General features: G+C 65.5%; 422 protein-coding genes, 7 tRNA genes, 1 other RNA gene, 4 pseudogenes and 2 riboswitches (2 of these 436 only partly in view). Of the genes and pseudogenes, 170 read left to right on the forward strand and 264 right to left on the reverse strand.

Going from position 1 to position 457441, the window contains the following annotated elements; all coding sequences use genetic code 11:
- Positions 1 to 700, reverse strand: the 5' portion of a protein-coding gene (locus AC5RU7_RS01370) for a sulfurtransferase (protein WP_494050774.1). The gene continues 188 nt to the left of window position 1, outside the view; only the first 700 of its 888 coding nucleotides appear in the window; its start codon is at positions 698 to 700; its stop codon lies off the left edge, out of view.
- 76 nt (positions 701 to 776) lie between these two features.
- Between AC5RU7_RS01370 and AC5RU7_RS01375 the strand changes: the two genes are divergently transcribed.
- On the forward strand, positions 777 to 1907 hold the full coding sequence (locus tag AC5RU7_RS01375; RefSeq protein ID WP_494050775.1) for a PLP-dependent cysteine synthase family protein: 1131 nt from the start codon (positions 777 to 779) through the stop codon (positions 1905 to 1907).
- Here AC5RU7_RS01375 and AC5RU7_RS01380 read toward each other — a convergent pair.
- Positions 1904 to 2560, reverse strand: coding sequence for an MBL fold metallo-hydrolase (locus AC5RU7_RS01380; RefSeq protein WP_494050776.1), 657 nt, complete (start codon positions 2558 to 2560; stop codon positions 1904 to 1906). The two genes, AC5RU7_RS01375 and AC5RU7_RS01380, sit on opposite strands and share 4 nt — an antisense overlap.
- A 95-nt stretch (positions 2561 to 2655) precedes the next feature.
- Here AC5RU7_RS01380 and AC5RU7_RS01385 point away from each other — a divergent pair, with 95 nt between their 5' ends.
- On the forward strand, positions 2656 to 3117 hold the full coding sequence (locus tag AC5RU7_RS01385) for a Fur family transcriptional regulator (protein ID WP_494008990.1): 462 nt from the start codon (positions 2656 to 2658) through the stop codon (positions 3115 to 3117).
- Between the two features lie 20 nt (positions 3118 to 3137).
- Here AC5RU7_RS01385 and AC5RU7_RS01390 read toward each other — a convergent pair whose 3' ends face one another.
- From AC5RU7_RS01390 to AC5RU7_RS01410, 5 genes are all read right to left on the reverse strand, one after another.
- Positions 3138 to 4013: a metal ABC transporter permease gene (locus AC5RU7_RS01390; RefSeq protein ID WP_494050777.1), complete on the reverse strand. Its 876-nt coding sequence runs from the start codon at positions 4011 to 4013 to the stop codon at positions 3138 to 3140.
- Positions 4013 to 4828 carry a metal ABC transporter ATP-binding protein gene (locus AC5RU7_RS01395; protein ID WP_494050778.1) on the reverse strand — a complete coding sequence of 272 codons (816 nt, stop codon included), beginning with the start codon at positions 4826 to 4828 and terminating at the stop codon, positions 4013 to 4015. Before AC5RU7_RS01395 ends, AC5RU7_RS01390 begins: the two co-directional genes overlap by 1 nt.
- Positions 4829 to 5809, reverse strand: a complete 981-nt coding sequence (locus AC5RU7_RS01400) for a metal ABC transporter solute-binding protein, Zn/Mn family (protein WP_494050779.1) — start codon at positions 5807 to 5809, stop codon at positions 4829 to 4831.
- A gap of 125 nt (positions 5810 to 5934) precedes the next feature.
- Positions 5935 to 7005: a hemolysin family protein gene (locus AC5RU7_RS01405; RefSeq protein ID WP_494008666.1), complete on the reverse strand. Its 1071-nt coding sequence runs from the start codon at positions 7003 to 7005 to the stop codon at positions 5935 to 5937.
- Positions 7002 to 8339 (reverse strand): hemolysin family protein, encoded by a 1338-nt coding sequence (locus AC5RU7_RS01410; protein ID WP_494050780.1) that lies wholly within the window; start codon positions 8337 to 8339, stop codon positions 7002 to 7004. The genes AC5RU7_RS01405 and AC5RU7_RS01410 overlap by 4 nt, the downstream gene beginning before the upstream one ends.
- Positions 8340 to 8863: 524 nt before the next feature.
- On the opposite strand from AC5RU7_RS01410, the gene AC5RU7_RS01415 reads away from it, so the two are divergent.
- The 5 genes from AC5RU7_RS01415 to AC5RU7_RS01435 all read left to right on the forward strand — a co-directional run bounded on the left by AC5RU7_RS01415 (position 8864) and on the right by AC5RU7_RS01435 (position 15112).
- Entirely contained in the window at positions 8864 to 12667 is a 3804-nt protein-coding gene (locus AC5RU7_RS01415) for a multifunctional oxoglutarate decarboxylase/oxoglutarate dehydrogenase thiamine pyrophosphate-binding subunit/dihydrolipoyllysine-residue succinyltransferase subunit (protein WP_494050781.1), read from the forward strand.
- A 129-nt stretch (positions 12668 to 12796) separates the two neighbouring features.
- Positions 12797 to 13396 (forward strand): GDSL-type esterase/lipase family protein, encoded by a 600-nt coding sequence (locus AC5RU7_RS01420; protein WP_494050782.1) that lies wholly within the window; start codon positions 12797 to 12799, stop codon positions 13394 to 13396.
- Between the two features lie 80 nt (positions 13397 to 13476).
- Complete coding sequence (locus AC5RU7_RS01425; protein WP_494050783.1) at positions 13477 to 14304, forward strand: DUF4097 family beta strand repeat-containing protein; 828 nt, start codon at positions 13477 to 13479, stop codon at positions 14302 to 14304.
- Positions 14304 to 14918 carry a PadR family transcriptional regulator gene (locus AC5RU7_RS01430; RefSeq protein WP_494008671.1) on the forward strand — a complete coding sequence of 205 codons (615 nt, stop codon included), beginning with the start codon at positions 14304 to 14306 and terminating at the stop codon, positions 14916 to 14918. The genes AC5RU7_RS01425 and AC5RU7_RS01430 overlap by 1 nt, the downstream gene beginning before the upstream one ends.
- A 119-nt stretch (positions 14919 to 15037) precedes the next feature.
- A complete protein-coding gene (locus AC5RU7_RS01435) occupies positions 15038 to 15112 on the forward strand; it encodes a 50S ribosomal protein bL37 (protein WP_369299106.1) in 75 nt (24 codons plus the stop codon).
- 102 nt (positions 15113 to 15214) lie between these two features.
- Here the strand turns inward: AC5RU7_RS01435 and rsrA are convergent, their stop codons facing one another.
- Positions 15215 to 15475, reverse strand: coding sequence for a mycothiol system anti-sigma-R factor (gene rsrA / locus AC5RU7_RS01440; protein WP_009356877.1), 261 nt, complete (start codon positions 15473 to 15475; stop codon positions 15215 to 15217).
- Positions 15472 to 16236, reverse strand: a complete 765-nt coding sequence (locus AC5RU7_RS01445) for a sigma-70 family RNA polymerase sigma factor (protein ID WP_494050784.1) — start codon at positions 16234 to 16236, stop codon at positions 15472 to 15474. The genes rsrA and AC5RU7_RS01445 overlap by 4 nt, the downstream gene beginning before the upstream one ends.
- A gap of 294 nt (positions 16237 to 16530) precedes the next feature.
- On the opposite strand from AC5RU7_RS01445, the gene AC5RU7_RS01450 reads away from it, so the two are divergent.
- The 10 genes and pseudogenes from AC5RU7_RS01450 to AC5RU7_RS01495 all read left to right on the forward strand — a co-directional run bounded on the left by AC5RU7_RS01450 (position 16531) and on the right by AC5RU7_RS01495 (position 25052).
- Positions 16531 to 17079: a DoxX family protein gene (locus AC5RU7_RS01450; RefSeq protein ID WP_494050785.1), complete on the forward strand. Its 549-nt coding sequence runs from the start codon at positions 16531 to 16533 to the stop codon at positions 17077 to 17079.
- 6 nt (positions 17080 to 17085) lie between these two features.
- Complete coding sequence (gene aroA, locus AC5RU7_RS01455; protein WP_494050786.1) at positions 17086 to 18465, forward strand: 3-phosphoshikimate 1-carboxyvinyltransferase; 1380 nt, start codon at positions 17086 to 17088, stop codon at positions 18463 to 18465.
- Positions 18466 to 18467: 2 nt separating this feature from the next.
- Complete coding sequence (gene rsgA / locus AC5RU7_RS01460) at positions 18468 to 19583, forward strand: ribosome small subunit-dependent GTPase A (protein ID WP_494050787.1); 1116 nt, start codon at positions 18468 to 18470, stop codon at positions 19581 to 19583.
- Between the two features lie 48 nt (positions 19584 to 19631).
- A complete protein-coding gene (gene hisN, locus AC5RU7_RS01465) occupies positions 19632 to 20444 on the forward strand; it encodes a histidinol-phosphatase (RefSeq protein ID WP_494050788.1) in 813 nt (270 codons plus the stop codon).
- Between the two features lie 161 nt (positions 20445 to 20605).
- A riboswitch (SAM riboswitch) is annotated at positions 20606 to 20719 on the forward strand.
- Between the two features lie 38 nt (positions 20720 to 20757).
- Entirely contained in the window at positions 20758 to 22176 is a 1419-nt protein-coding gene (locus AC5RU7_RS01470; protein ID WP_494050789.1) for an aminotransferase class V-fold PLP-dependent enzyme, read from the forward strand.
- Positions 22177 to 22239: 63 nt separating this feature from the next.
- A complete protein-coding gene (locus AC5RU7_RS01475) occupies positions 22240 to 22998 on the forward strand; it encodes a class I SAM-dependent methyltransferase (protein WP_494050790.1) in 759 nt (252 codons plus the stop codon).
- Between the two features lie 43 nt (positions 22999 to 23041).
- Positions 23042 to 23755 carry a metal-dependent transcriptional regulator gene (locus AC5RU7_RS01480; RefSeq protein WP_494008678.1) on the forward strand — a complete coding sequence of 238 codons (714 nt, stop codon included), beginning with the start codon at positions 23042 to 23044 and terminating at the stop codon, positions 23753 to 23755.
- A gap of 1 nt (position 23756) precedes the next feature.
- Positions 23757 to 24038: pseudogene (locus AC5RU7_RS01485) on the forward strand (fluoride efflux transporter FluC); the annotation flags it as partial.
- Between the two features lie 144 nt (positions 24039 to 24182).
- Entirely contained in the window at positions 24183 to 24584 is a 402-nt protein-coding gene (locus tag AC5RU7_RS01490; protein ID WP_494051338.1) for a fluoride efflux transporter FluC, read from the forward strand.
- A 90-nt stretch (positions 24585 to 24674) separates the two neighbouring features.
- Positions 24675 to 25052 (forward strand): hypothetical protein, encoded by a 378-nt coding sequence (locus AC5RU7_RS01495; protein ID WP_494050791.1) that lies wholly within the window; start codon positions 24675 to 24677, stop codon positions 25050 to 25052.
- A 23-nt stretch (positions 25053 to 25075) separates the two neighbouring features.
- On the opposite strand, the gene AC5RU7_RS01500 is transcribed toward AC5RU7_RS01495, so the two are convergent.
- The 11 genes from AC5RU7_RS01500 to AC5RU7_RS01550 form a co-directional block, all read right to left on the reverse strand.
- The gene (locus AC5RU7_RS01500) at positions 25076 to 26056 is read right to left on the reverse strand and encodes a S1C family serine protease (protein ID WP_494008682.1); all 981 of its coding nucleotides are present in this window, start codon (positions 26054 to 26056) and stop codon (positions 25076 to 25078) included.
- A gap of 234 nt (positions 26057 to 26290) precedes the next feature.
- Positions 26291 to 26659, reverse strand: a transfer-messenger RNA (tmRNA) gene (gene ssrA, locus AC5RU7_RS01505).
- A gap of 73 nt (positions 26660 to 26732) precedes the next feature.
- Entirely contained in the window at positions 26733 to 27206 is a 474-nt protein-coding gene (gene smpB, locus AC5RU7_RS01510; RefSeq protein ID WP_494008683.1) for an SsrA-binding protein SmpB, read from the reverse strand.
- An 87-nt stretch (positions 27207 to 27293) separates the two neighbouring features.
- Entirely contained in the window at positions 27294 to 28739 is a 1446-nt protein-coding gene (locus AC5RU7_RS01515) for a peptidoglycan DD-metalloendopeptidase family protein (protein WP_494050792.1), read from the reverse strand.
- A 26-nt stretch (positions 28740 to 28765) separates the two neighbouring features.
- Positions 28766 to 29680, reverse strand: coding sequence for a permease-like cell division protein FtsX (ftsX, locus tag AC5RU7_RS01520; protein WP_494008685.1), 915 nt, complete (start codon positions 29678 to 29680; stop codon positions 28766 to 28768).
- Positions 29677 to 30465 (reverse strand): cell division ATP-binding protein FtsE, encoded by a 789-nt coding sequence (gene ftsE / locus AC5RU7_RS01525; RefSeq protein WP_494050793.1) that lies wholly within the window; start codon positions 30463 to 30465, stop codon positions 29677 to 29679. Before ftsE ends, ftsX begins: the two co-directional genes overlap by 4 nt.
- Positions 30466 to 30651: 186 nt before the next feature.
- On the reverse strand, positions 30652 to 31767 hold the full coding sequence (gene prfB / locus AC5RU7_RS01530) for a peptide chain release factor 2 (protein WP_494050794.1): 1116 nt from the start codon (positions 31765 to 31767) through the stop codon (positions 30652 to 30654).
- A gap of 88 nt (positions 31768 to 31855) precedes the next feature.
- Positions 31856 to 32269, reverse strand: coding sequence for a pilus assembly protein TadG-related protein (locus AC5RU7_RS01535; protein WP_494051339.1), 414 nt, complete (start codon positions 32267 to 32269; stop codon positions 31856 to 31858).
- Between the two features lie 29 nt (positions 32270 to 32298).
- Positions 32299 to 32793 (reverse strand): hypothetical protein, encoded by a 495-nt coding sequence (locus AC5RU7_RS01540; protein WP_494050795.1) that lies wholly within the window; start codon positions 32791 to 32793, stop codon positions 32299 to 32301.
- The gene (locus AC5RU7_RS01545) at positions 32774 to 33190 is read right to left on the reverse strand and encodes a TadE/TadG family type IV pilus assembly protein (RefSeq protein ID WP_494008689.1); all 417 of its coding nucleotides are present in this window, start codon (positions 33188 to 33190) and stop codon (positions 32774 to 32776) included. The genes AC5RU7_RS01540 and AC5RU7_RS01545 overlap by 20 nt, the downstream gene beginning before the upstream one ends.
- A 5-nt stretch (positions 33191 to 33195) precedes the next feature.
- Complete coding sequence (locus AC5RU7_RS01550; protein ID WP_494050796.1) at positions 33196 to 33405, reverse strand: hypothetical protein; 210 nt, start codon at positions 33403 to 33405, stop codon at positions 33196 to 33198.
- Positions 33406 to 33676: 271 nt separating this feature from the next.
- Between AC5RU7_RS01550 and AC5RU7_RS01555 the strand changes: the two genes are divergently transcribed.
- Positions 33677 to 34408, forward strand: coding sequence for a TIGR02391 family protein (locus tag AC5RU7_RS01555; protein WP_494050797.1), 732 nt, complete (start codon positions 33677 to 33679; stop codon positions 34406 to 34408).
- Between the two features lie 121 nt (positions 34409 to 34529).
- Here AC5RU7_RS01555 and AC5RU7_RS01560 read toward each other — a convergent pair whose 3' ends face one another.
- The 13 genes from AC5RU7_RS01560 to AC5RU7_RS01620 form a co-directional block, all read right to left on the reverse strand.
- Positions 34530 to 35378: a hypothetical protein gene (locus AC5RU7_RS01560; RefSeq protein WP_494050798.1), complete on the reverse strand. Its 849-nt coding sequence runs from the start codon at positions 35376 to 35378 to the stop codon at positions 34530 to 34532.
- Position 35379: 1 nt separating this feature from the next.
- Entirely contained in the window at positions 35380 to 36369 is a 990-nt protein-coding gene (locus AC5RU7_RS01565) for a DNA adenine methylase (RefSeq protein ID WP_494050799.1), read from the reverse strand.
- Positions 36370 to 36723: 354 nt separating this feature from the next.
- The gene (locus AC5RU7_RS01570) at positions 36724 to 37059 is read right to left on the reverse strand and encodes a hypothetical protein (protein ID WP_494050800.1); all 336 of its coding nucleotides are present in this window, start codon (positions 37057 to 37059) and stop codon (positions 36724 to 36726) included.
- Positions 37059 to 38351, reverse strand: a complete 1293-nt coding sequence (locus AC5RU7_RS01575) for a phage major capsid protein (RefSeq protein WP_494050801.1) — start codon at positions 38349 to 38351, stop codon at positions 37059 to 37061. The genes AC5RU7_RS01570 and AC5RU7_RS01575 overlap by 1 nt, the downstream gene beginning before the upstream one ends.
- Before the next feature lie 1210 nt (positions 38352 to 39561).
- Positions 39562 to 39810, reverse strand: a complete 249-nt coding sequence (locus AC5RU7_RS01580; RefSeq protein WP_494050802.1) for a hypothetical protein — start codon at positions 39808 to 39810, stop codon at positions 39562 to 39564.
- A gap of 26 nt (positions 39811 to 39836) precedes the next feature.
- A complete protein-coding gene (locus AC5RU7_RS01585) occupies positions 39837 to 40037 on the reverse strand; it encodes a hypothetical protein (RefSeq protein ID WP_494050803.1) in 201 nt (66 codons plus the stop codon).
- Positions 40034 to 40822, reverse strand: coding sequence for a hypothetical protein (locus AC5RU7_RS01590; RefSeq protein WP_494050804.1), 789 nt, complete (start codon positions 40820 to 40822; stop codon positions 40034 to 40036). The genes AC5RU7_RS01585 and AC5RU7_RS01590 overlap by 4 nt, the downstream gene beginning before the upstream one ends.
- A 3-nt stretch (positions 40823 to 40825) precedes the next feature.
- Positions 40826 to 41056 (reverse strand): hypothetical protein, encoded by a 231-nt coding sequence (locus AC5RU7_RS01595; protein ID WP_494050805.1) that lies wholly within the window; start codon positions 41054 to 41056, stop codon positions 40826 to 40828.
- A gap of 107 nt (positions 41057 to 41163) precedes the next feature.
- A complete protein-coding gene (locus AC5RU7_RS01600; RefSeq protein WP_494050806.1) occupies positions 41164 to 41367 on the reverse strand; it encodes a hypothetical protein in 204 nt (67 codons plus the stop codon).
- A gap of 116 nt (positions 41368 to 41483) precedes the next feature.
- Positions 41484 to 42875: a recombinase family protein gene (locus AC5RU7_RS01605; RefSeq protein ID WP_494050807.1), complete on the reverse strand. Its 1392-nt coding sequence runs from the start codon at positions 42873 to 42875 to the stop codon at positions 41484 to 41486.
- 15 nt (positions 42876 to 42890) lie between these two features.
- Positions 42891 to 43769 carry a type II secretion system F family protein gene (locus tag AC5RU7_RS01610; protein ID WP_494050808.1) on the reverse strand — a complete coding sequence of 293 codons (879 nt, stop codon included), beginning with the start codon at positions 43767 to 43769 and terminating at the stop codon, positions 42891 to 42893.
- Positions 43766 to 44623, reverse strand: coding sequence for a type II secretion system F family protein (locus AC5RU7_RS01615; protein ID WP_494050809.1), 858 nt, complete (start codon positions 44621 to 44623; stop codon positions 43766 to 43768). The genes AC5RU7_RS01610 and AC5RU7_RS01615 overlap by 4 nt, the downstream gene beginning before the upstream one ends.
- A complete protein-coding gene (locus AC5RU7_RS01620) occupies positions 44620 to 45843 on the reverse strand; it encodes a TadA family conjugal transfer-associated ATPase (protein ID WP_494050810.1) in 1224 nt (407 codons plus the stop codon). The genes AC5RU7_RS01615 and AC5RU7_RS01620 overlap by 4 nt, the downstream gene beginning before the upstream one ends.
- 286 nt (positions 45844 to 46129) lie before the next feature.
- Here AC5RU7_RS01620 and AC5RU7_RS01625 point away from each other — a divergent pair, with 286 nt between their 5' ends.
- On the forward strand, positions 46130 to 49030 hold the full coding sequence (locus AC5RU7_RS01625; RefSeq protein WP_494051340.1) for a GH25 family lysozyme: 2901 nt from the start codon (positions 46130 to 46132) through the stop codon (positions 49028 to 49030).
- Between the two features lie 66 nt (positions 49031 to 49096).
- Here the strand turns inward: AC5RU7_RS01625 and rfbA are convergent, their stop codons facing one another.
- The gene (rfbA, locus tag AC5RU7_RS01630) at positions 49097 to 49966 is read right to left on the reverse strand and encodes a glucose-1-phosphate thymidylyltransferase RfbA (protein WP_494008713.1); all 870 of its coding nucleotides are present in this window, start codon (positions 49964 to 49966) and stop codon (positions 49097 to 49099) included.
- A 56-nt stretch (positions 49967 to 50022) separates the two neighbouring features.
- Here rfbA and rfbB point away from each other — a divergent pair, with 56 nt between their 5' ends.
- Genes rfbB through AC5RU7_RS01650 form a run of 4 tightly spaced genes read left to right on the forward strand, consistent with a single transcriptional unit; the run spans position 50023 to position 53576 of the window.
- Complete coding sequence (rfbB, locus tag AC5RU7_RS01635; protein WP_494050811.1) at positions 50023 to 51021, forward strand: dTDP-glucose 4,6-dehydratase; 999 nt, start codon at positions 50023 to 50025, stop codon at positions 51019 to 51021.
- A gap of 3 nt (positions 51022 to 51024) precedes the next feature.
- Positions 51025 to 52449, forward strand: coding sequence for a sugar nucleotide-binding protein (locus tag AC5RU7_RS01640; RefSeq protein WP_494050812.1), 1425 nt, complete (start codon positions 51025 to 51027; stop codon positions 52447 to 52449).
- Between the two features lie 2 nt (positions 52450 to 52451).
- Entirely contained in the window at positions 52452 to 53177 is a 726-nt protein-coding gene (locus AC5RU7_RS01645) for a glycosyltransferase family 2 protein (protein ID WP_494050813.1), read from the forward strand.
- A gap of 9 nt (positions 53178 to 53186) precedes the next feature.
- A complete protein-coding gene (locus tag AC5RU7_RS01650; protein ID WP_494050814.1) occupies positions 53187 to 53576 on the forward strand; it encodes a DUF2304 domain-containing protein in 390 nt (129 codons plus the stop codon).
- 99 nt (positions 53577 to 53675) lie between these two features.
- Here the strand turns inward: AC5RU7_RS01650 and AC5RU7_RS01655 are convergent, their stop codons facing one another.
- Positions 53676 to 54557: a glycosyltransferase family 2 protein gene (locus tag AC5RU7_RS01655; RefSeq protein ID WP_494050815.1), complete on the reverse strand. Its 882-nt coding sequence runs from the start codon at positions 54555 to 54557 to the stop codon at positions 53676 to 53678.
- 164 nt (positions 54558 to 54721) lie between these two features.
- Between AC5RU7_RS01655 and AC5RU7_RS01660 the strand changes: the two genes are divergently transcribed.
- The 7 genes from AC5RU7_RS01660 to AC5RU7_RS01690 all read left to right on the forward strand — a co-directional run bounded on the left by AC5RU7_RS01660 (position 54722) and on the right by AC5RU7_RS01690 (position 63563).
- Positions 54722 to 55477: a glycosyltransferase gene (locus AC5RU7_RS01660; RefSeq protein WP_494050816.1), complete on the forward strand. Its 756-nt coding sequence runs from the start codon at positions 54722 to 54724 to the stop codon at positions 55475 to 55477.
- An 11-nt stretch (positions 55478 to 55488) separates the two neighbouring features.
- Positions 55489 to 56412 (forward strand): glycosyltransferase, encoded by a 924-nt coding sequence (locus AC5RU7_RS01665; protein WP_494050817.1) that lies wholly within the window; start codon positions 55489 to 55491, stop codon positions 56410 to 56412.
- 54 nt (positions 56413 to 56466) lie between these two features.
- The gene (locus AC5RU7_RS01670; RefSeq protein ID WP_494050818.1) at positions 56467 to 57510 is read left to right on the forward strand and encodes a hypothetical protein; all 1044 of its coding nucleotides are present in this window, start codon (positions 56467 to 56469) and stop codon (positions 57508 to 57510) included.
- Positions 57511 to 57537: 27 nt separating this feature from the next.
- Entirely contained in the window at positions 57538 to 58770 is a 1233-nt protein-coding gene (locus AC5RU7_RS01675) for a lipopolysaccharide biosynthesis protein (protein WP_494050819.1), read from the forward strand.
- Positions 58767 to 60740 carry a DUF6541 family protein gene (locus tag AC5RU7_RS01680; RefSeq protein ID WP_494050820.1) on the forward strand — a complete coding sequence of 658 codons (1974 nt, stop codon included), beginning with the start codon at positions 58767 to 58769 and terminating at the stop codon, positions 60738 to 60740. The genes AC5RU7_RS01675 and AC5RU7_RS01680 overlap by 4 nt, the downstream gene beginning before the upstream one ends.
- A gap of 109 nt (positions 60741 to 60849) precedes the next feature.
- Positions 60850 to 61872, forward strand: a complete 1023-nt coding sequence (locus tag AC5RU7_RS01685) for a substrate-binding domain-containing protein (protein WP_494050821.1) — start codon at positions 60850 to 60852, stop codon at positions 61870 to 61872.
- Entirely contained in the window at positions 61869 to 63563 is a 1695-nt protein-coding gene (locus AC5RU7_RS01690; RefSeq protein ID WP_494050822.1) for a DUF2142 domain-containing protein, read from the forward strand. The genes AC5RU7_RS01685 and AC5RU7_RS01690 overlap by 4 nt, the downstream gene beginning before the upstream one ends.
- A 258-nt stretch (positions 63564 to 63821) precedes the next feature.
- On the opposite strand, the gene AC5RU7_RS01695 is transcribed toward AC5RU7_RS01690, so the two are convergent.
- Positions 63822 to 64289: a GtrA family protein gene (locus tag AC5RU7_RS01695; RefSeq protein WP_494050823.1), complete on the reverse strand. Its 468-nt coding sequence runs from the start codon at positions 64287 to 64289 to the stop codon at positions 63822 to 63824.
- A gap of 73 nt (positions 64290 to 64362) precedes the next feature.
- On the opposite strand from AC5RU7_RS01695, the gene AC5RU7_RS01700 reads away from it, so the two are divergent.
- The gene (locus AC5RU7_RS01700; protein ID WP_494050824.1) at positions 64363 to 65961 is read left to right on the forward strand and encodes a DUF2142 domain-containing protein; all 1599 of its coding nucleotides are present in this window, start codon (positions 64363 to 64365) and stop codon (positions 65959 to 65961) included.
- On the opposite strand, the gene AC5RU7_RS01705 is transcribed toward AC5RU7_RS01700, so the two are convergent.
- Together AC5RU7_RS01705 and glf are read right to left on the reverse strand one after the other, a co-directional pair.
- A complete protein-coding gene (locus AC5RU7_RS01705; RefSeq protein ID WP_494050825.1) occupies positions 65962 to 67986 on the reverse strand; it encodes a glycosyltransferase in 2025 nt (674 codons plus the stop codon).
- Positions 67983 to 69170, reverse strand: coding sequence for a UDP-galactopyranose mutase (gene glf / locus AC5RU7_RS01710; protein WP_494050826.1), 1188 nt, complete (start codon positions 69168 to 69170; stop codon positions 67983 to 67985). The genes AC5RU7_RS01705 and glf overlap by 4 nt, the downstream gene beginning before the upstream one ends.
- 210 nt (positions 69171 to 69380) lie before the next feature.
- Between glf and AC5RU7_RS01715 the strand changes: the two genes are divergently transcribed.
- Positions 69381 to 73454 carry an FtsK/SpoIIIE domain-containing protein gene (locus AC5RU7_RS01715; protein WP_494050827.1) on the forward strand — a complete coding sequence of 1358 codons (4074 nt, stop codon included), beginning with the start codon at positions 69381 to 69383 and terminating at the stop codon, positions 73452 to 73454.
- Here the strand turns inward: AC5RU7_RS01715 and AC5RU7_RS01720 are convergent.
- Positions 73415 to 73786, reverse strand: a complete 372-nt coding sequence (locus AC5RU7_RS01720; protein WP_494050828.1) for a hypothetical protein — start codon at positions 73784 to 73786, stop codon at positions 73415 to 73417. The genes AC5RU7_RS01715 and AC5RU7_RS01720 overlap by 40 nt on opposite strands.
- A 345-nt stretch (positions 73787 to 74131) precedes the next feature.
- On the opposite strand from AC5RU7_RS01720, the gene AC5RU7_RS01725 reads away from it, so the two are divergent.
- Complete coding sequence (locus AC5RU7_RS01725) at positions 74132 to 74380, forward strand: WhiB family transcriptional regulator (RefSeq protein WP_009356837.1); 249 nt, start codon at positions 74132 to 74134, stop codon at positions 74378 to 74380.
- Positions 74381 to 74469: 89 nt separating this feature from the next.
- On the opposite strand, the gene AC5RU7_RS01730 is transcribed toward AC5RU7_RS01725, so the two are convergent.
- Genes AC5RU7_RS01730 through AC5RU7_RS01745 form a run of 4 tightly spaced genes read right to left on the reverse strand, consistent with a single transcriptional unit; the run spans position 74470 to position 82829 of the window.
- The gene (locus tag AC5RU7_RS01730) at positions 74470 to 75936 is read right to left on the reverse strand and encodes a sensor histidine kinase (RefSeq protein ID WP_494008730.1); all 1467 of its coding nucleotides are present in this window, start codon (positions 75934 to 75936) and stop codon (positions 74470 to 74472) included.
- A gap of 28 nt (positions 75937 to 75964) precedes the next feature.
- Positions 75965 to 80818, reverse strand: coding sequence for an NAD-glutamate dehydrogenase (locus tag AC5RU7_RS01735; RefSeq protein WP_494050829.1), 4854 nt, complete (start codon positions 80816 to 80818; stop codon positions 75965 to 75967).
- A gap of 56 nt (positions 80819 to 80874) precedes the next feature.
- Positions 80875 to 82188 (reverse strand): CpaE/TadZ family protein, encoded by a 1314-nt coding sequence (locus AC5RU7_RS01740; RefSeq protein ID WP_494050830.1) that lies wholly within the window; start codon positions 82186 to 82188, stop codon positions 80875 to 80877.
- Complete coding sequence (locus AC5RU7_RS01745; protein WP_494050831.1) at positions 82185 to 82829, reverse strand: hypothetical protein; 645 nt, start codon at positions 82827 to 82829, stop codon at positions 82185 to 82187. The genes AC5RU7_RS01740 and AC5RU7_RS01745 overlap by 4 nt, the downstream gene beginning before the upstream one ends.
- 152 nt (positions 82830 to 82981) lie before the next feature.
- Between AC5RU7_RS01745 and AC5RU7_RS01750 the strand changes: the two genes are divergently transcribed.
- Positions 82982 to 83197: a helix-turn-helix domain-containing protein gene (locus tag AC5RU7_RS01750; RefSeq protein WP_009356834.1), complete on the forward strand. Its 216-nt coding sequence runs from the start codon at positions 82982 to 82984 to the stop codon at positions 83195 to 83197.
- A gap of 36 nt (positions 83198 to 83233) precedes the next feature.
- Here AC5RU7_RS01750 and AC5RU7_RS01755 read toward each other — a convergent pair whose 3' ends face one another.
- A complete protein-coding gene (locus AC5RU7_RS01755) occupies positions 83234 to 83803 on the reverse strand; it encodes a hypothetical protein (protein WP_494050832.1) in 570 nt (189 codons plus the stop codon).
- A 136-nt stretch (positions 83804 to 83939) separates the two neighbouring features.
- On the opposite strand from AC5RU7_RS01755, the gene AC5RU7_RS01760 reads away from it, so the two are divergent.
- Both AC5RU7_RS01760 and AC5RU7_RS01765 read left to right on the forward strand, forming a co-directional pair.
- Positions 83940 to 84746 (forward strand): LysM peptidoglycan-binding domain-containing protein, encoded by an 807-nt coding sequence (locus tag AC5RU7_RS01760; protein WP_494050833.1) that lies wholly within the window; start codon positions 83940 to 83942, stop codon positions 84744 to 84746.
- A 230-nt stretch (positions 84747 to 84976) separates the two neighbouring features.
- Positions 84977 to 85333, forward strand: coding sequence for an Rv3235 family protein (locus tag AC5RU7_RS01765; protein ID WP_494050834.1), 357 nt, complete (start codon positions 84977 to 84979; stop codon positions 85331 to 85333).
- Positions 85334 to 85419: 86 nt separating this feature from the next.
- Here the strand turns inward: AC5RU7_RS01765 and secA are convergent, their stop codons facing one another.
- From secA to mtrA, 7 genes are all read right to left on the reverse strand, one after another.
- Positions 85420 to 88161: a preprotein translocase subunit SecA gene (gene secA, locus AC5RU7_RS01770; RefSeq protein ID WP_494008737.1), complete on the reverse strand. Its 2742-nt coding sequence runs from the start codon at positions 88159 to 88161 to the stop codon at positions 85420 to 85422.
- Positions 88162 to 88260: 99 nt separating this feature from the next.
- On the reverse strand, positions 88261 to 89466 hold the full coding sequence (locus AC5RU7_RS01775) for a winged helix-turn-helix domain-containing protein (RefSeq protein WP_494050835.1): 1206 nt from the start codon (positions 89464 to 89466) through the stop codon (positions 88261 to 88263).
- A 27-nt stretch (positions 89467 to 89493) separates the two neighbouring features.
- Complete coding sequence (gene hpf, locus AC5RU7_RS01780) at positions 89494 to 90219, reverse strand: ribosome hibernation-promoting factor, HPF/YfiA family (RefSeq protein WP_494050836.1); 726 nt, start codon at positions 90217 to 90219, stop codon at positions 89494 to 89496.
- A gap of 173 nt (positions 90220 to 90392) precedes the next feature.
- The gene (locus AC5RU7_RS01785; RefSeq protein WP_494050837.1) at positions 90393 to 91283 is read right to left on the reverse strand and encodes a ComF family protein; all 891 of its coding nucleotides are present in this window, start codon (positions 91281 to 91283) and stop codon (positions 90393 to 90395) included.
- A 101-nt stretch (positions 91284 to 91384) separates the two neighbouring features.
- On the reverse strand, positions 91385 to 93097 hold the full coding sequence (locus tag AC5RU7_RS01790; RefSeq protein WP_494051341.1) for an LpqB family beta-propeller domain-containing protein: 1713 nt from the start codon (positions 93095 to 93097) through the stop codon (positions 91385 to 91387).
- Positions 93097 to 94890, reverse strand: coding sequence for an MtrAB system histidine kinase MtrB (gene mtrB, locus AC5RU7_RS01795; protein WP_494051342.1), 1794 nt, complete (start codon positions 94888 to 94890; stop codon positions 93097 to 93099). Before mtrB ends, AC5RU7_RS01790 begins: the two co-directional genes overlap by 1 nt.
- A 124-nt stretch (positions 94891 to 95014) precedes the next feature.
- Complete coding sequence (gene mtrA / locus AC5RU7_RS01800) at positions 95015 to 95689, reverse strand: MtrAB system response regulator MtrA (protein ID WP_009356825.1); 675 nt, start codon at positions 95687 to 95689, stop codon at positions 95015 to 95017.
- 443 nt (positions 95690 to 96132) lie between these two features.
- Between mtrA and AC5RU7_RS01805 the strand changes: the two genes are divergently transcribed.
- From AC5RU7_RS01805 to AC5RU7_RS01830, 6 genes are all read left to right on the forward strand, one after another.
- Positions 96133 to 97173 (forward strand): DUF7847 domain-containing protein, encoded by a 1041-nt coding sequence (locus tag AC5RU7_RS01805; RefSeq protein WP_494050838.1) that lies wholly within the window; start codon positions 96133 to 96135, stop codon positions 97171 to 97173.
- Positions 97163 to 97804, forward strand: a complete 642-nt coding sequence (locus tag AC5RU7_RS01810; protein WP_494050839.1) for a DUF4129 domain-containing protein — start codon at positions 97163 to 97165, stop codon at positions 97802 to 97804. Before AC5RU7_RS01805 ends, AC5RU7_RS01810 begins: the two co-directional genes overlap by 11 nt.
- A 71-nt stretch (positions 97805 to 97875) precedes the next feature.
- Positions 97876 to 98991 (forward strand): DUF4350 domain-containing protein, encoded by a 1116-nt coding sequence (locus tag AC5RU7_RS01815; RefSeq protein WP_494050840.1) that lies wholly within the window; start codon positions 97876 to 97878, stop codon positions 98989 to 98991.
- Positions 98988 to 99983, forward strand: coding sequence for an AAA family ATPase (locus AC5RU7_RS01820; RefSeq protein WP_494008745.1), 996 nt, complete (start codon positions 98988 to 98990; stop codon positions 99981 to 99983). The genes AC5RU7_RS01815 and AC5RU7_RS01820 overlap by 4 nt, the downstream gene beginning before the upstream one ends.
- Entirely contained in the window at positions 99983 to 101275 is a 1293-nt protein-coding gene (locus AC5RU7_RS01825) for a DUF58 domain-containing protein (RefSeq protein ID WP_494050841.1), read from the forward strand. The genes AC5RU7_RS01820 and AC5RU7_RS01825 overlap by 1 nt, the downstream gene beginning before the upstream one ends.
- Before the next feature lie 33 nt (positions 101276 to 101308).
- Complete coding sequence (locus AC5RU7_RS01830; RefSeq protein ID WP_494050842.1) at positions 101309 to 102022, forward strand: DUF4166 domain-containing protein; 714 nt, start codon at positions 101309 to 101311, stop codon at positions 102020 to 102022.
- A gap of 33 nt (positions 102023 to 102055) precedes the next feature.
- On the opposite strand, the gene AC5RU7_RS01835 is transcribed toward AC5RU7_RS01830, so the two are convergent.
- The 5 genes from AC5RU7_RS01835 to AC5RU7_RS01855 all read right to left on the reverse strand — a co-directional run bounded on the left by AC5RU7_RS01835 (position 102056) and on the right by AC5RU7_RS01855 (position 106913).
- Positions 102056 to 103120, reverse strand: a complete 1065-nt coding sequence (locus tag AC5RU7_RS01835; RefSeq protein WP_494050843.1) for a uroporphyrinogen decarboxylase/cobalamine-independent methonine synthase family protein — start codon at positions 103118 to 103120, stop codon at positions 102056 to 102058.
- Positions 103117 to 103524 (reverse strand): chorismate mutase, encoded by a 408-nt coding sequence (locus tag AC5RU7_RS01840; protein WP_494008749.1) that lies wholly within the window; start codon positions 103522 to 103524, stop codon positions 103117 to 103119. The genes AC5RU7_RS01835 and AC5RU7_RS01840 overlap by 4 nt, the downstream gene beginning before the upstream one ends.
- A 101-nt stretch (positions 103525 to 103625) precedes the next feature.
- Entirely contained in the window at positions 103626 to 104753 is a 1128-nt protein-coding gene (gene mnmA / locus AC5RU7_RS01845; RefSeq protein ID WP_494050844.1) for a tRNA 2-thiouridine(34) synthase MnmA, read from the reverse strand.
- 143 nt (positions 104754 to 104896) lie between these two features.
- Positions 104897 to 106126 carry a cysteine desulfurase family protein gene (locus AC5RU7_RS01850; protein WP_494050845.1) on the reverse strand — a complete coding sequence of 410 codons (1230 nt, stop codon included), beginning with the start codon at positions 106124 to 106126 and terminating at the stop codon, positions 104897 to 104899.
- Positions 106127 to 106223: 97 nt separating this feature from the next.
- Positions 106224 to 106913 (reverse strand): hypothetical protein, encoded by a 690-nt coding sequence (locus AC5RU7_RS01855; protein WP_494051343.1) that lies wholly within the window; start codon positions 106911 to 106913, stop codon positions 106224 to 106226.
- A 183-nt stretch (positions 106914 to 107096) separates the two neighbouring features.
- Between AC5RU7_RS01855 and AC5RU7_RS01860 the strand changes: the two genes are divergently transcribed.
- From AC5RU7_RS01860 to AC5RU7_RS01875, 4 genes are all read left to right on the forward strand, one after another.
- Complete coding sequence (locus AC5RU7_RS01860) at positions 107097 to 108044, forward strand: J domain-containing protein (protein WP_494050846.1); 948 nt, start codon at positions 107097 to 107099, stop codon at positions 108042 to 108044.
- A 36-nt stretch (positions 108045 to 108080) separates the two neighbouring features.
- On the forward strand, positions 108081 to 108548 hold the full coding sequence (locus AC5RU7_RS01865; protein ID WP_494050847.1) for a tRNA (cytidine(34)-2'-O)-methyltransferase: 468 nt from the start codon (positions 108081 to 108083) through the stop codon (positions 108546 to 108548).
- Positions 108549 to 108753: 205 nt separating this feature from the next.
- Positions 108754 to 109362 (forward strand): sigma-70 family RNA polymerase sigma factor, encoded by a 609-nt coding sequence (locus tag AC5RU7_RS01870; RefSeq protein ID WP_494050848.1) that lies wholly within the window; start codon positions 108754 to 108756, stop codon positions 109360 to 109362.
- Between the two features lies 1 nt (position 109363).
- A complete protein-coding gene (locus tag AC5RU7_RS01875; protein ID WP_494050849.1) occupies positions 109364 to 110230 on the forward strand; it encodes an anti-sigma factor in 867 nt (288 codons plus the stop codon).
- Between the two features lie 70 nt (positions 110231 to 110300).
- On the opposite strand, the gene AC5RU7_RS01880 is transcribed toward AC5RU7_RS01875, so the two are convergent.
- The 4 genes from AC5RU7_RS01880 to AC5RU7_RS01895 form a co-directional block, all read right to left on the reverse strand.
- Positions 110301 to 111080 carry a PIG-L deacetylase family protein gene (locus AC5RU7_RS01880; RefSeq protein ID WP_494050850.1) on the reverse strand — a complete coding sequence of 260 codons (780 nt, stop codon included), beginning with the start codon at positions 111078 to 111080 and terminating at the stop codon, positions 110301 to 110303.
- Between the two features lie 4 nt (positions 111081 to 111084).
- The gene (locus AC5RU7_RS01885; protein WP_494050851.1) at positions 111085 to 112032 is read right to left on the reverse strand and encodes an electron transfer flavoprotein subunit alpha/FixB family protein; all 948 of its coding nucleotides are present in this window, start codon (positions 112030 to 112032) and stop codon (positions 111085 to 111087) included.
- 14 nt (positions 112033 to 112046) lie between these two features.
- The gene (locus AC5RU7_RS01890) at positions 112047 to 112838 is read right to left on the reverse strand and encodes an electron transfer flavoprotein subunit beta/FixA family protein (RefSeq protein ID WP_494051344.1); all 792 of its coding nucleotides are present in this window, start codon (positions 112836 to 112838) and stop codon (positions 112047 to 112049) included.
- A gap of 230 nt (positions 112839 to 113068) precedes the next feature.
- Complete coding sequence (locus tag AC5RU7_RS01895; RefSeq protein WP_494050852.1) at positions 113069 to 114706, reverse strand: S1C family serine protease; 1638 nt, start codon at positions 114704 to 114706, stop codon at positions 113069 to 113071.
- A gap of 287 nt (positions 114707 to 114993) precedes the next feature.
- Here AC5RU7_RS01895 and AC5RU7_RS01900 point away from each other — a divergent pair, with 287 nt between their 5' ends.
- The 3 genes and pseudogenes from AC5RU7_RS01900 to AC5RU7_RS01910 all read left to right on the forward strand — a co-directional run bounded on the left by AC5RU7_RS01900 (position 114994) and on the right by AC5RU7_RS01910 (position 119457).
- Positions 114994 to 117039 carry a TPM domain-containing protein gene (locus AC5RU7_RS01900; RefSeq protein ID WP_494050853.1) on the forward strand — a complete coding sequence of 682 codons (2046 nt, stop codon included), beginning with the start codon at positions 114994 to 114996 and terminating at the stop codon, positions 117037 to 117039.
- Between the two features lie 107 nt (positions 117040 to 117146).
- Positions 117147 to 117935: a PspA/IM30 family protein gene (locus AC5RU7_RS01905; protein WP_494050854.1), complete on the forward strand. Its 789-nt coding sequence runs from the start codon at positions 117147 to 117149 to the stop codon at positions 117933 to 117935.
- Positions 117936 to 118030: 95 nt separating this feature from the next.
- Positions 118031 to 119457 (forward strand): annotated as a pseudogene (locus tag AC5RU7_RS01910) (cryptochrome/photolyase family protein).
- Positions 119458 to 119463: 6 nt separating this feature from the next.
- Here the strand turns inward: AC5RU7_RS01910 and AC5RU7_RS01915 are convergent.
- The 5 genes from AC5RU7_RS01915 to AC5RU7_RS01935 form a co-directional block, all read right to left on the reverse strand.
- Positions 119464 to 120399 carry a cytochrome b/b6 domain-containing protein gene (locus tag AC5RU7_RS01915; RefSeq protein ID WP_494050855.1) on the reverse strand — a complete coding sequence of 312 codons (936 nt, stop codon included), beginning with the start codon at positions 120397 to 120399 and terminating at the stop codon, positions 119464 to 119466.
- 136 nt (positions 120400 to 120535) lie between these two features.
- A tRNA-Met gene (locus AC5RU7_RS01920) sits at positions 120536 to 120612 on the reverse strand.
- Between the two features lie 119 nt (positions 120613 to 120731).
- A tRNA-Met gene (locus AC5RU7_RS01925) sits at positions 120732 to 120805 on the reverse strand.
- 120 nt (positions 120806 to 120925) lie between these two features.
- The gene (locus AC5RU7_RS01930; RefSeq protein ID WP_494050856.1) at positions 120926 to 123907 is read right to left on the reverse strand and encodes a UPF0182 family membrane protein; all 2982 of its coding nucleotides are present in this window, start codon (positions 123905 to 123907) and stop codon (positions 120926 to 120928) included.
- 167 nt (positions 123908 to 124074) lie between these two features.
- Positions 124075 to 125259, reverse strand: a complete 1185-nt coding sequence (locus tag AC5RU7_RS01935) for a YlbL family protein (protein ID WP_494050857.1) — start codon at positions 125257 to 125259, stop codon at positions 124075 to 124077.
- A gap of 135 nt (positions 125260 to 125394) precedes the next feature.
- Between AC5RU7_RS01935 and AC5RU7_RS01940 the strand changes: the two genes are divergently transcribed.
- Positions 125395 to 126828, forward strand: coding sequence for a zinc-dependent metalloprotease (locus tag AC5RU7_RS01940; RefSeq protein WP_494050858.1), 1434 nt, complete (start codon positions 125395 to 125397; stop codon positions 126826 to 126828).
- A gap of 27 nt (positions 126829 to 126855) precedes the next feature.
- Here the strand turns inward: AC5RU7_RS01940 and AC5RU7_RS01945 are convergent, their stop codons facing one another.
- The 3 genes from AC5RU7_RS01945 to nudC are packed head-to-tail and all read right to left on the reverse strand — an operon-like array spanning position 126856 to position 130757.
- Entirely contained in the window at positions 126856 to 127548 is a 693-nt protein-coding gene (locus AC5RU7_RS01945) for a M48 family metallopeptidase (RefSeq protein ID WP_494050859.1), read from the reverse strand.
- Positions 127545 to 129680 (reverse strand): ATP-dependent DNA helicase UvrD2, encoded by a 2136-nt coding sequence (locus AC5RU7_RS01950; protein WP_494050860.1) that lies wholly within the window; start codon positions 129678 to 129680, stop codon positions 127545 to 127547. Before AC5RU7_RS01950 ends, AC5RU7_RS01945 begins: the two co-directional genes overlap by 4 nt.
- 54 nt (positions 129681 to 129734) lie before the next feature.
- Complete coding sequence (nudC, locus tag AC5RU7_RS01955) at positions 129735 to 130757, reverse strand: NAD(+) diphosphatase (RefSeq protein ID WP_494050861.1); 1023 nt, start codon at positions 130755 to 130757, stop codon at positions 129735 to 129737.
- A 144-nt stretch (positions 130758 to 130901) separates the two neighbouring features.
- Here nudC and AC5RU7_RS01960 point away from each other — a divergent pair, with 144 nt between their 5' ends.
- On the forward strand, positions 130902 to 132164 hold the full coding sequence (locus AC5RU7_RS01960; protein WP_494050862.1) for a macrolide 2'-phosphotransferase: 1263 nt from the start codon (positions 130902 to 130904) through the stop codon (positions 132162 to 132164).
- 37 nt (positions 132165 to 132201) lie between these two features.
- Here the strand turns inward: AC5RU7_RS01960 and AC5RU7_RS01965 are convergent, their stop codons facing one another.
- The 3 genes from AC5RU7_RS01965 to AC5RU7_RS01975 all read right to left on the reverse strand — a co-directional run bounded on the left by AC5RU7_RS01965 (position 132202) and on the right by AC5RU7_RS01975 (position 139510).
- Positions 132202 to 135738, reverse strand: coding sequence for an ATP-dependent helicase (locus AC5RU7_RS01965; protein WP_494050863.1), 3537 nt, complete (start codon positions 135736 to 135738; stop codon positions 132202 to 132204).
- Positions 135735 to 138959, reverse strand: a complete 3225-nt coding sequence (locus AC5RU7_RS01970) for an ATP-dependent helicase (RefSeq protein WP_494050864.1) — start codon at positions 138957 to 138959, stop codon at positions 135735 to 135737. Before AC5RU7_RS01970 ends, AC5RU7_RS01965 begins: the two co-directional genes overlap by 4 nt.
- A 134-nt stretch (positions 138960 to 139093) precedes the next feature.
- A complete protein-coding gene (locus AC5RU7_RS01975) occupies positions 139094 to 139510 on the reverse strand; it encodes an MGMT family protein (protein WP_494050865.1) in 417 nt (138 codons plus the stop codon).
- Positions 139511 to 139573: 63 nt separating this feature from the next.
- On the opposite strand from AC5RU7_RS01975, the gene AC5RU7_RS01980 reads away from it, so the two are divergent.
- From AC5RU7_RS01980 to AC5RU7_RS01995, 4 genes are all read left to right on the forward strand, one after another.
- Positions 139574 to 140284: a 3'-5' exonuclease gene (locus tag AC5RU7_RS01980; protein WP_494008774.1), complete on the forward strand. Its 711-nt coding sequence runs from the start codon at positions 139574 to 139576 to the stop codon at positions 140282 to 140284.
- A gap of 335 nt (positions 140285 to 140619) precedes the next feature.
- Complete coding sequence (locus AC5RU7_RS01985; RefSeq protein ID WP_494050866.1) at positions 140620 to 141555, forward strand: substrate-binding periplasmic protein; 936 nt, start codon at positions 140620 to 140622, stop codon at positions 141553 to 141555.
- Between the two features lie 16 nt (positions 141556 to 141571).
- On the forward strand, positions 141572 to 142336 hold the full coding sequence (locus tag AC5RU7_RS01990; protein ID WP_494050867.1) for an amino acid ABC transporter permease: 765 nt from the start codon (positions 141572 to 141574) through the stop codon (positions 142334 to 142336).
- Positions 142333 to 143070 carry an amino acid ABC transporter ATP-binding protein gene (locus AC5RU7_RS01995; RefSeq protein WP_494008777.1) on the forward strand — a complete coding sequence of 246 codons (738 nt, stop codon included), beginning with the start codon at positions 142333 to 142335 and terminating at the stop codon, positions 143068 to 143070. Before AC5RU7_RS01990 ends, AC5RU7_RS01995 begins: the two co-directional genes overlap by 4 nt.
- Before the next feature lie 121 nt (positions 143071 to 143191).
- Here the strand turns inward: AC5RU7_RS01995 and hemL are convergent, their stop codons facing one another.
- The 10 genes from hemL to hemE form a co-directional block, all read right to left on the reverse strand.
- A complete protein-coding gene (hemL, locus tag AC5RU7_RS02000; RefSeq protein WP_494050868.1) occupies positions 143192 to 144523 on the reverse strand; it encodes a glutamate-1-semialdehyde 2,1-aminomutase in 1332 nt (443 codons plus the stop codon).
- Between the two features lie 29 nt (positions 144524 to 144552).
- Positions 144553 to 145626 (reverse strand): LLM class flavin-dependent oxidoreductase, encoded by a 1074-nt coding sequence (locus tag AC5RU7_RS02005; RefSeq protein WP_494050869.1) that lies wholly within the window; start codon positions 145624 to 145626, stop codon positions 144553 to 144555.
- Entirely contained in the window at positions 145626 to 146606 is a 981-nt protein-coding gene (gene hemB / locus AC5RU7_RS02010) for a porphobilinogen synthase (RefSeq protein WP_494050870.1), read from the reverse strand. Before hemB ends, AC5RU7_RS02005 begins: the two co-directional genes overlap by 1 nt.
- An 11-nt stretch (positions 146607 to 146617) precedes the next feature.
- The gene (locus tag AC5RU7_RS02015; protein WP_494050871.1) at positions 146618 to 147520 is read right to left on the reverse strand and encodes a uroporphyrinogen-III synthase; all 903 of its coding nucleotides are present in this window, start codon (positions 147518 to 147520) and stop codon (positions 146618 to 146620) included.
- A 14-nt stretch (positions 147521 to 147534) separates the two neighbouring features.
- The gene (gene hemC / locus AC5RU7_RS02020) at positions 147535 to 148533 is read right to left on the reverse strand and encodes a hydroxymethylbilane synthase (protein ID WP_494008782.1); all 999 of its coding nucleotides are present in this window, start codon (positions 148531 to 148533) and stop codon (positions 147535 to 147537) included.
- Positions 148530 to 149792: a ferrochelatase gene (locus AC5RU7_RS02025; protein WP_494050872.1), complete on the reverse strand. Its 1263-nt coding sequence runs from the start codon at positions 149790 to 149792 to the stop codon at positions 148530 to 148532. The genes hemC and AC5RU7_RS02025 overlap by 4 nt, the downstream gene beginning before the upstream one ends.
- Positions 149789 to 150490, reverse strand: a complete 702-nt coding sequence (hemQ, locus tag AC5RU7_RS02030) for a hydrogen peroxide-dependent heme synthase (protein WP_494050873.1) — start codon at positions 150488 to 150490, stop codon at positions 149789 to 149791. The genes AC5RU7_RS02025 and hemQ overlap by 4 nt, the downstream gene beginning before the upstream one ends.
- A gap of 117 nt (positions 150491 to 150607) precedes the next feature.
- Positions 150608 to 151585, reverse strand: a complete 978-nt coding sequence (locus tag AC5RU7_RS02035) for a hypothetical protein (protein ID WP_494050874.1) — start codon at positions 151583 to 151585, stop codon at positions 150608 to 150610.
- 112 nt (positions 151586 to 151697) lie between these two features.
- A complete protein-coding gene (gene hemG / locus AC5RU7_RS02040) occupies positions 151698 to 153143 on the reverse strand; it encodes a protoporphyrinogen oxidase (RefSeq protein WP_494050875.1) in 1446 nt (481 codons plus the stop codon).
- Between the two features lie 3 nt (positions 153144 to 153146).
- The gene (gene hemE / locus AC5RU7_RS02045) at positions 153147 to 154241 is read right to left on the reverse strand and encodes a uroporphyrinogen decarboxylase (protein WP_494050876.1); all 1095 of its coding nucleotides are present in this window, start codon (positions 154239 to 154241) and stop codon (positions 153147 to 153149) included.
- A 158-nt stretch (positions 154242 to 154399) separates the two neighbouring features.
- Here hemE and AC5RU7_RS02050 point away from each other — a divergent pair, with 158 nt between their 5' ends.
- Complete coding sequence (locus AC5RU7_RS02050) at positions 154400 to 155719, forward strand: glutamyl-tRNA reductase (protein ID WP_494050877.1); 1320 nt, start codon at positions 154400 to 154402, stop codon at positions 155717 to 155719.
- Between the two features lie 70 nt (positions 155720 to 155789).
- Here AC5RU7_RS02050 and moeB read toward each other — a convergent pair whose 3' ends face one another.
- On the reverse strand, positions 155790 to 156989 hold the full coding sequence (gene moeB / locus AC5RU7_RS02055) for a molybdopterin-synthase adenylyltransferase MoeB (protein ID WP_494050878.1): 1200 nt from the start codon (positions 156987 to 156989) through the stop codon (positions 155790 to 155792).
- Positions 156990 to 157073: 84 nt separating this feature from the next.
- Between moeB and AC5RU7_RS02060 the strand changes: the two genes are divergently transcribed.
- The 3 genes from AC5RU7_RS02060 to AC5RU7_RS02070 are packed head-to-tail and all read left to right on the forward strand — an operon-like array spanning position 157074 to position 158345.
- Entirely contained in the window at positions 157074 to 157739 is a 666-nt protein-coding gene (locus AC5RU7_RS02060; protein ID WP_494008789.1) for a TetR/AcrR family transcriptional regulator, read from the forward strand.
- A gap of 49 nt (positions 157740 to 157788) precedes the next feature.
- Positions 157789 to 158013, forward strand: a complete 225-nt coding sequence (locus tag AC5RU7_RS02065) for a DUF3107 domain-containing protein (RefSeq protein WP_009357701.1) — start codon at positions 157789 to 157791, stop codon at positions 158011 to 158013.
- A 29-nt stretch (positions 158014 to 158042) separates the two neighbouring features.
- Positions 158043 to 158345 carry a hypothetical protein gene (locus AC5RU7_RS02070; protein WP_494008790.1) on the forward strand — a complete coding sequence of 101 codons (303 nt, stop codon included), beginning with the start codon at positions 158043 to 158045 and terminating at the stop codon, positions 158343 to 158345.
- A gap of 78 nt (positions 158346 to 158423) precedes the next feature.
- Here the strand turns inward: AC5RU7_RS02070 and AC5RU7_RS02075 are convergent, their stop codons facing one another.
- From AC5RU7_RS02075 to thiO, 4 genes are all read right to left on the reverse strand, one after another.
- Complete coding sequence (locus AC5RU7_RS02075) at positions 158424 to 158759, reverse strand: 4a-hydroxytetrahydrobiopterin dehydratase (protein WP_494008791.1); 336 nt, start codon at positions 158757 to 158759, stop codon at positions 158424 to 158426.
- 43 nt (positions 158760 to 158802) lie between these two features.
- The gene (locus AC5RU7_RS02080) at positions 158803 to 159618 is read right to left on the reverse strand and encodes a thiazole synthase (RefSeq protein WP_494008792.1); all 816 of its coding nucleotides are present in this window, start codon (positions 159616 to 159618) and stop codon (positions 158803 to 158805) included.
- 4 nt (positions 159619 to 159622) lie between these two features.
- Positions 159623 to 159859 carry a sulfur carrier protein ThiS gene (gene thiS / locus AC5RU7_RS02085; protein ID WP_494008793.1) on the reverse strand — a complete coding sequence of 79 codons (237 nt, stop codon included), beginning with the start codon at positions 159857 to 159859 and terminating at the stop codon, positions 159623 to 159625.
- Complete coding sequence (gene thiO / locus AC5RU7_RS02090) at positions 159856 to 161178, reverse strand: glycine oxidase ThiO (protein WP_494050879.1); 1323 nt, start codon at positions 161176 to 161178, stop codon at positions 159856 to 159858. Before thiO ends, thiS begins: the two co-directional genes overlap by 4 nt.
- Positions 161171 to 161289: riboswitch (TPP riboswitch) on the reverse strand. Its footprint overlaps the gene before it by 8 nt.
- Before the next feature lie 27 nt (positions 161290 to 161316).
- Between thiO and thiE the strand changes: the two genes are divergently transcribed.
- The 4 genes from thiE (at position 161317) to AC5RU7_RS02110 (ending at position 166509) form a co-directional block, all read left to right on the forward strand.
- On the forward strand, positions 161317 to 162048 hold the full coding sequence (gene thiE / locus AC5RU7_RS02095) for a thiamine phosphate synthase (protein ID WP_494050880.1): 732 nt from the start codon (positions 161317 to 161319) through the stop codon (positions 162046 to 162048).
- Between the two features lie 82 nt (positions 162049 to 162130).
- Complete coding sequence (locus tag AC5RU7_RS02100; RefSeq protein WP_494050881.1) at positions 162131 to 163642, forward strand: RNB domain-containing ribonuclease; 1512 nt, start codon at positions 162131 to 162133, stop codon at positions 163640 to 163642.
- 300 nt (positions 163643 to 163942) lie between these two features.
- Complete coding sequence (locus tag AC5RU7_RS02105) at positions 163943 to 165628, forward strand: DEAD/DEAH box helicase (protein WP_494050882.1); 1686 nt, start codon at positions 163943 to 163945, stop codon at positions 165626 to 165628.
- A gap of 8 nt (positions 165629 to 165636) precedes the next feature.
- Complete coding sequence (locus tag AC5RU7_RS02110; RefSeq protein WP_494050883.1) at positions 165637 to 166509, forward strand: DNA-methyltransferase; 873 nt, start codon at positions 165637 to 165639, stop codon at positions 166507 to 166509.
- Positions 166510 to 166512: 3 nt separating this feature from the next.
- Here the strand turns inward: AC5RU7_RS02110 and AC5RU7_RS02115 are convergent, their stop codons facing one another.
- Positions 166513 to 167361: a PHP domain-containing protein gene (locus tag AC5RU7_RS02115; protein WP_494008799.1), complete on the reverse strand. Its 849-nt coding sequence runs from the start codon at positions 167359 to 167361 to the stop codon at positions 166513 to 166515.
- A gap of 80 nt (positions 167362 to 167441) precedes the next feature.
- Between AC5RU7_RS02115 and AC5RU7_RS02120 the strand changes: the two genes are divergently transcribed.
- Complete coding sequence (locus tag AC5RU7_RS02120) at positions 167442 to 169022, forward strand: aminopeptidase P family protein (RefSeq protein ID WP_494050884.1); 1581 nt, start codon at positions 167442 to 167444, stop codon at positions 169020 to 169022.
- Positions 169023 to 169107: 85 nt separating this feature from the next.
- Here the strand turns inward: AC5RU7_RS02120 and AC5RU7_RS02125 are convergent, their stop codons facing one another.
- A complete protein-coding gene (locus AC5RU7_RS02125) occupies positions 169108 to 170058 on the reverse strand; it encodes a YflT domain-containing protein (RefSeq protein WP_494050885.1) in 951 nt (316 codons plus the stop codon).
- 77 nt (positions 170059 to 170135) lie between these two features.
- Between AC5RU7_RS02125 and AC5RU7_RS02130 the strand changes: the two genes are divergently transcribed.
- The 3 genes from AC5RU7_RS02130 to AC5RU7_RS02140 are packed head-to-tail and all read left to right on the forward strand — an operon-like array spanning position 170136 to position 173234.
- A complete protein-coding gene (locus tag AC5RU7_RS02130; protein WP_494008802.1) occupies positions 170136 to 171419 on the forward strand; it encodes a magnesium transporter MgtE N-terminal domain-containing protein in 1284 nt (427 codons plus the stop codon).
- The gene (locus tag AC5RU7_RS02135; RefSeq protein WP_494008803.1) at positions 171403 to 172092 is read left to right on the forward strand and encodes a DUF1003 domain-containing protein; all 690 of its coding nucleotides are present in this window, start codon (positions 171403 to 171405) and stop codon (positions 172090 to 172092) included. The genes AC5RU7_RS02130 and AC5RU7_RS02135 overlap by 17 nt, the downstream gene beginning before the upstream one ends.
- Positions 172092 to 173234, forward strand: coding sequence for an Mrp/NBP35 family ATP-binding protein (locus AC5RU7_RS02140; RefSeq protein ID WP_494050886.1), 1143 nt, complete (start codon positions 172092 to 172094; stop codon positions 173232 to 173234). The genes AC5RU7_RS02135 and AC5RU7_RS02140 overlap by 1 nt, the downstream gene beginning before the upstream one ends.
- A 49-nt stretch (positions 173235 to 173283) precedes the next feature.
- On the opposite strand, the gene AC5RU7_RS02145 is transcribed toward AC5RU7_RS02140, so the two are convergent.
- The 3 genes from AC5RU7_RS02145 to sigE all read right to left on the reverse strand — a co-directional run bounded on the left by AC5RU7_RS02145 (position 173284) and on the right by sigE (position 175249).
- On the reverse strand, positions 173284 to 173694 hold the full coding sequence (locus AC5RU7_RS02145; RefSeq protein WP_494050887.1) for a twin-arginine translocase TatA/TatE family subunit: 411 nt from the start codon (positions 173692 to 173694) through the stop codon (positions 173284 to 173286).
- A gap of 69 nt (positions 173695 to 173763) precedes the next feature.
- Entirely contained in the window at positions 173764 to 174546 is a 783-nt protein-coding gene (locus AC5RU7_RS02150; RefSeq protein WP_494050888.1) for an anti-sigma factor, read from the reverse strand.
- 88 nt (positions 174547 to 174634) lie between these two features.
- On the reverse strand, positions 174635 to 175249 hold the full coding sequence (gene sigE, locus AC5RU7_RS02155; protein ID WP_494008807.1) for an RNA polymerase sigma factor SigE: 615 nt from the start codon (positions 175247 to 175249) through the stop codon (positions 174635 to 174637).
- A gap of 229 nt (positions 175250 to 175478) precedes the next feature.
- On the opposite strand from sigE, the gene AC5RU7_RS02160 reads away from it, so the two are divergent.
- Positions 175479 to 176111 (forward strand): O-methyltransferase, encoded by a 633-nt coding sequence (locus AC5RU7_RS02160; protein ID WP_494008808.1) that lies wholly within the window; start codon positions 175479 to 175481, stop codon positions 176109 to 176111.
- A 68-nt stretch (positions 176112 to 176179) separates the two neighbouring features.
- On the opposite strand, the gene AC5RU7_RS02165 is transcribed toward AC5RU7_RS02160, so the two are convergent.
- The 4 genes from AC5RU7_RS02165 to AC5RU7_RS02180 all read right to left on the reverse strand — a co-directional run bounded on the left by AC5RU7_RS02165 (position 176180) and on the right by AC5RU7_RS02180 (position 179105).
- A complete protein-coding gene (locus AC5RU7_RS02165) occupies positions 176180 to 176347 on the reverse strand; it encodes a DUF3117 domain-containing protein (RefSeq protein ID WP_009357720.1) in 168 nt (55 codons plus the stop codon).
- Positions 176348 to 176577: 230 nt separating this feature from the next.
- Positions 176578 to 177858, reverse strand: coding sequence for a hypothetical protein (locus AC5RU7_RS02170; RefSeq protein WP_494050889.1), 1281 nt, complete (start codon positions 177856 to 177858; stop codon positions 176578 to 176580).
- Entirely contained in the window at positions 177855 to 178274 is a 420-nt protein-coding gene (locus AC5RU7_RS02175) for a DivIVA domain-containing protein (protein ID WP_494050890.1), read from the reverse strand. Before AC5RU7_RS02175 ends, AC5RU7_RS02170 begins: the two co-directional genes overlap by 4 nt.
- Positions 178275 to 178322: 48 nt before the next feature.
- Positions 178323 to 179105: an LOG family protein gene (locus tag AC5RU7_RS02180; RefSeq protein WP_494008811.1), complete on the reverse strand. Its 783-nt coding sequence runs from the start codon at positions 179103 to 179105 to the stop codon at positions 178323 to 178325.
- Between the two features lie 103 nt (positions 179106 to 179208).
- Here AC5RU7_RS02180 and AC5RU7_RS02185 point away from each other — a divergent pair, with 103 nt between their 5' ends.
- The 4 genes from AC5RU7_RS02185 (at position 179209) to AC5RU7_RS02200 (ending at position 182518) form a co-directional block, all read left to right on the forward strand.
- Positions 179209 to 179964, forward strand: coding sequence for an amino acid ABC transporter ATP-binding protein (locus AC5RU7_RS02185; RefSeq protein WP_494050891.1), 756 nt, complete (start codon positions 179209 to 179211; stop codon positions 179962 to 179964).
- A gap of 84 nt (positions 179965 to 180048) precedes the next feature.
- On the forward strand, positions 180049 to 180936 hold the full coding sequence (locus AC5RU7_RS02190) for a glutamate ABC transporter substrate-binding protein (protein WP_494008813.1): 888 nt from the start codon (positions 180049 to 180051) through the stop codon (positions 180934 to 180936).
- A 95-nt stretch (positions 180937 to 181031) separates the two neighbouring features.
- Positions 181032 to 181682: an amino acid ABC transporter permease gene (locus tag AC5RU7_RS02195; RefSeq protein ID WP_494008814.1), complete on the forward strand. Its 651-nt coding sequence runs from the start codon at positions 181032 to 181034 to the stop codon at positions 181680 to 181682.
- On the forward strand, positions 181679 to 182518 hold the full coding sequence (locus AC5RU7_RS02200; protein ID WP_494050892.1) for an amino acid ABC transporter permease: 840 nt from the start codon (positions 181679 to 181681) through the stop codon (positions 182516 to 182518). The genes AC5RU7_RS02195 and AC5RU7_RS02200 overlap by 4 nt, the downstream gene beginning before the upstream one ends.
- Before the next feature lie 64 nt (positions 182519 to 182582).
- On the opposite strand, the gene dapE is transcribed toward AC5RU7_RS02200, so the two are convergent.
- Positions 182583 to 183770 (reverse strand): succinyl-diaminopimelate desuccinylase, encoded by a 1188-nt coding sequence (gene dapE, locus AC5RU7_RS02205; protein WP_494050893.1) that lies wholly within the window; start codon positions 183768 to 183770, stop codon positions 182583 to 182585.
- Positions 183771 to 183821: 51 nt separating this feature from the next.
- On the opposite strand from dapE, the gene dapD reads away from it, so the two are divergent.
- Positions 183822 to 184850 (forward strand): 2,3,4,5-tetrahydropyridine-2,6-dicarboxylate N-succinyltransferase, encoded by a 1029-nt coding sequence (dapD, locus tag AC5RU7_RS02210; protein ID WP_494050894.1) that lies wholly within the window; start codon positions 183822 to 183824, stop codon positions 184848 to 184850.
- Between the two features lie 6 nt (positions 184851 to 184856).
- Positions 184857 to 185708: a transglycosylase SLT domain-containing protein gene (locus tag AC5RU7_RS02215; RefSeq protein WP_494050895.1), complete on the forward strand. Its 852-nt coding sequence runs from the start codon at positions 184857 to 184859 to the stop codon at positions 185706 to 185708.
- Positions 185709 to 185745: 37 nt separating this feature from the next.
- Here AC5RU7_RS02215 and AC5RU7_RS02220 read toward each other — a convergent pair whose 3' ends face one another.
- Together AC5RU7_RS02220 and AC5RU7_RS02225 are read right to left on the reverse strand one after the other, a co-directional pair.
- Positions 185746 to 186357 carry a hypothetical protein gene (locus tag AC5RU7_RS02220; protein WP_494008819.1) on the reverse strand — a complete coding sequence of 204 codons (612 nt, stop codon included), beginning with the start codon at positions 186355 to 186357 and terminating at the stop codon, positions 185746 to 185748.
- A gap of 94 nt (positions 186358 to 186451) precedes the next feature.
- Entirely contained in the window at positions 186452 to 187069 is a 618-nt protein-coding gene (locus AC5RU7_RS02225) for a TetR/AcrR family transcriptional regulator (RefSeq protein ID WP_494050896.1), read from the reverse strand.
- Between the two features lie 108 nt (positions 187070 to 187177).
- Between AC5RU7_RS02225 and galE the strand changes: the two genes are divergently transcribed.
- The gene (gene galE / locus AC5RU7_RS02230) at positions 187178 to 188191 is read left to right on the forward strand and encodes a UDP-glucose 4-epimerase GalE (RefSeq protein WP_494050897.1); all 1014 of its coding nucleotides are present in this window, start codon (positions 187178 to 187180) and stop codon (positions 188189 to 188191) included.
- Positions 188192 to 188379: 188 nt separating this feature from the next.
- On the opposite strand, the gene AC5RU7_RS02235 is transcribed toward galE, so the two are convergent.
- The 3 genes from AC5RU7_RS02235 to fdxA form a co-directional block, all read right to left on the reverse strand.
- Positions 188380 to 189666 (reverse strand): citrate synthase, encoded by a 1287-nt coding sequence (locus tag AC5RU7_RS02235; protein WP_494008822.1) that lies wholly within the window; start codon positions 189664 to 189666, stop codon positions 188380 to 188382.
- Between the two features lie 249 nt (positions 189667 to 189915).
- Complete coding sequence (gene dapC / locus AC5RU7_RS02240) at positions 189916 to 191055, reverse strand: succinyldiaminopimelate transaminase (protein ID WP_494050898.1); 1140 nt, start codon at positions 191053 to 191055, stop codon at positions 189916 to 189918.
- 13 nt (positions 191056 to 191068) lie between these two features.
- Complete coding sequence (gene fdxA / locus AC5RU7_RS02245; protein WP_009356972.1) at positions 191069 to 191395, reverse strand: ferredoxin; 327 nt, start codon at positions 191393 to 191395, stop codon at positions 191069 to 191071.
- Between the two features lie 137 nt (positions 191396 to 191532).
- Here fdxA and AC5RU7_RS02250 point away from each other — a divergent pair, with 137 nt between their 5' ends.
- The gene (locus AC5RU7_RS02250) at positions 191533 to 191769 is read left to right on the forward strand and encodes a putative acetyltransferase (protein WP_494050899.1); all 237 of its coding nucleotides are present in this window, start codon (positions 191533 to 191535) and stop codon (positions 191767 to 191769) included.
- Positions 191770 to 191948: 179 nt separating this feature from the next.
- Here the strand turns inward: AC5RU7_RS02250 and typA are convergent, their stop codons facing one another.
- Entirely contained in the window at positions 191949 to 193877 is a 1929-nt protein-coding gene (gene typA, locus AC5RU7_RS02255; RefSeq protein WP_494050900.1) for a translational GTPase TypA, read from the reverse strand.
- Between the two features lie 242 nt (positions 193878 to 194119).
- Between typA and AC5RU7_RS02260 the strand changes: the two genes are divergently transcribed.
- Positions 194120 to 195091, forward strand: coding sequence for an SGNH/GDSL hydrolase family protein (locus AC5RU7_RS02260; RefSeq protein WP_494050901.1), 972 nt, complete (start codon positions 194120 to 194122; stop codon positions 195089 to 195091).
- Positions 195092 to 195133: 42 nt separating this feature from the next.
- Here the strand turns inward: AC5RU7_RS02260 and AC5RU7_RS02265 are convergent.
- The 3 genes and pseudogenes from AC5RU7_RS02265 to ychF all read right to left on the reverse strand — a co-directional run.
- A pseudogene (locus tag AC5RU7_RS02265) lies at positions 195134 to 195716 on the reverse strand (ABC transporter ATP-binding protein); the annotation flags it as partial.
- Positions 195717 to 195751: 35 nt separating this feature from the next.
- On the reverse strand, positions 195752 to 197518 hold the full coding sequence (locus tag AC5RU7_RS02270) for an ABC transporter family substrate-binding protein (RefSeq protein ID WP_494050902.1): 1767 nt from the start codon (positions 197516 to 197518) through the stop codon (positions 195752 to 195754).
- Between the two features lie 106 nt (positions 197519 to 197624).
- A complete protein-coding gene (gene ychF / locus AC5RU7_RS02275; protein ID WP_494008831.1) occupies positions 197625 to 198710 on the reverse strand; it encodes a redox-regulated ATPase YchF in 1086 nt (361 codons plus the stop codon).
- Positions 198711 to 198800: 90 nt separating this feature from the next.
- Between ychF and AC5RU7_RS02280 the strand changes: the two genes are divergently transcribed.
- Entirely contained in the window at positions 198801 to 200027 is a 1227-nt protein-coding gene (locus AC5RU7_RS02280; protein ID WP_494050903.1) for a DNA recombination protein RmuC, read from the forward strand.
- Positions 200028 to 200124: 97 nt separating this feature from the next.
- Here AC5RU7_RS02280 and AC5RU7_RS02285 read toward each other — a convergent pair whose 3' ends face one another.
- Both AC5RU7_RS02285 and AC5RU7_RS02290 read right to left on the reverse strand, forming a co-directional pair.
- Positions 200125 to 201204, reverse strand: a complete 1080-nt coding sequence (locus AC5RU7_RS02285) for a 4-hydroxy-3-methylbut-2-enyl diphosphate reductase (RefSeq protein WP_494008833.1) — start codon at positions 201202 to 201204, stop codon at positions 200125 to 200127.
- A 9-nt stretch (positions 201205 to 201213) separates the two neighbouring features.
- The gene (locus AC5RU7_RS02290) at positions 201214 to 202065 is read right to left on the reverse strand and encodes a hypothetical protein (RefSeq protein ID WP_494050904.1); all 852 of its coding nucleotides are present in this window, start codon (positions 202063 to 202065) and stop codon (positions 201214 to 201216) included.
- A 163-nt stretch (positions 202066 to 202228) separates the two neighbouring features.
- On the opposite strand from AC5RU7_RS02290, the gene xseA reads away from it, so the two are divergent.
- Both xseA and AC5RU7_RS02300 read left to right on the forward strand, forming a co-directional pair.
- Positions 202229 to 203566 carry an exodeoxyribonuclease VII large subunit gene (gene xseA / locus AC5RU7_RS02295; protein WP_494050905.1) on the forward strand — a complete coding sequence of 446 codons (1338 nt, stop codon included), beginning with the start codon at positions 202229 to 202231 and terminating at the stop codon, positions 203564 to 203566.
- On the forward strand, positions 203559 to 203777 hold the full coding sequence (locus AC5RU7_RS02300; protein ID WP_494008836.1) for an exodeoxyribonuclease VII small subunit: 219 nt from the start codon (positions 203559 to 203561) through the stop codon (positions 203775 to 203777). Before xseA ends, AC5RU7_RS02300 begins: the two co-directional genes overlap by 8 nt.
- Positions 203778 to 203786: 9 nt before the next feature.
- On the opposite strand, the gene AC5RU7_RS02305 is transcribed toward AC5RU7_RS02300, so the two are convergent.
- From AC5RU7_RS02305 to AC5RU7_RS02330, 6 genes are all read right to left on the reverse strand, one after another.
- Positions 203787 to 204641 (reverse strand): polyphosphate kinase 2 family protein, encoded by an 855-nt coding sequence (locus AC5RU7_RS02305; RefSeq protein ID WP_494050906.1) that lies wholly within the window; start codon positions 204639 to 204641, stop codon positions 203787 to 203789.
- A gap of 51 nt (positions 204642 to 204692) precedes the next feature.
- A complete protein-coding gene (locus AC5RU7_RS02310; protein ID WP_494050907.1) occupies positions 204693 to 205913 on the reverse strand; it encodes a pyridoxal phosphate-dependent aminotransferase in 1221 nt (406 codons plus the stop codon).
- A gap of 140 nt (positions 205914 to 206053) precedes the next feature.
- Positions 206054 to 207016, reverse strand: coding sequence for an ABC transporter substrate-binding protein (locus AC5RU7_RS02315; RefSeq protein ID WP_494050908.1), 963 nt, complete (start codon positions 207014 to 207016; stop codon positions 206054 to 206056).
- The gene (locus AC5RU7_RS02320) at positions 207013 to 207756 is read right to left on the reverse strand and encodes an ABC transporter permease (protein WP_494050909.1); all 744 of its coding nucleotides are present in this window, start codon (positions 207754 to 207756) and stop codon (positions 207013 to 207015) included. The genes AC5RU7_RS02315 and AC5RU7_RS02320 overlap by 4 nt, the downstream gene beginning before the upstream one ends.
- The gene (locus tag AC5RU7_RS02325) at positions 207753 to 208484 is read right to left on the reverse strand and encodes an ABC transporter permease (protein ID WP_494050910.1); all 732 of its coding nucleotides are present in this window, start codon (positions 208482 to 208484) and stop codon (positions 207753 to 207755) included. Before AC5RU7_RS02325 ends, AC5RU7_RS02320 begins: the two co-directional genes overlap by 4 nt.
- A complete protein-coding gene (locus AC5RU7_RS02330; protein WP_494050911.1) occupies positions 208484 to 209584 on the reverse strand; it encodes an ABC transporter ATP-binding protein in 1101 nt (366 codons plus the stop codon). Before AC5RU7_RS02330 ends, AC5RU7_RS02325 begins: the two co-directional genes overlap by 1 nt.
- Before the next feature lie 242 nt (positions 209585 to 209826).
- Between AC5RU7_RS02330 and AC5RU7_RS02335 the strand changes: the two genes are divergently transcribed.
- Positions 209827 to 210843, forward strand: coding sequence for a pirin family protein (locus tag AC5RU7_RS02335; RefSeq protein WP_494050912.1), 1017 nt, complete (start codon positions 209827 to 209829; stop codon positions 210841 to 210843).
- 16 nt (positions 210844 to 210859) lie between these two features.
- Here the strand turns inward: AC5RU7_RS02335 and AC5RU7_RS02340 are convergent, their stop codons facing one another.
- Together AC5RU7_RS02340 and AC5RU7_RS02345 are read right to left on the reverse strand one after the other, a co-directional pair.
- A complete protein-coding gene (locus AC5RU7_RS02340) occupies positions 210860 to 211810 on the reverse strand; it encodes an N-acetylglucosamine kinase (RefSeq protein WP_494050913.1) in 951 nt (316 codons plus the stop codon).
- 81 nt (positions 211811 to 211891) lie between these two features.
- Positions 211892 to 212866 (reverse strand): LysR family transcriptional regulator, encoded by a 975-nt coding sequence (locus tag AC5RU7_RS02345; protein WP_494050914.1) that lies wholly within the window; start codon positions 212864 to 212866, stop codon positions 211892 to 211894.
- Positions 212867 to 212968: 102 nt separating this feature from the next.
- Here AC5RU7_RS02345 and AC5RU7_RS02350 point away from each other — a divergent pair, with 102 nt between their 5' ends.
- Both AC5RU7_RS02350 and AC5RU7_RS02355 read left to right on the forward strand, forming a co-directional pair.
- Positions 212969 to 214210 carry an MFS transporter gene (locus AC5RU7_RS02350; protein ID WP_494050915.1) on the forward strand — a complete coding sequence of 414 codons (1242 nt, stop codon included), beginning with the start codon at positions 212969 to 212971 and terminating at the stop codon, positions 214208 to 214210.
- A gap of 158 nt (positions 214211 to 214368) precedes the next feature.
- Positions 214369 to 214872 carry an Lrp/AsnC family transcriptional regulator gene (locus AC5RU7_RS02355; RefSeq protein WP_009356995.1) on the forward strand — a complete coding sequence of 168 codons (504 nt, stop codon included), beginning with the start codon at positions 214369 to 214371 and terminating at the stop codon, positions 214870 to 214872.
- 12 nt (positions 214873 to 214884) lie between these two features.
- Here the strand turns inward: AC5RU7_RS02355 and AC5RU7_RS02360 are convergent, their stop codons facing one another.
- Positions 214885 to 216135 (reverse strand): MFS transporter, encoded by a 1251-nt coding sequence (locus tag AC5RU7_RS02360; protein ID WP_494050916.1) that lies wholly within the window; start codon positions 216133 to 216135, stop codon positions 214885 to 214887.
- A gap of 169 nt (positions 216136 to 216304) precedes the next feature.
- Here AC5RU7_RS02360 and AC5RU7_RS02365 point away from each other — a divergent pair, with 169 nt between their 5' ends.
- The 3 genes from AC5RU7_RS02365 to corA all read left to right on the forward strand — a co-directional run bounded on the left by AC5RU7_RS02365 (position 216305) and on the right by corA (position 218312).
- Entirely contained in the window at positions 216305 to 216784 is a 480-nt protein-coding gene (locus AC5RU7_RS02365) for an Lrp/AsnC family transcriptional regulator (protein WP_494050917.1), read from the forward strand.
- Positions 216785 to 216856: 72 nt separating this feature from the next.
- A complete protein-coding gene (locus AC5RU7_RS02370) occupies positions 216857 to 217282 on the forward strand; it encodes a DUF1761 domain-containing protein (RefSeq protein WP_494050918.1) in 426 nt (141 codons plus the stop codon).
- A 34-nt stretch (positions 217283 to 217316) separates the two neighbouring features.
- Positions 217317 to 218312 (forward strand): magnesium/cobalt transporter CorA, encoded by a 996-nt coding sequence (corA, locus tag AC5RU7_RS02375; RefSeq protein WP_494008850.1) that lies wholly within the window; start codon positions 217317 to 217319, stop codon positions 218310 to 218312.
- A 172-nt stretch (positions 218313 to 218484) separates the two neighbouring features.
- On the opposite strand, the gene AC5RU7_RS02380 is transcribed toward corA, so the two are convergent.
- From AC5RU7_RS02380 to galU, 4 genes are all read right to left on the reverse strand, one after another.
- Positions 218485 to 218557 (reverse strand) — tRNA-Ala (locus AC5RU7_RS02380).
- Between the two features lie 130 nt (positions 218558 to 218687).
- On the reverse strand, positions 218688 to 219599 hold the full coding sequence (locus AC5RU7_RS02385; RefSeq protein ID WP_494051345.1) for a hypothetical protein: 912 nt from the start codon (positions 219597 to 219599) through the stop codon (positions 218688 to 218690).
- Between the two features lie 105 nt (positions 219600 to 219704).
- The gene (locus tag AC5RU7_RS02390) at positions 219705 to 220325 is read right to left on the reverse strand and encodes a GNAT family N-acetyltransferase (RefSeq protein ID WP_494050919.1); all 621 of its coding nucleotides are present in this window, start codon (positions 220323 to 220325) and stop codon (positions 219705 to 219707) included.
- A gap of 5 nt (positions 220326 to 220330) precedes the next feature.
- Positions 220331 to 221236 carry a UTP--glucose-1-phosphate uridylyltransferase GalU gene (galU, locus tag AC5RU7_RS02395; RefSeq protein WP_494050920.1) on the reverse strand — a complete coding sequence of 302 codons (906 nt, stop codon included), beginning with the start codon at positions 221234 to 221236 and terminating at the stop codon, positions 220331 to 220333.
- Between the two features lie 107 nt (positions 221237 to 221343).
- On the opposite strand from galU, the gene AC5RU7_RS02400 reads away from it, so the two are divergent.
- The 3 genes from AC5RU7_RS02400 (at position 221344) to AC5RU7_RS02410 (ending at position 223197) form a co-directional block, all read left to right on the forward strand.
- Positions 221344 to 221964, forward strand: a complete 621-nt coding sequence (locus AC5RU7_RS02400; RefSeq protein ID WP_494050921.1) for a 5-formyltetrahydrofolate cyclo-ligase — start codon at positions 221344 to 221346, stop codon at positions 221962 to 221964.
- Between the two features lie 114 nt (positions 221965 to 222078).
- Complete coding sequence (locus tag AC5RU7_RS02405; RefSeq protein WP_494008854.1) at positions 222079 to 222357, forward strand: FmdB family zinc ribbon protein; 279 nt, start codon at positions 222079 to 222081, stop codon at positions 222355 to 222357.
- Between the two features lie 105 nt (positions 222358 to 222462).
- On the forward strand, positions 222463 to 223197 hold the full coding sequence (locus tag AC5RU7_RS02410; protein WP_494050922.1) for an RcpC/CpaB family pilus assembly protein: 735 nt from the start codon (positions 222463 to 222465) through the stop codon (positions 223195 to 223197).
- 41 nt (positions 223198 to 223238) lie between these two features.
- Here the strand turns inward: AC5RU7_RS02410 and AC5RU7_RS02415 are convergent, their stop codons facing one another.
- The 8 genes from AC5RU7_RS02415 to AC5RU7_RS02450 all read right to left on the reverse strand — a co-directional run bounded on the left by AC5RU7_RS02415 (position 223239) and on the right by AC5RU7_RS02450 (position 236200).
- Positions 223239 to 227426, reverse strand: a complete 4188-nt coding sequence (locus AC5RU7_RS02415) for an AAA family ATPase (RefSeq protein ID WP_494050923.1) — start codon at positions 227424 to 227426, stop codon at positions 223239 to 223241.
- A 128-nt stretch (positions 227427 to 227554) separates the two neighbouring features.
- Positions 227555 to 229144, reverse strand: a complete 1590-nt coding sequence (guaA, locus tag AC5RU7_RS02420; protein WP_494050924.1) for a glutamine-hydrolyzing GMP synthase — start codon at positions 229142 to 229144, stop codon at positions 227555 to 227557.
- Positions 229145 to 229244: 100 nt separating this feature from the next.
- The gene (locus AC5RU7_RS02425; protein WP_494050925.1) at positions 229245 to 229757 is read right to left on the reverse strand and encodes a DUF3817 domain-containing protein; all 513 of its coding nucleotides are present in this window, start codon (positions 229755 to 229757) and stop codon (positions 229245 to 229247) included.
- Entirely contained in the window at positions 229754 to 230623 is an 870-nt protein-coding gene (locus AC5RU7_RS02430) for an SURF1 family protein (RefSeq protein WP_494050926.1), read from the reverse strand. The genes AC5RU7_RS02425 and AC5RU7_RS02430 overlap by 4 nt, the downstream gene beginning before the upstream one ends.
- A gap of 73 nt (positions 230624 to 230696) precedes the next feature.
- Entirely contained in the window at positions 230697 to 231185 is a 489-nt protein-coding gene (locus AC5RU7_RS02435; protein WP_494008860.1) for a PTS sugar transporter subunit IIA, read from the reverse strand.
- Between the two features lie 40 nt (positions 231186 to 231225).
- Positions 231226 to 232965 (reverse strand): glycerol-3-phosphate dehydrogenase/oxidase, encoded by a 1740-nt coding sequence (locus AC5RU7_RS02440; RefSeq protein WP_494050927.1) that lies wholly within the window; start codon positions 232963 to 232965, stop codon positions 231226 to 231228.
- Between the two features lie 109 nt (positions 232966 to 233074).
- Positions 233075 to 234211 carry a GuaB3 family IMP dehydrogenase-related protein gene (locus AC5RU7_RS02445; protein ID WP_494008862.1) on the reverse strand — a complete coding sequence of 379 codons (1137 nt, stop codon included), beginning with the start codon at positions 234209 to 234211 and terminating at the stop codon, positions 233075 to 233077.
- A gap of 78 nt (positions 234212 to 234289) precedes the next feature.
- The gene (locus AC5RU7_RS02450; protein WP_494050928.1) at positions 234290 to 236200 is read right to left on the reverse strand and encodes an ABC transporter ATP-binding protein; all 1911 of its coding nucleotides are present in this window, start codon (positions 236198 to 236200) and stop codon (positions 234290 to 234292) included.
- 412 nt (positions 236201 to 236612) lie between these two features.
- On the opposite strand from AC5RU7_RS02450, the gene AC5RU7_RS02455 reads away from it, so the two are divergent.
- The gene (locus AC5RU7_RS02455; RefSeq protein WP_494050929.1) at positions 236613 to 239102 is read left to right on the forward strand and encodes a GH32 C-terminal domain-containing protein; all 2490 of its coding nucleotides are present in this window, start codon (positions 236613 to 236615) and stop codon (positions 239100 to 239102) included.
- 68 nt (positions 239103 to 239170) lie between these two features.
- Here AC5RU7_RS02455 and AC5RU7_RS02460 read toward each other — a convergent pair whose 3' ends face one another.
- Both AC5RU7_RS02460 and AC5RU7_RS02465 read right to left on the reverse strand, forming a co-directional pair.
- Entirely contained in the window at positions 239171 to 239464 is a 294-nt protein-coding gene (locus tag AC5RU7_RS02460) for a putative quinol monooxygenase (protein WP_494050930.1), read from the reverse strand.
- Positions 239465 to 239488: 24 nt separating this feature from the next.
- Positions 239489 to 240487 carry a LacI family DNA-binding transcriptional regulator gene (locus AC5RU7_RS02465; protein WP_494051346.1) on the reverse strand — a complete coding sequence of 333 codons (999 nt, stop codon included), beginning with the start codon at positions 240485 to 240487 and terminating at the stop codon, positions 239489 to 239491.
- Between the two features lie 164 nt (positions 240488 to 240651).
- On the opposite strand from AC5RU7_RS02465, the gene AC5RU7_RS02470 reads away from it, so the two are divergent.
- From AC5RU7_RS02470 to AC5RU7_RS02485, 4 genes are all read left to right on the forward strand, one after another.
- A complete protein-coding gene (locus AC5RU7_RS02470; protein WP_494050931.1) occupies positions 240652 to 241770 on the forward strand; it encodes a substrate-binding domain-containing protein in 1119 nt (372 codons plus the stop codon).
- A 24-nt stretch (positions 241771 to 241794) separates the two neighbouring features.
- Entirely contained in the window at positions 241795 to 242844 is a 1050-nt protein-coding gene (locus AC5RU7_RS02475) for an ABC transporter permease (protein WP_494050932.1), read from the forward strand.
- The gene (locus AC5RU7_RS02480) at positions 242841 to 243635 is read left to right on the forward strand and encodes an ATP-binding cassette domain-containing protein (RefSeq protein ID WP_494050933.1); all 795 of its coding nucleotides are present in this window, start codon (positions 242841 to 242843) and stop codon (positions 243633 to 243635) included. The genes AC5RU7_RS02475 and AC5RU7_RS02480 overlap by 4 nt, the downstream gene beginning before the upstream one ends.
- Before the next feature lie 116 nt (positions 243636 to 243751).
- Positions 243752 to 244687, forward strand: coding sequence for a carbohydrate kinase family protein (locus tag AC5RU7_RS02485; protein ID WP_494050934.1), 936 nt, complete (start codon positions 243752 to 243754; stop codon positions 244685 to 244687).
- 65 nt (positions 244688 to 244752) lie between these two features.
- Here AC5RU7_RS02485 and guaB read toward each other — a convergent pair whose 3' ends face one another.
- From guaB to AC5RU7_RS02525, 8 genes are all read right to left on the reverse strand, one after another.
- Positions 244753 to 246264: an IMP dehydrogenase gene (guaB, locus tag AC5RU7_RS02490; RefSeq protein WP_494008864.1), complete on the reverse strand. Its 1512-nt coding sequence runs from the start codon at positions 246262 to 246264 to the stop codon at positions 244753 to 244755.
- 211 nt (positions 246265 to 246475) lie between these two features.
- Positions 246476 to 248548: an acyltransferase family protein gene (locus tag AC5RU7_RS02495; protein ID WP_494050935.1), complete on the reverse strand. Its 2073-nt coding sequence runs from the start codon at positions 248546 to 248548 to the stop codon at positions 246476 to 246478.
- Positions 248545 to 250605 (reverse strand): acyltransferase family protein, encoded by a 2061-nt coding sequence (locus AC5RU7_RS02500; RefSeq protein ID WP_494050936.1) that lies wholly within the window; start codon positions 250603 to 250605, stop codon positions 248545 to 248547. Before AC5RU7_RS02500 ends, AC5RU7_RS02495 begins: the two co-directional genes overlap by 4 nt.
- Before the next feature lie 36 nt (positions 250606 to 250641).
- Positions 250642 to 251769, reverse strand: coding sequence for a flavin-containing monooxygenase (locus tag AC5RU7_RS02505; RefSeq protein ID WP_494050937.1), 1128 nt, complete (start codon positions 251767 to 251769; stop codon positions 250642 to 250644).
- Between the two features lie 10 nt (positions 251770 to 251779).
- Positions 251780 to 252109 carry a hypothetical protein gene (locus AC5RU7_RS02510; RefSeq protein ID WP_494050938.1) on the reverse strand — a complete coding sequence of 110 codons (330 nt, stop codon included), beginning with the start codon at positions 252107 to 252109 and terminating at the stop codon, positions 251780 to 251782.
- A 101-nt stretch (positions 252110 to 252210) separates the two neighbouring features.
- On the reverse strand, positions 252211 to 253845 hold the full coding sequence (locus tag AC5RU7_RS02515; protein WP_494050939.1) for a LuxR C-terminal-related transcriptional regulator: 1635 nt from the start codon (positions 253843 to 253845) through the stop codon (positions 252211 to 252213).
- 112 nt (positions 253846 to 253957) lie between these two features.
- Positions 253958 to 255481: an ATP-dependent DNA ligase gene (locus AC5RU7_RS02520; protein ID WP_494050940.1), complete on the reverse strand. Its 1524-nt coding sequence runs from the start codon at positions 255479 to 255481 to the stop codon at positions 253958 to 253960.
- A gap of 4 nt (positions 255482 to 255485) precedes the next feature.
- Complete coding sequence (locus AC5RU7_RS02525; RefSeq protein ID WP_494050941.1) at positions 255486 to 256433, reverse strand: alpha/beta hydrolase; 948 nt, start codon at positions 256431 to 256433, stop codon at positions 255486 to 255488.
- A gap of 96 nt (positions 256434 to 256529) precedes the next feature.
- On the opposite strand from AC5RU7_RS02525, the gene AC5RU7_RS02530 reads away from it, so the two are divergent.
- A complete protein-coding gene (locus AC5RU7_RS02530; protein WP_494050942.1) occupies positions 256530 to 257132 on the forward strand; it encodes a dihydrofolate reductase family protein in 603 nt (200 codons plus the stop codon).
- Positions 257133 to 257217: 85 nt separating this feature from the next.
- Here the strand turns inward: AC5RU7_RS02530 and groL are convergent, their stop codons facing one another.
- Complete coding sequence (gene groL / locus AC5RU7_RS02535; protein WP_494050943.1) at positions 257218 to 258828, reverse strand: chaperonin GroEL; 1611 nt, start codon at positions 258826 to 258828, stop codon at positions 257218 to 257220.
- A gap of 77 nt (positions 258829 to 258905) precedes the next feature.
- Complete coding sequence (gene groES / locus AC5RU7_RS02540) at positions 258906 to 259199, reverse strand: co-chaperone GroES (protein ID WP_377992281.1); 294 nt, start codon at positions 259197 to 259199, stop codon at positions 258906 to 258908.
- Between the two features lie 210 nt (positions 259200 to 259409).
- Here groES and AC5RU7_RS02545 point away from each other — a divergent pair, with 210 nt between their 5' ends.
- Positions 259410 to 260342 (forward strand): DMT family transporter, encoded by a 933-nt coding sequence (locus AC5RU7_RS02545; protein WP_494050944.1) that lies wholly within the window; start codon positions 259410 to 259412, stop codon positions 260340 to 260342.
- Here the strand turns inward: AC5RU7_RS02545 and AC5RU7_RS02550 are convergent.
- Positions 260282 to 260662, reverse strand: a complete 381-nt coding sequence (locus AC5RU7_RS02550) for a hypothetical protein (RefSeq protein WP_494050945.1) — start codon at positions 260660 to 260662, stop codon at positions 260282 to 260284. The genes AC5RU7_RS02545 and AC5RU7_RS02550 overlap by 61 nt on opposite strands.
- Before the next feature lie 53 nt (positions 260663 to 260715).
- Between AC5RU7_RS02550 and AC5RU7_RS02555 the strand changes: the two genes are divergently transcribed.
- Positions 260716 to 261957 carry a THUMP-like domain-containing protein gene (locus tag AC5RU7_RS02555; protein ID WP_494050946.1) on the forward strand — a complete coding sequence of 414 codons (1242 nt, stop codon included), beginning with the start codon at positions 260716 to 260718 and terminating at the stop codon, positions 261955 to 261957.
- Between the two features lie 10 nt (positions 261958 to 261967).
- On the opposite strand, the gene AC5RU7_RS02560 is transcribed toward AC5RU7_RS02555, so the two are convergent.
- Together AC5RU7_RS02560 and AC5RU7_RS02565 are read right to left on the reverse strand one after the other, a co-directional pair.
- Positions 261968 to 262786: a shikimate 5-dehydrogenase gene (locus tag AC5RU7_RS02560; RefSeq protein WP_494050947.1), complete on the reverse strand. Its 819-nt coding sequence runs from the start codon at positions 262784 to 262786 to the stop codon at positions 261968 to 261970.
- A 17-nt stretch (positions 262787 to 262803) separates the two neighbouring features.
- On the reverse strand, positions 262804 to 264240 hold the full coding sequence (locus AC5RU7_RS02565; protein ID WP_494051347.1) for a glycoside hydrolase family 3 N-terminal domain-containing protein: 1437 nt from the start codon (positions 264238 to 264240) through the stop codon (positions 262804 to 262806).
- Between the two features lie 387 nt (positions 264241 to 264627).
- Here AC5RU7_RS02565 and AC5RU7_RS02570 point away from each other — a divergent pair, with 387 nt between their 5' ends.
- Positions 264628 to 265779: a glutamate--cysteine ligase gene (locus AC5RU7_RS02570; protein ID WP_494050948.1), complete on the forward strand. Its 1152-nt coding sequence runs from the start codon at positions 264628 to 264630 to the stop codon at positions 265777 to 265779.
- 181 nt (positions 265780 to 265960) lie between these two features.
- Here AC5RU7_RS02570 and tsaD read toward each other — a convergent pair whose 3' ends face one another.
- From tsaD to AC5RU7_RS02600, 6 genes are all read right to left on the reverse strand, one after another.
- Entirely contained in the window at positions 265961 to 267049 is a 1089-nt protein-coding gene (gene tsaD / locus AC5RU7_RS02575) for a tRNA (adenosine(37)-N6)-threonylcarbamoyltransferase complex transferase subunit TsaD (protein ID WP_494050949.1), read from the reverse strand.
- Positions 267046 to 267504 carry a ribosomal protein S18-alanine N-acetyltransferase gene (gene rimI / locus AC5RU7_RS02580; protein ID WP_494051348.1) on the reverse strand — a complete coding sequence of 153 codons (459 nt, stop codon included), beginning with the start codon at positions 267502 to 267504 and terminating at the stop codon, positions 267046 to 267048. Before rimI ends, tsaD begins: the two co-directional genes overlap by 4 nt.
- A gap of 29 nt (positions 267505 to 267533) precedes the next feature.
- Positions 267534 to 268205: a tRNA (adenosine(37)-N6)-threonylcarbamoyltransferase complex dimerization subunit type 1 TsaB gene (gene tsaB / locus AC5RU7_RS02585; RefSeq protein ID WP_494050950.1), complete on the reverse strand. Its 672-nt coding sequence runs from the start codon at positions 268203 to 268205 to the stop codon at positions 267534 to 267536.
- Positions 268205 to 268789: a tRNA (adenosine(37)-N6)-threonylcarbamoyltransferase complex ATPase subunit type 1 TsaE gene (tsaE, locus tag AC5RU7_RS02590; protein WP_494050951.1), complete on the reverse strand. Its 585-nt coding sequence runs from the start codon at positions 268787 to 268789 to the stop codon at positions 268205 to 268207. Before tsaE ends, tsaB begins: the two co-directional genes overlap by 1 nt.
- The gene (gene alr, locus AC5RU7_RS02595; protein WP_494050952.1) at positions 268786 to 270021 is read right to left on the reverse strand and encodes an alanine racemase; all 1236 of its coding nucleotides are present in this window, start codon (positions 270019 to 270021) and stop codon (positions 268786 to 268788) included. Before alr ends, tsaE begins: the two co-directional genes overlap by 4 nt.
- Before the next feature lie 111 nt (positions 270022 to 270132).
- Positions 270133 to 271224: a carbohydrate kinase family protein gene (locus AC5RU7_RS02600; protein ID WP_494008882.1), complete on the reverse strand. Its 1092-nt coding sequence runs from the start codon at positions 271222 to 271224 to the stop codon at positions 270133 to 270135.
- 93 nt (positions 271225 to 271317) lie between these two features.
- Between AC5RU7_RS02600 and AC5RU7_RS02605 the strand changes: the two genes are divergently transcribed.
- The 4 genes from AC5RU7_RS02605 (at position 271318) to AC5RU7_RS02620 (ending at position 277028) form a co-directional block, all read left to right on the forward strand.
- Positions 271318 to 272724 carry a family 4 glycosyl hydrolase gene (locus AC5RU7_RS02605; protein WP_494050953.1) on the forward strand — a complete coding sequence of 469 codons (1407 nt, stop codon included), beginning with the start codon at positions 271318 to 271320 and terminating at the stop codon, positions 272722 to 272724.
- Positions 272725 to 272821: 97 nt separating this feature from the next.
- Positions 272822 to 274087, forward strand: coding sequence for a D-inositol-3-phosphate glycosyltransferase (gene mshA / locus AC5RU7_RS02610; RefSeq protein WP_494050954.1), 1266 nt, complete (start codon positions 272822 to 272824; stop codon positions 274085 to 274087).
- Positions 274088 to 274162: 75 nt separating this feature from the next.
- A complete protein-coding gene (locus tag AC5RU7_RS02615) occupies positions 274163 to 275839 on the forward strand; it encodes a formate--tetrahydrofolate ligase (protein WP_494050955.1) in 1677 nt (558 codons plus the stop codon).
- A 304-nt stretch (positions 275840 to 276143) separates the two neighbouring features.
- Positions 276144 to 277028, forward strand: coding sequence for an endonuclease domain-containing protein (locus tag AC5RU7_RS02620; RefSeq protein ID WP_494050956.1), 885 nt, complete (start codon positions 276144 to 276146; stop codon positions 277026 to 277028).
- 423 nt (positions 277029 to 277451) lie between these two features.
- Here the strand turns inward: AC5RU7_RS02620 and AC5RU7_RS02625 are convergent, their stop codons facing one another.
- The 8 genes from AC5RU7_RS02625 to glmS all read right to left on the reverse strand — a co-directional run bounded on the left by AC5RU7_RS02625 (position 277452) and on the right by glmS (position 290113).
- Positions 277452 to 278537: an inositol-3-phosphate synthase gene (locus tag AC5RU7_RS02625; RefSeq protein ID WP_494008887.1), complete on the reverse strand. Its 1086-nt coding sequence runs from the start codon at positions 278535 to 278537 to the stop codon at positions 277452 to 277454.
- A 149-nt stretch (positions 278538 to 278686) separates the two neighbouring features.
- Positions 278687 to 279730 (reverse strand): L-glyceraldehyde 3-phosphate reductase, encoded by a 1044-nt coding sequence (gene mgrA, locus AC5RU7_RS02630; protein ID WP_494050957.1) that lies wholly within the window; start codon positions 279728 to 279730, stop codon positions 278687 to 278689.
- Positions 279731 to 279832: 102 nt separating this feature from the next.
- Positions 279833 to 281602: a malto-oligosyltrehalose trehalohydrolase gene (gene treZ, locus AC5RU7_RS02635; RefSeq protein ID WP_494050958.1), complete on the reverse strand. Its 1770-nt coding sequence runs from the start codon at positions 281600 to 281602 to the stop codon at positions 279833 to 279835.
- A complete protein-coding gene (gene treY, locus AC5RU7_RS02640; protein WP_494050959.1) occupies positions 281599 to 283929 on the reverse strand; it encodes a malto-oligosyltrehalose synthase in 2331 nt (776 codons plus the stop codon). Before treY ends, treZ begins: the two co-directional genes overlap by 4 nt.
- Complete coding sequence (gene glgX / locus AC5RU7_RS02645; protein WP_494050960.1) at positions 283926 to 286181, reverse strand: glycogen debranching protein GlgX; 2256 nt, start codon at positions 286179 to 286181, stop codon at positions 283926 to 283928. Before glgX ends, treY begins: the two co-directional genes overlap by 4 nt.
- A gap of 64 nt (positions 286182 to 286245) precedes the next feature.
- A complete protein-coding gene (locus AC5RU7_RS02650) occupies positions 286246 to 287838 on the reverse strand; it encodes an NAD(P)H-hydrate dehydratase (RefSeq protein ID WP_494050961.1) in 1593 nt (530 codons plus the stop codon).
- Positions 287839 to 287868: 30 nt separating this feature from the next.
- A complete protein-coding gene (locus AC5RU7_RS02655; RefSeq protein WP_479771618.1) occupies positions 287869 to 288216 on the reverse strand; it encodes a holo-ACP synthase in 348 nt (115 codons plus the stop codon).
- Between the two features lie 4 nt (positions 288217 to 288220).
- The gene (gene glmS / locus AC5RU7_RS02660; protein ID WP_494050962.1) at positions 288221 to 290113 is read right to left on the reverse strand and encodes a glutamine--fructose-6-phosphate transaminase (isomerizing); all 1893 of its coding nucleotides are present in this window, start codon (positions 290111 to 290113) and stop codon (positions 288221 to 288223) included.
- 109 nt (positions 290114 to 290222) lie between these two features.
- Between glmS and coaA the strand changes: the two genes are divergently transcribed.
- Genes coaA through mscL form a run of 3 tightly spaced genes read left to right on the forward strand, consistent with a single transcriptional unit; the run spans position 290223 to position 292518 of the window.
- Positions 290223 to 291218 (forward strand): type I pantothenate kinase, encoded by a 996-nt coding sequence (gene coaA, locus AC5RU7_RS02665; protein WP_494050963.1) that lies wholly within the window; start codon positions 290223 to 290225, stop codon positions 291216 to 291218.
- Positions 291219 to 291223: 5 nt separating this feature from the next.
- Positions 291224 to 292090 (forward strand): M15 family metallopeptidase, encoded by an 867-nt coding sequence (locus AC5RU7_RS02670; RefSeq protein WP_494050964.1) that lies wholly within the window; start codon positions 291224 to 291226, stop codon positions 292088 to 292090.
- Positions 292091 to 292113: 23 nt separating this feature from the next.
- Positions 292114 to 292518: a large conductance mechanosensitive channel protein MscL gene (gene mscL / locus AC5RU7_RS02675; RefSeq protein ID WP_494050965.1), complete on the forward strand. Its 405-nt coding sequence runs from the start codon at positions 292114 to 292116 to the stop codon at positions 292516 to 292518.
- Positions 292519 to 292580: 62 nt separating this feature from the next.
- Here the strand turns inward: mscL and glmM are convergent, their stop codons facing one another.
- Positions 292581 to 293942, reverse strand: a complete 1362-nt coding sequence (glmM, locus tag AC5RU7_RS02680) for a phosphoglucosamine mutase (RefSeq protein ID WP_494050966.1) — start codon at positions 293940 to 293942, stop codon at positions 292581 to 292583.
- A 123-nt stretch (positions 293943 to 294065) separates the two neighbouring features.
- Entirely contained in the window at positions 294066 to 295214 is a 1149-nt protein-coding gene (locus AC5RU7_RS02685) for an acyltransferase family protein (protein WP_494050967.1), read from the reverse strand.
- A 158-nt stretch (positions 295215 to 295372) separates the two neighbouring features.
- On the opposite strand from AC5RU7_RS02685, the gene AC5RU7_RS02690 reads away from it, so the two are divergent.
- From AC5RU7_RS02690 to AC5RU7_RS02700, 3 genes are all read left to right on the forward strand, one after another.
- The gene (locus AC5RU7_RS02690) at positions 295373 to 296611 is read left to right on the forward strand and encodes a bifunctional glycosyltransferase family 2/GtrA family protein (protein ID WP_494050968.1); all 1239 of its coding nucleotides are present in this window, start codon (positions 295373 to 295375) and stop codon (positions 296609 to 296611) included.
- Positions 296612 to 296706: 95 nt separating this feature from the next.
- Entirely contained in the window at positions 296707 to 298491 is a 1785-nt protein-coding gene (locus AC5RU7_RS02695) for an ArnT family glycosyltransferase (protein ID WP_494050969.1), read from the forward strand.
- Positions 298463 to 300358, forward strand: a complete 1896-nt coding sequence (locus AC5RU7_RS02700; protein WP_494050970.1) for an ArnT family glycosyltransferase — start codon at positions 298463 to 298465, stop codon at positions 300356 to 300358. The genes AC5RU7_RS02695 and AC5RU7_RS02700 overlap by 29 nt, the downstream gene beginning before the upstream one ends.
- Before the next feature lie 117 nt (positions 300359 to 300475).
- Here the strand turns inward: AC5RU7_RS02700 and rpsI are convergent, their stop codons facing one another.
- Positions 300476 to 300982 carry a 30S ribosomal protein S9 gene (gene rpsI, locus AC5RU7_RS02705; RefSeq protein WP_058266545.1) on the reverse strand — a complete coding sequence of 169 codons (507 nt, stop codon included), beginning with the start codon at positions 300980 to 300982 and terminating at the stop codon, positions 300476 to 300478.
- A 39-nt stretch (positions 300983 to 301021) separates the two neighbouring features.
- On the reverse strand, positions 301022 to 301465 hold the full coding sequence (rplM, locus tag AC5RU7_RS02710; RefSeq protein WP_494051349.1) for a 50S ribosomal protein L13: 444 nt from the start codon (positions 301463 to 301465) through the stop codon (positions 301022 to 301024).
- A gap of 294 nt (positions 301466 to 301759) precedes the next feature.
- Here rplM and AC5RU7_RS02715 point away from each other — a divergent pair, with 294 nt between their 5' ends.
- The 18 genes from AC5RU7_RS02715 (at position 301760) to AC5RU7_RS02800 (ending at position 317862) form a co-directional block, all read left to right on the forward strand.
- Positions 301760 to 302425 (forward strand): prepilin peptidase, encoded by a 666-nt coding sequence (locus AC5RU7_RS02715; RefSeq protein WP_494050971.1) that lies wholly within the window; start codon positions 301760 to 301762, stop codon positions 302423 to 302425.
- A gap of 281 nt (positions 302426 to 302706) precedes the next feature.
- On the forward strand, positions 302707 to 302913 hold the full coding sequence (locus AC5RU7_RS02720) for a Flp family type IVb pilin (RefSeq protein WP_494050972.1): 207 nt from the start codon (positions 302707 to 302709) through the stop codon (positions 302911 to 302913).
- Positions 302914 to 303004: 91 nt separating this feature from the next.
- Positions 303005 to 303394 (forward strand): TadE/TadG family type IV pilus assembly protein, encoded by a 390-nt coding sequence (locus tag AC5RU7_RS02725; RefSeq protein WP_494050973.1) that lies wholly within the window; start codon positions 303005 to 303007, stop codon positions 303392 to 303394.
- Positions 303382 to 304404, forward strand: coding sequence for a pilus assembly protein TadG-related protein (locus AC5RU7_RS02730; RefSeq protein ID WP_494050974.1), 1023 nt, complete (start codon positions 303382 to 303384; stop codon positions 304402 to 304404). The genes AC5RU7_RS02725 and AC5RU7_RS02730 overlap by 13 nt, the downstream gene beginning before the upstream one ends.
- Positions 304405 to 304439: 35 nt before the next feature.
- Positions 304440 to 305234 carry a Flp pilus assembly protein CpaB gene (gene cpaB / locus AC5RU7_RS02735; RefSeq protein ID WP_494050975.1) on the forward strand — a complete coding sequence of 265 codons (795 nt, stop codon included), beginning with the start codon at positions 304440 to 304442 and terminating at the stop codon, positions 305232 to 305234.
- Positions 305231 to 306436 (forward strand): CpaE/TadZ family protein, encoded by a 1206-nt coding sequence (locus AC5RU7_RS02740; RefSeq protein ID WP_494050976.1) that lies wholly within the window; start codon positions 305231 to 305233, stop codon positions 306434 to 306436. The genes cpaB (AC5RU7_RS02735) and AC5RU7_RS02740 overlap by 4 nt, the downstream gene beginning before the upstream one ends.
- The gene (locus tag AC5RU7_RS02745) at positions 306433 to 307932 is read left to right on the forward strand and encodes a TadA family conjugal transfer-associated ATPase (RefSeq protein WP_494050977.1); all 1500 of its coding nucleotides are present in this window, start codon (positions 306433 to 306435) and stop codon (positions 307930 to 307932) included. The genes AC5RU7_RS02740 and AC5RU7_RS02745 overlap by 4 nt, the downstream gene beginning before the upstream one ends.
- A gap of 47 nt (positions 307933 to 307979) precedes the next feature.
- Entirely contained in the window at positions 307980 to 308885 is a 906-nt protein-coding gene (locus AC5RU7_RS02750; protein ID WP_494050978.1) for a type II secretion system F family protein, read from the forward strand.
- Positions 308886 to 308902: 17 nt separating this feature from the next.
- A complete protein-coding gene (locus AC5RU7_RS02755; protein ID WP_494050979.1) occupies positions 308903 to 309790 on the forward strand; it encodes a type II secretion system F family protein in 888 nt (295 codons plus the stop codon).
- 493 nt (positions 309791 to 310283) lie between these two features.
- A complete protein-coding gene (locus AC5RU7_RS02760; RefSeq protein WP_494050980.1) occupies positions 310284 to 310490 on the forward strand; it encodes a Flp family type IVb pilin in 207 nt (68 codons plus the stop codon).
- A gap of 94 nt (positions 310491 to 310584) precedes the next feature.
- Positions 310585 to 310959: a TadE/TadG family type IV pilus assembly protein gene (locus tag AC5RU7_RS02765; RefSeq protein WP_494050981.1), complete on the forward strand. Its 375-nt coding sequence runs from the start codon at positions 310585 to 310587 to the stop codon at positions 310957 to 310959.
- The gene (locus AC5RU7_RS02770; RefSeq protein ID WP_494050982.1) at positions 310947 to 311981 is read left to right on the forward strand and encodes a pilus assembly protein TadG-related protein; all 1035 of its coding nucleotides are present in this window, start codon (positions 310947 to 310949) and stop codon (positions 311979 to 311981) included. Before AC5RU7_RS02765 ends, AC5RU7_RS02770 begins: the two co-directional genes overlap by 13 nt.
- A 40-nt stretch (positions 311982 to 312021) precedes the next feature.
- Positions 312022 to 312777 (forward strand): Flp pilus assembly protein CpaB, encoded by a 756-nt coding sequence (gene cpaB / locus AC5RU7_RS02775; RefSeq protein WP_494050983.1) that lies wholly within the window; start codon positions 312022 to 312024, stop codon positions 312775 to 312777.
- Positions 312774 to 313970 (forward strand): CpaE/TadZ family protein, encoded by a 1197-nt coding sequence (locus AC5RU7_RS02780; RefSeq protein WP_494050984.1) that lies wholly within the window; start codon positions 312774 to 312776, stop codon positions 313968 to 313970. The genes cpaB (AC5RU7_RS02775) and AC5RU7_RS02780 overlap by 4 nt, the downstream gene beginning before the upstream one ends.
- Complete coding sequence (locus AC5RU7_RS02785; protein WP_494050985.1) at positions 313970 to 315472, forward strand: TadA family conjugal transfer-associated ATPase; 1503 nt, start codon at positions 313970 to 313972, stop codon at positions 315470 to 315472. Before AC5RU7_RS02780 ends, AC5RU7_RS02785 begins: the two co-directional genes overlap by 1 nt.
- 9 nt (positions 315473 to 315481) lie before the next feature.
- On the forward strand, positions 315482 to 316414 hold the full coding sequence (locus tag AC5RU7_RS02790) for a type II secretion system F family protein (protein WP_494050986.1): 933 nt from the start codon (positions 315482 to 315484) through the stop codon (positions 316412 to 316414).
- 6 nt (positions 316415 to 316420) lie between these two features.
- Positions 316421 to 317305, forward strand: a complete 885-nt coding sequence (locus tag AC5RU7_RS02795) for a type II secretion system F family protein (protein WP_494050987.1) — start codon at positions 316421 to 316423, stop codon at positions 317303 to 317305.
- A 92-nt stretch (positions 317306 to 317397) separates the two neighbouring features.
- Positions 317398 to 317862 carry an Hpt domain-containing protein gene (locus AC5RU7_RS02800; RefSeq protein WP_494050988.1) on the forward strand — a complete coding sequence of 155 codons (465 nt, stop codon included), beginning with the start codon at positions 317398 to 317400 and terminating at the stop codon, positions 317860 to 317862.
- Here the strand turns inward: AC5RU7_RS02800 and AC5RU7_RS02805 are convergent.
- Positions 317859 to 318653: a response regulator transcription factor gene (locus AC5RU7_RS02805; protein ID WP_494050989.1), complete on the reverse strand. Its 795-nt coding sequence runs from the start codon at positions 318651 to 318653 to the stop codon at positions 317859 to 317861. The genes AC5RU7_RS02800 and AC5RU7_RS02805 overlap by 4 nt on opposite strands.
- Before the next feature lie 256 nt (positions 318654 to 318909).
- Here AC5RU7_RS02805 and AC5RU7_RS02810 point away from each other — a divergent pair, with 256 nt between their 5' ends.
- Complete coding sequence (locus AC5RU7_RS02810; protein ID WP_494050990.1) at positions 318910 to 320577, forward strand: sensor histidine kinase; 1668 nt, start codon at positions 318910 to 318912, stop codon at positions 320575 to 320577.
- Between the two features lie 7 nt (positions 320578 to 320584).
- Here AC5RU7_RS02810 and AC5RU7_RS02815 read toward each other — a convergent pair whose 3' ends face one another.
- From AC5RU7_RS02815 to AC5RU7_RS02850, 8 genes are all read right to left on the reverse strand, one after another.
- Complete coding sequence (locus AC5RU7_RS02815; RefSeq protein WP_494050991.1) at positions 320585 to 321475, reverse strand: tRNA pseudouridine synthase A; 891 nt, start codon at positions 321473 to 321475, stop codon at positions 320585 to 320587.
- Between the two features lie 32 nt (positions 321476 to 321507).
- On the reverse strand, positions 321508 to 322083 hold the full coding sequence (gene rplQ / locus AC5RU7_RS02820; protein ID WP_494050992.1) for a 50S ribosomal protein L17: 576 nt from the start codon (positions 322081 to 322083) through the stop codon (positions 321508 to 321510).
- A gap of 68 nt (positions 322084 to 322151) precedes the next feature.
- On the reverse strand, positions 322152 to 323162 hold the full coding sequence (locus tag AC5RU7_RS02825; RefSeq protein ID WP_009358719.1) for a DNA-directed RNA polymerase subunit alpha: 1011 nt from the start codon (positions 323160 to 323162) through the stop codon (positions 322152 to 322154).
- 129 nt (positions 323163 to 323291) lie between these two features.
- Positions 323292 to 323693, reverse strand: coding sequence for a 30S ribosomal protein S11 (gene rpsK / locus AC5RU7_RS02830; RefSeq protein ID WP_018760435.1), 402 nt, complete (start codon positions 323691 to 323693; stop codon positions 323292 to 323294).
- Between the two features lie 105 nt (positions 323694 to 323798).
- A complete protein-coding gene (gene rpsM / locus AC5RU7_RS02835; protein WP_003803743.1) occupies positions 323799 to 324173 on the reverse strand; it encodes a 30S ribosomal protein S13 in 375 nt (124 codons plus the stop codon).
- A 183-nt stretch (positions 324174 to 324356) separates the two neighbouring features.
- A complete protein-coding gene (rpmJ, locus tag AC5RU7_RS02840) occupies positions 324357 to 324470 on the reverse strand; it encodes a 50S ribosomal protein L36 (RefSeq protein WP_009358722.1) in 114 nt (37 codons plus the stop codon).
- Positions 324471 to 324539: 69 nt separating this feature from the next.
- On the reverse strand, positions 324540 to 324761 hold the full coding sequence (infA, locus tag AC5RU7_RS02845; protein WP_009358723.1) for a translation initiation factor IF-1: 222 nt from the start codon (positions 324759 to 324761) through the stop codon (positions 324540 to 324542).
- Positions 324762 to 324938: 177 nt separating this feature from the next.
- Positions 324939 to 325865 carry a P1 family peptidase gene (locus AC5RU7_RS02850; RefSeq protein WP_494050993.1) on the reverse strand — a complete coding sequence of 309 codons (927 nt, stop codon included), beginning with the start codon at positions 325863 to 325865 and terminating at the stop codon, positions 324939 to 324941.
- A 107-nt stretch (positions 325866 to 325972) separates the two neighbouring features.
- Here AC5RU7_RS02850 and AC5RU7_RS02855 point away from each other — a divergent pair, with 107 nt between their 5' ends.
- On the forward strand, positions 325973 to 326464 hold the full coding sequence (locus tag AC5RU7_RS02855) for a DUF2975 domain-containing protein (protein ID WP_494050994.1): 492 nt from the start codon (positions 325973 to 325975) through the stop codon (positions 326462 to 326464).
- The gene (locus AC5RU7_RS02860; protein ID WP_494050995.1) at positions 326464 to 326700 is read left to right on the forward strand and encodes a helix-turn-helix domain-containing protein; all 237 of its coding nucleotides are present in this window, start codon (positions 326464 to 326466) and stop codon (positions 326698 to 326700) included. Before AC5RU7_RS02855 ends, AC5RU7_RS02860 begins: the two co-directional genes overlap by 1 nt.
- Here the strand turns inward: AC5RU7_RS02860 and map are convergent.
- The 23 genes from map to rpsJ form a co-directional block, all read right to left on the reverse strand.
- Positions 326697 to 327524 carry a type I methionyl aminopeptidase gene (gene map / locus AC5RU7_RS02865; RefSeq protein WP_494008925.1) on the reverse strand — a complete coding sequence of 276 codons (828 nt, stop codon included), beginning with the start codon at positions 327522 to 327524 and terminating at the stop codon, positions 326697 to 326699. The genes AC5RU7_RS02860 and map overlap by 4 nt on opposite strands.
- A gap of 70 nt (positions 327525 to 327594) precedes the next feature.
- Complete coding sequence (locus AC5RU7_RS02870) at positions 327595 to 328167, reverse strand: adenylate kinase (RefSeq protein WP_494051350.1); 573 nt, start codon at positions 328165 to 328167, stop codon at positions 327595 to 327597.
- A gap of 5 nt (positions 328168 to 328172) precedes the next feature.
- Positions 328173 to 329483: a preprotein translocase subunit SecY gene (gene secY, locus AC5RU7_RS02875; RefSeq protein ID WP_494050996.1), complete on the reverse strand. Its 1311-nt coding sequence runs from the start codon at positions 329481 to 329483 to the stop codon at positions 328173 to 328175.
- A 216-nt stretch (positions 329484 to 329699) separates the two neighbouring features.
- Positions 329700 to 330176, reverse strand: a complete 477-nt coding sequence (gene rplO, locus AC5RU7_RS02880; protein ID WP_009358730.1) for a 50S ribosomal protein L15 — start codon at positions 330174 to 330176, stop codon at positions 329700 to 329702.
- Positions 330177 to 330383, reverse strand: a complete 207-nt coding sequence (gene rpmD, locus AC5RU7_RS02885; RefSeq protein WP_009358731.1) for a 50S ribosomal protein L30 — start codon at positions 330381 to 330383, stop codon at positions 330177 to 330179.
- Between the two features lie 2 nt (positions 330384 to 330385).
- Positions 330386 to 331102, reverse strand: coding sequence for a 30S ribosomal protein S5 (rpsE, locus tag AC5RU7_RS02890; protein WP_133345796.1), 717 nt, complete (start codon positions 331100 to 331102; stop codon positions 330386 to 330388).
- Entirely contained in the window at positions 331099 to 331482 is a 384-nt protein-coding gene (rplR, locus tag AC5RU7_RS02895) for a 50S ribosomal protein L18 (protein WP_133345794.1), read from the reverse strand. The genes rpsE and rplR overlap by 4 nt, the downstream gene beginning before the upstream one ends.
- Before the next feature lie 2 nt (positions 331483 to 331484).
- Positions 331485 to 332021, reverse strand: coding sequence for a 50S ribosomal protein L6 (rplF, locus tag AC5RU7_RS02900; RefSeq protein WP_009358294.1), 537 nt, complete (start codon positions 332019 to 332021; stop codon positions 331485 to 331487).
- An 18-nt stretch (positions 332022 to 332039) separates the two neighbouring features.
- On the reverse strand, positions 332040 to 332438 hold the full coding sequence (gene rpsH / locus AC5RU7_RS02905; RefSeq protein WP_043454616.1) for a 30S ribosomal protein S8: 399 nt from the start codon (positions 332436 to 332438) through the stop codon (positions 332040 to 332042).
- Positions 332439 to 332518: 80 nt separating this feature from the next.
- Complete coding sequence (rplE, locus tag AC5RU7_RS02910) at positions 332519 to 333100, reverse strand: 50S ribosomal protein L5 (protein ID WP_009358297.1); 582 nt, start codon at positions 333098 to 333100, stop codon at positions 332519 to 332521.
- Positions 333100 to 333462 carry a 50S ribosomal protein L24 gene (rplX, locus tag AC5RU7_RS02915; RefSeq protein WP_494050997.1) on the reverse strand — a complete coding sequence of 121 codons (363 nt, stop codon included), beginning with the start codon at positions 333460 to 333462 and terminating at the stop codon, positions 333100 to 333102. The genes rplE and rplX overlap by 1 nt, the downstream gene beginning before the upstream one ends.
- A gap of 3 nt (positions 333463 to 333465) precedes the next feature.
- On the reverse strand, positions 333466 to 333834 hold the full coding sequence (gene rplN, locus AC5RU7_RS02920) for a 50S ribosomal protein L14 (RefSeq protein WP_009358299.1): 369 nt from the start codon (positions 333832 to 333834) through the stop codon (positions 333466 to 333468).
- A gap of 647 nt (positions 333835 to 334481) precedes the next feature.
- Positions 334482 to 334787 carry a 30S ribosomal protein S17 gene (rpsQ, locus tag AC5RU7_RS02925; protein ID WP_009358300.1) on the reverse strand — a complete coding sequence of 102 codons (306 nt, stop codon included), beginning with the start codon at positions 334785 to 334787 and terminating at the stop codon, positions 334482 to 334484.
- On the reverse strand, positions 334784 to 335113 hold the full coding sequence (rpmC, locus tag AC5RU7_RS02930) for a 50S ribosomal protein L29 (protein WP_009358301.1): 330 nt from the start codon (positions 335111 to 335113) through the stop codon (positions 334784 to 334786). Before rpmC ends, rpsQ begins: the two co-directional genes overlap by 4 nt.
- A 2-nt stretch (positions 335114 to 335115) precedes the next feature.
- Entirely contained in the window at positions 335116 to 335532 is a 417-nt protein-coding gene (gene rplP, locus AC5RU7_RS02935; protein WP_009358302.1) for a 50S ribosomal protein L16, read from the reverse strand.
- Complete coding sequence (gene rpsC, locus AC5RU7_RS02940; RefSeq protein WP_009358303.1) at positions 335533 to 336366, reverse strand: 30S ribosomal protein S3; 834 nt, start codon at positions 336364 to 336366, stop codon at positions 335533 to 335535. It abuts the gene before it with no gap.
- Entirely contained in the window at positions 336367 to 336732 is a 366-nt protein-coding gene (gene rplV / locus AC5RU7_RS02945; protein ID WP_009358304.1) for a 50S ribosomal protein L22, read from the reverse strand.
- 38 nt (positions 336733 to 336770) lie between these two features.
- On the reverse strand, positions 336771 to 337052 hold the full coding sequence (rpsS, locus tag AC5RU7_RS02950; RefSeq protein WP_018773666.1) for a 30S ribosomal protein S19: 282 nt from the start codon (positions 337050 to 337052) through the stop codon (positions 336771 to 336773).
- A gap of 12 nt (positions 337053 to 337064) precedes the next feature.
- Complete coding sequence (gene rplB / locus AC5RU7_RS02955) at positions 337065 to 337904, reverse strand: 50S ribosomal protein L2 (protein WP_009358305.1); 840 nt, start codon at positions 337902 to 337904, stop codon at positions 337065 to 337067.
- A gap of 29 nt (positions 337905 to 337933) precedes the next feature.
- The gene (gene rplW, locus AC5RU7_RS02960) at positions 337934 to 338239 is read right to left on the reverse strand and encodes a 50S ribosomal protein L23 (protein WP_009358306.1); all 306 of its coding nucleotides are present in this window, start codon (positions 338237 to 338239) and stop codon (positions 337934 to 337936) included.
- Positions 338236 to 338856 carry a 50S ribosomal protein L4 gene (rplD, locus tag AC5RU7_RS02965; protein WP_133345792.1) on the reverse strand — a complete coding sequence of 207 codons (621 nt, stop codon included), beginning with the start codon at positions 338854 to 338856 and terminating at the stop codon, positions 338236 to 338238. The genes rplW and rplD overlap by 4 nt, the downstream gene beginning before the upstream one ends.
- A 4-nt stretch (positions 338857 to 338860) precedes the next feature.
- Positions 338861 to 339511 carry a 50S ribosomal protein L3 gene (rplC, locus tag AC5RU7_RS02970; protein ID WP_133345790.1) on the reverse strand — a complete coding sequence of 217 codons (651 nt, stop codon included), beginning with the start codon at positions 339509 to 339511 and terminating at the stop codon, positions 338861 to 338863.
- Positions 339512 to 339528: 17 nt separating this feature from the next.
- Positions 339529 to 339837 carry a 30S ribosomal protein S10 gene (gene rpsJ, locus AC5RU7_RS02975; protein ID WP_003803825.1) on the reverse strand — a complete coding sequence of 103 codons (309 nt, stop codon included), beginning with the start codon at positions 339835 to 339837 and terminating at the stop codon, positions 339529 to 339531.
- A 402-nt stretch (positions 339838 to 340239) separates the two neighbouring features.
- On the opposite strand from rpsJ, the gene AC5RU7_RS02980 reads away from it, so the two are divergent.
- On the forward strand, positions 340240 to 341679 hold the full coding sequence (locus AC5RU7_RS02980; RefSeq protein ID WP_494050998.1) for a GH1 family beta-glucosidase: 1440 nt from the start codon (positions 340240 to 340242) through the stop codon (positions 341677 to 341679).
- Between the two features lie 51 nt (positions 341680 to 341730).
- Here the strand turns inward: AC5RU7_RS02980 and AC5RU7_RS02985 are convergent, their stop codons facing one another.
- The 9 genes from AC5RU7_RS02985 to AC5RU7_RS03025 form a co-directional block, all read right to left on the reverse strand.
- Positions 341731 to 341856: a hypothetical protein gene (locus AC5RU7_RS02985; RefSeq protein WP_494050999.1), complete on the reverse strand. Its 126-nt coding sequence runs from the start codon at positions 341854 to 341856 to the stop codon at positions 341731 to 341733.
- Positions 341857 to 341885: 29 nt separating this feature from the next.
- Complete coding sequence (locus tag AC5RU7_RS02990) at positions 341886 to 345188, reverse strand: hypothetical protein (RefSeq protein WP_494051000.1); 3303 nt, start codon at positions 345186 to 345188, stop codon at positions 341886 to 341888.
- 884 nt (positions 345189 to 346072) lie between these two features.
- Positions 346073 to 347263 carry an elongation factor Tu gene (tuf, locus tag AC5RU7_RS02995; protein WP_009358310.1) on the reverse strand — a complete coding sequence of 397 codons (1191 nt, stop codon included), beginning with the start codon at positions 347261 to 347263 and terminating at the stop codon, positions 346073 to 346075.
- Positions 347264 to 347510: 247 nt separating this feature from the next.
- Complete coding sequence (fusA, locus tag AC5RU7_RS03000; protein WP_494008932.1) at positions 347511 to 349625, reverse strand: elongation factor G; 2115 nt, start codon at positions 349623 to 349625, stop codon at positions 347511 to 347513.
- Between the two features lie 69 nt (positions 349626 to 349694).
- Positions 349695 to 350165: a 30S ribosomal protein S7 gene (gene rpsG, locus AC5RU7_RS03005; protein WP_003803829.1), complete on the reverse strand. Its 471-nt coding sequence runs from the start codon at positions 350163 to 350165 to the stop codon at positions 349695 to 349697.
- Between the two features lies 1 nt (position 350166).
- The gene (gene rpsL, locus AC5RU7_RS03010; RefSeq protein WP_009358312.1) at positions 350167 to 350541 is read right to left on the reverse strand and encodes a 30S ribosomal protein S12; all 375 of its coding nucleotides are present in this window, start codon (positions 350539 to 350541) and stop codon (positions 350167 to 350169) included.
- Positions 350542 to 350977: 436 nt separating this feature from the next.
- The gene (locus AC5RU7_RS03015) at positions 350978 to 354877 is read right to left on the reverse strand and encodes a DNA-directed RNA polymerase subunit beta' (protein WP_494051001.1); all 3900 of its coding nucleotides are present in this window, start codon (positions 354875 to 354877) and stop codon (positions 350978 to 350980) included.
- A gap of 98 nt (positions 354878 to 354975) precedes the next feature.
- On the reverse strand, positions 354976 to 358485 hold the full coding sequence (rpoB, locus tag AC5RU7_RS03020; RefSeq protein WP_494051002.1) for a DNA-directed RNA polymerase subunit beta: 3510 nt from the start codon (positions 358483 to 358485) through the stop codon (positions 354976 to 354978).
- A gap of 307 nt (positions 358486 to 358792) precedes the next feature.
- Positions 358793 to 359248, reverse strand: coding sequence for a hypothetical protein (locus AC5RU7_RS03025; protein ID WP_494051003.1), 456 nt, complete (start codon positions 359246 to 359248; stop codon positions 358793 to 358795).
- A gap of 233 nt (positions 359249 to 359481) precedes the next feature.
- Here AC5RU7_RS03025 and AC5RU7_RS03030 point away from each other — a divergent pair, with 233 nt between their 5' ends.
- Complete coding sequence (locus AC5RU7_RS03030; protein WP_494051351.1) at positions 359482 to 360681, forward strand: acetyl-CoA C-acetyltransferase; 1200 nt, start codon at positions 359482 to 359484, stop codon at positions 360679 to 360681.
- Positions 360681 to 361178 (forward strand): aminoacyl-tRNA deacylase, encoded by a 498-nt coding sequence (locus tag AC5RU7_RS03035; RefSeq protein WP_494051004.1) that lies wholly within the window; start codon positions 360681 to 360683, stop codon positions 361176 to 361178. The genes AC5RU7_RS03030 and AC5RU7_RS03035 overlap by 1 nt, the downstream gene beginning before the upstream one ends.
- 54 nt (positions 361179 to 361232) lie before the next feature.
- Here the strand turns inward: AC5RU7_RS03035 and rplL are convergent, their stop codons facing one another.
- From rplL to AC5RU7_RS03080, 9 genes are all read right to left on the reverse strand, one after another.
- Positions 361233 to 361610 (reverse strand): 50S ribosomal protein L7/L12, encoded by a 378-nt coding sequence (gene rplL / locus AC5RU7_RS03040; protein WP_009358316.1) that lies wholly within the window; start codon positions 361608 to 361610, stop codon positions 361233 to 361235.
- 78 nt (positions 361611 to 361688) lie between these two features.
- Complete coding sequence (gene rplJ / locus AC5RU7_RS03045; RefSeq protein WP_494008937.1) at positions 361689 to 362270, reverse strand: 50S ribosomal protein L10; 582 nt, start codon at positions 362268 to 362270, stop codon at positions 361689 to 361691.
- A gap of 329 nt (positions 362271 to 362599) precedes the next feature.
- Positions 362600 to 363718: a GNAT family N-acetyltransferase gene (locus AC5RU7_RS03050; protein ID WP_494051005.1), complete on the reverse strand. Its 1119-nt coding sequence runs from the start codon at positions 363716 to 363718 to the stop codon at positions 362600 to 362602.
- Positions 363719 to 363726: 8 nt separating this feature from the next.
- Positions 363727 to 364824 (reverse strand): GNAT family N-acetyltransferase, encoded by a 1098-nt coding sequence (locus AC5RU7_RS03055; protein ID WP_494051006.1) that lies wholly within the window; start codon positions 364822 to 364824, stop codon positions 363727 to 363729.
- A gap of 138 nt (positions 364825 to 364962) precedes the next feature.
- Positions 364963 to 365670 (reverse strand): 50S ribosomal protein L1, encoded by a 708-nt coding sequence (gene rplA, locus AC5RU7_RS03060; RefSeq protein WP_009358320.1) that lies wholly within the window; start codon positions 365668 to 365670, stop codon positions 364963 to 364965.
- Between the two features lie 181 nt (positions 365671 to 365851).
- Entirely contained in the window at positions 365852 to 366283 is a 432-nt protein-coding gene (rplK, locus tag AC5RU7_RS03065; RefSeq protein ID WP_003803853.1) for a 50S ribosomal protein L11, read from the reverse strand.
- Positions 366284 to 366411: 128 nt separating this feature from the next.
- On the reverse strand, positions 366412 to 367215 hold the full coding sequence (gene nusG / locus AC5RU7_RS03070; RefSeq protein WP_009358321.1) for a transcription termination/antitermination protein NusG: 804 nt from the start codon (positions 367213 to 367215) through the stop codon (positions 366412 to 366414).
- A 115-nt stretch (positions 367216 to 367330) separates the two neighbouring features.
- On the reverse strand, positions 367331 to 367615 hold the full coding sequence (secE, locus tag AC5RU7_RS03075; RefSeq protein ID WP_494008940.1) for a preprotein translocase subunit SecE: 285 nt from the start codon (positions 367613 to 367615) through the stop codon (positions 367331 to 367333).
- A gap of 82 nt (positions 367616 to 367697) precedes the next feature.
- Positions 367698 to 367770: transfer RNA gene (locus tag AC5RU7_RS03080), tRNA-Trp, on the reverse strand.
- A 276-nt stretch (positions 367771 to 368046) separates the two neighbouring features.
- Between AC5RU7_RS03080 and AC5RU7_RS03085 the strand changes: the two genes are divergently transcribed.
- Complete coding sequence (locus AC5RU7_RS03085) at positions 368047 to 369264, forward strand: pyridoxal phosphate-dependent aminotransferase (RefSeq protein WP_494051007.1); 1218 nt, start codon at positions 368047 to 368049, stop codon at positions 369262 to 369264.
- A gap of 179 nt (positions 369265 to 369443) precedes the next feature.
- Here AC5RU7_RS03085 and AC5RU7_RS03090 read toward each other — a convergent pair whose 3' ends face one another.
- Positions 369444 to 370124: a LuxR C-terminal-related transcriptional regulator gene (locus AC5RU7_RS03090; RefSeq protein WP_494008942.1), complete on the reverse strand. Its 681-nt coding sequence runs from the start codon at positions 370122 to 370124 to the stop codon at positions 369444 to 369446.
- Positions 370121 to 371539 (reverse strand): ATP-binding protein, encoded by a 1419-nt coding sequence (locus tag AC5RU7_RS03095; RefSeq protein WP_494051008.1) that lies wholly within the window; start codon positions 371537 to 371539, stop codon positions 370121 to 370123. The genes AC5RU7_RS03090 and AC5RU7_RS03095 overlap by 4 nt, the downstream gene beginning before the upstream one ends.
- A 125-nt stretch (positions 371540 to 371664) precedes the next feature.
- Here AC5RU7_RS03095 and AC5RU7_RS03100 point away from each other — a divergent pair, with 125 nt between their 5' ends.
- From AC5RU7_RS03100 to AC5RU7_RS03120, 5 genes are all read left to right on the forward strand, one after another.
- A complete protein-coding gene (locus tag AC5RU7_RS03100; RefSeq protein WP_494051009.1) occupies positions 371665 to 373245 on the forward strand; it encodes a PspC domain-containing protein in 1581 nt (526 codons plus the stop codon).
- A gap of 1 nt (position 373246) precedes the next feature.
- Positions 373247 to 373543, forward strand: a complete 297-nt coding sequence (locus tag AC5RU7_RS03105) for a hypothetical protein (RefSeq protein ID WP_494051010.1) — start codon at positions 373247 to 373249, stop codon at positions 373541 to 373543.
- A gap of 3 nt (positions 373544 to 373546) precedes the next feature.
- On the forward strand, positions 373547 to 373804 hold the full coding sequence (locus tag AC5RU7_RS03110; RefSeq protein WP_009358328.1) for a PspC domain-containing protein: 258 nt from the start codon (positions 373547 to 373549) through the stop codon (positions 373802 to 373804).
- A gap of 162 nt (positions 373805 to 373966) precedes the next feature.
- On the forward strand, positions 373967 to 374992 hold the full coding sequence (locus AC5RU7_RS03115) for an ATP-dependent 6-phosphofructokinase (RefSeq protein ID WP_494051011.1): 1026 nt from the start codon (positions 373967 to 373969) through the stop codon (positions 374990 to 374992).
- Between the two features lie 45 nt (positions 374993 to 375037).
- Positions 375038 to 375754, forward strand: coding sequence for a GNAT family N-acetyltransferase (locus AC5RU7_RS03120; RefSeq protein WP_494051012.1), 717 nt, complete (start codon positions 375038 to 375040; stop codon positions 375752 to 375754).
- On the opposite strand, the gene AC5RU7_RS03125 is transcribed toward AC5RU7_RS03120, so the two are convergent.
- The 6 genes from AC5RU7_RS03125 to AC5RU7_RS03150 all read right to left on the reverse strand — a co-directional run bounded on the left by AC5RU7_RS03125 (position 375716) and on the right by AC5RU7_RS03150 (position 380731).
- Positions 375716 to 377233 carry a DHA2 family efflux MFS transporter permease subunit gene (locus AC5RU7_RS03125; RefSeq protein ID WP_494051013.1) on the reverse strand — a complete coding sequence of 506 codons (1518 nt, stop codon included), beginning with the start codon at positions 377231 to 377233 and terminating at the stop codon, positions 375716 to 375718. The genes AC5RU7_RS03120 and AC5RU7_RS03125 overlap by 39 nt on opposite strands.
- Positions 377234 to 377276: 43 nt before the next feature.
- On the reverse strand, positions 377277 to 377681 hold the full coding sequence (locus AC5RU7_RS03130; protein ID WP_494051014.1) for an ankyrin repeat domain-containing protein: 405 nt from the start codon (positions 377679 to 377681) through the stop codon (positions 377277 to 377279).
- The gene (gene ygfZ / locus AC5RU7_RS03135; RefSeq protein ID WP_494051015.1) at positions 377681 to 378763 is read right to left on the reverse strand and encodes a CAF17-like 4Fe-4S cluster assembly/insertion protein YgfZ; all 1083 of its coding nucleotides are present in this window, start codon (positions 378761 to 378763) and stop codon (positions 377681 to 377683) included. Before ygfZ ends, AC5RU7_RS03130 begins: the two co-directional genes overlap by 1 nt.
- A gap of 22 nt (positions 378764 to 378785) precedes the next feature.
- Complete coding sequence (locus AC5RU7_RS03140; RefSeq protein ID WP_494051016.1) at positions 378786 to 379166, reverse strand: flavodoxin family protein; 381 nt, start codon at positions 379164 to 379166, stop codon at positions 378786 to 378788.
- 16 nt (positions 379167 to 379182) lie between these two features.
- Positions 379183 to 379791 (reverse strand): nitrobindin family protein, encoded by a 609-nt coding sequence (locus AC5RU7_RS03145; RefSeq protein WP_494051017.1) that lies wholly within the window; start codon positions 379789 to 379791, stop codon positions 379183 to 379185.
- Between the two features lie 172 nt (positions 379792 to 379963).
- Positions 379964 to 380731, reverse strand: coding sequence for a permease (locus tag AC5RU7_RS03150; protein WP_494051018.1), 768 nt, complete (start codon positions 380729 to 380731; stop codon positions 379964 to 379966).
- Positions 380732 to 381065: 334 nt separating this feature from the next.
- Here AC5RU7_RS03150 and AC5RU7_RS03155 point away from each other — a divergent pair, with 334 nt between their 5' ends.
- The 11 genes from AC5RU7_RS03155 (at position 381066) to asd (ending at position 391256) form a co-directional block, all read left to right on the forward strand.
- Positions 381066 to 381764 carry a winged helix-turn-helix transcriptional regulator gene (locus AC5RU7_RS03155; protein ID WP_494008955.1) on the forward strand — a complete coding sequence of 233 codons (699 nt, stop codon included), beginning with the start codon at positions 381066 to 381068 and terminating at the stop codon, positions 381762 to 381764.
- Between the two features lie 33 nt (positions 381765 to 381797).
- On the forward strand, positions 381798 to 382769 hold the full coding sequence (gene mshD, locus AC5RU7_RS03160) for a mycothiol synthase (RefSeq protein WP_494051019.1): 972 nt from the start codon (positions 381798 to 381800) through the stop codon (positions 382767 to 382769).
- A gap of 130 nt (positions 382770 to 382899) precedes the next feature.
- Entirely contained in the window at positions 382900 to 385149 is a 2250-nt protein-coding gene (locus AC5RU7_RS03165) for an RNA degradosome polyphosphate kinase (RefSeq protein WP_494051020.1), read from the forward strand.
- A gap of 11 nt (positions 385150 to 385160) precedes the next feature.
- Positions 385161 to 386129, forward strand: a complete 969-nt coding sequence (locus AC5RU7_RS03170) for an NUDIX hydrolase (protein ID WP_494051021.1) — start codon at positions 385161 to 385163, stop codon at positions 386127 to 386129.
- 49 nt (positions 386130 to 386178) lie between these two features.
- On the forward strand, positions 386179 to 386982 hold the full coding sequence (locus AC5RU7_RS03175; protein WP_494051022.1) for a thymidylate synthase: 804 nt from the start codon (positions 386179 to 386181) through the stop codon (positions 386980 to 386982).
- Positions 386979 to 387563 (forward strand): dihydrofolate reductase, encoded by a 585-nt coding sequence (locus AC5RU7_RS03180; RefSeq protein WP_494051023.1) that lies wholly within the window; start codon positions 386979 to 386981, stop codon positions 387561 to 387563. The genes AC5RU7_RS03175 and AC5RU7_RS03180 overlap by 4 nt, the downstream gene beginning before the upstream one ends.
- Positions 387564 to 387567: 4 nt before the next feature.
- On the forward strand, positions 387568 to 387786 hold the full coding sequence (locus tag AC5RU7_RS03185; protein ID WP_138133130.1) for an NF038396 family protein: 219 nt from the start codon (positions 387568 to 387570) through the stop codon (positions 387784 to 387786).
- Between the two features lie 123 nt (positions 387787 to 387909).
- Complete coding sequence (locus AC5RU7_RS03190; RefSeq protein WP_494051024.1) at positions 387910 to 388872, forward strand: hypothetical protein; 963 nt, start codon at positions 387910 to 387912, stop codon at positions 388870 to 388872.
- Positions 388873 to 388891: 19 nt separating this feature from the next.
- Positions 388892 to 389554 (forward strand): hypothetical protein, encoded by a 663-nt coding sequence (locus tag AC5RU7_RS03195; protein WP_494051025.1) that lies wholly within the window; start codon positions 388892 to 388894, stop codon positions 389552 to 389554.
- A 1-nt stretch (position 389555) separates the two neighbouring features.
- Positions 389556 to 389990 (forward strand): hypothetical protein, encoded by a 435-nt coding sequence (locus AC5RU7_RS03200; RefSeq protein ID WP_494051026.1) that lies wholly within the window; start codon positions 389556 to 389558, stop codon positions 389988 to 389990.
- A 135-nt stretch (positions 389991 to 390125) separates the two neighbouring features.
- Positions 390126 to 391256 (forward strand): aspartate-semialdehyde dehydrogenase, encoded by a 1131-nt coding sequence (gene asd / locus AC5RU7_RS03205; protein ID WP_494051027.1) that lies wholly within the window; start codon positions 390126 to 390128, stop codon positions 391254 to 391256.
- Positions 391257 to 391426: 170 nt separating this feature from the next.
- Here the strand turns inward: asd and AC5RU7_RS03210 are convergent, their stop codons facing one another.
- The gene (locus AC5RU7_RS03210) at positions 391427 to 392554 is read right to left on the reverse strand and encodes a winged helix DNA-binding domain-containing protein (RefSeq protein ID WP_494051028.1); all 1128 of its coding nucleotides are present in this window, start codon (positions 392552 to 392554) and stop codon (positions 391427 to 391429) included.
- 105 nt (positions 392555 to 392659) lie between these two features.
- Here AC5RU7_RS03210 and AC5RU7_RS03215 point away from each other — a divergent pair, with 105 nt between their 5' ends.
- Positions 392660 to 393094: a hypothetical protein gene (locus tag AC5RU7_RS03215; RefSeq protein ID WP_494051029.1), complete on the forward strand. Its 435-nt coding sequence runs from the start codon at positions 392660 to 392662 to the stop codon at positions 393092 to 393094.
- Here the strand turns inward: AC5RU7_RS03215 and AC5RU7_RS03220 are convergent.
- The 9 genes from AC5RU7_RS03220 to AC5RU7_RS03260 all read right to left on the reverse strand — a co-directional run bounded on the left by AC5RU7_RS03220 (position 393075) and on the right by AC5RU7_RS03260 (position 401415).
- Positions 393075 to 394142, reverse strand: a complete 1068-nt coding sequence (locus tag AC5RU7_RS03220) for a UDP-N-acetylmuramate dehydrogenase (RefSeq protein WP_494051030.1) — start codon at positions 394140 to 394142, stop codon at positions 393075 to 393077. The two genes, AC5RU7_RS03215 and AC5RU7_RS03220, sit on opposite strands and share 20 nt — an antisense overlap.
- A gap of 52 nt (positions 394143 to 394194) precedes the next feature.
- Positions 394195 to 395481 carry an MFS transporter gene (locus AC5RU7_RS03225; protein ID WP_494051031.1) on the reverse strand — a complete coding sequence of 429 codons (1287 nt, stop codon included), beginning with the start codon at positions 395479 to 395481 and terminating at the stop codon, positions 394195 to 394197.
- 9 nt (positions 395482 to 395490) lie between these two features.
- Positions 395491 to 395928, reverse strand: a complete 438-nt coding sequence (locus tag AC5RU7_RS03230; RefSeq protein ID WP_494051032.1) for a MaoC family dehydratase — start codon at positions 395926 to 395928, stop codon at positions 395491 to 395493.
- A gap of 2 nt (positions 395929 to 395930) precedes the next feature.
- Positions 395931 to 396392, reverse strand: a complete 462-nt coding sequence (locus tag AC5RU7_RS03235; protein WP_494008970.1) for an FAS1-like dehydratase domain-containing protein — start codon at positions 396390 to 396392, stop codon at positions 395931 to 395933.
- Between the two features lie 67 nt (positions 396393 to 396459).
- Positions 396460 to 396684 (reverse strand): DUF3188 domain-containing protein, encoded by a 225-nt coding sequence (locus AC5RU7_RS03240; RefSeq protein ID WP_133345727.1) that lies wholly within the window; start codon positions 396682 to 396684, stop codon positions 396460 to 396462.
- A gap of 32 nt (positions 396685 to 396716) precedes the next feature.
- Positions 396717 to 397688, reverse strand: a complete 972-nt coding sequence (locus AC5RU7_RS03245) for a DUF2797 domain-containing protein (RefSeq protein ID WP_494051033.1) — start codon at positions 397686 to 397688, stop codon at positions 396717 to 396719.
- Positions 397688 to 398551 (reverse strand): HpcH/HpaI aldolase/citrate lyase family protein, encoded by an 864-nt coding sequence (locus AC5RU7_RS03250; protein WP_494008972.1) that lies wholly within the window; start codon positions 398549 to 398551, stop codon positions 397688 to 397690. Before AC5RU7_RS03250 ends, AC5RU7_RS03245 begins: the two co-directional genes overlap by 1 nt.
- A 163-nt stretch (positions 398552 to 398714) precedes the next feature.
- Complete coding sequence (locus tag AC5RU7_RS03255) at positions 398715 to 399656, reverse strand: aldo/keto reductase (protein ID WP_494051034.1); 942 nt, start codon at positions 399654 to 399656, stop codon at positions 398715 to 398717.
- A 46-nt stretch (positions 399657 to 399702) separates the two neighbouring features.
- Positions 399703 to 401415, reverse strand: coding sequence for a glycoside hydrolase family 13 protein (locus AC5RU7_RS03260; RefSeq protein WP_494051035.1), 1713 nt, complete (start codon positions 401413 to 401415; stop codon positions 399703 to 399705).
- 226 nt (positions 401416 to 401641) lie between these two features.
- Here AC5RU7_RS03260 and AC5RU7_RS03265 point away from each other — a divergent pair, with 226 nt between their 5' ends.
- Positions 401642 to 402844: an ROK family transcriptional regulator gene (locus tag AC5RU7_RS03265; RefSeq protein ID WP_494008975.1), complete on the forward strand. Its 1203-nt coding sequence runs from the start codon at positions 401642 to 401644 to the stop codon at positions 402842 to 402844.
- On the opposite strand, the gene AC5RU7_RS03270 is transcribed toward AC5RU7_RS03265, so the two are convergent.
- From AC5RU7_RS03270 to AC5RU7_RS03285, 4 genes are all read right to left on the reverse strand, one after another.
- Positions 402841 to 403494 (reverse strand): SDR family oxidoreductase, encoded by a 654-nt coding sequence (locus AC5RU7_RS03270; protein ID WP_494051036.1) that lies wholly within the window; start codon positions 403492 to 403494, stop codon positions 402841 to 402843. The genes AC5RU7_RS03265 and AC5RU7_RS03270 overlap by 4 nt on opposite strands.
- 16 nt (positions 403495 to 403510) lie before the next feature.
- A complete protein-coding gene (locus AC5RU7_RS03275; protein WP_494051037.1) occupies positions 403511 to 404068 on the reverse strand; it encodes a dihydrofolate reductase family protein in 558 nt (185 codons plus the stop codon).
- Positions 404069 to 404128: 60 nt separating this feature from the next.
- On the reverse strand, positions 404129 to 404977 hold the full coding sequence (gene yidC, locus AC5RU7_RS03280) for a membrane protein insertase YidC (protein WP_494051038.1): 849 nt from the start codon (positions 404975 to 404977) through the stop codon (positions 404129 to 404131).
- Between the two features lie 69 nt (positions 404978 to 405046).
- Complete coding sequence (locus AC5RU7_RS03285; protein ID WP_494051039.1) at positions 405047 to 406369, reverse strand: YjiH family protein; 1323 nt, start codon at positions 406367 to 406369, stop codon at positions 405047 to 405049.
- Positions 406370 to 406517: 148 nt separating this feature from the next.
- On the opposite strand from AC5RU7_RS03285, the gene AC5RU7_RS03290 reads away from it, so the two are divergent.
- On the forward strand, positions 406518 to 407315 hold the full coding sequence (locus AC5RU7_RS03290; RefSeq protein WP_494051040.1) for an IclR family transcriptional regulator: 798 nt from the start codon (positions 406518 to 406520) through the stop codon (positions 407313 to 407315).
- A gap of 62 nt (positions 407316 to 407377) precedes the next feature.
- On the opposite strand, the gene AC5RU7_RS03295 is transcribed toward AC5RU7_RS03290, so the two are convergent.
- The 4 genes from AC5RU7_RS03295 to AC5RU7_RS03310 form a co-directional block, all read right to left on the reverse strand.
- Positions 407378 to 407451 (reverse strand) — tRNA-Met (locus tag AC5RU7_RS03295).
- A gap of 60 nt (positions 407452 to 407511) precedes the next feature.
- Positions 407512 to 407583, reverse strand: a tRNA-Thr gene (locus AC5RU7_RS03300).
- Positions 407584 to 407948: 365 nt separating this feature from the next.
- Positions 407949 to 410033 (reverse strand): DEAD/DEAH box helicase, encoded by a 2085-nt coding sequence (locus AC5RU7_RS03305; RefSeq protein WP_494051041.1) that lies wholly within the window; start codon positions 410031 to 410033, stop codon positions 407949 to 407951.
- A 407-nt stretch (positions 410034 to 410440) separates the two neighbouring features.
- On the reverse strand, positions 410441 to 411097 hold the full coding sequence (locus AC5RU7_RS03310; RefSeq protein ID WP_494051042.1) for an MOSC domain-containing protein: 657 nt from the start codon (positions 411095 to 411097) through the stop codon (positions 410441 to 410443).
- A 159-nt stretch (positions 411098 to 411256) separates the two neighbouring features.
- Here AC5RU7_RS03310 and AC5RU7_RS03315 point away from each other — a divergent pair, with 159 nt between their 5' ends.
- Genes AC5RU7_RS03315 through AC5RU7_RS03330 form a run of 4 tightly spaced genes read left to right on the forward strand, consistent with a single transcriptional unit; the run spans position 411257 to position 415821 of the window.
- The gene (locus tag AC5RU7_RS03315; protein WP_494051043.1) at positions 411257 to 411865 is read left to right on the forward strand and encodes a Tat pathway signal protein; all 609 of its coding nucleotides are present in this window, start codon (positions 411257 to 411259) and stop codon (positions 411863 to 411865) included.
- A 2-nt stretch (positions 411866 to 411867) separates the two neighbouring features.
- Positions 411868 to 413079 (forward strand): glutathionylspermidine synthase family protein, encoded by a 1212-nt coding sequence (locus tag AC5RU7_RS03320; RefSeq protein WP_494051044.1) that lies wholly within the window; start codon positions 411868 to 411870, stop codon positions 413077 to 413079.
- A 13-nt stretch (positions 413080 to 413092) separates the two neighbouring features.
- The gene (locus tag AC5RU7_RS03325; RefSeq protein WP_494051045.1) at positions 413093 to 414616 is read left to right on the forward strand and encodes an APC family permease; all 1524 of its coding nucleotides are present in this window, start codon (positions 413093 to 413095) and stop codon (positions 414614 to 414616) included.
- A gap of 8 nt (positions 414617 to 414624) precedes the next feature.
- Positions 414625 to 415821 carry an acyl-CoA dehydrogenase family protein gene (locus AC5RU7_RS03330; RefSeq protein WP_494051046.1) on the forward strand — a complete coding sequence of 399 codons (1197 nt, stop codon included), beginning with the start codon at positions 414625 to 414627 and terminating at the stop codon, positions 415819 to 415821.
- 42 nt (positions 415822 to 415863) lie between these two features.
- Here AC5RU7_RS03330 and AC5RU7_RS03335 read toward each other — a convergent pair whose 3' ends face one another.
- From AC5RU7_RS03335 to AC5RU7_RS03365, 7 genes are read right to left on the reverse strand one after another with little or no spacing between them, the layout of a single operon-like run.
- The gene (locus tag AC5RU7_RS03335; protein WP_494051047.1) at positions 415864 to 416634 is read right to left on the reverse strand and encodes an SDR family oxidoreductase; all 771 of its coding nucleotides are present in this window, start codon (positions 416632 to 416634) and stop codon (positions 415864 to 415866) included.
- A 25-nt stretch (positions 416635 to 416659) separates the two neighbouring features.
- Positions 416660 to 418006, reverse strand: a complete 1347-nt coding sequence (locus tag AC5RU7_RS03340) for an MFS transporter (protein WP_494051048.1) — start codon at positions 418004 to 418006, stop codon at positions 416660 to 416662.
- On the reverse strand, positions 418003 to 418512 hold the full coding sequence (locus AC5RU7_RS03345) for a winged helix-turn-helix transcriptional regulator (RefSeq protein WP_494051049.1): 510 nt from the start codon (positions 418510 to 418512) through the stop codon (positions 418003 to 418005). The genes AC5RU7_RS03340 and AC5RU7_RS03345 overlap by 4 nt, the downstream gene beginning before the upstream one ends.
- Before the next feature lie 46 nt (positions 418513 to 418558).
- Positions 418559 to 419722 carry a cystathionine gamma-synthase gene (locus AC5RU7_RS03350; RefSeq protein WP_494051050.1) on the reverse strand — a complete coding sequence of 388 codons (1164 nt, stop codon included), beginning with the start codon at positions 419720 to 419722 and terminating at the stop codon, positions 418559 to 418561.
- A 9-nt stretch (positions 419723 to 419731) separates the two neighbouring features.
- The gene (locus tag AC5RU7_RS03355; RefSeq protein ID WP_494051051.1) at positions 419732 to 421117 is read right to left on the reverse strand and encodes a cystathionine beta-synthase; all 1386 of its coding nucleotides are present in this window, start codon (positions 421115 to 421117) and stop codon (positions 419732 to 419734) included.
- 34 nt (positions 421118 to 421151) lie between these two features.
- Positions 421152 to 421529 carry a DUF1304 family protein gene (locus AC5RU7_RS03360; protein ID WP_494010338.1) on the reverse strand — a complete coding sequence of 126 codons (378 nt, stop codon included), beginning with the start codon at positions 421527 to 421529 and terminating at the stop codon, positions 421152 to 421154.
- Between the two features lie 29 nt (positions 421530 to 421558).
- Entirely contained in the window at positions 421559 to 421996 is a 438-nt protein-coding gene (locus AC5RU7_RS03365; RefSeq protein ID WP_494051052.1) for a VOC family protein, read from the reverse strand.
- A gap of 170 nt (positions 421997 to 422166) precedes the next feature.
- Here AC5RU7_RS03365 and AC5RU7_RS03370 point away from each other — a divergent pair, with 170 nt between their 5' ends.
- Together AC5RU7_RS03370 and AC5RU7_RS03375 are read left to right on the forward strand one after the other, a co-directional pair.
- A complete protein-coding gene (locus tag AC5RU7_RS03370; RefSeq protein WP_494051053.1) occupies positions 422167 to 423174 on the forward strand; it encodes a DNA-3-methyladenine glycosylase family protein in 1008 nt (335 codons plus the stop codon).
- 117 nt (positions 423175 to 423291) lie between these two features.
- Positions 423292 to 423855, forward strand: a complete 564-nt coding sequence (locus AC5RU7_RS03375) for an ABC transporter permease (protein WP_494051054.1) — start codon at positions 423292 to 423294, stop codon at positions 423853 to 423855.
- Positions 423856 to 423876: 21 nt separating this feature from the next.
- Here the strand turns inward: AC5RU7_RS03375 and AC5RU7_RS03380 are convergent, their stop codons facing one another.
- On the reverse strand, positions 423877 to 425556 hold the full coding sequence (locus AC5RU7_RS03380; RefSeq protein ID WP_494051055.1) for a LuxR C-terminal-related transcriptional regulator: 1680 nt from the start codon (positions 425554 to 425556) through the stop codon (positions 423877 to 423879).
- Between the two features lie 181 nt (positions 425557 to 425737).
- Between AC5RU7_RS03380 and AC5RU7_RS03385 the strand changes: the two genes are divergently transcribed.
- Positions 425738 to 426160, forward strand: coding sequence for an ester cyclase (locus tag AC5RU7_RS03385; protein ID WP_494051056.1), 423 nt, complete (start codon positions 425738 to 425740; stop codon positions 426158 to 426160).
- 14 nt (positions 426161 to 426174) lie between these two features.
- Here AC5RU7_RS03385 and AC5RU7_RS03390 read toward each other — a convergent pair whose 3' ends face one another.
- Positions 426175 to 427854, reverse strand: coding sequence for an AMP-binding protein (locus tag AC5RU7_RS03390; protein ID WP_494051057.1), 1680 nt, complete (start codon positions 427852 to 427854; stop codon positions 426175 to 426177).
- A gap of 93 nt (positions 427855 to 427947) precedes the next feature.
- Here AC5RU7_RS03390 and AC5RU7_RS03395 point away from each other — a divergent pair, with 93 nt between their 5' ends.
- Positions 427948 to 428226: a putative quinol monooxygenase gene (locus AC5RU7_RS03395; protein WP_009357160.1), complete on the forward strand. Its 279-nt coding sequence runs from the start codon at positions 427948 to 427950 to the stop codon at positions 428224 to 428226.
- 63 nt (positions 428227 to 428289) lie between these two features.
- On the opposite strand, the gene AC5RU7_RS03400 is transcribed toward AC5RU7_RS03395, so the two are convergent.
- Positions 428290 to 428715 carry a thioredoxin family protein gene (locus tag AC5RU7_RS03400; RefSeq protein ID WP_494010333.1) on the reverse strand — a complete coding sequence of 142 codons (426 nt, stop codon included), beginning with the start codon at positions 428713 to 428715 and terminating at the stop codon, positions 428290 to 428292.
- A 126-nt stretch (positions 428716 to 428841) separates the two neighbouring features.
- Positions 428842 to 429393, reverse strand: a complete 552-nt coding sequence (locus AC5RU7_RS03405; RefSeq protein ID WP_494051058.1) for an acyl-CoA thioesterase — start codon at positions 429391 to 429393, stop codon at positions 428842 to 428844.
- Between the two features lie 69 nt (positions 429394 to 429462).
- Here AC5RU7_RS03405 and AC5RU7_RS03410 point away from each other — a divergent pair, with 69 nt between their 5' ends.
- Positions 429463 to 430197, forward strand: coding sequence for an ion channel (locus AC5RU7_RS03410; protein ID WP_494051059.1), 735 nt, complete (start codon positions 429463 to 429465; stop codon positions 430195 to 430197).
- Between the two features lie 351 nt (positions 430198 to 430548).
- Positions 430549 to 431562, forward strand: a complete 1014-nt coding sequence (locus AC5RU7_RS03415; protein WP_494051060.1) for a LysM peptidoglycan-binding domain-containing protein — start codon at positions 430549 to 430551, stop codon at positions 431560 to 431562.
- Between the two features lie 82 nt (positions 431563 to 431644).
- On the opposite strand, the gene AC5RU7_RS03420 is transcribed toward AC5RU7_RS03415, so the two are convergent.
- Both AC5RU7_RS03420 and AC5RU7_RS03425 read right to left on the reverse strand, forming a co-directional pair.
- Positions 431645 to 432070, reverse strand: a complete 426-nt coding sequence (locus AC5RU7_RS03420; RefSeq protein WP_494010329.1) for a CBS domain-containing protein — start codon at positions 432068 to 432070, stop codon at positions 431645 to 431647.
- Positions 432071 to 432321: 251 nt separating this feature from the next.
- On the reverse strand, positions 432322 to 434955 hold the full coding sequence (locus tag AC5RU7_RS03425; RefSeq protein ID WP_494051061.1) for an Ig-like domain-containing protein: 2634 nt from the start codon (positions 434953 to 434955) through the stop codon (positions 432322 to 432324).
- A gap of 415 nt (positions 434956 to 435370) precedes the next feature.
- Between AC5RU7_RS03425 and AC5RU7_RS03430 the strand changes: the two genes are divergently transcribed.
- Positions 435371 to 435739 carry a hypothetical protein gene (locus AC5RU7_RS03430; protein WP_494051062.1) on the forward strand — a complete coding sequence of 123 codons (369 nt, stop codon included), beginning with the start codon at positions 435371 to 435373 and terminating at the stop codon, positions 435737 to 435739.
- A 65-nt stretch (positions 435740 to 435804) separates the two neighbouring features.
- Here the strand turns inward: AC5RU7_RS03430 and AC5RU7_RS03435 are convergent.
- A tRNA-Tyr gene (locus AC5RU7_RS03435) sits at positions 435805 to 435886 on the reverse strand.
- 170 nt (positions 435887 to 436056) lie between these two features.
- On the reverse strand, positions 436057 to 436311 hold the full coding sequence (locus AC5RU7_RS03440; RefSeq protein WP_494051063.1) for a hypothetical protein: 255 nt from the start codon (positions 436309 to 436311) through the stop codon (positions 436057 to 436059).
- 190 nt (positions 436312 to 436501) lie between these two features.
- Here AC5RU7_RS03440 and AC5RU7_RS03445 point away from each other — a divergent pair, with 190 nt between their 5' ends.
- Entirely contained in the window at positions 436502 to 436993 is a 492-nt protein-coding gene (locus AC5RU7_RS03445) for a YajQ family cyclic di-GMP-binding protein (RefSeq protein ID WP_009357171.1), read from the forward strand.
- 156 nt (positions 436994 to 437149) lie between these two features.
- Here AC5RU7_RS03445 and AC5RU7_RS03450 read toward each other — a convergent pair.
- Positions 437150 to 437333, reverse strand: a pseudogene (locus AC5RU7_RS03450) (protease HtpX); the annotation flags it as partial.
- Between the two features lie 162 nt (positions 437334 to 437495).
- Between AC5RU7_RS03450 and AC5RU7_RS03455 the strand changes: the two are divergent.
- The 3 genes from AC5RU7_RS03455 to AC5RU7_RS03465 all read left to right on the forward strand — a co-directional run bounded on the left by AC5RU7_RS03455 (position 437496) and on the right by AC5RU7_RS03465 (position 440231).
- Entirely contained in the window at positions 437496 to 437981 is a 486-nt protein-coding gene (locus AC5RU7_RS03455; RefSeq protein ID WP_494010325.1) for a Fur family transcriptional regulator, read from the forward strand.
- A 7-nt stretch (positions 437982 to 437988) separates the two neighbouring features.
- Positions 437989 to 439470 carry a catalase gene (locus AC5RU7_RS03460; RefSeq protein ID WP_494051064.1) on the forward strand — a complete coding sequence of 494 codons (1482 nt, stop codon included), beginning with the start codon at positions 437989 to 437991 and terminating at the stop codon, positions 439468 to 439470.
- A 125-nt stretch (positions 439471 to 439595) separates the two neighbouring features.
- Positions 439596 to 440231 carry a DUF2461 domain-containing protein gene (locus AC5RU7_RS03465; RefSeq protein ID WP_494051065.1) on the forward strand — a complete coding sequence of 212 codons (636 nt, stop codon included), beginning with the start codon at positions 439596 to 439598 and terminating at the stop codon, positions 440229 to 440231.
- 50 nt (positions 440232 to 440281) lie between these two features.
- Here the strand turns inward: AC5RU7_RS03465 and AC5RU7_RS03470 are convergent, their stop codons facing one another.
- The 8 genes from AC5RU7_RS03470 to AC5RU7_RS03505 form a co-directional block, all read right to left on the reverse strand.
- Positions 440282 to 440884 (reverse strand): TetR/AcrR family transcriptional regulator, encoded by a 603-nt coding sequence (locus AC5RU7_RS03470; RefSeq protein ID WP_494051066.1) that lies wholly within the window; start codon positions 440882 to 440884, stop codon positions 440282 to 440284.
- A gap of 87 nt (positions 440885 to 440971) precedes the next feature.
- On the reverse strand, positions 440972 to 442537 hold the full coding sequence (locus AC5RU7_RS03475) for an amino acid permease (RefSeq protein ID WP_494051067.1): 1566 nt from the start codon (positions 442535 to 442537) through the stop codon (positions 440972 to 440974).
- A 173-nt stretch (positions 442538 to 442710) separates the two neighbouring features.
- Complete coding sequence (locus tag AC5RU7_RS03480; RefSeq protein ID WP_494051068.1) at positions 442711 to 443118, reverse strand: DUF779 domain-containing protein; 408 nt, start codon at positions 443116 to 443118, stop codon at positions 442711 to 442713.
- The gene (gene adhP / locus AC5RU7_RS03485) at positions 443118 to 444140 is read right to left on the reverse strand and encodes an alcohol dehydrogenase AdhP (RefSeq protein ID WP_494051069.1); all 1023 of its coding nucleotides are present in this window, start codon (positions 444138 to 444140) and stop codon (positions 443118 to 443120) included. Before adhP ends, AC5RU7_RS03480 begins: the two co-directional genes overlap by 1 nt.
- Positions 444141 to 444179: 39 nt before the next feature.
- On the reverse strand, positions 444180 to 445703 hold the full coding sequence (exaC, locus tag AC5RU7_RS03490) for an acetaldehyde dehydrogenase ExaC (RefSeq protein WP_494051070.1): 1524 nt from the start codon (positions 445701 to 445703) through the stop codon (positions 444180 to 444182).
- Between the two features lie 246 nt (positions 445704 to 445949).
- On the reverse strand, positions 445950 to 447287 hold the full coding sequence (locus AC5RU7_RS03495) for a helix-turn-helix domain-containing protein (protein ID WP_494051071.1): 1338 nt from the start codon (positions 447285 to 447287) through the stop codon (positions 445950 to 445952).
- A gap of 159 nt (positions 447288 to 447446) precedes the next feature.
- The gene (locus AC5RU7_RS03500) at positions 447447 to 448877 is read right to left on the reverse strand and encodes an FAD-dependent oxidoreductase (protein WP_494051072.1); all 1431 of its coding nucleotides are present in this window, start codon (positions 448875 to 448877) and stop codon (positions 447447 to 447449) included.
- A gap of 81 nt (positions 448878 to 448958) precedes the next feature.
- Complete coding sequence (locus tag AC5RU7_RS03505) at positions 448959 to 449957, reverse strand: DNA topoisomerase IB (protein ID WP_494051073.1); 999 nt, start codon at positions 449955 to 449957, stop codon at positions 448959 to 448961.
- Positions 449958 to 450061: 104 nt separating this feature from the next.
- Here AC5RU7_RS03505 and rarD point away from each other — a divergent pair, with 104 nt between their 5' ends.
- Positions 450062 to 451111, forward strand: a complete 1050-nt coding sequence (gene rarD / locus AC5RU7_RS03510) for an EamA family transporter RarD (RefSeq protein ID WP_494051074.1) — start codon at positions 450062 to 450064, stop codon at positions 451109 to 451111.
- Between the two features lie 83 nt (positions 451112 to 451194).
- On the opposite strand, the gene gabT is transcribed toward rarD, so the two are convergent.
- Complete coding sequence (gene gabT, locus AC5RU7_RS03515; RefSeq protein ID WP_494051075.1) at positions 451195 to 452565, reverse strand: 4-aminobutyrate--2-oxoglutarate transaminase; 1371 nt, start codon at positions 452563 to 452565, stop codon at positions 451195 to 451197.
- Between the two features lie 82 nt (positions 452566 to 452647).
- Positions 452648 to 454078 carry an aminobutyraldehyde dehydrogenase gene (locus AC5RU7_RS03520; RefSeq protein WP_494010312.1) on the reverse strand — a complete coding sequence of 477 codons (1431 nt, stop codon included), beginning with the start codon at positions 454076 to 454078 and terminating at the stop codon, positions 452648 to 452650.
- A 157-nt stretch (positions 454079 to 454235) separates the two neighbouring features.
- Between AC5RU7_RS03520 and AC5RU7_RS03525 the strand changes: the two genes are divergently transcribed.
- A complete protein-coding gene (locus tag AC5RU7_RS03525) occupies positions 454236 to 455672 on the forward strand; it encodes a PucR family transcriptional regulator (RefSeq protein ID WP_494051076.1) in 1437 nt (478 codons plus the stop codon).
- Between the two features lie 15 nt (positions 455673 to 455687).
- Here AC5RU7_RS03525 and AC5RU7_RS03530 read toward each other — a convergent pair whose 3' ends face one another.
- Entirely contained in the window at positions 455688 to 457271 is a 1584-nt protein-coding gene (locus AC5RU7_RS03530; protein WP_494051077.1) for a CYTH and CHAD domain-containing protein, read from the reverse strand.
- A 142-nt stretch (positions 457272 to 457413) separates the two neighbouring features.
- On the opposite strand from AC5RU7_RS03530, the gene AC5RU7_RS03535 reads away from it, so the two are divergent.
- Positions 457414 to 457441: the 5' portion of an MFS transporter gene (locus tag AC5RU7_RS03535; RefSeq protein ID WP_494051078.1), read on the forward strand. 1301 nt of this gene lie beyond the right edge of the window; only the first 28 of its 1329 coding nucleotides appear in the window; the start codon lies at positions 457414 to 457416; the stop codon falls past the right edge of the window.

A 457441-nucleotide genomic window follows, 5' to 3' on the forward strand; every position in this document is an offset into this window, starting at 1 on the left:
AATAGACAGCAACCGGCATCCCGTCCCGGACGCCCAGCGCCTCGAACCTGCTTCGCAGCTCGTTAGCGGGAAGGAAGCGTCCGTTTCCGTCCACGTTGTCCGACGTCGGGGCGCTCACCGCCCCGGGGATGTGGCCTGGCCGTGGGTCGACGGGCTCCACCTCGCCGCGGTACCGCTCCCCCGCGCGTGCATCGAGCAACACTCCGCTGTCCGGCCAGGCGGCGGCAGCACCGGTGTCGAGCCGGGGCATTCCGCCGTCCGCCAGCACCACATTTCCGGGCTCAGCCACCACCGGGCCCTGCTCCACCGCAAGGCCTTCGGCACGCCAGGCGGCCAGGCCGCCGTCGAGCAGGTAAACCTCCCGAAGCCCGGCGTTCCTTAACATCCACCAAGCCCTCGCGGCAGCCATATTGGCAGTGTCGTCGTAGGCGACCACGACGTCGCCATTGTTGATCCCCCAGCCGCGCGCCGCAGCCTGGAAGTCCTCCGGCGCCGGCAGTGGGTGCCGTCCCCGCGCCGGAACGGGCGGCGCAGCAAGCTCGGTGGCAAGGTCCACGAAGACGGCCCCCGGCAGGTGTCCGCCGAGGTAGTGCTCATGCCCCAGCGGATCTCCCAGCGCCCAGCGGACATCCAACAGCACTGTGCGCCGCCCGGCCGCAATACGGTTGCTCAGCGTGGTCAGGTCCATCAGGGGGTTCATCGGGCTCCTTCGGGGTGGTCAAACCATCGGTTCCACTCTAAGCCGCCACCGGTCCGCCCGCGGGTAGGCTGGATTGGTGAAGATTGAGGACGGCAGCAACGGCAGGGACACGGACTGGGCAGGCCGCGGGTGGTCAGACCGGGACTGGGCAGACCATGCCATCCGCACCATCCGGGCGGAAAACAACCGTTCGGCGGACACCCATCTCTACTCCGTGCCGCTGCCTGAACACTGGGGCGTCCAGCTGTACCTGAAGGACGAATCGACGCACCGGTCCGGCAGCCTGAAGCACCGGCTGGCGCGCTCGCTGTTCCTCTTCGGCCTGGTCAACGGCTGGATCAGGGCGGACACCACCATCGTGGAGGCGTCCAGCGGCAGCACCGCCGTCTCCGAGGCGTACTTTGCCCAGCTGCTGGGACTGCCGTTCATCGCAGTCATGGCTCGGACCACGAGCCAGGAGAAAATTCACCTGATCGAGCAGTTCGGCGGGTCGTGCCTGCTGGTTGAGCACGCCTCGGATGTGTATGCCGCAGCCGAAGAGGTTGCCGCCACCTGCAACGGGCATTACATGGACCAGTTCACCTATGCCGAGCGGGCCACGGACTGGCGCGGCAACAACAACATCGCGGAGTCGATTTTCGGGCAGCTCCAGCTGGAGGAGCATCCGGTTCCGGACTGGATTGTGGTGGGTGCCGGGACCGGCGGAACGAGTGCCACGATTGGCCGCTACCTGCGCTACCACAGCCACCCCACGCGACTGCTGGTGGTTGATCCCGAAAACTCTGCGTTCTATCCGGGGTGGCGCGGCGGGAATGACGCCGTGCCGGCGGGCCTGCCATCCCGGATCGAGGGGATTGGACGGCCGCGGCTGGAGCCCAGTTTTGTGCCGTCCGTCATCGACCGCATGGTCCAGGTCCCCGACGCCGCATCCGTGGCAGCCATGCGCCACCTTTCCGTCCTTGCAGGACTCCACTCCGGCCCCTCAACCGGTACCAATCTCTGGGGTGTCTGGCAGACCATCGCCGGCATGGTCGCCGAAGGCCGGAAGGGCAGCATTGTCACGCTGATGTGCGACGGCGGGGAACGCTATGCGGGCAACTACTACAACCAGGACTGGCTGGCATCCCAGGGCCTGGACCCCGCGCCCTATGAAGCAGCGATCCGGACCTTCTTCGATACAGGACGGTGGGACCCGGACGTCGCCTAGACCTCCACGGACTCCCCGGCGCGCAGGTGGCTGTACTCGGTCCCGTACTTGGCGCCGATCCTTTTGACGTGGCCCTCCACAATCTTCAGGCCGTTGTCATTGAGGAGCCCGTCGTGGATCTGGAATGCCCGGGGCGCCCGTATGCTGACGACGAAGTCCACTACTTCCGCCGACTTGCTCCAGGGCGCATGCAGCGGAACCAGCAGGGTCTTGACGCTGATGCCGTCCGGAACGATGAACGAATCTCCCGGATGGTAGACGTTGTCATCAATGAGGTAGCCGATATTCGGCACCACCGGGATCTGCGGATGGATCAGGGCGTGCTGGCCACCGAAGCTGCGCACCGCGAAGCCCGCCACATCCAGCGACATTCCGGGTTCCACCGCGTTAATCCGGGCCGTTGCTTCCGGAACTTCGGTCCGCAGATGGTCAGCTACCCCGGCCGGGGCGTAAACCGCCAGGTCCGTGGTGCTTCGGAGTGCGTCCACAACAGCGGGAACGTCGACATGGTCGGCGTGCTCGTGCGTGACCAGCACGGCTTCGGCCCCTGCCAGCGCCTGCCCGGTTTCGGAGAAGTTGCCGGGATCCAGGACCAGAACCCGGCTGTCCTTTTCGAGGCGGACGCAGGCGTGGGTGTATTTCGTCAGCTTCATAGCGCCAGCCTAGGGTCCTGTCCGGAACGGTGTCCACGAGGGCTTGGCTGGTAATCTTGGTCTTTGCCATGATCCCCAAGGAAGCGAGTCCATCCATGCCGCTCGGCGCCAAGGTTGATTCCACTACGCCCTCCCCGGCAACGGGCGGCAAGGAACAGCGCGTCACCAAGCAGCGCCGGGCCGTCAGTGCCGCCCTGGATGAGCTGGACGACTTCGTCAGCACCCAGGAGCTGTACCGGATCCTGCAGAACCAGGGCGTGTCCGTTTCACTCGCCACGGCCTACCGGATACTCCAGTCGCTTGCCGATGAAGGCCTGGTGGACGTCCTGCGCAACGGTGAGGGCGAAGCGGTCTACCGTCGCTGCGCCGTTACCGGCCACCATCACCACCTGCTGTGCCGGAACTGCGGCAAAGCCGTGGAGGTGGAGGCACCCGCCGTCGAAACCTGGGCAGCGCACACCGCCGCGGAGCATGGCTTCAGCGAGGTGGCCCACACGGTGGAAATCTTTGGCCTCTGCCCGGAATGCACGGCCCTGAAGGCTGCAGGCAAGCTGTAGCAGGCAGTAACCGCCGACGGTTACTGCGCCTGCAGGACCCTGCCGTTGATTCCCTTGCCGGCCCTGACGGAGCCGATGGCGCGGCATACCACGTAGATAATGAAGGACAACGTGGTGACGTAAGGGCTGATCGGGATGCGGCCGCCCAGTGCCAGCAGGATGCCGCCCACTGTGGCAGTAACGGCAAAAACTACGCTCAACACCACCACGGCCACCGGCGATGACGTCACCCGCAAGGCGGCTGCCGCGGGGGTGATGAGCAGGGCAAGCACCAGGAGGGCCCCCACCACCTGGATGGACAGGGCAACGCTGATACCCAGCAGGACCATGAAGACGATGCCCAGCCGGCGGACGGGAACACCGCGGGCCTCGGCGAGTTCGGGGTCGAGGCTGGCGAAGTTCAGCGGCCGCCAGATGGCCACCAGCGCCACCATCACAACCAGCGCCGTTCCGGCGAGGGCCGTGAGCTGGACCGTATCCACCGAGACGATCTGCCCGGTGAGCAGGCCGAACTTGTTGGCTGCGCGGCCCTCGTACAGGGACAGGAACAGGATGCCCAGGCCCAGGCCGAACGGCATGAGGACGCCGATGGTGGAGTTCTTGTCCCGGGCCTTGACCCCCATCAGGCCGAGGAGGAGTGCCGCCGCAACGGACCCGACGAGTGACCCGAACACAATGTCGGCGCCGATCAGCAGGGCGAAGGCCGCCCCGGCAAAGGACAGTTCAGAAATGCCGTGGACGGCGAAGGCCAGGTCCCGCTTCATGACGAAGGTGCCCACCAGGCCGCCAAGGAGGCCCAGGACGGCGCCCGCCCAGATCGAGTTTTGAACCAGGACCAACAGCTCGCCGTAGTTCTCGAAGTTGAAGATTGCCGCCAGGATACTGTCTGCGTCCATCAGGCGGCCTCCCCCGCCAGGGCATGGGGCTCGGCATGGTGATGGGTGGTGGCATCCGGAAGCCCCACCACCACGATCCGGCCGTTGGCGTGGATCACCTCGACGTGGCTGCCGTAGAGATCGGAGAGGACTTCGGTGGTCATGACTTCCTCCGGCGTCCCCACCTTGAACCGCCCGCCGGCCAGGTACAACACCCGGTCCACGTAGTCGATAATGGGGTTGATCTCATGGGTTACGAACACAACGGCGCTGTTCCGGTCGCGGCACTGCCTGTTGATCAAGGCACTCACGGCCTGCTGGTGGTGCAGGTCCAGGGACAGCAGCGGTTCGTCGCAGAGAAGGACCTGGGGATCGGTGGCCAGCGCCTGGGCAACCCGGAGCCGCTGCTGCTCGCCGCCGGACAGCTGCCCCACGGGCACCTTTGCATAATCGCTGGCGCCCACGAGGTCGAGGAGCTCGTCAATCCTGCGGTTTGCCTTGGCTGGGGACAGCCGCAGTCCCCAGCGGTGGCCGTCCACCCCGAGCCCCACCAGATCCCTGGCCCGCATGGGAGTGTCCGGGGCAAACGACTTCTGCTGGGGGATGTAGCCAATCAGGCGGCTGCCGCGCTCAACGGTGCGGCCGCCCAGTGCAGCCCGTCCCTGGTGCAGGTCCTGCAGGCCGAGCAGGACCTTGAGGAAGCTGGTCTTGCCGCTTCCGTTGGGACCAAGCACGGCAAAGAATTCGCCGGGTTTGATGTCCAGGTCCAAATCCTCCCAGAGCACCCGCTTGCCAAATTTCAGGGACGCTCCGGTGAGGCTGACGACGGGCTTCAACTATTTGCTCTCCAGAACTTTGCTGATGGTGTCCACATTCTCCGTCATCCACTGCAAGTACGTCTTGCCCTCAGGGAGGGTTTCGTTGAAATCCACCACAGGGACTCCTGCTGTCTCGGCTGCCTTTTTCACAGCTTCCGTCTGCGGCCCCTCGGTCTGCTGGTTGTAGGCGAGGAAGCGGACCGACTTGGAGGCTACGAGGTCGGTTGTGGCCTTGAGTACGGCCGGCGGCACGTCTGAGCCTTCCTCGATCGCAGCAGTGTAGTCCTCAGGCGTTGCGTTAACCAGCCCGGCGTCCTCCAGCAGGTAGAGAGGAACCGGCTCGGTCACTGCCACCGGCGCCCCGGCAGCAGCACCCTTCACGGAATCCAGCTTTCCGTGCAGGCCTTCGAGGGTGGAGGTGAAGTTTTCGGCATTGGTCTGGAATGTCTGCGCCGAAGCAGGGTCCAGTTCCGAGAGCTTTGCGGCGATGTCGCCCGCCAGCTTCTCCATGGCGTGCAGGCTGTACCAGACGTGCTCGTTGAATTCGCCATGGTCGTGCTCATCGGCCGGTTCTGATTCCGGCGCGGACGCTTCGGCGGAGGCTTCCTCCTCCTCGGGATGGGCCAGTCCGGAGAGTTCGACGGCGTTGAGCACCTTGCCGCCGTCGAGGTTGCTGTCCTCGGCGAGGGTGTGGAGGAAATCGTCGTAACCCCCGCCGTTCTCGATGACGAGGTCCGCTTTGGACACCGCCAGCCGGTCCTGCGCGGTCGCCTCGTAGGAGTGCGGGTCCTGGCTGGTCTTGCTGATGATGGCGGTGACGCTGACCTTGTCTCCGCCGATGGTCTTTGCGATATCGCCGTACACGTTCGTCGATGCCACGATGTTGATGCCGTCGGCGGAGTCCGACGAGGGCTGCGCCTCCGGGCTGCAGGCGGTCAACAGGAGTCCCAACCCGGCGAGGGCGGCGACTGACGAACGGGCGGCTGCGGAACGGCGCACGGAAAGACCTCGGTTCACTGGGGAGGGAAGAACAACCCCTCAAGTCTATACGTAAATAGGAATCATTCCTATCTAGCCCCGGCCGGGACCACCCTTCCCGCCAGTGGCGGGAAGGGTCAGGCCGGTCAGCCTCCGTTCGGGTGGCCCAGACGGCGGATGCCGGTGGCCTGGGTGGCGTCCCGGATCTCGCCCACCAGCTGCTCGATGACATCTTCGAGGAACAGCACGCCCTGCGTCTTGCCGTCCGGTCCAATGACGCGGGCCAGGTGCGAGCCCGTACGCTGCATGACGGACATCGCCTTTTCAATCTCGTCATCCAATGCCAGGTTGGCCAGCGACCGGATCCGGCTCTCGGCGATCGGAAACCCATAGGCCGGTTCCGGGATGGACAGGACGTCCTTCACATGGAGGTAGCCATAGAGCATGTCCTCGTCATCCAGCATCGGGAAGCGGGAAAATCCGGTACGGCTGACTGCCTTTTCAAACTCCACCGGAGTGGTGGGAGCCTTCAGCATCACCAGGTTCTCCAGCGGGACCATGATGTCCCCGGCGGTATGTTCCGAGAACTCAAGCGCGCCGGTGATCAGGCCGGCGTCGTCGTCCACCAGGCCATGACGGGTGGATTCCTGGACGATCGACTGGACCTCCTCCAGGGTGAACGAGGAGTTGACTTCATCCTTTGGCTCGATCCGCAGCAGCTTGAGGATGTGGTTTGCCGACCAGTTAAGGACCGAAATCACCGGGTTGACGAGCCGGGAGATGAACACCAGCGGCGGCGCGAGAAGCAGTGCGGCCTTGTCCGCAACGGACACCGAAATGTTCTTCGGGACCATCTCGCCGAAAGTCACGTGCAGGAACGTGACAAGCATCAGCGCCACGGCGAACGCGGCCACATCGGCCACCTCGATGGGCAGGCCCAGGGATTCCAGCGGGACAGCCAGCAGGTGGTGGATGGCGGGTTCCGCCACCAGGAGGATAAGCAGCGAACATACAGTGATGCCCAGTTGGGCGCATGCCAGCATCAGCGAAACATTCTCCATCGCCTTCAGCGTTGTCTGCGCGCGCTTGGAACCGGCCTCCGCCAAGGGCTCAATCTGGCTCCGGCGGGCCGACATCACGGCGAATTCGGCGCCCACGAAGAAGGCGTTGCCAAGCAGCAGGACTCCAAGCCACACAATTCCTGCCCAGTCGCTCATCGGCCGTTCCCGTCGTTGGTGTCCCCGGCCACGTCATCCGGTGCAACCGGCCGAAAGCAGATGCGGTCGATCCGGCGGCCGTCCATTCGCGTGACGCTCAGTGTTCCGCCGCCCACCGGCACGGTGTCTCCCACCACGCCGATCCGGCCCAGCATGCTCATGACGTAGCCGCCCACAGTCTCGTAGGCAGCCTCGTCAGGCACTGTCAGTCCCGGGATCTGTTCGGACAGCTCGTCCGGCCGCAGCAGGCCCGGGAAATACCAGTCACCCGAAGCGCTTTGCAGCAGGCCGGGGCGGACCTTGTCATGCTCGTCCGCCACTTCACCGACAATTTCTTCCACAAGGTCCTCGAGCGTGGCGATACCGGCGGTTCCTCCGTATTCATCCAGGACGACGGCGAGTTGCAGGTTTCCTTCGCGAAGTTCGGCCAGCAGGGCATCCAGGTGGATGGTCTCCGGAACCCGCAGCACCTCCGTCATAATGGCTCCGGCCTCAAGGTTCTGCCGGCGCTCCCACGGAACGGCCACGGCTTTCTTGACATGGACCAGGCCGCGGATATCGTCCGCGGAGTCGCCAATAACCGGGAACCGGGAGTAACCGGTCCGGCGGGCGGCAGCAACGATGTCGGCGACGGGCTGGTCGGCATCGATCGTCTCCACCCGGATGCGGGGCGTCATCACGTCCGCGGCCGTCCTGGTGGAGAAGTTAAGGGTACGGGCGATGAAGTTGGCCGTCCCGGCGTCGAGCGTTCCCATGGCCGCCGACCGGCGGACCAGCGAGGCAAGCTCTGCCGGGGTGCGTGCCCCCGAGATTTCTTCCTTCGCTTCCAGGCCGAACACATGGAGCACCCGGTTGGAGAAGCCGTTCAGCAGCACGATGGCAGGCTTGAAAACCGCGGTGAAGACCAGCTGGGGCCGGGCAAGGGCCTTACCCACCCGGAAGGACAGGGCAATAGCCATGTTCTTGGGAACCAATTCCCCCAGCAGCATTGAGAGCAGGGTGGCGATCACCATGGCCAGGACCAGCGAGATGGAGGCGACGGCGACGTCGGGAAGTCCGACGGCGGCCAGCGGGGCTTCCAGGAGTTGCCCCACCGATGGCTCCATCACGTATCCAGTGAGGAGCGTTGTGAGTGTAATGCCCAGCTGGCAGCTGGAGAGCTGCGTTGACAGGGACTTAAGGCAGGCGAGCAGCGGGACCGCGCCCGCGTCGCCGTCGTCCACGGCGCGCTGGACCGTCGGCTGGTCAAGTGCAATGAGGGAAAACTCAACGGCTACGAAGAAGCCGGTACCCGCAATCAGCAGCAGGCCTGCGGCAAGGAAGAGCCATTCCATTCAGCATCCCGCCTGTACTGCGCACGGGCGTGGATCGGGGTAACCGGGATATCTGCCCGGCGGAGGATGGTCGGCGGAGGCCGAGCCTCTTTCCTGGCGGGCGGCGGCCGGAGGGACCGCCTGCGGGTGATGGGCGCGTGTTCGGGGTTTGCCGGCTCTGCGGGTGGACTGTGCGGCGCAGTGCTTCGCGCTCCGCTGACAGCCCCCAGGCCGGCACCTAGATTTACTGTCCATAAGGACTTCAGTCTACAGGTACGCCTCCAGCCTCCCGGCGCTCCGGGTACGGCCCGGAAGCGCCGTAACGGCCTACCCCTAAAACCCCTTGTTCACACGCTTCCGGCCGCCATATTTGGCCGTTCCCGCGTCACTTCATGATTTGGGTCACCCTTATTGGCAGTTAGCACAACATGGTTACTAGACTTGCAAAGGTCTGGGTTCAGAGGACGCAGAGACTGGTTCGAACGTAGTGTTGACGCACCGTGGGGCCGGAGAGAAATCAAACTCATGGAAGAGGCGTATTTCAAGTGCCAGAGCAGCCAAGCCACCGTCTACCAGAGGAATTTGGCGGAAACGAGTGGCTCGTTGACGAACTGTACGAGCAGTACCAGCAGGACAAGAACGCTGTGGATGCCAAGTGGTGGCCGCTGTTTGAATCGTTCGACTCGGGCAGCAGTTCTTCTTCCAACGGAAATTCGGGGCAGGCCACTGCCCATCCTCCAACCCGGGAAATGCCAGTTGTGAACGCGGCTCCTGCGGCTCCGGCACCGTCGCCGGCAGCAGCACCGGCCACTCCCCCGGCCGCGCCGGCTGCCGCACCGGCACCCGCGCCCGTTAAAAAGGCTCCCGCCACCGTGGCCCGCGACGGCGGCAAGAAGACTGAGTCCACCTCCGGATCACAGCCGATTCCGGCCCAGCTGCCCAAGAACGTCAAGGCTCCCACCGCCCCTGAAGAAGACGTTGTTTCCGTCCTCCGCGGACCGGCCAAGGCAATAGCCACCAACATGGTCACCAGTCTTGAGGTGCCCACCGCCACCAGCGTCCGGGCCATTCCCGCCAAGCTGCTGATCGACAACCGCGTGGTCATCAACTCCAACCTCGCCCGCGCCCGTGGCGGCAAGGTCTCCTTCACGCACCTCATCGGTTATGCCGTCATCCGGGCGCTGTCCCAGTTCCCCTCGATGAACGTGTACTACGACGAGGTGGACGGCAAGCCTTCAGCAGTCCAGCCGGCCCACGTCAACTTCGGCATCGCCATCGATATGCCCAAGCCGGATGGCACCCGCCTGCTGATGGTTCCGAACATCAAAAAGGCTGAGACCCTCAACTTTGCCGAGTTCTGGCACACCTACGAGGATCTGATCAAGCGCGCCCGCAACGGCAAGCTCACCGCCGAGGACCACCAGGGCACCACGGTTTCGCTGACCAACCCCGGCGGCATCGGCACCGTCCACTCGGTGCCCCGCCTCTCCAAGGGCCAGGCCGCCATCATCGGCGTCGGCGCCCTTGACTACCCTGCCGAGTTTCAGGGCGCCAGCGAGAAGATCATTGCCCACAACGCCATCAGCAAGGTCCTTACCCTTACCTCGACGTACGACCACCGCGTCATCCAGGGTGCCGGCAGCGGTGAGTTCCTCAAGCTTGTCCACCAGCTCCTGCTGGGTGCCCAGAACTTCTACGACGAGATTTTCGAAGCCCTGCGCATCCCCTACGAGCCCGTCCGCTGGAGCGCCGACAAGCAGGTGGACCCGGCCGACGAGATCAACAAGGTTGCCCGTATCCAGCAGCTGATCCACTCCTACCGCGTCCGCGGACACCTGATGGCGGACACCGATCCGCTTGAGTACGTGCAGCGCAAGCACCCCGACCTGGACGTGCTGACCTACGGTCTAACCCTGTGGGACCTGGACCGCGAATGGCCCACCGGCGGCTTCGGCGGCAAGCCGACGCTCAAGTTCCGCGACATCCTGGGCGTCCTGCGCGACGCGTACTGCCGCACAACCGGCATCGAATACATGCACATCCAGGAGCCTGCCGAGCGCAAGTGGTTCCAGGACCAGCTGGAGCACCCCTACTCGAAGCCGAGCCGTGAAGAGCAGCTGCGCATCGTTTCCAAGCTGAACGCTGCCGAGGCTTTCGAAACGTTCCTGCAGACCAAGTTCGTGGGCCAGAAGCGCTTCTCCCTCGAAGGCGGCGAGTCGCTGATTCCGCTCCTCGACGCCATCATGTCGGACGCCGCCGACGACGGCCTGGATGAAGTTGCCATCGGAATGGCCCACCGCGGCCGCCTGAACGTCCTCACCAACATTGCCGGCAAGACCTACGCACAGGTGTTCCGCGAGTTTGAGGGCACCCAGGATCCCCGCTCGGTCCAGGGTTCCGGTGACGTGAAGTACCACCTGGGCACCGAAGGCACGTTCACCTCGGATACCGGCAAGGAGACCAAGGTCTACCTGGCTGCAAATCCGTCCCACCTCGAGGCCGTGGACCCCGTACTTGAGGGCATCGTCCGCGCCAAGCAGGACCGGCTGGACCAGGGCGAGTCCTTCCCCGTGCTGCCCATCGTGGTACACGGCGACGCCGCCTTCGCCGGCCAGGGCGTTGTTGCCGAAACCCTCAACCTGTCCCAGCTGCGCGGCTACCGCACCGGCGGAACCATCCACATCGTGGTCAATAACCAGGTGGGCTTCACTACCGCCCCGTCTTCCTCGCGCTCGTCCACGTACTCCACTGACGTCGCGAAGATGATCCAGGCGCCAGTGTTCCACGTGAACGGTGACGATCCCGAGGCTGTGGTCCGCATCGGCCAGCTCGCCTATGAGTTCCGGCAGCGCTTCCACAAGGACGTTGTCATCGACATGGTGTGCTACCGCCGCCGCGGGCACAACGAGGGCGACGACCCCTCGATGACCCAGCCGCTGATGTACAACCTGATTGAGGCCAAGCGCTCCGTCCGCAAGCTGTACACCGAGTCGCTGATCGGCCGTGGCGACATCACCGAGGAAGAAGCAGAGCAGCTGCTCCGCGACTACCAGGAGCGGCTGGAGCGCGTCTTCGCGGAGACGCACGCAGCCCAGACCTCCCCGATCCCGATCGTGACGGCGGATTCCGCTGCTGTGTCCGATATCGAGAGGCCCATTGCCCAGCAGTCCGACGCCGATGCCAACACGCCGGTAGCCACGGCAATTTCGGCGGATACCCTGGCCCGCATCGGCAAGGCCCACATCGAGATCCCAGAGGGCTTCACGGTCCATGCCAAGCTCAAGCAGCTGCTCGAAAAGCGTGAGCAGATGTCCCGCGAAGGCGGCATCGACTGGGGCTTCGGCGAGATCGCGGCCTTTGGCTCCCTGATCATGGAAGGCGTGCCCGTGCGCCTCGCCGGCCAGGACTCCCGCCGCGGCACCTTCGTCCAGCGGCACGCCGTGTTCCACGACCGCGCCAATGGCCAGGAATGGCTCCCCCTGGGCAACCTCTCGGACAACCAGGCCAAGCTGTGGATCTACGATTCCCTGCTGTCCGAATACGCGGCCATGGGCTTCGAGTACGGCTACTCGGTGGAGCGGCCGGACGCGTTGGTCCTCTGGGAGGCCCAGTTCGGCGACTTCGTGAACGGCGCCCAGACCATCATCGACGAGTTCATCTCCTCTGCCGAGCAGAAGTGGGGCCAGCGGTCCTCGTTGGTACTGATGCTTCCGCACGGCTACGAAGGCCAGGGCCCCGACCACTCCTCCGCCAGGATTGAGCGGTTCCTGCAGCTGTGTGCCGAAGAGAACATGGTCGTGGCCAACCCCACCACGGCCGCTTCGCACTTCCACCTGCTGCGCCGGCAGGCGTACAGCCGGCCGCGGAAGCCGCTGATCATCTTCACGCCCAAGCAGCTCCTGCGCCTGAAGGCTGCCGCGTCGTCCGTCGAGGACTTCACCAGCGGCACCTTCCGCCCGGTCATTGGTGAGCATGAGCAGCTGGCCGCGGACGCCGTCGAGCGCGTCCTGCTAGTCTCCGGCCGCCTGTACTACGATCTGCTCTCCACCCGGCAGAAGACCGGCGACAAGACCACGGCCATCGTGCGCGTCGAGCAGCTCTACCCGCTGCCGCACGCCGAGATCGCGGCTGAGCTTGCCAAGTACCCGAACGCCGAGGTTGTCTGGGCCCAGGACGAGCCCGCCAACCAGGGTCCGTGGCCGTTCATCGGCCTGAACCTGCCGGACGCCTTGGACCGCCGGATCCGCCTGGTCTCGCGTCCTGCGTCTGCCTCCACGGCCGCCGGCTCCATGAAGCGGCACGCCGCGGAGCAGGACGTGCTCCTGAAGCAGGCATTTGCACGGAAGTAAGCACTGAGGCTGCCCGGCCGGACGTCGAAATCCCAGACTCCGGCCGGGCAGTTCTGTTTAATGGATGGACAGCGCCGCCCCCTTGCACCAACGGTGGCAGCGGCCAGGGAACGACGTAAAGAGGATCGTGTGGAAGACAGGAAGCTGCGCATTGCGGCTGTAGGAGATGAACTGCTGGCCGGACTCGGAGATCCCCGGGCGCTCGGTTGGCTGGGCCGTGTCCTGGCCCGCACTCCCCAGGACGGCTTGCTCCTGGAAAGCTACGCCCTCCCCTGCCCGCAGGAAGGCACCGAGGGCCTGGCCGCCCGGTGGCTGGAGGAGGCCGGACGGAGGTTCAGCAGCCACGCCGAGAACCGCCTGGTGATCGGCCTCTCCGGCCGCGACATCGAATTCGGCCTCTCCACCGCGCGCAGCAGGCTGAACCTGGCAAACATCCTGGACTCGGCCTCGCAAAACCGGATCGAAGTGTTCGTCGTGGGTCCGCCGCCCACCCTCGATCCTGCCCAGAACCGCCGGCTGGACGAGCTGAACACGGCATTCGCGGACGTCACCACGCGGCGCAAGCACCTCTACGTTGATACCTTCTCCCCGCTCCTGAACCACGAGCAGTGGCGGCAGGACCTGGCTGCCAACGCCGGAACGCCCGGCCAGGCAGGGTATGGCCTCATGGCGTGGCTGGTGTTGCACCGCGGCTGGTTCCAGTGGCTGGGAATGGACACCCCCGCCTAGCAGTTCGCGATATATCTTGACGTGCTCCACAACCAGAGGTAGCGTGATCTGTACACGATATATCGCCTTCGGAGGTTCCCATGTCTGAGCAGAACTGGTCCGTCAGCAGCCCGCAGACCATCGATGTGGACGGCGTGACGTCCCTGAAGCTGGGCATGGTCCAGGGCAGGTTCGATGTTGTGGTCCACCAGGAGCCCGTCACCCGGATCGAAATATCCGACGTCCACGGTGATCCAGTGGAGGTGTCCGTTAACCACGGCCGCCTTGAAGTGCGCCACCAGCTGCATGGCCCCCAGGGCTGGTTCAAGAATCTAATGGGAGCAGTCAACCACAACAGCGAAAATTCCGCGGTGATCAGCATCGCCGTTCCCGGGAACGTGGAGGTCGAGGCCGGCATCGTCAGCGGCGACGGCCTGGTGTCCGGAGTAACCGGGCACACCCGGCTCAACACGGTATCCGGATCGGTCATGGCGGACGGCACAGGCGGGGAACTCCACGTCAACACCGTCAGCGGCGAAGTGACTGCCCGCCACCATACCGGCGTCCTCACCGCAAAGAGTGTTTCCGGCGAAGTGACGGCGTCCGGCCACTTCACGAACATTCGCGCCAACACCGTCAGCGGTGACCTGACCTTCGACCTGCACGGCTTCGCCAACGACTTCGTGGCCAACTCAGTCTCCGGCGACGTCACCATCCGGTTGCCCCACGACGTCGGTGTGGACATTGTTGCCAAGTCTGCCAGCGGCGCCGTGGTCATCGGCAACCGGCAGTACACGTCCGTGGGCGGGAAAGTTGAGACCATTGCAGGACCGGACGAGCAGTTGATGCTGGTCCGGACAAACTCGGTTTCCGGGAAGACCTCCATCTTCCACAGCTCGAATGCCGGAAATGCGGAAACGGGGCACTGATGCCCCCGGTATTCGCGCACGGTGCACTGCGCCTCTACCTGCTTGCGCTCCTCGAATCCGGCCCTAAACACGGCTACGAACTCATCAAAGCCCTGAAGGACCGGTTTGGCGGGACGTATTCCCCCAGTGCCGGCACCATCTATCCCCGTTTGGGAAAGCTGGAGGAAGAGGGCCTGGTGGCCACGGAATCGGCCGGCCGCCGCACCAACTACCACATCACCGCTGCAGGACTCGCGGAGCTGAACCGGCGGAGGGACGAGCTGGCCGGGGTGGAGAACGACATCTCGGCGTCAGTGCGAAGGCTGGCCGACGGCCTGCGGGAGGACATCCGCAGCAATATGCGCGGCCTCCGGGCGGACCTGGCTGCCACGGCCGAGGCGGCCCGCACCGCCGCCCACGCAACGGACTTCCGGGTTCCCGGCGGCAGGGTGCCGCCGGAAGGATCACGGTCACTGAAGGAGGCCGAGCTGATGCTCCAGGAGTTCCGGGACGATCTCCGCACCGAACTCCGGCTACACGCCCGGAGCCAGCCCCTGGGCCCTGTCACCCTGGAGACCATGCGCACAGTGCTGGAGCAGGCCCGCATCGCCGTCCGGAACTCGCTGAAGCCGTAAGGCGCCGGCAGGCAGCGCCTTATCGCAGGTCATGCGGGTGCTCCCGGTTCGCGGGCGCACTGATGTTGTGGGAGACTTGAGGGCAGCTCTTTTGAGTACCGACAGTAAGGAGGCCAGCTATGAGCAAGCGTGCACGCAAGCGTCGTGACCGTAAGCGTGGCGGCGCGAACCACGGGAAGCGCCCCAACACCTAGGCAAATGCCAGGGACTACGGTTCAAGCAAAGGACCCCGGAAGCCAATCGGCTTCCGGGGTCCTTTGCTTTTTACTGCAGCTGTCCGGGCGTGCGTATGGGCCCTATGCCTCCACCGTGCGGATGGAGTGGATCCGGTCCAGGATGGCGTTCTTCAGGTTGTCCGGTGCAGCTTCGGTGCAGGAGCGTTTAACCATGTTCCGGATGACGCACTCGAGGTCGTACTGCTCCGTGCACTCCGGGCAGTCATCCAGGTGGTTCTTGATCTCCGTGATGTCTTCCCGGGTCAACGCACCATCGAGGTATTCGTAGATGCGTTGCATCCGGGTGTCGTCGCAATCGCCCAATCCCTGGCAGTCGCTCATTTCCTGCTCTCCTGTTGTGTGCTTGCAGCCGGGTCCTGTGCATCCGCGGCCGATTTGAATCCGCGCTCGGCGGCGTATTCCGCCAGCATGTCCCGCAACATTCGCCGGCCGCGGTGGAGCCGGGACATCACCGTGCCGATGGGCGTGTTCATGATGTCTGAGATTTCCTTGTACGCGAAGCCTTCGACGTCCGCGAAGTACACCGCAAGGCGGAATTCTTCCGGAATGTCCTGGAGCGCGCGCTTGACGTCGGAATCCGGGAGGTGGTCCAGCGCCTCTACCTCAGCGGAACGGAGCCCGCTGGAGGTGTGTGATTCGGCCCGCGCCAACTGCCAGTCCTCGATCGTGTCCGAATTGGACTGGAGCGGTTCGCGCTGCCGCTTGCGGTACAGGTTGATGTACGTATTGGTCAGGATGCGGTACAACCACGCCTTGAGGTTGGTTCCCGGCTTGTACTGATGGAATGCCGAAAAGGCCTTCGTATAGGCCTCCTGGACGAGGTCTTCGGCATCCGAGGGATTCCGGGCCATCCGCATCGCCGCCGAATACAGCTGGTCCACGTACTGCATGGCATCACGCTCGAAGCGGACCCGCCGCTGTTCAGGGGTTTCCGTCGAGACGTCCACCAGCGTTTCCGTGGCGCCGGCCGCTGGTTCGGGGGCGCCAGCCGATGCGGACACGGGCGCCGCAGCGGGCGTGCCCTTCACGTCGCTGTTCGAAGCCTCATACATGGCCGAGACGGCCGGATCCAGGGTGCTCATTGCCTTCAAGTCTACTGTCAGGCTCCGCGCGCGCGGCGAGCCATACCCGGAGGCATCCTCATCCACCAGGCCAACAGCCAACGGGCCCACTGCTTCCACTCCGTCCAACACCTGCCTCAAGGCCCAGCTCCGCTCTGTATGTCGTGGAACATCTATTTCATGATTCGAATAGCGGCCGCCCTTGCCGACCCGCCTTTGCCATAACCCCCGGTCGCAGGCAAATATTCCCCAAAAGTGCAAGACTAGAACGGACTCCCCGCCGAAGACGCGGTTCGTCCATCCAGGAGGAAATCCATGCCCTTTATACGCACGCTCGCCCGCCCCATGCTGGCCTCCAGCTTTGTCCTTGCCGGAGTGGATAAGCTCAAGAACACCGACGATACGGCGCAGCAGCTCTCCCCCCTGCTCCGCAAGGCTGCGGCGTCCCTGCCGTTCCAGGCGGACGAGAAAATGCTGGCCCGTGTGATCGGCGGGACCCAGGTGGGCGCCGGCGTTCTCTTCGGGTTGGGCAAGTTCTCCAGGCTCTCGGCCACCCTGCTCACCGTCATCTCCCTGCTGAATACCTTCGTGGAGTGGCGCAGCGCGGACATCAGCAGCAAGGAGGGCCGCGAAACGCGCCGCAACCAGCTGCTGAAGAACCTGTCCCTGAGCGGCGGGGCACTGCTCGCCTCCGTGGACACGGCCGGCAAGCCGGGCCTGGCCTGGCGCGCCGAGCACCTGGCGGCCGATGCCCGCAAGGGTGCCTCGCACCTTGCCTCGGACGCCCGGAGGACCACCAACAAGAAGCTGGCCAAGGCGGACAAGGCCGTCCGGCGCGCCGTTGAACAGGCCACGGGGGCATAAGCACGAATGACCGCTGCAGCCGCCACCCGGGACGATTCCGGAGCTCCTGTCCCCCACTGGCCCGCACCGTTCGCTTCGCGGCCCGTTAACGCCACTCTCACGGTTCCCGGCTCGAAGTCCCTGACCAACAGGTACCTCGTCCTTGCCGCGCTGGCCGACGGACCGTCACGCCTGCGTGCACCCCTGCACTCCCGCGACTCCGCCCTGATGGTCGAGGCGCTCCGCCAGCTGGGTGCCACCATCACGGAAGTGCCGGGCGATGGCGCGTTCGGGCCGGACCTCGAAGTGGTCCCGCTGGGGCAGGATGCGGCGCAGCCGCTCACCAGGATTGACTGCGGCCTCGCCGGCACGGTCATGCGTTTCGTTCCGCCGCTCGCGGCGCTGCGCAACGGTGCCAGCGTGTTCGACGGCGACCCGCACGCGCGCAAGCGTCCGATGGGGACCATTATCGAGGCGCTGAGGGCGCTGGGCGTTACGGTATCCGCTGAGGATGGGGGCACGCCGTCGTCGCTTCCGTTCGTGGTGGAAGGCAGCGGGGAGGTCCGCGGCGGGCACCTGGTGATCGATGCCAGCGCGTCCTCCCAGTTCGTCTCCGCGTTGCTGCTGGTGGGGGCGCGGTTCACCGAGGGCCTGCATCTTGAGCACGTGGGCAAACCAGTGCCCAGCCTGGACCACATCAACATGACAGTTGCGGTCCTCCGCGGCGCCGGGGTCCAGGTGGATGACTCGGTGCCCAACCACTGGGTTGTCTCACCTGGCCCCATCCGCGCTTTCGACCAGCGGATCGAGCAGGACCTGTCCAACGCCGGCCCGTTCCTCGCAGCGGCGCTGGCTTCAGGCGGGACCGTCCGGATTCCCGGCTGGCCCGAGCAGACGCAGCAGGTGGGTGACCTGTGGCGCAGCATCCTCCCCGAGATGGGCGCGACAGTGACACTTGAGGACGGCGTCCTCACGGTCACGGGCGGTCCCGAAATCAAGGGCGCCCACTTCGCCGACACCAGCGAACTGGCACCTACGGTAGCGGCCCTGTGCGCCCTTGCATCGGGGCCGTCCCGGCTCACCGGGATAGCCCACCTGCGCGGGCATGAAACGGACCGGCTAGCCGCGCTGGTTACGGAAATAAACCGCCTGGGCGGCGACGTCGAGGAAACCAGCGACGGCCTGGTGATCCGCCCTGCCCCGCTGCACGCCGGCGTCGTGCACAGCTACGCCGACCACCGCATGGCCACTGCAGGGGCAATCCTGGGCCTGGCGGTGGAAGGAGTACAGGTGGAGGACATCGCCACCACGGCAAAGACCATGCCCGACTTTCCCCGGCTCTGGGCGGACATGCTCGCCCAGGGCGGTGCCCCGCAGCAGGAGGCCCGCACCGGGGCGGAAGGTTAGCGGTGGCAAGGCGCACTGATTCCTGGGACGAATCGGATGTCCGGATCCGGCCCAACAAGAAGGGGTCCAGGCCCCGCACCAAGGACCGCCCCAGCCACGACGACGCCGTGACCGGGCGGATCATCACCGTTGACCGGGGGCGGTACACCGCCGTGGTGCGCGAGGACTCCGCTGACGAGCGTACAGTTATCGCCGCCCGGGCCCGTGAACTCCGCCGCTCCCCCGTTGTGGCGGGCGACTTCGTTTCCCTCGTGGGGGATGTTTCCGGCGACCCCCATACCCTGGCCCGGCTGGTCAGGATCCAGGACCGGAAGACGCTGCTGCGGCGCAGCGCTGACGATACTGACCCGGTGGAGCGGGCCGTGGTGGCCAACGCCGACCAACTGGTGATCGTGGTGGCCGCCGCCAACCCGGAACCCCGCACAGGCTTCATCGACCGCGCGCTCGTAGCGGCCTACGACGCCGGCATCGACCCGATCCTGCTGGTCACCAAGGCGGACGTCAAGGATCCGGCGGAGCTCCTGTCCAACTACACTCACCTCGACCTTCCCGTGATCATCAGCCGGACCGCCGACCTTGCGGCGTCCGGCATCGATGCCCGCTCGGACGACGGACTGTCCGCCCGGCTGGACAGCGCTGCTGTTGCCGCGCTGCGGTCCTACCTGGACGGCAAGGTCACCGTCATGCTGGGACACTCCGGCGTCGGCAAGTCAACAATGGTCAACGCGCTCACGGGAGCCGAACGTGCCACCGGCGGCGTCAACGCGGTCACCGGCAGGGGCCGGCACACGTCATCGTCAGCACTGGCCCTGCGGCTGGTTGACGCACCGCCGGGCAGCTGGATCATCGACACCCCCGGCATCCGCTCCTTTGGCCTGGCGCATGTGGACCCGGACCGGATCCTGCGGTCCTTCCCGGACCTCTCCCCCGGCACCGATGCCTGCGAACGCGGCTGCAAGCACACGGCAACAGCCGTTAACTGCGGCCTGGATGCCTGGGTGGTGGAAGGCCACGCGGGCCCGACCGGAGAGGCTCGGCTGGCGTCCTTGCGCCGGTTGCTCGGAGCGGATCCGCGGGAGGATGCTCAGGAGGCAAAGGAGCTCGGCAGCGTCAACTGACAAAGCCGATCTCCCAGCAGAACAGCCTGCAGACGGTAGTTTGGAACCATGATCCAACCCGCTTCGAGCTACAACGATGACCTGCGCCTGGCCCATGTCCTGGCCGACTCCGTGGATGACCAGACCATGAGCCGCTTCAAGGCACTGGACCTCCATGTGGAGACCAAGCCCGACCTGACGCCGGTCACCGACGCGGACAAGGCCGCCGAGGAAGCCATCCGCGGCCAGCTCTCCCGCTCCCGCCCCCGCGACGCAGTGCTCGGTGAGGAGTTCGGCAGTACCGGCCACGGCTCGCGCCGCTGGATCATCGACCCCATCGACGGAACCAAGAACTTTGTCCGTGGCGTCCCCGTGTGGGCCACCCTTATTGCCCTCGTTGACGAGGGCGAGCCGGTGGTCGGCGTCGTGAGCGCTCCAGCCTTGGGCAAGCGCTGGTGGGCGGCCAAGGGCATGGGTGCCTACATGGGCCGTTCCCTTGCCGCGGCTACCCGGCTGCGGGTGTCCGACGTCTCCAGCCTGTCCGACGCCTCACTGTCCTATTCAAGCCTCTCCGGCTGGAAGGAACGGGGAAACCTGGACGAGTTCCTCGGCCTTACCGAGGATGTGTGGCGGACCCGTGCCTTCGGTGACTTCTGGTCCTACTGCATGGTGGCAGAGGGCTCGGTGGACATCGCCTGCGAACCCGAGCTCAATCTGTACGACATGGCTGCATTGGTGCCGATTGTGGTGGAGGCGGGTGGGCGGTTCACATCGCTTGAGGGCGAGGATGGCCCGTTCGGCGGGAACGCATTGGCCACCAACTCCATCCTGCACTCGGAGGTGCTGCAGCGGTTGAACCCGTACCTTGACGACCTGCTCTAAAGCCCCCTGCAACCGAACAAACGACGGCGGTTACCTCCAGAAGGAGGTGTCCGCCGTCGTCTTCTTCGCCGAAAAGCCTGTTTTCCATTCCCGCGTAACAAAGGCCTTAACAATTGCGCCGGCTTCAATCCTGGCCGCCCCATGTTCTACGCTCTTAACCAGGTCACGAGTGCCAGCGCAAAACCCCGGTTTGCTGGCCGGCAACCCTCCATTCGCGGTGGGGTGCCCCGGGTGACGACCAGGCCGGTCCGGAGCGGATGCGGCAAGCGCGGATTCCCTTGATAGCGGAGTCCTGTTTTGAAGTGAGGTCTCTGTGACAACTGCCACCGTCTCCCCCAACGCCGCCATCACCGCTGATTCCGTGTTTGACGGACGGCAGGCACTGGCCGGCCGGCCTCTCGCCGCCGTCACCGGCGCAGAAATCCAGGCACCGCTGATTTCCGGCGGCCATATCCGCTACGCCAACCTTGACTATGGCGCCTCCGCCCCCGCCCTCTCGGTGGTGTCCGCCTACCTCAACGAGATCCTGCCTTTCTATGCCAGTGTCCACCGCGGTGCCGGCTACGCGTCCCAGATCAGCACCTCGGTCTACGAAAACGCCCGCAGCATCGTCCGCGACTTTGTGGGCGGCCGCCCGAACGACTCCGTCATCTTCACGCGGAACACCACGGACTCGCTCAACCTGCTGGCCGGCTGCCTGCCCCTCAACGGCGGCCAGCCCGCCGGCGACGTCCTGTACCTGGACATTGAGCACCACGCCAACCTGCTGCCGTGGCAGGGCGTTCCCCACCGCAGCATTGTTGCCGCCGACACCATCGCGGGAACCATCGACGCCGTACGTGCAGAGCTGGAACAGGGCGGCGTCAGCCTGCTGGCCATCACCGGCGCCTCCAACGTCACGGGCGAAATCCTCCCGGTCCGCGCCCTTGCGGCCCTGGCCCACCAGCACGGGGCCCGCATCGTGGTGGACGCGGCCCAGCTGGCGCCGCACCGCCGCATCAACATCAGCGCGGACGACGTCGATTACGTCGCCTTCTCCGGCCACAAGCTGTACGCGCCCTTCGGCGCAGGCGTCCTGGTGGGACGGCCGGACTGGCTCGACGCCGGAACCCCGCACCTCGCCGGCGGCGGCGCGGTCAAGGAGGCCAGGCTCGACGGCGTCAGCTGGGCCACCGGCCCGGCCCGCCACGAGGGCGGCTCCCCCAACGTCCTGGGTGCCGCCACCCTGGCCAAGGCCACCCAGGTCATCGCGGGCCTGGACCAGGAACGCTGGCACGCCCACGAATCCGCCATCCGTTGCTTCCTGGTGGAGGGCCTCCAGGAGATCGACGGCGTCACAGTGCACCAGATCTTCAAGGACACCAACCCGGACACCGACACCATCGGCGTGGTCAACTTCTCGGTTGAGGGCTACGACGCAGGCCTCGTGGCTGCGTACCTGTCGGCCGAGCACGGCGTGGGCCTGCGTGACGGACGCTTCTGCGCACACCCCCTGCTGAAGCGGCTGGGCCTGCCTTCGGGTTCGCTCCGCGCCAGCTTCGGCGTCGGTTCCCGGCTGGAGGATGCCCAGCGGCTCCTGGCCGGCATCGCCAAGCTGCGCCGTGACGGGCTCGGCTGGGACTACGTGGTGGACTCAGGGCGGTGGGTTCCCGCCAATGACACCCGCACCTACCCGCACTGGGCCCCAAACACGCCTGGGACCGCCGGCGCTGCTCCCTGCACCGACGACTGACCCATCCGGCAGATGCGGTAAATTCGGAAGGTACCGCAGGGCATTGACTGAAGGAGGCCGCACGTGGTTCGGGGTGGCCCAAAGCTGGATCTCGGGCGGCGCCGGGAGCTGGGCAAGAGTTTCCAGCAGGGCGGTAGGCACTATCAGCGGGTCCGGCCCGGTTATCCCGCCGACTCTGCCAATTGGCTCATCCCCGCGGGCGCGAGGGATGCGCTCGACGCCGGGGCAGGAACCGGCAAGTTCACCGAACTGCTGCTGGAACGCGGGCTGGCCGTCACCGCCGTCGACCCCTCCGCCGACATGCTGGACCAGCTGAAGGCACACTATCCCGGCGCCACCGCGGTCCTGGGAACCGCCGAAGCCACAGGCCTGCCGTCGTCCGCCTTCGACGTCGTCACCGTTGCCCAGGCCTGGCACTGGTGCGATCCCCTGACCGCGAGCACCGAACTGGCACGCGTCCTGCGTCCGCACGGCACACTCGGGCTTGTCTGGAACCAACTGGACACCACCGTCCCCTGGGTGCACCGGCTCTCGCGGATCATGCACGCCGGGGACGTCTACAAGCCCGGCCACCGGCCGGTGGTGGGCCCGGAATTCGGTGAGCTGGAAAGCCACGTGACGCACTGGCAGGACACCGTCAGCACCGAGGACCTGATCGAACTGACCAAATCGCGCAGCTATTACCTCCGGGCAGGTGATGCCACCCGTGCCAAGGTCCTCGCCAACCTTGACTGGTACCTGCATGAGCACCTGGGACATGCCGCGGACGAGGACATCGGGCTGCCGTACCTGACGTTGTCGTGGCGGGCAGTCAAAGTATGAGCGGTTCCGCCGCGCTCCCTGGGCACCCGGTAGGCTTGGTCCTGTGAAGACCAGCGCGCCCTCCTCCTCCATTGAGGACTACGTCAAGGTCATCTACTCTTTCACTGAATGGCAGGACAAGCCCATCACGTCCTCGCAGCTGGCCCAAAGGCTGGGCGTTGCCAATTCGTCCGTGTCGGAAATGGTCCGCAAGCTCAAGGACCAGGGCCTTGTTGACCACAAGCCGTACAGCGCCATTACCCTTACGGACGCGGGACTGCGGCTTGCCTTGTCCATGGTGCGGCGCCACCGGCTGATCGAAACCTACCTGGTCCAGCAGCTTGGATACAGCTGGGATGAGGTCCACGACGAGGCCGAACTGCTCGAGCACGCAGTATCAGACACTTTCATTGAGCGCGTCGCCGCCAAGCTCGGCGATCCCAGCCGGGACCCGCACGGGGATCCTATTCCCACGGCGGACGGCAAGGTGCTGATGCCCAGGGCGCACCTGATGGGCGAGCTGGATAAGGGCCACACCGGCAGGATTACGCGGATCAGTGACGATAACCCGGACCTGCTCCGCTATCTGTCCGCCGAGGAGATCGACCTTGACGCCGAGGTAGAGGTGGTGGGACGCCGGCCGTTCGGCGGTGCCCTGATGGTGCGGATCCGGAACTCCGGGCGGACCAGGGATTACGATCTGGCGGACGAGATCACCTCAGCCCTCTGGGTCCACAGCGACCATCCCCATCCAGGCTGCCTGCTGGGAGACAGCTGACGTGGGACCGGCGCCCGTCTGGCGGGCATGGCTGGCTGTTGCCGTCGGCGGCCTGGTTGGCAGCGAACTCCGGTACGGCCTGACGCTGGCGTTCCCCGAGCAGCCCGCGTCGGTGCCGTGGGCAACACTGTGCATCAACGTTGCCGGCAGCTTTGTCCTGGCCGCGCTGACCACTGCCTGGATGGCCCGGCCGCGGACTGCGTTCTGGCTTCGCGCGGGACTGGGACCCGGACTGCTTGGCTCCTTCACCACGTTCTCCGCCGTGGTGTTCGCCGTAGACCAGCTAGCCCGGGCGGGCCAGCACCCGGTGTGGATCGCCTATCTGGCAGTATCGCTGCTTCTAAGGCCTGGCTGCCGCAGGAGCGGGGTGGCGGCTGGGCAAGCGGCTCACCCTACAACCAGTGGACGCTGTTCCGGGCCGCCGGCAATGATCGGCGCGGTCATGGTGGGCGTCTTCGGCGTGATGGGGGCACTCCTCCGCTTTGGCGTCGACAGCTGGTTCGCACACCACAGCTCCACCCGCAGCGTCCGAACCGGCAGCGGGAACCAAAAGCTGCACTGGCCGTGGGCCACGTTGCTGGTGAATGTGGCGGGGTGCTTCATCATCGGGTTGTCCCACGGAGCGGCAGCGGGGCTCGGCCTGAGCCCTGACTGGCAGGCCGGGCTGTCCGCCGGCCTGGCGGGCGGGCTGACCACCTTCAGTTCCTGGACCACGGCCACCGTTCGGCTCTTCGCGGAGTCGCGCGTCGGCGCGGCAGCCCTCAATATCGCCGGCAACCTGGTGCTCGGATTTGCCGCGGCTGCTGCCGGCATTGCGCTGACTGCCTAGTCGTGCGGTCCGGTTGGTTCAGCCCGCTTGGGCGCCCGGCCCCACCGGGGCCCGGTCCTGATTTGTATGCCTCCCGTATGGTGGACTGTGATGATTAGCAGACGTGACGCGGCAATTGCCCTGGATGTGCCGCTGGAAATGGCCCAGCGCCATGGCCTTCCCAAATGGATGACCGAGGCCGAACTGGGTGCGATCCTGGACAACCCGCCGCCTTGGCTGGTCCAGTCCCGCGCCAACCGGACGGGCAAGCGGCCGGTGTGGGTCCACCTTGAGTGTGCGGTCTGCGGCTACGAGGAGGCGGCCCGTCCCAAGAAATGGTGGCCGGACTTCACGTACGTTGTCTGCCACCATCATTCACCCGCGGACGTGCCGGCTGCCGCGCCGGGGTTCGTCCGGAGCGAGTTCGACGGCGTCGGGACGCGTTTCGTGGGCATCGCCGACGTGGCGGCGCCGGATACGGGGCGCTGACGCGGGACTTCACTGTTCCCGGCTCAGTTGCCGTTGCTGGTCATTTCGTCCGGCACGGCCACCAGATGGCTCTCGGCACCGTCCCGCAGTACCGCGAGATCCAGCGGCTGGCCGATCGCGTCGGCAAAGAGCAGCCGCTGCAGGCTTTCGGCATTGCTGACGGGCCGGCCGCCCGCCGTAAGGAGGATGTCTCCCGCTGCCAGGCCCGCCCTGTCAGCGGGTGAGCCGGGCAGCACCTCCACGATCCGCAGCCCTTCCCGCTGGCCCGTCCTGATCACTGTGCTGGGGTTCAGCCGGATGGGAGTGCTGACCAGGCCCAGGTAGGCGCGGCGGACCCGTCCATCGGAAAGCAGGGCGGAGATGATCCGCCGCGTGGTCGCGTTGATCGGAACCGCCAGCCCCAGCCCTGCGCCCGCGACTGCCGTATTGATGCCCACAATCCTGCTGTGGGTATCGGCGAGGGCACCGCCTGAGTTACCGGGGTTCAGTGCCGCGTCCGTCTGGATGACATCTTCGATGACCCTGCGGTTGTTGCCCGACCACACCGGAATGGCACGGCCGAGGCCGCTCACGACGCCCGCCGTGACAGAGCCTGCAAGGCCCAGCGGATTTCCCACCGCCACAACAAGTTGTCCCACGCGAAGGGTTTCCGCGGCCCCGAATTCAGCGGGCGGAACTTTCGGACGCCGGCCATGGACCACGGCGAGGTCCGACAAGGGATCGCTGCCCACCAGTTCAAGCTCCATCCGGCTGCCGTCGGCGAAGACCGCATGGCCCCTCTCCGTCCCGGCCACCACATGGGAGTTGGTCAGGAGATAGCCGTCCTGGGTGAAGAGGACTGCGGATCCGGCCCCCATGCGCATCCTGCCGTTGCGGCGCCGTGCCGTCATCTCAATCGCCGCCACGTGTGGGGTGACGGCTGCCGCCACGCGCATGACTGTCTGTGAATATGAATCCAGCACCTCGCCGTCGTCGGCGAAGACCGGTTCCCGCGCCTGGTCCACGGCGCACCTCCTGGTTGTGCCCGCCCGGACCTCCGTTGCGTTACCGGGCCTTACCGATCACAACGAGCGGCGGCGGCCTCCTAGTCCCGTGCAGGCTACGCCGTGGGTGAACGGGCAGCGCCATAGCCCAGGCAACGATAAACACCCCGGTCCGAGGACTGGGGTGTCAGGGCGCCCCCACTGGCGTCCTATGCCGAAGGGCAACAAAAAAGCCCCGGAAGTCCGGGGCTTTTTTGGTGGAGATGGGGGGAATTGAACCCCCGTCCGATGTCGTGTTGTCAGGGCTTCTCCGGGCGCAGTTTGCGTCGGATTTTCTCGGCCCCAGCCATGCTGCAAACAGCTGGCTGATCCGGGCCCAGTCATCTAAGAGTCCCGTTTACTCCGATGACGGGAGCAAACAGCAGTGGCTATCTAAATGACGCCAGGAACCGGGGCGATAGCAACCCCGGGCTGACGGACTGTCTTACTGCTTAGGCAGCAAGAGCGAAGTCAGTGCGCGTTTGTTTGGCACTTATTGTTTTGCAGAAAGCGTTAACGAGATAATTCTGCATCCTCGGCCCGCTTCACCTGTCGCGACAAACACCGTCGAAACCGATCATCCCCATATTTTGTTACCAAACCGGCGGGCATACCCACCGGACTATCTATAGTAACGCACGTTCTCCGGGATCCATTCCTACTTGCGCCGGTTGCGTTCCCGCATTTCCCGCTGCGCCTCCCGGTTGTCCTGCTGTTCCCGCAGCGTCTGGCGCTTGTCGTACTCGCGCTTGCCCCGCGCCACACCGATCTCCACCTTGGCGCGGCCGTCCACGAAATACAGCTGCAGCGGCACGATGGTGTAGCCCGATTCGCGCACCTTGTGGGAGATCTTGATGAGCTCCTCGCGGTGCAGCAGCAGCTTCCGGCGCCGCCGGGCGGCATGGTTGGTCCAGCTGCCCTGGTTGTATTCGGGGATGTGGATGGCTTCCATCCACAGCTCGTCGTTGTAGAACGTGCAGAAACCATCCACCATCGAAGCGTGTCCTTCGCGCAGGGACTTCACTTCAGTTCCCATGAGCGCGATGCCAGCCTCGTAGGTGTCCAGCACGTGGTAGTCATGCCGGGCCTTCCGGTTGGTGGCCACCACTTTACGGCCACTTTCTTTAGGCACGGGAAAGCTCCTCAGTTTTCAGGTCCGATGTCCTCCGGGCCGGTCCGGCGCGAAGTCATACCAGTTTACGGCAGGGCCGCGATGCCGCTACAGCAGTCCCATTGGGTCGACGGCGGAGCCGTTGAGCCAGGTTTCAAAGTGGGAGTGGCAGCCGGTTGAGTTGCCGGTGTTGCCGGAGTAGGCAATCAGTTGTCCCTGGGAAACCCGCTGGCCGTTCGACACCACAATGCTGGCGTTGTGGTAGTAGATGGTGTTCAGGGTGTTGCCCTCCACCAATCCATGGGAGATCTTCACCCGCCATCCACCGCCGTCCGCGGAGCTCCAGCCCGAGCCGAAGACTTCGCCTGCCGCTGCGGCATAAACCGGCGTACCGCAGGCCGCACCGAAGTCGATACCGGTATGCAGGTAGCCGCCCTGGCCATAGAAGTCGATGGTTCCGGGAGGCGTCGCCCGCCAGCCGAAGCCGGAGGTGATGGGAACACCACCGTTAAAGGGGTGGCGGAGTCCGAATGCCGACGGCGATCCCACCGGCGGCATGAATGACTGCACCGGCGGGGGCGGCGGGGGCGCCTGCCCCTTGGCTGCAGCCGCAGCCGCAGCAGCAGCTGCAGCTGCTGCGGCAGCGGCTTCGGCTTTCCTCCGCTGCTCGGCTTCCCAGGCTTCGCGGAGCCTCCGGTCACGTTCCTGGATTTCGGCGGCAACGGCGTTCTGGCTCGCCTGCACGTTTGCCAGCTGCGACTGGATGCCCGGCTTGGCGGCCTGAAGTTCGGCGTCAAGGCGGACAGTGTCAGCAATGAGCTGGTCCACCTGCGCCTTTTTGGCCTCGGCTTCGTCGCGCGCTGCCTTCTCCCGCTCGAGGGCGGCGTCAGCTTTGGCCTTGAGGTCCTTGATCTCCGCCTCCACGGCCTGCAGGCGGGCTTCGGAGTTGACGTTCGATGCGCTCTGCTGCGAGAGCTTGTCCATTGCGGCGTTCTGGCTGCGCATGGCCTGGTCCGCCAAATCCATGGTCTCGGTCAGGCTGCCGCCGTTATTGGAACCGAAGAACAGGGACAGGTTGGACGGCACGCCTCCGGACTTGTAGGCCTGTGTGGCAATCTGCCCGATGAGCTTCTTGGTATCGGCGATCTTCTGCTTGTCTGTCTCCAGCTGCTGGGTGATCTTCGCCTTGTTCTGCTGCGCCATATCTACCCGCGCCGAGAGGGCTTCCACCTCTTTGACTGCACTGGCCACACGGCCCTGCGCTTCAAGGAGGGCCTGCTGGGCGCCGGGCAGCTGGCCCTGGTAAATGACCAGGTCACTCGCCGCCTTCGCAATGCGCGAATCCACGAACTCCAGGGACTGCTGGACCCGTGCCGCTTCGGCCTCAAGGGCTTTTTGGCGATCTTCAAGCTCGCCGGCGAAAGCCGCAGGCGTGGACGATGCCAGTCCTGCGGCGAGAACCACGGCAAGCACGCCGCTGAGGACACCTGTCCGGCGCGCCCTGCCGCGCGCCCTCTTAAGGGAGCGGTGGGACGTCTGATCAGTTGGATTCATGGGCATTCCTTGTTTGGTTTGCATACCTAGACGCGAAGGTATCGGCGCAAGGTCAAGAGAGACGAAATTCCAGCCAAGGATCCGCCAAGGATTAGCAGGGCAGGAGCGAGAATCAGGGTTTGCCCGGACGAGATGAACGCAGTATCCGGGTATTGCTCGGACATGTATTCGCCCAGGAAGAAGTGGGCAACGGCCCACAACGTTCCGGAGGCCAGGGCCGCACCGATTACGGCGGCGATGACACCCTCCAGGATGAAGGGCAACTGGATGACCGTCTTCGAGGCGCCCACCAGCCGCATGATGCCCGTCTCCCGGCGCCGGCTGAACGCGGAAAGCCGGATGGTGGTGGCGATGAGGAGAATGGCGCAGACGATCATGACACCGGCGATGCTGACAGCCACCAGGGAGGCGCCGTTCATGACCGAGAACAGGCGCTCCAGGAGCTGGCGCTGGTCGATGACTGTTTCCACGCCCGGCTGGGACGAGAAGGTTTCGCTGATGATCTGGTACTTCTCCGGGTCCTTCATGTTGATCCGGAACGACGCCGGCAGCTGGTCCGGGGTCACGGAGTCCACAATGGGCGAGTTGGAGAACTGGTCCTTGAAGTGCTTGTAGGCCTCTTCCTTGGACTCGTACTGGAAGTCGTTGATGTACTGCGCAACCGCCGGTGACTCCAGGAGGCTGTTCAGGCTCTCCTGCTGTTCCGGGGTGACGGGCCCGCCCGCGCAACCGGCCGCCGTCGAACCTTCACTGCACAGGAAGATGGCCACCTGGACTTTGTCGTACCAGTAGCCCTTCATCTGGTTGATCTGCATCTGCAGCATGCCGGCGGCGCCCACGAACGTCAGCGACACGAAGGTGACCAGGATGACGGAGACCACCATGGACAGGTTGCGCCGCAGGCCGCTGCCGATCTCGGAGAGGATGAATGCTAGCCTCATCGCTGCGCCCCGCCTTCGCGTCCGTCGCCCGGCAGGCCGGCGCCGGGTTCTTCCCTGCCGCTGGCGTCCTTGAGCCTGCGTGACTGTCCCACGACGGGGATCATTGAGGTGTACAGGGCCTTGGCCTCGTCACGGATGACCACGCCGTTCTGGAGTTCCACCACGCGTTTGCGCATCTCGTTGACGATGTCGTCGTCGTGCGTGGCCATCACAACGGTGGTGCCGTTCTGGTTGATCTTGTCCAGGACGCCCATGATGCCCATGGACGTGGTGGGGTCGAGGTTGCCGGTGGGTTCGTCGGCGAGGAGGATTCCGGGCCGGTTGACGACGGCGCGGGCAATGGCCACGCGCTGCTGCTCACCGCCGGAGAGCTCGTGGGGCATGCGGTGTTCCTTGCCCTCCAGCCCCACGGTCTTGAGCACCTCGGGAACGGTGTCCCTGATAACGCTGCGGCTCTTGCCGATGACCTGCATGGCAAACGCCACGTTGGCGAACACATTCTTTTGGGGCAGGAGCCGGAAGTCCTGGAAGACGACGCCGATGCCGCGCCGGAGCCGAGGTACCCGCCAACTGGAAATCTTGGCCACGTTCTGCCCGGCGACGTAGACGGCGCCGGAGGTGGCACGGTCTTCCTTCAGCACCAGGCGGAGGAACGTGGACTTGCCGGAGCCTGATGCGCCGACGAGGAAGGCGAATTCGCCGCGGTCAATCTCAAGGTTGACCGAGTCCAGCGCAGGCCGGGCTTTCTGGTCGTAGACCTTGGTGACATTTTCGAATCGGATCATGGCCCTAAGTACCCTGCAGGGCATGGCCGATCCTTGCGAATGCAGCCCAGTTCTGCAGCCGGTGCACGGGTTTCTGTTGGGGAAATAGGGCCCCGGCCCCTCGACTATACGCAGGAAGGCCCGCGCATTACATCGTTTTCAGGGGGCGTGTCGCTGGATCCTTGGCTGGCGGGGCCCGAGGCACCCCTACTTTTCGGCGTTGCGGTTGTCCGTGCGCCAGCGGATTCCGGCGTCGATGAAGTCATCGATCTCGCCGTCGAACACAGCCGACGTGTTGCCGACTTCGTGTTCGGTCCGGAGGTCCTTGACCATCTGGTACGGGTTGAGGACGTAGGAGCGCATCTGGTCGCCCCAGGAGGCCTTGACGTCGCCGGCCAGTGCCCTCTTTTCGGCGTCTTCCTGTTCCTTCTTGAGGAGGAGCAGCCTGGACTGCAGGACGCGCATGGCCGCCGCACGGTTCTGCAGCTGCGACTTTTCGTTCTGCATGGACACCACGGTGCCCGTGGGGATGTGCGTGAGGCGCACGGCCGAGTCAGTGGTGTTCACGGACTGGCCGCCCGGGCCGGATGACCGGAAGACGTCAACGCGGATTTCGTTGTCCGGGATTTCAATGGAGTCAGTCTGTTCGATCAGCGGAATAACCTCCACCGCTGCGAACGAGGTCTGCCGCCGGCCCTGGTTGTCGAACGGGCTGATCCGGACCAGGCGGTGGGTTCCGGCTTCGACGCTGAGCGTGCCAAAGGCATACGGCGCCTTCACTTCGAAGGTTGCCGACTTCAGTCCGGCCTCCTCCGCGTAGGACGTGTCCATGACGGTGGTGGGGTATCCGTGGCGTTCGGCCCAACGGAGGTACATCCGGAGCAGCATTTCGGCAAAGTCGGCGGCATCCACGCCGCCGGCACCTGCGCGGATTGAAACGACGGCCTCGCGCTCGTCGTATTCGCCGGACAGCAGTGTCACGACTTCGAGTTCCTTGAGGGCCTTGCGGATTGACTCCAGTTCCGTGGCCGCTTCTCCCATGGAGTCGGCGTCATCCTCGTCCTGGCCCAGTTCCACCAGGACCTCGAGGTCGTCGATACGGGACTCCAGGCTGGTGAGGCGTTCCAGCTCGGACTGGCGGTGGGACAACCTGGAGGTGATTTTCTGCGCCGCGGCGGGGTCGTCCCACAGGTCCGGCTCCCCTGCCCGCTCGCTCAGTTCGGCGATGTCTTCCTTGAGTGCCTCAAGGTCAGTGACGCGTTCGATGGAAGCGTAAGTGGTGCGGAGCGCGCGGATTTCAGCGGAAAAATCAATATTGGCCATGGTCGTTTAAGCCTACGCTATCCGTCCCGTGGGCCTTGCCCGGGTGTTGTCCCGTCCCTGAACGCCGGGTGGGGATGCCGGGCGGAGGTCATCGAGTCAGCCGGGAGCGCGCCGTCGACGTCGCTTCGATTGGAATGCCGCCGGGGACCAGGAAGTTCACCACTGGCGGGTGCACGGCAGCGGTGAGGACCACGACGGCGGTGGAACCGTCGGGCGATCCCGTTGCCCCGGCTACAGCAAGGTCATCAAAACGTTCCGCTGACGGGGTCCTGGCGACAAAGTCAGCAGCGACATTCCGGACGCGGGCCGGGTTGAGGATGGCAGACGGGCTTTCCCCGTGTGACTCGACTTCGCCGAGTGTGTAGCTGTCTGCTGCCGCGAGGGAGGCACCATCCGCGAGTGACAGGAGCCGTTTGTGCTCCAGGTAGACCGCGGTGATGCCGATCATGACCGTTGCGACCAGCAGGGCCACGGCAACGAACCCGAGGATCATCACCATCATCTGGCCGTCTTCACTGGGCTTGCTAATTTTCACCGGAACCTGCCCACCAGTTGGGTTGCCGATGCCTCTACCTCGGTTGCTGAGAGCCGGAGGCCGTCACCGAAGGGGATGAATGGCAAGGGGATGGTAAGGCTGACGGTTGTGGTGACCGCGGTTCCCGGGGCCTGGCAGTCGGCAGGGCTGCAGCTGATGGAAACCTGTGCCTGTTCAGGACCGTGCCCAAAGTCGGCAAGTGCCAGGGCCGCGGCCTGTTCCGCGGCGGTCCGGGCCGTGGGTGCATCGGGCTGGGCTACGTAGACTTTGGCGGCTTGGTCTGCCGCGCCCACAACGGCAAAAGAACCGCCTTGGATCTGTCCCACGGTGATGATGAAGTAGACCAGCGGGACCATCAGGAGGAGGCCAAGGAAGGTGAACTCAACTACGGCACTCCCCTGCTCTGTGTTGTCCGTCCCCGGTCCCGGGAACAGCACATCGCGCAGGCGGTTTTCGAGCCGGCGCATTCCGTCAGGGCTGCAGGGCCGCATGGCCTTTCACCTCCAGCATGTCCCGCGGACCAATCAAGCCAATGACGGGCATGGGCGCCCGCACTGTCACTTCCAGTGTCCGGATGCCCCGGACGGTCACTTCGCTGGTGCTGACCTGTTCGGCAAAGCCCGGGTTCAGCGCGGTGGCGATGAGGGCGCGGCTCCGCTCTTCAGCGTCGGCGGCACTTCGGTCAGCAAGCGTCCCGTAGCGGGCACCTGAGGCGGCGGCATCAATGAGGGTGTTGCGGACGTGCAGAACCAATGTCAGCTGAATGACGGCGAGGAAAAACATTGTGAGCAGTCCACCCACCAGGACAAAGTCCACCACGGCCGAGCCCTGTTCCCTGGGCGCGGGTACCTGGCGGGCCGTTAGGGCCCCGCGGCCCGACTTTGTCATGTGCTTTAGCTGCCCACCTTGTCCATTGCCTGGTTGAACATTGTCTCCAGGGCTGGTCCCGCGAGCGCGAGCAGGGCAGCAACAAGGACGGCGGACATCAGCGTGATCATCACCCAGCCAGGTACGTCGCCCCGCTCGGGGTGGTCGGTGGCAGGGCGGCGCGCGGCTGCGAGCGCCAGAAGCAACATCCCGCAGCACATTCCCAGGTTTTTCATCCTTCGTCCTCTTCCTTTTTCGGTAGTCCGGTTTTCAGTGTCACGGGGCTAGGCCAGGCGCCCGGTGTTGATTTCAAGAACTAGAAGCCCAGGCTGATGGCCGCGATGCCGGGGAAAACGGCGAACACGACTGTCAGCGGAAGCACGCCGAAGACTAGTGGCACCCCCGTCGCGCGGTGCTAGTAGTCTTGACTCTCCTTGTCGGCCGGTGTCGGACACGCATGGGAGACTCGATCAGAGGCACTGAAGACGAGAGATGGGGGGCCACAGCATGGAGGGACTGGATCAAGACTGGGCAAAGAAAGTCTTGGAGTGGTGGAGAGACAACGCCACGGCTGCGCTTGCTAACGGCCAGACGTTCGCAATGCGGACTAAGGCTGCCCCGCTACGAGCGAAGGAGCACCAGACGCAAGTTGTGCTTCAAAAAGTCCTAGGCCTGAAAAACCTCCCCACAATCATGTCAACAGATAGTTCGGGAAAATTCGCTTACCTGACGGCTGGCATCGAGCAGACGAAATACGCCCTCGGCATTCTCGCCACGTTGGAGGAAACGCGGGCGCACATCGGCACTTCCGCCCCGAAAATGGCAGCGGATGCGCTCCATCACATCATCTGGGAGGCAGCAGCTCCGTTGTGGGCCGATGGGCACTACGGGCCTGCCGTCCAGAAAGCAGCGACTTTCCTGAACGCGCATGTCCAACATCTTCTGAACAGGCATGACGTATCAGATGCCGCACTTATGCAACAGGCCTTTTCACTAGCACCGCCTGAGGCCGGCAAACCGCGTTTGCGGTACCCCGGGAAGGATGACGACCTTACGGTCAAGGCCATGCGGAGTGGAATGCTTGGGTTCGCCCCGGGGTGTTTTATGGGCATTCGTAATCCCGCCACGCACGGGTCTGACGAACGGCCTAGGCAAATTTGGCTGGAGCAATTGGCGACACTGAGCACGCTCGCACGGTGGATCGACGAGTGCGAGGTATTGCGAGCCGAGGACGAATAACCTCGTTCCCACAGGAAATCAAAAAGCCGCCCCAGTTTGGCTAGACCTCTCAGGGGCGGCTCTTGCATTTGCCTTTACCTGGAGGGCGGCCCAATCCCCATGGGCAGAATGACCGCTTTACCTACAACAGCCGTCGAAGCCGGGCGGCGTCCAGTAGATCACTCTGGAAATTACCCAAGGTAGCCCTTGTGTACATGCCGTCGATGTCGTTCGACACCCACTTGTCGTGAATTTTTGCCAAGTCTGCTTTCCGCCGATTCCAGCCAATGCCGTCAATGACGGCCATAACGTATTGGTTGGGCCGTCGAACTGCAGCCATCTGTTCAACCTCACGAACCGCATCCGTCAGCTTGCTTCCCGTCGAATCAAAGCCCTTAGCTGCTACGACGATCTGCGCGTCGGAGCCCTTGCCCGGTATCGCTAGATCGAAGGGTGCTTCCTGGCCGTCGCGACCAATGAATGTCCCCCTCAACTCGTAGGGAAGACCTAAAGTCTTGGCGATTTCTTCGATCTCGTCCTCAAGCTTCCTGCCAGCAGCCGATGCCCTTTTCGCCACCGCTCGCGTGCCAGCGCGAGCGACCAAGACATCCCCGAAATCGTAGTCACGGTGCAATTGACCGTGAAGCAGCGCGACAAGACCAAAAGAATCGTCGAGGTACTCAATCAGTTCGCCTGGTTTGTCACGTGCGAGAGTTAGGTAGCCCGATGTTCCGAGGGCGTACTTTAGGTTGTTAAGCAGCTTCTCCCGCGACAGGCCCACTGCCAACCCGAGGGCTTCAACGTACTTATGGCGGGTACTAATCCACTTAGCTAAGCTGGCCTGCGAAATTTCATCGAGTTCAACCATCTCAGCTGCCGCGCGCTTGATTAGCACGCCATCTTCAGACTCTAAAGTAGGGTCCGGATGAGCGGACTGTGCTCCGAGTGTAGCGATGTACTCGTCGAGGCTTGGAATAGAGGGCGTCGTCAAGCTAGTCCGTTCCGATAAAGAGGTACTCCACAGCGCTACGTCGGTTTGCGGTTGTATGAGTCCCGAAGTGATAGGTATGGGGAATCACCCTTACCTCAACATGGGACTTTACCTCTCCTAGCAATTCCTTCAAGCGAGCCTCGCCGGGAAGCGCATTAGACGAATAGGAGAGTATGAGCGCGCCGGAGTTTTTGAATCTATCTAAAGTGGCTTCTAAAGCTCCTTCGATGGTTCGTTTGTTCGCAAACAACGAATGACGCTTAGGCAGTTTTTTGGTTTTCGTCCACTCCATAATTTCTCGGCCCTCCCAGTAATCCGAGAGCCCCTCAAGGAAGTGGTAGCGCTTCGTGTAGTCAGCGTCATCGTTTGGTGGAGCATAAGGCGGGTCCAAGTAGACGACATCGAACACGTCCTTCGGGACATCACATATGTCGCCCGTGTAGGCAACTTTCTCCCCGGCGCTGGCAAACACGGCCGCGTTGTATTCAGCAGCACGTTCACGAAAGTGCTCCCTCAACGACAACCGAAGGTCGCGCCTTCCGTCGTTGTAGTGGTCGAGATCTCCGGAGATAGTGAACACGCCCCGGGGCTGCTTTCGTGCGGCCGACAAAATGAGCGCGGCTATCGCGAGGTCACGCTCCGGCCCGACCATACTGTCGATGTGTGACCAGGCAGAGTCCAGGAACCGTCGGTCATCGGCAGTAAAGAACACGTTCTCGAACGTCGTTTGAACAAAGTCTCGACCATCTGCGGCAGGCCCGATAATACGATCAATCGTCTCGGCGGAAAGGAGGACGCCGTCATTGACGATAGCCGCTCGGGCTATGACGCTGGGGAAGCTCAGGTGATCATTGGATGCCACCGAGTAGCCCATCAACTTAGCTAGGTACCCCACGAAGCCAGATCCGCTAAACCCATCAAGGAAGGAAGACCCACCTACGTCACGAAAGGCCTGGGCGAGGTGAGGCGCTAGCTTGTACTTCGAGCCCATATAACGCAGTCGCGGAAACTTCGACGCGAGGCCCTCCATGGCTTCCATAGACGTTGATGGGGCGGCAGCCGGGGGCATTCAAACTCCTGATTTAGTAACGATTTCTGAGCGCTTCAGCAGTGCCACGGGGCCCACTCCGTTTCGCTCTTAGCCTATCTGGTGTGGGCGACAGAAGAGCTGACCCGCTAAGCCGCGTCGGAGCCCAAGGACATAGGAAAGCCCACCCGCTGCTGTGCGGGTGGGCTTTCGTGCGGCGCTGGCAGGGTCAAGGGCGAAAGGAATAACCACCTCTCCCACCATCGTTCCGGGACCGTCCAGGTCGAAGAGAGAAAAGGCACAGACGGCACGGTGACGTTAACGCCGGTCTTTAGGCTCCTGCTCGGACGCCGACGAACGGACGGCACGTTTCCCGCTGGCGGAAACGTCCGCCTCAGAGCCTGCAGTGGAGTTCAAGCGTTTGGCCTGGGCCTCGTTCTGGACTTTCACAGCCCAGTCCGGCAGTGCTTCACCGGGTACGAAGACCACCTCGTTTCCGGTGTCCGGGTGGACGGTGTGCAGGTACCCCTGCGAGATCCGCTCAGCGCCTCCCCCGGTGGTTAGACCGGAGACGCCGATCTCCGGCACTGCCACAGCAGCGGCCTCATCCCGACTCAAACCGTGGTCCTCCAGTTCCTCGCTGCTCTTGCTCATCACAGCGCCCCTTGGATCGCACGGTACACAGCGAACGCTGCCGGACGGGCAGGCTGAACATCGCCCCTCCAGTGCGCCACGATGCCGATCTGGCCGGTGTCTGCGTACTTCTCCGTCAGGACCTGGATAGTGACTGCCAGGCGCTGGCCGATCAGGAGCTGGTTCCAGTCGCCCACGAACAGATCCGTCGCGCGGTTGGTCATAGTTCCCTGCGTGTAGGAAGGAACCTGGTTCGTCATGAGCCGAGGAAGGTCCTCGACATCCGCGGGGAGCCTCAGTGGCTGGCCGGTCGTGTCGTTGGCTCCGGCGTATTGCCGGGCCAGCTTCGCGTTCCAGATCAGCGCGGTCGGTTCCTCGTTCGCGTACCGGACCTTGTAGATCGTGTCCAGCACTTCGTTGTAGAACGTGGCCGCAGTCTGCGCCGTACCGTTCGCCCCGGCACCCAGAACGTTCCCCGGCAGAACCGCGTTCAGTGCAGCAAGCACACCGCGAGGGTTCGGCGGTGTCGGCAGGTTGATCGTGCCAGCACCGGCAGTGATGCCGCCGTAAAGGGCAGCAAGGTCCAGGCGCTGAGCCATCGCCTTGCTGATCGCGTCCTTCACGATCTGATCCGCGTTGTCCGCGTCTTGGAACCACTCCAGAGAGCCGATCACCAACGAACTCATCGTGGTCGCCGTCAGGGTCACGTTGTCGAACGTCGGATCACTTGGCGTGATCGCAGAAGCTTCCGCACGGAACGCAGCCGTAGGATCACCCGTCAGCCGGCCAATCTTCACAACACCGGCGTCCATCGGAATGATCGGCGCACCGGCCTGCATCACAGCGGACTTGTTCCGGGCCAGATCGATGAGCTGCGCGGCCCAGATGGTGGGAACAACCGCGGAGCCGCCCGTCGTGGACAGAGCACGGATCATGTTGCCGAGATTGCCGTACTGGCTGACGGCGTGGTCCTCGTTCGGCTCGTTGTGGGCGGCGACCACCGGGTGGGACCGGAAGCTCTCGTCCCGGCCTACCGCTGCCCTCTCCCCTGTCGCCTCATAGACGAACGTCCCGGCGCGGCTCTCAGCCCGTGCTCCCCCGCCCAGCATGCCGGACTCAGCACTCCGCACCTGCTCCTCGAACCCATCCAGGCGGCGGAGCTGCGACTCGCCGGAAGCGATCTTCTCCATCACCTCGTCAAAGGTCTTGGTCTCATCAGCGGTGAGTTCACGGTTCTCGCTCTGCGCCAGATCCAGAATCTTGCGGGCTTCAGCTCTCTGCTTGTCGAGCTGCTCCCAAATCATTTGCTTCATTCTCGTTGCCACGTCAATGGCCTTTCATGGGATACCGCGCACGAGGGCACGGAAAGATGAATGATGGTTTTTCCCGGGGTTGCACTCGACGCCGCGCCCTGTTGTGGCGCTTGTAGCTGGTGCGTTACGCGCTGCCAGCGGCGGAGGTTTCTCCGTATGGTCCAACATGCGGTGGGTGTCGCCCTGCCGCGATACTGCTACGCGCTTCCACTTGCTTCGCTCGGGTGGTTTTCGACCTGCCCGGTTGCGGTCCACGGAAACTCGCTTACAGCAACTTTATCGTGCCGTGTTCAGCGCCCGTTTGACCCTATTGTGGTCAAATCATGCGAGCCGCCTGGGCAAGCTCGGCCACACACTCAGCACACCCGCACTGCTCCCGGCTCATGCCGTACCTGTGTCCCGGCTCGTCCGGATGCTTCTGCCCATACAAGGCCCGCGCTCCCGGGGCGGCATCACAAGCGCCACACGCCCCCGGCGTCACCACCGGGAAACTCTCCTGGCACTGATCCGACGGCCGGTGAATAGCCGCCACCCACAAGTCCAGATCCTCCGGGTCATCGTCGTCGACAGGCTCCGACGGAGGCGGAGGGATCGACGCCTCCAACGCCTTGACCGCTGCCGAGTGCATCTTATGCGCCGCAGACAACGGGCGGCCCGCCGCGAGCGCCTCATCCAGCGCCCTCGCGCCAGACACCGCCTGCGCGATCAAAAGCTTCTGAGCCGGCGTCCCCTCCAAATCCATCGACCGGATCAGCTTCCGCGTGCCCCGCTCCATCTCCCCCTGCCTGCGACGACCAGCAGAAGGCACGGCAGACACCTCAACCGGCGGCGGGGCCTCCCCATTCCGCCGCGCCCGCTCACCATCCATACAAGCCCGGCAGCGACACCCCTGCCGGTAACCCGGCGCACCGTGACGCTTCACAGCAACCAGTTGAACGCCACCGGCCGAGCCTTTCCTCGCAGTCATCCCTGCCTCCCTTCTGTACGCAGTTTTCGCACTTTTCCACCCGGATAAAACTTTTGGTCCAGAGCGGGGTGATCCGGCTTTGTCTCTGCCCAAAAACTCGCGTCCTTTTCCGGGGATCCGGCTTTGGCTTCGCTCCTGCAGATCGGTTGGGAGCCTTCTGCGCCTCTGTGGGCGTGTGGAGGGTCTCCTGTGGGTGTTTGCCCATCTGTGAGGCTTTGGCGAGGTCTGGGGTGCCGGTGCCTTTCACTGGAGGTCGCTCTCCGCCTCGAGCTGGAGTATCGCGGTGGTGAGGATGTCCAGCTCTTTCTCCGCTCCGAGCAGCCGCGGATCACGAGCCAGTGTGGCTAACAGGTTCACTGCTGCGCCGGCCAGTCCTTCGATTGCTTCAGGGTCTTTGGGCCAGAGCCGGAAGTAGTCGGCTCCTTGGCCTGTGACCAGTGCTCGCGCCAGTGCCAGCGCTGTGCGCTCGTCATCAGGTGTGTGAGTGCTCATTGTTCTTTCCTTTCGCTTACTGCTTGTCAGTCCTGCTGGTGGTTCGCCGGCTCATACTCCGCGCGGAGCACGGCCAGTTGTGATTCAGCCAGGCACGCCCGGTTCCTCCAGACGCGGGCCTCGTCGTGGGCTTCCTGGGCTTTGTCCCGGTACGTGTCGCACAGTTCGATGTACTGGGCTTTCGAGAGGCCCATGACTGCGACTGAGGGCTGGGTGTTGGCTTTCACCAATAGTCCACAGCCCTCGCTGCCGCTTCCTTCTTTGCCCGCTTGAGCATCTCTTCCCTCTCCCACCGCACCACCTTCTGTTCGTTGTCGAACCGGTCTCTGTAAGTGACCATCTCGAAATCTCGCCAACATTCCTTGGAGAGCCAGTTGGCTGGCAGCTTCACGAACTTGGGATCGGTCATCTCGCGGTTGACCTTCTCGCTGTACTTCTGCGCTGCTAGAAGGAGAGTCACCGCGTCAGTCTTGGACCGCGCTTGTGTATAGGCAGCTTTTGCTTTTTCCTCTTGCTCCTGCTTTGGATAAGCCTTGAACCAGACCTTGAACTCGTCCGCTGCGTCAGCAGCATCTGATGCTTTTTCTGGTGCTCTTTCTGGTAAATACTCTGGTTGGGTGGTCATGGCCACCACCCCTTTCTGCGACGTTTCACCACCCATAGACGCACGTTTCACCACCCCTATCTGCGACGTTTCGCCACCCGTAAGGGGGGTCATAGCGACCACCCCATTTGCCGCTGGCAACGTCACTTCATAGGTATTCGTGTTGCCTGGGGCATTGCCTCCCGCGGCGGCAACTTTCAGGTAGCCCTTTTGTTGGAGCGACTTCATGACGCGCTTTGCCCACCTAGCGTCAATTCGGCAATCAGATGCAATAGTGGCGACGCTCATCGTCGCGCCCTTCAGGTCTGGGCCGGTGTAGGTGCTGATGTTCACTAGCACGCAGTACTCGGCCTTGGTCAGGTCGGCTCTCCGCAGCCGCTTTTGCCACGTGAACTTGTCTAGCTTCATCGGTCAACCTCCGTACCTAGCGCGGTCCCGCTCATCCCGCATGCGCTGCTTCTCAATCCAGTCCGGATCGTCAAAGAGGCTGGGCACGTCATGGTCCTTCCGCACGTCCAGGTCAAAGGAGCGCAGGAGAAACGTGAACATGACTTCAGGACCCGGACCGAGGCAGATCCTCCGGGCGGGCTCGGTAACCTTGTCAGCGTTCCGGTGCTCGTGCAGCGTGAAGTTGTTTCGCATAGGAACGCTGGGCTTGCCACACTTGGGGCAGGTTCCACGAGCGATAGTGACGTTGGTGTTCACCGCGCCAGATGCGCCCAAATCAGTCTTGCTCTTCGGCTGCTGCTTCATTCGGCACCGCCCTTGGGGCGAAGCAAGCAGGAGATCCTATCGAGCTGTTCAGCACTCAAAGCAGGCGCTTCAGAAATCACCTTGGTGATGTACTGCTCCAGCTTGGCGGCAGCGAGCCTACGCCGAGCATCCTCGACAGGTTTACCGTCGCGGACTCGTACGGCCAGCTCCGCTCGGGCCTTGTTGATGTCTTTCGACAATCCCGACACAGCCTTTCACCTAGCAACCTAAGGCGTGTCGGGCACCTTTCTTATGTCTTCAAATCTAAATGGCGAAGATCAGACTTTCCAAGCACTGGCGCTGAAAAGGTAAAGAATCATACGCGCCACTCAAGCTGAACTTGCTCAGGGTCGAAACCGCGGCCCTTCCCAGCCGGAAGCAACGTGACTGTCAGAAGCGACCGGATGATCTGGCGCTGAACTCCGAGAGGCAGGCCGTACCAAGCTGCGGCCACGTCATCCGCTCCGATAAGCGCACTCGCAGGATTCAGGCTCTCGGCAGAGCTGATCGAGTCTTCTACTTGGGATAAGGCCCGAGTGAGCTTTCCCGATTCCTCCCGTACGGCTGCTGCTGACAGAAGCCCGTCGGCCAGGAGTGATGCCAGAGCGTCACGCCGTTCCCGCAGGTCGGTTGCTTTCCGTCGGAGGTCTGTCGTGTTGTCTCCGGCAGTGAAAAGTTGAGCCGCGTCCGGAAGCGAGAGCCGGGCGATAATGACGCGCTGCACAAGGTCATCCACCGGCTCCAGACCGCGCTGCAGACAGTAACCCCCGAAGCAGCGGTAAACCATGCGCTTGATGCCTTTGTCTTTCGACGGGACGGGAGCCGCGAACATCTTGCTGCCGCACTTTGCGCAAAGGGCGATTCCCGAAAGCAGATACTTTGAGTTCAGATCATCTGGGGCGGTGCGACGGCGAGGGTCAGTAAGCATCTCCTCCAGCCGCCGGGACGTGTCCTCGTCCAAAATGGCCTCCCACTTGCCCGAAGCTTCCTGGGCCTCGCCGTTGTAGAGCCGCTTCCCGGCATAGCGAGGGTTCATCAGGACCCGGCGGATCTGCGTGACTCCCCACTTGCCCTGTTCCTTCGTGGTGGTGGTGAATCCGTCCGCGTTCCACTGCCTTGTGACACTGCTCAGCGTTGCCCCGTCCAGGATAGCTTTTGCAGCCTGCCGGATGGCTTCCGCTTCCGGCTCCACGGTGAAGACTCGGCCCTCCGGTGTCCGGTCATAGCCGAACGGACGGCGGCTCCAGAAGGCCTCGCCCTTGGCTGCGCGTTGCTTGTTCGCGGCCTTCTGACGGTCACCCTTGTGAGCCGTCTCCATAGCGGCAATGGCCGTCAGAATCTGAGCAACAGCCACGCCGGTCGGATCCCCGAGATCGAGGGAGACACCATGGACGCAAGCGATGTTGACCCGGTGCTTCTGTCCTGCCTCGATGATTCTGGAGAGATCCCTCATGGACCTCGTCAGGCGGTCCAGGTGCCAGACTACGACGCCGCGGATGTGCCCTCGTTCAACGTCTTGGAGGAGCTTTTCGAAGGCTGGTCTGGTCTTGCCGGTTGTGGCGCTGATGGAGTTGTCAGCGTAAAGCTCCGGGCTGTCCCAGCCTTTGGCTTCAGCGATTAGGCGGCAGTCAGCCTCTTGGCGTTGCACGGCGGCTTCGTGGCCTGTCTTGTCCTCGGACTGCCGAACGTAGACGGCGGTGGTGCTCATGCTTTGAGAGTACTACTAAGGTTGAACGACGGGTACCATCATGGCGATTTCCTTCTTGCCGGCGGACTCCATCAGGTCGCGCTTGGCGGTATCGCGCACATCCTGTGCCTGGGCGCGAAGCACGTCGGCCAAAGGCGTGCCCCGTTCGACTGCCACAATGATGCCGTCTACGAATCTGACCAGCGGGGCCAGATCGGTTCGTGCTGAGAACTCCTGCAGTGCCAGCATGAGTGGCTTGCCGGCCCTCGTCTCTGCGAGGATCCTGGAAAACTCTTTCGCCAGTTCGCCCTTGGCGCTCCGGGAGACCCGGTCCAGGGCGCCGGTCGCGCTCTCCCCTGCACCCACAGCCAGCGCCATGAGTTCTGCCAGGCTTGGGAATTCAGCCATCATCTTCGCCTCCCGGCGCCGGACCTGGACCCCCAGCCAGTAGTCTCGCAGCATGAAACCGCCGATGGCACTGCCGAGGACGGCCAAGGCCGCGAACAGCGCGTTGAACCGTCCCGCGGCTGCACCGACCAACGTCAAACCCAGGGCCGCCGCAAACCCCGCTGCCGCCCAGAGGAGTTGTTCTGCCCTGAAATCAATGGTCGGCTTGCCGATTCCGGCCTGCGCAAGCCGGCGGACGGTGGCCCCCGGTGAGGGATTCAACTTTCCGAGCGCGGTCAGCAGGTCGCGTATGACGGGACGCAGAATCCTTTCGAGCGGGCCGAACGGGGTAACTGTCTGCTCTCCGGTACGCAGCAGCCGCGACTCCAGGTTCTGGGACTTGAGCTGGGGCTCAATCCGCTCCGCAAACGTCGTTGCCCGCATATACGGCGACCTAAAGATGACGAGCCACAGGCCAATGCCCAGAAGTGTTCCACAGACGATGGCGGCTGGCGAGGCAACAGTCACCGGAGCACCCGCTCTTCCTCTGGCAGGGCCCCTATTTTCAGCATGATGGAGTAGCAGATCAGGGAAACAACGAGGCCGCCGAGCAGTACCGCGGCGCCCGCCGGCGTGTTGTAGGCCTGCACTGCCTCCGGCCGGGTGGCCAGCAGGATCATGACGACCCACGGTGCCGCTACAGCCAGCCGTGCGGCGTTTATGGTCCAGGACTGCCGTGCTTCCAGTTCACTGCGGGTGCGGGCGCTCTCGCGCAAAAACTCGCTTAGTGTGCCCAGCAGTCTGCCGAGGTCGGAGCCGCCCACTTCCCGCGTCAGGCGTAAGGCTTCGACGATGCGGTCCGCCACGGGATCGGCCAGCTTGTGCTTGAGTTTGTTGAGCGAACCGTCGAACTGTCCGCCGGCCCGGTAATCAGCGCCGAATTCGCGGAATACCGGCCGTAGTTCTTCGGGGCCCTTGTCGCCAAGCTGGATCAGTGCCTCGGGCAGCGGCAGTCCTGCCCGAATGGCGGAACGCAGGTGGTCCACGACGTCCGGCCACAGCTGACGAAGCATGGCCGTCCTCTTTTTGGCACGCCATCGCAGGATTGTGACGGGGAGCCAGCCCGCAAACAGCCCAAAGCAGGCCGCGATGGGCCAGGAGCGGCTGACCGCGAAGAAGACCAGGGCCACGAACAGAGCAAGGCCCAGGCAGGTGCCCAGCAGCCCGCTGACCGATACTTTGTCCACCCCTGCCGCAACCAGGAGATCGGCTACCCGGCTGGGTTTGCGGTTTCGGCGTCCCGGCTGCGGGGATTCCCACAGCGACCACCAGATGAGGAACAGCCCTGTTCCTGTCGTTACCCCCAGCAAGGCAGAAATCATCGCGGATCCAGCAGTGCAGCGACGTCGAAGCCTGCGCGCGCGAATTTCTCCGCCGCCGGCATGCTGTTGGCGCGGGGCTGCAGGACCCCGTCCGTCATGGCGAAAACAAGTGATGACTCGATGATGCCGTTTTCCACGCGGCGGCCGAGGGACAAGATTTCGGTAACCTCCCTGCGTCCGTCCGGCCGCCGGCTGCAGTGCACCACAAGGTCGATGCATGAGGCGACTGTGGGCACAACAAAGGCTGATGAGATGTTTTCCCCCGCCAGGAGGGGAAGGGTGCAGATCTTTGTCACGGCGTCGTGGGCGGAGTTGGCGTGGACGGTGCACATACCCGGAAGGCCGGAGTTGAGCGCAATGAGCATGTCCAGGCTCTCCGCCTCGCGGACTTCTCCGACAACAAGGCGGTCCGGCCGCATGCGCAGGGCTTCCTTCACCAGACGGCGGAGTGGGATCTCTCCTTCTCCTTCGAGGTTCGGCTGCCGGCACTGGAGTCCCACAACGTCGCGCAGCGGGAGCTGCAGCTCGAAGATCTCCTCGACCGTGATGACCCGCTCCCTGCTTCCAATGCCAGCGGCAAGGCAATTCAGCATGCTGGTTTTGCCCGCCTGCGTGGCCCCTGACACCAGGATGTTCAGCCCGCTTGAAACAGCCGCACCGAGGAACCGCCCTGATTGTGGAGTCAGGGTGCCCAGTTCGACGAGATGTTCGAGCCGGCTGGCTTTGACAACGAACTTTCTGATATTCACGGCCCAGTGCCGGCGCGTGACGTCGGGAATCACTACATGCAGCCGGGAGCCGTCGGGCAAAGCCGCATCAACGAACGGGGAGGACATGTCCAGGCGGCGGCCGGAGCTCTTGAGCATCCTCTCCACCAGGTCCCGCACCTGCTGTTCCGAAAGGCTCAGGGACGTCAGTTCGGACTCACCGTTCCTGGCCACAAAGATTTCATTGGGGGCATTAAGCCAAATCTCTTCTATGGAAGGATCGTCGAGCAGTGGCTGCAGGATTCCAAAGCCAGCCACTGCATCAAAAAGGAACCGGCGTGCCGTGTCCAAAGGGCCAAGCGGCGGTAGCGGACCCGTAAGCGCCCGCTCGTCGTAGTCGACAACGACAGCCTCAACCAGCCTTCGGACCTCGCCTGCCTGCCTCAACGGATCAAGTCCCCTGCGCCGGATGAGCTCGCGGACTTCATCCTCGACAATTGCCAGAGCATCCATATTGTTCCCCCAAACGACTGCCTTCCCCAGCGGACCGCAGTGCGATTTGGTAAAAGCCTAAAGAGCCCCCAGCTCTGCAACAAGTGCTCAGTATCAACTGTGGATAAGCGCAGGATAGTCACAAGATTCTCAAGTGCCTCAGCAGTATCACTGTTTACACCAGCAACACGGTGCTATGGTGAGCGCGTTAATGATCAACAATCTGTCCGGTTCGTTCCTGGGGGATCTGCCGGAACAGCAACCCAGATGAGGGCTCATGGAGCGCCTCATTGTCTCCGGAGCCATTATGAAACGGAACCCGTCTCAGTCCCGTCGCCCCTCATGGAAATCCTTGGGAATAGCGCTCTTAGCCACCTCCTTGCTGGCTGGTCCCGGCTTGGCGGGCGTTGCGTCCGCCGTCGAACCTGCTCCGGCACCTGCCACGTCTTCGCCTGCGCCGGGCACAGCCGAGCCTTCGGCACCTGCCCCGGTTCCGACGGCGACCACGGAGCCCAGGGCCACATCCCCAGCTGCAGCCAGTCCGGAAGCCAGCGAACCGCAGGCCCCGGCCCCATCCCCCGGGACGACGCAGTCAATGGCGGAGGCGGTCGGTGTGGGCGGGGCCGAGATGGGGCAGCGTTCAGCACGGGTAACCTCCGCCCGCTCAGACTCGCTGAAGAAACTCAGTACGGAACCGCTGGCAAGCGAAGGCACCTGGATGCCAACGTTCGGTGTGCAGGGACTGGACGTCAGCGGGCACCAGCCAAGCGTGGACTGGCAGCACCAGTGGAACATGGGGGCGCGTTTCGCCTACGTCAAAGCCACCGAGGGCAACTACTACACGAACCCCTACTACGGCTCCCAGTTCCAGGGCTCGCGGAATATCGGCATGATCCGCGGCGCCTACCACTTCGCGATTCCCAACTGGTCCTCCGGTGCGGACCAGGCCCGTTACTTCGTGCAGAACGGTGGCGGCTGGTCCGGCGACGGATACACCATGCCGCCGGTTTTGGACTTTGAGTTCAATCCCTATGAAGGCCGGACCATCAACGGCTTCTACTTCGGCAACACCTGCTACAACATGTCTCCCGCACAGCTCCAAACCTGGGTGCGGGACTTCGGCAACACAGTGCAGTCCCTGACTGGCAGGCTGCCGGTCATCTATACCAACACAAACTGGTGGAACCAGTGCCTAGGCAACCCGGCCGGCTTCGGTGACTACCCGCTCTGGGTCGCCGCCTACCCCAGTTCCCCCACCAACAACGCCGGACCTGTGCCAACCGCCAGTTGGGGCACGTACAGCATCTGGCAGTACAGCAGCACGGGGCCTTTTGCCGGCGACTCCAACGTCTGGAACGGTGACTACGCGGGACTGAAGGCGTTTGCCTCAAGCGGAGTCCCGCCCGCCGCCACCAGGGCCATCGACGCGCTTCGCGCATCCATGCCGTCCCTTGGCGCGCCCATTTCGTCCATAGTGTGCGGGCTTCGCGACGGAGGATGCTTCCGTGGATACGAGACCGGAGTTGTCATGTGGTCTCCCACGGCGGGGGCACAACCCAGCCTTGCAGGACCGATCCGCGATGCCTGGGCACGCAAGGGATACGAAAACGGCCAGATGGGTTATCCGGTATCAGGCGTCATCTGCGGACTGAAGAATGGCGGTTGCTTCCAGAATTACCAGGGCGGTTCCATCATGTGGTCGCCAGCCACAGGAGCGGCGCTGGTGCCATTCGGACCTATCCGTGAGTACTGGGCGGCGCAGGGCTACGAAAACGGTGGCCTCGGGTATCCGCTGAGCGACCAGGTCTGCGGTCTTAAGAACGGCGGATGCTTCCAGCTCTTCCAGGCCGGTTCCGTTCTGTGGAGCCCGGCGACGGGTGCCCGTTTGGTGAAAACCGGCCCGTTGCTGGATGCATGGGGCCGCGCGGGCTTCGAGAACGGGCTGCTCGGCTACCCGACCGCGGAAGCCGTCTGCACCAGTACCTCCTGCACCCAGAACTTCAGCGGCGGCGTTGTAGCCTGGACCTCCACTTCAGGCGCCTGGCCGGTGTTCATGGGTATGGGAGAAACCTGGAAAGACTCCCGTACAAGGGGAGAACCGATTGGCTTCCCGGTAGCGGGAGAGGTGTGCGGGCTTCGCGGAGGCGGCTGCTACCAGTTGTTCCAGGGCGGTGCCCTCCTGTTCTCCCCCAACACCGGGGCATTTACACTGACCGGCCGGATCCTTGATTACTGGCAGAAATCCGGATTCGAGAACGGCCGGCTCGGCTATCCGACCGGTCCTGCAAGCTGCGGAGCAGTCCAAACCGAATGCCGTCAGCCGTTTGAGCAAGGAGTGGCCGCCTATTCGGCCACCACTCCGCCCCAAACTGTGGCGGCAGGACCCATGGCGGCCGGCTGGGAACGCACAGGCTGGGGTGCAGGCAGCCTTGGTTATCCAACCTCCGGCCAGCACTGCGGCCTGAAGGACGGCGGATGCTTCCAGATGTTCACCAAGGGTGCATTGATGTACTCGCCTGCCACCGGCGCCCAGCCGAGCATTCTGGGGCCCATCAGGGACCTGTGGCAAAAGACAGGTTTCGAAAACGGGTCCCTCGGTTACCCGGCATCCGCGGTGATCTGCGGACTCGTGGACGGCGGGTGCTTCCAGAACTACTCCTCGGGAACGGTGCTGTGGTCGCCGGCCAGCGGAGCCAATGCGGTCATGTTCGGTCCTGTCCGGGACGCATGGGTCAGCTCCGGTTTTGAGGCCGGCAAACTCGGTTATCCGGTCAGCGGGCAGATCTGCGGGCTGCGCAACAGTGGCTGCTTCCAGAACTTTTCCAAGGGCACGGTGATGTACTCCCCTGCCACCGGGGCGCAGGCTCTTACTTCAACGCCCATCAGGGAAAGGTGGGCCGCCACAGGTTACGAGTCCGGTTCACTGGGCTACCCCACAAGCGGAACCATCTGCGGCCTTCGCAATGGTGGCTGCTTCCAGAACTTCGAAAAGGGCACGGTTATGTGGTCATCCGCCAGCGGCGCCCACCTGATAACTCCGGGGCCGATCCAGCAGAGCTGGGCCAGCCAGGGATTCGAAGCCGGGGCCCTGGGGTATCCCACCAACAGCCAGGCCTGCACCGCGGACAGGACTTCCTGCAGCCAGTCGTTCCAGGGCGGCAGCATCACCTGGACAGCAGCAGGCGGCGCGAGAATCACCCTGCGCTAACCGAAAGGGAAAGGGAGGCGGAACCCGCACAGCGGGTTCCGCCTCCCTCTTTATTGGGCCTACTGCCTAGTGGCCGTACTCCAAAAGGTCGATCAGGTAGGAGCCGTAACCGCTCTTGACCAGTGGCTCCGCCCGCTCCCGCAGTTCATCGTCCGTGAGGAAGCCGAGCCGCCACGCGATTTCCTCGGGTGCCCCAATCTTCAGGCCCTGCCGGTTCTCGGTGGTGCGAACAAAGTTGGAGGCGTCATTGAGGTCGTTGAAGGTTCCGGTGTCCAGCCACGCAGTTCCCCGGGGAAGGATTTCCACCTGCAGCCTTCCCTGGTCCAGGTAAGTCCGGTTGACGTCCGTGATCTCAAGTTCCCCCCTCGCAGAGGGCTTGAGGTTCCGGGCAATTTCCACGACGTCGTTATCGTAGAAGTAAAGACCAGGAACCGCGTAATGGCTTTTCGGCTTTTCCGGCTTCTCTTCAAGCGAAATAGCCCGTCCCTCGGAGTCGAATTCAACCACTCCGTAAGCCTTCGGATCGGCGACCCAGTAACCGAAGACCGCTCCGCCGTCGATGTTTTCGAACCGGCGCAGCTGCGTACCCATGCCCTGGCCGTAGAAAATGTTGTCACCCAAGACGAGGGCAACGTTGTCATCGCCAATATGCTCTGCGCCCAGGATGAAGGCCTGCGCCAGGCCATCCGGGGAGGGCTGCTGCTTGTAGGTGATGGAAACGCCGAAACGCGATCCGTCCCCCAGCAGCCGTTCGAATTGGTCGGCGTCATGCGGGGTGGTGATAATCAGGATGTCCCGGATGCCGGCAAGGATCAGAGTGGATAGCGGGTAGTAGATCATCGGCTTGTCGTAGACCGGGACCAACTGCTTACTGACGCCCAGAGTGATGGGGTGAAGCCTGGAGCCGGTACCGCCGGCAAGTATTATTCCGCGCATGTCCCCCATCTTTCCTTTCGCTAACTGCCGCGGCAAATCCGGTACTCTTGGGAATTATGCAGCGACTTCTTGTTACCGGCGGTGCCGGGTTCATCGGTTCCAACTTCGTCCATTACGTACTTGATAACACCGATGACCATGTGACCGTTCTGGACAAGCTGACCTACGCAGGCAACCTGGAATCACTCCGCGGCCTTCCCGAGGACCGTTTCACCTTTGTCCAGGGTGATATCGCTGACGCCGGCCTGGTGGAGGGGCTCGTCGCCGCCACGGACGTGGTGGTCCACTACGCCGCCGAATCGCACAACGACAACTCGCTGCATGACCCGCGCCCGTTCCTGGACACGAACATCATCGGCACCTACACCCTGATCGAGGCTGCCCGGAAGCACAACAAGCGCTTCCACCACATCTCCACCGACGAGGTGTACGGCGACCTGGAACTGGATGCCCCCGAGCGGTTCACCGAGCAGACCCCGTACAACCCCTCCAGCCCGTACTCCTCAACGAAGGCAGGCTCTGACCTGCTGGTCCGGGCCTGGGTGCGGTCCTTCGGGCTGCAGGCGACCATCAGCAACTGCTCCAACAACTACGGCCCGTACCAGCACGTGGAAAAGTTCATCCCCCGGCAGATTACCAACGTAATCGACGGCGTCCGGCCCAAGCTCTACGGCAAGGGCGAAAACGTCCGTGACTGGATCCACGCCAACGACCACTCCTCGGCAGTCCTTGCCATCATCGCCAAGGGCAGGATCGGCGAAACCTACCTGATCGGCGCCGACGGCGAAAAGAACAACAAGGACGTCGTCGAACTGATCCTCAAGCACATGGGGCAGTCCCCGGACGCCTACGACCATGTGGTAGACCGGCCCGGACACGACCTGCGCTACGCCATCGACTCCACCAAGCTCCGCGATGAACTCGGCTGGGAACCCCGGTTCTCCAACTTCGACGCAGGCATCGAAGACACGATTGCCTGGTACCGCGACAACGAGGACTGGTGGCGGCCGCAGAAAGCAGCCACCGAAGCCAAATACAAGGAACAGGGCCAGTAGTCCATGCCTTTGGAATTCTCGAAAAAGCTCGCTGCCCGCGAGACCCCCATCCCCGGCGTCGTTATTTACGATCTCCCGGTGCACGGCGACAACCGGGGCTGGTTCAAGGAAAACTGGCAGCGCGAGAAGATGGTAGCCCTTGGGCTCCCGGATTTCCGCCCGGTCCAAAACAACATCTCGTTCAATGAGAAGGCAGGAACCACCCGCGGCATCCACGCCGAGCCGTGGGACAAGTTCATTTCGGTAGCCACCGGCAAAATCTTTGGCGCCTGGGTCGATCTTCGCCAAGGCCCGTCATTTGGCACTGTTTTTACTGCTGAACTGGATCCGAGCCAGGCTATTTTCATTCCGCGAGGCGTGGGTAACGCGTTCCAGACGCTTGAGGACAACACGGCTTACACCTACCTTGTGAACGACCACTGGTCAGCCGGTGCCCAAAGCCAGTACACGTTTCTGAACCTTGCAGACGAGACGGTCGCGGTCCCCTGGCCCATCCCATTGGGCCAGGCGGAACTGTCCGACAAGGACAAGGCGCATCCACGTCTGGCCGACGTCGTGCCGATGCCGCCGAAGAAGACCCTGGTTGTGGGCGCGAACGGGCAATTGGGCAAAGCCCTCCGGAACCTCTTCGAAGGAGACCCTTCGGTCGAGTTCGCCGGCCGCTCCGACTTCGATCTGAGCAGCCCGGATTCCTTCGCCGGCCGGAACTGGAAGAACTACTCCACCATCATCAATGCGGCCGCCTACACGGCGGTTGATGCTGCAGAATCCCCGCAGGGACGCGCCGAAGCCTGGTCCGTCAACGTTGCGGCCGTGTCCGCACTGGCCAGGACCGCTGTCGAGCATGACCTCACACTGGTCCATGTTTCCTCTGACTACGTTTTCGACGGTGCCCAGGTCCTCCACAGCGAGGACGAGCCCTTTACACCGCTTGGCGTATATGGCCAGACGAAGGCCGCCGGTGACGCGATTGTCCAGGTGGTGCCCCGCCACTACATTGTCCGCACCAGCTGGGTCATCGGTGACGGGAACAACTTCGTACGTACCATGGCATCACTGGCTGACCGAGGCATCGAGCCCTCCGTCGTCAACGATCAGATTGGCCGTCTCAGCTTCACGGAGGACATTGCCGCTGGCATCCGCCACCTGATTGATTCCGGTGCGGAGTATGGGACCTACAACCTCAGCAGTGACGGCGAGCCGCAATCCTGGGCTGACCTCGCGGCCGATGTGTACGAATTGTCCGGCAAGGAGCGGGCCGCTGTGACCGGCGTCAGCACTGCCGAATATTTCAAGGGCAAGGAAGCAGCGCCCCGTCCCCTCAACAGCGTGCTGGACCTGACCAAGATCAAGGCAGCCGGGTACGAGCCGCCCCTGTCGAGCACCCGCCTGGAGTCCTACATCAAGAATGGACTGATCAAACAGTGACCGTGCCCGCCCGCACCCCCGACACACTCGTCATCATGCCCGCGTGGAACGAGTCCGAGGCCATCGGAAATACCATCCGGGAAGTCTTCGAATTCGGTCCTCCCTGCGATGTCCTGGTCGTCGATGACGGCTCCCGCGACAATACAGCCCAGGTTGCCCGGGCGGCAGGGGCTACTGTCCTGCAACTCCCGTTCAACATGGGCGTGGGCGGCGCAATGCGGACCGGCTTCAAGTATGCGAAAAGCCACGGCTACAGCCAGGTCATCCAGGTCGACGCGGACGGCCAGCATGATCCCCGCGATATCAAGGCTGTGCTAGACGGTCTCCAGCATGCCGACATCGCCATCGGGGCCCGGTTCGCCGACAAGGGCAACTACACGGTACGCGGCCCGCGGAAATGGGCCATGAAAGTACTGGCGTGGACGATCTCCCGGGTCGCCGGTACGACGCTTACGGACGTTACGTCCGGGTTCCGGGCAGCAAACATGAAAGCGATCCGCCAGTACGTTGACCACTATCCGGCGGAGTATCTTGGCGACACCATCGATTCGCTGGTTGTTGCGATCCGCTCCGGCTGTACTGTCAGGCAGGTCGCGGTCTCGATGCGTGCCCGCCAGGGCGGCACCCCCAGCCACGATCCAATAAAGGCCGCCGTATACCTCGGACGCTCAGGAATGGCCTTGCTGTTTGCCCTGACGCGGAAGAAAACCGAGCCGTCCACTAACTAGGATTCCAATATGTCGCTCCTTATGGGCTCCATCGTCGTCGTGGCGATCCTCTTCTTTGTCTTCGAGATGCTCCGCCGGCAGAAACTTCGGGAGAAGTATGCCGTTCTATGGATTGTCATCGGCATAGGCACCCTGCTCCTTTCTGCTTTTCCCTCGCTCCTCGAACAAGCCAGCGGGCTCATCGGCATCCAGGTACCGGCGAACCTTCTGTTCATCATGACGCTGATTCTGCTGGTGGGCGTTTGCCTCCATCTCTCCCGCGAGCAGTCGCAGGCTGAAGACGAGGTGCGGATCCTCTGCGAGGAAGTGGCTTTGCTGCGGGCAGAACTGGCTGATGTCCGAGACCAGATTGACCTGGGGCGCGGCCCCGCCAACGGTTTAGAGCCGCACAAGCAGTAGCGCGCCCGCCGGGCGGCACGGAAAAAGGCCCGTACAACAAAAAACAAGCGTAAACAAGAAAAGGGACGCCCGTATGGGCGTCCCTTTTCTTTGCGACCTCTAGCTCACAATGTGCTTGGCGAGGCGGGGCAGCGAATCGAACTTGCCCTTCTGGACCGACTTCAGGATCAGGGAAGCGGCGTTGAGCCGGGATGTCGTGTGGAAACTTGCAGCCCGGGCAGCTCCCTTCCAGCCCAACTTGCCAAAACGCTCGGCCTGCTCCTGGAAGAAGCGCCGCTCCTCATCAAACCGCCTGCCATCCAATGCACGCACCGATGAATCAGACGCCGAATGCCGGCGGTACAGGAATGCCAGGACCGGATCCACAACCATGGAGCCGTGCTCGGCAGCGATATCCAGCAGGAGTGCGAGGTCCTGGACCACGTCCAGGCCTTCAGTGAACCCGATGCGCTTCACCGTCTCCGAACGCCACGCCAGCGAGGGGAAGTAAGCCCAGTCCGCGCGGACGAGGCTGGTTGCCATTGCCTCCCCCTTCAGTTCGATGCGCTCACTGGTCTTCGGGGCGTAGACCTTCTTCACTGCATCCACCAGGGGGGTGCAGGCAATACCCTGTTCGTCGATCACCTGGACACCCGGCTGGACGACGTCTGCCTTGGGGTATTCCTCAAAGGCGCTGACCACAACGTCCAGATAGTTGGGGAGCATGATGTCGTCGGCACCCATGATGACCACATAGGGTGCTTCGACCAGGGTGAGTGCCTTGCGGTAGTTACCGTTGGCACCGAGGTTCTGCTCGTTTTTCATGTACGTGACGCGGGGGTCCGTGATGGTTGAAAACCAGCGTTCGGGTTCCGGATCGGGGTACCCGTCGTCGATGACAACAAGCCGCCAGTCCTGGTTCTCCTGATTCATCACGCTGCGGGCGGCGAGCTTCATTTGATGGACATCGCCGTAGTACGGCAACATTACGTCAACGGTCATGGACCTGAGGTTCCTTCCGTGGTTTCCGCTCGAAGAGCTCGGCGGCTGCGTCCCCTCGAGTATAGTTGACCGGCACCCGCGTCCTTCCCGGCAGGCGCAGCTTGCTAGACTGCTTGGGACCTGCCCGCCCCGCTGGCACCGCCCGGAGGCACGAGGAGAAACTTATGGAGCCCGCATCCGCCCCAAACCCGCGCGTCAGCGTGTGCATGGCGGCATATAATGGCGCCCGCCACATCAAGGAACAAATCGACTCAATCCTGGCGGAAATCGGACCCCGCGACGAGTTGATTGTCGTCAACGACTGTTCCACCGACGAAACGCCGGCCATTGTGGCCGGAATGAACGACCCGCGGATCCGGCTGATCCAGGCGGAGCGGAACAACGGCTACGTGCGTACGTTCGAGTGGGCCCTCACTGAGGCCCGCGGCGAGTTCGTCTTCCTTTCGGACCAGGACGACGTGTGGCTGCCGGGCCGGGTGGAGCGCATGATCTCGGCCATGGGCGGCAAGGACATGGTGGTCAGCAACTGCAAGCACTTCGATGGGCCCCTGGGACCATTCCATGAGATCCGCCTGCGGTCCGAAGATTCGTCGCACACCGTCCGCAACATCCTCGGCATCGTGATCGGGTACCGGCTTCATTGGGGATGCGCCATGGCAGTGCGGCACAGGCTCCTCCAGCAGGTACTGCCTTTCCCGCCGTACATGAAAGAGTCCCACGACCAATGGCTGGCCATAGTGGGCAACGTTAACCGCTCCATCGTTTACCTGGAAGAAGACACCATCCTGCATCGTTTACACGGTGAAAACCTGACCCCACACGGCATCCGTTCCGCGCCCAAGATCCTGAAGGCGCGGATGGTCTTCCTCCGCAACGTCTATGAGGCGGTCCGGCGCGCGTGGCGGGCCAGGGCAGCGTGATGGCGTCCGAAGTGTTTGCAGCAACCCAGCCGTCACGGGACGTGTGCGGAGTCGTTTCGGCGTTCAACCCCGGCCCGGAAAACGTGGCCAACGTCACCTGGCTCCTGCGCTTTGTTGAGCACGTGGTGGTGGTCGACGACGGTTCACCCAGCGACGTCTCGCAGTCGCTGGAAGAGATGGAGCGGGCGGGTGCTGTTGTCATCAGGCTCGGCACCAATTCCGGGATTGCGCGCGCGCTGAACGTCGGCATCAAGGAAGCCATTGCCCGCTGGAATCCTGAATGGGTTGTGACCATGGACCAGGACTCGCGGTTCACCGGCGACTATGTGGCTTCGGCATTGGCAACGGCCCGTAACTCCCATGAACCGGAAACGGTAGGGATGGTCTGCGCTGAATCACACAACAACATCCCCCTGCCAACCTGGGGCAGCCAGGACGAACCCCAGATTTTTGATCCGATGACCAGCGGCACCCTGGTGCGCAGCAGCTCGTTCAAGGCCATAGGTTTTTTCGACGAGGGCTTCTTCATTGACTGCGTGGACTCAGAATTCAATGCCCGGCTCCGGGAGCGTGGACTGCGCGCCCTGGCTGGGAAGGGCTGCAACCTGGAGCACAGCCTGGGCAATGCACGTCCAATGAAGATCCTTGGCTGGCATGCACGGGTGGGATCCAAGAAACTTTATGTCTACTACCACGCACCGTTCCGCGTGTACTACATCACACGCAACTCATTGATTCTCGCCCGCCGCTACGCCCTGAAACAGCCGACGTGGGTCCTCCGCCGGATCTACATGGAGATCCAGAGCCATGTTGTCAGGTTCGGATTTGGCCCCAACCGGAAAAAGCACCTCGTCGCCGCGCTGGCGGGCGTTCGCGATGCTCTCCGCCAGAGGATGGGCAAGATCGACGACTCCCTCGCCGCCCGGCTGCGGTAGCAATATTCCACTATTCAGCAGTGCCCTGGCCCGGCCGAGACCGAAAGACCAGTCATGACCACCATTTCAGGAAAAATCTTCGTCCTCTACCACAAGGGCTTAAGGACCGGAGGCCCCGAAGCCCTTCACCAGCTCGTGGATATGCTCCGGGAGCTTGGGCAGGATGCCTACCTGGTTCCGCATCCCCACACGGCCCACAATGCGCGGGTGGAGCAGTACAGCGTCTACAACGCGCCCGAGGCTCCTGAAATCGTGGACGCGCCGGAGAACGTGGTTGTCTTCCCGGAAACATACATCTATGAAATGCCGAAGGTTAAGCTCGCACGGCGCATGTGCTGGTGGCTGAGCATCGACAACTCGCTCACGTTCATGGCGGAGAGGATGTGGCAGCGCAACACCTCCGGGCTGGTGGAAAAGGCGAAAGAAGGCGCTGTTCCCTACGCGCGGATGTGGAAGAACAGGGTGAACCCCGGCATGCTCCGGAAGGACCGGGATGTGGTCCACCTGGTCCAGTCGTCCTACGCCTGGGCCTTCATTGCCACGCGCCTGGACGTCGTGCCCTCGTTGCTTTCGGACTACACGCCGAACGCTGAGTTCCAGGGCACGCCCGAGTCGCCGCGCAACCGGCAGCTGGTCACCTACAACCCGGCCAAGGGCGGACACCTTATTGAGGCCGTGAAGGCGAAGTGCCAACCGTCCATCGAGTGGCGCCCCATCGCGGGGATGACCAGGTCCGAGGTTGTAGCAACACTGCAGGGATGCGGTATCTACCTGGATCTGGGACACCACCCGGGCAAGGACCGGATGCCCCGCGAGGCAGCCCTGTCCGGTGCACTCACCGTGGTGGCCCGCAGGGGTTCGGGGGCCTTCTATGCGGATGTTCCTGTTCCCTGGGAACACAAGATCACGCCTGGCCGAGACGAAGTGCCGACAGCTGCAGCCATGCTTCCCCAACTCATCGACAACTTTGACTCGGAGGTGGCAAAGCAGGACACCTACCGGACGGCCATCCTCAACGAGCGCTCCAGGTTCAAGAGCGAAGTGGAAGACGTTTTTGTGCGGGGCCGGCTTGGCAAGGACGCGTATGACTACCTGTAGTGCGTGCCCCGGGCCAGGGGGACAGGAATGATCAAAAGGATCGCAGCGTTCGCCGGGCTGCCGCTGCTGGGTTCGCTGGCGTCGTTCATCCTTCTGCCGATCATTGCGCACGTCGGCGGAACGCCGGCCTGGAATTCCCTGGCGGTGGGCCAGGCGGTTGGGTCTATTGCCGCCATTGTCATAGCACTGGGATGGCCGCTCACGGGACCGGCTGCCGTGGCATCTGCACCGGAAGAGCACGTACGACGGCGGCATTACGCCGTCAGCTTTGTCACCCGTTCTTTCATGTTCGTTTGCACCGTGCCCCTCATGGCGGTCGCCCTGATGTTCACGAGCGGCAGCAACCAGTTCTGGGTGGCCTTCCTGATGGCGTGCGCCCAGGGTGCCGCAGGCCTGACTCCGGCCTGGTACTGCATCGCAACCGGGCATGCGGGCCGGATCGCAAAGTATGACGTCGTGCCCCGGATGGTCGCGACCCTTGGTGTAATTCCGCTCCTGTTTGCAACGGGGCAGATGTACATCTACCCGCTCGCCTTGCTGGTGCTTGGCCTCGCCGGAACCCTGTGGTTCAACAAAGACCATTCCAACCGCGAGGATTTCAAAGGACTCACTCCGCCCATCGTGCTGAAAGAAATCTGGGGACTTCGGGCCGGCGCAGGTATTACCGTCGCCGCCGGGGCCTACGCCTCCACGCCTGTGCTGGTGGTGCAGTTTGCGGCTTCAGCTGCCGGGCTGGCTGCCTTCGTCTCTGCCGAGAAGTTCTACCGCATCGGACAGCTTGCCACCGCAGCGCTGGGCAACAGCCTCCAGGGCTGGGTCAGCGAGTTTGGCGCCGACCACCGGCACCGCCGGAAGTTTTCCCTCATGGCCCTCACGGGACTCGGACTTACCGGATGGCTGATCCTGGCACTGCTTGGGCCGTGGACCAGCGAGCGGTTGTTTGGGGCAGAACGGGCCGCCGACTTCTGGACGTGTTTCTGGTTTGGCCTGTCATTCCTGCTTGTCTGCGTGACAACATCCACCGGCGCCCATTGGCTGGTGCCGGCAAAGCGGATGCGCGTTGTATTCTCCAGCACTATCACCGGCGCCGTGGTGGGCCTGCCCGCCATGATCATCCTTTCCGGCCTGATGGGCGGCCCGGGCGGCGCCCTTGGCCTGGCGATCGGCGAAATAGCAGTGACAGCCATACAGCTGCGTGCGGTCCTGCAACTCCTCCGGGACAAGGCGCAGGAGGACAGGACCGAGGAAGTACCTTCGTGAGCTGGATCGGTATCCTTCCCGCGGTGGTAGTAACCATCCTTCTGTTCTATATCCCCGGTGCTGTAGTGGCGACATGCCTGAAATTCCGGCTGGGCGGCATCCTCGGCCTTGCACCGCTTCTGTCGACGGCGGCTGCCGGACTTGCGGGAGTACTCGCCGGGATACTCGGCATCCCGTGGAGCGTCCTGCCGTTTGCCGCGGTGACGGCCCTGCTTGCCGGCGCCGCCCTGCTGGTCACACGAGGTCTTCGCCGGCGGATGGCGGGCGCGCCTCCCCGGCGGCAGTGGTTGCCTTTCGCTGCCATGGCCCTTGCCACTGTCCCTATCACCTGGCGCTTCATCCAACTGGTCGGCTCACCCGAGCACCCGTCCCAGGTCTTCGACAACGTCTTCCATCTGAACGCCATCCGGTACATCCTGGACACCGGCAACGCTTCGTCCCTGAATCTCGCGTCGCTTCAAGGGGTCTCCGGCTTCGATGCCGTGTACCCTGCCGCGTGGCATTCGTTCGCGGCGCTCCTGGTCCAGCTGGCCGCCGTCGACATCCCTACGTCGCAGAACGTGCTCAACCTGGTCCTTTCGGCCATCCTCTGGCCGGCGTCGTGCCTGTTCCTGGTGGCTAAGACCATCTCGCGCCGGCCGGCCGCCCTCGTGGTGGCGTCAGTGATCGCGGCGGCCCAGGTCGCCTTCCCGTTCCTCATGATCGTCTGGGGTCCGTTGTTTCCGTATGCGCTGGCACTGAGCATGATGCCGGCGGTCATAGCCTGCCTCGCGGCAGTCGCCCGGCTTGGCCGTACGCGGACAGACCCGCTGCGCAGCTGGCTCTCGGCACTGTTCCTCGCGCTGGCGGGACTTGCCTTTGCACACACCAGTTCGATCAACACGACCATCGCCGTGAGTTTTCCGATTCTCGGGCTGCTTTGGTGGCACTTGGCCAGGAACACCAAGTTCCAGGCCAGCGTCCTGCGGGCATGGCTCTTCATCGGCGGGACCCTGCTCACCCTTGTGGTGGCAGCCGCTTTCTGGTTGAAATTGCGCCCTGCCCCCTACGACAACTGGGGTCCGACGGTGAAGCCGGGGGCCGCCGTCGGGGAAATCCTGACTGTAAGCCCCATGCAATCGGCCATACCGGCGGTGGTCGTTACCATTCTCTCGGTTGCCGGTTTGCTCACAGTCTTCCAAACTCGAAGATTGCGTTGGCTGGCAGCCTGTTACGGCGTCGTTGGTGCGCTGTACGTGGTGGCCGCTTCGTTTCCCAAGGGTGCACTGCGCGATGCCCTCATCGGCACCTGGTACCAGGACACCTACCGGCTTGCTGCCCTGCTGCCGCTGTTCGCAACCCCGCTTGCAGTTGTGGGCGGCCTGCGTCTCTGGGATTCCTGGCGGAACTCCACTGCTGCCCACCGCCTGCACGGCGCGCTGGAGCGGCGGTTGCGCTGGCTGGCTAACCGGGGAGCGGTTGCCGGGGCCGTACTCGCTACCGGTGTCTTCGCAGTGCTGGCGACATTCGCCGGCCCGGTCACGCACTATATTGGCGGCGCCTCCACTGTTTACCGGTTCGACGCGGGCTCAGAGCTGCTGACCCCGGATGAGCTCGCGCTGTTAAAGCGTCTCCCACATCATGTTCCTGCCGATGCGGTGGTGGCCGACAATCCGTGGAACGGCAGCTCCCTTGCCTACGCCTACACCGGCCGGCGGGTCTTGACCGCCCACCTGTTCGCGGAAAAGGACCAGGACGCAATCCTGATTGATGAACACCTGAAGGACACACCGGATGATGCCCGGATGTGTGAAGCATTGAAAAGCAAGAACGTACGGTACGTGTTGGACTTCGGGAGCCGATACCTGCTAAATCTCCCCGGATCCCGGGAGTACCCAGGCGTCACCGACATCGGGAATGCTCCCGGCTTCACCATGGTCGACTCACAAGGTTCCTCTGCCCGGCTGTACGAAATTACGGCGTGCGCATGACAAACCCCGTGCACCATCGAACGTTGGCCTGCCTCAACTTCCGTGGCACGGGCACTAGGCTGAAAGGGTGATTCCCGTTTCTCTCCGAGCAAAAATAAAGGCTGCCGCCTTGTTGTTGGGGCTCCTGTCCATGTCTGCGTGTGCCACCACTCCCCCGGGCACTGTCCAAGGTGCCCTTACCGGAATCGGCAGCAATGCTGCCCAGGGCGCAGTCAGCGCATGGGGCCTGGCATGGGGCAGTGCTGTTAAGGGCACCTCGGTGAGCTATTCCCCCGACGGTTCCGCAGCCGGGCTCAAAGCCCTCCAGGACGGACAGGCACATTTCGCGGTGGGTTCCGCGCCGCTTACTCCGCAGGAAGCCACAGCTGTTCGCGGCATGTGCGCGCCTGGCGGTGCCATATCGGTGGCGGCGGGGGTTTTGCCTGTAGGCGTAGCCATCAAAATCAAGGGCGTCAATGACGTGGTGCTGGACGCCCCCACCCTTGCCGCCATCCTGCAGGGTGAGATCACGCGCTGGAACGATCCCCGAATCCTTGGCCTGAATACCGGAACGGACCTCCCCGACCTTGAAATCACGGTCATTGCACCGGAAGGTCCTTCGGATACGGTACGTCCGGTGAATGACTACCTCACCCGGGAGGCAGGTGTTGCGTGGGAGCCGGATTCCCAGGACAGTTGGCCGTCCACGGTTATAGGGCAGGTATCGTCGCCGCCATTGGACCTCGCAGACAAACTGGATGACACCAACGGCGGGATTTCCATTCTCGACGGAAGCATCATCGGCAACCGCTTCACAGCAGCGCAACTCGTCTTTGACGGCAAGCAGAGGCGGCTCCAGGCCTCCTCCGTCGTCGACGCCGTCACTACCGGGGATGTGGACTCGTCCCCACACGGCGTGGCGCAGGAATTGGACGGGGCCTCCGGCTACGCGTTGGGCACCGTGATCTATGTACATATGTGCCGGGAATACTCCGAGCCCGCCTTGACGCGCTTGAGCCGGTCCCTCGGCCAGAGCCTCCTGAGCGAAGACGCGCAGAAGAACGCCAACGCCTTCGCCTTTGTCATGTCACCCAGCAAGACAGCAGTAAGCGAAGCCCGTGCACTGATCGGCACCAACGGAGACGGACAATGACCCTTTTCTTCAACAACGTCCGACGCGGACTTCCACGTCCCTTGCCGACGTTCGGGCTCCTGGCCACAATCTTTGCCCTGTTGTTCGGGCTGTGGGCGGTTGCCACCCCGCTTATGGGGTCGCCCGATGAACCCGCGCACACGATCAAGGCCGCCGCGGTCGTGCGGGGCCAGGTCCTGGTGGAAGAAGGTACTTCCTTCGGCCACGGCGTCCATGTCCGGGTCCCTAACTACATCGCCAGCCTTCATGCCCAAAGCTGCTATAAATTCAACCGGGCACAAGCAGCCGATTGCGCAGCGCCGGTCTATGCGGACGACACCTTCACGAATATCGGCGTAACCTCCGCCGGCTCCTACAATCCGATGTACTACTGGGTGGTTGGGCTTCCCACTCTGTTCATGTCCGGTGCCCCCGCGATCTATGCCATGAGGCTCGTCAGCGCGGCGCTCTGTGCTTTGTTCTTTGCCGCCGGGTTCACCGCCCTGACAGAACTGCGGCGCCCCAAATATCCCGTCCTTGTCGCGGCCCTCACCATGACTCCGATGATCCTGTTCCTTGGAGGAGGCATCAACCCGAATTCCCTCGAAATCGCAGCAACCATGGCAGCCTTTGCCGGTTTCGTTGTGGTGCTGGACAACTGGCGCAACACAAGACTGGTCCTGCCTGCGCTTGCAACTGTCGTGGCCGCAACGGTGGTACTGGCAAACGCACGGCAGATTTCCCTTGTATGGCTGCTGTGTGCCCTGATCGTCGGCGTCTGTTCGTTCCGGCTGCGCCGCACGCTCGCCGTTTTCACCGACAGACGTGTGCTGACCGCCGTCGCGATTGCCGTCCCGGGCGCTTTGCTGGGATTCCTTTGGATGTACGTTGCCGCCAACGGGCCGGCGAACGTAGGCGTGGCGCCTGAGGGAATCGCGAATCCGCACCCGGATGCCCCCCTCTACCGCGGCTTCATGATCATGCTTGACCGGACCTACGATTTCTTCCCGCAGTACATAGGCACCATGGGATGGCTGGACACCCCGGCACCGGAACTGGTGACGCTTGTCTGGGGCGGTCTGATGGTCGCAGCGCTAATTGTCCCCTTCTGCGTCCGCCCCCTCCGCAACTGGACGGGCTACTGGGTGGCCCTGGCCATGCTCTACCTGGTCCCTGCGCTGCTGCAAACGGCCCTGTGGCGCGGCATGGGATTCATCTGGCAGGGCCGGTATACGCTGCCGCTCGTCGTCGTACTGTTCGTCAGTGTTGGCCTGGGACTCCGGAAGCTTCGATTCCCGACCTCCCCGGTTGCAGTGCATATTTCGCGGGTGTTGTTCTGGCTGATTGTTTTTTGCCACACCCTGACGTTCGTTTACGTCCTCCGCCGGTATGTGGTGGGAATCAGTGAGATTGCCAACTGGCAAACGCTCTTCTCCTCACCGGACTGGCAGCCGCCCCTCGGGTGGTTCACGTTGACGGCGGCCTATCTGCTGGTCACGGCCGCCGGAGTTCTGCTCCTGTTCCGCTACCTCCACCCGGGCCAGCCGCTTATTGTCCGGGCTGCCGCTGCTGGCGGTAAGGGCCTGGGACGGCTCAGGGCGGGCGGGCAGCATGAACAGCCGCAGATGGGCGGAGGGACTATCGCCCCCGCGACTACCGGGGACCGTATTACTTCCGGATCCGGGGTATCAGCAGGACCGGGCCAATCCTAGGTTCCAATCCCCTGCGAGGAGGAGACAAAACGTCTTCCTCGGCGGACGGTGTACAAAGCTACAGCCCCCTTTATCCAGGTAAAGGGGGCTTCTTTGTGTCGTCCGGCGGTACGGTCTCGGATTCGTCTGGGCTTGGCCTCACGGCAGGGAATAAGTTCCCAGCCGCCTGACACCTAGAGTCACGCGGTACCGGGCAGGTGGAGCTGGAGGAGCAACTTCTGCCGTATGTTCAGGAGGACCCGCCAGTCAGCAGCAGCGTTATTCTCCGGAATCCCGCTTGAAGATCCAGTGGCGGTACAAGAAGTAATTCCAAACCGTGGTCATGACCGTGGCACATGCCTTACCGATGAGGTAGGACCAGCCGAGGGCATCAAACCCTGTCACCACGATGTCGCTGACTGCGATGTTCACAATTACCAGCAGGATGTACTTAACGGCGGAAACGCTGCCCTTGTTGGTGGCCCGGAAGGTGAACATTCTCTGCAGCAGGAAGTTGAAAACCAGGCTGACGACGAATGCGATAGGTGTCGCAAGCCACAGTGCCACACCGAAAACCTCATGAAGCAGAGCAAGAAGCCCCAGATCAAGGGCGAAGGAAAGACCGCCGACAAAAAGGAACCGGACAACAGCGTTCTGGTACAGGCCGATGGCAAGCCCGGGAACTGAAGGGGGCGCGTCGGCAGGCGATTGAGGAGACGTCGATGCACCAGAAATAGAACTGCGCATCGTTGTTATCCTCCCCAGAAGCTGGAGCGCACGGATTTAAACCCCGTACGTCCAAAGTATGGTTAAACCTACCATGCAAAATTCCCTCACGCCGACGCTGCGGCGCCCGCTCAAGTCATCCCTGCCCGACAGAAAACGCCCTTCGCCGCTGCGGGTTTTGTTGGTTTCCTGGCTTCTGTTCGGTTGCATCGGGACCCTTTGGAGCTTCGCTTCCCCCCTGATGTCCATACCCGACGAACCGGCACACGCCATCAAGGCTGCGGCCGTCGCCAGGGGACAGTTCAGCGGTGCCAGTACTGGTGTCCAGGGTGAACGCCTGACCGTGAACGTTCCGGGTTATGTGGCCAGCCTCGACGCCTACAAGTGCTTCGCCCATCACCCATATCTGACTCCAGCGTGCGCGCCGCCCATCGATGCGTCAGACCGCGGCCCGGTACCCGCACAGACTTCCGCTGGAAACTACAATCCGGTGTATTACGCCATCGTTGGACTGGGTAGCCGCGGTCTCAGTGGCGAGCCGGCACTGTACGCGATGCGGCTTATCAGCGCATGGCTTGTTGCGTTTTTCCTCGGGGCGATAATGTCCGCAGCATCGTCGCTGCGCCACTACCACCGACCCGTCATAGCCAGTGCAATCGCCCTCACTCCTGCTGTCTTCTTCCTGTCCGGCTCCGTTAATCCCAACGGCCTTGAGATCGCGGCAGCGGGTGCTGTCTTCATGAGCCTGTGTGCCATATTCGAGCGGACTGCCGCCGGAATACCTGGCAGCAGGCTGCTCTTTGTCAGCGCAGCGCTGTCCGGGAGCCTGCTGGCCCATACCCGCCCGCTTTCCCTGCTCTGGCTAGCAATCGCCGCTGTGTCCGCTATTCTCTGCTTCGGAATCAAAGCGTTTATTCGAACTCTTGCGGTCCGTGGTTTCCAACTGGCCGTCCTCGCCGTCGGCCTGTCAAGCGTGTTCGCCCTCTGGTGGGTGCTGTCCGCCAAGAGCTTTGACAGCCTGCTCGCTGGTGCTCCGTTACCGGCTGAGGAAGCCGCTGTTGCCATGCTGGACAAGACCGTGTTCTTCATGGTCGAGTACGTTGGCGTTCTCGGCTGGATTGACACCCTGCCTCCACCGGCTGCGGTTTATGCATGGGTCCTGGGATTCGGCGCCATGCTCTTCCTGGCTTTTACGGCACGCCCTGTCCGGGGACGTTGGGTGATGGCCTTGCTGACTTTGACCGTCATCGTGGTGCCTCTGGCCCTGCAGGCCAGTTCCAGCGAGAAGCTGGGATGGATCTGGCAAGGCCGTTACACTCTGGCGATGGTTGTCACGCTGATCCTGGCTGCAGGAGTGACCACCCGCTTCCGCCGCTTCAGGGTCACTCCGTGGACAAAGTCCATGGTGCGGTGGGGTTTGGTGCTGGGAGCCCTGGCCCACGTTTATGTGTTCATGGAAGGACTCCGGCGCTACACGATCGGCGTCATGGACCACGTCAACTGGACGGAGATGTTCCAGCCGGAGTGGCAGCCGCCGGGTACCTGGCAGCTGCTCGCCGTCGGCTACCTTGTGCTGCTGGCCGTCAGCGGAACGTTGCTGTACCGACTATTGACGGCAGCCCCTGCCTGGCGGAGCAGGCTGGCAACGCCGGCTACTACTGCCCGGCCAGCCGTGCATACTCACAGCGCTTAGTCAGCTGGAAGCCGCAGCGCTCCTGGCGGCGGGGCCACCAACGTGGTCCTGCCCCGGGGCAGCTGCTTGGAAGGTCCTGCGCCAGGAGTCCATTGAGACCAGTTCCGGCAAGGCGGTTTTGTAGGCGTCAGCGAGGTCGTCCCACTCTTTGTACAGCCGGGCATGCTGGCTTGCCGACTGCTTGAGCATCTCCCTGAGCTTCCGGGGGTCACGCTTATACCAGGACGCCGCGGTTCCCTCGGCATTGGACACAACCACTGAGTCGTAGTGCGCGATCCGGAACCAGCGGTTATCAATATGGGCAAGGTACGCCTGCGGGCGTTCCAGGGATTCCCGTGAAGGCCGCTTCAGTAGTTGCCTGGCCACTGTGGTGACTCCCCACTGGACCATATCCTTCTTAGCCGGCATTTGGATGTCCACCGAGGTGGACAGCCCGGCACCCAGTGCCGGAGGGGGAAATTCGTCCACGTCCTCCAGCATCTGCGCATCCGAGTAAGCGCCGCGGCGGGCCAGGATCTCGGCAAGCTTGCCGTGCAGTGAGGGATGGAGGTGCCCGGGGCCTGCCAGCAGGTCTGCCCTGGCGCTCAACCGGTTATGGACCGTGAAGTACTGGAGGGATACGAGGTGCTTGACGTCTTCCTGGAAGGACTCACGAAGAACGTTGCCGCCCTTTGGGTGGGGGCTGTGCAGCAGTGCTGTGATGAGCCTGTTGCGGTTGTGGAAGTATGCCTGCCATCCGACAAGATCGTCTTTGTCGATCCAGGAGATATGCCAGAGCGCCGCCCCGGGCAGGGACACAGTCCGGAATCCGGCAGCTCGTGCACGCAGGCCATATTCTGAATCGTCCCACTTGATGAACAGCGGGAGGGGCAGTCCAACCTGCCGGATGACGGAGGTGGGAATCATGCACATCCACCACCCGTTGTAGTCGACATCGAACCGCCTGTGCAGCCAGGGGGTCTGCCGAAGGTTGGACACGCTGAAGTCGTGCCGCATCTGCATATCCCGGTGGGGCTGGCTTGGGGAGAAGCGGCGGGAATCTATTGTTTCACCCATCGAGTACAGGGTGCTCCGGCTGTAAAGGTCGAACATGTGTCCGCCGACGATCGTGGGGCTCTTGCACCTGCCCGAAAAAGCCATCATCCGCATGATGCTTTCCGGTTCCATGACCACGTCATCATCCAGCAGGAGGACGTAGTCGCTGCCGTTTTCCACGCCTTCGTACATGCCGCGGGCGAACCCTCCGGAGCCGCCGAGGTTAGCCTGGTCGATGACGCGGAGCTTCTGACCAAGCAGGGCGGCTACTTCCGCAAACCCCGGCTGGTCGGCAACCTTCCGTGAGCCCTGATCGACGATGATCACTTCCTTGGCGAGTTCCAGGGCTTCGGGATGGCCAGCGAGGGTCCGGACATTGGCCAGGCAAAAGTCCGGCTTGTCCATGGTGGTGATCTGGATTGTCGCCGTTTCCCCGGTCCTCACCGGCGGCGGGCCCTCCCACCGTGCCTCCTTGAGGACGAGGTCTCCCCCGCTGGAGGCCAGATCGAACCAATACCACCCGCCGTCGCCAAACGGCCTGATGGACAACTCAAATTCGGTGCGCGCGTCATTCTCAACCCTGGCACCATCCACGCGTTGGATGGTGCCGCGGGCATTTGACTTGTAGACGGTAACAGATCCCCGCCCGGCCGTCTCCACCACCAGGCGGATGTCCCGAAGGTGGGTCCAGCGGCGCCAGTAACTGGCAGGAAAGGCGTTGAAGTATGTTCCCAGGGAGAGCTGCTCCCCGGACCGCACCCGGACTGATTGGCGCGACAGCAGATCGTCCACGTGCACTTCGCGGGTATTGGAGCCGACGAGGTGCAGTTTCTGTTCAACGGGTTTGGGGTTCCTGGCGAACTCATCGCTTTCCTTGAAGCGAACCCCGGTTGCCGGGCCGGCATCCGCATAGAGGGACATAGTGTCCACCCCCGACTCCGGCGGGAAAATTACCCTCTGAAGTGTTGACCAGCCCGGCCCGGCACTCATGCGTCGACGCCTCCGCTTTCCAGCTTCACGCCGCTTTCGAAGTGCGGGCGGATTTTGTTGTCGAACATGCTCAGTGCCGACCCGATGGCCATGTGCATGTCAAGGTACTTGTAGGTTCCGAGGCGCCCGCCGAACAAGACGTCCTTTTCAGCGCCCGCAAGGTCGCGGTACTTCAGCAGCCGCTCGCGGTCCGCCGTCGTATTCACCGGGTAGTACGGCTCATCGCCCTTTTCCGCGAAGCGCGAGAACTCGCGCATGATGACGGTCTTTTCCGTCTGGTAGTCGCGCTCCGGGTGGAAGTGCCGGGGTTCAATGACGCGGGTGTAGGGAACGTCGGCGTCGTTGTAGTTGACGACGGACGTGCCCTGGAAGTCCTCCATGTCGAGTACCTCCTCCTCGAAATCGATGGTGCGCCAGGAAAGGTCACCTTCGGCGTAGTCGAAGTAGCGGTCGACAGGTCCCGTGTAGACGACCGGGATGTTGCCCACAACCTTGTTCTTGCTGTACTCGTGCGACTCGTCAAAGAAGTCCGTGTTCAGGCGCACCTCGATGTTCGGGTGCTCCGCCATCTTCTCGATCCACGCCGTGTAGCCGTTGGTCGGCAGTCCCTCGTACTTGTCGTTGAAGTACCGGTTGTCATAGTTGTAGCGCACGGGAAGGCGCGAAATGATCCCGGCAGGAAGATCCTTCGGATCCGTCTGCCACTGCTTGCCCGTGTAGTGCTTGATGAAGGCCTCGTACAGCGGGCGGCCAATCAGCTGGATGCCCTTGTCGTTCAGGTTCTGTGGATCTGTGCCGGCGAGCTCACCGGCCTGCTCCTGGATGAGCTCACGTGCTTGGCCCGGGGTCATGTTTGCGCGGAAGAACTGGTTGATCGTGGCGAGATTGATCGGCAGCGAGTAGACCTCGCCCTTGTGCACGCCGTACACCTTGTGGACGTAGTTCGTGAAGGTGGTGAACCGGTTGACGTACTCCCACACCCGCTCATTGGAAGTGTGGAAGAGATGCGCTCCGTAGCGGTGCACCTCAATGCCGGTCTGCTCTTCTTTCTCGCTGTAAGCATTGCCGCCGATATGGTGGCGGCGGTCGATGACGACGACCTTAAGGCCGAGCTCGGTAGCGGCCTGTTCTGCGATTGTCAGGCCAAAAAAGCCAGACCCAACGATGACAAGGTCAGCGGTCACAAAATCTCCTGGTTTGAATGCGGGCAGCGCAATGATGCGCATTGTCTGCTGTTCTAGCCTACCCGAGGCATCGCGGCGCCCGTCGAATCAGCGTGCCGATCACGCCGCCGGCACTCGGCACGCGTAGTTGTCCACATAGCTGCTTACGGCGGGGGCGGTACCGGACACGTCTGGTTAGCGTGGAATCAACGGCAAGAAGGATCGGTGCTTATGAGGCTGCACTGCACACTGGTGGGCGGACCCGGGTCCTGCCTGGCCCCCCACCCGCTCGAGCTGACGATCGAAGCCCCTGACGGCGCTCCAGGCACCCTGATTTGCCGGCAGCTCACGGAGAAATTCGGAACGGGTACGGTCACCGTCGGCGGCAAGGACATGCAGTCCGCCAGGTTGGGGATCCCGCCACTCGTCACAGGGGCAATACTGGTCGACGGCGGCACGGAACCAATGCGCCGGAAGCAACGGTTCCGTCCTCGCGGCGGCCATCCTGCCGGGCTTGTCCTTGCCGTCCACACTGGCGCCGGTGCGGGAACCTTCGTACCGCTGCAGCGCGGCCAATATACCGTGGGCAGGAGCAATACACGGATCGTCATTCCGGACGCTGAGCTTTCCCGGGAGCATGCGCGCCTTACGCTGACTGACCAAGACATCTTCATCGAGGACCTGGACAGCGCCAACGGCACCTACGTGGACGGCGGGAGGATCCGGTATTCGGCCGTCTCCACGGGATCAACCATTAGGTGCGGTAATTCAACCATGTCCCTGATGTTCGCCGACGTCCCGATCAAGTCCCTGGCCAAGGCCGGAGCATCAGCACAGGAACCGATTGCTGTCCCGGGACGGGCGGATGCGGGAAACCGGGCCGCCCTTCTTGTGACAGCTGCCCTCCCACTGGCCATAGGCGTCGGACTGGCCCTCTTTACGGGCATGTGGATGTTTTTGGCCTTCGCGGCCACCTCGGCGTTTGTCCTCCTAGCTCCCGTTGTTGCCGGACGGCACCAACGGCGGGATACCGCCAGGGCAGTCAGGGAAGCGGTGGCCCAGGACCGGGAAAGGCGCCTGGCATCCGGACCTTCGCTTGCGGTTATGGCTCTGGCCTTGCGGAATGGAACCAGGGCAAATGCTTCCGCACCCGATGAAGGTGGCATCTGGCTGCGGCTGGGCGAGGTGGAGCAGGACGCCAATATCACAATGGTGCCGGCCGCCGCCCTCGACGTCCCATCCGTTGACTCGGTCCCGGTTACCTTCAACCTGCTGCACCCCCGGACCATCTTCCTCGGGACGAGACCACTCCGGGACGGAATGATCAGGTCCATCATCATGCAACTCTCGGGATATCCCCTGTGCAGGAGCACGCGGCTCATCATCTACGGGCAGTCAAGGAGCCTCCCCCTGGCCGCGCGATATCTTCCTGATGTCGTCCTCATGGTGGCAGCAGAGGCCTGCCGAAGTTCCTTGAGGGAGGGATTCGCACCCGGCTATGAGCACGGTGTCCTCCTACTGGCAGACGCCACCGCTGACGGCAGGACGGCCGCCATACTCACGGAAGAAGCGCTCCGGCACGGCTGGCAGGTCCTGGAATTCCATTCCAGGGCAGCCGCCGCCACACCCAACGTCGACGTCGTCCTGCACCACCACGGCTCAACGCTGCGCGGACAGGGAGAAGACACCAGGTTCGTGGCCGACCTGGCACAGGACGAAGTCTTTGACAGATTTTGCCGGCAGCTTGCCACTGCCCCAAGCCGGCGGAACATTGGGAGGCAACCAATCCCGGGCACCTGCGCCCTGGAGGATGTCCTGCCACTGTCGCCCGCCCACGTGGCTGCACGCTGGGATTCGAGTATCCGGGAAGCGGGCCTTGCCGCACCGCTGGGACTCGATGCGGACGGGGCCAGGATGCTCGACCTCCAGGCCGATGGACCGCATGTGCTGGTGGCCGGGACCACCGGGGCCGGCAAATCGGAGCTGCTGCGCAGCCTCACCCTGGCACTGGCACTCACCCATCCGCCCGACCGCATCAACTTCCTGTTCCTGGATTTCAAGGGCGGTTCCGGGCTCGGCCCGCTGACCGGCCTGGTTCACTGCGTGGGGCTGCTGACCGACCTGGACAGGGACGAACTGGAACGCACGCTGACCTCGCTGCGGGCGGAAATCCGGTTGCGTGAGGAAGCGCTGGCGGCCGCGCGGGTTCCGGACCTTGCCGGGTACAGGTCCACAGCGGAAGCCGAACGATTCCCCCTTCCCCACCTGATGATCATCATTGACGAATTCCGGATGCTCGTCGACGATGCACCGGAGGTAATCCGCGAGCTGATGCGGATAGCATCCATCGGCAGATCCCTCGGTATCCACCTCGTCATGGCGACCCAGCGGCCGCAGGGAGCCCTGACGGCTGATATCCGGGCCAACGTCACCTCCAGCATCGCCCTGAGGGTGCAGTCGGAGATGGAATCCGTTGACATCATCGGTTCCAAGGAGGCAGCGGCCATCGGCGTTGACGCCCCGGGACGGGCATTCCTGGCCCGGGGCACGGAACCAGCCCAGGAGTTCCAGGCTGCAACAACAAATTTGGTCCGGCCCCAGACAACCCCGGACGGGACCATCACCGTGCAGCTCACTACGGACCATCTCTCTTCAGGCATGCCTGAGCCTGAAGAAACGGAACCGCAGACTCCTGCGCAGGCGGTTGCGCCCCTGATCGCATTGATTCGTGAAGAATGGGCGTCCCGGCAGGGAGTTGTGCCACGTGTTCCGGTCGCCCCTCCCCTGCCCGATGAGATCATTGAGCCTCCGGCGGACGCCACCGGGTACAGCCCATCTTCCGGCGACCCTGTCTGGGCCATCACGCTCGGAGCATCGGACCTGCCGAAGGTGCAAGCTGTTCGTCCGCTCGTTTGGAGACCGGACGCCGACAGTCACCTGGCGCTGATCGGCGCCCCCGAATCCGGTACAGACGAAGCGGCGCAGCTGGTGCTTCGGGGTCTACTGGCCCACCCCGAGCCGGCGCACTGCTACGTCCTCGACGGCACTGGATCCTTCAGTGATGTGGCCAGGCACCCGCGCGTGGGTGCTTCCACCGGTGTTCATGAGCTTCGCCGTGCAGTGCGGATCCTGGAACGCGTAGCCCAGGAAATGATTCGCCGGCTCAGCAGGCCCGGGGAGGGGGCAGTTCCCCTGGTGGTGGTGGTCTCCGGCTGGGGCTCGTGGGTGTCGGCCTTTAGATCGGGTCCCCTGGCGTGGGCGGAGGAGCTCATGCACGATGTGGTCCGGGACGGTGGCCGGGCGGGCATCACAGTGGTTATTTCGGGTGACCGTGAGCTGGTCAGCGCCAGGTTCTGCGGGGCTTTACCCAACAGGCTCTACTTTCCCGCCGGTTCAAACCAGGACAGCAGGGCGGGCTGGCCCCGTCTGCCGTCCACGACGGCAATCAAAAGCAGGGCCGTGGCTTCCGGCCCGGTTTCAGGCGGTGATTCCGCAGTTTGCCAGGTGTTCCGGCTGGCGCCCGGCCCGAACTGGCCCGGCGGTCCGTCGGGCGTTGGCCCCACTGAACCACCGCCATTCCGGGTGGAGCCGCTGCCCGTGCGGATCTCGGCGCCGCAGGTGCGCGGCCTCCAAGCGCCTGTGCCCGGGCCTGTGAACGCTGCACCCGGACAGACGCCGCAGGACCTGCTCATTGGAGTGGGCGGGGACGAGCCTTCCCCTGTTTGCCTTCGGCTGGCTTCCGCAAGTACCGTCACCGTCCTCGGACGGTCCGGCAGCGGCAAGACCAACACCTTGAAGGCGTTGGAGGAACTGAACCCCGGTCATCACTGGCTCCGCCCAAACTCTGGAATACCGGAAGCCAACCCATGGGCCAGGGTACTGGCGGCTGCCCGTGCCGGCGACCTGCCCAGGGATGCTGTGCTGCTCGCTGACGACGCAGACCTACTGTCGCCGGCCGCCATGCGTGACCTCTCGGAGCTGCAGGCACTCGGCAAGCCGTTGGTGTTGACTGCCAACTACAGTCCGCTGCTCCTGCAGCGGGTTCCGCCCGTCATGGGTTCGCGTGCTGCCGGAACGGCGCTGCTGCTTGGACCGGCGTCCGTTGCGGACGGCGACGCGTTTGGGGTGCGGTTCGAAGTGGAACCGGCTCCACCCCCGGGCAGGGCGGTGCTCATCTCCGCAGGACGGGCCCGTGCCATTCAAGTGGCATGGGCTTCCGATGCCGGCATCAAGGAGCACGCCGGCCACCGGACGGCTACTTCCCGTTACAATGCGGGCGGGGCGCTTCCGGTCCGGCATGCGTAGTTGATGACCTGGTTGTGGAACAGGAGCAGGGTGGCCGTGACCGCCGGCACGAGCATCGCCAGCCCGACGGCGACAAGGCCGCCGGTGAGGGTGGGGAAACCGATGGTGAGAACGAACAGTTGGGCCACAAGGGCAGCCGCACGGGTCCAGCGGTACCCCCGGTAGAGGAAGACCGCCACGGCGAAAAGCCAAACAGCGAACGCAAGCAGGAGTACGAGGGTGAAAACCGCCCCCCACAAGGACATGACAGGGCTTCCGGCCAGCAGTTGATAGCCATACCAGCCTGCCGCGACCAGAAGAGCAGTCGCCTCAACGGCAACAATCAGCGCCACAATGATGGCGGCCGGCGGCGCACTTCCTCTTAACCCGGCGCTATCGCGGCCGGATATGGGCTTCGCCCCCCTCGGGGAGGCCGGCGGTTCGGGATCTTCCGGGGGTCTTGACACACTGGCACCCTACCGGACATAGTCGGTCATTGGTGAGGGCCAGGATGGGCAGTGTGATGTATCGCTCAGCGTTACGGGGATATCGGGCGTTATTACCCCTTGTTTACACAGCGTTAACATGACAGGCTTGATTCAGATGACCAAGGGGGCCCTGCCGGGCCCTTTTCCTTTGTAGCTACTAGTGAATTATTTCACAAGAAGCACTTCCCAGAAATGGAGCAACTGATCAGCATGGATTGGCGTAACCGCGCAGCGTGCCTGGATAAGGACCCGGAACTGTTCTTCCCCGTGGGAAACACAGGCCCGGCCCTGCTGCAGATCGAGGAAGCCAAAAGCGTCTGCCGCCGGTGCGAGGTCGTAGACACCTGCCTGCAGTGGGCACTCGAGTCCGGGCAGGACGCCGGCGTCTGGGGCGGCATGAGCGAAGACGAACGCCGCGCCCTCAAGCGCCGCGCAGCCCGCGCACGCCGCGCTTCCTAACAGCAACGCAAGAGCCCCTTCCGCAAGCTGCGGCAGGGGCTCTTTCTTTTTAGTACAAGCGGGCGCCAACTGAGGCACGCCTGCCACGTCTACTTGCCGGACAGGCTGAGCCGGATCTGTACGGCGGTGCCGCCTCCCTCGCGCGGCTGCCACTGGATGGTGCCGCCCAGTTCACTGGTCACCAGGGTGCGCACAATCTGCAGGCCAAGTCCCTCAACGTGGGGCGTGTCCGGCAATCCCACGCCGTCGTCGGCGATCGTCACCGTAAGGTCCTCGCCGTCTTCCCCCTCGGAACGGTCCGCAATGAGCCACACGGTTCCCGCCCTGCCCTCCAGGCCGTGCTCCACCGCATTGGTCACGAGTTCATTGATGACGAGGGCCAGTGGCGTGGCAAGGTCGCTCGGCAGTTCACCGAACGTGCCGGACCGCTCGGTCCTCACCTGCTGGGAAGGAGAAGCAACTTCCGCGGAAAGCCTGAACTGGCGTCCGATCAGCTCGTCAAAATCGACGCTCTGGGTAAGCCCCTGGGACAGGGTCTCGTGCACCAGCGCAATCGTGGCGACCCGGCGCATCGCTTGTTCAAGCCCCTGCTTCGCCTCTTCGCTGACCATCCGTCGGGACTGCATCCGCAACAGCGCGGCGACAGTCTGGAGATTGTTCTTCACACGGTGGTGGATCTCGCGGATGGTTGCATCCTTAGTCACCAGTTCCATCTCCCGGCGCCGCAGCTCGGAGACGTCGCGGCACAGGACCAGTGCGCCGAAGCGCTGCTGTTCGTCCCGGAGCGGAATGGCCCGCAGGGACAGGCTGACTCCGCGGGACTCGATCTCACTCCGCCACGGCATCCTGCCCGTGACCACCAGTGGCAGGGTCTCGTCCACCATCCGCCGGTCCTTCAGAAGGCTTGCGGTGACCTCGGCGAGCGAGCGGCCCTCCAGGGATTCCCCGTCACCGAGTCGCCGGAACGCGGAGACCCCGTTGGGGCTGGCGTACTGCACCACTCCCTCGGCGTCGAGGCGGATCAGCCCGTCCCCCACGCGCGGCGCGCCGCGCCGTGATCCCGTGGGTGAGGCAAAGTCCGGCCACAGCCCGAGAGTACCCATCCGCAGCAGGTCATAAGCACACTGCCGGTACGTCAGTTCAAGCCGGGAAGGCATCCGGGAGCTGGACAGGTCCATGTGGGTGGTGACCACTGCCAGGGTCCGGCCGTTGCGGACCATGGGCACGGCCTCCACCCGGAGTGCCATGTCGCTGCTCCAGTTTGTTTCGCTGGAGCGCTCGATAGCCCGGCTGTTCCACGCCTTGTCTACTAGCGGCTGCAGGTCCGACCGGATTCCCTCACCCACAAAGTCCCCGTGGAAGACCGTGTGGGTGGTGGACGGCCGGACGTGCGCCAGTGCGATATACCCATGGTCCGGGTGGGGGAACCAGAGCGCCAGGTCGGCGAACGCCAGGTCCGCCACCATCTGCCAGTCCCCCACCAGCAGGTGCAGCCACTCGGCATCGCCCGGCCCGAAATCAGCGTGTTCCCTGATGGGGTCCGTAAAGATTGCCACTGCACCTCCATTTGCGACGCCGGATTGGCTAGCGTCGGACGATTGACCTCAAGAGCCTCAATGCTACCGACAGTGAAGCCATATCGTCTGACTCGAGGGCGTTCACCTCGTCGAACATGCTCTTCGCCCGTCCCAGCTGCTCGGCGTTCCGCGCCTCCCATTCCTTAAGGCGCGCCTCCGGCGAGTCACCCGGCTCTGTAGCGTCCAGCACCGCCGTCGTCATATCCGAAACTGTGGAATACAAATCGTCCCGCAGTGCCGCCCTGGCCAGGGCCTGCCACCGGTCCTGCCGGGGAAGGCTGCTGATCCGTTCCAGCAGCGAGTCTGCATGGAAGCGGTTGAACACGGTGTAGTAAACGGCAGCGATCTCCTCCACCGGTTCCTTCCGCGCCCGGGCTATCTTGGCGATATCCAGCAGCACGAAGCTCTCGAAGAGCTCGGCCCACCGCAGTGCAAGCCCTTCCGGAAGTTCCCATTCACGCCCTGTTTCAAGCCAGCCGGCAACCCGTTCCCGGTCATCACCGCGCAGGTAGTCCAGCAGGCGGGCACGCATCGGATCCATCAACGGCTTGAACTCGGCCACCACATCCGCAATCGGCTGGGAAATGGACCCCTGAGTGAGGAGCCACCTGACCGCGCGGTCCAGCAGGCGCCGGATATCGAGGTGCACGGTGCTCCAGTGCTCCGTCGGGAACGATGCAGGCAGGCTGTTGAGCTCCCCGACCATCGAATCCAGTTCGTAGATTTCCCGCAGCGCCACAAACGCCTTGGCCACAGCAACTTCACTGGCCGAGGTCTCTTCCATGACCCGGAAGGCGAAGGTGATGCCTCCGAGGTTGATGATGTCGTTGGCCACCACCGTCGCGATGATTTCACGGCGCAGCGGGTGGGTGTCCAGTTCGGCGTCGAAGCGCTCGCGCAGCTGCCGGGGGAAGTAGTCCCGCAGCGTCTGCCGGAACCACGGGTCGTCGGCAAGCTTGCTGTCCCGGAGTGCGGACGTCAGTTCGATCTTCGCGTACGCTGCGAGGACCGAAAGCTCAGGCGACGTCAGCCCCTGGCCTTGCTGCAGCCGCTCGCGCAGTGACTCCGTGGTGGGCAGCGCCTCGAGGTCCCGCTTCAGGTCGGCTTTCTTTTCCAGCCAGTCCATCAGCCGCTCGTAGCTAGGGCTCCACTCGGCCACCTTGGTCCGGTCATTCAGCAGCAGGATGTTCTGGTCGATGTTGTCTTCCAGCACCAGACGGGCGACTTCATCGGTCATCGAGGCGAGGAACGCGGGCCGTTCCTCCGGGGAGAGCTTGCCCGCCGCAACCATCCGGTCGACGAAGATCTTGATGTTGACCTCATGGTCGGAGCAGTCCACGCCGGCGGAGTTGTCGATGGCGTCGGTATTGAGGATCACCCCTTGAAGCGCGGCTTCGATCCGGCCGCGCTGCGTCATGCCGAGGTTTCCACCTTCACCCACCACCTTGACGCGCAGGTCCCGGCCGTCAACCCGGATGGCATCGTTCGCCTTGTCCCCCACCGACGCGTTGGACTCGGTGCTGGCCTTGACGTAGGTCCCGATGCCACCGTTGTACAACAGGTCGGCGGGGGCCAGGAGGATCGCCCGCAGGAGTTCCGGCGGGCTGAGTTCCGTCGTCTCGGCGGGAAGCCCCAGCGCTGCGCGGACCGGCGGCGATACCGGAATTGATTTGGTCTGCCGCGGGAAGACACCGCCGCCCTCGCTGATGAGCGATTTGTCGTAGTCGTCCCAGGACGACCTCGGCAGTTCGAACAGCCGCTGACGTTCCACGAACGAGGTCTCCTCGTCCGGGTTGGGGTCCAGGAAGATGTGGCGGTGGTCGAAGGCGGCCACCAGGCGGATGTGCCGTGAGAGCAGCATCCCGTTGCCGAAGACGTCACCTGACATGTCGCCGACGCCTACCACCGTGAATGGCTGGGTTTGGGTGTCCAGGTCGAGTTCGCTGAAGTGGCGCTTCACGGATTCCCAGGCACCGCGGGCAGTGATGCCCATGGCCTTGTGGTCATATCCCACGGATCCCCCGGAGGCGAAGGCGTCGCCCAGCCAGAACCCGTATTCCGCGGCCAGTCCGTTTGCGATGTCGGAGAACGTGGCCGTTCCCTTGTCTGCAGCCACCACGAGGTAGGAATCGTCGTCGTCGTGCCGGACAACGTTCGACGGCGGCACGAGCCTTTCGCCGTCGCCTTCCGTTACGAGGTTGTCGGTGAGGTCGAGCAGGCCGCTGATGAACGTCTTGTAGCTCTCGACCCCCTCAGCCATCCAGGCGGCCCGGTCAACAGCGGGGTCCGGAAGCTGCTTGGCGAAGAATCCGCCCTTCGCACCGGTGGGCACGATGACGGCGTTCTTGACAGTTTGCGCCTTCACCAGGCCCAGGACCTCGGTGCGGAAGTCCTCCCGGCGGTCCGACCAGCGCAGCCCGCCGCGGGCAACCTTGCCGAAGCGGAGGTGGACACCCTCCACCCGGGGTGCGTAAACCCAGATTTCGAACATGGGCCGCGGGAACGGCAGCCCGTCGATCCGGGAGGGATCAAGCTTGAAGCTCAGGTGCCGCTTGTCCTGGTAGTAGTTGGTCCGCAGTGTGGCCTCGATCAGGTTGGCGAACGTGCGCAGGACCCTGTCGGCGTCGAGCGTGGCCACCTTCTCAATCGAGGCAGCGAGCTCCTGCCGCACGGTCTCCTGGGCGTCCGCCCGCTCGGCGTCGTTGAGATCCGGGTCGAAGCGCGCAGCAAACAGCGCGCTCAGGCCCCTGGCGACATCCGGGTTGGCCAGCAGGGTGTCCGCCATGAAGCCGAAGGAGTTGCTGTTTCCCATTTGCCGCATGTACCGGGCGTATGCGCGGAGCACGGTGACCTGCCGCCAGTGCATGCCCTCACGGAGGACAAGCCGGTCAAACGCATCCGATTCGGCGGCCCCTGTCACTGCGGCACTGAACGAGTCGGCCAGCAGTTCGCCGGTTGACACGGGATCCACACCCGCCGGGTACTTCAGCCCCAGGTCGTACAGGAAGAAGTCACGGCGGTCCGCGGTTTCAATCTCGAACGGGCGCTCGTCGAGGACTTCAAGCCCCAGGTTGTGGAAGTAGGGCAGGATCTGGCTCAGGCTCTTGGGCTCAAGCATGTAGAGCTTCACACGGGCGTCCTCTTCGAGCGTCGCCCCTGCCCCTTCGGGAAGGTAGACGTGGACACCGGGCCGTTCCTGGCGGGCTCCCACCGCACGTTCGGCGGCCGCACCGTATTTCTCGAAGCGGGCGATGTCCTCCAGGGCATCCTCCACCTCGTAATCCACCCGGTAGCTTGCGGGGAAGGCTTCAGCCCAGATAGCGGCGAGCTCCTTCGCTTCCTCGGCATCCCGCCCCTCACGCAGGACCTCGGCGATGCCTTCGCTCCAGGAGCGGGCCGCGCGGACCAGCCGTTTCTCGAGTTCGGCCGTGTTCACGTGGCTGACGTCCGCGTTCTTGGGCAGGCGGATGCGGAAGAACAGGCGTGCGAGTGCCGACTCGGTCATGCGTGCCTCGTAGTCAATGGACACGGCCTGGAACGTTTCGCGCAGTTCCTGTTCGATGCGGAGCCGGACATTGGTGGTGTACCGGTCGCGGGGAAGGTAGACGACGGCGGACATGAACCGTCCGTAGATGTCCGGCCTCAGGAACAGCCGGGTCCTGCGGCGCTCCTGCAGTTTTTGGATGCCCAGGGCAGTTGCGGCCAGGTCAGGGACTTCAATCTGGAAGAGTTCGTCTCGGGGGTAGGTTTCCAGGATTCCCAGCAGGTCCTTGCCGGAGTGGGAGTCAGGCGGGAAGCCGGCGCTGCGCAGGACGGCGTCCACTTTCTCGCGGACAATCGGGATGTTCCGGACGGAGCCGGTGTAGGCGCTGGTGGCAAAGAGTCCGATAAATCGGCGCTCGCCGTTGACATTGCCGGCGGCGTCGAAGCTCTTGACCCCGATGTAGTCCAGGTAGGCGGAGCGGTGGACGGTGGAGCGGGAGTTGGCCTTGGTGATGACAAGTGCCCGCTTTTCCCGCGCCTTCTTCCGCCCCGTGTCGGTGAGGTGCTGGATATGCGGTGAGTCGGCGGCCGCCCGCAGGAGCCCCAGCCCGCTGTCCTCGCGCAGCTCAAGGACATCCTCGCCGTCCACATTGATGAGGTCGTACTCCCGGTAGCCCAGGAAGGTGAAGTTGCCGTCGTCCAGCCAGCGGAGGAGGTCCTTCGCCTGCCGCAGCTCGGCAATCTGAGCCGGGTTTGCCACCTGGTCCAAGCTCTCGGAGATCTGGCGGGCCTTCTGGCGCATTTTCGGCCAGTCCTCCACGGCAGCACGGACATCTTTGAGGACGCGGTTGAGGCCCTCAAGCAATGAAGTCTTGGCTTCCTCGGACACGCGGCTAATTTCGACAGCGATCCAGGACTCCATGTGCGAGGCGTCTTCGCCCTGCGCAATGAGGTGGGACAGGCTGGGCATCGCCGCCGTGTCACCGCTGGAGATTCCGATGTGGGACGGGACCCTGTTCACTTTTACCAGGTTTCCGTTTTCCCTGTTGCGGGTGGCGACGATCAGGGGGTGGACCACCAGCTTGATTGCGGCGTGCTGGCGGACGAGTTCCGCGTTGACCGAATCAACCAGGAACGGCATGTCGTCCGTGACCACGAAGACGACACTGCTGTCTTCCTCGTCGATGATGGCGGTTTTCGCCTGGCCGGGCCGCCGTACAGCCGCAACCTCACGGTGGTTCTCTGCCCGGGCGACGAGTATCTCGCGGGGATAGCTCCGCGCGTCCTCCTCGGCCAGATGCTGGTAGTAGTCCCCAATGAAGCCCTCAGCGCCTTCAATAGAAAGGGGCTGATCCTCCACGCTGGATCCCGACGACATCGACACACGCCTCCATCACAAGTTTTTGCCGCTCCATTGCAGCTCTTATGGCGAGCCTAGTCCTTTGCCCGGCGCCGTGCTGTGGAAGAAAAAACAGAGGATCTCGACTTTTGCTGGTCAGGTGCACAAACGAGCCTACGCACTGCACGGCGAAGCGTCGACTCGGGTGCCGCCTCAAGCAGCAGTGAACCTGACAGGAGGGCTGCGTCCGCAGCTGCGGGGTCATAGGGAAGGAACTCCCTGAGGGCAGACGCCGGGCCAAACCTCTCCCAGGCGTCACGCAACTGCCGTTCAGGATTCCTGCCCACAGACGATGCACGTACCTTGTTCATCACCACAACCGGGGAGGCCTGCGGCACTGCGGCCTCAAGTTCTGCAAGCCCACGCACCAGGCGCGGCACTCCCACCGGATCCGCGGCGCCGACCGCATAAATTGTGTCGGCCAGCTCGAGCGGACGCAGCGTGGCGACATTGCGGCGGGGGGCCATGGTGTCGAAGCTGAGTTCCTCATCTGCTTCGAGGCAAAACCCGGTATCGACAATGATGGCGTCAGCGTTCCGGCGTGCCCGCTCCAGGACCAGCGCAAGGGCGGGCGCCCGAAGCTCGGTCCACCGGTCTGCCCGGGTAATACCGGTCAACACCCTGAAGGTGCCGGAAGCAGTGGCAACCGGGGTGGCAATCCGTTCCAGGGCGGCATCGTCCAGCCTCCCCTGGTCGGCCAGCCTGCAGGCCTGCGCCAAGCCGGCTGATTCATCCAGCAAACCCAGCACGGCGGCGATACTTGCTCCGTAACTGTCGGCATCAATGAGGAGCACCTGTTGCCCGTCCGCGGCCAGCTCGCCGGCGATGTTGGCCGCGAGGGTGGTGCGTCCCGGAGACCCTGCCGGACCCCACACGGCAATAATCCGTCCTGCCCCGGGACCCTCGGGAGAAGTTGCGGGTGTGTCAGCCGGCTCCGCCTGGAGGGCTGCGCCGGTGTCCGCAAGGGAGGAGGTACGGCCGGAGGATCGCCGGCCTGCAGTCGTTAATTGCTCTACTGCTTCCGCGATCCGTCGGGACAACTCAGCTGATTCCACCCCGGACAAAGCACAGGAGACGCCGATTTTCCGCAGCCTGGCGGCTTCTTCGGCATTATCCGTCAGCGCGATGATGGCGACTCCCACGGCTTCAAGCCTGTCCACGAGCGAAGCCGTCAATCCCTCACTGCCATCCGCAACCACAGCAGCCCGCGCCAGCCCGCTTTGGCATGCGGCCAGCAGTTCCGGGAGTTCGGCGCATCTCCTGACGACAGTGACAGGGCCGTGCAGCCGTTCAAGTCCGCCGACCAGATCCTCCCGGCTCTGGCCTACGGTGACCACCGGAATACTCATCGCGTTCCGCCACCCGGATTCCAGACAACCGAAATCTTGGCTTCGTTGGCCTGCGCGCCGAGCAGAGCCGGCATCTGGCCGTCCTCCACGAGGACCATGAGCACCGTTGTCTTGGTGGAGCCGAGCGCAGAGGAACCTTCTTCCACCTCAGCTATCTCAGCTCCAGGAAGAAGGAGCTTTGGCTCGCTGAAGCCGTTCTTCGCATCCGGCTGGGCTACCCAAACGTCTACCCTGGCACCAGCTACCGCCTGCGATGGAAGGGTCTCCTCGATGCTGATAGCCACCGGTTTGCGGTCAAGGTCATCAACTTCACCAAGGCTTGCCCGGGGTACAAGCTGGTCCTTGCCGATCCGCTGCACGGCCACCACCCCTTCCGGCAAACCGGATTCAACGGGGATGTAGTGCTGCTCGGTTTCGCCTAGCCGGACCTTGGCCCGGACAACGTTTTCAGGGGTCAGCTCCTCTCCCACTGCGATGCCGTCACGGGCCGCGTAGACCTCCGTGGTCCGATCCGCACCGTTGATCAGGAAGACCACCCCTGCCACGGACACCAGGACCAGCAGTATGCCCACCAGCAGGCGGGCATCCTTCCAGGAGGGGCGCCTCAGGCGCGCAGCCGTGGTCGTCGATTCTGGAACCATGCCGTGTCTCCCCCTGGTAGCGCCGGCACCCCCGTTGCGTCCGGACACCTCATTGTTGCGGCCTGGGCTGCCAAACGAAAGTGATTGGTGTAAACAATGCCAATCTGTGGATAACGAACGCAAGATCCTTCAGGCAATGGCAAAATGGAGGCATGCCCAGGTTCCTGACGCTCGCGGATGTCGCCGAGCAGCTCCAGATCAATTCGCCTGCCGCGTACGCACTCGTGCGAAGCGGAGAACTGAAGGCTATCCAGGTGGGCGGGCGCGGCCAGTGGCGCGTGGAAGAGAAAATGCTCGAGCAGTACATCGAGGAGCGCTACGCCGAGGCCAGCCGCATGATCCAGGAGTCCAAGTCCCGGTCCGTCTAACCAGGCACGCGCCCCGGAGACCTTCCGGCCGTGCGGTCACATGTCCCGCACAAGGGGCGACCTGATAGCTGCCAATGCCGCGAACGGAACGGTCGAAACCCCCGTGACGTGAGGGCTTCGCCGCGGCTCCCCCGGAACCACTGCCGCGAGGTCGAGGTAATCCCTGCCCACCCTGTCGATGACCCCTTCGAGGCGGACGGTGCCGGCGCCGGATCCCAAGGTAACGGTAAGAACCGCCCGGTCCTTGGCGAGGGCACGCAGAGAGTGCGCGAGACCCAACGCCCGGCGCACCTGAGACGGCTCGGAACGCGAGAACCTGCCCAGGCCCGCGTACCGGGCCACCGCGGCGTAGGGAACCAGGATCTGGTGAGGATCGTCATGCAGGACCAGGGCGTCCGCACCCGCATGGCTCAGTGTGCCGTGCAGCGTTTCCCCGCCGGACAGATGCACACCTACGAGGCAACCGAGCGCCGCGCGCAACCGGTCGGCCAGCCCCAAGTCCACCTCCTCGACCCTGGCGCGTTCGTTGACTTCGGCGTCGAGCGAGAGCCTGTCTGAGTCCGCCAACTGGCTTTCCATGTCATTGAAGAGTGCATCCCAGCGCATCCGGCCAGAGTAGGGCCGCATCCCCCGCGGGTCAACAAAAAACTTCCGCCCTCCAACGTCTGGACAAACACAAAGATCCGGGAGCAAACTGAACCAGTCACATCAAACTGCATCAAAGTGCATCAAAGGGGTAAAGATGGCACGACCCGACTCCACCCTCGGCGCCGACGCAACGATGGCCGCCGGCCTGCTGCTCCTGGGCGTGCTGCTTTCAGTCATCGGCGCGGGGCTCCTCGACCAATGGCAGGAATCCATTGCCCGGAACCACGAATTCACCGTGGACCAGATTCTGGGGGCGGCCGCAACAGCCTCCGGTGCCATCCTGCTCCTTTGGTGCCTGCTTTCTCTCGCCAGTGCGGCAGCCAGTTTGATTCTTGAGAAACGTGGCAGGATGCGTGCCGCCGCAGCGGCAGGCAGCATGGCACCGGCGTTCATGCGGCGGCTGGTCATTGCCACAGTGTCGTTCCAACTCTTGTCCGGGGCTGCAGCCAATGCGGCAGCACCGGGACCGGAATGGGCACCCACCAGCCAGGGACAGGAGCGAACCTCGACTGACACCGGGGACAACGCTTTGGCCCGGGAACAAGCCGCAGGAACCCCGGCTTCACCGGCTTCTGAGGCCCCCTCCAGCGACACTCCCCCATCAACATTTGAGCCCGGGTGGCAGCCGCGGGAACCTGTCGTCGAACCCGGGCCGCTGGCCGCGTCCCCCGTCCGGGATGATTTCTCCTCACCGGCAACGGGCTGGCCTGCCGGGGCCGTGACCGTCCTTGCCGGCGACAGCCTGTGGGGCATTGTGGCGAACCATCTGGGCCACGGGGCGTCGGACGTGGACGTAGCCCTCGAGTGGCCGCGCTGGTACGAGGCCAACAGGGAGCTCATTGGCCAGAACCCGGATGTCCTCCTCCCGGGTCAGGTTCTGCTTCCGCCGGCACCTGCCTAACCAGCCGCCACCCGGCAGGAACTTGACCCGCCGGGCACCGACGGCACGAATTCATCAAACGAAACCACTACAAAGGGGAATCCATGTCTGCAGTCACGCCAATCCGTGCCGCCCAGGGACCAACAGCCAGCAATCCTGGAACAGGACGGGCGCCGGGGACAGCGGGAGTTCCGCTGGACCAGCGCCGCACCAGAACTCCCCGGCCGCCAAATGCACCAGAGCTTCGGGCGGTGGACGAAACAGCAGAGGTGCGGGCCATCACCCGCGGTACCGTCCAGGCCGCGATGGAAGTACTGGCCGGGATACGGCCTATCCACCAACTGGCCCGCCGGCTGGATCCGCGTTGCCTGGGGAATCTGCAGCACCGCGCTTCCCTCATCAGGCGGGAGATAAACCGCACCGGAAACCCGGCGCTGGCCCGGCTTCACCGAAATTCCATCGTCCGCTCGGTCCGCGTCTGCGAAGTCGCCGAAGGTGTTTTTGAAGCAAGCGCGGTGGTGGTGGACGATGTCCGTGCCCGCGCCGTCGCCGTCCGACTGGAGCGCAGCAAGCAGGTGTGGAGGGTGACCGAACTTGTCATCGGCTGATATGCAGAAAGGAGGCAGGTCCGGAACTTGCGGACCTGCCTCCTTAAGTGCCTACCGGCCGGGGCACCCGATCAACAAGCGCTGGGTCAGCGGCGCTTCTTCTTGCCCGTCGACCGCCGGGCCGCATCCTGCGCCGCTGCCTTGGCGGGATTTCCGGAACGTCCGGACGATCGCGTCTCCACCCGGGTCTGGGTTCCGCCGGTTTCGCTCGGTGCCGTGTATTGCAGCTGAGCAGGCTTTTCAGGCGCTTCCAGGCCAGCCGCCTTCACCTGTGGCTCAACATGTTCAGTGTGGCCGCCGGCGGCATCCGGAACCACGACGTCCTGTGCAGGCGTGACTTCCACTTCCAGGTTGAACAGGAACCCAACACTTTCTTCGCGGATAGCCTCCATCATGCTCTGGAAAAGGACAAACCCTTCACGCTGGTACTCGACGAGCGGGTCGCGCTGGGCCATGGCGCGCAGGCCAATGCCTTCCTTGAGGTAATCCATCTCGTAGAGGTGTTCCTGCCACTTCCGCCCGATGACGGACAGGACCACACGGCGTTCCAGCTCCCGCATGCTCTCGGAGCCGATGGCTTCCTCCCGTGCCTGGTAGACCAGGCGGGCGTCGGACAGCAGCTCTTCCTTCAGGAATTCAACCGTCAGGCGCGACTTGCCGCCTGCCTCATCAATGATGTCCTCGGCCGTGACGGTCACTGGGTAGAGCGTCTTCAGGTTGGTCCAGAGCTGCTGGAAGTCCCAGTCGTCGCCGTTCCCTTCCGCCGTAGCGTCGTCGATCAGTGCCGTGATGGTGTCCTCAACGAAAAACTGCACCTTCTCGTGCAGGTCGTCGCCTTCCAGAATTCGGCGGCGGTCGCTGTAGATGGCCTCGCGCTGGCGGTTCAGGACGTCGTCGTACTTCAGCACGTTCTTGCGCTGCTCGGCGTTGCGGCCTTCCACCTGTCCCTGCGCAGAGGCAATGGCCCGCGAGACAAGCTTGGATTCCAGCGCGACGTCGTCCGGTACCGAGCTGTTCATGAGGCGTTCAGCAGCACCAGAGTTGAAAAGCCGCATCAGGTCATCGGTCAGGGACAGGTAGAAGCGGGACTCGCCCGGGTCCCCCTGGCGGCCGGACCGGCCGCGGAGCTGGTTGTCGATCCGGCGGGATTCGTGCCGCTCCGTGCCCAGGACGTAGAGACCGCCGAGGTTCAGCACTTCCTCATGTTCGTCCTTCACCGACTGCTTGGCTGCTTCCAGGGCTGCCGGCCAGGCGGATTCGTACTCCTCCGAATTTTCCTCCGGGTCCAATCCGCGCTTTGCAAGTTCGGCAACCGCGGTGAACTCTGCATTGCCGCCCAGCATGATGTCCGTACCACGGCCGGCCATGTTGGTAGCCACGGTGACGGCTCCCTTGCGGCCGGCCTGGGCGACGATGGCAGCCTCACGGGCATGGTTCTTCGCGTTCAGGACCTCGTGCCGGATGCCTTCTTTGGCAAGGAGCCGGGACAGGTATTCGCTCTTTTCAACGCTGGTGGTGCCCACCAGGACGGGCTGGCCCTTTTCGTGGCGTTCGGCGATGTCACGCACCACGGCGTCGAACTTGACGGTCTCGTTCTTGAAGACCAGGTCCGGCTGATCGATGCGCTGCATATCCCGGTTGGTGGGAATGGGCACAACGCCGAGCTTGTAGGTGCTCATGAACTCGGCAGCCTCGGTTTCCGCGGTACCGGTCATGCCGGAAAGCTTGCCGTACATGCGGAAATAGTTCTGCAGGGTCACCGTGGCCAGCGTCTGGTTTTCGGCCTTGATCTCGACGCCTTCCTTGGCCTCGATCGCCTGGTGCATGCCCTCGTTGTAGCGGCGCCCGGCCAGGATGCGGCCCGTGTGCTCATCAACAATCAGGACCTCGCCGTCGAGGATGACGTAGTCCTTGTCCCGCTTGAACAGTTCCTTCGCCTTGATGGCGTTGTTGAGGAACCCGATCAGCGGAGTGTTCGCCGATTCGTACAGGTTGGAGATGCCGAGGTAGTCCTCGACTTTCTCGATGCCGCTCTCCAGCACACCGACGGTCCGCTTTTTCTCATCGACCTCGTAGTCCTTCTCTGGCTGCAGCCGGAGAACAACCTTTGCAAACTCGCTGTACCACCGGTTGGTGTCGCCCTGGGCGGGGCCCGAGATGATCAGTGGCGTACGTGCCTCGTCAATCAGGATTGAGTCCACCTCGTCCACGATGGCGAAGTGGTGCCCGCGCTGGACCAGTTCGTTCCGGTCCCAGGCCATGTTGTCGCGCAGGTAGTCGAACCCGAACTCGTTGTTGGTGCCGTACGTGATGTCGGCTGCATACTGCTGGCGCCGCAGGGCAGGATCCTGGTTGGACAGGATGCACCCGCTGGTCAGGCCCAGGAACCGGTAGACGCGGCCCATCAGGTCGGACTGGTATTCGGCCAGGTAGTCGTTCACAGTCACCACGTGCACACCCTTGCCGGTGAGGGCATTCAGGTAGGCAGGAGCGGTTGCCACCAGGGTCTTGCCTTCACCGGTCTTCATTTCGGCGATGTTGCCAAGGTGCAGGGCGGCGCCACCCATCAGCTGGACGTCGAAGTGCCGCATGCCCAGGGTCCGGGACGCGGCTTCCCTTACCGCGGCGAAGGCCTCCGGAAGCAGGTCGTCCAGTTTCCCGCCGTCCTGGTGCCGTTCGCGGAGACGGTCCGTTTCCTCGCGAAGTTCAGCGTCGGTGAAGGTCTTGAACGAGTCTTCGAGTGCATTGATGGAGTCGGCATAGTTCCGCAGTTGCCGCAGGGTTTTTTTGTCACCCGTGCGGAGTAGTTTTTCGATAAGTGATGCCACGTGAAAATGCTCCCAGTCTCATGCCGCCGAATTCTGGCGTTTTTAGTCTACGGGAGAGACCACCGGCAGACGCCGGTTTCCCTCAGAGCTGATACTCACCTATCCGAGTGCCACGGCTTTGGCGAGGCCCGGCGCCAGGTCGCCCGTAGGCTGCACCTCCACCTCACTCAGCCCCAGCCACTGAGCCATGAGGGCCAGTTCCGCGGCGAGTTCGACGCCGGTGTCCGCCGGTGCTTCCGGCTCGGCAAAGGCGGATCTCACAAGCAGCTTCCCGCCGGCTCGGTCGGCTTTCAGGTCCACGCGGGCGACGATCCTGTCGCGGAGGAGAAACGGAAGGACGTAGTAGCCAAAGCGCCTTTTATGTTCGGGAGTATAGATTTCGATCCTGTAGTGGAACCCGAACAGTTCCTCGAGCCGGCGGCGCTCAAAGACCAGCGAGTCGAACGGGCTGAGCAGGGCGCGCCCCACGGCCCGGCGTGGCAGCACGGCGTCCACGTGCCGGTAGATGTCACGTTTCCAGCCGGTTACCGTTACGGGTTCAAGCCTGCCCAGCCGCACCAGATGCTCAACGGACTGGGCGGTTGCCTTGACGGGCGTGCGGAAGTAGTCGGCAAAGCAGCGGATGCTTCCGATGCCGTGGGCCTGGGCTGCGGCCTCCGTCAGCCGGTGCAGTGCCGCCGCCGGATCCGCGTCGCCGTTCCGGTCGGCGTGTGGCAGCACTCGTTCAGCCAGCGTGTACCTGCGCTCGAACTGTTCTGTCCGGGAGGCCGCGGAGACCAGCCCCTCCTCAAACAAATGCTCCAGCACCCGCTTGACCGCGTTCCAGTTCCAGCCCCAGTTCGCTTCCTGTTTTTCCTCGACGTGGCCAATCCTGGCGGTCAGTTCCGAAGCCGTCAGGGGGCGGCTGCTGGCAAGGGTTTCGAGTATTTTGGCCGTGATGGCGGCGCGCTGGCCGGGATCCATCCGCCCTGCACCCACCCAGGCGCGCCGTTGCCAGAGCCGGAGGTCCTGGTAGTGCTCGGGCCGGATATAGCTTGCCTCGTGGGCCCAGTACTCCACCATGCGGCGTGGGTGGGTGCCGGACATCCGCTGCAGGATGGTGCGGTCGTAATTGCCAAGCCTTGAGAAAAAGGGGAGGAAATGGCTGCGTGAAAGGACATTGACGGAGTCGATCTGTACCAGCTGTATTTGGGCAAAGGTCCGGCCCACCGTCCGTGAAGTTACGGGGCCGGCGGGCCGTCCTTTGTGAAGTCCCTGCGCTGCCAAGGCGATCCGCCGTGCCTGGTCCAGGCTCAGCGGTGGCACGTCAGTCCTCTGGCGGCTATGGCCACCTTAAGCGTTGGCTGCAGATTCATCCGAGCGGTAGGCAAGGATCTTTTCCTCGATTACCGTGTCCCCGGGCTCGCATTCGTGGTCAAGCGTGATGACCCCGTAGGTCCAGCCGCGGCGCCGGTAGACCACCGACGGCGTGTTGGTTGCCTTGTCCACGAAGAGGTAGAAATCGTGGCCCACAAGCTCCATGTTGTCCACGGCGTCATCCAGCGAAAGGGATGCGGCCGGAAAGACCTTGCGGCGGATCAGCACGGGGGAATCCCCGGCCGGGATGTCGTTGTCCACGTCATAGGGGGACTTGTCAACAGGCGTTGCCGTGGCTTCGTTCCGGTGGCTTGCCTCGACATAAAGCGGTTCGTGGGTACTGGCAGGCTCGAGTGTGGCGGTCGCTTCCCGGACGGCCTTCGGAGTGTGCCGCCCGTGGTGGACCTTCTTGCGGTCCTTGGCGCGGCGGAGACGCTCAAGCAGTTTGTTGTATGCAAGATCGAACGCTGCGAACTTGTCGGCGGCACTGGCTTCGGCACGGATCACAGGCCCACGGCCCAATACTGTCACCTCAACGGTCAGCTGGTCGCCGGTCTGCCGGGCATTCGTCTCCTTGGAGACTTTGGCATCGACGCGCTGGACTTTGTCTCCAAGCGACTCGATCTTTGAGATCTTCTCCCCGGCGTATTCGCGGAACCGGTCTGAAACTGTCAGATTTCGTCCGCTGATCATAAACTCCATGGTGCCCTCCAAATGACTTCGGTGACACGACGGCGGCACTTCGCTGGGCCGAGCTGTTTGACAGTCAAGCCCCTCTCCGAGCCGCCATCGACAGGTACATTCTGTTCTTGGTACCCACCACCGACGTTAGTTCATAGCCATCCGTTATTCATCCTTTCCCGGTTTATTTTTTTCTAAGTCATGGTTGCTTCCGCGGCCCCGGAGGCATCCGTGCCGGCGCCAGCAGCGTCGGGCGGGCGTGTCGCGGCCAGGACCACCGCACCGGTGACTAAGGCCCCCGCCTGGTGCAAAGCCCGGGCCGCTTCGGCAAGGGTGGCGCCGGTGGTAAGGACGTCGTCGACGATGATGCAGCGTCGTCCGGCAATCCGTACCCCATCCCGGCGCCGGACCTTCATTGAGCCGCGAACACGCTTGGCCCGGGCTCCCCGGCCGAGCCCCTTTTGCCCTCCGGCCCCCTGGACGCCCGCCTTGCCGGCCTTGCCGAGGACGTCCGCCACCGTGACTCCCGGCATCAGCCGCGCCACCTGTGCCAAGAGCAGGTGGACGGGGCTGAAACCCCTGCTCATGAAGGCCGTGGAACTGGTGGGAACGGGGACAAGACAGGCTGCCTGCCCCTCCCCCGCCGCGGCCAGGACACCGCGGGCAAGGGCTCTGCCAAGGCTGCTCCTGAGCTGATGCTGGCCATGCCGTTTGAACGACAGGAGCGCCTGCGCAAGTTCCTCCCGGTACACGCCGGAGGCTACGACCGGCAGCAGCACCCTCCCGCCAATGTCCATCAGCGCCGGCGCTCCGGTCTCCGCACGGAACGGATCCCTGGTCAGGCGCCTGATTTGCCGGTCGCAGGCGGCGCAGAGCGCGTGGTCTTCAGCGCCGCAGCACACGCAATCCACCGGAACGGCCAATGCCAGCAGCTCAGCGGCCGCGCCGGACAGCTGCTCCGCCAGGCGCAGCAACCGGCTGCTGTGCTCCGACCGGTGCCGGGCGGATCGGGGTGGCAGGGGAAAGAGATCGGGATCGGTCCGGGGGCGGCGGCCGGGGGGAGGCAGGAAAACTGGACTGGTCATGGCTCCACGTTCCAGGCCGCGGGCGTTGAAGGACAGTCCTCCGTCATGGCATGTGGACAGTGCTGGGGGAGCATGCGGCAGTTCCGCCGCAGCTCCTGTGGTTAACCGGGGAAGGACGGATCGATAGGTCCCTTGATCTGCGGTGACCAGCCGTTGCCCAGCCGCTGGAAGATGCCCTCGGCCGACTGCCCGTAGACCTCTTCGGCGCCATTTCCCGCGCTGAGGGCCACAAGCCCGGGCCACGGCGCCAGTTGCTGCGGCTGGCCGGACGTGAGGGACAGCAGTTCCGGCGTGACGTTGGACGCCGCCGCCCCCTTCATCACCGCCACCGTTGTGTCACTGACCCACGCCCCCTGGTCAGGGTTGCTCTCGGTGGCCAAGGTGACAGGTGCCGTCAATTCACGAGGGGTTCCGTCACCGCCACGGATGATGCCGGCCACCTGTACCCGCGTCCTGCCGTTCTGTTCCGATATGACCAGGGCCCGTACCCCCTCCCGCGAGATCCGGAGTTCCTTGACGGTCCGGCCGGCGAGCCATGCGGGGGCAAGGGTGACCGAAGGGACGGACGCCCCCTCGGCCACCCCGCCCGGGCGGTAGGCAACTACTTCCGTGGCGCCGTTCGCTCCCGGCCCTGCAGTCCACACCCAGTCGTTGAGGTCAAAGGAGGGGCGGCTCAGCGTGCTCCGGGTGGTAAGGGACCGTGCGGGCTGTCCAGGGTTGATGCCGTAGAGGGTGGTCCTGCCGTCGTTGAGGAACGCTGCCGTCTGCGATACCGGGGATTCCGCCGGGAACCGGGGATTCAGTGCCGAGACCGGCTGCATGTCCGGCAGCGGGGAAACCCTGTTGTTCTCGTACCTCACCAGTTCGTTGCCGCTGATGGCGATCTGGCGTGACGGCACGCTCTTGTCCTGCACCGGCGGCAGCACGGATCCGTCGTCCTCCACCCGCACCAGGTCCTGGTTCGCCCGCAGCTCCACATTGACCACATCGGGCTGGCTGCGGAACGTCAATGTCAGCTGCATCTGCATGCGCAGGCGGTCCTCCGGGGAGGTCTCCATCAGTTCCTTCGCCGTCAGGTCAACCTGCGCTGCCCCGGACACCACCGGGACGGATTCACGGGCCAGCTTGATGCCGGAGGGGAAAGCGCTGGCCACCACGCCCCGCAGGTACGGTGCAGGCCCGGCAAGCAGGGCGCTGGTCATCGCCTTCACGGTCTTATTCCTGATGAACCACCGCACGTCCGGGACCGCAAAGGTGAAGGTGGGATCGTAGAAGTAGATGGGATAGGCGCCGTAGATCACCTTGAAGGTCTCTTCGGCGATGGCTGTACCGTCTGGAATTGCGGAGATGCGCCACTCACCGTCCACCTGGGTGACGGTCACGGGGATCTTCTCCACTGTTCCTTCCGGCGATTGCGTGGCGATCCCGTCCGCATCGATCGTGTAGGCGACGTCGAGCTCGTAGTTGTAGACGTTTTCGGTGTCTGTTGCCACCACCCGGGCGTCCCTGTAGACGAGGGCACGCTGGTCCGGCTTCCAGGACACGGAGGAAGCCTGGGTCAGATATTGGCGGGCGACGGCGTAGTCGTCCTCATACCCGCTTCCGGCCCGGTAGAAGTAGTCGATGATGGTCTCGGGCGAGGCGCCCGGCTGCGGTGCTGCCGGAAGGAACACGGGTGCGCTGAGGTTGCCCGCGCTGCCTTCGCTGCTCTTTCCCACTGGTCCGGAGGTGGGGATGCGCGCGCAGCCGGCCAGCACGAACGCAAGGGCGAGCAGGAAGGCGGCCACCTTCACCAGGAGCAGGCGACAGGGCATCATGGAGTTTCTTTCGACGTCGGCACCGGGGCCAGGCGCGCAGCGCCGGTTTCAAGGACCAGCATGTTGCGGTTGTCCATTTCCCTGGGAATGTTGCGCGGTTCACCGGGAGCCAGGACGTCGTCGGGTTCGAGCTGGACAGGCGACGTATCGATGTCTTCCCCCTGGTGGAGCGGCAGGGTGAGCCGGAAGTTGGCGCCGGAACCTTTCCTGCCCCAGGCTTGCAGCCAGCCGTTGTGCAGTTTGGTGTCCTCCATGGCGATGGACAGGCCCAGTCCGCTGCCGCCCGTGGTGCGGGCCCGGGCAGGGTCCGCACGCCAGAACCGGTCAAAGACCCGGGCGGCCTCCGAAGGCTCCATGCCTATGCCGCGGTCACGGACAGCAATTCCGACGGCGGCCTGGTTGGCTGCCACGGTGACGGTGACGGGTTTCCCCTCACCGTGTTCAACTGCGTTGAGGATCAGGTTCCGCAGGATCCTGTCGATGCGCCGGGCGTCCATGTCCACGACGATGGGCTCGGCGGGGGCACTGAGGACGATCTCTGAACCGTATTCAGCCGCCACCGGCGCCGCGCCTTCGATGACGTGCGCAACAACCTGCAGGATGTCCTCCGGCTCAGCATCCAGGACGGCCACCCCGGCGTCGAAGCGGGAAATCTCCAGCAGGTCGGACAGCAGTGACTGGAAGCGTTCCACCTGGTTGTAGAGCAGTTCCGCCGACCGCTTGTTGATGGGGTCGAAATCATCGCGGGCGTCATACAGGACCTCAGCTGCCATGCGCACGGTGGTCAGCGGAGTCCGGAGCTCGTGCGAGACGTCGGACACGAAACGCTGCTGCATCTGGGACAGGGTGGCCAGCTGGGTGATCTGTTCCTGGAGGCTGGCAGCCATGTGGTTAAAGGACGCACCAAGGCGCGCCACCTCGTCCTCGCCGCGGACCACCATGCGTTCCTGCAACTGCCCGGCGGCAAGTTTCTCGGAAACCATGGCGGCGTGGCTGACCGGGCTGACCACGTTGCGGGTCACGTACCAGGCCACTGCGCCGATCAACAGCACCAGCACTGCGCCGCCCGCCCAGAGCACGCGCTGGATTTCATCCAGGGTCTGCTGGGCGGTATTCAGGTCGTAGATCAGGTACAGCTCGTAAACGGTCCCGTTGAACGTCACCTTGTTGCCAACGGCGATGCCCGGCCTGTCCTCGGTGCCCACGGGAATGACAGTGGATGCCCAATACTGGTCCTTCCCGGATTCCTGGACCGCCTTCCGCAGTTCAGGGGGGATAACACTCACCGTCAACTGGTCCGAAGCGCGGGACTCAACCCACCGGTTCCTGGGCTTGGTCTGCTCAGGCATCGCTTCGAACACGTAGCGGCGCTGGATGACGGAGCCCCTGCCTTCCACGGCGTTCAGGGTGTCATAGACCAGGGTTATGACGCTGGACTGGTCGGTGACCTGGGCGCCGTCGAACGTGTCCTGGACCTGCTTGACGTTGTAACGGGTCTCCGACTCCGCCTGCGTCAGGCGCTCCTGGAACAGATTGTTGGCGATCTGGTGGGAGAGGTACGCCCCGACCGCTGCGAAGGACGTGACGGCCAGGAGCAGAGTAGTAAGGACAGTGCGGAACTGCAGGGAGCGGCGCCACCGCCGCTGTAGGGCGCGACCGAGGTGGCGCAGTGCCGGAAGCAAGCGGCGGAAGCCTGTACCGACGAGGCGTGCAACGCGAAGACTGACAATCAGGGCCCGGCGCTGCCAGATGCGCCCTCGAAAGGCCAGTTCCCGGAATCCGGGGGTCAGGGAGTCCGAATGTTCGGGGGCCGGCTGCAGCCCGCCTGCCCCCTGAACAGTTGGGGGGCCTCCGGTTGAGGGGGGTTCCGGCGGCGGTACGCCGGCTTTCCGTCCCTCCCCGGAAGCAGCGGGGTCAGGCCCCTGCTTTGTAGCCGACACCACGCACCGTCATTACAACTTCGGGAGCCTCAGGATCCCGCTCAATCTTGGACCGCAGGCGCTGTACATGGACGTTCACCAGGCGCGTGTCCGCAGCGTGGCGGTAGCCCCAGACCTGCTCGAGCAGCAGCTCGCGGGTGAACACCTGCCACGGTTTGCGTGCCAGTGCCACCAGGAGGTCAAATTCGAGCGGCGTGAGCGAGATCCGTTCGTTGCCCCGGCTGACGGTGTGCCCCGCGACGTCGATGGTGATATCGGCAATCCGGAGGGTTTCCGGTGCTTTCTGGTCGCCCGGGCGGAGGCGTGCCCTGACACGCGCCACCAGCTCGGCGGGCTTGAACGGCTTGGGCACGTAGTCGTCGGCTCCTGATTCCAGGCCGCGGACGACGTCAGAGGTGTCCGACTTGGCGGTCAGCATGACGATGGGCACGTCCGATTCGGCACGGATCTGCCGGCACACCTCGATGCCGTCCACACCGGGAAGCATGAGGTCCAGCAGTACAAGGTCCGGCCTGGATGACCGGAAAACGTCCAGCGCCTGGGCGCCGTCGGCGCAGAAGACCGGCTCAAAGCCGTCATTGCGAAGTACAATTCCAATCATTTCGGCCAGCGCTTCATCATCATCAACCACCAGAATGCGTGCCTTCATAGTTATATATTCCCTTATCAGGCAGCCTTTGTCCTGTTCAGCAGCCTCCGGCATGGCGGAACGCTAGGACGGCCGACGCCGGAACTATAGGCTGGGGGCATGCCGGACCTTCCCGGCGCCCTTCCGCGCAGTGCGCCGGGCGCTGCGGGCAGCTGACGGCCTGGTACGGGGGAAGGAATAGGGTGGCACCACAAGATTCAGGCCCGCAGTGGCCCTCTGATTCGCCGTGGCCGGGGCGGCAACCTTGGCCCGGGCAGCAGCCAGGTTCGCAGTGGCCAGGTCAACAGCAGCCTCCCGGGCAACAGCCCTGGGGACCGCCCGGCTGGCAGCAGCCCGCCGGCCAGCAGCCGCCGGCGGGCCCACCGCCCGCACCCGGCTCGCCCTACGCCGGGGCTCCTTACAACGGAACGCAGAACGGCGGCCCGTATGGCCAGCCCCGCTACGTGGCACCGCCTAAGCCTGGCATCGTCCCGCTGCGCCCCCTGATGTTCGGCGAGATCATGGACGGCTCCTTCCAAGCCATTCGGCGGAACCCGAAGGCCATGCTGGGCGCCGCCGTGCTGGCCCAGTCTCTGTCGGCCATCCTTGCGGCCGTCATCACGGCCTTCACCGCGACCTCCATGGGATCCGTCGAAGCCTGGGCGGAGAGCGCCAGCCCGGCCGAGGCAGCATCGCTGGGCATTGGCTTCTTTTCCGCCTTCCTTGTGGTCGGCCTGCTGACACTGCTGATTTCGGCGGTCCTGCAGGGCGCGATGGTGGTCCCGGTGGCACGCGCAATCCTGAATCGGCGGACGGGTTTCCGCCAGATGTGGGCACTCTCCCGGTCACGCGCCGGGGCCCTGATCCGCCTGGCGCTGCTGCTGGCGGGCGCCGGCCTGCTCGCGTTCGGGCTCCTCGTGGCGGTTGCGGTAGCCCTGGTGTCCAGCATGGAAGGAACCGGAGCGCTCCTGCTCATCCCGCTTGTCCTGGCGTTTATCGCGCTGATCATCTGGATCGCCGTCAAACTCATGGTGGCTCCCGCCGCCGTCGTGATTGAGGAACTGGGAGCCCTGGCGGGGCTGCGGCGGTCCTGGGACCTGACCCGCGCCAATTGGTGGCGGATCCTCGGCATCACGCTGGTGGTGGGCATTTTGGTGGGGATTATCAGCCAGGTGGTGATGATCCCGGTCAGCCTGCTGGCAGGATTCCTCACCACATTCACCGATCCACTGGGCGGCGGTGGTGAGGCGGCAGCCACCGCCGTGGCACTTGGCGTGGTCACTGCTGTCCTCGGCGCCCTGGTAGGTGCCCTCGGATACGCGTTCCAGACGTCCGTCATGGCGCTGCTCTACATGGATCTGCGGATGCGGAAAGACGGCCTGGACATCACCCTCCTGCGCCTTGCAGAATCGGGCGCCGATCCCGACGGCGTTCCGGGCCGCGGGGCAGACGGCGTCCGGGGACCGGAAAACGGACCTCCCTCCGGTCCTTGGCATGTCCGCTGAACCCCCCGTACTCCCCGGCGCAGGGGAAGCCCGGCGGTGGGCCGAGGAAGAACTCGCCAAAGCGGAGTACCGCGAGGCCGCGCCGTCATGGATTGAAACCGTCTGGGAGTACTTCCTTGACTGGTTTTCGTCCCTGGACGGATCCACGGACTCCGCAGGGCCCCTGCCGAGTCCTGTGATCGGGATCGTGATTGCCCTGATCATCGCGGCCGCCGTGATCCTCGCCAAACCACGCCTGAACGCCGCGTTACGCCGATCCAGGGAAGTCTTCGAACCGGACAGCGTCCTTTCCGCCGCTGAGTACAGGCGACGCGCCGAGGCGTCGGCCGCGTCAGGGAAATGGGGGGACGCCGTCGTCGAACGCTTCCGTGCACTGGTACGTGCCGCTGAAGACCGGACCATCCTGGAACCGCAGCCCGGGCGCACGGCAGACGAAGTGGCTCGTGAGCTGGCTGTGCCGTTCCCGAAGGAAGCAGGGCGCCTGGAGCGCGCGGCAGGCGTTTTCGACGCTGTGCGCTACGGAAACCGGCCGGCAAACCCAGGCGATTACCAGGACCTGGCCGGCCTGGACGCCGACCTCGAGGCATCGAAGCCAGAGTCCGCACTGCAGCCACCGGCGGCCCTGGGATGACGGATACCCTTCCTGCCGGTGTCCCCGGGACGGCGCCGTCGCCCGCCCCCGGGTGGACACCTCTGCCCTGGGTGCGCAAGCACCGTGCGTTCACTGCCCTATGCGCGGTGGTCGCCATCGCCCTGGGCCTGGTTGTCTGGGGCCAACTGGCTCCCCGGGGTGACGCGGTTCCGCTGTCCCCCGCCAACGCGGGTCCGGACGGCGCACGGGCCGTCACCCAGATCCTGGGGCGCCACGGAGTGGAGGTGCACACCGCCGGAACGTTTGAGGATGCGATGTCGGCGCTGGAGGAAAGTTCCGCCGCCACCCTCCTGCTGTATGACCGCAACGGGATCCTCGACGAACCGCGGCTCCGTGAGCTGGCGGCTGCAGCCGGTGAGGTTGTGGTGGTCACGCCGCGGCTGGAAACACTCACAGCTCTGGACAGCGGTATCAGGCAGGCAGGAGTGGTGCCCGACGATGCTCCCCCGCTGGCCCCTGGCTGTCCACTCCCCGACGCCCAGGTGGCAGGGGACATCTCGGGCAGCCAGGGTTTCGTGTACGACGGCGGGGTGTCCTGTTACCGGCCTTCCGGAACTTCCGCCGGGCTGCTGGCCGTCAGCGGCGACGGACAGCTGACAGTGCTGGGCAGCACGGTGGTCCTGGGGAATGGGCAGCTGGATGAGCTGGGACATGCTGCCCTTGCGCTCCGGACCCTGGGCAAGTCTCCAGACCTGGTCTGGTACCTGCCGTCACTGCAGGATTTGGCGGCATCCGGGTCCGGGCAGACCCTGGACGAGCTCGCGCCGGAGTGGGTCCGTTTCCTGGGTCCCTGGCTGCTGGTGGTTGCCCTGGCCGCGATCGCTTGGCGCGGCCGGAGGCTCGGCCCGCTGGTGTTCGAGCCGCTGCCAGTGGTGGTGAAGGCAGTGGAAACCGCAGAGGGCCGCGCCCGGATGTACCACGATGCACACGCGGTGGACCAGGCGCGGGACAACCTCCGCGCCGGGATCCTGGTACGGCTGGCCGCGAAGCTGCGGCTGGGACCAGGCGCCTCTGCTGACACCATCACCGAGGCGGCGGCACGGTTGCTGGGCCGGCCGGCAGCCGATATCCGGGACCTCGTCAACCAGCATCCCAACAGCGAGTCCCGGCTGGTCGCCTGGGCACAGGAACTGGACAACCTAGAGAAAGAGGTCAACAGCCGATGAGTGAACACGGCAGCGGCCAGCGGGTCCTGGACCCGATGGAGCACGATTCCGCCCGGCAGGCCCTGCTGGATGTGCGCCACGAAGTATCGAAGGCGGTGGTGGGGCAGGACGCTACGGTCACCGGCATGCTGATCGCCCTGCTGTCCCAGGGGCATGTGCTGCTGGAGGGTGTGCCGGGCGTGGCAAAGACCCTGCTGGTGCGGGCCCTGTCCGCGGCACTGGACCTGGACACCAAGCGGGTGCAGTTCACCCCGGACCTAATGCCCGGCGATGTCACCGGGTCCCTGGTTTACGACTCGCACACCTCGGAATTCACGTTCCGGGAGGGGCCGGTTTTCACCAACCTCCTCCTCGCGGACGAAATCAACCGGACGCCGCCCAAGACCCAGGCCTCGCTGCTGGAGGCGATGGAGGAACGGCAGGTCTCGGTGGACGGCGTGTCCCGCCCGCTGCCCGCCCCGTTCCTGGTGGCCGCCACGCAGAACCCAGTGGAGTACGAGGGCACCTATCCCCTTCCGGAAGCCCAGCTGGACCGCTTCCTGCTCAAGCTCACCATGCCCCTGCCCGAGCGTTCGGCGGAGATGGAAGTCATCCGCCGCCATGCAGCCGGTTTTGACCCGCGTGACCTGGCAGCGGCCGGGGTTAGGGCGGTCGCGGGCGCCACGGACCTGGAGCGGGCCCGGCACGCCGTGACGGGCGTCGCCGTCGAGCAGGAAATCATCGGCTACATCGTGGACCTGGTGCGGGCCACCCGCACGGCGCCGTCCTTCCTGCTGGGCGTTTCGCCGCGTGGAGCCACGGCCCTTCTCAACACCTCCCGGTCCTGGGCCTGGCTGTCCGGCAGGAGCTTCGTCACCCCCGACGACGTCAAGGCGCTGGCCCTGCCCTGCCTCCGGCACCGGGTTGCGCTGCAGCCCGAGGCCCAGATGGACGGGGTCCGGGTGGATGACGTGCTGGGCAGCATCCTGGCATCCGTTCCCGTTCCGCGCTGATGGCCATTTCCGGGCGCTTTGTCCTGTTGGTGCTGCTGGGCCTGGTTCCGGTCCTGCTGCTGCCCGGATGGGGAACGGTATTTGCCGTGCTGGCCGTCCTCGCCGCCGTATGCGGCACCGACCTGTTATTCGCCGGCGCACTGAAACCGGTCCAGGTGCTGCGATCCGATCCCGGCAACGTCACGCTGAACGGGACGACGGAGGCCCGGCTCATTGTCCGCAATGACGGGAGCAGACGACTGCACGGCACGCTGCGGGACGGCTGGCAGCCGTCAGCCGGAGCGCAGGACCCGGTCCAGGGCATCGATGTTCCCGCGCATGAAAGCCGGCGCATCACCGTGCGGCTCCGGCCGGTACGCCGTGGCGACCTCAAGGCCCCGCACGTCACGCTGCGCTCCTTTGGCCCCCTGCGCCTCGGAGCCCGCCAGCGCACCATTGATTGCCCAGGCGCGCTGCGTGTCCTGCCCCCGTTCCATTCGCGGCGGCACCTGCCCTCCAAACTGCGGAAGCTGCGGGAGCTGGACGGGAAAGCGGCCGTCCAGATCCGCGGGGCCGGCACCGAATTCGATTCGCTGCGGGACTACGTCCGGGGCGACGACGTCCGGTCCATCGACTGGCGCGCAACTGCCCGCCGGTCCGCCGTCGTGGTCCGCACCTGGCGGCCCGAACGTGACCGCCGGGTGGTGATGGTCCTCGATACGTCGCGGACCGCGGCAGCGAGGATCGGCGACGAAACCCGCCTCGATACCGGGATGGAGGCGGCGCTCCTGCTCGGTGTCCTCGCCGAGCGGGGTGGCGACCGGGTGGACTTCCTGGCCTTTGACCGCAGGGCACGGGCCCGGGCAGGTTCCGCCGTTCAGGGCAACCTGTTGGGACAGCTGGTCCAGGCCATGGCACCGCTGGATCCGGAGCTCATCGAGATGGACTGGCCGGCCGTCCCTGCCCAGGTCCGCGCCGTCACGGCCCACCGCTCCCTGGTAGTGCTGCTGACTTCCCTCGACGGCGGCGCGCCGGAGGAAGGGCTCCTGCCTGCCGCCGCCAGGCTGGCCCAGGACCATGTGGTGGTGGTGGCAGCTGTCCGGGACCCGCAACTGGGTGCAATGGTGCGGGAGCGCGGCGATGCTGCCGGGGTGTTCCGGGCCGCCGCGGCGGAACGTGCCCTCCTGCAGCGAGCCGCCGTCAGCGCCGAGCTCCGCCGGTACGGTGTGGAAGTGGTGGACGCCGAACCGCACCAGCTGCCGCCGCGCGTCGCGGACATGTACATCCGGCTCAAAGCTGCCGGTAAATTGTGAGACCAGTAGTGTGTTGCGCCCAGGAGGAGCTTTGTGAACGTGCCCATTTACCAGCAGGTCCTTGGAACGGACTTCGCCAGGCTGCAGCCGGAACTCCAGGAGTACTTCGCCCTGGTGCCCGGCTCAGGCCGCTACGGCATCGGTGAAGGGACATTCGATGTGGTGGGCTGCCGGCAGGAGTGGCTGCGCCCGCTGCTGCGGCTGACCAGCGGGGAGGAGGCCTTCTTCCCCGAATATGGCGAGAACATTCCGTTCCGGATCGAGAACCACGCCCACCAGGACCCATTTGGCCGTTCCAGCCTTACCGCCCGCAGGGAGATCCGGTTTCCGGGACGGACCCGGATCTTCCAGGACACCACCAGCGCCACCATCCGCAACGGGTCTCCGCAGCTGGTGGACTACGTGGGCCGCTACCGCCGCATGGTGACCGACCTGAATCTGAGTGTCACCGCGGAGGGACGGCTGCGCGGCGTCTCGGAAGCCTCCCGGCTGTTCCTTGGCCCGCTCCGGGTGCCCTTGCCGGCGCCGGTCGACGCCAAGGCGTACGCCGAGCAATGGTGGGATCCCGCAGGCGGTACCAATGGCAAGCACCGCATCCAGGTCAAGGTCATCCAGCCGCAGATTGGCTTGGTCCTGGTTTACGCCGGAAGCTTCGACTACCGGTTGCGCCCCTACACCGGAGGCAGCGCGGCCCAAAGCTTCCTTCCCCGTTACGCACAGCCGGACCGCTGGGAGAACAGGGTTTAGGGCGGGCCCGCCCTGGCTGGCCGGCCCTGCCGGTTAGCCCAGGGCGAGCTGGTTCAGCCCGTCCGCCAACTGCGTCAGCCTGCCCAGCACCGCGGTGGCCTGTGCAGGGGTGCGGCCGGCCAGGCCCGCCGACGGCGTGACGCGGAGGGTCTGCAGGGACGACGCCGGCAAGCCAAGCTGCCGCCACGGCCGCCACACGGATTCCACGCAGTCCGCAACCTTGGGAAGGGTTTCCCCATCCACGTCCAGCGCCCCGGCCCACAGCCGCTTGCCTGCCTCCACCGTCCCGGCCAGGTGCTCCCACTGCCGGGTGGTCAGGGCCCTCAGGGGCACAGCGACGCCGTCCGCGCCGGACGCCAGGATCGGCTCGAAAGGTGCTTCGATGGCGGGCACGGACACCACCACCTCGCCGGCTCCCGCGGCACGAAGGGCTTCAACCACCAGGCGCCATGCTTCACGGGCCTCCGCGGAGGCAACGGCCCGCAGCGTACGGTAGCCACTGGCAGTAGGGATGGTGCCGGCGAGCACGGCGGCGATATCCGGTTCATCCAGCTGGACCACCAGCCGCGCACCGGGCACGGCTGCGGCTACACGGGCCAGGTACCCTCCTACACCCGCAGCGAGCGACTCAGCCAGGTCCCGCCGTGCACCATAGTCGACCAGCGCGCGTTCGCCGTTATGCAGGTGCAGGCCGGCGGCCAGGCTAAGGGGGCCGACCAGCTGGACCTTGATTTCCTCCGCGGACGCCTCCTCGGTCCCCGCGACGTCGGCCAGGACGTTGATGTCGGTGGCAAGCGCCGAGGCTGCACGGCGCACATCCTTGCCCGGACGGTCCACGAGCCGCCACCCGTAGGGCTGGACATCCACGGCCAGTTCCTCGAGCAGGGACGCGGTACGGCCCAAGGCATCGGAGCCTACGCCCCGGGCCGGCAGTTCAGCCAGGAACGGCAGGTGCGGTCTGCCGAGTTCTCCACGGATAATCCTGGCAGCTTCCAGGGGGTCCTCGCCCGGCCATGGCCCCAGCCCGGTCGCCGTTACTTCCGCCGGCGGGGCCTTCTTGGGCGCGGCGGCGGGTTCGTGACGTTCAGCAACGGTCATGCGAGTGCTGATGCCTGCGGGTGCTGGCCGGAGGCGGCCTGGTGGTCCTCGGCGATCGCCTCGTGGTGGCGGATGACCTCGCCGATGATGAAGTTCAGGAACTTTTCGGCAAAGGCCGGGTCCAGGTGGGCATCCTCGGCGAGCCTGCGGAGCCGTGCGATCTGGGCAGTCTCGCGCCCCGGGTCACCCGCGGGAAGCCGGTGGGCGGCTTTCAGGAAACCCACCTTCTGCGTGGCCTTGAAACGCTCCGCAAGGAGGTACACCAGCGTGGCGTCGATGTTGTCGATGCTGGAGCGGATGGACAGCAGTTCAGCCATCACCGAACTGTCCACCTGGCCGGCCAGGGAGCTGGCGGAGGGATCGTATTCGTCGGAGTCTGGTGAGGGGAGGTTGTGCTGCGTCATGATCCCAGTCTATGGGCAGCGGGACTGATGGGCCGGGTGTTAAGCGCGGGTGCCGGGGCCGCCCCGGGGCCAGCGGCACACCTCAGATGCCCACCCGTGGTTTACAGCGCGGCGCGCTGCAGGGACCGGGCGGCGTCGATGGTCGCCTGGCCCAGGACGCGGCTGCCCTGGTAGAGGACAACTGTCTGCCCGGGCGCCACGCCGCGGAGGGGGTCTGCCAGCCGGACCACCAACTGGCCGGCTGACTCCCCGTCCGTCTCCATGCGGGCGGTGGCGGGCACCGGGTCGCCGTGGGCGCGCACCTGGGCGTAGCAGTCAAACTCCTCCCCGGTTTCCACTTCCCGGATGGGCAGGCCCGCCCAGGACACCTTGATGCCGCGGATTTCATCGATGGCCAGCAACGCCTGCGGTCCCACGACCACCTTGTTTTCCTTGGGCCTGATCTCGAGCACGAAGCGGGGCTTCCCGTCAGCGGCGGGGGTTCCCAGCTTCAGGCCACGGCGCTGTCCGACCGTAAACGCGTTGGCGCCGGGATGCTCGCCCACCTTGGCTCCGGTCTCGTCCACGATGTCGCCGCGGGTCATCTCGATCTTCTCGGCGAGCCAGCCCGCCGTGTCGCCGTCGGGAATGAAGCAGATGTCATGGCTGTCCGGCTTGTTGGCCACCGACAGGCCGCGGCGCTCGGCCTCTGCCCGGACTTCGGCCTTGGAGGGCGTGTCGGCGAGCGGAAACATGGAGTGCTTGAGTTGTTCGTGGGTCAGGACACCCAGGACATAGCTTTGGTCCTTTGCCCAGTCCGCGGCGCGGTGCAGTTCGCGGTTTCCGTCGGCGTCCTCGATGACCTTGGCATAGTGGCCGGTGCAGACGGCGTCGAAACCCAGCGCGATCGCCTTCTCCAGCAGCGCCGCGAACTTGATGCGCTCGTTGCAGCGCATGCAGGGGTTGGGCGTGCGGCCGGCAGCGTACTCATCAATGAAGTCCTGGACCACGTCTTCCTTGAAGCGCTCCGAGAAGTCCCACACGTAGTACGGAATGCCCAGTACGTCACAGGCCCGCCATGCATCGCGGGAGTCCTCAATGGTGCAGCAGCCGCGGCTGCCCGTCCGCAGGGTGCCAGGCATCCGCGACAGCGCCAGGTGGACGCCGACGACGTCGTGCCCGGCCTCGACGGCGCGGGCGGCGGCAACGGCGGAGTCAACTCCGCCGCTCATGGCTGCTAGAACTCGCATGCTGGCTTTCTGTCGGGGAAGGTTTTGGCCGGCGCCACGTGGCTGGGGACCGGCTGTGCGGATCGAACGGGCAGGCTCCCGGAAACGATCCTCGCCTATCTATTCTACGGCCTCATGTAAAGTGTCCCGCCGCAGATGCCGAGTCAGCGGCTGCCTGGCCCTCGGCGGGCAATGGTCCCGGCCGTCTGGATCGAGGACTCGTGACCGGCCATGCCTGCCTGCCGGGCACGCACGTAGGCATCGGGCAGGGCACCCAGGAGGGCGTCGACGTCGGCATCCGTGGAAGCATGGCCCAGCGTGAAGCGCTGTGCCCCGCGTGCTGTCTCCTCGTCAAGCCCCATGGCCAGCAGGACGTGGGAGGGCCGCGGCACTCCGGCGGTGCAGGCGGAGCCCGTGGATGATTCCACCCCGGCGAGGTCCAGCAGGAAGAGCAGTGAGTCCCCTTCGCAGCCCGGGAAGGTGAAGTGTGCGTTGCCCGGGAGCCGGCCGGTACCGGGGGCGCCTCGGAGGACGGCTTCCGGAATCCGTTCGAGGACGCCCTCGATCAGGCGGTCCCGCAGGGCTGCGATGCGCGCCGCTTCATGGCCCAGATGGAAGGTCGCGGCCGCGGCGGCCGCAGCGAAGGCGGCAATAGAGGCCGTGTCCAGGGTGCCGGAGCGGACGTCCCGCTCCTGGCCGCCGCCGTGCTGGACCGGCGTCAGCTTGACCGCGCGGCCCAGCAGGAGGGCTCCCACGCCCACCGGCCCGCCGATCTTGTGGCCGCTGATGGACATGGCGTCCAGGCCCGACTCCTTGAAATGCACGGGAAGCGACCCGAACGCCTGCACGGCGTCCGAATGCACGGGAACGTCCGCGGCATGGGCCAGTTCCACTATGCGGTGGATCAGCTGGATGGTACCCACCTCATTGTTGGCCCACATCACGGTCACCAGGGCAATGCCGGCGGGATCACGGGCGAGTTCGGCCTGAAGGAACGCCAGGTCCAGCACGCCCTCGCCGTCCACGGGCAGCCACGTCACCTCCGCGCCTTCATGGCGCTCCAGCCACTCCACGGTGTCCAGCACTGCATGGTGTTCGACGGCGGAACACAGGATGCGCCGCCGCTCAGCGTCCTCCGCCCGGCGGGCCCAGTACAAGCCCTTGACGGCAAGGTTGTCCGATTCGGTTCCGCCCGACGTGAAGATCACTTCGGACGGGTGGGCCCCGGCGGCGGCAGCTATTGTTTCCCGGGCGTCCTCCACCGTCCGGCGTGCCCTCCTGCCCGAGCCGTGCAGTGACGACGGGTTGCCCGTGCGGGCAAGTTCGCGGGTCAGGGCAGCCAAAGCCTCAGCTGAGAGCGGGGTGGTTGCAGCATGATCGAGGTAGGCGGGCACCCTGTAATTCTAGCCGTTTCGGGCCCGGCGGCTCCCGGCAGGCAATCACTGCAGGGACAGTTTCGGGACATCGCTCCCCTGGGTGCCGCCTGCCAGCCTAGTTCGACGGCGGCAGGACCTGGAGCCGGGTGCCGACGTCGGCACGGGCTCCGGCGAGGGAGGCGGCATCGGGACAGGACACCGAGACGTAGACAGATGAGCCCGCCGTCGCGAAGAGCCGCGCCATTACAACTGTTGCCCTGGCGCCGGGCGCGGCCTGCTCGAGGAGCAGGACCTCCACCCGGCGCTCCGGCGCTTCCGGATCCTCACCCCAGCGCAAGGAGTCCGTCTTCAGGTAGCCCGGCAGGATAGTGGGGTCCAGGTACTCGAAGAGCGCAACAGTCGATTCCCGGTCGTCCGCACGGGCGAGGGCCTCCTGGCCGCCGCGGACCCTGGCAGAAACCAGGCAACCATCCGCCTTCAGGTACTGGCTTTCCCCCGCCACGTTTTCCTTGACTGCCTGCCAGCCCGGCGCGTCCTTCAGCCCGTCGGAAATCCCGACGGGCACCCCGCGGGCCAGGATGCCACCGGCGCTGAAGGGCAGGTCCTGTGCAGCCACGGCTGCTGCATCATGTCCCGGTGTAATGGTGGGGGTGGCCGGGTGGGTTGGACTTTCCGCCGCTTCCGGGGCGGCGGGATCCGGCACGTCCAGGCTGCACCCGCTGAGGAGGACGGGGACCAGCGCGGCTGCCAGCACCGCCCTCCGCCCGCCGTCGATGGCGGGCCGTCCCGCCGTCGGCGTTTCCATCTCCACCCCAGTACCTTCCCCATCGGCCGTCCGGCCGTGCCCCCACGAGTCTAGACTGCCGGAAGGGCGGGAACCTGCGGAGCCAGGACGGTCGTTGTCACATCAGGGCCGGCCGCAATGCTGGCTAAACTGGGCTGGCCCGGCTCCATTCACGGGCCGGACCACAAGGAAAAGGATGTGTGCTTGAGCGAGCTCAACAGCTCCCACTACCAGGTCCTCCAGGTGGCGGTCACGGCCACCGACAAGGAGATCAAGGTGGCCTACCGCCGTGCCGCCCGCACCGCCCATCCGGACCATGGCGGTGACGCTGCGGCCTTCCGCCGGGTGACCGCCGCCTACGAGACCCTCATCGACCCGCAGCGCCGCAAGGCATACGACCGGTCCTACGCGGCAGGCACGGTCCGAGAGGCTGCCGACAATGAGGCCCACTTCGACGCCCCTCCCGCGGGCAGCCGTGCGTCAGCCACCGTCCACCGGCCGGGCAGCGCCCGGAACACGGCCGGGGACCCTCCCGTCTACGTACCTGCCTACGAGGGCGGGACGCCGGGCAGTGTTCCGCTCATCCCCCTGGCACAGGCCAGCCAGCAGGTACACGGCATGCCACGCAAGCGCGGCATTTTTGGTGCCGAGGCCCGGATCCAGCGGGAAATGCGCACGGTGCAGCTTCTGACCCGCCAGGTCCTGCCGGCGATTCCCGCCGCCCGGCTTGTCAACGGCCTCCAGTCGCCGGCGGACAACAGCCACATCGACCATGCGGTCCTCTCCGGCTACCGGTTGGCCCTGGTCAATTCCATGCTCCTTCCCAAGGGCGCGTACGCCTGGGATGGCAGGACCCTGAACCACGGCGCGCGCACCATCGCCCCGCCGCAGCTGGCCCACCTGGTCCGGGCGATGCAGGACATCTTTCCGGAACTAAACGTCACCGGCTGGACCGTGGTCCTCAGCCCCACCGGCAACCTGCACGAGCCCGTCATCGACCACCACCGGCGCCCGTCCGGAGCCCTGGACACCGTCCAGATCGTCAACGCGGCCGGCATGGTCCGGGGCATTAAGGAGTTCCTTGCCTCCGGACCGGCACCCAACACCGTCAATGTCCCCGTCCTGGCCCGGCTGCTGCGCGGCATGCACTGAACGGATTGGCCGGCCGGCTGTCGCTAGGATGGAACCGTGTTCCGCATTCTCTTCCACGCCCCTGAAATCCCCGGCAATACCGGCAACGCCATTCGGCTTGCCGCCATTACAGGGGCTGAGCTGCACCTTGTGGAACCGCTCGGCTTCGACTTCTCCGACGCCAAACTGCGCCGCGCTGGCCTCGACTACCACGACCTCGCCGTCGTGACCGTCCACAAATCCATCGAGGACGCCTGGCAGCACCTGCAGCCGGAACGCGTCTACGCCTTCACGTCGGACGGAACGGCAAGCTACACGGACATCTCCTACCAGCCGGGCGACGTCCTGATGTTCGGCAGGGAATCCGTGGGACTTCCGGAAGAGCTGAAGAAAGACCCCCACGTTACCGCCACCGTGCGGCTGCCCATGCTGCCGGCCCTGCGGTCGCTCAACCTTGCCAACGCCGCCTCCATCGCCGTCTACGAGGCATGGCGGCAGCAGGGGTTTGCGGGCGCACGCATCTGAGACCGCCGACGTCCTTCCGGCCCATAAAGATTCCTCTGCGCCACCCATCCTTATCCCCTTTTGCCCCGAATGACTCCTGGAAGCATTTCCAGGACTGATCAAGGAGCGGCAGGTGACATTACTGGAAGCAGGCTCCCGGGCCGGCCCGACCGGCCGTAGCGGAACCGCTAAGGATTCACCGCCGCGAGACTTATGCTTGGTAGTAATGGAAACTCCCAATGCGCCAAATGCCGAGGCTTCTGCCGCGCTGACAGATCCGCCGGCTGACCTCAGCCGCCGTCTTGCTGTCCTCCTGGCCGGCATCGCCCAGGGCGACCAGGCGGCCTTCGCGGAGTTCTACCAGCTGACGTCCCGCAGGGTGTTCGGTATGGCGCGCAGGGTGCTGATCGACCCCGAACTCAGCGAGGACACCACACAGGAAGTCTTCCTGCAGGTGTGGCAGAGCGCGGCAAAGTTCGATCCCGCCGCCGGCAGCCCGCTGTCCTGGCTGATGACCATTTCGCACCGGCGTGCGGTGGACAAGGTCAGGTCCTCCCAGTCCTCAACGGACCGCGAGGCGAAGTACGGGGCCAGCACCCAGGACATTGACCATGACACGGTTTCCGATGAAGTGGGCAGCAGGCTCGAAGCCGAAGCGGTTGTCCGCTGCCTGGGAACCCTGACCGATACCCAGCAGGAGTCCGTACGCCTGGCATACTACGGCGGCCTCACCTACCGCGAGGTGGCAGAGCGGCTGAACACAGCAGTACCAACCATCAAGTCCCGCATCCGCGACGGACTGATCCGACTGAAGACCTGTTTGGGGGTGAGTTGAGATGACAGAGATGAACCAAGGGCCCAACGGCCGCTCCGGGGCTTTCGGCGACACCGTATCCACGGACCTTGCTTCCGGCCGTGCCCTGGACCTGGCGGAACTCTATGCCCTGGACGCCGTCACGGACCACGAACGCCAGGCGATTGAGGACTACATCTCAGCCGCCCCGGACGCGGAGCGGCTTGCCTTCCTGGAGCGTGTCCGCCAGGCACGCGAGACCCTCGCCACAACCTTCCGGTACGAGGAAGAGCCCCCGGCTGACCTTTTCAACCGCATCGTCGCCCAACTGCCGGACACCACCAATATGCGGCAGGACGGACAGCCCGGCGCCGGAGCTACCCCTGCCCCGCCGGCCACGGTTGCAGGAACGGCCAGCGTGGATGAACTGGCCGCAGCACGGCAGCGGCGGGAGGAACGGCGCAGGCCCGGTGGAGCGCGCCGCTGGCTTGCCGGGGTTGCCGCCGCCGCAGCAATTGCGCTGGGCGGGGTCGGAGTGGGTTCCTACCTTGCCGACCAGAACGATCCCGTAAACCAGGTGACCCGGGCCGGCGACCTTCGCGAGGCGTCCGTAGATGTGTCCGCAGGCGGCACCGCCACGCTGCTCATCTCGGCATCAGAAGACGCGGCGGTGGTGAAGATGAACGACGTTCCCGCCCCGCCGGAGGGCAAGGTCTACCAGATGTGGCTTATCCCCAAGGACGGCTCGGCCCCCGTCTCGCAGGGCCTGATGGACGAGGACGCGCTGTCCAAGCCGGCCGTGGTCCAGGGCATCTCGTCCGCGTCCGCCCTGGGCATCACGGTGGAACCGGTGGGCGGGTCCCAGTCCCCCACCCTTCCCACAGTGGCTGCAGCACCCCTGGGCGCCTAGCACCGCACCAGAGACAGCAGAACGCCCCGTTCCCTTCGCTGGAAGGGAACGGGGCGTTTCCTGTTGCGGGCTAGAACCCGGCGATAGTGCCAGGTCCGTTGATTGCCACCACGTGGAAGGCTTCCGCGCTGCTGCCCTCGGGGAATCCCGCGCGCGCCGCGTTCGCGCGCATGCCGTGGCGAACGGTAGCTTCCATGGCCTCCACGTCCGGGTGCTGGCTGACGTGGACGTGGATGGCGGCCAGCTTGGCCTCCACCTTGCCGGTGACGTCCACGAAATGGTTTTCCCGCTCTTCCGGACCGGCATACAGCCAGAGCCAGGGCAGTTTGAAAGCTTCCAGCCCGGACTCCGCCAGTTCCGGGTACGCGAACGGGTTCTCCAGAGCCGGGTAGACGGCACGGGTCACTGCTTCTCCCACCGCCAGATGGTCAGGGTGGCTCTTCTGGATGCGCCGCCAGTTCCGCTCGGGGTGCATGGAAAGCACGACGTCGGGCCGGATCTTCCGGATCAGCCGCACCACTTCCTTCATCACCTCATGAGAGGGTTCCAGGTACCCGTCACGCTGGTGCAGGTAATGGATGTCGGTGACACCCACCAGTTTCGCGGCGCGGCGCTGTTCGGCGTCGCGCAGGGCGATGATGTCCCCGCGGTGGGCGGGGTCGAAGCCGCCGGCATCGCCGTCGGTCATGATGCAGTAGCTCACCTCAACCCCCGCAGCCGTCCAGGCCGCGATGGTGCCGGCGGCGCCGAAGTCGATGTCGTCAGGGTGCGCCGCAAAACAGAGGACCCGCCCAACCCGGTCCGTGGCCGGGTTGAACGGGCTCTGTGCCTGCAGGTTCAATGCAGTCAAAGATTCAGCCCTTACGCTTCTTGATCTCCGCGGTAGCCTGCGGCAGCACCTCGAAGACGTCCCCGATGATGCCGAAGTCGGCGATTTCGAACACCGGCGACTCTGCGTCCTTGTTGACGGCGACGATGACCTTGGAGGTCTGCATGCCGGCCTTCTGCTGGATGGCACCCGAGATGCCCGCTGAGATGTACAGCTGCGGCGAGACAGTCTTGCCGGTCTGGCCCACCTGGGCGTCGTGGCTGATCCAGCCGGCGTCGGTGGCGGCGCGTGACGCCCCCACCGCTGCACCCAGGGCGTCGGCGAGCTCCTCGACCGGTCCGAAGTCGCCGTCCAGGCCGCGTCCGCCGGCGACGACGATACGGGCGTCGGTGAGGTCGGGCCGGCCGCTTGCCACTTTCTGCTCGCGGGCGGTGATGCGGGCGGCCGCTGCAGTTGCGGGCACTTCCACGGTCAGGGTTTCAGGTGCCGAAGGAGCGGCGGCGGGCTCGGGGGTAACGTTGTTGGCCTTCAGGGTCACAACGGACACGGCGGTCTTTGCCTTGCAGGACGTGTTGTAGGAGCCGGCCAGGACAGACTTGTGCGCCGTTCCGTCGGCGTCCACCCCCACGGCGTCGGTGATGACGCCGGCGTTCAGGCGGATCCCCACGCGGGCGGCAATCTCCTTGCCCTCGGGCGAGTTGTCCAGCAGGACAATGCCGGCACCCGTTGCGTCGGCTGCGGCGGCGACGTAGGCAGCCTTGGGAGCGACCAGGTAGTCATCCAGGTCCTGGGCGGAAGGCCGGACCACCGTGCTGACGCCGTATTCAGCGAACGTGGCTGCGGCGCCGTCCGAGACCTCTCCGTTGACGGCAACAACACTTTCTCCCAGGGTACGGGCAAGCGTCAGCAGCTCCAGGCTGCTCTTCTTCAGTTCAGCACCGGGGTTGTCAAGAAATACGAGTACTTTTGCCATGTCTGTGATCCCTCTTAGAGCAGCTTCTGTGCGGCCAGGAAGTCGACCAGCTTGATGCCGGCGTCGCCTTCGTCAGTGATGATGGTGCCTGCGGTACGCGGCGGCCGTTCCTCAGCGCTGACCACGCTGGTCCAGGAGCCGCTGAGGCCCACCTGGGAGGGGTCCACCCCGATGTCCGACAGGGTCAGGGTGGTGATGCTCTTGCGCTTGGCAGCGATGATGCCCTTGAAGTTGGGGTACCGGGGCTCGTTGATCTGGTCCGTGACGGACACGACAGCGGGCAGCGGCGCTTCCACGGTCTCCGAGGAAGTGTCCGCATCCCGCCGGGCGGTCAGCCGTCCGCCGGACACGTCAAGCGACGAGGCGAACGTGACCTGCGGCAGGCCGAGGCGTTCCGCCAGCTGCGCCGGCACCAGCGAGGTTTCGCCGTCAGTGGAGGCCATCCCGGTGATGATTAGGTCCGCCTGGCCCACGTGGCGGACCGCCGCCGCCAGCGCCAGGGAGGTTGCAGCGGCATCCGAACCCGCCAACGCATCGTCGGAAAGGTGGATGCCCTCGGTGGCGCCCATCTGCAGGGTCTTCTTGACGGCGTTTACCGCGCCTGCGGGGCCCATGGTGAGTGCGATGACCTGGTTGCCGGCCTTGCTTCCGCCGCGCGCCTCGGCCAGCTGCAGTGCCGCCTCCAGCGCGTATTCGTCAAGTTCGGACAGGATGCTCTCATCGCGGTCCGTCGTGAAGCCCTCCCCGTTGAGGTGACGGTCGAACTGGGCGTCCGGTACATGCTTGACCAGGACGATGATCTTCAATGTATCTTCCACTGTATTGACAGCAGCCTTCCATGCTTGTGGACAGCCAGCCGGGTGAGGTCATGGCCGCGGGATGCCCGGCATACGGGTAGCTCCTAGCTAACCACAAAGGCGCGCCCCTGTGCCCTCTTCCGTTAACGCCTGTGTCAGTACCCCCTTGCGGACGTCACGACGGCGGCGTCCCCGCCCAAGGTGGGGGCACCGCCGTCGTACTGTTTGCTGGTCCTGGCTTATGACGCCTGGCTGGCCGCGGCGCCAAGCGTGACGTCGACGGCTTGTTCCTGGCCGTTGCGCAGGACAGTGATCTTTACCTTGGACCCGGCGGGCTGTTCGCGGACGGCCGCGGTCAGCTGCTCGGGTTCAGCGACTGCGAGGTCGTTGAACCTGGTGATCACGTCGCCCACCTTGATCCCGGCCTTGGCTGCTGCCGAGTCCGGCTCAACAGTGGCGACCTCGGCGCCCACCGAGAACTCCGACGACGTGCTGGAGGCGGCCTTCGGCTTGACACTGACACCCAACTGGCCGTGGGAAGCCTTGCCGGTGTCGATGATTTCCTGGGCAACGCGCTTGGCGTGGTTGATCGGGATGCTGAAGCCTACGCCGATGTTTCCGCTGGTGGCCGATGCGCTGGAACCCGCGGAGGCGATGGCCACGTTGACGCCGATGACCTCACCGCTGGTGTTGACAAGGGCGCCGCCGGAGTTGCCGGGGTTGATGGCCGCGTCCGTCTGGATCACGTTGATGGAGATCTCACCCTGGCCCGCCGCCTGCTGGCTCTGTCCGCCGCCCGGAGGCGCGAACTGGAAGCCGCGCTCGTCGTCGCCCTCTGCGTTGTCGCCCTCTTTGGGGGCTGCTGCCGAGGCCACGCTGATGGTCCTGTTGAGGGTGGAGACGATGCCGTCGGTGACCGTGCCAGTGAGGCCGAGGGGGGAACCAATGGCGATGGCTGTGTCGCCCACGTTGAGCTTCCCGGAATCTCCCAGCGTGGCGGGCGTCAGGCCCGAGCCGGCGTCCACCTTGATAACTGCGAGGTCTGAGAGCGGATCGGTACCCACCAGCTTGGCGGGGATGACCCGGCCGTCACTGGCGCGGACCTCAAGGGCAGCATTCGCCGTCTGGCCGTCGAGGGTAACCACGTGTGTGTTGGTCAGGATATGGCCTTCGTCGTCCAGCACGATGCCGGACCCGGTGCCGCCCGCACTGCCGCTGGATGCACTGATGGTCACGACGCTCGGCGATGCCTTCACCGCCGCTGCCGTGATCTCGTTGACTGAGTCCTGGTTGTTGACGATGACTGTGCCGGGCTGGCTGTTGCCGCTCACGGCCGTTGAGGATCCGGTGTTACCGAAGAGCTCCGCCGAGCCGACGGTCGCCACGCCGCCGCCCACCAGGCCGGCAGCGAGGATGCTGGCCACAAGGGTACCGACGCCGAAACTGGCCTTCCGGCGCGGCGCATCCTTGGGGTTCGGGGTATAGCCCGCCGCTCCCCCATAGGCGGCCTGGCCGCCCTGGTCGTGGTGTCCGGGCTGCTGGTAGCTGTGCTGCGGGTACTGCTGGGCGGACTGCTGGCCTTGGCCGTAGCCGGCCTGCCCGTAGAACGGCTGGCGCTGCGGGTAGTCCGGGCGGGGGCCACCGGGCAGTTCCTGGGTGGGATTCGTGCCGTATTGACCCAGGTCTTCGGTGGGGTGCTGCAACGGCGGAGTACCCTGTCCGCTGCCAGCCGGGGCTGTCCCGTTCGCTTCCGCCGCGTCGTCCGCATGCCGAGCCTCCGGGGTCCGTTCCCCTTGGCGGGCGGAGTGCTGCTCCCAGGGGTTCTGGCGGCCGGCGCGGCCGTCCGGAGCCGGTCCGGGAGTTTGGTTCTCAGTCATGGGACTTCCTTTCATCCTCTTCTGCATTAACTATGGACCCCTTGGCTGGATCAAGCTCGGACGTTTGCTGAGAGCTTCCTGAAGGGTCGATTCGGCTCTCTCGGTCCGCCCTTGCAGCGTTTCGCTGCTGGCATATTCACCCCAATGGACGGTGTGTGGGGTGCACCATAGAATCAAGATGAATTGCCACAGCGACCTGCGGCTTCACACCAAGCGTGGGGGCGCTGTTGGATTCTGAGACGACTGATTCGTCCCGAATCGGTGTCAGGCGTGCTGAAGGGTTGCACATGCGGTCAAAGTTCATACGTACACTCGCCGTGATCGGCCTTGCGGGCCTGTTTACGGTGCCGGCCGGCGCGGCCTGGGCCGAGGACCCGGTCACCATTCCATCGGGAACCAACATTGTGGACGACGCCAACGTCCTTGGCGGCCGCAAGGGTGAAGTGCAGGAAGCGATTTCGAAGCTCCTGGAAGATCACAAATACAACCTTTATGTTGTGACCGTTGATTCGTTCACCAATCCCCCCGATCCCGCAGCCTGGGCACAGGCCGTAGCGACGAAGAAGAGCATGGGCCGGTCCGACGCCATCCTGGCTATAGCGGAAGAGGGCAAATTCAGCTTCGTCCTGAATTCGGCCAGTCCCATCAAGTCGAAGCAGGGGGCCATCAGCCAAAACGCCGTCACGGCGAACCTGGCTGGCGGTAACCCGGACTTCGCCCAGGCAGCCATTGACACCGCGGCCGCCATCGGCGATGCTGCCGGCGGTGGCAGCGGAACGGTACCTTCTGACAACGGCGCCGGCGCTGCTGTTCTCGTCGGTGCGGGTGTTGTTGCCGCGGGTGGAGCCGGCGCATACCTGTACTTCCGTAACAAGCGCAAGAAGGCTTCCGACCAGGCCTCAAGCGCCAGCTACGGGCCCCAGGGAGCCCATGTGGATCCGCTCGCCTCACTAAGCATTGATGAGCTGCGACGCAAGAGCGGCTCCCTGCTGATCGAAGCTGACGATGCCATCAAGTCCAGCGAGCAGGAACTGATGTTCGCACAGGCACAATACGGCGATTCCGCCGTAGGCAACTTCACCAAAGCCCTCGAGGAAGCCAAAGGCCACATGACGGAATCGTTCAAGCTGCAGCAGCAGCTTGACGACCACATTCCGGACACTGAGGAGCAGCAGCGGACCTGGTACGGCGAAATCATCCGCCGCTCCGAAGCTGCTTTGGCGTCCCTGCAGGAGCAGAAGGCCGACTTCGACTCCCTGCGCGAGCTTGAGAAGAACGCCCCGCAAGCACTGGCAACGGTAAACGCAGGAGCCCGCGAAGCCGATGCCAAGATCGCCAGCGCGGAGCAGTCCCTCAGCACCCTGCGATCAAAGTATGCAGAGAGCGCCCTCACACAGGTCTCGGACAACATCCTGCAGGCCAAAGAACGCCTGGCCTTCGTTCAGAATGCCACGGCCACCGCGCAGCAGAAGCTCAGCGAGGGCGAAGGCAGCCTTGCGGCGGTGGCCGTCCGGGCGGCGGAAGAGAGCCTGCACCAGACGAACGTCCTCCTGGACGCCATTTCCAAGGTGTCGTCCAACCTGGACGAGGCACGGAACAGCCTCGAGGCGGCAGTGGTTGACACTTCGCAGGACCTCGCACAGGCCCGGGCCATAATCCAGTCCGGCGCCCACCCCGAACTGGCCGGTCCAGTGGCAGGAGTGGAAGCGGCCCTGGCGCAGGTGAAACAGGAGATCCAGGGCGGCAAGATCGATCCGATCGCCACCCTCCAGCGGGTGGAGACGGCGCACCAGTCGCTCGATCAGGCGCTAACCGGCATCCGGGACCAGCAGGATCAGGCGCGCCGCGCCCAGGCGTCGCTCCAGCAGACCATCATGTCCGCGCAGGCGCAGATCAGCGCTACCTCCGACTACATCACGGCACGGCGCGGCGGCGTAGGTACCGAGGCGCGGACGCGCCTGGCTGAGTCGCAGCGCAACCTGGACTACGCACTTTCCATCGCGCGGACCGATCCCGTGACCGCCCTGACCTACGCGCAGCAGGCGCACGCACTGGCGGCGCAGGCAGCGCAGCTGGCTCAGGCAGACGTGGACCACTTCGACGGGTACGCCAACCAGGGCTACGGCAGGGGAGGCATGTTCGGCGGCGGCGGAGGCGGAGGCTTGGGCGGCGCCATCCTGGGCGGCATCCTGATCAACTCCATCCTCAACGGAGGCGGCGGCGCAGGCTGGGGCGGTGGCCACAGCGACGGCGGCGGCTGGGGCGGCGGTGACTTCGGCGGCGGTGATTTTGGCGGCGGCGATTTCGGTGGCGGGGATTCCGGAAGTTTCTGACAACCAAAAGCTAGGCGCTTGGCGGAGTTCCGGCAGGCGGATAGAAGCAGTACACCACTGTCTACGGATTTCAGTGGCCATCACAGAGCAGGACGAAAGGTAACACCATGGTTAAGCAGTCCATTTTCGGCCGTATCGCGCAGCTGGCAAAGGCGAACATCAACTCTTTGCTGGACAACGCTGAGGATCCGCAGAAGATGCTGGACCAGATGGTCCGGGACTACACCAACAACATTGCCGAGGCCGAATCCGCCGTCGCACAGACCATCGGCAACCTCCGGATGCTCGAAGATGACTACAACGAGGACATCAAGAACGCCCGCGACTGGGGCAACAAGGCCCTGGCTGCATCGCGCAAGGCCGATGAGTTCCGGGCCAGCGGCGACGTTGTTGACGCCGAGAAGTTCGACAACCTGGCCAAGGTTGCCCTGCAGCGCCAGATGGCGGCCGAGAACGAGGCCAAGGGTGCGGAGCCGGCTATCATGTCCCAGCGCGAGGTGGTGGACAAGCTCAAGACCGGCCTGGAGCAGATGAAGGGCAAGCTCAACCAGCTCACCAGCAAGCGCAACGAACTGGTGGCCCGGTCCAAGACTGCCGCTGCCCAGTCGCAGGTCCATGACGCCATCAAGAGCATCGACATCATGGACCCCACCAGCGAAGTGGGCCGGTTTGAGGAAAAGATCCGCCGTGAGGAAGCCAAGGTCCGCGGCCAGCAGGAACTCGCTGCCTCCAGCCTGGACGCCCAGTTCAACCAGCTCGAGGACCTCGGGGAACAGGTGGAAATTGAGGCCCGCCTGGCCGCGCTGAAGTCCGGCGGCGCGAAGCCTGCAATTGCCTCAGGCAATTCCACGTCCTCCGAGTCAACCGTGGAGGAAGCGGACTTCGACAAGCTCTGACAGGCACGAAGAGAACGCTGTTTCCCTAGCGCGGAACAAGGGCCAGGACCGACAGCCCTGGCCCTTATCCGTGCCCCGGTGTGTAGCGTGGTGGCATGGCCTCCTCCAACGAGACATCCCTGGTCTGGCTGCGCGACGATCTGAGGCTGGACGACAACCCTGCCCTGGCCGAAGCCGCCGGCCTGGGCAAGCCGATGACGGTGGTGTACATCCTGGACGACGAGTCCGAGGGCGTACGTCCCCTGGGTGGCGCCACCCGCTGGTGGCTGCACCATTCCCTCGCCGCGCTAGCCGCGGACCTTGAGGCCAAAGGATCGCGTTTAGTGCTGCGCCGCGGTCAGTCAGAATCCATCATCCGGAATCTTGCCCTGCAGACGAATGCCAGCCATATCTTCTGGAACCGCAGGTACGGCCAGCCTGAGCGCACCATCGACGCGGGGCTCAAGGACTGGGCAGGCGAAAACGGCATCCAGGCCTCAAGCTTCCAGGCCAACCTCCTGTTCGAGCCCTGGACCATCCGCACCGGGGCCGGCGGGCCGTACAAGGTCTACTCCCCGTTCTGGCGGGCCTGTATGGCGTCCGCCGACATCCGGGACCCGCTTGACGCTCCTTCATCACTGCCGGGACCTGCGGCCTCCGGTCCGGGCGTGCCCGCAAGCGATCCTCTGGGCAGCTGGAAGCTGCTGCCCACCTCCCCCGACTGGAGCACGGGGCTGGCTGAAAGCTGGGAGCCGGGTGAGAAGGGGGCGGCGGACCGCCTGGCGGACTTCCTGGACGGACCAATCGAGGATTATGGCACCGGCCGGAACATTCCCGGCACGGAGGGAACCAGCCGGCTCTCGCCGCACCTGCGCTTTGGTGAGGTCAGCCCGTTCCGCGTGTGGTGCGAAATCCACCGCCGCCATTCCGGAAGGATTCCTGCCGACGTCGGGACCTTCCGTGCAGAACTCGGCTGGCGCGAGTTCAACTGGCACCTGCTGTACCACCACCCGGACCTTGCCACCCGGAACTTCCGGCCCGCATTCGATAACTTCCAGTGGGGCCAGGTGAGCCGCAAGGAACTTGCCGCCTGGCAGCAGGGGAACACCGGATATCCGCACGTGGACGCCGGGATGCGGCAGCTCTGGAAGACCGGCTGGATGCACAACCGTGTACGGATGGCGGCTGCATCCTTCCTGGTGAAGAACCTCCTCATCGACTGGCGCATCGGGGAGGAATGGTTCTGGGACACCCTGGTGGACGCCGACGCCGCCAACAACCCCGCAAACTGGCAGTGGTGGCCGGGTCAGGCGCGGATGCCTCCCCCTATTATCGGATCTTCAACCCGGTGACGCAGAGCAAGAAGTTCGACGCCGACGGCCGCTACCTGCGCACCTTCATCCCCGAGCTCCAGGGCCTGACGGGTAAGGAAATCCACGAGCCGTGGACGGCGGAGGCGGACAGCTACCCCGGGCCGCTGGTGGATCTGGCGGAGTCCCGGGAACGGGCCCTGGATGCCTACCGGAAGCTCAAGGACGAATAGCCTTGGTCAGCGGCTGCTGACTTTGCCCATCAGCGAAGCAATTGGCCGCAGGAAAAGCGGGCGTGCCAGGAACCAGGCGGCGACCATGACGGCCACCGAGGCGACGAACACCCAGAAACCGAACCAGCCGTCGTCGTCCCTTGCGCCGTACATGTGGTTCAGGTTCCGCAGCGCACCGGTGGCCAGCACCAGGAAGACGTGGACCACGATGAAGGCGACGAAGTAGATCATCACCGGGAAGTGGACCGCGCGTGCCCATTCGATGGGGTAGGCCTTGTTGAGCCCTGCCGCCTTCTTGGGCCAGGCGGAGGACATCCGCAGGCCGGTGATGAAGGCCAGCGGCGCCGCGATGAACACGGTGATGAAGTAGGTCAGGAGCTGGAGGGCGTTGTAGTTGACCCAGCCGTTTTCCGTGGGCCAGTCCAGTGACGCGTACTGCAGTGCCGCCGAGAGGGCGTTCGGGAACACGTCCCAGCTGGTGGGGACAATCCGCATCCACTGTCCGGTGGCGAACAGCAGCACCGCAAACACCACCCCGTTGAGGATCCACAGGGCATCCAGCGTCAGGTGGAACCACAGCTCAAGGCTGATCTTGGTGGGGGCGTTCCGGGTCTTGATCAGGCCCTTGTTGTTGCGGGTCCAGTACCCGCTGGGACGGGTGGTGGTGCGCACCTGCCAGCCGGTGCGGATGATCAGCAGCAGGAAGAAAGCGTTGAGGAAATGCTGCCACGCCAGCCAGGCGGGAAAGCCCACCGGGGCGTTCTCCGGAAGTTCCGACTGGCCCGGATAGTCCGCCACGAAGGAGGCGACGGCAGGAAGCCCCATCAGCCCCTTGGCGGCCAGGACCACCAGGACAAGCGCGGCGAGGACAGCCGGCACGCCCCAGTAGAGGCGGGACCGCTTGCCCGCGGCGGTGCCGGGCTTCTTCGTGGGTGTGGACATCGAGCAACATTCCTCTCGAGAATGACTGGCCAACTGCTCACTGCTGTGAGGCTCTGCGAAAGAGAATACTAGGAACTACCCGTGATGAAGGAAAAAGAAGACCCCGGCCGGCTGTCCTGCCGGTCGGGGTCTTTCGTGGTTGCGGGGACAGGATTTGAACCTGTGACCTCTGGGTTATGAGCCCAGCGAGCTACCGAACTGCTCCACCCCGCGTCGCTGAAACAACACTACCCTATTTTCGCACCGGCATTTACCAGCCGGTTTGGCACCTGGCGGACGGGTTAAAGCAAGAAGGCCCGGACACTGTTTCCAGTGTCCGGGCCTTCCGTCAGTTGCGGGGACAGGATTTGAACCTGTGACCTCTGGGTTATGAGCCCAGCGAGCTACCGAACTGCTCCACCCCGCGTCGCAAGAACTACTTTACCGGGAGGTGAACAGGCGGCCAAATCGAAACGGCGTGATCTCCGTTACGCCGGCCCGGCACCCCCGCCCGCGAGGGGCCGGAAGGCCGGGCCGCCGTCGTCGGCTAGTTGCTGGGTGAAGGCGACGGCGACGGCGACGCCTCGGGCGTTGCCGTCGACGCCGGGGCGGGGGTAGCCTCGGGCGCCGCCACCGGGATCTTGGCTTCGGCGTCCACGGCCTTCTGGAGCGCCGCCGCAATCCGCTTTTGGGCTTCGCCGTAGGCCGCGAAGTCACCCGCCGCCAGTGCGGCCTGGCCGGCCTGGATAGCGGCGTTTGCCTCATCCAGCGCCGCCTTCAGCTCGGCCTTCGCGTCCACTCCCCCGGGCGCCGCAGGCGTTGCCGGATCGGCAGGCGCCTGGCCATTGTTGTCCGAGTCCCCGGCAGCAGCACCGGAATCACCGCCGAAGAGCTGCTTCAGCGCCTCATCCAGTGTGGGTGCGAAGCCAACCTTGTCACCGAACGCCACCAGCACGCGCTGCAGCGTGGGGTAGGACGTCTCGCCCGTGGACTTGAGGTAGACCGGCTGCACGTACAGGATGCCGCCGCCGACAGGCAGGGTCAGCAGGTTGCCGTTCAGCACGTCCGAGGCGCCCTGACGCAGCAGGTTCAGGGCCTGCGACACGGTGGGGTCGGAGTTGAACTTGTTCTGCGCTTGGCCGGGACCGGGGACCTGCGTCTCCGGCGGAATCTGCAGCAGCCTCAGCTTGCCGTAGCCTTCCGCCTTGACCCCTGCCTCATTGCCCGCGTCAGAATCTGCCGCCAGGAAGCCATACAGGACGTTGCGGGCGTTGCCGTTGACGATCTGTGGAATGAACGAGGAGGTGAGCTGGAACGCGGGCTCGTCCTGGTCCGGCATCTGCAGGGACATGTAGAACGGCGGCTGCTTCACTCCTGTAGTGGAATCCACTGTGGGGTCGTTCGGAACGCTCCAGGCGTCCTTCGTCTGGTAGAAGGTGGACGGGTTGGTCACGTGGTATTCACCCAGCAGCTGACGCTGGACCTTGAAGAGGTCCTCCGGGTACCGGACGTGGGACATGACATCGCCCGACATCTCGGAGTAGGGCTTGAGCGATGTGGGAAACACCTTCTGCCAGGCTTTCAGCAGCGGGTCCTGGTCGTCCCAGGCGTATAGCGTGACGGAGCCGTCGTACGCATCCACCGTGGCCTTCACGGAGTTCCGGATGTAGTTGACCGTACTGTTCGGCAGGGCCACTGTACGGCCGGACGTAGTTAGCGAGTCTGCAGTCGCATCCGAGAGCTGCTCCTGCTGGGAATACGGGTAGTACTGGCTGGTGGTATACCCGTCCACGATCCACTTCACGCGGCCGTCCACCACCGCGGGGTAGGCATTGCCGTCAACCGTCAGGTACGGCGCAACCTTTTTGACCCGGTCCCGCGGATTGCGGTCATAAAGGATCTGCGACTCTGGGTTCACACCGTCCGACAGCAGCAGGTCGGAAGACTGGAACTTGATGGAATACAGCACCCTGTTGAAGAACGTGCCGACATTGGGTCCGCCGTTGCCTTTGAAGGTGTACTGGGTCTCCCCCTCACCGGAGGGCCTGTCCTGCTCCCGCGGCGGGGCTCCTTCCGGGGCGCCCACGATCGAGTAGTCGGGCGAGTACTCCCCAAAGTAGATCCGCGGCTCGTAGGAAGAATCGTCACCCAGGACACCGGTAGAGGGAATGCCCGACTGCAGGAACTCCGGCTTTCCGTCCACCGTGAACTTGTTGCCCTTGGCCGCAACCACACCGTAGCCGTGGGTGTAGACCACGTGCTGGTTGAGCCAGCCCTGCTGGTTGGTGGCAACGTTGGCAGGGTTCAGTTCCCGTACAGCAATAACCGTGTCCTGGATTTGACCGTCAACTTCGTAACGGTCAACGTTCAGGGTTTCGGGGAAGCGATAGTACGGACGGTACTGCTCCAGCTGTGCGAAGGCGTCGGAAATCAGGTTCGGATCAAGGAGCCTGATGTTTGCAGTGGTCTGGGCATCGGGGGCGAGGGCTCCCGTGCTTGCCGTGTTCGTGGCGTCGTAGCGGCTTTCCTGAATGGCATCAAGGCCATACGCCCTGCGCGTGTTGTCGATGTTGCGCTGGATGAATTCCTTTTCCAGCGTTTCCTCGGAAGGCCGCACCTGGAACTGCTGAATGACCCAGGGGTAGACGCCCCCCGCCAGGATGGAGGTGATGACCAGCATCGCCGTTCCGATGACGGGCAGGCGCCAGCGTCCGATGACGGCGGCAACGACGAAGAGGATGGCCACCAGCACCGCAGCGACGGCCAGGATGGCCTTGGTGGGAATGACGGCGTTGACGTCGGTGTACAGTGCACCGGCCCACCGCCCGTTATTGCTCTGCACCGCCGAGTAACGGTCCAACCAGAAGTTCACGCCCAGCAGCACCAGGAACGCGGCGCCGGTAACGGCGATGTGGATCTGGGCGGCCCGGCTGGTGAACACTCCGCGTTCCATGAGGCGGATGCTGCCGTAAAGGTAGTGCGTCAGGATGCCAGCGATGCCGGCGATGACCACGACACTGATCAGGAAGCCGGTGACGAACCCAAGGAAGGGCAGGACCATCAGGTAGAAACTGATGTCCAGGTTGAATTGCGGGTCGGACTGGCCGAAGCCCTCCTGATTGAAGAACAGCAGCACCTTCTGCCACTGGCTCGCGGCGGCGCTGCCGGCGAAGAGGCCGAAGAGGACGGGCAGGCCCACCATGACCACCCGGCGGACAGGTTCCAGCTGGGCCTGGTAGCGGTTGAGGTTGTCCCGGATGTCGGAGTCCGGAGCGTAGACAGGCCTGGCGTGGTAGGCGATGCGAATGGCGAAGAACACTGCCGCGAACATGATGGCGAAGCCGGCCGCGAAGATGGCGATCCGGACGAGGTTCTCGGTGACGAAGACTTCAAGGAAGCCCAGCTGCCGGTACCAGAGGACGTCGGTCCAGACGTTCGCGAAGAAGATGAAGCCCACAACCACGAGGGCAACAACGATCAGGGTGGGCGTCAGTGCGCCGCGCCGGGAAGGGGGTCTGCCTGTGGACATGGTGCTGGCGGGACGGGACAAACTGGGTACCTCATAGCTGGTCGTCAGATATTTGGAGCGTGCGAGCTGGCGATGGACTCCGCCAGCCAACGGCTGGTTTTGTCCGCCATATATTTGCCACGAGTGGCGGTAAAGCTTAGTTCCTCTTGAGTCTAGTTGCGCCCAGTCTAGTTGTTTGTGCAGGTGGGCAAGCCGGATGTGTCCTGACCGCTGGCGGCACGTTCGACGGCGGCCCTCGCCTCCGCGAGGGTCTCCACCCGCACCACCTGCAGCCCGTCCGGGATGTGTCCGGCTACATTCGGGCAGTTGGCGGCAGGTGCAAGGAACAGGGTGGCTCCCCCGGCCCGGGCGCCGTGCATCTTCTGTGCGATGCCGCCGATCGGTCCAACGGCGCCGTCCGGGGAGATGGTGCCGGTCCCGGCGATGTGCTTGCCGCCGGTCAGGTCCCCGGGGGTCACTGTGTCGATGATGCCCAGCGAGAACATCAGCCCTGCCGAGGGCCCGCCCACCTTCTCCAAGGAAATCTCGACGTCGAACGGAAAGTCGAACAGATATTTCAGCATGACGCCGAGGATGAACCTGCCCTCAGCGTTGCTCTTGGGTGTGATGGTTTCGGTGACCTGCTGCCCGTCACGTTCCACGACGACGGTGGCGGGGGCGCCGTTGCCGGCCGCCAGTTCCTCCTGGACGACCGACAGCGCGCTGATGTCCTTGCCGTTGATGGTCTTCAGGATGTCCCCGGGCTGGATCTTCCCGGCCGAGGCGGAGCCCTCGGAAAGGCCGGCTGCCTGGAGCTGCTGGCCATACGGGATGTCCAGCTCATTGAGTGCCGAAGCTACCGCGTTTTCCTGCGACGTGGTCATGGCCACGGCGCTTTGCTCCTCGGCTTCCTGCCTGGTTGTGCCGGTCGGGTAGATCAGCTCAACCGGCTGGACCGCGTGGGTGGGGTTCAGCCAGGCGGAAAAGGCACGGAGTATGCTGACAGGGCCGTGGGGGCCGCCTTCTACGTCGATGGTAGTGAGGTCAAGGTTGCCCGCCGCTGGATACGATTCACGGCCGGTGACCTTGATGACCTGTGTCCCCTGGCTCTGCCCAAGGGTGTTGTAGGTTGGCCCCGGCGTCTCGATGACGTAGGGCACCGGAAGCGTGGCGACGCCGATGCCCAGGCCTAGCGCGGCCATCCCCGCCAGCATCATGGAGGACACCCTTGGGTCCCGGGGTGCCGCGCCCGCCTCGAAAGTTCCAGGGCCGCCGTCGCCCCTCACACCGCCGTCCTTCGTCCACGGGAAGGCGGCCTGCGGAAGCTCTGGGGCGTGGTCCTCGGAGGGGTGGCTGCCACGGGTTGTCGTCACCCACCCAACACTACCGGTGGCAGCCGGGTACAGGTCTTTGCCTACAGCGAACGGTACCGGAGCGCGGCAGACAGCCGGGGGCAGCCGCGGTACCGTGAAGGTTGATCAACAGTCACACCGACGATCGGCGGGATCATGACCTCCAATCCACTCAATCCGTCCAACGGCGACGACACCCCCAAGGATCCGTTGACCGAAATGCTGCAGAACCTCATGGGCGGCAAGGGGATGGAGAACTTCGACCCCGCCGAACTGGCCAAGGCTGCCGGGCTTCCCAATGACCCCAACCTGCTCGCCCAGATGTTCTCCCAGGTCCAGGCGATGATGAGTGCCCCGTCCGAAGGACCCGTGAACTGGACGCTGGCGCACGACAACGCCCGCAGGGTGGCGGCAAGCAGCTCTGACCCGTCTGTGACGTCCCAGCAGTCCCGCGACGTTGACGAGGCCCTGCGCCTGGCGGAGCTGTGGCTGGACCCTGTCACGGACCTGCCCGCCACCGGCCTGATCGGCCGCGCCTGGTCCCGGGCGGAGTGGGTCGAGGCGACGCTAGGCACCTGGAAGCGGCTGACGGAGCCGGTGGCCAACAGCATTGCCAACGCGCTCTCCACCGCGATGACCGAACAGATGCCCGAGGAAATGAAGTCCATGATGGGCGGTGCCTCGTCCATGCTCCAGGACATGGGCGGCGCCATCTTCGGCATGCAGCTGGGCCAGGCAATCGGCGCCCTCTCGGCGGACGTGGTCAGCTCCACCGATATCGGAGTGCCCCTGGCGGACCTTGAGATGGCGCTCCTGCCCGCGAATGTGGCCTCCTTCGGTGAGGGCCTTTCGCTGCCCGAGAATGACATCCGGCTCTTCCTGGCAGTGCGCGAGGCCGCCCATGCCCGCCTCTTCGTCCAGGTTCCCTGGCTGCGGGGACACCTGCTGGGCGCCATCGAGGCGTACGCCCGGGGCATCCACATCGACACGTCCCGCATCGAGGAACTGGCACGGGACCTTGATCCCAGCAATCCGGAAGGCATCCAGGAGGCCCTGTCCCAGGGCGTCTTCATGCCCCAGCGCACCGCGGCCCAGGAGCAGGCCCTTGAGAAGCTGGAAACGGCCCTCGCCCTCGTGGAGGGGTGGGTGGATGAACTGACCGCCGCGGCGACCGAGAAGATGTTGCCTTCGGCCTCGGCGCTGCGGGAAACCGTCCGCCGCCGCCGCGCCACCGGCGGTCCGGCCGAGCATGCCTTCGCCTCGCTGGTGGGACTGGAACTGCGCCCCCGGCGGCTGCGTGACGCCGCCACCCTGTGGGCCACCTTGAAGGAAGAGCGCGGCATCGAAGGGCGCGACGCCATCTGGCACCACCCGGACCTGCTCCCCACCGCCGAGGACCTGGACGATCCCAAGGGCTTCAGCAGCCGGCGCAAGCTTGCCGAAGCCAGCGACAGTGAAGTGGACGATGCCCTGCAGAAACTGCTCAATGGTGGTTTCGACACCCCGGCGCCGGACGCCGGCAAGGGAGAAGCAGCCGGCGAGGGAGAAGAAAAGGACGACGACGGAGGCGACGCCCAGCCGAAAGGCTGAGTTCTCCCGTGGCAGGGTGGGCCGCTGCTAGTCGGCGTCCCCCGGCCAGCCATCCAGCTCCGGCCAGCCTTCGAGCTCCTGGCTGCCGCTGCCGCCAAGTGCCCCACCGTCCCCTGCCGCAGCCATTCCGCGCGCGGTGGCAAAGGAAACACCTTCCAGGAATGCCTTGGCGCGCTGAGTTTCCGGGTACGCCTCGAGCAGCTTCCAGAAAGCTGCGTTGTGCCCGGCCACCAGCAGATGGGCAAGTTCGTGGAGCAGGACATAGTCGATGACCCACTGCGGCATCGGACGGAGTTTGTCCGAGAGCCGGATGGTTCCGTCAGCGGGTGTGGCTGATCCCCAGCGCGAGTTCTGGTTGCTGACCCAGCGCACTGACGTTGGGACGGCACGCCCGCCGAGGTACCGTCCCGAGAGGTGGGTGGCGTGGGCTGCAAGTGCGGCGTCCGAGGCGGGACGCTTCCGGCCGGAGGCCGCGCGGCGCTCCCCCTGCCGCTGCAGCTTGGCCAGCATGCGCCGGACCCACTCGGACTCCTGGGCTGCGGTGAAACGGGCCGGAATGGCGACGACGGCTGTCCCGTTCTCCCAGAAAGCCGCCACTGTCCGGGTACGGCGGGCAGAACGGCGCACTTCCACCGGTGCACCGTCCGCGGTGGTCAGCGGAGCAACTGTCCGCCGGCTCCCCGCAGCGACTCCGGGGCCCACCGCTGCTCCGGGACTCACAGTGCCGTACTTTCGGCCAGGACCCGGAGCACGGCTTCCCCGTACTTCTCCAGCTTCGAAGGGCCCACCCCGGCAAGGCCGGCGAGTTCTTCCAGCGAGGCCGGCCGGGCCTCGGCGATGGCTGTCAGTGTTGCGTCGGTGAAGACCACGAAGGCCGGGACGTCCGTGGACACGGCCACTTCCCGACGCCAGTTCCGGAGTGCGTCAAAGGTCTGTTCCTCGTAACCCGGCGGGCAGGCGTTGCAGCGTCCCACCTTGCGCTCGGCGCCGGTGGCGAGCATGCTCCCGCACACCCTGCAGACTGCGGGGGCGGCTGCCTTCCGGCGCGGGGCCACACCCTTGCCGCGGGCATTTGAGCTCGCCACTGACGCGGGCCGGAGCCCGTCGAGGAACCGGGACGGCTTGCGGTTGGCGCGGCCACCGGGCGTCCGAGCGGTGCTCCAGGACAGCGCGAGGTGTTCACGGGCTCGGGTGATTCCGACATAAAGGAGCCGGCGTTCCTCATCCACGGATTCCGGCGAGTCGGCGAAGGAGATGGGCATCAGGCCTTCGCTGAGCCCAACGAGGAACACGGCATCCCATTCCAGGCCTTTGGCGGCGTGCAGGGATGCCAGCGTCACCCCCTGGACTGTGGGCGCGTGCTGGGCCAGAGAGCGTTCCTGAAGTTCGTTGACGAAGTCAACCAGGCCAAACTGCGGTCCCCGGTTCTGGACGAGTTCGTCGGCCAGCGCCACGAGCGCCGCCAGCGATTCCCAGCGCTCCCGCAGCGCGCCGCCGCTGTGTGGTGCGGAGTCTGTGTAGCCGAGGGAGGCAACGATGTCCCGGACCAGCTGCCCCAACGGCTCCGGCGCATCGGCCTCGCTGGCCGCCCTGGTCGCAGCCCGGAGCTGAAGGATGGCGTCACGAACTTCCTTGCGCGCGAAGAACCGCTCGCCGCCCCGCAGCTGGTAGCCGATGCCGGCGGCGGCCAGGGCCTGCTCGTAGGCCTCGGACTGGCCGTTGGTCCGGAACAGGATGGCCACCTCGCTGGCGGGAGTGCCGGCGTCGACGAGGGCCTTGATCTTCTGGGCCACCGTGGCGGCCTCGGCTTCGTCGTCGGCACATTCCGTGAACGTGGGCACGGGGCCTGCCGGCCGTTGCGCCACAAGCTGCAGGGGCGCAGCCCACGCGGCATCCGCTGCCGGTCCTCCGCTGCGCCGGGCCGCCAGGAGGTCGTTGGCGAGTTTCACCACCTGCGGCGTGGAGCGGTAGTCCCTGATCAGTTTGACCACGTTGGCCTGGGGATAGCGGGCCTTGAAGTCCAGGAGATGCCGGGGCGATGCGCCCGTGAAGGAGTAGATGGTCTGGCTGGCATCGCCCACGACGCACAGTTCGTCGCGCCCGCCCAGCCACAGGTCCAGGAGCCGCTGCTGCAGCGGCGACACGTCCTGGTACTCGTCCACCACGAAATGCCGGTACTGCTCCCTGACCGTGGCGGCCACCCGTTCGTCTTCCTGCAGGATGCCGACCGTGATGAGCAGGACGTCCTCAAAATCAATGACGTTGCGGTCGGTCTTGACGTCCTCATAGGCCTGGAACACCCGGGCCACGGCCGTGAGGTCGAAGCCGCCCGGCGTTCCCCTCCCCTGGGCGTTCTCAAGGTAGTTGGCGGGAGTCAGCATGGACACTTTGGCCCATTCGATCTCAGACGCCAGGTCGCGGATGGAGGCCCGGTCCGTGCTCAGCCTTAATCGCCGCGCCGCCTCCGCCAACATCTGGGCCTTATGGTCTAGGAGGTTGGGAAGCGAGCCGCCAACGGCCTGTGGCCAGAAGAACTGGAGCTGGCGCAGGGCAGCGGCGTGGAACGTGCGTGCCTGGACGTTGCCCGCTCCGAGGTCACGGAGCCGGCTGCGCATCTCGGCGGCGGCCCGGGCGGTGAACGTGACGGCCAGCAGCCGCTGCGGAGTGTACACACCCGAGTGGACGCCGTAGGCGATGCGGTGGGTGATGGCCCGGGTCTTTCCCGTCCCGGCGCCGGCGAGCACGCACAGGGGTCCGTTGAGGGTGCTCGCAACCTCGCGCTGTTCGGCGTCCAGCCCGCCAAGGATCCGGTCCTCAAGCGATGCCGCCCCGTCAAAAATTTCTGTAGTCACTTCTGCTGCTTTGTGTCTCGACTACCGCGTGCTTGGAGTCTGGTGGATAAGGGATCAGGCGCCGGCGCGGTCCTCGATCCGCCCGCCGTACCAGTGCTCAATGAGCGCCCGTGCGATGGAGAGCCTGCTGGAAATGGTGATATCACCCCTGAGAACGGCTTCCTGCAGATCCTCCCGGCTGAACCAGCGCGCCCTGGTGACCTCCACGCCGTCGGGCGTTGCCTCGGCATCTTCGGTGACGGCGGTAAATCCAAGCATAAGCGAGGCCGGGAAAGGCCACGACTGCGAACCGAGATACTGGCAGGCAGTGACGCGCACTCCCACTTCCTCAAGCACTTCCCGCACCACTGCCTGTTCCAGTGATTCGCCGGGTTCAACGAACCCCGCGAGGGTGGAGAAGTTCTTCGCGTCCACCGGGCCCCCTCCGCCCAGAAGCAGCCGGCCGTCGGGCCCCACAACGGTGACGATGATGGCGGGGTCAGTCCGCGGATAATGCTCGGACGAATCTGCCGGGCAGCGGCGCATCCAGCCGCCGGCCTCCACCAGAGTGGGGGTTCCGCACCGCGGACAGTGCGTGTGGCCTCCATGCCAGTTGGCGATGGCGCTTGCCTCAACGAACAAGGCAGTGCCGGTTTCCGTCAGGCCTGCAGCCACGTCCCGGAATCCTGCCCAGGCGGCATCGCCCGGAATGCCCGCAGTGCCCGGCTCCAGCGGCTCGGACAGGACGAAAAGCAGCAGTTCGGTGCCGGCGGGAAGGCCGGAGCCCGGCAGGGCAGCGCCGAGGTAGATCACCAGTTCCGGCGTGGCAGAAACCGCTGACAGGCCTTCCAGCAGGCCTTTGGCGCCGGTCATAAACAGGTTTCCGTCCTGCACCAGTCCCTGCCGCCCGGACAGGACGACTGCCAGCGTGCCTGGCGCGGCGAGGAGTTCGTAAACCATCCCCGGCCTGGTCCGAACGGCCGATCCCCTGTCCACCAGCGCCGGCCGGACGGGAAGCAGGGTGTCCCGGAGGTGGTTGGCCGGCAGCAGCGCCGGCGCTCCCTGATGGACCGGTGTGACAGACTCCGCGTGGCTCATGCATCCACCGTACTGACATGGACCGACAATCCGCATTTCCGGCGTGGCCCTCCGCCCCGCGCGGGTACCCCCCATTTGCACCGATCTGAAGACTCGCCGCCCGCAGACCGGTGACTTGGACGGCGGGCAATCTACCGTGGAACGGTGAGAAGAAAACCGATTGAACTGGCAGCCGTTGCAACCGCGGCAGTCCCCGGACTGACCCCAACGGCCGTTAGCTCTGCCCCGGATGATCCCGCAGACTTCGATTCGGCCCTGCTCCTGGATTCGGAGGGCAAACGCTGGCGGGTCAGGTCTCCCCGGCACGCGGAGGCCAGCGCCCGGCTGGAGACCGAGTTCCTGGTGCTGCGGGCCTTCGCGCCGGGAATCCGGGCCGAACTTCCGTTCCTGATGCCCACGGTGGCCGGCAGCGTCCGGTTGGGCACCCTGAGCACATTTGTCTACTCACACCTGGCCGGAAGTACCCGCAGCGTTGAGGAGCTGACCGCGGGCCCTGAGTCCCTGGCCCGCGAAATCGGCGCGGCGCTGGCAGCCATCCACGATCTGCCCCGGGCACTGGTCAGCAACGCCGACCTGCCCAGCTACACTCCCAACGAGTTCCGCCAGCGCAGGCTGAATGAACTGGACCAGGCAGCCACCACCGGGAAGATCCCGCCGGCGCTCCTGCTGCGGTGGGAGCACGCCATGGAGGATGTATCGCTGTGGCGCTTCAATCCCTGCGTGGTGCACGGCGACCTGCACGAGGACAACATCCTGGTCGAAGGCCAGCGCGTCACGGCCGTGACCGGATGGACCGACCTTCGGATCGGCGACCCGGCTGACGACTTCGCCTGGCTGGTGGCATCCAACGAGCAGGACTTCGTGGATGCTGTCCTGGCCTGCTACACGGCCAGCCGGCGCGACACGCCGGACAATCACCTGCTGCGCAGGGCCGCCCTTTCGGCCGAATTCGCCCTGGCCCAGTACCTGGTCAAGGGAATTGCTGCGGGCGATCCGGCAATGGTGGCGGAGGCGGAGGGCATGCTGGAGACACTTGCCAACGACATCGCTGAGCACGGTGGCCAACCCATCAGTGTTGAGCCGCAGCCCGCCGCTCTCACCGTGCCCGGGGCAGCAACGTCCGACGGCGGGCCCGGACCGGGTGGGTCGGCCGTTACGGTCATTCCCGTCCCGGCACAGCCGGCGGTAGGAGCCGTTCCCGTCCCGGCACACCCGGCGGCAGGAGTTGTTCCCGTCCCGGCACAGCCGGCGGTGGAGGTTGTTCCCGTCCCGGTTAAGCCGGCGGTTCATGTGACACCCATCCCCGCCGAGCCGGAGCAGGCGACTGGGGGAAAACAGCACTCCCAGGACGGGCCCGACGATACGTCCACCGCCGCCCTGCCGGTCATCAACGCCCGGCAGTCCTAACCGGAAGCGCTACCCCGGATCCGCCCGACCCGTGCGGTCACCGGGAATCCAGGGCTGCGCTGACGATGGTCTCCAGCTCCTCGGCAGTTCCGAGGTCGTGAGGCCGTACCACCTCGTTGTCGGCCACGTAGAAGAACGCTGCCCGCACTTCCTCCAGCGGAACGTTCTTCAGACGTGCCCACGCCAGCCGGTATACGGCCAGCTGCACCGACCGTGCCCGCAACTGGGCACCTGACGGACGCCGGCCGGTCTTCCAGTCCACGAGGTCCCAGGACCCGTCCGCGTCCCGGAATACAGCGTCGATCCGGCCGCGCACAACCACCTCGCCCACCCGGGTTTCAACGGGGACCTCCACGAACGCCGGCGAACGCTCGGCCCAGGGTGAGGCGCGGAACGTCGCCACCATGGAGTCGAGGTCGTAGGCGGCGTCGATATGGTCGTCCGAACCGGGAGCCTCACCCAGATCGAGCATTCCGGCAGCCCCAAAGTATTCCTCCACCCAGGCGTGGAATGCCGTTCCTTTGCGTGCCGACATTCCGGGTTCACGCGGAACCGGCCGGCGGAGCCTGGCGAGCACGTCCGACGGGTCGTTCCCCAGGTCCACCAGCATGGATGCGGAGATATGGCTTGGCAGGTGAACATCCTGGCCGTAGGACCGTTTGGCGCGGCGCTCCAGCAGCAGCGCGGCTTCCCGTGCCCACCCGGCCGCTGGTCCAGCCAGGCCGGTGATGCCTGCCGGGCCGCCTTCAGCATCCAATGGTCCGGACTCATGCCGGTGGTTCCCGGCAGCCTCGAGTTCGGCCAGAACAAGGGCAGCAGCCCTGTCCATGGCCTCCCTGCGGCCCCCGGCCAGCCGGAGCCGCTCCCCTGTCCGGGGATCCACCGGGCCTTCAAGGGGATCGTAGGGCCAACCTGCCACTTCGGTTTCGCTGGACAAGGGGCTGCTTTCGGGCAGGGCGTCTTCCGCCAGGGACAGCGGATGGACCGAGGCCCGGGCCGGCTGCCCATCGGACTTCACGAGGACATCCAGTTCGGCCAGGAACGGTGACATTTCCGCCCTGGCGGCGCGCGACCCCACCCATGCTGCACTGGAGACCCACAGGACGTGCTTCGCCCGGGTGTAGGCAACGTAAGCCAGGCGTCGCTCCTCCGATTCCCCGTGCGCCTGCACGGCCGCCTTGAAGTCCTTCTCCGCATCCAGCCAGCCCTTCTGGTCCGGCTGGTCCAGGTCCCACTGCGGCAGATCTGCACGGTCACCCCGCAGGGGCCACGGCAGGGCCGCACTCCCGCTGCTCCAGCGGGAGTCCTTGTCGCTGGGAAAAGCCCCGGCGTTCAACCCGGGCACAAAGACGACGTCCCACTCCAGGCCTTTGGACGCGTGGACGGTCAGAAGCTGGACAGCTTCCCTGTTAACATCGCCGGGCGGAGCTTCGAGCCCGTTCTCCTCCGCGGCTGCAGCTTCGAGCCAGGCAAGGAAGGCAAGGATGTCCACCCGCTGGGAGGTCCGAAGAAATCCCGCAGCGGCGTCCTGGAAGGCGTCCAGGTTGCGGCGCGCCTGGTGGATGCTGACCCCTGGGCGTGCCGCAACTTCGATATCCAGTAGCATGGCCCGTTCCACTTCCCCCAGGAGTGTGGTGAGGTCGTCCCCGAGGTAGCCGCGGAGCTGCCGCAGCTCGGCGGAAAGCTGCAGGAGGCGGCCGCGGGCCCCGGTGCTCAGGCACCTGCCGCTGGAGGAAGTCCATCCCTCGCGTGGCAGCCAGTCAAGGGCTTCCACGAGGCTGGCACCATCTGTCAGGTCACCCTCGAGAACGGGGGAATCCTCGTCGGGGGAATCGTCGTCGGACCGCTCCGCGGCCTGCCCGCGGCGGCGGGCCAGGTGGCTGGACCAGTCCCGCAGGGCCATCAGGTCCGCCGGTCCTATCCGCCACCTCGCTCCGGCGAGCAGCCGCATGAGCGCGTCCGACCGGCCCGGATCGGCCAGTACCCGGAGGGTGGCCACGAGGTCCACCACCTCGGGTGTGTCCAGGAGCCCGCCAAGGCCCACGATCTCGTAGGGGATGCTCCTGGCTTCAAGCTGGCGGCGGACAACTTCCATCTGCGCCCGCCGCCGGCACAGGACGGCGATGGCCGGCGGAACGGGGGTTCCATCGGGCTTCAGTTCGAAGTCTGTTACCCGGTATTTCAGGACTTCTTCGGCAAGTGCGGCAGCTTCCTCCACGTCACTGCCGAAACGGCCAAGCACCACGGAGCCCTGGGCAGCATGGGGGCTGGGCTGCAACGGAGGTACATGCGCGGTCTGGGCTCCCTTGCCGCCTGCCGGCCCACGCTGCGCTTCGGCTTTGACCAGCGCTTCCGACATCACGTTCGCCGCCGCCAGGATGGACCGTCCGTTCCGCCATGCGGTGGTCAGGTAGGACGTGGGTGCAGGCGCCCAGCCTGCCTGCCCGCCCATAGATTCCTGGCGGACAGGAAACTCCCGGACGAAATGGAACAGCTGGCCGGCCGAGGCCCCGCGGAAACCGTAGATGGACTGGTTCGGGTCTCCGACGGCCGTGACGGCGTGCCCGCCGCCGAAGAGCCGCGAGAACAGGACGAGTTGGGCATGCGAGGTGTCCTGGAACTCATCGAGCAGGACAACTTTGTACCGTTGGCGTTCCATCTGGGCGGCCATCGGAACGTCCCGGGCCACCTTGGCTGCGAGCGCCACCAGGTCGCCGAAATCGAGGGCGCCGCGTGCCCGCTTTGCCTCGGCATACCTGCCCACCATGTCGGCAACGCTGGCGCGGGTGCGAAGCATGGCGGCCAGCTCTGCAACGGCCTGCGGAGCGTTCTTCTTTTTGTCGGCCAGGTAAGGAAGCGATTCGAAGTCTGAGAGCCGGGCCATGAGCCAGGCCTCAACGTCTTCCGGTTCCTGAAGGTGTTCGGCACATTCTCCGGCGAGTTGGATGACCGCCTTCACCAGGGTGGACTTGGCGGCACGGAAGTGGGCGTACTCGCCGTCGTAGGCTTCCACCACTTCGCTGGCCAGCTGCCACGCCTGCGCCCCGCCCAGCAGGACCACATCCCGTTCCACGCCCAACCGCAGCCCGTAGTCGGAAACGATCCCGCTGGCGAAGGAGTGGTAAGTGGACACTTTGGGTTCCAGAGCATCACTGCTGAGCAGGCCTTCCGGAAAGACCTGGTGCGCCGTATCGCCGGCAACCAGCCGCTGGAGGGCCACCAGTTTGGCGCGGATCCTCGATGCCAGTTCCCCCGCGGCCTTCCTGGTGAACGTCACGCCGAGGACTTCCTCCGGCCGCACCCAGCCGTTGGCCACGAGCCACACCACCCGGTCCGCCATGGTGGCCGTCTTGCCGGAGCCGGCACCGGCGATGACCAGCCGCGGCGTGAGCGGCGAGGAGATGATGGCGGATTGTTCGGCTGTGGGCATGTTCTTTTCACCCAGGAGCACCGATAACTCCTCGGGGCTGAACCGTGCCCCCGGTGGCTGGGGAGCTGCTGCGGCCGCCGCTGATGGCCCGGCATCCGGCTCAGCGCCCTGCCGGCCGGGCAGCACGTCGAGGTTATGGCTCATTCCGTCACTTGCCTTCCACGCACGCAGAGCGGGCATACCTCGGGCAGCTTGCAGCCATGGCCTCCGTGACTCCCCTTTGCCGGATCATGCCGGGCTTCGAATTCCTTGCCGCCCATCACTTTCGCTGCATCCTTTACCATGTCGAGGGCCCAATTTTCCTGCGGGTCGAGTGCATCCTGCTGCTGGACGGCAGGGTTCTTGGCGCTTGTTCCGAGTTGGGCAAGAACAGCCCCGCCGGGCAGGGTGCCGCCCTCCCTGCCTGTTGCCTCGGCAAATCCCCCCGCGAGGACTGCTGCCTGGTAGGCACCGAGCTGGGGGTGCCGGGACAGTTCAGCCTTTCCGGGCTGCCGCTTTCCCGTCTTCAGGTCCACGATGACCAGCCTGCCTTCGCCGTCGATCTCCAGCCTGTCCACCTGGCCGCGAAGTATGGCCTGACGTGGGGCCAGACCGTCCACTGCCACCTCGCCAAGGGGCACCTCAAAATCCTGCTCCACGCCCACGAGGCTGCGGCCCTCGCTCCTCATCACCAGGATGTACTGGGCGAGCTTACGCACCATAGACTCCGCCCGCTGGAAATCAAGCCGGCCCTCCCAGTTGTCCTTCATGCCCAGGGTGGGCCAACGGCGGACCAGCTCCGCGAGGTACTCCCCGCCCGAGGCGTCCGGCAGTTCCTGCGCAATGGCGTGCACCAATGTTCCCAGGCTGCGGGCAAAGTCTGTGGCCGCCTCGCCCCCGGCCGCCTGCACGAACCAGTCAAGCGGCGACTTCTGGACCGTCTCGACCTTCGACGGCGACACGGACACGGTACCGCCGGGCGGAACCACGGCTGCCTCGGACGTCAGCGGCGCGAGTCCCCACCATGTGGAGGGATGGGCACCCGGGACAGGCGGCACGGCAGCCGCCAGCCGGGCCAGCACCCTTGCCGCCTCCCGGGCCTCCGCTGCACGGTTCCCGTCCAGCTGGGCATGCTGCCGCAGTTCGGCAACGAGGGCCCGCAGGGTCATGGGGCGCTCCACCGCGGTGAAGCCCCTCCGCTCCTGGCCACGCTCCAGCGGCGCGACGTAATCCAGGAATGACGACGGCTGGTCGTCCTCCGAGGCGACGGCTGTGCATATGAGCAGCTCCCGGGAGCGTGAAACAGCTGTGGAAAAGCTGCGCAGTTCGTCGTAGCGGATTTCGCGCAACCGGCTCAGCGGGTCCCGTTGCAACGCGTAGGCGGGGCCGTGTTCAACGGCGTCCGCGTAGACAGTGCTGCCCAGGAGTTCCCCCCGGAGCCTGGTATTGGGCCACACGCCCTCCTGAAGGCCGGCGACAATCACGACCGGCCATTCCCGTCCTGCTGCGCTGGCGGGCGTCATCAGCTCCACGGCATCATCCACCTGTGCCCTGGCTGCAAGGGTGTCCATGGGGAGCTCCTGGTTGAGGAGGTACTCCAGGAACTGTTCAGGCCCGGCTCCGGGCATCTGGTCCACGTACCGCTCGGCCGTATGGAACAACGCCATCATCGCATCCAGGTCCCGGTCGGCCCGGGCGCCGTGGGGGCCGCCTGCCAGTGCAGTTTCCGTCCAGGATGCTGCCAGCCCGGTGGAGCTCCACAACGCCCAAAGCACCGATTCGGCGTTGGCGCCCGGCTGGAAGGCAGCTTCGCGACCGGCCTGGATCATCCTGGCGGCACGCCTGGCCGCCCTGCCTTCGATACCCAGGGCGGACAGCGCTCCGGGCTCCAGCAGGGCCTCGACCAGGAGTGCATCGCTGGTCCGTCCGCCGCCACCCAGCAGTTCCTCACGGCGAAGCGACTGCCGGAGCCGCCGCAGTTCGATGGAACTGGCTCCGCCGATCCGGGACGTCAGGAGGGACACTGCGGCTTCCGGGGTCAGCAATGTGGGGTCCAATGCAATGGCAAAGGCATCCAGCAGGGGGCGTACCGCTACTTCGTCCCGCACCGCCGACTCGGCAACCGGCACCCGGACAGGGATCCCCTGCCCCGAGAGGTAACGCTGCAGCTCGCTGACCTGTCCGCCGTTGCGCACGATGACAGCGATCTCCGTGAGGTCCCGGCCATGGTTGATGTGCTGGTCCAGGATCCGCTGGGCGACATACCGGAGCTCGTGCACTGCTGACGGGACCAGGTGCGCCTCGACGGTCCCTTCCTGCAGGTTCCCCTCCGGCCGGTCCTTCTGCGGATGCTCCAGCCGCCTGGCCAGCTGCCCACCCGCGCGCTGCGAGATCCGGCCGGCTACACCGAGCCAGGCGTCCGCGAGCGCCGGAACCAGGCGGTGGGAATGGGACAGCGGACGCTCCACGAGGGGCGCTCCCGTGGACAGCAGCCGCGGCAGCTCCGCCACGAGGTCGGGCCGGGCCCCCCGGAAGCCCTGGACCACGGTATCGGGCGAGTACGCCACATAGCAGTCCTTGCCTGCCGCGATGTCCGCCAGGAGCTCGAATACTGCGGGGTTCGCTTCCTGGATGTCGTCCACCACCACCAGTTGCAGCCTGTCCCGTTCGGCGGCGAGGAATTCCGGCGCGTCCTGGAAGATGTGGCGTGCCGCTGTGATGATTCCGGCGGGGTCGAAGGCCTCAGGCATCCTGAGGTCCAGGACATCCCGGTACTCGTTGTAGAGGGCAGCCGCGGCGATCCAGTCGGGCCTGCCGCACTCCCGGCCAAGCACTTCAAGATCCTCCGCAGTACGGCCGGACTCGATGATCCGGTCGAAGAGCTGCCGGACCTCCTGGCGGAACCCGCGGGTTTCGAGCGCGCCGTTGAGGTCCTCAGGCCACGGCAGTTCCAGGCCCGGAAGGCGGTGCCCGTCAAGGAGTTCCTTGATGATGAGGTCCTGTTCGGGACCGGACAGGAGGCGCGGCGGCCGGGCCAGCGGGATGACGCCCTCAGCCTTGGCGCGCCTGATCAGGTCAAAAGCGTAGGAAGCCCACGTGCGTGCGGGGGTGGTGCTGAGGCTGCGGTCCAGCCGGGCGGTAAAGCGGTCCCGCAGGAAATCAGCGGCCAGACGGCTCGGGGCAAGGATCAGCATGTGCTCGGGATCGATGCCGTCCCGCAGGGCGCGCTCCACGGCAGCCTCGATGAGCACAGTGGTCTTACCGGTCCCGGGGGCGCCGGGGACCAGCACCGGCCCGGCTCCAAAGGGAACATCGACGGCGGCCTGCTGGTCAGGAGTGAGTGACGGCGCGGCTGCATGGACCTGGCGCGGCGCGAGCAGCCGCAAGGAACCTGGCCTTCCTGCGGTAGCGTCTGGGCTGCTTCCTGCTTTGCCAGCTCCGGGCCCGAAAGCGGACTCCTGCCCCGGCTGGGGGTCGGGCCGGTATTCGTCACGTGGTCCCGTGAAGGGAAGAGTTACTGTCACACCGACATTCCATCATCAGCCACCGACAATCCCTGGAGCCGACGCTCCAGCGCCGCGGCGATGCCGTCCACCCTGTCCAGATCCCCGTCGGTCGGCTGCCAGCGAGCGGCGGACAGATCGACGCGCCACCGGCCCTCCCCGGTCCGGAGGAAGGACGCGAAGTCGCCTCGGAGCGGTGTTCCCTCATCCAGGTAGCGGCGGAGGGCCGCGGCTTCATGCCCCTCGGGAGCATGTCCGCTCGCCTTCAGCACACGCCACCAGGAAACACCACTGCCGTAATGGCTCAGCACCGCCCCCACCTGCCGCGGGCCCCCGGCCCCGAGCAGTTCGGAAACGTCGCCGTAGGACACAACGGACCCGGCTGGTACCAGCCCAACAACGGCCAGCACCGCCTCCACATACTCGATCCGCACTCATCCAATCTATCGGCAGTGGCGCTCCCGGGAATTGTCCGGGGTCCCCCTTAGCGTTGAAGCATGAGCACCTGGAACACCCTTCCCCGAGCAGCCTTCGATCTCGAAACCACAGGGCGGAACTCCCGTGCGGCCCGAATTGTCACAGCGTCGGTGACCGTCGTCGACCACCACGGCGAGGTCATCAAGGAACACGAGTGGCTGGCGGATCCGGGGGTGGAAATTCCCGTTGAAGCCAGCGATGTGCACGGAATCACCACGGAGCAGGCCCGGCGTGACGGGCGCCCCGCCCATGAAGTCACCAGGGAACTTGCAGGGGTCCTGCAAGAGTTGTTCGACGCCGGTGTTCCCGTCATTGCCTTCAACGCAAGCTACGACTTCACCGTGCTGGCGGCCGAGTCGGCCCGGTACGGGGTCCCACAGCTGACGCGGTTCCCGGTACTTGATCCCTACATTATGAATAAGCAGGTGGACCGCTACCGGAAGGGCAAGCGCACCCTCACGGCCCTGTGTGAGGAGTACGGCGTGGTCCTAGACAACGCCCACACGTCTGCCGCTGACGCCCTGGCCACACTGAAGGTCCTGGATGCAATGGCCGGCAAGTTCCCCAAACTGATGATGCCGGCCAGCCAGCTCCACCAGCTCCAGGTCGATTGGGCTGTCAGCCAGGCTGCGGACTTCCAGGGCTACCTCCGCAAGACCAAGCCCACCGCCGTGATCGAAGGTGATTGGCCGGTCCTGCCTCCACAGGATGCCAGCGTCGGCGGATTTTAGGCTTCAGCAGGGCCTGCCCCGCCGTAATGCGAGGCAAGTCACAGTGCAACCACTGCGCATTTCACTCTTGAAGGGGCCCCGCGAATTCGCCGGATCACCAAGCGGTCTCCCTGTTGCGCGTGCGGGAAGGGGAAGTTCCCGAATTAAATCCGGCTTCAGGCTGCCCTGCTCGTCCTTCGATTTCCTTAGCAGCGCATTTTCGATGAAGTGAGACAATAAAGTTTTGCGGTCACCCCTGCCCTGGCCATGCTTGACCAGCACGGGGCAGGTGCCAGGCGCCATCAGCGCAGCCTTGCGGCCCGGTTGACTTATGACTCAATGAAAGTGACAACCTGATGAAAATCAAAGCGATGAAGTGGCTGACTACCGCCCCCGTTGCTCTGGCCCTGGCGGTTTCCCTGGCCGCCTGCGGTTCAGGGTCCCCGGAGCCCGCCGGCACCCCCACCGATGCCCTCGCCGGCAGCGACCAGCAGACACTGGACAAGTACACCACTGCGGATGTCACCCCGATCGACCAGATCGACAAAACCAAGCTCGGCCTCAACACCGAAGGCAAGCTCGAAGTGGGCACCCTCTCGGACGCGCCGCCGAATATCTTCATCGACCCCTCCGGCAAGTTCACCGGCTACGACAACGAGCTCCTGCGCGCTATCGCCGCCAAGCTCGGTCTCGAGGTGGAATTTGTTGCCACGGACTTCTCGGCGCTCCTTTCCCAGGTGCAGACCAAGCAGTTCGACGTCGGGTCCTCCTCCATCTCCACCACCGAAGCCCGCCGCCAGAACGTCGGCTTCACCAACGGCTACGACTTCGGCTTCATGGCCGTCGTCGCCAAGACCGACGGCGACGTCAAGAGCTTCGATGACCTCACCTCCGACCTGCGCGTCGGCGTCGTCCAGGGCACCGTCCAGGACGACTACGTCACCAACACCCTGAAGATGGAACCGATCCGCTTCCCGGACTACGCCACCGTCTACGCCAACGTCCGCAACGGCCAGGTGGACGCCTGGGTGGCTCCGTCGCAGCAGGCTGAAGGCCAGGTCAAGGAAGGCGACGGCACCGCCATCGTCGAATCGAAGATCAACACCGAGAACTTCACCGCCTACGCCGTGGCCAAGGACAACCAGCCGTTGATCGACGCGCTGAACTCGGGCCTGGACGCCGTAATCGAGGACGGGACCTGGTCCAAGCTGACCAAGGAGTGGTACCCGGACCGCGAAATGCCGACTGACTGGAAGCCGGGCAGCAAGGCCGCCACGGTTCCCCAGAGCTGATTGAGCCGGGACGTTTATGGATCTCCTGGACCAGCTTGCCGACACCTTCTTCAACTGGGAGGAAATGACCAAAGTCATTCCCGCCCTGTTCATGGTGGGCCTGCCCAACACCCTGATGCTGGCCATTGCCTCAGGCATCTTTGGATCCCTGCTGGGGCTGCTGCTGGCCATGATGGGCATTTCCCGCAACGCGGGGGCCCGGTGGGCGGCACGCATTTACACCGACATCTTCCGCGGCCTGCCGGCCATCCTGGTGATCCTGGTGATCGGCATCGGCCTCAGTCCGATCGCCAGGGAAATCACGGGTTCGCGGAACCCGTATCCCCTGGGGATCCTGGCCCTGACCCTGATCGCCGCCGCCTACATCGGCGAGATCTTCCGGTCTGGTATCCAGAGCGTTGAGAAGGGCCAGCTGGAGGCCTCGCGGGCCCTCGGGTTCAGCTACGGCAGCTCCATGCGCCTGGTAGTGGTGCCCCAGGGCATCCGGCGGGTCCTTCCCGCCCTGGTGAACCAGTTCATCTCGCTGCTGAAGGACTCCTCGCTGGTGTTCATGCTGGGCCTGGCTGCCTCCGACCGTGAGATCTTCCGGATCGGCAACGATGCCATGGCCAACACCGGCAACCTGTCACCGCTGGTGGCCGCCGGTGTCCTATACCTGATCCTGACCGTCCCGCTCACCCACTTCGTGAACTTCATCGACCACCGGCTGCGTACCGGCAAGCCGGAGAAGAAGGAGCCGGACGAACTGGCAGCACCTATCGGCAAGGGGGCACACGCATGACGGAATTCGCTTCCGGAACCCTGACCGGCAAGAACCTGCACCTATCGTTTGGCCACAACCACGTTCTGCGCGGGATCGACCTGCACGTGGAAAAGGGCACCACAGCCTCGGTCATCGGCCCGTCCGGGTCCGGCAAGTCCACGCTGCTGCGCGTCATGAACCGCCTGATCGAGCCCGACCAGGGTGACATCCTGCTGGATGGGCGTTCCGTCCTGAAGGATAACCCGGACGAACTCCGGCAGCGGATCGGCATGGTGTTCCAGCAGTTCAACCTGTTCCCGCACAAGACCGTGGTGGACAACGTGTCGCTGGCCCTCCGTAAGCTCCGGAAGCTGCCCAAGGACCAGGCCCGTGCCGAAGCCCTGGAGCAGCTGGACCTGGTGGGCCTGAAGCACAAGGCCGATTCCCGTCCGGCCAACCTGTCCGGCGGCCAGCAGCAGCGCGTGGCGATTGCCCGGGCTCTGGCCATGAAGCCGGAGGTCATGTTCTTCGATGAGGCCACGTCGGCCCTTGACCCCGAACTGGTCAAGGGTGTCCTCGCCCTCATGGCGGACCTGGCGAAGGGCGGCATGACCATGGTGGTGGTGACCCACGAAATGGGCTTCTCCCGCAACGTCTCGGATAACGTCACGTTCATGGACGCGGGTGTCGTGGTGGAGTCCGGTCCGCCGGAGCAGATTTTCACCGCACCGCGCACCGACCGGCTTAAGGGCTTCCTTTCGGACGTCCTCTAGCCGAAGACAAGAAATCCCCGCGTCCCGGGCCTTTCCCCCCACACATGGTGGGTGGATTGGTCCGGGACGCGGGGATTTGCCGTTTAAGCCGGCGACGGCGGAACCCGCCCGGCGGCCGGAATTACGGCCGGGCCGCAGCGGCTGCCGCTGCCGCGGCGGGCAGGGCGTCGAAAATCCGGTTCATAGCGGCGTCGTCGTGGGCTGCGGAGAGGAACCAGGCCTCGAACACCGACGGCGGCAGGTAGACGCCGGACTCCAGCATGGAGTGGAAGAATGTCGCGTACCGGAAAGCCTCCTGGGCTTGGGCGTCGGCGTAGTTGTGGACGCCGTGCCTGGAGGTTCCGAAGGCCACCGAGAACAGGTTTCCGGCGAACTGGATGGAGTGGTCCACCCCGGCGGCGTCCAGGGCGCTGGAAAGAGCCGAGGACAGTTCCAGCGAGCGGGTGTCAATGTAGGAGTAGACGTCGCGGGTGGCGTTGGTCAGTGTGGCAACACCGGCGGCCATGGCAACCGGGTTTCCGGACAGCGTTCCCGCCTGGTAGACGGGCCCTGTGGGAGCCAGGTGGTCCATGACGTCGGCGCGTCCGCCAAGTGCCGCCGTCGGCATGCCGCCGCCAATGACCTTGCCGAATGTGAGCAGGTCCGGGGTCCAGGGATCGGCGGCGTCGGGCGCTCCGCCGGTCAGTCCCCAGTAGCCGGAGTAGCCGGTGCGGAAGCCCGTGAGCACCTCGTCCACGATGAGCAGGGCCCCGTGTTCCCGGGTGATCCTGGACAGCCCCAGGTTGAAGCCCTCTTCCGGGGTCACCACGCCCATGTTGGCCGGGGCGGCCTCGGTAATGACGGCTGCGATGTTGGGGCCGTGCGCAGCGAATGCTTCCTTGACGGCGGTGAGGTCGTTGTACGGCAGGACCAGGGTTTCCGCGGCGGTCGCCTCGGTGACACCTGCGGAACCTGGCAGGGCGAGGGTTGCGACGCCGGACCCGGCTGATGCCAGCAACCCGTCCAGGTGGCCGTGGTAGCAGCCCGCGAACTTGATGATCAGGTTGCGCCCCGTGAAGCCGCGGGCCAGCCGGACGGCGGTCATTGTGGCTTCGGTGCCGGTGGACACCATCCGGAGGCGTTCGACGGCGGGCACGCGTTCCTTGACGATTTCGGCCAGGTTGGCCTCGTCCGGAGTGGAGGCGCCGAAGGACAGTCCGCGGTCAACCGCGGCATGGACCGCGTCCAGCACGGCCGGGTGTGCGTGGCCCAGCAGCGCAGGGCCCCAGGAGCAGACCAGGTCAACGTATTCCTTGCCGTCCGCGTCCGTCAGGTAGGCGCCCTTGGCGGCCACCATGAAGCGGGGCGTTCCGCCCACGGAGCCGAAGGCGCGGACGGGCGAGTTGACGCCGCCCGGCATCAGCTGGCGGGCGCGGTCGAATAATGCCTCGTTGCGAGGATTGCTGGAAGTCATGGTTCCTATTCTCTCAGTTAGCCGGCATGTCAGCTGCCGAGTAGTTCCGCCACCTTGGGCGCCACCGCCGTTCCCATCAGCTCAATCGAGCGCATCATTGCCGAATGCGGCAGTGGCCCGCTGCTGTACTTCAGGTCGAAGCGGTCCACCCCCAGGTTCTGCTTGAGCAGGGCAATCTTCCGGGCCACCGTCTCCGGGGAGCCGACGTACAGGGCGCCCTCCGGTGCGCACATGGCGTCGAACTCGGGACGGCCGGCAGGGCCCCAGCCGCGTTCGGCGCCCAGCCGGTTCCGCAACGTGAGCCAGTGCGGATAGAACTCCTCGCGCGCCTGCTCGTCCGTGGGGGCGACGTGCCCCGGCGAATGCGTGGCCATCTGCTGCATCGGGTGCCCATATTTAGCCATGGCCTCGCGGTACAGGTCTGCCAGCCGACGGAAAGCACGCGGCTGGCCGCCGATGATGGCGAAGATGATCGGGTAGCCGTAGTGGGCGCACCGGAGCACCGATTCAGGGGTGCCGCCGACGCCGATCCAAGTGGGCAGCAGGTGGTGTTCCAGGGGTGGGTAGACGCTGAGCCCGGCCAGGGCCGGCCGTGTCCGTCCTTCCCAGTGGACCGGCTGCTGCAAACGCACCTTGCTGAACAGTTCCAGCTTCTCCTCGAAGAGGACCTCGTAATCGGCGAGGTCGAACCCGAAGAGGGGGAACGATTCCACGAACGAGCCGCGGCCCAGCATGACCTCGGCGCGGCCGTTGGAGATGGCGTCCACCGTTGAGAAGCGCTGGAAGACACGGATGGGATCGTCCGAGCTGAGGACGGTGACGGCCGAACCCAGGCGGATCCTGGTGGTGCGGGCCGCCGCAGCAGCCAGGAAGACTTCCGGCGCGGATACCGCGTAGTCCTTCCGGTGGTGCTCCCCCACACCGAAGGCGTGAAGTCCGACGGCGTCCGCAAGGTCGGCCTGTTCCAGCAGCTGCCGCAGGACTTCGGCATGCGCCTGCGGGGAGCCGTCCTTTTTCACCCCGACGTCACCGAACGTGTTGAGGCCCAGCAGGATGCGGTCCTCCCCTACAGGTTCGGTGGGTCCCGCGGGCAGCTCCGTCATCAGGATTCCTTCAGCCAGCCGGCCAGCTCCGCGGCCCAGTACGTCAGCACCATGCCCGCACCGGCCCGGCGGATGCCCAGCACGGATTCGGTGATGGCCGCCCGCCTGTCGATCCAGCCGTTGGCGGCCGCGGCCTCGATCATGGCGTACTCCCCTGAAATCTGGTACGCCGCCACCGGCACCGGGCTCATGGCGGCGACGTCGGCCACGATGTCCAAGTAGCTCATGGCCGGCTTGACCATCACGATGTCGGCACCCTCGGCCAGGTCCAGTTCCACTTCCCGCAGCGCCTCGGTGCGGTTTCCTGCATCCATCTGGTAGGTCCGCCGGTCGCCCTTGAGCTGGGAATCGACCGCCTCGCGGAACGGTCCGTAGAAGGCGGAGGCGTACTTGGCCGAGTAGGCGATGACCGCCGTGCTCGTGTGCCCGGCTCCATCCAGGGCGGTCCGGATGGCGGCGATCTGTCCGTCCATCATGCCGGAGGGTCCAAGCATGTGGGCGCCGGCGTCCGCCTGTGCCACGGCCATGCGCGCGTAGATTTCCACGGTGCGGTCGTTGTCGACGTAGCCGTCGTCGTCGAGCACCCCGCAGTGGCCGTGGTCGGTGAACTCGTCCAGGCACACGTCGCTCATGATCACCAGGCTGTCCCCCACCTCGGCGCGAACGTCGCGGATGGCCTTGTTCAGCACTCCGTCGGGGTCCAGCGAGGCCGAGCCCTCGGCGTCGCGGTTTTCCGGGATGCCGAACAGCATGATGCCGCCCAGCCCCAGCTCGGCGGCCTCGGTGGCGGCGCGCTTCAGGGTGTCCGTGGTGTGCTGCACCACCCCCGGCATGGAAGTGATGGGGTTCGGTTCGGTGAGCCCTTCCCGGATGAAGGCGGGAAGGATGAGCTCGGCCGGCGCCAGGCGTGTTTCGGCGGTCAGCCGGCGCATGGCGGGCGTGGTCCGAAGGCGGCGGGGGCGTTGGCTGGGGAATGTCATGGTCCTGTCCTTCACGTTGTTCCGGGTGGATTCGGGTGCGGTGCCCCGCCGGAACCGGCGGTTCCAAGGGCAGCCCCGACGGCAGCTACGAGTCCCTCCGGCGTCGGCTCAGCCGCCACGGCCGCCACCTGCAGGCCAAGCGCGGCGGCCTGTTCCGCCGTCGAACGCCCGATGACCACAAGCCGGCAGCCGCGCAGCGGCGCCAGGTCTGCGATCCGGCGCACGGCGCTGGGTGAGGCTGCGAGCACGGCGTCGATACTTCCGTCCGCGATCCCCGCCCGGGCCGCTGCCGGCGAAAGCAGGGAGTACGACGGCGGCACGCGGCCCGCGTCCCCGTCCTCCACCGAAACGGCGAGCCTGCGCTCGGCTGCCGCGGGGTAGCCGACCGTCCGGTAGGCGGCCACCACCGTGACTTTGCTGCCTGCGGCGTCGAGCCCCTCAGCAAGCGCGGGCGCCGCGATGTCGGCCTGTGGCAGCAGGACCCTCCCGTCGCCGGGCCAGACCTCGAGCAGTCCGGCGGCGGACTGCTCGCTGCGCGGCGTCAGGTCCACCGCCAGGCCGTTGGACTCCAGGAGCCTCCGGGTGGCTGGTCCCACGGCAGCAATCCGGGTACCGGCGGGGACCCACTGGCGCAGGGAAAGGCCGCGGTCCCGGGCTTTGCCGAGGAGCACATGGACAGTGGTTGCGCTGGTGAGCACTAGCCAATCGAACGCGCCGGCTCCCAGTGCGTCACAGGCCACGTCCAGGGAATGCTGGTCCGGTGCCTGTTCGAAGTCGATGAGCGGCAGGAGCATGGCGGTGGCCCCGGCTTTTTCCAGCGCAGCCACGAGTTCCAGTGACCGCTCCGGGCTCCGGGTGATCAGGACCCGGGCGCCGGCCAGCGGCTTGCCCGCCCCTGATGTTCCTGCAGGCACTCCCCCGGGCAAGGTCAGGATGCCTGGAGGTCTGCGATGTCGGCGGCACCGGCGGCAAGGAGGACCTCGGCCAGTTCGATGCCCAGAAGGGTGGCGCCCACCTCGGTCAGCCCGTCGGTTGCCCGCTTGTCGCGGACGGACGCGGTGCCGTCCACGGCGCAGACGACGCCTTCGAGGTGCAGCATGCTGCCCTTCCGGTAGGCGTACGCGCCCACCGGAGCCGCGCAGCCGGCTTCCAGCCGGGCCAGCATGGCCCGCTCCGCCGTGACGGCGAGCCGGGTGTCCGGGTCGTCCAGCGCGGCGAGGGCCTGGGCCAGCACGGCCTGGGACCCTTCGGTTGAGCCGGGCTTCCGCGGGGCGTCGGCGGTGCGGCACTCGATGGCCAGGGATCCCTGCCCGGCGGCCGGGAGCATGACGTCGGTCTCCAGGAATTCGCTGACGGCATCCAGCCTGTTGATGCGCTCCAGGCCTGCGGCAGCAAGCACCACGGCGTCGAGGTCGCAGGACTTGCCGGGCACCACCTGGTCCGTGGTGTTGCCCGGAAGCCCGGGAACCCGGCCCAGGCGGGTGTCCACGTTGCCGCGGATGTCCAGGATCTCCAGGTCGGGCCGGGCCGCGCGGAGCTGTGCTGCACGGCGGGGCGAACCGGTGCCCACCGTGGCGCCGGCGGGCAGATCGGCCAGTTTCAGCCCGTCCCGGGCGCAGAGGACGTCGCGGACGTCAACGCGGCGCGGGGTGGCCGCCAGGCTGAGCCCCACGGCTGCCCCGGTGGGAAGGTCCTTCAGGGAGTGGACGGCCACATCGCATTCGTTCCGCAGCAGCGCGTCCCGCAGCGCTGCCACGAAGACCCCGGTGCCGCCCATCTGCGACAGCGAGCCGGTGAGGACGTCGCCGTCGCTCCTGATGTGGACGAGCTCCACGGGAAAACCTCCGACGGCGGCCAGCTGGTCCGCGGTCTGCTGCGTCTGCGTCAGGGCCAGTTTGCTGGCGCGGGTTCCGATCCGGACAGTCACTGCTGCGCTGCTCCTTGCGATGCTTCCGTCTGCGCCGGCACGGCGGGGTAAGGGTCATGGCCCGTCCCCACGGTGGTGTCGGCACCGGCGATGGTGGGCTTTTCGCCGCGGAAGTTCGCGCAGCAGCCTGGCCGGCAGACGTCGTACCAGGGGCCGAGGTCCGTCACTGCCGGACGTTCGCTGATGTGGTTGGCCTCGGTGCGTTCGCAGATGAGGTCCACCATGCCGTTGACGAACTTGCGGTGGGTGCCCGGGGTGGGAACGCGGGTGGCGGCCAGGCCCAGGTTGGCGCAGGTCTCCAGCGCTTCGGTGTCCAGGTCCCAGACAACCTCCATGTGGTCGCTGACGAAACCGAGCGGCACGATGACGATGCCCCTGGTCCCCTTGCCGGCGAGTTCCTCGATGGCGTCATTGATGTCGGGTTCAAGCCACGGCACGTGCGGGGCGCCGGAGCGCGACTGGTAGACCAGCGACCACGGCGCCGTGAGGCCGGATTCCTCCTCCACCCGCTGCATCACGGCCGCGGCGGTGGCGAGGTGCTGCGCCACATAGGCCGAGCCTTCCTCGAATTCGCGGGGCTCGCCGTCGGACTTGCCGGCAGCTTCGGCATCCCGGGTGGGGATGGAGTGGGTGGCGAAGAGGATCTGGACGGGGGCATCCGGGGTTCCGGCTTCAGCCAGCTTGGCACGGACCTCGGCGAGGCCGGCGGCGGTCCCTTCCACGAACGGCTCCACGAATCCGGGGTGGTCGAAGTACTGGCGGACCTTGTCCACTTCCAGGCGTCCGTCCAGTCCGGTCTCGGTCAGCGCCATGCCGATGTCCTCGCGGTACTGGCGGCAGCTGGAGTAGCAGGAGTAGGCACTTGTGGTGATCATCAGCAGGCGGCGGTGGCCGGCGTCGTACGCGTCCTGAAGTGTCTCCGGAATGTAGGGGGCCCAGTTGCGGTTGCCCCACAGCACGGGGAGGCTGATGCCGCGGGCGGCCAGCTCGGCCTCGAGTGCTGCCTTGAGCTCACGGTTCTGCTGGTTGATGGGGCTGATGCCGCCGTTTGCGCGGTAGTGGTGCGAGACCTCCTCCAGCCGCTCGTCCGGGATCCCGCGGCCGCGGGTGACGTTGCGGAGGAAGGGAATCACATCCTCCTGGCCCTCGGGACCGCCGAAGGAGGCGAGGAGTACGGCGTCGTAGTTCTTGGGGGCCATCCGGCCCGCCTCCGTCACGGGATTGACGGCGGTGGCGCCCTGGGGATCGAGGGGGCTCATGCCAGCACCTCGGCTACCTCGTCGGCGGAGATCCGGCGGCCGGTGTAGAACGGGACTTCCTCGCGGACGTGGTTGCGCGCCTCGGTGGCGCGCAGGTGCCGCATGAGGTCCACCAGGTCAACGAGTTCGGGGGCCTCCAGGCCGAGGATCCATTCCCAGTCGCCGAGCGCGAAGGAGGACACGGTATTGGAAATGACCTGGGGGAAGTCCCGGCCCAGCAAGCCGTGGTCACGGAGCATCTTGCCGCGCTCCTCCTCCGGCAGGATGTACCACTCGTAGGAGCGGACGAACGGGTAGACGCACAGCCACTCCGCCGGGGTGACGCCGCGGGAGAAAGCAGGCGTGTGGTTCTTGGCGAACTCCGCCTCGCGGTGCACGCCCATCGCCGACCAGACGATCTCGGTTCCGGCGAAGAGCGAGCTGCGGCGGATATCGCGGATGGCCTGCTGGAGGGCCTCCGGCTTGGGCCCGTGAAGCCACACCATGACGTCCGCATCGGCGCGCATGGCGGAGACGTCATAGCTGCCGCGGTGGGTCACGTGCCCCTCAGCCAGGCGCTGCAACAGGGCCTCGAAATCGGCGGCGGCATCGGCGCTGCGGACCACTGCCTCCGACCGTTTGAAGACAGTCCAGAGGGTAAAAAACTGCTCGGCTGATTCTTCGGTTTTAGTGACAGATTCGGCAGAAGTGTGGCTCATGGTTACAAGTTTGCCCTTTAGTACCCGCCAAGTCGAAACCAAGAACTTCTACAACCCGTAGAAGTGGCCAAGATCACACCGGGCCTCCGTTTCCCCTCTATCCCAGTCGCTCCGGCGTTAGAGATTGCGCAGGCGGAAGAGCACCAGGCCAGCCGCACCTGCCACACCCACCAGTCCGGACCCGAGCCACACCATGGCACTGCGCGGCTCCGGCTGGGCCTTGAGCGTGGCGCTGCTCCGCGCACCGGCGCCGGTGCTGTACGGCGTCCACGCCGAGTGGGCCCGGGGTGTGCTGTACAGTGGCGCGCCGCCAGCTTGGCTGCCGGGCGCCGCACCTGCCGCCGGGTTTGTGGCCGGGCCGGTGGAATGCGACTGCTGGGCCGCCGGAGCCTTTGCGGATGCACTGGACGCAGCGGCGACGGAACCAGACGGCGTTTGGCTGGCATCTGCAGCGGCGGGGGTCCCTGCGGCCGTGGTCCCCGGAACGGCCGGGGCAGTGGGGGCTGTCGACGCTGCGGCCGCGGACGCCGCCGGTGACGAAGCCGGGCCGGTCTGCGATGCCGCGGCGCCATATTTCGTTTGCGTTGGAGCGGCTGCAGGTGCGGTGCCGGTGGATGGAGCCGCAGGAGGGGTACTGCCCGTCGGAGCGTAGGAAGGCGACGGTGTTGGCGTGGGGACCGCCGTCGCGGTCGGGGAAGGGGTAGCGGTTACCGCCGGAAGGAGTGCCGGGGGCAAAGACAGCACCATGGCGGAGGGCGATGCCGACGGACGCGGAACAGCGGTCTCCTGCGCGGACTTGTCCTTGCCTGACCCCTTGCCGCTGGAGTCCTTCCCGTCCTTGTCCTGGCCCGGCGCTGCCTGCAGGGCCTCACCGGCGCTGCGCCGCTCGGATGCCTCCGGCGGCTGGGAGCCTTTTTCCTGCGCCAGCGGAATTGTGGGGCTGCCGGGATCAGCCAGCCTTTCGTCTGCTTGGGACGCCGTGGCGCCTGTGGCTAGAACCAGTACCGCTCCGATCGCCGCTGCATAACTGCCGCGCCGGATTCCCCCATGGATACCGGTCCGGGACATTGAAAGCTCGGACCTGTTGTGAACCATAGTCATCGACCCTAACCATGGAGCAGAAGGAATTGAAAGCCGGTGAAACGGGGTTGGACCAACCGCCGGATACGCCGTTTGCACTCAACCCCGCGCTGACCAGCGAAGACGTTCAGCTTGCGAGGTTCCGGATCTGTTGTTGCGTGTCGGACACCACGGCGGCGAGCCCGTTGCCGGCAACCCAGCCGCCCACCACGGCAAGGCCGCCCGCCGCGTTGCAGGCTTCACGGATGGCCGCCACCCTCGCGCGGTGGCCAACGGCGGCGAACGGCAGGGCCCCGCGCCAGCGGACCACGTCCCAGTCAAGGATGGTTTCCCTGCTGATGTCCACAGCCAGCAGGGCTGAGGCGTCGCACAGTGAGGCGGCCAGGAGTTCATCGTCCGTTTCGGGACCGGCCGGCTGCCCCCCAACGCCGTCCACGCGGCCATAGGACAGCCGCAGGACGTGCCGGCCGGGGCCCGCAGCTGCGGCCAGCCAGTCCCACTTGCCCGTGGCGTGCGTCAGCGCCTTCGCCGCAATCCCCGGGGTCTGCGGTGCCACCAGGACGCCTGTGCCGCGGGGGCGGCGGTCGAGGGCGGGATTGTCCAGCACCAGGGTCACGAGCTTGACGTCGGGCCCGGGTGCCGGTTTCTTGCCGGCGACGGCGGGCACCGGTCCGGCCAGGAGGTCGACGGCGGCTGGACCGTCCACCGCCACCACCAGCAGGTTCGCGTCGAAGGCCAATCCGGTCGACTGTATGTGCCACCCGTCCAGAGTGCGGTTTATAGCGACAGCGGGTGTGCCGGACAGCAGGGCGACTCCCTCCCCGCGAACGGCTTCCATCAGCGCGGTGACCAGCGTGTGCATGCCGCCTTCCAGGCCGGCGACGGCGGAGCCGGCTTTGGCGGGTTGCCTTTCAGCGGACGCAGCTGCCGGGGCGGCGCTGCTCCGCTGGGCGGCAACGGCGGCTGCGAGGGAACCGTGCTGCCGGAGGCGGGCGCGGAGCCCGGGAGCTACCATGTCAACGTCGAGCAGCCCGGGATCGGCCGAGTGGACGCCTCCCACCACGGGGGCGACCAACCGCTCCAGGACCCGGGTGCCCATCCGGGCTTGCACCAGGGCTGACACGCTGGTCACCTCCTGCCCGGTTCCAACCGAGGCCGGCAGGATCCGGTCCAGGGACGCCCGGAGGGAACCCAGCAGCCCAAGGGAACGCCGGACCTCCGGGTCCCAGGGGTTGGCGGGGATGCCCAGCACGCCCGTCTTGGGCAGTTCCCGCGGACCTTCCGGCAACTGGACCCACGCACCTCCCGGCCGGGGACTAACGATGTTGCCGCCAAGCCCAAGCTCGGCGGCCAGGCTTGCGACGGCGTCGGACCTTGTGGCGAAGGACTCGGCGCCGCTGTCCAGGGTGAGGCCGGCCACCACATGGCTGCCCACGCAGCCGCCCCACTCATTGCCGGCTTCCAGGACGGTGACCCGGTATCCCGCGAGAGCCAGTTCCCGCGCGGAGAGCAGTCCGGAGATGCCGCCGCCCACCACCAGCGCGGTCTGTGCCGTGGCCGGCGCGCTGCCCACGGACTACTCCGGGGAAATGGAGTGGATGAGCTTGACCACCCGGGTCAGGACATCGGGGTCCGTCTCGGGGGGCACGCCGTGGCCCAGGTTCACAACGTGTCCGGGTGCCGACGAGCCTGCCGCAATGACCTCGCGGACGTGGGCTTCAAGGATTTCCCAGGGGGCCGGAAGCAGGGCGGGATCAATGTTTCCCTGCAGCGGTACGGTGCCGCCCAGGCGGCGGTTGGCTTCGTCAAGGGGCAGCCGGTAGTCCACGCCCACCACGTCGACACCCACATCCTTCATGGCCACCAGGAGCTCCGAAGTTCCGGTGCCGAAATGGACCAGCGGGGCGCCGAGGTGCCGCACGTGGTCCAGCGCACGGGTTGAGGCAGGCGCGACGTACCGGGTGTAGTCGGCCAGGCCCAGGGATCCGGCCCAGGAGTCGAACAGCTGGCCCGCGGAGGCTCCTGCCTCAAGCTGTGCCCGGAGGAACATCCCGGACGCGTCCGCAGCCCAGTTGGCCAGGGCGGACCAGGTCTCCGGGTCAGCGTGCATCATGGTGCGCGGCCCCAGGTGGTCACGGGAGGGCTTGCCCTCCACCATGTAGGCAGCCAAAGTGAAAGGGGCGCCGGCAAAACCGATCAGGGGGGTCTTGCCGAGCTCGGCCACCGTCAGCCGGACGGCTTCCCGGATGGGTTCCAGCGCCTCCCAGGTCAGCTGCGGCAGCGCTGCCACATCGGCTGCCGTGCGGACGGGCTTATCAAGGACAGGACCTACTCCCGGAACGATGTCCACGCCCACGCCGGCGAGCTTCAGCGGGATGACGATATCGGAGAAGAAAATGCCTGCGTCAACGTCGTGCCGGCGGACCGGCTGGAGCGTGATCTCAGACGCCAGCTCCGGCCGCAGGCAGGAGTCCAGCATGGCAATGCCCTCACGGACCTTGAGGTACTCGGGCAGGGAACGCCCCGCCTGCCGCATGAACCAGACGGGACGGCGGGAGGGTTTGCCGCCGCGGTAGGCGGTGATCAGCGGGGATTCCGCGGTGCGGCCGTCCAGCAGCGGATGGTCAGCGGCAAGGGCGCCGGCAGCAGAGACGGCAGGGCTAGAAGTCATGCCATTGATTCTGCCGAAGATCAGCGCCAAAAGATAACGACAGCCTGTCATCCCGCAGCCAAATTTCCCGTCGTGGCAGGAATCACAAGCCCGGGTACCCCCGGGACTGGGCAGGGAGTTGTTCTACCGAGGAACGAAAAAGCTATGATTGGTCTGCTGTGGTTCTTTTTTCATTGGTGGCTACACACGCCGACATCGATCTTGAGACCGTTGCTCAGTTGAGCAACGGTTCCTCCGGGATTGCCACGAACGCCCTCTCCGGATCGCCGGCCGTGACGGGTGCGGTTGTCCTTGCCACCTGCAACCGTTACGAGATCTATGGCGAGGCGCCCCATCCGGATGACGTAGAGGCCGCCCGGGCAGCGCTAGTCGCCCAGATCAGCGAAGCCAGTGGCCTGAGTGAACCGCTGGTATCCCGCTCCTTCAGCACCCGCACCGGCCCTGAAGTAACCCAGCACCTCTTCGCCGTCAGCGCAGGGCTGGACTCCGCCGTCGTCGGTGAACGGGAAATCGCAGGCCAGGTTCGCCGCGCACTCATTACCGCCCAGCATGAAGGCACCGCAAGTGCGGGTCTGGTCCGGCTGTTCCAGGCCGCCTCCAAAACCGCCAAGGACGTGGGCGCCCAGACGGCGCTCGGTTCACGCGGACTGTCCATCGTGTCCGTGGCCCTGGACCTTGCAACAGATCTTTCTGAAAACCCGGACTGGTCCACCAAGAAGGTGGTGGTCTTCGGAACAGGAGCCTACGCCGGCGCCACCATGGCACTGCTCCGCGAACGCGGCTGCACGGACATCTCCGTGTTCTCCTCCTCCGGCCGGGCCGAAGGATTCGTCGCCACGCGCGGCGGCACCGCCCTCGACGACGATTCGCTCAATCCCGCCGTTGCCGCGGCGGACGTCATGATCGGCTGCAGCGGTTCGGACTCCCGGGTGGAGGCCGATGAACTGGCCCAGGTCCGCGCCAACTCCCCGCAGCCGCTGATCGCCATCGACCTGGCCCTCACCCACGACTTCGACCCCGCCGTCGGCGATCTGGACGGCGTCGAACTCCTCACCCTGGAATCGGTCCGCCTCGCCGCACCGCAGGAACAGGCCGAATCGCTGGCCCAGGCAAGCAGCATCGTCAAGGGTGCCGCCACGGCTTTTGAACAGGAACGCGAGGCCCGGTCCGTGGATTCCGCCATTGTTGCCCTCCGCCGCCACACCATGAACGTCCTGGACGCCGAAATGGAAAAAGTCCGGGCCCGGCACGGCTGCACCGCCGCTGCCGAGGAAGTGGAGTTCGCACTCCGCCGCATGGTCAAGCAGCTGCTGCACGTGCCTACGGTCCGCGCCCGGGAACTGGCGGCCAACGGCCAACAGGACGAGTACGTGGCGGCCCTGGAGGCCCTCTACGGCATCACCGTGGAGCAGCCCGCCGCCCGCCCGTCCGCCCAGGCAGATTGCCCAGTGGACCATCGGGGCCTCGAAAGCGCCTGAACCACACATGCTCTATCAGATATGGCTCCCAAAATCCTGTTTTGGGAGCCATAGCTGATAGGGCAGCGGGTCAGTAAACGGGCTTGTGCGGTTCCACCTCGCGCACCCATGAGATGATGCCGCCGTCGAGATGGCTGACGCGCTGGTAGCCCGCCTTCTGCGCTGCCGCCAGGACGTTGGCCGACCGTGTCCCTGCCTTGCAGAGAAACACGATGTCCCGGTCCTGCGGAATCTCCGCCCACGCGTCGCCCGCCAGGATCCGGCCCTGCGGGATCAGGACTGCGCCGTCGATCCGGACGATCTCGAATTCACCGGGCTCCCGGACGTCCACCAGCTCAAAATCCTTGAGCCCGGCTTTCCGGGACGCCAGCATGGTGGCCAGCTGCGTTGCGGTCACAGTGTGTTCGGTGTCCGACGGCGCCGCCGGCGTGATGCCGCAGAAGGCCTCATAGTCCGTCAGCTCCGTGATGGGTTCCGCCGCGGGATCCTTCGATACCCGGATCTCCCGCCAGCTGCCGCCCAGGGCGTCGAACAGCGCCACACGGCCCAGGAGCGAACGCCCGACGCCGGTGATCAGCTTGACTGCCTCCGTCACCATCATCGACCCCACGGCCGCGCACAGCATGCCGAAGACTCCACCCTCGCCGCAGGAGGGAACAGAGCCCGCGGGCGGCGCTTCGGGGTAGAGATCGCGGTAGGTGGGCCCGTACTTTTCCCAGAACACGCTGACCTGGCCGTCGAACCGGAAGATGGAGCCCCAGACGTAGGGCTTGCCCAGGATGGCTGCGGCGTCGTTAACCAGGTAACGGGTGGCAAAGTTATCCGCCCCGTCAAGGATCAGGTCGTAGCCGGCGAACAGTTCCAGGGCGTTGGAGGCGTCCAGCCGGACATCGTGGAGGCGGACGTCCACCAGCGGGTTGAGCGCGGCGATGGCGTCCCTGGCCGATTCGATCTTGGGCCTGCCGACGTCGGACACACCATGGATGACCTGGCGTTGCAGGTTGCTGAGATCAACGGCGTCGTCGTCAATGATCCCGATCGTTCCCACGCCGGCCGCCGCCAGGTAAAGCAGCGCAGGTGATCCCAGCCCGCCGGCGCCGATCACCAGGACTTTCGCGTTCTTGAGCCGCCGCTGCCCAATGGTCCCGATCTCGGGAATGATGAGGTGCCGCGAATAGCGCTCCACCTCGGCAGGGGTCAGCTCACCAGCCGGTTCCACCAGGGGATCCAGGGAAACAGAGGAAACATTTGCGGTGAAAGTCGAAGCCATACTTCAATGTATGCCCAGGGATACCGCCGGGTCATATTACCCCGCAGTAAAGTGGAGCTAACCGCAATGGAAAGAAGGACAACCGTGGTCCCTGAAGCACGGGCTGACCGCCCTCCCGCCGCCGAACCGCAGGCGACCCCGCGGCCGGCAGGCCAGCGCTCCGCCCGGCTGCCGCGCGACGAGCGCCGCGCCCAACTCCTTTCCGCAGCGCAGGAAGTCTTCGTGGCCAACGGCTACCACGGAGCCGCCATGGACGAGATCGCCGAGACGGCCCACGTCAGCAAACCCGTCCTGTACCAGCACTTCCCTTCAAAGCGGGACCTGTACCTGGCACTGCTGGAAAGCCACTTGGCCTCCCTGACCGAGCTCATGCTGGGTGCCCTGAACTCCACCACGGACAACAAGGAACGCGTGCAGGCCGTGATGCGGGCCTACTTCCGCTTCATCGCCAATGACGACCAGGCCCACCGGCTGGTCTTCGAATCGGACCTGATCAACGATCCGGATGTCAGTTCCAGGCTGGAAACATTCAACCGGACCTTCGCGGACGCGATCGCACGCGTCATTGCCGAGGACACCAAGCTCCCCCATCTCGAAGCCGAACTCCTGGGCCGGGGGCTGGCAGGAATGGCCCAGGTCAGCGCCCGCTACTGGCTTGAAACGGACGGCAACCTGGACCTCGATGTGGCCAGCGACCTCATCTACCGTTTAGCTTGGCGCGGAATCTCTCGCTTCCCCAAAGAGTCCTAGACTACAAATAAGACATCATCCATGAACTTTGACTGGCTGGGAGGCCCCTGTGGAAATTAAGATCGGCGTTCAGAACGTTGGCCGCGAGATTGTGCTCGAATCGACCCAGGACGCCGAGACGGTGGCGAAGGTTGTGGGCGAAGCCATCAATGCCGGCAGCGAGCTGCGGCTGACCGACGACAAGGGACGCCTGATCATTGTTCCCGGCAATGCCCTCGGCTATGTGGAAATCGGCGCCGAAGAGGTGCGCCGCGTAGGGTTCGGCCAGTTCTAGCCGGCACCGCGGACGTCCCTAGGAGATCCATGCTTTCCCTGACCATCGTTGTTCTGGCAGCGGTTGCCGCAGGCTTCATCGTCTGGGCGAATGACAGGCGGCACGCCAAGTATGGCGCCGGCCTGCCCGCAGGCGTTGCCGTCGTTGTCGGGGTCTTGACCTGGATCATCCTGATGATGGCAGGCTTTGGCTACCGGCCGGGCCTGACGTGGCTCCCGTGGGTCCTGCCCATCGTCCTTGGAGTTGCCGCCGCCGTGGCCGCGGTCCTCTACCTGGGCCGCAGCCGCGCCCGTCTGGACACGCAGCGGCTCACTGCCATCCTTCGCCGCTAGGACCGGGAACTATCCCGAAAACACGCGTGGCCGCCGCCCTCCGGGGCGGCGGCCACGCTCACTTAAGCGGCTTGGCGGCTAGCTTCCGGGGTAGCGCGACGGTTCCGCCTTCGCCCCCACGGCGGCCGCCGCCTCGCTGGCTCCTGCCGCAGCGGTGAGGTCCCGTCCGGTCACCTGCCCGCCTGCGTCATGCGAGGTGTAGCGGATGAAGACGCGGTTGTAGCGCCAGTCCAGGTCCGGGTGGTGGTTCTGTTCCTCAGCAATGCGTCCGACGGCGGCAATCAGCTCGAGTGCGGCAGCCGCCGTCGGCGTCTTGAAGACGGTGACCAGCCCGCCGTCGTGGTACCGCCAGTCGGGCAGCCCGGCGAGGGCCTGGTGGATCTGTTCCTGGGGAAGGGCATCTTTGCCGGCCACTGCTGCTCCTTGCTTGAGGGGCATCAGCCGGCACGGTCCCGGCCTAGAGGAACTCGGCCCGGCCTTCCATTGCCGACGATGCCAGCGCGTGTTCGCGGCGGGGAATGCGGCCCGCCGCTTTCGCCAGCCTACCGGCGATGACGGCGTGTTTGAATGCCTCCCCCATCAGGGCCGGATTCTGCGCCCGCGTGACCGCCGTGGCCAGCAGCACGGCGTCGCAACCGAGCTCCATGGCCAGGGCGGCGTCGGAGGCCGTACCGATCCCGGCGTCCAGGACCACCGGGACGGAGGCGCGGGAGACGATCAGCTCGATGTTGTGCGGGTTCAGGATTCCCAGTCCCGTGCCGATGGGCGCTCCCAGCGGCATCACGGCGGTGGCGCCGAGGTTCTCCAGCCGCAGCGCCAGGACCGGATCATCATTGGTGTACGCAAACACCTTGAAGCCGCGGTTCACCAGCTGTTCGGTGGCCTCCACCAGCTCGACGGCGTCGGGAAGGAGGGTGTGCTCGTCGGCAATGACCTCGAGCTTCACCCAATCCGTTTCCAGCGCCTCGCGGGCGAGTTCGGCAGTGAGGACGGCGTCCCGGGCAGTGAAGCAGCCGGCGGTGTTCGGCAGTACCCGGATGCCGTGGTCCACCAGGAGCTGGAACAGCGAGCCCGTCTCCGCCGTCGAGTAGCGCCGCATTGCCACGGTGGTCAGGGACGTGCCGGAGGCCAGGAGTGCTGCGCCAAGCCCGTCGAGGCTCGGGGCGCCCCCGGTCCCCATGATGAGCCGGGACGCCAGGGGCACCCCGTCGATAACCAGGGCATCGTCCAGGTTGGCAACGGCCGTGGTGGTCAGGGTATCGGATTCGGTCATCGTGTCAGCCTCCCTGCACTGCCGTGACAAGCTCGACGTCGTCACCGTCGGCGAGCGCCGTGGCGAACCATTGGCTCCGGGGAACAACCTGTGCGTTGTGCGCCACGGCGACACCCAGCCTGTTCCCGTCCTTGGCCTGGCCGTCAGCCCCCACGGTACGGCCGGTGACCTCGCTGATGAGGGTGGTGATGGAGGCCCCCTCAGCCACCGTATGGTGGTTTCCGTTCAGGGTGATATTCATGCTGTCTCCTTGATGTTGACGCTTGCAGCGGAGGTTTCGCGGCCGGAGAAGCGGCCAGGGTCGAACGTTTTCCAGCGGGGGTCCGCGGTGCCGTCCATCAGGTCCCGGCAGATGGCGCCGGCTGCGGGTGACAGGAGGACGCCGTGCCGGAAGAATCCGGTGGCCATGATCAGGCCGGCGATGTGCCCGCCCGGGTTGGAGCCCGGGGCGGCGGGCACCCTGCCCAGCAGCGGGGCGTTGTCCGGGGTCGCCGGCCGGGCCCGCGCCGTACATTCAAGCAATTCCAGCTCGGCCACGGCCGGGACCAGGACCTGCGCGTCCCGGAGTAGCTGATAGACGCCGCCTGCGGACACCGTTCCGGCAGCGGACCGGAGGGCTTGCGGGGGTACGGCACCGGCCCCGGCGAGGGCATCCTCACGCTGGGTGGCTCCGATCACCACCGTTCCGTCCTCCCGGGGGACGATGTACACCGGCACGCCGCGGACCAGGCCGCGGACGGTGGCCGTCACCAGCGGCCGGAGGTGCTGCGGTACGGCGAGGCGGAGGATGTCCCCGTAGACCGGCCGCAGCGGCAGGAGCAGGCCCGCGGGCAAGTCCATCACCGCAGCGGCATCCAGTCCATTGGCCACCACGGTTTCTCCGGCCAGCACTGTGCCGCCGCCGGCGAGCCGGGCTCCCGCAACAGTGTCATCCGCCCACAGCAGGCCCAAGGCCCTGTCCGGCACCGCGTAGCCTTCCACTGCGCCCGCAACTGCGGGGCCGCGGCCGGCGGCTTCCCCGGCGAGGGCGTTGCGAAGGCAGGACACCAGGAGCCGGGGATCCACCTGGTGGTCCGCGGGGGTGTCGAGGGCACACGCGATGGCGGGGCTGAGCAAAGGTTCCCGCCGCCGCGCCTCGCGGATGGTCAACGGCTCAACAGCCAGGCCATTGGCCTGCTGGACCGCGCGCAGGTCCATCAAAGCCCGGCGGTCGGCGGCGTCGGCACCTACGGCGAGGGTGGGCGTCGTCAGGTACCCGGTTTTCTCCCCGGATGCACAGGACAGGTCCGCGATGAAGCCGGGCCACCGGGCGGAAGAGGCCAGCATCAGGTCCAGGAGATCCTCTTCCTGGTAGTGCAGCTCGCTCACCGGTGCGAGCATCCCGGCTGCCGCCCAGCTGGCGCCGGAGCCGGGGGCGTCGTCGATCAGCGCGACGCTGCGGCCTGAGCGCTGTGCTTCCCAGGCGATTGCGTGGCCCACCACTCCGCCGCCGATGACTACGACGTCGGCCCTGATGGTGCCGTTGGGGGGCTGCGGGGGTGCTGTGTTGGGGGTGCCCATGTGTCTCCTTCCCTACGCCGGAATTACCCGGATCAGGTCAAGCGGTCGGCTCTGACGCCCTCTCAGCCCGGCGCTTTATGACAGCTGCCGCAGGCTCCCGCAGTACGAGGCAAGTGTAGAGGAACTAGGCTTGCAGCCATGAATGTGTCCCACTCCGCTGCCGCTGTCGGCGCCTCCGCAACCGATGCCTTCACCACCGCCGAGGGAACCGCAGGGCTCAAGTCTGCCCGCCTCTATCTGTGTACTGACGCCCGCGCTGACCGCGGTGACTTCAGGGATTTCGTGGATGCCGCCTTCGCCGGCGGAGTGGACATTATCCAGCTCCGCGACAAGACCATCGAGGCTGCCGAGGAGCTGGAACTGCTGGCCGTCCTCAGGGAGGCTGCGCAGCGCCATGGCCGGCTGTGGGCAGTGAATGACCGCGCCGACGTCGCGGTGTTGTCCGGCGCGCCGGTGTTCCACATCGGGCAAAAGGACCTCCCCCTGCCCGCGGCACGCACCCTGCTGAACGGCAACGCCGCCATTGGACTCTCCAGCCACACCCCGGAACAGGTGGATGCCGCACTCGTTGCCGCCGCAGGGCCTGCCGGGTTGGACTATTTCTGCGTCGGGCCGGTCTGGGCCACCCCCACCAAACCGGGCCGGGCCGCCGTGGGACCGGAGCTGGTGAAATACGCTGCAGCAGCCGCGGCCAAAACCGGCAACGAGGTGCCGTGGTTCGCCATCGGCGGCATCGACCACTCCAATATCAGCGAGGTGGTGGAAGCGGGGGCCCGGAGGATTGTGGTGGTGCGGGCCATCACCGAAGCGGCGGATCCCGCCGCGGCGGCGGCCTCACTCCTGGCCGTTTTGGACGCTGCCGCGTCCTGACCTACCGGCGGGCAACACGGCCCTGCCTTCTATCCCGCCAATGGCCTGCATATTCGGCGGTCTTCGGGCTAGGCTGATTTTCGTGTCACACCATCGGCTGGCTCCCAACGTCCATGAGCACAACAACGCGCTGGAAGAGGCCCTGGGCGCGCTGCGGACCGAGCTGGAGCTGCCCGGGCCATACCCGGAGCACGCGGTCCGGGACGCCGAAGCGGCCGTGGCCGCGCTGGAGCTTCCGTCCCACGACCTGACCGGGGTCGAATTCATCACCATCGATCCGGCCTCGTCCACGGACCTGGACCAGGCGCTCTTCATAGAGGCCGACGGCGGCGGCTACCACGTGCTGTACGCCATCGCCGACGTTCCGGCCTTCGTGAAGCCGGGCGGACCGCTGGACCAGGAAACGCGGCGCCGCGGGCAGACCTTCTACGCCCCCGACGGCCGAATTCCGCTGCATCCGGAGGTCATCAGCGAAGGGGCGGGGAGCCTGCTGCCTGGCCAGGAGTGTCCGGCCTTCGTCTGGGACTTCCGCCTGGACGGCAATGCCGAAGTCACCTCTGCCACAGTCAGACGGGCACGGATGCGCAGCCGCGCCAAGCTGAGCTACAAGGGCGCGCAGGCCCAACTGGACGCCGGCACCGCATCCCCGGTCCTGCAGCTGCTGAAAGAGGTTGGCCTCAAGCGCGTGGAGCTGGAACGCGCCCGTGACGGCGCCAGCCTGAACATGCCGGAGCAGGAGATCGTCCAGCTCCCCGACGGCGGTTACCGCATCGCCGCCGCGCCGCAGCTGCCCGTGGAGGACTGGAACGCCCAGATTTCGCTCATGACGGGCATGGCTGCCGCGCAGCTCATGCTGGACGGCAAGGTGGGCATCCTGCGGACCATGCCCGCGCCGGACGAACGCTCCCTGAACCACTTCAAACTCCAGACGGAGGTGCTGGGGAAACCGTGGGACGGCGAGGTCGGCTACGGCGAGTACCTGCGCAGCCTGGACCCCACCGAACCGCGGCAGCTGGCAATCATGCACTCGGCGGGGATGCTGTTCCGCGGAGCCTCATACACCGCTTTTGACGGCATCGTACCGGAGGCTGCTGTGCAGGCCGCCATCGGTGCGGCCTACGCGCACACCACCGCTCCCCTGCGCCGGCTGGTGGACCGCTTTGTGCTGGTGATCTGCGAGGCTCTCAGTAACGGCGGCAACGTTCCTGGCTGGGCGCGGCAGGCCCTGCCGTCGCTTCCCGAGATCATGGCCGGCTCGGACCAGCTGGCGTCCCGGATGGAGCGGATGGCGCTGGATACCGTGGAGGCCGCGCTGCTGGTCAACCATGTGGGCCAGGAGTTCGATGCCATCGTCATCTCCGGCTCGAAGCCCCAAAAGGACAACGGCAACGGCGGCAGCCCCCGCAATGGGAATGGGAAGAACGGAAACGGGAAGAACGGAAACGGCAACGGCGGTTCCGGCATCATCCAGATCGCCGAACCTGCCGTAACAGCCCGCTGCGCCGGCGACCTGGAGTCCGGCACCAAGGTCCGCGTCCGCCTGCTTTCCTCCGATATTGCCACCCGCGAGGTCCACTTCGAACTGGTCGCCTGACGCCCGTTGCGGGCCCGGCTTCCCGCCCCGAAGGGTGCAAAAGCCGGTATTGCGGCACTGTACGGCTAGACTGGAGAAGTAGAAATGGATGCCCGGTCGTTGATTTCCTTGATTTGAAACCAACAAGCCCGCCCCTACGCGATCTTGAGATTTGCCCGCTGGTCACCAGTGCCAGCATTAGATAGCCCGCGATCGGCTTCCACTGGAAATGCTTGTGCGCCCGAGCGTGCTCCGGACCGGCCTTGCGGCCGGCCCGTCGAGCAGGCAGCGCCAATGCCCAAATGAATAAGGAAACTCCCTGTGAGTGAATTGCATACCCACCAGCTTCTGACGGACGAGACCGGCACCGAGGTGATTGAGCCGGAAGAGACCATCATCTCGGACGAGAAGCCGCACGAAATCGCGGAGAAGTCCTTCTCCGACTACAACGTCCGCGAGGACATCGTCGAATCGCTTGCCGACGCCGGGATCACCCACCCCTTCCCCATCCAGGCCATGACCCTGCCGGTGGCACTGTCCGGGCACGACATCATTGGCCAGGCCAAGACCGGCACCGGCAAGACCCTCGGTTTCGGCATCCCCGCCCTGCAGCGCGTCATCGGCCAGGACGACCCCGGCTACGCCAAGCTGGCGGTCCCGGGTGCACCACAGGCCCTGGTGATTGTCCCCACCCGCGAACTGGCAGTCCAGGTGGCCAACGACCTGCAGACCGCATCCCGCAAGCGCAACGCGCGCATCGCCACTATCTACGGCGGCCGTGCCTACGAGCCGCAGGTGGAAGCGCTGAAGCAGGGCGTGGAGGTTGTGGTGGGCACCCCCGGGCGCCTTATCGACCTGTACAAGCAGAAGCACCTGAGCTTGAAGAACGTCAAGATCGTGGTCCTGGACGAGGCCGACGAGATGCTGGACCTCGGGTTCCTGCCCGATGTCGAGACCCTCATCGCCGCCACCCCGGCCGTCCGGCAGACGCTGCTGTTCTCCGCCACCATGCCCGGCCCGGTCATCGCGATGGCCCGGCGATACATGACGCAGCCCACCCACATCCGCGCCGCCGATCCGGACGACGAGGGGCTGACCAAGCGCGATATCCGCCAGCTGATCTACCGCGCTCACAGCATGGACAAGACCGAAGTGGTGGCCCGCATTCTGCAGGCCCGGGGCCGCGGACGCACCATCATCTTCACCAAGACCAAGCGCACCGCCGCCAAGGTGGCAGAGGAACTGGTGGACCGCGGCTTCGCCGCCGCCGCCATCCACGGCGACCTGGGCCAGGGTGCCCGCGAGCAGGCCCTGCGCGCCTTCCGCAACAACAAGGTGGACGTCCTGGTGGCCACCGACGTAGCGGCCCGCGGCATCGATGTGGAGGACGTAACCCACGTCATTAACTACCAGTGCGTGGAAGACGAAAAGATCTACCTGCACCGGGTGGGCCGCACCGGCCGCGCCGGCAACAAGGGCACCGCCGTCACCTTCGTGGACTGGGACGACATGCCGCGCTGGGGACTGATCAACAAGGCCCTGGGGCTGAGCGTGCCCGAGCCTGTCGAAACCTACTCCTCCTCGCCGCACCTCTACACCGACCTGGACATTCCCGAAGGCACCAAGGGCCGGCTGCCGCGCGACAAGCGCACCCTTGCCGGTGTGGACGCCGAGGTCCTGGAGGACCTGGGCGAAACCGGGAAGAAGAACAGCCGCGGCGGCGGCCGCGGGGACGGCCGTGACCGTGCCGGGCGCGGACGCCAGGATTCCGGCAGCCGCGAAGGTGGCCGTGAAGGTGGCCGTGGCGGCGAGCCCGCTGGCCGCTCCGGTGAGCGCCGTCGTCGTACGTCAGGCCCGGCGGCAGCCTCCGCGCCCGCCGGCGAAGCTGGACAGAACGACGGCGAGCAGCCCACGCGTGCCCGCCGCCCCCGTACCCGCACCCGCCGCCGCAACGGCGAAGTGGTTGCCGGCACTGACAAGGGCGCACAGCCTGGCACCGAGGGCTAACTGCCCCGATGACTGACACTGTTTGGGCGCCGGACGGCGGCAGCCTGGTGGTGCACGCGGACAACGCGGAGTACCTCCCCACGCTGCCGGACGGCGCCTTCACACTGATTTATGTGGATCCGCCCTTCAACACCGGCAGGCCACAACGGCGCCAGGAAACCAGGATGGTGGCCAACGCCGAGGGCGGCGGCGACCGCGTGGGCTTCAAGGGCCGCTCCTACGACACCATCAAGGGTGCTTTGCACCGTTACGACGACGCGTTCAGCGACTACTGGTCCTTCCTGGAGCCGCGGCTCGTGGAGGCGTGGCGACTGTTGGCCGAGGACGGGACGCTGTACCTGCACCTCGACTACCGCGAGGTGCACTACGCCAAGGTGATGCTGGATGCCATCTTCGGCCGGGAATGCTTCCTGAACGAGATCATCTGGGCTTATGACTACGGCGCCCGCGCCAAAAACCGCTGGCCCACCAAGCACGACAACATCCTTGTGTACGTCAAGAACCCCGCCAAGTACCACTTCGACAGTGCCGAGGTGGACAGGGAACCGTACATGGCTCCCGGCCTCGTCACCCCCGCCAAACGGGAACTGGGCAAGCTGCCCACGGACGTCTGGTGGCACACCATCGTCTCCCCCACCGGCAAGGAAAAAACCGGCTACCCCACGCAGAAGCCGGAGGGCCTGGTCCGCCGCGTCGTCGCCGCTTCAAGCCGTCCCGGCGACTGGTGTCTGGACTTCTTCGCCGGCTCCGGAACCCTGGGTGCGGTGGCGGCCAAGCTGGGCCGCAAGTTCGTCTGCGTGGACCAGAACCAGCCCGCGGTGGACATCATGGCGAAACGGCTGGGCGCGCACGCCACGCTCGTCAGCCGGCAGCCCGGCTAAGCGTCAGGAACGGACGACGGCGGTCCCCGTACCCAGTTCCTCGATCCTGGCCAGGGCTTCCGGGGACGTGAGGTTCTCGCCCAACAGGTTGGGTTTGCCGGTGCCGTGGTAATCGGAGGAACCGGTCACCAGCAGGTCGTGCTTCGCGGCCAGCCGCCGGAGGAAGGCCCGCCCTTCCTCCGCGTTGTCCCGGTGGTCGATCTCCAGGCCTGCCAGGCCGGCGTCGATCATCTCCAGGTAGGTGCGCTCCCCCACGGTCCTGCCCCGAGCGGTCGCCACCGGATGGGCAAACACCGGGACGCCGCCGGCGGCGCGGACAAGTTCGACGGCGGTGGCGGGGTCGGGCGCGTAGTGCTGGATGAAGTAGCGCGACCGCGAGGTGAGGATGGTGGCGAAGGCCTCGGAGCGGTCCTCCACCACACCGGCGGCCACGAGGGCGTCGGCGATGTGGGGACGGCCGAGGGTGGCGCCAGGCGCCACATGGTGTATGACGTCGTCCCAGGTGAGCGGATAGTCCTCGGCAAGGAGCGTGACCATCCGCTCGGCACGCGTGAGGCGGGCGTCCTTGGCCTTGGTGATTTCCTCCAGCAGGCCGGCGTGTGCGGGGTCGTGCAGGTAGCTCAGGAGGTGAACGCTGATGCCTTCAGCGGTCCGGCAGGACACCTCCATCCCGGGCACCAGGGCCACGCCATGCTCAACAGCCGCCGCGGATGCTTCCTCCCATCCGTCTGTGGAGTCGTGGTCAGTCAGTGCCACCACGTCCAGCCCGGCGCGGGCGGCGGAGGCCACCACGTCGGCGGGTTTCTCCGTGCCGTCGGAAACATTGGAGTGGGCATGCAGGTCAATCCTCACCTGTCCAGACTAGTAGACCCGGCACCGCCCCCGGCGGAAGCCCGTTAGCATCGCCGCGGAGCTGGTGAGACGATGGTCCCGTGAACGATGCCGATAACACCCTGAACTCTGCTTCCCAGCCGTTGGAAGAGCGTGTCAACAACCGCTCGCAGCGGCCCAGTTCCGACGCCTTCAAGGCCTTCATGGCCAGCAACTGGGCACCGGCCAGCGAGGAGCTGCCGGGCCGTGATGCTGTTGCTGCTTATGCCGCGACCCGCCGCAAGACCATTTCCGCCAAGTTCAAGGGCGAACGCCTGGTGATCCCCGCGGGCCCGTTGAAGGTCCGCTCCAACGACTGCGACTACCGGTTCCGCCCGTATTCCGGTTTCGCGCACCTGACGGGCCTGGGCCTGGACCACGAGCCGGACGCCGTCCTGATCCTTGAGCCAGTTGAGGAGGGAAAGGGCGACGACGGCGGGCACCACAGTGCCACGCTCTACTTCCGTCCGTTGGCCGGCCGCGACACGGAGCAGTTCTATGCCGACGCGCGGTCAGGGGAATTTTGGATCGGCGCCCGGCCCACGCTGGCCGAGTTTGAGGCACGCTTGGGCCTGGCGACGGCCCACATCGACCAGCTGGAGACGGCCGTCACCAAGGATGTTGGCGCCCCGGAAATCGGCGGCATCTCCATCCGGCTGGTTCGCAAAGTGGATGAAAATATTGACGCGCTTGTGGACACCGCCCGGTACAACACCGCCAGGGATCCGGAAAACCTGGATCTGGGCGTGTTCGACGCCCTGGACGAAAAGCTCAGTGAGGCCCTCTCCGAGCTGCGCCTGCTCAAGGACGAGTGGGAGATCGAACAGATGAAGACTGCGGTGGCAGCCACCGTTGAAGGTTTCGAGGAAGTGGTGAAGTCACTGCCCCGCGCCCTTACCCATGCCCGGGGTGAACGGGTGGTGGAGGGAGCCTTCTTCGCCCGGGCACGCGAGGTGGGCAACGAAGTGGGCTACGACACCATCGCGGCAGCCGGCAACAATGCCACCGTGCTGCACTGGACCCGCAACACCGGGAAGGTCCACGCCGGCGAACTGCTGCTGCTGGACGCGGGCGTGGAGGTGGATTCCCTGTACACAGCGGATATCACGCGCACCCTGCCGGCCGGCGGGGTTTTCAGCGACGTGCAGCGCAAGGTCTACCAGGCAGTGCTGGACGCCGCGGATGCAGGGTTCGCCGCGGCCCGGCCCGGCACCAAGTTCCGCGACATCCACACTGCCGCCACCACCGTGCTGGCCGAACGGCTGTCCGAGTGGGGCCTTCTGCCTGTCAGCGTGGAAGAGGCCATCAGCCCCGAAGGCCAGCAGCACCGGCGCTGGATGCCGCACGGCACCAGCCACCACCTGGGTCTGGACGTCCACGACTGTGCCCAGGCCAAGCGGGAACTCTACCTGGACGGCATCCTCACCGAAGGCATGGTGTTCACTATCGAACCCGGCCTGTACTTCAAGGCCGAAGACCTGGCGATCCCGGAGGAATACCGCGGCATCGGTGTCCGGATCGAGGACGACATCCTGATGACCGCCGACGGCCCGGTCAACCTCAGCGCCGCCCTGCCCCGCAAGCCGGAGGACGTGGAGGACTGGATGACCGGGATCTATCGCGACGCGGAAAGCGGCCAGTAGTACCGATCAACAAAAGCGGGGCCACCCGGCGGGGACTGGATCAGTCCTTCACCGGGTGGCCCCGCTTCTTGCTAAAGGGACGGGCCTACTGGCGCGGATCCGCCGGCCGCTGCGGGCCCTCGGCGCCCTGGCTGCCCTCGGTGCCCGGCAGGTTCTCACCCTGGGCTGTTTCGTCAGGTTGTCCGGACACGGGAGCGGTACCGGGCTCGGCGGCGGGAGCCTGGGGCAGCCGCACGCCGTACTGGGGCCGGCCATCCGGCAGGTCCGGGTAACGGACCGAACGCGCAGGCGCAGGGGCAGGCGTCTCCTCCTGGCGCGGGCCGCCGTCGTAATTCTGGCCGCCCTGCTGCTGGCCGCCGGGGTAGCCGCCGTTCTGCACGGAAGACCCCGTGGACTGGCCGTACGGGTCCTGCCAGCCGGACGGGCGCGCAGGCCCCTGCCCCGGCTGCTGGTGGTGCTGGTCCTGCTGGTACGGCTGGTTGTAGTAGTCACGCTGCGTGTACGGTCCGCTGCCCGCTGCCGCATCGGAACGGGTCATCGGGAGCTGCTGCAGGAGCCGGCGGGCCTCATGGGCGGCCTCCGGCGAAACGACGACGTCGTAACTGGTGGCAACCACCTGGCTGGTGGACGTGAAGTCCCGCTTGCCGCGCTGCATGGCGTAGGTGACGATGCCAAACAGCATGAAGAACGCGGCGCCCATCAGGACGGAGGTAAGGATGGAGAAGTACCCCGGCGACGGCGCGAAGAAGGACAGCAGCACACCGACGAACAGGCCGAACCACATGCCGCTCAGCGCCCCCGAGAGAGCCACCCGGGGGTAGCTCAGGCGCCCCGTCACCCGTTCCACCATCTTCAGTTCGTTGCCCACGATGGATACCATCTGAACCGGGAACTGCTGGTCGGCGAGGTAGTCCACCGCCTTCTGCGCATCCAGGTAAGAGGTGTAGGAGCCGACGGTGTCGCCGGTGGGAACGGCCCTGGCTTCGTCCATGCCGTTGGGGCCACCTGCCTTGGGAGCACCAAAAATGTTTGCCATACCCCCATTCTTGCCCATCACCATGGATGCTGCCTGGGAATTCAGCTAAAAGAGAGCAGACTCGGTAGCCTGTAGGAGTGAGCACAACACCTACCCGAGTCTTCGTTGCGCGCCTGCTTGGACTCGACGTCTTCGACCCGCTGGGTGACCGGCTGGGCCGGCTGCGCGATGTTGTTGTGCTGTCCCGCGGAACCCAGGGAGCCCCGCACGTGGTGGGCATCGTGGTGGAGGTTCCGGGAAAGAAGCGTGTGTTCGTTCCGATGACGCGCATTACCTCCATCGACCAAAGCCAAATCATCTGCACCGGCCTGGTGAACCTGCGGCGCTTTGAGCAGCGCGGCGCGGAAACGCTGGTGGTGGCCGAGATGTTCGACCGCCGCGTTACTCTGCGTGACGGCAGCGGCGATGCCACCATCGAAGACATCGCCATGGACCAGAGCCGTTCCGGTGACTGGTTCGTCAGCAAACTGTTCGTCCGGCGTGGACATTCGCTGTCCCCCCTCAGCCGGCTGCGCCGCAACGAGACCCTGATCATTGACTGGGCAGACGCGCTGCAGGGCCCGCGCACGGAGCCGCAGGCCGCCACCCAGTTCGTGGCAAACCACGAGGACCTCAAGCCCGCGGACTTCGCCGAGGCCCTCCAGGAAATGAGCGACAAACGCCGCTTCGAGGTGGCCAGCGAGCTTCAGGACGAGCGCCTGGCCGACGTCCTGCAGGAACTGCCCGAAGACGACCAGGTGGAGATCCTCTCCGCCCTGGACGTCCAGCGCGCCGCCGATGTGCTGGAAGAGATGGACCCGGATGACGCCGCCGACCTTCTCGGCGAGCTTCCCTCCGCGCAGGCGGAGGAGCTCCTGCAGCTGATGGAGCCGGAGGGCGCCGAGGACGTCCGGCGCCTGCTGGAATACGACGAGGACACCGCGGGCGGCCTGATGACGCCGGTGCCCGTCATCCTGCCACCGGAGGCCACCGTGGCAGAGGCGCTGGCCCATGTCCGCCGGGAGGAATTGTCTCCAGCCCTGGCCTCCTCCATCTTCATTTCCCGGCCGCCGTTGGAAACCCCCACCGGACGTTTCCTGGGCGTGGTGCACATCCAGCAGCTGCTTCGCTTTCCCCCGTACGAGCCCCTGGGAAACCTGGTGGACAAGAACCTGGAGCCTTTGTCCGACCAGGCGCATATCAGCGAGGTGGCCCGGACCCTCGCAACCTACAACCTGAACTCCCTCCCGGTGGTCAACCACACCGGCCGCCTTGTGGGGGCGGTGACTGTTGATGACGTCCTTGATCATCTGTTGCCGGATGATTGGCGCGCCCATGATGGCGAAGCCCCGATAAGAAAGCTCGGTGGACGCATTGGCTGACAACAGCGCTCCAAAGAACCCCAGCCAGAGGGTCCCCGGCCGGGGTGCGGCAAAGGGCGGCAGCCTGGACACGCCGCTGAGTGGACGCCAGCGGATCCTGCCCAAGTTCTCCCCGGATCCGGACGCCTTCGGCCATGCCACCGAAGGTTTCGCCCGTTTCATGGGAACGCCGCAGTTCCTGGTGTACATGACGGTGTTCGTCGTCGTCTGGCTTGCCTGGAACACGTGGGCGCCCCTGGAGTGGCAGTTCGATTCCAAGGACCTCGGGTTCACCCTGCTGACCCTGATGCTGTCGCTGCAGGCCTCGTACGCGGCGCCGCTGCTGCTGCTGGCCCAGAACCGGCAGGACGACCGGGACCGGGTCTCCCTGCAGCAGGACCGCCAGCGTGCCGAACGCAACCTGTCCGACACCGAGTACCTCACCCGGGAACTGGCGTCGCTGCGGATCGCACTGCGTGAAGTGGCCACCCGCGACTACGTCCGGGCCGAGCTGCGGTCGCTGCTCGAAGACATCCTGGACGCGCAGGAAGAACTGCGCAGCCACGACCAGACGGGCCCGGGCAGCCACGAGTCCCCGAAGGACAAGCTGCGGGAGCAGCGCGACCGGCAGCGCAATCCCAGGACGCAGCAGATCCCCAGGATCAAACCCGGCCACTCCAACCAGGACCGTTAATGAATGAACGTACCGCCAGCCCCGGGTTGGCCGACGCAGTCATGGCTGCGCTTTCCACCGTCATCGACCCCGAGTTGAGGCGTCCCATCACGGAACTGGGAATGGTGGACTCAGTGAAGGTCTCCGACGACGGCCGGGTCAGCCTGACCGTCCTGCTCACGATTGCCGGCTGCCCCCTCAGGGATACCATCACCGCCGACTCCGAAAAGGCGCTGGGTGCTGTAGCGGGGGTCACCGCCGTCGACGTGGACCTGAAAGTCATGGACCAGGCGCAGCGGGACGCACTGAAGGAAAAGCTCCGCGGCGCCGGCGGTCAGCGTGGCATCCCTTTCAACCAGCCCGAGTCCCTCACCAAGGTCTTCGCCGTGGCAAGCGGAAAAGGCGGTGTGGGGAAGTCCTCTGTCACTGTGAACCTTGCCTGTGCCATGGCCGCGCAGGGGCTGCGGGTGGGCATCGTGGACGCGGATGTCTACGGCTTTTCCGTTCCTGCACTGATGGGAATCAGCCAGGCGCCCACGCGCGTGGATGACATGATCCTGCCGCCCGTCGCCTACGGCGTGAAGGTGATCTCCATCGGCATGTTCGTCACCGGCAACCAGCCCGTGGCCTGGCGCGGGCCCATGCTGCACCGCGCCCTGGAGCAGTTCCTCACGGACGTCTACTTCGGCGACCTGGATGCGCTGTTCCTCGACCTTCCGCCGGGCACCGGGGACATCGCCATTTCGGTGGCCCAGCTGCTGCCCAAGGCCGAGATCCTGGTGGTTACCACTCCCCAGGCCGCTGCAGCGGACGTCGCGGAACGCGCCGGCGCCATCGCAACCCAGACGGGCCAGAAGGTGGCGGGCGTCATCGAGAACATGTCCTACCTGGAGATGCCCGACGGCGGCCGGATGGAATTGTTCGGAAGCGGCGGCGGCGCGGTCCTCACCGAAAGGCTGACGGCCACCGTGGGTGCGGAGGTGCCGCTGCTCGGACAGATTCCCCTCGATATCCAGCTCCGTGAAGGCGGCGACACGGGTGTTCCGATCGTTATCGGCCAGCCCGGAACTCCTGCGGCTGCTGCGCTGTCAGGGATCGCCGGCCGGCTGGCATCGGTGCCGCGGGGCCTGGCGGGCATGAAACTCGGGCTTCAGCCGCGCTGACCGGCTGGCCGGTTCCTGGCCCTGGCAGGGGCTACGCGCGGGTGGATTCCTAGGTGGCTTCGGTATCGTACGGCGCAGCTTCGCCTGCGGGGAGGGACTGCACCACTCGCTGCGGCCGTGCCGGAGCCCCCTCCACGGCGGCAACGGCGGCCGCCCCTGAGACAGCAGCCACTGCGGCGGGTGCTCCTGCGCTGACGGGTTTGGCATCGTCCTCGAGCAGCGCTTCCTTGATGATGCGCCGGGGATCGTACTGGCGGGGATCGTACTTCTTCCAGTCGACATCGTCGATGTCGATGCCCACTTCTTCCTTGATCTGCTCACGGGCGCCGGACGCCATGCGGCGGACTTCCTTTACCAGGTTCGCCAGTTTCTGGGTGTATTCGGGCAGCCTTTGGGGGCCGATCACCAGGATGCCGATGAGCAGCAGAAGAAAAAACTCCGGGCCGTTGATTCCAAACACTTTAGGAAGATTACCCTCTCCGGGCTGCCGGTGACGATTTCCGTCCCGCGGGTACGGACCATGCCTGTGTCACCGGGTAAAGAGGGCCACGATGTTGTTGATCCCGCGCTGCATCCGGGCGCCCAGGGACTCCTCCGGCCCGGACCCGTCCGGTTCGTGGACCGCGGCGGCCACCCCGGCAGTGGACTGGCTGGCCAACCGCTGCAGGATCGGCACGGCGTCGTCAGCCTGGTCTGCCGGAAGGTTGGACTCGTATGTGAAGGTGCGGGCGGGTGTCCTGTAGGTGGCCGTCCACGGGGAGGTCCCGCCCAGCTGCAGCGGGCTGTCCAGCTGGGCGGATACAGCCTGGCCCTGCGTGCCGGTAGCGTGCTGCTCGGTGACGGTGGCGTAGTGCGATCCGTCGGTGAGTCGAAGTGACACAGCGGGCTGGCCGTCGATGACCACGGCCCTGGCCGATTCGAGCTGGAAGCCCATTGCCTCCAGTTCCGGGCAGGCCCAGCCCTCGGCGCGCAACCTGCCGAGCTGTTCCTTCGTGAGCGTACGGCCATCCGCGGGGGTCTGCGAGGAGACTTGGGAAAGCGCCGCCGAGGTAGCTGCCCCTGCTGCGGTTTCGGGGTCGCCGGCGGCAGCAAAGGCGCCCACGGCGAGGACGCCGGCGGCGGCGACGGTACTTCCGGCCGTCACGGCCAGCATCCGGACTGCCGTCCGCGGCGGAGGAATGTGGGCGGCGGCAGGCAGTGGCTCTGCAGCCAGCACCGATGTGCGGGCCAGTAGGCGCGCCGTCAGGTCGTCACTGGCCGGGGGGATGGGTGCCTGGCGCAGCCGCTCCAGGTACTGGCGTTCGCGGCGCATGGCCGAGGCACACTCCTGGCACTCCGAAAGATGGCCGGGGGTTCTCTGGTGCCTGCCGCCGGGAGGGAAACGGGACCTCATGCGCCGATCAGAGGATGCCCGCTATGCGCGGCATGGAAAGCTTGCGCCGCGTCTGCTGCGGACGCGGGTCCCGGTGGGCAAGCTTTTCCCGCAGCATGGTGCGGCCGCGGTGGATGCGGGACCGGACGGTTCCGAGCTTCACGCCGAGCGCCTCCGCTACCTCGTCGTAAGAGAGCCCCTCCAGGTCGCACAGGACCACGGCGGCCCGGAAGTCCGGCGGCAGTTCTTCCAGCGCGGCCTGGACGTCCAGGTCCAGGTTGTTCAGCTCAAAACTCTGCTCCGGTCCCGGCTCTCGCCCCGGCAGGCGCGACTCCGCGTCTTCGGCCAGCGCATCGAACCGGATGCGGGTCTTGCGCCGCGCCTGGTCGAGGAACAGGTTGGTGGTGATGCGGTGCAGCCAGCCGTCGAGTGTTCCAGGCTTGAAGTTGTCCAGCGACCGGAACACACGGACGAACACCTCCTGGGTGAGGTCTTCGGCGTCGAACTTGTTGCCGGTCAGGCGGTAGGCAAGCCGGTACACTTTGGCCGAGTGGTTGGTGACTACCTCTTCCCAGGTGGGACGGACCCACTCGGTGTCGGGATTGTTTGTTGCAGGGACAGGTGCCACAACTGAAGATGACATCGTCCACTCCCCTCGTGGAATGCTAACGCCCGGATACTGTTGACATCACTGATTCGGCGCCGATCACCTTTTGGATGAGCGGATAATAATCATTTCAAACTTGGCTGGGAATTTCCTGACTGCCGGACATTTCAGCCGTGGGCGCAACAGCCCGGTTCCACTGCCGTTTCGCCCGGACACAGTAGGCTGTAGGAGACATTCCCCCCTTCCGCCCAGAAAGCGAATATTCATGAGCGCCGACAAGTCCATCAGCTGGTCCTATGCAGAAGATCTGCCCGCTGAGGATGAGGTCATGCTTCGGGCACGGGAGCGCTCCTTCGAACTGGGGGTCACTGCCATCGGGCCGGGAGTCGGTGCTGTCCTCACCGTCCTCGCTGCCGCCTCCAAGGCGCAGACCGCCGTCGAAATCGGCACCGGCGCAGGGGTGTCCGGCGTATGCCTCCTTCGCGGGCTGGGGCCGCAGGCAGTCCTTACCACCATCGACGTCGACGTCGAACACCTCAAGGCTGCCCGTGAGGCTTTCACTGAGGCCGGCAGCCCCGCCAACCGCACCCGGACCATTTCGGGCCGCGCCGGTGACGTGCTGCCGCGGCTGACGGACGCGGCCTACGACCTGGTGTTCATTGACGCGGACAAGCCGGGCCTGCCCGGATACGTGGAGCAGGCCATCCGGCTCCTGAAGCGGTCCGGACTGCTGATCATCAACGATGCGCTGGACAAGGACAAAGTGGCGAATCCGGCCGGACGTGAGGCAACCACGGTGGTCCTCCGGCAGGTGGGTAAGGCCATCCGCGATGACGAACGGCTGGCCTCGGCAATGCTTCCCACCGGAGACGGCCTGCTGGTGGCCGTCAAGAAATAACGTCCGGGGCAGACCCAAAGGAAAGGACAGGGTCCGCAGCCCGGAGCTGCGGACCCTGTCCGGCACGATTATTCGGTAACGCCTACCAGGCATTCCTTGAGGTTTGCCGCTTCGGCAGCGTTCAGTTCGACCACAAGGCGCCCGCCGCCTTCGAGCGGGACGCGCATGATCAGGCTGCGGCCCTCCTTGGTGACTTCCATTGGGCCGTCGCCGGTGCGTGGTTTCATCGCCGCCATGAGGAATTCCCCTCCAATTTGTCCCAGGACTGATCAGCCCGGGCGGGCTGTGTCCGCATGTCGATCAAGCCGCTATGGCGGGTTGCTTTTACCGCCAAGGCTGCGCGTATTCTGAATGCTTTTTGTCCTTGCTTACTTATCATTATCGCGGAATTACCCGCACGTAGCTAATCGATGGACATTTTCGGTATGCCTATATTCCCGTCCTGACCTGCAGGGAGTTTCCGGAACTAGGGCGGGTAGTCGCCGCCGCCCGGCAATGGCGCCCAGGCCCACAGCCAGACGATCCATACGATCTGGAGCAGCAGGAACATGGTGACCACCGTGCCCCGGTAGGCCCTTGACCTGGACAGCAGCACCGCCCCGAGCGCCAGCGGAAACAGCGGAAGCAGCATGCGGAAGGTACTGGTTTGGGGATGCAGGAATGCCAGAAGGTAGCCCATGTAGGAGGCGCACCACAGCCGGAGTTCGACGCCGAGGCGCACCACGGGCGGAAGGAACAGCATCAGCCCGAACAGGGCAACGAAAACAAATGGCGCCAGGAGCCCGAGCACAGGACCGAAAAGGTCGACGCCGGTATCGAACCACGGCTTGAACGGCACCAGGTCGTGTCCCCGCCAGGCCGTTTCGGTCTTGGTGTAGGCCCCGAAGTCGCCGGTCGCGGCCCACGCCGCTGCCGGCCAGGCCAGGGCCGCCACTCCTGCAACGGCCGTCAGGACAGCCAGCGCCGCCAGGTCCCCCGCGGAGTGCGCTTCCCCTGCACTTCCGGGTGAATTCGCTCCGCGGAAACGCCCGGAGAGGGGAAACCGCTGCAGGAACCGGAAGCACAGTACCAGCCCAAGCATGAGCGCGAAGGGAACGCCCACGGGACGCGACAGGCAGAGCAGCACCACCACCGGAACCGCCCACAGGTACTGCCGGCGCACCACCAGCAGCAAGGCGCCCGCCAGGAGCAGCAGGGACAGCGACTCCGCGTACGGCACCTGCAGCACTGCCGATACCGGGAACGTGGCGAAGAAGGCAACACCCCAGAGCGCAGCCACGTGGGGGGCCCTGTGGCGGAACAGGGTGTAGACCAGCAGTGCCGCTCCCCAGCCGGCCAGCATGGCAATGACGGTGAGTGAGGCAGCCGGGCTCAGTCCCGTGAGGCGCCCCAACCCTCCTGCGAGTGCGGGAAACAGGGGGTAGAAAGCCCAGGCGTTTTGCTGCACATCGCCGGTGGTGTCTGTGGGAAGGAGCGACGGATAGCCGTTGGCGATCACCTCGCCATACCACCGGGCGTCCCAGATGTTGATGAAGTTCCAGTAGTCCGGCTTGGCCGCGAACCAGGGGTTGGGCCCCTGGTGGAGTGCGGCCGCCATGAAGATGCAGGCGCTGGCCAGCCTGGCACTGACGTAGATGGCAGACACCTGGACCCACCAGGGCCAGCTGCGCATGGCTACTCCGGCCCGGCCCGCGAGCGCGTGGGCGGAAGAAGCGATGCCCGTCCTGCGCCGGGCCACGGTACTCACAGGCTGCCCTCCCCGGAAGTGGCCTTCCCGCCGTCGGGCGCTCCGGCGGACCCGCCGTCGTCCAGTCCCCCGTCGCTGGCGCGCGGATGCTGCTCATAAGCCTGCAACCGGGCGCGCAGCTCCTGCACCTCCTGCTGCGTGGCTGCCAGCTGGTCGCGCAGCTCGTCCAGGACCTGGTCCACCTGGTCCATCCTGTAGCCCCGAAGGCCCAGCGAGAAGCGGACGCGGTCCACATCCTCGGGGCCGGCACCGGCCGGCAAAAGCACCGGGGGAAGATTGGCGGGCGGCTGCTCGAACCCGCCGTCCAGCAGCACGGGCAACGGCCGGCCGCCGGCACCACTGGCACGGCGCCCCAGGCTGGCCCAGGCAACTGCCCCCACCAGCACTATGGCAAGGAAAACCAGAAAGAAGCTCACTGTTCCATCGTGCCAGACCGGGCCCGCCGTACCGGACTGCTTGGAAAGCTACTCCGGCCGCTGCTCGCCGTTCAGGGACGGCGTAATGCCCGCCTGCAGGACGCGGTTCACGGCTTCGGCGGGATCGTCCACGAGCTGGATCAGGTCCAGGTCCTTTTCGGAAACCATTCCTTCGGCCACCAGGGTTCCGCGGATCCAGTCGATCATGGGGCCCCAGAATTCGACGCCGAGCAGCACGATGGGGAAGGACGTCACCTTCCGGGTCTGCACCAGCACCATGGCCTCGAACAGTTCGTCAAGGGTTCCCAGGCCGCCGGGGAGCACGATGAACCCCTGGGCATACTTGACGAACATGGTCTTGCGGGCAAAGAAGTACCGGAAGTTGATGCCCAGGTCCACCCACTGGTTCAGGCCCTGCTCGAAGGGAAGCTCAATCCCCAGCCCCACGGAAACGCCGTTGCCTTCAACCGTGCCCCGGTTGGCGGCCTCCATGGACCCAGGTCCCCCGCCCGTGATGACGGCGACGCCGGCCTCCGCCAGCTTCCGGCCGACCTCGACGCCCATCTCGTAGTAGGCGCTGCCCGGTTTGGTGCGGGCCGATCCGAAGACGCTCACCGCCTTGCCGATGTCCGCCAGCGCACCGAACCCCTCGACGAACTCGCTTTGGATTCTCAGGACCCGCCACGGATCCGTGTGAACGAACTGCCCGGGCCCCTTGGTATCAAGCAGATGCTGGTCCGACATTTCCACCGCTGCCTGCTTGCGGCGCAGTTCGAGGGGCCCCTTACGGCGCGGCTGGGAGTTCTTGGCCGGATCTGCGTTGATGCTCATTCCCCTAGGCTAACCTCCCGCGGCAGGTATCTCTTGAATCACGATCCGCAGGAAGTTGGGGTGATTCCCGTCATAAGGACCCGCAGTTCGCTAGATTCTTCCTATGACTACTCTTGTGCCCGGCGATACCCTCGTTTCCCTGCAGGCCGTCAATAAGCATTACGGCCAGTTGCACGTTTTGAAGGACATTAATCTGCAGGTCCGCAAGGGCGAGGTCGTTGTGGTCATCGGTCCTTCCGGCTCCGGCAAGTCCACTCTGTGCCGCGCCATCAACCGGCTTGAGACCATCGAAAGCGGGACCATCAGCATTGATGGGAAGGTGCTTCCGGAGGAGGGCAAGGAACTCGCCCAGCTCCGTGCCGACGTCGGAATGGTTTTCCAGTCGTTCAACCTTTTCGCACACAAGACCATCCTGGAGAACGTCACCCTCGGCCCCATCAAGGTCAAGGGTGCCGCCAAGGCCACCGCGGACAAGGACGCCATGGCGCTCCTGGAACGCGTGGGCGTGGGGCATCAGGCGCCCAAGCTGCCGGCCCAGCTCTCCGGCGGCCAGCAGCAGCGCGTCGCCATCGCCCGTGCCCTGGCCATGAAGCCCAAGGTGATGCTCTTCGACGAGCCCACCTCGGCACTGGACCCCGAGATGATCAACGAAGTCCTGGATGTCATGATCCAGCTCGCCAAGGAAGGCATGACCATGATCGTGGTCACCCACGAGATGGGCTTCGCCCGCAAGGCCGCGGACCGCGTTGTCTTCATGGCGGACGGCCAGATCGTCGAGGACGCCACCCCGGAGGAGTTCTTCACGAACCCGAAGAGCGACCGGGCCAAGGACTTCCTGTCCAAGCTCCTAACGCACTGAAACACGTTCGCCACAACAACCCGAACAACCACACTCAAGTTCGCACCCAGGCCGTGACCCACGGCCACCAATGAAAGGAATGTCATGAAGGCATTTATGACCCGGCGGAAGTCATTCTTCGTGGCGGCTACCGCTGCCGTCGCCCTGTCCCTGAGCGCCTGTGGCGGCGGCGACGCCGGAACCACCAGCGATCCGACCGTGGCCGAAACGCCCACCTTCGCCCCCGGCACCACCATGGAGAAGCTTTCTTCCGCCGGAACCATCAAGATCGGCACCAAGTTCGACCAGCCGCTCTTCGGCCAGGTGGGCCTTGACGGCAAACCGGTGGGCTTCGACGTCGAAATTGGAAAGCTAATTGCAGCAGAGCTGGGCATTGCCGCGGACAAGATTGAATGGTCCGAGACCGTCTCCGCCAACCGCGAACCCTTCATCGAGCAAGGCAGGGTCGACCTGGTCATCGCCACCTACACCATCAACGACAAGCGCAAGCAGGTTGTTGACTTCGCCGGCCCCTACTACGAAGCCGGCCAGGCCCTGATGGTCAACAAGGACAACGACACCATCAAGACCCCCGAGGACGTCAAAGGCAAGAAGGTTTGCTCCGTGACGGGTTCCACCCCCGCTGCCACCATCGTGGATCAGTACGGTGCGGAGCTGGTCCCCGCCGCCACCTACTCCGCGTGCCTGGAGCCGCTGCGCAACAAGCAGGTTGAAGCCGTCACCACCGACAACGTGATCCTCGCCGGCTTCGTGGACAAGGAACCGGACGCCTTCAAGCTCGCCTCGGACGAAACCTTCACCAAGGAGCCCTACGGCATCGGCCTGAAGAAGGGCGACACGGAGTTCCGTAACTGGATCAATGACCAGCTGGAGAAATTCGAAGAGAACGGGTCCTACGAGAAGGCCTGGGAGGCCACTGCAGGTTCAGTCATCAAGACCGCGCCCGATCTGCCCACGCTTGACCGCTACTAAGGCAAACAAGCGTTGCCGGGGTTGCCGGGGCCGGTTCGCCGGCCCCGGCAACTTTCCGCCTTCCCTCCCGTCCACGCCGACAGCCGAAGGATCCTATGGACGTCATTCTTGAAAACCTGCCCCTGTACTGGGAAGGCTTTCTCCGCACCCTATTCCTTTCAGCAGTATCCGGGATCATCGCTTTGGTACTCGGTACCCTTCTTGCGGCCGCCAGGGTTTCGCCGGTAGCAGCGTTGCGCGGTTTCAGCACCGTCTACGTGGAGGTTCTCCGGAACACGCCGCTCACCATCGCGTTCTTTTTTGCCGCCGTCGTCCTTCCGCGGCTTGGCGTGACCTTCGAACAGTTCGAAGTCGCGGCCATCATTGCCCTCAGCACCTACACCGCTGCGTTCATCGCCGAAGCTGTCCGCTCAGGTGTCAACAGCGTCCCGGTCGGCCAGGCCGAAGCCGCCCGCAGTATCGGCATGAAGTTTGGGCAGGTCCTGAACCTCATCATCCTCCCCCAGGCGCTGAGGACAGTGATCCCGCCGCTCATCAATATCCTGATCGCCCTGGTGAAGAACTCCTCCGTAGCGGGTGCGTTCTTTGTCCTTGAACTGTTCGGCTACGGCCGCCAGCTGGCCAACGCCAACGGCGACGCCGTGATCGCCGTACTGCTGGGCACCGCATTCTTCTATCTGCTCCTCACCGTTCCGCTGGGCATCCTGGCCAGCACGGTGGAACGAAAGGTGGCGATTGCCCGATGAGTTCAGTCCTTTACGACGTCCCCGGACCGAAAGCCCGGCGGATCTCCCTGATCGGCTCCATAGCCGGTTCCCTCCTGATCCTGGGCCTGCTGGCGTGGATCATCATGACCCTTGGCCAGCAGGGCATTTTTGAAGGCCGCCGCTGGCGGATTTTCACCCGGGCGGACGTCTGGACGCTCCTGGCCAATGGCCTCGGCGCGACCCTCAGCGCTGCCGCCCTCGCAGCGGTTATCGCCTTCCCCCTGGGACTGGTGCTCTGCCTGCTGCGCATATCAGACTCGGCCTTTATCCGGGTCCCGGTGCGGGTGGTTCTGGAGTTCCTCCGCGGCATGCCCGTGGTCCTGATGATGCTGTTCGTCCTCCTGGGCTTCGGCACCTCCCCGTTCATCGCCGTCGTGACGGGCCTTGTCCTATATAACGCGGCGGTGTTTGCCGAAATTATCCGCGCAGGCATTCAGTCTCTGCCCCGCGGGCAGCGCGAAGCGGGCTTGGCCATCGGCCTCACCAGCTTCAAGTCGCGCATGCTCATCGAGCTTCCGCAGGCCATCCGCCGGATGATGCCATCCCTGGTGGCACAGATGGTGGTGCTCCTGAAGGACACCTCGCTCGGCTACATCGTGGCATACGGCGAGCTGCTGCGCGCCGTGCAGGTGATGGCGGACTTCCTGGGCACGCAGTTCCTGTTCCCCATCTTCTTTGTTGCCGCGGCAATCTATATCGCCATCAACATCCTCGTGTCCAGGCTTGCCGTCTGGATCGAGCGCCGCGGCTCCAAGAAGGCAGCCGGAGGTGTCGCCAAGGCTGAACCTGAAAAGGCCGAAGCCCCAATTCCCTAACGGTTCCAAACGAAATGGCCCGGACCAGCAGGTCCGGGCCATTCCCGTTTAACCCGGAAGGCTTCTATCGCGCGCTTGGCCCCGCCAGCCAATCCTGCAAGGCCGCGAGGCATCTGCGGATGGCGTCGGCATGGACATGCTCATTGTCCTTGTGCGCCAGCAGCGCATCCCCGGGGCCGAAGTTCACTGCCGGAATGCCCAGCTCACTGAAGCGTGCGACGTCGGTCCAGCCGTATTTCGGCTTGGGTTCGCCTCCCACAGCGGCAATAAAGGAGGCCGCGGCCGGATGCTGGAGTCCCGGCCGGGCGCCTGCCGCGGCGTCGGTACGGACAACGTTGAAGCTCTCCAGCAGGCCGCGCACCACCGCTTCTGCCTGGTCGGGCGTCTTGTCCGGGGCAAACCGGTAGTTGATCTCCACCACGCACCGGTCCGGGATGACATTGCCGGCGGTTCCCCCGTTGATCCTCACGGCGTTGAGGCTTTCGCGGTAATCAAGGCCGTCAACCGTGATGGTCTGTGGCTCGTAGGCAGCCAGCCGGGCGAGGATGGGCGCCGCGGCGTGGATGGCGTTGCTGCCCATCCAGGCCCGGGCCGAGTGTGCCGCCTCCCCCACGGTTGTTGCTTCGAAGCGGCTGGTACCGTTGCAGCCGCCTTCCACGGTGCCGTCCGTGGGTTCCAGCAGGATGGCAAAGTCACCGTGCAGCAGCGGCCCGTGATTGCGGACCAGGCGGCCCAGGCCGCTCTTCACCGCTTCCACTTCCTCGTTGTCGTAGAAGACGAAGGTGACGTCCCGCCCGGGCTGAGCGCCGCCGTCGAACATGGTTGCTGCCAGTGCAAGCTGCACCGCAACGCCGCCCTTCATGTCGGTGGCACCGCGGCCGTACAAGATCCCCTCGCCCGGGACGCCGGACTCCCAACAGGAAGGCACCGTGCCTTTCGCGCCCTCGGCAAGCGGCAGCGGGACGGTGTCCAGGTGCCCGGCAAGGATGACCCGCTCGGAATGCCCCAGCTCGGTGCGGGCGATGATGGCATCACCGTCGCGGACAACGGTGAGCTGGGGGATCTGCAGGAGGGCCGCTTCGACAGCGTCCGCGAGTTCTTTCTCGTTCCCGGAGACGCTGTCTATGTCCATGATGGCCGCGGTCAGCAGCGCGACGTCCTGCCGCAGATCCAGCCGGGGTGGCACGACTCGCCGGCTGGAGTCCTTGGTGGAGAGGGTGGAAGCGGGGTCCGGAGCGGTTTCGGCAGTCACGAAGCCAGTCTAGTTCGAACCCGGAGCCCTGCCCTCGATAGACTGGAGCACATGACTGAGACCGCTTCTTCCGCCGTGCCCGAAACCCTGAACTCCCCCACCGACGAACGCTCCGCCTATGGCTTCGGCGTGGCCACCATCGCCACCGCCAACGGCGAGGCAACGGTGCTGGACGTCTGGTTCCCCGCACCGGCCCTCGGCGTTGCCGCCGAAAACCTGCGTTCAGTGGAGAACGCCGACGAGGCCCTGACGCAGATCGCGGAAAACGGCACCGACGAGGACCGCGGCACAGAGCAGAAAGTGGTCTTCGTCCAGGTCAACCTCGACGAGGCTCCTGCCGACACAGCCGACGCCTACCTCCGGCTCCACCTGCTCTCACACCGCCTCGTCCGGCCCAACACCATCAACCTGGAGGGCATCTTCGGCAAGCTGCCCAACGTCGTCTGGACAAACTTCGGCCCCGCCGCAGTGGAGGGCTTCGAACTGACCCGCGCCCGGCTCCGCCGCCGCGGCCCCGTCACGGTCTATGGCATCGACAAATTCCCGCGCATGGTGGACTACGTGGTCCCCCCCGGTGTCCGCATCGCCGACGCCGACCGCGTCCGCCTCGGCGCCCACCTCGCCGCCGGCACCACGGTCATGCACGAAGGCTTCGTGAACTTCAACGCCGGAACACTGGGCACCTCCATGGTGGAGGGCCGCATTTCCGCAGGCGTTGTCACCGGTGACGGCAGCGACGTGGGCGGCGGCGCCTCCATCATGGGCACGCTCTCAGGCGGCGGCAAGGAAAAGATCACCATTGGCGAGCGGGTGCTGTTGGGCGCCAACTCCGGCGTCGGAATCAGCATTGGTGACGACTCCGTGGTGGAGGCCGGACTGTACGTGACGGCAGGAACCCGCGTCCGGGTACCGGGTCCCAAGGACGAGGTGGGTGAGGACACCACCAAGATCGTGAAGGCCGCGGAACTCTCCGGGGTCCCCAACCTGCTGTTCCGCCGCAACTCCACCACCGGTGCCGTGGAGGTCCTTCCCCGCAAGGGCCAGACGGTGGAACTGAACGACGCCCTCCACGCCAACTGACTTCCGGTGGCACGCAGACGCGGCCTGCACCGCCTGGCGGTGCTCCTGCTGGTCCTCGCCCTGGTGGTCGGCGGCATCTACTCGGCTGTGTTCTTCGTGCAGCGCTCCGAGACCCTCGTCTCGGAGCGCTGCACGGCCGTGGTCGGCGAGCGGAGGGCTGAGCTGGCTCCCGACCAGGCCGTCTATGCCTCGCTGATCACCGCCGTCGCGGTCCAGCGCGGGCTGCCGCCGCGGGCGGCAAGCATTGCCCTGGCCACGGCCATGCAGGAGTCCAAGCTGCGGAACATCGGCCACGGCGACCAGGCCGGTCCGGATTCACGGGGGCTGTTCCAGCAGCGGCCGTCGCAGGGCTGGGGCACTGAGGAACAGGTCATGGACCCCTACTACGCCGTCAACGCCTTCTATGACGCGCTGGTCCGGATTCCGGGCTACGAAACCATGGAAATCACCGACGCCGCGCAGCAGGTCCAGCGTTCCGCGTACCCCACCGCCTACGCCCAGCACGAGGACATGGGCAGGTTTTTCGCCTCGGGCCTGTCCGGCCAGACACCGCAGGCTGTGCACTGCACGCTGCGTTCCACCGAATCAGCCGGTGACGCCCCAGCTGTCTCCGCCGAACTGGACCGTGCCTATGGTTTCCTGGGCAGCAAGGTTGAGGGGCAAACCGTGGTGGTGGAAGCCACCGGCAGCCAGGCCTGGTCCGTGGCGCACTGGGCGGTGGCAAACGCCAAGGGCCTGGAGGTAACCCAGGTGGAAGTGGCAGGACGCAGCTGGGACCGCGCGGAACGCAACGGCTGGCAGGAATCTGCGGCCCCCGAGGGCGAGGTCCGGATCACCGTGGCGGCGCAGGACGCGTGAAGCTCCAGCCGCTCCGGCTAAACTTCGGCCACCCCGGCTAAACGAGAATTTCGACCACGGGCTGCACGTAACTCCGGAAGAGCTCCGGCTGGCTCATGAGCTTGCGGCTCATGATGATCTTGTCCGGTTCCAGGTACCACGCGCGGTCCTCGTTGAGCGGCAGCTCAATGATGCTCAGCGTGAAGTCTCGTGAATCCCGGCCCACCTCCAGGAGCCGGTCATCCACCATGTCCTCCAGCAGCTGGTTGGTTCCGCTGGCAACCCGTTCCGCCTCCAGCTCCGCGTATTCGCTCCGCCGTTCACGGGCCCAGGTGAGGGCTGCGCCAAAATGTGCCTGCAGGACGCGCTGGAGTGCCGGTGAGTTGCCAAACGCCGCGAAGTCGGGCGGCGTGAGTTCGGGCGAAGTCTGGGGATAGGCCTTGAGGAGCTGCTCCCACCACGCCTCCCACTCCGTCTTGAGGGCACTGATGCCGCCCACGTCAGCCGTCAGGTGTGTATGGTCGGCGGGACGGATCTTGGGCGAGGCATGCGACAGTGCCGGGTGGCCGGCGCCGTTCAGTCCAGCGGTATCGCGGACGTACAGTGCGATCATCATGGGCCCGGACGTGTCCGTGGTGATCCGCCAGCCTGTACCCGTTGCCTGATGCATCCCAAATCCCTTCCCTGACGCGCCTCTGCCGGGTCTGGTGATCCGGTTCTGCGCCCTCTCCCGGCTATCAGTCTATTCCCGCTCCCTGCCCACGTTAACGCCCCTGGGCTTCCAACCCGTCAAGGTGCCGCTCCAAAACGCCGCCGACAATCTGCGCGGTTATCCACCCGGGGTGGAGCAGGGCGTGCAGGCACAGCCCGTCCAGGGTGGCCAGCAGGCGCTCGGCTTCCAGCACCAGGCTGTCTTCCGCTTCCCCCTCCGGCACCAGAGTGGCCACCACTTGGCCAATGATGGCGGCCACTTCCCGGTGGCTCCGGTCCGCAACCGGGGCGAGGAAAGGCCTGATCCTGGCGGCGTTGCGGAAGGCCAGCCAGGCACAGGCGTCGAGTGCCCGCGCCTCGTCCAGGGGCAGGGCGCCGCCAAGCAAGGCCAGTACCGCCGCTCGCTGCCCGGTGCTGCCGTGGGCCGCCGCCGTGAGGTGCGCCGCGCCGTTTCGCAGCCGCCCCACGATGCGGTCCACCACTGTGCCGAAGGAGTAGGCGAGCAATTCGTCACTGTTGGCGAAGTAGTGCCGCACGGAGCCGACGGCCAGGCCGGCCTCGTCCGCAACTTCTCGAAGCGATGCCCGTTCCAGCCCGTCCACTGCGATGATCCGCAGGACCGCTTCCACAACATCCTGGCGGCGGGCATGGGCGTCCACGATTTTAGGCATCCCTCTTATGTAGCACAGTTGTGCTTCCAAGATTGGCTGGGCCGACCTGGCCTGCCCGGCATCCGGAACGCGACGGCGGCAGTACGTCCCGTGGGATAGCGTGGAGGCATGAAGATTCTGGTTACCGGGGGCACCGGTTACATCGGTTCCCACACTGTTCTTTCCCTGCAGGAAGCCGGCCATGACGTGGTGGTCATGGACAACCTGGTCAACTCCAGCGAAGAGTCCCTGCGCCGGGTGGCCGAACTCAGCGGCAAGGCCGCCGAATTCCACCAGGTCGACCTGGTGGACGAAGCCGCCGTGGAACGTGTCTTCGCCGGCAGCGCCATCGACGCCGTCATCCACTTCGCCGGCCTGAAGGCCGTGGGGGAATCAGTCCAGGAACCGCTGAAGTACTACTACAACAATCTGGTGGGCACCCTGAACCTGATCCGGGTCATGGAGCGGCACGACGTCCGCTCCTTCGTGTTCAGCTCCTCCGCGACCGTCTACGGCGAGCACAACCCCATCCCGTACGTCGAGAAAATGGAAATCGGCGCCAACAACCCCTACGGCCGCACCAAAGAACAGATCGAGGACATCCTCTCCGACCTCGGCGCCGCGGACCCGCGCTGGCACATAGCACTGCTGCGCTACTTCAACCCCGTCGGCGCCCATCCCTCCGGCCGGATCGGCGAAGACCCGCAGGGCATCCCCAACAACCTCGTCCCGTTCATCGCCCAGGTCGCCGTCGGCCGGCGCGAGAAGCTGATGGTCTTCGGCGGCGACTACGACACCCCGGACGGCACCTGCCTGCGCGACTACATCCACGTGGTGGACCTCGCCCAAGGCCACGTCGCAGCCCTGAACCACGTCGCAGACCGCGCCGGCGTCTTCCGCTGGAACCTGGGCTCCGGCAAGGGCTCTTCCGTCCTGGAAGTCCTGCGCTCCTTCGAGAAGGCAGTCGGCAAGCCCATCCCCTACGAAATCACCGCCCGCCGCGCCGGGGACCTGCCCGCCTTCTGGGCAGACGCCACCTCGGCACTGGCCGACCTCAGCTGGTCCACCACCAAAACCGTAGACGAAATGTGCGAAGACCACTGGCGCTGGCAAAAGAACAACCCCAACGGCTACATGTCCTGATTTCGCAGCCCCACTTACCCCAGCACAACGAAACGGCCGCCCACCTGGAGAGGTGGGCGGCCGCCGTCTTAATGGGCCCACACCGGCGAGGGACCCGAACCGAGCTTGCGAGGTTTGGGAGCCGGTGGATGGGCCCACACCGGCGAGGGACCCGAACCGAGCTTGCGAGGTTTGGGAGCCGGTGGGGACTAGCGTGCCGGGTAGTCCCGGGCCGGTTCGCCGATGTAGAGCTGGCGCGGACGGCCGATCTTGGTGTTGGGATCGCTGATCATTTCCCGCCACTGGGCGATCCAGCCGGGCAGGCGTCCGATGGCGAACAGTACGGTGAACATCTTCTCCGGGAAGCCCATGGCCTTGTAGATCAGGCCGGTGTAGAAGTCCACGTTCGGGTAGAGCTTGCGCTGGATGAAGTAATCATCGTTGAGCGCCTTCTCTTCCAGGCGGAGGGCGATGTCCAGCAGTTCGTCGTTGCCGCCGAGCTTGCTGAGGATCTCGTGCGCGGTGGCCTTGACGATCTTGGCGCGCGGATCGTAGTTCTTGTAGACGCGGTGCCCGAAGCCCATGAGGCGGACGCCGTCTTCCTTGTTCTTGACCTTCTCCATGTAGTCCTCGGGCTTGAGGCCCTCGGCCTGGATCTGGCGGAGCATCTTCAGCACGGCTTCGTTGGCACCGCCGTGGGCCGGCCCGAAGAGGGCGTTGATGCCTGCCGAGACGGAGGCGAAAAGGTTGGCGTTGGACGAGCCCACCAGGCGAACGGTGGAGGTGGAGCAGTTCTGCTCGTGGTCCGCGTGCAGGATCAGGAGCAGGTCCAGGGCCTTGGCCACAATTGGATCAACTTCGTACTGCTCGGCCGGCAGGCCAAAGCTCAGGCGCAGGAAGTTCTCCACCAGGTTGTGGGAGTTGTCCGGGTACAGCATGGGCTGGCCGATGGACTTCTTGTGCGCGTAGGCGGCGATGACCGGCAGCTTGGCCATGAGCCGGATGGTGGATACTTCCACCTGCTCGGCGTTGAACGGGTCCAGCGAGTCCTGATAGAACGTGGACAGCGCGGACACGGCGGAGGACAGGACGGGCATCGGGTGGGCGTCGCGCGGGAATCCGCCGAAGAAGCCCTTCAATTCCTCATGCAGCAGGGTGTGGCGGCGGATCTTCTGGTCGAACTCTTCCAGCTCCGTGGGGGTGGGCAGGTTGCCGTAGATCAGGAGGTAGGACACCTCGAGGAAGCTGGAGTGCTCCGCCAACTGCTCGATGGGGTATCCGCGGTAGCGCAGGATGCCCGCATCGCCATCGATGTAGGTGATGGCCGAGGTGGTTGCCGCGGTGTTCATGAAGCCGGGGTCAAAGGTGACTGCACCCGTCTGCTTCAGCAGCTTGGAAACGTCGTATCCTTCGTTTCCTTCAATAACCGGGATGCGCGGGAGCTTGAGCTCGCCACCTGCGTGCAGCAGGGTCGCAGCGTTGTTGGTCTCAGTCATGGAGTCCCCTTCATGAGGCTTCTGGGCCTCTGTCGAAAGCTTGATCCAATATCAGGTGAGCCGCGCACTGACCCTGAGGACACAGGTTCCAACACCCGGGCTGCCTTCTTGTAGAAAGCCACCATTGATCAGTTAAAAAGTACCGCCCCTTGGCGGGTGTCACTAATCCGAGACCGCCCGATTTCCCCTAAAATGCCCACGATGTGGCGCGAGTCACATGATTGTTACGGGGATTGGATGCGCTCCCGCCTAGCGGAGGCGGTCCACCGCAGCGTCGATCCGTTCATCGGTTCCGGTCAGTGCAACCCGCACATAGCCGTTACCGGCATCGCCGTAGAAGACCCCGGGCCCCACCACAATGCCGCGCTCAGCCAGCCTTGCCACGGTGTCCCACGTGTTCTCCCCCGCCGTGGACCAGAGGTACAGCCCGGCGTCGGAATCTTTGATCTCCAGGCCGAAGTCCAGGAGTGCGGGCACCAGCCGCTCCCGGCGCCCGCGGTAAAGGTCTTTCTGGGCCTCGACGTGGGCGTCGTCGCCAAGCGCCACCCGCATGGCTTCCTGCACGGGATAGGGAACGATCATGCCAGCGTGCTTGCGGCTGTTGACAAGGTTGGGCATCAGGTCCGGATCGCCGGCCACAAAGGCGGCGCGGTAGCCTGCGAGGTTGGACTGTTTGCTGAGCGAGTAGACGGCGAGGAGGCCCTGGTGCGAGCCTCCTGCCACGCGCGTGTCCAGGATGCTGGGCACCGGCTGGCCGCCGCGCTGGACGTCCCAGGTTCCCCAGCCGAGTTCGGCGTAGCATTCGTCCGACGCCACCACGGCGCCCAGTTCGCGCGCCTGCGCCACGAGCGTCTTCAGCGAGTCGGCGTCGCGGACACTGCCGGTGGGATTTCCGGGGGAATTGACCCAGACCAGGCGAACCCGCGAGCGGGTGGCGTCGTCGAGCTCGTCGAGGTTGTCCGTCGCCACAGAGGACGCCCCTGCCAGCGTTGCACCGATATCGTACGTCGGGTAGGCCACCCTGGGGCGCACGACGACGTCCCCCGGCTTCAGGCCAAGCAGCAGCGGCAGCCACGCGACGAGTTCCTTGGAACCGACCGTGGGCATGATGTTGCGGGGGTCCAACCCGGCCACGCCGCGGCGGCGGTCGAACCAGCCCGCGATGGCTTCCCGCAGCGCGGGCATGCCGTGGACGGTGGGGTATCCCGGTGCGTCAGCAGCAGCCTTCAGCGCATCCTGGATAAGTGCCGGAGTGGGGTCCACCGGCGTCCCGATGGACAGGTTAACCACTCCGCCAGGGTGCTCCGAAGCCTTCGCGAGGTACGGCGCCATGGCCTCCCAGGGGTAATCGGGCAGGTCAAGGCCGAACGAATTCACTGCTGCAGTCACCTTCCCGCGGGCGTCAGTGGTCTTGGTTCTGCGGCGGCAGGGCGGCGATCATCGGGTGGTCCTTGCCGGTGTTGCCGATCTTGGCGGCACCGCCCGGGGAACCGAGGTCGTCGAAAAACTCCACGTTGGCCTTGTAGTAGTCGGCCCACTCGTCCGGAGTGTCGTCCTCGTAGTAAATCGCCTCAACCGGGCATACGGGTTCGCAGGCGCCGCAGTCCACGCATTCGTCCGGATGGATGTACAGCGAACGCTCACCCTCATAGATGCAGTCGACGGGGCATTCTTCAATACATGCCTTGTCTTTGACATCTACACACGGCTGCGCGATTACGTACGTCACGTCCCTGGCCTCTCCACGTTGGTTCCGGCAACCCGCCGGTTCTTGCATCCGGCAGCTGCGGCCGGACTCTTGACATCTGAGCCTATTATCTCCCAGCCCGTTCCCGCGAACCTAGCCGGGACCCCTAGTATGAACTGGTGAGTCAGCCGCCTACCCCTGCAGGGTTCCTTGCCGCAGCCGAACCCGGAACACGGGTGGTGGTCCGCTACCGGGTCGAGGACGGCCTGACGGACGCACTGGGCCATCTGGTCTCCTGCGGCGCCGGCGCCTGTACAGTCCGTACCCGGCAGGCCGACGTCGTGATTCCCCTTGACCTTGTGGTGGCTGCCAAGCAGGTGCCACCGGCGCCCGAACGCCGCAAGCCACGCGCTTAAGGCATCCCTCACGCCGCCGTCGTACTGGGACGGCGCGGTGACCCTATTAAACGGAAAAGCCGGGACGTGCGGCGGTAATACCGTAGTACCGCCTGCCGTCCCGGCTTTTCCAACAGAGTTTTTGTCCAGATATGGCGGACTAAACCGCCTGGAAGTGGCCGTATCTGGACAAAAACTCCTTAGGTCTTGGCGCGGGCGCGGTTGGCCTTGGCGCGCTCGTTGGTGTCCAGGATGACCTTGCGGATGCGGATGGCCTCCGGGGTTACCTCAACGCACTCGTCCTCGCGGGCGAATTCCAGCGACTCTTCGAGGGTCAGGTCACGCGGCGGCGTCAGGTTCTCGAAGGTGTCGGAGGAAGCGGCACGCATGTTGGTGAGCTTCTTTTCCTTGGTGATGTTGACGTCCATGTCGTCGGCGCGGGAGTTCTCGCCCACGATCATGCCCTCGTACACCTCGGAGGTGGGCTTGACGAAGAACGAGCCGCGCTCCTGCAGGTTGATCATGGCGAACGGGGTGACCACGCCGGCGCGGTCAGCAACCATGGAGCCGTTGGTACGGTACTCGATGGGGCCGGCCCACGGCTCGTAGCCCTCGGAGATGGACGCCGCGATGCCGGCACCGCGGGTGTCCGTGAGGAACTTGGTGCGGAAGCCGATCAGGCCACGGGCCGGAACAATGAACTCCATGCGGCACCAGCCGGTGCCGTGGTTGGCCATGTTGGTCATGCGGCCCTTGCGGGCTGCCATGAGCTGGGTGACTGCGCCGAGGTACTCTTCGGGCACGTCGATGGTCATGTGCTCCATCGGCTCGTGGATCTTGCCGTCGATGGTCTTGGTGACAACCTGCGGCTTGCCGACGGTCAGCTCAAAGCCTTCGCGGCGCATCTGCTCAACCAGGATGGCGAGGGCGAGCTCGCCACGGCCCTGGACTTCCCACGCGTCGGGGCGCTCGGTGGGGAGCACCTTGATGGAGACGTTACCGATCAGTTCCTTGTCCAGGCGGTCCTTCACCTGGCGGGCGGTGACCTTGGCACCCTTGACCTTGCCGGCCAGCGGGGAGGTGTTGATACCGATGGTCATGGAGATCGCGGGATCATCCACGGTGATCAGCGGCAGTGGCTGCGGGTTCTCGACGTCGGTGAGGGTTTCACCGATGGTGATGTCCTCGATGCCTGCGACGGCGACGATCTCACCGGGACCTGCGGATTCAGCCGGGACGCGCTCAAGCGCCTTGGTGGCCAGGAGCTCGGTGATCTTGACGGTCTTCAGCTCGCCGTTCTGGCGGGCCCAGGCAACCTGCTGGCCCTTGCGGAGAGTGCCGTTGTAGATGCGAAGCAGGGCGAGGCGGCCCAGGAACGGGGAGGCGTCCAGGTTGGTGACGTGCGCCTGCAGGACACCTTCCGGGTTGTACGTCGGCGCGGGGATGTGGTCGATGATCGCCTTGAACAGCGGCTCGAGGTCCTCGTTGTCCGGGGCGGAGCCGTTGGCCGGCTGTTCCAGGGAGGCGCGCCCCACCTTGGCTGCGGCATAGACCACGGGAACTTCAAGGACCTTGTCCAGGTCCAGGTCAGGAACTTCATCGGCGAGATCCGATGCCAGGCCCAGGAGCAGGTCCATGGATTCGTGGACCACTTCGTCGATGCGGGCGTCGGGGCGGTCGGTCTTGTTGACCAGGAGGATGACCGGCAGGTGCGCGGCAAGGGCCTTGCGGAGCACGAAGCGGGTCTGCGGCAGCGGGCCCTCGGAGGAGTCCACGAGCAGCACAACGCCGTCGACCATGGACAGCCCACGCTCCACTTCGCCGCCGAAGTCGGCGTGGCCCGGGGTGTCGATGACGTTGATGGTGATGGTCTCACCGTTGGAGGACGGACCGTTGTAAGCCACGGTGGTGTTCTTGGCCAGGATGGTGATGCCCTTTTCGCGCTCCAGGTCACCGGAGTCCATCACGCGGTCTTCAAGGTGGTTGTGCTCGGCAAAGGAGTTGGTCTGCTTGAGCATGGCGTCGACCAATGTGGTCTTGCCGTGGTCAACGTGGGCCACAATCGCGACGTTGCGCAGGTCACTGCGCGATGCAGTGGCTACCGCGGTGTTGGTGGTGGTTTCAGACATGCGTAATGGCTCGATTCAGTGGAGTCAGCTGTTGTATCGCGCCAATTCCTAACCGGAACGCACGACGGATCAGGCCCTTTGCACAGGGCGCCTTCCCCTATCTTACCGGCACCAGCATTTATTGGCCTAAAAGGGGAAGCTGGCCAACCGGAACAGTATCCAAACACGTACCGGATGCCTTGCCGGCCGCGGCATCAAAAGTTATTGGATTAACCCGCATACATGCCGCATGATTACTGTTGATGAGCAGCGAGAGTCCCGGGAGAGGCAGGTCCGTCCTGCGCCGGGTGCTGGTGCGCAGTGTAGTCCTCGGACTGGCCGCCACGATTGTCCTCGTTGCCCCGGGACAGCCGTCGATGCCCGTCCCCGCAATCCCCGGCGGTGTGCGGGTTGCAGTCCAAACCGGTGCAATGCCCGAGGGCACGCCGCCCCGACTGCTAAGGGCCGTGCCGGTTCCCGGCCAGCCGGCCGCCGCTCCCTACCGGCCGCATCTGGACTTGCCCAAGTTCGTCGAAGGAATGTCGATCCCGCTGCCCGGCTCCATCTACCGGAATCCCATCAGTGGCCGCAACGAGGTGGTTGTGCCGAACATCAGCAGGACTGCTGTGCTCATAGGCGACTCCCAGTCGGCGCCGGCGCACGGATGGCCAAGGCAGGCACTCGCGGCGTTGGGCTACCATGTCCACTTTGCCGGATTAGGCGGGACGGGTTACGTCAAGGCAAATGGCGGCGTCGGCAACTATATCGACGCCCTCGAGCGTGGTGACTGGCTGCTCCCGGTGGGCACGCCGGCCCTGGTGGTTGTCCAAGGCGGCGGGAACGATGCCGGGAGCGGGGCAACGGACGCCCAGATTACCGGCAACGCCAACAGGCTTCTTCACGCCTTGAAGTCCAGGTATCCGGCCACGCAAATCGTCGTAATAGGGACGCTGGGGCGCGGAGCGGGCAACGGCGGCGGGCGACGAACCCAGGTCGATGCGCTGCTGGGAACCATTGCTGCCCAGCATGGCCTCACATTTGTCAGTGTGGGCGACTGGGTGAGCAGGTACAAGTTGACCAGTCGCCTGGCAGATGCAGTACACATGAGCGTCGAGGGACACAACGCCCTTGGAGTCCTCCTGGCGCAGCGGCTGAGGGAACTGAAAATCCGGGACCTTGCGGCAACCAAGGGCACCATGTCCGCCCGTTCGGGCGACCATGAAACGATGGGCTGATGCCGCCTGGAAACGGCGGCATCAGCCCAGTCAATCCAACCGCTACGCCACTTCGGGCGGCAGCATCAACTTCGCGCCCGGGATGGCATTGAGGAGGGCCTTGGTGTAGTCCTCCCGCGGCGATTCGAAGACCTCGTCGGTGGAACCGGTCTCCACCAGGCGTCCCTTTTCCATGACGCACAACATGATCCGCGATCTGGCGGACCACGGCGAGGTCGTGGGTGATGAAGAGGTAGGTCAGCCCGAGGTTCGACTGCAGATTCGCAAGCAGGTTTAAAACCTGCGCCTGGACCAGCACGTCCAGGGCGGACACCGCTTCGTCACAGATGATCACTTCGGGGTCCAGCGCCAGGGCGCGGGCGATGGCAACACGCTGCCGCTGCCCGCCCGAGAGTTCGTTCGGGTACCGCTGCATGGCGGACTGTGGCAGCGCCACCTGGTCCAGCAACTCCCGGACCTTCTTCTCCCGGGTGGCACTGTTGCCGATCTTGTGGACCCGCAGCGGCTCCTCGATGGTACGGAAGATGTTGTACATCGGATCCAGGGAGCCGTAGGGGTCCTGGAAGATCGGCTGAACCCGGCGCCGGAACTTGAACAGCTCTGCCGCCTTGAGCTTCGAGGTGTCAGGCGGCGAGGGAAGGCCTATCCAACTCGCCGCAACTATCCGGCCAGGCGCCAGTCCCACACATTCCACCAGACGCCCAGCGGGCCGGAGCTTGATTTCACGCCGGCAATTCGGGGGCCGAAGGCGGTGGTGCCGATGGTTTGGTAGAGCGGGAGCCCGTAGGCGTTCTCCCAGATCTGCTTGTCGATTTCTGCGAGCAGTTCGTCCTGCTTGCCGAGGTCAGTGGTCCGTGCGAGCTCTTCCATGGCCTTGTCCGCGTCCGCGTCCGAGAAGCCGTTGAAGTTACTCCCTGCGCCCGTCCGGAAGATCTGTGGCACGCGGCTCACACCGGCGCTGCTGCCGATCCAGCCCAGCAGTGCGGCGTCGTGGCCGTCCTCGCCCAAGGACCGGGCCCAGTCGGCGCTGCTTTGCCCGCCGTCCTCCACCCGGAATCCTGCAAGCGCCGCCGAGTCCCGAATCAAGGCGAATGCCTGGGCACGGTTGGGGTTGTCCCTGTTGTAGAGGATCCGAACCGTGGGTGTTTCCCCGTCCAGGAGCTCCTTTGCGGCCTCGATGTCCACTTCGGCGAATTCCGAGGATCCGTTGTTCCTGGCGGTGTCCTCATACTTGGGCTGCACCGGCAGGAAGACATGGGAGTTGAGCGGCTTTGCGTCCGGCTGCAGGTTCCCCACGACGGCTTCGACGATGGCCTGGCGCGGGACGGTCTTGAGGAATGCCTCACGGACATCCCGCCTGGCAAACGGGCCGGAGAAGTTGAGGTCCAGGTGGTCATAGCCGGACTGGTCGTACCGTTCGAGGGTATTGCCCTGCTCCGCCAGGCCTTCGAACACATCCTCGTTTCCGGCTGAGGGCTGGGGCGAGATAATGTCCGCTTGCCCGTTCCGCAGGGCGTCGACCGCCGCCGGGAGGGCACCGGTGAACCGGACATTGATCTCATCCAGCCACGGTTCTGATCCCCAGACGTAATCCCGGTTGCGGACAAGCCTCATGGAGACTTCGGGAACGATGTCCACCACGATGTACGGGCCGCTGGAAAGGTACAGGGCAGGATCGTCGGGAAGGGCCTTGGTGTCGAAGCCCGAGTTCCAGAAATCGCTGACCGCCTTCAGTTCCGTGTTGACCGCGGGCTTTTCGGGATCCCCCCGCGGTGAGTCGCGAATCAGTTCAACAAGGTCTTCCTCATCGTTCAGCCCGCTCTTGGCGGCAACGACGTGAGCCGGGAGGCCGACGTCGAAGGCTACTTCCCAGTCAGCGTAAGGGGTGGCGTACTCGAGGGTGATCGACCGCCCGTCTCCCCCCAGTTCGGGAAAGACCGTGCCGGCCAGCCCGCTGGTGTCCGATGCAGTGGAAAAGTACCTGGTGCCGGTGCCCGATATGGGGTCGGCGTCGTCGAAGTAGCCCGAACCTGCCGCCCAGCTGAGGAGGAGGTCACCGGCATCGATGGCCTCGCCGTCGGACCATTTGACGCCCTCGTTTACGGTGTACTTCACCTTGAGGGGCTCGTCCGACACCTTCTCGAACCGGCCGAACTTGTCATTGCGCACCACCGCGGCCTTGTCGTCCAGGTAGTAGAACCCGGAGTGGGTGATGTAGCCGATCTTGGAATTGATGTCCGTGTTGCCGTCGGCGCTGTACGGGTTGAAGGAAGAGAACGCGTTGACTTCGGCCACGGTGGCAACGCCGCCCCGCTTCGCCTCCCCCACGATCACAGGGGCGGTGCCGCCGCCGCCGGAGCAGCCCGAAAGCACCACCACAGCCGCAAGGGCTGAAGTGACATAACGCATCAGACGCCCGACCGGCATGCCGCCTCCTTGTGTTTTCCCTCTGGGGGAAGGGGACCTGGAGCTGCCAGGATCACGCCCTACATAGTCAGGATAAGGTGTCCGCGCAGGCAGACGCCGGACCGGCTCAGACGTTGAAGCGGAACTCCACCACGTCGCCGTCGGCCATGACATACTCCTTGCCTTCGATGCGCACCTTGCCGCGGGACTTGGCCTCGGCCATGGAACCCGCCTCGACGAGGTCCTCGAAGGAGACCACCTCGGCCTTGATGAAGCCGCGCTGGAAGTCCGAATGGATGACGCCCGCTGCCTGCGGCGCGGTGTCCCCCTGCTTGATGGTCCAGGCGCGTGCTTCCTTGGGGCCCGCCGTGAGGTAGGTCTGCAGGCCCAGTGTGTGGAAACCCACCCGTGCCAGCTGATCGAGGCCGGACTCGTCCTGGCCGTTCATTTCCAGCATTTCCCGGGCTTCTTCCTCGTCCAGTTCCACGAGGTCGGCCTCGAGCTTGGCGTCCAGGAAGATGCAGTCTGCGGGGGCAACCAAAGCGCGGAGTTCCTCCTGCTTTTCCGGGCTGCCCAGGATTGCCTCGTCCGCATTGAATACGTAGATGAAGGGCTTGGCCGTCAACAGGCCGAGCTCCTTGAGGTGTTCCATCTCCAATTTGTCGCTCTTGATCGAGGAGTAGATGGTGTCGCCGCGTTCAAGGACCGCTTGGGCAGCCTTGATTGCCGCGAGCTCTGCGGCCTCCCGCTTCTTGATCTTGACCTCTTTTTCGATCCGGGGGATGGCCTTCTCGATGGTCTGCAGGTCGGCGAGGATGAGCTCGGTGTTGATGGTTTCCATGTCCGAGCGCGGGTCCACCTTGCCGTCGACGTGGACGACGTCGGGATCGTCGAAGACGCGGACTACTTCGGCGATTGCCTCAGCTTCACGGATGTTGGCCAGGAACTGGTTGCCGAGCCCTTCGCCTTCGGACGCGCCCTTGACGATGCCGGCGATGTCCACGAAGGAGACCGCTGCGGGCAGGATACGCTGCGAACCGAAGATGCCGGCCAACTTGTCGAGGCGGGGGTCGGGCAGGTTCACGACGCCGACGTTCGGTTCGATGGTGGCGAACGGATAGTTCGCGGCCAGGACCTGGTTGCGGGTAAGCGCGTTGAAGAGGGTTGATTTGCCGACGTTGGGCAGTCCGACGATGCCAATAGTAAGAGCCACGAGCATTGATTCTACCCGCAGGGCGTCCCCCGCCTGTACCCGCGGATGTCACTGCCCTACATTGTCCGACCCCCATGCCACAGTGAGGGCATGGATGTTTTTGCGTTGATTCTGGCCTTGTTCATGCTGCTGCTCGGCGCCCTTGCCGGTGCTGCTGCCACCTACTTTGTGCTGCGGAAAAGCTCCCATGCCCTGGAGGCGGACTTCGACGCTGTCTCGTCCAGGCTCTCAGAGGTCAGCGCGCAGTTCGCAGCGGCCGACGCCGAGCGCCGGCTTTTGGCGGCACAGAACCGGGAGCTTGGCGAGGCACGGACGCAGGACGGCAGCGTGCTGCGCGCGCTTGCGCCGGTGGCGGAGAAGCTGTCGGCGGTACAGCAGCAGGTGGCCCTGTTGGAGCGCGACCGGGTGGAACAGTACGGCCAGCTTGCGCAGCAGCTGCGGGAGGCCCGGCACTCGGATGAACAGCTGATCAGGTCCACGCACGCGCTGGAGTCGGCATTGCGCTCAAACAGCGCCCGCGGACAGTGGGGCGAGGTGCAGCTGCGGAGGGTAGTGGAAGCATCGGGGATGCTCCGCCATGTCGACTTCGTTGAGCAGCTTCACAGCGCCGGCAGCGATTCGTCTGTCCGCCCTGACCTTGTGGTTCAGCTTCCCGGCGAAAAGCAGCTGGTGGTGGACGCCAAGGTTCCGCTGTCGTCCTACCTGGAGGCCCAGCAGCTGGGTGCAGTGGATTCCCGGCCCGGGCAGCAGGGGCGGACGGTGCAGGCGGATGGCCGGTCGCAGCAGGTGCTGCTGGCTGCCCACGCGAAGGCTCTCCGTGCGCACGTGGATGCCCTCAGTAACAAGAAGTACTGGGATATCCCGGGCAACTCGCCAGAACTGGTGATTTGCTTTATCCCGGCTGAATCCATCCTGGCAGCTGCCTTGGCCGCTGACGCAGAACTCCTGGACCATGCCTTGTCCAGGAACGTGGTCCTGGCCTCCCCCAGCACTCTCCTGGCTGTCCTGAAATCAGTTGCCTTCACGTGGCGGCAGGATGTCCTGACGGACAGCGCCCGGGAACTGTTCGACCTTGCCCGGCAGCTCTACGACCGGATGGGAACGCTCGGCGAAAACGTCAGCAAGCTGGGCTCATCCCTGAAATCGTCGGTGGACCGCTACAACGCGATGGTGGGAACCCTCGAGGCGCGGGTGCTGCCTACGGCACGGAAGCTGAACTCCCTGGAGGAGTCCGGCCTGGCTGCTCCGCCGGCAGTGGAAGCCACGCCGCGTGCCCTCTCGGCTCCTGAGCTTCAGCAGGACGAGGCTGCAGCCTAGGAAAGGCCAAGGCAGCCTGGGAACGGCAAAAAGAACCGGAGCGGGCCCCGCAGCTGTAAGCTGCGGAGCCCGCTCTATTCTCTGAAGCGCCGTTGTTTCAGCTGCGCGGCCTGCGCCCGCCCAGCGCACGGCTGACATCCCCGGCCTGCTTGAGTGTTGCGCGGAGTTCCTTGGGCAGCGAGAACAGGAGGTCCTCTTCAGCGGTGACTACTTCCTCCACTGTGCCGTAGCCGTACTCGGCCAGCAGCCGCAGCACGTCCTGCACCAGGACTTCGGGAACGGATGCCCCGGAGGTTACGCCCACGGTAGCCACGCCCTCGAACCAGGCCTCGTCAACCTCGTTGGCGAAATCCACCCGGTAGGAAGCCTTGGCACCGTATTCGAGGGCCACCTCTACGAGCCGGACGGAGTTGGAGGAATTGGCGGAGCCGACGACGATCACCAGATCCGCCTGCGGCGAGATTTTCTTGATGGCCACCTGCCGGTTGGTGGTGGCGTAGCAGATGTCGTCGCTGGGCGGATCCTGGAGCGTGGGGAAGCGTTCCTTCAGCAGCCGGACCGTCTCCATGGTCTCGTCAACGCTGAGGGTGGTCTGCGAGAGCCAGATGACTTTTTCCGGATCCCGCACGGTGACCTTGTCCACCTCGTGCGGGCCGTTGATGATCTGGATGTGCTCCGGCGCTTCGCCTGCCGTGCCTTCCACTTCCTCATGCCCGTCGTGGCCAATCAGGAGGATGTCGAAGTCATCCTTGGCAAACCGGACGGCTTCCTTGTGGACCTTGGTCACCAGTGGGCAGGTGGCATCGATGGTGCGCAGCCCGCGCTCCTCGGCTGACTCGACCACCGCGGGAGAAACGCCGTGCGCCGAGAAGATGACCAGGGCGCCCTCAGGCACCTCATCGGTTTCATCCACGAAGATGGCGCCCTTTTCCTCCAGGGAGCTGACAACGTGGACGTTGTGCACAATCTGCTTCCGCACATACACCGGCGGGCCGTAGTGTTCGAGGGCCTTTTCGACGGCGATGACAGCGCGGTCCACGCCCGCGCAGTAACCGCGGGGCGCGGCCAGCAACACTTTCTTGGTTCCCAGGACAGGGGCTGCAGCTGCTACTTCCTCCGGAGAGCGGCGCCGACGCGGGATGGTGGGCATCGAAAGGGAAACAGCTGAGGAGGTCATTTCTCCATGCTACCGGGTTGTCCCCGGGCGCCTCCGCGATGCGATCCCGGCCACAGCGCCCAGCAGCACCAGCACGCCGCCGGCGAGGGCTGCAGCAACGGTCCAGCCTGTGAAGTCTGCGGTGGCCGCGGCCACGAATTCGTTCCGGAACATGTTGGCCACCTCGTTGCCGGTGTCCGTGGCCAGTGCCCGCGCCGAACCTATCTCCGCACCGAGGGCCCACAGCCCCGCGAGCACCAACCCGCCGAGCCCGGCGCCCACCAGTACCGTCCAGCGCCGGCGGGCCGCGACAAGGGCAAGGAGGAAGGCGATGCCCGAGCCTGCTGCAAGCACGTAGCCCATGGGGGCGTACGTAGCCAGCCGCTCCGTCCATTCCCGCTGTTCGGGCTGGCCAACGTTGATCAGCGTCTCCCCCGGCGGATCCAGCGGCAGCCTGGTGGCACGCGAGATCTCCTCAACCCCCAGTGCCACCAGCGGTCCTACGTCCAGGGTCAGGGAGGACACGGATCCGGTAGCGCCGGGGTCCGCAGGAGCCTGCGGGAAACTCAGCCGGTGGCTCTTGCGAAGGGTCTCTTCCCAGGCCGCCGGATACCCCGGCAGGCCGGCCAGTGACGTGGCGGCATCCTCCAGCACCGGCTGGACAAGGTCAGCGAGGAACCCGGGGACTGCGCTGGTGTCAATGGTTCCTACAGCCGCCGTGGCCAGCTGCTGCTGGAACTCCGAGTTCTTTCCCAGCGGGGCCGCCAGTTCCACGAAACCGTCCTCCTGGACGAGGTTGCGGTCAAGCCAGATGGCCGGGACGGCCACGGCTGCCAGCAGGACACCCAGCACGGTGGCCACGGCGGAAACAAAAGTGCGCACAGCAGGTCCTTCGTCGTTGTTGGCGGTAGACCCATCCTAGGCAAGGATCCTGGCGGGATTCTGTCGGTCCCGCATGCTACAGCTTATGGATAAGGTTGAATGACCGCCGTACAACAGACGAAGGACCCCATGCCCGCAGCTCCAGCCCCGCAAGGGCGTTTGCATGTCTGACCAGGCTTCCCTTCCCGGCACCGCACCCTCCACGCTGCCCGCGACGGCTGCTGAAACCACCCCGGACAACCCCTGGCCGCTGCAGTTGCTCTCGCAGAAGCTCAAGGCCCACATCGACAGGACCCCGTCCGCGTGGGTGGAAGGCCAGGTCATCGAGCTGAACCGGCGGGGAAGCAACGCCTACCTGACGCTGCGGGATGTTGATGCGGAAGTTTCCCTGCCCGCCTCGGTCTGGACCAAAGTACTGGAACGCCAGAACCTGCCCCTTGAACGCGGATCCCGGGTGGTAGCCCTGCTAAAACCCGAATTCTGGATGAAGACCGGCCGGCTCAACATGCTGGTCCGCGATATCCGGCCGGTGGGCCTCGGTGACTTGCTGGCCCGGATTGAACGGCTCCGGCAGGCCCTCTCCGCCGAGGGGCTCTTCGCCGATTCCCGGAAGAAACCCCTCCCCCTGCTGCCGCACCGGATCGGCCTGATCACAGGCCGAGACTCGGACGCCAAGAAGGACGTCCTGCGGAACGCTGCGCTGCGTTGGCCTGCGGTGGAGTTTGAAATCAGGGAAGTGGCCGTCCAGGGCAACACCGCTGTCTCTCAGGTGGTCCGTGCCCTCCGCGAGCTCGATGCCCACCCCGTGGTGGATGTCATTGTGATCGCACGCGGCGGTGGCGCGCTCGAGGACCTGCTTCCGTTCAACAGCGAGGAACTCATCCGCGCCGTGGCGGCGGCGGCCACCCCTGTGGTGAGTGCCATCGGGCATGAGGCGGACCGGCCGCTGCTGGATGACGTCGCCGATCTGCGTGCCTCCACGCCCACGGATGCAGCCAAGCGGATTGTTCCCGAGGTCTCCGAGGAACTGGCAGGCGTCCGGCAGGCACGGGAACAGCTGCGCCGCTGCATGGAACGTCTGGTGGACCGGGAATCGGACAGGCTGACCTCGTTGCGCTCCCGCCCCGTCCTGGCGTCTCCGGAAGGACTGGTCACCGTCCGGGCCGAGGAGATCGAACGGCTGCTGCGGCGGTCGTCGGCTGCCGTGAACTCCACGGTTGTCCGGGCCGCGGACCAGTTGGAGCATCTCAAGGCGCAGGTGCGGGCGCTGTCGCCGCAGAAGACGCTCGACCGCGGGTACGCCGTCGTCGAGCTCGCTGGCTGGCAGGCCGCACCCACCGCGGTCGCCGGCCACGCTGTGGTCCGCCGCGCGGTGGACGCCCCGGCAGGCTCTGCGCTTTCCATCCGCGTGGCGGAGGGGCGTTTCGGCGCCACCTCCACCGGGACGCGCAACCCCAAGACGCAAACGGACGTAATGCAGGAAGGAAACGCTCATGAGTGAGCAGACAACAGATGCCGCCATCGCGGGGCTGAGCTACGAGGAGGCACGCGAGCAGCTCATCGCCGTCGTGGGCCGGCTCGAGGCGGGAGGCGCCAGCCTGGAAGAGTCACTGGCGCTGTGGGAGCGGGGCGAAGCCCTCGCCGCCCGCTGCGAGGAATGGCTGGAAGGGGCAAGGAAACGGCTGGCCGCTGCCCGCGACCAGCCGCTGTAACAGGCAGGCTCAGGAGCGCAGGATCAGCTCCCGTTCGGTGGGAACGTCAAAGTCCGCTTTCGGCCATTGAAGGTTTAGTTCGGCCAACGCACCAATGAGCAGCTGCTGCACGGCGATGCGGGCATACCACTTCTTGTTGGCCGGGACTACGTGCCAGGGGGCTTCCCTGGTACTGGTTTCGTCGAAGGCCGCCTGGTATGCATTCATATAGTCTTCCCAGAACGCCCGCTCATCGAGGTCGCCACGGTTGTATTTCCAGTGCTTCGCCGGGTTGTCCAGGCGGGCCAGCAGCCGCTCTTTTTGTTCCCCGCCGCTGATGTGGAGCATCACCTTCACCACCTTGGTTCCCGATTCGATGAGCCGCCCCTCGAACTCGTTAATGGCGACGTAGCGCCTTTTGATCTCCTCGGGACTTGCCCAGCGGTGGACGCGGTGGATCAGGACGTCCTCATAGTGGGACCGGTCGAAGACCCCCACCATGCCGACGGCAGGCACTTCCTTCTCGATCCGCCAGAGGAAGTCGTAGGACTTCTCCTCGGTGGTGGGAGCCTTGAAAGCCTTGAACTGGACACCCTGCGGATCCATCGCCCCCATGACGTGCTTGACGATGCCGCCCTTGCCGGCCGTGTCCATGGCCTGCAGGATGAGCAGGATCCTCTTGCGGCCGCCGAAACGGGATTCGGCGAACAGTTTTTCCTGCAGGTCGGCCAATTCGTCGTCCATGTCCGCCAGCAGTGCCTTGCCGTCCTCCTTCGTGCCGTTGTAGCCCGGGGTGGCATCCGGGTCGACGTCGGACAGGGCAAATCCGTCGCCTACACGCAAAGTTTCAGAAGGAAGCTGCTCGAACCGAGTGACGCCGGCCATGGGGAATCCTTTCCGCGAAGTGCCACGGGCGTCATAGCCCGTGTGCACAGGCTAGTTCCCCTGGTACCTGCTCAGGAAGTCCCCCATCCGGCCAACAGCTTCCTCGATGTCCTTGACGTTGGGCAGCGTAACCATGCGGAAGTGGTCCGGGCGCACCCAGTTGAAGGCACGGCCGTGGGACACCAGGATCTTCTGCTCCCTGAGGAGGTCCAGGACGAACTTCTCGTCGTCCCGGATGTGGAAGACCTCTGGGTCAAGCTTCGGGAAGAGATACAGGGCGCCCCGGGCCTGCTGGGTGCTCACGCCGGGGATGTCATTCAGCATGTCGTAGGCCTTGTTGCGCTGCTCCAGCAGGCGGCCGCCGGGCAGGATCAGGTCGTTGATGCTCTGGTATCCGCCAAGGGCGGTCTGGATGGCGTGCTGCGCCGGGACGTTAGCGCACAGGCGCATGTTGGCCAGCAGGCTGATGCCCTCAAGATAGTCGGCGGCGTCCTTCTTGGGTCCCGAAATGGCCATCCAGCCGGCGCGGTAGCCGCACACCCGGTAGGCCTTGGACAGCCCGCTGAAGGTCAGGCAGAGGACGTGGTCGCCGGTGAGCGCGGCGAGGTTGATGTGGACGGCGTCCTCGTACAGGATTTTTTCGTAGATCTCGTCGGCGAAGATCACCAGCCCGTGCTTCTCGGCCAGGGCAACGATGCGCTTGAGCGTCTCCTCCGGGTACACGGCACCGGTGGGGTTGTTCGGGTTGATCACCACGATGCCCTTGGTCCGGGGCGTGATCTTGGATTCGAGATCCTCCAGGTCGGGCTGCCAGGCGGATTCCTCGTCGCAGAGGTAGTGCACGGGTTTTCCGCCGGCCAGCGCCACGGACGCGGTCCAGAGCGGATAGTCCGGGGTGGGGATGAGGACTTCGTCCCCGTCGTCCAGCAGCGCCATCAGGGACATGGTGATGAGTTCGCTGACGCCGTTGCCGAGGTAGATGTCGTCCACGTGGATGTTCTGGATCCCGCGGGTCTGGTAGTACTGCGATACGGCCGTCCGCGCCGAGAAGATGCCGCGGGAATCGCTGTAGCCCTGCGCATGGGGCAGATGCCGGATCATGTCCACCAATATGGCATCGGGGGCTTCGAAGCCGAACGGCGCGGGATTGCCGATATTCAGCTTGAGGATCCGGTGGCCCTCCGCTTCCATCTGCTGGGCGGCCTGCAGGATCGGTCCACGGATGTCATAAAGGACGTTGTTGAGCTTCGTGGACTGCCTGAATTCTGCCATTCCTCAAATATGCCACAGGAAGGATGCACGGCCGCTGAGACCTCGCCCACACGAACGACGGCGGCTGCCGGACTTCGGAAAGTCCGGCAGCCGCCGTCGTGACCACCGTGCGGATGGCCCGGCGGGCAAGCTGCAGGCTCCTACTTGAGGATGCCCTTGTCCTTCAGCCAGGCTTCGGCTGCTTCCTTGGCACCCTGCTTCTGGCTGCCGCTGACGGCACGGTTGAGGTTGATCAGGTCCTCGGTGGTCAGCTGGCTGGACACGTTGTTCAGCGCCTCCTTGGCCTTGTCTGTCATCGTGGCCTCGTTGTACAGGGGGATGACCTGCTGGGCGATGAAGTTGTTCTTCGGGTCCTCGAGGACCACCAGGTCGTTGTCCGCGATGGACGGGGTGGTGGTGTAGATGTCGGCCACCTGGACCTGGTCCTCGAGCAGCGCCTTCAGGGTCAGCGGGCCGCCGCCGTCGCTGAAGGGCTCCAGCTTCTTGGGCTCGCAGTTGTAGTTCTCCTTCAGGCCGGGCAGCCCGTAGGCACGTTCGGCGAAAGTGGCAGGTGCCCCGACAGTAATCTCGCTGCAGACCTTGGCGAGGTCCTCGATGGACTTCAGCTGGTACTTCTCAGCCGTTGCCTTGGTGACCACCATGGCGTCCTTGTTTTCCGCCTTGGACGCGTCCAGCACGGCCAGGCCGTCCGGCAGCTTGTCCGGAAGGGCCTTGGCGATGTCCTCGGCCGACTCCTCCGTGGCTTCCTTGTCGACGTGCAGCAGCAGGTTGCCCGTGTAGTCCGGGACAACGTCAACGGAACCGTCCTGGACGGCCTTGAAGTAGACCTCGCGGGAGCCGATGTTCGGCTTGGTGGTGGCGGTGACGCCGGCGGCGTTCAGTGCCCCCGCGTACAGTTCGGCGATGATCTGGCTTTCCGGGAAGTCGGCCGAGCCGACCACCAGGGAGGTGGTCCCGCCCGTGGAACCGCCGGTGGTTTCCGGAGCCTCGCTCAGGGGATCTGACGAACCGCCGCACGCGGACAGCGCCATTGCCAGGCCGAGTCCTGCGGCCAGCCCGCCAAATGCCCGCCTTCCCAGGCGCGGGTGATGGCTTAGTTTCATGGTTTACCTCCTTGGACAACAGTCTCCGTAAGCACGGGGTCTGTGAGATCGGCCGCAGCCTGCTGGCTGCGGCGGGACTGCCCTGCTGCCCCTGGTGTCAGGAACAGCCGCTGGAACAGGGACAAAACAAGGTCGACGGCGATGGCCAGCGCTGCGATGAGCAGTGATCCGCCCAGCATTTGCGGGAAGTCGCTCAGGACCAGCCCGTCGAAGAGGTACCGGCCCAGGCCGCCCAGGTTGATGTAGGCAACCACCGAGACGGTGGCAATCACCTGCAGCACGCCGGTCCGGAAACCGCCAAACATCACCGTCAGGGCGTTGGGCAGCTCAGCGCGGAACAGGACCTGGAGCTCTGTCATCCCCATGGCGCGGGCAGCGTCCACCACGTTCCGGTCCACGCTGGAAATCCCGGCGTAGGTCCCGGCCAGGAGCGGCGGCACGGTCAGGATCACCAGCGCCCACACCGGGGGCATGAGTCCGATTCCTGCGAGCAGGACGAAGAGTGTCAACAGGCCGAGTGTGGGCAGTGCCCGCAAAGCCCCGGCCAGCGCCACGATCGCCACCCGGCCCCTGCCGGTGTGTCCGACGTAGAGGCCCACCGGGACCGCGATGGCCGCGGCGATCAGCATCACCAGGCCGGTGTACTGGAGGTGCTCACCCAGCCGTGCCGGGATACCGGCGGACCCGGTCCAGTGTTCCGGGTCGGCCAGCCAGGCAAAGGTATTGCTGAAGACGCTCACGCGTTCCCACCCCCGGTCTTCGGAGCAGCGGGCCTCCCGGCCGCGGCTGCAGGCTCAAGCGTGCCGGCGGCCAGGGGTTGCGGGCCGCGTCCCTTGCCGGTCCGCTCCCACGGCGTGAGGATGCGCTCCAGCAGGACCAGCAGCGCGTCCATCACCAGCGCCAGGAAGAGGATGGCAATGATGCCCACCACCACTTCGGTCACGAAGTCCCGCTGCAGGCCTGAGGTGAACAGCATGCCGAGGTTTCCGATGCCCAGCAGGGCGGCGACGCTGACCAGGGAGATGTTGCTGACGGAGACCACCCGCAGGCCGGCAAACAGGACCGGAAGGGACAGTGGCAGGTCAACCTGCAGGAACCGTGCCAGCGGTTTGTACCCCATGGCAACGGCGGTCTGGCTGATCTCAGCATCCACGGAATCGAAGGCGTCCAAAGCTGCGCGGACCAGCAGCGCGACGGCGTAGATGGTCAAGGCCACCACCACGTTGAGCGGATCCAGGATCCGGGTGCCCAGGATGGTAGGCAGGATGATGAAGAGGGCCAGCGACGGAATGGTGTACAGCAGCGAGGATGCAGTCAGCACCACGGAGCGGAGTGCGCGGTGCTGCCGGGCGAGCTGGGCCAAGGGGATGGAAATCATCAGGCCCAGGACCATGGGCACAATGGCCAGCACCATATGCTGGCCTGCGCGTTCGAAGACCATGCCGCTGTTGGCGAGGAACCACTCCATCAGAGCGCGGCCTGCCGCAACTGGCGTGCTTCCTCGATCAGCGCCAGGACCTCCCCGCCCCGGACGGCGCCCAGCACCCTGCCTTCGGAATCCACCGCCACGCCCAGGCCCGACGGCGACGACAGGGCCGCGTCGAGCGCTTTCCGCAGGCTTTCGCCGGGCCGGAACAGGGAACCGCCGGGTATCAGCCCGGTGTCGGTGCCGGGGGTCGACCAGCCGAGCGGGCGCATGTCCTGGTCCACCACCAGCTGCCACCCGCCGGCGGTTGCCGGATCGGAGACAGGGCCGGACGGGCCGCGGACGATGGTCGGCACCGGGTGGAGTGTGACGCCGTCGGACGGGGTGAAGCCCAGGTGCCGGAAGCCCCGGTCCCGCCCCACGAAGGAGGCCACGAAATCGTTGGCCGGCGCCCGGAGGATCTCCTCCGGCGTGGCGTACTGGGCCAGCCTGCCGCCCACGGCGAAGACCGCCACCCTGTCCCCCAGCGTGGTGGCCTCGTCAATATCGTGGGTGACGAAGACGATGGTTTTGGCCAGGTCCTTCTGCAGCCGCAGCAGTTCCTGCTGCAGTTCGTCGCGGACCACGGGGTCCACAGCGCTGAAGGGTTCATCCATGAGCAGGACCGGCGGATCCGCGGCGAGGGCGCGGGCCACGCCGACGCGCTGCTGCTGGCCGCCGGAAAGCTGGGAGGGGTACCGCTTGGCAAGGGGTCGGGCCAGGCCCACCACGTCCAGCAGTTCCTCGGCGCGCCTGCGGGCGTCGGCCTTGGACACCCCGTTCAGCCGGGGCACTGTGGCGATGTTGTCCAGCACCGAGCGGTGCGGCAGCAAACCGGCGGACTGCATCACGTATCCCATGGACCGCCGCAGCTCCGCGGCCGGCACCGAGGTGACATCCTTGCCCCCAACGGCGATGGTGCCGCTGGTGGGTTCCACCATCCGGTTGATCATCCGCAGCGAGGTGGTCTTGCCGCAGCCCGATGGTCCAACGAAAACCGTGATGGCGCCTTTCGCGATGGACAGCGAGAGGTTGTCCACGGCCGGCTGCCCGCCCTGGTACTGCTTGGTAACGCTCTGGAACTCGATCATCGCCTGGTCCATGGTGCGGACTTACCTGTTCTGTTGGACGGCATCTGATTGCACGCGACATTGTCATCAGCACGCTGATAGTTACGGTAACCCAATCCGGGGCCGGCATCACCGGTAGCGGCACCTAATCCGCGCAAAGGATTTCCTACTGTGACCATTCGGAGCCGCACGCGATCCGGACGGGCGCAGGACCGGATCACGGGCCGCGAAGTTAAGCACTGACCGCCCCGGCCGCACCGGCCTACAGTTGGAGGGTGACCAACTTGGAGATCTCACCCCAGCAGGAAGTCTGTCCGCCGGCGAGCGCCGAGGGGAGTTCGGGACCATGCCTGCAGCTGTGGCCGGAGCGTGAGGTCCCGCTGGGCGGGGTGCGAGCCATGAACGTCCAACGGACCCTTCCCCAGCGCGGCCTTCCCACCATCGGGGCGTGGTGCTTCCTGGACAGTTTCGGCCCGGACCGGACGGCAATGTCCGTCCTGCCGCACCCGCACATCGGGCTGCAAACGGTCACGTGGCCGCTTGCCGGCCACGTCCGCCACCGGGACAGCGTGGGCAGCGATGTTGTGGTCCGCCCGGGCGAGCTGAACATCATGACCGCAGGGCACGGCGTCTCCCACTCCGAGTTTGCTGTGCTCCCTCCTGCCGGCGGGGAATTGCCGCTGCAGCGCGGCCTCCAGCTGTGGGTGGCGCTGCCCGACGGCGAGCGGCACCGCGGGCCGGCGTTCGAGCAGCACCGCGACTTGCCCCGGGTAACCGGGGACGGCTTCACCGCAACCGTGATGGTGGGCGAGCTGGCCGGCGTGGCCTCCCCCGCCACCATGTACTCGCCCATCGTGGGAGCCGACGTGTCCTGTGAAGGCACCGCGGTGCTCCCGCTGAATGGGGACTTTGAGCACGGCATCCTGGTGCTCGACGGCGGGCTGTCGCTGGACGGGCAGGAACTTCGTCCCGGACCGCTGGGCTACCTTGGCACGGGCCGGCAGGAACTGCGGCTGCAGGCACTTCCGGGCACGCGCTTCCTGCTGATCGGCGGCGAGCCGTTCCAGGAGGAACTGCTGATGTGGTGGAACTTCGTGGGGCGGACCCACGAGGAGGTGGAGCAGGCCCGGGAGGACTGGGAAGCGCAGGCCGCATTGTCCGGAACCGATGCGTATTCCGCCAGGTACGGCCTGGTGCCCGGCCACGGCCCCGATGCGGGCGCCGAAGCCGGGCGCATCCCCGCTCCCCCGCTGCCGGCGGTGCGGCTAACGCCACGGAAGCGGGCCGTCTGATTCGCCGGAACCGGCGTCAGGCCGGCTCCGCCAGCAGCTGCAGCACCCCGAACACGGGCTCCTGGTTCAGGACCCGGACATCGGCGGCGCCGGCACTGGAAAGATGGTGGCGGAAGGAATCCTGCAGTGGTTCCACGTTCATGCCCAACCCGCCGCCCAGGATGACAGGGCCATCGAGCCCGAGCTGGCGGAGCACCTGCAGCGCCAGGTCTGCAAGATCGCGGCCGGCCTGGTCCAGCATGGCCTGGCTGCCGGCGTGCCCTGCGGCTGAAGCCGCCACTACGTGGCGCGCCTGCTGGGCCCAGAAACGGCGTCCGGTGTCCGTGGAGTGGAACAGCGCGATGAGCCGGTTGGGGTGGTCCACCCCGCAGGATTGCAGCAGCGCGGTGGTGAGTTCGTCTACGGGCAGTCCCTGGTTCATCCGCCGGAGGCTGTGCCTCACGGCTTCGCGGCCCAGCCAGTACCCGCTGCCTTCATCGCCCAGCAGGTAGCCCCAGCCGCCTGCGCGGGCCTCACCGCCGTCGGCGTTCCTGCCCCAGGCGGCCGAACCGGTCCCGGCGATCACTGCCACCCCGGTGCTGGCGTGGCCGGCCGCGAGCAGGAGGCGCGAGTCGTGCACCACGGTGACCAGGGCATCGGGAACGTGCGGCTGGATCAGCGATGCCAGGGCGGCCGCGTCCTCATCGGTGTCGATCCCGCCCGATCCCGCGTAAACCCGGGAGACTGCACCGCCGCCGATCCGGCCGAAGAGGTCCGCGATATTGCGGGCCGCCTCCTCCCGGCTGACATTCTGCACATTTGAGCTGCCCGCGGACTCGTCTGCAACCGGCACGCCGCCCTCGAAGCGGATGCCGTGGGTCTTGGTGCCTCCGATATCAAGGCCAATCACGACGCCGGCGAGCGGGCTGGGTGCGGACGCCACAGTCTTGTCGGTGGGCAGTGCGGAGGGGTTTTCGGTGTTGGTCACGTCACTAGGGTACTGGCCGGCACAGGCGCCAACCTGGCCGGGACCGGCCCTGGCTCCGTCATGTCTGTCCCCTCCTCCCGCTCAGCGGATACGCTGCCTGGCCAGTCCTGCCAGCAAGTGGGGTCCCTCACCAACCACCATGTCCCGGAAAAGCCGCACCGGCACTGGTTCGGCGCCGGCTTTCCTGCGGCGCCAGCTCAGGCCCACTTCCCTGAAGGCCAGCGGTGAGTCGAGTGGAACCTCCGTCCAGCCAAGGTTTCCGGTCTCCGGGCTGACGGTCCTGCCGGGCGCATCCCCTCCCGGTGGCAGGATGCTCACGCCCAGCCCAGCGGACACCAGCCCCCGGACGGTATGCGAATCCTGGCTTTCAAAGGCTATGCGCGGCCGGTACCCTGCCTCGCGGAACAGTGCATCCGTCAGGGAACGCATGCCGTACCCCGGCTCGAGTGCCACAAAGGGTTCCGTCCTGATGTCAGCCAGCGCCGCCGACCCCCGGCCGGCGAGCTGATGGCTGTGATGCACCACCAGGCGCAGCGGTTCCCGGTACAGCGGCGCGGACTGCAGGTTCGTGCCGTCCGCTCCCACCGGCGCCGTGAGTGCCAGGTCTGCCTCCCCGGCCGCCAGCTCCTCCAGGCAGGAATTCCGCGAACCCTGGCTCAGGGTAAAGACCGCGCCGGGATGCCGGCTCCGGAAGGCACTGATCAGCAGCGGCAGGGTGGCCTCGCCGAAGGTGTGCTGGAACGCCACGGAGATCCTGCCCCGGACCACCGACGATTCCTCGCGTACCAGGTCCAGTCCGGTCTGGAATTCGCTGAGTGCCTGCTCGATGTAAGGCAGGAGCGTCCGGGCTGCCGGGGTGAGCCGGACTCCCCTGCCGTCCCTCACCAGCAGTTCCGTGCCGACGGCGGCGCTGGCCCGTGCCAGTGCCCTGCTCACCGTGGACTGGGGCACTCCGAGAAGTTCGGCTGTTTCAGTGACGTGCTCCGTCCTGCCCAGCTCGGCGAGCACAGGCAGGAGGGGAAGAAGCTGCGCCAGCTGCCTGTGGTCTGTCTGCATGTCCTGGCTCCTCGCTGTGCCGTGCTTCAATCCGCTTCTGCTATCAGTTCTTCACAAATTATGCATTGGAGGCATGTATAGGCCCGGGCCTAGGCTAACGGAATGGCCTGTGAAGAAAGGGTGACCGGCAACCAATCGCCGCCCCGCTGGGACGGGCACGCCAAGGGATCCCGGGCCTACGGCCGGATCCTGGCCGGATTGTCCTTCGCCGGGGTGGCCACCTTTGCCCAGCTCTACTCCACCCAGGCCGTCCTGCCCCTGCTCGCGGCTGACCTGCACATCACCGCGGCCGAGGCTGCGCTTACCATCTCGCTGGCCACCGTGGGACTCGCCGTCACGGTGATCCCGTGGTCCTTCCTGGCCGACCGGATCGGACGGGTCAAGGCCATGACCTGGGGCATTTCGATCGCCACTGTCCTCGGCCTGCTGGTGCCGCTGTCCACGAGCTTCGGGATGCTGCTTGCCTTGCGGCTGCTGGAAGGCATGGCTCTCGGCGGAATCCCCGCCATCGCGATCGCCTACCTCAACGAGGAAGTGACCAAAGCGCACGCGGCGCTGGCGGCAGGCAGCTACGTCGCGGGCACCACCCTCGGCGGGCTTGCCGGCCGGCTCGTGGCAGGACCGGCCGGTGAGCTGTGGGGCTGGCGTGCTGCCGCTCTGGCCGTTTCCATCCTGGCCACCCTCGCCGCCGTCGCCTTCCTGGTCCTGGTGCCGGGGGCACGGGGCTTCGTCTCCTCACCGGGGGCAGGACTCGGCAGCGCATTCCGGACCCTCGGCGGGCACCTGCGCAACATCCGGCTGCTCGCCCTGTACGTCCAGGCGTTCCTGATGATGGGCGGTTTCGTCGCCGTCTACAACTACCTGGGCTTCCGGCTGTCCGGCGCGCCCTTCAGCCTGCCTGCCACGCTGATCAGCCTCATCTTCCTGGCCTACCTCTCCGGAACCGTGTCCTCACGCTGGGCCGCCGGGCTGACCACACGGTTTGGGCGGCGGAACGTCCTACTGGCCGGGCTGGCCCTTTCGACGGCGGGACTTGCCCTGACGCTTGTTCCCTACCTTCCGCTGATCCTGGCGGGCCTGGTTGTGTTCACGGGCGGTTTTTTCGCCGCGCACAGCATCGGCGCCGGCTGGACCGGAGCGATCGCCAGCACGGGCCGTGCGCAGGCAGCATCCCTGTACAACCTCGCCTACTACCTGGGGTCAAGCATCATCGGGTGGGCCGGCGGACTCGTTTTCCAGTCCTTCGGCTGGGTGGCCCTGGCGGCAGGGGTGATGGTCCTTGCCTGCCTGACCGGGGCGGCCGTCGCCGTCGTGCATCCGCGGACGCAAGGTGCAGGCGCCTGACCGGCTGGGACGGGCCCCTACGGCTCTACGGGCAGCGAATTAACTGCTCCGGCTGGAGGCAGTGTCGGTGCTGATATTCGGCGGGACCCGCGGCCAGGGGCGTCTTGGCGCAGATACAGCGGTCTAGGATGAATGCAGGACCGTTGGAAGGAACAGCAGTGACCACGAATCCCAGGAACATCAGGCCGGGAGCGCACCTGGAGCCGCTGGATGCTATTGACGAGCGGCTGCTCGAAGCCCTGGTGAACGACGCCAGGATCTCCAACAAGCAGCTTGCCGAACTGGTGGGGATCGCCCCTTCCACCGCCCTGATGCGGACCCGCGCGTTGTCCGAACGGGGCATCGTGCAGGGCTACGAGGCGAAGCTCAACCTCTCTGCCATCGGCCGGTCCGTCCAGGCACTTGTTGCCGTGCGGCTCCGCGCCCACGACCGCGACCAGATCGACCGTTTCACGTCCCGCGTTCCGCATCTGCCGGCTGTGCTGTCCACGTTCCACACCTCAGGCTCCGTGGACTACCTGCTGCACATCGCCGTCGGCAGCACCGAGGACCTCCGGGACTGGGTGCTGGACAACCTTGCCACGGACCCGGTGGTGGGGCATACCGAGACCACCCTGGTGTTCGAACACATCCAGGGCAACCACGGGCCGCTCCCGGAGTAGCGGCTTACCGGCCTAGCCGGACCGGCCGTGCCGCCGAACCGCCCGGACCAGCGTCAGGACGGCCAACGCAAGCGCGGCCGTACCGCAAACAAGGACGAAGCCGGCCACGGCAGCTTCCTGCCCGGCAAGTCCGGCCAACCAGCCAAGGCCAAGGACCGGGACGGCGCTGCCTAAGTAGGTGATGACGTAGACCGTGCTGACAGTTTGGGCGTGACGGGCCGGCTCCACCATGGCGGCAACCTCATTGAATGTGGTCCTGAAGGCCAGTCCCTGCCCGGCACCGGCAAAGACGGCAGCAACCACGAGCAGCAGCGGGCTGTGCCAAGCGCCCGCGGCCCCCAGCAGGAAGACGGATCCGCCGAGGACTGCCAGCCCTATAGGGATTGTGTAGCGTCCGCGGAGGGTCAGCACCTGGCTTAGTGCGGAGGCTCCAAGCGGCAGGGCGGCCAGCAGGCCGATCAACGGCCGGGATTGTGTGTCCAGCACCTGGGCGAAGTAGCCGGGCGCCAGGGAAAGGCAGAAACCGAATACTGCGAAACTGAGGAAGCCCACGGCCGATGCAAGCCAGAAAGCGCCCCTGGCGTTCCGCGGCACGGCGAGGGGCCGCGGCGCCAGCGCCTGCAGGGGCCGGGACACTGCCGGAAGCATGATGGCCGGCCGTGCCCGGATCAGGTAGAGCGGCACCAGGAGCGCCGCGAGGACCACCGAGTACACGGTGTAGGGGGCGGTGGTGGCACCGGGCAGCAGGGACAGCAGCCCGCCCAGAACAGGGCCGGCCGCTACTCCGCCGGCAGAGGCCAGCAGCGTGAAACGTGACGCCCACTCCGGACGCGAGGGCAGCAGCTCGCGCAGGGCGGCAGCACTGGCACCCGTGGCGAGTGCCACGGCAATGCCCTGCAGGGCCCGTCCCGTGCAGAGGGCGGCGAGCGTGTCCGCACCCGCGAACACCCAGCCGCCAGCCAACCCGGTCAGCACGGCAAGCAGCAGCGCAGCGCGGCGTCCGATGTGGTCGGACCAGTGCCCGGCCAGCATCAGGGTGGCCACCAGCGAAAGGACGTAGCTGGCGAACGCAGCGGACACATCCAGCGAGCTGAGTCCCAGCTCCGCCTGCAGGAGTGGATACAGCGGCGTAGCGAGATTGGCGCCCACCAGCAGGACGAAAATGACGGCGCCTGCCATCACAAGCCGTGCCGTGGTGGACGCGTCCCACCCGGCAGATGTGGCAGGGGCCGGGCGCATCCGGAGTTCGCTGAAGACCGTCATGGTGCCGCCTTTGGTTCTGCCGCGGCAGGTGGTCCTTGTGGGAGCCCGGCGCGGAGTGGATATGCGATGGTTCCAGATTGGGGTATTACTGCTCGATTGGTGCGAAATCAGTGACAGGATTGAGCAGGATCATCAAAAGTTCTGTACCGCTGTGATGGAGAGTGACCATTTGAACAATCTGGACCCCACTGACCTCAGGATCCTGCTGGCACTGATCCGGGACCCCCGTATCCAGATCGGCGATTTGAGCGAATTGGTGGGCGTGGCCCGCAACACCGCCCAGTCCCGGGTCCGCCGGCTGATCCGTGCGGGTGTGCTGCGCCCGGGCGGCCGGGAAGTGGATCTTGAGGCCGTGGGCTATGATGTGGTGGCTTTTGTGACCATTGAGGTCTCGCACCGTGAACTGGATGGTGTGGTCGCCGCGCTGCGGCTGATCCCCCAGGTCCTGGAAGTCCATGAAATTTCCGGACGCGGCGACGTTTGGTGCCGGGTGGTGGCCACGGACACCCACAACCTGCAGGCATCGCTGCGGCAGGTCCTCCGCATCAAGGGCGTCATCCGGACCGAAACGGTGCTGGCGCTGCACACCCATATTCCCTACCGGACCGAGCCCCTCATTAGCGGCCTCACCAAGTCGACGGGCGGCTGATACCGGATCCGCTGCGGCGCCTCGGGACCTGCCTCCCCTTCCGGCCGGCTCCGGACGGCTAGGATTTCTTGAATGGATTGGCTCTCTTACGTCTCACAGATCAACTGGCTCGCGGTCTTGCTGGCTTTCGTGGCCAGCATGGCCATTGGCTTCATGTGGTACATGCCGGCCGTCCTGGGCAACCGGTGGATGGCCGCCATCGGCAAGACCGAGGAGGATCTGAAGAACATCGGTGGCGGAGCAGGAATCTGGCTCCCCATGATGCTGGCTTCGGCGCTGACCGTCATCCTCCTGGCCGTCCTCATCAGCAAGCTGGGGCTGGATAGTGCCCTGGCAGGAGCCTGGTTCGCGCTGGTGTTGGGACTTGTCTTCCGTGCCGGAGGCCATGTGATCCACAACGGTTTTGCAGGCCGCCCGGCTGCAGTGACAGTGATCGACGCCGGCCATGACCTGGTGGCGATGGCCGTGTCCGGCGCCATTATCGGAGCGATGTCCTGACCATCGTGAGCACGTACAGCGAAGGCACCTGCGCATGACCATCATCGACAATGCCGTCTACGTTGACGGCGTCCGCCATGCCGAGCCGGAAAACCTGGAGCAGACATTCGAGACGCTGGCGCACCACGGCGGGATGGCGTGGATTGGGCTGTACCGTCCCACCAAGGTTGAGATGGCCGCCGTGGCCGCGGAGTTCGGGCTCCACGCCCTCGCGGTGGAGGATGCCATCTCAGCCCACCAGCGCCCTAAGTTGGAGCGCTACGGGGACAACCTCTTTACCGTCCTCCGGCCGGCACGCTACCTGGACGCCAGTGAAACAGTGGAATTCGGGGAACTCCACATCTTCACGGGAAAGAACTTCGTGGTCACCGTGCGGCATGCCGAGACGGCCGGTGTGGCCCGCGTAAGGAAACGGCTCGAAGGCAGGCCTGACCTTCTCCGGCACGGCCCTGAAGCGGTGCTGTACGCCCTCCTGGACGCAGTGGTTGACGATTATGCCCCGGTAGTCGCAGGGCTTGAGAATGACATCGACGAGATCGAGGACCAGCTCTTCAGCGGCGATTCCACCGTCTCCCGCCGGATTTACGAACTGGCCCGGGAAGTGATCCAGTTCCAGCGCGCCATCCATCCCTTGCCGGACATGATGCACCAGCTCAAGCGGGGCTTCGCGAAGTACGGTGTGGAAAGCGAGCTCCAGCACAGCCTGCGCGACGTGGAGGACCACGTTGAACGGGTGATCTCCCGGGCAGACTCGTTCCGGGACCTGCTGCAGAATGCCCTGACGCTTGACGGCACCCTGACGGCCAACCGCCAGAATGAGGCCAGCGCCGCGCAGAACGAGCAGGTCAAGAAGATTTCCTCCTGGGCCGCCATCTTGTTTGCGCCCTCGTTCGTGGCCGGGATCTACGGCATGAACTTCGACTACATGCCCGAGCTGCACTGGGCCTTTGGCTACCCGATGGCGATCGGCCTCATGGCGGCGGTGGGGGTGGGAATGTATGGCATCTTCAAAAAGAAGGGCTGGCTGTAGGGTCCTGGCCATCCCGCCTCCCGAGAGAACTGGCAATTACTGGCCATCAAAGGGCGCGGCACAGGGTGGACTGGCAGATCCGGGATTCCAAAGAAGAACACCTCGGTCCGAAGACCGGGGTGTTACCGAGGACAGAACCATCCCAGAAGGACGACCCCACTCCTCACATTTGTGGAGCTAAGGGGATTCGAACCCCTGACCTCTTCGATGCGAACGAAGCGCTCTACCAACTGAGCTATAGCCCCGGAACGGCCACTTGGTGCAGGTGCTGGACCGGTGACCCTAGGCTACAAATTTTCCCGTCCCAATGCCAATCCGCACCCTGGTGAGGGGCAGCAGCACCCCGGATGCCGCCGTCGTACCGCCCGCCAAGGTTTATGCGCGGCGGCGCTGCAGGACGTCGTCGAGGTTGCTCAGTGCGCTCTGTGCCTTGCTGAGCTGCTGGGCTTCTGCAGCCGGTGCAGCAGCGGCAGGCGTCCCTGCTGCACCCTGCTTCAGGGACGGCTTGCCCACTGCCTTCGGCGCGGCCGGCAGCTCAAGCGGCTCAGGCTCTGGGCGTTCGGCCTTGGCGGCATCAACGTATACAGGCTTCGGAACCTCTACCGGCTCCCAGGGGGTACCGGCGGGAGTCCCCGATGCCGCCGCAGCCGCACTCGGATCACCCGCCGCAACGGCAACGGCCAGGGCTGCCTCGCGAAGTTCCTGGGCTGTCAGCTGCTGGACCTTCGGCTGGTGGGCCTCGGCGTCAAAGAGCGGGCTTTCCCGGGGAGCGGGGGCCGACTCCGGCTTCGGCGGAATCCTTTCGGATACGTGTCTAACCGGCGGTGCGCTCATAGCCGAGCGAAAAGCCGCGTTGACCTTGGCCTTGCGGTCGCGGACAGCCAGCCAGCGCAGGATGGCGACGGACACCGCCGTCAGTGCCGCACAGGCCAGCGGCAGGAAAGGTGAGCCGAGGCCAAAAGGCAGCAGAATTGCGGAAACCAGTGACGTCATCAAAGACAGGAGTCCGGCAAGCGCCAGTGCGGTCCGGCCGTAACGGATCCGGAGGCGGCCGGCGGGTGCCGGGCCGGCAGGCTTGGCGGAGGGTCCGGCGCTCTTCCTGGCTTCCATGGGCTTCTCCTGCTGGGCGGCGACGTTCAGTACCAGACCGGCTGGCTGATCCGGTCTTTCCTCGGCTGGGGCGTCTGCCAGAAAATCACCGGCGGGCTGGAACTGGTGCCGGCGGTTCCGGAGGACGTAGGGGGCAACCCACACAATCCAGAGCACGACGGCAACCACAAGGATCACTGAGCTGCTAAGGGGGAAGTCCACACTCAAAACCGTATGAGCATCAGGCCTCCTGCTGCGGCATTAGCCGCGGTGTGTCGCAGGCCGGGGAGCAAATGAGTGGATTTATGACGGCCTGGTGGCGAGCCAGCGTGTCAACAGGCCTTCCGGGACCTCTTCCGATGTCAGGGCGAACGACCGGTGGTCGGCCCATTCGCCGTTGATGTGGAGGTAGCGGGGCCGGTAGCCCTCGTCCCGGAAGCCCAGCTTCTCCACCACCCGCAGGCTGGGCGCATTTTCAGGCCGGATGTTGATTTCCATCCGGTGCAGCCCCAGGGTCTGGAAGCAGTGGTCGGTCACCAGGGCCACTGCAGTGGGGGCGATTCCGCGCCCGGCCCTGGCCTGGTCCACCCAATATCCCAGGGTGGCCATCATCGCCGACCCCCACACGATGGAGGAGACCGTCAACTGGCCGATGATTGGCGGATTTCGCAGCCCCGGAGTTCTCTCCGTGATCACGAAGGGCAGGGCGGTGGCCTGGGCGGCCTGCGTATTCAACGAACGGACCATCTGCCGGTAGTCCGGAAGGCCTGCGCGCGGGTCCGGGTTGGACGCCTCCCACGGTGCAAGCCAGTCGCTGTTGCGGGACCTGACCTCCGTCCACTCCTTTTTGTCCCGGTACCTGATGGGCCGCAGGACCAGGTCGCCGCACTCCAGGGTTACGGGCCAGATGGGGCCGAATCGCACAGCTGCTACTTGGACAGGCCGTCGGTGAACCCCGGCAGCCACTCCCGCAGGCCCGGGCCGAGGTCCTCGCTGTCGATGGCGAGCTGCAGGCATGCCTTGAGGTAGCTGAGCTTGTCGCCCGTATCGTAGCGGCGTCCCCGGAACACAACACCGTAAACGCCGCGGCCTTCGCCGCTCCCGGTGGCGAGCTCCTGCAGTGCGTCCGTCAGCTGGATCTCTCCGCCGCGTCCGGGGCCGGTGCGCTCCAGAACTTCGAAGACGGACGGATGCAGGACGTAGCGGCCAATAACAGCAAGGTTTGACGGCGCTTCATCAGCGGACGGCTTCTCGACCAGCCCGTTGACCCGCACAAAGCTTTCGCCGTCGATGTCCTGGATGTCCGCACAGCCGTAGGAGCTGATCTGTGACGGTTCCACCTCGATGAGGGCGACCACAGACCCGCCGGTCTTGGCCTGGACATCGATCATGGTGCTGAGCAGTTCGTCACGGGCATCAATGAGGTCATCCCCCAGCAGCACGGCGAAGGCTTCATCGCCAACGTGCTGCTTGGCCCGGAGGACGGCGTGGCCCAGCCCATTGGGATCGCCCTGGCGCACGTAATGGATGTCGCCAAGGTTGCTGGCCGCCTGGATGGACGCCAGTTTCTCAGTGTCCCCTTTGTCGGCAAGCGTTGACTCCAAGGCCGGGACCCGGTCAAAGTGGTCCTCCAGAGCCCGCTTGTTACGTCCCGTGATCATCAGAACGTCATTCAGCCCCACCTGCACGGCTTCCTCCACCACATACTGGATGGCAGGCTTGTCCACCACAGGCAGCATTTCCTTGGGCATAGCCTTGGTGGCAGGAAGGAACCTGGTGCCCAGACCGGCAGCGGGGATGACGGCTTTGCGGACTCTCGGGTTACGGGTACTCACCGGACTAATCTAACGTCAGCGTCAAGCATTCAGTAATCAACGGACCGGCGGGCAGCCGCGCCGGAACCGGCGTACCAACCCCCCAGCACGGGTAATAAGGAGACACAATGACCCAACAGCAAGCCACCGCCAAGGACGACATCCGGACAGCCCACCGCCGGCGAAGGGCAGCACTGACCCCTGAAGAACTGGAAGCCGCCGGCGCTGCCCTGGCCATGCATGGTGCCGCCTGGGCCGAATCCATGTCCGGCGGAAGGCCGGCGACGTTCTGCGTGTATCTCGGTACTGGCGTCGAGCCGCCCACGCTGCCCCTCATCGCCGCCCTCCACGGCAACGGCCACAAGGTCCTGCTCCCCGTTTGCGAGCCGGGCCGTGAGTTGAGCTGGGTTATCTGGGGCCCGGACAGCACCCTGGAACGCAGCAGGTACGCACCCATCATGGAACCGGTTGGGCCCCGCCACGGACCGGATGTTGCCGGCGAGGCCACAGCACTGTTCATCCCTGCTACCGCCGTGGATCTCGACGGCAACAGGGTGGGCCAGGGCGGCGGCTACTACGACAAGTTCCTGGGCCACCTTGCCACCGCCGGGAAGGAAATCCCGCTGGCCGCTGTTATCTATGACGATGAACTCCTCCCGGCGGGCCGGATTCCTGCCGAGGAGTTCGACCGTCCTGTTCCCGCCGTCCTTGTCCCGTCGGGGCTTAGGCCGTTGGGCAAGATCGCATAAGTCAGGCGGGTGGCCGCAACGGGATGATAGAATTAGCACTCAGGCCCTGCGACTGCTAATGGATTACCAGGTGGCAGCACGGGACCTCTCGTTTGCCCAAGAGGAGGAGCACCAGTGCCAACATATGCTTACGCCTGCAAGGATTGCGGCCACGCCTTCGACATCGTCCAGTCGTTCTCGGACAGCTCACTGACGTCGTGCCCGGAATGCCAGGGCGCGCTGCGCAAGAAGTTCAACAGCGTGGGTGTCGTGTTCAAGGGCTCCGGCTTCTACCGGACCGATTCCCGGGACTCCAAGGGCAACACCGTCTCCGCAGCGCCGGCTTCTTCCACGCCTGCTCCGGCAGCGGCACCTTCCGCTCCCGCTCCGGCAGCTGCGGCTGCCGCCAGCTGATTCCGGCTTCCGCCGTTACGACGGCGGCCCTGCACCGATGGGACATTGTCCACATAGGTGCGGGGCCGCTGTCTTTTGCATATTTGGGGCGCCTAGCGTGGCGGCATGCCTGCTCATCCCTTCCGTGCCCGCCGGGAAGCTTCCGGATTCCTTCGACGTCCCGGCCGGCCGGTTCCCTCCGGCCGCTCCATTGCCCGTCCCAATGCCAGGTTTGGCGGCTGGCTGAGCCGCAACCGCCGACTTGCCATTGCCCTGTTGCTGTGTGCAGCGGCGGCACTCACCGTCCACCAGCTCACGCCGGCACCGGTCCACACCGTCACCGCACTGGCCGCCGCCCGGGACCTGCCTGCCGGGTCTGCCCTTGCGGCCACTGACCTTTCCGCGATCCAGGTTCCTCCGGGCATGCTCGCGGACGGCGTCCTGCGCGAACCCGGCGAAGCGTCCGGCAGGCAGCTGGCTGCCCCGCTGCGCAAGGGCCAGCTGCTGGCGGATGCCCAGCTGCTGGGGCCCGGCCTCCTCACCGGCAGTCCTGCCGGCTCAGCTGCAGTGCCCCTTCGGATGGCGGACCCGTCGTCCATCCAGTTGGTTTCCCCCGGGCAGCTGGTGAACGTGGTGCTGACCGGGGGGAACGGTTTCGACCAGCAAACACCGTCCGAAGTCCTGGCCGCGGCGGTGCCCGTGCTGTGGACCTCGGCAACCGGCGGGCAGGGCGGGCAATGGCTTGGCACGCAGGAGACTGACGGCCTGATCGTCGTGGCCGCCAACGCGGAACAGGCGGCCCGGCTGGCCGGTGCCTCCACGCAAGGCAAGCTGTTCTTTGTCCTGGTCGGACCGCCGTAACCGGCTGCCTCCTTCAGGCGGCGCCGGGGCCTACGAAGGTGTCACCCCCAGTGCGGCGGCTTCTGTTCCTTCAGCCATGCGTCATGGTCATCGTCACGGTCGCCCCACGCCCGCGGATCATCCTCGGCAGCCCGGGCGGGCAGGATGCCCTCCGCCGGCTTCTGGCCGGCACGGGCGGCCGACGCAGGCGCTTCCGCTGTCTCGTCACCGTCTGCGGGCGGCGCTTCGCTGTTGGTGCTGTTGGTCTTCTCGTCGCTGCCCACCGGGGCCGCCTCCTTGCTGTCCTGCCGGTCCGCGGCGGCTGCCTGATGACCGGCACGTACTGCGTTGCCGGCCCGCCGTCCGGAAGCCGGGCCCGGGAAACGCGTAACGTTCGATGCCGGAGCGGACTCCGCCACGGCATCAATATCATTCAGCGCCTGGTCGACGTCGTCGTCAAGGAATCCGGGCGAAGCCACCCGTCCCGGAAGTACAATCTTTTCCAGTCCGAGGTACTTGGCGATCCGGTCTGCACAGGCGGACGGATCGGTGAAAACCTCGATGGTCCACAAGGGCATGTACCGCCAGCCAAGCCGTTCGAGCAGCTGGGGACGCAGCCTGCTCCGCTCCCGGACACTCATGGTGCGGTACTGTTCCGTGCCGTCGGACTCGATAGCCACCGGCCAGGGAAGATCGGCGTCGTCCTGGCCCATGGTGTTCAGCGGATCGGCGGCGGCCACCACGTCGATGGCGCCGTCGTACTGGTGCCAGACCCGCGCACCGCGTGCCCGCAGCCGGTCGCCCAGGTCCGCCACGAGCGGGTCGGCGCCGAGCGCCTGTTCGCTGGCGGCAGCGCGGGACGCGGGCGTACCGAGATCCGTGTTGCCCGAGATTTCCCGGTCCAGCAGGGCATACAGGTCCACTGCCCCGTGCGTGAGCCGGGTGTGGTCCAGGTCCTCGGGCCGGAAGCACGTCAGAACGTGCATCGAGCGCCGGGCGCGGGTCATCGCGAGGGCGAACTTTTCCCGCCCTCCCTCGGCGGACAGCGGCCCGAAGCTGTGCAGGGCGCGCCCATGCGGTGTCCGGCCGAAGCCCGGTGAGAAAATGACGTGGTCGCGCACCAGGCCCTGGGCCCGCTCAAGGTCCACCACCCGGAACGACTCCGGGCCCGCGCCGAAGAACCCGGCGAGTCCGGGGTGGTTGGGCAGCTGGAGCCTGATGGCCTCACCGATCCGGGCAGCGTGGCGAAGGCTGGCGGTCACCACGGCCAGCGAGGTGCGCGGGCGCAGGCGGGCGTGTTCGAAGACCAGCTCCACCACCCGGTTGACCTCGGCCACCACGGATTCAACACCTTCATGGTCGGCGCTGGGCAGCCCGGTTCCGTCCGGCAGGTACTCCACCAGCAGGGACCGGTCCAGCCCCGTGGCCGACTGTCCCTCCGGCAGCCGGCGGAGCCCGCCGTCGTAGAAGTTCTTGCTCAGCTGCAGGACCAGGTCCTCGTCCACCGCTCGGTAAACGAAGTTTAGCCGCCACACCGGCAGCACGGCGGACAGCGCGGTGAAGGCACTCTCCACCCGCTGATGCGCTGATTCACCGGGCGCCAGCCGCTCCACACCCACTGTGAAGGTGCGCGGGCTGGCGATGCGGGCGTCACCGAAGGCAATCACCTGGCGTGCGCGCGCAATGGAGGGAAGTACCGCCTGCAGCGAGGTGGCTTCGGCGTCGAGGATGACCACGGCGTCGAAATGTTGCTCTGCCGGTAGCAGCCCGGTCATCAGGTACGGGCTGACGGACCACACGGGCACCAGGGTACCGATCAGGTCCGGGGCCTGGGCGGTCAGCGCCGGCAGCGACACGCGGCCGTCTTTGAGCAGGCTGCGCAGGAGGTCGGCCTGGCGGGGCTGCCCGGCGATCGCGGCGCGCCAGCGCTCGGCAAGGTCCCAGCGGAGCCGGGCCGCCCCGCTGGCTATGTGCGCATTGTCCGCGAGCCGGTACTCGGCTTCGAGCTGCCGGAGGGCGTCGCCGTCGGACATCGCCAGGTAGTCGTCACCGCTGATCATCGCCTCAAGCGCAGACTGCCACCAGGCGAGCTCCAGCTCGGCGGCGACGGAAGCGGCGGGTACTTCCCGCTCGGCCAGGTCAGCCAAAAGCTCCCCCAGCCCGTGCTCACGCATGTTTTCCACCAGCAGCGTTCGTTCCGGCAGGGTCTTGAGCGTGTCCGTATCCGCCACCAGCCGCTCAAGGCGGTCCATGAGTTCCCCGTACCGGACCGTGGAGAGCGAACCGCCCGCCTCGGTATGCTTCAGGGCCTCTCCCAGCTGGGTGAGCTCTCGGTCCAGTTCCCGGTACATGGCGTTCATCTCGGCAAGCCCGGACGGAACAGCCGGGTGCCGCTGGGTGGTGGCGTAGCCTGCCCACAGGGCCCGCTGTTCCTGAACCAGGACCAGGGAGCTGTGCAGGTCGGCGATGTGGACGCCGGGCCGGACGTATTCCTTGGCGACCCTGCGCAGCCTGGACCGCTGCATGGAGGTCATCTCGATGCCGCGTTCCCGCCGCCAGGCGGAAGGGGCGGTGGCGGAGATGAGGTCGGTCACCGGCCGGTCGAAGATGTCCGGGGTGAACTTGTCCAGGCTGCCGCGGACTGCCACCAGCAGTTCCAGCTGCTCGCCCCATTCGGCGAAGGATTCACCGACGCGGATCTCGGCGTGCTCTGCCACGGCATTCATGCGCTCCCGCAGGGCAGGCAGGCTCTTCGCCACGGAACGGACCAGCTCCTGGGCTTCCTCGGTTTCCTTCCGGGTGAGGAGCCGTGCCCCATGCCAGGGGCTGGTGGTTGCGGCCTTGCTGAAGCTGCCCAGTTCCGCCGCACGGCGCAGCCTTCCGGCCAGTTCGTCACGGTCGCGGATGCTGTCCAGGACGCTCCGCTTGAGCCGGACCGTGGTGGCCGGGGCGGGGTGGATGGAAGTCAGTTCCGCCAGCGACTGCATGGCTTGGTAAGGCGAGCATCCCCACCGCTGCCGGACATTGTGCAGCGAGGCCACGTGGTCCATCAGCGCGTGGCGGTGCTCGGTCAGGGTGGCGTGGAGGTTGCCGAGCTGTGGTTCCAGCGACTTCTCGTTGCGGACGATGGCCCGGACCAGCTGGCCTTTCAGCTGCTGCGCGGTGACGTTCCCGGAGAGCTGGAACAGGATGGATTCAAGGCCCAGGGACTCCAGCTGGCCGGACACCTCGTTGAGGCTGGCGCGGCGGTCACCCACTACCAGGACGGTCTTGCCGGCATCCACCAGGGCGCCGATGGTGTTGATGGCCGTCTGCGTCTGCCCTGTGCCCGGCGGGCTGCTGACCACCAGGGAATCACCGGCGCGCGCAGCATCAATGACGTACTGCTGGTCCGTGTCCGCATCCAGCAGGAGCAGCTCGTCCTGGGGGTGCCGGCTGTCCAGTGGCGGGAAACGGGACGGATCCGGTTCCGCCACGTCCACCACTTCTCCTCCGGCTGCGGTAGCCAGGGCAGACACGATGGGATTGGAATCGTTGATCCAGGGGTCGTCCAGGTTGCCGGACAGGTCCGCGAAGGTGGACACGAGCAGGTTGTGCTGGGCCTCGGCGCCATGGATGGGCCGGATCAGGGTGCCCAGCCGGTCCAGTACAGGCTGCGGGTCGAAGCGGGCGGTGCTGTAGGCCAGCCGGGTGACGGCGTTGACGTCGAACACGATGCCGTGGATGGTCTTCAGGTGCCGGACCAATGCCGGGTTGATGTGCGCCTGCTCCGTCAGCTGGAGCTCGTAGTCGTCTTCGCCCGGTCGGACGGTCAGGGAAATCGCGGTGAGCATGACGGGCGCCGAGATACGCTGCGGCTTGCCGCCGACGGCGGACGTCCACACCACCGTGCCGGCCGAGAGGTAGCCGGCGTCGATCCCGCGGTCGTTGGCGAGTTCGAAAATCTTGGAGCGGATGTTGCGTGAGGCCCGCGCCGCCACGAGGTACTGCTGCCGGTCCCGGATCAGGGTGGACAGGCGGGTGCGGCGCCCGGCCATGAGCTGGGCAAGACCGGACGGGTGCGCGTGGGTCAGGTCAATGGAGCCCTCAGGGGTCTTGGTGAAGCGCAGCATCGTGTCTGCACCCGTGACGGGTTTGAGCCCGGACAGCCATTTGCGAAGCTCTTCCGAGCCTTCCGGGTGGCCTTGACCAACTGACACTACTGCCTTCTTTTCTGCGCTTGCGCGTGACGCCCTGGACCATACCGGCATACGTTCGAGCGTAGCCGCTCCGGCGCCGGACTCGAGAGACCGCAACACTGGAGTGCCCGAAATTGCGGAGATTTGATCCGGAAACAGGAGTGGCCGGCCTCCGTATCGGAGGCCGGCCACTCAGAACGCTATTCCCATTCGATGGTTCCCGGCGGCTTGCTGGTGACGTCCAGCACCACGCGGTTGACGCCGTCCACCTCGTTGGTGATCCGGTTCGAAATCCTGGCCAGGAGGTCGTACGGGAGCCGCGACCAGTCAGCGGTCATGGCGTCCTCGGAGGAGACAGGGCGGAGCACGATGGGGTGGCCGTAGGTGCGGCCGTCACCCATGACGCCCACGCTGCGGACATCGGCCAGCAGGACCACGGGCATCTGCCATACGTCGTTGTCCAGCCCGGCAGCGGTCAGCTCGGCCCGGGCAATGGCGTCGGCCTTGCGCAGCAGGTCCAGGCGCTCCTTGGTGACTTGGCCGACGATCCGGATGCCCAGGCCTGGTCCGGGGAACGGCTGGCGGCCCACGATCTCCTGCGGCAGCCCAAGCTGGGCGCCGACGGCGCGGACCTCGTCCTTGAACAGTGCCCGGAGCGGCTCGACGAGTTCGAACTGCAGGTCCTCGGGAAGCCCGCCCACGTTGTGGTGGCTCTTGATGTTCGCCGCACCTTCGCCGCCGCCGGATTCGACGACGTCCGGATACAGTGTGCCCTGGACCAGGAACTTGATCTTCTCGCCGTGTGCCGCGGCCTCGGCGATGATGGCCAGCTCGGCCTCTTCGAAGGCGCGGATGAACTCGCGGCCGATGATCTTGCGCTTGGTTTCGGGATCGCTGACGCCGGCGAGGGCGGACAGGAAGCGCTCCTGCTCGTTGGCGACGTAGAGCTTCACGCCGGTGGCGGCAACGAAGTCCCGTTCCACCTGTTCGGCTTCGCCTTCACGCAGCAGGCCGTGGTCCACGAAGACACAGGTGAGCTGGTCACCCACGGCGCGCTGCACCAGGGCAGCGGCGACGGCTGAGTCCACGCCTCCGGAGAGGCCGCAGATCACGCGGGCGTCCCCCACCTGCTGGCGGATGCGCTCCACCTGTTCCTCGACAATGTTGCCGGTGGTCCAGTTGGCTTCGATCTTGGCGCAGTTGAACAGGAAGTTCTCAAGCACCTGCTGGCCATAGGCGGAGTGCTTGACCTCGGGGTGCCACTGCACGCCGAACAGGCCCTTTTCCTCGTTGGCGAAGGCAGCCACTTCGGCGCCCGCCGTCGTCGCCAGCACCTCGAACCCCTCCGGGGCCAGGTGGACGGAGTCACCGTGGCTCATCCAGGTCTTCTGGTGCTGGGGCATGCCCTCCAGGACGGAGCGTCCCTCGCCAAGGATGGTGGTTTCCGTGGAGCCGTACTCCCGCAGGCCGGTCTTGTCCACCTTGCCGCCCAGGGCGTTCGCCATGGCCTGGAAGCCGTAGCAGATGCCGAAGACCGGCACACCGGCCTCGAAGAGGTCGGCACCTACGGTCGGGGCGCCGTCGGCGTAGACGCTGGAGGGCCCGCCGGAAAGGATGATGGCGGCCGGATTCTTGGCGAGGAGCTGCTCGGTGGAGTAGGTATGCGGAACCACTTCCGAATACACGTTTGCTTCCCGGACGCGGCGTGCAATCAGCTGCGCGTACTGGGCACCGTAGTCAACTACCAGCACCGGCTTCTGGGAAGTCTGGGATGCAGTGGGAGTAGTCACCGTAATAGCCTACTTTGCGCCGTTGCACCGGCGCACCTTGAGAGGCGGTGCTGTGACGGAGCAGACGTCCGACGGCGGGCGGTGGCCCGGGTGCCAGGGACTAGTACCGCTGCGGTGCCTGCGGGTTGGCGGCCAGCTCGGCCTCCACCTCGGCGTGGAACTTCTTCTCCACGATGAAGGACAGGAACGGGATGACGCCGCCGAGGGCGAGCAGGATCAGCTTGAGGAACGGCCAGCGCATGAGCGACCAGAGCCGGAAGTTGGACATCAGGTACACCACGTACATCCAGCCGTGCACGATCAGGACGGTGACGGACAGGTTGACCCCGTCCAGCACGCCCGGAGGCTCGGCGTCGGCGAACCCGAAGCCGAAGGGCTGCCCAGTCGCGGCGTTGGTGCCGCCGGCGAACAGGTATTGGCCGAAGCCGTACCGGGCGATCAGTTCGGCGCAGAGCAGGAGCAGCATGGCGCCTGTGAGGTAGGCCAGCACCTTGTAGAACTTCAGGGCCGAGCGGATCTGCGCCTCGGTGCCCCCAAAGCGCCGCTTCTTGCCTGCGGCCTTGCCGGCTGTGTTGCCGCCTTCTGCGGAGGTGGCGGGTTTCGGTTCAATCATGGCTGTACCTTTTGCTGGGTCGGTTCCGGGTGCTGGTTCTGGTCAGGCTTTTGCCCGGGATCCGGGCCGGCCTCGTGGTGTTCATCGTCAAGGCCCTCTTCCAGGTCCCGGTGGTAGTCGTCCTTGACCAGCCGCCACCAGATGAACAGGGCGAACCCGGCGAAGACCACCCATTCGAGGGAGTAGAAGAGGTTGAGCCAGTTGATCTGCTGCCCGGGCGGCTGCGGCCCGATCTCCAGGGGCAGCAGGTCGCCGGGCACGCCGGCCGGGCTGACATCCGCTCCCCCTGCCACTTCGGCGGTGGCGGCCACGAAGCCCGGGTAGCTGCTGATCTCCCAGTAGTTGATGAGTTCGGCCACGGAGACGGCGGTTGCCTGGCCCGGCTGCGGCGCCGTTTTGGCGAGGGGGGCCTCGGACGGCAGGAGCCGCCCGGTCAGTTCAACAGCGCCTGACGGCGGCGCTGGCGCGTCGGCGGGGTCGGCCACCCATCCGCGGGCCACGGGGATCCAGGTTTGCGGCGAGGCCGCAGCGCCGGTCAGCGCCGGGGCGCCGTCGACGGCGAAGGCGGCAACCACCCAGTAGCCGGTTCGGCCTTCGTGCAGGCGGCCCGGGACCAGGACCTGCTTGTCCGGGTCGTAGCTGCCCCGCGCGCTGACCATCTGGTCGGCGTCGGTACCGTGGAAAAACTCGCCCGGCTGGAGGGTATCGGTCAGCGGCTGGACCTGTTCGGTGGCAGGGTTGACCGGGGCCTCGGGCTGCGTGGAGCGCCCGAACTGCCACTGGCTCAGCAGCACGAAGACCCCGGAAATGGCGATCGCAAAAACAAATCCAGCGATCCAGCGGGGTTTAAGGGCAGTTTTCCACACGTGTTAACCGTACTTCGTACCTTTGTAGAACAGCTAAACGCCGACGCCGGCGGCATCTGCGGCGGGCACCGGATCAGTGGTCGAAAAAGACCAGGCTGGAGTTGATCAGTTCGGAAATGATGTCGGCGTCGTAGGCGCGCCGCAGGGATTCGCGGAACGATTCCTTGGACAGGGACCTGGCCAGGGTCGCCAGGACTTCAAGGTGGTCGGAGAAGGAGCTGGCGGGGGTGGCAATCAGAAGGATCAGCGTTGCGGGGCCGTCGGCTGCACCGAAGTCCAAGGCGGAGCCGTATTTGGCGACGCCCACCGCAATGGACGTGCGGGTCACGAACTCGCTGCGCGCGTGCGGCAGGCCGATTCCACCCGGAAGTCCGGTGGCCAGCTGGTGCTCGCGGGCGTTAACGTGCTGCAGGAACCCCTCAAGGTTCGAGACGCGCCCGGCGGCGTAGAGCCGTTCCGCGAGCTGGGTTGCGGCGTCGGCCTTGTCCGATGCCTCCATCTCCAGGATCACCATCTCGGGGGTGGTGAGGTCCGCATCATACGGGTCAAGTGCTTCCGCCAAGGCGTTTCCCTTCAGTCGGCAGTACGGGGCATCCGGCCCCTCAGCGCAAGGGCACGATGTCTTCCACACCCAGGCGGGCGGCGTCTGCGGATTTGTCGTCCGGCTGTTGCTGGCTGAGGCGTTCGGCCTCCACGCGCGCAATGTAGTGCCGCACCTCATTTTCGCGCTGCGCGTCGCTCCAGCCGAGGACGTCACCCATCAGTTTAGCGACAACCGGGACCGCGGACACACCACGGTCCCACGCTTCAATCGAGATCCGCGTCCGCCGGGTCAGCACGTCGTGCACGTGCCGCGCCCCCTCGTGTGTTGCCGCGTAGACGGCCTCGGCCTGGAGGTAGTCGTCGGCTCCCGGAATCGGCTCGGCCAGCGCCGGGTTCTCTTCGATGAGGGCCAGCACCTCCGGGATCAGGGACCCGTACCGGTTGAGCAGGTGCTCGATCCGGGCCACATGCACGCCCGATTCCTCGGCGGTCCGGTTCCGCCGGTTCCATGCCGCGCGGAAGCCGTGGGCCCCAAGCAGCGGGATGGTTTCCGTGCAGCTCGGCGGGACCCGCTCGTCCATGGTGCGGGTGGCCTCGTCCACGGCGTCCTTGGCCATCACCCGGTAGGTGGTCCATTTTCCGCCCGCGACGACGACGAGGCCGGGGACCGGGTGCGCCACCACGTGTTCGCGTGACAGCTTGGCGGTGGTGTCGTTTTCGCCGGCAAGGAGGGGCCGCAGCCCGGCGTACACGCCTTCAACATCTTCGCGGGTGAGCGGCCGCTTGAGGACCCTGTTGACGTGCTCGAGGATGTAGTCGATGTCTTTGCTTGATGCTGCCGGATGGGCCTTGTCCAGATTCCAGTCGGTGTCCGTGGTGCCGATGATCCAGTGCCGGCCCCACGGGATGACGAACAGCACCGATTTTTCGGTGCGCAGGATCAGTCCCACGGTGGACTGGAAGCGGTCGCGGGGCACCACCAGGTGGATCCCCTTGGAGGCCCGCACCTTCAGCTGGCCGCGTTCGGTCACCATCGCCTGTGTTTCGTCGGTCCAGACGCCGGTGGCGTTGATGACCTGCTTGGCGCGGATATTGAACTGCGTGCCGTCCTCACGGTTGACCACCTTGGCCCCCACAACGCGTTCGCCTTCGCGCAGGAAGTCCACCACGGCCATCTGGTTGACGGCGTGGGCACCGTAGTACGCGGCGGTGCGGACCAGGTTGGCGACGTACTTGGCGTCATCCACCTGCCCGTCGTAGTACCTGATGGAACCCACGAACGCATCGTTCTTCAGGCTCGGGGCGGCGCGCAATGTGCCGCGCTTCGACAGGTGCTTGTGGAAGGGAACGCCGCGGCTGTGTCCGCTGGAGATGGACATGGCATCGTACAGCGCGATGCCGGCTCCCACATACGGACGCTCGATGAAGGGTTTGGTGAGCGGGTACAGGAAGGGCACCGGCCGGGCCAGGTGCGGCGCGAGCTCGGAGAGCAGCAGCCCGCGCTCCTGCAGGGCTTCCTTCACCAGCGCGAAGTCGAGCATTTCAAGATAGCGCAGGCCGCCGTGGATGAGCTTGGAGGACCGGGATGAGGTCCCGGCTGCCCAGTCACTGGCTTCGACGATGCCAACGCTCAGTCCCCGGGTGACGGCGTCGAGGGCTGCTCCGGTGCCGACGATGCCGCCGCCGACAATGAGGATGTCTAGTTCCTGGCCGGGCCGTGAGGTATCACGAAGCCGCTGGATGGCTGCTTCCCTGGCTGCCGGGCCGAGTGCCCCGCCATGAGCAGGAACAGTCTTCATCGAACGCCTCCAGTGCCTCTAGTGCCGGTAGTAGGACCACACTACTTGCTGGGGGCCCGCTTGGGAGGAAGGCCAGGGACGGACGCCGCCCCTGGCCTTCCCTTGCGGGTCAGTTCCCTTCGTAAGGGGATACGACGACGTCGACCCGCTGGAATTCCTTGAGGTCCGAATAGCCCGTGGTAGCCATCGAACGGCGGAGGGCCCCGATCAGGTTGGACGTTCCGTTGGTGTGGTGGCCCGGTCCGAAGAGGACTTCCTCCAGCGGGCCGACCGTGCCCACGTTGACCCGGTCCCCGCGCGGGAGTTCCAGGTGGTGCGCTTCCTGCCCCCAGTGCCAGCCCTTGCCGGGTGCCTCCTCGGCCCGTGCCAGGGCGCTGCCCAGCATGACGGCGTCGGCGCCCATGGCGATGGCCTTGACGATGTCGCCGGAGGCGCCCATGCCGCCGTCGGCGATCACATGCACGTACCGGCCGCCGGACTCGTCCATGTAGTCGCGGCGGGCGGCGGCAACGTCGGAGATGGCGGAGGCCATGGGCGAGTGGATGCCCAGCGCGCGGCGCGTGGTGGTTGTGGCGCCGCCGCCGAAGCCGACCAGCACGCCGGCCGCACCGGTCCGCATGAGGTGCAGTGCAGGGGTGTAGCCGGCCGCGCCTCCCACGATGACGGGGACGTCAAGCTCGTAGATGAACTGCTTCAGGTTCAGCGGCTCGTGGTCCTTGGACACATGCTCCGCCGAGACGGTGGTTCCCCGGATTACGAAGATGTCGACGCCCGCGGCCACCACGGTCTTGTAGTGTTCCTGCGTGCGCTGCGGGGTCAGGGAGCCGGCAACAGTGACGCCGGCGTCGCGCATCTCGGCGAGGCGGGTGGTGATGAGCTCGGGCTGGATGGGTGCCTGGTACAGCTCCTGCATCCGACGCGTCACAGCAGGGCTGTTGGTCTCGTCCTGCAGTGCGCCGATCTCGTCCAGGATGGCCTGCGGATCCTCGTAACGCGTCCAGAGGCCCTCAAGGTCAAGCACGCCCAGGCCGCCAAGCTTGCCGAGGGTGATGGCGGTTGCCGGGGACATGGCCGAATCCATGGGTGCCGCAATGACGGGCATGCTGAACTGGTAGGCATCGATCTGCCAGGAGACGGAGACGTCCTTGGGGTCGCGGGTACGACGGTTGGGGACGATTGCTATGTCATCCAGGGAGTAGGCACGACGCCCACGCTTGCCACGGCCGATCTCGATCTCATAAGTCACTGCTCTAGGTTATCCCAGCCCGCGTGCCGCCCTTGGCTAGAGTGGCCTGATGGGCAGGCGGTGGATTTTCGAGGAACCCTAGACCCCGCCTGCTTCCTCAGGGCCCACGCCAGCAGGGTTCCCTGGCCGAGCTTGCGAGGTTAGGGGGCTGGCGGGGATCTGGGATTCGAACATGCGGAAGTAGCGGCCGCGGAGTGCCACCAGTTCCCGGTGGGTGCCCTGCTCCACGATGCGGCCGTCCTCAAGCATGTAAACGATGTCCGCCTTCTCGATGGTGGCCAGCCGGTGGCTGATGGCAATGATCGTGCTGCTGCGGTCCGCGAAAAGCCGCGTGAAAATCCGGTGCTCAGCGAGCGCGTCGATGGCGGAGGTGGGTTCGTCCATCACCATGAACGAGGCGTCGCGGTAGAAGTTCCTTGCCATCGCGAGCCGCTGCCATTGCCCGCCGGACAGGCCGCTGCCCTTGCGGCCGCGGGGGTCCTCCATCCAGTTGCTGACATGGTTGTCCAGGCCGTTGGGCAGCTTGTTGATGAAGTCCAGCGCCTCGGCGTCGGCAGCGGCCCGGCGGATTCGCGCGTCATCGCGGGAACTCTCGACGTCGCCGAAGTAGATGTTCTCGGCGGCCGTTGCGAACTCGTACTTGAGGAACTCCTGGCTCAGCACCGCCAAGTGCCGGTGCCAGGACGTAACGTCGAGGGCGGCAAGGTCGACGCCGTCGAGCAATACCTGCCCCGAGTCCGGCCGGTAGAGCCCGGCCAGGATCCGGATCAGGGTGGACTTTCCCGCACCGTTCTCCCCCACGATGGCGATGTGCTGGCCCTCGCGGATGGTCATGCTGATCCCGCGGATGACCTCAATGTCGCTCCCGGTGTAGGTGAAGCGGATGTCCCTGAGCTCCACTTCCCGGGGCGCGGCCAACAGCGGCGGCGCGTGTTCGGAGTGGACGGGCAGGGCCATGAACAGCTCGTAGTCCTTGAGGTTGGCCAGGTCCTCGTCAATCGAGCTAAGGGAGGAGACCAGGTTGTTCGCGGTGGACAGCGCCCGGCTGACGATCTGCTGGACGTAGAGGAACTGGCCAACGGGCTGGGCGCGGGCGATGATCTGCCCCACCACCCAGATCAGCGAGACCACCTCCGCCCCGTACTGCAGGGCGTCGGCAGCCAGCTGCTTGGGAATGTACCGCCGCTGGAAATCGAGCCGGCGGCGCTCGTCCGCGTCCCGGAGCCTGGACCGGAGATCCATCAGGAAATTGACGATTCCGTAGAGGCGCATTTCCGCGATGTGCTGGGGCCGGAGGAGGTTGGTCTCGATCATCCGGCGCTGCCGCCGGGAGTCCACCTGGGTGTTCCAGTGCGCGATCTGTTCCCGGGAGAGCTTGAACTGCAAGTAGACGCTGGGCACGATCGCCACCAGGACGATGACCGCGATCCACCAGCTGACCAGCAGCAGGGCTCCCACGGCCAGGATCACCGAGACGAGCTGGGTGAAGATGCCGGCGATCCGGTCGAGGACGCGGGCATAGGAATCGGAGAACCGCTTGGCACGGTCGTAGAGGTCAACGGTCTCTTTGTCGTCGTACCGCCAGAACTCGAGGGCCAGGAAGCGTTCGTACATCTGGTCGCCTACGATGGCCCCTACCTTGAAGCTCATGAGCTGCTGGATGTAGCGGTCGACGCTTGTGAAGGCGCCCCAGAAGAGGCCCAGCGCGGCGGTGATGATGACGTAGACGATGGCCATCTGGCCGGCACCGGTATCACCCGTGTAGGCAGCCGCCAGGGCGGTGGTGGTCAGGGCCGCGAAGTAGGTGGTGACCAGGGGCAACACCGCTGAGATGAGCGAGCCGAGCACCTTCATGATGACCGCGCCCGGGGAGGCGTGGAAACTGACCCGCAGGACCTGGGCAACAGCCCTCGCGTAGGGGCGCAGGGCCAGCCGGCGCTGGGGATCGCGTTTGGGTTGCAGTTCGGCCGGGTGGCCAGATGCGCGCATGCCTCAAGCCTAGGGCGCGCCAGTTCTTTGCCGAAGCCCGTGGAGCCGTTCGGTGCAGCCAGCAACCGTTGCCACTTGCTGCCGCCCGGCGCGGGGCCGGTTCTGCGGCTCCGTGAATTCGTTGACTTGTCTTCCGGACTTAACTTAGGCTCCGTCACGTATTGACATCGTTGTCATAAGTAACGCGCGATGAAGGGCGATTCACAAAATGCACGGAAGACAAAAGGAAAGACTGCAGGTCCTTTCGGCCATGACGCTGGCCGGTTTGGTGCTGACCGGGGCGTTGGCCGGAGCCGGACCGGCGATGGCAGAGAAGTCCGGCGGGAGCCCTCCTGCCGGACCAAGCACGGGCAGCACTTTGGGCCAGGAAACGTATCGGCCGGCGTACCATTTTTCGCCCGTAAAGAACTGGATGAACGATCCCAACGGAATGGTTTACCACAAGGGGATCTACCATCTCTTCTTCCAGCACAACCCGTCCGGGAACACGTGGGGCAACATGTCCTGGGGACATGCCTCCTCCACTGACCTGGTTCACTGGCAGGAGCAGCCGCTGGCCATCTCCACGGATGACCAGGAGGATGTGTTCTCGGGCAGCGTTGTGGTGGACAAGGACAATTCTTCCGGTCTCGGGACTACGGAGAACCCGCCACTGGTTGCGATTTACACCAGCGCCTATAAAGACGCTTCGCCACACCGCGGGCTGCAGGCCCAGTCGCTGGCCTACAGCCTGGACGACGGGCAAACGTGGACCAAGTACAGTACGGATCCTGTCCTGACCCGGAACTCCGCCAACTTCCGCGACCCCAAGGTCTTTTGGTACACCACACCCGACGGGAGCGGCTATTGGGTGATGACCGCCGTCGAAGCCACCGACCACAAAGTGCTGCTCTATAAATCCACCAACCTCAAGGACTGGACTCCCCTCAGCGAGTTCGGTCCCGCCAACGCCACCGGCGGACTCTGGGAATGTCCCGACCTCTTCCCCCTTGCCGTGGACGGCGACCCAAACAACGTCAAGTGGGTCATGGTGGTCAACATCAATCCGGGCGGCGTGGCGGGCGGCTCCGCAGGACAGTATTTCGTGGGCAGCTTCGACGGCACCACGTTCACATCCGAAAGCACAAAGCCCCTGGATTCCCTGCCCCCTGGAGCTCCGATCGCTGGCTTCAACGACGGCACCTATAACGGCTGGACCGTCAACAACGAACCCGGCAACTGGAAGAACGGCCCCTTCGCGCACGCTCCCGCCGCCGGAACACTGCCCGGCCAGAACATCGTGAGCGGCTTCGCCGGTGCAGGGCTGGTCAACTCCTTCAACGACGGCGACTGGCCTTTGGGAACAATCTCCTCGTCCGATTTCACCGTGGACAGTGACTACATCAACTTCCTTGTCGGGGGCGGCCAACACCCCCGAGTCTCCGACAAACTGGACAATACGCCGCCGCCGGGAGACCTGTTGTTCAATGGCTTCGAGGTTCCGGACGGCAGTACCCTCGCAGAAGCCGGCTGGACCGGAAGTGGCGACCTCGCGCCGTCGTACCAGCCCGCCACTGCGGGAGGCGACTATTACCTCGGCGCTAAACGCATCAACACCTTCGAAACCGGCGGCGCTCCCGGCGATGACCGCCAAGGCGTACTGACCTCCCCCGAGTTCACCGTGTCACGGAACTTCATCAGCCTGCTGGTTGGTGGTGGACACCGGGCACCGGAAACAGGACAGGTCCTGGAGGCGCAGCTGATCGTCGACGGTGCCGTGGTCCGGACAGTGGCAGGGAACGACGCCGGCCAGCTCAACTGGAAGGGCTGGGACGTCTCCGAGTTCGCCGGCAAGCAAGCCCGGCTACGCATCGTGGACCAGGCAACCGGAGGATGGGGACACCTCACGCTTGACCACATCATGCTCACCGACCAGGCTGCCGTGCCCCGCTCCGACGAAACCACCGTCAATCTGGTGGTCGACGGCCAAGTGGTCCGTTCCACCACCGGCGCGAACAGTGAGGTGCTGGACTGGGCGTCCTGGTACGTGGCGGAATTCCGGGGCCGCCAGGCCCAAATCAGGATCGTGGACAACAACCGCTTCGGGTGGGGGCACATCCTGGCCGACGAGTTCACCGCTTCCCCGCAGGCGGCCCAACCGCGCATCAACGGTTATGAGTGGCTGGACTATGGCCGCGACTACTATGCCGCGGTTTCGTTTGGCAACATGCCGGAGGACAAGCGTGTCATGCTCGGCTGGATGAACAACTGGGACTATGCCAACAGCATCCCCACCTTCCCGTGGCGCAGCGCCATGTCGCTGCCCCGCGAGGTGGGTCTCACGCAGACTCCGGCCGGGCCCCGGCTGACGCAAAAGGCAGCCAAGCAGGTAGACAGGCTTGCCGGCGCCCCCGGCTACACTGACACAGCTGGCAGGGCCATCAGCCCGGGAACACATGCCCTGCCTCCCGCGGCGTCGGGACAGGCCCAGCGCATCGACGTCACCTTCAACCCGGGGACGGCAGTGAGGTCCGGTATCACGGTCCTCGGTGACGGGGCGTCGTCGACTGTGATCGGCTATGACGCCGCGGCACAGGAGGTGTACATCGACCGCGGAAACTCAGGCAACGTGGGCTTCCACCCGCTGTTTACCTCGGTCGATTCGGCGCCGGTGACGGTGGACGCGCAAGGAAACGTGACGCTTCGGATCTATGTGGACAGGTCCTCGCTGGAAGTCTTCGCCCAAGGCGGACTGCGGACGATCACGGATCAGGTCTTCCCCGCGGACGGAGCCCAGGAGGTGGCGCTGTTCGCCGAGGGCGGCATTGCGCACCTGAAGTCGCTCACCGTCACCCCGATGAAACAGGCCATGTTCCTGGAGTCCCTCAAGGCGGTCAACGCCGGAGGGAAGGCCCGGGGCTGAGCAAGCGGGGTTCAGCAGGCTCAGCCGCCGGCGTCCGGTGGCTGAGCCTGCTGAAGCCCCCGGCGAAACTACTCCGCCGGTTGCAGCCAGGTCAGGACTGACCCGTCCTCTTCGATGTGCCGCGCCAGCTCGGCATTGAATGTGGCTCCGTAATCGGCGGTGATGTGGTCCTGGAAAGCGTCGTCGTCCCGGTACACCTCGAACACGAAGTATTCCCGAGGGTTGGATTCCCGGGTATAGGGGAGGAAATGTACGTTGCCCGGTTCGCGGCGCACGTGCTCCGTCAGATCCCGCATCATCTCCGCGACGCGTCCCTCGCTTCCGGGCTTGACGGTGAATTCTGCATACAGTGTTTTGGCCATGGATTTCCTTCTTTCTGTGGTTGGTCAGTTCGACGGCGGCAGCTCGCCCGAGCCGCGCTCAATCAGTTCGGAGGGGACGACGAAAGTCTGCGGAGCGGCGTCGTCGCCGTCCATGCGGGCGAGCAACCGCTCAGCGGCGAGCTTCCCGATCCGTTCAGGATGCTGCGCGATGACGGTGATGCCGGGCTCCATCATGTCGGCGAGCGTGAAATCGTCGAAGCCCACCAACGCCACCCGGTGGCTGGCTCCCCTTTCACGCAGTGCCCGCATGACGCCGAACGTCACCAGGTTTTGGCTGGAGAAGATGGCCGTGGGCGGGTTGCCGGAGGCGAGGAGTTCATGGGCAGCGAGCCGCGCTGATTCTTCGTCGTGCAGGCCATCGCGAAGCGGAACAGAAGCGGTGGCGACACCGGCCCTGCCGAGTTCCTCCATGAAGCCCCTGCGGCGGTCACGGGCAGTCTGGATATCAAGGCGGTCACCCAGGTAGGCAAGCTTCGAATGGCCGTGCTTGAGGAGGTGGGCCGCAGCACGGGCAGAGCCGGCAGCATTGTCAGTCACCACGGCGTCGGCCTCGATCCCCACCGGTTCGCGGTCGATGAAGACGAGGGGCAGGTCCCGCGAGTGCTCGGGGATCACGTAGGCCTGGCTCCTGGCGATGGGTGTCAGGACCATTCCATCCACCCTGCGCCCGAGGAACGCTGCCACCAGGGCTTTCTCCCGCTCGGGGTCGTCATCGAGGCTGGCAGCGAATACGGCGATTCCGCGCTCCGCGAGGGTATCCTCCAGCGCGCGGTGGATCTCGCTGCTGAACGGGTTGGCAACGCTGGGCAGCAGCAACCCGATGGACAAGGTCCTTCGGCCCGCGCGGCGCAGGCTCCCCGCCGCCATGTCCAGTTGGTAGTTCAACTGCTGGGAAGCTCCCAGCACGCGCTGGCGCGTCGCCTCGGAAACGCCGGGCTCGTCATTCATCACCCGGGAAACAGTCTTGATCCCGACGCCTGCCAACGCTGCCACATGGCGCATGGTGGGTCGGTTCGTGCCGGCCTCGGATTGGTAACGATTAGACATCGTTGTCAGAACCTCGCTCTTCATCATCGATTCACGCTTGACTCTACCCTGTGACGTTGATTACATGAGCCGTGACATCGTTGTCAGGCACACCTAGTGCCCTGAGACCAGGAGATTCAATGTTGAGTTCCAAGACCCCCCGGCACACCGTCAACCGTTTGCTCGCCATGGGTGCAGTCCTGACCCTGGGCGCCCTCAGCCTCTCGGCCTGCGGAGGCGACTCTTCCGCAACAGGATCCACCGACGGCACGTCCTCGGAAAAAATCGGTGTCTCGCTGATCGTGAAGACCACGTCGAACCCGTTCTTCGTCTCCATGCAGGACGGCGCGAAGAAGGCGGCGGCAACGGACGGTGTCGACCTCAAGCTCGCGGCCGGAAAGGCCGACGGCGACGAGGATACCCAGATCCAGGCGATTGAGAACGCCATCTCCAAGGGCGACAAGGGCATCCTGATCACGCCGAACGGACCGTCCGTCGTCGACGCCCTCAAGAAAGCCAAGGATGCCGGCTTGTTCGTCATTGCCCTGGACACCCCGCCGGACCCCGCAGACGCCGCCGACATCACCTTCGCCACCGACAACTTTGCCGCCGGTGAGCTGATCGGCAAGTGGACCGCTGCCCAGCTTGGCGGCAAGAAGGCCACCATCGCGCTGATCGACCTCTTCGACGACAAGATCGTCTCCGTTGACTACAACCGCGACCAGGGGTTCCTGACCGGCCTGGGCATCGACACCGCGGACAAGAAGAAGAACGGCGACGAAGCCAAGACCGGCAAGTACACCGGCGGCAAGGGCGGCGAGTACGAAATCGTCGGCAACCAGGCCTCCCAGGGCGCCGAAGACGGCGGCCGCACCGCCATGGAAACGCTGCTCTCAAAGAACCCCAACATCAACGTCGTCTACACCATCAACGAGCCCGCTGCCGCCGGTGCCTTCGAAGCGCTGAAGTCGGCGGGCAAGGAAAAGGACGTCCTGGTGGTTTCGGTCGACGGCGGTTGCGCCGGTGTGGACAACGTCAAGTCGGGTGTCATCGGCGCTACCGCCCAGCAGTACCCGGTCAAGATGGCCGAACTTGGAGTCAAGGCGATCGTGGACCTGGCCAAGACGGGCAAGAAGCCGGAAAACTCGCCGGGCCTGGACTTTTACAACACCGGCGTGGAACTGGTCACCGACAAGGCGGCCGACGGTGTCAAGAGCATCACCACGACGGACGCCACCCAGATCTGCTGGGGCAAGTAGGTCCGGAGAGTGACAGGAGCATCAATGACCCAGCAACAGACGGCCGGACCGCCGGCCACGGGACCCAGCACTGACCTTGCCGAGGAATTCCTCGACCGGCAGACCCCGCTCAGCCGTATCCGCAACGTCCTGCACCGCTATCCCGCGCTCAGCCCGGCGATCGTGCTGTTGGTCGCGGTTGTAGTGTTCGGCCTCCTCAATGACCGCTTCCTGCGGTTCGAGAACCTTTCCCTGATCACCCAGCAGGTTTCCGTCGTCGGGACCCTGGCCATCGCCCAGACGCTCATCATCCTCACGGCGGGGATCGACCTGTCCGTGGGCGCGGTAATGATCCTGGCCTCCATGGTGGTGGCCCAACTGTCCGTAAACAACGGCGTGCCGGCGCCGCTGGCGCTCCTGGCGGGACTCGTCGTCGGGCTCGCCTCCGGGGCCCTCAACGGCTTCCTGGTGACCCGGTTCAAGCTCCCCCCGTTCATTGTGACGCTGGGAACACTGAACATCTTCATCGCCCTGACCCTGCTGCACTCCGGCGGCTCCACGGTACGCGGCTCGGCAATGCCGGACGTGCTCACCTGGATGGGCAGCACCTTCCCGCTGGGCCCGGTCAGGATCTCCACCGGCGTGGTCATGATGCTCCTGCTCTACGTGGCGGTCGCCTTCATCCTGGGCAAGACAGCCTGGGGCCGGCACGTTTACGCAGTAGGTGATGATAAGGAAGCCGCCCGCCTGGCCGGCATCCCCGTCAACCGGGTCCTGATGAGCGTGTACCTTGCAGCCGGTGCCGTCCTGGCCATCGGCGCCTGGATCCAGATCGGCCGCACCAACGCAGCCAGCCCCAACGCGGGCGTGGACCTGAACCTGGACTCCATCACCGCCGTCGTGATCGGTGGAACCAGCCTCTTCGGCGGCCGCGGCTCAGTATGGGGCTCCCTCCTCGGAGCGCTGATCGTGGGCGTGTTCCGCAACGGGCTGTCCCTGGCCGGGCTGGACGTGCTGTTCCAGACCCTCGCCGTGGGCGTGCTCATCATTGTCGCTGTGTCCATCGACCAGTGGATCCGAAAGGTAAAGTCATGACCTCCACCGGGCTTGAACGCCCCGTCACGGAAACCCGGCAGCCGATCCTCAGGGCACGCAACCTCGTCAAGACCTTCGGCAAGGTCGTGGGCCTGGACGGTGTCAGCCTGGACCTTTACCCGGGCGAGGTGCTGGCCATCATCGGGGACAACGGAGCCGGCAAGTCCACCCTTATCAAGTGCCTTACCGGTGCCGAGGTCCCGGATTCCGGCGAGCTGCACGTCTCCGGACAGCAGGTGCATTTCAAGCGGCCGCAGGACGCCCGCGCCCATGGCATCGAAACCGTCTACCAGAACCTTGCAGTCTCCCCCGCCCTTGATGTCGCATCCAATCTTTTCCTCGGCAGGGAGGAACGCTTGCCCGGACCATTCGGCAAGGTCTTCCGTGTCCTGGACACCAAGGGCATGCGCCGCAAGGCGAGGGAGGAGCTTACCCGCCTCGGCATTTCGACGCTCCAGGATGTCACCGTTCCGGTCGAGAACCTTTCCGGCGGCCAGCGCCAGGCCGTGGCCGTGGCAAGGGCGGCAGCGTTCGGTTCCAAGGTAGTAGTGCTGGACGAGCCGACGGCGGCACTCGGCGTCCGCGAGTCCAACCAGGTCCTCCAACTGGTCCGCGACCTCCGCGACCGTGGCTTGCCGGTCATCCTGATCAGCCACAACATGCCCCACGTGTTCGACGTCGCGGACAGGATCCATATCCAGCGGCTCGGCAAGTGCGCGGCCACCATCACACCAAAATCGCACTCCATGACCGACGCGGTAGCGATCATGACAGGCGCCGCAACCGCCTGATCCTCCCAGGCTGCCCGCTGCCTCCAACCGTCCCTTCAACCGTTCCATCCCTCCCTTCCGCGGACCTGTCGGCGCCAGCCTGCAGGTCCGCGGACGGCTTCACGAAAGATAATCCGATGCCCCAAGACCACACCAACAGCCCTCACCCGGCGAGCCTCGATGTCATCGTGATCGGCGAAGCGCTGATCGACGTGGTGAGCACCTCCGAAGGCACGGTGGAGCACCCCGGGGGATCCCCCGCGAACGTGGCCTACGGCCTGGGGCGCCTGGGAATCAGCACCGGCCTCCTGACCTCTATCGGCGAGGACGAGCGCGGCGCCACCATCGCGAGGCACTTGGCGGGCGCCGGCGTCGCACTACTTCCCGGTTCCACCTCCGCCGGACGGACAGCCTCGGCAACAGCTACCCTGGCGCCCGATGGCTCGGCCCACTACGACTTCGACATCAGCTGGGACTTGCAGCCGGTCCACCCTGCCTATCTTCCAAAAGTGCTGCACACCGGCTCTATCGCGAGTTTCCTGGCGCCCGGGGCCGCTTCCGTCAAGAGCCTCCTGGAACGGGCGCACCGTGAATGCCTGGTTTCCTACGATCCCAATATTCGCCCGGCGCTCCTGGGCAGCCATGCGGAGGCCCTTGCTGTTTTCGAAGACCTGGTTCCCCTGACGGACGTGGTGAAGCTGAGCGACGAGGATGCCCGGTGGCTCTACCCCCGGCTGACGTTCGAGGACGCCGCCGCGCGGATCCTGGAACTCGGTGCGGGCCTGGCGGTGGTCACCATGGGTTCGGCGGGCTCGTTTCTGGCAACACCCGGCACGCGGGTGCAGGTTCCGTCCGTCCAAACCGTAGTGGCGGACACCATCGGGGCCGGGGATTCCTACATGGCAGCCCTGATCTACGGCCTGCTCTGCCGGAGTACAGATGGTTTGCCACCTTCCGTCCTGGAAACCCTGGGCAGGACGGCATCGAAGGCTGCCGCCATTACGGTCGGCCGGCCCGGGGCCAATCCTCCCACCATCGAGGAGCTTACGCCGGACCTGCAACCGGCAGCATAGGGGCTTAAAAACGGAAGGAGGTGGGGAATTTCCCCACCTCCTTCCGCGGCATCAAACCACCAGGATCATCGTGACCCGTAGTTCGGCGCCTCAACGGTCATCTGGATATCGTGCGGGTGCGATTCCTTGAGCCCGGCCGGGGTGATCCGGACGAACTTGCCGCGGGCCTTGAGTTCGGGGATGGTCGGCGCGCCGGTGTAGAACATGGTCTGGCGCAGGCCACCCACCAACTGGTAGGCCACGGAGGCCAGCGGGCCGCGGTAGGCCACCCGGCCCTCGATGCCTTCGGGGATCAGCTTGTCGTCACCGGACACGTCGGCCTGGAAGTAGCGGTCCTTCGAGTAGGACGTGTTCTTGCCGCGGGACTGCATGGCGCCAAGGGAACCCATGCCGCGGTAGGACTTGAACTGCTTGCCGTTGACGAAGATCAGTTCGCCCGGAGACTCGTCGCAGCCTGCCAGCAGCGAGCCGAGCATCACGGTATCGGCACCGGCTACCAGCGCCTTGCCGATGTCGCCGGAGTACTGCAGGCCGCCGTCGGCGATCAGCGGCACGCCGGCCGGGATCGCAGCCTTCGCGGATTCGTAGATCGCGGTGATCTGCGGGACGCCGACGCCTGCCACCACGCGGGTGGTGCAGATGGAGCCGGGGCCCACGCCCACCTTGATGCCGTCGGCGCCGGCGTCGATCAGGGCCTGGGCGCCTTCGCGGGTGGCGGCCTGGCCGCCGATGATGTCCACGTGTGCTGCCACCGGATCGGACTTGAGCCGGCGGATCATGTCCAGCACGCCCTGGGAGTGGCCGTTGGCAGTGTCCACGAACAGGGCGTCGACGCCGGCATCCACCAGTGCCATGGCCCGCTCCCAGCCGTCCCCGAAGAAGCCGATGGCAGCACCCACGCGCAGGCGGCCTTCGTCGTCCTTGGTGGCCAGCGGGTACTGCTCCGCCTTGGTGAAGTCCTTGGTGGTGATCAGGCCCTTGAGCCGGCCCTGCTCGTCCACGAGGGGAAGCTTCTCGATCTTGTTGGTGGCCAGCTTGTGCGAGGCCTCCTCGCGGCTGATGCCCACGTGGCCGGTGACCAGCGGCATCTTGGTCATGACGTCGCTGACCAGCCGGATGGGGTAGTCGGACTCCGGCACGAAGCGGGTGTCGCGGTTGGTCACGATGCCCAGGAGGCGGTTCTCCTCGTCCACCACGGGCAGGCCGGAGACCCGGTACTGGGCGCACAGGTTGTCCAGCTCAAGCAGGGTTGCTTCCGGCCGGATGGTCAGCGGGTTGGTGATCATGCCGGATTCACTGCGCTTCACCCGGTCCACCTGGTCAGCCTGGTCCGCGATGGACAGGTTGCGGTGGATGACACCCAGGCCGCCCTGCCGCGCCATGGCAATGGCCATGCGGGATTCGGTGACCGTGTCCATCGCTGCGGACAGCAGCGGCGTGTGAACCGTGATCCTCTTGGAGATCCGGGAGGAGGTGTCGGCGTCGGACGGGATGACGTCCGTGTGCCCGGGCAGGAGCAGGACGTCGTCGTAGGTCAGGCCGATGAAGCCAAAGGGGTTGTGTTCGGGCTCGGTCATGAGTGCGCCTCTTACCTTGGTTGCTGGGCGGGTAGGGGTTGCAGCCGATGACCAGCCCGTCATTACGGGTCTGGCCTGTGCAGGGGATCAGGAACCCCGCATGCGGCGTTCCGGGGGCAGGAAGTATTGAGTAAATATTAGAACCTCTGCGCCGATCCCCCTATTCCACGCGTGCAATGTGAGCAACTGCACGAACTGTCTCCCGGCGGACTCAGCGCCAGCCGGTGGCAGCCAGCAGCCGCTGCTCGAACATGGGGATCATGCTCTCCACATAGGTCCTGGTCAGGTGGTTGTCGTCCTTGTACACGTAAACGTTGCCCACCACCGCGGGGCAAACCCCGCGGACACAGATGAAGTCGCTCATGTCCATCAGGTGCAGCCCGTCCAGCTTGCCGCGGTAACCGTCCAGGGGTGAGGGATCAACGAGCGATTCGCTGAGGGACGGGTTGCACTCGGGAGCGTCGGCGCCGTGCCGCTGCACGCACTCGGGCATGTTGAAGGTGAAGCGCGGGTTGTCCCGGATGCCCACCACCTCGATGCCGGCCTCGGTGAACGGACGCACGCCATCCAGGTAGCCCGGCACGTCGGTCTCGAAGGGCGCTTCCTCATGCGTCAGCGAGGCGACGGTGAAGACGGCGTCCGGCCGGCGCTCCAGGACGTATGCCGAGGCCGCGATGTTGTACGCATTGCATTCTGCACTCCGGGTGTCCGATTCTGCGCCGAACCGACAGGCCGGCATCAGCAGGGTGACCAGTTCCCAGCCCCTGGCCTCGGCGATCGGTGCCAGCGCGCCGAGGTACTGCTGGGAGTGCGAGTCACCCAGCACTACGATCCGCTTGCTGGCCCCCTCGGCGGGCACCGCCTGCCGGCACCCCTCCAGGATGGGGTCCGCCGTGGCGTTCGCGCCGGTGCAGGCGGCGTGGATGCCAGCCCAATCCTGGTCCAAGGCGGAAGGGCCGGGAATGAACTTGGCCTCGGGTGCCGGCATTCCGGCATTCTCGGGGTTGAGCGCCGCGGCCCCCGGTGTGAGCTCCCGCGGCTGCGCCGCCGTCGCGGCTTCCTCGGCTGTGAGCGTGGTTTGCCAGATGGCTACCGGACCTGCCAGCACCGCACCGCAGGCGGCAATCACGACGGCGGTGCGCCAGGCCCGCCGTTTCGGCCAGTGCCAGTCGCGCAGCGGTTTTTCCACGAAACGGGTGGTGAGGACGGCGAGCACGATTGAGGCGCCCACAATCGCAAGGCCCTGGACAAGGTTGGGTTGTTCCACGCCGGTGGCGGCGAGCGCCAGCACCAGCACGGGCCAGTGCCACAGGTAGAGGGCGTAGGAATTGTCGCCCAGGGCCACGGCGGGCCTGCTGCTCAGGAAACGGTCCACACCGAACCGGCTCCCGGTCTGCCCCGCCACGATGATGGCCGCGGCAGAGAGCGTGGGCCACAGGGCGACAAAGCCGGGGAAAGACCGGTCCACCGTCAGCAGCAGGCCAACGGAAACCATGCCCGCCAGTCCGGCCCAGCCCAGCACCAGGCGCAGGGCCCGGCCGGGCTTGAGGTAGGGCAGGGCAAGGGCGAGCAGGGAGCCCAAGGCGAATTCCCAAAGCCGCGCCCTGGTATCGAAATAGGCGTACGCCTGGTTGGTGGCGGTCTGCTCCACCGACAACGCCAGCGACGCGGCGAACACCGCTCCGAACACCAGCGCCAGCAGTCCCCGGTAGGTCATTCCGTTCAGCGCGGTGATGCGCCGCAGCAGCGCCAGCAGTGCTGCGCTCCCGGCAAAGATGAGAGGCCACAGGATGAAGACCTGGCCCTGGATGGACAGCGACCAGAAGTGCTGGAGGGGGCTGGCGCCTGCGTGGTCCTGGGCGTAGTAGTCCACCGCGGTGTCGGCGAGCAGCCAGTTCTGGCTGTAGAGCAGTGATGCCCACGCCTGGTCCAGGACCTGCGGCCACCGGCCTTGCGGGAGGATCAGCCAAGTTCCTGCCAGGACGCCGAGGATGACCACGACGGCGGCAGGCAGCAGCCGCTTGAACAGGTGCAGCCAGTGCGCCAACAGCCCGAACGGCCTGCCCGATTCGGCCTTCCGGACGAAGGAGAGCGTCAGCAGGAAGGCGGAGATCAGCAGGAAGATATCGACGCCGCCGGACACCCGTCCGAGCCACACGTGGTAGGCCACCACCATCAGGACGGCCAGTGCGCGGAGCCCCTGGACCTCGGGACGGAACGTCGGTTTCCGGCTCTTGGCGGCTGCTTTCGGCACCGGGCCGCTGGAGAAGCTGGTTTTTGTCATGCCCGGTCCCCGGATCCCCATCCGGTCAACGCAAGAAACTCCTGCTCAAAGAATGGAGCCAGGGTCATGAGATAGGACCGTGTGACATGGTTTTCGTCCTTGTACACGATGACGTTGCCAATGACAGCCGGACAAACGCCGTCCATGCAGAAATAGCGGGTGAGGTCAAGGAAATGCGTATCCGGAAGTTGGTCGTCCACTGCATCCGTGTCGGGTACAGGGCTGAAATTTTCCGCCGCGCTCCCGTTGCAGGCGGCAGGGTTGGATGGGTTTTCTTCCAGGCAGGCCGGCACGTGCAGGGGCATCCGCGGAGTGTCCCGGACTCCGACGACGGGAATGCCTGCATCGTTGAGCCTGCTGGCTTCCCTGATCCAGGAACTTTCGAGGATGTCCGTAACGGTGGGATCTGCCACGGTCCGGGTGCTGGTTGTCAGCACGAGATCCGGCTTCAGTTCCAGCACTTGTTCGAAGCTTTTCTTGTTGAACTCAATGCACTCCTCAGAGATGCCGGGTGCCAGCTCGTCAGTCAGGGGACAAAATCCCTTGGTGATGGATGTGACACGCCAATGGTGTTTTTCGGCCATCATGAGCACTGGCGTATTGAGCACGAAGGCGTGGGAACTACCCATGACGACAATATGTTTGGCAGCGCCCTCAGCCCCGTTGGTACAGATGCTCGCGTACTCGCCTGCGCCTATGCAGGGCTCCGGAAAGACTGGCCATTCCTCGGCGATAACTTCGAGTTTGGGCACCGGCGGGGCTTTCGGGTCCGGGGTGAACTGGTAGCCGTCGCCCAACGCCAGGGCACCGGGGTACCGGGGATCGTCGAGTCCAATGGCCGAGATCGAATCAGCCTGCAGGATGGAATGGCGCCAAAGGGCCAGCGGTGCAGAGGCAACTGCCACGGCAATAGCCACCGCCACCGCAGCCCGCCGCCTCTTGGCTTCGGGCCATTTCCATTCACGCCACGGCTTCTCGACGAAGCGCGTGGTGACATAGGCGAAAACCAGCGAGGTGACAATGATCGCAGTGCCGGACAGCCAGCCCGCGTGCTCCTTGCCGCTCCACGCCAGTGCGATCACCAGGACGGGCCAATGCCAGAGGTACAGGGCGTAGGAATTGTCTCCCAGCTTTACCAGGGGCTTTGAGCTGAGGAACCTGTCAACCCCGATGGAACTGCCCGTCTGGCCCGCCACGATGATGAGCACCGCCGCGAGAGTGGGCCAGAGCGCTGCGAAACCGGGAAATGCCGCCTGGACATTCAACACGATTCCGCAGCTGACCATCGCTACGAGGCCTACCCAACCCAGCACAACGCGGGTCCGCCGTCCCGGCCGCAGGCCAGGCAGAAGCAGTGCCACCAACGTGCCGAGTGCGAACTCCCAGAGCCGGGCGCCAGTATCGAAGTAAGCCTGTACCTGGTTTGTGGCAGTGAAGTAGACCGAATATGCCAGCGATAAGACAAAGACCGCGGAGAATACGTATGCCAGCAGCGGCCGGTAGGCGAGCCTGAACCGGCTGGCAGCCCACGCGGCGCCTGCAAAAATAATGGGCCAGAGGATGAAGACCTGCCCCTGGATAGACAGCGACCAGAAATGTTGTAGAGGGCTGGCCAGGCTGTTGCTGGCGTAGTAGTCCACCGTCTTCTGTTGCAGCAGCAGGTTTTCCGAGTAAAAGAGTGAGGCCCAGCCGTGTTCTATGACCTCCAGCCAGCGGCCGCGCGGAAGAAGCAGGTAGGAGGCCAGCAGCGTGGCCAGGATCACCGTAACGGCAGCGGGAAGCAGGCGCCGGAAGAGGTGCAGCCAGTGCTTCAGCAGGGCAGTCGGCTCCCGGCGCCCGTACCGGCCGGTGAACTGAAGGGTCATGAGGAATGCTGACACCAGGAGGAATATGTCAACCCCTCCGGAGACCCGTCCGAACCAGACGTGGTACGTCACGACCATGAGGACAGCCAGCGACCTCATACCTTGAATTTCCGGGCGGTAAGCACTCTTGCGGTACTTCTGCGAGGGGTCGGCCGGGCGGGCCGCGGCCTCGGCGGTCCATGATGTCGACACAAATAACCCTTCGGAGCGCGCAATGAACCATCAAGGTTACCCGAGCTGGCGGGCAGCTCCCCAATCCGAAGTTTTCTTCGAAGGCATCCTCCGGGCCAGGTAGCGGGCGTCCCTGACGGTTCCCGTTACCGTTGCGGACGCCGCGGCATACATGAAGTTGTTACCGAGAAAGTAGAGGCCGGGCGGGTCCAGGGCCACTCCCCTGTGCTGCCGGGGATCGCCTGAGGAGCCAAGGAGACCGGGATCGAGCCAGCCGAATTCCTCCCGGAAGCCGGTGCACCAGATCACGTTCGCCACGTCGGTGCGGGTTCCGTCCGCCAGGACGGGCAGGCCATCCTCAACCCCTGCGACGCGTGGAACGAAGTGCACCCCGGCCGCTGCAAGATCTTTCGCTTTGGTCCGGATCAGCGGAGCGCCATGCCCTTTCACCGCCGGCGCGGCCTTGCGGCCAACGGGGGTGGCCAGGGTCAGGACATGCAGCCCGGCGAAGCGGACCACCGGGAGGAAGAAGCGGGCAGCCGTCCTGCCGTGCTTGACCGGAATTTCGCTGGCGCGCCTCGCGGCCACGAACGTGGCATGGGTGCGGGCTACTTCACGCGCAATTTCTGCGCCGGAGTTTCCCAAGCCCACCACCAGGACAGGCCCGTCCTGCAGCTGGCCTGGATTCCTGTACTCGCTTGAGTGGAACTGGATGATGGAAGCGTCCAGCTCCCGGGCGAAGGGCGGAAGCTTGGGCTTCCGTTCGGCTCCAGTGGCCACCACCACGTTCCGGGCTTCCCACCTGGTGCCGTTGGAGACGGCAATGTACCGGTCCCCCTCATGCCACAGGCGTTCCACCCGGATGCCGGTCTTGATGGGCAAGTCCAGCGCCGCGGCGTACCGTTCGAGATAGTCGGCCATCGCGTCCTTGGTAGGGAAGGACAGCGGATCCGCGGGAAATGGGACGCCGGGCAGCCCGTTGTACTTCGCCGGCGTGAACAGGCGCAGGGAGTCCCAGCGCAGCCGCCAGCCGTCACCGATCCTCCGGCTGGCGTCAAGGATCAGGAACTGCCTGCGCTGGCGGGCCAGGAGGGAACCCATCGCGAGTCCGGCCTGTCCGCCCCCGATCACCAGTGTGTCCAACACTGTGCCGGTCCCGTTGGTGCTGCTGTTGTGGTTGTTCATGGCCGTACTCCTAGTTACTTGCAGTTTCCTGGACTGAACCTCCCTGTGGACCGCCAATTCGCGCCTGTCCCGTTTTCGGACCGCCGTGGCCGTACCGGATCCACCAGACGAGCATCAGCGCTGACGCGAGGACGTAGGCCAGGTGGAGGGCCCAGATGGGCCCGGCGGGAAGGTTGAAGACGTAGACGGAATGGACGGCGTTGGCCACATTGCTCAACACCAGGCTGCCTGGGCTGTAGGACGCCAGGTCCCGGGTGCGGGCAGCCTTGACCAGCATTGGCAGCATGCCAACAGCAAACAGCACCGTGGAGAGGGTGCCGGCCAACATGGGAAGGTTCATGTTCTGAGGCTATTGGCGGGCCCTGGGCCTGCGCTTCGGCCAAAACATGCAACCTTTCGTCCCACCGGCATGGGTATTAATGCCCATGCCGGGGTGCGCGCCTATCCTGCCAGGCCGTGTTCGTAGGCGTAACTGGTGGCCGCCGCGCGGGAGGCCACGCCAAGCTTGAGGAAGATATTGCTCAGGTGCCTGGCCACCGTCTTCTCACTCAGGTACAGCTCGGCGGCAATGGCACGGTTTCCCTTTCCGGACGCCACGAGCCGGAGCACCTCGAGCTCCCGCGCCGTCAGGGGACCGCCCTGCGCGTTGGGTGAGCGCTGGATCAAGGACGCCGCCCAGGCCGCTGCCGGGGCTGCACCAAGTTCCAGGAATTCGGCGTGGGCAGCCTCCAAATCCATCACGGCGGACGACTCATCCCCGAGTTCCCGGCAGGCGCATGCGATCAGCACCCGGCACCGCGCGGCCTCATGCGGCACCTGGAGTTCGTACCACAGGCGCCAGGCCTGGCGCAGCGACCGCGACGCCGCTGCAGCGTCCCCTTCTGCCAAGTGGATGGTGCCCCTTGCCTGGCAGGCAACTGCGGTCACCATGGGCATTGGGCATTCGCTGGCGAAGGCGTCCAACTCATCTGCTCCCCCGCGTGCTGCTGCCAGGTCTCCGGCGGCCACCTCAATTTCCACCAGGGCAGGCAGCAGGTGCCGCCGGGTAGCAGTATCGGCAACGCTCGCTGCCCTGCGAATCATGGACTGCGCCTGGCCAGCGTCTCCGCGTCCCAGTGCCAGGAGCGCCAGTCCGGGCTGGGGTTCGTAGCCGCTCTCTGCGGCTTTCCGGTAGGACTCCTCCGCGGCGGCGATGTTGCCCGCCACCCTGTGCACTTCGCCCTGCTCGTAACAGCCGCCGAAAAGCGCCTGGGGGTCACCCCTGGTTGACCGGTCCTGGGCAGCGGCCGCCGCTTTCAGCGCTTCGGCCCAGGCGCCGTGCAGCCGGAAGAGCTCTGCCCGGTGGGCCTGGCACTGCCCGCTGAACGCCACCATGTCCGGCCTTGCGGCGCACCAGCGGTCCAACGCGATAGTCCATTGCATGGCCCTCGCCAGGTCATAGGCCAGGTGGCAGTTGCCGATGACGGCGCAGTAACCGATGCCGGAAGGTATCGGAGACAACTCGCCTGAGGTGACAGCCACCATGACCTCGTCGAGGATCTCCAGGCCCTCGTTTGGCCGGCCGAGCATGAGGTTGGCTTGCCCCGTGCCAAGGAGTGCCAGGGCAGCCACGTCCTTGTCCTGCGCCAGGCGGGCAATCTCAGCCGCCCGGTTGAACACCTGCAGGGCGCCCGCGGGGTCACCGCCGTAGAGCTTGCCCAGCCCCTGGGGCATGAGCAGGAGCCCTTGCACGGCGTGGATCGCGTCAAGCTCCTTCGCCAGCCGTTGCCCGCGGGCCAGCCAGCCGCCGGCGCGTGCCATCTCACCGAGGTTGCTCAGCTGGATGCCCATCCAGCCGGCGCACCGGGCTGCGCCGGCGACGTCTCCAACTTCCAGGAATTCCTCGTGCGCACGGGTGAGCGTTTCAAGGCCTGCTGTGGTGTTGCCGGTCAGGATCTCCGCGGTGGCAAGCCTCTCGAGGTCCGCGGCCGGAAGTCCGCCCCGCCGGTCGGCGTCAAGGAAGTTCTCGAAGGCATCTGTCCAGCGGTGCTCGCGGAATGCAGCCCGGCCCTGGTCAATACCTGTTTCAGCGGACACCCGGCCTCCTTTCGGATACCCCGCCCAGCGGGCCCGCCGTCGTCGTGCTTGTGCAGTGGCGGTCCCTAAGCGTCACCGTACGCCCGCCGGCGCACGGGCACAAGCGGCGCCGTCAGGAGCGCAGCAGGGCGCGCAGCGTCTGGATGGTGTCGGCTTCGGCGGGCATTTTGTCGTCGCGGTAGCGCTTGACCCGGGCGAACCGGAGGGCGATGCCGCCCGGATAACGGGGGGACTGCTGCACGCCGTCGATAGCGATCTCCACCACCGTGACAGGCTCAACCCACACCGTGTTTGCCGTCCGCCGCACTTCGATCTCCTGGAACCGTTCAGTCTGCCAGCGCAGCAGTTCGTCCGTGAGGCCCTTGAAAGTCTTCCCAACCATCACGTACCCGCCGGGTTCGCCGAACTCGCCGGCGGGGTCGAGCGCTCCGAGGTGCAGGTTGGACAACATTCCCGACCGCCGCCCCGACCCCCATTCGCAGGCCAGCACCACCAGGTCATACGTCAGCACCGGCTTGACCTTGATCCAGTTGGACCCGCGCCGGCCGGCGGCGTAAAGGGACCCCACCGCCTTCACCACTACCCCCTCATGCCCGGCGGCGAGCGCGGCACGCGAGACGTTCTCGGCAACCGCCGGGTCCGCGGTGATCTCCCCGGGGACCCGGTGGCCGGGCGCGATACGTTCGAGCACCCCGAGGCGCATGACCAGCGGCTCGTCCAGCAGGTCGCGGCCGTCGATGTGCAGGACGTCGAAGAACCACGGATGCAGCAGGGTGGAGCGCGCCTGGTCCGCCCCGAACCGTGACATGGTCTCCTGGAACGGCCGCGGGGCGCCGTCCTCGCCCAGGGCGAGGGTCTCGCCGTCGAGGATCACGTCCCGTACCGGCAGGCTCCGCACCAGCTCCACCACCTCGGGCAGCCGGTGGGTCACCTCCGCCAGTGTGCGCGTATAGATACGCACCTGCTCCCCGGAGCGGTGCACCTGGATGCGGGCGCCGTCGAGTTTGTATTCCACGGAGGCCTCCCCCGTCGCCTCGAGCGCCGCACTGGCACTGGACGCCGTTGCGGCGAGCATGGGCTGCACGGGGCGGCCCACGACGAGGCCCACCGCGTCCAGCTCGGCGGCCGTCCCGGTCATGGCCAGCAAGGCGGTGCCGCCGAGGTCGCCGGAAAGCATCGCAGCCCGCCGGACGGACTCCACCGGCCGGCCGGCGGCGCGGGCGACGGCGTCCGTCAGGACGCCTTCCAGGGCTCCGGTGCGGAGCTCACCCAGGAGAACTCCGGCGATGAACGCCTGCTCCCGTTCGGTGGCGGCGGACAGAAGCGTCCGGAGGGTGGCGGCACGCTCCGCCGCGGATCCGGTGCCGGCCGTGCCGAGGAGGCGGTCCAGGGCGGCGTCGACGTCGGCCACCGTCAGGGTGCGCTCTTCGGCCGGTTCCCCCTTGGCTGCCGACATTCCGCTCCAGCCCACTCCCACGCGCCCCTGCCGCGGTTTTGCGATGAGCAGGCCGACGGCAGTGGCAATCTCCCCGGGTTCAAGCCGGCGCAGCAGGTCCGCGAGTGCCTCGACCTTGGCGAGCCGGGAGCGTGTGGAGGCGACCGCATCAGTGGTTTTCACGAGCTCGTCGAGCAGCATGGCTTTAGTCTTCCACGCGGGGCGTCAGAGGAGCTGAGGCGGCAGCTGCCACCTCCTTGATGCCGTCCAGGAGATCCTGCAGGCCCGGCTCTTCCAGCGGGAAGTGGCCGCAGCCGCCCAACGTCCGGCTGGTGGCAGGCCCAGGCAAGGTCCTCAGGGTGCTCTCACTCAGGACCCCCGGCGTCCAGTCATCAAGTTCCGGGTGCATAAGGTGCACCGGGAGGGAAACCCTGCGGGCTTCCCGGTGCGGGTGGTGCATGAAACTTGCGAGGAACCCAAGTGGAACCCAGGCGGCTCCCCCGCGCCGATCCGTCGAGCACAGCTGGCCCAGGCCGGGATCGCGGCCCATGCGCCTGAGATTAGCCACCCAGGATACTTTGACCGGAATCCTAGAGAAGGGACCGCGGACTCCCCTGAGCAATGGCAAAAAAGGCAGGGCGGCCTTACCGAACCTTGTCATAGCGGCACGGGCCTGCTTATCCAACGGGTCGAGCAGGCATGTGGCGATGACGGCGGCAACTCCACGGGCACGCGCCCCTGCTTCCACCGCCAGCAGGCCGCCGATGCTGGCCCCAAGGAGGACCACCGGACGGCCGTCATCTTCGGCTGCAAGGAGGTCCGCCAAAAGGCTTATCCAATCCCCGTAGGTCACTGATCCCCGCGATGCCGTCACCGTCCAGCCGTACAGGGGCATATCGACGGCGGCAATGTCGATCCCGCACCCCGCCAGCTGCGACGCCACGGGCCATAGTGCGGAAGCGTGTGCTCCGGCCCCATGGACCACAAGTAGCCGGACCGGGGCAGTGGCGTCGCGCAGCCGAAGCATGTGGATGCGGTGGTTCTTCCAGGGCCACCAGTCCGCCACCGGCTCGGCAAGGGAATCCCTCCTGGTGGAAGGCAGGAAACCCCCGTAGTCCGCCATGGCACTTACGGTGTGCGGGTCCGACGCCATGGGTCCCCTTCCTGCTTCAGCAGCCGTGAGCAGTCTAGCCTGCAGCAGGCAGGCCGGTCTCTGGACAGGGTCCGGACGGAGTTCCACAATGGGCGGATGGGCATCATCGTCGCGAACCTGTTCATGACCCTCGACGGCGTCTACCAGGCGCCCGGCGGACGCGAGGAGGATACCGAGGCCGGTTTCGCCTTCGGCGGCTGGCAGTTGCCGGTGTCCGATGACGAGTCCGAAGCCGACATCGAGGCCGGGATCGGCCGCATGGACGCCCTCCTGCTGGGCCGGAAGACCTATGACATCTTTGCTGCGTACTGGCCGCACCAGTCAGGCGACATCGGCGCCACCCTGAACCGGGTGCCCAAGTTCGTGGTCTCCGGATCGCTGGCCCACCCCGGCTGGGCAGGCACCACGGTGCTGCCGGATGCCGCGGCCGCGGGCAGGCTCCGCGAGGAGTACGGGGAGGTGCACATGTTCGGCAGCGGGGCCCTCATCCGCTCCCTGCTGCAGGCGGAAGTGCTCGACCGCCTTAGCATCTGGCTGTATCCGCTCACCCTGGGTCAGGGGAAGCGGCTCTTCGACGCCGGGATCATTCCGGCCACCTTCCGCCTCGCCGAACCGGCACGGTCCTTTCCAAAAGGAGCGGTGCGGCTGGTTTATGAGCGTGCCGGCGGGGTGGAGACGCAGGACATGCCGGGAACTTAATTCCAGCCGTACCCGAAGATGCAAAAACCGGCCCGGCGGATGCCGGACCGGTTTCTTGTTCGCACAGTTTCCTGCCAACGGCAGGTTAGTGGCTGTGGCCTGCGTGCTGGTCTTCTTCAGCGGGCTTCTCCGCAACCAGGGTCTCAGTGGTGAGAACCAGGGCTGCGATGGAGGCTGCGTTGCGCAGGGCGGCACGGGTGACCTTGACGGGATCGATGACACCGGCAGCGATCAGGTCCTCGTATTCGCCCGACTTGGCGTTGAAGCCGTTGTTGGTTTCGAGCTCGGCGACCTTGGCGGTGATGACGTAGCCGTCGAAGCCGGCGTTCTGGGCGATCCAGCGCAGCGGCTGCACCAGTGCGCGGCGGACAATGCCCACCGCAGCGGCGGCGTCGCCTTCCAGCGCCTTGACGGCGGGGTCCTCATCCAGTGCCTTGAGGGCGTGGATCAGGGCGGAACCGCCACCGGCCACGATGCCTTCTTCGAGGGCAGCGCGGGTGGAGGACACGGCATCTTCGATGCGGTGCTTCTTTTCCTTCAGCTCAACCTCGGTGGCAGCACCAACCTTGATGACGCCGATGCCGCCGGCCAGCTTGGCCAGGCGTTCCTGGAGCTTTTCGCGGTCCCAGTCGGAGTCGGTGCGGGCCAGCTCGGCACGCAGCTGCGCGACGCGTGCGGACACGTCCTCGGCAGAGCCTGCGCCGTCCACGATGGTGGTGTTGTCCTTGGTGACCGTGATGCGGCGGGCAGTACCCAGCACCTCCAGGCCAACGGTGTCCAGGCTCAGGCCCAGCTCCGGGGAGACAACCTGTGCACCGGTGAGGGTGGCAATGTCCTGCAGCATGGCCTTGCGGCGGTCACCGAAGCCGGGAGCCTTGACGGCAACGACGTTCAGGGTTCCGCGGATGCGGTTGACGATCAGCGTGGACAGGGCCTCGCCGTCGACATCCTCGGCGATGATGAACAGCGGCTTGGACGCCTGCAGCGCCTTCTCCAGGAGCGGCAGGAATTCCTGCAGCGAGGAGATCTTGCCCTGGTTGATCAGGATGAGGGCGTCCTCGAGGACTGCTTCCTGGCGGTCCGCGTCCGTGATGAAGTACGGGGACAGGTAGCCCTTGTCGAACTGCATGCCCTCGGTGAGGACCAGTTCGGTCTGGGTGGTGGAGGATTCCTCGATGGTGATTACACCATCCTTGCCCACCTTGCCGAAGGCCTCGGCCAGGAGCTCGCCGATTTCTTCGCTCTGTGCCGAGATGGCAGCCACGTTAGCGACCTGGGTGCCCTCGACGGGGCGGGCGTTCTCCAGCAGCCGTGCGGCGACGGCTTCAACCGAAACCTCGATGCCGCGCTTGATCTGGCCGGGAGCAGCGCCGGCAGCTACGTTGCGCAGGCCTTCCTTGACCAGTGCCTGGGCCAGGACCGTTGCGGTGGTGGTGCCGTCGCCTGCTACGTCGTTGGTCTTGGTGGCAACTTCCTTGGCCAGCTGGGCACCAAGGTTCTCGTACGGGTCGTCCAGTTCCACTTCGCGGGCGATGGTGACGCCGTCGTTTGTGATGGTGGGCGCGCCCCACTTCTTGTCCAGGACAACGTTGCGGCCGCGGGGGCCGAGCGTTACCTTGACGGTGTTGGCGAGCTTATCGATGCCGGCTTCAAGAGACCGGCGGGCAGCGTCGTTAAACGCAAGCTGCTTTGCCATGGTTTTGTCCTTTCAAGACAGAACCCCGCGCAGCTGGCCAGCAGAAGGCATGACCAGCGGCACGGGGATCCGGGAAGTTACTTTACGACGATCGCCAGGACGTCGCGGGCGGACAGCACGAGGTACTCGGTGCCGCCGGTCTTGACTTCGGTTCCACCGTACTTGGAGTAGATCACGACGTCGCCCACGGCTACGTCGACCGGTACGCGGCTGCCGTCTTCGAAGCGGCCGGGGCCTACTGCAACAACTTCGCCTTCCTGGGGCTTCTCCTGTGCGGAGTCCGGGATAACCAGGCCGGAAGCCGTGGTCTGCTCGGCTTCGAGCGGGCGGACAACAATACGATCCTCAAGAGGCTTAATAGAGACCGACACTCGGACCTCTCCTTTTCGTCAGCAAATTCGTGGACTTGGAAAGCTTTCCGCCCTGGCTGGCAACCGTCGTCGCGGTGCCGGCAGCAGCCTGGTGGCAGCTCTTCATGTGTTAGCACCCTCCTAGGGAGAGTGCTAATGAAGACTCTATGTCCGCGTTAGCACTCGGTCAAGGCGAGTGCCAGCGTTTCGTCCTCGGCGGACACACGTGCCATGTACATTGAAGCGGTGCGAGCTGCCGTGTACCTGATCCTTGCGAACCTGTTCTGGGCCGGAAACTTCGTGGTGGGCCAGTCGGCCATGAAGACCATGGACCCGCTCCAGCTGACGTTCTGGCGCTGGGCCCTGGCCGCCGCGCCGCTGCTCCTCCTGGCACACGTCGTCGACAGGCCGGACTGGAAGGCGGTGCTGCGCCGCTGGCCGGTCCTGCTGCTGCTAAGCGTGCTGGGGATGAGCGGCTATACGCTGCTGCTGTACAGCGCGCTGCAGCACACCTCGGCCCTGAACGCCTCCCTGGTCACTGCCGCCAACCCGGCGCTGATCATGGTGCTCGCCGTCGTCCTCCTTCGGGACCGGCCCCGCCCCGTGAGCTGGCTGGGCATCGGCCTGGGCCTGGCCGGGGTCCTCCTGGTGCTTACCGGCGGTGACCTGCAGCGGCTGGTCACGTTCTCCATCAATGCCGGTGAACTGCTGATCCTGGCCGCCATCACGGTATGGGGCTTCTACACCATCATCGCCCGCAGGCTGTCCCTGCCGGCCATCACGGCCACTGCGGTGCAGGTTGCCCTGGCAGCCGTGGTCCTCGCCCCCGTGGCGGTGGTGAGCGGCGCCGGGCTGCCGTCCACACCCGCCGAAAGCTGGTCGCTGGCGTTTATCGCGGTGTTCCCGTCCCTGGGCTCCTACCTGCTGTGGAACCTGGCCCTGAAACGGACCACGGCCGCGAACGCGGGCAACTACCTGAACCTGATCGCCGTCTTTACCGCTATCATCACGGTGCTGCTGGGCCAGCCCATCACCATCGCGCAGGTTATGGGCGGCATCCTGGTGATATCAGGCGTACTGCTCACCAGCGCCGGGCAGCAGCCTCAGCGGCCCAGATCATCGAAGTCAACGTCCTCGCCGCCGTCGGAATCCCGCGTCCCCTGATTCCTGCTGCGGTACAGCACAGCGGCTGCGGCGGCCGCGGCCAGCAGGGAGGCGACCAGGAACACAATGCTTCCGGTCCGTGCCCCGGCGTACAGCCCGCGGATATCCCGGGCCTCCTGGGTATCGTCCTCGATGCTGTTGCCGCCCACCGAATAGACGGTGGCGTTGAACGTGTCCAGGAAGAAAATGATCACCAGCAGCGCCAGGCACACCACCGCCACCACGGCCGCCGCGATCAGCGCCGGGCGGGCGTACTTGGCAGGACCCCGGTCCGTGGGCTGCTGTTCTCCGGACTGCTGGGGGCCTGCGCTGTCTTCCATGGTTTCAACCCTATCGGCATCCCGCAGGACGCTCCTCCACTAGGCTGGAACGCATGCCCAACGCTCCCCAGGACCAGATCGCGCCGCTGCTCACCCCGGAAGGCTGGGAACTGCTGGCCTCCCTTGGACCCTACCGTGATGACGCGTCGTTCGGGTTGAATTCCGCGCTGCGCAAGGCCGGACACTCCCCCGAACTCGTGTCCGCTGCCCTCACGCAGTCACGGCTCCGCACCAGGGCCGAGGCCAAGTTCGGCGAGTTTGCCCGCCAGATGCTGTTCACCCAGGCCGGGCTGGAGCAGGCCACCCGCCTGAGCGTTGCAGCCCGCCACGCGCAGCGCTTCGCCGAAGCGGGCGTCAGCCACGTCGCAGACCTGGGCTGCGGGCTCGGCGCCGACTCCCTTGCGCTGGCTTCCCTGGACCTCACCGTCACCGCGGTGGAAAAGGACGAGACAACTGCCGCCTGCGCCACCGTGAACCTTATCCCCTTCCCGAACGCCACCGTGGTCCACGCGGACGCCACCGCGGTCCCGCTGGATGGCATCGACGGCGTGTGGCTGGACCCCGCCCGCAGGGTCACCTCCAGCTCCGGCACCACGCGCATCTGGGATCCCGAAGCCTTTTCGCCGCCGCTGTCCTTCGTGGAGTCCCTCGCGGCATCCGGAAAGGCCGTGGGGGTGAAGATGGGGCCGGGGATGCCGCATGATTCCGTGCCCGAAGGCTGTGAAGCCCAATGGGTGTCCGTGAACGGGGACGTCACCGAGGTGGCCCTGTGGTTCAACGCCGTGCGCCGCGCCGGCGTCCGCCGCTCAGCCCTGGTGCTGGGGCCAAACGGAGCAGCCGAGCTTGCCAGCGCCGATGAGTTCGGAGCCGGGCCCGCGGCGCCGGTGGGTCCGGTGGCGGGCTACCTCTACGAACCGGACGGCGCCGTCATCCGGGCGGGACTCGTGGCCGACGTCGCAAAGGAGCTCGGGGGCCACCTGGTGGACGAGCACATCGCCTACATCTGCTCCCCCGCACTTGCAGACACCCCGTTCGCGCGTGCCTACAAAGTGCTGGATGTCATGCCCTACAACGTCAAGGCGCTCAAGGCCTGGGTTAAGCAGGAACGCATCACGGTGCTGGACATCAAGAAGCGCGGCACCGCCGTCACCCCGGAGGAACTGCGGAAGCAGCTGCTGCCCGGCGGCAAGAATGCCGGCAAGAAGGGCGCCGGGAAGACAGCCACCCTGGTCCTGACCCGCATCGGGGAGGACCGGGTGGCCATCGTGGTGGAGCCGATGGCAGCCGGCACCTGAGCACCAGGTGCTACTGGGCGCGCATGAACTCCTCGGCGGCCCGCACCTGCTCAGGGGTGGGCCGCACGCCCGTGTAGAGCACGAACTGTTCCAGCGCCTGGATGGTGGCCACCTCCGCACCGGTGATCACCGGCTTGCCCGCGGCGCGGGCCGCCCGGATCAGCGGGGTCTCCGCGGGCAGCGCCACCACATCGAAGACAATCCTGGCGGCGTTGATGGCCTCGGCAGGGAACGCCACCGTTTCCGCGTCCGCCCCGCCGGCCATCCCCAGCGGGGTGACGTTGATGATCAGGTCCGCGGTGCCGCCGTCGAGCGCTGCCCGCCATTGGAAGCCGTACTGGGCGGCGAGCGCGCGTCCGGCGGCCTCGTTCCGCGCAATCACCGTGACGTCCTTGAAGCCGGCGTCCCGGAGTGCCGCCGCGGTGGCCTTGGCCATGCCGCCGGCGCCCTGGACCAGGACCGAGTAGCCGGTGGGTACCGAATTGCTGGCGAGCAGCTGTTCGATGGCCGTGTAGTCGGTGTTGTAGGCCTTGAGGTGGCCGTCCGTGTTCACGATGGTGTTAACCGAGTCGATGGCCTTGGCGGAGGGGTCCATCTCGTCAACGAGGGCGATGACGTCCTCCTTGTACGGCATGGAGATGGCGCAGCCACGGATGGCCAGCCCGCGGACCCCGGCGATGGCCTGTTCCAGGTTGGTGGGGGCGAACGCCTTGTAGATCCAGTTGAGCTCGAGCTGGTCATACAGGTGGTTGTGGAACCTGGTCCCGTTGTTGCTGGGACGGGCCGAGAGCGAGATGCAGAGAGTCATGTCTTTATTCAGAATGGGCACCTGACCATTAAACGCGCTCAGGCGGGGCAGCCCGTTCCGGCCGGTATGTTCCCGACGGCGGCAGGCAGCTTTCCGGGCGCCGGCGCCTTTCCTGCCAGCACGGCGGCGAGAGCGTCGAACGCGGCATCGCTGCGGCCGTAGAGCGCCAGCCGGACCGGCGCCGGGGAGGCCTGCAGCGTCCATGGGACGTCCAGCGCCACCTCGATGTCTCCTCCGGCGGGCCGCCCGCCGTGTCCGATGAGGTTCACCACCGGCCCCGATCCCAGGCTAAGGCCTGCCCGGGTGGCAGCGGCCTCGAAGCGTTGCCGGTCCCCCGGCCCGCCGCCTGCCACCCGGACCGCCCCCGGAACCAGCGGTCCACTGCAGGGCCCGGACACTACCGTGACGGCCGAGGCCGAGACCCGGGCGGAGACTGGTGCCGCGCTGCCGGCCGGCGTCCCTGCTGCCGGGCCTCTCCGTCCCTGCCAGACCATCATCGTGGCCACGCGCCGGGCGGCCTCGTCCAGCCGTTCAGCGGGGAGCGTCCCTGATTTGACCGCCGCAACGATGGCGGCATGGGCCTGGGCGACGTCGGCGGGCATCAGCAGCAGGTCGGCACCCGCTGCGAGCGCCATCACCGCGGCGGTTCCGCCGGGGTACTGCTTGGTCACCGCGCCCATGTTCAGGGCGTCCGTCACCGCCACACCCTTGAATCCCAGTCCGCGCAGGGCGGCATAGGTGGGAGCAGACAGCGACGCCGGGACGCCGGGTTCCAGCGCGGGCACGGCAATGTGCCCGGTCATCACCATCGGAGTTCCGGCGGCGATGGCGGCCTGGAAAGGCTTCCAGTCCCTGCCGCGGAGTTCCTCCACGCCGGCGGGCTGGACCGGCAGGTTGTGGTGGGAATCGGCCGTGACGGAACCATGCCCGGGGAAGTGCTTCACCGTGGGCAGGACACCCGCAGCCAGCATGCCCTGCGAGAACGCCACCCCGTGCACCGCAGCCGCGGCAGGGTCGGCGGACATGGACCGCGCCCCGATGGTGGGGTCCTTCGGGCCCATGGTGACGTCCGTGTCCGGGGCGAAGTCAACGTTGAAGCCCAGCGGCACCAGCTCGCCGGCCAGGCCCTGCCCCGCCTCCCTGGTCAACGCTTCGCTGCCTGCCGCGCCGTAGCTCATGGGCGCGGGCCACTCTGTCAGCGGCGGGCCGAGGCGGGCTACCAGGCCCCCTTCCTGGTCCACCCCGATCATCCCGGGCCAGGGGTTGCCATCCGCCACGGCGGCCTGGGCGAGCCGCTGGTTGATGGCGCCCATCCGGGCAAGGTCAACCCTCCCCTGCGGGTCGCGGGGAACGTTGTCACCCATGATGATGGACCCCGCCAGGTGCAGCCGCTCAACGGTGGCCGCGTGCGCCTCCACATTGAAGCCCTGGAAGAAGGGCATCAGCACCTGGCCCGCCTTCTCCTCCGGCGTCATGCCTGCCACGGCCGTGGCTGCGGCGTCCTGGTCGCGCTGTTCCGGGCCCCAGCCCAGGGGCCGGGAACCGGGGTCGGGTGCGGGGGACGCCGAGGCGGGCGCCGCCGTCGGACTCGCTGTTGCCGACGGTGACACGGTGGCGGACGGCGCCGCGGGAGACGGCGTCGACGACGGGACGGGGCCGGGCGCGGCGGTGCAGGAGGCCAATGCAACGGCGGATAATGCTGCTAAGAGGGGGAAAGTTTTGTGTGGACTGTCACGCAGGTGCTGGAACGGGGACATCATTATGATGCTACCCCTGAGCTATAGACTTGAAACACCCGTTCGCCTGCCGGCAGCAGCCCGTGAGCGGCGCCCGCCAGCCGCAACAGGACAGTAAGGAAACGCGTGAAGATCGACTTCGCTTCATCGAGGCAGTCAACCCTCGGTGTCGAATGGGAACTCGCGCTGGTGGACGGCAAAACCGGTGAGCTCGCATCCGTGGCCAACGAGGTGCTGCGCGGTGTGGTGGACCGCCATCCCGAACTGAACGAGGACGACGAGCACCCGCACATCAAGCAGGAACTGCTGCTGAATACGGTGGAACTCGTCACCGGAATCTGTGAGACGGCCGCCGAGGCAAAACAGGACCTGAACCGGTCCCTTGCCGCCGTCCGGGAGATCACCGACCCCATGGGCGTGGAACTGTTCTGCGCCGGCAGCCACCCGTTCAGCCCGCCGCAGCTGCAGCCGGTGACGGACAAAGCCCGCTACGCCAAGCTGATCGACCGCACCCAGTGGTGGGGCCGGCAGATGGTGATTTACGGCGTGCACGTGCACGTGGGGCTGGACCGGCGCGACAAAGCCCTGCCGGTCTTGGACGGGCTGGTCAACTACTTCCCGCACTTCCAGGCACTGTCCGCTTCCAGCCCGTTCTGGGGCGGCGAGGACACCGGCTATGCGTCCCAGCGTGCCCTGATGTTCCAGCAGCTGCCCACCGCCGGCCTGCCGTTCCAGTTCCCGTCCTGGGCGGAATACGAGTCCTACGTCCAGGACATGTTCACCACGGGCGTGATCGACACCCTCTCCGAGATCCGCTGGGACATCCGTCCCGTGCCGAACCTGGGCACCATCGAAATGCGCATCTGCGACGGCCTGGCAACCCTGGAGGAAGTGGGCGCCATCGCCGCCCTCACCCAGTGCCTCGTGGACGAATTTTCCACCATCCTGGACAACGGCGGCAGCATTCCCACCATGCCGCCGTGGCACGTCCAGGAGAACAAATGGCGGGCCGCCCGCTACGGCATGGACGCCATCATCATCCTGGACGCCGCCGGCAAGGAGCAGCTGGTGACCGACCACCTGCTGGAAACGCTGAACCGGCTGGAACCGGTGGCCGCGAAGCTGCGCTGCTCCGACGAACTGGCGGACGTTGAAAAGATCATCCGCCGCGGGGCCGGCTACCAGCGCCAGCGCCGGGTGGCAGCTGAACGCGGTGGGGACCTCCAGGCCGTGGTCCTGGACCTGGTCAAGCAGATGCGGAACGGCCCCACCGCCTGACCCCCTTTCGACGCGCGCTCACTTATGGCGGCCTCATCGCAAACGCGCGCTCACTCATGGCGGCCCCACGGCCAACGCGCGCTCACCTTGGACAGCAGCAGTGAGCGGGGGTTAGCGCATTAGCGACCACGAGTGAGCGGGGTTTCAGGTTTAGCAACCACAAGTGAGCGGGCGTTCGGGTTTAGGCCGGGAGGGACACCGAGGTCACCGGCAGGGACGAGTCCGGGGCGAAGCTGATTCCGCTGGGGGCAATGCCTGCCATCACCAGCTGCGCGCCGAGGGCGGCCACCATGGCTCCGTTGTCCGTGCAGAGATCCAGCGGCGGCACGTGGAGCCTGATGCCGGCCGACGCACAGCGCTGGCCGGTCAGCTCCCGGAGCCGTGAGTTGGCCGCCACGCCGCCGCCCAGCAGGACGTCCTTGATGCCGTGTTCCCGGCAAGCCAGCACGGCCTTGGACGAAATGATGTCCACCACGGCTTCCTGGAACGCGGCGGCGATGTCCGCCACCGGGATCTCCTCGCCGCGGGCTTCGAACTGCTCAACGCAGCGGGCCACGGCGGTCTTCAGTCCGCTGAAGGACCAGTCGTAGCGGTGTGGGCCCGGCTCTTCGGCAGTGCCCATGTACTTTGGCTGGCTGAGGCCACGGGGGAAACGGATCGCCTTGGGGTTGCCGGTGCGGGCCACCTTGTCGATGACCGGGCCGCCAGGATAGCCCAGGCCCAGGATGCGGGCCACCTTGTCGTAGGCCTCCCCCGCGGCGTCGTCGATGGTGGAGCCCAGCAGGACCACGTCATCGGTAATGCTGTTGATTCTCAGGATCTCCGTGTGCCCGCCGGACACCAGCAGCGCGCCGAGGTTTTCCGGCAGCTGCGGCGCCTTGCCGTCTTTGCCGTCCAGCAGCCCCACGCCCACGTGCGCCACCAGGTGGTTGATGGCATACAGCGGTTTGCCGGTGGCCACGGCCAGGGCTTTGGCGGCGCAGACCCCCACCATCAGGGCGCCGGCGAGTCCGGGTCCGGAGGTGACTGCGATGGCGTCCACCTCGTCCAGGGTGACCCCGGCGTCGGACAACGCCTGCTCCAGCGTCGGAACGAAGGCGTCCAGGTGCGCCCGCGAGGCGATTTCGGGGATGACGCCGCCGAAGCGGACGTGCTCGTCCATCGACGAGGACACGGTGTTGGTCAGGAGGGTGGTCCCCCGGACCACGCCGACGCCGGTCTCGTCGCAGGACGACTCAATGCCCAGGACCAGTGGCTGGGTGCGGTTCATGGCTGGTTTCCTTCGTGTGTTTCCGCGTCGCCGGTGAGCTGGAGCCGCATTATCAGGGCGTCGACGCCGTCGCGGTAATAGCGCGGGCGGATGTGGATCTGCTCGAATCCGAAGCGCAGGTACAGCCGCTGCGCGCGGGGGTTATCGGCCCGCACCTCCAGGAGGACGTCCGCCGCGTTCCGGCGGCGTGCCTCGTCAATGAGGCCGGTCAGCAGCGTGCTGCCGATGCCCCGTCCCTCATAGCCGGGAACGACGGCGATGGTCTGGACGTCCGCGATGGGTTCAATGCACATAAGCCCGGCGTAGCCCACGATGCCCTCTTCGCTTTCGGCCACGAAATACCGCCGGGTCTCCGGCTGGGCCAGTTCGTCGAGGAACATCTGCAGCGGCCACGCATCCACGGGGAAGAGCTGCTGTTCCAGGGCATTCACGGCCGGCACGTCGTCGAGGGTCATGTCGCGCACGGTGACGTTTGAGGCTTCGTTCACAGGGCCCTCTTCCTGGGTCCGGGGACCTGCGCATCGGACTCGCGGAGGTACAGCGGCGTGGAGTCCAGGAGGCCGTTGCCGGCGGCCAGACGGGCCAGCGCGAACTGGCCCAGGTACAGGGCGTCGGGCTGTTCCTGCGCGAAGTCCGGGTCCGCCTGCAGGGTGCCTGCATAGAGGCCCGCTCCCGCCCCAAATGCCGGCAGGTCCGGCAGGTCCGCGGCGAAGTTCACGTGCGGCCCGTCGTCGAGCCGGGGCAACTGCCCTTCAGCCAGGGTGTAGCGGGCCCAGTAGACCTCCTTGCGGCGGGCGTCCGTCACCACCAGGAATTCGGCCGGGGCCGCGGTGGATTCCGCCACCTCCAGGGCCACGGCGTCCAGGCTCATCAGCCCGTGCAGCGGTTTGCCCCAGACGAAGGCGAGGGTGCGTGCTGTCGCGATTCCGGACCTGAGGCCGGTGAAAGGACCGGGCCCCACACCCACCACCAGGGCGTCGATGTCCTGCCCGGTGACGCCGGCCGTGGCAAGCATGTCCTCGATCCCCGGCGCCAGCACCTCGGCGTGGCTGCGGGTGTCTTCCGTGGAGAAGCTGGCCACCACGCCCTCCAGCGCGTCATCGGAGACGAGCGCGGCGCTGGCCACGGCGGAGGTATCGATCGCAAGGATCAGCATCAGTTGTTCCCTTCGGCGGTGCCCAGCCCGGGCGGGGCCGGCCAGCGCGGGCCGTATCCGCGCATGACGATAGTGCGCGGCTCGTCCGTGTCGTCGGTGTCGAAGTCGAGGCCTCCCGCGGCGGAGGGCCCGGGGGCGGCCAGCCCGATAGCGCGGTGCAGGTCGATTTCCAGCCGGCTTTCGCTCAGGTGCTCCACCCGGTCCTGCCCCCACTCCACCACCGTCACGGACGAATCCATGGTGTTTTCCAGGTCGATGTCGTCGATCTCCGCGGCGGAGCCGAGGCGGTAGGCGTCCACGTGGACCAGGTCCGGGCCGCCGGGCCGTGGGCCTTCCGGCAGGTTGGGGTGGATGCGGACCAGGACGAACGTGGGCGAGATGATGCCGGCGCGGACGCCCAGCCCCTCCCCCAGGCCCTGCGTGAAGGTGGTCTTGCCGGCACCCAGCTCGCCGGAGAGCACCAGCAGGTCCCCGGCCTCCAGTTGCCCGGCAAGCCGGGCGCCCAGCGCATGGGTCTGTTCCGCCGTCGCCGCGGTGAAGGTCTTTTCCCAGTTGGGCAGTGTGGCCTGTTCGACGGCGGTCACGCGGCTCCCCCGGTCTGCAGGGCGGCCGCGTGCCGGCCCCCGGACGTGTCCTGTTCGTTGATGAAGCGGCGCGGAACCCGGGGGCTGATCCGTGTCACGATCTCATAGTTGATGGTCCGGGCGGCGCGGGCCCAGTCATCGGCAGTGGGACCGCCGTCGTCGCCGCTGCCGAACAGTTCGGCTTCCGCACCCAGCAGGCCGGCACCGGCGGGACCCGTATCCCCAAGGTCGATCACCATCTGGTCCATGGCGATCCTGCCCACCACGGGATAGGTCCGGCCGGCCACGCGGACGGGGCCGCCGGTGGCGATGCGGGGGATGCCGTCGGCGTAGCCCACGGGGATCAGGGCCAGGGTGCTGCGGCCGGTGGTGTGGTAGCGGAGGCCGTAGGAGACGCCCTGTCCGTCCGGCACTTCCTTGCACTGGGACACCAGGGTCCGGAATGTCATGGCCGGCCGCAGCCCGAGTTCCGCGGAAGTCTGGCCGTCGAAGGGTGAGAGCCCGTAAATGCCCAGGCCGGCGCGGACCAGGTCGAAGTGGGTGTCCGGCCGGGAAAGCGTGGCGGGGGTGTTGGCCAGGTGGCGGACCTCGGGGTCCACCCCGGCGTCCTCGGCAACAGCCAGGGCCTCGCGGAATGCCGCCAGCTGCTGGTCCGTTTCGGGCCGGTCCGGTTCATCGGCCACGGCCAGGTGGGAGAAGATGCCCACCACCCGCAGCAGGCCCTGGTCCTGGTATTCCATGGCCTCGCCCACCAGCTGGTCCCAGGTCTCGAGCGTGGCGCCGTTGCGGCCCAGGCCGGTATCGACTTTCAGGTGCACCCGGGCCGGGCGTTCCTGCTCCCGGGCGGCCGCCACAATGCGGTCCAGTTCCCAGCCGGAGCACCCGATATCGACGCCGGCGGCTACCGCAGCCCCGAAGTTGCTGTCCACCGTGTGCAGCCAGGCGAGCAGCGGGGCCTCAATACCGGCGGCCCGCAGAGCCAGGGCCTCCGAGATGTGGGCCACGCCCAGCCAGGAGGCACCCGCTTCGATGGCTGCGCGGGCCACGGGAACGGCGCCATGTCCGTACGCATCGGCTTTCACAACTGCCATGACCTTCGCCGGGGAGGCGGCGGCTGCGAGCCGGCGGACGTTGTGCCGGATGGCGTCCAGGTCGATCACGGCGGACCGCTCGTGGCGCGGGTCCGGGCCGGGAGCACCGCTGAATTCACCGGTTGTTGCGGGGTATGTCACCTTAGTGATTCTAGTGCGGGCGGTTCCGGCCGAATAATCACGGCGGTGCGGGCGGGTTTCCCGGAACCGGTTGGGGCGCCGGGGGGCCTGCCGGTTCGCCGCCGTCGGGGGCTAAGCGTCCGAGAGGTGGGCGATGGTGGCCGAGGCCCTCCGCTGGGCGGCGAGCGGGACGTCCTGGATGATCTCCGCGAGGAACCCGAAACGGCGAAGCCACTGGCTCATTTGCCGCTCGGGCCGCGCGTTGGCGCGCTTCCACCAGTCGGCGATGTCGCCCCAGCCCGGGGCGGCGAGCGAGCCGCCCACTTCCTGCACCGCGAGCGAGGCGCACAGGTTCGCGAACCGCAGCCTGTTCCCCAGTGGCCAGCCGGCCAGGCTGCCCACAATGAACGCGGCGTCGAAACAGTCACCTGCGCCGGTGGGATCGAAGGCCTTGACGGGCAGGGCGGGCACCCACTCCTCCTCCCCGGTTTCCGAATCCACCGCCATGGCACCCTGCGGGCCGAGCGTCACCACGGCAACCGGAACCCGGTCAGCCAGTGCATACAGCGCCGTCCACGGATCGTCCTTGCCGGTGAAGGCCATGGCCTCGCGCTGGTTGGGCAGGAACGCGTGGAAATACTGCAGGTTCTCCAGCCGGACCGGCGCCCACTCCCCGGTGGGGTCCCAGCCGACGTCGCCGAACAGCTTGACTCCCGCCTGGTGCGCCGCCTTGGCCCAGGGCTCCACCTCCACCCCCACCTCCGCGATTCCGGCGAGCGCGGGCGGCGGGGTGCCGATCAGTTCGGAGGACGTCACCGGGGCGGCGTGGCCGTGCGTCACCATGGACCGGTCCTTCTCCACGCACAGCGAGACCGTCACCGGCGAGTGCCAGCCGGGGACGCGCCTGGACAGGCTGAGGTCCACATGTTCCTGGCTGGAGAGGATCTTCCAGTTGAAGTCCCCGTAGCCGTCGTCACCGAACGCCGCCGCGAGGCCTGTCCGGAGCCCCAGGCGGGCCGCGGCGATGGCCTGGTTGGCGACGCCGCCGGGGCAGCTGCCCATGCCGTCGCTCCAGATTTCGGTGCCCGGTTCCGGGCCGTGGGGCAGCCCAGTGAAGATGATGTCCTGGAAGACGGTCCCCGCCAGGAGGACGTCGAACCCCGGCTCGTCGGGCGAGCGGACCGCAGCCAGGGGGTCGAAGGGGCGGGCAGGGATGGCGTCCATGCCCGGCACGATACGCCCTGCCACCGACATCCGGAAGTACATGCCCCCGCTTTGTGCGGTTATGCGGGAGGGCGCAGGCCTAGACTGCTGGGTATGCGGCTCCTCATTGCCGGCGGCGGCGGTTTCCGGGTGCCGCTGATCTACCGGGCGCTGGCTTCCGGCCGTTTCGCCGGGCTGGTCACCGACCTGGTGCTGTACGACGTCGACCCCTCCCGCCTGGCCGCCGTCACCGCCGTCCTGCGCAGCATGCCCGCCGGCCCGGGTGCAGCCCCTCCGGTCCGTGCCACTGCGTCGCTTCCGGACGCGCTGGCCGGCACGCAGCTGGTGTTTGCGGCCGTCCGGCCGGGCGGCACCGCGGGCCGGGTCGCTGATGAGAAGGTGGCCCAGGACCTCGGGCTGCTGGGGCAGGAGACTACGGGCGCCGGCGGTATTTCCTACGCTCTGCGGACCATTCCGCACATGCTCCAACTGGCCCGGCAGATGCAGGAGCACAGCCCGGATGCCTGGCTGGTCAATTTCACCAACCCGGCCGGCATGGTCACCGAGGCCCTGGTTCCGGTGCTCGGTTCCAGGGTTATCGGCATCTGCGATTCGGCGGGCGGCCTGGTGCAGCGGGCGGCGCGGGCTGCGGGCGTGGCGCTGCCGGACGGCCGGCTCGACGGCGTGGGCTACTACGGGCTGAACCACCTGGGCTGGCTGTACCGGCTGGAGTCCGGCGGCCGCGACGTCCTGCCGAACCTGCTCGCTGATCCACAGGCGCTGCAGTCCTTCGAGGAGGGCAGGCTTTTTCCACAGCCCTTCTTGGCCGGGCTGGGCGCGCTTCCCAACGAGTACCTCTACTACTATTACCGGCTGGACGCCGCGCGGCAGGCGATGCGGGCCATGCCCAGCACGCGCGGGGAGTCCATCCACCGGCAGCAGCAGGAGCTGTATCCGCGGCTCGCTGCCGCCGGTGCTGACGCTTACCGGCTGTGGGAAGAGGCGCGCCGTTCCCGCGAGGAGGGTTACCGGGCTGAGGCCCGGGCCAGCGGCGAACAGCGGGACGAAGGTGACCTGGCCGGCGGCGGCTATGAGCGGGTTGCGCTGGCCGCCATGCGCGCCCTGTCCGGGGCCGGGGACACCCAGCTGATCCTGAACACGCGCAACTCCCTGCCCGCCGCGTCCAGGGGTGCCGCGGCTGAAGCACCCGCTGCCCGGGCCGCCATTCCCGGGCTGCCGGCGGACGCCGTCGTCGAACTTCCCTGCACGGTGACTCCCGACGGCGCGCAGCCGCTGCCGCAGGCGCAACCGGAAAAAGAGCAGCTGGAGCTGCTCCGCCGGGTCAAGGAGGTGGAACGGCTCACGGTCCAGGCGGCAACGGAGGGCAACCGGGACGCGGCCCTGGCGGCGTTTACCCGGCATCCCCTGGTCGATTCGCCGCACCTGGCTGCGGACCTGCTCACCGGCTACGAACACGCCTTTCCGGAGCTGCGGAAGTTGTGGGGCGGGGGCGGCGGCTGACACACAACGGCGGGCGTTAAGGGTAAGGAGTAGTGTTTTATCGAACGCCCACTGATCCGGCGCGCACAGTACGAGCCGGCGGCCGGAAGGAGGTCCCGTGGCATTGATCCGCAGGGTCGCTTTACTCTCCCTCCACACCTCCCCCATGGAGCAGCCGGGGTCCGGTGACGCCGGCGGCATGAACGTCTATATCCGTGAACTTGCCTCCGCCCTCGCCGAAGCGGGCGTTGAAGTGGAGATCTTTACCCGCGCCACCTCCGCCGGCCAGCCCGCCGTCGAGCATCCCGATCCCGGTGTCTGCGTGCACAACGTCCTGGCCGGGCCGCCCCGGAAGATCCCCAAGGAGGAACTTCCCGGGCTCCTGCACAGCATGGTGGCCGAGATCGAACAGATCCGACGCCGGCAGCCGCACGGACGGTACGACGTCATCCACTCCCACTACTGGGTGTCCGGGATCGCGGGCCTGGAGTTGTCCGAGCTGTGGGGCGTTCCGCTGGTCCACACCATGCACACCATGGCCAAGGTGAAGAACCTGCTGCTGGAGTCCGGCGAGCAGCCCGAGCCGCGGCGGCGTGAGCTGGGCGAGCACCGGATTGTGGACGGCGCGGCGCGGCTGATCGCGAACACCAGTTCAGAGGCCGCCGAACTGGTGTCCCACTACGGCGCCACGTACGACCGGATCGATATCGCCCCGCCTGGCGTGGACCTGGGCACCTTCACCCCGGCATTCCGTGCCCGTTCCCGGGCCAACCGGGGCGTCGCTCCCCGCACGTTCCATCTGCTGTTTGCCGGCCGTATCCAGCGGCTAAAAGGCCCCCATGTACTGGTCGATGCTGCCGCCCTGCTGCGGCGCCGGCGCCCGGACATCGACCTGCGGCTCACCATCCTGGGATCGCTGAGCGGCAACAAGGAGTTCAACCTGCGCCGGTGGATTTCCGAGGCCGGAATAGACGACGTCGTCACCCAGCTTCCGCCAGTCAAGGCAGCGGAGCTTGCGGAATGGTTCCGCGCGGCGGACGTTGTGGTGATGCCATCCTTCAGCGAATCCTTCGGACTGGTGGCGCTGGAAGCCCAGGCCTGCGGCACGCCGGTGGTGGCCACCCGGGTGGGCGGGCTTTCACGGGCGATCTTCCATGGCCGCACCGGGCTGCTCGTTGACGGGCACCACGCCGCGGATTGGGCCGACGCCCTGGAAGCCCTGTACGACGACCCCGCCACCAGGGAGGACATGGGGCGGGCCGCCGCCATCCGTGCCCAGAACTCCGGCTGGTCCCGCACCGCCGCCATCACGCTCGAAAGCTACCACGCCGCCGTCGAGCATCATGTGGGGCACCGGCTGGTGCCGGCCGTTCCGGCATCCTGAGGGACCCCGGCGCGGCCGGGGCTTGGGCCGGCGTTCCCGGGGTACGTTACCTGTGACGCACAGGAAAGGACGACGATGTCTCGCTTCCCCTCCGACCTTGAGATAGCCCGGGCCGCGCGGATCCGGCCGATTCCGGAGATCGCCGCCGCCGCGGGGATCAACGCCGATGCGGTGGAGCTCTACGGCCGGTTCAAGGCGAAGATCGACCCCGCCCGGCTGGACGCCCCGCCGCCGGCGGGGAAGGTGGTGCTGGTCTCGGCCATGTCCCCCACGCCCGCGGGTGAAGGGAAATCCACCACCACCGTTGGCCTCGCCGACTCGTTGGCCCGGGCCGGGCACAAGGTGATGATCGCCCTCCGCGAGCCGTCGTTGGGCCCCGTCCTGGGCATGAAGGGCGGTGCCACCGGCGGCGGGCTGTCCCAGGTCCTGCCCATGGACGAGATCAACCTCCACTTCACCGGCGACTTCCACGCGATCACCTCGGCCAACAATGCCCTGATGGCGCTGGTGGACAACCACATCTTCCAGGGCAACGCCTTGAACATCGATCCCCGGCGCATGACCTTCAAGCGGGTCCTGGACATGAACGACCGGGCTCTGCGGGAAGTGGTGATCGGACTCGGCGGGCCCTCCCAGGGGGTTCCCCGGCAGGACGGTTTCGACATCACCGTGGCGTCCGAAATCATGGCCGTCTTCTGCCTGGCCGCGGACCTCGCCGACCTCCGCGAGCGCCTGGGCCGGATCACGTTCGGCTACACCTTCGACCGCTCTCCGGTGACCGTGGCCGATCTCGGCGTGCAGGGTGTACTCACGTTACTCCTGAAGGAGGCCGTTAAGCCCAACCTGGTGCAGACCATCGCCGGCACCCCCGCCCTGGTCCACGGCGGCCCGTTCGCCAACATCGCCCACGGCTGCAACTCTCTGATCGCCACCCAGACGGCACGGCGGCTGGCGGACATCGTGGTGACCGAGGCCGGCTTCGGCGCCGACCTTGGCGCGGAGAAGTTCATGGACATCAAGGCCCGCACTGGCGGCCTGGCGCCTTCCGCCGTCGTGGTAGTGGCCACGGTGCGGGCCCTGAAGATGCAGGGCGGGATGGCCAAGGACCAGCTGACCCGCCCGGACCTCGCAGCGCTCGAAGCCGGGGTGCCCAACCTGCGCCGGCATCTGCGGAACGTGGAGAAGTTCGGCGTTACTCCCGTTGTGGCCATCAACAAATTCGGCCTCGATTCACAGGAGGAACTGGACTGGCTGCTGTCATGGTGCGCGGCGGAGGGAGTGCATGCTGCGGTGGCGGATGTGTGGGGGCGCGGCGGCGGAGGGGACGGCGGGGACGAGCTTGCAGCCAAGGTGGCGGAAGTGGTGGCGGCGCCGAACAGTTTCCGGCACCTGTACCCGCTGGAGCTGTCTGTGGAGGACAAGATCCGGACCATTGCGCAGGAGATTTACGGGGCTGACGGCGTGGACTTTTCCGTGCCGGCGCTGAAGCGGCTGGCCGACATCGGGCGGAACGGCTGGTCCGGGCTGCCGGTGTGCATGGCCAAGACCCAGTACTCCTTCACGGACGACGCCTCCCGGCTCGGCGCCCCCAAGGGTTTCACCATCCACGTGCGGGACCTGCTGCCCAAGACCGGCGCGGGTTTCATCGTGGCGCTCACCGGCGCGGTGATGACCATGCCGGGCCTCCCCGCCGTCCCCGCGGCCCTGCGCATGGACGTGGACGACGCCGGCAACCCGGTCGGCCTCACCTAACCCCTCCCCCAACGCCCGCTCACCCAAGGCGGCTCACAGCCCAACCCCCGCTCACCTAAGGCGCTCACACCCCAACCCCCGCTCACCTAAGGCGCTCACACCCCAACCCCCGCTCACCTAAGGTGGCTGAAGGCCCAACGGGCTCGCACTCTCCGTCGCCCGACACCAACGGGAACCGGGCTTGTGGATAACTTCAGAGGCTAGTCGGCTGAATCGATAAGAATGCAGTATGCGCAGCAGCCCCCCGTTACCCATGCACCTGGCAGCCAGACCGTTCACTGTCGAAACTGCCAAGGGTGCCAAGTTGACCCGCGACCGGCTGCGGCGTGATGACGTCGAGCCCGTAAGCCGCGGCCTTTATCGTCCTGTCTCCTGGGATTTCAACCTTGAGGATGCGGCCCGTGCTTGTCCGAAGCAACACCCGGGGCGTGGATTTCTCACGTCACGGCAGCGCGGCTTCGAAATTCATGCCTACCCCCCGTGGCTTTCAGACTCCAACGAACTCCATCTCAGCAAACCCAAGGCCCTTCCAGGTGCTCGCAGAAAGGGGATCCATGGTCATAGGGTCATTGTCGGACCCGATGAAGTCGAGTTGGTAGACGGAATCTGGCTGAGCACTCGTGCCCGCACCTGGCTGGACATGGCACGAATTCTGCCCCTCAATGTCCTCGTGGCTCTAGGTGATGAGCTAATTCGAATGCCCCGCCCTGACTTCGAAGGCAGGGCAGACGCCTATGCTTGCGTCCCGGATCTCAAGGCAATGGTTGCACGACACCCGAATCTGCAGGGGGTCGTCCGTGCCCGGGAGGCGCTTGACCTGATGCGCGTCGGTTCGGATTCGGCGCCGGAAACTTTCCTCCGCCTGGCCATGCTGGATGCCGGCCTTCCGGAGCCCGAGTTGCAGGTACGCCTTCGACCGGACGAAAGCCGTTCTCCATCTGCGGACCTCGGGTACCGTCGGCGCAGGGTCGCGATCCAGTACGACGGCGGCCATCACCTTCAAGAGCCGCAGCGCCTCAGCGATCGGCGCAGAAACAGGGCCTTTGAAGCGGCAGGATGGACGGTGCTTGTCTTCGACAAAGCTGACTTCGAGGACTGCTTTTCCGCCGCGATCAAGCAAATCAAGCGCGCTGCGAGAACGTCAGATTTTGACCCAGCTGCCTCGTCGGGTTTTGCGCCTGCACTCTAATGCCATCACATCTCGGCTTATCGGACGATGGCGTCCCTCACCCGGCGTTGCCTGCGCGTGTTGAGAGGGTGGCCCGAGGGACCGGGGGCCCATAGAGGATACAGCAGGACTGCGGCGGCAGGCGCCGTCGGAAGAAAACGAAACTGGCAGGACGGAAAGCGCGGCGCCCGCAAGGCTGACCGCCGCCGTCGGGATGCAGATGCATTCGAAGGTGACGCTGGAGCTCCTGACCCTGGCATGCGCCGGTTACCCACTCCGCCGTCGGAATGATACAGCCGTCCCTTAACTGTCGAACGCTCCCCCGTCAGATAAACGGAGGAGCGTTCGGAGAACCTCACGAGTGAGCGCGCGTTCCAAGGAAGCCCGCCACAAGTGAGCGCGCGTTCCATGGAAACCCGCCACAAGTGAGCGCGCGTTGGGGGGTTAGCGCTCCAGGTCGCCGCGGATGAAGGCTTCCACCTTTTCGCGGGCGAGGTCGTCGTTGAACTGCTCCGGCGGGGACTTCATGAAGTAGCTCGAGGCGGACAGCAGCGGGCCGCCGACGCCGCGGTCCAGGCCGATCTTGGCGGCGCGGATGGCGTCGATGATCACGCCGGCGGAGTTGGGCGAGTCCCAGACCTCCAGCTTGTACTCCAGCGAGACGGGGGCGTCACCGAAGTTGCGGCCCTCGAGGCGGACGAACGCCCACTTGCGGTCGTCGAGCCACTGGACGTAGTCGGACGGGCCGATGTGGACGTCCTTCGCTGCCAGCTCTGCCTCGACGTTGGACGTGACGGCCTGGGTCTTGGAGATCTTCTTGGACTCCAGGCGGTCGCGTTCCAGCATGTTCTTGAAGTCCATGTTGCCGCCGACGTTCAGCTGGTACGTGCGGTCCAGGGTGACGCCGCGGTCCTCGAACAGCTTGGCCATGACGCGGTGCGTGATGGTGGCGCCGATCTGGCTCTTGATGTCGTCACCAACGATCGGCACACCGGCTGCGGTGAACTTGTCGGCCCACTCCTTGGTGCCGGCGATGAAGACGGGCAGGGCGTTGACGAAGGCAACGCCGGCGTCAATGGCAGCCTGGGCGTAGAACTCGGCAGCATCCTGGGAACCGACGGGAAGGTAGCAGACCATAACGTCAACCTTGGCGTCCTTGAGGGCCTGGACCACGTCAACGGGTTCTTCGGTGGACTCCTCGATGGTCTCGAGGTAGTACCTGCCTAGCCCGTCCAGGGTATGGCCGCGCTGGACGGTCACGCCGGTGGGCGGCACGTCGGCGATCTTGATGGTGTTGTTTTCGCTGGCCAGGATGGCGTCGGCCAGGTCGTGCCCGACCTTCTTGCCGTCGACGTCGAACGCGGCGACGAATTCAACATCACCCACGTGGTACTGGCCGAACTCAACGTGCATCAGGCCCGGGATGGTGCTGTTGGGGTCGGCATCCTTGTAGTACTGGACGCCCTGGACCAGCGAAGCGGCGCAGTTGCCTACGCCGACGATGGCAACACGGATCGGATGTGAAGACACGGAACTCCTTTGAGGACAAAACGTCAGCCGGCCGGGGTGCGTCGGGGAGGATTGCGACGGCGGCCGGCTGGTACGGCGCCGCGCGGCGCCTTTTCATACTACCCAACAGCGCGGGACGGGGCATTGTTCCCGGTCCCGCGCTTTAACAATCAGGAAACAGGCTGCTTCCAGAGATTGATGTCGGATTCGACGGCGAATTCGTCGATGGCCGTCAGTTCATCGGACGTGAAGTCCAGGTTGTCGATGGCGGCCAGCGAGTCTTCCAGCTGGCGGACGCTGGAAGCGCCGATCAGCGCGGACGTCACCGGGGAGCCCTTGGGCTGGTCGCGCAGGATCCAGGCGATCGCCATCTGCGCCAGGGACTGTCCGCGGCCCTCGGCGATGGCGTGGAGCCCGCGGATCCGGTCCAGCTTCTCGTCCGTGATGGCGTCCTCGGACAGGAAACGGGCTTTCGCAGCGCGGGAGTCGGCGGGAATGCCGTTGAGGTACCGGTTGGTCAACATGCCCTGGGCCAGGGGCGAAAACGCGATGGACCCGGCGCCCACCTGGTCGAGGACCTCGTACAGGTTAGGCGAACCGTCCTCGGTCCAGCGGTTGAGCATGGAGTAGCTGGGCTGGTGGATCAGCAGCGGCGTACCCAATTCCTTAAGGATCCGGGCGGCCTCGACGGTCTGCTCCGGGGTGTAGGAGGAGATGCCAGCGTAAAGGGCCTTGCCGGAGCGGACGGCGTAGTCCAGGGCCCCCATGGTTTCCTCCAGCGGGGTCTCCGGATCGGGCCGGTGACTGTAGAAGATGTCCACGTAGTCCAGGCCCATCCGCTGCAGGGACTGGTCCAGGCTGGAGATGAGGTACTTGCGGGAACCCCACTCTCCGTAGGGCCCGGGCCACATGTAGTACCCAGCCTTGGTGGAGATGACCAGCTCGTCACGGTAGGGCTTGAAGTCGTCCTGCAGGTGCCGGCCGAAGTTGGTCTCCGCCGAGCCGTCCGGCGGACCGTAGTTGTTGGCGAGGTCGAAGTGGTTCACGCCGAGGTCGAACGCGCGGCGGAGGATGGCGCGCTGTTCATCAAAGCGCTTGTCGTCGCCGAAGTTGTGCCACAGGCCCAGCGAGATTGCCGGAAGCTTCAGGCCGCTGCGACCGACGCGGCGGTAGGGCATGGAATCGTAGCGGTCCCCCGCTGCAGAAAAAGTCATACGTTCCATCCTGCCAGCTGTGATCCCCGTAACATGACAACGATGGAAAGTTACGCCGCGGGCTGACAAATGCCGGCCCGCGGCGCCGCTTCAGTCCGACAGTCAGGATTTGAGGATTGCTGCGCTCCACGGCGCCAGGGCAAGGGACTCGCCCTCCAGTCCGGTTCCCTCGTCCGTGGCCAGCAGCACGGAGCCGGCGGCCCCGTCCAGCCGTGCTTTTGCGTCCGAGAAGTTGATCAGCACCTCGACGCTGCCGCGGCGGAACCGCAGCCAGCGCTCGTCGTCGTCGAACGTCACGTCCGTTTCGGTGAACCCCAGCCCGGCCAGCTCGGTGTGCTGGCGGCGCAGCGCGGTCAGCTGCCGGTACAAGTCCAGCAGCCGCGCGTGGTCGCCGGTGGCAGCCTCGTCCCAGTCCAGCTTGGACCGGCGGAAGGTTTCCGGGTCCTGTGGATCGGGCACGACGGTGGGATCCCACCCCATGCGCTCAAACTCCTTGATGCGCCCTTCCGCGGTGGCCTTACCGAGCTCGGGTTCGGGGTGCGACGTGAAGAACTGCCACGGCGTGGAGGCACCCCATTCCTCCCCCATGAACAACATGGGGGTGAACGGTGACGTGAGCGTGAGCACCGCAGCCACGGCGAGCTGCCCATAGGACAGCGACTGCGAGAGCCTGTCCCCCGTGGCCCGGTTGCCGATCTGGTCGTGGTTCTGGTTGCAGACCACCAGCGCCGCAGGGTGCACCAGTGCGGTGCTGATGGGCCGGCCGTGGTGCCGTCCGCGGAAGCTGGAGTAGCTTCCGTCATGCAGGAACCCGTCCTTCAGCACTTTGGCGAGCACGGCCAGGGAGTCAAAGTCGGAGTAGTACCCGGTGGTTTCGCCGCTGACGTTGACGTGGACCGCATGGTGGAAGTCGTCGCTCCACTGCCCCGCCAGCCCGTAGCCGTTGACATCCCGGGGGTAGAGCAGGCGCGGATTGTTCAGGTCCGATTCCGCGATGAGCGTCTTGGGCAGCCCCGTTTCCCCGGCCACGGCATCACCCAAGGCACCCAGGTCCTCCAGGAGGTGCACGGCGCGCTCGTCCCGGAAGGCGTGCACGGCATCCAGGCGGAGCCCGTCCACGTGGTAGTCCCGCAGCCAGAGGGCAGCGTTGTCCAGGATGTATTCACGCACCACGTCCGAGCCGGCGCCGTCCAGGTTCAGGGAGTCGCCCCACGTGTTGGCGTCCCCCTGCTTGAGGTAGGGGCCGAACTTGGGCAGGTAGTTGCCGCTGGGTCCGAGGTGGTTGTAGACCACGTCCTGGATGACGCCGAGCCCGGCGGCGTGGGCCGCGTCGACGAACCGCTGGTACGCCGCCGGCCCGCCGTAGCCCTCATGGACGGTGTACCACTGGACACCGTCGTAGCCCCAGTTGTGGGTTCCGTTGAACCCGTTGACGGGCAGCAGTTCCACGTAGTCGATGCCCAGTCCGGCCAGGTAGTCCAGCTTTTCCGCCGCGGCGTCCAGGGTCCCGGCAGGCGTGAAGGTGCCAACGTGGAGTTCGTAGATCACCGAGCCCTTCAGGTCCTTGCCGCGCCAGCCGGAGTCCTGCCAGGCGTAGGCTGCGGGATTGAACGTCCTGGACAGTTCGTGGACGCCCGACGGAAGCCGGCGGGACCGGGGGTCGGGCAGGGGCTTGCTATTCCCGTCCAGCAGGTAGCCGTAGTCCACGTCGCCCTGCGCTGGGGCGCTGGGGGCGGTCCACCAGCCTTCCGAGCCGGGCGCCGTGTCCTTCTTCTGCATCGGGTACTGCCGGCCATCAGCCAGCAGGACCACGGACGCGGCGTCCGGCGCCCATACATCGAAGCGTTCGGGACCGTCATTGACGAGGGTCATGCGTTCTCTCCATCCACCGGAACCAGCAAAGCCACGGGGTAGGTACCCAGGACATCCGCCACCAAAACGGGTCCCGGCCCGAAGGCGGCGCCGGTCAGTTCGTCACGCATAGGCGCGGGGAGTTCGACGGCGGTGTCCCGCCAACCGCCGCCGGCTTCCAGTCCCGCGGGGAGCCGGGTGGCCAGCGTCACCGCTCCGGGCGATGTTTCCGAGGTGCCGCGGGAGAACGCCAGCAGGTGTCCGGCTGCGGCGCCGGAAGCAGTAACCGGCGTGTAGCCCTGGAACAGTTCCGGCCGGTCCCGGCGCAGGCGGAGTGCCCGCGACGTGGCCAGGAGCTTGCTGGTTTCCGTCCCGGCCTCCGGCAACGTCCCGGCGTCGAGCTTCTCCAGCTCGGCGGCCCGGAGTCCGAAGTCCACCGGCCGACGGTTGTCCGGGTCCGTCAAGGACCGTTCCCAGAACTCGCTGCCTTGGTAGACGTCCGGCACACCCGGCATGGTGAGCTGGACCAGTTTGGCCGACACCGAGTTGGAGGCGGCATAGGCGTCAATCCGTGCCACGAACTCCTCCACGGCCTTGTTGACCCGGGGGTTGTCGAACGCCGCGTCCACCGCAGCCTTCACTGCGGCCTCGAAGTCCTCGTTGGGCTCTGTCCACTTGGTGGAGTTGCCGGCCTCGCGGGCGGCCTTCGACGCATAGCCCTGGAGCCGTTCCCGGCTGGCGGGCCAGGCCCCGACGATGGCCTGCCACAGCAGGTTCTCGTACGGGCCGTCCGGGACCGGCGCCAGCTCCCGAAGGGTCTTCAGCGTGGCGGTCCACTCCTGCGGGAGTTCGGCGATCACGGAGATCCTGGCCCGTGCATCCTCGCTGCGCTTGGTGTCGTGGGTGGACATGGTGGTCATGGACAGCGGCAGGTCCTCCTGCCGGCGGCGCATCCGGTGGTGGAACTCGTCGGGGGTGACCGCGAATTCAGTGGGTTCGGCACCCACCTCGGTCAGGGTTCCCAGCCGGGTGTAGCGGTAGAACGCAGTGTCCTCCACGCCCTTGGCCATCACCATGCCGGAGGTCTGCTGGAACCGGACAGCAATCGGGTTGGAGGGGTCCAGCAGCAGCGGCAGGAGGGTTCCCACGGCAACGGCGAGGTCCGGCCGGTGTTCGGCTGCGGACTCGCACGCTTCCTTGAGGACCTCGGCGCCGGTGGGCAAGTAGGTGCGGTAGACCGGGAAGGCGGCGATGATCTCGGCGATCGCGTCCGCCGCCTGTTCCAGGGCGAGGCCGTAGGATTCCGGCACAAGCCGGGCCAGGCGGAGGACCTCGGACCGCAGGATCCCGTCCGCGATCATGCGTTTGGTGCCGCGGATCATCTCCGCATAGTCCGCCGGCCCGGACGTCCCGCGCAGTTCCGCGTCCAGCGAGTCCAGGGCCGCCTGGCCAGCGGGGTCCACGAACACGCGGTCCACGTCCGCCAGGGCATCATAGCCGGTGGTTCCCTCGCAGGCGAAGTCGCCGGGCAGGACCTCGCCCGGCTCCAGGATCTTTTCCACCAGGACATAGGCCCCGCCGGTGAGGTCCTTCAGCCAGCGGAGGTACCCGGCCGGATCGGCCAGACCGTCCGGGTGGTCCACTCGGAGTCCGTCCACCAGCCCCTCTCGGAACCAGCGACCCACTTCGGCATGTGCTTCCTCGAAGACCTTGGGGTCCTCCACCCGGATGCCCGCCAGGGTGGTGACGGCAAAGAAGCGGCGGTAGTTGAGCTCGGCATCGGCGCGGCGCCAGCCCATCAGCTCGTAGTGCTGGCGGCTGTGGACCTCCTGCGGGGAGTCACCGTCCCTGTAGGTGCCCGGAGCCAGCGGGAAGCGGTGGTCGTAGTAGCGGAGCTCGCCGTCCACCACTTCGAGCTTGTCCACGTCCTCATCCGACCCCAGCATGGGCAGCCGGATCTTGCCGCCGCCGAGGTCCCAGTCGACGTCGAAGGCTTCGGCGTAGGGTGAGCCGCGGCCCTCCCGGAGCAGCGACCACCACCAGGGGTTCTGCGGCGGTGAAGCCACTCCCACGTGGTTGGGGACGATGTCCACCAGGACGCCCATGCCGTGCTCGCGGGCTGCCTTGGACAGCGCCAGCAGTCCTTCCGGGCCGCCGCGGGCGGGGTCGACGGCGGAGGGGTCGGTCACGTCGTAGCCGTGGTCCGAGCCCTGTTCCGCGGTGAGGATGGGTGAGAGGTACACCCAGTCCACCCCCAGCGCTTTCAGGAAGGGGACTTGTTCGGCGGCATCAAACAGCGTGAAACTGCTGCGGATCTGCAGCCGGTACGTGGATGCGGGTGCCCTCACTTTTTCCCAGCCTTCCGCTCCCCCACCTTGGTGGTCTTTCCGGGTTCCGCCACCACGGGGGTGCTGATGGTCTCCGTCTCGCTGCTGGACGTCTGCGTGAGCGCGGCCAGCGAAGCTGCAACAGAGTGGTCCGGCTCGACTTCCTCAACAGTGTGGGCGCGCAGGACCACCAGGGACTTGGCCTCAACCGGCAACGGCTGCCCGGCGGAAACCGGTTCAGTGTCGGCGTTCTGCCCGGCAGTGTCAATGATGACGTCCCAGGCCGGTGCGTACTCGTCTGAAGGCAGCGTGAACTTGACGGTGTCATCGTGGGCATTGAAGAACATCAGGAAGCTCACATCGGTGATCCTGCGACCCCGGGTGTCCTTGCCCTGGATGCCGTCCCCGTTCAGAAAGACGCCCACGGAGCGGCCGAACCCGCTGTCCCAAGCTTCGGGTTTCATTGTCTCGCCGGACGGGTCCAGCCAGACGATGTCCGGCAGCCGTTCGCCTTCTCCCCGCAAGACAGGGCGTCCGTCGAAGAACCGGCTGCGGCGGAAGGTGGGATGCTTGGCGCGGAGCGCGTTGACGGCGGCGGTGAACTCGATCAGCGGCTGGTCGATGCTGTCCCAGTTGATCCACGTCAATTCGGAGTCCTGACAGTACCCATTGTTATTGCCTTGCTGGGTGCGGCCCAACTCGTCACCGTGCAGGAGCATGGGCACGCCCTGGGACAAGAGCAGCGAGGCGATGAAGTTCCGCTGCTGGCGGGCCCGGAGCGCCAGCACCTTTGGATCGTCCGTGGGACCTTCGACACCGCAGTTCCAGGACCGGTTGTGGGACTCGCCGTCGTTGTTGCCCTCGCCGTTGGCCTCGTTGTGCTTCTCGTTGTAGGACACCAGGTCCGCCAGGGTGAAGCCGTCGTGTGCGGTGACGAAGTTGATAGAGGCCACGGGACGGCGGCCGGAGTGCTCGTAGAGATCCGCCGAGCCGGTGATGCGGGAGGCGAACTCACCCAGGGTGGCGGGCTCGCCGCGCCAGAAGTCGCGGACGGTGTCCCGGTACTTGCCGTTCCATTCGGTCCACTGCGGCGGGAAGTTGCCCACTTGGTAGCCGCCGGGGCCGACGTCCCACGGCTCGGCAATGAGCTTGACCTGGGAAACTACCGGATCCTGCTGGATGAGTTCGAAGAACGTGGACAGCTTGTCCACGTCATAGAATTCACGGGCCAGCGTGGAGGCGAGGTCGAAGCGGAAGCCGTCCACGTGCATTTCGGTGACCCAGTATCGCAGCGAGTCCATGATGAGCTGCAGCGAGTGCGGGTGCCGGACGTTCAGGGAATTGCCGGTGCCCGTGTAGTCCATGTAATGCTTTTCGTCGCCCTCCATCAGCCGGTAGTAGGCGGCGTTGTCGATGCCCTTGAAGGACAGCGTGGGGCCCAGGTGGTTGCCTTCGGCGGTGTGGTTGTAGACCACGTCAAGGATGACTTCGATGCCCGCCTTGTGCAATGAGCGGACCATGGCCTTGAAGTCCTGGACCTGCATGCCGGTATCGCCGGTGGAGCTGTAGGTGTTCTGGGGAGCGAAGAAGCCGATGGTGTTGTAGCCCCAGTAGTTGTTCAGGCCCTTGTCCTCAAGGGTTCCGTCATTGACGAACTGGTGCACGGGCATGAGCTCGATGGCGGTGACGCCGAGCTTCTGCAAGTGGGCGATGACGGCGGGATGCGCCACGCCGGCGTAGGTTCCACGCTGTTCCTCGGGCACGTCCGGGTGTAGCTGGGTGAGGCCCTTGACGTGGGCCTCGTAGATGACGGACTGGTGGTAGGGGATGCGCAACTGCTGGTCGCCCTCCCAGTCAAAGAACGGGTTAATGACGACGCCCATCATCATGTGCTTGGCTGAGTCAGCGTCGTTGACGGAGTCGGGCTCGCCCAGGTTGTAGGTGAACAGCGCGGGATCCCAGTCGATCTGGCCGTGGATGGCCTTGGCGTAGGGGTCCAGCAGGAGCTTATTCGGGTTGAACCGGTTGCCCGAGGCGGGATCGTAGGTCCCGTGCACCCGGTAGCCGTACTTCTGGCCGGGCTGGATCTGCGGGATGTAGCAGTGCCACACGTAGCCGTCCACTTCGTCCAGCGCGATGCGGGTTTCCTTGCCGTCATCGTCAAAGAGGCACAGTTCCACTTTTTCTGCTCGTTCGCTGAACAGGGCGAAGTTGGTGCCGGTGCCGTTGTAGGTGGCGCCGAGCGGATAAGCCGATCCAGGCCAGACTTCCATAATGCTCCTCATCGTTGGTCGGCAGCGGTACAAAACCGCCCCCAGCTGCCGGTGCGAACTATGCTTACCGTAGCTGGTGGCTGTGACTTTTACGTTTCAGGCCACCCGGATTGCTAAGCATGCTGACTTTACCCCAGACGCCGGGAATTGCGCTTGCGATTACGCCAGCAGTGATCGGACCTCCCGAATTGGCGTCCGACGCCGCCCTCCCGGCCTTGCCGTGCAGCGCTGCTCCCAGCGCGGCGATGGCAGCCCACCGGGCGGGCTCATCTGCGCCAAGGTAAGTGAAGCGTCCGACGCCGGGACCCGCCTGGGCGAGCAGCGCACCGATGACGCCGGCCAGGACGTCACCGCTGCCGGCGGTGGCGAGCCACGGCGTGCCGTCCGCCTGGCTGTAGACGTCACCCGAAGGTGCGGCCACCAGGGTGGTGGCGCCTTTCAGCAGGACCGTGGCACCGGTCCGTGCGGCCGCGCGGCGGGCGGCGTCCAGCGTTGCCCCCTCCACGGCGGCACGGTCTTCGGTCCCGCCCAGGCGCTGCAGCAGCGTGGCGAGCTCGCCCGCGTGCGGGGTGAGGACCACGTGCGGGGCAAGCCTGTCGGGAAGGGCAGGCAGGGCGCCGGCGTCGGCCACCGTGGGGAGCCCGGAGTCAACGGCGTCCCCGGCCCGCGCCAGCTGGTCATGGTCGTCGGGGCCCATCCCGGAACCCACCAGCCAAGCCTGCACGCGGTTGTCTGCCACGGAGCCGGTGCTGCACACCACTTCCGGGCAAGACTGGCGCACCAGGTCCGCCATCTCGGGCGGGCCCAGGTACCGCACCATCCCCACGCCTGCGGCAAGCGCGCCACGGCAGGCCAGGACGGCGGCCCCCGGGTAGGTTGTGGATCCCGCCACCACACCCAGGACGCCGCGCGAGTATTTGTGGGCGCGGCGGTCGGGCTCCGGCAGGAGTTCGGCGATGTCCTGCGCTTCCAGCCTGCGTACGGACGGGCGGGGAAAGTTGTCCTCGATACCGATGGGCACCACGTGGACCCAGCCGGCATAGTCTGCACCGGGGTCGGCCAGCAGCCCGCTCTTGGCGGCTCCGAAGGTGACGGTCAGGTCGGCCGCCAGGACGGGTTCCACCGCCGCGCCGGTATCGGCGTCCACCCCGCTGGGCAGGTCGCAGGCCACCACGAATCCGTGCCCGGCCTGCCGGCGGGCCCCGGTTATGGCCTTGACGAATGCGGCCGCACTCCCCCGCAGCCCGCCCTTGGCTCCCGTTCCCAGGATCGCGTCGATGACGACGTCGGCCCGTGCGGCTTCGGCCGCCAGCTCACCGGGTACGGCGGCGGCGAGGTCATGGGCGCGTCCGCCAGCGCGCTCAAAGGCAGCCAGAGCCTGCGGGTGGCCCGCACCCGAGGTGAGGACCGCCGTCGTACGCATTCCGCGGGCGGCGAGGAAGGAAGCGGCGTAGAGCCCGTCACCGCCGTTGTTGCCCTTGCCGGCCAGCACTACGAGGCGCGCGCCGTAAATGCGGCGGCCGCGGGTACGGAGTTCGGTGATGACGGCGTTGGCCAGCCCGTGGGCGGCGCGCTGCATCAGGACGTCGCCCAGTCCGGCCGCGAGGAGGGGTTCCTCGGCGGCCCGGACCTGCGTTCCGGTGAAGGCGCTGATCATCCGGTCACCTGGGGCCGGCCCGGGGCAGGATCAGCCCTCGGCCAGAACAGTAGCGGTGGCTATCCCGCCGTCGTGGCTGATGGAAAGGTGCCAGCGCTTGACGCCCTTGGCCTCGGCGACGGCCAGCACGGTGCCTTTGACCTGGACGGTGGGCCCGTTGTGGTCCAGGCCGATCCAGCAGTCCTGCCAGTTCATGCCGGCGGGCGCACCCAGGACCTTGGCCACGGCTTCCTTGGCGGCGAACCGGGCGGCCAGGGACCGGATGTTCAGTTCCCGCTCTGCAGGGACGAACAAACGGTCCCGAAGTCCCGGTGTGCGCTCCAGCTGCCGGCCGAACCGATCAATGTCAACGACGTCTACCCCAATGCCTACGATCATGGCACTACTCTACGGTGACGCTCTTGGCGAGGTTGCGGGGCTGGTCCACGTCGTAGCCCTTGGCGGCGGCGAGTTCCGCGGCGAAGATCTGCAGCGGGACGGTGGTCAGCAGCGGCATCAGCAGCGTGGGGGTCTCGGGGACGTAGAAGACGTGCTCGGCGTAGGCCTTGACCGCTTCGTCGCCTTCCTCGGCGATGACCAGGGTGCGGGCGCCGCGGGCGCGGACTTCCTGGATGTTGGAGACCACCTTGGCGTGCAGCGAGTCCCGGCCGCGCGGGGACGGGACCACCACGAACACCGGCTGGCCTTCATCGATCAGCGCGATCGGGCCGTGCTTGAGCTCACCGGCGGCAAAGCCCTCGGCGTGGATGTACGCGATTTCCTTGAGCTTCAGCGCACCCTCCAGCGCCACCGGGTAGCCCACGTGCCGGCCCAGGAACAGGACGGACTTCTCGTTGGCCATGCTCCGGGCAAGTTCACGCAGCGGTCCGGCGTTGTCCAGGATTTTCTGGATCTTCGCCGGGATCTTGTTCAGGTCCGCAAGGACGTCCTTGATCTGGCCGGAGAAGATGTTCCCGCGCAGCTGCGCCAGGTACATCCCCAGCAGGTACGCGGCCGTGATCTGGGCCAGGAACGCCTTGGTCGAAGCCACCGCGATCTCCGGGCCGGCGTGCGTGTACAGCACCGCGTCGGACTCGCGCGGGATGGTGGAGCCGTTGGTGTTGCAAATGGAAATGGTCTTCGCGCCCTGTTCCCGGGCGTAGCGGACAGCCATCAGCGTGTCCATGGTCTCCCCCGACTGGCTGATGGACACCACCAGGGTGTTCTCATCCAGGATCGGGTCGCGGTAACGGAACTCGTGCGCCAGCTCCACCTCGGTGGGGATCCGGCACCAGTTCTCAATCGCGTACTTCGCCACCGTGCCCGCGTACGCGGCGGTGCCGCAGGCCAGCACGATGATCTTGTTGACCTGCTTCAGGCGTTCAACGTCGATCCGCAGCTCGTCCAGGGTCAACTTGCCGTTGATGTCAGACCGGCCCAGCAGGGTCTGCGCCACGGCGTCGGGCTGGTCATGAATTTCCTTCTCCATGAAGGAGCTGAAGCCGCCCTTTTCAGCCGAGGCCGGGTCCCAGTCCACGTGGTATTCCTTGCCCGCGGCCGGGTTGCCGTAAAAGTCCGTGATCTCCACCGTGTCCGCGGTGATGGTGACAATCTGGTCCTGGCCCAGCTCCACCGCCCGGCGGGTGTAGTCGATGAACCCGGACACGTCAGAGCCCAGGAAGTTCTCCCCCTCGCCCAAACCGACCACCAAAGGTGAGTTGCGGCGCGCCGCCACCACCACGTCGGGCTGGTCAGCGTGCACGGCCAGGAGGGTGAACGCGCCCTCAAGGCGCTGGCAGGCCAGCTCCATGGCCCGGGTCAGGCCGCCGTCGGACGTGTCCCCGCCCAGCTTGTTCCGGAAAATGTCCGCCAGCAGCGCGGCAGCCACCTCGGTGTCCGTCTCGGAGAGGAACTCCACGCCCTTGTCCAGCAGCTCCAGCTTCAACTCGGCGAAGTTCTCGATGATGCCGTTGTGGATCACGGCGAGCTTGCCGCCGTCGGCCAGGTGCGGGTGCGCGTTCCGGTCCGTCGGGCCGCCGTGCGTAGCCCAGCGGGTGTGGCCGATCCCGGTCACGGTCTCCGGCAGCGGCCGGGCCTCCAGCTCGGCCACCAGGTTGCTCAGCTTCCCGGACTTCTTCCGCGCCTCGATGCTGCCCTTGGACACCACCGCCACCCCGGCAGAGTCGTAGCCCCGGTACTCCAGGCGGCGCAGCCCCTCCAGGACAACATCCAACGCACTGTGACCGGCAATTACCCCGTCAACCGGACGGCCCACATATCCCACGATTCCACACATACGCTAAAGACTATCGGCTGGGAGCCGTAGCTTTAAAACGCGAGGCCGAGCCCCGGAGGACTTATATGTTGCAGGCGGGCGGAGCACGGACGGGTGCCCGCATTTCGCTATGTGCCGGGGGCGGGGCAGAATCACTAGCGTGACTTTGCAACGCAACGAGGCGAATGGAGAGGGTGTCTCCCCGTTCGTGGAGCTGGACCGGCAGACCTGGTCCAGGCTGGCAGCACAGATGGAACAGCCTCTTAACGAGGAGGATATTGTCCGTCTGCGCGGCCTGGGCGATCCCCTGGACATGACGGAGATCCGGGAGGTCTTCCTGCCCCTGTCGCGGCTGCTGCACCTGTACGTTGAGGCGGCGGGCCAGCTGCACGCGGCCACCACCACCTTCCTGGGCGAGCAGACCCAGCGCACCCCGTTCGTGATCGGCGTTGCCGGTTCCGTGGCTGTGGGGAAGTCCACTATCGCCCGCGTGCTCCGCGAGATGCTGCGCCGCTGGCCGGGCACGCCCAACGTGGAGCTAATCACCACTGACGGTTTCCTCTATCCCCTGGCTGAGCTCAAGCGCCGCCAGCTGCTGGACCGCAAGGGCTTTCCGGAGTCCTATGACCGGCGGGCACTCCTCCGTTTCGTGAGCGAGATCAAGGGCGGGGCCGAGGAGGTCCGCGCGCCCTGGTACTCGCATGTCACGTACGACATTGTTCCGGGCAAGGAAGTGGTGGTCCGCCGGCCGGACGTCCTGATTGTGGAGGGCCTGAACGTCCTGGCCCCCGCACGGCCCCGGCATGACGGCCGGCAGGGCCTGGCGCTGAGCGACTTCTTTGACTTCTCCATTTATGTGGACGCCAAAACGTCCTACATCGAGGAGTGGTATGTGGACCGGTTCCGGAAACTGCGGAGCACGGCGTTCGCGCAGCCGGAATCCTACTTCCACCGCTACGCCAGCCTGTCCGACGAGGAAGCGGAGACCACCGCCCGGGAGATCTGGAAGCGCATCAACGAGCCCAACCTGGAGGAGAACGTCCTGCCCACCCGCGGCCGGGCGCAGCTGGTGCTCACCAAAGAGGCTGACCACACGGTCCGACGCATGCTGCTGCGGAAGGTGTAGCACAGGTGTGCCACGACTGCTCCGGCTCACCCTTTTCCAGCCGCCGAAGCTTCACGCGTTTCCTGGCGGCAGGCGCCGGACTGACTGTCCTGACGGCCTGCACGCCGGAGGCACCCCCGGCGGCCGCGCCGTCGTCGGCCCCTCCTTTAGCGTCCCCCTCCCCCGTTGCTTCCACCGCCTCGGCCACCCCGACGGCGGAGGCCGCCGCGGCGCCTCCCGCAGCTCCTGAAGCCGCCCCTTCGCCGTCGCCCTCCGCCGCACTGCCGCGGCAGTTCTCCCTGACAGACCCGGCGAGCCCGTGGGTGATCGTCAACAAGCGCCGGCCGCTGGTGCCGGCGGCGTACGCGCCCGCCGACCTGGTGCGCCCCGCCGTCGCGATGACCGTGTCCGGTGAGGCTGCCCTGCTGAACAGCACGACGGCGGCAGCGGCCGAGGCGATGTTCTCGGCGGCCGGGAGGGACGGCGTGTCGATGGTGCTGGCGAGCGGCTACCGGTCGTATGCCACCCAGGTGGCCACGTACAACAGCTATGTGGCGGCGCGGGGCCAGGCCGACGCCGACACCGCCAGCGCGCGCCCGGGCTATTCGGAGCACCAGACCGGGTGGGCGTTCGACATTGCCGACGGCAACGGAGCCTGCGGGTTCCAGCCGTGCTTCAGGGACCAGCCCGCGGCGGTGTGGGCGAAGGCGAACGGGCACCGGTTCGGGTTCGTGGTGCGGTACCCGTGGATGTTCCACCCCATCACGGGGTACTACTACGAGCCGTGGCACCTGCGGTACATAGGCGTCGAGGCGGCTACAGACATGGCGGCCCGGGGCATCTTCACGCTGGAGGAGTACTTCGGCGTGGAAGCGGCACCGGGGTACCTGTAGATCCATGTATTACCGTGGAAGCCATGCTGACTGGATTCAAGAATTTCATTATGAAGGGCAACGTGGTTGACCTTGCCGTCGCCGTTGTGATCGGCACCGCGTTCGGTTCGGTGGTAACAGCGCTGGTGAACAAGGTGCTGATGCCCTTTGTCGCCGCGGTGGTTGGCTCGCCGAACTTTGACAGCTTCGCCAGGGTTGACCTCAACGGCAACGCGATCGAGTTCGGCGTCCTGCTGACGGCAATCGTCAATTTCCTGCTGATCTCGGCGGCCATCTACTTCGTGGTGGTCATGCCGATGAACCTCATGATCGAGCGTCGCAACCGGCGCCTGGGGATCAACCAGGGCGTCAAGGAAGAGTCCGCGGAGGATCCACAGATTGCCCTTCTGACCGAGATCCGCGATGCGCTAAGAAGCCGGGCTTCCTAACCCGCCTAAACAAAGTGTGGCCCGCCTCCTATCGGAGGCGGGCCACATTTGTATGCTGCCCTTTACTCGCTGACGAGCTCCAGGGCGAGTTCAGTGCGGACCACCTGGGCGAGATGTTCGGCGATGGACTGTGCCGTGTCCTCGTCGCCCGCTTCCACCATCACGCGGACCACGGGCTCGGTGCCGGACGGGCGGAGCAGGACGCGTCCGGTGTCCCCGAGGGTGGCCTCCGCGGTGGCCACGGCCTGCGCGAGGACGTCGCTGCTGCCGACCCGGGTGCGGTCCACGCCCTTGACGTTGATGAGGACCTGCGGGAGCTTGGTCATCACGGTGGCCAGCTCCTTGAGTGGCTTTTTGGTCAGGGCAACCTGGGCGGCGAGCTGGAGACCTGTGAGGAGGCCGTCGCCGGTGGTGGCGTAGTCGGAGAAGATAACGTGGCCGGACTGTTCCCCGCCGAGGCTGAAGCCGCCCTCGCGCATGCCTTCGAGGACGTAGCGGTCCCCCACTGCGGTTTCTCGGAGGCTAATGCCTGCCTCGCGCAGCGCGATCTTGAGGCCGAGGTTGCTCATTACGGTAGCCACCAGGACGTCGTCCTTGAGCTTGCCGGAGTTTTTGAGTGCGACCGCGAGGATGGCCATGATCTGGTCGCCGTCCACCTCGTTGCCCTCGTGGTCCACGGCGAGGCAGCGGTCCGCGTCCCCGTCGTGGGCGATGCCAAGGTCGGCGCCATGCTTCACCACGGCTTCCTTGAGCGGGCCGAGGTGGGTGGAGCCGACGCCGTCGTTGATATTGAGTCCGTCCGGCTCCGCACCGATGACAATGACGTTGGCACCCGCGTCTTTGAAGACCTGGGGCGAGCAGCCGCTGGCGGCGCCGTGGGCGCAGTCCAGGACCACGGTGAGTCCGTTGAGGTTGTGCGGCAGCGTGCCCAGGAGGTGGACGATGTAGCGGTCCTCTGCGTCGGAGAAGCGCTGGATGCGTCCCACGTCGGCGCCGGTGGGACGGACGGCCTCGTTGGCCATCTGGGCCTCGATGGCGTCCTCCACGTCGTCGGGGAGTTTCTGGCCGCCGCGGGCGAAGAACTTGATGCCGTTGTCCGGCGCAGGGTTGTGCGAGGCGGAGATCATGACGCCGAAGTCGGCGTTGAGGTCCGCCACCAGATAGGCCGCGGCCGGTGTGGGGAGGACCCCGGCGTCGTAGACGTCCACGCCGGAGCTGGAGAGGCCGGCCTCCACCGCTGCGGCGATGAATTCGCCGCTGGCGCGGGGGTCGCGGGCCACCACGGCGCGGGGCCGGGAGCCGTTGGAGTTGCGGTCGTGGCCGAGCACGACGGCGGCCGCCTGGGCCAGCTGCATGGCCAGCTCTGCTGTCAGCAGGCCGTTAGCCAGCCCCCGGACACCATCAGTTCCAAATAATCTAGACACCGGTCAAGTGTAGAGGATGGGGGCAGTAGGTCTTCTACCCATGGCGGGATCAAAAGGCGCCCAAGAATTCGTGCCGACATGAGGACGAGTCATACGTCACTGCTTGAGTATCTCGGGAATGACTCATTTCGGCATGGCTAGCGTCGTGCCACCGCGGGCCTTCGCGGAGCGCATGCGATCCGTGACAATTTGGCCAGCGCCGCCCGCCAGCCGCTGGCTCGGTCTTTCCACCAGGCGAAAGAAGGTCTCAGCTGCCAGCAGCGACAAGGGAAAGGCGATGAGTGCGACGTACAAGGGGTTTGTCGCGTGAAGAAGGAAGGCCACGGACACAACGATCGGTTCATGGATCAAGTAGAGGCTGAATGACCGTATTCCTAACCATCGAATCACGGCGTTATTGCCTATTGCGATTGTTGGCGAGCATGCGATGAATGCAAAGACAAGCAGTGCGCCGCCAATGCAAGCCGTGGCTATGAAAACCGGCAGTTGGGGGAAAAGCCACTGCGAACACAGCAAAACTATGGAAGCTACAAGCAGGCATGACCATCCGAACGGTCCTAGTTTCCGTCCCCACCGCTCCAAGACATCCCGCCTTGCGGCCATGAGGACACCGACTCCGAACATCGGAAGGTATACCGGAATCGCCGAATACAGCATGTTCCCGATCGCGATAATGAGAAAAAGGCCCACAATGCCGAGAAGCCACGTGCGCCGCATGCGAAGGGCGACCACGACATAAAGGGGCAAAAGTAGAGAAAAAAGCATCTCCCACTGAAGCGACCAAAGCGGCGAGTTGAGCGAACCAGCACCACGTAGCAAGAAGGCATCAACGAGTACGTTAGACGCCTCGTCATGCAGGTTCACCCAGGAGCTGAATTCGGGGCTGGCCACCCGCGGAACTGTCCAAGCCATCAGCAACGCAAAAATCAGGGAAGCCCAGACGGGTAAATAGATCCTGACCATACGCTTCGGGAAGTAGGCCCCCCACTGTGGCCGAGAGGTGCCAGTGAAGGGAATCGTCAGAACGAATCCTGACAGGATGAAGAAAACGTAAACTGATTCCTTGCCGGCCCAGACCAGGTGAAGCGGTGTGAAAGTTGCCCACCAGACCCACGAGTCCATCGGTGCCACTCCGCCGCTTTCGATAGCTCCAACGAGCTGCGGCGATACGAGGAGGCAGTGATGAATGAGCACTACCAGCGCGGCAAGGCCCCTCAACCCATCAAGTGCGGTGTAGCGCGAGTGTACCCGTATGCTCTCGGAGTCCCCCATGCCTCAACATTATGGTCCGGGCCAATTCGTGCGCCCTAGTAGTGACTACGTGCATTCCAACACAGCCACTAACTTGGACTACTTGGTTTTCTGAGGGGGTACTTGTCTTTCCTGAAAAGCCTCGCCACCGGTCATGAAGCACCCCTACCATTCGATGCATGACACCTAGCTATGGGGGCTTGGCGCTCGAAATTGTGGTACCGGTTTTCAATGAGGAAGCCGTACTCAAAAACAGCATCTCAAGGCTCGCCGAATACCTAACGCTCGAAATGCCGTCGACGTGGAAAATCACTATTGCGGACAATGCAAGCACCGACCGAACCCCGGACATTGCTGCTCGCCTCAGCGAGCAATTGCCCAACGTCGAGTACCGCCGTCTGGAAGTAAAGGGACGAGGGTACGCTCTCCGGGATGCATGGGGAGCTTCTGAGGCAAAAGTCCTTGCCTACCTGGATGTAGACCTATCGACTGACCTGGCTGCTCTTCCGCCTTTAGTAGCGCCCCTCCTGTCAGGGCACTCCGATATTTCTATAGGTACCCGATTGGGACAGAGCTCCCGGGTTAGCCGGGGTCCTAAGCGGGAATTCATCTCGCGTTCGTACAATTTCCTGCTTCGTCGGACCATGCAGGTGCGCTTTTCGGATGCGCAGTGTGGCTTCAAGGCAATCCGGGCGGATGTCGCCAAACGCTTGCTTCCACATGTTGAGGACAACGGCTGGTTTTTTGATACTGAGCTCCTCATCATTGCAGAACGTTCTGGACTCCGTATCCACGAAATTCCGGTGGACTGGATCGATGATCCCGACAGCCGTGTAAATATCAGGCAGACGGCTTACGACGACCTCCGAGGAATGGTCCGGGTGGCGAGCTCGCTGGTAAAAGGGGCAATTCCAGTTCAGGCGCTTTACGCCGAGCTCGGCCGGCGGCCTATCGTGCCGCCTGCTCGTCCCAGCTTTTTCGGGCAGGTGATCCGGTTTGGCCTCGTCGGTGTTGTCTCGACGCTCGCCTTCGCACTGCTCTATCTGGTGCTCCAAGGCCCGTTCGGCGCCCAACAGGCCAACTTCCTAGCCCTGCTCATGACGGCTGTCGGTAACACGGCTGCAAACCGACGATTCACATTTGGCATCAGCGGGCCCGCCAAATTATTTACCCAGCAATTCCAGGGTTTGGTCGTATTTTTGCTGGCTTGGGGAATAACTTCGTCCTCGCTTCTTTTACTCCACGCAGTCAACGGCGACGCCTCGCCCAGCTCAGAGCTGCTAACCCTGACAGCCGCCAACATCTTCGCAACGCTGATGCGGTTCGTTCTACTCCGGATCTGGGTCTTCCGAGTACGACTCAGTGAAGGCGGGTCAGCGGTGCTTGCGCTCCGCCCGGCAGGACAGTCCGTCCGTTGAGCGTCGTTGATGCGGGCCGCACAGCGGCCGCGCTTGCCGTGAGCGCTGCCCGCAGGCCACTGCGGTGGGAGCAGCTTGGACTTGCAGTTCTCCTAGTGACGACGTCCGTGACGTTCCTGTGGGGGTTGGACCGCAATGGCTGGGCGAACCCGTACTACTCTGCGGCGGCCCAAGCAGGTTCCCAGGACTGGAAAGCCTTTTTCTTCGGGTCCCTCGATGCCGGCAACCTCATCACCATCGACAAACCGCCACTCAGCATCTGGATCATGTCGCTCTCCGTCCGGCTCTTCGGACTGAATTCCTGGGCCCTTCTAGTCCCCCAAGCCATCATGGGAATCGCGACAACATGGCTGATCTATAAAATTATTCGCCGCAGCCACACCGCGGCCCCAGCGTTGCTGGGTGGCCTGATCTACGCCAGCACGCCCGTGGTGCTTCTAATGTCACGGTTCAACAACCCTGAGCCATTGATGGGACTTCTGACAACTGCCGCCGTCTACTTCACTCTCAGGGCCATGGATGATGAGCGCTGGTGCTGGTACCTGCTGTCGGGGGCCGCTCTGGGCCTCGGGTTCATGGCAAAGCAGATTCAGGCATTTCTCGTCATACCCGCACTAGTACTTACAGTGCTTCTGTTCGGAGCGGGCACCTTGGGCTCGCGATTTATCCGGCTGTTGGCTGCGCTCACATCTTTGGTTATCGCCGGCGGTTGGTGGGTGGCCGTGGTGGATCTGACTCCGGCCGGGAACCGACCTTATGTTGGCGGCTCTGCAACGAACAGCATCCTGGAATTGACTCTCGATTACAACGGGCTGGCACGCTTTCTCCGTTTTGGGGCTGACCAGCAGTCGGGAAAATCAGTCTCGCTAGCCTCACCGAATACCATTTACGACGGCGGCCCCGGACGTCTCTTCAACGCGAATTTTGCACCCGAAGGTGCATGGCTGCTTTTCACCGCTCTAATTTCCACTCTGGCCCTGATTTTGCTCTGGCGGCAGTCCGGCAGTGGCCGTCCAGCAACGCGTCTAATGACCGTGGGTGTTGTGTGGCTGGTCTCCGTCTACGTTGTCGTGAGCTACATGGGCACGATGACTCACTCTTATTACATATTCTCCGCCGCGGCTCCGGTGGCGATCGTAGTTCCTCTGGCACTCAATCTGCTGTGGAATCAACGGCAGAGGTTAGTCCCCCGCATGATTGGCGCCATTCTTGTTGCCGGGACCGGATACGTAGGATTACGGATTTTCCAGTACAGCAACGAGTGGGGGTTCTGGCCGCTCGTTGTAGTTTGTACTACCTGCCTTGCGTCTGCGGCGTGGCTAGCCCCCGAAAAAACGATCTCCAGGCCGGTGACTTTAGCGCTCGTAACGGTAGCAATAGTGATGTCGCCGGTTTCAACCGACATGATCACGTTGTCGAAACCTCAGTCGGGGACAAATCCCCTATCAGGACCAACGAGCAACAACCCCAATGCACTTTCTGCTCATCTTGACGCTGCCCGCCTCGGGAATCCACCTTTGGCACGCCATCTAGGATTCGGCGTTCAGCCTTCAACGGATGTAACGACGCTACTAAAGGAAGCAGGCGATTCGGATTGGGCGGCCGTAACATATACGGCGCAAAATGCCGCCCAGTATCAGCTCGCATCGCAAAGACCAGTAATTGCGCTGGGTGGGTGGCTTGGTCGTGATCCAGCACCTACATTTGAGCGATTCAAGATGCTTGTTGAGAAAAGGGGAATCGGTTACTTTATCTGGCAGCAACCGATCGTGGACGGAGTACCGCTTGGAAAGGATGCCGCCGCTATTACTGATTGGGTTCAGGCCAATTTCAAGGCGAAGGAGGTTGACGGTGTCAGAATCTACGATCTTAGAAAATAAAGGCCCGGCCAGCGTAGGCCAAAAACCCGGACGGCTTGGCCGACCTACTTGGGAGGCCAGCACCCTGGTCGTCATCCTGCTGGCAGCCGCCGTTCTTTATGTCTGGGGATTGGATAGGAACGGCTGGGCGAACGCATACTACTCGGCTGCCGTCCAAGCTGGGCTTCATGACCCGGTCTCGTACTTCTTCGGATCCGCGGACTGGGGAAACTCCGTATCCGTCGATAAGCCTCCTCTGAGTCTGTGGATCGTGGGACTGTCCATCCGCATCTTTGGACTGAACACGTGGGCCTTGCTGCTCCCCCAAGCCGCGATGACGATGGGGAGCACCTTTTTGATCTACCGTTTGGCCAGGAGACATCTGCCCGCGTACGCGGCACTCCTCTCTGCCGCCGTCTTTGCCACCACGCCCATTACCGTTCTGATGGCTCGATACAACAACCCTGATCCACTGATGGTGTTGCTAATGCTGTCGGCCCTTTATGCAGGGATCCGAGCCACAGAAACGGGACGGGTCCACTGGCTGTACGTGTCGGCGGGATTCCTTGCTCTCGGATTTCTAACGAAACAGCTTCAGGCATTTATGGTGTTGCCAGCTATCGTATTGGTCTACTGGCACTACGTCCGGAAGTCCTGGAAGCAGCGGAGCGTCGCACTTGCTATGGCTGGTCTCCTTCTGGCTGCAGGCTCCTTGGCTTTGCCGATCGCCGTAGACCTAACGCCCCCTGGCTCGCGCCCATATGTGGGCGGTTCAACGACCAACAGCATGCTCGAGCTGACACTTGGTTACAACGGAATTGATCGCATCATGCAAAAGGATGACGGTCGGTCTGCGGCGCTGACACCTCAAGAATTCCGGGGCGACGCCTCGGACGCGGGCCTGTTTCGCCTGTTCAACTCAAATTATGGCCAAGAGTCCGGCTGGCTGTTGCTGCCTGCATTCATGGTCTGTGCCGTTATCGTTGCCCAAGCGGTTCGGCGGCGCAGCGCCGTGACCCCTGTCTTCGCCTTGGGCGTAGCGGTCTGGATGCTCACGACATACTTCGTGCTCAGTTTCATGGGTAACAGCATCCATTCGTATTACACGGCTTCGATTGCGGCGCCTCTAGCGCTTTGTATCGGAATAGGCAGCCATATGCTGATTTCATCATCCAAGTCGATATGGTGGCGTATCGGAAGCGCCGCGGTGGTAGTACTAAGCGCCATTTTCTCAAACGCAATGTGGCAACTAAGTGCTTCCTATCCAGAAGCCGCAGGAAGGGCATTGTTGATGACTGGTCTGGCCGCCGGTGCAGTGCTCTCCGTTCCAGCCCCTCGCACGTGGGTGAAGCCCGCTGCGGCGTGGCTGGGCATCGCCAGCCTGCTTGTCGGACCCCTCGTATGTTCGTTTCTTACCCTGTCCAATCCGCAGCAGGGCTCCAACCCTCTTTCCGGGGGGCTCACGCGAAGCCCAACCAGTCTCAGCCGCTTTCTCGACGGGGTGAAAAAGCATAATCCTGCGGCGGTTACCGGTTTGGCCATCGGCGTCACCCCAAGCGCGGAAGTGGCCGAATATCTCAGGAACGCTCCGCCAAGCTGCACGTGGGTCGCGGCCACATATCCGGGACAGACTGCCGCCCGCTTCCAGCTGGACCTGGGGCGGCCGGTCATGCCACTCAGCGGATTTGCGGCGATGGACCCCAGCCCAACCGTTGGCCAATTCAAGGAGCTGGCGCAAGCCGGCCGCCTTTGCTATTTGGTTGTGCAACCCGAGCAGCTCACGGTGCCCGGGACCAGCGGCGAGCTCTTGGCGATCCATAAGTGGGTCACAGAGAACTTCAAGGCCGAAGACATTGACGGTGTGACCATTTACGCCCTCCACGGGTAGAACCCTATGAACCTGAAGCAGCAGCACTGTCATCGGCCGGCTTGACGGCCGTTTTCCAAAGGCCCATAACAAAAGCCCGCCCCGCCAACGGCGGGACGGGCTTCTGTGCAAGCCGTATTAGCGCTTGGAGTACTGCTGGGCCTTGCGGGCCTTCTTGAGACCGGCCTTCTTACGCTCGATGACGCGGGCGTCGCGGGACAGGTAACCGGCCTTCTTCAGCGTGGCGCGGTTGTTCTCGACGTCGATCTCGTTCAGGGAACGGGCGATGCCGAGGCGCAGGGCGCCGGCCTGGCCGGAGATGCCGCCGCCGTGGATGCGGGCGATGACGTCGTAGGCGCCTTCGAGATCAAGGATCTTGAAGGGCTCGTTGACGTCCTGCTGGTGCAGCTTGTTCGGGAAGTAGTTCGCCAGCTCGCGGCCGTTGATGGTCCACTTGCCGGTGCCGGGCACAACGCGGACGCGTGCAACGGCTTCCTTGCGGCGGCCAACAGCTGCGCCGGCAACGGTCAGGGCCGGGCGCTCCTTCTTGGGAGCGGCTTCGGCAGCCGAGCTCTCAGAGGTGTAGCTGGTCAGGTTTTCCTCGGCCTCAACGGCCTCGGTGGTCAGTTCTTCGTTCTGAGCCACGATTCTCCTTGTATTAAGTAAGTTGTTTGGTGGCCAGGACTACTGGGCGACCTGGGTGATTTCGAAAGTCTGGGGCTGCTGGGCGGCGTGCGGGTGCTCAGCACCGCGGTACACCTTCAGCTTGCCGAGCTGCTGGGCAGCCAGGGAGTTCTTCGGGAGCATGCCCTTGATGGCCTTCTCTACGGCGCGGACCGGGTTGGATTCCAGCAGTTCCGCGTAGTTGACGGAGGTCAGGCCGCCCGGGTAACCGGAGTGGCGGTAAGCACGCTTCTGCTCCAGCTTGGCGCCGGTCAGGGCTACCTTTTCAGCGTTGATGATGATGACGAAGTCGCCCATGTCCATGTGGGATGCATAGGTGGCCTTGTGCTTGCCGCGCAGCAGGATTGCGGTCTGGCTTGCAAGACGACCAAGGACAACGTCTGTGGCGTCAATGACGTGCCACTGGCGGTTGATATCGCCGGGCTTCGGGGTGTACGTACGCACGGTGTTTGCCTCGTTCTTGTTCTGGCGTTCTTGTTTAGGTGTCACTAGCTCGTGCACCTACTGTCTGCGCGCTACCGGAACAGAGGTGAGGGCTCCATGTAACCAGTCATCCTGTGGTTCCGAATGTGACCGTTGAGTAGTCATCCTGCAACCGGATTCTCAAGCGGGCACGCACCATCGGAATAGGACACGCACAACGACTACCAAGATTAGCGCGTCAGGGGGTTCAGGGTCAAAATGGGGTAGCCGGAGGGAACCTGAGCTCCGCCGGCCTGACGAACGCAGGGGGTCGCGGTGCTTGCAGTGGGTAATGACGGTTCAACTGTCTGGCTCCTGGCCATTGGAGCCGCCCTCCTGGGCGTGGCCCTGTCGCCTGTCGCCGAGATCCTCATCACTAGACACCTTCCCAGGCTGGGCGGTCTGCCCGCCCTTCCTATCAGAATCACGACGGCAACCCTTACCGGCCTCGCGTGCGCTGTGTTTAGTTTGCGCTTTGGAATAAGCCTCGCCCTGCCGGCTTTCATATTCCTGGCCGCGCTGGGCGTACAGCTCGCCCGCATTGATGTCGCACTGCACTTGTTGCCTAACCCGCTCGTATTAATGCTGCTCGCTGGCGGCTTTTTACTTTTTTTGATGCCCGGACTGTTCAATAAGCAGGCCGATGATCTCCTGCGCGCGGTGCTTGGCGCCATCATCTTGTTCGCCGGCTATCTCATTCTGGGGCTGATTTCCCCCAGAGGTATCGGAATGGGCGACGTGAAGCTCGCAGCGCCCGTCGGCCTGTACCTCGGGTACTTAGGCTGGAGCCAGCTGCTCTACGGCGGACTCCTGGGCTTCATCATAAACGGCCTCGTGACGATACTGATCCTGGGTAGGAAAGGCCGGAATAGAGCGACTGAAGTGGCCCACGGCCCCTCGATGCTCGGTGCTACCGCAGCTGCCACACTCTTCCTCCTGTAGCGCCTTTCAGCGGGACTCTTGGGTTTTTTGCCTAAACAGACGCCCCTGGCAAACAAGTAGTGGGCCTATGTAATCGTCTGCCCTTCTGAGTACCAGCCTTAGCTTTCGAGTACGTACTTTTGGCATCCCTAAAAAAAGTCGAGTACCACTACGCATTGTTGCCCCTATCCCCCGAATGACAATCTCTTCTTAGCGAAATCCAGCCGCTAAAGGTTTATGGGGGCAGCTGGAAATTCGTTGAAATCAAATTAAATCCATTTCACCGAATTAAGGAAATTATAATGACTTCTCTTATGGTCTCGATGATGGCTTTCGTTGCCGGCGTCAAGGATCGCTTCGAATCCGAAAAGGGTGCCACGGCAACTGAGTACTCGCTACTCATTGCATTCATCGCCTTCCTCATCATTGCCGGCGTTACATTGTTCGGCAACGCACTCAACGCCTGGTTCTCCAACCTTGGCTCCACCGTAGGCGCTTGGACGGTCTAGTCCTCAGCGATAAACCAGTGTGGGCCGCTTACGCCAGTGGCGAAGCGGCCCACATTTATTTAGTCAGCAGTACCAAATTTGAGGGGGAACGTTGAGGAAGCGCAGACAATCCACAGGTGAGCGGTCTCGCGGCGCAGTTGCCGTCGAATTTGCTCTTGTCGCACCGATTCTCCTGGCCCTCGTTGCCGGCATCGTCGAATTCTCACATGCTTTCAATCTTCAAATTTCGGTCACCCAGGCGGCACGCGAAGCGGCCCGGACGATGGCCATAACGAACGATCAGCTCGAAGCCGAGACCGCAGCCGAAGACGGCGCACCCGGACTCGACACCACAGCTTTTGTCTTCACGTTTACCCCTACCGCCTGCGCGGCTGACGGGACAGTCAACGTGGAAATTTCATATACCGCTGACACCCTGACCCGCATCTTCGGCAGCGATGTCACTTTGGTTGGAGTAGGAGCAATGCGATGCGGTGGTTAAGGAAACCGAAGGTCGACAAAGAGCGCGGTGCTGCGGGCGTCCTGGTGGCGGTCCTCATGCTCGTGCTTGTTGGCGCCGGAGCCATGGCAGTTGATGTCGGACAAATCTACGCAGAGCGGGCCCAACTCCAAAACGGTGCCGACGCCGGCGCGATAGCCGTCTTGGACGCTTGTCATGAAACAGGGTGCTCCCAAGCCGAAGCAGAAGACATCGCTCAGGAACTGGCAGACGCCAATGCCAACGATGGATCATCTACCGTTTTTGAGGTGGACATGGACATGTCCGTCCCCAATGAGGTGACGGTCAGGACAACTACCCGCGACGGAACGAGCGGCGCAGGTTTCCTTCGGCAGATGTTCTCTGCTGCACTCAATGCCCCGCCGGCCACCGTGGGTGCGCACGCGACTGCGGCCTTGACGCCTCCTGGAAGTGGTTCTGGATTTCCTCTGGCGATTTCTGACAACTGCTACAACCTTTCAGATTCGAGCCCGACCGCGGAAGTCCAGAAGATTTCCTACAAACCCGGAGGAACGTGCACGGGCCCATCGGGAACGGAAATCCCTGGGGGGTGGGGATGGCTCGACCAAAGTTCGCCGTGCGAAGCGACAACTGAAGTCGGCACAAACGACATTGGTTCGGACCCCGGTAACCCTCCCCCGACAGGATGCGCAGCTGTCCTCGACGAATGGAAGACGACGATTCTCGCCGGTGGTGAGGTCACCGTGGCGTTTCCCATATTCGATGACGCAACGAATCAGGGGCAAAACGGCAGCTTCAACATCATTGGCTATGCAACATTCAAGATCTGGGGCTGGAAATTCGGCAACAACCACGAATACGAGTTTCGGAACAAAGCCAGCGATCCCGGAATGACCGCAGCCCTCGCCTGCGACACTCCTGCGAACAAGCGGTGCATCATCGGGCAGTTCATCAAATACGAGTCCATCGGCTCCTTCACCGGAACCCCGGGGACCTACTTCGGGACAGCTATCGCGCACCTCATCAACTAGTAAAGGCAATAACCATTTTCTAAGGGGAACAAAAAATGAAAACACGCCTACTGGGAGGCATCGCCGCGCTGCTTGTGGCATTGATTGGGACGGTCATGCTGGTCATGTATGTTCAAAACGCGGACAAACGGGCCATGGCTGACACGGAGACGGAAAGCGTCTACGTCGTGGCGAAGCCGATAGCCCCCGGCACCGGCACGGATAAGCTGGCCGCATCCTTGGTGAAGAAGGAAGTTCCGAGACTGGCCCTGGCTTCAGACACCGTGACCAGCCTGGACGATCTCGGCGAAAAGGTCACGGCCGTGCCTCTGGTGCCAGGAGAGCAACTGCTGTCCTCCCGCATGATAGACGCCAATTCCCTGCTCGGCCCTTCCAGGGTTCAGGTTCCTGAGGGCATGCAGGAGATCACCCTCAAACTCCCCATCGAACGGGTTGTGGGTGGCGTACTTAAGGCGGGCGACACCGTGGGCGTCTTCATTTCGCTCGACGACGCAACAACGAACGCCTCCACCGGGGAAGTGCTCAGCAAGTCCAGTGGTACGCAGCTCACGTTCCACAAGGTCCTGGTCACCGCGACCCAGTACAGCAATGGCACCGCCGCGAAGTCGGAATCGGCGACTGCGACTGCGACTGCGACTGACGGAGCCGTGCCGCCGAAGAAGGAAGCGGCCGGCGACGGGACGTATCTGGTTACTTTGGCCCGCAGCTCTGCGGACGCCGAACGGATCATCTTTGCCACCGAGTTCGGCAGCATCTATCTCTCCAAGGAACCAGGTAACGCCGAAGAGGGCACCGTGGGCATTGTGGACAAGACAAGGCTGTTCCGATGAGCCGCTTTGTCCTCATAACCCCTAACGGCGACTTCGAAAGCCGCACGCGCCTGGCCACGTCAGGAATGCACGGCTCGCTCCAGGCCTTCCAGGCCGACTATCTTCCGGAAGGGCCGCAGGACTTCCTCCGGCAACTCACCGGGGAACCGCCCGAGGTACTGATACTCGGTCCCGGGCTGCCCGTAGACGACTCTTTGAAACTTGCTTCGGTCATGGACCTCCAGTTCCCGGAAATCAGCGTGGTGTTGGTCGTACCCGAAACGTCTGAAGTGGTGATCAAGGCCATGCGCTCCGGGGTCCGCGACTTACTCGATCCCGGTGCCGATCCCGATGCCATCCGTGTCATGCTAGAACGGGCAAGCCTTGCTGCGGCAGGCCGACGTCGTGGGCTCGCCCCCGGCACATCTGAGCACGCAGACCACGGAAAGGGCGGCCGTATTATCGCCGTGATGTCCCCCAAGGGCGGCGTCGGCAAGACTACGGTCGCTACCAACCTTGCGATTGGGCTTGCTAAGGCAGCGCCCATGAGTGTTGTGATCGTCGACCTCGATCTCCAGTTTGGCGACGTTGCCAGCGGGCTGATGCTTGAGCCCGAATACACCATCACGGATGCCGTGGTGGGAGCCGCCAGCCAGGACTCCATGGTCCTGAAGACGTATCTCACCGTTCATCCGGCCGGTGTCTATGCGTTGTGTGCCCCTCGCAACCCAGTGGAGATGGACAAGATCACCGCGGAACACGTCTCGCGCCTGCTCACTCAACTCCGGGAGGAGTTCCACTACATAATCGTGGACACGGCACCGGGGCTGGGCGAATACGTATTGGCAACGCTTGAACAGGCCACCGACGCTGTGTGGATATGCGGAATGGATGTTCCCAGCATCCGGGGACTCCGCACCGGATTTCAGATCCTCAACGAACTGAACCTCATGCCGGCGCAGCGCCAGGTTGTGCTGAACATGGCTGATCGTCGCGGCGGACTGACGGTCCAGGACGTCGAGGCGACTATTGGAGCCCCCGTGGATGTGGTCCTGCCACGATCCAAGTCGCTGCCGTACTCCACGAACAAAGGAATTCCTGTCCTTCAGGATGGCAGCCGTGATCCCGCGGCAAAGGGACTCCGTAAGCTGGTGGACCGTTTCAAACCTGATTGGGAAGCTCGAACGCACAAGCAACTGCACAGAAGGGCGGTAGTACAGTGAGCCTCACCGACCGGTTCCAGCAACTCCGCGGCGAGGCCAAGCCCCTCGCCAAGGAGCCCGAACAGTCCAATCCCTATGCAGCCTTTCAGGTACCATCAGCGCCGACCACCTTGGGCAAGATCCAGGAGGCCAAGACAGCCGAAGCTGCCGCGAGTGCGGTTGTCGCTCTGGATATGCCGCAGACCGCAGCGGTTGCCAGTGAGGCGCTTAGCGCACTCAAGGAGCGAGCCAGCCAGGCGCTTTACGAAAGACTTGGTTCTCGGATCACCGATTCTTCCCTGGAAGAAGCCGAGCTCCACCAGTTTGTGCGGGATGAGCTGAAAATTGTTGTTGACGAGGAACAGGTGCCTCTCTCTGGCGCTGAACGGCAAAGGCTGATCCGGGAGATCATCGACGATGTTCTCGGGCACGGACCTATTCAGCGGTTCTTGGATGACCCGTCCATTACGGAAGTTATGGTCAACCGGTTCGACCAGGTATATGTGGAACGCCAGGGCCGGCTTTTCATGACTGACACCAAGTTCAGTTCGGACGAAGCCCTGCGCAGAGTCATAGAGCGGATCGTATCCAAGGTCGGGCGCCGCATCGACGAGTCATCGCCGTTGGTTGATGCCCGGCTGGCGGACGGCTCACGCGTCAACGCCATCATCCCTCCACTTGCCGTCAATGGCCCCGCACTGACTATCCGGAAGTTTGGCAGGGATCCGCTGACGGCCAACAACCTGATCGCTCTGGGCAGCCTCTCCCCCGAGATGGCTGAACTGCTTAAGGCATGTGTCCTCGCACGGTTGAATATCATCGTGTCCGGCGGCACCGGCACCGGCAAGACAACGTTGCTCAATGTGTTGTCCTCATTTATTCCGGCAGACGACAGGATCGTCACTATTGAGGACGCGGTGGAACTTCAGCTTCAGCAGGACCACGTTGTCCGGCTGGAGAGCCGCCCACAAAACATCGAAGGCAAGGGTGCGGTGTCCATCCGGGACCTGGTGAGGAACTCACTTCGTATGCGGCCGGACCGGATCGTAGTGGGCGAAGTCCGCGGCGGCGAATGCTTGGACATGCTTCAAGCCATGAACACCGGCCACGATGGGTCCATCTCAACCGTGCACGCCAACACACCCCGCGACGCGATCGCGAGGCTGGAAACGTTGGTCCTGATGGCGGGAATGGATATTCCACTCCGTGCGGTTCGTGAGCAGGTTGCATCCGCTATCAACCTCATCGTCCACATATCACGGCTCCGAGATGGCACCCGACGGATCACACACATCACCGAAGTGCAGGGCATGGAAGGGGATGTGGTCACGCTCCAGGATGCTTTTGTCTTCGACTACTCCGCCGGAGTTGACGCGAATGGCCGATTCCTGGGAAAGCCAGTGCCGACTGGAGTGCGCCCGCGCTTCACGGATCGCTTCGTCGAACTGGGCATCCCCATCTCGCCAGCAGTGTTCGGCGCTCCGATAGCTGGCACATCTCAAAGGAGGGGCCGGTAACCATGGTGCAGGAGCTCTCACCCGCGGTCCTGGTCATCGGGCTGTTCATGGTTTACGCCGCCGTAGTGCTCCTGGGGTGGGTAGCCTTCAAGAACAGTGCCCACATACCGCTGGCCCGGCGTCGGCCGGACCTGGTGGTCCATTCCTCAGGACTGTCCAAGCTGACCGATCACGCAGTCGGTGCCCTTAACAAGAGTGTCAAGGAGCGGGGTAACCGGTTCCTCAGCCGCGACCGCCTGGACGCGTGCGGTCTCAAGAAGGATCCTGGTGACTACCTGCTGATGGGCGGATCGGCCACCCTCCTGGCAGGAGTCACTGGATTCCTTCTTGGTGGGCTGGCGCCGGCGTTCCTCTTGGCGCTACTGACGCCGGTGGTTCTCCACCTTGTTTTGAATATGTTGGCTGCGCGGCGACGGCACCAGTTCGATGACCAGGTTCCCGACACGCTCCAGATGCTGGCCGGCGGATTGCGGGCCGGCCACAGCTTGCTTCGTGCAGTGGATGCCGCGGCGCAGGAAAGTCAGTCGCCCATGTCTGAAGAACTCAGCAGGATCCTGAACGAAACGCGAATTGGGCGTGATCTTGGAGAGTCCCTTGCAGATGTGGCCCGACGAACCCTAAGCGAGGACTTTGCGGCCATCGCTCAGGCCATCGAAATTCACCGAGAAGTGGGCGGCGACTTGGCAGAGGTTCTTGATCATCTCGGCGACACGGTCCGTGACCGTAATCAGGTTCGCGGCCAGATCCGTGCCCTGAGCGCAGAGGGCCGAGTGTCCGCGCTTGTCCTGATGGCGCTTCCTGTGGTCATGTTTCTGGGCTTGACGTTGACCAATGAACTGTACTCCAGAACGTTCTTCACCACTATTCCCGGCTACGCAATGGTTGTCGCCGGCCTTGTCCTCTTGACCGTCGGCGGCCTGTGGCTCAAGACCATCGTCAAGCCTAAGTTCTAGAAAGCGGCTGATTAACGATGCAAGTGATCGCGTACGCCGGCATACTCGGCATAGTGGCACCGGTAACAATCATGACCTTCCTGGTATTCACCGGCGACCGCGCTGGAATACGCAATATCCAGACCAATCTTGGCCGAGCGACAAAAGCGAAGCGCCAAGGCCTAAGTATCAACGAAACTCTTACTGAACTGGGCGAGCGACTGACACCAAAAGGCTATGCCGGATGGCTGGATAAGCAGCTGGCCGGAGCTGGACGTCCCAAAGAGTGGCCCCTGGCGAGGGTGATCATGGTCAAGCCAATGCTGGCCCTTGCCGGCGCCGTGCTCGGCTATCTGTTTTTCCTGTCATCCCCGACGCCTCCCAACTTCCTGATCATGGTTGCGGTCGCGGCCTTATGTTATTTCGTACCCGACATCCTCATACGGAACAGGGCTCAGAAACGCCGCGAAGCTATCCGTCTGGAACTGCCCAATGCGTTGGACCAGATGCTGATCGCAGTCCAGGCCGGGTTGGGTTTCGAAATGTCCATGGGCCGTGCAGGCAACAACGGCAGTGGTCCCCTCGCGGATGAGCTGATCCGGACGCTCCAGGACATCCAGGTGGGACGTTCCCGTAAGGACGCGTACCTGGCCATGGCCGAACGGATCGATGTGCCCGACGTGCGGAGTTTCATCCGGGCAGTGGTGCAGGCCGATGCCTATGGCGTCGCTATCGCCGGCGTGCTTAAGGCCCAAGCGTCGGACATGCGTATCAAGCGGAAACAGCGTGCTGAAGAACACGCCATGAAGATGCCGGTCAAAATGCTGTTCCCGCTGATCTTTTTCATCCTGCCCACACTGTTCATCGTGGTCCTTGGACCCTCCGTAATCAGCATCATGGAACTGTTCTCCGGCGGCACCTTGTGACTCATCGGCCAGTCCGCACTATTCGACTGCACGCGTGGTCAATCTTTCTTACCGAGGAAAGGGGCGCAACATCAACTGAATATGGCGTCCTCATGAGTTTCATAATAGTTGCCACGATTGCCATCATTACCCTCTTCGGTCTGGCACTGCAGGGCTGGTACGACGAACTTACTATCCACTTGAAACTACTGCTGGGTATCCCCTGATCTCCCTTTTCGGACATGGAACTCTCGGAAAGTTGCCCACGCCACACCGGCGCCCATAGACCGGACCCCCTCGGCACCCAGAACCGAGGGGGTCCATTTATGTGCCCGAATCTCAAAGATTCCCAGCGTTACCCAAGCGAAAACCAAGCAAAAGCGCAGGAAAAGTGCGGGAGTGAAAGCGTTTGCGCAGGATGCTCCAAGATCCGGTGAATGCACCAATTTCGGTTGCTAACTTCGTATCAGTGCTGGTGCAGGACCAGCCAAACCGTCTCGCACAGGAGTCTCAAATGCTTTCTCTCTACACCAACCTCGTGGCCCGCCTCCGCACCGACGAAAAGGGCGCCACCGCCGTTGAATACGGCATCATGGTCGCACTCATCGCCGTCGTCATCATCGTCGCTGTCAGCACGCTCGGTGGTCAGCTGGGGACTATGTTTACCGGCGTATCTACCGATATCGCCAACCCGCAGACCACCACCGTCCCCACCCCGTAGTACCACCCCCGAGCGCGGTTCCGGCCCCCCATATCGGAACCGCCCCCCAACAGGGCCCAAGTACAACCAGCAAATTCAGGAGGAGGTGCAGCAGGTGTCACACGATTCGGAGCGCGGAGCAGCCGCCGTCGAATTCGCCATCCTGTTGCCCCTCCTCCTGATGCTGGTCCTGGGCATCATCGAATTCGGCCGCGCCTACAACGCCCAGATCACGCTCACCAACGCAGCCCGTGACGGCGTCCGCGTAATGGCTATCGCCAACGATCCGGCCGGCGCCAAAACGGCGGCAAAAAACGCGGCAGCTTCTGTCAGCACCGCCATCCCCGCCTCAGACATCACCCTCAGCACCACCGCCTGCAGCACCGGGAACCAGGTAACGCTGACCATCAAATACAACCTGTCCACCATCACCGGCATTGCAGGACCGTTTCCCATGACGGGCAAAGGAGTCATGCTGTGCGGCGGGTAAGCGGGGACAATAAAGAAAAAGGCGCCGTCAGCGTCATCGTCGCCCTCCTCCTGGTCACGCTCCTCGGCTTCACGGCCATCGCCGTCGACGTCGGGGTCATCTACTCCGAACGCGCGCAGCTGCAAAGCGGCGCGGACGCCGCCGCCATCGCCCTGGCACAGAAATGCGCCCGGGACGCCACGGACACGCAATGCTCGACGACGTCCACCCTCGCCGGGAGCCTCGCCAACCAGAACGCTTTGGACGGCATGAGCAAAGTCCACAGCATCCAACTGGACACGACCGCCCGCACGATCAGCGTCACCACCAGCGCCAAGGAAACCGGCGGGAAAGACAACTCTGTCTCGCTCTTCTTCGCCAGCGCGATCGGCATCCCCTCCAAGGAGGTGGGCGCCCGGTCCTCGGCAGCGTGGGGCAGCCCGAAGGCCGGCCGCACCGCGTTCCCCCTGGCGTTCTCCGTCTGCCAGGTCAAGGACAACATCGGCGGCGCACTCCAGCTCCTCCAGGAACATGGCAAGAACCAGAACGCCGACTGCAACTACGGCCCGTCCGGCGCCGCAGTGCAGGGCGGGTTCGGCTGGCTGGTCCAGGACGCCGGCAAGTGCGGCGGCACCATCGACCTCGCCGTCAGCGAAGGCGGCAGCGACCCCGGCAACAACGCCCCCGGCAACTGCACCACGGAGCTCAACAAATGGGCCAGCGAAATCGCCGCCGGCCGCAAGGTGATCGTCCTCCTCCCGGTCTTCAACAAGGTCACCGGAACCGGCGCGGGCGCCATCTACGGCCTGGTGTCCTTCGCCGCCTTCGATGTCACTGGCTGGAAGTTCAGCGGCGGCACCGGCCTCCCCTTCGAGTTCCGCAGCGAAAGGTCGACGACGACGGGCGTTACCGCCGCCACCGAATGCAAGGGTGAGTGCCGCGGCATCATCGGCAAATTCGTCAAATACGTCTCCCTCGCCGACGGCTACACCCTCGGCCCGGTGGACCAGTACGGCGCCACCATCGCCCGCCTCACCCTCTGACCACGAACAAGCCGCCCCACGAACCCCACGGAGTACCACAGTGAAGTCTCGCCTGCTCGCCGGAACGGCCGCCGTCGCCCTGGCGCTCGTGGGGGCCATCCTCATCATCGTTTACGCCAACGGCGCCGACCAGCGGGCGCTGGCCTCCACCGAACCCCGCGACGTCCTGGTGGTCAGGGAAGCCGTTTCCGCCGGCACCCCGGTCAATGACATGGCCGCCAGCCTGGTCATCGAAAAGGTCCCCGCCGCCGGGGTGTCCGACACCGCCCTCAGCACGCTCGATGGCAAGGCCGGCAGAGTGGCCGCCGTGGACCTGGTCCCCGGCGAGCAACTCCTGGCCGAGCGGCTGGTGGCTCCGGAGGAAGCGAAGGAAAGCGGCGCTGTGGAAGTTCCCGCCGGACTGCAGGAAGTCTCCTTCCAGCTGGAGCCGCAGCGCGTCGCGGGTGGCCGGATCAACGTCGGCGACCACGTGGGGATCGCCCTCAACTTCGAAAACGGCGCCTACAAGGCAAAGGCGGAAGACGCCACCACCCAGCTCACCCTTCGCAAGGTCCTGGTCACCGCCGTCCAGCGTGCGCCGCAGGCCGCGAGCGCCGAAAAGGCGGAGGACGGCACCAACCCGCAGGACACCACCCTCCCCGAAGGCTCCCTCATGCTCACCGTCGCCGTCACCGATGTGGACGCCGCCAAGATCATCTTCACGTCCATCAACGGCAGCCTCTGGCTCACCAAGGAACCCGTGGATGCCCAGGACAACGGCCCCCGCGTGGAGCGAAAGGAAGTGGTGTACAAGTGAGCCGCTTCGTCCTCCTCTCCCCCAACGGCGAGTTCGATCAGAAGCTGCGCGCCGCCGTCGCGAACGGCCTGCGCGGCACGGTGCAGACCATCGCTTCGGACATCCTCCCGGCCGGCCCGGCCGAACTGTTCTCCCTGCTCAACCAGGAGCAGCCCGAGGTCCTGATCATCGGCCCGGATGTGCCCTACGAGGAGGCACTCCGGTTCGCCAAGGTGTTCGACGTCCAGCTCCCCGGCCTCAGCCTGGTCCTGGTCAGCGACATCGAGGCGGACTTCCTGCTGCACGCCATGCGCGCCGGGATCCGGGACATCCTCAGCCCCCAGGCGGATGCAGCGGAAATCCGTGTCCTCCTGGAACGTGCCTGCCAGTCCTTCGCCACCCGGCACCGCAACCACGAGGCCCCACCCACGGAGAACGCCGGCAAGGGCCTGGTCATCGGCGTCTTCTCCCCCAAGGGCGGCGTCGGCAAGACCACCCTCGCCACCAACATCGCCATCGGCCTGGGCCAGATCGCGCCCATGAGCGTGGTGATAGTGGACCTGGATCTGCAGTTCGGCGACGTCGCCTCCGGCCTGTACCTGAACCCGGAGCACACCGTCACTGACGCCGTGACCCCCGCGGCCGCGCAGGACCCCCTGGTCCTCAAGGCCTTCCTCACCGTGCACCCGGCAGGCATCTACGCGCTCTGCGCCCCGCCCAACCCGGTGGACGCAGACCACATCACCCCGGAACAGATCAGCCGTCTCATTGAGCAGCTGGCCCAGGAATTCCAGTACGTGGTCATCGACACCGCGCCCGGCATGCCGGAAATCGGCCTGGCCGCCATGGAACAGTGCACCGACGTGGTGTGGGTCAGCGCCATGGACGTCCCCAGCCTCCGCGGCCTGCGCTCCGGCCTGGAAGTCCTCCGCCAGCTGGACATCATGCCCGAATCCCGGCACGTGGTCCTGAACATGGCGGACGCCAAGGCCGGACTCAACGTCCAGGACGTCGAGTCCACCATCGGCGCGCCCGTGGATGTCAGCGTCCCCCGGTCCCGCGCCGTGGCCCTGTCCACCAACCGGGGCATCCCCGTCCTCCAGGAATCAAGGAAAGACCCCGCCGTGAAGAGCCTCCGCCAGCTGGTGGAGCGGTTCAACCCGGCGTGGCGTACCCAGACACAGCGGAAGCTTCACCGAAGGGTGGTCATCTGATGAAACTCTCCGAACGGATCAACGCGGCCCAGGACCGCGGCCAGGCAGCCGGCACGGCCACGGCCGTGCTGGAGCGTCCCGCCGCGGCGTCCCCGGACACCCTTCCGGGCACGACGGCGGAGGGGCACCTTCCGCCGCGCCCCGCCGTCGTGATTCCCGCGCACGACGCCGGCACCCAGCAGGTGCCCACCGCACCGAAGGTGGACGTCTTCGCCGCCATGAAGCTGCGGGCGGCCAACGCCCTTTTCGAACGGATGGGCGCCCGCTTCAATGACGCCGCGGTAACGGAGCAGGAGCTCCGGAGCACCGCCAAGGAGGAACTCTCCCGCATCATCGACGCCGAACAGGTTCCGCTCACGTCCGAAGAACGCACCCGGCTGGTCCGCGACGTTGCCGACGACGTCCTGGGATACGGCCCGCTCCAGCGGCTGCTGGACGACCCGGCCGTCACGGAAATCATGGTCAACCGGATGGACCAGATCTATGTCGAGCGCAAGGGCAAGCTGACGCTCACCGAATCCCGGTTCAGCTCCGAGGAGCACCTGCGCAAGGTCATTGAGCGGATCGTGTCCAAGGTGGGCCGCCGCATCGACGAGTCGTCCCCCCTGGTGGACGCCCGGCTCGAGGACGGTTCCCGCGTGAACGCGGTCATCCCGCCGCTGGCCGTGGGCGGATCCTCGCTCACCATCCGTAAGTTCAGCAAGGTCCCGCTGACGGTCCGCAACCTGATCGACTTCGGCACCCTGACCCCGGAGATGGCCGAGCTCCTCAACGCCTGCGTCAAGGCCAAGCTCAACATCATCGTGTCCGGCGGCACGGGCACCGGCAAGACCACGCTCCTCAACGTGCTCTCATCCTTCCTCCCGCACGATGAACGGATCGTCACCATCGAGGACGCCGTGGAACTCCAGATCCAGCAGGAGCACGTGGTCCGGCTCGAAAGCCGCCCGCCCAATACCGAAGGCAAGGGTGAAGTGACCATCCGCGAACTGCTGCGGAACTCGCTGCGTATGCGCCCGGACCGGATTGTGGTGGGCGAGGTCCGCGGCGGTGAATCCCTGGACATGCTGCAGGCAATGAACACAGGCCACGACGGCTCGCTTTCCACGGTGCACTCCAACTCCCCGCGCGACGCCGTGGCCAGGCTCGAGACACTGGTGCTCATGGCCGGCATGGACCTGCCGCTGCGGGCCATCCGGGAACAGATTGCCTCCGCCGTCAACCTCATCGTGCAGATCTCCCGCCTCCGTGACGGATCCCGACGCATCACGCACGTTACCGAGGTGCAGGGCATGGAAGGGGACATCGTCACGCTCCAGGACGCCTTCGTCTTCGACTACTCCGCCGGGGTGGACGCGCACGGGCGGTTCCTGGGCAAGCCCGTGGCCACGGGAATCCGGCCCCGGTTCATCGACCGGTTCGAGGACCTGGGCATCCACGTGTCGCCGTCGGTCTTTGCGTCACCCCTGAACCCCGCCGGCACCACCTCTCCCGGAAGATAGGGCGCCACCGTGATCCTCGCAGCCGGAGCCGTCATCCTGCTCACCGCCGTCTGCCTGCTGGGCGTCGCCGTGATCCTGCCGGGCGCCCCCTCGGTGCCGCTGGACCGCCGTCGTCCGTTCGACACCGACCCACCGTCCTCCCTGGCACGGTTCTCGCTGACCGCCGTCCGGTCCTTCGAACGGCTCCTGGCCGGGCGGAACCTCACCCTCTTCTCCCGCCCCCAGCTGGAGAACGCCGGGCTGCGTCTCAGCCAAGCGGAATTCCTCCTCCTGGTGGGGATCGGTGCCTGCCTTGGCATGCTGGTGGGAACTGTCACCGTGGGTCCGCTGGTGGGGCTGCTCCTTGCCCTGCTGGCATCCTTCATCGGAAAACTCGTCCTCGGGTTCCTGGCCGGGAAGCGCCGGACGGCCTTCGACGGCCAGCTCGGGGACACCCTGCAGCTCCTCTCCGGCGGCCTCCGCGCCGGGCACAGCATCCTGCGCGCCATCGACGCCGCGGCGGCCGAGTCGCAGAAGCCGACGTCGGAGGAGATGCGGCGGGTGATCACCGAAACCAGCCTGGGCCGCGACTTGCTGGCCGCGCTCAATGACACGGCGGACCGGATGAAAAATGAGGACTTTGTCTGGATTTCGCAGGCCATCCAGATCAACCGGGAAGTGGGCGGCAACCTGGCCGACGTCCTGGACCAGGTCAACGAAACCATCCGCGAGCGCGCGGAGATCAAGGGCCACATCAAGGCGCTGGCGGCGGAAGGCAAGTTCTCCGCCTACATCCTGATCGCCATGCCGTTCGGCATCGTGGCCATGCTGCTCACCGTGAGTCCCACCTACATGGACTCAATGTTCACCCACCCGCTGGGCTGGGCAATGATCGGCGCGTCCTTCGTCCTCATGACCATCGGCGCGCTGTGGATGCGCAAGATCATCAACCTGAAGTTCTGAGGAACCGTGAACGTCATCATCCTCCTCTCCGTCCTCCTGGTCTCAGTCCCGGTGGCGGTCCTCGCCTGGTCCGCCCTCACCGTGGACAAGCAGGGCAGGCTGGCCGTCGGCGAGCTCCTCAACCGTGGCGCCCCGTCCGTCACCGTGGCGCCGGAAAGCAAGCCCGGGCTGCTCGAAGGCATCGGCCGCCGCCTCACTCCCCCGGCCTATGTGGCATTCCTTGACCGCCTGCTGGCCCTGGCCGGCCGCCCGGTCTCCATGCCGCTCGGCAAGGTGCTGGGGTCCAAACTTGCCATCGGCCTGGCAGGCATCACAGTCGGCATCTACCTGACCAGCATCGGCAGTACGCCCCTGATGAAGCTGTCAGGCCTTTTCGTCCTGTTCCTGGGCTACTTCATTCCGGACCTGCTGCTCTACAGCAAGGGGCAGGAGCGGCAGAAGGTCATCCAGCTGGAGCTTGCCAACACGCTGGACCAGATGCTGATCTCCGTGGAGGCGGGCCTGGGATTCGAAGGCGCCATGGCCCGGGCCGGCGAGAACGGGAAGGGCCCGCTGGCGGAGGAACTGGTGCGCACCCTGCAGGACATGCAGGTGGGCCGCAGCCGCCGCGAATCCTACATCGCCCTGGCGGAACGGACCAACATCCCGGAGCTGCGGAGCTTTGTCCAGGCCGTGGTCCAGGCGGACACCTACGGCATCGCGATCAGCCGGGTGCTTCGTGTCCAGGCCAAGGTGATGCGCGTGAAGCGCCGCCAGCGGGCAGAGGAAAAGGCCATGAAACTTCCCGTGATGATCCTCTTTCCGCTCCTCTTCTTTATATTCCCCGTCCTCTTCATCGCCATCCTGGGCCCGGCCGTGGTCAATACGGTGATGACGTTCAGCGGCCAGTGACAGGCACAAGGACCGCTGAAGAGTCGGTCAAGGTTTACACAGGTTCATCCGAAATAGGCCAACGAAAGAATTCCAGGAAGTAGCCTTGAACAATGCACAGTCCAGATTCCGGCTCCAGCAGCGAGGGCCTTTCTGCCGGCCCCTTGCCGGCCGGGATCAACGCGCCCAGCCTTTCCGCCCCCTCACAGGAAGCGGCCGGGCTCTTGCCGCTCGTTGACGCCGCCGTCCTGGACGAACTCGAAGACGAACTGGCCGGCACCGGACTGGCCAAACGCTTCGCCCGTGACTACGCGGCCATGTGGGACCAGCGCTATACACGCCTGGCGGCAGCCGTACACCGCCAGGACAGCGAGTCGGCACTGGATGCAGTCATCAGCCTGAAGATCAGCTCCGCCATGGTGGGCGGCACGCGCCTTGCCAAACTGGCGGAGCTGCTGGAAACCCTGATCCGCCTGGGCGACTTTGGCCAGGGAAAGGTCCTGATGGAGCGCGTGGCAAAGGACGGCGGCCTGACCATCACCGAACTCCAGGCCACGTACATCCTGGAAACGGACTAGGCCTTCCCCACCGGCCTTGCCGGTGCCAGCCGGTAGCCCACCCCGCGCACCGTCTGCAACCAGCGCGGCTGCACCTGGTCCTCCTTGAGCTTCCGCCGCAGGTTGCCGATATGCACCTCGACGGCGCGTTCGTCCGCCTCGCTGATGTAGGTGTCCTCATCGTAAAAGTCGCCGCGCACCGCCTTCACCAGGTCCGCCCTGGTACACACCGCGCCGCCGCCTTTCAGCAGTACATGGAGAAGGTCGAACTCGCTGCGGGTGAGTGCCAGGGGCTGGCCGTTCACCTCCACGGTCCTGGTCCGGTGGTTCAGGACCAGGCCGTTGTGCTGCAGGACGGCCACGTCATGCGTCCGCGTTGCGGCGGCAGCGGGCGCGGACGCCCACGTGCCGGGTGCGGGCCTCTGTCCGGTGACTTCATGCCGCGGCCGGCGCATCATTGCGGCAACGCGCGCCCGCAGCTCCCTGGGCCGGAAGGGCTTGGCGATGTAATCATCAGCTCCGGCGTTCAGCGCGGAGAGCAGGTCCGGCTCCTCGGTCCTGCCCGTCAGCATCACCACATAGGCGTTACTGAAATGGCGGATCCTCCGGAGGACCTCAAACCCGTCAATATCTGGCAGGCCGATGTCCAGAGTCACCACGTTGGCCTGCTTACTGCGGACCAGATCAACCCCGGCCCGCCCGTCACATGCTGTATGGACTTCGAAGCCCGCCTGGCTCAGGACCCCTTCCAGGAGGTTCCGAACGTCGGCATCGTCTTCGATGACCACAGCTACACCAAGATCGTCGTCCATTGCTATCCCCGCGCCAGGCGGATATGACCCCCCATCGGCCCAGCGCCAATGCCATATCCGCTCCAACCATTTATACGCTACTAGTAAGCCAGGCTGATCACATCTGATTCGACATTCATATTCGAAAGTCAATTATCATGACAAGACATGTGCATTATCGGCTGGGAAAGGATGTGCATGACGGTGACCTGCAGGAATTCGGCACCACACGGGAACTTTGCCTGCAATGTCGGGGCGGGAGGGCTGAAAGGCTTTCATGGCTGATCCCCTGTTCCGGCGCGGTCCGCTGCGCTTTTTCCGGGAATTGGGGACCCGCTCACAAGTTGCACTGTGCCAGCTGCCGCTGACACTGGTGGTGGTTGCGCTTGCCGTGGCCACGCCGCTTGCCGAGCCAACGCTGCTGCACAATCCTTTTTACATGTCCGGCATCGTCCTGCATGCCGTCCTGTTCGCGGCCTGCTTCCTGGTTCCTTGGGAGCGCCTGCCGCACCGGCCTTACCTCCTGATTCCCGTCCTGGACTTCCTGGCCATCGGGCTGCTGCGCAACGGCGCCGCCCCGCTCCTTCCCGGCCTCGCTGTGCTGGTGGTCTTCCCGGTGATCTGGCTGTCCGCCTCGGGGATGCTGGCTCGGAGCAGCCTGGTGCTCAGCTTCACGGGCCCGCTGCTGGTCATGCTGCCCACAGCCGCAGGACGCTTCCCCAACCTCACATCCTCGGACATCACCCCCGTACTCCTCTTCCCGCTGATGACGCTGGCTGTCTCACTGGCCATCCGGTTCGCGAGCATGAATCTTCGGCTGCAGCAGCGCGAACTGGCCGAGAAGGACCGTGAGCTTCGGCAACTCCTGCGCGAAAGCCGGGAACGGGAGAAACTGCTGGAGACGGTGCTGGAGGCCACGGACGTCGGCATTGCCGCCGTCGACCGTTCCGGGCGCTTCCTTGTTGCGAACGACCGGCAACGCGACTTCCGCCGGGCAACGGGCGCCGACGACGCCGCCCCCGGGCAGGGGCACCAGCTGATCTTCGGTCCGGACAGGCGATCCCTGCTCCCGCCCGAGAGGCGGCCCATCAGCCGGGCAATGGCCGGTGAATCCTTCGCGGACTACCTGGTCTGGGCGGGCGAGGGACCGGAACAGCGGGCGATGTCCACCGCTGCCCGCCCGCTGGTGGGCGAGGACGGCAGCCTCACCGGCGCAGTGGTGGTCTACAGCGACGTCACCGGCTGGGTGGAGGCCCTGGCGGCCCACCAGGAGCTGATCTCCAACGTCTCGCACGAGTTCAAGACGCCCCTGAATTCCATCATTGGCAACGTGGACCTGGTCCTGGAAGACGCCGCTGGCCTGCCGCCGGAGGTGGAACGGCGGCTCACTGTGGTGCAGCGCAATGCAGAGCGGATGCTGGCCCTCGTCGCAGACCTGACCGCTTCTGCGTCCACAGCCCTGAACGTGCACCCGAAGCGCACGGATCTGGCAAGCCTCGTGGAAACCAGCATGGGCTCGGCGCAGGCCCAGGCCGAGCAGGCGCACATCAAACTCACCGCGGACGTTCCCTCACCGCTGTGGGCCTACGCGGACCCCATCCGGATCGGCCAGGCGCTGGACAACCTGGTGTCCAACGCCATCAAGTACTCCCCCGACGGCGGCCGCGTCCGGATCAGCGCCAGCGCCGGCAGCGACTGGGTCCAGCTGAGCGTCAGCGATACGGGGATGGGCATGAACAGCGCCGACGCCGGCCAGGTCTTCCGGCGCTTCTTCCGCACCGACGCGGCGCGCGAGGCTGCCATCCCCGGCGCCGGCCTGGGGCTGTCCATCACCAAAATGATCGTGGAACGCCACGGCGGCAGCATCACCTGCGTCAGCGGCCAGGGCGAAGGCAGCACCTTCACGCTTACACTGCCCGCTGACGGACCCCCGCCGTCCTTCTAGCCGGACGCTACTCCCGCAGCGCCCGGGTGAGTTCGGCGCGTGCCAGCAGCTCGCCGTCGGACGGGTAGGCCACTTCCTCCAGGACCAGGGGGTGCGGCGCGGCCAGCACGGATTTTGCGTCCCGTTTTTTGGCGAGCAGCCGCTCATAAAGCCAGCCTGGCTCCACTACTCCTTCGCCCACGTACAGCGCCGAACCCACCAGGGCACGGACCATGTTGTGGCAGAACGCGTCGGCCTGGACGGTGGCGACGATGACGCCGTCCTCCCCGCGTGCGAACTCGAACCGCTGCAGGTCGCGGATGGTGGTGGCGCCTTCCCGCGGCTTGCAGAAGGCCAGGAAGTTCTGCAGGCCCAGCAGCTGGGCGGCGCCCTCGTTCAGCAGCGAAACATCCAGCGGATTCTTGTGCCACAGTGTGGAGTAGCGGCCCAGCGGGTCCCAGAGCGCGGGGCCGTCCGCAATGCGGTAGCTGTAGCGCCGCCAGAGGGCGGAGAAGCGGGCGTCAAACCCTTCGGGCGCGGGCGCCCCGCGGTGCACCTCCACTGCGCCGTGCAGGTCCCCCAGCACGCGGTTCAGCGCCCCGCGGATCCGCCGCATCATGGCGACGGCGGGATCCAGTTCGTGGCCCCGGGCCAGTCCCAGCCACTCGGCTTCGGAAAGGTCCAGGTGGACCACCTGCCCGCGGGCGTGCACCCCGGCGTCGGTCCGGCCGGCGACGGTCACCCGGACGGGACGCCGGATCAGCAGCTCCAGGGCTTCCTCGAGGACACCCTGGACCGTGCGCAGGCCCGGCTGCACGGCCCACCCGCTGAAAGGGCCGCCGTCGTACGAAAGATCAAGCCGGACACGCAAAAACCCGCCGCCCCCTAAAGCGGGGGCCGCGGGTTTTTGGTCGTTCATAGACCCAAGTCTATGCGAAGCCGGTCAGCGAATTACTTCGCGTCCTTCTCCTCGGCAGCGGGGGCCTCAGCCTCTTCTGCAGGAGCTTCCTGAGCGGCCGGAGCTTCTTCAGCAGCGGCCTCTTCGGTTGCAGCTTCTTCAGCGGCGGGAGCCTCGGTGGTCTCCTCAGCTTCGGGAGCTTCCTCGGCAGCCGGAGCAGCCTTGGCAGCAGCCTGGGTAGCCTCGGCAACGACGGCCTGCTTGGCGGAAACCGGCTCAAGAACCAGCTCGATGACAGCCATGGGAGCGTTGTCGCCCTTGCGGTTGCCGATCTTGGTGATGCGGGTGTAGCCGCCGTCGCGGTTCTCCACTGCCTGTGCAATGTCGGTGAACAGCTCGTGGACAACGCCCTTGTTGCTGATCAGGCCCAGGACGCGGCGGCGGGAAGCCAGGTCGCCACGCTTGGCGAAGGTCACCAGGCGCTCTGCGTACGGCTTCAGGCGCTTGGCCTTGGTCACCGTGGTGGTGATCCGCTTGTGCTCGAACAGGGAAGATGCCAGGTTCGCGAGCATGAGGCGCTCGTGAGCCGGGCCGCCTCCGAGGCGCGGACCCTTAGTGGGGGTAGGCATAATTGTTTCTCCTCATGTGGAAGCCGTGGGCGGCACACCATGGTGCTGCCCGCCGGCCAAGGTCTGGTTTAGAGTTCGTCGTCGCCGAAAGCGGCGTCGTCCTCTTCGATTGCTGCGGCGCGTGCTGCGAGGTCAAAACCGGGAGGCGAGTCCTTGAGAGACAGGCCCAGTTCAACCAGCTTTGCCTTGACCTCGTCGATGGACTTGGCACCGAAGTTGCGGATGTCCATCAGGTCAGCCTCGGAGCGGGCAACGAGTTCACCCACGGTGTGGATGCCCTCACGCTTGAGGCAGTTGTAGGAACGGACGGTGAGGTCCAGATCCTCGATCGGCAGTGCCATGTCTGCTGCCAGGGCAGCGTCGGTGGGCGACGGGCCAATCTCGATACCTTCAGCTGCGGTGTTCAGCTCACGGGCCAGACCGAACAGTTCCACCAGGGTGGTGCCTGCGGAAGCAACGGCATCGCGCGGGGCGATGGCCTGCTTGGTCTCGACATCGACAATCAGCTTGTCGAAGTCGGTGCGCTGCTCAACACGGGTTGCTTCCACGCGGAAAGTAACCTTCAGCACCGGCGAGTAGATGGAGTCGACCGGGATGCGGCCGATCTCTGCATCGCCGGACTTGTTCTGAGCTGCCGAAACGTAGCCGCGGCCGCGCTCGATGGTCAGTTCGAGCTCGAACTTGCCCTTCGAGTTCAGCGTGGCGATGTGCAGATCCGGGTTGTGGAATTCGACGCCGGCCGGCGGAGCGATGTCCGCGGCGGTGACGACTCCGGGACCCTGCTTGCGCAGGTAAGCCACAACAGGCTCGTCGTGCTCGGAGGAAACCGACAGGTTCTTGATGTTCAGGATGATCTCGGTGACATCTTCCTTGACACCCGGAACCGTGGTGAACTCATGCAGCACGCCATCGATCCGGATGCTTGTTACGGCAGCACCGGGGATGGAGGAGAGCAGGGTACGGCGGAGGGAGTTTCCGAGGGTGTAGCCGAAGCCCGGTTCCAGCGGTTCGATGACGAACCGGGAACGGTTTTCGGAGACTACCTCTTCGGAGAGGGTGGGGCGCTGTGCAATGAGCACTTAGGTTTCCTTTCGGCGAGCATCCGCTATATGACGCAACACAGGTGGTGGAAATTCGGTCTGAGACTTAACGCGCTGGGCTTGCCCGGACCATTGCTGGTCCGGGCAAGCTCCTGCTGCGGAAAAGAATTAGACGCGGCGGCGCTTCGGGGGGCGGCAGCCGTTGTGGGCTGCGGGGGTGACGTCCTGGATGGAGCCAACCTCGAGGCCTGCGGCCTGCAGCGAACGGATTGCGGTTTCGCGTCCGGAACCCGGTCCCTTGACGAAAACGTCTACCTTGCGCATGCCGTGCTCCTGCGCACGCTTTGCAGCGGCTTCGGCAGCCATCTGGGCAGCGAACGGGGTGGACTTACGCGAGCCCTTGAAGCCGACCTCACCAGAGGAAGCCCAGGAAATAACAGCGCCGGACGGATCCGTGATGGAAACGATGGTGTTGTTAAAGGTGCTCTTGATGTGCGCCTGGCCCAGCGCGATATTCTTCTTGTCCTTCTTACGCGGCTTGCGTACCGCGCCACGAGTCTTCGGGGGCATTTTTTCTCCTACAGAAAGTTATTGGGGAAAGGCCGTTAGCTGGGCCCACACTTGCAGGGTTCCCTGGAATCGCGCCAGCGATTCTAGGGGCAAGTGGGGAGGATTTTAACGGGCCTTCTTCTTGCCGGCGACGGTACGCTTCGGGCCCTTGCGGGTACGTGCGTTGGTCTTCGTACGCTGACCGCGTACGGGCAGGCCCTTGCGGTGGCGCAGGCCTTCGTAGCTGCCGATTTCAACCTTGCGGCGGATGTCGGCTGCTACTTCGCGGCGAAGGTCACCCTCAACCTTGTAGTTGCCTTCAATGTAGTCACGCAGTTCAACCAGCTGGGCGTCAGTGAGGTCCTTAACGCGGACGTCAGCGCTGATGCCAGTGGCAGCCAGGGTTTCGTGTGCACGGGTCTTGCCCACGCCGTAGATGTAAGTAAGCGCAATTTCCAGCCGCTTTTCGCGGGGAATGTCTACGCCAGCGAGACGAGCCATAGTGGCAGTACTCCTTGATAAACCGGAGGTCGTAGGCAGTACACCCGCACGTTCCGTGCGGCCCCAGCCTCCGACCGGGGGTTAGCTGTCCGGACTCTGTCGAGCTCAATGTTCCAGATCAGCTTGTGCTGCCTTTATTTACTTGCGTGGGTTAGCAACCCAGGAATTCCCCGATAGAGGGAATTAGCCCTGGCGCTGCTTGTGGCGCGGGTTCTCGCAGATCACCATGACCCGGCCATTACGGCGGATCACTTTGCACTTTTCGCAGATCTGCTTGACGCTCGGCTTGACCTTCATGGCATTCCTTTGCGTGTAACAGTGGTCAACTGGAGCAGCAGCCAGTTCACACTGACGCCGCCCAGCAATTTACTTGTAGCGGTAGACGATACGACCACGGGTGAGGTCGTACGGGCTCAGCTCCACCACTACGCGATCCTCGGGGAGGATCCGGATGTAGTGCTGACGCATCTTTCCAGAGATGTGTGCCAGGACGATGTGCTTGTTGGTGAGCTCAACGCGAAACATCGCGTTAGGCAGCGCCTCGGTCACAACGCCTTCGATCTCAATGACCCCGTCCTTCTTGGCCATACCCTCCGCTAACTGTTGTTGCCGCAGCCCTGCCGGATTGCACCGGGCATTGCCACGAACGTTTTTGTTGGATCGATTGTCTGCTCCAGGACCCAAAAGGGCGCGGCAGTCCAGACAACCAACAAACAACACTACGCCATCGGGCCAAGAAAGTTAAATCCAGCCATGCTAGCGCATCTACCCGCTGTACGCACGGTAGTCACCGGCAGGAGTGCTGACCGGCTCGGCGCTGGCAATGCCGTCCAGGATGGCCAGGCGTACGACGTCGGCTGCCGCACTTTGCATCGTCACAAGACTGATCTGCCGGGCGGTTTCGTCCGAGCGGTCGAGTGCCACGGCACCAGTGGAAAGACAGAAGACAGTGTCCCCGTCAGCGAGGGTATGCGAAGGATTTAGTGCACGCGCGATCCCTGCATGCGAGGCAGCGGCTGTTCTCTTGCACTCGGCAACATCGAGCACGGCGTTAGTCGCCACCACAACAAGAGTTGTGTTGAGCGGAGGTGGGACAACAGTCTCCTCAAGCACTGAGTGCTCAACAAACGGCAGGCCAAGAGCATTGACCACCGCCAGCGCCCCGACAACAACGCCTCTTTCCAGGGTCACGGACGCGGTACCCACCCCGCCCTTGAATGCCCGGCCGATGAGCGCGCCGGTGCCGGCACCCACGTTGCCGCGTCCGACGTCGTGCCCGTCATTCTCGGCGGCCGCCCCAGCCGCTGCCGCGTAGCCCATCTCCGGCGTCGGACGGGCTAAAAAGTCGCCGCCCCGGCCAAGGTCGAAAATCGCGGCGGCCGGAACGATGGGCACCACTCCCCCTGGGACGGCGAACCCCCGGCCATTCTCCTCGCACCAGCGCTGCACGCCGGCGGCGGAGGCGAGGCCGTAGGCGCTTCCACCGGTGAGGACCACCGCGTCCACCTGGCTGACAAGGCTGGTGGGATCGAGCGCGTCCGTCTCATGGGTTGCGGGTCCGCCGCCCTGGACGTCAACCGAACCGACAGTGCCCACAGGGGGCAGGACAACGGTAACGCCAGTCAGCCAGCCGGCGCCCGTTTTGGAGACCTGCCCCACGCGTATACCCGGTACGTCAGTCAAAGAACCCATGCGCCAATTCTGCCTCCGCATGCTGCTTCGCCGCCGCAACCCACCCGTATTTACTTAACCTATTGAATATCGATAGAATCAGGCTGTTGCTCGATAAAGGAGAGTTCATGGGAAAGCTGGCGATCCTCGCGCTGCGCATCGTCATCGCGCTGGTTTTGGCTGGTTCACTGTTCGTCCAGGTGTGGATGGTGCCGCTGGTGTCCATCGACCTCCAGGAAGCCGGAGCCCCGGACGGGCTGCGCATCGCGTTCCTGGCGATTGTGGTCCTGGGGATCATCTGCGTACAGATCACGGCGGTATGTGTCTGGCAGTTGTTGACCATGGTCCGGCGGGGAACGGTCTTCTCCCACGGGGCCTTCCGCTATGTGGACATCATCTTCTGGGCTATCGCCGCGGCGGCCGTCCTTGTCTTCGGGATTGCCGTGCTGCTGGCTCCCGGGGAAGTCGCGCCCGGCATCGTGCTGCTGATCTGCGGCGCTGCCCTGATGATTGGCGGCGTGGCACTGATTGTCCTGGTGCTCCGGACCCTCCTGGCCCAGGCTGTGGCGCGTGATGCCGAGGCCAAGCACCTGCGCGACGAACTCGACGAGGTGATCTGATGGCCATCATCGTGGATATCGACGTGCTGCTGGCCAAGCGAAAAATGCCCGTGGGGGTGCTGGCGGAGAAAGTGGGCATCACGCCGGCCAACCTGGCGGTGCTAAAGAACGGACGCGCCAAGGCCGTGCGCTTCACAACGCTTGAGGCGCTGTGCGAGGTGCTGGAATGCCAGCCCGGCGATCTGCTCCGATGGGAACCGGACGGTCAGGCAGGCACTCCCCCTGCGGATAGCTAGGGGATCGGCACTGGGGTGACGCCGAGCGGGACAAGGTGCTCCGCGCCGCCGTCGGGTGCTGACAGCACCCAGATGCCTTTCTCGTGCACCGCCACGGAGTGCTCCCACTGGCAGGAGCGCTTGCCGTCGGTGGTGACCACTGTCCAGTCGTCCTCGAGCACTGCAGTTTCAATGCCGCCGCGGACCAGCATCGGCTCGATGGCCAGGCAAAGGCCGGGCTTGATCCTGGGGCCGCGGTGGCTGGTGCGGTAATTCAGGACGTCGGGGGCCATGTGCATCTCGGAGCCGATGCCGTGCCCCACGTAGTCCTCCAGGATGCCCAGCGGCTTGCCGGGCACTGACGAGACATAGTCGTCGATGGCGGCCCCGATGTCGCCCACATGCGTCCCGGTGGCCAGGGCTGCGATCCCACGCCACATGGCCGCGCGGGTGACGTCGGAGAGCCGCTGGTCCTCCGAATCGGGTGTGCCCACGATGACGGTCCGGGCCGAGTCGGAGTGCCAGCCGTTGACGATCGCACCACCGTCGATGGAGATGATGTCGCCGTCCTGCAGCACGCGGCTGCCCGGGATGCCGTGGACCACTTCCTCGTTCACGGAGGTGCAGATGGTGGCAGGGAAGCCGTGGTAGCCGAGGAAGTTGGACTTGGCGCCGGCCTCATTGAGCACGGCAGCGAAGACGTCGTCGAGGTGCTTGGTGGTGACGCCCGGCACAGCGGCGGCAACGGCTGCATCAAGGGCCCGGCTCAGGACCAGCCCGGCCTCGTGCATGGTGCGCATCTGGGCGTTGTTCTTGAGTTCGATGCGGGGCTGGCGGAAGCCCATGGTGTGTCCTTTCAAATGGCTGAGGCTCCTCCCCTGTTCCGGGAGGAGCCTCAGAAAAACGGTGCCTGGATCAGGCTGCTGCCTGTGCCGCCTTGATGGCCTGCATCACGCGGTCGGTCACGTCATCGATGGCGCCGATGCCGTCAACCTGGGTGAGGATGCCGCGCTCGGCGTACTTGGCCACCACGGCTTCGGTCTGCTCGTGGTAGAGGTCAAGGCGGTGGCGGATGACGGCTTCGTTGTCGTCGCTCCGGCCCGTTTCCTTGGCCCGGCCCAGCAGGCGGTGCACCAGTTCCTCATCGTCGGCAGTGAGCTGCAGGACGACGTCGAGCTTCTCGTCGCCCTTGGCGAGGATCTCGTCGAGGTAGTCCACCTGCGCGGTGGTGCGCGGGTAGCCGTCCAGCAGGAAGCCGTTTTCGACGTCGGCCTCGCTGAGGCGGTCACGGACCATCTTGTTGGTCACGCTGTCCGGAACGAAATCCCCGTTGTCCATGTACTTCTTGGCCTCGATGCCAAGGGGCGTTTCGCCCTTTACATTGGCGCGGAAGATGTCGCCGGTGGAGATCGCCACAACGCCGAGGCGCTCTGAAATCCGCTCCGCCTGCGTTCCTTTTCCGGAACCGGGAGGTCCAATAATCAGCATTCTCGTCATCGCAAAAGCCCTTCGTAGTGACGTTGTTGTAGCTGCGCATCAATTTGCTTTACGGTCTCCAGGCCAACGCCCACCATGATCAGGATCGAGGTGCCACCGAACGGGAAGTTCTGGTTTGCGTTGATCAGTACCAGTGCCACCAGCGGAATCAGTGCAACGAAGCCCAGGTAGAGGGCGCCGGGCAGGGTGATCCGGGAGAGCACGTACTGCAGGTAGTCAGCGGTCGGCTTGCCGGCGCGGATACCTGGAATGAAGCCGCCGTACTTCTTCATGTTGTCGGACACTTCTTCAGGGTTGAAGGTGATCGCGACATAGAAGTAGGTAAAGAAGACGATCATGGCAAAGTACAGAACCATATAGATCGGCTGGTCGCCGCGGACCAGGTTGTTGTTGATCCATTCGACCCACGGCTGGAGCTGCTCCCCCTGTTGCGGCTGGTTGAACTGCGCAATCAGGCCGGGCAGGTAGAGCATGGAGGAAGCGAAGATTACCGGGATAACACCGGCCATGTTCACCTTGATGGGAATGTAGGTGCTGGTGCCGCCCACGGTCCGGCGTCCGATCATCCGTTTGGCGTACTGCACCGGAACGCGGCGCTGTGACTGCTCCACGAAGACCACCAGTGCCACGGTCAGCAGGCCAATGGCGAGGACGGTGAAGAACGTGGCCGGTCCCTGCGAGGTCCAGATGGCACCCAGGGACGTGGGGAACGTCGCTGCAATCGAGGTGAAGATGAGCAGGGACATGCCGTTGCCCACGCCCTTCTCGGTGACGAGCTCGCCCATCCACATGATCAGGCCGGTGCCGGCCGTCAGCGTGATGATGAGCAGGATGGTGGTGATGACGCTGTCGTCAGGGATGATCGGTAGCGCACAGCCGGGAAGCAGCTGGCCCGACCGCGCCAGGGACACCAGGGTGGTGGCATTAAGCAGGCCCAGGGCGATGGTGAGGTACCGCGTGTACTGGGTCAGCTTGGACTGGCCCGACGCGCCCTCTTCGTACAGCTGCTGGAAGCGGGGAATGACCACCCGGAGCAGCTGGACGATGATGCTCGCCGTGATGTACGGCATGATCCCCAGGGCGAAGATGGACACCTGGAGCAACGCGCCGCCGCTGAACAAGTTGACGAGCTGGTACAGCCCGCCGGCCGTCTGACCGTTCTGCAAACATTGCTGGACATTCTGGTAGTCCACACCAGGCGAGGGAATGAAAGCACCCAAGCGGAAAATGGTGATGATTCCCAGCGTGAACAACAACTTGCGTCGCAGATCAGGCGTGCGAAAGGCCCGGCCAAATGCGCTAAGCAAGCGTCCTCCTGTGGTGTTTATAAGAGTGGTGTGATGGGGCCCAATAAATCCCAACAACCGAGTCTAACGGTTGGATGCGCCATGCGAACAATCCGGGGAAGCGCTGCTGCGCCGGATGGCGGGAAAAATACGGCCTGCGGATGTGAAAAACTCCCGATGACCGGGGCGTTGGCCCCGGTCATCGGGAGTTGAACAACGGGCTGTCGCCCACCGGCTCTAGAGAGCGGTGGTGCTTCCGCCTGCTGCTGCAATCTTTTCAGCGGCGCTGGCCGAGAATGCGTGGGCGGTGACGTCAACCTTGACGGTGATGTCGCCGGTGCCCAGCACCTTGACGGGCTGGTTCTTGCGAACGGCACCCTTTTCGACCAGGTTCTCCACGGTGACAGTGCCACCTTCGGGGAACAGCTCGTTGAGCTTGTCCAGGTTCACAACCTGGAACTCAACCCGGAACGGGTTCTTGAAGCCACGCAGCTTGGGCAGGCGCATGTGCAGCGGCAGCTGGCCGCCGGCAAAGCCAGCCTTCACCTGGTAGCGGGCTGCCGTACCCTTGGTACCGCGACCGGCGGTCTTACCCTTGGATGCCTCACCACGACCAACACGGGTCTTGGCGGTCTTTGCACCCGGGGCGGGACGCAGGTGGTGAACCTTCAGGGCGTTCTGCTTTTCAGCCTGAGCCTTTTCGTTCTCTGCCATTTACTTCGCCTCCTCTACCTTTACCAGGTGCGGAACCGTGTTGAGCATCCCGACGGTCACGGCGTCGGCGGTGCGGACAACAGTGTGTCCGATCCGCTTCAGGCCGAGGGACCGCAGGGTGTCGCGCTGGTTCTGCTTGCCGCCAATGGCGGACTTGATCTGAGTGATCTCCAACTGCGCGTCGGAGGGGACCAGGTTCTTAGCCATGACTAAACACCTGCCTTCGGAGCCAGGAGGGCCTTCACCAGTGCCTGCGGAGCGATCTCGTCCAGCGGCAGGCCGCGGCGTGCTGCCACGGATGCGGGCTCTTCGAGGCGCTTAAGGGCATCAACTGTCGCGTGGACGATGTTGATGGCGTTGGAGGAACCGAGCGACTTGGAGAGGATGTCGTGGATGCCCACGCACTCCAGTACTGCACGGACCGGGCCACCGGCGATAACACCGGTACCGGCGGAAGCCGGACGCAGCATTACGACGCCGGCAGCGGCTTCACCCTGAACGCGGTGCGGGATGGTGTTGCCAACGCGGGGAACGCGGAAGAAGGACTTCTTGGCCTCTTCAACGCCCTTGGCGATAGCAGCGGGAACTTCCTTGGCCTTGCCGTAGCCCACGCCGACCATGCCGTTACCGTCACCAACGACGACCAGTGCGGTGAAGCTGAAGCGACGACCACCCTTGACCACCTTGGAAACGCGGTTGATGGTGACAACGCGCTCTACGAACTGGTTCTTTTCGGCTTCACGGCCACCGTCGCGGCCGCCACGGCCACCGCGGTCGCCGCGGCCCTGGCCGCGGTCGCCACGCTCGCCACGACGGGCGCCACCACGGCGGTCGTCGGCAGCGGGGGCAGTGGTCTCAGCAGCTGCGGCTTCGGGAGCCTTCTGATCTGCAGACACAGTGTCCTTTTCCTTGTTTGCTTCGGTCACAGTGACAGCCCACCTTCGCGTGCACCGTCAGCGACGGCGGCAATACGGCCGTGGTACTTGTTACCACCACGGTCGAAGACAACTGCCTCGACGCCGGCAGCCTTGGCACGCTCGGCAACGAGCTCGCCAACGCGCTTGGCCTTGGCAGTCTTGTCACCGTCGAATGCACGGAGGTCGGCTTCCAGAGTGGACGCGCTTGCTACGGTCTGGCCAATGCTGTCATCGACAACCTGGACAAATACGTGGCGGGCGGACCGGTTGACCACCAGGCGGGGGCGAACGGCCGTTCCTGCAATGCGCTTGCGGATACGAAGCTGGCGGCGGCTGCGGGCGGCAGCCTTGCTCTTGTTCGTGCGCTTCTTGTTAATGGCGATGGCCATGGTTACTTACCAGCCTTTCCGACCTTGCGGCGGATAACCTCGCCGGCGTAACGGATGCCCTTGCCCTTGTACGGGTCAGGCTTCCGCAGCTTGCGGATGTTGGCAGCAACTTCGCCGACCTGCTGCTTGTTGATGCCTGAGACAGAGAGCTTGGTCGGTCCCTCTACTGCAAAGGTGATGCCGGCAGGAGCCGACACATTGACCGGGTGGCTGAAGCCCAGAGCGAACTCCAGGTCAGATCCCTTGGCCTGAACGCGGTAACCGGTACCGACGATTTCAAGCTTCTTCTCGTAGCCTGCGGTGACGCCCTGGATCATGTTGGCGATCAGGGTGCGGGTCAGGCCGTGGAGCGAACGGGAGGCGCGCTCGTCGTTCGGGCGGGTGACGGTCAGGGTGTTGTCTTCCAGGGCAACCTCGATGGGGCTGGCCACAGTGTGGCTCAGTTCGCCCTTGGAACCCTTGACGCTGACGACAGAGCCGTCAACCTTGACCTCAACGCCGGCAGGAACGGTGATGGGGAGACGTCCAATACGTGACATTATTCTCTTCCTTTCCCGTTACCAGACGTACGCGAGGACTTCGCCGCCCACGCCCTTCTTGCCGGCCTGCTTGTCAGTCAGGAGGCCGGAAGAGGTGGACAGGATTGCGATACCCAGGCCACCCAGCACGTGCGGCAGGTTGGTGGACTTCGCGTAAACGCGGAGACCCGGCTTGGAGATGCGGCGAACACCGGCGATGGAACGCTCGCGGTTCGGACCGAACTTGAGCTCGAGGGTCAGCTTCTTGCCGACCTCTGCGTCCTCTTCCTTCCAGCCGGCGATGAAGCCTTCGGCCTTGAGGATGTCGGCAACGCGAGCCTTGAGCTTGCTGTAAGGCATAGACACGGTGTCGTGGTATGCCGAGTTTGCGTTACGCAGGCGCGTAAGCATGTCTGCGACAGGATCTGTCATTGTCATGGTGGGCTCTTGCCCTTCCTCGTAACGGTTTCCGCCGTCTGCTTCTGATGAAGCCGGCGGCCGGACCTTTTACGTAGTAATTAAGCTTCGGTCTTGAACGGGAAACCAAGCGCCTTGAGCAGCGCGCGGCCTTCGTCGTCGGTCTTGGCAGTGGTCACAACCGTGATGTCCATACCGCGGACGCGGTCGATCTTGTCCTGGTCGATTTCATGGAACATAACCTGTTCGGTCAGACCGAAGGTGTAGTTGCCGTTGCCATCGAACTGCTTGCCGCTGAGGCCGCGGAAGTCGCGGATACGGGGCAGCGCCAGGGTGACCAGACGGTCCACGAATTCCCACATGCGGTCGCCGCGCAGGGTAGCGTGTGCACCGATGGGCATGCCTTCGCGCAGCTTGAACTGTGCGATCGACTTGCGGGCCTTGGTAACCTGCGGCTTCTGGCCGGTGATCTGGGTGAGGTCGCGGACGGCGCCGTCGATCAGCTTGGAGTCCTTGGCGGCATCTCCAACACCCATGTTCACAACGACCTTGACGAGGCGGGGAACCTGGTTCACGTTCGCGTACTTGAATTCATCCTGGAGCTGGGCCTTGATGGATTCTGCGTACTTGGTCTTCAGACGAGGAACGATCTTCGTTGCCGGAGTCTCGAGAGTCTCAGTCATTAGATGTCCTTCCCGGTGCTCTTGGACACGCGGATGCGGACGGTCTTCGTGGCGCCGTCCTTCTCTACGGTGTCGAGGCGGAAGCCCACGCGGGTCGGCTTCTTGGTCGACGGGTCAACCAGCGCCACGTTGGAGATGTGGATCGGGGCTTCAACAACCTCGATGCCACCGGTCTTGGTGCCGCGCTGCGACTGACCGACCTTGGTGTGCTTGGTGACGCGGTTGATGCCTTCAACCAACACGCGGTTGGTGTCGGTGAAGACGCGCAGGACCTTGCCCTGCTTGCCGCGGTCGCCGCCGCGCTCAGCCTTGGCGCCAGTGATGACCTGGACCAGGTCACCCTTCTTGATCTTTGCAGCCATGGACTAGAGCACCTCCGGAGCCAGAGAAACGATCTTCATGAACTTCTTGTCACGGAGTTCACGACCAACCGGTCCGAAGATACGGGTACCGCGGGGGTCACCGTCGCCCTTCAGGATCACAGCTGCGTTCTCGTCAAACTTGATGTAGGAACCATCCGCACGGCGGCGTTCCTTCTTGGTACGGACGATGACTGCCTTGACAACATCGCCCTTCTTTACGTTGCCGCCCGGGATTGCATCCTTGACGGTGGCGACAATGACGTCACCGATGCCTGCGTAGCGACGGCCGGATCCACCGAGAACGCGAATGGTAAGGATTTCCTTAGCACCCGTGTTGTCGGCGACCTTGAGTCGCGACTCCTGCTGAATCACTATTTACTCCTTGCGTCGCGCCGGTTCTCAGACCGAAAATCTTCCTACGGAATGAGCCTTGCGGAACGGTTGATCGGGGTGTCTCTTGACCTGCCTGGATTTTGCCAGACCAGGCCTAAACGCCCGTGCCAGAAGCAGTTGCTCCCATCTGTCCAGGACGGATCCCGGGCGCACAGGGGCACTATGCTGTGGCACGCTTGTTTACGAGTTTGGTGAACGGCGCACGAAAGGCGCCATACAAACTCAAAATCCTAGCACAGATTGGCCTGTTCCCCATATCACCGCAGGCCGCTCCCCCGCAAGCAACACGACGTCACCACCAACGCTCTCCCACTTATAGTGCGCATTCTTCCAACGCCCTCTCACTTATGGCGGTTACCCCACCAACCCGGGCTCCCTCGCGTAAAGAAAGTGAGCGCGGCTCTGTCTGGAAGCAACCACAAGTGAGCGCGCGTCACAAGGAAAGGGACGACGGCGTCACGCACGGCAGTCTTTCGGCCCGCCGAAGGTGCCGCTCCCCCGCAAAGCCGCGGCACCTTCCGTCGTAAGCCCACCAGAAGCGTGCACCGCCTGACGCAGGGTTGCCTTAAACGAGGCAGCCCCCGCTCCCGGTGGGAGCAGGGGCTGCAACAGCGAAGCAGCAGGTGCTACTTGGCCTTCTCGAGGATTTCCACGAGCCGCCAGTTCTTGGTGGCGGACAGCGGACGGGTCTCGGCGATGACAACCAGGTCGCCGATGCCGGCGGTGTTGTTCTCATCGTGTGCCTTGACCTTGGAGGTACGGCGGATGACCTTGCCGTACAGGGCGTGCTTCACGCGGTCCTCAACCTGGACAACGATGGTCTTCTCCATCTTGTCCGAGACCACGTAGCCGCGACGCGTCTTGCGGTAACCGCGCTGCTCAGCCGTGGCTGCGGTAGCAGTTTCCGTCACGTTCTGGTCCTTTTCACTCACTTGGCATCCTCCTCGGTTTCAACCGTTTCAGCCTTCTCGGCCTTCTTGGTTGCAGCCTTCTTGGACTTCTTCTCTTCCTTGGCTTCCACAACCGGTGCGGCAACCTCGGCACGGATGCCCAGCTCGCGCTCACGGAGAACGGTGTAGATGCGGGCGATGTCCTTCTTTACCGCGCGCAGGCGACCGTGGTTCTCCAGCTGACCGGTGGCGGACTGGAAACGCAGGTTGAACAGCTCTTCCTTGGCCTTGCGGAGTTCTTCAACGAGACGCTCGTTGTCGAAACCGTCCAGCTTTGCGGGAGCCAGATCCTTGGATCCTACTGCCATTTCTATTCACCACCCTCGCGACGCACGATGCGTGCCTTCAACGGCAGCTTGTGGATTGCCAGGCGCAGGGCCTCGCGAGCTACCTCTTCATTGACACCGGCGAGTTCGAAGAGAACCCGGCCCGGCTTGACGTTGGCGACCCACCATTCGGGCGAACCCTTTCCGGAACCCATGCGGGTTTCGGCAGGCTTCTTGGTCAGGGGACGGTCCGGGTAGATGTTGATCCAGACCTTACCGCCACGCTTGATGTGGCGGGTCATCGCGATACGAGCGGACTCGATCTGACGGTTGGTGACGTATGCCGGGCTCAGGGCCTGGATGCCGTACTCACCGAACGAGACCTTGGTGCCGCCCGTGGCAGCGCCGGAACGACCCGGGTGGTGCTGCTTACGGTGCTTGACTCGACGTGGGATAAGCATTTAAGCCTGTCCTCCTTCTACTGCTGCAGCGGGTGCAGCCTCACCTGCCGGTGCTTCGGCAGCAGGAGCTGCGTCAGCGGCCGGACGGTCGTTGCGACGGCGGCGATCGCCACGGTCAGCGCCACCCGGGCGGCCCGGACGGTCGCCGGAGCGGCCGCGGGACGGGGCGGAAGCAGCCTGGGCGGCCAGTTCCTTGGCAGTGACGTCACCCTTGTAGATCCAGACCTTCACGCCGATGCGGCCGAAGGTGGTCTTGGCTTCGTAGAAGCCGTAGTCGATGTTCGCGCGGAGGGTGTGCAGGGGCACACGGCCTTCGCGGTAGAACTCCGAGCGGGACATTTCAGCGCCACCCAGTCGACCCGAGCAGGCGATACGGATGCCCTTGGCACCGGCACGCTGCGCGGACTGCATGGCCTTCTTCATGGCGCGGCGGAATGCCACACGCGAAGTCAGCTGCTCTGCAACGCCCTGGGCAACAAGCTGGGCTTCCATCTCGGGGTTCTTGACCTCGAGGATGTTCAGCTGGACCTGCTTGCCGGTGAGCTTTTCGAGCTCGCCGCGGATGCGGTCTGCTTCCGCTCCACGGCGGCCGATGACGATGCCGGGACGGGCCGTGTGGATGTCCACGCGGACGCGGTCACGGGTGCGCTCGATCTCGACCTTCGCGATGCCGGCGCGCTCCATGCCCGTGGACATGAGCTGGCGGATGCGGATGTCTTCGCGAACGAAGTCCTTGTACCGCTGGCCGGCCTTGGTGCTGTCAGCGAACCAGTGCGATACGTGATCGGTGGTGATGCCGAGTCGGAACCCGTGCGGGTTTACTTTCTGTCCCACTTAGCGAGCCTCCTCTTTCTCCGGGGTAGCGACTACCACGGTGATGTGGCTGGTGCGCTTCTTGATCTGAAATGCACGACCCTGGGCGCGCGGCTGGAACCGCTTCATGGTCGGGCCTTCATCAACAAACGCTTCGCTGATGATGAGGTCACCTTCGTCAAACGCCACGCCGTCGCGGTCCGCGAGGACCCGGGCGTTGGAGATTGCCGACTGTACTACCTTGAATACCGGCTCCGAAGCTGCCTGCGGGGCAAACTTCAGAATTGCCAGAGCCTCATTCGCTTGCAATCCACGAACAAGGTTGACGACGCGCCGGGCCTTCATAGGCGTTACGCGGATGTGGCGCGCAATTGCCTTGGCTTCCATTGCTTTCCTTCTCTCGTCTATGACGTAAGCGCAGGCGCCTAGCGGCGCTTGCCCTTACGGTCGTCCTTGACATGGCCGCGGAAAGTCCGCGTGGGAGCGAATTCGCCGAGCTTGTGCCCGACCATCGACTCAGTGACAAACACCGGGATGTGCTTGCGTCCGTCGTGTACGGCGATCGTGTGTCCGAGCATGTCGGGGACGATCATCGAACGGCGGGACCAGGTCTTGATGACGTTCTTGGTGCCCTTTTCGTTTTCCCTGGCTACCTTCACAAAGAGGTGCTGGTCAACGAAAGGACCTTTTTTCAGGCTGCGTGGCATGTGTCCAGGCTCCTATCGCTTGTTCTTGCCAGTACGACGGCGACGCACAATAAGCTTGTCGCTCTCTTTGTTGGGGCGCCGGGTGCGGCCTTCCCGCTGACCGTTCGGGTTGACGGGGTTACGACCACCGGAGGTCTTACCTTCACCACCACCGTGCGGGTGGTCAACCGGGTTCATGGCGACACCACGGACGGTCGGGCGAACGCCCTTCCACCGCATACGGCCGGCCTTGCCCCAGTTGATGTTCGACTGCTCGGCGTTGCCGACCTCGCCGACGGTTGCGCGGCAGCGCACGTCAACGTTGCGGATTTCGCCGGAAGGCAGGCGCAGCTGGGCGAAGCGGCCTTCCTTGGCAACGAGCTGGATGGATGCACCGGCGGAGCGGCCCATCTTGGCGCCGCCACCCGGACGCAGTTCAACTGCGTGGATAACGGTACCCACGGGGATGTTGCGCAGGGGCAGGTTGTTGCCGGGCTTGATGTCAGCGTTGGCACCTGCTTCCACGAAGTCACCCTGGGACAGCTTGTTCGGGGCGATGATGTAACGCTTGGTGCCATCAACGTAGTGCAGGAGCGCGATGCGGGCCGTACGGTTCGGATCGTACTCAATTTCGGCTACGCGGGCGTCAACGCCGTCCTTGTCGTGGCGACGGAAGTCGATCAGACGGTACTGGCGCTTGTGTCCGCCACCCTTGTGACGGGTGGTGATCTTACCGGTGTTGTTACGGCCGCCCTTCTTGGGCAGCGGACGTACCAACGACTTTTCCGGCGTCGACCGCGTGATTTCGATGAAGTCCGCTACGCTCGAGCCACGACGGCCCGGGGTAGTCGGCTTGTATTTACGGATTCCCATAATTTATTTCCTCGTTAAAGTGGTCTCCGCTACGAGAGCGGACCGCCGAAGATGTCGATGGTGCCTTCTTTGAGGGTGACAATCGCACGCTTGGTGTTCTTGCGGGTACCCCATCCGAATTTGGTGCGCTTGCGCTTACCGGCACGGTTGATGGTGTTGATCGATTCGACCTTGACGGAGAAGATCTTCTCCACGGCCAGCTTGATTTCGGTCTTGTTCGACCGGGGGTCCACCAGGAAGGTGTACTTGCCCTCGTCGATCAGGCCGTAGCTCTTTTCCGACACGACGGGTGCAAGCACGACGTCGCGGGGATCCTTGATGGTGGCTGCGCTCACTTGGCATCCTCCTCGTTCTTAGCTGCCTTGGCGGCAACGAATGCGTCGTAGGCAGCCTTGGTGAAGACAACGTCATCAGACACGAGAACGTCGTAGGTGTTCAGCTGGTCTGCGTACAGAACGTGAACACCGGCGAGGTTGCGCACGGACAGTGCAGCAACGTCGTTGGCGCGCTCGATGACAACCAGCAGGTTCTTGCGGTCGGAAACACCGCGGAGCGTTGCCAGTGCGGTCTTGGCCGAAGGCTTGTCGCCTGCAACCAGCTCAGAGACAACGTGGATGCGTCCGTTGCGGGCCCGGTCAGACAGTGCGCCGCGCAGGGCAGCAGCAATCATCTTCTTGGGGGTGCGCTGGCTGTAGTCACGCGGGGTGGGACCGTGGACAATGCCACCGCCGGTCATGTGCGGAGCACGGATCGAACCCTGGCGGGCGCGGCCGGTACCCTTCTGCTTGAACGGCTTGCGTCCTGCACCGGAAACTTCAGCGCGGGTCTTGGTCTTGTGGGTACCCTGGCGAGCAGCAGCGAGCTGGGCAACGACAACCTGGTGCAGCAGCGGCACGTTGGTCTGGACGTCGAAGATCTCTGCAGGCAGGTCAACCTGGACAGTGTTAGCCATTGAACTAGGCTCCCTTCACGGCGGTGCGTACGAGTACGACCTGGCCGCGGGCGCCGGGAACGGCACCCTTGATCAGGAGCAGCGACTTCTCGACGTCAACCGCGTGAACCGTCAGGTTCAGCGTGGTGTGACGAACGGCGCCCATGCGGCCGGCCATTTTCATGCCCTTGAAGACGCGGCTCGGGGTGGATGCACCACCGATTGAACCGGGCTTACGGTGGTTCTTGTGGGCACCGTGGGAAGCTCCAACGCCGTGGAAGCCGTGACGCTTCATAACACCGGCGAAGCCCTTACCCTTGGTGGTGCCTACGACGTCGATCTTCTGGCCGGCTTCGAAGAGCTCTACAGAGAGCTCCTGGCCCAGCTCGTACTCGGCAGCATCTGCGGTACGAAGTTCGACGACGTGACGGCGAGGCGTGACGCCTGCCTTTTCAAAGTGACCAGCCAGCGGCTTGGTGACCTTGCGGGGATCGATCTGGCCGTAGCCGATCTGAACGGCGACGTAGCCATCAGCTTCTGCGTTGCGCAGCTGGGTGATGACGTTCGAGTCTGCCTGGACCACAGTGACGGGGATGAGCTTGTTGTTCTCGTCCCAGACCTGGGTCATGCCGAGCTTCGTGCCCAGCAGGCCCTTTACGTTACGGGTTGCGGTCATAGTTTCTCAGCACCTCCCTACAGCTTGATTTCGATGTTCACGTCAGCCGGCAGGTCGAGACGCATGAGCGAGTCAACAGCCTTCGGCGTGGGATCGATGATGTCGATAAGACGCTTGTGCGTGCGCATTTCGAAGTGCTCGCGGCTGTCCTTGTACTTGTGCGGAGAGCGGATAACGCAGTACACGTTCTTCTCCGTCGGCAGCGGCACGGGGCCCACTACCGTTGCGCCTGCGCGCGTGACCGTCTCAACGATCTTCCGTGCTGAAACGTCAATGACCTCGTGGTCGTATGACTTCAGCCGGATGCGGATTTTTTGTCCCGCCATGTCGCCTGACTCTCTTTCAGTCTGTGCTTCCCCGGTTTAGGGCTGCCCTGTTCACTTTCCTGTTGTATGTGGCTGCCGAAGCATTTGAAGTCGTAACTACCACCCGCCGCACAAACTGAATCCGGATGGATCCGGGTTCCTCACCTTGCCGGCGTAACCGACCCCCGCGGTCGGGCGTGTCGCGCTCAACACGCATACAAATCCGCAATTCCATTGGGGTGGGTTATGTTTGGTCTTCAACTTGGACCCTGCATCCGGCATTATCCGGATCGGGACGCGAAGAAGCGCTTGAACAACTCATCTAGTATGCCGGAAATCCCCGGCAGATGCGAATCGTCCCTCGTGGGGCCGGGGCATGGCGGGATCATTGCCCTTGGCTGCATCCGAATGGATGATAAGGACATGACGCTGGAAAGCACTGAATCGGTGACGGAACTGGCCGGCCGGATGCCGCCGTCGTTCACCCTTGGCGTGGCGGCGGCCGCCTTCCAAATTGAAGGCGCCCTCGGTGAAGGGGGCCGGGGGCCCTCCGGCTGGGACGCGTTCGCGGAGAAGCCCGGCGCCATTGTGGACGGCCACTCCCCCGCCATGGCCTGCGACCATTACAACAGGTTGCCGGAGGATGTGGCGCTGCTGCAGGACCTGGGCGTGGATTCCTACCGCTTCTCGCTTTCGTGGCCGCGGATCCAGCCGGACGGCCGGGGCAGTTTTAACCCGGAAGGACTGGACTTCTACGACCGGCTGATCGACCAGCTGCTGGAGGCTGGCATTTCCCCCATGGCCACGCTGTACCACTGGGACACGCCCCTGCCCCTTGAGCACCGCGGCGGCTGGCTCAACCGGGAGACCGCGGAACGCTTTGGCGAGTACGCCGCTGCAGCCGCCGGGCGCTACGGCGACCGCGTGGCCCAGTGGGTCACGCTCAACGAGCCTCTCTCGGTAACCCTGAACGGCTATGCCCTGGGCGTCCATGCCCCTGGCCGGGCGCTGATGTTCGATGCCCTCCCGTCCATCCACAACCAGCTGCTGGCGCACGGGCTGGGCGTACAGGCACTCCGGGCTGCCGGCGTAACCGGCGGCGTTGGGGTGACCAACCTCCATGCCCCCGTCCGGCCCGCCAGCCGGAGCATCGGCGACCGGATGGTGGCCCGGATGTACGACCTGCTGATGAACCGGATCTACGCCGACCCTGTCCTGCTGGGCCGCTACCCGCACCTTCCCCTGTACGCCCGGCCGTGGCTGCGCTCGATTGGCCGCATCTCCGACACCGACCTGCGCACCATCCACCAGCCGCTGGACTTCTACGGACTGAACTACTACTTCCCGGTCAAGGTAGCTATTGGCCGCGGTGTGACACCCATCCCTGCCGAACCGGACGAAGCAGTTGTCACCCTCCCGTATCACGAGGTGGGCTATCCGGAACTTGACCACACCGGATTCGGCTGGCCGGTGGCCCCCGAACATCTGGGCATCCTGCTCAAGGAACTCCAGGACCGGTACGGGGACGCCCTCCCGCCTGTCTACATCACGGAAGGCGGTGCGAGTTTTCCGGAGCCGGACAAGGTTGAGGGCACCCTCCAGGACGAGGAGCGGGTGCAATACCTGGCCACCCACCTGCGCGCTGCCCTCGATGCAACCTCCCCGGGCGGCATGGCTTCAGGCGTTGACCTGCGGGGCTATTACGTGTGGACACTGATGGACAACTTTGAGTGGGCTGCCGGCTACTCCCAACGGTTCGGGTTGGTCCACGTTGACTTTGAGACGCAGCAGAGGACCCCGAAACAGTCCTTCTACTGGTACCAGGCCCTTTCGCGGGCGCGGAAAACCCGGGCCGGCCAGTAGCCCGGGCCCGCACGGTATTTCCTTATCAGCCGAGGCCGGCAGAGCGGCCTGCTACTGGTTCTTGTTTGCCCGGTTGATTCGCTTGGCCCGGTCGATCTCGTGGCGGAAGTGCCTCTTGGCCCAGAACACGCCAGCCACCACCGCGACCACGATGATCAGGAAAATAAGCCATCCCATGATGATCTCCTCTCGATGCTGCCACATTATCAGGGGAGCTTCTGTGCGGGGCCGTCCTGCCCGCCAGCCGATTCAGTGCCCGCGCTGAGGTTGAGGCGCCACATGGCAAAGGCAATCAGTCCGACGGCGACAATCGCCAGCAGCGCGAAGGTGTACTCCCGCATGGCCCACAAGATGCAGGCAGCAATGCCGCCGGCACCCCAACGGACAAAGAACCGGTCCCCAAGGACCAGGCCTGCCACCAGCAGCGCGGCCAGCAGGAGCAGGAGCCACAACTGCTGGCCCCCAGCCCCGCTCATAACCACGCCGGCGCCGGACAGGGTGAGCAGGACAGCCGATGCCGTTGCATATGCCCGGCCAGGCCCGTGCTGCCCTGCCCGGTACCGCAAGGCGGCGAGCAAGGCTCCCAGCGCCACGTACCACTGGGCTGCCCAGAAGGGGTCCGGCAGGCTCCCCGTGTCCAGGCGGAAGAGGGCCGCCCTCTGGACCGCGGCGGCCACTGCCACCGACCCAATTTCCGCCGCTACCCGGCGCACTGTTGCCGGCACTTCACACACGGCGACTCCGGCAGCACAGGTTAGCAGGGCAGCAGCGCACCACGCTGTTGAATCCGCCGGGAGCCCGGCCAGCGCGGCGGTGCCGAATCCCAGGAAGGATGCGCCCGCCAAAGACCAGCGGCGCAACGGCTCCTCGACCCGGCGGGAGGCCCGGGCCTGCCGCAGCGCATACAGGGCTGCGGCCGCCAGTCCCGGGCCGGCCAGCCACGGAAGATAGCGGCCCCAGTCCCCACCAAGTCCGTCAAACACTGAGCCTGCAAGCATGAACGCGCCGGTGAGCAGCGCTGCCGCCGCGGGCGGGTACAGTGCCGGGATCCGTTCAACATGCGAGGCAATAAACAGGACAGCGGCCAGGGCAAGGACGGCGGCCCCGGAAACCCAGCCCGCCGCCTCCGGTGCAACCAGCAGGGCAGTGCCCGTGAAAGATACTGCTGCAACAAGCCACAGCCAGTGCTCCACCCCCGCAGGTGCAGCGTTGCGCCGGTTCCCCACCACGCCTGCCCCCGCTGCCAGGAGGCCCAGGAGCATGAGCACCACTGAGGTTTCCGTGTATCCGAGCAGTGGCACTGCCCCAAAGGTAGCGAACGGACCGAGCGCAAGCACCCCGAACAACAGGGCGTAGAGGCCGAAGTACAGCGCACCGGGGGCAACAAACAGACGGCGGGCCAGCGCAGCGGATACCAGCAGCAGCGCCAGCTCCAGGAACAGGACGCCGCGGCCCCCGCTTTCGCCCGCCTGGCCGTAGCGGAGGGCGTACCCCAGGGGCAGCAGGGCCTGCCCGGCCAGCGTAATCCACACGGCTGCCTGCTGGAACGGCACCGATTGCAGGCTGGACCGCAGGACCCACCGCACCGCATGCTGGGCCGCAAGGACTGAGGCGAACGTCAGGGACACCGCTGCCGGCGAAGCAGTGATGTCGTAGCTGAGGACCACCGCCAGCGCAGCCGTCAACACACGGGCTGCTACGAAGTACCACCCTTTCTGCAGCGGGGAGGACGTAACCGGCACCATGACCGCAGCGAACAGCGCGAAAATGCCCACCAACACCTCTATGAGGAGCAGGTTGCCGGACGAGAGGTAGACGAGGACAACGAATAACGCCGGCGCAAACCATTCAGCACCACCTTCACGCCGCAGTACGTACCCGGCCAGCACGGCCGATCCGGCTGCTACGGCCGGCACCAAGACGGCCTGCCAGCTGCCTTCTCCCAGCGGAGCCATCATGGCGCCTATCAGCTGCACCACGAGCACCAGGCCGACATCAGCGGTTGTACCGCCCGGCGTGCGCCGCAGGAGGTATGCACCCAGGACAAGGGCCAGCTGGAGTCCCAGAGCCACGGCCAGCACGGTGGCCGGCAGAACCTGCTCCCCGGCCAGGACCGGTACGGCCCCACTCTGCGCCAGCTGCCCGAACACCGTCAGCACCAGGATCGTGCCCGTAACTCTCGCCAGCCACCAGTAACTCCAGCGGTGCAGGCGGCCGGGCAGCGTCAATGCGATAGCGGCCAGATACGCGAGCATCAGCACCAGCGCAATGTTTCCCGCGCCGGTGGAAACCAACCGGAAGGCGAACTCCACCATGACGGCAGAGACCACCAGCGGCAGCAGCTCCCCAACGGCGGGACGCCAGCCGCCTGGACTGGCAGGACGCCGGATCAACATCAGACCGGTGGCGACAGCTGCCAGCAACTGCAACAGGATCGCCACCATGGTCAGGAGATTTCCGCGGGTGGCGTCGACCGACGCCAGGACGGCGATCCCCACGACACCGAGGTCTGAAAAAACGGCCAGTGTGGCTTGGGAAGCGGGGACACTGTGCCCCAGGCGCTGCAGTGCCGCGGACAGCAGCTGCTGGCAAACGGCCGCCGCAGCGACGCCGAACCACACTGCGTGGTTCTGCAGAGCCCCCTCGGTGAGCGCCGCGGCCGCTGCAGGAACTGCCACGGTAGCGGCAACCCTTCCGTTCAGCACCAGCAGCCCCCGCCGTTCCTCCCCCTTCCGGAGCGCTCTCCCAAGCCAGATGAGCGACGCCAGCAACGGCACCGCCGCAAACGCCCACTCCCCCAGCACCGGGCTGAAGAACCATGCCAGCCCCAAGGGGGCGAACGGTGCCAGTTCAGCGCCGCCCCGGAACCTTGCAGCCAGCACGAAGCTGGCCAGCAGCAGAATCAGGAGCGGCAGCCATAGCGCTACCGGGCCGTCGCCCGGCCCGGAGGCAGCGGCCGTCCCCCGAAGCGCTGCGACCGAGGCGATTGCCGCCGTTACCGCGAACTGCGCTGCATGTGTCAGGAGCGCGTCAAAGCGCCACCACCCGGCACCCCGCAAAGTGCCGTCGTCGGGCACCTTTGGTTGCCTGACCGGCCGTCCTGTCCCGGCGGCCTCGCTTGGAAACCAGTCGGCCAGGACGCGGCCGCCAAACGCGGTTGCGGTGGACTGCAGCGCCAGGAGCAGTCCAGCGGCGAACAACGCATCTGCCCCGTGGCCCGTGAGTTCCCACACCACCACGCTGCCGGACACAGTCAGTGCCACCCGCGCAGCATAGAAATGTAACAGCCTGAACGGGGCGCTCCGGACGGCGGTCATCACCCCGAAGTACACCCCGCAGACACCGAGGACCAGGGCGTAGTCCCACCTCGCCAGCAGCAGCGGGAAGAAGGTGGATGCCAGGGCAACCGCCGGAACCACTAGAGGGTGGAGTGTGGACAAGGGTCCGGTGAAGACGGGAGGAAGCCATCCCGGCCGCAGCAGCGACACCACGGTAAACAGCACGGCCACGCCCGTTTAGTGCAACGAAGTACCAAACGAGGGCCCCGCCCAGCACGGCAATGCCAGACCACGCTGTGGAAACGACGAATGTCAAGGACAGGTACACCAGGACCCTGCTCTCGAGCCGAAGGGCGGCGGCAATGTAGGCGAGGGTTCCGGCGAGGGACGTCAGCAGCCACACCGCGGGTCCGTGGAACAGCACGAAGTTATACAGGGCCAGGCCGATCACGGGAATCAGCGCGAGGCCCGTACCGGTGAACGCCACGGCGGCTGGCCTGAGCCGGTGAACCCTGCGGTGAAGGACCAGTCCCGAGGCATAGAACAGGGCCGCCACCGCGCAGACGCCGGCGAAGCGGAACAGCGGCGCCAGCCCGGTCCCCACGAACAGCGCCGCTGCCGCAACAAGCAGGAGGCTGGCAACGTATAGGGTGACGTTGATGTTCTGCCGGTCCCGGCGCTCCCGGCGGGCCTTGCGTTCTTCGTCGGACTCGGCGGGACGTGCCGGCCTGGCAGGATATGCCCGCTGCCGGGCCGGCGGCAACACTTTCCCGGCAGGCTGCTGCCGGGCAGGCGGCTGGGGCGGGGGCGGCGTCCCTCCAATGACTGGTGCGGGCATCCGGGGCACGGGCTGGGCCGGCGGCGCCGACTTCCACTGCTGCTCCTGGGTGACCTTCGCCATCGCAACCCGCCACCCCTGGAGGTGGCCGTCCCGGTACCCCGCCTCATAGGATGCATCCCTCATGCCGCGACCTCCCGCTAGGCAGTGCTGTACGACTGCAATTTATCCAATGACTGGATAAGTTCTAGCAAGAGAAAGCCCCGCTGCACATGGCAGCGGGGCTTTCTGTGGATTATGCGGGGCGGTGCCCCGATGATCCGTTGATCAGCAAGGACTACTTGATGATCTTGGTGACGCGTCCCGAACCAACGGTGCGGCCGCCTTCGCGGATAGCGAAGCCGAGGCCCTCTTCCATAGCGATGGGCTGGATGAGCGCAACGGTCATCTCAGTGTTGTCGCCGGGCATAACCATTTCCGTGCCCTCGGGCAGGGTGATAACGCCGGTAACGTCCGTCGTACGGAAGTAGAACTGCGGGCGGTAGTTCGAGTAGAACGGGTTGTGGCGTCCGCCTTCGTCCTTGGAGAGGATGTAGACGTTGGCCTCGAAGTCGGTGTGCGGGGTGATGGAACCCGGCTTGACGACAACCTGGCCACGCTCGACGTCGTCGCGCTTCAGACCGCGGAGCAGGAGGCCACAGTTCTCGCCGGCCCATGCTTCGTCGAGCTGCTTGTGGAACATCTCGATACCGGTAACCGTGGTCTTCTGGACCGGGCGGATGCCGACGATCTCGACCTCGGAGTTGATGGCGAGGGTTCCACGCTCGGCGCGGCCCGTAACAACGGTTCCACGACCGGTGATGGTGAAGACGTCTTCGATCGGCATCAGGAACGGCTTGTCGCGGTCACGAACGGGGTCCGGAACGGACTCGTCCACAGCAGCCATCAGGTCCTCGACGGACTTGACCCACTCGGGATCGCCTTCCAGGGCCTTCAGGCCGGAAACGCGAACAACCGGAGCGTCGTCGCCATCGAAGCCCTGCGAGCTCAGGAGCTCACGAACTTCCATTTCAACGAGGTCGAGAAGTTCCTCGTCCTCAACCATGTCAGCCTTGTTCAGCGCGACCAGCAGGTAGGGAACACCAACCTGGCGGGCGAGCAGAACGTGCTCGCGGGTCTGTGCCATGGGGCCGTCGGTAGCAGCAACCACGAGGATTGCGCCGTCCATCTGGGCAGCACCGGTGATCATGTTCTTGATGTAGTCAGCGTGACCGGGGGCGTCAACGTGTGCGTAGTGACGCTTCTCGGTCTGGTACTCCACGTGGGAGATGTTGATGGTAATACCGCGCTGACGCTCTTCGGGAGCAGAGTCGATCGACGCGAAGTCGCGCTTCTCGTTGAGATCCGGGTACTTGTCGTACAGCACCTTGGAAATGGCGGCCGTCAGCGTCGTCTTACCGTGGTCAACGTGACCGATGGTGCCGATGTTGACGTGCGGCTTAGTCCGCTCGAACTTTGCCTTTGCCACAGGTTCCTCCTAGAACGATTTCAAATGGCTTGCCCTCTAACCGCGCTTCTCGCGGCAGAAACTCAGGCAAGTCTACTTGGGGGCTTTGGATTGGTGAAATTGCAGATTCAGGAACTAATACTAGTCCCTTGAGCCTGTTCGTACAGGTGGCCGGATCCGGCCGGGACCAAGCCGGCCACCTGTACTGGCTGCGCTTTCCGTTTCCGGCCCGCGCACCCGGGATGTTCGCTTTGAGAATCCGTGAGGACTACTCGCCGCGGCTCTTCTGGATGATCTCGTCGGCAACAGCCTTCGGGACCTCGGCGTAGCTGTTGAACGTCATGGAGTACACAGCACGGCCCTGGGTCTTCGAGCGCAAGTCGCCGATGTAGCCGAACATGCCGGACAGCGGAACGTGCGCACGAACAACCTTGACACCCTGTGCATCCTCCATGGACTGCATCTGGCCACGGCGGGAGTTGAGGTCACCGATAACTTCACCCATGTATTCCTCAGGGGTGCGGACTTCAACATCCATCAGCGGTTCGAGCAGGACGGGGTTCGCCTTCCGTGCAGCTTCCTTGAAAGCCATACGGCCAGCGATCTTGAACGCCATTTCCGAGGAGTCAACGTCGTGGTACGCGCCGTCAACCAGCGTGGCCTTGATGCCCACAACCGGGTAACCGGCCAGGACGCCGTCGTTCAGCGCATCCTGGATACCTGCGTCAACAGACGGGATGTACTCGCGGGGAACGCGGCCACCGGTGACCTTATTCTCGAACTCGTACAGCTCGCCCTCGGCGGTGTCCAGCGGCTCGATCGCAATCTGAATCTTTGCGAACTGGCCCGAACCACCGGTCTGCTTCTTGTGGGTGTAGTCGTGGCGTTCCACGGCCCGCTTGATGGTCTCGCGGTAGGCGACCTGGGGCTTGCCCACGTTTGCCTCGACCTTGAACTCGCGGCGCATGCGGTCCACCAGGATGTCCAGGTGGAGCTCGCCCATGCCGGCGATGATGGTCTGGCCGGTGTCTTCGTTGAGGGACACCTGGAAGGTGGGGTCCTCAGCGGAGAGCTTCTGGATGGCTGTGGACAGCTTCTCCTGGTCACCCTTGGTGTTCGGCTCGATGGCGACAGAGATCACGGGCTCAGGGAAGCTCATGGACTCGAGCACGATCTGGTGGTTGGCATCGCACAGGGTGTCACCCGTGGTGGTGTCCTTCAAACCGATGGCTGCGTAGATGTGGCCGGCGGTAGCGCCCTCAACAGGCATTTCCTTGTTGGCGTGCATCTGGAACAGCTTGCCGATGCGCTCCTTCTTGCCCTTGGTGGAGTTGACCACCTGGGCACCTGCTTCCACGTGACCGGAGTACACGCGGATGAAGGTGAGTTGGCCGAAGAAGGGGTGCGCAGCAATCTTGAAGGCCAGTGCGGAGAACGGCTCTTCGGCGGAAGGCTTGCGGGTCAGTTCCTTCTCTTCGTCGCGAGGGTCGTGGCCGACCATCGGGGGGACGTCGAGCGGGTTCGGCAGGTAATCGACAACTGCATCGAGCATCGGCTGAACGCCACGGTTCTTGAACGCGGAACCGCAGAAGATCGGGTAGAGCTCGGAGTTGATCGTCATCTTGCGGATGCCGGCCTTGAGCTCGTCGATCGAGATCTCTTCACCTTCGAGGTACTTCTCCATGAGTTCCTCGGAGGACTCCGCGACGGTCTCAACCAGGTTCGCGCGGTACTCTTCGGCCTTTTCCTGGAGGTCAGCCGGGATCTCACGAATCTCGTACTTCGCGCCCATGGTCACGTCACCCTTGGCATCGCCGGGCCACACCAGTGCACGCATGTAGAGCAGGTCCACGACGCCGATGAAGTCGTTCTCGGCACCGATGGGGAGCTGCATGACCAGCGGCTTGGCACCGAGGCGGCTGATGATGGTGTCTACGGTGAAGTAGAAGTCAGCACCCAGCTTGTCCATCTTGTTGACGAAGCAGATACGCGGGACGTTGTACTTGTCAGCCTGGCGCCACACGGTCTCGGACTGCGGCTCAACGCCTTCCTTGCCATCGAAGACGGCAACGGCGCCGTCGAGGACGCGCAAAGAGCGCTCTACCTCAACGGTGAAGTCAACGTGGCCGGGGGTGTCGATGATGTTGATCTGGTTGTTCTCCCAGAAGCAGGTCACGGCGGCAGACGTGATGGTGATGCCGCGTTCCTTTTCCTGTTCCATCCAGTCAGTGGTCGAAGCGCCGTCGTGCGTTTCGCCGATCTTGTGGTTCACACCCGTGTAGAACAGGATGCGCTCGGTTGTGGTGGTCTTGCCGGCATCAATGTGGGCCATGATGCCGATGTTGCGGACCTTACTAAGGTCGGTAAGCACGTCCTGTGCCACGGGGTCTCCTTTTGGGATGGACTACGCGTTCGCCGCCGGCTCTTTTGAGCCGGCGGCGTCCGGGGAGTATTACCAGCGGTAGTGTGCGAAGGCCTTGTTGGACTCGGCCATCTTGTGGGTGTCTTCGCGACGCTTCACAGCGGCACCGAGACCGTTGGAGGCATCCAGGATTTCGTTCTGGAGGCGCTCGGTCATGGTCTTCTCACGGCGGGCCTTGGAGTAGCCCACCAGCCACCGCAGGGCGAGTGCGGTGGAGCGTCCCGGCTTAACCTCAACCGGAACCTGGTACGTTGCGCCACCGACACGGCGGGAGCGGACCTCGAGGGAAGGCTTAACGTTGTCCATGGCCTTCTTCAGGGCTGCAACGGGGTCGCCGCCGGACTTGGCGCGTGCGCCTTCGAGGGCACCGTAGACGATGCGCTCTGCCGTGGACTTCTTGCCGTCAACGAGCACCTTGTTGATGAGCTGGGTTACCAGCGGGGAGCCGTAAACCGGATCCGAAACGAGCGGCCGCTTGGGGGCCGGACCCTTGCGAGGCATATTACTTCTTCTCCATCTTTGCGCCGTAGCGGCTGCGGGCCTGCTTACGGTTCTTCACGCCCTGGGTATCGAGGGCGCCACGGACGATCTTGTAGCGGACACCCGGGAGGTCCTTAACACGACCACCGCGAACGAGCACAATGGAGTGCTCCTGCAGGTTGTGGCCAACACCGGGGATGTAGGCGGTTACTTCCACGCCGCCGTTGAGGCGCACACGTGCCACCTTACGCAGAGCCGAGTTCGGCTTCTTGGGGGTGGTGGTGTAGACGCGGGTGCAAACACCGCGGCGCATCGGGCTGCCCTTAAGCGCGGGAGCCTTGGTCTTTGAGACCTTAGGCGTGCGGCCCTTGCGGACCAGCTGGTTAATCGTAGGCACTCTCGTGTTCTCCGTTTTATCCGGAACAGCCGCTTCCGGCCGCTCTCTTGTTGCGTTGCCCCGCCGCCCGGGCCCTTGGAGGAATCTCCGAAGGCGGCGAAGGCGAAGCCTTAATAGTCGGATCCCATGCCCATGACCCGACTCGCGTCAAAATGTCCCTAGGCATGCGAAAATGTGGCATACGTTGCACAAGAACCCTGCAAACCGGAAACGTCGCTCTGGCTCAGCCTCTCAGCTGGGGCCGGCGCACTCATCCACTGCCACAATAACAATTGGTAACAAGTCTAGCATGGACGGCCTCCTTGCCTTAATCGGCCCGTTAAACGGGGATGGTCCCGCACCGTGGGGTGCGGGACCATCCCTTTTAATGCCTAAGGGCAGGGCGGAGGGTCCCTACGTGGCGCGGAACGCGACACGAAAGGGACCGCCCTGCCCGCTACCGGAAGTCGTTGCCCAGGTCGTAGTCATCCAGCGGGATGGCGTGGAACTCAGGAGCTCCGTCGCCGCCCAGGGAGTCGTACGAGAAGTCACTGAACGCGCTGGGGCCTGTGAACAGGTTGGCCTTCGCTTCTTCAGTGGGCTCGACGGTGACCTCGGTGTAGCGCGGGAGGCCCGTGCCGGCCGGGATCAGCTTACCGATGATGACGTTCTCCTTGAGGCCAAGCAGCGGATCGCTCTTGCCTTCCATGGCCGCCTGCGTCAGGACGCGGGTGGTCTCCTGGAAGGAAGCCGCGGACAGCCAGGACTCGGTGGCCAGCGACGCCTTGGTGATACCCATGAGCTCGGGACGTCCGGATGCGGGAGTCTTGCCCTCGGATACAACGCGGCGGTTGGCGTCCTCGAAGCGGCTGCGCTCGGCGAGTTCGCCGGGGAGCAGGTCCGATTCGCCGGACTCGATGACCGTGACGCGGCGCAGCATCTGGCGGACGATAACCTCGACGTGCTTGTCGTGGATACCGATGCCCTGGCTGCGGTACACGCCTTGGACCTCGTCCACCAGGAACTTCTGAGCGGCACGGGGACCCATGATGCGCAGGACCTGCTTGGGATCCACAGGACCGTTGATCAGCTTCTGGCCGACGGTGACGTGGTCGCCGTCTTCGATCAGCAGGCGTGAACGGCGCAGGACCGGGTACGCGATCTCTTCGGTTCCGTCATCCGGGGTGATGACCAGGCGCATCTGGCGCTCGGACTCTTCGATGGTGATGCGGCCGGCTGCCTCGGCAATCGGCGCAACACCCTTCGGAGTACGGGCTTCAAAGAGCTCCTGGATACGGGGCAGACCCTGGGTGATGTCGTCGCCACCGCTGGCGGAGACTGCACCACCGGTGTGGAACGTACGCATGGTCAGCTGGGTACCGGGCTCACCGATGGACTGTGCGGCAATGATGCCCACGGCCTCGCCGATGTCCACGGTCTTGCCGGTGGCCAGCGAACGGCCGTAGCACAGGGCGCAGGTGCCGACACTGGACTCACAGGTGAGGACGGAGCGGACCTTGACCTCGGTGATGCCTGCCTTGAACAGCTCGTCGATGACGACGTCGCCGCAGTCGGTGCCGGCCGCGGCGAGGACCTTGCCCTCGGAGTCCACGACGTCGACAGCCAGCGTACGTGCGTAGGCGCTGTTCTCCACGTTCTCGTCCAGCACCAGCTCGCCGTTGGAATCGGCGACGGCGATGGGCGTGACCAGGCCGCGCTCGGTGCCGCAGTCCTCTTCGCGGACGATGACGTCCTGGGACACGTCCACCAGACGACGGGTCAGGTAACCCGAGTTGGCGGTACGCAGAGCGGTATCGGCGAGACCCTTACGGGCACCGTGCGTGGCGATGAAGTATTCCAGCACCGACAGGCCCTCACGATAGGAGGACTTGATGGGGCGCGGGATGATCTCACCCTTCGGGTTGGCCACCAGGCCACGGATACCCGCGATCTGGCGGACCTGCATCCAGTTACCACGTGCACCGGAGGACACCATGCGGTTGATGGTGTTCATCGGGGACAGGCTCTCACGCATCACCGAAGCGATCTCGTTGGTTGCCTTGTTCCAGATCTCGATCAGTTCCTGGCGGCGCTCGTCGTCGTCGATCAGGCCCTTGTCGTACTGGCCCTGGATCTTGGCGGCCCGCTCCTCGTACCCGGCAAGGATTTCCGGCTTGGCAGCCGGGACCTCGATGTCGGAGATGGCGACAGTGACGCCCGAACGCGTGGCCCAGTAGAAACCGGCATCCTTCAGGTTGTCCAGCGTGGCAGCCGTGACGACCTTCGGGTAGCGCTCGGCGAGGTCGTTGACGATGCGGGACAGCTCGCCCTTGTCGGCAACAGCCTCAACCCACGGGTAGTCCTCAGGCAGAGTCTCGTTGAAGAGCACCTGGCCCAGGGAGGTCTGGACAAGCGCGGGCTGGCCCGGCTCCCAGCCCTCGGGGGCTTCCCAGCCGGCATACGGCACGAAGCCTTCGAGGCGGATCTTGACCTGCGAGTTCAGGTGCAGCTCGCGGGCGTCGAACGCCATGATGGCCTCGGAGACCGAACCGAAGATGCGGCCTTCGCCGGCCGAACCCTTCCGCTTGGTGGTCAGGTGGTAGAGGCCGATGATCATATCCTGCGAAGGCAGGGTGACCGGGCGTCCGTCCGAGGGCTTCAGGATGTTGTTCGAGGACAGCATCAGGATGCGGGCCTCAGCCTGGGCTTCGGGGCTCAGCGGCAGGTGGACTGCCATCTGGTCGCCGTCGAAGTCGGCGTTGAACGCGCCACAAACCAGCGGGTGCAGCTGGATGGCCTTGCCTTCAACAAGCTGCGGCTCGAACGCCTGGATACCCAGGCGGTGCAGGGTAGGTGCACGGTTGAGCAGCACCGGGTGTTCGGTGATGATCTCTTCGAGCACGTCCCAGACCTGCGGACGGTAACGCTCCACCATGCGCTTGGCCGACTTGATGTTCTGGGCGTGGTTGAGGTCAACCAGGCGCTTCATCACGAACGGCTTGAAGAGCTCCAGCGCCATCTGCTTGGGCAGGCCGCACTGGTGCAGCTTCAGCTGCGGGCCGACGACGATGACCGAACGGCCGGAGTAGTCGACGCGCTTGCCGAGGAGGTTCTGGCGGAAACGGCCCTGCTTGCCCTTGAGCATGTCGCTCAGGGACTTCAGCGGCCGGTTGCCCGGACCGGTGACCGGACGGCCGCGGCGGCCGTTGTCGAAGAGGCTGTCAACAGCTTCCTGAAGCATGCGCTTCTCGTTGTTGACGATGATCTCCGGGGCGCCCAGGTCAAGCAGGCGCTTGAGCCGGTTGTTGCGGTTGATCACGCGGCGGTACAGGTCGTTGAGGTCGGAGGTCGCGAAGCGGCCACCGTCCAGCTGGACCATGGGGCGCAGTTCCGGCGGGATCACCGGGACGGCGTCGAGGACCATGCCAAGCGGGCTGTTGTTGGTGGTCAGGAACGCGTTGACCACCTTGAGGCGCTTGAGGGCGCGGGTCTTGCGCTGGCCCTTGCCGTTGGCGATGACGTCGCGCAGCAGATCGGACTCGGCCTGCATGTCGAAGCTCTCAAGGCGCTTCTTGATGGCTTCGGCACCCATGGAGCCTTCGAAGTACATGCCGTAGCGGTCGCGCAGTTCGCGGTACAGGCCCTCATCACCCTCGAGGTCGGCGACCTTCAGGTTCTTGAAGCGGTCCCAGACCTGCTCGAGGCGCTCGATGTCGGCGTCGGCGCGCTTACGCACGTTCGCCATCTGGCGGTCGGCGGAGTCGCGTGCCTTCTTCTTGTCGGCAGCCTTGGCGCCTTCGGCCTCCAGGCGGGCGATTTCGCCTTCGAGGTCGCGGGCAATCGCCGCGATATCGGAATCGCGGTTGTCGATCAGCTGCTTCTTCTCGATGTCGTGCTCAACCTGCAGGTTGGGCAGTTCCTCGTGGCGGGCAGCCTCGTCGACGCTGGTGATCATGTAGGCAGCGAAGTAGATGACCTTTTCGAGGTCCTTCGGTGCCAGGTCAAGGAGGTAGCCCAGGCGGGACGGAACACCCTTGAAGTACCAGATGTGCGTGACCGGTGCGGCCAGCTCGATGTGGCCCATGCGCTCTCGGCGGACCTTAGCGCGGGTGACTTCGACGCCACAGCGCTCACAGATGATGCCCTTGAAGCGCACGCGCTTGTACTTGCCGCAGTAGCATTCCCAGTCGCGGGACGGGCCGAAGATCTTCTCGCAGAAGAGGCCGTCTTTCTCGGGCTTGAGCGTGCGGTAGTTGATGGTTTCCGGCTTCTTAACCTCGCCGTAAGACCAGCCACGGATGTCTTCCGCGGTGGCGAGGCCGATCTGCATGAGGCCGAAGGAGGATTCGCTGGACATATGGTCCCTGTTCTCTCTTGTTCTCTAAATTCTGAAGTCTTGGGTGCGGGAGAAGGAAGGAGGACGACGGCGGACGGGGCCCGCCGTCGTCGGACTCCTTAGACCTCTTCTACGGAGCTGGGCTCTGCACGAGACAGATCGATGCCCAGTTCCTCCGCAGCCGTAAAGACTGCGTCATCAGAGTCACGCATTTCAATTGTGGTTCCGTCCGTGGAGAGGACTTCCACGTTCAGGCACAGCGACTGCATTTCCTTGATCAACACCTTGAAGGACTCGGGAACACCCGGCTCCGGGATGTTCTCGCCCTTGACGATCGCTTCGTAGACCTTCACGCGGCCGTGAATGTCATCGGACTTGATCGTGAGGAGTTCCTGGAGCGTGTAGGCGGCGCCGTAGGCTTCAAGCGCCCACACTTCCATCTCACCGAAGCGCTGGCCACCGAACTGTGCCTTACCACCCAGCGGCTGCTGCGTGATCATGGAGTACGGGCCGGTGGAGCGGGCGTGGATCTTGTCGTCCACCAGGTGGTGGAGCTTCAGGATGTACATGTAGCCGACCGAGATCGGATCCGGGAACGGCTCGCCGGAGCGGCCGTCGAACAGGCGGGTCTTGCCGGACGAATTGATCAGGCGCTCACCGTCGCGGGTCACGTTGGTGGAGTCCAGCAGGCCCGTGATTTCCTCTTCACGGGCGCCGTCGAACACCGGCGTGGCAACGGTGGTGGGGCCACTCTCGCGCGGCAGGTTGGGCAGCTGCTTGACCCACTCGGGCTCGCCTTCGATCTTCCAGCCGGTCTTGGCGACCCAGCCAAGGTGCGTCTCGAGCACCTGGCCGACGTTCATACGGCCCGGAACACCCAGCGGGTTCAGGACGATATCAACGGGGGTACCGTCGGCAAGGAAGGGCATGTCCTCGACCGGGAGGATCTTGGAGATAACACCCTTGTTGCCGTGGCGGCCGGCGAGCTTGTCGCCGTCGGTGATCTTACGCTTGGCAGCCACGTAGACGCGGACCAGCTGGTTGACGCCCGGGGGCAGCTCGTCGTCGTTGTCGCGGTCGAAGACGCGGACGCCGATGACGGTGCCGGACTCGCCGTGGGGCACCTTCAAGGAGGTGTCGCGCACTTCGCGGGACTTCTCACCGAAGATGGCGCGCAGCAGGCGCTCCTCCGGGGTCAGCTCGGTTTCACCCTTCGGGGTGACCTTTCCGACCAGGATGTCGCCGGCTTCGACCTCGGCACCGATGTGGATGATGCCGCGCTCGTCAAGGCCTGCCAGGACTTCCTCGGACACGTTGGGGATGTCACGGGTGATTTCCTCGGCACCAAGCTTGGTGTCGCGGGCATCAATCTCGTGCTCCTCGATGTGGATGGAGGAAAGGACGTCCTCGGCAACGATGCGCTGCGAGAGGATGATGGCGTCCTCGAAGTTGTGGCCTTCCCAGGACATGAATGCCACGAGCAGGTTCTTGCCGAGGGCAAGCTCACCCTGGTCCGTTGCCGGGCCGTCGGCGATGATGCCGCCGACCTCGAGGCGCTGGCCTTCGTTCACCAGGACACGGTGGTTGTAGCAGTTGCCCTGGTTGGAGCGGGCGAACTTGTTAATGCGGTAGTTGGTTTCCGTGCCGTCGTCGTTAAGTATGATGACGAGCTCGGCGGAGACCTCGGTGACCACACCGGCCTTCTTCGCGATGACCACGTCACCGGCGTCCACGGCAGCGGCGCGCTCCATGCCGGTGCCCACGAACGGGGCCTCGGAACGGACGAGCGGCACGGCCTGGCGCTGCATGTTGGCACCCATGAGTGCGCGGTTGGCGTCGTCGTGCTCGAGGAACGGGATCAGGGCCGTAGCCACGGACACCATCTGGCGCGGGGAAACGTCCATGAACTCGACGTCTTCAGCGGGGACCAGGACGGGCTCGCCTCCACCACCACGGGCACGGACCAGGACGGTCTCTTCGGCGAAGCGCTTGTTCTCGTCCAGCGGCGCGTTGGCCTGGGCGATCAGCACCTCGGCCTCGTCGTCGGCCGTCAGGTACTGGACGTCGTCGGACACGACGCCGTCCTTGACCTTGCGGTACGGGGTCTCGATGAAGCCGAACGGGTTGATGCGTCCGTAGGATGCCAGCGAACCGATCAGACCAATGTTCGGGCCTTCAGGGGTTTCGATGGGGCACATACGTCCGTAGTGGGACGGGTGCACGTCACGGACTTCCATGCCGGCGCGGTCACGGGACAGACCACCGGGGCCAAGGGCCGACAGGCGGCGCTTGTGGGTCAGGCCCGAGAGCGGGTTGTTCTGATCCATGAACTGCGACAGCTGGGAAGTTCCGAAGAACTCCTTGATGGCTGCAACCACGGGGCGGATGTTGATCAGCGTCTGCGGCGTGATGGCCTCGACGTCCTGGGTGGTCATACGCTCGCGGACAACGCGCTCCATGCGGGACAGGCCGGTGCGGACCTGGTTCTCGATGAGCTCGCCGACGGCGCGGATGCGGCGGTTGCCGAAGTGGTCGATGTCGTCGATCTCGACGCGCAGGTCAACTTCCTGGCCGTCGCGGACGCCCTTGATGGTCTTCTCGCCGGCGTGCAGCGCGACGAGGAACTTGATCATGGCGACGATGTCTTCAACGTGCAGGACCGAGGCTTCCTTGTCGCCAAGGGAACGGTCGATGCCCAGCTTGCGGTTGATCTTGTAGCGGCCGACCTTGGCCAGATCGTAGCGCTTGGAGTTGAAGTACAGGTTGTCCAGCAGGGACTGGGCAGCCTCGACGGTGGGCGGCTCGCCCGGACGCAGCTTGCGGTAGATGTCCAGCAGCGCGTCTTCGCGGGTCTCGGTGGCGTCCTTCTCCAGGGTGGCGCGCATGGAGTCGTACTGGCCGAACTCTTCGAGGATCTGGCCTTCGGTCCAGCCGAGGGCCTTCAGCAGGACCGTGACGGACTGCTTGCGCTTGCGGTCGAGACGGACACCGACCTGGTCGCGCTTGTCGATTTCGAGCTCGAACCATGCACCGCGGGACGGGATGATCTTGGCAGTGAAGATGTCCTTGTCGCTGGTCTTGTCAGCGGCACGCTCGAAGTAGGCGCCCGGGGAACGGACCAGCTGGGAGACGACCACACGCTCGGTGCCGTTGACCACGAAGGTACCCTTCTCGGTCATCAGCGGGAAGTCGCCCATGAACACGGTCTGCTGCTTGATTTCGCCCGTGTTGTTGTTCATGAACTCGGCCTTGACGTACAGCGGAGCCGAGTACGTTGCGTCCCGGTCCTTGCACTCGGCCATGGTGTACTTGGGGTCGGCGAACTCCGGATCGGAGAAGCTCAGGGACATGGTGCCCTGGAAGTCCTCGATCGGGGAGATTTCTTCGAAGATGTCCGAGAGGCCGGACGTGGTGGCGACGCTGAGATCGTTTTCTTCGACAGCCTTTGCTACGCGTGCCTGCCAGCGTTCGTTGCCGACCAGCCAGTCAAAGCTGTCCGTCTGCAGGGCAAGCAGATTCGGAACGTCAAGAGGTTCGTGAATCTTTGCGAATGAAAGCCGGCGAGTGGCACCATCAGTGCTGTCGGCGGTGTTAGCGGTTTCGTTATTAGAGGTGCTCGAGGCGACCAAGAGGGATCCTTCCACAGACCTTCAGGCGTTTTCAGATCTCCCCCGCTGTGCACCCTGCAGACAGAGTCCGCAGCGCTACCATCCGGTTCCGCTATATGACCCGGGGCCGGCACCGACTATGCTGTGACGTTGTTACGGCACGTTGATTGTCAGCTGCCAGGCAAAGCCCACCGCTATATGAAGGCTGAAGGTAAACAGGGAAGACGCAAATATCTACGATACGGCAAAATATCCTACGTGTCTACCCCACATCCGGCCGGAATGCAAGCACTTGTTTTTAGGGGCGCCGGATACCCTCCCGCACCATTCAGAGCCGGAGAGTGACCCCTTCCGCCGTGCAGGTTCCGGAGTTCGCGAACACCGCGTCGCGCACGGCGTCCTTGGATTCCTGGGCCGGCGCGCTGCCCGATTCGGCGGCCGAAGAATGGTCGATAGCCAGAAGGCTGAGGGAAGCGAACAGGCCCCGAAGGTCCCCCGCCACCGTGTCCTTGGCATCCTCCGCCTGCAGGTAGATTTCCTCATAGCCGCCGGGGTCGTCGGCCGGGACGGCTCCATACTCGGCGAACAGGGAGTTGAAACGCTCGCACGCCTCCCTCGCGCCTCCGGCTGCAGTGCCGGAAGCCGATGGCGCCGGTTTGATCCCGCCGGCAGACTGCGCGGGGGATTCCGACGGCGACGCGCCGGCGGGTGCCGGGGATGAGACGGAGCACCCGGTCAAGGCCGCCAGGCCGGCAGCGCCTACAAGGGCCAGGGTCTTCTTCACGTTACTTCTCCGTCCGCCCCGCGTCCGGGGGGGGTGCTCACCGGCAAAAAATGTCCGCCGCCCACCCTACGCACGCCGCCGCCGTCGTGCATCCCGAACCGATGGGGACTTCTCTCCTGCCGCAAAACGCAAAGGCCGGAATGCACATAGCGGCCCCGGCGTTTGAATAGTTAGGTGACCAGGGTCACGATAGCCTTGGTGGCTTACATCGAATCAGAGTGGAAGAGACAACCATGGCCAACTCTCATGACAGCAATGACGTTGTTATCCTCGGGGCAGCGCGTACCCCCACCGGCCGCATCAACGGCCAGCTGGCGGGCTTCTCCGCGGTGGACCTCGGCGCCCACGCGATCCGGGCCGCGCTGGATGCCAGCGGGGTGGATGTGGGCGATGTCGAAGTGGTGATCATGGGCCAGGTCCTGCAGGCGGGTGCCGGCCAGAATCCCGCCCGGCAGAGCTCCGTCGGTGCCGGCATCGGCTGGAACGTTCCGGCCGTGACGGTCAATAAGGTGTGCCTCTCAGGGCTGACGGCAGTCATTGACGCCGCCCGGATGATCCGGGCCGGCGAGGCCGCCGTGGTGGTGGCCGGCGGCCAGGAGTCGATGACCCGGGCGCCGCACCTGCTGCCCGGCTCGCGGCAGGGCTGGACCTACGGCTCCATCCAGGCCCTGGACGCCGCCGCCCACGACGGACTGACCGACGCTTTTGATGGCCAGTCGATGGGCCTGTCCACGGAGACCCGGAACCTGAGCCTGGGCATCGACCGGACGTCACAGGACAACGTGGCTGCGCAGTCGCACCAGCGCGCGGCGCTGGCGGCAAAGAACGGGACATTCGACGACGAGATCGTCCCCCTCAGCGTGAAGCAGCGCAAGGGAGATCCCCTGGTGGTGGACACGGACGAGGGCGTGCGCCCCAACGCCTCCATCGAGTCCCTGGCCGGGCTGCGGGCTGCGTTCGTCACTGACGGCACCATCACCGCCGGCAACTCGTCGCCCCTGTCCGACGGCGCCGCCGCCCTGGTGCTCTCCTCGCGCGCTTATGCCGAGGCCCACGGCCTGGAGTACCTGGCCGTGGTGGGCAAGCCGGGCCAGGTGGCCGGGCCGGACAACTCACTGCACTCGCAGCCGTCGAACGCCATCATGAACGCGTTGGGCCGGGCAGGGTGGACCACGGCGGATCTGGACTTCATAGAGATCAACGAGGCCTTCGGATCCGTAGCGGTGCAGTCCCTCAAGGACTTGGACTATCCGCTGGAGAAGTGCAATATCCACGGCGGGGCCATTGCCCTGGGGCATCCGATCGGAGCTTCCGGTGCACGCCTGGCGGTCCATGCCGCCCACGAGCTCAAGCGCCGGGGAGCCGGAAAGGCCGCCGTGTCCCTGTGCGGGGGCGGCGGGCAGGGCGAGGCGCTCCTGCTCTACCGCGACTGATGGCTGTGGCAGCCTCAAACGGTGCGGACGGCGCCGGGCAGGAACGGTTCCTGGCCGACGCCGCCGCCCGCGGCCTGAAAGTCGAAATTGTGGAACGCCCGGCCGCCCGCAGCCTCGAGGAAGCGGCCGGCATCCTGGGAATCAGCCCCGCGGACATCGTCAAGTCGCTGGTGGTCAAGCACAAGGACGGGACTTTCCTGTTCGCGCTGGTTCCGGGTGACCGGCAGATCTCCTGGCCGAAGCTGCGCACCCTCCTGGGAGTCAACAAGCTGTCACTGCCGCCGGCGGACATGGCCCTGGATGCGACCGGGTATGAGCGCGGCACCATCACCCCGCTGGGCAGCACCACCCCGTGGCCTGTCTATGCGGATGCCACCATCACCGGCAGGCGGATCTCCATGGGTGCCGGGGCCCACGGCTACAGTGCCTTCGTTGACGCCGATGCCTTGACATCCGCCCTGGACGCCGTGGTGGCGGACATCTCCGACCCCCTTTAAACGCAGAAAACCCCGCCCACCGGAGTGGACGGGGTTTTCCAGGAGTATGCGCTGTTACTTGAGGGTAACGGTGGCGCCTGCAGCCTCGAGCTGCTCCTTGGCCTTCTCGGCGGCCTCCTTGTTGGCACCTTCGAGGACAGCCTTGGGGGCACCGTCAACCAGGTCCTTGGCTTCCTTGAGGCCGAGGGAGGTGATGGCGCGAACTTCCTTGATGACTGCGATCTTCTTGTCGCCAGCAGCTTCGAGGATGACGTCGAAGTCGGTCTTCTCTTCAGCCTCTTCTGCGGCGCCGCCGGCAGCGGGGCCAGCAACTGCAACAGCAGCAGCGGTAACTTCGAAGGTCTCTTCGAAGAGCTTGACGAACTCGGAGAGCTCGATGATGGTCAGTTCCTTGAAAGCTTCAATGAGCTCTTCGTTGCTGAGCTTCGCCATGGTAGGCGTCCTTCCTGTTGTGGTGTCCGGCAGGCTCATCGCCCGGCCGTGCACCTGAGTCTTGTGGGGTAAAGAGAATTAGTTCTCTTCGGCTGCGGGAGCCTCAGCAGGTGCTTCGGCTTCGGCGGCGGGAGCTTCTTCAGCGGCAGGCGCCTCGGCAGCAGCCGGAGCACCGTTCTCTTCTTCAAGCTTGAGGCGCAGTGCGTCAATGATGCGTGCAGCTGCGGCGGCGGGAGCCTTGAGGACGCCTGCAACCTTGGCGAGCTGCAGCTCGCGGGACTCGAGCGCTGCCAGTTCGGCAACCTCGCTGGCGTTCAGAGCCTTGCCCTCGAAGTAGCCGGTCTTGATGATCAGCTGCTTGTTGGCCTTGGCAAAATCCGTCAGGCTCTTGGCAGCGGCAACTGCGTCACCCTTGATGAACGCGATTGCAGTGGGGCCGGCAAGCTGGCCGTCGAATGCTTCGACGCCGGCTTCCTTGGCTGCAATGGCGGTCAGGGTGTTCTTGACGACCGCGAACTTGGTGTCCTGGCCGAGAGAAACACGCAGCTGCTTGAGCTGTGCAACGGTGAGCCCGCGGTATTCGGTCAGGACAGCGGCGTTCGATTCCTTGAAATCGTTAGTGATCTCAGCTACTGCTGAAACCTTGGTAGGCGTTGCCATAACCCTCCTTCCGGGGATAGTGCCGGGTATTCGACGGTCCCCGCTCAGGTGAGCTAAAACTAAAAACGCCCCGCGCAGATGCACGGGGCTTGGCTCGACACGGTTCTCCATGGAGCTTTGCTTCGTTCACCTGCGCCGGCCGCCCTATGTTCAGGGTCCTTCGTAAGGAAAACCACGGCACCTCCCGCGCAGGACAGCAGAGTTGCGTCATGTCCGGGAGAGTGGATTTCCAATAACCGACGGTCTTTGGTCATCCCAGTCTACGGGAGGGCATGGCGGACCACCAAATCGTGCCCCGGGCCCTCCCGCAGGCCCGGTGTGGCGGATCCCTAGCTGTTCCGGGTGTGCAGCTTGGGGAGCTCCTTCTGCCAGATGCCTGTCACCCCGGCGGTGCGGAAGCCCAGCTGCTGGTTGACGGTCAGCAGGTACCGGTTTTCCGGGGCGTTCCAGGTGTAGATCACGCGGGCATCGGGAAACTGTTCTGTAAGCCGTTCCATGTTGGCCACCTTGATCAGCAGCCCCAGCTTGTTGCCCCGGTGTTCCTGCAGCACCAGTGTGTCGTCCTGGAACACCACGTCCGTGCGGTGCGCCAGCACCGTGATGGTGGTCAGCCCCACCAGCGAACCGGTGGCGAGGTGCTCGACGGCGGTGACCACCGTCCGCCGGCCCTGCGCGATGGCAACGTCCTCGGCTTCCCGGAGGATGCCGCCGTCGAACACCATGTCCTGCTCCACCGGCACGTCCAGTGAGGGGTCGACGTCCGCGCCCGCCTGGTTCTCAAGGACGGCGACAGCTTCCAGCCACCGGTCCGGGCAGCGGTCGGTCCAGTGGTGCAGCCGGTACCGGCCGTTGTTTGCCTCATCGGCCTCTGCCTGAAGGTCGGCCACGAGCTTCGAATCCAGCGGGAGTGAACACGAACTGAACTGCTCGATGTGCTGCAGCGTGTAGCCCGTCTTCTGGGCGAACTCCACTTCACGGCTCTCCAGCGGAACGAACCCCAGCCCCGAACCCGGGACCAGCTGCGCCTTCTCAAACTCGTGCAGGGAAGCACCCGGATGGTTGGTGTCAACCAGGATCATGGTGCGCCCCTCCGCCCGCGCCAGATGTTCGGCGGCTTCGAGCAGGCGGCGGCCCACGCCCTGGCGCTGGAACTCGGGCAGGATGTCCAGGGTGAACTCCGCAAGGTCCAGGTGGTCCGTCATGGGAAGGGCGATATCCACGGTACCCACGATTTCGCCGTCGACTTTTGCCACCAGGATGAGCTGGCGCTCATACGGGTCCTCAAACTCGAGGAGCTTCTCCAACGGCCCATAGGCGAGGTCGTCGCTCCCCCAGGTCTGCATCCTTACCTTGCGCCCCACCTCGACGGCAGCCAGGAAGTCCGCCGCGTCCGGAGAGTCCAGCGAGTCGGGGATCCAGAGCTGCTCGATCTTCACGTCTTTTGCCATATTGGGCATCATCCCAGCCGTTTCTGCCACTCACCCTCATAGCCTGCAGGTGTGAATCCAAGCGCGATATTGATCGCCAGCATATGCTGGTTTTCGCTGGCGTTCCATGTCAGCACCGAGCGCGCCGCGGGCCATCTGGCTTGGGCCATGCGCAGGTTCCTGATCTTGATCAGCATCCCCAGGCGGTGCCCCCGGTGTTCGGCGGACACAAGGGTGTCCTGCTGGAGCACGGTAGCCGGAACTTCAGGGCGCCAGTTCAGAACCGTATACGCGACCAGTTGGCCCGAGGGCCGGTGCATCGCCGCTGACACCACGGACTGCATTCCGCTGCGGGCAAGGGTTTCCTCGTCGCGGCGGACCCGGGCCGCATCCCAGATTTCCCCTTCCCAATCCAGGCCTGCCGTGGGTACATCAGTGCTCATCCGGGCATTCAGGATGGCGTAGTTGTCCACCAGCTCTTCGGGGCAGGCATCGGCCCAGCCCATCAGCGCGTAGTCCCCGGCATGGGCAGACGCCGCTGCTTCCAGTACGGCCAGCCGATCAGACGGCACGGGCAGGCCAAGGCGGCTGGACGTCTCCACCTGTTCGAGCTCGTAGCCGCCGGCTGCCGCGAAGGCGGTGGAAGGCTCCCCTGCCGGCAGCCCGCCCGCCCCGGACTTTGCGGGCAGCAGCGGTCCGGCGCCTTCCACCGCCTGTGCCGGCAGTTCGAAATAGCCATCCAGCGAGGTACGGCTGTGCTGCTGCGCCACGTCCTCGGCAAACTGCAGGAGCCGGCGGCCCAGTCCGCGCCGCCGGTGCCCGGGTGATACCAGGACGTTGATGCCCGCCGTCCAGAGGTTCTCCCGCAGTGGCAGCGTCACCGAGCACATGCCCACGGTTTCCCCGCCGATCCGGCCCACGAAGAGCTGGCGGGCCTCATAGGGAGTGCCGCGCCAATGCTCCAGTTCCTCGGCCAGGGTGTACCCGCGGTCAAGGTTCCCCCAGGTCTCCAGTTCGTGCGCCTGCCGCATTGCCTGGCAGTCGAGGAAGTCCCGGGCATCCTGCGCCGCGGCCAGGGACCCGGGCATCGCGACGGCGGTTATCACCAGGCCATTCGGCTGCGTCATGACCATAGCCTAGCCAGCCCTGGCCGGCTGTCGAGGGCGGTGTAAGGGAAAGGTGCGGCTTAATGCGGAAGGGACCGCCCGGCTGCTGCCGGACGGTCCCTTCCTGTGTGCCGGACTGGCACGGGAATGCTTGTAAGGCTAGGCCTCGATGAGCACCTTGGTGACGTTGGGGTCGACGGAGATGCCGGGACCGAAGGTGGTGGCGACCGTTGCCTTCTGGATGTAGCGGCCCTTGGCAGCGGACGGCTTCAGGCGAAGCACCTCTTCCAGGGCTGCGGCGTAGTTCTCGGCCAGCTTGACGGCGTCGAACGAGACCTTGCCAATGATGAAGTGCAGGTTGGAGTGCTTGTCGACGCGGAAGTCGATCTTGCCACCCTTGATGTCGTTGACGGCCTTGGTGACGTCCGGGGTCACGGTGCCCGTCTTCGGGTTCGGCATCAGGTTACGCGGACCCAGGACCTTACCGAGGCGGCCAACCTTGCCCATGAGGTCAGGGGTGGCGACGGCGGCATCGAAGTCGGTCCAGCCGGCGGCGATCTTCTCGATCAGGTCGTCGGAACCAACGAAGTCGGCACCGGCGGCGATTGCTGCCTCAGCCTTGTCGCCCGTGGCGAACACCAGGACGCGGGCGGTCTTGCCGGTGCCGTGGGGCAGGTTGACCGTGCCGCGGACCATCTGGTCAGCCTTACGGGGGTCCACGCCGAGGCGGAAGGCAACCTCAACCGTGGCGTCGAACTTGGACGGGTTGGTGTCCTTGGCGAGCGTTACTGCCTCGAACGGCGCGTAGAACTTCTCCGCGTCGATCTTGGCGGCTGCTGCCTCATATGCTTTGCTGCGCTTTGCCATGCTGCTTGTTTCTCCTTGTGCAGTTGTGGTCTGCGGACCGCGCTGGGCCCTGCCACAGTCGGTGGTCCGGTCTCGTTATTCGGACCGGATGCCCGACATTTCAGTTTTTTGATGGTGCCGGTTTCCCGGCGGCGCCGTCCGTCGTCGTCAAGTGCCCGATCCCGGATGGCTGGATGGGCTATTAGCCCTCGACCGTGATGCCCATGGAGCGGGCGGTGCCGGCGATGATCTTTGCTGCACCCTCGAGGCTGGTGGCGTTGAGGTCTTCCATCTTGGTGGAGGCGATCTCGTTGACCTGGGCCTGGGTCAGCTTTGCAACCTTGACGGTGTGCGGGGTGGCGGAACCCTTGGCAACGCCTGCAGCCTTCTTGATGAGCTCTGCAGCCGGCGGGGTCTTGGTGATGAACGTGAAGGAACGGTCTTCGTAGACCGTGATCTCCACGGGGATGACGTTTCCGCGCTGGGCTTCCGTCGCAGCGTTGTACGCCTTGCAGAATTCCATGATGTTGACACCGTGCTGGCCAAGCGCAGGACCGATCGGCGGGGCCGGGTTAGCGGCACCTGCCTGGATCTGCAGCTTGATGAGGCCGGTGACCTTCTTCTTGGGAGCCAATGTAGGGTCCTTCTCTCAATAACGTCCTGGGGCACAGGAGCGTGCCTCAGGTTTTTGGCCGCCATGGCAAGGCGGCCGGCCGTTCCGGTGCCGCTAAGCGGGCAGCGCCGGGACGAATTCTTGGGTGGTCAGATCTTGGTGACCTGGTTGAACGCCAGGGTGACCGGCGTTTCGCGCTCGAAGATGGAGACCAGCACCACGAGGGTCTGGGACTCGGGCTTGATCTCGGAGATGGTGGCCGGAAGGGTCTCGAACGGGCCTTCCTTGACGATGACCGACTCGCCGACTTCGAAGTCGACAGCCACGGGAGCCTGGTTCTGCTTGTTGACCGGCTTGCCCTTTTCGGCCTGCTCTTCCTCGAAGACCGGGGCCAGCATGGAGAAGACCTCGTCCAGGCGCAGCGGCACGGGGTTGTGGGCGTTGCCCACGAAGCCGGTAACGCCGGGGGTGTGGCGGACGGCGCCCCAGGAGGCATCGGTCAGGTCCATGCGGACCAGGACGTAGCCGGGGATGCGGACGCGGTTGATGATCTTGCGCTGGGCGTTCTTGATCTCAACGACTTCTTCCATGGGCACCTGGATCTCGAAGATGTAATCTTCCATGTCCAGGGTCTGGATGCGGGTCTCGAGGTTGGCCTTCACGCGGTTTTCGTAGCCGGCGTAGGAGTGGATGACGTACCAGTCACCTTCCTGGCGGCGCAGCTTGGCCTTGAACTCCTCGGCCGGGTCGGCGGCCGCGGTGGCGGCGGCAGCAGCGAGGGCGTCGGCGGGCTCGTCGTCGCCCTCCCCGCCTTCGGTCTCGGCAACGTCGGAGCCGGCGGCGTCGGATTCGGGCGCGGCGGACTCAACCTCAGACTCGTCACCGGCTTCTGCCGTGATGTCCGCGGACTCTTCCAGCTCAGTCTCGGTTACCCCGAGCTCCTGCTCAGACACTTGGTCTCCTGCTTCCTCATTGCCTAACATGCCTATTTAAATGGCTCAATTCCGCACGCCGCTGTTTCCTTCCGGTTATCCGGAATAGAACACGCGGCCTGCGGACCCTGCAGCCTTAGCTGTCCGTGGAGCCGGTACCGCCGAAGAGCCAGCCCATAGCGGATCCGAACCCGATATCCAGCAGGCTGACGATGACCATCATGATGGCCACGAACACCAGCACCACGAGCGTGTAATTGATCAGTTCCTTGCGGGTCGGTGCAACAACCTTCTTCAGTTCGCCGATGATCTGGCGGACGAAGAGCGCAATGCGGGCGAAGAAGTTTGCCTTGGCGTCCTTCTTAGCTGGGCGGCCCTTGGAGCTGCTGGCAGCTGTTTCGGTCACCTGGTCCTCGCTCATCTTTGCAATGCTGATTACCCGGCCCTGAACAGAACCATGGTTGCTGCGCTTGCCCCGGGATTTTGCCCCGGGGCAGCTTGCGCAGGGCAGACAGGACTCGAACCTGCAACCTGCGGTTTTGGAGACCGCTGCGCTACCAATTGCGCCACTACCCTATGGAGTGAATTTCACTCTCCGACGACGATCCGCCAGCTTGAACTGGGGCGCACGCCATCATCCGTGTTTTCAACACCGGTGAACCAGTCTACGCAACATCTGCACGTTCGTAAAACCAGCCCGTTCCGGCCCATCAGCGCCGCGTCCTGGGATCGGCTGCCGGGGCAGTCACAATTCAAAACGGGCCACCCGAAGGGTCCGGTGAACAGCATAGAGTAGAACTCGTCGAATCCCACATTCCAGCCTCACGGCTGCAAGCGAAGAACGGACCTGCCATGTCTGCCGCCCGCGTTTCCAAGCGCATTTCCGCTATTGCCGAATCCGCAACCCTTGCCGTTGATGCCAAGGCGAAGGCGCTCAAGGCAGCTGGCCGGCCGGTGATTGGCTTCGGGGCGGGCGAACCCGACTTCCCCACCCCGGATTACATCGTGCAGGCAGCTATCGACGCCGCAACCCAGCCGAAGTACCACCGTTACTCCCCTGCCGGCGGGCTGCCCGAGCTGAAGAAGGCCATTGCCGAGAAGACGCTCCGCGACTCGGGCTACGCCGTCGACCCGTCCCAGGTGCTGGTCACCAACGGCGGCAAGCAGGCGGTCTACAACACGTTCGCCACGCTGGTGGATCCGGGTGACGAGGTCATCGTCCCCACCCCCTTCTGGACAACCTACCCGGAGGCCATCCGGCTGGCCGGCGGCGTTCCGGTCGAAGTTTTTGCCGGCCCGGAGCAGGACTACCTGGTGACCGTTGAGCAGCTCGAAGCCGCCGTGACGGACCGGACCAAGATCCTGCTGTTCGTCTCGCCGTCGAACCCCACTGGCTCGGTCTACTCCCCCGAACAGGTGGCCGAGATCGGCAAGTGGGCCGCCGCGAAGGGCCTCTGGGTCGTCACCGACGAGATCTACGAGCACCTGACGTACGACGGTGTCCCCTTCACCTCCATCGCCACCGCCGCTCCCGAGCTGGGCGACAAGGTTGTCATCCTCAACGGTGTGGCCAAGACCTACGCCATGACCGGCTGGCGCGTGGGCTGGATGATCGGCCCGGCCGACGTCATCAAGGCAGCCACCAACCTGCAGTCGCACGCCACCTCCAACGTGTCCAACATTCCGCAGGTCGCGGCCCTCGCCGCAGTCTCCGGGCCGCTGACCGCCGTGGACGAGATGAAGGTCGCGTTTGACCGCCGCCGGAAGGCCATCGTCGCCGGCCTGAATGCGATCGCGGGCGTGGAATGCCCGACGCCGAAGGGTGCCTTCTACGTCTACGCGGACGTGCGTGCACTGCTGGGCAAGGAGTTCCCGACGGCGTCCGGCACCGCCACGCCGCAGACCTCCGCAGAACTGGCTTCGCTGATCCTGGATGAGGTGGAGGTGGCCGTGGTGCCCGGCGAGGCCTTCGGGCCCTCCGGGTACCTGCGCCTGTCCTACGCCTTGGGTGACGAGGACCTGGCTACCGGCGTGCAGCGCCTGCAGGACTTCCTCGGCAAAGCCCAGTAGCCTCCCCCGACGCCCGCTCACTTATGGCGGCTTAAATCCCAACGCCCGCTCGCTTTCTTTGGGGAAGTGAGCGGGCGTTTTGGTTTTAGCCGCCGGATGTGAGCAGGCGTCGGGAAAATTACCGCGGGATATGAGCGGTCGTTGGGGATTTCGCTGTCATAAGTGAGAGGGCGTCACGGTTAGAGGAGGCGGCGTTCGGCGGCCCATTTGGTGAGCTCATGCCGGCTGGAAAGCTGCAGCTTCCGCAGCACCGCCGAGACGTGGGTTTCCACCGTTTTGATGCTGATGAACAGCTCCTTCGCCACCTCCTTGTAGCTGTAGCCGCGGGCAATCAGGCGCATGACTTCCAGTTCCCGGGCCGAGAGCTTGTCCAGTTCGTCGTCGGCGATCTCGGCCGGGGCGGTGCCGAACGCGTCCAGGACAAACCCCGCCAGCCGGGGCGAGAACACAGCGTCGCCGCCGGCCACGCGGAACACCGCATCAGTAATCTCGGCGCCGGAAATGGTCTTGGTGACGTACCCGCGGGCGCCGGCGCGGATCACGGCCACCACGTCCTCGGCGGCGTCGGAGACGCTGAGGGCCAGGAATCGGGTGGAACCCAGCAGCGGGGCGGAACCGGCGATCACCTCGCGTCCGCCGCCGCCCAACCCGCCGGGCAGGTGCACATCCAGCAGCACCACGTCCGGGCGCTGCTCCGCGATCACAGCAATAGCCTGCTCCACGGTGGCTGCTTCGCCCACCACCTGGATGCTGGCGTCAAGGTCAGCCTTCAGCCCGGACCGGAAGATCGCGTGGTCGTCCACGATGACCACGCGGACGGAGTTCGCCGGACGGGAGGCCGCCCCCTGGCTGGTGTTCATGAGTTTCCTTCCGAGTTGTCCGCGCCTGCCGCCTGCAGCCGCAAACGCACTTCCGTGCCGGTGCCGGTGCTGAGGATGGTCGCGGTGCCGCCGTGCCGTTTCATCCTGCCGATGATCGATTCCCGCACACCCAGCCGGTCCTCGGGAACGTCCGAGAGTTCAAAGCCCGGGCCACGGTCCTTGATGAAGACCTCCGCCTGCCCGTCGGAGGCCTCGAGGTAGACGGATACCGTGCCGCCGCCGTGCCGGGAGGCGTTGAGCATCGCCTCACGGCTGGCCTGGACCAGGGCTTCGTGCGCCTCCGTCACCGAGGTGTCCCCCACGGTGACAACCTCGACTGCGTTGCCCAGTAGGTCCTCCACTTCCGCGGCGACTGCCTTGATCCGGTCCGACAGCTGCCCCGCTTCCCGGCCGGGGTCCTGGAACAGCCAGCCGCGAAGTTCACGCTCCTGCGCACGGGCCAGCCGGACGACGTCGTGCTCGTTGCCGGCCCGGCGCTGGATGAGGGCCAGCGTCTGCAGGACGGAATCATGGAGGTGCGCAGCAATCTCCGCCCGTTCCATTTCACGGATCCTGCCGGCCCGCTCGGCCTCCAGGTCCCGCCAGAACTTGAGCGCCCACGGCAGCAGGACCAGCACCACGCCGCCCAGCACAGCCACCGAGGCCAACAGCGCAAGCCAGGTCTGCTCCCAGGAACCGGAGCCGGAGACCATCACCAGCACCCCTGCCACCACCAGGGCAAGTCCGGCGGCCAGGCGCGCCCAGCCGCCGGCCTGGTCGGCCTTCGTCTTGTCCACAAGGCCGGCCCGCCTTGTCTCATCCAGCTGAATCCACGCAATAGAGGCGCCCCCCAGGACCGCCGCTGCCGGGATCAGCGTTCCGAGCGGAACGTCCACCCCCAGCAGCTGCGCGATCATGATGCCGGCCACCAGCAGCAGGCCGGAGCCCAGCAGGATTTCCTTGCCGTACTTCATCGTGCCGAAGCGGAACCATGGCGGGGGCTGGACGGGGCCGGAGGCTCCGCTGCCGCGGCCGCCGTCGTCGAACGGTGTTGCAGCCCTGGCGGCAGCAGCGCCCGGCGCTGCCGCCAGTCCGGCGCCGATCCCCCAGGCGGAAAGGTCAGGACCAGGAGCCGGCATCCCGGCCGGGGAACCTGCCGGCTGGCTCACCGCAGGCGCAATGGGCGACGCCGGGCGGCGGGCATTGCGCCGGGCGGCCTCGTCTGCGGTGGGAACCATGATCCACAGCCAGGCGTAGAAGACCAGTCCGGCGCCGCCGGCGAGGGTGGCGAGCGCCATGGCAACCCGGACGTTCTTCACCGGCCAGCCCAGATGTACCGCCAGGCCCGAACACACCCCGGCGATCACGCGGTCGCTGCTGCGTGCCAGGGGTGGCCGTGCCGGGAGGATCGTCATGGATCAATCCAAGCACGGATCAGGGTTCCCCGGACGGGATTCCGGCGGCAACCGGGGGTGACTCAGGGACGGTTCAGGGTATCCCCCAGTAGAGCGCCGACCAGCCCAAACGCGAGGATTTAGGTATGAACTCGCAGACCCCCTCCCCCGACGACGGCCAGCCCACCGAGCCCCTTCCGGGTCCCGGCAGCCAGCGGCCCACCGAGCCCCTGCCGTCCTCCGTGCCATCAACTCCCGACCCGTCCGCGGGCCCTTCCGCCCCGCAGGACGCGGACAGGAACGACACCGGGACCGGCGACGGCCGGAACAGTTCCGGCTACCAGCCCGGAGCCAGCAATCCTTCCGGCAGCCATGCGGCCGCGTCCGGCGCGCTTCCCGGCCCGCAGTACGCTTCCACCCTCCCCTCCCAGTCCACGGACTTCTTCACCTGGGTCCGGAGCCATGGCGTCCATCGGGGCACCGACCGCTGGGTGGGCGGTGTCTCCAGCGGCATCGCCAACCGGCTGGGCGTGGATCCGCTGATCATCCGCGGTGTCTTCATCGTCCTCACGCTCTTCGCCGGCATCGGCGTGCTGCTCTACGGCCTGGCGTGGGCGTTCCTCCCCGAACCGGACGGGCGAATCCACGTCCAGGAAGCCGGGGCGGGCCGCTGGACCACTGGTATGACCGGCGCCCTGATCGCCACGATCATGGGCCTGACGGGCCTGGGCGGCGGATTCTGGGGCTGGAGCCATAACGGCTTCGGCGGCTTCCTCTGGACCGTCTTCTGGGTGGGCGGCGCGATCTACCTGGTCTACTACCTGTCCCAGCGCAACAAGGGCGCGAGGCCGGCGATGGCCGGACAGCAGCCGGGTCCCTACAGCGGCACGTACGACGCCGGGTACCCCGGAACTGCCGCCGCCTCCTCCTTCTCCGCCGCCGCCGCCGGAACAACCTACGGCAGCGCCCCCGGGTCAGGTTCCATGCCGTCCTACGGCGGCGGCTCGGGCACCGGTTCCTACGGGGACGGCACCTATGGCGGCGGCACCGGTACACCGGCTTACGGCACCCCCACCCCTCCGCGGCCGCCGAAGCCCCGGCCTGCGGGTCCCGGCGCCCCGGCAGTCGCCATCGCAACCGGCGCGGCACTGCTGGTGGGCGGCGGCCTCAAGGCCCTGGACATCACCAACGTGATCAACCTGGGCGATTCGGCCAACGCGATCGTCTGGGCAAGTGCAGCCGCTGTCCTGGGCCTGGGCATCCTGCTGGCCGGCATCCGCGGCAGGACGGCAGGAGTCCTGAGCCTCTTCGCCGTCATCGCGCTGGTCACCGGTGGTGTGTACAACGTGGTGGGTGACGGCGACCGGGTCCGGTTCCAGCAGGTCAACTGGAGCCCGGCAACCATCGCGGAGGCCCGGGACGGGTACGACGTCACGGCCGGACGGGGAACCGTGGACCTCACTAACCTGGCCGACGACGCACCGCTTACGTCCGACGTCGTCATCCCGTTGGACATCACCGCCAGCAACGTGACTGTGGTCATCCCGGACAACGTGCCCGTGGACATCAAAGCGGACATGACCATGGGAAACCTCAATGAGGCGACCGGACAGCGCGGCGGCACCACCACCCGCGAAAGCAGCTACAACACAGACGAGCCCGGCAGCCGCCTGGTGGTCCAGATCGACGGCACGTTCAGCAACGTCACCATCGAGGAAGGCAACTGAAATGAGCAACAGCAACCAGGCCCCCGAGCCCCGGACCCCTGGCTCCTACTCCACGGATGTCCCGACGGCGGCAAGTACCGATGCAGGAACGGCACCGGCCCGGGTGGGCACGGTGGTGTGGGGACTCATTGTCCTGGCCCTGGCGGCCCTGATCATCGTGGCACAACTGGGCATCGTGACCCTCAACGGCACCTACGTCCTGATCGGCCTTATGATCGGAGCCGGTGCCGCGCTGGTGGTGGGCGGCCTGCTGTCGGCCCGCAAACGTGACAACGAACCAACAACAGGGAAGTCTTGAACCATGGACAAGTTTTTCAGCATCGTCAGGGGCCTCGGCCTGAAACGCGGCCCGCAGCGCTGGCTCGGCGGGGTCCTGGGTGGCATCGCGGCAAAGCTGAACGTGGATGTGGCCTACGTCCGGATCGCCTTCCTGGTGTTTTGCCTGCTGCCCGGACCTGCCGTCGTCTTCTACCTCTTGGCGTGGGCGGTCCTTCCGGACCAGCGCAACGTGATCCCGCTCCAGACCTTCCTGGACCGGCGCTCACTGAACCGTCCCTGACTCACTGCAGCCCCTGCCCCCACCGGGCAGGGGCTGTTGTGTTGCCGGCGGACGGGCGCTTTGTAACCAGTTTGTGTCGTACCCCACACCTCCCACTACACTTCTAGATGAGCTCAGCGTGGCGCTCTGCCTGTAAACCCTCTCCCAGGATTTGAGCCAAACATGAAAATTGGAATCCTCACCAGCGGTGGCGACTGCCCCGGATTGAACGCGGTGATCCGCGGCGCTGTACTGAAAGGCATCGCCATCCACGGCCACGAATTCGTCGGATTCCTCGACGGCTGGCGCGGCGTGGTGGAGGGCGACATCATCGACATCCCCCGCACCATGGTCCGCGGCATCGCCAAACAGGGCGGCACCATCCTCGGCACCTCCCGCACCAACCCGTTCGAGAACGGCGGCGGCCCCGAGGTCATCAAGGCCCACATGGACCGCCTGGGCATCGACGCCATCATCGCCATCGGCGGTGAGGGAACCCTGGCCGCCGCCAAGCGCCTCACCGACGCCGGCCTCAAGATCGTCGGCGTCCCCAAGACGGTGGACAACGACCTCGACGCCACCGACTACACCTTCGGTTTCGACACCGCCGTGCAAATCGCCACCGAAGCCATCGACCGGCTCCGCACCACCGGCGAATCCCACCACCGCTGCATGATCGCCGAAGTCATGGGCCGGCACGTGGGGTGGATCGCGCTGCACGCCGGCATGGCCGCAGGCGCCCACGCCATCCTCATCCCTGAGCAGAAAGTCAGCATCGAACAGATCACCGAGTGGGTGAACGAAGCCCACGCCCGCGGCCGCGCGCCGCTGGTGGTGGTGGCCGAAGGCTTCGTTCCCGAGCACATGGAAACCCCGCACTCCGAACGCGGCCTCGACACGTTCGGCCGTCCCCGCCTGGGCGGCATCGCCGACCAGCTGGCCCCCGAGCTGGAAGCCCGCACCGGTATCGAAACCCGCGCCACCATCCTCGGCCACATCCAGCGCGGCGGCGTCCCCTCCGCCTTCGACCGGGTCCTGGCCACCCGCCTCGGTATGGCCGCCATCGACTCCGTGGTGGAAGGCTACTGGGGCACCATGGTGGCCCTGAAGGGAACGGACATCGAGCACGTCGGCTTCCAGGACGCCCTGGGCCAGCTCAAGACCGTCCCCCAGCGGCGCTACGACGAAGCCGCCGTTCTCTTCGGCTGAGCTGTCCTGCCCGGTTGAGCGGTCTGGCCGCCCTAGGCTGGGAACATGACACTTGACCCCGGTTCCGCTGCCATCATCCAGCTTGCGTGGGCACGACGCCTCAGGTTGGACGACGACGCCTTCGGGGAAGCCCTCGCTTCCGGCCAACGCGTGGTCCGGGCTGACGAATCGGCCCGGACCGTGGAGTTCCTGCGCCTCTTCGGCAGTTCCGCCCTGGTGGGGCCGCAGTGGGTCATTGACGCCGCGACGGGCATCCCGGACGAGGAGATGGCGCAGCACGTAACCCTCCTGACCCTGACCCGCTCCCACGGCGGGCACGGACTGGGCGCCGCAGCCCTATTCTTCGCCGACGACCTGCCGCTCAAGCAGCCGGCCGGGGAGATGACCGTTTCGCACGGCAACCCCGAAGCTATCGAACTGGAGGGCCGGTGCCCGCCGGACGACGTCAACGAGGTTGGCCTCTCGGACCTGGAAAACCGCTACACCCTCGTCCACGAGGTTGAGGGACGGCGAATCCCCCTTGCCTGCGGGGCCTACACGGAGTGGGAGGGCCTGCTGGCGCACCTGGGTGTCCTGGTGGACCCGGAATGGCGCCGCCAGGGGCTCGGGACGCTAGCCGCTTCCATCGCGGCCCATGAAGCACTGGCAGCCGGGCTGACGCTGCAGTGGCGGACGGACGTCAGCAACACCGGAGCGCTGGCGCTTGCCCGGAAACTTGGCCTTTCAGCCGGCGGAATCCAGACCAGCGTCCACCTTGGCTGACGCGGGCGCTGCCATGCCCCAGCCCTGAACCGGCTGGGGTTTCGCGAAGAACAGCGCAACCGCAGCGCCGGCCAGGACCACCGCGGCGGGCAGCAGGATGGACTGGCCCATCGCCGTCGAGAATCCGCTGTGGAGGGCTTCCGGCAGGGTGCCGCTGAGGGCCATCCCTTCGCCGGCCGTGCCGGCCGGTCCCCCAGCGGGCAGTTCAGCCGCGAGCCGTGCCTGGATCAGCACGGCGATGGCTGCACTGCCCAGCACCGCCCCGAACTGCCGGGTGGTGTTGTAGACACCTGAGCCAGCCCCGGCCTGGCGCGGCGGAAGGTTACGGGTTGCAGTGGTGCTGAGCGGCGCCCAGATGCCGGCGTTCGCGAACCCCAGGACGGCGCTGGGCAGCAGGAAGAGCAGGATGGGCGTTCCGGGCTGCATCAGGAGCGCGTTCCAGGCCAAGGCAACGGCCATCAGGGTCAGACCGGCCGCGGCCAGGTACTTGGGGTTGATCCGGTCCACAACCTTCCCCACCACCGGTGCCAGCCCGCCCGAGATGAGGGCCATGGGCACCATCAGCAGGGCTGACTGCGTGGGCGTCAGGCCGCGGACCATCTGGTAGTAGAAGATCAGCGGCAGCATGAATGCCGTGACGGTGAACCCCACCATGGTGATCCCCAGGTTGGCGAGCGAGAAGTTCCGGTCGTGGAACAGCCCCAGCGGCAGCAGCGGCTCGCCCTTGTTGTACCGCTGCCACACCACAAAGCCCGTCAGCACAACCAGGCCGGCGATGATCAGGCTCCACACGCTGACGGGTCCGGCGATGGTGCCCCAGTTGTACGTCTCGCCCTCCTGGATGCCGAAGACCAGGAGGAAGAGTCCGACGGCGCTGAGCACCACGCCCGGGATGTCGAACCGATGCTGGTGGGTGCTGAGGGCGGGAACGTTCCGCAGCGCCAGGATGAAGCCCACGACGCCGATGGGCAGGTTGATGAAGAAGATCCACTGCCAGCCCAGCCCGTCCACCAGGACGCCGCCCAGGATAGGTCCCACAAGGGTGGCCATCCCGGCGGTGGCTCCCCAGACCGACATGGCCGCCCCGCGCCGGTCGGGCGGGAAGATCCGGGTGATCACGGCCATGGTCTGGGGCGTCATGATGGCCGCACCCAGGCCCTGCAGCACGCGTGCGGCGATGAGCGTCTCCACGTTCCCGGCCAGTCCGCACCACAGCGAGGCAAGGGTGAACACCACCAGACCCAGAAGGTAGAGCTTTTTGGGTCCGAACCGGTCGCCGAGCCTGCCGGTGATCAGCAGCGGCACCGCGTACGCCAGCAGGTAGGCGCTGGTCACCCAGATCACCGAGTTGATATCCGCGCCCAGGCCCTCCATGATCACGGGGTTTGCCACGGAGACGATGGTGCTGTCGATCAGGATCATGAAGAACCCGATCACCAGGGACCACAGGGCAGGCCAGGGCTTTGCTACGTTTTCCACTCGGTCATCTTTCAGGGTGTTGGCCGGGCAGACCCGGAAACGGCTAGCCGAGGAGGTCGAGGATCTCTTGGCGCGCGAACATCTGTGCCGCGGCGCGGGCCGAAGGGGAACCGGCGTCAGGATCCGCGCCGGCGTCCAGCAGCACACGGGCTACTTCGGGGTAGCCCTTGAATGCCGCCCCCGCCAGCGGTGTCTGCCCGCGGTCATTGGGCGTGTTGGCGTCTGCGCCGTGCTGGAGGACCAGCCGCACCGCATCCGCATGGCCGTGGTAGGCGGCCAGCATCAGGAGGGAGTCCCCGGCGGAGTTGGTCAGGTTGGCCGGTGCGCCTGCCTCAAGGTAGGCGCGCAACAGGTCGGTGTTGCCCTCCCTGGCCGCCTCGAAGAGGGTGTGGGCCAGGGCGACGGCGTCGTCGTCGGTCCCGGCGGTTGGTGCGGCGTTGTCAGTCATCAGCGTGGCCCCCTGAGGAATCCGGTCTGGCGCCCCACCACCTGGCCGGCGTCGGGGGCGACGATGAGTTCTTGGCTGGCGGGGTATGGCTCGTCCCCGTCCAGAACCGTCAGTATCTCATCCGGGGCCACCGAACGTTTTATGACCGCCAGCGCAACCGGGCCCATTTCGTAGTGCTGGGCCACCGAGGTCACCGTCCCCACCTTCCGGTCACCCACCAGGACGGGGCTGCCGGCGGCGGGCAGGGTGTGCTGCGATCCGTCCAGCTGCAGGAACACGAGGCGCCGCGGCGGATGTCCCAGGTTGTGGACGCGGGCAATGGTCTCCTGCCCCTTGTAGCAGCCCTTGGCCAGGTGCACTGCGGTGCGGAGGAGGTCAAGTTCGTGCGGGATGGTCTTGTCATCCGTCTCGGCACCGATCCGGGGCCGCCAGGCGGCCACGCGCAGGGCCTCGGCTGCGAGGGTACCGGCGAGGGGGCGCCCGGCGAGCGTCTCCTCCAGGGCTGCCGCGGGGACAAGGTATTCAAACCAGGGACGCTCCAGTCCAGGATGGTCGATCTCGGCAACCGTGGCATAGGAGAAGCCGCCGGCGCTGACCTGCGGCCACGGGTCCTGCCAGGCGAGCAGGCCGGACCATTCCGGGACCGCCCTGGTGCTGCCCACAACAGCCCACCCGGTGGAGACGTCCGCCACTTCAACCCGCAGCATGAACTTCATCCTGTTGAGGAACTCCGCCAGCGGGGCTGCCTCGGCGCCCTCGACAATCAGCCAGGTGGTCCCGCCGTCGTCAACCACCCGCGCATCAAACTCAATCCGCCCCTGCACGCTCAGGAGCAGCAACTCGCTGGACTCGCCCGGCGTCAGGCCGGTGACCTGCTGCGAGGAGAGGGTGTTGAGCCAGTTCAGCCGGTCCGGACCGGTGACGGTCACTACGCCGCGGTGGGAGAGGTCGACGACGGCGGTTCCGGCGGCCAGGGCGCGCTGTTCGCGCAGGGGCTCGCCGTAGTGGGCCGCGACGCCGGCGTCCGCGCCGGCCGCCTCAACGGCGCCAGGGCGCGACAACAGTGGGCTGGGAATAGTCATATGAAGTAGAAGTCCTTGGAGGCTAGCGATATTCCGGGTTTTCGAAATCGAACCGGGTCCCGGCGGACCATTCCTGCGGGAGGTTGCCGTAGGCGGGCAGGCCGCCGGCGTCCTTGAGGATCCGGGCCACTATCACGATGTCCGCCGCCTGGACCGCGGGGTAGAGCTCGGGCCACTTATCCGCCTGCCAGCCGTACTGCCTCATGTCCGGGTAGACGCCGCTGGCAATATCGTGATCCACCGTGCGGATCACCAGGGTGCTGACACCCTGCTTTTCCATGATCCGCCGGCTGATGTTAATCAGGCCGTCGGTGTTGGACGTTTGCGGGGATTTCTTGAGCGTACCGTTGAAGAAGACGGCCTTCAGGTCGCTGTAGTCCTTCAGGCCTTCGACTGTTCCCACGGCAGCGCTCCTTTGGTTACGAAACCCGTTTCAGGAAGGCCGAGGCGTGGGCTTCCAGGCCCTTGCCGCCTTCTCCCCCGGTTGCCACGTCCCAGCGCCACAGCAGGTTGCCGTCCACCAGCCCGAAGATGCGGGTAGCGGCGCTGTAGTCCTTGGAATGGCTGCCCCGCATCACCATGTCCGTGGTGAGCTGGATCTGGGGGCCCTTGATCTGCCCGTAGTACAGCTCCGAGATGCCGCCGGGATGGGAGATGGACACCGAGATGTCGAAGCCGCCCTCGCTGTTGCGCAGGGCCTCCACCTCATCGGCACTCTTCAAGGCAGGCACGATGTCCGCCGGGATGAGGCCCGGCCCGCCATCGGCGTCCAGCTGTTTGCGCTCCAGCGCCCAGAAGCCGGTCTCGACGGTGAGCGGCCGCAGGCGGGTGCCGTCGTCGTCGGTCAGCCAGCTTTCCGCACGGTACTGAAGGTACGGCAGGCCGTTGTGGGTGAAGGAAACGTGCTGCATGAAATGCTCCGAGTCCTCGTCCCCGCTGCCGAGCCGGCCGCGGCCTTCCCACTCACCGATGAGCCAGGAAAGGGGAACGAGTTCAGGGGTCAGATCCGTAGGAATCTCAATGGGCACGGCAATTACCTCGAGATACAGCTAGCTCTGGAAAGTTCGGTCTACTTCTGGCCTTTGAAGAGGCGGTAGACCACAAAGCCGGCAAACCAGGCCATCGAAAGGCTGGCGATGCCGAGCAGGACAAGGAAGAAGATTTCAAAAGCAAGTACGGACATGATGCCATCCTAACGCGTTAGTAGATGAGTAGTTTGTCTATGAAGTAGGCAAGGGAACCCACCGCGGAGACGGGCGCCAGCCCCATACCGAGCGACGCAGGAACGTTCAGCGGGGCACCGCGGAGGGTGGCCATCCGGCGGAAACTGGCCAGCACGGCACCTACCACGACGCCGAAAATGGCGGCGGGAAGGACTTCTATGTCGGAGAGCACCAGGCCCGCGAGCGGCCCGGCAAGCCCGGCCAGGACCATGCCCAGCGGCGCCACCACACTGTCGGGCCACCGGATGAGTCCTGTGATCAATGCCACTGCGGCACTGATGGCCGCGACCAGGAGCATCTCGCGCACACCGTTGAACCTGGCTCCGGCAACCCATCCTGAGCCAAGGCAGGACAGCAGGACGCCCACGCAGCAGCCGAGCGTGGACTCAAGCCGCTGCGCCTGGCCGGTTCCCCGGATGAGCTGCACCACGAAGACTGCCATCATTCCCAAGGCAATGAATCCGGGCGTCCAGTCGAGGAAACCGGGTGCGGGCACCACCGCAGCGGCGATTGCGGAAGCTGCGCCGGGCAGGGCAATGACTGCTGCGAGCGTCTTCTTGGCCGGAATCCGCAGGAAGTGGGGCCAGCCGACGCCCACCGTGGCGGCGATCAGGACCGCCACGACCACCAGGGCTTCCCTGGTGGTGTAGACACCGGCGATGATGGCCGCGAGACCTGCGATTCCCACGAGGCCGATGGTCCAGGAGCCGAGTGAACGAACGGGTGCCTGCAGATCCGCCGTCATGCGGGACCCTGCCTCTGCTTAGCGTCTGCACTCACTGCGCTGCAATCCCATCCTGGCGTCGACCTGGGGCAGAGCCCCTTCCTGGCAGGGCATCCGGCCCTGGCTCAATCCTGCCTTATATGAACGGGATATGTCGCAAAACGTCCCGTTGCAGCGCGTGAAGCTCTGGTACCGCAGAGGGTGCCGGGTATACTCAAGGTTCAGCTAAGCGCCCTGCCGGGGTGGCTGGCCGGCAGCTTTCCACGCCGGCCGGAAACCCTTACGGGAGCCAGTACCCGCCGGTGGAAATCCGGTTCAGTCGCTCAATGATGCGCGGACGGCCCTTGGAGGAACAATGTCGCACATCCTGTTACTGACGAACAGCACCGGCACTTCGGTCGACATCCTGCCTGCCCTTGAATTGCTGAACCACCGGGTCCATATCCTCCCCGCCGAGCCCACGGCCCTGCTCGAAACAGACCCTTGCGACATCGTCCTGCTGGACGCGCGGAAGGACCTGGTGGGCGCCCGCTCGCTCACCCAGCTCCTGAAGGCCACCGGCCTCAGCGCCCCGCTGGTGCTGATCCTCACTGAAGGCGGCATGGCGGCCGTTTCCTCTGCCTGGGCTGTGGACGATATCGTCCTCGATTCGGCCGGCCCCGCCGAGGTGGAAGCGCGGATCCGACTGTCGGTGGCCCGGGCCGTACCTGAACAGGAAGACGCGCCAAGCGAAATCCGCGCCGCCGGCGTGGTCATCGACGAAGCCAGCTATACCGCCCGCGTAAACGGTGCTCCGCTGAACCTGACCTTCAAGGAATTCGAACTCCTGAAATACCTCGCCCAGCACCCCGGCCGGGTATTCACCCGCCAGCAGCTCCTCACCGAGGTGTGGGGCTACGACTACTACGGCGGCACCCGCACCGTGGACGTCCATGTCCGGCGCCTGCGCGCCAAGCTGGGCGCCGACCATGAGAACCTGATCAGCACCGTCCGCAACGTGGGGTACCGCCTCACCCTGGTGCGGCAGCAGGAAGACGAGCTCACCGAGGCCTGAGTGGTGGGCCTCCAACCCGTATAGCCTTGCTTCATGACTCCTGCGCATCCTGAGAAGTGGCCCGTCCATGTTGTCCGAGGCGGCGTTGACCAGCAGCTCCTGAAAGACTGCCGCGACCTGCTTGCCGCGGCCGAAGAGTCCGACGGCAATCCGTCCATCTCGGAACAGACCCTGGTGACCATGCGCGCCGGCGATTCCACAGGACACTCGCTGCTGACCCTGGCGCTGTACGCCCCTGATGAGGACTCGGATCCCGCCACGGGGCAGGATCTGGCGGGCTTCGCCGTCGTGGTCGAGGAAGCGGACGGCAGCGGAATCCTGGAGATCGCCGTCCACCCCTCCTACCGCAACCAGGGCGTGGCCGACCGCCTGGTGGGCGCCCTGGTCGAAACCCGGGGGCTGGACGGGTTGAAGGCCTGGTCCCACGGCAACCACGAGGCCGCCGCGGATCTCGCCGCCCGGTACGGTTACACGCCCGTGCGTGAACTGTGGAAGATGCGGATGACGACGGCGGGCGCTGACCTTCCCGACGCCGGCTTCCCGGAGGGGGTAACGCTCCGTGCCTTTGTGCCCGGTCAGGATGAGGAGGCATGGCTGGAGGTGAACAGGGCGGCCTTCGCAGACCATCCGGAGCAGGGCAACCTCACGCGGGCGGACCTTGAGGCACGCATGGCCGAGGACTGGTTCGACCCCGCGGGTTTCCTCCTGGCCGAGGATGCCGGCGGGCGGCTGCTGGGCTTCCACTGGACCAAGGTGCACCCGCAGCACGGCCCGCACCCTGCCATCGGCGAAGTCTATGTGGTGGGCGTGGCGCCCGAGGCACAGGGCATGGGGCTGGGCAAGGCGCTCACCGTCGCGGGGATCCGGCACCTCCAGGAGCAGGGGCTGCACGCCGTGATGCTGTACACCGACGCGGAGAATGCACCCGCCGTTTCCCTGTACCGCCGCCTGGGGTTCACCCGCTGGGACATGGATGTGATGTACGGGCCGGTGGCGGCCGGTTAGTCCAGTCGACTGACATGTGCGCCGGAGTACCCGGAAATCGAGGGTTTCGCGGCAATGAATGCTTGTAAGGTTGAAACAAGACCGCGCGGGCCGGAAGCACCAGCACCAAGCGCCAGGTAAAGGAGATGCCATGAACCCGGAACCTTCCGGAACAGCCACGTCCCAGGATGTTGCGGTTCCTGTACGCGCCCGCTTCGGTTCCTCCGAAGTACCGGCTTCCCGCGCCACCCAGGACCGCATTGACATTCCGGAATTTGCGCCGAACCTGCAGCCCGAGGGTGACATCCGCCCCGACCGCTTCCTGGACCGTGAATTGAGCTGGCTCGCCTTCAACTCCAGGGTCCTGGAACTTGCCGAAGATCCCTCCCTGCACCTCCTGGAACGCGTCAGCTTCCTGTCGATTTTCGCGTCCAACCTGGACGAGTTCTTCATGGTCCGTGTGGCGGGCCTGAAGCGCCGCATCGCCACGGGCCTGGCCGTCCCCTCCCCTGCTGGACTGAGCCCCGTGGAGGTTCTGGAAAGGATCAGTGAGGAAGCACACCGGCTGCAGCAGCGGCACGCGCAGGTGTACGCAGACCAGATCCGCCCGGCCCTGGCCTATGAGCACATCCACCTGATGCACTGGGACGAACTGGACGACGCCGCCAAGCAGCAGCTGAGCGCAATGTTCGCCGAGAAGGTCTTCCCCATCCTCACGCCGCTGGCGGTGGACCCGGCCCACCCGTTCCCGTATATTTCCGGGCTTTCCCTGAACCTGGCCGTGGTGGTGCGGAACCCGGTCAGCGACAAGGAACTGTTCGCCCGTGTCAAGGTGCCGGACCAGCTGCCGCGCCTGATCTCCATCGACGGTCCCCGCGCCGGCGCAGTGGCAGGCCGGGTGGCACGGTTCATCGCCCTCGAAGAAGTCATCGCCGTCCACCTGGACAAGCTCTTCCCCGGCATGGAGGTCCTGGAACACCACACCTTCCGGGTCACCCGCAACGAGGACGTGGAGGTGGAGGAAGACGACGCCGAAAACCTCCTGCAGGCGCTGGAGAAGGAACTGCTGCGCCGCCGCTTCGGTCCTCCCGTGCGGCTGGAAGTCACCAATGACATCAACCCCAACATCCGTGCGCTGCTGATCCGCGAACTGGGGGTGGAGGAATCCGAGGTGTACTCGGTGCCGGCTCCGCTGGACCTCCGCGGCCTGTCCGTCATTGCCGGCATTGACCGTGCCGATCTCCACTACCCCAAGCACGTCCCGCACACTTCCCGGTACCTGAACGAGTCCGAGACCTCCAAGGCCGCAAACGTCTTCGCGGCCATGCGCCGCCGCGACATCCTGCTGCACCACCCGTACGACTCGTTCTCCACCTCCGTCCAGGCGTTCCTGGAGCAGGCAGCTGCGGACCCCAAGGTCCAGGCCATCAAGCAGACGCTGTACCGAACGTCGGGCGACTCCCCCATCGTGGACGCCCTGATCGACGCCGCCGAAGCCGGCAAGCAGGTTCTGGCGCTCGTGGAGATCAAAGCCCGCTTCGACGAGCAGGCCAACATTTCCTGGGCGCGCAAGCTCGAGCAGGCCGGCGTGCACGTGGTCTACGGAATTGTGGGCCTGAAGACGCACTGCAAACTGTCGCTGGTGGTCCGGCAGGAAGTGGACGGGCTGCGCCGGTACTGCCACATCGGCACCGGCAATTACCACCCGCGTACCGCGCGGTACTACGAGGACCTTGGCCTTCTGACGGCCAACGACCAGGTGGGCGAGGACCTGTCCAAGCTGTTCAACCAGCTCTCCGGCTACGCCCCGAAGTCCACCTTCAAACGCCTGCTCGTTGCGCCGCGCTCGGTGCGGTCAGGGCTGATCGACCGGATCGAAACCGAAATCCGCAATGCCCGTGCCGGGGTACCCGGCCGGGTGCAGATCAAGGTGAACTCCATGGTGGATGAAGCAATCATCGATTCCCTGTACCGGGCTTCCCAGGCCGGTGTGAAGGTGGACGTGGTGGTCCGCGGCATCTGCTCCCTCCGGCCGGGTGTACCGGGCCTGAGCGAAAACATCACCGTCCGCTCCATCCTGGGCAGGTTCCTTGAGCACTCCCGGGTCTTCGCGTTCGCCAACGGCGGTGACCCCGTGGTGTACATCGGCTCCGCGGACATGATGCACCGCAACCTGGACCGCCGCGTGGAGGCCCTGGTCCAGCTGGCAAGCGCCGACGACATCAACTACGTCCTGGACCTGCTCAAGCGGTACATGGCACCCGAAACCGCCAGCTGGCACCTGGACAACGAGGGCGACTGGTCCCGGCACCACCTGGCCGAGGACGGCAGGCCGCTTGAGGACGTGCAGTCCTGGCTGCTCGCCTCGCGCCCCCGGCAGCGCAGCCTGAGCCGGCGGTAAGGGCAGCCGTTTTGTCGAGCGATGCACTCGTAGCTGACCAGACAGACCATCCCGGGGAACCAGTTGCAGTTACCGCTGCCGGCGCCCTCCCGTGGCGGGTGGCAAATGACAGGCTTGAAGTCCTGCTGATCCACCGCCCCCGCTATGACGACTGGTCATGGCCCAAAGGGAAAATTGACGACGGCGAGACCATCCCCGAATGCGCCCTCCGGGAGGTGCGGGAGGAGATCGGCCTGGACGCGCCTTTGGGCCGTCCGCTGCCGGCCATCCACTACCGCGTCGCGTCCGGCCTCAAGGTGGTTTTTTACTGGGCGGTGAAGGCCAATGGGACACGGCTGGTTCCGGACGGCAAGGAGGTGGACAGCGTCATGTGGTGCACCCCGGAGAAGGCGGCCAAGCTGCTCTCCAACCCCACCGACGTCGTGCCGCTGGAATACCTGCGCAAAGCCCACGAGGACGGCGAGCTGAACACCTGGCCGCTCATAGTCCTCCGGCACGCCAAAGCGAAGCCACGCTCCTCCTGGACCAAAGCCGAAGGTGAACGGCCACTGGCCGCCACCGGGACACGGCAGGCACAGGCAGTGGGACGGCTGCTGCAGGTCTGGCAGCCCCCGCGCGTGGTCACCAGCCCCTGGCTCCGGTGCGTGGCGACCGTTGCGCCCTATGCGAAGGCAGCAGGGGCGAAGGTTCGGATGGCGGAAGCCCTCACTGAGCACCGCCACCACCGCAGCCCGAAGAAGACCGCCGCCGTCGTCGAGGCCCTGTTCGACAAGCAGCGGCCTGTGGTGGTCTGCACCCACCGGCCCGCGCTGCCGACGGTCTTCGCGCACCTGGCGAAGCACATGCCGGGCCGGCTGAGCAGCCTCCTGCCCTCGGAGGAGCCGTACCTCTCCCCCGGCGAAGTGGTGGTCTGCCATGTGGCGCCCGGGGCAAAGAACCACGTGGTCGCCGTCGAGCAGTTCAAACCGTTCGACGACTGACCCGGCCGGGATTCAGAAAGGCGACAAGCAACCCCGATAGACTTGGGGCGTGAACATCCCAACGCCTTATGAAGACCTCCTGCGCGATGTCCTGGCTTCCGGCACGCACAAATCCGACCGGACCGGAACCGGAACCACCAGCGTTTTCGGGCGGCAGCTGCGTTTTGGCCTGTCGGAGAGCTTCCCGCTGATCACTACCAAGCGGGTGCATTTCAAATCCGTCGCGGTGGAGCTGCTGTGGTTCCTGCGCGGCGAAACCAACGTGAAGTGGATGCAGGACCAGGGGGTCACCATCTGGGACGAATGGGCAGACGCGGATGGCGACCTGGGGCCGGTTTACGGCGTCCAGTGGCGCAGCTGGCCCACCCCGGACGGCGGCCACATCGACCAGATCGCCGAGCTCGTGGAGGGCCTGAAGAACAACCCCGACTCGCGCCGCCACATCGTCTCGGCGTGGAACGTCTCCGAGCTGAGCGACATGGCCCTGCCGCCTTGCCACGCGTTCTTCCAGTTTTACGTGGCCAACGGCAGGCTGTCCTGCCAGCTGTACCAGCGCTCCGCGGACATGTTCCTGGGCGTGCCGTTCAATATCGCCTCCTACGCCCTGCTGACATGCATGCTCGCCCAACAAGTGGGCCTGGAGCCCGGCGAGTTCGTCTGGACCGGCGGCGATGTGCATATTTACGAAAACCACATGGACCAGGTCCTCAAGCAGCTGGAGCGGGAGCCTTACGAGTACCCGCAGCTGAAGATCAACCGGAAGCCGGCATCGATCTTCGACTACACGCTGGAGGATTTCGAAGTGGTGGGCTACAAGCACCACCCGACGATTAAGGCACCGATCGCCGTATGAGCACCGAGAACTTCACCGATCCGCAGTCCTTCACGGAGGAACTGGCCGCCTCGATCACGGGCGTCGGCCTGGTTTGGGCGCAGACCCCCGACGGCGTCATCGGCAAGGACGGGGACATGCCCTGGCACCTGCCCGAGGACCTCAAGCATTTCACCCGCCTGACCACCGGGCACCCGGTCATCATGGGCCGCAAGACCTGGCTGTCCTTCCCGGACAAGTACCGTCCGCTGCCCGGGCGGACGAACATCGTCATCACGCGGCAGAAGAGCTGGGCAGACACGCCTGAGGCGGAGGGCGCCGTCGTGGTTCCGTCGCTGGATGATGCGCTGCTGGAATCGCAGTTTGTCGACGGCGGAGACACCGTCTGGATCCTGGGCGGCGGGGAGATTTTCCGCCAGTCCACGGACCTGGCCAACGTTGCGGTGGTCACCACCATCGACGTGGAGGCCGACGGCGACACGTTCGCCCCCGAGCTTGGCACCAGCTGGGAGGCCACCGCCTCCGTTCCTCCGGACGGCTGGCTGACGGCCGCGAACGGCACACGCTACCGATTCACCAAATGGTCAAGGACCGAGGGCTAGGAACATGCTGAAGAAACCGGAAACCCTCTTTGTCCTGGGGTACATGCTGCTGCCGCTGCTTGCGCTGCTGTCCGCCATCGTGGGGCTGACCATGATCCTGGGCGGCAACAAGATCGCCGGCGCCATCGTGCTGGTGGTTGTCACGCAGGTCTTCGCCTTCGGCGCCTTCTTTGCCCTGCGGGCCCGCAAGGCAGCTGTGGTGGAGGAGTCCAAGCGGGGCTAGCTCATTGTGGCTGTGCCGGCTCTGCATGGGGAGCTCACCCCATCGCGGCTTGGCGGGGCCTGGCCTAGGCTGAAGCCTGCAGCCTGACGGACTGCTGTTTGGACAATATTGGGGGGATGCCGGGTGGCAGGAACTTTGTGGGGTGCCGACGTCGAGCAGCTGCGCACCTTGGCGCGGCAGTTCAGCAAGACCGCCGACATGCTGCAACAGCAGTCGCAGCAGCTGAGCGGCCAGATCAACAACAGCCCCGCGTGGAAAGGCCAGGACGCGTCGCGCTTCCGGTCCGACTGGAACGGCAACCACCGTGCACTGCTGCAGAAGACGGCGGCGCGGCTCCAGCAGGAGTCGAAGCTCCTCCTCACGCACGCGGATGAGCAGGAGAAGGCGTCTGCCACCGGAGGTGCCGGCAATTCCGGGCCCGGCACCGGGACAGCGGGCGGAAACGGACCGGGCAGACAAGTCCCGGGGCAGGGAAGCAACAACCCCTGGGGACCGGACTGGCTCGCAGACCCTGATTCGCCGTTCCGTGACGGCTGGGACATCTACGGCCTCACCAAGGCCTTCCCGAACCTCCGGGCGGGCCTGTTCGACATCGCCGCCATGCTGCAGAAGTCCCGCATCTCTGATTTCCTGGACCCGGCAGCCTGGCGGGCCTTCCAGAACTCCAACGAGTTCAGCAAGTTCTTCAACATGTCCAACAGCCTGTTCGAGGGCAAGTTCCACGAGGTCCTGAACCTCGCCGAGGGATCCAACGCCTTCAAGTACCTCGACGGATTCAGCAAGGGTTTGGGCGTTGTGGGCGTTGGTCTGGACAGCCTGGACGCCTTCAACAACTTCCAAGAGGGCGATTACGGCTCCGCCGCCTACTCCACCACGAAGGCCCTTTTGGGCGCCGGCTCGTTCCTTCCCCCGCCCGCCGGCACTGCGTGCATGGTGGCCAGCGGTGCCCTTGCCCTCTACGACAACGTCCCCGTCATCCATGATTCCGTGAACTACGTCGGGGATAAGATCGCCGATGGGGCCGAGGCCGTTGGCGGCGCTATCAGTGACGGCGTGGACGCTGTCGGCGACTTTTTTGGCTTCTGAGAACTGAGGAGAACAACCAGTGACTGAAACAACCACAGCCAGGTCCTCCAGCCCCGGCCAAGGGTTTCCGGACGCGATCGGTTTTGGCTTCGCCGAGCTCCTGGTGCTCCTGAACCTGCGGCGCGGACCGGCCTCCGAAGCCTCTGCCAAGGCACTCCGGCTGGAAGGCGAACTCGACGACGCCTCCCTGCTCTCGGCGGGAGCGTCCTCCCTGGTGGCCCGCGGTGCAGCCACGGTGGGTGCGGACAAGGAGTTGTCGGTTGCGGGTCCGGTGGCAGCCGTTACGCATGCCCTGACGATGACCGAGAAGCTGGTGCAGATCAACCTCCTGACGGCCGGCTCCGTGGACAACGTCCTGTCCGTCGAGTCACCCGAATACCGGATCCTGCTGCAGCCACGGGCCTACCTCAGCTGGTTCGCGATGGCGCAGCGGCCGGATACCACACCGGCAGAAGCCAACTTCTTTATCCTGCGCAAGCATCTTGAGGACAACCCCGACGGCGGAGCCACCATCCGCCTGCTCGACGGTTCCGACGGCAAGCAACTTCTGGTAAAACGCAGCGGGGAGGGCTGGACCGTGGGCTACGGCCATCTTGATGCCCCTTCCGAGCCGATCCGGGAAATCTCAGGCCTCAGCGACGGCCAGGTGTTGGACCACATCCGATCGATCCGACAGGACTAGCATGCAGAACGGCAATCCGGGCAGTACTCCCGGCAGCGCACCCACGTCCGACGACCAGGTCCGCGCCTTTCACGAGCAGGCCCTGGCGCGCGGGGAAAAGCGTGTCCTGTTCCGGACGGTGGAGGGCGCGCTCCACAGCTACAAGAAGGACGAACTCGGTGTGGTCACCGCCAGTTCCCACCCGCAGGTGCGGTCCGCCGGAGGGTTCCTCATGATGGCTGTGTTCTTCGCTGCCTTGGCGGTTTTCTCGATCATGCTGGTGGCCGGGCCCGCCAGCAGGGGCCAGGATCCGATGTGGGGAGCCCTGGTCCTCACTGTCGCCGGGGCCGCCGGCGTCCTCTACGCAGCACGGATGGCGGGCGTCGCCGCCAAGGCCAAACGGCTGAGGGCGGAACGGGGGATCCCGGAACCGACGGCCCGGCAGTTCGACCGCTAAGGGGCAGCCCTCCTGACAAAAGGGTCCTGCCTTATCAGCCGCGCGCCGTCGTCGTGCCCTCAGGTCCGTGTAGCCGCCCGCCCGACGTGACGTAACCGACTGCGCCCCACGGGTCCCGACGTCTAAAATGGACGAATGACTACAGCAGCTACCCCTTCCGTCGGCCTGGTCGGATGGCGCGGCATGGTCGGTTCCGTCCTCATGCAGCGCATGCAGGACGAGGGCGACTTCGCCAACATCAACCCGGTGTTCTTCTCCACCTCCAACGCGGGAGGTGCCGCGCCGTCCTTTGCTGACGGCGCCGGCAAGCTCGAGAACGCGTTTGACCTCGACACCCTGGCGAAGCTGCCCATTATCGTCACCGCCCAGGGCGGCGACTACACCAAGCAGGTCCACAGCGATCTGCGCAGCCGCGGCTGGGACGGCCTCTGGATCGACGCCGCCTCCACGCTGCGCATGAACGATGACTCAATCATCGTGCTGGATCCGATCAACCGCGACGTCATCGACAAGGGCCTGGTCAACGGCACCAAGGACTTCATCGGCGGCAACTGCACCGTCTCCTGCATGCTAATGGGCCTCGGCGGCCTGTTCAAGAATGGCCTGGTCGAGTGGGGCACCTCCATGACCTACCAGGCAGCCTCCGGCGGCGGGGCCCGGCACATGCGCGAGCTCCTCAGCCAGTTCGGCACGCTCAATGCTGAGGTCAGCACGGAACTGGACGACCCGGCGTCGGCCATCCTGGACATCGACCGCAAGGTCCTGGCCCACCAGCGCACCGACATCGACGCCACCCAGTTCGGCGTGCCGCTGGCCGGCTCCCTGATCCCCTGGATCGATGCCGACCTGGGCAACGGACAGTCCAAGGAAGAGTGGAAGGCCGGGGTCGAAACCAACAAGATCCTGGGCACCTCCGAGGAAAACCACGTCATCATGGACGGCCTGTGCGTCCGGATCGGCGCCATGCGCTCCCACTCCCAGGCGCTGACGCTCAAGCTCCGCGAGGACCTGTCCGTCGCCGAGATTGAGAAGCTTCTGGCCGAGGACAACGAGTGGGCCAAGGTGGTCCCCAATACCAAGGAAGCGTCCATGGCCGAGCTCACCCCGGTGGCCGCTTCCGGCACCCTGGACATCCCGGTTGGCCGCATCCGCAAGATGGAAATGGGACCGCAGTACATCAGCGCCTTCACCGTGGGCGACCAGCTCCTCTGGGGCGCCGCCGAGCCGCTGCGCCGCATGCTCAACATCGCCACCGGCAACCTGTAGACAGCTGCCGTTCACAGCGGCCCTGCCCCCTTTGGGGCGGGGCCGCTCCTGCTTAACCGGCTGTCCCTCGCCGAGAGTGAGAGGGCGTCGGCCGGGTAGCCGCCATAAGTGAGAGGGCGTCGGCCGGAAAGCCGCCACAAGTGAGAGAGCGTCGCGGGGGTGGGGCCGGCTCAGGTGGCGAGGAAATCCCGGTACCGCCGGGAAGCCTTGTCGAAGGCTGCCTGCGCTGCCGGGCCAAGCGGGCGGTTGCCGTCAAAGAGTTCGGGTACGACGGCGGCGCGCTGGCCTTTGCCCGCAACGGCCCAGGTGCCGATCACCTCGCCTGCCGCAACAATCGTCTTCTTGAAGACCCCATTGCCGCCGGGAACAACCAGGTTGGCATGCTCGGGCGGCAGGACAAGGCTCCGGTCGGTGTAGCCCAGCAGGAACTCGTCGAAGCCGGGCAGCAGCAGGACGGAGCGGCCGCCCTGGACCCTGCCTTCCAGCAGCACGGCGGTCTCCGGGGACATCCAGTAGCCCGTACCGTCAAACTTGAGCTCCACCAGCTCGCCGCGGATCTCCTCCAAAGCGGACCGGACTTCAGTCAAGGGAATCTGGGTCCACCAGGCGAAGTCACGGACGGTGGCCGGGCCATGGCTGCGGAAGTAACGGAGCAGCCACTCTGCAACCGCCTCCGCCCGCTCCAAGCGCCGGGACTGCGGAATCCACTGATCAAACGCCACCAGCAGTTGCTGGTTTCCGGCCAGCGGCCCCTGCACCAGCCAGCCGTGCCGGCATAGCGTTCCCAAGATGTGGACGCCCCGTTGCCCCTGCGTAGGCTGCCCCGCGGCATTGAAAACACTGAACAGCTCACTACGGCTGGCCGGCCCGGCGGCTGCGAGACGGTCGAGCGCGAGATCCCGGCACTTTTCGACATCCGCCCAGGTGATCCCGAGTTCCCGGTGCCGGGCGGCGATGCCCTTGGTCAGCCGGTCCGCTGTAAGCTCCAGCATCCAGCCCAGGTCCTCGGGCGCCACCAGGTGCAGGGTTCCCCGCATCGGCCAGGACCTCACCACGCTTCCGGTGTCGAGTGCAGCCCGCATGGCGCTGATACCGGAGCCGGGAAGCCGAACGCCAACAGCCCACAAAGCCGCCTGCAGGTCCTGTGCCTGCATGGCCGTCATCCAACGGACCACGCCTGCCGGGGAGTCCGTGGCCTCCCCGGCTGCCGGCAGGCCCTGGGCCAGCAGCCTTTGGGACACCAGCCGCAGCCGGCCCAGCGTCCTGCCGTCAATCCGGTTACCCGCCTGCGCAGCCATGCCCTCATCCTACGGTCGCGGCGGAGCACGCAACACGGCGGCTAGGGTAGAACCATGACTTTGGGGAGTTTGTGGCAGTTGCCTGCGCGTAAAACCAGGAGATGGATGATCGGCGGGACGCTGGGCGTCCTGGCAGGAACTGCGCTGGGACTCATTTCCCTCTCCGCGTTCCTCAGCGCGGGGCGGTCAAACCCCCTTCTGCTGCTCCCCTCCCTCGCCCTGAGCCTTGGAGGCGGCTACGCCGTCCTGTTCCCCGCAATCGCGGTCAGCCCCAACGGCGTCCGCATCCACCGGGACTGGCGGCAGCACCCACGGGCAGCCCGTCTCCTCTGGATCCTGTCACTCGCCGTGGCCGTCACCGGGCTGGCCACCTGCATCACTGCGGGGGCGGCAAACCCCCAGGCACCGGGCCTGCTGGTCTGGCTGTTTATGGGCATCTACCTGGCCCTCACCGGCTGGGCGTCAGCCCTCATGGCCGCTGCGGAAGTACTCCGGCAGGGCTCGCCGGACGCTGAGCGGACTACAGCTCCAGCCCGATAAGCAGCGGCTCGGGGTGCAGTTCAATGCCGAAGCGGCGTTCGACGCCGGCCCGCACCTCGCGGGCCACGGCCACCACATCTGCCGCCCGGGCTGCGCCGCGGTTGGTGATAGCCAGCGTGTGCTTGGTGGACAGCGACGCCCGTCCGCCCGACACACTGTCCTGTTCCAGGCCGAAGCCTTTCCCGAAGCCTGCCTGGTCGATGAGCCACGCAGCCGAAAGCTTCACCAGTCCGTCGGCTCCCGCCGGGTAACGCGGCGCGGACTCCGGCAACGCCTCAGCCACCTCCGCGGGAACGATGGGATTGGTGAAGAACGAGCCCGTGGAATAGGTGTCCCTGTCAGCGGCGTCCCACACCATGCCCTTCGAGGCCCGCAGCCGGAGCACCTCGCGGCGCACGTCCGTGGCATAGGCGCGCTTGCCGGGCTCGACTCCCAGGGCACGGGCAAGTTCGGCATAGCGGATGGGTGCGCTCATCCGGCCGAGCGGAAGCTGGAATTCGACGGTGAGCACGATGTAGCGGGGTGAACCGTTGACGGTGGTCCGCTTGAGGATGGAGTCGCGGTAGCCGAACTGCAGCTCGGAGTTGGTGAAGGTCTTCACGGCGTTCCGCTCGCGGTCCCAGGTGCGCACCGCTGCGATTGTCTGGGAGACGTCGGCGCCGTAGGCACCCACGTTCTGGACGGGAGTCGCACCCGTGGAACCGGGTATGCCGGAAAGCGCTTCGATCCCGGACCAGGCATGGCGGACGGCGTGCTCCACCAGTATGTCCCAGTTGTGACCCGCCTGGACCACCACGGCCACGCCGCCGCACGAGTCCTCGGCATTCACGGTGAACCCTTCGGAGGCAATCTTTACGACCGTGCCGGGGAACCCGTCGTCGGAAATCAGAAGGTTGGAGCCACCGCTGATAATCAGCACCTGCTCGCCGGCCGCATCCGCTGTGCGGATGGCGTCGATGATTTCGGCCTCAGTCCGTACCTCGATAAAGCTGCCGGCAGGACCGCCGACGGCGGAGGTGGTCAGGGAGGAAAGCAGGGTGGAATTCACCAAACAACAGTACTTGATAGTTACTGTCCGGGCGCAGTAACTTCCAATAACCTCAGGCAAGCTTCCGGGCCACGGGCGAGAGCAGGAAGCTCACCACCAGCATCACCATGACGGCGAGCAGCGAGTGCAGGATGCCCACGTGCTCGGCCAGCAGCCCCAGCAGAGGCGGGCCGCAGAGGAAGGCCCCGTATCCGATGGTGGACACCACGGAGACCCGGGCGGCAGCTTTGGCGGGGTCGTCGGCCGCAGCGGACATGCCCACCGGGAACCCCAGGGATGCGCCCAGGCCCCACACCGCCAGGCCAACGAATGCCAGCCAGGGCACCGGCGCAAAGACGAACAAGCCAAGTCCGGCAACCGCCATCGCCGCGCACCAGCGCATCACCGGCACCCGCCCGAACCGGTCCAGGACCAGGGTTCCGGCGAACCGTCCGATGGTCATGAACGTGACAAAGAGCCCGTATCCGGCAGCACCGGCGGCGTCTGACTGGCCGTGGCCGTCCGCCAGTGCCAGTGCCACCCAGTCCCCCGCCGCCCCTTCGGCCAGGGCGAGGCCCAGCACCAACACCCCCAGGAGGAGGGTGCGCCGGTCCCGCCAGGCCTGGGCGATCTTGCGTTTGTTGTCCAGGGGCTCGTGGGCGGACTTCGAAGTGCCTGGAGAGATGACGGGAATCGGCCCGGTGCTGGGGTCCTCGAAGTTGTCCGGGGTGTACGTCCGCTCGGCCGGAACCGGGGTGATGTCGGCACGGAACCAGGACGCCGCCGTCGCTACGGAAACGGCCACCACCACGCCGGCAGCGGCCAGATGCGACGCCACCGGCAGGGACACGGCGGCCGCTGCCGCACCCAGCCCGGCGCCGGCCACAGTCCCCAGGCTGAACGCGCCGTGAAGCCGCGGCATGATGTGCCGGCCAACGGCCCGCTCAACCGCCGCGCCCTCAACGTTGGACGCGGTGTTCCAGCTGCCGGTGCCCAGCCCGATGACGGCCAGGCCCAGCGCGGTGGCCACCGGGCTGGCTAGGACCGAGGTACCGGCACCGGTCATCAGCAGGCCCACGCCCACCATGATGCTGCCGGTCCGGATGGTCCGCTTCGAACCCAGGCGGAGCACGATCAGCCCGGAGGCTGAAACGGACGCGAAGGAACCGAGCGTCATGCAGAGCAGGAGTACCCCCACGTTGCCCGGGGTGAGGTCCAGCGCGTCCCGGATGGCCGGGAGGCGGGACACCCAGGAGGCAAACGCCAGCCCGCTGGCGGCGTAGGCCACCACCACGGCGTTGCGCCAGCGGGTGACTTCACCGGCGGTGACAGTTGCCCCTGTGCCTTGCCTGGGTGTCAACGTGCCCGCTCAGGAAAGCCTGACGACGGCTTGGGCCTTCATCAGGACTTTTTGGCCGGCCGAGCCAACGGTGAGGTCGACGCGTGCGGTGCCGGCCTCGGCGTCGAGCTTTCCAATGGTGCCGCTCACCTCGATGGTGGCCCCGGGCTGCTCCGTGCCGGTGGTGTCCGTGACCAGGACCGGCTTGGTGAAGCGGGTCTGGAAGTCGACGACGGCGGCCGGGTCGCCTGCCCAGTCGGTCACCAGCTGGACGGCCGAGCCCATGGTGAACATGCCGTGGGCGATGACGCCGGGCAGTTCCACGCTGGTGGCGAAGGCCTCGTTCCAGTGGATGGGGTTGAAGTCACCGGAGGCGCCGGCGTACTTGACCAGGTCGGCGCGGGTGACCTCGACGGTGCGGCTGCCGATCTCCTGGCCGGCGCTGAGTTCGTGGATGCTGGGGCTCATGGCTACTGTCCCTCTCCGCGGACCAGGATGGATGACGTGGTGGTGGTGACCTGCTCACGGGACTCGTCCGCGGCCAGGGCGAAAATTTCGGAACGGGTGGTGATCATCGCACCGCCGCCCATGGCACGGACGCCGTCCACGTGGAGTTCGGCCACCAGCCGGTCGCCGGCGAAGATAGGGCGGTGGTGGGTGAAGCGCTGGTCCGCGTGGACCACGCGGGAGAAGTCGATGCCGGCTTCCGGATCCTCGATGAGCTGGGCGTCGGCGCGTTGGGCGATGATGATGGCGAAGGTGGGCGGGGCCACCAGGTCATTGTGGCCCAGGGCCTTGGCGGCGTCGACGTCGAAGTGCGCAGGATGGGTGGCTTTCACGGCGCGGGCGAACTCGCGGATTTTCTCGCGGCCGACGTCGTACACCTCAGCGGCAGGGTAGCTGCGGCCCTGCAGGTCCGGATTGATAGTCATGGCCTCCAGCCTATCGCCCGCCTGCTGGAGGGCAGAAAAGCGCGTCCCGGCCAGGGGGCAGGGAACCCTACCGGCGCAGCCGCTTCCGGATGGCCTGGCCGCGGACCACCATTCCGGCCACGTGCAGGACCAGGCCCAGCCCGATCAGCGGGAGGGAGGCCATGGCCAGCCCCTGGTTGCCGCTGGTGTTGCCCACCAGGTTCAGGATGATGCCGACGGCGATGAGCCCCATCGCGCTGAAGACCAAGACTTTGTAGCGGGTTGGCGCGGTGGCCCAGAATTCGTTCAGCACCCGGCCAGTTTACCGGGCCTCGGTGCAACGGTTCAGAACAGGGCTTCCTGCAGGGCCGGGACCTCGGAGGCGAAGTCGCCCAGGATGAGGGTGCGGGCGCCCAGTTGGGCAAGGTTCACCACGAAGGCGGCATCCGTGCCGTCCAGCCGGGCCAGGGCGTTGTGCCCGCTCAGCCCCATGATCTCGAAGCCGTGCCCACCGCTGTCCAGCGGGTGCGGGTACGGGTGGCGGGCGCCCGGGCCGTGCAGGACGGATGCCTGCCTGGGACGGATCCAGGGTTCGTCCACCACCGTGAACCCTTCGACGGCGGTATGCGCCAGCAGTGCACGGGCTTCGGCGGCGCGGCGGGCGTTGGTGGCATCCAGTTCGGGAGCGGGTAGCGGCCGGAGCAGTGCCTCGGCTTTGGCGGCGGACCTGACTTGCTGGGACAGGCCGGCTTCGGCCGTGACCAGGTCCTCGAGGATCCGGACCACCTTGCCGTCCCGGGCGCGGGCCACATACCGGGCCGCCGCGGCGCCCTGCTCTGCCAGCCGGTTCCACTTCCGCGGTCCGGATGCTGTTCCCACCTTGCTGGCACCGCCCGCGAAGGTGGCCACATACAGCCAGTGTTCCTGCATCAGGTACGCGCGCAGCCCGGGGGTGACGCGGCCGCCCCGGTGGAAGTCGTGGATGAGCCGTGACTCGTCCAGCATGAAGCAGCGCTCGCACTGCTTGCCCCGGGCCGCCGGGGCGCCCGCCGCGCACAGGACGTGGTCGCGGCGTGTGGAGGAGTGGACGCGCAGGTGCCCCAGGCAGGATTTTGCCGGGTCCTCAACGCGAAAGCCGAGCCTGGCCTCCGGGTGGAGGCTGACCTGCCGGAAGGCGCCGGACGGTGACTGGAGGCGCAGGACCGGCGCACCGCCGTCGTCCGCTGCCCTTGACGCCGGCGGCCCATCCCAAGAGACCCCGTGGACCAGATAACGGGTATCGGCCAACGGGGTCCCGGAGGAAAGCGGGTGGGGCATCAGAGCGCGGGCTGGACTCCGAAGGCCACTGCGAGCTTCATGATTTTTTCGGCGCGGCCCAGGCGGGGAAGATCTGAGCCGTCGCGGATGACGCGGCCGTTGGCTTCGAAGTCGGTCATGAAGTCGGTGGCCCAGGCGACGTCGGACGGGGTGGGGCTGATGACCTCGTTGATGACCGGAGTCTGGTCGATGGCAAGGCACAGCTTGCCCGTCATGCCCATCATCACCGTGATGCCGGTCTGTTCGCGCAGGATGGGGTGGTTGGTGCCCACCGTGGGTCCGTCGATGGGGCCCGGGAGGTTGCCCACGCGGCTGGCGACCACGAGCTTGGCGCGGGGGTAGGCCATGGCCTCCGGGGTGGCAGCCATGCCCGTATCGCGGCGGAAGTCGCCGGAGCCGAAAGCCAGGCGGAACGCGCCCTGGGCCTTGGCGATGTTGTTGGCTTCCTCAATGCCGACGGCGGATTCCACCAGCGGGATGACGGGTGTCTTGCCGTCCATCCGGTGGAAGCTTTCGGTGACCTGGTCCGCGGATTCGGTCTTGGCGAGCATGACGCCCAGGAGCCCGGGGGTGCCGCGGAGGCCTGCGAGGTCGTCGGCCCAGAACGGGCTGGTGGCGTCATTGATGCGGACCCATGCCTTGCCGCCGGCGGTCAGCCAGTCGACGACGTTGCCGCGCGCCTGGTCCTTCTGCGAGGGGTCCACTGCATCTTCAATATCCAGGATGATCGAGTCGGCGCGGGAAACTGCCGACTGGTCAAAAAGCTCGGTCTTCATGGCATTAACCAGCAGCCAGGAGCGGGCGATTTCTGCGGGGATATTGCGTTCCGGCCTTACGGTCTCGGTGGCGATGGTAGACGTCATGCTTTCTACAGTATCCGCCCTGCAAGCGGCGCGGCGACGAAAATGGCCAGCTTGTGAGGATCAATACGAACTAAACGGGATGTGACCCCGCCGGGTGGAAAAGACGCAGCAGCACGGGCCGTTCCGGCGGCCGGAACGGCCCGTGCTGCTGCGCAACTGGTGGTCAGGGGATGTTGCTGCCACGCGCGGTCACCCAGAGCCGGTACCAGTCGGCCCGGGACATGGCGGCGGCGGCCTTCGCGGCGTCGGCACAGGCGCGGATGCGGCCTGGGTTGACCGTGCCGATCACCGGTGCAATGCCGGCCGGGTGCTTCATCAGCCAGCCGAGCAGGACCGCCTCCCCGGACGTCCCGTACTCCCCCGCCAGCTGCGCCACGAGCTCCGCGGTGGAAGCATCCGCGGAAGTGGGGCTTTCCGGTTCCGCGCCGGTGTAGACGCCCCGGGCCAGGGAACCGTAGGCCTGCAGGGTGATGGAGTGACGGGTGCAGTACTCCACGGTGCCGTGCGGAAAGCTGTAGTCCAGGTGTTCCGGATGGTTCACCAGCACCTGGCTTTCCAGCCAGGCCCGCTTCAACAGGCTCATCTCCAGCTGGTTGGCCACCACGGGCGTTTCCAGCCGGTCCTGCAGCACCTCGATCTGCGCCCCGGACATGTTGGACACGCCCAGCTGCCGGACCTTGCCTTCCGCCATCAGCTGCCCGACGGCGGACGCCACCTCTGCGGGGTCTGCCAGCGGGTCCGGGCGGTGCAGCAGGAGGATGTCCACGTAGTCAGTGCGCAGCCGCTTCAGGCTCCCGTTGACCCGTTCCAGGATGGCTTCCCGGCTCAGGTCGTAATGCGTCTGCAGGCCGCGTTCGTTCAGCCTGATCCCGCATTTGGTCTGCAGCCGGATCCGGTCCCGCAGGCCCGGCGTGCCGGCCAGCACCTCGCCGAAGACGGCCTCGGACTTGCCGCTTCGGTAGATATCCGCGTGGTCGAACAGGGTGATGCCGGCGTCCAGGGCTGCCTGGACGGCGGCAGCGGCCTCGTCCACCTGGGCACTGCCATGCGGCTCGTCGGACCAGCTGCCGCCCAATCCCATGCAGCCGTAGATGAGCTCCTGCATCAGGGCTGTTTCTGCAAGGCCTGCCGGCCTGTGCCGGGTGCGGGCATCAGCGCAGCCATGCGGTGGTGTTGGCGGGCAGCTTGCCGTCTTCCAGGGGTCCGCTGGTGAGCAGCACCTTCCCCGCGGGAAGCTCGACGGCGGTGCCGCCGAAGTTGGTGACAGACTGCCATCCGTTGGGGCGGCGGAAGTGCAGGACCTCAGGGTTGCCGGTCTCCACCCACTCGAGTTCCTCGTCCGTCTGCAGCTCACGGCGCAGCTTCAGGGCCGCACGGTACAGCTCCAGGGTGGAACCTTGCGTGCCGTCCTGGGCTTCCACGGCGTACTTGCTGAACCAGTCCGGCTGCGGCAGGTGCGAGCCGCCCTCACCGAAGCCGAAGGACGTTCCCTCCACCTTCCACGGCAGGGGCACGCGGCAGCCGTCACGGCCGATCTCCACGCCCTTGTTGCGGAAGAAGGACGGGTCCTGGCGCTCGGATTCGGGAATCTCTGACACTTCCTGGAGCCCCAGTTCCTCACCCTGGTACAGGTAGGCGGAACCCGGGACGGCCAGCATCAGCAGCGTGGCGGCGCGGGCGCGGCGTTCCCCGAGTTCCACGTCCAGCTGGTCCTTGGGACCGCCGGCGAGGAGCCAGTCCTTGCCGTCCTGGCCCTTGCTGCCCGCTTTGCCCTTTGACACCTGGGGCAGTCCGTAGCGGGTGGCGTGCCGGACCACGTCATGGTTGGAGAACACCCAGGTGGAGGACGCTCCGGTGGCGGCTGCCTCGGCCAGGTTGCGGGTGATGATCTCCCTGTACTCGGCGGCGTCGAAATCGGCCTGCAGCAGGTCGAAGTTGAAAGCCTGGCCCAGGCCCTGCGGGCTGGCGTACCGGGCGCGGCGGGTGGCGTGCACCCAGGCCTCGGCGACGGCGGTCCGCGGCGGGTTGTACTCGTTGAACACCTCGCGCCATTCGGCGTAGATCTCGTGCACTTCGTCGCGGTCCCAGAACGGGTGCGTGCCGTCGTCGAACCCGTCAACGCCGGTGTTGGCCGCGCTCAGTTCCAGCTTGGACAGCAGCGGTTCGGTGAGGTCCTTGGTGAGGGCGTGGGCCACGTCCACGCGGAAGCCGTCCACGCCGCGGTCGGACCAGAAGCGGAGAGTCTTGAGGAAGTCGTCGCGGACTTCCCGGTTGGACCAGTTCAGGTCCGGCTGCTCCTTCGCAAAGATGTGCATATACCACTGGCCGGGAGTGCCGTCCGGTTCGGTGATGCGCTCCCAGGCGGGGCCGCCGAACACCGAGTCCCAGTCCGACGGCGGGAACTCGCCGTTGGGGCCCTTCCCGTCACGGAAGATGTACCGATCGCGGGCGGGTGAACCCTTGGGCGCGGCCAGTGCCTCCTTGAACCATTGGTGCCGGTCGGAGGAGTGGTTGGGGACGATGTCCGCGATCAGCTTGATCCCGGCGCCGTGCAGGGCCTTGGCCATCTCGTCAAAGTCCGTCAGCGTGCCCAGCTTGGGGTCCACGTCGCGGTAGTCATCCACGTCGTAGCCGCCGTCGGCGAGTGCCGAGGGGTAGAAGGGGCTCAGCCACACGGCGTCGATGCCCAGCGCCTTCAGGTACGGGACCTTCGCGGTAATGCCCTTCAGGTCGCCGATGCCATCGCCGTTGGAGTCGGCGAAGCTGCGCGGATAGATCTGGTAGACCGCTGCCTGGCGCCACCAGTTCGGATCAGCGAGGCGGTCGGAGTCGGAGAGGGTTGCCAGCGTGGCGGTGGTGGACAAAGGGATCTTCCTTTTCTGTGCGTTTGGGTTATGGCTGGTCAAGGTCTTTTGGGTCTACTTGGCGGCCCCGCGCATTTACTTCGGACAGTACCCACCGTCGCGCCAGGATGTAAACCACCAGTATGGGTGCCATAGCAAACGAGGCGCCCAATCGGACATATTTATATTGAATCTAAATTTAGTATCACAAGTATTATGGAGGGCAGCGAGAGAGAGGTCAACACCCATGACGGAACCCACGCCGGCCACACCCCAGCTGCTCCGTCGCGTCAGCGCAGGAGCAGTCCTGGAATTCCTGCGCGCATCCCGGGCGGTGACCGTCACCGAGGTCATGGAGGCCACCGGCCTGACCCGGGCCACCGCCATCTCCGTCTGCGAGGATCTGATGGCGCGGGGCTGGATCCGGGAGCTGGAGAACCAGCGCGCCTTTGGCGGATACCAGAAGGGCCGCCCCGCCCGCCGGTTCGAGCTCAACGAGCGCGCGGGCTACGTCCTGGGCATGGATGTGGGTGTCTCCAAGGCCACGGTGGTGGTCGCCGATCTCCGCGGCAGGATGCTGGGCAGGGCTACCCAGGCGTTTTCCCGGGCGGACATCCCAGCCGAAGAACGCGTCGCCGTCGTCGACCGGGCCGCCCTGCTGGCGCTGGAGGGCAGCGGCGCCTCCCCGGATGCAGTCCTTGCCGTGTGCGCCGGCATCGCCGCGCCGGTGGACCGCCACGGGGACGTCCTGGTGAAGCAGCACTTCTGGGAACTGTTCGACGTCGGCCTGAAGACAGCACTGCTGGAGATGCGGGGCTGGACTGTACTGCTGGAAAACGACGCCAACCTCGCCGCACTTGGGGACCGCTGGCAGGGAGCGGCAGCCGGAGTGGACGACGTGGTGGTGATCCTGGCCAGCGAACGCCTGGGTGCCGGCATCATCGACAACGGGCGGCTGCTGCACGGGCGCGACGGGGGCGCCGGCGAACTTGCCTTCCTGGAGTGGGTGGAAGGCGTTGGCGACACCTACGGTATCGCCTTCCTCGCCCGGAACTGGGCCGCGGAGGCGCTCGCAGGCAAAGCCGGGACAGCGCTGCGGAAGTACGCAGCGGGCGGCGTCGAGGCGGAACAGGTGTTCGCCGCGGCCGCTGCCGGCGACGCCGTCGCCCGGCAGATCCTCGACCGCCTCGCCGGCCGGATGGCACGGGTAGTGGGCGCCGTCGCCACGCTGCTGAACCCGGAGCTCGTGGTGATCGGCGGGGCCGTGGCCAATTCGGCGGACATGCTGCTTGAGGCCATTACCGAACGCCTGGCGCAGTTCACCGCCACTCCCCCGCGGGTGGCCGTCTCACCCTTGGGCGACTCCATGGTCACGGTCGGCGCCGTGCGCCGGGCCCTCGACTACGTGGAGCAAAACTCCCTGGACCTGGAGCTCACGGCCGCCGGCTAGGAAGAACCCAGGGCGGCGGCGACCGGAAGCGAGCCGTCGCGGAACTCGATGGTCCGGCCGGCCGTTTCCGGCATCTCAATCACGGCTGCGGCCACGCTGGCAGTGTTGTCACGGGACGTTGCCGCGCCGCCGTCCCGGGGCGGGTCCACGTCGATGCGCCCGGTGCCCGGATTGTCCGTCAGCGCCCCCGGTCCCAGGATGGTCCATGCCAGCCCCGTGCCACGCAGGTAGTCGTCAGCTGCCGCCTTTGCCTCCGCGTAGGGGAAGAAGCTGTTGGTTTCGGGCACTCCGTGGTCCTTGCCTGCCCCCAGGTAGGAGACCATGACGTACCGGTCCACCCCGGCGTGGGCTGCGGCCTCCATGGAGCGGATGGCCGCGTCCCGGTCCACGGCATAGGTGCGCGCCGGGTTGCCGCCGCCGGCACCGGCGGACCAGACCACCACGTCATGGCCCTGCAGCGCCTCGGCGAGTTCCGCCGTCGTCGCATGTTCCACGTCCAGGACCGACGGCGTTGCTCCCGTCTGCGCCACATCCGCGGCGTGGTCCGGGTTGCGGATGAACGAGGTGACGCTGTGCCCCTCGTCCGTGAGGAGGGCTGACAGGCGGAGGGCCACTTTGCCGTGGCCGCCGATGATTGCGATTCGGGTCATGGACCCATTCTGCCCCTCAAGCTAGGCAGCGGTAGCGCAAATAGACCACGCCGTTGCGGAACCGCCGCTCATCCAGGAGTTCGAGCCTTGTCTCCAGTCCGTCGGGGAAGAAGCCCAGGCCGCCGCCTACGGCAATGGGGTTCAGGAAGAGCTGGCATTCGTCCACCAGTCCGGCTTCGAGCGCCCGGGCAGCCAGGGTGGGGCCGCCGATGCCGATATTGCGGTCGGTGTTCGCTTTCAGGGCGCGGACGGCGTCGGGGCTGAATGCCCGTTCCACCCGGGTCCGCGCCGCGGACACCCCGACCAGGGAGGTGGAGTAGACAACCTTGTCTGCCCCCTGCCAGATGCGTGCGTAGTCCTGGATTACCGGCGGGTCACCGGCGGTGCCCATTGTTTCCCAGACGGACATGACCTCGTAGATCCTGCGGCCGAGCAGGTACGTCCCGACGTCGCGCTCGAGGTCGTTCACAAAGGCGTGGACCTCCTCGTCGGGTGCGCTCCAGTCGAACCTGCCGTTCCGGTCCGCGACGTAGCCGTCCAAGGAGGTGATGCCGGAATAGATCAGCTGGGCCATGGAGTCATTCTGCCCGTGAATTCCGTCCCAAGACAGGAGTCTGGCGGTCCGGGCGCCTCCTCACGCTTTGCGCGTCACCATGTACTGCTGTACCAGGGTCCAGAGGTTGGAGACAGTCCAGTAGATGAGGACACCAATGGGGAAGATGATCCCGCCGGCTCCGAAGATCACCGGCAGGATGTAGAGGAGGATTTTTTGCTGGCGGAGCAAGGGATTCTCCGGGTCCTGGCCGGCCAGGCTGCGTGCCATGACGAGTTTCTGGGTGACGAACTGGCAGGCCGTCATGGCCAGGATCATGGCGACGGCGAGGATGGCCACTGCGGCCTGGTTACCGCCTCCGCCGTGCAGCAGGGACGCGGACAACGATGCGCCGAAAATGCTGGAGGCGTCAAACTGGGCGGCCTGGGCGGAGTTCAGGGTTCCGATGCCCTCATCCCTGGCCGCCGCGCCGGAAATGCCGGAGAGGACCTGGAACAGGGCCAGGAAGAACGGCGCCTGGATCAACAGGGGAAGGCAGGCAGAAAACGGATTGGTGCCGTGCTTCTTGTAGAGGGCCATCTGTTCCTGGGCCATGGCCTGCCGGGACAGCTGGTCAGTTTTGCCCCGGTATTTTTCCTGGAGCTCCTTCAGGTCCGGCTGCAGGAGCCGCATACGGCGCTGGGCCCGGACCTGCGCAAGGAACACGGGGATCAGGGCCGCGCGGATGACCAGTACCAGCCCGATGATGGACAGTGTCCACGTCCAGCCGCTCCCCGCCGGCATTCCGATGGCGGTCAGGCCGCCGTGGAACGCCAGCATGATGACGGAAACGAGCCACCGGAAGGGTTCCATCACCTCATTGAAAAAGTCCACCACAGTCCCCCGTCCGCCGCCTGCTGCAAAACTACGGCGAAACGGGGAAGTTGTCACGGATGGGAAGCGGGGCCGGCGAGGGTCACCGGCCCCAACCGAAGCTGCGGATGGAGCCGGGACCGTGCTCTAGGACGGAAACAGCAGGAACGCTATGGGGGTCACAAGGATCAGCGTCAGAGCGACCCGCTGGAACCAGATAACAACCAGCTTCCAGACCGGGATGGGAATATCCGTAGCCATGATGCAGGGAACCAGGGCGGAGAAGAAGATGATCCCGGACACGGACACAACGCCTACCACGAACTTGACCACTGGGACCGCCTCCGCCGCAAGGAGAGCGGGAAGGAACATTTCTGCAACACCAACGGCGCTGGCCTTTGCTACGAGCATGGGTTCGGGCAGCTGCAGCGCCCAGGTAAAGGGATAGAAGAGGAAGCCCAGCCAGTCGAAGACCGGGGTGTAGGTCGCAAGGACCAGCCCCAGCAGGCCAATGGAAAGGATGGAGGGGAGGATAGCCATCGCCATCAGCAGGCCATCCCTGACGTTGGTCCATACGTTGACCGCGAGCGAAGGTGCTGCTTCCACAGTTTGGCGGGCTTCACGCCAGGCGACCGAGAGGCGGCGTCCGGAAACGTCCTCTTCAGGCTGCGGTACGGCTTCGGGGTGGTATTCGTCCGGGATGCTGTTCAATGGCCAGATCCGGACCGTGATGGCCGTAACCGCGAATGTGACCAGGAAGGTGATCCAGAAGTAGGCAGTCCACTGGCCCATCAGGTCCAGGGTCTTGGCCACAATAACCATAAAGGTGGCGGAAACAGTGGAGAATCCTGTGGCAATGATGGCAGACTCACGGGCCGTGTACTTGCCCTCTTTGTAGACCCGGTTGGTGATCAGGAGGCCAAGCGAATAGCTGCCCACGAAGGATGCAACCGCATCGATCGCGGACCTCCCCGGCGTCCGCCAGATCGGACGCATCACGCGCTGGACGAGGACACCAATGAACTCCAGCAGGCCATAGCTGACCAGCAGGGCAAGGAACACGGCACCGATGGGGACAAGGAGCCCAACGGGGATTACCAGCTTTTCAAACAGGAACGGCCCCATGCCGGGTTCAAACAGCCACGCCGGCCCCACCCGGAAGACCATCATGAAACCCACCACCATCCCCACCACTTTCAGTAGCGAGAAAACCACCTCCACCGCAGACCTCTTCCACGTTCCGGCAACGAACGGGTAACCGGCGCCCGCAACGATCACGGCCAGGGCATAGAAGGGCAAAACCGGGCCGATGCTCGCCTGGAGAAAGGAGACGATGTGGTCCAGCATGATCGTGTTTTTTCCTGCTATCGTAACCGGCACAAAAAACATGAATGCACCTATGCCGCTGTACACGAATAGCTTCCAGATGTGGCGTGATGCAGTGCGTGGGGCCTCAGAAGTGATGGCCATGGGTCTGTCTCCTGACATTCTTGCCGGCCCGTACCGGCGCGGCATTTTCTTGAATAGAACCATCGCACCGTGAATCCAGGACAAGGACAATGGAATCCACGGCATAGCAGTCCCATATATGAGATTCAGGTCACGGGTGGTGTTTTAAATGGGTGAACCAGAGAGTTCTCTGCGATCGCTCCGGATCCTCAGCTACCTCGCAACGCAGGCAAACCCTGTTCCTGCCGCCAGGATCGCCGAGGCTGTTGGCTCACCAAGGTCCTCCACCTTCCGGCTTCTCCGCGGAATGCAGACGTTGGGCTACGTAGCCCACATCCCTGAGGAGCAGGCCTACGCCTTGGGTGTCGCGGCCCTGGAAATCGGCCAGGCCTTTGCGATCCAGGCCCCGTTGGCAAGGTACGGCCGTCCCGTCCTGGCCCGTTTAGTTGCCAGTGTTGGTGAAACGGCACACCTGGCGGTCCTTCATGGCCACGAAACGCTCTACATCCATGAACAGACCGCTCCCCTGCGGGCGCCGCTAGTCACCGCGAAGGACGTCCGCCTGCCGGCGCACCTGACGGCGTCGGGAAGGGCGATTCTCGCCAGCCTCGGTCATGACCAGCTGAGGGCGCTGTTCCCGTCTAATTTTGCCTTTATCCAACGGACCGGCCGGGGCCCGGGGACCTACGCCGAGCTGGCCCAGCAGCTGGCTGCTGTCCGCAGGCAGGGGTTCGCGCGCGAGTTTGGGGAGGTGACTGAAGGGTTGACGTCCGTAGCCAAAGCTGTCCGCGACAGGAGCGGGCGGGTAGTGGCTTCAATTGCCGTGACCCACACTTACGACACACAAGCAGCCCCAGCTCCGCCCGCCATAGAAGGCACACAGGAGGACCTAATCCTGGCTGCCCTGGAACGCGCGGCTGTGGAGCTCAGCCGCAGGCTAGGGTGGGATCCGGATCGCAGGGGGTGAGGACTTTCTCAGCAGGCAACAAAAAGCCCCCGGAATCTCGGGGATTCCGGGGGCTTGTCCTGTAGCGGTGGGGAGGCTCGATCTCCCGACCTCACGATTATGAGTCGTGCGCTCTAACCAACTGAGCTACACCGCCACGAATGAGAAAAACCTGTGTCAAGCCGGTCAAACCGCCTTGACACAGGCCCTCATTCAGAGCCCCCCACCGGAATCGATCCGGTGACCTCGTTCTTACCAAGAACGCGCTCTACCACTGAGCTAGGGGGGCAACGAGTAAATACTCTACCGGAAGATTCAGCTCCCAACAAATCGGCACAAGGCGGCCCCGGCAAGCTGTGAAACACTTGCTTTTCGCCGCCTCCCTAGCCCCGGTTTCCGCGCCATTACTGGGGTTACGGGCACCATCCAGAGGCGAAACAGGCAGGGTCACACTGGCCGCGGCGCCACAGCTGAATGGAAAATGTGGCAAGCCCCACACCTCTGGAGTTATTGGGCAGATATGGCGACTTGGACGGCCCTGAAGTCGCCATATCTGGACAAAAACGCCAGGAGGTTAAATGCCGATGGGCCGGCTCGAAAGCCGGCCCATCGCCGTCGTCAATTACCCGGGGTGGCAATCACTCAACGGAGGGTTTACCACTTGCCCTTGCGGTTGTAGTCCCGGTGTCCGCCGTCGTTGCCGTGGCGGGGCTTGCGGGAGCCATCACCGTGGCCGCCGAAGCGGGAGTCGCCGGCCTGTCCGCGGTCGCTGAAGCTGCGCTCCGAGCGCTCGCTGTAGGAGCGGCCGCCGCGGTCAGCAGAGGACCGCTCGCCGTCGTTCTTCCGGAACTCCTTCTTGAACCCCCCGCTGCCCTTGAAGTTCCCGCCGCGCTCGCCGCCACGGTTGCCCTGGTAGGCGCCGCGTTCCCCGGAGGGCTTGCGGCCGTTGTCCAGCTCGAGGTGGATCAGCTCGCCGCCGATCCGGGTGCGCGACAGGGCGCGCAACTGCTCGGCGCTCAGGTCCGCCGGAAGCTCCACCAGGGAGTGGTCCGACCGGATGTCGATGCCGCCGATCTGCGAGGACGAGATGCCGCCCTCGTTGGCGATGGCACCCACGATGGAGCCGGGCATGACGCGCTGGCGGCGCCCCACCGCGATCCGGTAGGTGGCGTTGCCCTCGGTCAGGGCGCGGGTGGGTCCACGGGAGCCGAAGCCGTCCTTGGAGCGCTCACGCTTCTGGAACTCGGGAGCTGCCGGCAGTTCCTTCACCAGCAGCGGCTGTCCACCCTGCGCCATCACGGCAAGGGCGGCAGCGATCTCCGAGGCCGGAACGTTGTGCTCTTCCTCGTAGGACGCAATGAGGTCGCGGAATGGAGCCACATCCTCGGAGGCGAGGGTCTCCGTGATGCGCTCGGCGAACTTGCCCAGGCGCAGCGTGTTCACGGTCTCGGCCGTGGGGAGGTGCATCTGTTCCACCGGCTGGCGGGTTGCCTTTTCGATGGAACGCAGCAGGTACTTCTCGCGCGGCGTCATGAACAGGATGGCGTCACCGGAACGTCCTGCACGGCCGGTGCGGCCGATGCGGTGGACGTAGGACTCGGTGTCGTGCGGGATGTCGTAGTTGATGACGTGGCTGATGCGCTCCACGTCCAGGCCGCGGGCCGCGACGTCGGTGGCCACCAGGATGTCGATGCGGCCTTCCTTCAGTGCGTCCACAGTGCGTTCGCGCTGCTGCTGCGGGATGTCACCGTTGATGGCGGCGGCCTGGAAGCCGCGGGACTTCAGCTTGTCGGCGAGGTCCTCGGTGGCCATCTTGGTGCGCACGAAGGCGATGACGCCGTCGAACTCTTCAACCTCGAGGATGCGGGTCATCGCATCGAGCTTGTGCGGGCCCATGACCTGCAGGTACCGCTGGCGGGTGTTGGCGCCGGTGGTGGTCTTGGACTTGACCGAAATCTCGGCGGGGTCGTTCAGGTACTGCTTGGACATCCGGCGGATCTGGCTAGGCATGGTTGCCGAGAACAGCGCCACCTGTCGCTCCGACGGGGTCTGCTGGAAGATCTGCTCCACGTCCTCGGCGAAGCCCATCCGCAGCATCTCGTCAGCTTCGTCCAGCACCAGGTACTGGAGTTCGGACAGGTCCAGGGAACCCTTCGAGATGTGGTCGATCACGCGGCCGGGGGTACCAACGACAACCTGGGCACCACGGCGCAGGCCGGCGAGCTGGGGTCCGTAGGCGGAGCCGCCGTAGACGGGGAGGACGGTGAAGTCGTCGATGTGCTTGGCGTAGGAGGTGAAGGCCTCGGCAACCTGGAGCGCCAGCTCACGGGTCGGGGCGAGCACCAGGGCCTGGGTCTTGCGGGACGGGCCGTTCAGGTCATGCAGTTCGGCCAGGCGGGACAGGGCCGGCACTGCGAATGCTGCAGTCTTGCCGGTGCCGGTCTGTGCCAGGCCTACCACGTCGCGGCCTTCGAGCAGCAGCGGGATGGTGGCTGCCTGGATGGGTGACGGCTTCTCGTAGCCGACATCCTGCAGGGCGGCGAGGACGCGGCCGTCGATGCCGAGGTCGGCGAACTTGACGCCGTCTTCTTCGGTTTCCTGGGCCTTGCCCGCGGGAGCAGCTTCGGCTGCGGAGTCAGTGGCAGCGGGCTCTGCTGCGGGGACAGCGGCCTCAGTGAATTCGACGGCGACGGTTTCGGAAGTCGCGGCGTCGATGGTTTCGTTCTGGTTTTCGGGCATAGGGAAATATTCCTCATCCATAGGGGGCCAGGCGGCACTACCCAGGGTGAGCGGAGCCGCAGTACATGTGCCGTGGATGCCGGGCAAACATTGACCGGCCGGTCACAGAAGTCCGGCGCTTTCGCAATCCCGTGGCAGGACTTCGCGCTGCATCTCTTGGCTGCTATCCCAGCAGTCTGTACAGCGTTTTCTTCAGCCGGCTCTCCCTATGAAACTGCCCGCATCACAGTTGCGGGCCCCAACACTTGCCAGTCCTGCCTCAAAAATTGGGCAGGAATAAGGGATTTCCGGAGTGGGGGATGTTTCAAGTGTAAGGCACCGGGGCCGCGTCCCCTAAATCAGGGGCCCGACGGCGGCGGTGAGCTTGGGCACATCCGGCACCTCCGCCGTCGGAATTCCCTTGCGTATCAGCCGCGCAGCTGCCGCTGCAGGGCCTCGAATTTATTGTTGAATTCGGGCTGCTGCAGCCGGATTTCGCCGTCGGCGTCCGCGTCCTTGAGCGCCTCCATCAGCTCAACACTGGGCTCGCTGAACCACTGCCCCACCGTGATGCCGTGTGTTGGAACGTAGGTCCGGTGGATGTGGTCTCCGGCCTGGATGCTGCCGGTCCTGATGACCCTCAGGTATGCCCCCACGCGCCCCTCTTCCGTGAAGCGCTTGACCCACTGGCGCTCCCCCAGCCGCCGCTGGAAGGTGGCACAGGGTGTCCGCGGCGAGGTGACCTCAAGTTCGACGTCGAGCCCGATCTTCCAGCGCTCCCCGATAATGGCGGACGTGGCGTCTATCCCGGCCACCCGGAGGTTCTCGCCGAACGAGCCCGGCGGCAGGTCCTGCTGCAGCTGTGCGGCCCAGTAGTCGGCGTCGGCCTGCGAGTACGCGTAAATGGCCTGGTCCGGGCCGCCGTGGTGGACCCGGTTCGCCTGGATGTCGCCCTGCAGGCCCAGCCGGTGCACCTTGACCGGCCCCTCCACCGGGCGCTTGTCGATGGCGGTCACTCCCACGCTCGAGGCATCCGGAAGCAACTGGTGAACACGGCAGACGGCCAGCAGGCACGCGGTTTCCATGGCTCCAGTGTAGGGTCACGCTCCGCGCGCGGAAGAGATGGGCAGCTCTCCCCTGCGGCGTGCTCGCCGCCGGGGCCGGCAGGGACTACGCTGATTCGAGGATTGCATTTGGGGGTGCAGCGCTGTGCCCAATTCACGTGGATAACTGAGGGGGACGCCGTGGACCCAGACAAGCAGGACCCGAACAAGCCGGATCCGAAGCGCCAGCCCACCGGCGGCGCCCAACCGGCCGGGGACAGTCCGAAGCCACCCCCCTGGCAGGTACCCAAGCCTGAACTCCGCCCCGAACTGCTCAATGAACCCGTCACCCCGGTGGATCCGTTCGCCCGTGACCGGGAGAGGCAGTTGAACGAGGCGGCCGCCCACAAGAAGCGATCCCAGCGGCGCACCATCGTCGTCGGCCTGGGCGTGACAGCGCTGCTCGCGGGTACCATCACCGCCGTTGTGGCCAGCAACCAGGATGAGCCCGAATACGCGCAGGTGTGCTTCAACGACGAAACCGGCGAGCGCGTGGAAGACCGCAACTGCGACAGCTCCGCCGGGCGGGCCGGCGGCGTATACGCCTGGTACTTCTTTTCCCGCGGCGCCTATGTCCCGCCGCTGGGGCAGAACCGGTCCACCGCCCCCAACTACACCAAGAACGTTCCCAGCGGCGCGAAGGCCTCCACCGGATACAGCACCCAGGGCGGAACCGTCAGCCGCGGCGGCTTCGGTACCAGCGCCAAAAGCGGGACCAGCGGCGGCGGCGGCAAGGTTTCGGGGGGCTGAACGTGAAGCGGCTGCTGAGCGAACCCCGCCCCGACTGGAAGCAGAAGATCGAGGAACAGGGCCTGGTCTTTTCCACCACCACCATGGATGACGGCCGGAAGATCGAGTACTGGAACGAATCCGCCTACTACGAGTTCAGCATGGACGAGGTGGAAACCCTCGAGGAGACCGCCGAGGAAATGCACCGGATGTGCCTGGAGGCGGCCAAGTTCCTTGCCACCGGGGCCATGGGCACCATCGGGATCGGACCGCAGGCGCTGGAACTGGCCGCCGAATCCCTGCAGGCCGGCGACGTGGACGTCTACGGCCGCTTCGACTTCATCTATGACGGGCAGGGCGGCCCGGCCAAGATGCTCGAATACAACGCCGATACCCCCACAGGCCTGATCGAGGCAGCCGTGGCCCAGTGGTTCTGGCTGCAGGACGTCTTCCCGGGGAGGGACCAGTGGAACGGGATCCACGAGGCACTGATCCGGCAGTGGAAGAAGTTACAGTACCGCACCGGCATGAGCACCCTGCACGTGGCCCACTCCGAGGTGGAGGAGTCCGGCGAGGACTGGATGACCGCCGCCTACATGCGGGACGTGGCCGGCCAGGCCGGGTGGACCACCATCGGGATCAACATGTCCGATATCGGCTGGGACCCCAACCTCAACCGCTTCGTGGACCTGGACAACTTCATGATCAGCACCATCTTCAAGCTCTACCCCTGGGAGCTGATGATGAAGGAACCGTTCGGTCCCCGCCTCCTGGAACGCGCGCACAACCCGCGCTGGGTGGAGCCGGCATGGAAGATGCTGCTCTCCAACAAGGCCCTCCTCGCCGCCCTCTGGCACCTGTACCCGGAGCATCCCAACCTGCTCCCGGCATACCTTGACGGGCCGGGGCCGCTGAAGGAATGGGTGGCCAAGCCGCTCCATGGCCGTGAAGGCGACAACATCCGGATCCATGCCGACGGCGTCAGCCTGGAACAGCCCGGCGGGTACGGCCGCGAGGGCTGGTGCTACCAGCAGTACCACCAGCTGCCCGACTTCGACGGCAACCACCCGGTCCTTGGCCTATGGGTGGTGGACGGCGAGTCCGTGGGCTGCGGCATCCGCGAATCGGACGGCCCCGTCACGGACTACTTCTGCCGCTTCGTGCCCAACACCATCGACGCGCCGGCGCCGCTCTCGGCCGCGGCCTCCTCCAGCAAAGCAGGTATCGCATTATGAATCCGGTGACAGCATGAGCACAGACATGACGACGGCGGGAGGCCCGGCAGGCGGGCCCGGCGCCCCGGTCCCGGCCAAGGGCCTCCGCGCCGGGATCCTCGACCTTGGCGACTCCGTGATGCTCGGCCTGGCCTCGACGGCGCCGGTGTACTCGCTGGCGGCAACACTCGGACTGATTGTGGCGGTGAACGGGAACTACACTCCCCTGATCCTGCTGTTGGGTTTCATCCCGGTCCTGTTCATCGCCTACGCCTTCCGCGAGCTGAACAGCGCCATCCCGGACTGCGGCACCACGTTCACCTGGTCCCGCCGCGCCTTCGGCCCCTGGGCGGGCTGGCTGGGAGGCTGGGGCGTGGCACTCGCCGGCATCGTGGTCCTGGCCAACCTGGCCCAGGTGGCCGGCCAGTACCTGTGGTTGCTGGCCGGCGACGGCTCACTGGCGGAAAACAAGGTGCTGGTCACCGCCACCGGGGTGCTGTTCATCGCCGTGATGACCCTGGTCAACTACCGCGGCATCCGGCTGGGCGAACACGTCCAGCGGGTACTGACCTATGTGCAGTACATCGCGCTCGGCATCTTTGCGCTGGCGATCATTGTCCGGATTGTCGGGGGCCCGCCCGAGGGCCAGGCGTTCGATTTCGAGTGGTTCAATCCGGTGGGCGCCTTCACCGATCCCGGGGCCGTGGTCCACGGCGCGCTCCTGGCCCTGTTCATCTACTGGGGTTGGGACACCTGCCTGGCGGTGAACGAGGAAACCGAAAACCCGAGAACCACGCCGGGCCGCGGCGCTGTGATCTCCGCGTTCGTCCTGGTGGCGATCTATGTGTCTGTCGCCCTGCTGGTGATGATGTACGCCACCGTGGGCAGCGAGGGCATCGGCCTGGGGAACGAGGCAAACCAGGACGACGTGTTCGTGGCCATGAAGGACGTGGTGCTCGGGCCTTGGGGTTGGCTGATCGTCGTCGCGGTCCTGGCCTCGGTGCTGTCCTCCACGCAGACCACCATCCTGCCCACCGCCCGCGGCACACTGTCCATGGGCGTCCATGGAGCCCTGCCGGCAAAGTTCGGCGAGGTGCACCCGCGGAACCAGACCCCGGGGTTCTCCACCCAGGTGATGGGTGCGGCGGCGATCGCCTATTACGTGGCCATGAGCTTCCTCAGCGAGAACCTGCTCTCGGACTCCATCAGCGCTATCAGTCTGTTCATCGCCTTCTACTACGCCCTCACCGGGTTCGCCTGCTTCTGGTACTTCCGGGGCACCCTGCGGACGTCGGCCCGCAACCTGTGGTTCCGCGGCATCCTGCCCCTGGCCGGCGCGCTGCTCCTGACCGCCGCGTTCTTCATCTCCGCGGTGCAGATGTGGGACCCCGCCTATGGCGACACCGAGATCTTCGGCGTCGGCGGCGCGTTCATCAGCGGCGTGGTGCTGCTCGCGCTTGGCGTGGTCCTGGCTGTGGTGTGCCGCTTCCTGCCCTCGACCCGCGGCTACTTCATTGGCAATCCCGCGGCCGTGGCCACCGCACGGAACCAGGCGTAGGCCCTCCGATGAGCGACGCTGCAGAGGTGCCGGGCCCCGATCCCTCGGATGTGCTGGCCCTCGACAGGCTCCTGTCCGCGGACGAGCTTGCCCTTCGCCAGCGGATCCGGGACTTCACCGACCAGCGGATCAGGCCGGGCATCGCCGCCTGGTATGACGCGGCGGTGTTCCCGCTGGAGCTTGCCCCCGAACTCGGCGAGCTGGGCGTCCTGGGGATGCACCTGGAAGGCTATGGCTGCCCCGGCCGCTCCGCCGTCGAGTATGGCCTGGCGGCGATGGAGCTGGAGGCCGGCGATTCCGGGATCCGAACGTTCGTGTCGGTGCAGGGGTCCCTCGCGATGACAGCCATCCACAAGTGGGGCTCCGAGGAACAGAAACAGGAATGGCTGCCCCGGATGGCTGCCGGCGAAGTGATCGGGTGCTTCGCCTTGACCGAGCCGGCAGCGGGCTCGGATCCGTCGTCCATGACCACCTACGCCCGCCGTGACCGCACCGGCGAGCAGGCGGGCTGGGTGCTGGACGGTGCGAAGCGCTGGATCGGACTGGCCTCGGTGGCGGACGTCATGGTGGTGTGGGCCATGACGGACGACGGCGTCCGCGGTTTCCTGGTGCCTGCCGGCACCCCGGGCGTGACGGCCACGCCCATCACGCAGAAATTGTCCATGCGGGCCTCCATCCAGTGCGATGTGGTGTTCGACGGTGTCAGGCTGGGACCGGAGGCCCTCCTGCCGGCTGCGCGTGGTCTGCGCGCTCCCCTCACCTGCCTGAATGAGGCGCGGTACGGCATCGCCTGGGGCGCGATGGGGGCTGCCCGGGATTCGTACCAGGCGGCCCTGACATACTCGCAGGAGCGGCTCCAGTTCGGAAAGCCGCTGGCCGGGTACCAGCTCACGCAGGAGAAGCTGGTGAACATGCTGGTGGAGATCCAGAAGGGCACCATGCTGGCCCTGCATCTGGGCCGGCTCAAGGATGCCGGGACGCTGAAGCCCGAGCAGGTCTCGCTGGGAAAACTGAACAACGTCCGGGAGGCCCTGGCCATCGCCCGCGAAGCCCGCTCCGTGCTGGGCGGCAACGGCATCACTCTGGATTACCCACCGCTGCGGCACGCCGCGAACCTGGAGTCCGTCCGCACCTACGAGGGCACCGACGAAGTCCACACCCTCATCCTCGGCCAGCACATTACCGGCCTCGGCGCCTTCCGCTGACCAATCCCCCCAACTGGGAAGGGAAAAAGGCGGGCCGGGCGCTCAGGCCGAGAAGCCGCCGTCGGCCTTGATGAGCTGGCCGGACACCCAGCGGCCGGCGGGCGAGAGCAGGAAGGCCACCGTCCCCGCGACGTCCGCGGGTGTCCCGAGCCGGCCGGTGGGCTGGCGCTGGAGAACCTCCTCCCGGATGGCGTCATCCATCCAGCCCGTATCCACCGGCCCGGGGTTGAGGACATTCGCCGAGATGTACCGGGGGCCCAGCTCGCGGGCGGCGGCAATGACGATCCGGTCCAGCGCCCCCTTCGAGGCGCCGTAGGGCAGGTTGAAGGCTGTGTGGTCACTGGTCAGCGCAACGATCGCGCCGCCGTCGTCCGTTGCCTGCCGGGCGAACGCGGCAATCAGCTGCCAGCTGGCCCGGGTGTTGACGGCGAAATGCCGCTCGAAGGATTCCAGGCTGGTGTCCAGGATTCCGGAGTCAACGGACTCCGCGTGGCTGAGCACGAGCCCCTGCAAAGGGCCCGCCAGCTGCGCGGCCTCGGCCACGAGCCGGTCCGGCACGCCCGGATCCTGCAGGTCGGCGGACAGGACGTGGACGCGAGCGCCGATGGCCTCAAGCTCCGCGGTCAGGCGGACGACGTCCTCGGGCTCACTCCCCCACGGCATCCGCTCGTCGTAGTCCTGCCAATAGGACAGGACCAGGTCCCAGCCGTCGGCGGCGAGCTGCCGGGCGATGCCGGCGCCAATCGAGGCCAGCCGGCCGGCACCCGTGACCAGGGCAGTGCTGTGCGCGGCGCCTTGCTGTGGGGTCTCCATACAGCCAGCCTAATGGGCGGCCCTGCTAGGCGGCCGCGGACGGTGCCGCGTCCCGCGCCCCGCTGTGCCGGCGGATGGTCGCGCTGATGACCGCGGCAACGGTGCACATGGCGGCAGCCCCCAGCCAGGCGTACGTGTAGTGGCCGGTGGCATCGCGCACCGCGCCGGCGGCGAGGGCTGCAGCGGCCGCGCCCAGCTGGTGCGCCGCAAACACCCAGCCGAACACCACGCTGCCGTCGGCGCCGAAGGTTTCCCGGCAGATGGCGGCCGTGGGCGGAACAGTGGCCACCCAGTCCAGGCCGTAGATCACCACGAACACGATCATGCTCGGCTGCACCTCGGCGCTCAGGAGCAGGGGCAGCACCAGCAGGCCGATGCCCCGGAACTGGTAGTAGACGGCCAGCAGGATGCGCGGGTTGAAGCGGTCAGTGAGCCACCCGGAGGCGATGGTCCCCACGATGTCGAAGATGCCGACGACGGCGAGCAGGCCCGCGGCGGTGGTTTCCGGCATGCCGTGGTCATGGGCGGAGGGGATGAAGTGGGTGCCGATGAGCCCGTTGGTGGTGGCACCGCAGATGGCGAAGCCGGCCACGAGTGCCCAGAACGTCCTGACCCGGCTCGCCCGGCGGAGCACCTGGAGTGCCCGGATGGCGGCATTGGCCCGGGGGCCGGTGGCTGCAGCTTGGGCAGTGGTGCCGGGTTCCGCGCCGTATGGCAGGACCCCGACGTCGGCCGGGGAGTTTTTGAGGAACTTCAGCACTAGCGGGACCACCGCCAGGGCCCCGGCCGCGATCAGGAGCGAAGCCTGCCTCCAGCCGGGATCCTGCGCGAGCACGGCAATGAAGGGCAGGAAGACCAGCTGGCCCGCGGCGCTGCCGGCAGTCAGGATGCCGATGACCAGGCCCCGGCTCTTGACGAACCAGGTGTTGGCGATGGTGGCGGCGAACACCAGGGCCATCGACCCGGTGCCAAGCCCGATAAGCAGGCCCCAGGTCAGCAGGATCTGCCAGGACTGGCTGACGAGGACGGTCAGTGCACTGCCCATGCCAATCAGCACCAGGGCCAGTGCTGTGATCTTTCGGATCCCGAAGCGTTCCATCAGGGCGGCAGCAAACGGTGCGGTCAGGCCAAACAGGACCAGGTTGATGCTGACGGCCGCAGACAGCACCGTGGTGGACCAGCCGAATTCCTGCTGCAGCGGAACCATCAGCACGCCGGGGGCAGCCCGGAATCCTGCCGCCCCCACCAGGACCAGGAACGCGACGGCGGCGACGATCCAAGCCGGGTGCAGCCGGCGCCGGGACGCCGGTGGCGGAACGGCTACCGCTTCCCGTTCATCAGGAACAGCGGCCTCATCGGGAAGGGTGCTCACGCGGCGGCTCCCGCACCGGACACAGCGGTGGAAAGTTTGATGGGGTGCTCGGACCTGGCCTCGCTGTGCCAGCTGGTGTTGGCGGCAGTCAGCCGCTCCCCGCAGGCGGTGCAGGTATCGGCGGATGTGGTGCGCTGGCCGCAGCCGGAGTGGATGACGTGCAGGTGGGCCTGCTCGGACGGAGCCGCAAGGTGCTTCTCCGACCATAGGGTCACCGCGTTCAGGACCGGCAGGACGTCCTCCCCCATGGAGGTGAGGACATACTCCTGGCGGGTCCGGCCGCCGTCGTCGTAGGCCCTTTTCTCCAGCAGTCCTGCCTGCACCAGGCCGGCCAGGCGCTTGGTGAGCACGGAGTCCGCCACGTTCAGGCGGGCACGGATGGCGTCAAAGCGGCCGTTGCCGAAGAAGAGTTCGCGGAGGATGAGGATGGTCCAGGGGTCGCCCAGGATATCCACGCCGCGGGCAATGCTGCAGTTGTGCCCGGACCAGTCGGATCGAAGTGCCATGCAAGGAGCCTAGCTGGCTTCCTTGAAGAAAGCCAGCTAACCGCAGCTACGGGATGGAGGTGAACGCCTGCTCCAGGTCCGCGATCAGGTCCTCCACGTCCTCGATGCCGCAGGAAAGCCGGAGCAGGTTCACCGGAACGGCCAGTTCGGTGCCCTTGACCGAGGCGTGGGTCATTTCGGAGGGGTAGTTCATCAGGGATTCGATTCCGCCGAGCGACTCCGCCAGCATGAACACCCTGGTGGACTCAGCCACCTTCCGGGCCGCCGCTTCGCCGCCCTTGAACTGGACGGATACCATGCCGCCGAAGCTGCGCATCTGCCGCTTTGCCAGCTCATGGCCCGGGTGCGTGGGCAGGCCCGGGTACAGGACGGCCTCCACCTCGGGGCGTTCCAGCAGCCACTCGGCAACGGCCTGGCCATTGACACTGTGCCGGTCCATCCGCACGCCCAGGGTCTTCAGGCCGCGCGTGGTGAGGAAGGCATCCATGGGCCCGGACACCGCTCCAACGGCGAACTGGATGAAGCCGATCTTTTCGGCCAGCTCCGCGTCCTTGACGACGACGGCGCCGCCCACCACGTCCGAGTGCCCGCCGATGTACTTGGTGGTGGAATGGATCACGATGTCGGCGCCCAGGGCGAGCGGGGTCTGAAGGTAGGGGGACGCGAAGGTGTTGTCGACGACGAGGAGGGCGCCGGCGTCGTGCGCTATCCCGGCGAGCGCGGCGATGTCGGTGATCTTCATCAGCGGGTTGGAGGGCGTCTCCACCCACAGCAAACGGGTCTTGTTCGCGGCGACAGCCTGCCGGACGGTGTCCAGGTTGGCCATGTCCACGGGGGTGTTGCCGATTCCCCACTCACCCAGCACTCTGCTGATGAGACGGTAGGTCCCGCCATAGGCGTCATTGCCGAGCACGATGTGGTCCCCCGGGCGGGTCAGCGCCCGGATCAGCGCGTCCTCCGCGGCGAGGCCGGAGCCGAAGCTGTAGGCGTGGGTGCCGAGCTCCACCGCGGCCAGCTGCTCCTGCAGGGAGTCGCGGGTGGGATTGCCGCCGCGGCCGTACTCGTAGCCGTCCCGGAGTCCTCCGATGCCGTCCTGGGCATAGGTGGTGGCGAAGTGCACGGGCGGCACCACGGCACCGGTGCGGGGCTCGAAATCCTGCCCGGCGTGCACGGCGCGGGTGTTGAAACCTTGGTTTGCAGAGGCTGACATGGTGCTCCTTTAGTTGCTGAGGTAGGCCAGAAGGTCGTGGCGGGTCAGGATGCCGATCGGGGCGCCGACGAACGTGACCATGACGGTGTCCACGTCCGACAGCAGCTCGCGGGCGGCGCTGATGGTTTCCAGCGAGCCGATCACGGGCAGCTTGGGACCCATGTGTTCGGAGATTTTGTCCGTCAGCCTGGCTTCGCCGCGGAAGAGCTTGGCGGTCAGGCTGCGCTCGTCCACGGCGCCCAGGACCTCGCCCATGACCACGGGCGGCTCCTGTGACAGGACCGGGATGTGGCTGACACCGAACTCGTTCATGATGTTGATGACGTCGCGGACGGACTCGTTCGGGTGGATGTGCACCAGGTCCGGCAGCTCGCCGTTCTTGGACTTGATCACCTCGCCCACGGAGGTCTCCTCGCCGCCGGACAGGAAGCCGTAGGAGCGCATCCACTGGTCGTTGAAAATCTTGGCAAGGTAGCCGCGGCCCGAGTCGGGCAGGATCACGACGACGACCGCACTTTCCGGCAGGTCCCGCGCCGCCTGCAGCGCGGCCACCACGGCCATGCCCGAGGAGCCGCCCACCAGGAGGCCTTCCTCGCGGGCCAGGCGGCGGGTCATGGCGAAGGAATCGGCGTCGCTGACGGCGATCACCTGGTCCGGGACGGATTTGTCGTAGTTCGCCGGCCACATGTCCTCGCCCACGCCTTCGACGAAGTAAGGGCGTCCGGTGCCGCCCGAGTAGACCGAACCTTCCGGATCGGCGCCGATAATCCGGACCACGCCGCCGTCGGACTCCGGCCGGTTGGCCGAGACCTCCTTCAGGTAGCGGCCGGTGCCGGTGATGGTGCCGCCGGTGCCGGCGCCGATGACGCAGTGCGTGACCCTGCCGTCGGTGTCCCGCCAGATTTCCGGGCCGGTGGTCCGGTAGTGGCTCTCGGGGGCTGCAGGATTCGAGAACTGGTCCGGCTTGTACGCCCCGGGAGTTTCACGGACGATCCGGTCCGAGACGCCGTAGTAGCTCTGCGGGCTGTCCGGGGGCACGGCGGTGGGCGTCACCACCACCTCGGCGCCGTAGGCCTGGAGCACGGCGCGTTTGTCCTCGCCCACCTTGTCCGGCACCACGAACACGCACTTGTAGCCCTTCTGCTGGGCCACCAGCGCCAGGCCGACGCCGGTGTTTCCTGAGGTGGGTTCCACGATGGTCCCGCCGGGCTGGATCTTGCCGTCCCGCTCGGCGTCCTCCACCATCTGGGCGGCGATCCGGTCCTTGATGGATCCGCCTGGGTTCAGGTACTCCAGTTTCACCAGGACCGTGGCTTTGATGCCCTCAGTCACGTGGTTGAGTTTGATGAGCGGGGTATTGCCGATGAGGTCCAGGATGGACTGGGCGTACTTCATAGGTACAAAGCTACCGCTTCCTGCCCCGCCGGTTTCAGGCGGCAAACATCAGCAGGAGGATCACCGCCGGGAAGAGCGACTGTCCGATGCCGCTGACCCACAGCCGGGGTTCGCTGATGATCAGCACGATGCCCAGGATGAAGTGCGCGATGCACATCAAAGTAACCGTGGTGCGGCCCGCGGTGACCTCGCCAACGTTGGCGAGCACCACGCCGGCAATGCCGAACAGGCCCCAGACGATGTTGTAGAACCCGACGTTGACCGTCCAGAGCCGGACGGCAGCGGTGTCCTCCGGGTTGATCAGGAAGATTGGGTGGAGCCGCTGGTCCTTGTAGCGGAAGGCTTCCAGCAGTCCGACGGTGATCAGGACCAGCCCGGTAAGGACGGCCAGCACCTGCACGGGGATACTCATAGCTACGCTTTGCCCCGGCTGCCTGACGGCTAGGCGGGGGCGCCGTCCGCGGTGGCCCCGGTGTCCGCGGCCTGGCCTGCCTTGTCTGCCGGCAGGTTCTCCCAGAGGCCCATCACGTTGCCCTCGGTGTCCTTGAAGTAGGCGAAGGAGCCCATCCCGGGAATGGTTTCCTTGCCCTTGACCACGGCACCGCCCAGCGACTCCACTGTCTGCAGGGTGGCGTTGATGTCCGCCACGTCCACCGTGATCACCGGGGTCCTGAGGTCAGGATCCCTGGCGAACATGCCGCCATTGATGGCGCCGGGTTCCGTGGGCACGCCTGTTGATTCGTCCATCGGCGTGGTGACCACCATGTTGTAGTCCATGCCCGGGACGGGGTCGATCCGCCAGCCAAGGGCCTCCTGGTAGAACTTCCGGGCCCGTTCCTGGTCGTCCGCGGGGATTTCGAAATGCACTACTCCACCCACTTTTTCCTCCTGGTCTTTCGAGCTTCCGGCGCGGTGTTTTCCGCACCACACGCTGGAGTCTAGTCCTGGTACCAGTGCTGGTTAAGGGTCATTTTCCCGCCCCGGGGATGGCCACCGCGGGGCGGGCTGAAGGCAGGCGGATGTCGCAGGGGCGTGGGACGATTGGGGACATGACCATTACTGAGGCACCTCCCCGGCTGGCAGCCGCCGCGGACGCCTCACTCCGGTGGTATCCGGGCGGCCCGTACAACTTGGGCAGGACGCTGGGACCGCTCCTGCGCGGCAACAGCGATCCGTCCTTCAGTGTCCAGGGCGGTGTCATCTGGAACGCGTTCACGACGGCGGAGGGCCCCGTGACGCTCCGGTTGACCTCCGTGGAGGGCACGGAGGGCGGGCCCGGCGCGGGGATAGGTGTGGACCCCTTCGTGGATATCCAGGCTTGGGGTCCCGGTGCCGCCGCGGCCGTGAAGACTGCGCCCCGGCTCCTGGGCGCCGACGACGACTGGCGGGGTTTTGACGAGGCGGACTTTAGCGCAACCCTGCCCCGCATGGTCCGTGAAGCGCGGCGCCGGAGCCTGGGGCTGCGCCTTCCCGCCAGCGGCCGGATGGTGGACCAGCTGGTGCCCCTCATTCTGGAGCAGAAGGTGACGGTGATCGAGGCGCGGCGGGCGTACCGGTACCTGGTGCACCGTTATGGAACGCCGGCACCGGCGGCCGGCTCCTCCACACCTGCCGGGCTGGTGGTGGGACCCACCGCATCCCAGTGGCTGCAGGTTCCCAGCTGGGAGTGGCACAGGGCGGGTGTGGGGCCACAGCGTTCGGCGACTGTCATGCGCGCGCTGCGGTCCGCCGTCGCGCTTGAACGGCTGGCAGCCCTGCCGGCCGCCGAGGCAGGGACGAAGCTGCAGACCATCCCGGGCATCGGCATCTGGACTGCCGCCGAGGTGGTGCAGCGGACCCACGGATGCCCCGATTCCATCTCGGTGGGCGACTACCACCTGGCGGCGTACGTGGGTGCGGCGCTGACCGGCCGGCGCACCGACGACGCCGGGATGCTCCGGCTGCTGGAACCGTGGACGGGGCACCGGCAGCGCGTGGTCCGCATGATCCAAGCCAGCGGTTTCCGCAAGCCCACCTTCGGTCCGCGGATGACCATCCAGGACCACCGCCGGCACTGACCCGGAAACTGGGACTGCCTCCGGGGTAGAGGGCGTGGACTGGCAGGTCCGGCGGGTAAAGCGTGGCGCAAGGGACCCGTACCCGAGTGCCCGTTCGGCCCGCTGCTCAGTGCCTGGGTGAGAGCCCCGGCCTTCGGCGGCCAATCCACCCTGCAGTGGTTCCTGCCTGGCGTGGTGGTAATGATCGCCCTGTTCGGCACTTCGATGACCGGTTCCTACGAGCGGATCCTCGCCACTCCCCTGTCCCGCTCTTCACTGATGATCGGCCAGGCGCCCAAGGAATGGGCGCCGCTGGTGCTCCAGGGACTCCTTGTCGCCCTGGTTTGCATCCCGTTCGGGTTCGTCTTCCACCCGCTGCATGTGCTGCTGGGCCTGGTGATCCTGGGAATCTTCGGCATCGGCCTGGGCGCACTCTCCTACTCCCTGGCGCTGGTGTCGCAGAACAAGGAGCGGATCTTCTGGGGCGTGCAGCAGACCCTGCTCTTTCCGCTGATGATCCTGTCCGGGATCATGCTGCCCATCGAAGCCGGTCCTGCCTGGATGAAAGACCGCCAGCCTGTTCAATCCGCTGACTATCAGCCGCGACATCCGCTAGGACTTGAGCGCGTGCAGGCCCGCGACGGCGTGTTCTTCCCCGCCCGCCGTCCACGATCAACGGCGCCGCCGGCAACCACTGAATAGCGTGCGGTGCTCAGCGCCGGGTCATTCGTAACCGCGCCTGGCGGCGTACACAGCCGCCTCGGCCCGGTTGCGGAGTCCCAGTTTCTCCAGGACGCTGCTGACGTGGTGGGCGGCGGTCTTGCGGCTGATGAACAGACGCCCGGCAATTTCCTGGTTCGAGTACCCCTGTACCAGCAGCCCCAGGATTTCCTGCTCACGCCGGGTGAGGACCCCTGACCCACGGGGGATGGAGCGGCCGGTGGCGCCCCAGGACCGGAGCAGCGCCGCGGCCACGTCCGCGTGGTGGGATGCACCCAGCCGGTCCAGTACGGTCATCGCCGCCCGTGCCTCGGCTACAGCGAGCGGGGACTGGCCGTCGCGGGCCATGACCTGGGCAAGTTCCAGACGGGTCTGCGCGGCCTCGAGCGGAAGGTCCAGGATCCCGAACCAGCGGAGGGCGTCCTCGAAGCAGCCCCAGGCAGATTCAAAGCTGCCAGCAGCCGCCGCCACACGGCCCCTGGCCAGGGCGGCGTGCGCGGACAGCAGCCGGACTTCCCCGGCGCCGGCGTCAAGTTCGGCCAGCTGCCGGGCAACAGCGGCGGCTGCGGCGGAATCGCCCGCGGCCAGGTGGGCCTCAACCAGCAGGCCGCGGGCACCTGCCGTTTCCAGCGGCGAGCGCTGTTCACCGGTATGCATCGGCGGTACGGAGGCGCCGTCGTGGTTGCTGCGGAGCCAGCGTTCGGTCAGAGCAACGGCTGACGCCGGCTGGTTGGTGGCCAGTGCCAGGCCGGCCGCGGCGAGGCTGGTTTCCACCGGGGCTCCGATGCTGTCGATGAAGGCCCTTGCTTCATCAAAGTGCCCCTGCCGGAGCCGGAGCTCGGACAGGCCCGCAATGGTCCGGTGGTACATGCCGGGGAAGACATCCCTGGTGGCGTCGGCGGCCCGGCGCAACTCGTCCTCCGCTTCGGCCCAGTGCCCGGTCAGCAGGAGGACCTGGCCGTGGACCATACGGCACTGGGCGTATAGGTAGGGACAGCCGTAGGACTTCATCCAGTCATCGGCGGCTTGGGACCATTGCCTGGCGCGTCCCAGATCGCCCAGGAGCTCGCAGACCGACAGCATCGAGCAGCTGGCCATGATGACTGTGTAGAGCGTGGTGCCGTCGCCGCCGAGGGCGCTCGCCATGGCCTCGTCCACGCACCGCAGGCCGGCCTGCACCTCGCCGTCTTTGACCAGGATCACCCCGCGTTCCGCCAGCGCACATACCGTCAGGTCCGCGTCGCCGAGTTCCCGGGATGCCGCCAGCGCACGCTCCACCAGGTCCCGGCAGCGCCGGGCATCGGTGGAGAGCAGGGCCGCGCAATAGTCCAGCCAGGCGAGGGTCTGCGCGTCGTCGGGCTCGGCCAGGCTTTCGGCGCGTGCCAGCCAGCCCCGCGCGGCGGCTTCGTTGCCCAGGGACATGCCATAGACCAGGCACAGCCAAATGGCAGAATCGATCGCGTCGGGTACGCTTCCAGCCCGCCGGCTGGCGGCGTAGGCACGCTCTCGGCAGTGGACGCTGCCGCTGGCGTCGCCGAGGAAGAAAAGGGCGTCGCCCAGCCCGGCAAGTGCCTCCGCCGACCCCGATTCCGCCAGCGCTTCCTCGAATGCCGTGCGCGCCTCCGCCCACCGTCCTGCTTCCAGTGCAGCGTGGCCCTTCGCTGTTGATTCCTCCAGCGTCACGGTTCAATTAGAGCACTCTGCGGGTGGGTTCCCTAGGGATTCACCGACCGGTGCCCCGTCCGACTGTCCGGCCCGGGACCGGTCCAAAAGATGGGTCAGTTGCCCCATCCGCCTGGTCCGGCACCCCGGCAGTCTGGAGGTGTCCGGCGAACGGACAGCACACCTCTTGAAGGAGCCAGCAATGAGTATTGAAGCATTTGCCAAGGCAGTGGAGATCATCAACGCCCATGACGCGAAGAGCTTCGCCGCCACGTATGCCGACGATGCGGTGGTCCACGATCCGCTCTACCCGCAGCCCTTGAAAGGACGGGACGCCGTGGAGCAGGACATGGTGGAACTCCTCCGGGCCTTCCCTGACATGCAGTTCTCCACCGGCCCCCTGCTGCAGGACGGCGACACCGTCGCGGCGGAATTCACGCTGCGGGGAACCCACCAGGGGCCGCTGGCATCACCTGAGGGGGAGATCGCCGCCACCGGCCGGTCCATCGAAAACCACGGCGCCGTCTTCTCCAGGTTCGACGCCGACGGTAAGGTCACGGAGGAACGCCGCTACTACGATGCCGCCGGCCTGCTGGGCCAGCTGGTAGCGGCAGCGGAGGGGTAGGCAGTTCCTGACCCTCACAGCCCCAGCCGGGCCACGGCCTCCTCGCGCATCTGAACCTTCCGGATCTTCCCGGAAACCGTCATGGGGAAGCTGTCCCGCACCTCCACGTAGCGCGGGATCTTGTAGTGGGCCAGGTTCCCGCGGCAGAATCCGGCAACGGCGTCCGCGTCCAGCGGTTCTGCGCCGGGTTTGACGATGATGCAGGCCATCAACTCCTCGCCGTACTTCTCGTCCGGCACCCCGATCACCTGCACGTCCTGGATCGCAGGATGGGTGTAGAGGAACTCCTCGATCTCGCGGGGGTAGATGTTCTCGCCCCCGCGGATCACCATGTCCTTGATCCGCCCCTCGATCACCACGTACCCGTCGTCGTCCATGTAGGCAAGGTCCCCGGTGTGCATCCAGCCGTCCGCGTCGATGGCCTCCGCTGTCTTCTCCGGCTGGTTCCAGTACCCCGCCATCACGGCGTAGCCGCGCGTGCACAGCTCGCCGATTTCACCCCGCTCCAGCACGTTGCCCGTGGCAGGATCGATAACCTGGCTTTCCAGCCGCGGCATGGTGCGGCCCACCGTCTCCGTCCTGTGCTGCAGCGTGTCCCCCTGCCGGGTCATGGTGGACACCGGCGAGGTTTCGGTCATGCCGTAGCAGATGGCCACATCCTTCATGTGCATGTCCGAGATGACTCTTTTCATGACCTCCACCGGGCACGGGGAACCGGCCATCACGCCGGTGCGCAGCGTGGACAGGTCATAGGTGGCGAAGTCCGGCAGTGCAAGCTCGGCGATGAACATGGTGGGGACCCCGTAGAGGGACGTCCCGCCGAAATCCTGCACGGCCTCCAGGGCTGCCGCGGGCGAGAATCCCCTGCCCGGGATGATGGTGGCGGCGCCGTGGCTGAGGGCGTTCAGGTTCCCGATGACCATGCCGAAGCAGTGGTAGAACGGCACCGGGATGACTACGCGGTCGTGCTCGGTGTACCCGAGCAGTTCCCCGATGGCATACCCGTTGTTCAGGATGTTGTGGTGGGTCAGGGTGGCACCCTTGGGAAACCCGGTGGTGCCGGACGTGTACTGCAGGTTGATGGGATCATGCGGGTCCAGCTCCGCCATCCTGGCCGTCAGGGCGGAATGCGCGACGGCGTCCGCGCCCTTCAGCAGTTCGGCGTACGTCAATTCCGCCTCGCCCAGCGGGGCCACGCCGCCGTCGGGCCCCTCACCGCCGGGGACCGGAAGGAAGACCAGTTCACGCAGGTCCGGACTTTCGGCGAGCGCCCGGCGCGCCATGCCCACGAAGTCGCTGTTCCGGTCCGACGGGGCCGTCACCAGCATCCGCATGCCGTTCTGCTTCACCAGGAATTCCAGTTCATGGCTGCGGTACGCCGGATTGACGTTGACCAGGATGGCGCCCACCTTGGCGGTGGCATACTGCAGCAGCGTCCACTCCGCGCAGTTGGGGCTCCAAATCCCCACCCGCTCCCCCTTGCTGATGCCCAGGGCGAGGAGCCCGCGGGCCAGCCGGTCGACGTCGTCGTTCATCTTGGTGTAGCTCCACCGCCGCGCGTCCGCGCCCGGAACCGGGCCTGCCTCTATCAGCGCGTCGTGGTAGGGAAACCTCGCCACCGCCCGCTCAAAGTTGGCGCCGATGGTCTCCTCGAGCAGCGGAACGTCAGTGTCCCCGGCTGTATAAGCACGCATGCTGGCACGCTACCAACAGGTCCGGCGCAAATGAAGCATCCCCGCCCGCGCAACAGAACGGGAGCTGGTGCGCGGGCCGGTATTGTGAAATCCATGAGTGCACCGATCGACCTGCAGGCAACGTTCATCCCCAACGAGGGCGAATTCTTCCGCGTGAAGCTCGCGCTGGAAATCGCCATCGACGAGGTGGTGAACGAGCCGGGCTGCATCCGCTACGAACTGACGGAAGCCACCGAGGAGAAGCTGGTCCTGACCGAACAATGGGCCTCGGAAGAGGACCTGGAGAAGCACTCCAAGGGCATCGCCGTGCAGGACCTGAACGAATCGCTGAGCGCACTGCTCGCCGAACCCGTCAAGGTGGAGCGCATCTAGGGCAGCCTTAAACAGCGAAGCGGGGCCCTTTTGAGGGGTCCCGCTTCGCTGTTTAAGGAAGACTTAGAGGTCGGGGATCTGGGAACCGTCCTGGGGGCCCGCCGGCTTGCTGGCAGCAGCCGCGGCCTCTTCCCGCTGGCGTGCCACGTGGGCGTGGACTTCCTCCATGTCCAGCGCCTTCACCGCATCCACCACCTGTTCGAGTTGCTGGGCGTTCAGGGCGCCGGGCTGCGAGAACACCAGCACCTTTTCGCGGAAGGCCATCAGGGTGGGGATGGACGTGATGCCGGCCTCGGCGGCCAGCTGCTGCTCGGCCTCCGTGTCCACCTTCGTGAAGAGGACATCCGGGTGCTTCTCGGAAACAGCCGAGTACGTGGGGCCGAACTGCTTGCAGGGCCCGCACCATTCAGCCCAGAAATCGACCAGGACAATATCGTTGCCCTCAATGGTTGACGCGAACTGTTCACCTGTGATGTCAAGGGTAGCCATGTGTCCACGCTACGCGGGATGGTTGCCGATGTCGCGGCCACAGGGCGGTTGTTCGCTCCCCGCGTCATCGGGAATAACCCGGAACGCCGTCATATTCATGCAGCACCGGGGCACCTAGCCTGGGGATCAGCCCCTGGCCCAAAGATGCGGGGCTGGTGTGCGGCTGCCCGGCAGCGCGCTGGCTGCACGCCAATCGTGGAGCCAGTCCGGAAGGACCAGGTCCGCCGGGGGTGCGCCGAATTCGCGCAGGATCTCCTCCAGACCCACGGGCCCGGCCTTGGTGACCAGGCGGGTGGCGATGTAGGCACGCGCGTAAATTTCGCCGTCGGCCACCATTCGCTGCTCGAAGTAGATGGCTTTGGTATCCAGCCCGATAATGCGCGTTTCAATGCTGTACCGCTGCCACAGCTGCAGCGACTTCCGGAAGCTGATGGTCTCGGCGGCCACAACGGGGCCCCAGCCGCGGCGGCGCATGTGCTTCCACACGCCGCTGCGGACCATCAGGTCGAACCGGCCCAGGTCCATGAGGGACAGGTACATGCCGTTGTTGACGTGCATGGCGATATCGATGTCCGTTGGGAGCACCCGCAGCGGCAGCGAAGAGCTGTCCCACACGGTGATCGGCTGCCGGCGGACGGAGGTGAACAGCAGGAGGAGGGTTCTCAGGAGCAGGTGCATCCCCCTATATTACCCGCGGGTAACATAGGGCCCGCGACCGGGTGCCGACGGCCAGCTAGGATTTCGTCCATGACCCAACAACGCTACCGGGACCTGGCGGAGTGGCCGCTGATGGCAACCGCGCTCGTGTTCCTGGCGGCCTATGCGTGGCAGGTCATCGGGCGGGTCCAAGGCGGCGGAGCCATCTGGCTGGAAGCCGTCATGTGGGCCACCTGGGGGATCTTCGTCGTGGACTATGCGGCAAACGTGTGGCTCGCCCGGGACCGGTGGAACTGGTTCGTCCGGAACCTGCACGAGCTCCTTATAGTGGCCCTGCCGCTCTTCCGTCCCTTGCGCCTGCTGCGGCTTGTGACACTGTTGTCCGTCCTGCACCGGACCATCGGCGAGACCCTGAGGGGCCGCGTGGTCACGTACGTTGCCGGTTCTGCCGCCCTGCTGGTTTTCGTCGGCGCGCTCGCTGTCCTCGATGTGGAACAGTCCGCGCCGGACGCCAAGATTGTCACTTTTGGCGATGCGCTGTGGTGGGGAATTACAACCATCACCACGGTGGGTTACGGGGACATGTATCCGGTGACCCCCATTGGCCGGCTGGTGGCAGCCGCCCTCATGATGAGCGGCATTGCCGTCCTTGGCGTGGTGACGGCGTCCATCGCCTCGTGGCTGGTCCAGCGCGTGGAGGATACCGCCGAGACCGTGGCCGAGGCCGTGGAGGAGCCGGTCCGGGTTGAAGTGGCGGAGCTGGTGGCAGAGATTGCCGCGCTCCGCCGGGAGGTTGCGGAACTCAAGGAGCAGCGCACGCTCTAGGCGCTCACCGAGCAAGTATCGGGCACCCGCCGCTTTGCGTAGCAGCTCCGCCGCCGCCAAGTACCGGCCCCGAAAATTCGGGTATTTCCTACTGGTGCCCGGACCTGTACGCACTTCCTAGACTCGGGATTCCTAGGACCAAATACGCGCTGGCGGGTCCCCCGGGTTGGCTTCCAGGGGGTGTCCGCTTCCTCGCGGAGCCTCCGTATTTTCTGGGTATGCGGACGCCTCCATCCCGCGCTGCTTGCGGCCCGGTTACACACCGGAGCCGTCGGAGCGCTGCACCTCGATCCGTCCCGCCTGCCGCTGTTCCTGCGTGCCTGGCCGGGACCGACTCCGGATGGGCCACCCATGAACCAGCCTTACCTCACCAACCCCGAAGCCGAGAGCAGAAGCTTCGCCACCGACGAACCCCGAACCGACCTTGTTGCAGTCCGTCCGGCCATCAGCAACCGGTTGTGGGCGGGCATGGCCACAGCCGCCGTGGTTGCAGCCGTGGGCGTTGGAGCCCTCGCGGCGCCCGCTTCCCTGACCGAAAGTACGACGTCGTCCGGCCAGGTTGCCGGCGCGGTGGCACCTGCGGAGGGCGCTGCCCCGGCAGTGGATGCTGCCAGCCAGGAACCTGCTGCTGCCGTCCCGGCAGAGGCAACCCCGGCGGCCGAAGCACCCGCTCCTGCAGAACCTGCACCAGCAGAAGCGACCCCCGCGGAACCTGCGGCTGCCGAACCGGCACCGCCGCCCGCACCGGAACCTGCGCCCGCCGCCGCAGACCAGAATCTTTATACGGTGGTGGCCGGCGACACGGTGGGGAGCATCGCGGCCAGGCATGGAGTGGACACGAATGCCATGCTGGCCGCGAACGGGCTGGGCCCGTACAGCATCATCGTCCCGGGCCAGACGCTCGTCCTGACCGGCCCGCCGGTGACAGCCCCGGCGGCCGCCGCACCCGAGGCCGTCCCCGCCGCGGCTCCGGCTCCTGCACCTGCTCCTGCTCCTGCTGCAGCACCCGCTCCGGCCTTGGTTCCCGCAGCACCTCCAGTCCGGACCATCTATGTGGCCGGCGCCGGTGGCCAGGCAATGGTGGACGCCTGCATCGGCCCCATCCACTACACCCCCGGCGATGCATACTCACTCTTCATCACCGAGCATGATTACTGCGGCGGCTGGGCACGTTTCTCCGGGATCGGAGTAGGCGAAACCGTGAGCATCCCCGGCTATGGCACTTACACGGTGACGGCCAGGGGCCAGGTCCCCAACCCGGGCACCACCAACGATGTGCTGAATGTCTTTGGCGGCTTCCCCCGGGCCATCCTGCAGACCTGCATCCCGGGGACCAGCCAGATGCTCCTGATCGCGCTGAACTGACCTTTTCAAAAAGTTTGTCCGCGGGTCCGAACCCTCAAGGGCTGGATCCGCGGACAAGGGGCAGGTTGCTGCCGCGTTGGCGCTACACGTGGTGCCGTTCTGAAATGTGCTCCACCAGTTCGCCAACCCGCTGTTCCGAGTAGTTGCGGGCGATGTCGCCCTGGCTGATGATGCCGACCATCCTGTGGTCGGAGATCACCGGCAGGCGCCGAACCTGGTGCCGTTCCATCATGTCGATGGCTTCGTCCACGTTGGCGTCGGCATCTACCCAGTAGGGCGTCCCGGTTTCCAGTTCGCGGGCCATCATGTCGGCCGGGTTGCGTCCGGCGGCGACGCACTTGAGCACAATGTCGCGGTCGGTGATCATGCCCTTCAACTTGCCGTCATCACCGCAAATCGGCAACGAGCCGCAGTCAAGGTCCATCATCATCCGGGCTGCGTCCACCAGGGTCTGGTTTTCGGTAATACATCGTGCATCCGTGGTCATGAATTCACGTACAGCACTCATTGAATCCTCCTTCATCGATGGATTTATCGACGCAAGGCATCGGGGCACCAGCGCCGATATCGCCAGACTACGCCGGGCCGGTGCAGGTGTCGATGGCGGATTTTGTCTGTACGGAGCTGCCCGGTTGTCCCCCGCGGACGGACTACTCCCCTCATCGTTTCAGGGGGAATTGACTATGGTGCGGGGACATTTAGCGGGCACGAGAAGCCTCCGGAACCTGGTGGTTCCGGAGGCTTCTCAACAAACCTGGCCTACCTGTAGGTGAGCACCAGCTTGGGTGCGTATGCGCCGCTGGACGCTTCCTTGGAATTGAGATCCAGGCCGTCGCTGCTGTTGGCGTCCATACCTAGAGAGAGCTGTTGGCCGAGCTCACCGGCCAGAGCGGTGGCCGACAGCGTAATGCTGTAGTTCGTGTTAGTCGTTGTCGGACCCGGTAAGGTGCCGAGGAGGGCACCCAGCGTCAGCCGACTGTCGTACGTGATCCCCGTCTCGGACCAGGTGTCAGTAGCTATTAGCTTGATGTTCTGCGAACCCGTCGACCCACTGCCCGCGCTGCGCAGCTGCAGCGTGGCACTCTCCAGCGTCTTCCCCGCAAGCCCGGTCAGGTCGAACTTGAAGTACGCGACCTCCACGGGACTGTTGTCCACGCCCAGCACAGTGCTCGTGCCATAGTTCGTTGTCGTAGCCCCGCTGGAGACATAGGTATCTGCAGTGGCCGTGAGCGTGACGGTCTGGGACGTGCCGCCGCTGGCGGCAGCCGTGGTGAAGGTCCAGGTCTTGGCCGATGCCAGGGCGTTGCCGGCAAGATCCTTCGCTCCGGTGGAGATCGTCGCGGTGTAAGTCGTGCCGGCGGCCAGATCGGCCGTCGGATCCAGGGTCGCGACTTTGCCCGTGCTGTCCAGAAGCACATTGGCCGACACCGCGTTGGTGCCATTCTTCAACGTGAATGACGGCGTAACCGTTGATCCGTTCATCGCTTCCGAGAAGGTCGCCGTCACGTTCGACGCAACTGCCACGCCTGTGGCAGTGTCAGCCGGAGAAGTGCTCGTCACAGTCGGTGCCGTTGTATCAGCAGTCCCCGCGGGAGCCGTGGTGAACGTCCACGTCTTGTCCGACGCAAGCGCGTTACCGGCGGCATCCTTGACTCCACTGGCGCCGCCCTTGATCGTGGCCGTGTAGACCGTACCGGCTGCAAGGTCCGCACCAGGGTCTAATGTGGCAATCTTGCCGGTGCTATCCAACGACACAGCCGCTGATGCCGCCGGCGTCAGCGTGAACGTGGAGGATGTCACCGATGACCCACTCATCGGCTCTGAGAACGTGCCCGTCACATTCGCCGTTGTTGCCACACCGGTCGCCCCGGCAGCCGGAGAAGTACTTGTCACAGTCGGAGGGGTCGTGTCCGTAGTCCCGCCACTGCCGCTGCTGCCCTCGTAAAAGTGCCAGTACCGGCTGGTGGCGTTCACATCGGCGAGCAACAGTAGGCCGCTGTTCGCCGTGCCGCGTGCAGAACTGTTGAGGTTCTGCTTGGTTGATGTGACGTTGTGGACATACTGGTCCGCATCCACAATCCGGGCCGTCTTTGTGGTGGTGAAGCTGATGGTGTCCAACGGGGTGGACTTCTCGTAAATTGCTCCCCCGGAACTGGTGCAGGCACCGGCGTTTGTCGTGCCGCTCGGCTTCGGATACGTGGCGAATGTACGCAGCCTCTGGGCGGCTTCATCAATCAAAACGATCACCCGGTTGGGGCACTCCGCCACGGTAGCGATCGTGTGCGCCGACCACGCCGCCGTCGAAACGTTCAAAGCCAACAATTGGATCAGCGGCTGGGACGAAGACGTAAACGAGGTCTTGATGGCGGCGAAAACCTTGTCAGACGAAGAATCCAGCCACTTAAGGTTCATATGGTCATCACCGCTGCGCTGTCCCGAAACCGCCGCGACCGGAGTGGACCACGTTGTGTTCGCCGCGCCATCAGCGCGATAGCTCCAGTACATGCCATCGGTAGAGTCCCCGACCTGGCGGCTCCACATCACGCCGACCTTGTTTCCGCCGAATGCAATCACAGCCGACGTGTCGTCAATGGACACGTTGCTCAACGATGCAGGATGCGGGAACGGTGTCCCCCACGTCTTGCCATCCGTTGCAGTGACATTCAGGTAGATCCGGTTCCCCTGCTGCCACGTGGCCCACAACCGGCCTGTGGAGTCTTTGTCGATGGACAGGGCTTCGACGCGGTAGTTGTTGATTTGAGATGAGCCCAGGCTGGTATACGTCTTGGTGCTCGAGTTGTAGCTGTAGCGGCGCAGCGTCGTCGGGTAGTTCGGTTCAGCCGCTACGCCGTCGTTGACGAACCGGTAGCTCGCCACATACAGGGTGGCTCCGTCCCAGAGCACGTCGTGATGGGTGCTCGCACGCGTTTCCGTCGTCACACCCGTACTGGCCCACGAGCTCGTTGAAGGGTTGAACCGGAAAATCTCAAAATCCGAGCTTGCCGTGTCCCACATGTTCCCCCACCAGATCCCGTCGTGGAACCATAAGCCGCTCGTGGACCGCTTCGTCCCAGTCGGCGTTCCCGTCCCCGAATGTGATGGACCCTCCACCCCCACATCACCCGTCGCCGCCGATGCCGGAACCGGCACCACCAGGGCAGCAACGGCGAGCAGCAGCGCTGTCAGCAATCCATGGAATCTCAGGGCTCGAAACCTGCCTGGGCGGAGAGTTGTTCTGCGTCGATCATCCTGCTTCGCGCCGGCCTGCTTGGTCCTGCGGCCATCACCGAAGCCGCTCATGGAAAAGGACGAAGGGTACATCATGATTGCTCCCCGGAATGTCAAATAATCCTCAAGTTCGTCCAGTCTCAGGCGCTCCAAAATGGAAAGCAATCCCTAACCGCGGCTACGTAACCCCCCTAATTTTCCACTCCTCGAACCCCTACCAGAGTCGCCTGCAAGCAGTGGCTTGGCAGCAAGGTGTGACATAGAGTGTGGCTACCATTTTCTCTTCGGGGACATCATGAAGCCTTTCTGCCTGATACCGGTTCTCATCCTGACGCTTGCCTCCTGCACCTTGCCCCCACCCACCTCGGATGGTCCCTCCTCGGGAGCGGCCACCGAAGCGGCTGCCTCGCCTTCGGCGCCATCATCCCCGACGGCTCTTGCGGCTCGTCCCTACCGGGTCACCACTGGATCGGGTGCCGAGATCAACTTCTTGCTGCCCGCGACTGCCGCTGACACTGGGATCGCCGCAATCGAGGCTTACCGGGTCAAGGCTGGCGCGGCCCCCGTTTCATATCTTGTAGTGGATGTTGACAACCGCAGAGGGACTGAACCCGTCAACCTGTACGCGATCAGCGCCTTTGATACAAACGGACGCCAGGTCACGTTCTCCAGTGTTGCCGACGTAATCCACAGTTGGGGACCGACCTACAGCTACGATTTCGGCTGGAAGATGGGCGATGGCAGCGCCGTTGACGAGGCAGTAGCCGGCGAGCTAAGGCGCGAAGCTACCGACCTGCACAGCGCCAACTCGAACAACAACGTCGGTGTGGCTGAACAGTCCAGGATTGTTCTGGCGGCGCACGACGCCCATCTGCCCTCCGAGTTCGTGCGGGTTACCGTGCAGCCCTTCGGCATGGGTGCGGAAGAGGAGGCCACGCCCGCCTCCTAACCCCAACCGCCGGAGCAACAAAAAGGACCCGCCTGGATCTGTATAAGATCCAGACGGGTCCGCTGTGGCAGATGAGGGATTCGAACCCCCGTAGGCGTTGCCAGCTGATTTACAGTCAGCCCCCTTTGGCCGCTCGGGTAATCTGCCGAACTTCTCAAAAGAAGACCCGGGCTGCAGTCTTCAGAACGTCCGTTTCCGGGCCGTTCCGCTTCCAGTAACCGCGGGCAAGACAACTTTACAGAACTTATGCCGAAGAATCGAATCGAGCCCCAGCCAGGCGTTCAAACCCCTGTACTTCGCGGAATTTGGGGGAGCAATCACGCCTCGCCCAGGATCCTCCCGGCAAGCTTCGCCTCGAACTTTTCGGCCTGTTCCTCGGTGATCTGGTTCAGCTGCACCGCCCGCTGCAGGTCCGCATGGACTCCCTCGAGGCGGGAGGACGGGTCGGCCACCGGGCTGAAGATGACTGATGCGGCCACGGCAGCCGCTGCCACCGATGTTGCCGCCGTGGCCACAGCCCCGGCCGCGGCGGTAGTTGTTCTGGCGACGTACGTGGCGGCTTTGCGGTGCATTGGTGTTTCCCTTTCGAGCTGCTCTCCAACAGGTATAACCTTCCCCCGCGCTCCTTGGTTCCCTCCCGACGTCCGCTGAGAGGGAACTGTGAATCCTGCCGCCCGCCGGGCGGCGCATCCGTATTAGGCTTGAAAGCAGTGATCCCAAGCCCTGTTTGAGCGCAGGGCTCCCACCCGTAGAAGGAGAGTCATGGCAGGCGAGTCAACGTTCGACGTCGTAAGCAAGGTGGACAAGCAGGAAGTCGCCAACGCCCTCAACCAGTCCCAAAAGGAAATCGCCCAGCGCTACGACTTCAAAGGCGTTGGCGCCGAGATAGACTTCAGCGGCGAAAAAATCCTCATGAAGGCCAACTCGGAAGAACGCGTCAAGGCCGTCTTGGATGTGTTCCAGTCCAAGCTGATCAAGCGCGGCATCTCGCTGAAGTCCCTGGACAGCGGCGAGCCCTACGCCTCCGGCAAGGAGTACCGCCTCGAAGCCTCCATCAAGGAAGGCATTGCCCAGGACCTGGCGAAGAAGATCAACAAGCTCATCCGCGACGAAGGGCCCAAGTCGGTCAAGTCCCAGATCCAGGGTGACGAGCTCCGTGTCTCGTCCAAGTCCCGCGACGACCTGCAGGCCACCATGGCACTGCTGAAGGACTTCGACGAAGCCGACCTGCAGTTTGTGAACTTCCGCAGCTGACGGCGGTTCGCCGTCGTCCTTTGACGCGATTTACCTGCCGCTACGGAAGAGGCCGGCGCACCCGGAAGATGGGGTGCGCCGGCCTCTTTTGCGTGTCGGGAACAGCTACGGCGTCCAGGGCCCGACGGCGACGCCCGGCTGCCGCAGCGGGTGGCCGGCCAGCCGCTCCAGCAGGGCCATGGCGATCACCGCAAGCGGGTTGGCGTTGCGGCGGTCACTGCCGCCGAAGAACAGCACCACCTGGCCCACCGAGGTGATGACACCCGCGACGGCGGCCGCCACGGACGAGGTGAGGATGTCCGGGTTGTAGGTGCATTAGTTCGTGGCCCAAGATACGCCGCCGTCTTCAGCCTGTTGTAATGCCGATGCACGTCCATTCCCCTCTGTTCTTTAGCTGTTACAGCCTAAGAACTGGACGGCGGGGCCGATCGTCCCAGCCCGGTTTTCCGAGGTTAGCCAACCCTTATTGTGAGATATTCATAATAAGTGCTTCAATGGAGCCATGACGGAGCACTACGACGGCCACGAGGACTGGGCTGGAGCCCTGCGCGCCCACGGCCGCCGGGTGACCAAGCAGCGGCTTGCCGTGCTGGCCGCCGTCGAACGCCACCCCCACTCCCCTGCCGAAAGCATCCTTGCTGCTGCCCGGGCAGAACTCCCCGAGCTGACCGCGCAGTCCGTTTACGTGGTCCTTGGGGACCTCACCGACCTGCACATGCTGCGGCGTTTCGAACCCCCGCACTCCCCCGCGCTGTACGAAACCCGGGTTGGCGACAACCACCACCACGCCATCTGCATCAGTTGCGGCCGCGTGGAGGACGTGGATTGCGCCGTCGGGCACGCGCCGTGCCTGACGCCCCACTGGGATGAGAACGCCAAGCCGATGACCATCCAGATCGCAGACGTCATGTACCAGGGCATCTGCCAGGACTGCCAGCAGTCCCAACAACTTCCTTCCAATCGTCCCTCGCAAGTAACAGAGAAATAGGAGAATAATGACTGTCGTTTCGACAACCCAGTCTGGTGCCCCCGTCACATCCGACGCGCACTCCAAGTCAGTTGGTGCCGATGGTGCCATCATCCTGACTGACCACTACCTGGTGGAAAAGCTCGCCCAGTTCAACCGCGAGCGGGTTCCGGAGCGTGTGGTGCACGCCAAGGGCGGCGGTGCATTCGGCACGTTCAAGACCACCGAGGATGTCTCGAAGTACACCAAGGCCGCGTTCCTGCAGCCGGGCGTCGAGACCGAGATGCTGATCCGTTTCTCCTCCGTGGCCGGCGAGAACGGCTCCCCGGACACCTGGCGTGACCCCCGCGGTTTCGCCGTGAAGTTCTACACCTCCGAGGGCAACTACGACCTCGTGGGCAACAACACCCCGGTGTTCTTCATCCGTGACGGCATCAAGTTCCCGGACTTCATCCACTCCCAGAAGCGCCTTCCCGGCACGCACCTGCGCGACGCTGACATGCAGTGGGACTTCTGGACCCTGTCTCCCGAGTCCGCCCACCAGGTCACCTGGCTGATGGGTGACCGCGGCCTGCCCGCTTCCTGGCGTGAAATGCAGGGCTACGGCTCGCACACCTACCAGTGGATCAACGCCGACGGCGAGCGGTTCTGGGTCAAGTACCACTTCCACTCCAACCAGGGCGTGAAGAACATGACATCCGAGCAGGCCGAAGCACTGGCCGGCTCCGACGCCGACTTCTACATCCGCGACCTGCACGAGAACATCGAAGCCGGCAACCTGCCCTCCTGGGACCTGCACGTCCAGGTCATGCCCTACGAGGACGCCAAGACCTACCGCTTCAACCCGTTCGACCTGACCAAGGTCTGGCCGCACGCCGACTACCCGCTGATCAAGGTGGGCACCATGGAGCTGAACCGGAACCCGGAGAACTACTTCGCGCAGATCGAGCAGGCCACCTTCGCGCCGTCGAACTTCGTGCCGGGCATCGCCGCCTCCCCGGACAAGATGCTGCAGGCCCGCATCTTCTCCTACGCGGACGCACACCGCTACCGCGTGGGCACCAACCACGCCCAGATCCCGGTGAACCAGCCCAAGAGCCAGGTCAACAACTACAGCCAGGACGGCGCCGGACGCTACCTGTTCAACGCCCCGTCCGTTCCGGTTTACGCCCCGAACACCTTCGGTGGCCCGGCTGCACTTGAACCGCAGAACCCGGCAGGCGGCTGGGAGAACGACGGCGAACTGACCCTCGCCGCGCACTCCCTGCACGCCGAGGACGGCGACTTCGTCCAGGCCGGCACCCTGTACCGCGAGGTCTACGACGAAGCTGCCAAGGCCCGCTTCCTCGAGACCATCACCGGCGCCGTGGGCGGCGTCAAGCGCTCCGACATCAAGGAACGCGCCATCCAGTACTGGACCAACGTTGACGCCGAACTCGGCGCCAAGCTGCGCGCCAACCTCGGCGCAGCACCCCTCTCCGACGCTGAGGCAGCCAACAAGATCGGCTGATTCTCCGCTCGCTGAGCAGTGAAACCACCCCGTCATGGATGTCCGTGGCGGGGTGGTTTTTTGCGCTGTCCACATAGCAGCAGGATCTCTGGCCCGCCGGCCTGGGCGCTCCCTAGGATCGCTGTATGACAACTTTCCAGGGGATACCTGCCGCCGCTTTCGGGTTCTATGCCGACCTGCAGGAGAACAACAACCGGGAGTGGTGGCTGGAGCACAAGGACAGCTACCAGTCACTGGTCCGTGATCCGCTCGCCTCGCTCCTGGCGGAGCTGGAGCCCCGGTTCGGGCCTGGCCGGCTGTTCCGCCCCAACCGGGACATCCGGTTCTCACTGGACAAGTCCCCCTACAAAACGGCCCAGGGCGCGTTCGCCTCCGTGCAGGAAGGCGTGGGCTATTACCTCCAGGTCAGCGCGGAGGGCCTGCTGGTGGGCGGCGGCTACCACTCCCACTCCCCCGCCCAGCTGGTGAGGTACCGGAACGCGGTGGACGCCTCGGGCACGGGCGAGTCGCTGCGGCATATTGTGGACGCCGTGGCCACCGCGGGCTTCGCGGTGGAGGGAGAGAAACTCAAGACGGTGCCGCGGGGCTATGACCGCGACCATCCGCGGGCCGAACTCCTTAAGCACAAGTCACTTGCGGCGAGCGTAGACCTGGGCCAGCCTGCCTGGCTGGAAACTCCTGCCGCAGTCGGCGAAATCTCCGGGCTGTGGGACCAGCTGCGCCCGTTGGTTGACTGGGTGGGCCGCCACGCCGCCCCGTAGCAGCCGGCGCCTGTTCCGGATTTTCGCTGGGCTGCGGTGGGCTGACCTGGTCAGGCTTCCTGCGCTGCGGCCAGGCGGGTCTCGAGGTTGTTGAAAAAGACCGAGAGCATCAGTTCGAAAGCCTTGGTGGCCGCCTCCGGCTCATTCATGACCACGAAGTCGAACTGCAGCCCGTAAAAGGTTGAGGTGAAGAGCCGGGCGTCGGTGTCCGCGTATTCCTCGGGGATGCCCTGCACCACCAGCCAGTCGCGGGTCTTGTGGTGGAGCATCCGGAAGTGTTCCTGCGAGGTTCCGCGGGGTTCTGCCGCCACGATGTCCTGGGCGGTGGCCTCGAATTCGAGCCGGGTCAGGTGGCGGTTCCGCTGGGCCATGGTCCACTGCCAGGACTCAAGCAGGAACTCCCGCCAGGCTGCGCGGTCGATGTCCCGGACATCGCTGTTCCGCATCCTGTCCAGGCGGGATTCGATGGACACCACGATGTCATTGATCAGCTGCTCCCGGTTTCCAAAGTGGTAGACCAGCACGTAGGCACTCATGCCCAGCCCTTCCGCGAGGCTCCGGAAGGTCAGCTCCGCCAGGGTCTTGTCCATCAGGTAGTCGAGGATGGCGCCCAGCAGCTCGGCTTTTCGTTCGGTTCGTGTCGGGCGTGCCATGAATCCATCCTACGAGCCGGCGCCGTTCCGGAAGCCGGGCATGGAAATGCCCGCCCGGGGCCGGCCCGGGCGGGCATATTAGGGCTCTCAGGCCCGCGAGTACTCGTCTTCGTTATCGGAATCGCGCTGGTCCGCATCGCTGTCGGATACAGCCGCGCCGTTGACGGCGATGCTGGCTGCGCCGAAGCGTTCGTTGAGGCGCGAGTGGCGCTGGCCGTAGGCAAAGTAGATCGCCATGCCGATGGCCAGCCAGATGGCGAAGAAGATCCAGGTCTCCACGGCCAGGTTGGTCATCAGGTAGAGGCAGAGCACTGCGGAAACGACCGGAAGGACCTTGCCGAACGGGACGCGGAAGGCGGGCTTCAGGTCCGGCCGCTTCTTGCGCAGCACCAGGATGCCCAGGCTGACCACAACGAAGGCAGACAGGGTGCCGATGTTGATCATTTCCTCGAGCAGGTCCACGTTGGTCAGCCCGGCCACCAGGGCAACCGCGGCGCCGCAGAGGACCTGGAGGCGGACCGGCGTCGCGCGCTTCTCGCTGGTCTTGGACAGCGCCCGGGGCAGGAGGCCGTCGCGGCTCATGGCCAGGACCACGCGGGACAGGCCCATCAGCAGCACCATGATCACGGTGGTCAGGCCCACCAGGGAGCCGAACGCGATGATTTTCGCGGCGGAGGTGTCGCCCACGGCTTCGAACGCGGTGGTGAGGGTGGGGTTTTCCGCCTCGGCCAGCTGGGTGTAGGAGACCATGCCGGTCAGCGCCAGCGACACCAGGATGTAGAGCAGGGTCACCAGGGCCAGTCCGGCGAAGATGCCGCGCGGCAGGGTCTTCTGCGGGTTCTTCACTTCCTCGGCGGAGGTGGCCACCACGTCAAAACCGATGAAGGCGAAGAACACCAGGGCTGCGCCGGCGAAGATCCCCAGGGTGCCGTACTGGGCCGGGGCCGCGCCCGTGAGGAACCCGAAGAACGACTGCTTCAGGACGTCGGCGGCACCGGTGCCGCCCGTGGGCTCGGCCGCGGGAATGAACGGGGCGTAGTTTTCGAACTTCACATAGGTGAAGCCCACCACGATCACGAACAGGACGACGCCGATCTTAATGAGCGTGAAAATGTTTCCCACCCGGGCGGACAGCTTGGTGCCGAGCACAAGCAGCACCGTGAAGACGGCAACGATGAGGAACGCGCCCCAGTAGAGGTCCACGCCGCCCAGCGAGACGGCCGGCGGAATGTCCGCCCCCATGAGGGCGAACACCTTGCTGAGGTAGATGCCCCAGTATTTGGCGATCACGGCAGCGGCGGTGAAGAGCTCCAGGATCAGGTTCCAGCCGATGATCCAGGCAAGGAGTTCGCCCATAGTGGCGTAGGTGAAGACGTAGGCGGAGCCCGCCACCGGGATGGCGGTGGCGAATTCGGCGTAGCACATGATCGCCAGCGCGCAGGTGATGGCGGCGACGGCGAAGGACACGGTGACGGCGGGGCCGGAGAAGTTGGCTGCGGCCTTGGCGCCCACCGAGAAGATACCGGCGCCGACAGCAACGGCGACGCCCATGATCATGAGGTCCCAGGTGCTGAGGGAGCGCTTGAGCTTGCGTCCGGGCTCATCGGCGTCGGCTATCGACTGCTCGATGGATTTGGTCCGGAGAAGGTTCATAGGGGATCACAATCCTGATTTCGGATGGAAACAGACTTATCCACGATAGTGTCCATCCACTGGACGGTCCCAATTGTTCCGAATGCTGAGACGCTGGTTTCAACGAACTTTGTTCCGTAAAAGCACTTGGGGCCCTTCTGATGAAGAGCCCCAAGTGCTTTAGACCGAACTAGCTAGCAAGGCCAGTCCATCAGGGTGGACCGGATCAGGAAGCGCTTGCCCTCCGGCGCCTCCACCGAGAAGCCGCTCCCCCGGCCGTTGACCACGTCAACGGTCAGGTGGGTGTGGCTCCAGTAGTTGAACTGCTCCCGGGACATCCAGAACTCCAGCGGCCGTGGTTCCACCCCGCCGGACAGGTCAAACAGCCCCAGCAGGACGTCGGAGTCGCCGGTCAGGAAGTCGCCCACGGGATAGCACATGGGCGAGGACCCGTCGCAGCACCCGCCGGACTGGTGGAACATGAGCGGCCCGTGCCGGAGCCACAGCGAGCCGAGCAGATCCGCGGCCGCCGGGGTCAGCGCAACCCGGGAGAAGTCCTCCCCGGGCAGTGTCACGGCGGCGTGGAGCCGGTCCGGTGCCATCAGAACCTCAGGACCACGCGGCCGTCGATCTTGGCGTGCTTCATCTCGTCGAACACCGCGTTGACCTCGGAAAGCTCCCGGACCGAGACCGTGGGATGGATCTTGCCCTGGGCGTAGAAGTCCAGCGCCTCCTCCATATCCTGCCGGGTGCCCACTATGGAACCGCGCACGGTGAGGCCCTTGAGCACAATCTCGAAGATCGGTGCCGGAAAGTCTCCCGGCGGCAGGCCGTTGAATACGATGGTGCCGCCGCGGCGGGCCATGCCGATGGCCTGGCCGAATGCTGACGGGTGCACCGCAGTCACCAGGACTCCATGGGAACCTCCGGTTTCGCGCTGGATCACTTCAACGGGATCCTCGTGCAGGGCGTTGACGGCCAGTTCAGCGCCGTGGGCCTTGGCGAGGGCCAGCTTGTCATCGGCGATGTCGACGGCGGCCACCCGCAGTCCCATCGCCACGGCATACTGGACGGCAATGTGGCCCAGGCCGCCGATGCCCGAGATGGTGACCCACTGGCCGGGCTTGGCTTCGGTCATCTTCAGGCCTTTGTAGACCGTGACGCCGGCGCAGAGCACCGGTGCCACCTCGACGGGGTCGGAGCCCGCCGGTATGCGGGCGGCAAAGCGCGAGTCCACCAGCATGTATTCGCCGAAGGAGCCGTCCACGCTGTAGCCGCCGTTCTTCTGAACTTCACACAGGGTTTCCCAGCCCGTGCGGCAGTACTGGCAGTCGCCGCAGGCGGACCACAGCCAGGCGTTGCCCACCAGGTCGCCAACGGCGAGGTCGGTGACGCCCTCGCCGAGGGCCACTACTTCGCCCACGCCCTCGTGGCCGGGAACGAAGGGCGGCGCGGGCTTGACCGGCCAGTCACCCTCGGCGGCGTGGAGGTCCGTGTGACAGACGCCGGTGGTGAGCACCTTGACCAGCGCCTCCCCCGGGCCGGGGGTGGGAACGGCGATGTCCTGGACCTGGAGGTCCTGGCCGAATTCGTTTACTACTGCTGCTTGCATTGTCGTCGTCATTGGCGAAATCCTCGCGTCGTTGTAGCGGAAGTGGAGCGTTTAGAAGAAGCCGAGCTTGTTCTCGTTGTAGCTGACCAGCAGGTTCTTGGTCTGCTGGTAGTGGTCCAGCATCATGGCGTGGTTTTCGCGTCCGATGCCCGAGGACTTGTAGCCGCCGAACGCGGCGCCCGCCGGGTAGGCGTGGTAGTTGTTGACCCAGACGCGGCCGGCCTGGATTTCACGGCCGGCCCGGTAGGCGATGTTGCCGTTGCGGGACCACACACCGGCGCCCAGGCCGTAGAGGGTGTCGTTGGCGATGCCCATGGCGTCGTTGTAGTCGCTGAACTTCGTCACCGAGACAACGGGCCCGAAGATTTCCTCCTGGAAGATCCGCATCCTGTTGTGGCCCTCGAACACGGTGGGCTGGACGTAGTAGCCGCCGGCCAGGTCCCCCGGCAGTTCGGCGCGGCCGCCGCCGGTGAGCACCTTGGCGCCCTCCTGCTTTCCAATGTCGATGTAGGAGAGGATCTTCTCCAATTGGTCGTTCGAGGCCTGGGCGCCCACCTGCGTGTCGGTGTCCAGCGGATTGCCCTGCACCATCTTCTCCACCCGGTCCACGGCGTCGGCCATGAAGGAGTCGTAGATGTCCTCCTGGACCAGGGCGCGGGACGGGCAGGTGCACACCTCGCCCTGGTTGAAGGCAAACAGGGCGAAGCCTTCCTGGGCCTTGTCGTAGAAGGCGTCGTTTTTCTGCGCGACGTCGTTAAAGAAGATGTTGGGGCTCTTGCCGCCGAGTTCGAGCGTGACGGGGATCAGGTTCTGGCTGGCGTACTGGCTGATCAGGCGGCCCGTGGTGGTCTCCCCGGTGAACGCGATCTTGCGGATCCGCGGGCTGGAGGCCAGCGGCTTGCCGGCCTCGACGCCGAAGCCGTTGACCACATTGAGGACGCCGGCGGGGAGCAGGTCGCCGATGAGTTCCATCAGCACCAGGATGGACGACGGCGTCTGCTCGGCGGGCTTGAGGACGACGGCGTTGCCGGCTGCGAGTGCCGGTGCCAGCTTCCAGACTGCCATCAGGATGGGGAAGTTCCAGGGGATGATCTGGCCCACGACGCCGAGCGGCTCGTGGAAGTGGTAGGCGGTGGTGTCGTCGTCCAGCTGGGAAAGGGTGCCCTCCTGGGCTCGGACGGCGGAGGCGAAGTAGCGGAAGTGGTCCGAGGCGAGCGGAAGGTCGGCGTTGAGTGTCTCGCGGACGGGCTTGCCGTTGTCCCACGTTTCGGCGACGGCGAGCATCTCCAGGTTCTCGTCAATGCGGTCGGCGATCTTGTTGAGGATCGCGGCCCGCTCCGCCACGGAGGTCTTGCCCCAGGACGGGGCTGCCTTGTGGGCCGCATCAAGGGCGAGGTCGATGTCCTCGGCAGTGCCGCGGGCCACCTCGCAGAAGGCCTTTCCTGTCACCGGCGTGATGTTCTCGAAGTACTGGCCCTTGACGGGGGCAACCCACTCGCCGCCGATCCAGTTCTCGTAGCGGTCCTTGAAGGTGACCTTCGAGCCCTCGGTTCCGGGCTGTGCGTAAACGGTCATTTTGCTAGCTCCTTTGCTGTGCAGAAGGCGGCCCGGTTCGGGCGCTTGCCGTTGGAGCCAGCGTAGGAGTGCGCAGGTTGCAGCCAGGTTGCAACCCTGTGTCACAGGTCACTACATAGAGCTAGTCGTACGTGGACCCACGCCCGCCGGGTTCCCTGGCCGTGGAGCTGCCCGGCGAGGGCCCCAGCCCGAGCTTGCGAGGGCAGGGCGCCGGGCGGACTTGCGAGGTTAGGGAGCGGGTGGGGACTAGGCGCGGAGTTCGGCTTCCAGCCTTTCCAGGTCCGCGACGACGGCGGCCCGCTTGGGTGAGCGGGCCGGAAGGAGGCGGAGCGCGGCGCGGCGGACGCCGACGTCGTCCCTTGCCTCGGGGAGCTCCGCGTACTTCAGGAGGGACTCGGCGCTGCCATCGGTCAGGACCGCCTCCCGCAGCAGGGACGAGACCCTGTTCCGCAGCTCGATAATGCCGGGCGCTTCCGACCGCGGAAGGACGGCGCCGCGGTAGATCTCCAGCGCGATGCGGTGGGCGCCGCGCTGCAGGCAGCTCAACACCTGGCCGCTGTCCGGCACCAAGTCAAGGGGAAGGCGGTAGGGCCGGGAACCGGGGACGGCATCCGGATGGAGCTGCTGGAGGACCTTGCGCAGGCGGACCATCTCGGCACGGAGCGTGATGGTGGAGCCGTCACCGGGATAGAGCAGGACGCTGAGTTCCTCCGCTGTGAGCCCGTCCGGGTGCGTGCTGAGCAATGCAAGAATCTCGCTGTGCCGGGCAGACAGGACCACCGTCTTGCCCTCAAGGCTGAGCAGCGCCTGGTCGCGGCCCAGCAGCTGGAGGCTGTTCCTGTAAAGGCTGCCTTCCTTGCCCCCAGCGCGGGGTGCGCGGGGCGCGGAAGCTGTGGACCGGCGTCCTGCGGGCCTACCGGCGAGATCGGCGGCAAGCTGCAGCCGCTCGACGCGCAGCTGCGCCTGGGCCGCGGCAACCGTTGCCTCCACAAGGGACAAGGTGTGCGGCGCAACGGCGGTGTCCGTCCCGGTGATGTCCACGACGCCCAGGACCGCGCCGGAATCGGGGTCGTGGAACGGGACGGCGGTGCAGCTCCACGGGTGGACCGCCCGCTGGTAGTGCTCGGCCCCGGCAATCTGGATCCCCCGGCCCAGGGCCAGGGCGGTGCCCGGTGCACTGGTGCCCACGGAGGCCTCGGACCAGTCGGCACCGGCCACGAACATCATTCCCTCGGCGCGGCGCTGCAGGACAGGGTCACCCTCCACCCACAGAAGCCGGCCCACCTCGTCACCCACCGCCACCAGCAGGCCGCTGTCGTGGCTGGGCTGGACCAGGAGTTTACTAATCACCGGCATGATGGCCGCCAGCGGGTGCTGGCTCCGGTAGTCCTCCAGCTCCTCGCGGTCCATGGCCAGCGGGGCAGCGGGATTGTCGGGGTTCGCCTTGAAGCCTGCGGACCGCTGCCACGACTCACGGATCAGGCTGCGCAGGCCGTTGGGGTCCTGGAGGGCGCCGCCGTCGAGCTGTTCATGCGCGGCCAAAGCGCTGAGCTGCAGCGGGCCGGGCTGGATCAGGTTCTGCATCGAACTCCTGTACTGCCTGCGGGCACGGCCTCATGACGCCGGCCAAGGGGTGGTCGCAATTCTAACCCCCGCGGGCCCAGCACGGGTCAAGAGTTTTTGGCAGATAAAGCGACCTTCGGGGCACGGAAGTCGCCATATCTGGACAAAAACTCTAGGGGGTTAGGTGCGGGAGATGCGGATCATTTCCTCGCGCGGGACCACCTTGATCCGTTCGCGCAGGACAGCCTCTTCGGCTTCGTTGGCCACCCATTCGGCACCGAGGGCAGCCTCATGGGCATCGAGCTTGATCCAGCCCTCCCACGTGGTGTACTCGATGCCGCGCTCTTCAAGCAGGTCGATGATGGCCTGCGGGTCCGGGTTCTCGGCCGGCGGCAGGCTGAGCCGGTCCTCGAGGAGGAAACCGATGGTCTCCAGGGCGTCGCCCTTGGTGTGGCCGATGAGGCCCACCGGTCCGCGCTTGATCCAGCCGGTGGCGTAGATGCCCGGAACCGGCTTGCCGTCCGCGTCCAGGACCCGGCCGCCCTCGTTGGGGATGACGCCGCGCTTGGCGTCGTACTCCAGCTCGTCCAGGGCCGACCCGTGGTAGCCGATGGCCCGGTACACGGCCTGCACGGGGTAGTCGATGTACTCGCCCGTGCCCTTGGCGTTGCCCGTGCCGTCAAGCTGCATCCGCTCGAACTTGATGCCGCCCACCTTGCCCGTGCCGTCGTCAAGCACTTCCACAGGGCTGTGCAGGAAGTGCAGGTGCAGGCGCCGGGAGGACGGGTTCTCGGACTCGGCGTGCTCTTCCACCAGCCAGTTGGTGAGGGTGTTCACCATGGTCTTGATCTGGTTGTTGCTGCGGATGGCTTCGTCGGAGGCCTCGTCGAACTCGAAATCCTCCGGGTAGAGCACAATGTCCACGTCATTCATATGGCTGAGCTCACGCAGTTCCAGCGGGGTGAACTTCACCTGGGCGGGGCCGCGGCGGCCGAACACGTGGACGTCAGTCACCGGAGAGGACTTCAACCCCTTATAGACGTTGTCCGGGATTTCGGTGCTGAGCAGTTCCTCCGGATGCTTGACCAGCATGCGGGCCACGTCCAGGGCCACGTTCCCGTTGCCGATCACGGCGATCTCTCTGGCATCCAGCGGCCACTCGCGGGGAACGTCCGGGTGCCCGTCGTACCAGGAGACGAAGTCGGCGCCGCCGAAGGAGCCCTGCAGCTCAATCCCCGGAATGTTCAGGTCCGCATCCTTGACCGCACCGGTGGAGAAGATCACGGCGTCGTAGAAGGCCCGGAAATCGTGCAGGGTCAGGTCCCGGCCGTATGTGACGTTGCCCAGGAACCGGATGTCGCCGCGGTCCAGGACCTTGTGCAGGGCGTTGACGATGCCCTTGATCCGGGGATGGTCCGGGGCAACGCCGTACCGGATCAGACCGTAGGGTGCGGGGTAGGCCTCGAAAAGGTCGATGCTCACCTCGAAGTCCCCGTCCTTGACTCCGCTGGACTTGGTGAGGATGTCCGCAGCGTAGACTCCTGCCGGTCCTGCGCCCACAATGGCGACGCGGAGTGGACGGGTGGAAGCTGATTCGCTGGAGTTGGACACCTGGAGCCCTTCTGAACTGGTCCGTCATTGCACAATGAGGATGCGCCGGTTGAAGTAGCGCACAGTTCCTTATTCTAGGCCTCAGCCGCTCTTGGCCAGCGGGACCAACTTGCCTTCGCGGTAAAGCAGTGCCCGGAGCTCCGCCTCCGCGGAATCCGTCCGCTTGGGATCGATGGTTTCGCCGTCGTTGTAGTGGTCCACCACGCGCGGGTCAACATAGCTCTTCCGGGCGATCGACGGCGTGTTCCCCAGTACTTCGGCGGCGTCCATCATGGCGCGGCTGATGGCCCGCTTCCGCTTGGCGACAGTCCGCTGGGGGCCGGTGCGGGCGAGGCTGACGGCTGCCGCAACAGTACCGCGCAGGGTCCGGAAGTCCTTGGCCGTGAAGTCCGAGCCCGTCCGTTCCTTCACGTAGGCGTTGATCTCAGCGCTCGTCACCGGGTGCCAGGTCCGGCCAATCTTGTAGGCCAGGAGCCTGGCGTTGGGTCCCCGGCGCTTGAGCAGGCGCAGCAGGACGGCAAGGTCGGGGTCCCGCATTTCGGATTCCCAGTCCTTGCCGCTTTTTCCGGGGAACCGGAGCAGAATGCGGTCCTTCCGTACCTGGACGTGCGCGCACAGGAGGGTCGCCAGGCCGCGGCTGCCGTTTTCGTTCGTGTACCGCTCGGACCCCACCCGCAAGGAGCCGCTGTCCAGCATGCGGAACGCCCCGGCCAGGACGCGGTCATAGGTGAATCCTTCGCTGCGCAGGTCCATGGTCACCCGGCGGCGGGCGGTCGGCAGCGACTCCGCCAGCTGGAGGGACCGGTCAAACTTCAGCCGGTCCTTCCGCGCGCGCCACTCGGGATGGTAGATGTACTGGCGCCTGCCCACGGCGTCCACGCCGGTGGCCTGGATGTGCCCGTTTTCGAACGGGGCGATCCAGACGTCGGTCCAGGCCGGGGGAATCCCGATGCTCTCCAGCCGTTCCCGAACCGGGCCAGCAGGCACGGTGGAGCCGTTCAGGTCCCGGTAGCTAAACCCTTTTCCTGCCGGTATCCGCCGGTACCCCCGGCCCGAGGCGTTGCTGCGCCGGAGCCTCATGGGGCGGACTCCGGCAGTTCGGCACAAGTCATAAAAGCAAGCCTACTGACTATTTTGGGTTTTCCCGCCCGAATGCTTGGAATACCTCGCCGGCGGCTGGTGTTATGGGTGTCGTGCCAATCCCCGATGGAGCCCAGTCCGCCAGCCTCTCCAGCCCCGCCGCCACATCCCCGGCCCGGCGCGCTTCGGCGGGGCCAGGAGGGCGCACTCCTCCGCGGCCACCGAAGGCAGTGGACAAAGACACGACGGCGGGAATCCTCTTTGGCGTCGGCGCCTACGGGCTGTGGGGGCTGCTCCCCCTGTACTTCTTCGTGCTCCAGCCGGCCGGCGCCGTCGAAATCGTTGCCAACCGGGTGGTGTGGTCGCTGCTGTTCTGCGCCCTGCTGATCACCGTTACGCGCGCCTGGCCGGCCCTCATTGCGGCTTTCCGGAACCGGGCAGTCTTTGGCAGCCTAACCCTCGCGGCACTCCTCATCGCCGTCAACTGGCTGACCTATACCTACGGCGTGACCACCAACCAGGCCGTGGAAACCTCGCTGGGGTACTTCATCAATCCGCTGGTCTCGGTCCTCCTTGGCGTCCTGGTCCTCAAGGAGAGGCTGCGCCCGCTGCAGTGGGCCGCCGTGGGCATCGGTTTCGTGGCGGTGGGGGTGCTTACCTACTCCTACGGCAAGCTGCCGTGGATTGCCCTCACGCTGGCCTTCAGCTTCGGCCTCTACGGCTTCGTGAAGAAGCGCGTGGGCTCCAGGGTGGACGCTGTGACCAGCCTCAGCGTGGAGACGATGGTGCTGGCACCGGTCGCAGCGGCGACGATGGTCTACCTCGGCGTGGCCGGGGTGGCCACCCTCACTACCCAGGGCCCCGGCCACTTCTGGCTGCTGCTGGCTTCCGGCGTGATCACCGCCGTCCCGCTGCTCTTCTTCGGCGCTTCCGCCCGGCGGTTGCCGATGACCACCATCGGCCTGCTGCAATATTTTGCTCCGCTGCTGCAGTTCATCGTGGCGCTGCTGGTGTTCCGCGAGGCCATGACCCTGGAACGCTGGATCGGTTTCGGTGTGGTGTGGCTGGCCCTTCTGGTGCTGACGGTAGACATGCTGCGCAACGCCCGCAGGAATTCCGTGGCCCGCAAGGCCGCCCTCCGCACCGCCGCGTAGGCGCACCGTTAACCAAGGAAGGCGGGCCCGGTTCGCAAGAACTGGGCCCGCCTTCCCGGCGTTGCCGGAGGGAGTCGTTCCGGTTAAGCGTTCGCCTTGATGGCGGCGGCCAGGACGTCCAGGCCGTCGTTCAGGAGCTCGTCAGTGATGACCAGCGGCGGGAGCAGCCGGATGACGTTGCCATAGGTGCCGCAGGTGAGGATGATGACGCCTTCCTTGAGGCAGGCGGCGGCAACAGCCTTGGTCAGCTCCGGGTTGGGTTCCTTCGAACCGGCCTGGACCAGTTCGATGGCCAGCATGGCGCCGCGGCCGCGGACGTCACCGATCACGGTGGTTCCGGCGTCGGCGAGTTCAGCCTGCAGCTCGCGGAGACGGCTGGTGGCGAGGGATTCGATGTGGCGGGCGCGGCCGGCCAGGTCATACTCCTCCATTGAACCGATGGAAGCCAGCGCTGCCGCGCAGGCCACCGGGTTGCCGCCGTAGGTGCCGCCAAGGCCGCCGGGGTGGACGGCGTCGAGCAGGTCGGCGCGGCCGGTGATGGCGGACAGCGGCATGCCGCCGGCGATGCCCTTGGCCATGGTCATGATGTCCGGGACGATGCCCTCGTGGTTGACGGCGAACCATTCGCCGGTGCGGCAAAATCCGGACTGCACCTCGTCCGCGATGAAGACGATGCCCTTTTCCTTGGCCCAGGCGGCCAGCGCCGGGAGGAAGCCCTCAGCCGGGACGATGAAGCCGCCCTCGCCCTGGATCGGTTCGATGATGATCGCGGCAACCTGGTCCCCGCCGATCTGCTTCTCGATCATGGTGATGGCGCGCTTGGCTGCCTCGGCGCCCGTGATGGCGGGGTTTTCCTCGCGGTACGGGTAGCTCATGGGCATGCGGTAGACCTCGGGCGCGAACGGGCCGAAGTTGGTCTTGTACGGCATGGCCTTGGCGGTCAGCGCCATGGTGAGGTTGGTGCGGCCGTGGTAGGCGTGGTCGAAGGCAACGACGGCGTCGCGCCCGGTGGCGAGGCGTGCCACCTTGATGGCGTTTTCCACGGCTTCGGCACCGGAGTTGAAGAGCACGGTGCGCTTTTCGTGGTCGCCGGGGGTGAGCCGGTTCAGCTGCTCGGCGACAGCCACATAGCCTTCGTATGGGGTCACCATGAAGCAGGTGTGGGTGAAGTGCTCCACGGCTTCCTTGACGGCACCGACGACGGCGGGATCGGACGCGCCCACGCTGGTCACCGCAATGCCCGAGCCGAGGTCGATGAACGAGTTGCCGTCCACGTCCTTGATGATGCCGCCGTCCGCGTCGGCAACGTAAACCGGAACGCCGGAGGCGACGCCTGCGGCCACCACAGACTTGCGGCGTTCGGCCAAGGCAGCGGACTTGGGGCCCGGGAAGTCGGCCTGGACGCTGCGCTTCTGCTCCAGCCGGTAGGTGATTTCTGATGCTGTTGCGGTCATTGGGGTTCTTTCTTTACTAAATGGGCCCACGCCGGCAGGGTTCCCTGGCCGAAGCGAAGCGAGGTTAGGGGGCCGGTGGGGACTAGGCGTCGAGCGCGCTCATGACGTGCTTGATGCGTGTGTAGTCCTCCACGCCGTACATGGAGAGGTCCTTGCCGTAGCCGGACTGCTTGAAGCCGCCGTGGGGCATTTCGGCGGTGAGGAGGATGTGCGTGTTGATCCAGACGGCGCCGAAGTCCAGGTCACGGCTGAGGCGCATGGCGGTGCCGTGGTTGCTGGTCCAGACGCTGGAGGCCAGGGCGTATTCCACGCCGTTGGCCAGTTCAACGGCTTCTTCCTCGGTGCTGAACTTCTGCACGGTGATGACGGGGCCGAAGGTCTCCTTCTGGACCACGTCGTCGGTCTGCTTGGCGCCGGTGATGATGGTGGGCTCGAAGAAGTAGCCCTTCTCCCCCGCCCGGTGGCCGCCGGTTTCGATCCGGCAGTTGGCGGGCAGGTTTTCCACCACGGACGTCACGGCGTTGAAGTGGTTGACGTTGTTCAGCGGGCCGAAGTAGTTGTCTTCGTCGTTCTGCGAACCGGTGTGCAGGGTCCGGGTGTGTTCCACCATGGCGGCCACGACGTCGTCGTGCACCGAATCCTCCACCAGCACGCGGGTGATGGCGGTGCAGTCCTGGCCGGCATTGAAGAAGGCGAATTCGGCGATGGCGGCGGCGCTCTTCTTGATGTCGGCGTCCTTGAAGACGATGGCCGGAGCCTTGCCGCCCAGTTCCAGGTGGGCGCGCTTGAGGCTCTTGGCCGCGCCGGAGGCCACGGCGATGCCTGCCCGGACGGAACCGGTGATGGACACCAGGCCGGGGACCTGGTGGTCCACCATCATTGCGCCGGTTTCACCCGTGCCCAGGATGACGTTCAGGACGCCGGCGGGGAAGATGTCCTTGGCGAGGCGGGCCAGGACCAGGGTGGATTCCGGAGTGGTGTCCGAGGGCTTGAGGACAACGGTGTTGCCGGCGGCCAGCGCGGGCCCGATCTTCCAGATGGCCATCAGGAACGGGTAGTTCCAGGGGGCCACCTGCGCCACCACGCCGATGGGTTCACGGCGGACGTAGGAGGTGTGGCCCTCGAAGTACTCGCCGGCTGACTTGCCCTCAAGGATGCGGGCGGCGCCGGCGAAGAAGCGGAGCTGGTCGGCGCCGGCGGCCACTTCCTCGGAAGCGATCAGCGACCGCACCTGGCCGGTGTTGCGGTGCTGGGCTTCAACCAGTTCGTCGCTGTTGGCCTCGACGGCGTCAGCCAGCTTGAGCAGCATGAGCTGCCGCTGGCCCGGGGTGACGTGCTTCCAGGTTTTGAAGGCGTCCTGCGCAGCGGCCATGGCGGCGTCCACGTCGGCCTGCACCGAGATGGGTGACTGCGCCACCACTTCCCCGTTGGTGGGGTTGATGATGTCCAGCCGGCCGGTGCCGGCGGGCGTGACGAACTCACCGTTAATGAAGTTCTGCAAGGTTTGGACCACGGTGTGCAACCTCTTCTCTGAGCGGCCATCAGCGGCAGGCGGATGGGATGGAACTGGTTTGAGCCTATGCCAGCACCCCAGCGCAGTGAATAGCCACCTGCACACCCTTCCACGCGGTGTTTAGTGCGGTTGTCCAGCAGGCGTTTATCCTTGATCCATGGCCATTTCCCTCGCTGCTCTGCTGGGCGTGAACTCCCTCAAGCTGTCCAAGGCGGGAGTCGCCGAGACCACCTGGCACCAGGACATTAACTGGGTGGCGGTCACGGAGCTGGAGGACCCGCAGCGGTTCCTCAACGGCGGCGAGCTGATCCTGACTACCGGCCTGCGGCTGAAGTCCGCGCCGGAGCAGCGGCGCTTTGTCCGCCAGGTGCAGCGGGCGGGCGCGGTGGGCATCGGGTTCGGCGTCGGGCTTTCGCATGAGGCGGTGCCGCCCGCGCTGCTGGCCGAGGCCAACCGGTGGGCCCTGCCCGTGGTGGAGGTCCCCTACGAGACGCCCTTCATCGCCATAACCAAGCTGGTGGCCGACGCCCAGTCCGCGGACCACTACGCCAAGCTGGAGCGGCTGATCGCCGGGCACCAGGTCCTGGCCCGCGCCCTGCTGACGGGCGGCGGGCTGGCCGAACTCCTGAAGCAGCTGGGCAGCATGCTGCGCACCGATATCGCGCTGACCCAGTTCACGGCGCAGCTGTATAACAGCAGCAGCGCAGCCCCGTCCGCGGATTCCTGGTCCACCTATCCGATCCCCACCGGCCGGCGGGACGCCTGCACCCTCTGGGTCCGGCAGCCGTTCGAGGACTCCGGCATCATCGGCTACGCCCAGAACCTGATCAGCGTGGAGCTGAACAACATGGTCAAGCAGCGCCAGGCCCAGCGCGCCCTGTGCGGCCAGGTGCTCGAGGACGTCATCCACGGCGCACTGGAGACGAGCGAGGCCCAACGCCGCCTGGCCGGCGTGGGCATCAACAGCACCCGGAAGAACGTGGTGCTCCTGGCGGTCTCCGCCGCCCATAACAAGGCCCTGGGCAGCACCGCGGTGCCGCGGGAACTCGAGAACTCGGTGGCCGCCGTCGTGGGCAAGGACCTGGTAGTGGTGGTCAATGACGACGGCGGGGCGGCGCCGGCTTTGGCGCGGAAGCTCAGCGACCATCTGGCGGAGGCGGGCATCCACGCCACCATCGGCATCGGCGGGGCCTACACCAAGCCGAACGGCCTGCGCTGGAGCTATTTCGAGGCGCGGGATGCGGCGAGCCACGGCCTGCCGGTCAATGAGCCGGAGAGGTTGAGCCTGACCTCGCTGCTGCTGGCCAGCGAGGACGTGCCGCTGGCAGACATGGCGCATGAGTCCCTGAACCCGCTCCGGGCGTTCGACGCCGCCCATGGCGCGGAGCTCATGACCACGCTGGAAAGCTACCTGAACAACAACGGTTCGGTGGCCGCCGTCGCCGAGCAGCTGACGCTGCACCGCAACACGGTCCGGTACCGGCTGGCCCAGATCACCGAGCTGACCGGATACGATCCCGCCGTGACCCCGGACCGGGTGCAGCTGTGGCTGGCGCTGGCTGTCGCCCGGCTGTCCGCGCGGCAGGGCAAATAGGCTGCATCCCCCGCCTCAGATGACCCCGCGCCGCAGCAGGTCCCGGGACTTCTTGCGGGCCTTCCGGTACTTGGCCTCGGCGGCGGCCATCAGTTCCTCCTGCCGCTGCAGCAGGGCGGCGTAGGTTTCACTGACGGGCAGCCGGTCCCGGTCCGAGCCCAGGCCCGCCAGCAGGTCGCGGGCCACCACCGCATCGTGGTAGTCGCCCAGGATCTTCTGTTGCCGGTGGGCTGCCTTCGCCACCTTGCGGGCCCGCTTCCCTTTGACCAGGGCGGCCGACTCCGCCACATGCCGGAGCTTTTTGGCATCCTTGCGCACCCGGTGGAGGGCGTTCTCATGGTCAGTACCGCGGCGGGCGCGGACGGCCGCCCGGTGGGAGCGCCGGAGCTTTTTCGCCGCCCTGTCCACCGCCTTCGCAGCCGCACGGCGTCCGGGCGCCACCGTTTCCGCGCGGACGGGCGGGTTGTCTCGGAACTCCTCCAGGCTGTCCAGCAGCCGGAAGTAGCGGTCGGTGCGCAGGGCCTCCTGGAGCCGGCGGTATCCCGCGTCGTACGTGGCACCGGTCTGGCGCTCCACCCGGTCCCGGGCAGCGTCGGGGCCGGGGCCCTGCCCCAGGTCATCAAGGTGCCCGCGGAGCCGGGCCTGCAATACCTCGGCGTCCCGCGGCCCGCCCAGGAGCTGGCCCAGCCATTTGAGTTCGTCCCGCAACCGGCGTACCGGCACCGCCCTGTACAGCTTGCGGTAGCCAGCCAGGACGGAGCGGAGCCGGCGCGTGGCGGAGCGCATGTCATGCACTGCCTCCGGCTCTTCGAGCCTGATGGCGGCGTCCTGGGCAAGGAGCTCCCTGATCTGGGCTGCAGCATAAACGGTGACGACGGCGGTAGCCGGCGACTTCTTGCCGGCCGGCAGGGCGGGGATGGCTTCGTCGGGAGCGGCATTGGCGTCGTCCTGGTCCCCGGCTGATGCGCCAAGCGCCTTGGCCAGCTTCGAGGCGTGGGCCGCCGGGCGGGCTCCGGCCCCCACCAGCAGCTGTTCGGCGGGGGCGAAGAGGCTGGCGTCGCCATTGACGAGTTCCAGTTCCCATTCCCGCCACTGCTGTTTGTGCCCGCCATCAGCTCCGTCCTGACCCGGCAGCCGTTCCGCCGTGACCCGGTCGTCCGCCAGGTCGGCCAGGTGGACGCCGTCGTCCCCGTGGAGGGCGTGGGTCGTCCGCCTGGTGCGCAGCTTCACCACCGGAACCAGTTCGGCTCCGCGGAGGTATGCCTGGACACGGTCCAGGAGGGTGTCGGGCACGACGTCGGCCTGGCCCAGCGGGGCGTGCAGCTCGCGGCGCTGCTGGGGTTCCGTGGCCCCGGTTTCGGCTGCTTGGGGCGGCAGCTTCAGGTGCCAGCCGGCACCATTTCCGCCGGTCCGGCGGCGGAGGGTGATGCGGCGGGAGGCCAGCGTGTGGTCTGCGGTATCGAAGTACACGGCTTCCAGCTTGGCCGTATGCGGCTCGGCCACGCGCGCCACACCCGGCAGGCCATCCAGCGGCGGCACCGTGGCGTCCTTGCCGACGTCGTATTTCTTCTCGACCTCGAGTCCCTGGGAAGCCTCCACAACCGTCCTTCCACATCCGCTGCATTGCGTAGTCCGGGTGGTTGGCACCCGGCTTAGGCAGTCTATGACCTGCTGGTGCACGGCCGGGAGAGCTTGCCCACAAAACCCTAGACATCAAACGTCTAACGTTTAGTCTGGACGTATGCCCGCAACTCCACCCCCTTCCGCCC

Source organism: Arthrobacter sp. K410C (assembly GCF_059090105.1).

Bases quoted from the DNA above. Each gene is read 5' to 3' on its own strand.
- AC5RU7_RS01380 (WP_494050776.1), bottom strand. From the start codon at position 2,560: ATGAAGCTGACGAAATACACCCACGCCTGCGTCCGCCTCGAAAAGGAC.
- AC5RU7_RS01385 (WP_494008990.1), top strand. From the start codon at position 2,656: ATGCCGCTCGGCGCCAAGGTTGATTCCACTACGCCCTCCCCGGCAACG.
- AC5RU7_RS01390 (WP_494050777.1), bottom strand. From the start codon at position 4,013: ATGGACGCAGACAGTATCCTGGCGGCAATCTTCAACTTCGAGAACTAC.
- AC5RU7_RS01405 (WP_494008666.1), bottom strand. From the start codon at position 7,005: ATGAGCGACTGGGCAGGAATTGTGTGGCTTGGAGTCCTGCTGCTTGGC.
- AC5RU7_RS01410 (WP_494050780.1), bottom strand. From the start codon at position 8,339: ATGGAATGGCTCTTCCTTGCCGCAGGCCTGCTGCTGATTGCGGGTACC.
- AC5RU7_RS01425 (WP_494050783.1), top strand. From the start codon at position 13,477: ATGTCTGAGCAGAACTGGTCCGTCAGCAGCCCGCAGACCATCGATGTG.
- AC5RU7_RS01430 (WP_494008671.1), top strand. From the start codon at position 14,304: ATGCCCCCGGTATTCGCGCACGGTGCACTGCGCCTCTACCTGCTTGCG.
- rsrA (WP_009356877.1), bottom strand. From the start codon at position 15,475: ATGAGCGACTGCCAGGGATTGGGCGATTGCGACGACACCCGGATGCAA.
- AC5RU7_RS01445 (WP_494050784.1), bottom strand. From the start codon at position 16,236: ATGAGCACCCTGGATCCGGCCGTCTCGGCCATGTATGAGGCTTCGAAC.
- AC5RU7_RS01450 (WP_494050785.1), top strand. From the start codon at position 16,531: ATGCCCTTTATACGCACGCTCGCCCGCCCCATGCTGGCCTCCAGCTTT.
- aroA (WP_494050786.1), top strand. From the start codon at position 17,086: ATGACCGCTGCAGCCGCCACCCGGGACGATTCCGGAGCTCCTGTCCCC.
- hisN (WP_494050788.1), top strand. From the start codon at position 19,632: ATGATCCAACCCGCTTCGAGCTACAACGATGACCTGCGCCTGGCCCAT.
- AC5RU7_RS01490 (WP_494051338.1), top strand. From the start codon at position 24,183: ATGATCGGCGCGGTCATGGTGGGCGTCTTCGGCGTGATGGGGGCACTC.
- AC5RU7_RS01495 (WP_494050791.1), top strand. From the start codon at position 24,675: ATGATTAGCAGACGTGACGCGGCAATTGCCCTGGATGTGCCGCTGGAA.
- AC5RU7_RS01515 (WP_494050792.1), bottom strand. From the start codon at position 28,739: ATGAATCCAACTGATCAGACGTCCCACCGCTCCCTTAAGAGGGCGCGC.
- ftsX (WP_494008685.1), bottom strand. From the start codon at position 29,680: ATGAGGCTAGCATTCATCCTCTCCGAGATCGGCAGCGGCCTGCGGCGC.
- ftsE (WP_494050793.1), bottom strand. From the start codon at position 30,465: ATGATCCGATTCGAAAATGTCACCAAGGTCTACGACCAGAAAGCCCGG.
- prfB (WP_494050794.1), bottom strand. From the start codon at position 31,767: ATGGCCAATATTGATTTTTCCGCTGAAATCCGCGCGCTCCGCACCACT.
- AC5RU7_RS01535 (WP_494051339.1), bottom strand. From the start codon at position 32,269: ATGATGGTGATGATCCTCGGGTTCGTTGCCGTGGCCCTGCTGGTCGCA.
- AC5RU7_RS01540 (WP_494050795.1), bottom strand. From the start codon at position 32,793: ATGCGGCCCTGCAGCCCTGACGGAATGCGCCGGCTCGAAAACCGCCTG.
- AC5RU7_RS01545 (WP_494008689.1), bottom strand. From the start codon at position 33,190: ATGACAAAGTCGGGCCGCGGGGCCCTAACGGCCCGCCAGGTACCCGCG.
- AC5RU7_RS01550 (WP_494050796.1), bottom strand. From the start codon at position 33,405: ATGAAAAACCTGGGAATGTGCTGCGGGATGTTGCTTCTGGCGCTCGCA.
- AC5RU7_RS01555 (WP_494050797.1), top strand. From the start codon at position 33,677: ATGGAGGGACTGGATCAAGACTGGGCAAAGAAAGTCTTGGAGTGGTGG.
- AC5RU7_RS01565 (WP_494050799.1), bottom strand. From the start codon at position 36,369: ATGGGCTCGAAGTACAAGCTAGCGCCTCACCTCGCCCAGGCCTTTCGT.
- AC5RU7_RS01570 (WP_494050800.1), bottom strand. From the start codon at position 37,059: ATGAGCAAGAGCAGCGAGGAACTGGAGGACCACGGTTTGAGTCGGGAT.
- AC5RU7_RS01575 (WP_494050801.1), bottom strand. From the start codon at position 38,351: ATGAAGCAAATGATTTGGGAGCAGCTCGACAAGCAGAGAGCTGAAGCC.
- AC5RU7_RS01580 (WP_494050802.1), bottom strand. From the start codon at position 39,810: ATGAGCACTCACACACCTGATGACGAGCGCACAGCGCTGGCACTGGCG.
- AC5RU7_RS01590 (WP_494050804.1), bottom strand. From the start codon at position 40,822: ATGAAGCTAGACAAGTTCACGTGGCAAAAGCGGCTGCGGAGAGCCGAC.
- AC5RU7_RS01595 (WP_494050805.1), bottom strand. From the start codon at position 41,056: ATGCGAAACAACTTCACGCTGCACGAGCACCGGAACGCTGACAAGGTT.
- AC5RU7_RS01605 (WP_494050807.1), bottom strand. From the start codon at position 42,875: ATGAGCACCACCGCCGTCTACGTTCGGCAGTCCGAGGACAAGACAGGC.
- AC5RU7_RS01615 (WP_494050809.1), bottom strand. From the start codon at position 44,623: ATGATTTCTGCCTTGCTGGGGGTAACGACAGGAACAGGGCTGTTCCTC.
- AC5RU7_RS01620 (WP_494050810.1), bottom strand. From the start codon at position 45,843: ATGGATGCTCTGGCAATTGTCGAGGATGAAGTCCGCGAGCTCATCCGG.
- AC5RU7_RS01625 (WP_494051340.1), top strand. From the start codon at position 46,130: ATGAAACGGAACCCGTCTCAGTCCCGTCGCCCCTCATGGAAATCCTTG.
- rfbA (WP_494008713.1), bottom strand. From the start codon at position 49,966: ATGCGCGGAATAATACTTGCCGGCGGTACCGGCTCCAGGCTTCACCCC.
- rfbB (WP_494050811.1), top strand. From the start codon at position 50,023: ATGCAGCGACTTCTTGTTACCGGCGGTGCCGGGTTCATCGGTTCCAAC.
- AC5RU7_RS01640 (WP_494050812.1), top strand. From the start codon at position 51,025: ATGCCTTTGGAATTCTCGAAAAAGCTCGCTGCCCGCGAGACCCCCATC.
- AC5RU7_RS01650 (WP_494050814.1), top strand. From the start codon at position 53,187: ATGTCGCTCCTTATGGGCTCCATCGTCGTCGTGGCGATCCTCTTCTTT.
- AC5RU7_RS01655 (WP_494050815.1), bottom strand. From the start codon at position 54,557: ATGACCGTTGACGTAATGTTGCCGTACTACGGCGATGTCCATCAAATG.
- AC5RU7_RS01660 (WP_494050816.1), top strand. From the start codon at position 54,722: ATGGAGCCCGCATCCGCCCCAAACCCGCGCGTCAGCGTGTGCATGGCG.
- AC5RU7_RS01670 (WP_494050818.1), top strand. From the start codon at position 56,467: ATGACCACCATTTCAGGAAAAATCTTCGTCCTCTACCACAAGGGCTTA.
- AC5RU7_RS01675 (WP_494050819.1), top strand. From the start codon at position 57,538: ATGATCAAAAGGATCGCAGCGTTCGCCGGGCTGCCGCTGCTGGGTTCG.
- AC5RU7_RS01690 (WP_494050822.1), top strand. From the start codon at position 61,869: ATGACCCTTTTCTTCAACAACGTCCGACGCGGACTTCCACGTCCCTTG.
- AC5RU7_RS01695 (WP_494050823.1), bottom strand. From the start codon at position 64,289: ATGCGCAGTTCTATTTCTGGTGCATCGACGTCTCCTCAATCGCCTGCC.
- AC5RU7_RS01700 (WP_494050824.1), top strand. From the start codon at position 64,363: ATGCAAAATTCCCTCACGCCGACGCTGCGGCGCCCGCTCAAGTCATCC.
- AC5RU7_RS01705 (WP_494050825.1), bottom strand. From the start codon at position 67,986: ATGAGTGCCGGGCCGGGCTGGTCAACACTTCAGAGGGTAATTTTCCCG.
- AC5RU7_RS01715 (WP_494050827.1), top strand. From the start codon at position 69,381: ATGAGGCTGCACTGCACACTGGTGGGCGGACCCGGGTCCTGCCTGGCC.
- AC5RU7_RS01725 (WP_009356837.1), top strand. From the start codon at position 74,132: ATGGATTGGCGTAACCGCGCAGCGTGCCTGGATAAGGACCCGGAACTG.
- AC5RU7_RS01735 (WP_494050829.1), bottom strand. From the start codon at position 80,818: ATGTCGTCGGGATCCAGCGTGGAGGATCAGCCCCTTTCTATTGAAGGC.
- AC5RU7_RS01740 (WP_494050830.1), bottom strand. From the start codon at position 82,188: ATGAGTATTCCGGTGGTCACCGTAGGCCAGAGCCGGGAGGATCTGGTC.
- AC5RU7_RS01745 (WP_494050831.1), bottom strand. From the start codon at position 82,829: ATGGTTCCAGAATCGACGACCACGGCTGCGCGCCTGAGGCGCCCCTCC.
- AC5RU7_RS01750 (WP_009356834.1), top strand. From the start codon at position 82,982: ATGCCCAGGTTCCTGACGCTCGCGGATGTCGCCGAGCAGCTCCAGATC.
- AC5RU7_RS01755 (WP_494050832.1), bottom strand. From the start codon at position 83,803: ATGCGCTGGGATGCACTCTTCAATGACATGGAAAGCCAGTTGGCGGAC.
- AC5RU7_RS01760 (WP_494050833.1), top strand. From the start codon at position 83,940: ATGGCACGACCCGACTCCACCCTCGGCGCCGACGCAACGATGGCCGCC.
- hpf (WP_494050836.1), bottom strand. From the start codon at position 90,219: ATGGAGTTTATGATCAGCGGACGAAATCTGACAGTTTCAGACCGGTTC.
- AC5RU7_RS01785 (WP_494050837.1), bottom strand. From the start codon at position 91,283: ATGACCAGTCCAGTTTTCCTGCCTCCCCCCGGCCGCCGCCCCCGGACC.
- AC5RU7_RS01790 (WP_494051341.1), bottom strand. From the start codon at position 93,097: ATGCCCTGTCGCCTGCTCCTGGTGAAGGTGGCCGCCTTCCTGCTCGCC.
- mtrA (WP_009356825.1), bottom strand. From the start codon at position 95,689: ATGAAGGCACGCATTCTGGTGGTTGATGATGATGAAGCGCTGGCCGAA.
- AC5RU7_RS01810 (WP_494050839.1), top strand. From the start codon at position 97,163: ATGTCCGCTGAACCCCCCGTACTCCCCGGCGCAGGGGAAGCCCGGCGG.
- AC5RU7_RS01820 (WP_494008745.1), top strand. From the start codon at position 98,988: ATGAGTGAACACGGCAGCGGCCAGCGGGTCCTGGACCCGATGGAGCAC.
- AC5RU7_RS01825 (WP_494050841.1), top strand. From the start codon at position 99,983: ATGGCCATTTCCGGGCGCTTTGTCCTGTTGGTGCTGCTGGGCCTGGTT.
- AC5RU7_RS01835 (WP_494050843.1), bottom strand. From the start codon at position 103,120: ATGACCGTTGCTGAACGTCACGAACCCGCCGCCGCGCCCAAGAAGGCC.
- AC5RU7_RS01840 (WP_494008749.1), bottom strand. From the start codon at position 103,524: ATGACGCAGCACAACCTCCCCTCACCAGACTCCGACGAATACGATCCC.
- mnmA (WP_494050844.1), bottom strand. From the start codon at position 104,753: ATGCGAGTTCTAGCAGCCATGAGCGGCGGAGTTGACTCCGCCGTTGCC.
- AC5RU7_RS01855 (WP_494051343.1), bottom strand. From the start codon at position 106,913: ATGGAAACGCCGACGGCGGGACGGCCCGCCATCGACGGCGGGCGGAGG.
- AC5RU7_RS01870 (WP_494050848.1), top strand. From the start codon at position 108,754: ATGGAAACTCCCAATGCGCCAAATGCCGAGGCTTCTGCCGCGCTGACA.
- AC5RU7_RS01875 (WP_494050849.1), top strand. From the start codon at position 109,364: ATGACAGAGATGAACCAAGGGCCCAACGGCCGCTCCGGGGCTTTCGGC.
- AC5RU7_RS01885 (WP_494050851.1), bottom strand. From the start codon at position 112,032: ATGGCAAAAGTACTCGTATTTCTTGACAACCCCGGTGCTGAACTGAAG.
- AC5RU7_RS01895 (WP_494050852.1), bottom strand. From the start codon at position 114,706: ATGACTGAGAACCAAACTCCCGGACCGGCTCCGGACGGCCGCGCCGGC.
- AC5RU7_RS01900 (WP_494050853.1), top strand. From the start codon at position 114,994: ATGCGGTCAAAGTTCATACGTACACTCGCCGTGATCGGCCTTGCGGGC.
- AC5RU7_RS01905 (WP_494050854.1), top strand. From the start codon at position 117,147: ATGGTTAAGCAGTCCATTTTCGGCCGTATCGCGCAGCTGGCAAAGGCG.
- AC5RU7_RS01915 (WP_494050855.1), bottom strand. From the start codon at position 120,399: ATGTCCACACCCACGAAGAAGCCCGGCACCGCCGCGGGCAAGCGGTCC.
- AC5RU7_RS01930 (WP_494050856.1), bottom strand. From the start codon at position 123,907: ATGTCCACAGGCAGACCCCCTTCCCGGCGCGGCGCACTGACGCCCACC.
- AC5RU7_RS01940 (WP_494050858.1), top strand. From the start codon at position 125,395: ATGACCTCCAATCCACTCAATCCGTCCAACGGCGACGACACCCCCAAG.
- nudC (WP_494050861.1), bottom strand. From the start codon at position 130,757: ATGAGCCACGCGGAGTCTGTCACACCGGTCCATCAGGGAGCGCCGGCG.
- AC5RU7_RS01965 (WP_494050863.1), bottom strand. From the start codon at position 135,738: ATGAGCCATAACCTCGACGTGCTGCCCGGCCGGCAGGGCGCTGAGCCG.
- AC5RU7_RS01980 (WP_494008774.1), top strand. From the start codon at position 139,574: ATGAGCACCTGGAACACCCTTCCCCGAGCAGCCTTCGATCTCGAAACC.
- AC5RU7_RS01985 (WP_494050866.1), top strand. From the start codon at position 140,620: ATGAAAATCAAAGCGATGAAGTGGCTGACTACCGCCCCCGTTGCTCTG.
- AC5RU7_RS01990 (WP_494050867.1), top strand. From the start codon at position 141,572: ATGGATCTCCTGGACCAGCTTGCCGACACCTTCTTCAACTGGGAGGAA.
- AC5RU7_RS01995 (WP_494008777.1), top strand. From the start codon at position 142,333: ATGACGGAATTCGCTTCCGGAACCCTGACCGGCAAGAACCTGCACCTA.
- hemL (WP_494050868.1), bottom strand. From the start codon at position 144,523: ATGACTTCCAGCAATCCTCGCAACGAGGCATTATTCGACCGCGCCCGC.
- AC5RU7_RS02005 (WP_494050869.1), bottom strand. From the start codon at position 145,626: ATGACGGAGCTGCCCGCGGGACCCACCGAACCTGTAGGGGAGGACCGC.
- hemB (WP_494050870.1), bottom strand. From the start codon at position 146,606: ATGACATTCCCCAGCCAACGCCCCCGCCGCCTTCGGACCACGCCCGCC.
- AC5RU7_RS02025 (WP_494050872.1), bottom strand. From the start codon at position 149,792: ATGAGCCCCCTCGATCCCCAGGGCGCCACCGCCGTCAATCCCGTGACG.
- hemQ (WP_494050873.1), bottom strand. From the start codon at position 150,490: ATGAGCCACACTTCTGCCGAATCTGTCACTAAAACCGAAGAATCAGCC.
- AC5RU7_RS02035 (WP_494050874.1), bottom strand. From the start codon at position 151,585: ATGGTTCACAACAGGTCCGAGCTTTCAATGTCCCGGACCGGTATCCAT.
- hemE (WP_494050876.1), bottom strand. From the start codon at position 154,241: ATGACTTCTAGCCCTGCCGTCTCTGCTGCCGGCGCCCTTGCCGCTGAC.
- moeB (WP_494050878.1), bottom strand. From the start codon at position 156,989: ATGGCTTCGACTTTCACCGCAAATGTTTCCTCTGTTTCCCTGGATCCC.
- AC5RU7_RS02070 (WP_494008790.1), top strand. From the start codon at position 158,043: ATGCTTTCCCTGACCATCGTTGTTCTGGCAGCGGTTGCCGCAGGCTTC.
- AC5RU7_RS02080 (WP_494008792.1), bottom strand. From the start codon at position 159,618: ATGACCGAATCCGATACCCTGACCACCACGGCCGTTGCCAACCTGGAC.
- thiS (WP_494008793.1), bottom strand. From the start codon at position 159,859: ATGAATATCACCCTGAACGGAAACCACCATACGGTGGCTGAGGGGGCC.
- thiO (WP_494050879.1), bottom strand. From the start codon at position 161,178: ATGGGCACCCCCAACACAGCACCCCCGCAGCCCCCCAACGGCACCATC.
- thiE (WP_494050880.1), top strand. From the start codon at position 161,317: ATGAATGTGTCCCACTCCGCTGCCGCTGTCGGCGCCTCCGCAACCGAT.
- AC5RU7_RS02110 (WP_494050883.1), top strand. From the start codon at position 165,637: ATGACTGACACTGTTTGGGCGCCGGACGGCGGCAGCCTGGTGGTGCAC.
- AC5RU7_RS02125 (WP_494050885.1), bottom strand. From the start codon at position 170,058: ATGGCAAACATTTTTGGTGCTCCCAAGGCAGGTGGCCCCAACGGCATG.
- AC5RU7_RS02140 (WP_494050886.1), top strand. From the start codon at position 172,092: ATGAATGAACGTACCGCCAGCCCCGGGTTGGCCGACGCAGTCATGGCT.
- AC5RU7_RS02150 (WP_494050888.1), bottom strand. From the start codon at position 174,546: ATGCGCCGCGAACGCCAGTACCTGGAGCGGCTGCGCCAGGCACCCATC.
- sigE (WP_494008807.1), bottom strand. From the start codon at position 175,249: ATGTCATCTTCAGTTGTGGCACCTGTCCCTGCAACAAACAATCCCGAC.
- AC5RU7_RS02160 (WP_494008808.1), top strand. From the start codon at position 175,479: ATGAGCGCCGACAAGTCCATCAGCTGGTCCTATGCAGAAGATCTGCCC.
- AC5RU7_RS02165 (WP_009357720.1), bottom strand. From the start codon at position 176,347: ATGGCGGCGATGAAACCACGCACCGGCGACGGCCCAATGGAAGTCACC.
- AC5RU7_RS02180 (WP_494008811.1), bottom strand. From the start codon at position 179,105: ATGAGCATCAACGCAGATCCGGCCAAGAACTCCCAGCCGCGCCGTAAG.
- AC5RU7_RS02185 (WP_494050891.1), top strand. From the start codon at position 179,209: ATGACTACTCTTGTGCCCGGCGATACCCTCGTTTCCCTGCAGGCCGTC.
- AC5RU7_RS02190 (WP_494008813.1), top strand. From the start codon at position 180,049: ATGAAGGCATTTATGACCCGGCGGAAGTCATTCTTCGTGGCGGCTACC.
- AC5RU7_RS02195 (WP_494008814.1), top strand. From the start codon at position 181,032: ATGGACGTCATTCTTGAAAACCTGCCCCTGTACTGGGAAGGCTTTCTC.
- AC5RU7_RS02200 (WP_494050892.1), top strand. From the start codon at position 181,679: ATGAGTTCAGTCCTTTACGACGTCCCCGGACCGAAAGCCCGGCGGATC.
- dapD (WP_494050894.1), top strand. From the start codon at position 183,822: ATGACTGAGACCGCTTCTTCCGCCGTGCCCGAAACCCTGAACTCCCCC.
- AC5RU7_RS02220 (WP_494008819.1), bottom strand. From the start codon at position 186,357: ATGCATCAGGCAACGGGTACAGGCTGGCGGATCACCACGGACACGTCC.
- AC5RU7_RS02225 (WP_494050896.1), bottom strand. From the start codon at position 187,069: ATGCCTAAAATCGTGGACGCCCATGCCCGCCGCCAGGATGTTGTGGAA.
- galE (WP_494050897.1), top strand. From the start codon at position 187,178: ATGAAGATTCTGGTTACCGGGGGCACCGGTTACATCGGTTCCCACACT.
- AC5RU7_RS02235 (WP_494008822.1), bottom strand. From the start codon at position 189,666: ATGACTGAGACCAACAACGCTGCGACCCTGCTGCACGCAGGTGGCGAG.
- typA (WP_494050900.1), bottom strand. From the start codon at position 193,877: ATGTCTGAAACCACCACCAACACCGCGGTAGCCACTGCATCGCGCAGT.
- AC5RU7_RS02260 (WP_494050901.1), top strand. From the start codon at position 194,120: ATGAGCAGCGAGAGTCCCGGGAGAGGCAGGTCCGTCCTGCGCCGGGTG.
- AC5RU7_RS02270 (WP_494050902.1), bottom strand. From the start codon at position 197,518: ATGCCGGTCGGGCGTCTGATGCGTTATGTCACTTCAGCCCTTGCGGCT.
- AC5RU7_RS02280 (WP_494050903.1), top strand. From the start codon at position 198,801: ATGGATGTTTTTGCGTTGATTCTGGCCTTGTTCATGCTGCTGCTCGGC.
- AC5RU7_RS02285 (WP_494008833.1), bottom strand. From the start codon at position 201,204: ATGACCTCCTCAGCTGTTTCCCTTTCGATGCCCACCATCCCGCGTCGG.
- xseA (WP_494050905.1), top strand. From the start codon at position 202,229: ATGTCTGACCAGGCTTCCCTTCCCGGCACCGCACCCTCCACGCTGCCC.
- AC5RU7_RS02300 (WP_494008836.1), top strand. From the start codon at position 203,559: ATGAGTGAGCAGACAACAGATGCCGCCATCGCGGGGCTGAGCTACGAG.
- AC5RU7_RS02305 (WP_494050906.1), bottom strand. From the start codon at position 204,641: ATGGCCGGCGTCACTCGGTTCGAGCAGCTTCCTTCTGAAACTTTGCGT.
- AC5RU7_RS02310 (WP_494050907.1), bottom strand. From the start codon at position 205,913: ATGGCAGAATTCAGGCAGTCCACGAAGCTCAACAACGTCCTTTATGAC.
- AC5RU7_RS02315 (WP_494050908.1), bottom strand. From the start codon at position 207,016: ATGAAACTAAGCCATCACCCGCGCCTGGGAAGGCGGGCATTTGGCGGG.
- AC5RU7_RS02325 (WP_494050910.1), bottom strand. From the start codon at position 208,484: ATGGAGTGGTTCCTCGCCAACAGCGGCATGGTCTTCGAACGCGCAGGC.
- AC5RU7_RS02330 (WP_494050911.1), bottom strand. From the start codon at position 209,584: ATGGACCAGGCGATGATCGAGTTCCAGAGCGTTACCAAGCAGTACCAG.
- AC5RU7_RS02345 (WP_494050914.1), bottom strand. From the start codon at position 212,866: ATGCAGACAGACCACAGGCAGCTGGCGCAGCTTCTTCCCCTCCTGCCT.
- AC5RU7_RS02350 (WP_494050915.1), top strand. From the start codon at position 212,969: ATGGCCTGTGAAGAAAGGGTGACCGGCAACCAATCGCCGCCCCGCTGG.
- AC5RU7_RS02360 (WP_494050916.1), bottom strand. From the start codon at position 216,135: ATGACGGTCTTCAGCGAACTCCGGATGCGCCCGGCCCCTGCCACATCT.
- AC5RU7_RS02370 (WP_494050918.1), top strand. From the start codon at position 216,857: ATGGATTGGCTCTCTTACGTCTCACAGATCAACTGGCTCGCGGTCTTG.
- corA (WP_494008850.1), top strand. From the start codon at position 217,317: ATGACCATCATCGACAATGCCGTCTACGTTGACGGCGTCCGCCATGCC.
- AC5RU7_RS02400 (WP_494050921.1), top strand. From the start codon at position 221,344: ATGACCCAACAGCAAGCCACCGCCAAGGACGACATCCGGACAGCCCAC.
- AC5RU7_RS02410 (WP_494050922.1), top strand. From the start codon at position 222,463: ATGCCTGCTCATCCCTTCCGTGCCCGCCGGGAAGCTTCCGGATTCCTT.
- AC5RU7_RS02415 (WP_494050923.1), bottom strand. From the start codon at position 227,426: ATGCCGGTATGGTCCAGGGCGTCACGCGCAAGCGCAGAAAAGAAGGCA.
- AC5RU7_RS02425 (WP_494050925.1), bottom strand. From the start codon at position 229,757: ATGATTGAACCGAAACCCGCCACCTCCGCAGAAGGCGGCAACACAGCC.
- AC5RU7_RS02440 (WP_494050927.1), bottom strand. From the start codon at position 232,965: ATGAAGACTGTTCCTGCTCATGGCGGGGCACTCGGCCCGGCAGCCAGG.
- AC5RU7_RS02450 (WP_494050928.1), bottom strand. From the start codon at position 236,200: ATGCGCGCATCTGGCCACCCGGCCGAACTGCAACCCAAACGCGATCCC.
- AC5RU7_RS02455 (WP_494050929.1), top strand. From the start codon at position 236,613: ATGAACGATCCCAACGGAATGGTTTACCACAAGGGGATCTACCATCTC.
- AC5RU7_RS02460 (WP_494050930.1), bottom strand. From the start codon at position 239,464: ATGGCCAAAACACTGTATGCAGAATTCACCGTCAAGCCCGGAAGCGAG.
- AC5RU7_RS02465 (WP_494051346.1), bottom strand. From the start codon at position 240,487: ATGCGCCATGTGGCAGCGTTGGCAGGCGTCGGGATCAAGACTGTTTCC.
- AC5RU7_RS02470 (WP_494050931.1), top strand. From the start codon at position 240,652: ATGTTGAGTTCCAAGACCCCCCGGCACACCGTCAACCGTTTGCTCGCC.
- AC5RU7_RS02475 (WP_494050932.1), top strand. From the start codon at position 241,795: ATGACCCAGCAACAGACGGCCGGACCGCCGGCCACGGGACCCAGCACT.
- AC5RU7_RS02480 (WP_494050933.1), top strand. From the start codon at position 242,841: ATGACCTCCACCGGGCTTGAACGCCCCGTCACGGAAACCCGGCAGCCG.
- AC5RU7_RS02485 (WP_494050934.1), top strand. From the start codon at position 243,752: ATGCCCCAAGACCACACCAACAGCCCTCACCCGGCGAGCCTCGATGTC.
- guaB (WP_494008864.1), bottom strand. From the start codon at position 246,264: ATGACCGAGCCCGAACACAACCCCTTTGGCTTCATCGGCCTGACCTAC.
- AC5RU7_RS02495 (WP_494050935.1), bottom strand. From the start codon at position 248,548: ATGACAAAAACCAGCTTCTCCAGCGGCCCGGTGCCGAAAGCAGCCGCC.
- AC5RU7_RS02505 (WP_494050937.1), bottom strand. From the start codon at position 251,769: ATGAACAACCACAACAGCAGCACCAACGGGACCGGCACAGTGTTGGAC.
- AC5RU7_RS02510 (WP_494050938.1), bottom strand. From the start codon at position 252,109: ATGAACCTTCCCATGTTGGCCGGCACCCTCTCCACGGTGCTGTTTGCT.
- AC5RU7_RS02520 (WP_494050940.1), bottom strand. From the start codon at position 255,481: ATGCTGCTCGACGAGCTCGTGAAAACCACTGATGCGGTCGCCTCCACA.
- AC5RU7_RS02525 (WP_494050941.1), bottom strand. From the start codon at position 256,433: ATGGCGTCGGACCCGCACACCGTAAGTGCCATGGCGGACTACGGGGGT.
- AC5RU7_RS02530 (WP_494050942.1), top strand. From the start codon at position 256,530: ATGGGCATCATCGTCGCGAACCTGTTCATGACCCTCGACGGCGTCTAC.
- groL (WP_494050943.1), bottom strand. From the start codon at position 258,828: ATGGCAAAGCAGCTTGCGTTTAACGACGCTGCCCGCCGGTCTCTTGAA.
- AC5RU7_RS02545 (WP_494050944.1), top strand. From the start codon at position 259,410: ATGTACATTGAAGCGGTGCGAGCTGCCGTGTACCTGATCCTTGCGAAC.
- AC5RU7_RS02550 (WP_494050945.1), bottom strand. From the start codon at position 260,662: ATGGAAGACAGCGCAGGCCCCCAGCAGTCCGGAGAACAGCAGCCCACG.
- AC5RU7_RS02555 (WP_494050946.1), top strand. From the start codon at position 260,716: ATGCCCAACGCTCCCCAGGACCAGATCGCGCCGCTGCTCACCCCGGAA.
- AC5RU7_RS02565 (WP_494051347.1), bottom strand. From the start codon at position 264,240: ATGACGCCGGAGGAGAAGGCGGGCCAGGTGCTGATGCCCTTCTTCCAG.
- tsaD (WP_494050949.1), bottom strand. From the start codon at position 267,049: ATGAACCGCACCCAGCCACTGGTCCTGGGCATTGAGTCGTCCTGCGAC.
- rimI (WP_494051348.1), bottom strand. From the start codon at position 267,504: ATGACCCTCGACGACGTGCCGGCCGTGAATGCCCTGGAACAGCAGCTC.
- tsaB (WP_494050950.1), bottom strand. From the start codon at position 268,205: ATGCTGATCCTTGCGATCGATACCTCCGCCGTGGCCAGCGCCGCGCTC.
- AC5RU7_RS02600 (WP_494008882.1), bottom strand. From the start codon at position 271,224: ATGGACGCCATCCCTGCCCGCCCCTTCGACCCCCTGGCTGCGGTCCGC.
- AC5RU7_RS02605 (WP_494050953.1), top strand. From the start codon at position 271,318: ATGCGGCTCCTCATTGCCGGCGGCGGCGGTTTCCGGGTGCCGCTGATC.
- AC5RU7_RS02615 (WP_494050955.1), top strand. From the start codon at position 274,163: ATGTCTCGCTTCCCCTCCGACCTTGAGATAGCCCGGGCCGCGCGGATC.
- mgrA (WP_494050957.1), bottom strand. From the start codon at position 279,730: ATGACTTTTTCTGCAGCGGGGGACCGCTACGATTCCATGCCCTACCGC.
- treZ (WP_494050958.1), bottom strand. From the start codon at position 281,602: ATGACCCTCGTCAATGACGGTCCCGAACGCTTCGATGTATGGGCGCCG.
- glgX (WP_494050960.1), bottom strand. From the start codon at position 286,181: ATGGAAGTCTGGCCTGGATCGGCTTATCCGCTCGGCGCCACCTACAAC.
- AC5RU7_RS02650 (WP_494050961.1), bottom strand. From the start codon at position 287,838: ATGATCAGCGCCTTCACCGGAACGCAGGTCCGGGCCGCCGAGGAACCC.
- AC5RU7_RS02655 (WP_479771618.1), bottom strand. From the start codon at position 288,216: ATGATCGTAGGCATTGGGGTAGACGTCGTTGACATTGATCGGTTCGGC.
- glmS (WP_494050962.1), bottom strand. From the start codon at position 290,113: ATGTGTGGAATCGTGGGATATGTGGGCCGTCCGGTTGACGGGGTAATT.
- coaA (WP_494050963.1), top strand. From the start codon at position 290,223: ATGTGCCGGGGGCGGGGCAGAATCACTAGCGTGACTTTGCAACGCAAC.
- mscL (WP_494050965.1), top strand. From the start codon at position 292,114: ATGCTGACTGGATTCAAGAATTTCATTATGAAGGGCAACGTGGTTGAC.
- AC5RU7_RS02685 (WP_494050967.1), bottom strand. From the start codon at position 295,214: ATGGGGGACTCCGAGAGCATACGGGTACACTCGCGCTACACCGCACTT.
- AC5RU7_RS02690 (WP_494050968.1), top strand. From the start codon at position 295,373: ATGACACCTAGCTATGGGGGCTTGGCGCTCGAAATTGTGGTACCGGTT.
- AC5RU7_RS02720 (WP_494050972.1), top strand. From the start codon at position 302,707: ATGACTTCTCTTATGGTCTCGATGATGGCTTTCGTTGCCGGCGTCAAG.
- AC5RU7_RS02730 (WP_494050974.1), top strand. From the start codon at position 303,382: ATGCGGTGGTTAAGGAAACCGAAGGTCGACAAAGAGCGCGGTGCTGCG.
- cpaB (WP_494050975.1), top strand. From the start codon at position 304,440: ATGAAAACACGCCTACTGGGAGGCATCGCCGCGCTGCTTGTGGCATTG.
- AC5RU7_RS02740 (WP_494050976.1), top strand. From the start codon at position 305,231: ATGAGCCGCTTTGTCCTCATAACCCCTAACGGCGACTTCGAAAGCCGC.
- AC5RU7_RS02750 (WP_494050978.1), top strand. From the start codon at position 307,980: ATGGTTTACGCCGCCGTAGTGCTCCTGGGGTGGGTAGCCTTCAAGAAC.
- AC5RU7_RS02755 (WP_494050979.1), top strand. From the start codon at position 308,903: ATGCAAGTGATCGCGTACGCCGGCATACTCGGCATAGTGGCACCGGTA.
- AC5RU7_RS02760 (WP_494050980.1), top strand. From the start codon at position 310,284: ATGCTTTCTCTCTACACCAACCTCGTGGCCCGCCTCCGCACCGACGAA.
- AC5RU7_RS02785 (WP_494050985.1), top strand. From the start codon at position 313,970: ATGAAACTCTCCGAACGGATCAACGCGGCCCAGGACCGCGGCCAGGCA.
- AC5RU7_RS02800 (WP_494050988.1), top strand. From the start codon at position 317,398: ATGCACAGTCCAGATTCCGGCTCCAGCAGCGAGGGCCTTTCTGCCGGC.
- AC5RU7_RS02805 (WP_494050989.1), bottom strand. From the start codon at position 318,653: ATGGACGACGATCTTGGTGTAGCTGTGGTCATCGAAGACGATGCCGAC.
- AC5RU7_RS02810 (WP_494050990.1), top strand. From the start codon at position 318,910: ATGGCTGATCCCCTGTTCCGGCGCGGTCCGCTGCGCTTTTTCCGGGAA.
- AC5RU7_RS02815 (WP_494050991.1), bottom strand. From the start codon at position 321,475: ATGAACGACCAAAAACCCGCGGCCCCCGCTTTAGGGGGCGGCGGGTTT.
- rplQ (WP_494050992.1), bottom strand. From the start codon at position 322,083: ATGCCTACCCCCACTAAGGGTCCGCGCCTCGGAGGCGGCCCGGCTCAC.
- rpsK (WP_018760435.1), bottom strand. From the start codon at position 323,693: ATGCCCCCGAAGACTCGTGGCGCGGTACGCAAGCCGCGTAAGAAGGAC.
- rpsM (WP_003803743.1), bottom strand. From the start codon at position 324,173: ATGGCTCGTCTCGCTGGCGTAGACATTCCCCGCGAAAAGCGGCTGGAA.
- rpmJ (WP_009358722.1), bottom strand. From the start codon at position 324,470: ATGAAGGTCAAGCCGAGCGTCAAGCAGATCTGCGAAAAGTGCAAAGTG.
- infA (WP_009358723.1), bottom strand. From the start codon at position 324,761: ATGGCCAAGAAGGACGGGGTCATTGAGATCGAAGGCGTTGTGACCGAG.
- AC5RU7_RS02850 (WP_494050993.1), bottom strand. From the start codon at position 325,865: ATGGGTTCTTTGACTGACGTACCGGGTATACGCGTGGGGCAGGTCTCC.
- AC5RU7_RS02855 (WP_494050994.1), top strand. From the start codon at position 325,973: ATGGGAAAGCTGGCGATCCTCGCGCTGCGCATCGTCATCGCGCTGGTT.
- AC5RU7_RS02860 (WP_494050995.1), top strand. From the start codon at position 326,464: ATGGCCATCATCGTGGATATCGACGTGCTGCTGGCCAAGCGAAAAATG.
- map (WP_494008925.1), bottom strand. From the start codon at position 327,524: ATGGGCTTCCGCCAGCCCCGCATCGAACTCAAGAACAACGCCCAGATG.
- AC5RU7_RS02870 (WP_494051350.1), bottom strand. From the start codon at position 328,167: ATGCTGATTATTGGACCTCCCGGTTCCGGAAAAGGAACGCAGGCGGAG.
- rplO (WP_009358730.1), bottom strand. From the start codon at position 330,176: ATGGCAGAGAACGAAAAGGCTCAGGCTGAAAAGCAGAACGCCCTGAAG.
- rpmD (WP_009358731.1), bottom strand. From the start codon at position 330,383: ATGGCTAAGAACCTGGTCCCCTCCGACGCGCAGTTGGAGATCACTCAG.
- rplR (WP_133345794.1), bottom strand. From the start codon at position 331,482: ATGGCCATCGCCATTAACAAGAAGCGCACGAACAAGAGCAAGGCTGCC.
- rplF (WP_009358294.1), bottom strand. From the start codon at position 332,021: ATGTCACGTATTGGACGTCTCCCCATCACCGTTCCTGCCGGCGTTGAG.
- rpsH (WP_043454616.1), bottom strand. From the start codon at position 332,438: ATGACAATGACAGATCCTGTCGCAGACATGCTTACGCGCCTGCGTAAC.
- rplE (WP_009358297.1), bottom strand. From the start codon at position 333,100: ATGACTGAGACTCTCGAGACTCCGGCAACGAAGATCGTTCCTCGTCTG.
- rplX (WP_494050997.1), bottom strand. From the start codon at position 333,462: ATGGCTGCAAAGATCAAGAAGGGTGACCTGGTCCAGGTCATCACTGGC.
- rpmC (WP_009358301.1), bottom strand. From the start codon at position 335,113: ATGGCAGTAGGATCCAAGGATCTGGCTCCCGCAAAGCTGGACGGTTTC.
- rplP (WP_009358302.1), bottom strand. From the start codon at position 335,532: ATGCTTATCCCACGTCGAGTCAAGCACCGTAAGCAGCACCACCCGGGT.
- rplV (WP_009358304.1), bottom strand. From the start codon at position 336,732: ATGGAAGCCAAGGCAATTGCGCGCCACATCCGCGTAACGCCTATGAAG.
- rpsS (WP_018773666.1), bottom strand. From the start codon at position 337,052: ATGCCACGCAGCCTGAAAAAAGGTCCTTTCGTTGACCAGCACCTCTTT.
- rplB (WP_009358305.1), bottom strand. From the start codon at position 337,904: ATGGGAATCCGTAAATACAAGCCGACTACCCCGGGCCGTCGTGGCTCG.
- rplD (WP_133345792.1), bottom strand. From the start codon at position 338,856: ATGGCTAACACTGTCCAGGTTGACCTGCCTGCAGAGATCTTCGACGTC.
- rplC (WP_133345790.1), bottom strand. From the start codon at position 339,511: ATGACCGCAACCCGTAACGTAAAGGGCCTGCTGGGCACGAAGCTCGGC.
- rpsJ (WP_003803825.1), bottom strand. From the start codon at position 339,837: ATGGCGGGACAAAAAATCCGCATCCGGCTGAAGTCATACGACCACGAG.
- AC5RU7_RS02980 (WP_494050998.1), top strand. From the start codon at position 340,240: ATGACGCTGGAAAGCACTGAATCGGTGACGGAACTGGCCGGCCGGATG.
- AC5RU7_RS02985 (WP_494050999.1), bottom strand. From the start codon at position 341,856: ATGGGATGGCTTATTTTCCTGATCATCGTGGTCGCGGTGGTGGCTGGC.
- rpsG (WP_003803829.1), bottom strand. From the start codon at position 350,165: ATGCCTCGCAAGGGTCCGGCCCCCAAGCGGCCGCTCGTTTCGGATCCG.
- AC5RU7_RS03015 (WP_494051001.1), bottom strand. From the start codon at position 354,877: ATGTCCAGCGAATCCTCCTTCGGCCTCATGCAGATCGGCCTCGCCACC.
- AC5RU7_RS03030 (WP_494051351.1), top strand. From the start codon at position 359,482: ATGGCCAACTCTCATGACAGCAATGACGTTGTTATCCTCGGGGCAGCG.
- AC5RU7_RS03035 (WP_494051004.1), top strand. From the start codon at position 360,681: ATGGCTGTGGCAGCCTCAAACGGTGCGGACGGCGCCGGGCAGGAACGG.
- rplL (WP_009358316.1), bottom strand. From the start codon at position 361,610: ATGGCGAAGCTCAGCAACGAAGAGCTCATTGAAGCTTTCAAGGAACTG.
- rplJ (WP_494008937.1), bottom strand. From the start codon at position 362,270: ATGGCAACGCCTACCAAGGTTTCAGCAGTAGCTGAGATCACTAACGAT.
- AC5RU7_RS03050 (WP_494051005.1), bottom strand. From the start codon at position 363,718: ATGGCAAAAGACGTGAAGATCGAGCAGCTCTGGATCCCCGACTCGCTG.
- AC5RU7_RS03055 (WP_494051006.1), bottom strand. From the start codon at position 364,824: ATGACGCAGCCGAATGGCCTGGTGATAACCGCCGTCGCGATGCCCGGG.
- rplA (WP_009358320.1), bottom strand. From the start codon at position 365,670: ATGGCAAAGCGCAGCAAAGCATATGAGGCAGCAGCCGCCAAGATCGAC.
- secE (WP_494008940.1), bottom strand. From the start codon at position 367,615: ATGAGCGAGGACCAGGTGACCGAAACAGCTGCCAGCAGCTCCAAGGGC.
- AC5RU7_RS03085 (WP_494051007.1), top strand. From the start codon at position 368,047: ATGTCTGCCGCCCGCGTTTCCAAGCGCATTTCCGCTATTGCCGAATCC.
- AC5RU7_RS03090 (WP_494008942.1), bottom strand. From the start codon at position 370,124: ATGAACACCAGCCAGGGGGCGGCCTCCCGTCCGGCGAACTCCGTCCGC.
- AC5RU7_RS03095 (WP_494051008.1), bottom strand. From the start codon at position 371,539: ATGACGATCCTCCCGGCACGGCCACCCCTGGCACGCAGCAGCGACCGC.
- AC5RU7_RS03100 (WP_494051009.1), top strand. From the start codon at position 371,665: ATGAACTCGCAGACCCCCTCCCCCGACGACGGCCAGCCCACCGAGCCC.
- AC5RU7_RS03105 (WP_494051010.1), top strand. From the start codon at position 373,247: ATGAGCAACAGCAACCAGGCCCCCGAGCCCCGGACCCCTGGCTCCTAC.
- AC5RU7_RS03110 (WP_009358328.1), top strand. From the start codon at position 373,547: ATGGACAAGTTTTTCAGCATCGTCAGGGGCCTCGGCCTGAAACGCGGC.
- AC5RU7_RS03115 (WP_494051011.1), top strand. From the start codon at position 373,967: ATGAAAATTGGAATCCTCACCAGCGGTGGCGACTGCCCCGGATTGAAC.
- AC5RU7_RS03120 (WP_494051012.1), top strand. From the start codon at position 375,038: ATGACACTTGACCCCGGTTCCGCTGCCATCATCCAGCTTGCGTGGGCA.
- AC5RU7_RS03130 (WP_494051014.1), bottom strand. From the start codon at position 377,681: ATGACTGACAACGCCGCACCAACCGCCGGGACCGACGACGACGCCGTC.
- ygfZ (WP_494051015.1), bottom strand. From the start codon at position 378,763: ATGACTATTCCCAGCCCACTGTTGTCGCGCCCTGGCGCCGTTGAGGCG.
- AC5RU7_RS03150 (WP_494051018.1), bottom strand. From the start codon at position 380,731: ATGACGGCGGATCTGCAGGCACCCGTTCGTTCACTCGGCTCCTGGACC.
- AC5RU7_RS03155 (WP_494008955.1), top strand. From the start codon at position 381,066: ATGTCGCACATCCTGTTACTGACGAACAGCACCGGCACTTCGGTCGAC.
- mshD (WP_494051019.1), top strand. From the start codon at position 381,798: ATGACTCCTGCGCATCCTGAGAAGTGGCCCGTCCATGTTGTCCGAGGC.
- AC5RU7_RS03165 (WP_494051020.1), top strand. From the start codon at position 382,900: ATGAACCCGGAACCTTCCGGAACAGCCACGTCCCAGGATGTTGCGGTT.
- AC5RU7_RS03180 (WP_494051023.1), top strand. From the start codon at position 386,979: ATGAGCACCGAGAACTTCACCGATCCGCAGTCCTTCACGGAGGAACTG.
- AC5RU7_RS03185 (WP_138133130.1), top strand. From the start codon at position 387,568: ATGCTGAAGAAACCGGAAACCCTCTTTGTCCTGGGGTACATGCTGCTG.
- AC5RU7_RS03200 (WP_494051026.1), top strand. From the start codon at position 389,556: ATGCAGAACGGCAATCCGGGCAGTACTCCCGGCAGCGCACCCACGTCC.
- asd (WP_494051027.1), top strand. From the start codon at position 390,126: ATGACTACAGCAGCTACCCCTTCCGTCGGCCTGGTCGGATGGCGCGGC.
- AC5RU7_RS03210 (WP_494051028.1), bottom strand. From the start codon at position 392,554: ATGGCTGCGCAGGCGGGTAACCGGATTGACGGCAGGACGCTGGGCCGG.
- AC5RU7_RS03215 (WP_494051029.1), top strand. From the start codon at position 392,660: ATGATCGGCGGGACGCTGGGCGTCCTGGCAGGAACTGCGCTGGGACTC.
- AC5RU7_RS03230 (WP_494051032.1), bottom strand. From the start codon at position 395,928: ATGAGCCCCAGCATCCACGAACTCAGCGCCGGCCAGGAGATCGGCAGC.
- AC5RU7_RS03235 (WP_494008970.1), bottom strand. From the start codon at position 396,392: ATGACTATCAATCCGGACCTGCAGGGCCGCAGCTACCCTGCCGCTGAG.
- AC5RU7_RS03245 (WP_494051033.1), bottom strand. From the start codon at position 397,688: ATGCCCCACCCGCTTTCCTCCGGGACCCCGTTGGCCGATACCCGTTAT.
- AC5RU7_RS03250 (WP_494008972.1), bottom strand. From the start codon at position 398,551: ATGACGTCTACCATCGCCACCGAGACCGTAAGGCCGGAACGCAATATC.
- AC5RU7_RS03255 (WP_494051034.1), bottom strand. From the start codon at position 399,656: ATGCAGGAGCTCATCTACGGCTGCATGGGATTGGGCGGCAGCTGGTCC.
- AC5RU7_RS03265 (WP_494008975.1), top strand. From the start codon at position 401,642: ATGACGGAACCCACGCCGGCCACACCCCAGCTGCTCCGTCGCGTCAGC.
- AC5RU7_RS03270 (WP_494051036.1), bottom strand. From the start codon at position 403,494: ATGACCCGAATCGCAATCATCGGCGGCCACGGCAAAGTGGCCCTCCGC.
- AC5RU7_RS03275 (WP_494051037.1), bottom strand. From the start codon at position 404,068: ATGGCCCAGCTGATCTATTCCGGCATCACCTCCTTGGACGGCTACGTC.
- AC5RU7_RS03285 (WP_494051039.1), bottom strand. From the start codon at position 406,369: ATGGCCATCACTTCTGAGGCCCCACGCACTGCATCACGCCACATCTGG.
- AC5RU7_RS03290 (WP_494051040.1), top strand. From the start codon at position 406,518: ATGGGTGAACCAGAGAGTTCTCTGCGATCGCTCCGGATCCTCAGCTAC.
- AC5RU7_RS03305 (WP_494051041.1), bottom strand. From the start codon at position 410,033: ATGCCCGAAAACCAGAACGAAACCATCGACGCCGCGACTTCCGAAACC.
- AC5RU7_RS03310 (WP_494051042.1), bottom strand. From the start codon at position 411,097: ATGGAAACCGCGTGCCTGCTGGCCGTCTGCCGTGTTCACCAGTTGCTT.
- AC5RU7_RS03325 (WP_494051045.1), top strand. From the start codon at position 413,093: ATGAGCACAGACATGACGACGGCGGGAGGCCCGGCAGGCGGGCCCGGC.
- AC5RU7_RS03330 (WP_494051046.1), top strand. From the start codon at position 414,625: ATGAGCGACGCTGCAGAGGTGCCGGGCCCCGATCCCTCGGATGTGCTG.
- AC5RU7_RS03335 (WP_494051047.1), bottom strand. From the start codon at position 416,634: ATGGAGACCCCACAGCAAGGCGCCGCGCACAGCACTGCCCTGGTCACG.
- AC5RU7_RS03345 (WP_494051049.1), bottom strand. From the start codon at position 418,512: ATGGCACTTCGATCCGACTGGTCCGGGCACAACTGCAGCATTGCCCGC.
- AC5RU7_RS03350 (WP_494051050.1), bottom strand. From the start codon at position 419,722: ATGTCAGCCTCTGCAAACCAAGGTTTCAACACCCGCGCCGTGCACGCC.
- AC5RU7_RS03355 (WP_494051051.1), bottom strand. From the start codon at position 421,117: ATGAAGTACGCCCAGTCCATCCTGGACCTCATCGGCAATACCCCGCTC.
- AC5RU7_RS03360 (WP_494010338.1), bottom strand. From the start codon at position 421,529: ATGAGTATCCCCGTGCAGGTGCTGGCCGTCCTTACCGGGCTGGTCCTG.
- AC5RU7_RS03370 (WP_494051053.1), top strand. From the start codon at position 422,167: ATGACCATTACTGAGGCACCTCCCCGGCTGGCAGCCGCCGCGGACGCC.
- AC5RU7_RS03385 (WP_494051056.1), top strand. From the start codon at position 425,738: ATGAGTATTGAAGCATTTGCCAAGGCAGTGGAGATCATCAACGCCCAT.
- AC5RU7_RS03390 (WP_494051057.1), bottom strand. From the start codon at position 427,854: ATGCGTGCTTATACAGCCGGGGACACTGACGTTCCGCTGCTCGAGGAG.
- AC5RU7_RS03395 (WP_009357160.1), top strand. From the start codon at position 427,948: ATGAGTGCACCGATCGACCTGCAGGCAACGTTCATCCCCAACGAGGGC.
- AC5RU7_RS03400 (WP_494010333.1), bottom strand. From the start codon at position 428,715: ATGGCTACCCTTGACATCACAGGTGAACAGTTCGCGTCAACCATTGAG.
- AC5RU7_RS03405 (WP_494051058.1), bottom strand. From the start codon at position 429,393: ATGCACCTGCTCCTGAGAACCCTCCTCCTGCTGTTCACCTCCGTCCGC.
- AC5RU7_RS03410 (WP_494051059.1), top strand. From the start codon at position 429,463: ATGACCCAACAACGCTACCGGGACCTGGCGGAGTGGCCGCTGATGGCA.
- AC5RU7_RS03415 (WP_494051060.1), top strand. From the start codon at position 430,549: ATGAACCAGCCTTACCTCACCAACCCCGAAGCCGAGAGCAGAAGCTTC.
- AC5RU7_RS03420 (WP_494010329.1), bottom strand. From the start codon at position 432,070: ATGAGTGCTGTACGTGAATTCATGACCACGGATGCACGATGTATTACC.
- AC5RU7_RS03440 (WP_494051063.1), bottom strand. From the start codon at position 436,311: ATGCACCGCAAAGCCGCCACGTACGTCGCCAGAACAACTACCGCCGCG.
- AC5RU7_RS03445 (WP_009357171.1), top strand. From the start codon at position 436,502: ATGGCAGGCGAGTCAACGTTCGACGTCGTAAGCAAGGTGGACAAGCAG.
- AC5RU7_RS03455 (WP_494010325.1), top strand. From the start codon at position 437,496: ATGACGGAGCACTACGACGGCCACGAGGACTGGGCTGGAGCCCTGCGC.
- AC5RU7_RS03460 (WP_494051064.1), top strand. From the start codon at position 437,989: ATGACTGTCGTTTCGACAACCCAGTCTGGTGCCCCCGTCACATCCGAC.
- AC5RU7_RS03465 (WP_494051065.1), top strand. From the start codon at position 439,596: ATGACAACTTTCCAGGGGATACCTGCCGCCGCTTTCGGGTTCTATGCC.
- AC5RU7_RS03470 (WP_494051066.1), bottom strand. From the start codon at position 440,884: ATGGCACGCCCGACACGAACCGAACGAAAAGCCGAGCTGCTGGGCGCC.
- AC5RU7_RS03475 (WP_494051067.1), bottom strand. From the start codon at position 442,537: ATGAACCTTCTCCGGACCAAATCCATCGAGCAGTCGATAGCCGACGCC.
- AC5RU7_RS03480 (WP_494051068.1), bottom strand. From the start codon at position 443,118: ATGGCACCGGACCGGCTCCACGCCGCCGTGACACTGCCCGGGGAGGAC.
- adhP (WP_494051069.1), bottom strand. From the start codon at position 444,140: ATGACGACGACAATGCAAGCAGCAGTAGTAAACGAATTCGGCCAGGAC.
- exaC (WP_494051070.1), bottom strand. From the start codon at position 445,703: ATGACCGTTTACGCACAGCCCGGAACCGAGGGCTCGAAGGTCACCTTC.
- AC5RU7_RS03495 (WP_494051071.1), bottom strand. From the start codon at position 447,287: ATGCAGAACCTGATCCAGCCCGGCCCGCTGCAGCTCAGCGCTTTGGCC.
- AC5RU7_RS03505 (WP_494051073.1), bottom strand. From the start codon at position 449,957: ATGAGGCTCCGGCGCAGCAACGCCTCGGGCCGGGGGTACCGGCGGATA.
- rarD (WP_494051074.1), top strand. From the start codon at position 450,062: ATGGGTGTCGTGCCAATCCCCGATGGAGCCCAGTCCGCCAGCCTCTCC.
- gabT (WP_494051075.1), bottom strand. From the start codon at position 452,565: ATGACCGCAACAGCATCAGAAATCACCTACCGGCTGGAGCAGAAGCGC.
- AC5RU7_RS03525 (WP_494051076.1), top strand. From the start codon at position 454,236: ATGGCCATTTCCCTCGCTGCTCTGCTGGGCGTGAACTCCCTCAAGCTG.